This window comes from Lacinutrix cladophorae (genome assembly GCF_053604645.1).
On sequence record NZ_JBSHNR010000121.1, the window covers coordinates 230,686 to 692,058 of the forward strand.

General features: G+C 31.8%; 400 protein-coding genes and 3 tRNA genes (2 of these 403 cut by a window edge). 213 read left to right on the top strand and 190 right to left on the bottom strand.

Annotated features, from left to right (window positions below; genetic code table 11):
* Nucleotides 1–522 carry the 5' portion of a M23 family metallopeptidase gene (locus ACVC3Y_RS14065; protein ID WP_452227227.1) on the bottom strand. Its footprint begins 348 nt before the window's first position, so only the first 522 of its 870 coding nucleotides appear in the window; the start codon lies at nucleotides 520–522; its stop codon lies beyond the left edge, outside the window.
* A 127-nt stretch (nucleotides 523–649) separates the two neighbouring features.
* On the opposite strand from ACVC3Y_RS14065, the gene ACVC3Y_RS14070 reads away from it, so the two are divergent.
* Entirely contained in the window at nucleotides 650–820 is a 171-nt protein-coding gene (locus ACVC3Y_RS14070; RefSeq protein ID WP_452227228.1) for a Sec-independent protein translocase subunit TatA/TatB, read from the top strand.
* 67 nt (nucleotides 821–887) lie between these two features.
* On the opposite strand, the gene ACVC3Y_RS14075 is transcribed toward ACVC3Y_RS14070, so the two are convergent.
* The 4 genes from ACVC3Y_RS14075 to ACVC3Y_RS14090 all read right to left on the bottom strand — a co-directional run bounded on the left by ACVC3Y_RS14075 (nucleotide 888) and on the right by ACVC3Y_RS14090 (nucleotide 6,069).
* Nucleotides 888–1,868 carry a DUF4837 family protein gene (locus ACVC3Y_RS14075; RefSeq protein WP_303421441.1) on the bottom strand — a complete coding sequence of 327 codons (981 nt, stop codon included), beginning with the start codon at nucleotides 1,866–1,868 and terminating at the stop codon, nucleotides 888–890.
* 23 nt (nucleotides 1,869–1,891) lie between these two features.
* Nucleotides 1,892–3,481, bottom strand: coding sequence for a LysM peptidoglycan-binding domain-containing protein (locus ACVC3Y_RS14080; RefSeq protein WP_452227229.1), 1,590 nt, complete (start codon nucleotides 3,479–3,481; stop codon nucleotides 1,892–1,894).
* 80 nt (nucleotides 3,482–3,561) lie between these two features.
* A complete protein-coding gene (locus ACVC3Y_RS14085) occupies nucleotides 3,562–4,749 on the bottom strand; it encodes a phosphoglycerate kinase (RefSeq protein ID WP_452227230.1) in 1,188 nt (395 codons plus the stop codon).
* Nucleotides 4,750–4,851: 102 nt separating this feature from the next.
* Nucleotides 4,852–6,069: a hypothetical protein gene (locus ACVC3Y_RS14090; protein ID WP_452227231.1), complete on the bottom strand. Its 1,218-nt coding sequence runs from the start codon at nucleotides 6,067–6,069 to the stop codon at nucleotides 4,852–4,854.
* 182 nt (nucleotides 6,070–6,251) lie between these two features.
* Here ACVC3Y_RS14090 and ACVC3Y_RS14095 point away from each other — a divergent pair, with 182 nt between their 5' ends.
* Complete coding sequence (locus tag ACVC3Y_RS14095) at nucleotides 6,252–7,409, top strand: DNA polymerase III subunit (RefSeq protein WP_303421433.1); 1,158 nt, start codon at nucleotides 6,252–6,254, stop codon at nucleotides 7,407–7,409.
* A gap of 32 nt (nucleotides 7,410–7,441) precedes the next feature.
* Here the strand turns inward: ACVC3Y_RS14095 and ACVC3Y_RS14100 are convergent, their stop codons facing one another.
* From ACVC3Y_RS14100 to ACVC3Y_RS14125, 6 genes are all read right to left on the bottom strand, one after another.
* A complete protein-coding gene (locus tag ACVC3Y_RS14100) occupies nucleotides 7,442–7,951 on the bottom strand; it encodes an OmpH family outer membrane protein (protein WP_452227232.1) in 510 nt (169 codons plus the stop codon).
* A gap of 210 nt (nucleotides 7,952–8,161) precedes the next feature.
* Nucleotides 8,162–9,013, bottom strand: coding sequence for a class I SAM-dependent methyltransferase (locus ACVC3Y_RS14105; RefSeq protein ID WP_303421429.1), 852 nt, complete (start codon nucleotides 9,011–9,013; stop codon nucleotides 8,162–8,164).
* 77 nt (nucleotides 9,014–9,090) lie between these two features.
* A complete protein-coding gene (locus tag ACVC3Y_RS14110; RefSeq protein WP_303421428.1) occupies nucleotides 9,091–9,579 on the bottom strand; it encodes a hypothetical protein in 489 nt (162 codons plus the stop codon).
* Between the two features lie 73 nt (nucleotides 9,580–9,652).
* The gene (mnmG, locus tag ACVC3Y_RS14115) at nucleotides 9,653–11,524 is read right to left on the bottom strand and encodes a tRNA uridine-5-carboxymethylaminomethyl(34) synthesis enzyme MnmG (RefSeq protein WP_303421426.1); all 1,872 of its coding nucleotides are present in this window, start codon (nucleotides 11,522–11,524) and stop codon (nucleotides 9,653–9,655) included.
* A 104-nt stretch (nucleotides 11,525–11,628) separates the two neighbouring features.
* Nucleotides 11,629–12,045, bottom strand: a complete 417-nt coding sequence (gene ybeY / locus ACVC3Y_RS14120; RefSeq protein WP_303421424.1) for an rRNA maturation RNase YbeY — start codon at nucleotides 12,043–12,045, stop codon at nucleotides 11,629–11,631.
* Complete coding sequence (locus tag ACVC3Y_RS14125; RefSeq protein ID WP_452227233.1) at nucleotides 12,038–15,451, bottom strand: hypothetical protein; 3,414 nt, start codon at nucleotides 15,449–15,451, stop codon at nucleotides 12,038–12,040. Before ACVC3Y_RS14125 ends, ybeY begins: the two co-directional genes overlap by 8 nt.
* 133 nt (nucleotides 15,452–15,584) lie before the next feature.
* Between ACVC3Y_RS14125 and ACVC3Y_RS14130 the strand changes: the two genes are divergently transcribed.
* Nucleotides 15,585–16,628 carry an alkane 1-monooxygenase gene (locus tag ACVC3Y_RS14130; protein ID WP_452227234.1) on the top strand — a complete coding sequence of 348 codons (1,044 nt, stop codon included), beginning with the start codon at nucleotides 15,585–15,587 and terminating at the stop codon, nucleotides 16,626–16,628.
* Nucleotides 16,629–16,711: 83 nt separating this feature from the next.
* A complete protein-coding gene (gene gltX, locus ACVC3Y_RS14135) occupies nucleotides 16,712–18,220 on the top strand; it encodes a glutamate--tRNA ligase (protein ID WP_452227235.1) in 1,509 nt (502 codons plus the stop codon).
* A 58-nt stretch (nucleotides 18,221–18,278) separates the two neighbouring features.
* Here the strand turns inward: gltX and ACVC3Y_RS14140 are convergent, their stop codons facing one another.
* Complete coding sequence (locus tag ACVC3Y_RS14140) at nucleotides 18,279–18,965, bottom strand: hypothetical protein (protein WP_303421416.1); 687 nt, start codon at nucleotides 18,963–18,965, stop codon at nucleotides 18,279–18,281.
* 73 nt (nucleotides 18,966–19,038) lie between these two features.
* Between ACVC3Y_RS14140 and ACVC3Y_RS14145 the strand changes: the two genes are divergently transcribed.
* Nucleotides 19,039–19,980, top strand: coding sequence for an SPFH domain-containing protein (locus tag ACVC3Y_RS14145; protein ID WP_452227236.1), 942 nt, complete (start codon nucleotides 19,039–19,041; stop codon nucleotides 19,978–19,980).
* Nucleotides 19,970–20,500, top strand: coding sequence for a hypothetical protein (locus ACVC3Y_RS14150; protein WP_452227237.1), 531 nt, complete (start codon nucleotides 19,970–19,972; stop codon nucleotides 20,498–20,500). Before ACVC3Y_RS14145 ends, ACVC3Y_RS14150 begins: the two co-directional genes overlap by 11 nt.
* Nucleotides 20,501–20,550: 50 nt before the next feature.
* On the opposite strand, the gene ACVC3Y_RS14155 is transcribed toward ACVC3Y_RS14150, so the two are convergent.
* From ACVC3Y_RS14155 to ACVC3Y_RS14170, 4 genes are all read right to left on the bottom strand, one after another.
* On the bottom strand, nucleotides 20,551–21,708 hold the full coding sequence (locus ACVC3Y_RS14155; protein ID WP_452227238.1) for a GNAT family N-acetyltransferase: 1,158 nt from the start codon (nucleotides 21,706–21,708) through the stop codon (nucleotides 20,551–20,553).
* 71 nt (nucleotides 21,709–21,779) lie between these two features.
* Nucleotides 21,780–22,265, bottom strand: a complete 486-nt coding sequence (locus tag ACVC3Y_RS14160) for a DUF1761 domain-containing protein (protein WP_303421408.1) — start codon at nucleotides 22,263–22,265, stop codon at nucleotides 21,780–21,782.
* A 29-nt stretch (nucleotides 22,266–22,294) separates the two neighbouring features.
* Nucleotides 22,295–25,921 carry a S8 family serine peptidase gene (locus ACVC3Y_RS14165; protein WP_452227239.1) on the bottom strand — a complete coding sequence of 1,209 codons (3,627 nt, stop codon included), beginning with the start codon at nucleotides 25,919–25,921 and terminating at the stop codon, nucleotides 22,295–22,297.
* Between the two features lie 167 nt (nucleotides 25,922–26,088).
* Nucleotides 26,089–28,089: a glutamine--tRNA ligase/YqeY domain fusion protein gene (locus tag ACVC3Y_RS14170; RefSeq protein ID WP_452227240.1), complete on the bottom strand. Its 2,001-nt coding sequence runs from the start codon at nucleotides 28,087–28,089 to the stop codon at nucleotides 26,089–26,091.
* A 127-nt stretch (nucleotides 28,090–28,216) separates the two neighbouring features.
* Between ACVC3Y_RS14170 and ACVC3Y_RS14175 the strand changes: the two genes are divergently transcribed.
* The 3 genes from ACVC3Y_RS14175 to ACVC3Y_RS14185 all read left to right on the top strand — a co-directional run bounded on the left by ACVC3Y_RS14175 (nucleotide 28,217) and on the right by ACVC3Y_RS14185 (nucleotide 29,031).
* On the top strand, nucleotides 28,217–28,426 hold the full coding sequence (locus ACVC3Y_RS14175) for a zinc ribbon domain-containing protein (protein ID WP_303421403.1): 210 nt from the start codon (nucleotides 28,217–28,219) through the stop codon (nucleotides 28,424–28,426).
* A gap of 66 nt (nucleotides 28,427–28,492) precedes the next feature.
* On the top strand, nucleotides 28,493–28,864 hold the full coding sequence (folB, locus tag ACVC3Y_RS14180; protein ID WP_303421401.1) for a dihydroneopterin aldolase: 372 nt from the start codon (nucleotides 28,493–28,495) through the stop codon (nucleotides 28,862–28,864).
* Nucleotides 28,865–28,960: 96 nt separating this feature from the next.
* A tRNA-Cys gene (locus tag ACVC3Y_RS14185) sits at nucleotides 28,961–29,031 on the top strand.
* 806 nt (nucleotides 29,032–29,837) lie between these two features.
* Here the strand turns inward: ACVC3Y_RS14185 and ACVC3Y_RS14190 are convergent.
* From ACVC3Y_RS14190 to ACVC3Y_RS14210, 5 genes are all read right to left on the bottom strand, one after another.
* On the bottom strand, nucleotides 29,838–30,515 hold the full coding sequence (locus ACVC3Y_RS14190; protein ID WP_303421399.1) for a LysE family translocator: 678 nt from the start codon (nucleotides 30,513–30,515) through the stop codon (nucleotides 29,838–29,840).
* A 39-nt stretch (nucleotides 30,516–30,554) separates the two neighbouring features.
* A complete protein-coding gene (locus ACVC3Y_RS14195) occupies nucleotides 30,555–31,232 on the bottom strand; it encodes a head GIN domain-containing protein (protein WP_303421397.1) in 678 nt (225 codons plus the stop codon).
* A gap of 62 nt (nucleotides 31,233–31,294) precedes the next feature.
* Entirely contained in the window at nucleotides 31,295–31,594 is a 300-nt protein-coding gene (locus ACVC3Y_RS14200) for a heavy metal-binding domain-containing protein (protein WP_452227241.1), read from the bottom strand.
* Between the two features lie 212 nt (nucleotides 31,595–31,806).
* Complete coding sequence (rnr, locus tag ACVC3Y_RS14205; RefSeq protein WP_452227242.1) at nucleotides 31,807–34,002, bottom strand: ribonuclease R; 2,196 nt, start codon at nucleotides 34,000–34,002, stop codon at nucleotides 31,807–31,809.
* A gap of 198 nt (nucleotides 34,003–34,200) precedes the next feature.
* On the bottom strand, nucleotides 34,201–35,652 hold the full coding sequence (locus ACVC3Y_RS14210) for a T9SS type A sorting domain-containing protein (RefSeq protein ID WP_452227243.1): 1,452 nt from the start codon (nucleotides 35,650–35,652) through the stop codon (nucleotides 34,201–34,203).
* 631 nt (nucleotides 35,653–36,283) lie between these two features.
* On the opposite strand from ACVC3Y_RS14210, the gene rpiB reads away from it, so the two are divergent.
* The 3 genes from rpiB to ACVC3Y_RS14225 are packed head-to-tail and all read left to right on the top strand — an operon-like array spanning nucleotide 36,284 to nucleotide 38,080.
* A complete protein-coding gene (gene rpiB, locus ACVC3Y_RS14215) occupies nucleotides 36,284–36,718 on the top strand; it encodes a ribose 5-phosphate isomerase B (RefSeq protein ID WP_452227244.1) in 435 nt (144 codons plus the stop codon).
* Between the two features lies 1 nt (nucleotide 36,719).
* Nucleotides 36,720–37,637, top strand: coding sequence for a cation diffusion facilitator family transporter (locus ACVC3Y_RS14220; RefSeq protein WP_452227245.1), 918 nt, complete (start codon nucleotides 36,720–36,722; stop codon nucleotides 37,635–37,637).
* Nucleotides 37,637–38,080 (top strand): GNAT family N-acetyltransferase, encoded by a 444-nt coding sequence (locus ACVC3Y_RS14225; protein ID WP_303421387.1) that lies wholly within the window; start codon nucleotides 37,637–37,639, stop codon nucleotides 38,078–38,080. Before ACVC3Y_RS14220 ends, ACVC3Y_RS14225 begins: the two co-directional genes overlap by 1 nt.
* On the opposite strand, the gene ACVC3Y_RS14230 is transcribed toward ACVC3Y_RS14225, so the two are convergent.
* The 9 genes from ACVC3Y_RS14230 to ACVC3Y_RS14270 form a co-directional block, all read right to left on the bottom strand.
* Complete coding sequence (locus ACVC3Y_RS14230) at nucleotides 38,077–38,952, bottom strand: OmpA family protein (RefSeq protein WP_303421386.1); 876 nt, start codon at nucleotides 38,950–38,952, stop codon at nucleotides 38,077–38,079. The two genes, ACVC3Y_RS14225 and ACVC3Y_RS14230, sit on opposite strands and share 4 nt — an antisense overlap.
* A 49-nt stretch (nucleotides 38,953–39,001) precedes the next feature.
* On the bottom strand, nucleotides 39,002–40,636 hold the full coding sequence (locus tag ACVC3Y_RS14235; protein WP_452227246.1) for a S41 family peptidase: 1,635 nt from the start codon (nucleotides 40,634–40,636) through the stop codon (nucleotides 39,002–39,004).
* Between the two features lie 5 nt (nucleotides 40,637–40,641).
* Nucleotides 40,642–41,454, bottom strand: a complete 813-nt coding sequence (locus ACVC3Y_RS14240) for a DUF4349 domain-containing protein (RefSeq protein WP_452227247.1) — start codon at nucleotides 41,452–41,454, stop codon at nucleotides 40,642–40,644.
* A gap of 5 nt (nucleotides 41,455–41,459) precedes the next feature.
* Complete coding sequence (locus ACVC3Y_RS14245; protein ID WP_452227248.1) at nucleotides 41,460–41,843, bottom strand: ribonuclease P protein component; 384 nt, start codon at nucleotides 41,841–41,843, stop codon at nucleotides 41,460–41,462.
* A gap of 90 nt (nucleotides 41,844–41,933) precedes the next feature.
* Nucleotides 41,934–43,742 (bottom strand): M1 family metallopeptidase, encoded by a 1,809-nt coding sequence (locus tag ACVC3Y_RS14250; RefSeq protein WP_452227249.1) that lies wholly within the window; start codon nucleotides 43,740–43,742, stop codon nucleotides 41,934–41,936.
* Between the two features lie 64 nt (nucleotides 43,743–43,806).
* On the bottom strand, nucleotides 43,807–45,417 hold the full coding sequence (locus tag ACVC3Y_RS14255; RefSeq protein ID WP_303421375.1) for a S8 family peptidase: 1,611 nt from the start codon (nucleotides 45,415–45,417) through the stop codon (nucleotides 43,807–43,809).
* Between the two features lie 17 nt (nucleotides 45,418–45,434).
* On the bottom strand, nucleotides 45,435–46,292 hold the full coding sequence (locus ACVC3Y_RS14260) for an MBL fold metallo-hydrolase (protein WP_303421373.1): 858 nt from the start codon (nucleotides 46,290–46,292) through the stop codon (nucleotides 45,435–45,437).
* Between the two features lie 53 nt (nucleotides 46,293–46,345).
* Entirely contained in the window at nucleotides 46,346–48,541 is a 2,196-nt protein-coding gene (locus tag ACVC3Y_RS14265; RefSeq protein ID WP_303421371.1) for a SulP family inorganic anion transporter, read from the bottom strand.
* Entirely contained in the window at nucleotides 48,538–49,386 is an 849-nt protein-coding gene (locus ACVC3Y_RS14270; protein ID WP_303421369.1) for a universal stress protein, read from the bottom strand. Before ACVC3Y_RS14270 ends, ACVC3Y_RS14265 begins: the two co-directional genes overlap by 4 nt.
* A 120-nt stretch (nucleotides 49,387–49,506) precedes the next feature.
* Between ACVC3Y_RS14270 and ACVC3Y_RS14275 the strand changes: the two genes are divergently transcribed.
* The gene (locus ACVC3Y_RS14275) at nucleotides 49,507–51,348 is read left to right on the top strand and encodes a cation:proton antiporter (RefSeq protein ID WP_303421367.1); all 1,842 of its coding nucleotides are present in this window, start codon (nucleotides 49,507–49,509) and stop codon (nucleotides 51,346–51,348) included.
* A 49-nt stretch (nucleotides 51,349–51,397) separates the two neighbouring features.
* Here ACVC3Y_RS14275 and lepA read toward each other — a convergent pair whose 3' ends face one another.
* Entirely contained in the window at nucleotides 51,398–53,194 is a 1,797-nt protein-coding gene (lepA, locus tag ACVC3Y_RS14280) for a translation elongation factor 4 (protein ID WP_303421366.1), read from the bottom strand.
* A gap of 159 nt (nucleotides 53,195–53,353) precedes the next feature.
* On the opposite strand from lepA, the gene ACVC3Y_RS14285 reads away from it, so the two are divergent.
* Nucleotides 53,354–55,759, top strand: a complete 2,406-nt coding sequence (locus ACVC3Y_RS14285; RefSeq protein ID WP_452227250.1) for a TonB-dependent receptor domain-containing protein — start codon at nucleotides 53,354–53,356, stop codon at nucleotides 55,757–55,759.
* 12 nt (nucleotides 55,760–55,771) lie between these two features.
* Here ACVC3Y_RS14285 and ACVC3Y_RS14290 read toward each other — a convergent pair whose 3' ends face one another.
* Complete coding sequence (locus ACVC3Y_RS14290; RefSeq protein ID WP_303421362.1) at nucleotides 55,772–56,875, bottom strand: TolB family protein; 1,104 nt, start codon at nucleotides 56,873–56,875, stop codon at nucleotides 55,772–55,774.
* 59 nt (nucleotides 56,876–56,934) lie between these two features.
* Here ACVC3Y_RS14290 and ACVC3Y_RS14295 point away from each other — a divergent pair, with 59 nt between their 5' ends.
* Entirely contained in the window at nucleotides 56,935–58,161 is a 1,227-nt protein-coding gene (locus ACVC3Y_RS14295) for a M28 family peptidase (protein WP_303421360.1), read from the top strand.
* Here the strand turns inward: ACVC3Y_RS14295 and ACVC3Y_RS14300 are convergent.
* From ACVC3Y_RS14300 to ACVC3Y_RS14320, 5 genes are all read right to left on the bottom strand, one after another.
* Nucleotides 58,158–58,370 carry a hypothetical protein gene (locus ACVC3Y_RS14300; RefSeq protein WP_303421358.1) on the bottom strand — a complete coding sequence of 71 codons (213 nt, stop codon included), beginning with the start codon at nucleotides 58,368–58,370 and terminating at the stop codon, nucleotides 58,158–58,160. The two genes, ACVC3Y_RS14295 and ACVC3Y_RS14300, sit on opposite strands and share 4 nt — an antisense overlap.
* Nucleotides 58,371–58,375: 5 nt before the next feature.
* Complete coding sequence (locus ACVC3Y_RS14305) at nucleotides 58,376–58,540, bottom strand: hypothetical protein (protein WP_452227251.1); 165 nt, start codon at nucleotides 58,538–58,540, stop codon at nucleotides 58,376–58,378.
* 8 nt (nucleotides 58,541–58,548) lie between these two features.
* Nucleotides 58,549–59,940: a radical SAM protein gene (locus ACVC3Y_RS14310; RefSeq protein WP_303421354.1), complete on the bottom strand. Its 1,392-nt coding sequence runs from the start codon at nucleotides 59,938–59,940 to the stop codon at nucleotides 58,549–58,551.
* Between the two features lie 183 nt (nucleotides 59,941–60,123).
* Nucleotides 60,124–60,873: a prolipoprotein diacylglyceryl transferase gene (locus ACVC3Y_RS14315; protein ID WP_452227252.1), complete on the bottom strand. Its 750-nt coding sequence runs from the start codon at nucleotides 60,871–60,873 to the stop codon at nucleotides 60,124–60,126.
* A gap of 19 nt (nucleotides 60,874–60,892) precedes the next feature.
* Complete coding sequence (locus ACVC3Y_RS14320; protein ID WP_452227253.1) at nucleotides 60,893–61,426, bottom strand: hypothetical protein; 534 nt, start codon at nucleotides 61,424–61,426, stop codon at nucleotides 60,893–60,895.
* Nucleotides 61,427–61,586: 160 nt separating this feature from the next.
* Between ACVC3Y_RS14320 and dusB the strand changes: the two genes are divergently transcribed.
* The gene (dusB, locus tag ACVC3Y_RS14325) at nucleotides 61,587–62,582 is read left to right on the top strand and encodes a tRNA dihydrouridine synthase DusB (protein WP_452227553.1); all 996 of its coding nucleotides are present in this window, start codon (nucleotides 61,587–61,589) and stop codon (nucleotides 62,580–62,582) included.
* Between the two features lie 132 nt (nucleotides 62,583–62,714).
* Here dusB and ACVC3Y_RS14330 read toward each other — a convergent pair whose 3' ends face one another.
* On the bottom strand, nucleotides 62,715–63,920 hold the full coding sequence (locus ACVC3Y_RS14330) for an ABC transporter permease (RefSeq protein WP_452227254.1): 1,206 nt from the start codon (nucleotides 63,918–63,920) through the stop codon (nucleotides 62,715–62,717).
* The gene (gene rbfA / locus ACVC3Y_RS14335; RefSeq protein WP_303421347.1) at nucleotides 63,921–64,316 is read right to left on the bottom strand and encodes a 30S ribosome-binding factor RbfA; all 396 of its coding nucleotides are present in this window, start codon (nucleotides 64,314–64,316) and stop codon (nucleotides 63,921–63,923) included. It lies immediately after the preceding gene.
* A gap of 229 nt (nucleotides 64,317–64,545) precedes the next feature.
* Between rbfA and mce the strand changes: the two genes are divergently transcribed.
* The 3 genes from mce (at nucleotide 64,546) to ACVC3Y_RS14350 (ending at nucleotide 65,411) form a co-directional block, all read left to right on the top strand.
* Nucleotides 64,546–64,947 carry a methylmalonyl-CoA epimerase gene (gene mce / locus ACVC3Y_RS14340; RefSeq protein ID WP_303421345.1) on the top strand — a complete coding sequence of 134 codons (402 nt, stop codon included), beginning with the start codon at nucleotides 64,546–64,548 and terminating at the stop codon, nucleotides 64,945–64,947.
* Between the two features lie 55 nt (nucleotides 64,948–65,002).
* Nucleotides 65,003–65,076, top strand: a tRNA-Ile gene (locus tag ACVC3Y_RS14345).
* A gap of 137 nt (nucleotides 65,077–65,213) precedes the next feature.
* A complete protein-coding gene (locus ACVC3Y_RS14350) occupies nucleotides 65,214–65,411 on the top strand; it encodes a hypothetical protein (RefSeq protein ID WP_303421343.1) in 198 nt (65 codons plus the stop codon).
* On the opposite strand, the gene ACVC3Y_RS14355 is transcribed toward ACVC3Y_RS14350, so the two are convergent.
* Nucleotides 65,408–66,001, bottom strand: coding sequence for a riboflavin synthase (locus ACVC3Y_RS14355; protein ID WP_452227255.1), 594 nt, complete (start codon nucleotides 65,999–66,001; stop codon nucleotides 65,408–65,410). The genes ACVC3Y_RS14350 and ACVC3Y_RS14355 overlap by 4 nt on opposite strands.
* Nucleotides 66,002–66,063: 62 nt before the next feature.
* Between ACVC3Y_RS14355 and pdxA the strand changes: the two genes are divergently transcribed.
* The 9 genes from pdxA (at nucleotide 66,064) to ACVC3Y_RS14400 (ending at nucleotide 73,534) form a co-directional block, all read left to right on the top strand.
* Nucleotides 66,064–67,110: a 4-hydroxythreonine-4-phosphate dehydrogenase PdxA gene (gene pdxA, locus ACVC3Y_RS14360; RefSeq protein ID WP_452227256.1), complete on the top strand. Its 1,047-nt coding sequence runs from the start codon at nucleotides 66,064–66,066 to the stop codon at nucleotides 67,108–67,110.
* Between the two features lie 72 nt (nucleotides 67,111–67,182).
* Nucleotides 67,183–67,722: a YceD family protein gene (locus tag ACVC3Y_RS14365; RefSeq protein WP_452227257.1), complete on the top strand. Its 540-nt coding sequence runs from the start codon at nucleotides 67,183–67,185 to the stop codon at nucleotides 67,720–67,722.
* Between the two features lie 8 nt (nucleotides 67,723–67,730).
* Nucleotides 67,731–67,934, top strand: a complete 204-nt coding sequence (gene rpmF / locus ACVC3Y_RS14370; RefSeq protein ID WP_055444173.1) for a 50S ribosomal protein L32 — start codon at nucleotides 67,731–67,733, stop codon at nucleotides 67,932–67,934.
* A 178-nt stretch (nucleotides 67,935–68,112) separates the two neighbouring features.
* Complete coding sequence (locus ACVC3Y_RS14375) at nucleotides 68,113–69,108, top strand: beta-ketoacyl-ACP synthase III (protein ID WP_452227258.1); 996 nt, start codon at nucleotides 68,113–68,115, stop codon at nucleotides 69,106–69,108.
* A gap of 38 nt (nucleotides 69,109–69,146) precedes the next feature.
* The gene (gene accB / locus ACVC3Y_RS14380; protein WP_303421332.1) at nucleotides 69,147–69,635 is read left to right on the top strand and encodes an acetyl-CoA carboxylase biotin carboxyl carrier protein; all 489 of its coding nucleotides are present in this window, start codon (nucleotides 69,147–69,149) and stop codon (nucleotides 69,633–69,635) included.
* Between the two features lie 86 nt (nucleotides 69,636–69,721).
* Entirely contained in the window at nucleotides 69,722–71,077 is a 1,356-nt protein-coding gene (accC, locus tag ACVC3Y_RS14385) for an acetyl-CoA carboxylase biotin carboxylase subunit (protein ID WP_452227259.1), read from the top strand.
* 164 nt (nucleotides 71,078–71,241) lie between these two features.
* Nucleotides 71,242–72,354 (top strand): NAD(P)/FAD-dependent oxidoreductase, encoded by a 1,113-nt coding sequence (locus tag ACVC3Y_RS14390; RefSeq protein WP_452227260.1) that lies wholly within the window; start codon nucleotides 71,242–71,244, stop codon nucleotides 72,352–72,354.
* A gap of 32 nt (nucleotides 72,355–72,386) precedes the next feature.
* Nucleotides 72,387–73,079, top strand: a complete 693-nt coding sequence (gene mtgA, locus ACVC3Y_RS14395) for a monofunctional biosynthetic peptidoglycan transglycosylase (RefSeq protein WP_452227554.1) — start codon at nucleotides 72,387–72,389, stop codon at nucleotides 73,077–73,079.
* A 5-nt stretch (nucleotides 73,080–73,084) separates the two neighbouring features.
* Nucleotides 73,085–73,534 (top strand): 3-oxoacyl-ACP synthase, encoded by a 450-nt coding sequence (locus tag ACVC3Y_RS14400; protein WP_452227261.1) that lies wholly within the window; start codon nucleotides 73,085–73,087, stop codon nucleotides 73,532–73,534.
* 7 nt (nucleotides 73,535–73,541) lie between these two features.
* Here the strand turns inward: ACVC3Y_RS14400 and ACVC3Y_RS14405 are convergent, their stop codons facing one another.
* The 9 genes from ACVC3Y_RS14405 to ACVC3Y_RS14445 form a co-directional block, all read right to left on the bottom strand.
* A complete protein-coding gene (locus tag ACVC3Y_RS14405; RefSeq protein ID WP_452227262.1) occupies nucleotides 73,542–74,903 on the bottom strand; it encodes a hypothetical protein in 1,362 nt (453 codons plus the stop codon).
* Nucleotides 74,904–74,928: 25 nt separating this feature from the next.
* Nucleotides 74,929–75,840, bottom strand: coding sequence for an ABC transporter ATP-binding protein (locus tag ACVC3Y_RS14410; RefSeq protein ID WP_452227263.1), 912 nt, complete (start codon nucleotides 75,838–75,840; stop codon nucleotides 74,929–74,931).
* A gap of 71 nt (nucleotides 75,841–75,911) precedes the next feature.
* A complete protein-coding gene (locus tag ACVC3Y_RS14415) occupies nucleotides 75,912–78,077 on the bottom strand; it encodes a prolyl oligopeptidase family serine peptidase (protein WP_452227264.1) in 2,166 nt (721 codons plus the stop codon).
* Nucleotides 78,078–78,161: 84 nt separating this feature from the next.
* Nucleotides 78,162–80,684 carry an FG-GAP-like repeat-containing protein gene (locus ACVC3Y_RS14420; RefSeq protein WP_303421321.1) on the bottom strand — a complete coding sequence of 841 codons (2,523 nt, stop codon included), beginning with the start codon at nucleotides 80,682–80,684 and terminating at the stop codon, nucleotides 78,162–78,164.
* 11 nt (nucleotides 80,685–80,695) lie between these two features.
* Entirely contained in the window at nucleotides 80,696–81,787 is a 1,092-nt protein-coding gene (locus ACVC3Y_RS14425; RefSeq protein ID WP_303421320.1) for a hypothetical protein, read from the bottom strand.
* 98 nt (nucleotides 81,788–81,885) lie between these two features.
* The gene (locus ACVC3Y_RS14430; protein ID WP_303421318.1) at nucleotides 81,886–82,875 is read right to left on the bottom strand and encodes an aspartate-semialdehyde dehydrogenase; all 990 of its coding nucleotides are present in this window, start codon (nucleotides 82,873–82,875) and stop codon (nucleotides 81,886–81,888) included.
* Between the two features lie 171 nt (nucleotides 82,876–83,046).
* Nucleotides 83,047–83,448 carry a large conductance mechanosensitive channel protein MscL gene (gene mscL, locus ACVC3Y_RS14435; RefSeq protein ID WP_303421317.1) on the bottom strand — a complete coding sequence of 134 codons (402 nt, stop codon included), beginning with the start codon at nucleotides 83,446–83,448 and terminating at the stop codon, nucleotides 83,047–83,049.
* A gap of 88 nt (nucleotides 83,449–83,536) precedes the next feature.
* Nucleotides 83,537–84,643: an alanine racemase gene (gene alr, locus ACVC3Y_RS14440; protein WP_452227265.1), complete on the bottom strand. Its 1,107-nt coding sequence runs from the start codon at nucleotides 84,641–84,643 to the stop codon at nucleotides 83,537–83,539.
* Nucleotides 84,636–85,283 carry a thymidine kinase gene (locus tag ACVC3Y_RS14445; RefSeq protein WP_303421314.1) on the bottom strand — a complete coding sequence of 216 codons (648 nt, stop codon included), beginning with the start codon at nucleotides 85,281–85,283 and terminating at the stop codon, nucleotides 84,636–84,638. The genes alr and ACVC3Y_RS14445 overlap by 8 nt, the downstream gene beginning before the upstream one ends.
* 118 nt (nucleotides 85,284–85,401) lie before the next feature.
* Here ACVC3Y_RS14445 and ACVC3Y_RS14450 point away from each other — a divergent pair, with 118 nt between their 5' ends.
* From ACVC3Y_RS14450 to ACVC3Y_RS14465, 4 genes are read left to right on the top strand one after another with little or no spacing between them, the layout of a single operon-like run.
* The gene (locus ACVC3Y_RS14450) at nucleotides 85,402–86,130 is read left to right on the top strand and encodes a hypothetical protein (RefSeq protein ID WP_303421312.1); all 729 of its coding nucleotides are present in this window, start codon (nucleotides 85,402–85,404) and stop codon (nucleotides 86,128–86,130) included.
* Nucleotides 86,130–86,807: a 16S rRNA (cytidine(1402)-2'-O)-methyltransferase gene (gene rsmI / locus ACVC3Y_RS14455; RefSeq protein ID WP_452227266.1), complete on the top strand. Its 678-nt coding sequence runs from the start codon at nucleotides 86,130–86,132 to the stop codon at nucleotides 86,805–86,807. Before ACVC3Y_RS14450 ends, rsmI begins: the two co-directional genes overlap by 1 nt.
* 42 nt (nucleotides 86,808–86,849) lie before the next feature.
* On the top strand, nucleotides 86,850–87,194 hold the full coding sequence (locus tag ACVC3Y_RS14460) for a HopJ type III effector protein (protein ID WP_303421822.1): 345 nt from the start codon (nucleotides 86,850–86,852) through the stop codon (nucleotides 87,192–87,194).
* Between the two features lie 19 nt (nucleotides 87,195–87,213).
* A complete protein-coding gene (locus ACVC3Y_RS14465; protein ID WP_452227267.1) occupies nucleotides 87,214–87,786 on the top strand; it encodes a uracil-DNA glycosylase family protein in 573 nt (190 codons plus the stop codon).
* A gap of 77 nt (nucleotides 87,787–87,863) precedes the next feature.
* Here ACVC3Y_RS14465 and ACVC3Y_RS14470 read toward each other — a convergent pair whose 3' ends face one another.
* On the bottom strand, nucleotides 87,864–88,454 hold the full coding sequence (locus tag ACVC3Y_RS14470) for a carboxymuconolactone decarboxylase family protein (protein ID WP_452227268.1): 591 nt from the start codon (nucleotides 88,452–88,454) through the stop codon (nucleotides 87,864–87,866).
* 54 nt (nucleotides 88,455–88,508) lie between these two features.
* On the opposite strand from ACVC3Y_RS14470, the gene ACVC3Y_RS14475 reads away from it, so the two are divergent.
* The 3 genes from ACVC3Y_RS14475 to ACVC3Y_RS14485 are packed head-to-tail and all read left to right on the top strand — an operon-like array spanning nucleotide 88,509 to nucleotide 91,918.
* Nucleotides 88,509–88,931, top strand: coding sequence for an OsmC family protein (locus ACVC3Y_RS14475; protein WP_303421306.1), 423 nt, complete (start codon nucleotides 88,509–88,511; stop codon nucleotides 88,929–88,931).
* Nucleotides 88,932–88,953: 22 nt separating this feature from the next.
* Nucleotides 88,954–90,645: a single-stranded-DNA-specific exonuclease RecJ gene (gene recJ / locus ACVC3Y_RS14480; RefSeq protein WP_452227269.1), complete on the top strand. Its 1,692-nt coding sequence runs from the start codon at nucleotides 88,954–88,956 to the stop codon at nucleotides 90,643–90,645.
* Between the two features lie 4 nt (nucleotides 90,646–90,649).
* Entirely contained in the window at nucleotides 90,650–91,918 is a 1,269-nt protein-coding gene (locus ACVC3Y_RS14485; RefSeq protein ID WP_303421303.1) for an MFS transporter, read from the top strand.
* A 4-nt stretch (nucleotides 91,919–91,922) separates the two neighbouring features.
* Here ACVC3Y_RS14485 and ACVC3Y_RS14490 read toward each other — a convergent pair whose 3' ends face one another.
* From ACVC3Y_RS14490 to ACVC3Y_RS14510, 5 genes are all read right to left on the bottom strand, one after another.
* Nucleotides 91,923–92,225 (bottom strand): DUF3784 domain-containing protein, encoded by a 303-nt coding sequence (locus ACVC3Y_RS14490; RefSeq protein WP_452227270.1) that lies wholly within the window; start codon nucleotides 92,223–92,225, stop codon nucleotides 91,923–91,925.
* A 3-nt stretch (nucleotides 92,226–92,228) separates the two neighbouring features.
* Complete coding sequence (locus ACVC3Y_RS14495) at nucleotides 92,229–92,990, bottom strand: UDP-2,3-diacylglucosamine diphosphatase (RefSeq protein ID WP_303421301.1); 762 nt, start codon at nucleotides 92,988–92,990, stop codon at nucleotides 92,229–92,231.
* Between the two features lie 122 nt (nucleotides 92,991–93,112).
* Nucleotides 93,113–93,565 carry a 6-pyruvoyl trahydropterin synthase family protein gene (locus ACVC3Y_RS14500; protein WP_303421299.1) on the bottom strand — a complete coding sequence of 151 codons (453 nt, stop codon included), beginning with the start codon at nucleotides 93,563–93,565 and terminating at the stop codon, nucleotides 93,113–93,115.
* Nucleotides 93,566–93,664: 99 nt separating this feature from the next.
* Nucleotides 93,665–93,829 carry a hypothetical protein gene (locus ACVC3Y_RS14505; RefSeq protein WP_303421298.1) on the bottom strand — a complete coding sequence of 55 codons (165 nt, stop codon included), beginning with the start codon at nucleotides 93,827–93,829 and terminating at the stop codon, nucleotides 93,665–93,667.
* Nucleotides 93,830–93,861: 32 nt separating this feature from the next.
* Nucleotides 93,862–95,196: an MATE family efflux transporter gene (locus ACVC3Y_RS14510; protein WP_452227271.1), complete on the bottom strand. Its 1,335-nt coding sequence runs from the start codon at nucleotides 95,194–95,196 to the stop codon at nucleotides 93,862–93,864.
* Nucleotides 95,197–95,278: 82 nt separating this feature from the next.
* Here ACVC3Y_RS14510 and ACVC3Y_RS14515 point away from each other — a divergent pair, with 82 nt between their 5' ends.
* Both ACVC3Y_RS14515 and ACVC3Y_RS14520 read left to right on the top strand, forming a co-directional pair.
* Nucleotides 95,279–96,073: a universal stress protein gene (locus ACVC3Y_RS14515; RefSeq protein ID WP_303421296.1), complete on the top strand. Its 795-nt coding sequence runs from the start codon at nucleotides 95,279–95,281 to the stop codon at nucleotides 96,071–96,073.
* Between the two features lie 141 nt (nucleotides 96,074–96,214).
* Complete coding sequence (locus tag ACVC3Y_RS14520; RefSeq protein ID WP_452227272.1) at nucleotides 96,215–98,575, top strand: 7TM diverse intracellular signaling domain-containing protein; 2,361 nt, start codon at nucleotides 96,215–96,217, stop codon at nucleotides 98,573–98,575.
* On the opposite strand, the gene ACVC3Y_RS14525 is transcribed toward ACVC3Y_RS14520, so the two are convergent.
* The 5 genes from ACVC3Y_RS14525 to ACVC3Y_RS14545 all read right to left on the bottom strand — a co-directional run bounded on the left by ACVC3Y_RS14525 (nucleotide 98,572) and on the right by ACVC3Y_RS14545 (nucleotide 108,297).
* Nucleotides 98,572–99,417 carry an alpha/beta hydrolase family protein gene (locus ACVC3Y_RS14525; protein ID WP_303421292.1) on the bottom strand — a complete coding sequence of 282 codons (846 nt, stop codon included), beginning with the start codon at nucleotides 99,415–99,417 and terminating at the stop codon, nucleotides 98,572–98,574. The two genes, ACVC3Y_RS14520 and ACVC3Y_RS14525, sit on opposite strands and share 4 nt — an antisense overlap.
* A 5-nt stretch (nucleotides 99,418–99,422) precedes the next feature.
* Nucleotides 99,423–102,170, bottom strand: coding sequence for a PD-(D/E)XK nuclease family protein (locus tag ACVC3Y_RS14530; protein ID WP_452227273.1), 2,748 nt, complete (start codon nucleotides 102,168–102,170; stop codon nucleotides 99,423–99,425).
* Nucleotides 102,171–102,240: 70 nt separating this feature from the next.
* Nucleotides 102,241–103,629, bottom strand: coding sequence for an OmpA family protein (locus ACVC3Y_RS14535; RefSeq protein WP_303421289.1), 1,389 nt, complete (start codon nucleotides 103,627–103,629; stop codon nucleotides 102,241–102,243).
* Nucleotides 103,630–103,752: 123 nt separating this feature from the next.
* A complete protein-coding gene (kbl, locus tag ACVC3Y_RS14540) occupies nucleotides 103,753–104,946 on the bottom strand; it encodes a glycine C-acetyltransferase (RefSeq protein ID WP_452227274.1) in 1,194 nt (397 codons plus the stop codon).
* A gap of 201 nt (nucleotides 104,947–105,147) precedes the next feature.
* Nucleotides 105,148–108,297, bottom strand: a complete 3,150-nt coding sequence (locus tag ACVC3Y_RS14545) for a UvrD-helicase domain-containing protein (protein WP_303421286.1) — start codon at nucleotides 108,295–108,297, stop codon at nucleotides 105,148–105,150.
* A 122-nt stretch (nucleotides 108,298–108,419) separates the two neighbouring features.
* Here ACVC3Y_RS14545 and ACVC3Y_RS14550 point away from each other — a divergent pair, with 122 nt between their 5' ends.
* Nucleotides 108,420–109,028, top strand: coding sequence for a superoxide dismutase (locus tag ACVC3Y_RS14550; RefSeq protein WP_303421285.1), 609 nt, complete (start codon nucleotides 108,420–108,422; stop codon nucleotides 109,026–109,028).
* 568 nt (nucleotides 109,029–109,596) lie between these two features.
* Here ACVC3Y_RS14550 and ACVC3Y_RS14555 read toward each other — a convergent pair.
* The 4 genes from ACVC3Y_RS14555 to purN all read right to left on the bottom strand — a co-directional run bounded on the left by ACVC3Y_RS14555 (nucleotide 109,597) and on the right by purN (nucleotide 113,853).
* Entirely contained in the window at nucleotides 109,597–111,495 is a 1,899-nt protein-coding gene (locus ACVC3Y_RS14555; RefSeq protein WP_452227275.1) for an amidophosphoribosyltransferase, read from the bottom strand.
* Nucleotides 111,496–111,623: 128 nt separating this feature from the next.
* Complete coding sequence (locus tag ACVC3Y_RS14560) at nucleotides 111,624–112,553, bottom strand: PfkB family carbohydrate kinase (protein ID WP_452227276.1); 930 nt, start codon at nucleotides 112,551–112,553, stop codon at nucleotides 111,624–111,626.
* A 56-nt stretch (nucleotides 112,554–112,609) separates the two neighbouring features.
* Nucleotides 112,610–113,251: a ribonuclease H family protein gene (locus ACVC3Y_RS14565; RefSeq protein WP_303421279.1), complete on the bottom strand. Its 642-nt coding sequence runs from the start codon at nucleotides 113,249–113,251 to the stop codon at nucleotides 112,610–112,612.
* A 29-nt stretch (nucleotides 113,252–113,280) separates the two neighbouring features.
* Nucleotides 113,281–113,853, bottom strand: a complete 573-nt coding sequence (gene purN / locus ACVC3Y_RS14570; RefSeq protein ID WP_303421277.1) for a phosphoribosylglycinamide formyltransferase — start codon at nucleotides 113,851–113,853, stop codon at nucleotides 113,281–113,283.
* Between the two features lie 183 nt (nucleotides 113,854–114,036).
* On the opposite strand from purN, the gene ACVC3Y_RS14575 reads away from it, so the two are divergent.
* The 7 genes from ACVC3Y_RS14575 to ACVC3Y_RS14605 all read left to right on the top strand — a co-directional run bounded on the left by ACVC3Y_RS14575 (nucleotide 114,037) and on the right by ACVC3Y_RS14605 (nucleotide 120,267).
* Nucleotides 114,037–114,270 (top strand): acyl carrier protein, encoded by a 234-nt coding sequence (locus ACVC3Y_RS14575; RefSeq protein WP_013869581.1) that lies wholly within the window; start codon nucleotides 114,037–114,039, stop codon nucleotides 114,268–114,270.
* Between the two features lie 11 nt (nucleotides 114,271–114,281).
* Entirely contained in the window at nucleotides 114,282–115,532 is a 1,251-nt protein-coding gene (gene fabF / locus ACVC3Y_RS14580; protein ID WP_303421249.1) for a beta-ketoacyl-ACP synthase II, read from the top strand.
* A 7-nt stretch (nucleotides 115,533–115,539) separates the two neighbouring features.
* Nucleotides 115,540–116,286, top strand: coding sequence for a ribonuclease III (gene rnc, locus ACVC3Y_RS14585; RefSeq protein ID WP_452227277.1), 747 nt, complete (start codon nucleotides 115,540–115,542; stop codon nucleotides 116,284–116,286).
* 117 nt (nucleotides 116,287–116,403) lie between these two features.
* Nucleotides 116,404–116,880 (top strand): IPExxxVDY family protein, encoded by a 477-nt coding sequence (locus ACVC3Y_RS14590; RefSeq protein ID WP_303421245.1) that lies wholly within the window; start codon nucleotides 116,404–116,406, stop codon nucleotides 116,878–116,880.
* Nucleotides 116,880–118,322 carry a pyruvate kinase gene (gene pyk / locus ACVC3Y_RS14595; protein ID WP_303421243.1) on the top strand — a complete coding sequence of 481 codons (1,443 nt, stop codon included), beginning with the start codon at nucleotides 116,880–116,882 and terminating at the stop codon, nucleotides 118,320–118,322. Before ACVC3Y_RS14590 ends, pyk begins: the two co-directional genes overlap by 1 nt.
* A gap of 224 nt (nucleotides 118,323–118,546) precedes the next feature.
* The gene (locus tag ACVC3Y_RS14600; RefSeq protein ID WP_303421241.1) at nucleotides 118,547–118,936 is read left to right on the top strand and encodes a hypothetical protein; all 390 of its coding nucleotides are present in this window, start codon (nucleotides 118,547–118,549) and stop codon (nucleotides 118,934–118,936) included.
* A 323-nt stretch (nucleotides 118,937–119,259) separates the two neighbouring features.
* Nucleotides 119,260–120,267, top strand: a complete 1,008-nt coding sequence (locus ACVC3Y_RS14605) for a lipase family protein (RefSeq protein ID WP_452227278.1) — start codon at nucleotides 119,260–119,262, stop codon at nucleotides 120,265–120,267.
* A gap of 35 nt (nucleotides 120,268–120,302) precedes the next feature.
* Here ACVC3Y_RS14605 and ACVC3Y_RS14610 read toward each other — a convergent pair whose 3' ends face one another.
* From ACVC3Y_RS14610 to dinB, 7 genes are all read right to left on the bottom strand, one after another.
* The gene (locus tag ACVC3Y_RS14610; RefSeq protein ID WP_452227279.1) at nucleotides 120,303–121,013 is read right to left on the bottom strand and encodes an aromatic aminobenezylarsenical efflux permease ArsG family transporter; all 711 of its coding nucleotides are present in this window, start codon (nucleotides 121,011–121,013) and stop codon (nucleotides 120,303–120,305) included.
* On the bottom strand, nucleotides 121,014–121,454 hold the full coding sequence (locus ACVC3Y_RS14615; protein ID WP_452227280.1) for a nitrophenyl compound nitroreductase subunit ArsF family protein: 441 nt from the start codon (nucleotides 121,452–121,454) through the stop codon (nucleotides 121,014–121,016).
* Nucleotides 121,455–121,472: 18 nt separating this feature from the next.
* Nucleotides 121,473–122,450 carry a permease gene (locus tag ACVC3Y_RS14620; protein ID WP_452227281.1) on the bottom strand — a complete coding sequence of 326 codons (978 nt, stop codon included), beginning with the start codon at nucleotides 122,448–122,450 and terminating at the stop codon, nucleotides 121,473–121,475.
* Nucleotides 122,443–122,850 carry an OsmC family protein gene (locus ACVC3Y_RS14625; RefSeq protein ID WP_452227282.1) on the bottom strand — a complete coding sequence of 136 codons (408 nt, stop codon included), beginning with the start codon at nucleotides 122,848–122,850 and terminating at the stop codon, nucleotides 122,443–122,445. Before ACVC3Y_RS14625 ends, ACVC3Y_RS14620 begins: the two co-directional genes overlap by 8 nt.
* A 14-nt stretch (nucleotides 122,851–122,864) precedes the next feature.
* Nucleotides 122,865–123,101, bottom strand: coding sequence for a thioredoxin family protein (locus ACVC3Y_RS14630; protein WP_452227283.1), 237 nt, complete (start codon nucleotides 123,099–123,101; stop codon nucleotides 122,865–122,867).
* Nucleotides 123,102–123,151: 50 nt separating this feature from the next.
* A complete protein-coding gene (locus tag ACVC3Y_RS14635; RefSeq protein WP_452227284.1) occupies nucleotides 123,152–123,457 on the bottom strand; it encodes an ArsR/SmtB family transcription factor in 306 nt (101 codons plus the stop codon).
* 87 nt (nucleotides 123,458–123,544) lie between these two features.
* Nucleotides 123,545–124,642, bottom strand: coding sequence for a DNA polymerase IV (gene dinB, locus ACVC3Y_RS14640; protein ID WP_452227285.1), 1,098 nt, complete (start codon nucleotides 124,640–124,642; stop codon nucleotides 123,545–123,547).
* A 36-nt stretch (nucleotides 124,643–124,678) separates the two neighbouring features.
* Here dinB and ACVC3Y_RS14645 point away from each other — a divergent pair, with 36 nt between their 5' ends.
* From ACVC3Y_RS14645 to ACVC3Y_RS14655, 3 genes are read left to right on the top strand one after another with little or no spacing between them, the layout of a single operon-like run.
* On the top strand, nucleotides 124,679–125,341 hold the full coding sequence (locus tag ACVC3Y_RS14645) for a lysoplasmalogenase (protein WP_452227286.1): 663 nt from the start codon (nucleotides 124,679–124,681) through the stop codon (nucleotides 125,339–125,341).
* Nucleotides 125,334–125,822: a CYTH domain-containing protein gene (locus tag ACVC3Y_RS14650; protein ID WP_452227287.1), complete on the top strand. Its 489-nt coding sequence runs from the start codon at nucleotides 125,334–125,336 to the stop codon at nucleotides 125,820–125,822. Before ACVC3Y_RS14645 ends, ACVC3Y_RS14650 begins: the two co-directional genes overlap by 8 nt.
* A 2-nt stretch (nucleotides 125,823–125,824) precedes the next feature.
* Nucleotides 125,825–126,358: a YciI family protein gene (locus ACVC3Y_RS14655; RefSeq protein WP_452227288.1), complete on the top strand. Its 534-nt coding sequence runs from the start codon at nucleotides 125,825–125,827 to the stop codon at nucleotides 126,356–126,358.
* Here the strand turns inward: ACVC3Y_RS14655 and pbpC are convergent, their stop codons facing one another.
* Nucleotides 126,359–128,710 (bottom strand): penicillin-binding protein 1C, encoded by a 2,352-nt coding sequence (gene pbpC / locus ACVC3Y_RS14660; protein WP_452227289.1) that lies wholly within the window; start codon nucleotides 128,708–128,710, stop codon nucleotides 126,359–126,361.
* Between the two features lie 89 nt (nucleotides 128,711–128,799).
* On the opposite strand from pbpC, the gene ACVC3Y_RS14665 reads away from it, so the two are divergent.
* A complete protein-coding gene (locus tag ACVC3Y_RS14665; RefSeq protein WP_452227290.1) occupies nucleotides 128,800–131,121 on the top strand; it encodes a T9SS type B sorting domain-containing protein in 2,322 nt (773 codons plus the stop codon).
* Nucleotides 131,122–131,180: 59 nt separating this feature from the next.
* On the opposite strand, the gene ACVC3Y_RS14670 is transcribed toward ACVC3Y_RS14665, so the two are convergent.
* From ACVC3Y_RS14670 to ACVC3Y_RS14680, 3 genes are all read right to left on the bottom strand, one after another.
* The gene (locus tag ACVC3Y_RS14670) at nucleotides 131,181–131,495 is read right to left on the bottom strand and encodes an antibiotic biosynthesis monooxygenase family protein (protein ID WP_452227291.1); all 315 of its coding nucleotides are present in this window, start codon (nucleotides 131,493–131,495) and stop codon (nucleotides 131,181–131,183) included.
* A complete protein-coding gene (locus ACVC3Y_RS14675) occupies nucleotides 131,492–132,214 on the bottom strand; it encodes a YqjF family protein (RefSeq protein WP_452227292.1) in 723 nt (240 codons plus the stop codon). Before ACVC3Y_RS14675 ends, ACVC3Y_RS14670 begins: the two co-directional genes overlap by 4 nt.
* Before the next feature lie 185 nt (nucleotides 132,215–132,399).
* The gene (locus tag ACVC3Y_RS14680) at nucleotides 132,400–137,970 is read right to left on the bottom strand and encodes an alpha-2-macroglobulin family protein (RefSeq protein ID WP_452227293.1); all 5,571 of its coding nucleotides are present in this window, start codon (nucleotides 137,968–137,970) and stop codon (nucleotides 132,400–132,402) included.
* Nucleotides 137,971–138,214: 244 nt separating this feature from the next.
* Between ACVC3Y_RS14680 and amaB the strand changes: the two genes are divergently transcribed.
* The 5 genes from amaB (at nucleotide 138,215) to ACVC3Y_RS14705 (ending at nucleotide 144,188) form a co-directional block, all read left to right on the top strand.
* Entirely contained in the window at nucleotides 138,215–139,768 is a 1,554-nt protein-coding gene (gene amaB / locus ACVC3Y_RS14685) for an L-piperidine-6-carboxylate dehydrogenase (protein ID WP_303421224.1), read from the top strand.
* Between the two features lie 173 nt (nucleotides 139,769–139,941).
* A complete protein-coding gene (locus ACVC3Y_RS14690; protein ID WP_452227294.1) occupies nucleotides 139,942–140,871 on the top strand; it encodes an OmpA family protein in 930 nt (309 codons plus the stop codon).
* A 24-nt stretch (nucleotides 140,872–140,895) separates the two neighbouring features.
* Complete coding sequence (locus ACVC3Y_RS14695; protein ID WP_452227295.1) at nucleotides 140,896–141,432, top strand: hypothetical protein; 537 nt, start codon at nucleotides 140,896–140,898, stop codon at nucleotides 141,430–141,432.
* Nucleotides 141,433–141,578: 146 nt separating this feature from the next.
* The gene (locus ACVC3Y_RS14700; RefSeq protein ID WP_452227296.1) at nucleotides 141,579–142,955 is read left to right on the top strand and encodes a DUF1800 domain-containing protein; all 1,377 of its coding nucleotides are present in this window, start codon (nucleotides 141,579–141,581) and stop codon (nucleotides 142,953–142,955) included.
* A 42-nt stretch (nucleotides 142,956–142,997) separates the two neighbouring features.
* Complete coding sequence (locus tag ACVC3Y_RS14705; RefSeq protein WP_452227297.1) at nucleotides 142,998–144,188, top strand: DUF1501 domain-containing protein; 1,191 nt, start codon at nucleotides 142,998–143,000, stop codon at nucleotides 144,186–144,188.
* Between the two features lie 53 nt (nucleotides 144,189–144,241).
* On the opposite strand, the gene ACVC3Y_RS14710 is transcribed toward ACVC3Y_RS14705, so the two are convergent.
* From ACVC3Y_RS14710 to ACVC3Y_RS14730, 5 genes are all read right to left on the bottom strand, one after another.
* Nucleotides 144,242–144,643 (bottom strand): lipocalin-like domain-containing protein, encoded by a 402-nt coding sequence (locus ACVC3Y_RS14710; RefSeq protein ID WP_303421215.1) that lies wholly within the window; start codon nucleotides 144,641–144,643, stop codon nucleotides 144,242–144,244.
* A gap of 289 nt (nucleotides 144,644–144,932) precedes the next feature.
* Nucleotides 144,933–146,066 carry a DUF5929 domain-containing protein gene (locus ACVC3Y_RS14715; RefSeq protein WP_452227298.1) on the bottom strand — a complete coding sequence of 378 codons (1,134 nt, stop codon included), beginning with the start codon at nucleotides 146,064–146,066 and terminating at the stop codon, nucleotides 144,933–144,935.
* 35 nt (nucleotides 146,067–146,101) lie between these two features.
* Nucleotides 146,102–146,728 (bottom strand): HD domain-containing protein, encoded by a 627-nt coding sequence (locus ACVC3Y_RS14720; RefSeq protein WP_452227299.1) that lies wholly within the window; start codon nucleotides 146,726–146,728, stop codon nucleotides 146,102–146,104.
* Nucleotides 146,725–147,483 carry an SDR family NAD(P)-dependent oxidoreductase gene (locus tag ACVC3Y_RS14725; RefSeq protein ID WP_452227300.1) on the bottom strand — a complete coding sequence of 253 codons (759 nt, stop codon included), beginning with the start codon at nucleotides 147,481–147,483 and terminating at the stop codon, nucleotides 146,725–146,727. The genes ACVC3Y_RS14720 and ACVC3Y_RS14725 overlap by 4 nt, the downstream gene beginning before the upstream one ends.
* A 31-nt stretch (nucleotides 147,484–147,514) precedes the next feature.
* Entirely contained in the window at nucleotides 147,515–148,387 is an 873-nt protein-coding gene (locus ACVC3Y_RS14730; RefSeq protein WP_452227301.1) for an aldo/keto reductase, read from the bottom strand.
* Between the two features lie 160 nt (nucleotides 148,388–148,547).
* Here ACVC3Y_RS14730 and ACVC3Y_RS14735 point away from each other — a divergent pair, with 160 nt between their 5' ends.
* From ACVC3Y_RS14735 to ACVC3Y_RS14805, 15 genes are all read left to right on the top strand, one after another.
* A complete protein-coding gene (locus ACVC3Y_RS14735) occupies nucleotides 148,548–149,549 on the top strand; it encodes an AAA family ATPase (RefSeq protein ID WP_452227555.1) in 1,002 nt (333 codons plus the stop codon).
* 93 nt (nucleotides 149,550–149,642) lie between these two features.
* Nucleotides 149,643–150,509: a DUF58 domain-containing protein gene (locus ACVC3Y_RS14740; protein WP_303421206.1), complete on the top strand. Its 867-nt coding sequence runs from the start codon at nucleotides 149,643–149,645 to the stop codon at nucleotides 150,507–150,509.
* Between the two features lie 15 nt (nucleotides 150,510–150,524).
* Nucleotides 150,525–152,204, top strand: a complete 1,680-nt coding sequence (locus tag ACVC3Y_RS14745) for a BatD family protein (protein WP_452227302.1) — start codon at nucleotides 150,525–150,527, stop codon at nucleotides 152,202–152,204.
* 3 nt (nucleotides 152,205–152,207) lie between these two features.
* Nucleotides 152,208–153,212 (top strand): vWA domain-containing protein, encoded by a 1,005-nt coding sequence (locus ACVC3Y_RS14750; protein WP_303421201.1) that lies wholly within the window; start codon nucleotides 152,208–152,210, stop codon nucleotides 153,210–153,212.
* Between the two features lie 94 nt (nucleotides 153,213–153,306).
* A complete protein-coding gene (locus ACVC3Y_RS14755; protein ID WP_303421198.1) occupies nucleotides 153,307–154,347 on the top strand; it encodes a VWA domain-containing protein in 1,041 nt (346 codons plus the stop codon).
* Nucleotides 154,348–154,410: 63 nt separating this feature from the next.
* Entirely contained in the window at nucleotides 154,411–155,277 is an 867-nt protein-coding gene (locus ACVC3Y_RS14760; protein ID WP_452227303.1) for a tetratricopeptide repeat protein, read from the top strand.
* A 127-nt stretch (nucleotides 155,278–155,404) separates the two neighbouring features.
* A complete protein-coding gene (locus ACVC3Y_RS14765; RefSeq protein ID WP_303421194.1) occupies nucleotides 155,405–157,174 on the top strand; it encodes a BatD family protein in 1,770 nt (589 codons plus the stop codon).
* A 1-nt stretch (nucleotide 157,175) separates the two neighbouring features.
* Nucleotides 157,176–157,934 (top strand): tetratricopeptide repeat protein, encoded by a 759-nt coding sequence (locus ACVC3Y_RS14770; RefSeq protein ID WP_303421192.1) that lies wholly within the window; start codon nucleotides 157,176–157,178, stop codon nucleotides 157,932–157,934.
* Between the two features lie 62 nt (nucleotides 157,935–157,996).
* Nucleotides 157,997–158,278, top strand: coding sequence for a hypothetical protein (locus ACVC3Y_RS14775; protein WP_452227304.1), 282 nt, complete (start codon nucleotides 157,997–157,999; stop codon nucleotides 158,276–158,278).
* Between the two features lie 91 nt (nucleotides 158,279–158,369).
* Nucleotides 158,370–159,962, top strand: a complete 1,593-nt coding sequence (locus ACVC3Y_RS14780; RefSeq protein ID WP_452227305.1) for a SulP family inorganic anion transporter — start codon at nucleotides 158,370–158,372, stop codon at nucleotides 159,960–159,962.
* A gap of 6 nt (nucleotides 159,963–159,968) precedes the next feature.
* Nucleotides 159,969–160,757: a universal stress protein gene (locus ACVC3Y_RS14785; protein ID WP_452227306.1), complete on the top strand. Its 789-nt coding sequence runs from the start codon at nucleotides 159,969–159,971 to the stop codon at nucleotides 160,755–160,757.
* A gap of 36 nt (nucleotides 160,758–160,793) precedes the next feature.
* On the top strand, nucleotides 160,794–161,420 hold the full coding sequence (locus tag ACVC3Y_RS14790; RefSeq protein ID WP_303421185.1) for a carbonic anhydrase family protein: 627 nt from the start codon (nucleotides 160,794–160,796) through the stop codon (nucleotides 161,418–161,420).
* Between the two features lie 20 nt (nucleotides 161,421–161,440).
* Nucleotides 161,441–162,109, top strand: a complete 669-nt coding sequence (locus ACVC3Y_RS14795; protein ID WP_452227307.1) for a DUF2490 domain-containing protein — start codon at nucleotides 161,441–161,443, stop codon at nucleotides 162,107–162,109.
* Nucleotides 162,110–162,177: 68 nt separating this feature from the next.
* Nucleotides 162,178–164,040, top strand: coding sequence for a SulP family inorganic anion transporter (locus ACVC3Y_RS14800; RefSeq protein WP_303421181.1), 1,863 nt, complete (start codon nucleotides 162,178–162,180; stop codon nucleotides 164,038–164,040).
* 20 nt (nucleotides 164,041–164,060) lie between these two features.
* Nucleotides 164,061–164,687, top strand: a complete 627-nt coding sequence (locus ACVC3Y_RS14805; protein ID WP_303421179.1) for a carbonic anhydrase — start codon at nucleotides 164,061–164,063, stop codon at nucleotides 164,685–164,687.
* A gap of 91 nt (nucleotides 164,688–164,778) precedes the next feature.
* Here the strand turns inward: ACVC3Y_RS14805 and ACVC3Y_RS14810 are convergent, their stop codons facing one another.
* The gene (locus ACVC3Y_RS14810) at nucleotides 164,779–165,963 is read right to left on the bottom strand and encodes an HmuY family protein (RefSeq protein WP_452227308.1); all 1,185 of its coding nucleotides are present in this window, start codon (nucleotides 165,961–165,963) and stop codon (nucleotides 164,779–164,781) included.
* Nucleotides 165,964–165,974: 11 nt separating this feature from the next.
* On the bottom strand, nucleotides 165,975–168,119 hold the full coding sequence (locus ACVC3Y_RS14815) for a TonB-dependent receptor plug domain-containing protein (RefSeq protein WP_452227309.1): 2,145 nt from the start codon (nucleotides 168,117–168,119) through the stop codon (nucleotides 165,975–165,977).
* A 104-nt stretch (nucleotides 168,120–168,223) separates the two neighbouring features.
* Here ACVC3Y_RS14815 and ACVC3Y_RS14820 point away from each other — a divergent pair, with 104 nt between their 5' ends.
* The 4 genes from ACVC3Y_RS14820 to ACVC3Y_RS14835 are packed head-to-tail and all read left to right on the top strand — an operon-like array spanning nucleotide 168,224 to nucleotide 173,306.
* On the top strand, nucleotides 168,224–169,129 hold the full coding sequence (locus ACVC3Y_RS14820; RefSeq protein ID WP_452227310.1) for a DUF6607 family protein: 906 nt from the start codon (nucleotides 168,224–168,226) through the stop codon (nucleotides 169,127–169,129).
* Between the two features lies 1 nt (nucleotide 169,130).
* Nucleotides 169,131–170,609 (top strand): ankyrin repeat domain-containing protein, encoded by a 1,479-nt coding sequence (locus ACVC3Y_RS14825; protein WP_452227311.1) that lies wholly within the window; start codon nucleotides 169,131–169,133, stop codon nucleotides 170,607–170,609.
* A gap of 8 nt (nucleotides 170,610–170,617) precedes the next feature.
* Nucleotides 170,618–171,100 (top strand): DUF2271 domain-containing protein, encoded by a 483-nt coding sequence (locus ACVC3Y_RS14830; RefSeq protein WP_452227312.1) that lies wholly within the window; start codon nucleotides 170,618–170,620, stop codon nucleotides 171,098–171,100.
* 22 nt (nucleotides 171,101–171,122) lie between these two features.
* Nucleotides 171,123–173,306, top strand: coding sequence for a PepSY domain-containing protein (locus ACVC3Y_RS14835; protein WP_452227313.1), 2,184 nt, complete (start codon nucleotides 171,123–171,125; stop codon nucleotides 173,304–173,306).
* Here the strand turns inward: ACVC3Y_RS14835 and ACVC3Y_RS14840 are convergent.
* Entirely contained in the window at nucleotides 173,303–173,821 is a 519-nt protein-coding gene (locus tag ACVC3Y_RS14840; protein ID WP_452227314.1) for a CvpA family protein, read from the bottom strand. The genes ACVC3Y_RS14835 and ACVC3Y_RS14840 overlap by 4 nt on opposite strands.
* Before the next feature lie 85 nt (nucleotides 173,822–173,906).
* Here ACVC3Y_RS14840 and ACVC3Y_RS14845 point away from each other — a divergent pair, with 85 nt between their 5' ends.
* The 9 genes from ACVC3Y_RS14845 (at nucleotide 173,907) to ACVC3Y_RS14885 (ending at nucleotide 183,158) form a co-directional block, all read left to right on the top strand.
* Complete coding sequence (locus tag ACVC3Y_RS14845; protein ID WP_303421163.1) at nucleotides 173,907–174,263, top strand: hypothetical protein; 357 nt, start codon at nucleotides 173,907–173,909, stop codon at nucleotides 174,261–174,263.
* A 5-nt stretch (nucleotides 174,264–174,268) separates the two neighbouring features.
* Nucleotides 174,269–174,688, top strand: coding sequence for a lipocalin family protein (locus ACVC3Y_RS14850; RefSeq protein WP_452227315.1), 420 nt, complete (start codon nucleotides 174,269–174,271; stop codon nucleotides 174,686–174,688).
* 32 nt (nucleotides 174,689–174,720) lie between these two features.
* Nucleotides 174,721–175,740 carry a phenylalanine--tRNA ligase subunit alpha gene (gene pheS, locus ACVC3Y_RS14855; protein WP_303421158.1) on the top strand — a complete coding sequence of 340 codons (1,020 nt, stop codon included), beginning with the start codon at nucleotides 174,721–174,723 and terminating at the stop codon, nucleotides 175,738–175,740.
* A 169-nt stretch (nucleotides 175,741–175,909) separates the two neighbouring features.
* Complete coding sequence (locus ACVC3Y_RS14860; protein ID WP_303421156.1) at nucleotides 175,910–176,413, top strand: GbsR/MarR family transcriptional regulator; 504 nt, start codon at nucleotides 175,910–175,912, stop codon at nucleotides 176,411–176,413.
* Between the two features lie 13 nt (nucleotides 176,414–176,426).
* Nucleotides 176,427–177,557, top strand: coding sequence for an efflux RND transporter periplasmic adaptor subunit (locus ACVC3Y_RS14865; RefSeq protein WP_452227316.1), 1,131 nt, complete (start codon nucleotides 176,427–176,429; stop codon nucleotides 177,555–177,557).
* 22 nt (nucleotides 177,558–177,579) lie between these two features.
* Nucleotides 177,580–180,717: an efflux RND transporter permease subunit gene (locus ACVC3Y_RS14870; RefSeq protein ID WP_303421152.1), complete on the top strand. Its 3,138-nt coding sequence runs from the start codon at nucleotides 177,580–177,582 to the stop codon at nucleotides 180,715–180,717.
* Between the two features lie 4 nt (nucleotides 180,718–180,721).
* The gene (locus ACVC3Y_RS14875) at nucleotides 180,722–182,140 is read left to right on the top strand and encodes an efflux transporter outer membrane subunit (RefSeq protein WP_303421151.1); all 1,419 of its coding nucleotides are present in this window, start codon (nucleotides 180,722–180,724) and stop codon (nucleotides 182,138–182,140) included.
* An 11-nt stretch (nucleotides 182,141–182,151) separates the two neighbouring features.
* The gene (locus tag ACVC3Y_RS14880; RefSeq protein WP_452227317.1) at nucleotides 182,152–182,745 is read left to right on the top strand and encodes a TetR/AcrR family transcriptional regulator; all 594 of its coding nucleotides are present in this window, start codon (nucleotides 182,152–182,154) and stop codon (nucleotides 182,743–182,745) included.
* Between the two features lie 17 nt (nucleotides 182,746–182,762).
* Nucleotides 182,763–183,158: a hypothetical protein gene (locus tag ACVC3Y_RS14885; RefSeq protein ID WP_452227318.1), complete on the top strand. Its 396-nt coding sequence runs from the start codon at nucleotides 182,763–182,765 to the stop codon at nucleotides 183,156–183,158.
* Between the two features lie 135 nt (nucleotides 183,159–183,293).
* Here the strand turns inward: ACVC3Y_RS14885 and ACVC3Y_RS14890 are convergent, their stop codons facing one another.
* Nucleotides 183,294–184,295, bottom strand: coding sequence for an NAD(P)H-dependent glycerol-3-phosphate dehydrogenase (locus ACVC3Y_RS14890; RefSeq protein ID WP_303421145.1), 1,002 nt, complete (start codon nucleotides 184,293–184,295; stop codon nucleotides 183,294–183,296).
* A 163-nt stretch (nucleotides 184,296–184,458) separates the two neighbouring features.
* Here ACVC3Y_RS14890 and ACVC3Y_RS14895 point away from each other — a divergent pair, with 163 nt between their 5' ends.
* Together ACVC3Y_RS14895 and lysM are read left to right on the top strand one after the other, a co-directional pair.
* Nucleotides 184,459–185,412 (top strand): nicotinic acid mononucleotide adenyltransferase, encoded by a 954-nt coding sequence (locus ACVC3Y_RS14895; RefSeq protein ID WP_452227319.1) that lies wholly within the window; start codon nucleotides 184,459–184,461, stop codon nucleotides 185,410–185,412.
* Nucleotides 185,413–185,576: 164 nt separating this feature from the next.
* A complete protein-coding gene (gene lysM / locus ACVC3Y_RS14900) occupies nucleotides 185,577–186,074 on the top strand; it encodes a peptidoglycan-binding protein LysM (RefSeq protein WP_303421140.1) in 498 nt (165 codons plus the stop codon).
* Between the two features lie 49 nt (nucleotides 186,075–186,123).
* On the opposite strand, the gene ACVC3Y_RS14905 is transcribed toward lysM, so the two are convergent.
* The 4 genes from ACVC3Y_RS14905 to ACVC3Y_RS14920 all read right to left on the bottom strand — a co-directional run bounded on the left by ACVC3Y_RS14905 (nucleotide 186,124) and on the right by ACVC3Y_RS14920 (nucleotide 190,167).
* Nucleotides 186,124–188,001, bottom strand: coding sequence for a tetratricopeptide repeat protein (locus tag ACVC3Y_RS14905; protein ID WP_303421138.1), 1,878 nt, complete (start codon nucleotides 187,999–188,001; stop codon nucleotides 186,124–186,126).
* Between the two features lie 66 nt (nucleotides 188,002–188,067).
* On the bottom strand, nucleotides 188,068–188,646 hold the full coding sequence (gene nadD / locus ACVC3Y_RS14910; protein WP_303421135.1) for a nicotinate (nicotinamide) nucleotide adenylyltransferase: 579 nt from the start codon (nucleotides 188,644–188,646) through the stop codon (nucleotides 188,068–188,070).
* Between the two features lies 1 nt (nucleotide 188,647).
* The gene (gene gmk / locus ACVC3Y_RS14915; RefSeq protein WP_303421133.1) at nucleotides 188,648–189,250 is read right to left on the bottom strand and encodes a guanylate kinase; all 603 of its coding nucleotides are present in this window, start codon (nucleotides 189,248–189,250) and stop codon (nucleotides 188,648–188,650) included.
* A gap of 59 nt (nucleotides 189,251–189,309) precedes the next feature.
* A complete protein-coding gene (locus tag ACVC3Y_RS14920) occupies nucleotides 189,310–190,167 on the bottom strand; it encodes a YicC/YloC family endoribonuclease (RefSeq protein ID WP_303421131.1) in 858 nt (285 codons plus the stop codon).
* Between the two features lie 240 nt (nucleotides 190,168–190,407).
* Between ACVC3Y_RS14920 and ACVC3Y_RS14925 the strand changes: the two genes are divergently transcribed.
* Nucleotides 190,408–190,887, top strand: a complete 480-nt coding sequence (locus ACVC3Y_RS14925) for an acyl-CoA thioesterase (RefSeq protein WP_452227320.1) — start codon at nucleotides 190,408–190,410, stop codon at nucleotides 190,885–190,887.
* A 3-nt stretch (nucleotides 190,888–190,890) separates the two neighbouring features.
* Here the strand turns inward: ACVC3Y_RS14925 and ACVC3Y_RS14930 are convergent, their stop codons facing one another.
* Together ACVC3Y_RS14930 and ACVC3Y_RS14935 are read right to left on the bottom strand one after the other, a co-directional pair.
* Nucleotides 190,891–191,784: a DMT family transporter gene (locus ACVC3Y_RS14930; RefSeq protein ID WP_303421128.1), complete on the bottom strand. Its 894-nt coding sequence runs from the start codon at nucleotides 191,782–191,784 to the stop codon at nucleotides 190,891–190,893.
* Nucleotides 191,777–192,130, bottom strand: coding sequence for an arsenate reductase family protein (locus tag ACVC3Y_RS14935; protein ID WP_452227321.1), 354 nt, complete (start codon nucleotides 192,128–192,130; stop codon nucleotides 191,777–191,779). Before ACVC3Y_RS14935 ends, ACVC3Y_RS14930 begins: the two co-directional genes overlap by 8 nt.
* 113 nt (nucleotides 192,131–192,243) lie before the next feature.
* Between ACVC3Y_RS14935 and ACVC3Y_RS14940 the strand changes: the two genes are divergently transcribed.
* Nucleotides 192,244–192,699 carry a DinB family protein gene (locus ACVC3Y_RS14940; RefSeq protein ID WP_452227322.1) on the top strand — a complete coding sequence of 152 codons (456 nt, stop codon included), beginning with the start codon at nucleotides 192,244–192,246 and terminating at the stop codon, nucleotides 192,697–192,699.
* Here the strand turns inward: ACVC3Y_RS14940 and ACVC3Y_RS14945 are convergent, their stop codons facing one another.
* Nucleotides 192,700–193,425, bottom strand: coding sequence for a DUF3298 and DUF4163 domain-containing protein (locus ACVC3Y_RS14945; RefSeq protein ID WP_303421124.1), 726 nt, complete (start codon nucleotides 193,423–193,425; stop codon nucleotides 192,700–192,702).
* A 97-nt stretch (nucleotides 193,426–193,522) separates the two neighbouring features.
* On the opposite strand from ACVC3Y_RS14945, the gene ACVC3Y_RS14950 reads away from it, so the two are divergent.
* Nucleotides 193,523–194,662, top strand: a complete 1,140-nt coding sequence (locus tag ACVC3Y_RS14950) for a cystathionine gamma-synthase (protein ID WP_452227323.1) — start codon at nucleotides 193,523–193,525, stop codon at nucleotides 194,660–194,662.
* Between the two features lie 71 nt (nucleotides 194,663–194,733).
* On the opposite strand, the gene ACVC3Y_RS14955 is transcribed toward ACVC3Y_RS14950, so the two are convergent.
* Nucleotides 194,734–195,531: a THC0290_0291 family protein gene (locus ACVC3Y_RS14955; RefSeq protein WP_303421120.1), complete on the bottom strand. Its 798-nt coding sequence runs from the start codon at nucleotides 195,529–195,531 to the stop codon at nucleotides 194,734–194,736.
* 240 nt (nucleotides 195,532–195,771) lie between these two features.
* On the opposite strand from ACVC3Y_RS14955, the gene gdhA reads away from it, so the two are divergent.
* The 4 genes from gdhA to ACVC3Y_RS14975 all read left to right on the top strand — a co-directional run bounded on the left by gdhA (nucleotide 195,772) and on the right by ACVC3Y_RS14975 (nucleotide 202,707).
* Complete coding sequence (gene gdhA, locus ACVC3Y_RS14960) at nucleotides 195,772–197,115, top strand: NADP-specific glutamate dehydrogenase (protein WP_303421117.1); 1,344 nt, start codon at nucleotides 195,772–195,774, stop codon at nucleotides 197,113–197,115.
* 117 nt (nucleotides 197,116–197,232) lie between these two features.
* On the top strand, nucleotides 197,233–199,581 hold the full coding sequence (gene porZ, locus ACVC3Y_RS14965) for a type IX secretion system anionic LPS delivery protein PorZ (protein ID WP_452227324.1): 2,349 nt from the start codon (nucleotides 197,233–197,235) through the stop codon (nucleotides 199,579–199,581).
* The gene (gene recO / locus ACVC3Y_RS14970) at nucleotides 199,581–200,303 is read left to right on the top strand and encodes a DNA repair protein RecO (RefSeq protein ID WP_303421113.1); all 723 of its coding nucleotides are present in this window, start codon (nucleotides 199,581–199,583) and stop codon (nucleotides 200,301–200,303) included. The genes porZ and recO overlap by 1 nt, the downstream gene beginning before the upstream one ends.
* 1 nt (nucleotide 200,304) lies before the next feature.
* Nucleotides 200,305–202,707, top strand: coding sequence for a TonB-dependent receptor (locus ACVC3Y_RS14975; RefSeq protein ID WP_452227325.1), 2,403 nt, complete (start codon nucleotides 200,305–200,307; stop codon nucleotides 202,705–202,707).
* A 246-nt stretch (nucleotides 202,708–202,953) separates the two neighbouring features.
* Here the strand turns inward: ACVC3Y_RS14975 and ACVC3Y_RS14980 are convergent, their stop codons facing one another.
* Nucleotides 202,954–209,046 (bottom strand): T9SS type A sorting domain-containing protein, encoded by a 6,093-nt coding sequence (locus ACVC3Y_RS14980; protein ID WP_452227326.1) that lies wholly within the window; start codon nucleotides 209,044–209,046, stop codon nucleotides 202,954–202,956.
* 133 nt (nucleotides 209,047–209,179) lie between these two features.
* Between ACVC3Y_RS14980 and ACVC3Y_RS14985 the strand changes: the two genes are divergently transcribed.
* Nucleotides 209,180–209,653: a regulatory protein RecX gene (locus ACVC3Y_RS14985; protein ID WP_452227327.1), complete on the top strand. Its 474-nt coding sequence runs from the start codon at nucleotides 209,180–209,182 to the stop codon at nucleotides 209,651–209,653.
* A 50-nt stretch (nucleotides 209,654–209,703) separates the two neighbouring features.
* On the opposite strand, the gene ACVC3Y_RS14990 is transcribed toward ACVC3Y_RS14985, so the two are convergent.
* The 4 genes from ACVC3Y_RS14990 to ACVC3Y_RS15005 all read right to left on the bottom strand — a co-directional run bounded on the left by ACVC3Y_RS14990 (nucleotide 209,704) and on the right by ACVC3Y_RS15005 (nucleotide 215,435).
* The gene (locus tag ACVC3Y_RS14990) at nucleotides 209,704–211,887 is read right to left on the bottom strand and encodes a T9SS type A sorting domain-containing protein (protein WP_452227328.1); all 2,184 of its coding nucleotides are present in this window, start codon (nucleotides 211,885–211,887) and stop codon (nucleotides 209,704–209,706) included.
* Between the two features lie 198 nt (nucleotides 211,888–212,085).
* The gene (locus ACVC3Y_RS14995; protein ID WP_452227329.1) at nucleotides 212,086–212,580 is read right to left on the bottom strand and encodes a DUF6646 family protein; all 495 of its coding nucleotides are present in this window, start codon (nucleotides 212,578–212,580) and stop codon (nucleotides 212,086–212,088) included.
* A gap of 33 nt (nucleotides 212,581–212,613) precedes the next feature.
* Nucleotides 212,614–213,477, bottom strand: coding sequence for a cupin-like domain-containing protein (locus ACVC3Y_RS15000; RefSeq protein WP_452227330.1), 864 nt, complete (start codon nucleotides 213,475–213,477; stop codon nucleotides 212,614–212,616).
* 137 nt (nucleotides 213,478–213,614) lie between these two features.
* Nucleotides 213,615–215,435 carry a TonB-dependent receptor gene (locus ACVC3Y_RS15005; RefSeq protein WP_452227331.1) on the bottom strand — a complete coding sequence of 607 codons (1,821 nt, stop codon included), beginning with the start codon at nucleotides 215,433–215,435 and terminating at the stop codon, nucleotides 213,615–213,617.
* Between the two features lie 78 nt (nucleotides 215,436–215,513).
* Between ACVC3Y_RS15005 and ACVC3Y_RS15010 the strand changes: the two genes are divergently transcribed.
* Nucleotides 215,514–217,007, top strand: a complete 1,494-nt coding sequence (locus ACVC3Y_RS15010; protein ID WP_452227332.1) for an aminotransferase-like domain-containing protein — start codon at nucleotides 215,514–215,516, stop codon at nucleotides 217,005–217,007.
* A 6-nt stretch (nucleotides 217,008–217,013) separates the two neighbouring features.
* On the opposite strand, the gene ACVC3Y_RS15015 is transcribed toward ACVC3Y_RS15010, so the two are convergent.
* The 3 genes from ACVC3Y_RS15015 to ACVC3Y_RS15025 form a co-directional block, all read right to left on the bottom strand.
* Nucleotides 217,014–217,979: an alpha/beta fold hydrolase gene (locus ACVC3Y_RS15015; RefSeq protein WP_452227333.1), complete on the bottom strand. Its 966-nt coding sequence runs from the start codon at nucleotides 217,977–217,979 to the stop codon at nucleotides 217,014–217,016.
* Between the two features lie 20 nt (nucleotides 217,980–217,999).
* A complete protein-coding gene (locus ACVC3Y_RS15020; RefSeq protein ID WP_452227334.1) occupies nucleotides 218,000–218,413 on the bottom strand; it encodes a DUF2007 domain-containing protein in 414 nt (137 codons plus the stop codon).
* A gap of 65 nt (nucleotides 218,414–218,478) precedes the next feature.
* Nucleotides 218,479–219,015 (bottom strand): hypothetical protein, encoded by a 537-nt coding sequence (locus ACVC3Y_RS15025; RefSeq protein WP_452227335.1) that lies wholly within the window; start codon nucleotides 219,013–219,015, stop codon nucleotides 218,479–218,481.
* A gap of 103 nt (nucleotides 219,016–219,118) precedes the next feature.
* Here ACVC3Y_RS15025 and ACVC3Y_RS15030 point away from each other — a divergent pair, with 103 nt between their 5' ends.
* The 6 genes from ACVC3Y_RS15030 to ACVC3Y_RS15055 all read left to right on the top strand — a co-directional run bounded on the left by ACVC3Y_RS15030 (nucleotide 219,119) and on the right by ACVC3Y_RS15055 (nucleotide 225,187).
* Complete coding sequence (locus tag ACVC3Y_RS15030) at nucleotides 219,119–220,378, top strand: Y-family DNA polymerase (RefSeq protein WP_303421090.1); 1,260 nt, start codon at nucleotides 219,119–219,121, stop codon at nucleotides 220,376–220,378.
* A 64-nt stretch (nucleotides 220,379–220,442) separates the two neighbouring features.
* Entirely contained in the window at nucleotides 220,443–220,883 is a 441-nt protein-coding gene (locus ACVC3Y_RS15035; protein ID WP_303421088.1) for a LexA family protein, read from the top strand.
* A gap of 139 nt (nucleotides 220,884–221,022) precedes the next feature.
* Nucleotides 221,023–221,937 carry a helix-turn-helix domain-containing protein gene (locus tag ACVC3Y_RS15040; RefSeq protein ID WP_452227336.1) on the top strand — a complete coding sequence of 305 codons (915 nt, stop codon included), beginning with the start codon at nucleotides 221,023–221,025 and terminating at the stop codon, nucleotides 221,935–221,937.
* A 109-nt stretch (nucleotides 221,938–222,046) separates the two neighbouring features.
* Complete coding sequence (locus ACVC3Y_RS15045) at nucleotides 222,047–222,472, top strand: nuclear transport factor 2 family protein (protein ID WP_303421084.1); 426 nt, start codon at nucleotides 222,047–222,049, stop codon at nucleotides 222,470–222,472.
* A gap of 11 nt (nucleotides 222,473–222,483) precedes the next feature.
* Entirely contained in the window at nucleotides 222,484–223,026 is a 543-nt protein-coding gene (locus tag ACVC3Y_RS15050; RefSeq protein ID WP_452227337.1) for a hypothetical protein, read from the top strand.
* A gap of 1 nt (nucleotide 223,027) precedes the next feature.
* Complete coding sequence (locus ACVC3Y_RS15055; protein ID WP_452227338.1) at nucleotides 223,028–225,187, top strand: DUF5916 domain-containing protein; 2,160 nt, start codon at nucleotides 223,028–223,030, stop codon at nucleotides 225,185–225,187.
* Between the two features lie 55 nt (nucleotides 225,188–225,242).
* Here the strand turns inward: ACVC3Y_RS15055 and ACVC3Y_RS15060 are convergent, their stop codons facing one another.
* The 7 genes from ACVC3Y_RS15060 to ACVC3Y_RS15090 all read right to left on the bottom strand — a co-directional run bounded on the left by ACVC3Y_RS15060 (nucleotide 225,243) and on the right by ACVC3Y_RS15090 (nucleotide 236,037).
* A complete protein-coding gene (locus ACVC3Y_RS15060; protein WP_303421078.1) occupies nucleotides 225,243–225,521 on the bottom strand; it encodes a F0F1 ATP synthase subunit epsilon in 279 nt (92 codons plus the stop codon).
* A gap of 89 nt (nucleotides 225,522–225,610) precedes the next feature.
* Nucleotides 225,611–227,119, bottom strand: a complete 1,509-nt coding sequence (gene atpD / locus ACVC3Y_RS15065) for a F0F1 ATP synthase subunit beta (protein ID WP_303421076.1) — start codon at nucleotides 227,117–227,119, stop codon at nucleotides 225,611–225,613.
* A 190-nt stretch (nucleotides 227,120–227,309) separates the two neighbouring features.
* Nucleotides 227,310–228,815: a G-D-S-L family lipolytic protein gene (locus ACVC3Y_RS15070; protein ID WP_452227339.1), complete on the bottom strand. Its 1,506-nt coding sequence runs from the start codon at nucleotides 228,813–228,815 to the stop codon at nucleotides 227,310–227,312.
* Nucleotides 228,816–228,826: 11 nt separating this feature from the next.
* Entirely contained in the window at nucleotides 228,827–231,559 is a 2,733-nt protein-coding gene (locus tag ACVC3Y_RS15075; RefSeq protein ID WP_303421072.1) for a TonB-dependent receptor, read from the bottom strand.
* A gap of 174 nt (nucleotides 231,560–231,733) precedes the next feature.
* On the bottom strand, nucleotides 231,734–233,581 hold the full coding sequence (glmS, locus tag ACVC3Y_RS15080) for a glutamine--fructose-6-phosphate transaminase (isomerizing) (protein ID WP_303421070.1): 1,848 nt from the start codon (nucleotides 233,579–233,581) through the stop codon (nucleotides 231,734–231,736).
* Nucleotides 233,582–233,587: 6 nt separating this feature from the next.
* Nucleotides 233,588–235,213 carry a DUF4270 domain-containing protein gene (locus ACVC3Y_RS15085; protein WP_452227340.1) on the bottom strand — a complete coding sequence of 542 codons (1,626 nt, stop codon included), beginning with the start codon at nucleotides 235,211–235,213 and terminating at the stop codon, nucleotides 233,588–233,590.
* Between the two features lie 14 nt (nucleotides 235,214–235,227).
* On the bottom strand, nucleotides 235,228–236,037 hold the full coding sequence (locus tag ACVC3Y_RS15090) for a glycogen/starch synthase (protein WP_303421066.1): 810 nt from the start codon (nucleotides 236,035–236,037) through the stop codon (nucleotides 235,228–235,230).
* 194 nt (nucleotides 236,038–236,231) lie between these two features.
* Between ACVC3Y_RS15090 and panC the strand changes: the two genes are divergently transcribed.
* The 12 genes from panC to ACVC3Y_RS15150 all read left to right on the top strand — a co-directional run bounded on the left by panC (nucleotide 236,232) and on the right by ACVC3Y_RS15150 (nucleotide 255,865).
* Nucleotides 236,232–237,080, top strand: a complete 849-nt coding sequence (panC, locus tag ACVC3Y_RS15095) for a pantoate--beta-alanine ligase (protein WP_452227341.1) — start codon at nucleotides 236,232–236,234, stop codon at nucleotides 237,078–237,080.
* Between the two features lie 13 nt (nucleotides 237,081–237,093).
* Nucleotides 237,094–237,444 carry an aspartate 1-decarboxylase gene (gene panD / locus ACVC3Y_RS15100; protein ID WP_303421062.1) on the top strand — a complete coding sequence of 117 codons (351 nt, stop codon included), beginning with the start codon at nucleotides 237,094–237,096 and terminating at the stop codon, nucleotides 237,442–237,444.
* A gap of 126 nt (nucleotides 237,445–237,570) precedes the next feature.
* Nucleotides 237,571–238,719 (top strand): alpha/beta hydrolase, encoded by a 1,149-nt coding sequence (locus tag ACVC3Y_RS15105; protein WP_452227342.1) that lies wholly within the window; start codon nucleotides 237,571–237,573, stop codon nucleotides 238,717–238,719.
* Between the two features lie 72 nt (nucleotides 238,720–238,791).
* Entirely contained in the window at nucleotides 238,792–240,150 is a 1,359-nt protein-coding gene (radA, locus tag ACVC3Y_RS15110; RefSeq protein ID WP_303421058.1) for a DNA repair protein RadA, read from the top strand.
* 178 nt (nucleotides 240,151–240,328) lie between these two features.
* The gene (locus ACVC3Y_RS15115) at nucleotides 240,329–244,669 is read left to right on the top strand and encodes a LamG-like jellyroll fold domain-containing protein (protein WP_452227343.1); all 4,341 of its coding nucleotides are present in this window, start codon (nucleotides 240,329–240,331) and stop codon (nucleotides 244,667–244,669) included.
* Nucleotides 244,670–245,047: 378 nt separating this feature from the next.
* Complete coding sequence (locus ACVC3Y_RS15120; protein ID WP_452227344.1) at nucleotides 245,048–249,052, top strand: LamG-like jellyroll fold domain-containing protein; 4,005 nt, start codon at nucleotides 245,048–245,050, stop codon at nucleotides 249,050–249,052.
* Between the two features lie 161 nt (nucleotides 249,053–249,213).
* Nucleotides 249,214–249,609 (top strand): T9SS type A sorting domain-containing protein, encoded by a 396-nt coding sequence (locus ACVC3Y_RS15125; RefSeq protein ID WP_452227345.1) that lies wholly within the window; start codon nucleotides 249,214–249,216, stop codon nucleotides 249,607–249,609.
* A 117-nt stretch (nucleotides 249,610–249,726) separates the two neighbouring features.
* Nucleotides 249,727–253,131 (top strand): isoleucine--tRNA ligase, encoded by a 3,405-nt coding sequence (ileS, locus tag ACVC3Y_RS15130; protein WP_452227346.1) that lies wholly within the window; start codon nucleotides 249,727–249,729, stop codon nucleotides 253,129–253,131.
* A gap of 4 nt (nucleotides 253,132–253,135) precedes the next feature.
* Complete coding sequence (locus ACVC3Y_RS15135) at nucleotides 253,136–253,516, top strand: TraR/DksA family transcriptional regulator (RefSeq protein WP_303421047.1); 381 nt, start codon at nucleotides 253,136–253,138, stop codon at nucleotides 253,514–253,516.
* A gap of 127 nt (nucleotides 253,517–253,643) precedes the next feature.
* On the top strand, nucleotides 253,644–254,264 hold the full coding sequence (locus tag ACVC3Y_RS15140; RefSeq protein ID WP_452227347.1) for a hypothetical protein: 621 nt from the start codon (nucleotides 253,644–253,646) through the stop codon (nucleotides 254,262–254,264).
* Nucleotides 254,265–254,354: 90 nt separating this feature from the next.
* Nucleotides 254,355–254,975 (top strand): lipoprotein signal peptidase, encoded by a 621-nt coding sequence (locus tag ACVC3Y_RS15145; RefSeq protein WP_452227348.1) that lies wholly within the window; start codon nucleotides 254,355–254,357, stop codon nucleotides 254,973–254,975.
* A 68-nt stretch (nucleotides 254,976–255,043) separates the two neighbouring features.
* Nucleotides 255,044–255,865: a M23 family metallopeptidase gene (locus ACVC3Y_RS15150; RefSeq protein ID WP_452227349.1), complete on the top strand. Its 822-nt coding sequence runs from the start codon at nucleotides 255,044–255,046 to the stop codon at nucleotides 255,863–255,865.
* Here ACVC3Y_RS15150 and ACVC3Y_RS15155 read toward each other — a convergent pair.
* The 4 genes from ACVC3Y_RS15155 to ACVC3Y_RS15170 are packed head-to-tail and all read right to left on the bottom strand — an operon-like array spanning nucleotide 255,862 to nucleotide 258,692.
* Nucleotides 255,862–256,425: a 5-formyltetrahydrofolate cyclo-ligase gene (locus ACVC3Y_RS15155; protein WP_452227350.1), complete on the bottom strand. Its 564-nt coding sequence runs from the start codon at nucleotides 256,423–256,425 to the stop codon at nucleotides 255,862–255,864. The two genes, ACVC3Y_RS15150 and ACVC3Y_RS15155, sit on opposite strands and share 4 nt — an antisense overlap.
* Nucleotides 256,422–257,390 (bottom strand): succinylglutamate desuccinylase/aspartoacylase family protein, encoded by a 969-nt coding sequence (locus tag ACVC3Y_RS15160; RefSeq protein ID WP_303421033.1) that lies wholly within the window; start codon nucleotides 257,388–257,390, stop codon nucleotides 256,422–256,424. Before ACVC3Y_RS15160 ends, ACVC3Y_RS15155 begins: the two co-directional genes overlap by 4 nt.
* A 7-nt stretch (nucleotides 257,391–257,397) precedes the next feature.
* Nucleotides 257,398–258,270 (bottom strand): 30S ribosomal protein S6--L-glutamate ligase, encoded by an 873-nt coding sequence (gene rimK, locus ACVC3Y_RS15165; RefSeq protein ID WP_303421031.1) that lies wholly within the window; start codon nucleotides 258,268–258,270, stop codon nucleotides 257,398–257,400.
* Nucleotides 258,267–258,692 (bottom strand): ATP-dependent zinc protease family protein, encoded by a 426-nt coding sequence (locus tag ACVC3Y_RS15170; protein WP_303421028.1) that lies wholly within the window; start codon nucleotides 258,690–258,692, stop codon nucleotides 258,267–258,269. Before ACVC3Y_RS15170 ends, rimK begins: the two co-directional genes overlap by 4 nt.
* Before the next feature lie 132 nt (nucleotides 258,693–258,824).
* On the opposite strand from ACVC3Y_RS15170, the gene uvrC reads away from it, so the two are divergent.
* The 10 genes from uvrC to ACVC3Y_RS15220 all read left to right on the top strand — a co-directional run bounded on the left by uvrC (nucleotide 258,825) and on the right by ACVC3Y_RS15220 (nucleotide 273,594).
* The gene (gene uvrC / locus ACVC3Y_RS15175; protein WP_452227351.1) at nucleotides 258,825–260,618 is read left to right on the top strand and encodes an excinuclease ABC subunit UvrC; all 1,794 of its coding nucleotides are present in this window, start codon (nucleotides 258,825–258,827) and stop codon (nucleotides 260,616–260,618) included.
* Entirely contained in the window at nucleotides 260,615–262,846 is a 2,232-nt protein-coding gene (locus ACVC3Y_RS15180; protein ID WP_452227352.1) for a patatin-like phospholipase family protein, read from the top strand. Before uvrC ends, ACVC3Y_RS15180 begins: the two co-directional genes overlap by 4 nt.
* A gap of 241 nt (nucleotides 262,847–263,087) precedes the next feature.
* Entirely contained in the window at nucleotides 263,088–264,248 is a 1,161-nt protein-coding gene (locus ACVC3Y_RS15185; protein ID WP_303421021.1) for a homogentisate 1,2-dioxygenase, read from the top strand.
* Between the two features lie 130 nt (nucleotides 264,249–264,378).
* The gene (gene hppD / locus ACVC3Y_RS15190) at nucleotides 264,379–265,539 is read left to right on the top strand and encodes a 4-hydroxyphenylpyruvate dioxygenase (protein WP_452227353.1); all 1,161 of its coding nucleotides are present in this window, start codon (nucleotides 264,379–264,381) and stop codon (nucleotides 265,537–265,539) included.
* A gap of 147 nt (nucleotides 265,540–265,686) precedes the next feature.
* Complete coding sequence (locus tag ACVC3Y_RS15195) at nucleotides 265,687–266,469, top strand: DUF3108 domain-containing protein (RefSeq protein ID WP_303421017.1); 783 nt, start codon at nucleotides 265,687–265,689, stop codon at nucleotides 266,467–266,469.
* A complete protein-coding gene (locus ACVC3Y_RS15200; RefSeq protein WP_452227354.1) occupies nucleotides 266,469–267,386 on the top strand; it encodes a tryptophan 2,3-dioxygenase family protein in 918 nt (305 codons plus the stop codon). Before ACVC3Y_RS15195 ends, ACVC3Y_RS15200 begins: the two co-directional genes overlap by 1 nt.
* Nucleotides 267,344–268,675 (top strand): peptidoglycan DD-metalloendopeptidase family protein, encoded by a 1,332-nt coding sequence (locus tag ACVC3Y_RS15205; RefSeq protein WP_303421013.1) that lies wholly within the window; start codon nucleotides 267,344–267,346, stop codon nucleotides 268,673–268,675. Before ACVC3Y_RS15200 ends, ACVC3Y_RS15205 begins: the two co-directional genes overlap by 43 nt.
* 3 nt (nucleotides 268,676–268,678) lie before the next feature.
* Entirely contained in the window at nucleotides 268,679–270,301 is a 1,623-nt protein-coding gene (gene pgi, locus ACVC3Y_RS15210; RefSeq protein WP_452227355.1) for a glucose-6-phosphate isomerase, read from the top strand.
* A 156-nt stretch (nucleotides 270,302–270,457) separates the two neighbouring features.
* Nucleotides 270,458–273,049, top strand: a complete 2,592-nt coding sequence (locus ACVC3Y_RS15215; RefSeq protein ID WP_452227356.1) for a TonB-dependent receptor domain-containing protein — start codon at nucleotides 270,458–270,460, stop codon at nucleotides 273,047–273,049.
* Nucleotides 273,050–273,156: 107 nt separating this feature from the next.
* Entirely contained in the window at nucleotides 273,157–273,594 is a 438-nt protein-coding gene (locus ACVC3Y_RS15220) for a hypothetical protein (protein ID WP_303421007.1), read from the top strand.
* Nucleotides 273,595–273,753: 159 nt separating this feature from the next.
* Here ACVC3Y_RS15220 and ACVC3Y_RS15225 read toward each other — a convergent pair whose 3' ends face one another.
* Entirely contained in the window at nucleotides 273,754–274,812 is a 1,059-nt protein-coding gene (locus ACVC3Y_RS15225; protein ID WP_303421005.1) for an endonuclease/exonuclease/phosphatase family protein, read from the bottom strand.
* Nucleotides 274,813–274,951: 139 nt separating this feature from the next.
* Here ACVC3Y_RS15225 and ACVC3Y_RS15230 point away from each other — a divergent pair, with 139 nt between their 5' ends.
* The 3 genes from ACVC3Y_RS15230 to ACVC3Y_RS15240 all read left to right on the top strand — a co-directional run bounded on the left by ACVC3Y_RS15230 (nucleotide 274,952) and on the right by ACVC3Y_RS15240 (nucleotide 279,664).
* Nucleotides 274,952–277,726, top strand: a complete 2,775-nt coding sequence (locus ACVC3Y_RS15230; RefSeq protein ID WP_303421004.1) for a TonB-dependent receptor — start codon at nucleotides 274,952–274,954, stop codon at nucleotides 277,724–277,726.
* Between the two features lie 34 nt (nucleotides 277,727–277,760).
* Complete coding sequence (locus ACVC3Y_RS15235; RefSeq protein WP_303421002.1) at nucleotides 277,761–279,209, top strand: DUF5689 domain-containing protein; 1,449 nt, start codon at nucleotides 277,761–277,763, stop codon at nucleotides 279,207–279,209.
* A gap of 77 nt (nucleotides 279,210–279,286) precedes the next feature.
* The gene (locus ACVC3Y_RS15240; protein WP_452227357.1) at nucleotides 279,287–279,664 is read left to right on the top strand and encodes a hypothetical protein; all 378 of its coding nucleotides are present in this window, start codon (nucleotides 279,287–279,289) and stop codon (nucleotides 279,662–279,664) included.
* Between the two features lie 77 nt (nucleotides 279,665–279,741).
* On the opposite strand, the gene ACVC3Y_RS15245 is transcribed toward ACVC3Y_RS15240, so the two are convergent.
* Entirely contained in the window at nucleotides 279,742–280,713 is a 972-nt protein-coding gene (locus ACVC3Y_RS15245) for an endonuclease/exonuclease/phosphatase family protein (protein ID WP_303420995.1), read from the bottom strand.
* A 134-nt stretch (nucleotides 280,714–280,847) separates the two neighbouring features.
* Between ACVC3Y_RS15245 and hflX the strand changes: the two genes are divergently transcribed.
* On the top strand, nucleotides 280,848–282,062 hold the full coding sequence (hflX, locus tag ACVC3Y_RS15250) for a GTPase HflX (RefSeq protein WP_303420993.1): 1,215 nt from the start codon (nucleotides 280,848–280,850) through the stop codon (nucleotides 282,060–282,062).
* A gap of 392 nt (nucleotides 282,063–282,454) precedes the next feature.
* On the opposite strand, the gene ACVC3Y_RS15255 is transcribed toward hflX, so the two are convergent.
* From ACVC3Y_RS15255 to ACVC3Y_RS15285, 7 genes are all read right to left on the bottom strand, one after another.
* Entirely contained in the window at nucleotides 282,455–283,408 is a 954-nt protein-coding gene (locus ACVC3Y_RS15255) for a DUF3078 domain-containing protein (RefSeq protein WP_303420991.1), read from the bottom strand.
* A gap of 93 nt (nucleotides 283,409–283,501) precedes the next feature.
* Nucleotides 283,502–284,020 (bottom strand): DUF2480 family protein, encoded by a 519-nt coding sequence (locus tag ACVC3Y_RS15260; protein ID WP_303420989.1) that lies wholly within the window; start codon nucleotides 284,018–284,020, stop codon nucleotides 283,502–283,504.
* 77 nt (nucleotides 284,021–284,097) lie between these two features.
* Nucleotides 284,098–285,933, bottom strand: a complete 1,836-nt coding sequence (locus tag ACVC3Y_RS15265; RefSeq protein ID WP_452227358.1) for an ABC transporter ATP-binding protein — start codon at nucleotides 285,931–285,933, stop codon at nucleotides 284,098–284,100.
* Nucleotides 285,934–285,946: 13 nt separating this feature from the next.
* A complete protein-coding gene (locus ACVC3Y_RS15270) occupies nucleotides 285,947–286,270 on the bottom strand; it encodes a DUF59 domain-containing protein (protein ID WP_303420985.1) in 324 nt (107 codons plus the stop codon).
* 73 nt (nucleotides 286,271–286,343) lie between these two features.
* The gene (locus ACVC3Y_RS15275) at nucleotides 286,344–286,766 is read right to left on the bottom strand and encodes a SufE family protein (protein WP_303420983.1); all 423 of its coding nucleotides are present in this window, start codon (nucleotides 286,764–286,766) and stop codon (nucleotides 286,344–286,346) included.
* A 52-nt stretch (nucleotides 286,767–286,818) separates the two neighbouring features.
* The gene (locus ACVC3Y_RS15280) at nucleotides 286,819–287,619 is read right to left on the bottom strand and encodes an META domain-containing protein (protein WP_452227359.1); all 801 of its coding nucleotides are present in this window, start codon (nucleotides 287,617–287,619) and stop codon (nucleotides 286,819–286,821) included.
* A gap of 51 nt (nucleotides 287,620–287,670) precedes the next feature.
* The gene (locus tag ACVC3Y_RS15285; RefSeq protein ID WP_303420979.1) at nucleotides 287,671–288,885 is read right to left on the bottom strand and encodes an aminotransferase class V-fold PLP-dependent enzyme; all 1,215 of its coding nucleotides are present in this window, start codon (nucleotides 288,883–288,885) and stop codon (nucleotides 287,671–287,673) included.
* A gap of 108 nt (nucleotides 288,886–288,993) precedes the next feature.
* Between ACVC3Y_RS15285 and ACVC3Y_RS15290 the strand changes: the two genes are divergently transcribed.
* Together ACVC3Y_RS15290 and ACVC3Y_RS15295 are read left to right on the top strand one after the other, a co-directional pair.
* On the top strand, nucleotides 288,994–289,329 hold the full coding sequence (locus ACVC3Y_RS15290; protein WP_452227360.1) for a PadR family transcriptional regulator: 336 nt from the start codon (nucleotides 288,994–288,996) through the stop codon (nucleotides 289,327–289,329).
* Nucleotides 289,329–289,757: a hypothetical protein gene (locus ACVC3Y_RS15295; RefSeq protein ID WP_303420977.1), complete on the top strand. Its 429-nt coding sequence runs from the start codon at nucleotides 289,329–289,331 to the stop codon at nucleotides 289,755–289,757. The genes ACVC3Y_RS15290 and ACVC3Y_RS15295 overlap by 1 nt, the downstream gene beginning before the upstream one ends.
* A gap of 328 nt (nucleotides 289,758–290,085) precedes the next feature.
* On the opposite strand, the gene sufD is transcribed toward ACVC3Y_RS15295, so the two are convergent.
* From sufD to ACVC3Y_RS15340, 9 genes are all read right to left on the bottom strand, one after another.
* Nucleotides 290,086–291,399, bottom strand: a complete 1,314-nt coding sequence (gene sufD, locus ACVC3Y_RS15300; protein WP_452227361.1) for a Fe-S cluster assembly protein SufD — start codon at nucleotides 291,397–291,399, stop codon at nucleotides 290,086–290,088.
* Nucleotides 291,400–291,523: 124 nt separating this feature from the next.
* The gene (sufC, locus tag ACVC3Y_RS15305; RefSeq protein WP_452227362.1) at nucleotides 291,524–292,276 is read right to left on the bottom strand and encodes a Fe-S cluster assembly ATPase SufC; all 753 of its coding nucleotides are present in this window, start codon (nucleotides 292,274–292,276) and stop codon (nucleotides 291,524–291,526) included.
* Nucleotides 292,277–292,278: 2 nt separating this feature from the next.
* Entirely contained in the window at nucleotides 292,279–292,698 is a 420-nt protein-coding gene (locus tag ACVC3Y_RS15310; RefSeq protein ID WP_303420971.1) for a hypothetical protein, read from the bottom strand.
* 70 nt (nucleotides 292,699–292,768) lie between these two features.
* Nucleotides 292,769–294,217 (bottom strand): Fe-S cluster assembly protein SufB, encoded by a 1,449-nt coding sequence (gene sufB, locus ACVC3Y_RS15315; RefSeq protein ID WP_303420969.1) that lies wholly within the window; start codon nucleotides 294,215–294,217, stop codon nucleotides 292,769–292,771.
* A gap of 53 nt (nucleotides 294,218–294,270) precedes the next feature.
* Nucleotides 294,271–294,600, bottom strand: coding sequence for a HesB/IscA family protein (locus tag ACVC3Y_RS15320; protein ID WP_303420967.1), 330 nt, complete (start codon nucleotides 294,598–294,600; stop codon nucleotides 294,271–294,273).
* Between the two features lie 102 nt (nucleotides 294,601–294,702).
* Nucleotides 294,703–295,770 carry a cytochrome-c peroxidase gene (locus tag ACVC3Y_RS15325; RefSeq protein WP_452227363.1) on the bottom strand — a complete coding sequence of 356 codons (1,068 nt, stop codon included), beginning with the start codon at nucleotides 295,768–295,770 and terminating at the stop codon, nucleotides 294,703–294,705.
* Between the two features lie 2 nt (nucleotides 295,771–295,772).
* Nucleotides 295,773–296,546 (bottom strand): MbnP family protein, encoded by a 774-nt coding sequence (locus tag ACVC3Y_RS15330; RefSeq protein WP_303420963.1) that lies wholly within the window; start codon nucleotides 296,544–296,546, stop codon nucleotides 295,773–295,775.
* A 3-nt stretch (nucleotides 296,547–296,549) separates the two neighbouring features.
* Complete coding sequence (locus ACVC3Y_RS15335) at nucleotides 296,550–297,896, bottom strand: hypothetical protein (protein ID WP_452227364.1); 1,347 nt, start codon at nucleotides 297,894–297,896, stop codon at nucleotides 296,550–296,552.
* Nucleotides 297,889–299,376, bottom strand: a complete 1,488-nt coding sequence (locus ACVC3Y_RS15340; protein ID WP_452227365.1) for a choice-of-anchor B family protein — start codon at nucleotides 299,374–299,376, stop codon at nucleotides 297,889–297,891. Before ACVC3Y_RS15340 ends, ACVC3Y_RS15335 begins: the two co-directional genes overlap by 8 nt.
* Nucleotides 299,377–299,568: 192 nt before the next feature.
* Here ACVC3Y_RS15340 and thiL point away from each other — a divergent pair, with 192 nt between their 5' ends.
* Nucleotides 299,569–300,621 carry a thiamine-phosphate kinase gene (gene thiL, locus ACVC3Y_RS15345; protein WP_303420957.1) on the top strand — a complete coding sequence of 351 codons (1,053 nt, stop codon included), beginning with the start codon at nucleotides 299,569–299,571 and terminating at the stop codon, nucleotides 300,619–300,621.
* Here the strand turns inward: thiL and ACVC3Y_RS15350 are convergent.
* From ACVC3Y_RS15350 to ACVC3Y_RS15360, 3 genes are all read right to left on the bottom strand, one after another.
* A complete protein-coding gene (locus ACVC3Y_RS15350) occupies nucleotides 300,605–300,829 on the bottom strand; it encodes a hypothetical protein (RefSeq protein ID WP_303420955.1) in 225 nt (74 codons plus the stop codon). The two genes, thiL and ACVC3Y_RS15350, sit on opposite strands and share 17 nt — an antisense overlap.
* A 67-nt stretch (nucleotides 300,830–300,896) precedes the next feature.
* The gene (locus ACVC3Y_RS15355; protein WP_303420953.1) at nucleotides 300,897–301,163 is read right to left on the bottom strand and encodes a hypothetical protein; all 267 of its coding nucleotides are present in this window, start codon (nucleotides 301,161–301,163) and stop codon (nucleotides 300,897–300,899) included.
* Nucleotides 301,164–301,228: 65 nt separating this feature from the next.
* Nucleotides 301,229–302,002: an alpha/beta fold hydrolase gene (locus ACVC3Y_RS15360; protein ID WP_452227366.1), complete on the bottom strand. Its 774-nt coding sequence runs from the start codon at nucleotides 302,000–302,002 to the stop codon at nucleotides 301,229–301,231.
* Between the two features lie 95 nt (nucleotides 302,003–302,097).
* On the opposite strand from ACVC3Y_RS15360, the gene brnQ reads away from it, so the two are divergent.
* The 5 genes from brnQ (at nucleotide 302,098) to ACVC3Y_RS15385 (ending at nucleotide 306,089) form a co-directional block, all read left to right on the top strand.
* Complete coding sequence (gene brnQ / locus ACVC3Y_RS15365) at nucleotides 302,098–303,399, top strand: branched-chain amino acid transport system II carrier protein (protein WP_452227367.1); 1,302 nt, start codon at nucleotides 302,098–302,100, stop codon at nucleotides 303,397–303,399.
* A 10-nt stretch (nucleotides 303,400–303,409) separates the two neighbouring features.
* On the top strand, nucleotides 303,410–304,249 hold the full coding sequence (locus ACVC3Y_RS15370; protein WP_452227368.1) for a helix-turn-helix domain-containing protein: 840 nt from the start codon (nucleotides 303,410–303,412) through the stop codon (nucleotides 304,247–304,249).
* Nucleotides 304,250–304,649: 400 nt separating this feature from the next.
* On the top strand, nucleotides 304,650–305,210 hold the full coding sequence (locus tag ACVC3Y_RS15375; RefSeq protein WP_303420945.1) for a carboxymuconolactone decarboxylase family protein: 561 nt from the start codon (nucleotides 304,650–304,652) through the stop codon (nucleotides 305,208–305,210).
* 37 nt (nucleotides 305,211–305,247) lie between these two features.
* Nucleotides 305,248–305,634, top strand: a complete 387-nt coding sequence (locus ACVC3Y_RS15380; protein ID WP_303420943.1) for a cupredoxin domain-containing protein — start codon at nucleotides 305,248–305,250, stop codon at nucleotides 305,632–305,634.
* Between the two features lie 101 nt (nucleotides 305,635–305,735).
* Nucleotides 305,736–306,089, top strand: a complete 354-nt coding sequence (locus ACVC3Y_RS15385) for a hypothetical protein (RefSeq protein WP_303420941.1) — start codon at nucleotides 305,736–305,738, stop codon at nucleotides 306,087–306,089.
* Here the strand turns inward: ACVC3Y_RS15385 and ACVC3Y_RS15390 are convergent.
* Entirely contained in the window at nucleotides 306,086–306,742 is a 657-nt protein-coding gene (locus ACVC3Y_RS15390) for a hypothetical protein (protein WP_303420939.1), read from the bottom strand. The two genes, ACVC3Y_RS15385 and ACVC3Y_RS15390, sit on opposite strands and share 4 nt — an antisense overlap.
* A 210-nt stretch (nucleotides 306,743–306,952) precedes the next feature.
* Between ACVC3Y_RS15390 and ACVC3Y_RS15395 the strand changes: the two genes are divergently transcribed.
* The gene (locus tag ACVC3Y_RS15395; RefSeq protein ID WP_452227369.1) at nucleotides 306,953–308,281 is read left to right on the top strand and encodes an aspartate kinase; all 1,329 of its coding nucleotides are present in this window, start codon (nucleotides 306,953–306,955) and stop codon (nucleotides 308,279–308,281) included.
* 1 nt (nucleotide 308,282) lies between these two features.
* On the opposite strand, the gene ACVC3Y_RS15400 is transcribed toward ACVC3Y_RS15395, so the two are convergent.
* From ACVC3Y_RS15400 to ACVC3Y_RS15430, 7 genes are all read right to left on the bottom strand, one after another.
* The gene (locus ACVC3Y_RS15400; protein ID WP_452227370.1) at nucleotides 308,283–308,798 is read right to left on the bottom strand and encodes a DUF4231 domain-containing protein; all 516 of its coding nucleotides are present in this window, start codon (nucleotides 308,796–308,798) and stop codon (nucleotides 308,283–308,285) included.
* A gap of 167 nt (nucleotides 308,799–308,965) precedes the next feature.
* The gene (locus ACVC3Y_RS15405) at nucleotides 308,966–310,729 is read right to left on the bottom strand and encodes a hypothetical protein (RefSeq protein ID WP_452227371.1); all 1,764 of its coding nucleotides are present in this window, start codon (nucleotides 310,727–310,729) and stop codon (nucleotides 308,966–308,968) included.
* 402 nt (nucleotides 310,730–311,131) lie between these two features.
* Nucleotides 311,132–311,722, bottom strand: a complete 591-nt coding sequence (locus tag ACVC3Y_RS15410; protein WP_452227372.1) for a 7-cyano-7-deazaguanine synthase — start codon at nucleotides 311,720–311,722, stop codon at nucleotides 311,132–311,134.
* Complete coding sequence (locus ACVC3Y_RS15415) at nucleotides 311,719–312,909, bottom strand: PfkB family carbohydrate kinase (RefSeq protein WP_452227373.1); 1,191 nt, start codon at nucleotides 312,907–312,909, stop codon at nucleotides 311,719–311,721. The genes ACVC3Y_RS15410 and ACVC3Y_RS15415 overlap by 4 nt, the downstream gene beginning before the upstream one ends.
* A 2-nt stretch (nucleotides 312,910–312,911) precedes the next feature.
* Nucleotides 312,912–313,229, bottom strand: a complete 318-nt coding sequence (locus ACVC3Y_RS15420; protein WP_452227374.1) for a hypothetical protein — start codon at nucleotides 313,227–313,229, stop codon at nucleotides 312,912–312,914.
* Between the two features lie 254 nt (nucleotides 313,230–313,483).
* Nucleotides 313,484–315,328, bottom strand: coding sequence for a PLP-dependent transferase (locus tag ACVC3Y_RS15425; protein ID WP_452227375.1), 1,845 nt, complete (start codon nucleotides 315,326–315,328; stop codon nucleotides 313,484–313,486).
* 158 nt (nucleotides 315,329–315,486) lie between these two features.
* Nucleotides 315,487–316,779, bottom strand: coding sequence for an aminopeptidase P family protein (locus ACVC3Y_RS15430; protein ID WP_303420927.1), 1,293 nt, complete (start codon nucleotides 316,777–316,779; stop codon nucleotides 315,487–315,489).
* Between the two features lie 462 nt (nucleotides 316,780–317,241).
* Here ACVC3Y_RS15430 and ACVC3Y_RS15435 point away from each other — a divergent pair, with 462 nt between their 5' ends.
* From ACVC3Y_RS15435 to ACVC3Y_RS15465, 7 genes are all read left to right on the top strand, one after another.
* A complete protein-coding gene (locus ACVC3Y_RS15435) occupies nucleotides 317,242–320,082 on the top strand; it encodes a WD40/YVTN/BNR-like repeat-containing protein (protein WP_452227376.1) in 2,841 nt (946 codons plus the stop codon).
* Between the two features lie 225 nt (nucleotides 320,083–320,307).
* Nucleotides 320,308–321,183 carry a hypothetical protein gene (locus ACVC3Y_RS15440; protein WP_452227377.1) on the top strand — a complete coding sequence of 292 codons (876 nt, stop codon included), beginning with the start codon at nucleotides 320,308–320,310 and terminating at the stop codon, nucleotides 321,181–321,183.
* 99 nt (nucleotides 321,184–321,282) lie between these two features.
* Complete coding sequence (locus ACVC3Y_RS15445; RefSeq protein WP_303420921.1) at nucleotides 321,283–321,957, top strand: succinate dehydrogenase cytochrome b subunit; 675 nt, start codon at nucleotides 321,283–321,285, stop codon at nucleotides 321,955–321,957.
* A gap of 15 nt (nucleotides 321,958–321,972) precedes the next feature.
* Complete coding sequence (locus ACVC3Y_RS15450; protein WP_303420919.1) at nucleotides 321,973–323,985, top strand: fumarate reductase/succinate dehydrogenase flavoprotein subunit; 2,013 nt, start codon at nucleotides 321,973–321,975, stop codon at nucleotides 323,983–323,985.
* Between the two features lie 14 nt (nucleotides 323,986–323,999).
* A complete protein-coding gene (locus ACVC3Y_RS15455; RefSeq protein ID WP_303420917.1) occupies nucleotides 324,000–324,746 on the top strand; it encodes a succinate dehydrogenase/fumarate reductase iron-sulfur subunit in 747 nt (248 codons plus the stop codon).
* A gap of 122 nt (nucleotides 324,747–324,868) precedes the next feature.
* Nucleotides 324,869–325,807 (top strand): M28 family peptidase, encoded by a 939-nt coding sequence (locus tag ACVC3Y_RS15460; protein ID WP_452227378.1) that lies wholly within the window; start codon nucleotides 324,869–324,871, stop codon nucleotides 325,805–325,807.
* Between the two features lie 5 nt (nucleotides 325,808–325,812).
* Nucleotides 325,813–327,582: a MutS-related protein gene (locus ACVC3Y_RS15465; RefSeq protein WP_452227379.1), complete on the top strand. Its 1,770-nt coding sequence runs from the start codon at nucleotides 325,813–325,815 to the stop codon at nucleotides 327,580–327,582.
* Between the two features lie 65 nt (nucleotides 327,583–327,647).
* On the opposite strand, the gene ACVC3Y_RS15470 is transcribed toward ACVC3Y_RS15465, so the two are convergent.
* From ACVC3Y_RS15470 to ACVC3Y_RS15480, 3 genes are all read right to left on the bottom strand, one after another.
* On the bottom strand, nucleotides 327,648–328,439 hold the full coding sequence (locus ACVC3Y_RS15470; protein ID WP_303420911.1) for a thioredoxin family protein: 792 nt from the start codon (nucleotides 328,437–328,439) through the stop codon (nucleotides 327,648–327,650).
* Nucleotides 328,440–328,463: 24 nt separating this feature from the next.
* A complete protein-coding gene (locus ACVC3Y_RS15475; RefSeq protein ID WP_452227380.1) occupies nucleotides 328,464–329,003 on the bottom strand; it encodes a TlpA family protein disulfide reductase in 540 nt (179 codons plus the stop codon).
* 93 nt (nucleotides 329,004–329,096) lie between these two features.
* Nucleotides 329,097–329,993, bottom strand: coding sequence for a thioredoxin family protein (locus ACVC3Y_RS15480; RefSeq protein WP_452227381.1), 897 nt, complete (start codon nucleotides 329,991–329,993; stop codon nucleotides 329,097–329,099).
* Nucleotides 329,994–330,179: 186 nt separating this feature from the next.
* Between ACVC3Y_RS15480 and ACVC3Y_RS15485 the strand changes: the two genes are divergently transcribed.
* On the top strand, nucleotides 330,180–331,151 hold the full coding sequence (locus ACVC3Y_RS15485) for a sensor histidine kinase (protein WP_303420905.1): 972 nt from the start codon (nucleotides 330,180–330,182) through the stop codon (nucleotides 331,149–331,151).
* Nucleotides 331,152–331,269: 118 nt separating this feature from the next.
* Nucleotides 331,270–331,965: a LytR/AlgR family response regulator transcription factor gene (locus ACVC3Y_RS15490; RefSeq protein ID WP_452227382.1), complete on the top strand. Its 696-nt coding sequence runs from the start codon at nucleotides 331,270–331,272 to the stop codon at nucleotides 331,963–331,965.
* Between the two features lie 76 nt (nucleotides 331,966–332,041).
* On the opposite strand, the gene ACVC3Y_RS15495 is transcribed toward ACVC3Y_RS15490, so the two are convergent.
* Complete coding sequence (locus ACVC3Y_RS15495; protein ID WP_452227383.1) at nucleotides 332,042–334,138, bottom strand: S46 family peptidase; 2,097 nt, start codon at nucleotides 334,136–334,138, stop codon at nucleotides 332,042–332,044.
* A gap of 100 nt (nucleotides 334,139–334,238) precedes the next feature.
* On the opposite strand from ACVC3Y_RS15495, the gene ACVC3Y_RS15500 reads away from it, so the two are divergent.
* From ACVC3Y_RS15500 to ACVC3Y_RS15510, 3 genes are all read left to right on the top strand, one after another.
* Nucleotides 334,239–335,381, top strand: a complete 1,143-nt coding sequence (locus ACVC3Y_RS15500) for a methionine aminotransferase (protein ID WP_452227384.1) — start codon at nucleotides 334,239–334,241, stop codon at nucleotides 335,379–335,381.
* A 59-nt stretch (nucleotides 335,382–335,440) separates the two neighbouring features.
* On the top strand, nucleotides 335,441–335,995 hold the full coding sequence (locus tag ACVC3Y_RS15505; protein WP_303420897.1) for a hypothetical protein: 555 nt from the start codon (nucleotides 335,441–335,443) through the stop codon (nucleotides 335,993–335,995).
* 262 nt (nucleotides 335,996–336,257) lie between these two features.
* A complete protein-coding gene (locus tag ACVC3Y_RS15510) occupies nucleotides 336,258–337,040 on the top strand; it encodes an amidohydrolase (RefSeq protein WP_303420895.1) in 783 nt (260 codons plus the stop codon).
* Here ACVC3Y_RS15510 and ACVC3Y_RS15515 read toward each other — a convergent pair.
* Complete coding sequence (locus ACVC3Y_RS15515; RefSeq protein ID WP_452227385.1) at nucleotides 337,024–338,634, bottom strand: Ig-like domain-containing protein; 1,611 nt, start codon at nucleotides 338,632–338,634, stop codon at nucleotides 337,024–337,026. The two genes, ACVC3Y_RS15510 and ACVC3Y_RS15515, sit on opposite strands and share 17 nt — an antisense overlap.
* Nucleotides 338,635–338,692: 58 nt before the next feature.
* Nucleotides 338,693–339,316, bottom strand: coding sequence for a ComF family protein (locus tag ACVC3Y_RS15520; RefSeq protein ID WP_452227386.1), 624 nt, complete (start codon nucleotides 339,314–339,316; stop codon nucleotides 338,693–338,695).
* A gap of 185 nt (nucleotides 339,317–339,501) precedes the next feature.
* Between ACVC3Y_RS15520 and ACVC3Y_RS15525 the strand changes: the two genes are divergently transcribed.
* Together ACVC3Y_RS15525 and ACVC3Y_RS15530 are read left to right on the top strand one after the other, a co-directional pair.
* On the top strand, nucleotides 339,502–340,383 hold the full coding sequence (locus tag ACVC3Y_RS15525; protein WP_303420885.1) for a hypothetical protein: 882 nt from the start codon (nucleotides 339,502–339,504) through the stop codon (nucleotides 340,381–340,383).
* Between the two features lie 66 nt (nucleotides 340,384–340,449).
* Nucleotides 340,450–341,991, top strand: coding sequence for a glycine--tRNA ligase (locus ACVC3Y_RS15530; RefSeq protein ID WP_303420883.1), 1,542 nt, complete (start codon nucleotides 340,450–340,452; stop codon nucleotides 341,989–341,991).
* An 87-nt stretch (nucleotides 341,992–342,078) separates the two neighbouring features.
* Here the strand turns inward: ACVC3Y_RS15530 and ACVC3Y_RS15535 are convergent, their stop codons facing one another.
* From ACVC3Y_RS15535 to ACVC3Y_RS15560, 6 genes are all read right to left on the bottom strand, one after another.
* On the bottom strand, nucleotides 342,079–342,660 hold the full coding sequence (locus tag ACVC3Y_RS15535) for a DUF3575 domain-containing protein (protein ID WP_452227387.1): 582 nt from the start codon (nucleotides 342,658–342,660) through the stop codon (nucleotides 342,079–342,081).
* A gap of 95 nt (nucleotides 342,661–342,755) precedes the next feature.
* On the bottom strand, nucleotides 342,756–344,729 hold the full coding sequence (locus tag ACVC3Y_RS15540) for a heavy metal translocating P-type ATPase (RefSeq protein ID WP_452227388.1): 1,974 nt from the start codon (nucleotides 344,727–344,729) through the stop codon (nucleotides 342,756–342,758).
* A 31-nt stretch (nucleotides 344,730–344,760) separates the two neighbouring features.
* A complete protein-coding gene (locus ACVC3Y_RS15545; RefSeq protein WP_452227389.1) occupies nucleotides 344,761–345,897 on the bottom strand; it encodes an efflux RND transporter periplasmic adaptor subunit in 1,137 nt (378 codons plus the stop codon).
* 3 nt (nucleotides 345,898–345,900) lie between these two features.
* Nucleotides 345,901–350,214, bottom strand: coding sequence for a CusA/CzcA family heavy metal efflux RND transporter (locus ACVC3Y_RS15550; protein WP_452227390.1), 4,314 nt, complete (start codon nucleotides 350,212–350,214; stop codon nucleotides 345,901–345,903).
* A gap of 66 nt (nucleotides 350,215–350,280) precedes the next feature.
* Complete coding sequence (locus tag ACVC3Y_RS15555) at nucleotides 350,281–350,670, bottom strand: hypothetical protein (RefSeq protein ID WP_303420856.1); 390 nt, start codon at nucleotides 350,668–350,670, stop codon at nucleotides 350,281–350,283.
* A 59-nt stretch (nucleotides 350,671–350,729) separates the two neighbouring features.
* On the bottom strand, nucleotides 350,730–354,152 hold the full coding sequence (locus tag ACVC3Y_RS15560; protein ID WP_452227391.1) for a hypothetical protein: 3,423 nt from the start codon (nucleotides 354,150–354,152) through the stop codon (nucleotides 350,730–350,732).
* Between the two features lie 133 nt (nucleotides 354,153–354,285).
* Between ACVC3Y_RS15560 and ACVC3Y_RS15565 the strand changes: the two genes are divergently transcribed.
* The 6 genes from ACVC3Y_RS15565 (at nucleotide 354,286) to ACVC3Y_RS15590 (ending at nucleotide 366,941) form a co-directional block, all read left to right on the top strand.
* The gene (locus tag ACVC3Y_RS15565; RefSeq protein ID WP_452227392.1) at nucleotides 354,286–355,047 is read left to right on the top strand and encodes an exodeoxyribonuclease III; all 762 of its coding nucleotides are present in this window, start codon (nucleotides 354,286–354,288) and stop codon (nucleotides 355,045–355,047) included.
* Nucleotides 355,048–355,109: 62 nt separating this feature from the next.
* Nucleotides 355,110–356,069: an OmpA family protein gene (locus ACVC3Y_RS15570; RefSeq protein WP_452227393.1), complete on the top strand. Its 960-nt coding sequence runs from the start codon at nucleotides 355,110–355,112 to the stop codon at nucleotides 356,067–356,069.
* A 36-nt stretch (nucleotides 356,070–356,105) separates the two neighbouring features.
* Complete coding sequence (locus tag ACVC3Y_RS15575) at nucleotides 356,106–357,143, top strand: aldo/keto reductase (protein ID WP_303420852.1); 1,038 nt, start codon at nucleotides 356,106–356,108, stop codon at nucleotides 357,141–357,143.
* 238 nt (nucleotides 357,144–357,381) lie between these two features.
* Entirely contained in the window at nucleotides 357,382–364,080 is a 6,699-nt protein-coding gene (locus tag ACVC3Y_RS15580) for a T9SS type B sorting domain-containing protein (RefSeq protein ID WP_452227394.1), read from the top strand.
* Between the two features lie 21 nt (nucleotides 364,081–364,101).
* A complete protein-coding gene (locus ACVC3Y_RS15585; protein ID WP_303420848.1) occupies nucleotides 364,102–365,007 on the top strand; it encodes a PorP/SprF family type IX secretion system membrane protein in 906 nt (301 codons plus the stop codon).
* Nucleotides 365,008–365,027: 20 nt separating this feature from the next.
* Complete coding sequence (locus ACVC3Y_RS15590) at nucleotides 365,028–366,941, top strand: OmpA family protein (protein ID WP_452227395.1); 1,914 nt, start codon at nucleotides 365,028–365,030, stop codon at nucleotides 366,939–366,941.
* A 120-nt stretch (nucleotides 366,942–367,061) separates the two neighbouring features.
* On the opposite strand, the gene ACVC3Y_RS15595 is transcribed toward ACVC3Y_RS15590, so the two are convergent.
* Together ACVC3Y_RS15595 and ACVC3Y_RS15600 are read right to left on the bottom strand one after the other, a co-directional pair.
* Nucleotides 367,062–368,606 carry a ribonuclease E/G gene (locus ACVC3Y_RS15595; protein ID WP_303420845.1) on the bottom strand — a complete coding sequence of 515 codons (1,545 nt, stop codon included), beginning with the start codon at nucleotides 368,604–368,606 and terminating at the stop codon, nucleotides 367,062–367,064.
* Between the two features lie 430 nt (nucleotides 368,607–369,036).
* The gene (locus ACVC3Y_RS15600; RefSeq protein WP_303420844.1) at nucleotides 369,037–369,327 is read right to left on the bottom strand and encodes an HU family DNA-binding protein; all 291 of its coding nucleotides are present in this window, start codon (nucleotides 369,325–369,327) and stop codon (nucleotides 369,037–369,039) included.
* 135 nt (nucleotides 369,328–369,462) lie between these two features.
* Here ACVC3Y_RS15600 and mutY point away from each other — a divergent pair, with 135 nt between their 5' ends.
* The 4 genes from mutY (at nucleotide 369,463) to gldD (ending at nucleotide 373,140) form a co-directional block, all read left to right on the top strand.
* The gene (gene mutY / locus ACVC3Y_RS15605) at nucleotides 369,463–370,503 is read left to right on the top strand and encodes an A/G-specific adenine glycosylase (RefSeq protein ID WP_303420843.1); all 1,041 of its coding nucleotides are present in this window, start codon (nucleotides 369,463–369,465) and stop codon (nucleotides 370,501–370,503) included.
* Nucleotides 370,504–370,712: 209 nt separating this feature from the next.
* Nucleotides 370,713–371,165 (top strand): single-stranded DNA-binding protein, encoded by a 453-nt coding sequence (locus tag ACVC3Y_RS15610; RefSeq protein WP_303420842.1) that lies wholly within the window; start codon nucleotides 370,713–370,715, stop codon nucleotides 371,163–371,165.
* A gap of 22 nt (nucleotides 371,166–371,187) precedes the next feature.
* Entirely contained in the window at nucleotides 371,188–372,492 is a 1,305-nt protein-coding gene (locus ACVC3Y_RS15615) for a gliding motility-associated protein GldE (protein WP_303420840.1), read from the top strand.
* Between the two features lie 45 nt (nucleotides 372,493–372,537).
* Nucleotides 372,538–373,140 carry a gliding motility lipoprotein GldD gene (gene gldD / locus ACVC3Y_RS15620; protein ID WP_303420838.1) on the top strand — a complete coding sequence of 201 codons (603 nt, stop codon included), beginning with the start codon at nucleotides 372,538–372,540 and terminating at the stop codon, nucleotides 373,138–373,140.
* Nucleotides 373,141–373,193: 53 nt separating this feature from the next.
* Here the strand turns inward: gldD and ACVC3Y_RS15625 are convergent, their stop codons facing one another.
* Nucleotides 373,194–373,709: a cation transporter gene (locus tag ACVC3Y_RS15625; protein ID WP_303420835.1), complete on the bottom strand. Its 516-nt coding sequence runs from the start codon at nucleotides 373,707–373,709 to the stop codon at nucleotides 373,194–373,196.
* A gap of 98 nt (nucleotides 373,710–373,807) precedes the next feature.
* On the opposite strand from ACVC3Y_RS15625, the gene ACVC3Y_RS15630 reads away from it, so the two are divergent.
* The gene (locus tag ACVC3Y_RS15630) at nucleotides 373,808–374,683 is read left to right on the top strand and encodes a DMT family transporter (protein ID WP_452227396.1); all 876 of its coding nucleotides are present in this window, start codon (nucleotides 373,808–373,810) and stop codon (nucleotides 374,681–374,683) included.
* Nucleotides 374,684–374,730: 47 nt separating this feature from the next.
* Here the strand turns inward: ACVC3Y_RS15630 and ACVC3Y_RS15635 are convergent, their stop codons facing one another.
* Both ACVC3Y_RS15635 and ACVC3Y_RS15640 read right to left on the bottom strand, forming a co-directional pair.
* Nucleotides 374,731–376,794, bottom strand: a complete 2,064-nt coding sequence (locus ACVC3Y_RS15635; RefSeq protein ID WP_303420831.1) for a M16 family metallopeptidase — start codon at nucleotides 376,792–376,794, stop codon at nucleotides 374,731–374,733.
* Nucleotides 376,795–376,810: 16 nt separating this feature from the next.
* Nucleotides 376,811–378,130, bottom strand: coding sequence for a M16 family metallopeptidase (locus ACVC3Y_RS15640; protein WP_303420829.1), 1,320 nt, complete (start codon nucleotides 378,128–378,130; stop codon nucleotides 376,811–376,813).
* A 233-nt stretch (nucleotides 378,131–378,363) separates the two neighbouring features.
* On the opposite strand from ACVC3Y_RS15640, the gene rplU reads away from it, so the two are divergent.
* The 9 genes from rplU (at nucleotide 378,364) to ACVC3Y_RS15685 (ending at nucleotide 389,207) form a co-directional block, all read left to right on the top strand.
* Nucleotides 378,364–379,020, top strand: a complete 657-nt coding sequence (rplU, locus tag ACVC3Y_RS15645) for a 50S ribosomal protein L21 (RefSeq protein WP_452227397.1) — start codon at nucleotides 378,364–378,366, stop codon at nucleotides 379,018–379,020.
* A 41-nt stretch (nucleotides 379,021–379,061) separates the two neighbouring features.
* A complete protein-coding gene (gene rpmA / locus ACVC3Y_RS15650) occupies nucleotides 379,062–379,322 on the top strand; it encodes a 50S ribosomal protein L27 (protein ID WP_303420825.1) in 261 nt (86 codons plus the stop codon).
* A 275-nt stretch (nucleotides 379,323–379,597) separates the two neighbouring features.
* Nucleotides 379,598–381,094, top strand: a complete 1,497-nt coding sequence (locus ACVC3Y_RS15655; protein WP_303420823.1) for a sodium/pantothenate symporter — start codon at nucleotides 379,598–379,600, stop codon at nucleotides 381,092–381,094.
* Nucleotides 381,082–382,599: a class I adenylate-forming enzyme family protein gene (locus ACVC3Y_RS15660; RefSeq protein WP_303420821.1), complete on the top strand. Its 1,518-nt coding sequence runs from the start codon at nucleotides 381,082–381,084 to the stop codon at nucleotides 382,597–382,599. The genes ACVC3Y_RS15655 and ACVC3Y_RS15660 overlap by 13 nt, the downstream gene beginning before the upstream one ends.
* Before the next feature lie 71 nt (nucleotides 382,600–382,670).
* Entirely contained in the window at nucleotides 382,671–383,537 is an 867-nt protein-coding gene (locus tag ACVC3Y_RS15665; protein WP_452227398.1) for an alpha/beta fold hydrolase, read from the top strand.
* Nucleotides 383,538–383,576: 39 nt separating this feature from the next.
* On the top strand, nucleotides 383,577–384,995 hold the full coding sequence (locus tag ACVC3Y_RS15670) for a hypothetical protein (RefSeq protein ID WP_303420819.1): 1,419 nt from the start codon (nucleotides 383,577–383,579) through the stop codon (nucleotides 384,993–384,995).
* Between the two features lie 159 nt (nucleotides 384,996–385,154).
* On the top strand, nucleotides 385,155–387,650 hold the full coding sequence (locus tag ACVC3Y_RS15675; RefSeq protein ID WP_452227399.1) for a TonB-dependent receptor: 2,496 nt from the start codon (nucleotides 385,155–385,157) through the stop codon (nucleotides 387,648–387,650).
* 11 nt (nucleotides 387,651–387,661) lie between these two features.
* Complete coding sequence (locus ACVC3Y_RS15680; RefSeq protein ID WP_303420817.1) at nucleotides 387,662–388,444, top strand: alpha/beta fold hydrolase; 783 nt, start codon at nucleotides 387,662–387,664, stop codon at nucleotides 388,442–388,444.
* Entirely contained in the window at nucleotides 388,437–389,207 is a 771-nt protein-coding gene (locus tag ACVC3Y_RS15685) for a 3-hydroxybutyrate dehydrogenase (RefSeq protein ID WP_303420816.1), read from the top strand. Before ACVC3Y_RS15680 ends, ACVC3Y_RS15685 begins: the two co-directional genes overlap by 8 nt.
* A 144-nt stretch (nucleotides 389,208–389,351) precedes the next feature.
* On the opposite strand, the gene ACVC3Y_RS15690 is transcribed toward ACVC3Y_RS15685, so the two are convergent.
* Both ACVC3Y_RS15690 and ahcY read right to left on the bottom strand, forming a co-directional pair.
* Complete coding sequence (locus tag ACVC3Y_RS15690) at nucleotides 389,352–389,816, bottom strand: DUF1569 domain-containing protein (protein ID WP_452227400.1); 465 nt, start codon at nucleotides 389,814–389,816, stop codon at nucleotides 389,352–389,354.
* Between the two features lie 336 nt (nucleotides 389,817–390,152).
* On the bottom strand, nucleotides 390,153–391,469 hold the full coding sequence (ahcY, locus tag ACVC3Y_RS15695; RefSeq protein ID WP_303420813.1) for an adenosylhomocysteinase: 1,317 nt from the start codon (nucleotides 391,467–391,469) through the stop codon (nucleotides 390,153–390,155).
* Nucleotides 391,470–391,602: 133 nt separating this feature from the next.
* On the opposite strand from ahcY, the gene ACVC3Y_RS15700 reads away from it, so the two are divergent.
* The 8 genes from ACVC3Y_RS15700 to ACVC3Y_RS15735 all read left to right on the top strand — a co-directional run bounded on the left by ACVC3Y_RS15700 (nucleotide 391,603) and on the right by ACVC3Y_RS15735 (nucleotide 398,926).
* Nucleotides 391,603–392,232 carry a 4'-phosphopantetheinyl transferase family protein gene (locus ACVC3Y_RS15700; RefSeq protein ID WP_303420811.1) on the top strand — a complete coding sequence of 210 codons (630 nt, stop codon included), beginning with the start codon at nucleotides 391,603–391,605 and terminating at the stop codon, nucleotides 392,230–392,232.
* The gene (locus tag ACVC3Y_RS15705) at nucleotides 392,233–392,955 is read left to right on the top strand and encodes a geranylgeranylglyceryl/heptaprenylglyceryl phosphate synthase (RefSeq protein ID WP_452227401.1); all 723 of its coding nucleotides are present in this window, start codon (nucleotides 392,233–392,235) and stop codon (nucleotides 392,953–392,955) included.
* A gap of 7 nt (nucleotides 392,956–392,962) precedes the next feature.
* A complete protein-coding gene (locus tag ACVC3Y_RS15710; RefSeq protein WP_303420807.1) occupies nucleotides 392,963–393,223 on the top strand; it encodes a hypothetical protein in 261 nt (86 codons plus the stop codon).
* Nucleotides 393,207–393,839 (top strand): nicotinamide riboside transporter PnuC, encoded by a 633-nt coding sequence (pnuC, locus tag ACVC3Y_RS15715; protein WP_452227402.1) that lies wholly within the window; start codon nucleotides 393,207–393,209, stop codon nucleotides 393,837–393,839. The genes ACVC3Y_RS15710 and pnuC overlap by 17 nt, the downstream gene beginning before the upstream one ends.
* Complete coding sequence (locus ACVC3Y_RS15720; protein ID WP_452227403.1) at nucleotides 393,800–394,369, top strand: AAA family ATPase; 570 nt, start codon at nucleotides 393,800–393,802, stop codon at nucleotides 394,367–394,369. The genes pnuC and ACVC3Y_RS15720 overlap by 40 nt, the downstream gene beginning before the upstream one ends.
* Nucleotides 394,366–395,922, top strand: coding sequence for a DUF4301 family protein (locus ACVC3Y_RS15725; RefSeq protein WP_303420801.1), 1,557 nt, complete (start codon nucleotides 394,366–394,368; stop codon nucleotides 395,920–395,922). Before ACVC3Y_RS15720 ends, ACVC3Y_RS15725 begins: the two co-directional genes overlap by 4 nt.
* Entirely contained in the window at nucleotides 395,922–396,329 is a 408-nt protein-coding gene (arfB, locus tag ACVC3Y_RS15730; protein ID WP_303420799.1) for an alternative ribosome rescue aminoacyl-tRNA hydrolase ArfB, read from the top strand. The genes ACVC3Y_RS15725 and arfB overlap by 1 nt, the downstream gene beginning before the upstream one ends.
* A gap of 413 nt (nucleotides 396,330–396,742) precedes the next feature.
* Nucleotides 396,743–398,926, top strand: coding sequence for a TonB-dependent receptor (locus ACVC3Y_RS15735; protein WP_452227404.1), 2,184 nt, complete (start codon nucleotides 396,743–396,745; stop codon nucleotides 398,924–398,926).
* Between the two features lie 199 nt (nucleotides 398,927–399,125).
* Here the strand turns inward: ACVC3Y_RS15735 and ACVC3Y_RS15740 are convergent, their stop codons facing one another.
* A complete protein-coding gene (locus ACVC3Y_RS15740) occupies nucleotides 399,126–399,563 on the bottom strand; it encodes a hypothetical protein (protein ID WP_303420796.1) in 438 nt (145 codons plus the stop codon).
* Between the two features lie 250 nt (nucleotides 399,564–399,813).
* On the opposite strand from ACVC3Y_RS15740, the gene greA reads away from it, so the two are divergent.
* A complete protein-coding gene (greA, locus tag ACVC3Y_RS15745; protein ID WP_303420795.1) occupies nucleotides 399,814–400,287 on the top strand; it encodes a transcription elongation factor GreA in 474 nt (157 codons plus the stop codon).
* Nucleotides 400,288–400,407: 120 nt separating this feature from the next.
* Nucleotides 400,408–400,797, top strand: coding sequence for an HIT family protein (locus ACVC3Y_RS15750; protein WP_303420794.1), 390 nt, complete (start codon nucleotides 400,408–400,410; stop codon nucleotides 400,795–400,797).
* Here the strand turns inward: ACVC3Y_RS15750 and ACVC3Y_RS15755 are convergent.
* Nucleotides 400,788–401,135, bottom strand: a complete 348-nt coding sequence (locus ACVC3Y_RS15755; protein WP_303420793.1) for a hypothetical protein — start codon at nucleotides 401,133–401,135, stop codon at nucleotides 400,788–400,790. The two genes, ACVC3Y_RS15750 and ACVC3Y_RS15755, sit on opposite strands and share 10 nt — an antisense overlap.
* A 2-nt stretch (nucleotides 401,136–401,137) precedes the next feature.
* On the bottom strand, nucleotides 401,138–402,313 hold the full coding sequence (locus tag ACVC3Y_RS15760; protein ID WP_452227405.1) for a sensor histidine kinase: 1,176 nt from the start codon (nucleotides 402,311–402,313) through the stop codon (nucleotides 401,138–401,140).
* Nucleotides 402,314–402,591: 278 nt separating this feature from the next.
* Here ACVC3Y_RS15760 and ACVC3Y_RS15765 point away from each other — a divergent pair, with 278 nt between their 5' ends.
* The 3 genes from ACVC3Y_RS15765 (at nucleotide 402,592) to aat (ending at nucleotide 404,585) form a co-directional block, all read left to right on the top strand.
* Entirely contained in the window at nucleotides 402,592–403,446 is an 855-nt protein-coding gene (locus ACVC3Y_RS15765; RefSeq protein ID WP_452227406.1) for a flavin reductase family protein, read from the top strand.
* Nucleotides 403,447–403,491: 45 nt separating this feature from the next.
* Nucleotides 403,492–403,869, top strand: coding sequence for a DUF3127 domain-containing protein (locus ACVC3Y_RS15770; protein ID WP_303420790.1), 378 nt, complete (start codon nucleotides 403,492–403,494; stop codon nucleotides 403,867–403,869).
* Between the two features lie 89 nt (nucleotides 403,870–403,958).
* On the top strand, nucleotides 403,959–404,585 hold the full coding sequence (aat, locus tag ACVC3Y_RS15775) for a leucyl/phenylalanyl-tRNA--protein transferase (protein WP_452227407.1): 627 nt from the start codon (nucleotides 403,959–403,961) through the stop codon (nucleotides 404,583–404,585).
* Here the strand turns inward: aat and ACVC3Y_RS15780 are convergent.
* The 3 genes from ACVC3Y_RS15780 to ACVC3Y_RS15790 are packed head-to-tail and all read right to left on the bottom strand — an operon-like array spanning nucleotide 404,569 to nucleotide 406,405.
* Complete coding sequence (locus tag ACVC3Y_RS15780; RefSeq protein WP_452227408.1) at nucleotides 404,569–405,249, bottom strand: DUF2490 domain-containing protein; 681 nt, start codon at nucleotides 405,247–405,249, stop codon at nucleotides 404,569–404,571. The genes aat and ACVC3Y_RS15780 overlap by 17 nt on opposite strands.
* A complete protein-coding gene (locus tag ACVC3Y_RS15785; RefSeq protein ID WP_452227409.1) occupies nucleotides 405,236–405,826 on the bottom strand; it encodes a hypothetical protein in 591 nt (196 codons plus the stop codon). The genes ACVC3Y_RS15780 and ACVC3Y_RS15785 overlap by 14 nt, the downstream gene beginning before the upstream one ends.
* Before the next feature lie 15 nt (nucleotides 405,827–405,841).
* Nucleotides 405,842–406,405 (bottom strand): DNA-3-methyladenine glycosylase I, encoded by a 564-nt coding sequence (locus tag ACVC3Y_RS15790; RefSeq protein WP_303420782.1) that lies wholly within the window; start codon nucleotides 406,403–406,405, stop codon nucleotides 405,842–405,844.
* Between the two features lie 114 nt (nucleotides 406,406–406,519).
* Between ACVC3Y_RS15790 and ACVC3Y_RS15795 the strand changes: the two genes are divergently transcribed.
* The gene (locus tag ACVC3Y_RS15795; protein ID WP_452227410.1) at nucleotides 406,520–407,116 is read left to right on the top strand and encodes a thioredoxin family protein; all 597 of its coding nucleotides are present in this window, start codon (nucleotides 406,520–406,522) and stop codon (nucleotides 407,114–407,116) included.
* Nucleotides 407,117–407,170: 54 nt separating this feature from the next.
* Here the strand turns inward: ACVC3Y_RS15795 and ACVC3Y_RS15800 are convergent, their stop codons facing one another.
* The 6 genes from ACVC3Y_RS15800 to ACVC3Y_RS15825 form a co-directional block, all read right to left on the bottom strand.
* The gene (locus ACVC3Y_RS15800) at nucleotides 407,171–407,797 is read right to left on the bottom strand and encodes a TonB family protein (protein ID WP_452227411.1); all 627 of its coding nucleotides are present in this window, start codon (nucleotides 407,795–407,797) and stop codon (nucleotides 407,171–407,173) included.
* A 137-nt stretch (nucleotides 407,798–407,934) separates the two neighbouring features.
* Entirely contained in the window at nucleotides 407,935–408,627 is a 693-nt protein-coding gene (gene truB, locus ACVC3Y_RS15805) for a tRNA pseudouridine(55) synthase TruB (RefSeq protein ID WP_452227412.1), read from the bottom strand.
* A 1-nt stretch (nucleotide 408,628) separates the two neighbouring features.
* Nucleotides 408,629–409,423 carry an undecaprenyl-diphosphate phosphatase gene (locus ACVC3Y_RS15810; RefSeq protein WP_452227413.1) on the bottom strand — a complete coding sequence of 265 codons (795 nt, stop codon included), beginning with the start codon at nucleotides 409,421–409,423 and terminating at the stop codon, nucleotides 408,629–408,631.
* A 74-nt stretch (nucleotides 409,424–409,497) separates the two neighbouring features.
* A complete protein-coding gene (locus ACVC3Y_RS15815) occupies nucleotides 409,498–409,752 on the bottom strand; it encodes a DUF3098 domain-containing protein (RefSeq protein WP_303420769.1) in 255 nt (84 codons plus the stop codon).
* A 1-nt stretch (nucleotide 409,753) separates the two neighbouring features.
* Nucleotides 409,754–410,086, bottom strand: coding sequence for a hypothetical protein (locus ACVC3Y_RS15820; RefSeq protein ID WP_303420766.1), 333 nt, complete (start codon nucleotides 410,084–410,086; stop codon nucleotides 409,754–409,756).
* A 56-nt stretch (nucleotides 410,087–410,142) separates the two neighbouring features.
* Nucleotides 410,143–411,018: a cell division protein FtsX gene (locus tag ACVC3Y_RS15825; RefSeq protein ID WP_303420764.1), complete on the bottom strand. Its 876-nt coding sequence runs from the start codon at nucleotides 411,016–411,018 to the stop codon at nucleotides 410,143–410,145.
* A gap of 130 nt (nucleotides 411,019–411,148) precedes the next feature.
* On the opposite strand from ACVC3Y_RS15825, the gene ACVC3Y_RS15830 reads away from it, so the two are divergent.
* From ACVC3Y_RS15830 to ACVC3Y_RS15850, 5 genes are all read left to right on the top strand, one after another.
* The gene (locus tag ACVC3Y_RS15830) at nucleotides 411,149–412,009 is read left to right on the top strand and encodes a UbiA family prenyltransferase (RefSeq protein WP_452227414.1); all 861 of its coding nucleotides are present in this window, start codon (nucleotides 411,149–411,151) and stop codon (nucleotides 412,007–412,009) included.
* A gap of 117 nt (nucleotides 412,010–412,126) precedes the next feature.
* Nucleotides 412,127–414,955, top strand: a complete 2,829-nt coding sequence (gene leuS, locus ACVC3Y_RS15835) for a leucine--tRNA ligase (RefSeq protein WP_452227415.1) — start codon at nucleotides 412,127–412,129, stop codon at nucleotides 414,953–414,955.
* 24 nt (nucleotides 414,956–414,979) lie between these two features.
* Entirely contained in the window at nucleotides 414,980–415,330 is a 351-nt protein-coding gene (locus ACVC3Y_RS15840) for a hypothetical protein (protein ID WP_303420757.1), read from the top strand.
* A 103-nt stretch (nucleotides 415,331–415,433) separates the two neighbouring features.
* Nucleotides 415,434–415,964, top strand: coding sequence for a hypothetical protein (locus ACVC3Y_RS15845; RefSeq protein ID WP_303420754.1), 531 nt, complete (start codon nucleotides 415,434–415,436; stop codon nucleotides 415,962–415,964).
* Between the two features lie 76 nt (nucleotides 415,965–416,040).
* The gene (locus ACVC3Y_RS15850) at nucleotides 416,041–416,736 is read left to right on the top strand and encodes a zinc metallopeptidase (protein ID WP_303420752.1); all 696 of its coding nucleotides are present in this window, start codon (nucleotides 416,041–416,043) and stop codon (nucleotides 416,734–416,736) included.
* A gap of 48 nt (nucleotides 416,737–416,784) precedes the next feature.
* Here ACVC3Y_RS15850 and ACVC3Y_RS15855 read toward each other — a convergent pair whose 3' ends face one another.
* The 4 genes from ACVC3Y_RS15855 to ACVC3Y_RS15870 form a co-directional block, all read right to left on the bottom strand.
* Complete coding sequence (locus ACVC3Y_RS15855) at nucleotides 416,785–417,462, bottom strand: response regulator (protein ID WP_368389407.1); 678 nt, start codon at nucleotides 417,460–417,462, stop codon at nucleotides 416,785–416,787.
* Nucleotides 417,455–418,243, bottom strand: a complete 789-nt coding sequence (locus tag ACVC3Y_RS15860; RefSeq protein ID WP_452227416.1) for a sensor histidine kinase — start codon at nucleotides 418,241–418,243, stop codon at nucleotides 417,455–417,457. The genes ACVC3Y_RS15855 and ACVC3Y_RS15860 overlap by 8 nt, the downstream gene beginning before the upstream one ends.
* Nucleotides 418,225–418,587, bottom strand: coding sequence for a hypothetical protein (locus tag ACVC3Y_RS15865; protein ID WP_303420748.1), 363 nt, complete (start codon nucleotides 418,585–418,587; stop codon nucleotides 418,225–418,227). The genes ACVC3Y_RS15860 and ACVC3Y_RS15865 overlap by 19 nt, the downstream gene beginning before the upstream one ends.
* 306 nt (nucleotides 418,588–418,893) lie before the next feature.
* Complete coding sequence (locus tag ACVC3Y_RS15870; RefSeq protein ID WP_303420746.1) at nucleotides 418,894–419,343, bottom strand: hypothetical protein; 450 nt, start codon at nucleotides 419,341–419,343, stop codon at nucleotides 418,894–418,896.
* A gap of 177 nt (nucleotides 419,344–419,520) precedes the next feature.
* On the opposite strand from ACVC3Y_RS15870, the gene ACVC3Y_RS15875 reads away from it, so the two are divergent.
* Together ACVC3Y_RS15875 and ACVC3Y_RS15880 are read left to right on the top strand one after the other, a co-directional pair.
* Entirely contained in the window at nucleotides 419,521–420,045 is a 525-nt protein-coding gene (locus ACVC3Y_RS15875; protein ID WP_303420744.1) for a phage tail protein, read from the top strand.
* Nucleotides 420,046–420,117: 72 nt separating this feature from the next.
* Complete coding sequence (locus tag ACVC3Y_RS15880; RefSeq protein WP_452227417.1) at nucleotides 420,118–422,967, top strand: T9SS type A sorting domain-containing protein; 2,850 nt, start codon at nucleotides 420,118–420,120, stop codon at nucleotides 422,965–422,967.
* Nucleotides 422,968–423,017: 50 nt separating this feature from the next.
* Here the strand turns inward: ACVC3Y_RS15880 and ACVC3Y_RS15885 are convergent, their stop codons facing one another.
* Nucleotides 423,018–423,488, bottom strand: a complete 471-nt coding sequence (locus tag ACVC3Y_RS15885) for an Lrp/AsnC ligand binding domain-containing protein (RefSeq protein ID WP_303420740.1) — start codon at nucleotides 423,486–423,488, stop codon at nucleotides 423,018–423,020.
* A 169-nt stretch (nucleotides 423,489–423,657) separates the two neighbouring features.
* The gene (locus ACVC3Y_RS15890) at nucleotides 423,658–425,022 is read right to left on the bottom strand and encodes a saccharopine dehydrogenase family protein (protein WP_452227418.1); all 1,365 of its coding nucleotides are present in this window, start codon (nucleotides 425,020–425,022) and stop codon (nucleotides 423,658–423,660) included.
* 77 nt (nucleotides 425,023–425,099) lie between these two features.
* On the opposite strand from ACVC3Y_RS15890, the gene ACVC3Y_RS15895 reads away from it, so the two are divergent.
* The 3 genes from ACVC3Y_RS15895 to ACVC3Y_RS15905 all read left to right on the top strand — a co-directional run bounded on the left by ACVC3Y_RS15895 (nucleotide 425,100) and on the right by ACVC3Y_RS15905 (nucleotide 428,163).
* The gene (locus ACVC3Y_RS15895; protein WP_303420737.1) at nucleotides 425,100–425,483 is read left to right on the top strand and encodes a DUF423 domain-containing protein; all 384 of its coding nucleotides are present in this window, start codon (nucleotides 425,100–425,102) and stop codon (nucleotides 425,481–425,483) included.
* Nucleotides 425,484–425,555: 72 nt separating this feature from the next.
* Nucleotides 425,556–427,166 carry a phosphoenolpyruvate carboxykinase (ATP) gene (gene pckA, locus ACVC3Y_RS15900; protein WP_303420735.1) on the top strand — a complete coding sequence of 537 codons (1,611 nt, stop codon included), beginning with the start codon at nucleotides 425,556–425,558 and terminating at the stop codon, nucleotides 427,164–427,166.
* A 94-nt stretch (nucleotides 427,167–427,260) separates the two neighbouring features.
* Entirely contained in the window at nucleotides 427,261–428,163 is a 903-nt protein-coding gene (locus ACVC3Y_RS15905; protein ID WP_303420733.1) for a T9SS type A sorting domain-containing protein, read from the top strand.
* Between the two features lie 70 nt (nucleotides 428,164–428,233).
* On the opposite strand, the gene ACVC3Y_RS15910 is transcribed toward ACVC3Y_RS15905, so the two are convergent.
* Nucleotides 428,234–428,983, bottom strand: coding sequence for a uroporphyrinogen-III synthase (locus tag ACVC3Y_RS15910; RefSeq protein ID WP_303420730.1), 750 nt, complete (start codon nucleotides 428,981–428,983; stop codon nucleotides 428,234–428,236).
* A gap of 21 nt (nucleotides 428,984–429,004) precedes the next feature.
* Entirely contained in the window at nucleotides 429,005–429,655 is a 651-nt protein-coding gene (locus ACVC3Y_RS15915) for a DUF4271 domain-containing protein (RefSeq protein ID WP_368389406.1), read from the bottom strand.
* A gap of 107 nt (nucleotides 429,656–429,762) precedes the next feature.
* Here ACVC3Y_RS15915 and ACVC3Y_RS15920 point away from each other — a divergent pair, with 107 nt between their 5' ends.
* The 3 genes from ACVC3Y_RS15920 to ACVC3Y_RS15930 are packed head-to-tail and all read left to right on the top strand — an operon-like array spanning nucleotide 429,763 to nucleotide 432,315.
* Nucleotides 429,763–430,485: a polyprenol monophosphomannose synthase gene (locus ACVC3Y_RS15920; RefSeq protein ID WP_452227419.1), complete on the top strand. Its 723-nt coding sequence runs from the start codon at nucleotides 429,763–429,765 to the stop codon at nucleotides 430,483–430,485.
* Nucleotides 430,486–430,495: 10 nt separating this feature from the next.
* A complete protein-coding gene (locus ACVC3Y_RS15925; protein ID WP_452227420.1) occupies nucleotides 430,496–431,842 on the top strand; it encodes a dihydroorotase in 1,347 nt (448 codons plus the stop codon).
* Entirely contained in the window at nucleotides 431,842–432,315 is a 474-nt protein-coding gene (locus ACVC3Y_RS15930; protein WP_303420724.1) for a DUF4296 domain-containing protein, read from the top strand. The genes ACVC3Y_RS15925 and ACVC3Y_RS15930 overlap by 1 nt, the downstream gene beginning before the upstream one ends.
* Before the next feature lies 1 nt (nucleotide 432,316).
* Here ACVC3Y_RS15930 and ACVC3Y_RS15935 read toward each other — a convergent pair whose 3' ends face one another.
* Nucleotides 432,317–433,324: an NAD-dependent epimerase/dehydratase family protein gene (locus tag ACVC3Y_RS15935; protein WP_452227421.1), complete on the bottom strand. Its 1,008-nt coding sequence runs from the start codon at nucleotides 433,322–433,324 to the stop codon at nucleotides 432,317–432,319.
* Nucleotides 433,325–433,410: 86 nt separating this feature from the next.
* Between ACVC3Y_RS15935 and tyrS the strand changes: the two genes are divergently transcribed.
* A complete protein-coding gene (gene tyrS, locus ACVC3Y_RS15940) occupies nucleotides 433,411–434,718 on the top strand; it encodes a tyrosine--tRNA ligase (RefSeq protein ID WP_303420719.1) in 1,308 nt (435 codons plus the stop codon).
* Between the two features lie 122 nt (nucleotides 434,719–434,840).
* Here tyrS and ACVC3Y_RS15945 read toward each other — a convergent pair whose 3' ends face one another.
* From ACVC3Y_RS15945 to ACVC3Y_RS15960, 4 genes are all read right to left on the bottom strand, one after another.
* Nucleotides 434,841–435,278 carry a YHS domain-containing (seleno)protein gene (locus ACVC3Y_RS15945; protein WP_452227422.1) on the bottom strand — a complete coding sequence of 146 codons (438 nt, stop codon included), beginning with the start codon at nucleotides 435,276–435,278 and terminating at the stop codon, nucleotides 434,841–434,843.
* Nucleotides 435,279–435,328: 50 nt separating this feature from the next.
* Nucleotides 435,329–436,309 (bottom strand): LuxE/PaaK family acyltransferase, encoded by a 981-nt coding sequence (locus ACVC3Y_RS15950; RefSeq protein WP_452227423.1) that lies wholly within the window; start codon nucleotides 436,307–436,309, stop codon nucleotides 435,329–435,331.
* A gap of 79 nt (nucleotides 436,310–436,388) precedes the next feature.
* Entirely contained in the window at nucleotides 436,389–437,240 is an 852-nt protein-coding gene (locus ACVC3Y_RS15955; RefSeq protein WP_452227424.1) for a T9SS type A sorting domain-containing protein, read from the bottom strand.
* A 150-nt stretch (nucleotides 437,241–437,390) separates the two neighbouring features.
* Nucleotides 437,391–439,175, bottom strand: coding sequence for a T9SS type A sorting domain-containing protein (locus ACVC3Y_RS15960; protein ID WP_452227425.1), 1,785 nt, complete (start codon nucleotides 439,173–439,175; stop codon nucleotides 437,391–437,393).
* Nucleotides 439,176–439,429: 254 nt separating this feature from the next.
* Here ACVC3Y_RS15960 and ACVC3Y_RS15965 point away from each other — a divergent pair, with 254 nt between their 5' ends.
* Nucleotides 439,430–440,113: a response regulator transcription factor gene (locus ACVC3Y_RS15965; protein ID WP_303420708.1), complete on the top strand. Its 684-nt coding sequence runs from the start codon at nucleotides 439,430–439,432 to the stop codon at nucleotides 440,111–440,113.
* On the top strand, nucleotides 440,113–441,156 hold the full coding sequence (locus ACVC3Y_RS15970) for a sensor histidine kinase (protein WP_303420706.1): 1,044 nt from the start codon (nucleotides 440,113–440,115) through the stop codon (nucleotides 441,154–441,156). The genes ACVC3Y_RS15965 and ACVC3Y_RS15970 overlap by 1 nt, the downstream gene beginning before the upstream one ends.
* Here ACVC3Y_RS15970 and ACVC3Y_RS15975 read toward each other — a convergent pair.
* Complete coding sequence (locus ACVC3Y_RS15975) at nucleotides 441,139–442,191, bottom strand: glycosyltransferase (RefSeq protein WP_452227426.1); 1,053 nt, start codon at nucleotides 442,189–442,191, stop codon at nucleotides 441,139–441,141. The genes ACVC3Y_RS15970 and ACVC3Y_RS15975 overlap by 18 nt on opposite strands.
* A gap of 68 nt (nucleotides 442,192–442,259) precedes the next feature.
* Here ACVC3Y_RS15975 and trmB point away from each other — a divergent pair, with 68 nt between their 5' ends.
* From trmB to ACVC3Y_RS16010, 7 genes are all read left to right on the top strand, one after another.
* Nucleotides 442,260–442,934 (top strand): tRNA (guanosine(46)-N7)-methyltransferase TrmB, encoded by a 675-nt coding sequence (gene trmB, locus ACVC3Y_RS15980; protein ID WP_452227427.1) that lies wholly within the window; start codon nucleotides 442,260–442,262, stop codon nucleotides 442,932–442,934.
* A 2-nt stretch (nucleotides 442,935–442,936) separates the two neighbouring features.
* Complete coding sequence (locus ACVC3Y_RS15985; RefSeq protein WP_452227428.1) at nucleotides 442,937–443,566, top strand: LysE family transporter; 630 nt, start codon at nucleotides 442,937–442,939, stop codon at nucleotides 443,564–443,566.
* The gene (locus ACVC3Y_RS15990) at nucleotides 443,566–443,895 is read left to right on the top strand and encodes an MGMT family protein (protein ID WP_303420698.1); all 330 of its coding nucleotides are present in this window, start codon (nucleotides 443,566–443,568) and stop codon (nucleotides 443,893–443,895) included. The genes ACVC3Y_RS15985 and ACVC3Y_RS15990 overlap by 1 nt, the downstream gene beginning before the upstream one ends.
* Before the next feature lie 230 nt (nucleotides 443,896–444,125).
* The gene (locus ACVC3Y_RS15995; protein WP_452227429.1) at nucleotides 444,126–445,262 is read left to right on the top strand and encodes an Mrp/NBP35 family ATP-binding protein; all 1,137 of its coding nucleotides are present in this window, start codon (nucleotides 444,126–444,128) and stop codon (nucleotides 445,260–445,262) included.
* A gap of 3 nt (nucleotides 445,263–445,265) precedes the next feature.
* A complete protein-coding gene (locus tag ACVC3Y_RS16000; RefSeq protein WP_055442687.1) occupies nucleotides 445,266–445,508 on the top strand; it encodes a NifU family protein in 243 nt (80 codons plus the stop codon).
* Nucleotides 445,509–445,744: 236 nt separating this feature from the next.
* Nucleotides 445,745–446,806 (top strand): NAD(P)/FAD-dependent oxidoreductase, encoded by a 1,062-nt coding sequence (locus tag ACVC3Y_RS16005; RefSeq protein WP_303420691.1) that lies wholly within the window; start codon nucleotides 445,745–445,747, stop codon nucleotides 446,804–446,806.
* A gap of 86 nt (nucleotides 446,807–446,892) precedes the next feature.
* Nucleotides 446,893–447,225: a 2Fe-2S iron-sulfur cluster-binding family protein gene (locus ACVC3Y_RS16010; RefSeq protein WP_303420689.1), complete on the top strand. Its 333-nt coding sequence runs from the start codon at nucleotides 446,893–446,895 to the stop codon at nucleotides 447,223–447,225.
* A gap of 120 nt (nucleotides 447,226–447,345) precedes the next feature.
* On the opposite strand, the gene ACVC3Y_RS16015 is transcribed toward ACVC3Y_RS16010, so the two are convergent.
* From ACVC3Y_RS16015 to ACVC3Y_RS16035, 5 genes are all read right to left on the bottom strand, one after another.
* The gene (locus tag ACVC3Y_RS16015; RefSeq protein ID WP_303420687.1) at nucleotides 447,346–448,245 is read right to left on the bottom strand and encodes a metallophosphoesterase; all 900 of its coding nucleotides are present in this window, start codon (nucleotides 448,243–448,245) and stop codon (nucleotides 447,346–447,348) included.
* A gap of 114 nt (nucleotides 448,246–448,359) precedes the next feature.
* Nucleotides 448,360–449,538: an acyl-CoA dehydrogenase family protein gene (locus ACVC3Y_RS16020; protein ID WP_452227430.1), complete on the bottom strand. Its 1,179-nt coding sequence runs from the start codon at nucleotides 449,536–449,538 to the stop codon at nucleotides 448,360–448,362.
* A gap of 112 nt (nucleotides 449,539–449,650) precedes the next feature.
* Nucleotides 449,651–450,364 (bottom strand): tRNA1(Val) (adenine(37)-N6)-methyltransferase, encoded by a 714-nt coding sequence (locus ACVC3Y_RS16025; RefSeq protein WP_452227431.1) that lies wholly within the window; start codon nucleotides 450,362–450,364, stop codon nucleotides 449,651–449,653.
* Nucleotides 450,365–450,400: 36 nt separating this feature from the next.
* Entirely contained in the window at nucleotides 450,401–450,931 is a 531-nt protein-coding gene (gene rimM / locus ACVC3Y_RS16030; protein ID WP_303420681.1) for a ribosome maturation factor RimM, read from the bottom strand.
* A 145-nt stretch (nucleotides 450,932–451,076) separates the two neighbouring features.
* A complete protein-coding gene (locus ACVC3Y_RS16035) occupies nucleotides 451,077–451,583 on the bottom strand; it encodes a 30S ribosomal protein S16 (RefSeq protein ID WP_303420679.1) in 507 nt (168 codons plus the stop codon).
* Nucleotides 451,584–451,718: 135 nt separating this feature from the next.
* Here ACVC3Y_RS16035 and ACVC3Y_RS16040 point away from each other — a divergent pair, with 135 nt between their 5' ends.
* The 8 genes from ACVC3Y_RS16040 to ACVC3Y_RS16075 all read left to right on the top strand — a co-directional run.
* Nucleotides 451,719–452,588 carry a DUF6252 family protein gene (locus tag ACVC3Y_RS16040; protein WP_303420677.1) on the top strand — a complete coding sequence of 290 codons (870 nt, stop codon included), beginning with the start codon at nucleotides 451,719–451,721 and terminating at the stop codon, nucleotides 452,586–452,588.
* 539 nt (nucleotides 452,589–453,127) lie between these two features.
* Nucleotides 453,128–453,580, top strand: a complete 453-nt coding sequence (locus tag ACVC3Y_RS16045) for a ferritin-like domain-containing protein (protein WP_303420675.1) — start codon at nucleotides 453,128–453,130, stop codon at nucleotides 453,578–453,580.
* Nucleotides 453,581–453,719: 139 nt separating this feature from the next.
* On the top strand, nucleotides 453,720–458,105 hold the full coding sequence (gene dnaE / locus ACVC3Y_RS16050) for a DNA polymerase III subunit alpha (RefSeq protein WP_452227432.1): 4,386 nt from the start codon (nucleotides 453,720–453,722) through the stop codon (nucleotides 458,103–458,105).
* Nucleotides 458,106–458,343: 238 nt separating this feature from the next.
* On the top strand, nucleotides 458,344–458,661 hold the full coding sequence (trxA, locus tag ACVC3Y_RS16055; protein ID WP_303420664.1) for a thioredoxin: 318 nt from the start codon (nucleotides 458,344–458,346) through the stop codon (nucleotides 458,659–458,661).
* A 274-nt stretch (nucleotides 458,662–458,935) separates the two neighbouring features.
* Nucleotides 458,936–459,865, top strand: coding sequence for a DUF58 domain-containing protein (locus tag ACVC3Y_RS16060; RefSeq protein ID WP_303420662.1), 930 nt, complete (start codon nucleotides 458,936–458,938; stop codon nucleotides 459,863–459,865).
* An 81-nt stretch (nucleotides 459,866–459,946) separates the two neighbouring features.
* Nucleotides 459,947–460,020 (top strand) — tRNA-Asp (locus tag ACVC3Y_RS16065).
* 462 nt (nucleotides 460,021–460,482) lie between these two features.
* Complete coding sequence (locus ACVC3Y_RS16070; protein ID WP_303420660.1) at nucleotides 460,483–460,647, top strand: hypothetical protein; 165 nt, start codon at nucleotides 460,483–460,485, stop codon at nucleotides 460,645–460,647.
* Between the two features lie 160 nt (nucleotides 460,648–460,807).
* Nucleotides 460,808–461,373, top strand: partial view of an ATP-binding protein gene (locus ACVC3Y_RS16075; RefSeq protein ID WP_303420658.1) — the 5' portion only. The gene runs 1,429 nt beyond the window's last position; 566 of the gene's 1,995 nt are visible here — the first part of the coding sequence; it begins with the start codon at nucleotides 460,808–460,810; the stop codon falls past the right edge of the window.

Below are 461,373 nucleotides of genomic sequence, written 5' to 3' on the forward strand. Positions count from 1 at the left end.
TGCAGGTGGAAATAAGACAAAGCTTGCATTAGATGTTGCAGATTCAAAAAGGTTATACTTATCTTCTTTATCTACTTTCTCGCGTAGTAGGGAATCTTCTTTGATTGGAGCAAGGTCTATTTCGCTAACATCTAACTTTGCCGATTCTATAATCGAATCTCTATTAAAGTCGACACTACTTAACTCACCATGTAAAACTTTTTTTATGGAAGAAAAATAACGTTCGTTAACCGCTATAACTTTTTCTAAAGAATCTGTTTTATGATTTAAAATAGTGGCTTTCTTTTTTAAAGCTGTTGAAGAGTAACCTGGTATATATTCTTTTAAAGGTGTAAATGCTATAAATATGGTTGTTGCTGTAATTAATAATATAGAAGAGATAGCTAACAAAACAAAAACATTAAGCCTTGTTAGTTTAAAAGATAAGCGTTCTTCAAAAGTATCTTCGTTAAGTATTACTAGTCTATACTTGTGAAGTAGCTTTTTTGCTATTTTTTTTTCTTTTTTCTTTTTTCTTTTCATACTAAAAACAAAAGTATATAAATTTACAAAGTCTTAGTTTAATATTATACTAAAGTTAGGGTTAAAACGAAAATATTAAACTTTAATTATTAACTTTGCTTTAAATTTAAAGATTATGATTTTAAATATGACACCTCTTTTTATAGGTTGGCCACAAGTAGTATTAATTGCCGTTGTTATTTTACTTATTTTTGGTGGTAAAAAAATACCAGAACTTATGCGTGGTCTTGGTAGTGGAATTAAAGAATTTAAAGATGCTACAGGTAAAGAAGAGGAAGAAGAAAGCAAAAAAGAATAACAATTCTTTTAGATAAAAAAAACCAACGCGATGCGTTGGTTTTTTTGTTTTATAAAATAGTTGAAGCTTATTCTATTTTTATAGATTTAACAATAGCTTCAAGCTCAAATATATAATCTCTTTTAGAAACGGATGGTGCAAAAGCAAAGCCTTCTACAACTAAATAACGCTGATTTACTTTATCTTCTATCATATAGTTTACAAATGGTCCAGACATGAATGCGTTTTTCATATCCCAAATCCCTTTGGTTTCCAAAGTGGTTTTATTATCTATAATTGTTTCCGATAAATAAGGTGTATATGCGTTTTCAGTTATCATATACGCACCATCTGGTGAACCGTGAATGTGCTTTTCACCTATAGAGTCTCTAATTTTTATTATTTGATTAATTAAACTGTCATTCTTTTTAAGTGCTTTATATGGTAATTCATATAATACTAAATTAGTAGTTCCTGTAGTAATATCTTTACGAATCCAATAAAAATTATCTTCTTCTTTAGCAATTCTATATGCTGTTGGGAAATTTATTGTTATCCCTAATTTTTCTTTAATTGCGTTATCTTTATGAAGGGATAAGTTAATTCTTCTTTGTTTTTCTTTTAGCTCTTCGTTTTTAAATGCAGAAACAATTTTATCTGCATTATCTTTAATTTGTTTAACAATTTCAGCATTTGTTTTTCCGGTTATTAAAACCACTTTTTGAGGCTTTGCATATACGTCGCTTGCTATTTTTACAGAAGCTTCTTCAGATCCTTTTTCTATTTTTAAAACGGTTCTGTTCCTGGTTACAAAATCGGAAAATACTTGTGGTGGTATTTGTGCCATTGTAAAAATAGGCTCGTCTTGTGGTAAACCATAAATTGGTGCAGCAAGCACATCTCTAATAGCTTCTCCAACACTACCATCCCAAAGATCATTATTAACAACAACAGAAATGTTATTAAGTGTTCCAGAAGATGCTGAAACGATTCTTTTATTTGATTTTTTCGAATCATTACAAGAAGTAAAGAATAGTATTAGTACTGCAATACAAAGAAAATTACGCATAATTGTTAGTTTTTATAGAAGTTTTAGCCTTTCGATACTACAAGCCTCATTCCTGGTTTTAAATTGTTACCACTAATATCGTTCCAATCTCTAATATTTTGAATAGAAATACCTGGGAATTTTTGAGAAATACTCCAAAGGGAATCTCCGCTTTTTACCATGTAGGTTGTTGCATTGGGAGGAACTGTCTTTTTATTCTGCTTATTAGGAGTGCTTTTTGTGGTTGCAGCTGTGTTTCTTGGATAAATAGTTAAGCGTTGTCCTATTTTAAGATTATTGCTTCGTAAGCCATTCCATTGTTTTAATTGACTAACGCGAACACCAAATTTTCTTGCAATTTTCCCGAGGTAATCCCCACTTTGTACTTTGTACCTTGTTTTACTTTCTGCATTAAAAAATTGTGGTAATTGTTTTTCTCGTTTATCAAATTCAGCTTTAGTCATTGCATAAAAAGCTTCTTCATTATTTACAAACTTTCCAATAACATCTCTTGGTAAACGTAAGGTATAGTTTTCACCTTTTACAACTGGAATAATATCTAGTTTGTATGAAGGGTTTAAAAACTGTAATTTTTCTATTTGTACACCAGTTGCTTCACCAACTTGATCTAAGGTAATCATATGTTTTACACGCACTGTATCTGTTTCTATGTACTGAAACTCTGGTTTTACAGGTTTAAATCCGTGTTCTTCAGCAAACTCAAAGATATACATAGTTGCTAAAAATGCAGGAACATAACCTGCTGTTTCCCTTGGAAGATTATGGCGAATATTCCAATAGTTTTCATAACCACCAGAACGTCTTATTGCTTTACTTACATTTCCTGGGCCAGAATTGTATGCTGCTAAAGCAAGATCCCAATCGCCAAAAATTTCATACAGTTTAGATAAATATTTAGATGCGGCTTCTGTTGATTTAATAGGATCGCTACGTTCGTCTACATAAGAGCTTACATCTAATCCATATTGTTTTCCCGTTGCAAACATAAATTGCCATAAACCGGTTGCTCCAACTCTAGATCTTGCTCTTGGTTTAAGTGCAGATTCTACGATAGCGAGATATTTCATCTCTAACGGGATGTTATAATTATCTAATTCGCGTTCGAACATTGGAAAATAATAATGTCCTAATCCCATTAATTTTTCAAAAGATTTTCTTCTGTTTTTTAAAAAGGACTTGATAACACTTTCTAAAGATGGGTTATATTCTACATTAAAAGGGGTTCTAGCATTAAGTTCTGCTAGTCTTGATTTTAGTAACTCTGTAGATAATTCAGGATAATAAACATCTTTATAATCTAGTTCACTAACCGTTCTATAAATAGTATCAAACAAAGAGGTGCTATATAATTCTTGTAGCCATTTATCATCAATTTCAGCTGCATGATCATTATCTAAAAGTGTTGTATTAAGATCTAATTGTTCTACAACTTTTATTTCTTTTTTATAGTAAGCTTGACCATCAATTATAGTGTCTATTATATAATTTTTTCCTGCTTCTAATTGTTGTTCTGTAAGCCTTGGATTTTCTATAGCAACTTGTAAAGTGTCTTGTGCTTGTAGCATGGTAAGACCTAAAAAATATACAAAGAAAAAGAGTTTTTGTAACTGCATAGTTATGTGTTTAGCGTCTTATTTAAACGTATAAGATACTAAATTCGTGTTTTATAATTAAAAATGTTTTCTGCTTTATACTATTCTAAAATAGCAGCAATTCCTGGAAGCGTTTTCCCTTCAAGACTTTCTAGCATTGCTCCTCCTCCTGTACTTACATAGCTTACTTTATTTTCGAATCCGAATTGCTTTACAGCAGCAACAGAATCTCCTCCTCCAACTAGTGAAAATGCTCCGTTTTTTGTGGCTTTTGCAATAGAATCTCCTAAAGCAATGGTTCCTGTAGCAAAGTTTTCCATTTCAAAAACTCCTAAAGGACCATTCCAAAGTATGGTTTTACATTGTAATACGACATCGTTAAATATTTGTTTCGATTTTGGTCCACAATCTAAACCTTGCCAGCCTTCTGGAATATCTGTAATATCACAAACTTGAGTATCTGCATCGTTGCTAAAAGCATTTGCTGCTAACACATCTACTGGAATATGTACCTGCACTCCTTTTTCTTTTGCTTGCTTTAATATTTCTAAAGCTAATGGCATTTTGTCGTCTTCGCAAATGGAATCTCCTACTTTTCCTCCTTGTGCTTTAATAAAAGTAAAGCTCATTCCTCCACCAACAATTAGATGGTCTACTTTATCTAAGATGTTTTCAATGATTGTAATTTTTGAAGATACTTTTGCTCCACCTAAAATAGCTAAAACTGGTTTTTCTCCAGATTCCATTACTTTATTTATGCTTTCTATCTCTTGAGCTAATAAATAGCCGAAACATTTATTTTTAGGGAAAAATTGAGCAACAACAGTTGTAGAAGCATGTGCACGATGCGCAGTACCAAAAGCGTCATTTACATAAATATCTCCTAGTTTTGAAAGTTTTTCGGCAAAGTCTTTATCTCCAGAAGTTTCTTCTGAATGAAAACGTAAATTTTCTAATAATAAGATTTCCCCTGGCTTTAAATTTTTAGCAGCTTCTTCTGCTTCTGCACCAACACAATTAGAAACAAATTTTGTTTCAACACCTATTATTTCTTCTATTTTATTTGCAATATGACTTAAAGAAAACTCGTCTTGAGCTCCTTTTGGTCTTCCTAAATGCGACATTAAAATACAGCTTCCTCCGTCTTCTAAAACTTTAATAATAGTTGGTTTTGCAGAAAGTATTCTGGTAGCATCTGTAACTTGAAATTTTTCATTTAATGGTACATTAAAATCTACTCTAATTAATGCTTTTTGGTCTTTAAAGTTGAAGTCGTTTAGTGTTTTCATTTTCGTTATATATATAAATTGCGCATATTATTCTAAAGGCTAAAGGTCTTTAAAATAAATAATATGCGCAATTTTTTTATTCCTCTAATATTTTAGAGTAGTTTACTCTTCGTCTTCAACATTACCAACAACAGGTTTTGCTTCTTTTAAAACATCTCCAGAAACCAATATATTGATATTATCTAAGTTATTCTCTAGGTAACAGCTTTCACTAATATTTGTTTGAAATGCAGTAAAAAAAAGATAAAAACGATCTGCTTTAGTAGATACATTAAAATCTAATTCGGTTTGATTGTTATCTAAAAGTGTATTGTTTGTGTTTGGTATATTAAATGATACGAGATCAAATCCTAAAGTGTTTTCACTTTTAGGAAGTCTTTCGGTTACATGTTCCTCATTATTTGTTATGCTACTATTAAAAAAATTTGTTTCAGGTCGTAAACCTGTACTCATATTAACAAATTGCTTTTCTTTTTCACTAAAAATGGAACACTTATCTGTTTTTAATTTAGCATCTCCCTCAATTGCAGCCATAGTAATTGTAGCGTTAATTTCGCCAAATTCTGGAGTTTTAAAATTATTGAAATTAATATCTAAAGGCTTTTTATTTAAAAGCGACAATCCGTGAAAAGTTCTAATATATTTGGGCGTGTCGTCTTCTTTTTCATAAACTACATATAAAACCCAACCAGCTGAGCTACCACCTGTAATAACCCCTTCTGTAGCTCTCACATTAGCTACTGTATAATTTCCATTTATGGTATTATTTTGCAATAAAGAAGTTACATCTGCATAACAAACATAGGGTGAATTTGCGGCAAAAAACTTTTTTTCATGCCCGTCAAAAACAATTTCTCCTTTAATCTTTTTGTATCCTTGATTTGGGGTTTTAAATTTTATAGAATGAAAGGTCGTATCACGTTCTCCTTTTCCTTTCACCAACATTTTATTGTTTACTTTTTTATATTGTCCTTTTTTAAATCCATATGTAGCACTCCAATACAAGGCAGCATACTTAACTTTACTAATGTTTTTGGGTAATTGTAAATGTGCAGAACTAGAACTAAATGTAGAGAACTCGTTATCAATATCTACATATTTCATTTCTACTCTATCGTTAATTAAACCTATTTCATTATAATCTTGAGTAGCGTGTTCGCTTAAAATATTATTTCCTATAGCGATGGCACTCCCTTGAATATAAAACTCTTTTTGAGTGGTTAAAGCTTGTTCTTGAGCAGGTTTTATATCCTGACTTTTTTGTGCATTTATAGAAAACACAATAAGTACAGTAAAACTGAATTTAAGTAGGTTTTTCATTTTTGGGAAATGATTTGGGGCTCAAATATAATAATAATAAAACACTTTATCTGTGTTTTGTGTATTTAATCGTTGTTTTATTGGTTTTAGAGAAGGGATTATAGGGCAGAATTTTACTTATTTCTTTAAAATTGGACTTTGCTTTTAGTTTTCCTTTTAAGTATATAAACTATATTTGCTGTATGCTTTTTAGTGATATTTTAGGACAAGAACATATAAAAAACCATTTAACACAAAGTGTGGATAATGGTAGAATTGCACACGCACAATTATTTGTAGGCCCGGAAGGTTCTGGAACTTTACCAATGGCTATTGCTTATGCACAATACATTTTATGTGCGAATACAAATAAAGAAAACAACAACGGAAACGCAGCTTGTAATCTTAAGTTTAACAACCTTTCGCATCCAGATTTACATTTTGCTTTTCCTGTAACTACAAGTGATAAAGTAAAGAGTAAACCAGTTTCTAGTTTTTACTTAGAAGAATGGAGGCAATTGCTAAAAGAACAACCGTATGGTAATTTATTTGATTGGTACAAACTACTTGGCGTAGATAATAAGCAAGGACAGATTGGTGTTGAAGAAGCACTACAAGTTGTTAAATCACTTGCTTTAAAATCTTACGAAGGTGGTTATAAAGTGATGTTAATTTGGATGGCAGAAAAAATGAATACTGCTGCTGCAAACAAACTTCTTAAACTGATTGAAGAACCACCAAACAAAACGATTTTTATTCTTATTGCTGAAGACGAAGAACAAATAATTAATACTATTAGATCCCGTTGCCAAATTTTGCACTTCCCGCCTTTAGCCGAGATGGATGTAAAACAAGGCTTAATAAATCAATATAATTTACAAGATGCTGTAGCAACAAAAATTGCACATCAAGCGAATGGAAATTACAATAAAGCTTGCGATTTAGTATATCAAGATAGTGAAGACATACAATTTGAAACTTGGTTTATTTTCTGGATAAGAAGCGCATTTAAAGCCAAAGGAAATAAGGCTGCTATTCACGATTTAATTTCTTGGAGCGAAGAAATTGCAAAAACAGGAAGAGAAACACAAAAACAATTTTTAAACTTCTGTATCGATTTTTTTAGGCAAGCACTTTTGTTGAATTACAATGCAAAAGAACTAGTATATTTTGAACCTAAAACCGAAAAATTTAAACTAGAAAATTTTGCTCCTTTTATTCATGGAAATAATATTTTAGAAATTTCTAATGAACTTCAAGATGCTATTTATCATATAGAACGTAATGGAAATTCGAAAATAATCCTTACCGATTTATCTATAAAATTAACAAGGTTAATACATAAAAAAAGTCAAGCATAAGCTTGACTTTTTTTATAAATAAAATGTTTAAATTACTTTGTGTATGTAGCATTTAAAGCCTCAGTAACCTCTTTAGTAATATCATTAGTATCACTACCATACATTACACTTCCAGCTTCATTTTTCCCTAAAATGTAAGTGTAGTTATTTTTCTTACCATAATCGGTAACAAAATCTTTTACTTTAACAAGAGCAGAATCTATAGCTACTTGAAATTCTTGCTGCATTGCTTGTTGTTGCATTTGAATTTGCTGTTGTAACATTTGTTGTTTTTGTCCTAATTGTTGCTCTGTTTCTTGTCTTTTTTTAGTGGACATTTTTGCTCCATTCATTTGGTAGTTTTGAACTTCTTTTTGAAAAGCCATTCCAATACTATCTGTATCTTTTTTAAACAAACTATCTTTTACTTTAAATTTTGCTTCAATGTCTATTTTACCTTGATAGTCATTTATTAACTCTCCATTATCTATAAAAGCAATTTTTTGTTGCTCACAAGAAGTAAAAACGAAAACGGTTACAAGTGCTAAAATTATTTTTTTCATGTTATCTGATTTATTTTTTTAATCAGCGCAAATGTAAAAAAAGCAAAGGAATATTATTATATAAAAATTATTTATAAAAAATACGAAAACAATAGTTTACAACTATTAAAAACAGATTAAAATAAAGCGTTTTAAGCCTCTTTTATGAATTTTAAGCACAAAGAGTTGTTTGTGACTCTAAAAATGTAACAATTAAGGTTAAAAGAAGATTTAACCGTTTTTAATCACATAAATTAAGGAAGAATACTCTTTAGAACGTTTCGCTTTGCGATTGGAAAGAAAACCAATCCAAAAAGCTTTAATCGGATTCATAAAACCAGATTTGTATTTTTCGGAAAGTAAGCTCACATAATACGCATCAAATTGCATAGGAAGTATTTTTATCACTTTCATATTTTCTTTCGCAAAAAGAGAAACAATAGAATCTTGATTAAAGTGCCAAAGGTGTCTTGGTACATCTAAGGCTGCCCAAAAATTTTTATAATGTTTTGCATCATAACTTTTATAATTAGGTACAGCTACTATTAAAACTCCGTTTTTTTTAAGTAAGCTTTTAAAAATAGAAATCTGATTTTCTAAATTTGGTAAATGCTCTAGAACATGCCAAAGTGTAATTACATTAAAGCTATGCTTTTTAAATTTTTGTAATTGTTCTATTTCAAAAACATTATTTTCTGTTTTCTTATTTGCTATTTCTCTTGCTTGTTGGTTTGGTTCTATACCAGAAACTTGCCAATTATTTTGTTTGGAAACTTGTAAAAAATCTCCTGTACCACACCCAATGTCTAAAAGTTTTTTTTCTTCAAAGGAAAAAGAATTAATAAGTTTCAATTTTCGTTTTAAAGAAATACTTCTAACAAGATGATATACTTTTTCAAGTATATTTCTTTTCGCATCCGTGTGCGAAATATAATCTTCCGTTTTATAATATTCGGAAAGTTTTTCTGCTTTAGGTTGTGGACTCGTTTCTAAAAAACCAAATATTGGATTTTCTATTAATTCAAATGTTTCTCCAGAAACAGAATGATCTTTTACTTTTAAATGGATACGGTTTTCTTTCATTTAGAATAGACTCGAAAACAAATTCAGAAGAACAAATAAAAATGTTTTTTGTTAAATTATTTTAGTTTTCAAATATATTAATAAGCTTTAAAATCCATTCTAATTTCGTCTAAATATTTTGCTACAATATATCTATAAAAAGAATCTGTACTTAAAGCATCTTGATTATTTTCATCTTTTACAACCATATAAATGAATTGCTTTTTCTTTCCGTTTTTAACTAATTCGGGATCGTCATTTTTAAATATATAATCAGTAAAATCTAAATATGTACTTGTTTCTTCTTTGCTTAATATTCGAATTGTAAACGGTACATCTTCAATTTCTACATTAAATTCAGAGGAGGAAAAACCAGGAACATCATGAAAACGTTCGTACAAATACCTATCGAAAAAACGCCTGTCTTTATAAATTTGAAAACTAAAAACATTTTGACTTTTTAGGTCTTTGCCAACTTTTTTATTTCCCTCAATAATATGATATCCATTTATGTCTTGAACATTTTTCACAGGAATACATGAAACAAATAATGTTGTACACAAAACAAATAATACTCGTAATTTCATAATGCTTTTTAATATTTTTAGCTTCAATAAACAAGCCAAAAAACATCTATGTTCCACGTGGAACACTTTAAAACTATCTTCCCATATATACCAACAAAACGGAAATATCATTTGGTGAAACACCACTTATTCTAGATGCTTGGGCTATCGACGTTGGTTGTATGTTTTTAAGTTTTTCTCTAGCTTCTAAGCTCATAGATTTAATTTGAGAGTAATCAAAATTGTCAGGGATTTTTACATACTCTAACCTATTTAATTTATCTGCGTTTAGTTTTTCTTTGGCTATATATCCAGAATATTTGACTTGAATTTCGGTCTGCTCAATTATTTCATTATCTAAATTATTGTCTTGAATATAATTCTCAACTGCATCAAATTTCCTAACATCTTCTATAGTAATATTAGGTCTAGAAAAGAGCTTAAACATCTTATCTGATTGTTTCACAAGAGCAGAGTTTTTTGATTCTAAAACTGGATTAGCTTCTTTTGGTTGTACACTAGTGGTTCTAAAAAATTGAACAAACTTTTCAGCTTCTTCATGTTTTTCTTCCATACGCTTTAAACGTTTTTCACTAGCTAAACCCAGTTCAAATCCTTTAGGTGTTAATCTTAAATCTGCATTATCTTGACGTAATAAAGTTCTATATTCTGCTCGAGAAGTAAACATTCTATAAGGCTCTTCTGTTCCTTTTGTTATTAAATCATCTATCAAAACACCTATATATGCTTCATCTCTTTTTAAGGTAAAAGGATCTTTTTCACTAACTTTTAAACTAGCATTTATTCCAGCCATTAAACCTTGAGATGCGGCTTCTTCATAACCAGTTGTTCCATTAATTTGACCCGCAAAATATAGTCCTTCTACCAACTTTGTTTCTAAAGTATGCTTTAATTGTGTAGGTGGAAAATAATCGTATTCAATCGCATAACCGGGTCTGAAAAACTTAACATTTTCAAATCCGACAACTGAACGTAATGCCTTAAACTGAACATCTTCTGGCAATGAAGTAGAAAACCCATTAATATAATATTCAACAGTATTCCAACCTTCTGGTTCAACAAATAATTGATGTCTATCTTTATCTGCAAAGCGATTTATTTTGTCTTCGATGGACGGACAATATCTAGGCCCTAAACTTTTAATTCTTCCATTAAACATTGGTGAGCGATCGAAACCTTCACGAAGAAGATCATGTACTTTTTCACTTGTATAAGACATGTGACAAGAACGTTGATTAGTCAACGGCTTTGTAATATCTAAATAAGAGAATTTCTCAGGATTTAAATCTCCTGGTTGTTCTACCATTTTTGAAAAATCTAAAGATCGACCATCTACTCTTGGAGGTGTTCCTGTTTTCATTCTTCCAGATTCGAAACCTAATTCCACCAATTGCTCTGTAATACCAGTTGCTGCTTTTTCACCAGCTCTTCCACCTCCAAAATTCTTATCTCCTATATGAATTAATCCGTTTAAAAAAGTTCCATTGGTTAACACTACAGATTTACCTTTTACTTTTACTCCCAAAGAAGTTTGTACACCAACTACTTTATCATTTTCAACTAATAAACCAGAAACCATTTCTTGGTAAAAATCTAAGTTCTTCGTTTGTTCTAAAAGAAGTCTCCAATCTTCTGCAAAACGCATTCTGTCACTTTGTACTCTTGGACTCCACATTGCAGGTCCTTTAGATTTATTTAGCATTTTAAACTGAATAGCAGAAGTATCACTAACAATACCACTGTAACCACCAAGAGCATCAATTTCTCGTACAATTTGACCTTTTGCAATTCCTCCCATAGCAGGATTACAAGACATTTGTGCAATATTTTGTAGGTTCATGGTAATAAGCAAGGTTTTGCTTCCCATGTTTGCTGCTGCTGCTGCTGCTTCACTTCCTGCGTGACCAGCTCCAACAACTATAACATCATATAACTCGTTAAACATGTAATTATAAGTTTAAATATGTTCTTCGTTTGAAATAAAAATTGTTCCACGTGGAACACTTTTGTTTGTAAAATTAAAAAGCTTGCAAATATACAACGAAAGTTCTAAATACGTTCAAGTTGTTTTAAGTAGAAGTTTTCCTTGCTACGCATCTTTTTTGCTTCTTCTTCTGTTTTATCTTTATAACCACAGTAATGCAAAATACCATGAACAAGAACCCTTTGTAATTCTTCAGTAAAAGAAACCTTGAAATCGGATGCATTATCTATTACTCTTTCTGTTGAAATAAAAATATCACCCTGTAAGATTTTACCTACTGAATAATCAAAACTAATGATATCTGTTAAAGTATCATGATTTAAAAATTCAACATTTAATTTATGCAAGTAAGCATCATCACAAAAAATGTAATTTATTTCATCTTCTTTACAGTCTTCTGAAACTATTACGCTAGATATCCATGTAGCTAATTTTGTTTCATTTTCTAATATAAAATCGTTCTCGTAATTAAAACTAATCATTGTTTTTTTTAAAGTACTCTTGCACTTTCTTTTTATAAATTGGTTGCAAAGGTAAGCTTTGTCTATTTAATATTTCGGTAGTGTTAAAATATTGTTTTGCTGTAGGAATTTGATTGTTTGTTTTGTTATCAAATTGCTTTTGGTTGGTTTCCGATTCACGCTTTTCTTCTTGACCTTGTTGAAAAGTTGCTTGTTCTAATTTTAATAATTGATGTTTTAAATTTAACATTTTCTCCATCGTTTGATTCGTGAAACCTTTATTTAAAAGATCCATTTCAATCTGTTCCATTTGTTTCACTAGATTACTACCAACACCATTTTTTCCTTCTTTAGCTAATCTATCTTGCAATGCTTGACGTATTTGCTGTTGTTGTTGGTAAATTCTATATAGCTCTCCATTTAATTCTTCGCTATTACCTTCTCCTTCACCTTTCTTATCTCCACCTTCTTTACCCTTCCCTTCTTTGGCATCACCTTCTTTACCTGTTTTTCCTTCCTTTCCATTATCTCCTTCGCCGGCTTCTCCTTCTTTTCCTTCTTCCCCTTCTTTTCCTTTTTGCATCCCTTCTTGCATTTCTTTTGCAAGTTGTTCTTGGCTTTTTATTATGTCTGGAAGTCCGCCATCTCCTCCCTTACCTTCACCTGGTTTAGGATTTCCTTTACCCCCTTGCCCTTCACCATTCATTTGCATTTGCATATTATCTAATGCGTTACTTAGAAAATCTGCTAAATTATTTGCTGAAGTTATGGTATATTGTTGATTGGAAACCCCTTTATATATCTGATTTTCAGAAAACTGCACTAAAGATTTATCTATATTATAAAACACTTCTCCAATTTCTTTATTTACTTTCTCAGAAATTTTTGGTTGACGAAGCGATAGTGCAAATAAACTATCATCTATATGTGAGAAATGTTCTCTTAAATTATGTTGTTTACGCAAATAAGATGCGTATTTATTATGGTTTACCTCAATACTTTCAAACTGATTCATTAATCCTTCTTGGTTAAAAGAAAAAAGTACTAAGTTGTCTAGTATTTGGCGCAACATTTCGGCGTCCTCTGCCATTTGTTCTCCTCCAGAAGCCGCCATAGCAGCTTGCATTTGTTCGCTCATTTTTTTCATTTTCTGAGCTGCTTGCTTTTGTTTTTGCTTTGCTTGATTCTGGCTATTTTGTTTTTGTTGTTCTTCTTGACTTTGTTCTTTTTCTTCTAATTTATCGGAAGCTTCTTGTTGATCTTCTTTTACATTATCTTCCTCGTTTTTATTTCGATCTATTTTTTCCGGACGTTTTAATTCTTGGTTTTCTTTTTCAAGCGCATCCATTTCATTTTGAAATTTTTCAAACTCCTTATTTATTTCATCTTGTTTTTCTTTGGTATTATTTTCTGGAGTTTCCTCAGATAACTTTTCTTGCTTTTCTGCTAATTTTGCTAATTCTTGTTGTAACTTTTCTAATTTCTTTCCTATGTAATATTTTTTTGTAAGCTCTAGTAATTGTTCTAAACTTCTTTTCTGATTTTTATTTTGCTTCGCTAACTTTTCTAATTTCTCACTTAATTCTTCTTTGTCTAATTTTTCTCTCAATTTCTCAAGCTCCTCCAGCAGTTTCTCGTCTTTTTTAAGCTGTTCTTCATTTTCTTTTAAACGCTCTTTTAAATCGTCTTTAAATTGGTCATCTTTCTTTTCTTGCTGAAATTCTTCTAAATTATCCTTCAGTTTTTTATTAAAACTCTGCATCATCTCTTCTTGCTCTTTTTGGCGTTTCAAGAAATTATCCAGTTTACGTTTATCATTAAAATTAAGTTCTGTTTTTTCTTTTTGTGTTTTAGAAAGTTCTCGGAGTTCCTTTTCGCGTTCTTCGAACTTTTCTAAAGATTTATCTAAATCTTGAATGGTTTCGTTTTGTTCTTGTAATTGTTTTTGTTCTTCTTCCTCTTTGGTTAATTTTCTATAGGAAAAAACTTGGCTTTTTGTACGCTTATATTTTTGAATCGCATCGTTATCGAAAACCTCAAAATATATATCGTAACTAACACCTTCTGTAATTTCTAAATTATTTGGAAAGGCACTTATAAAATCCGACACGTTCGAATTAGAAATAGGAATTATTTCAAGCTTCTTATCCTTCTCTGTTTCCGAAGGATAATATACCAATTGCAATTTACTTAACCCATAATCATCACTAGCTTGACCATAAAAATATAGACTTTGCTGGTCTAAACTGTCTACACGCATTTCGATATTTAGTTCAGGGTATTCGTCTTTTATAACATCTATATTAAAAGCTAAGTTTTCGTAATCTTTTAGTTTAGAATTACTTGTGGTTAGATTGTATTTTAAAGTATTAAAAATACGTTTAGAAGCTTCGAAAACACCAGTCTTATTAGTGGTAAACACTAAAGTGTCTTTTGCATATAATTGTACTTGTTCTGTAGCATTGGTGTTTAATTTCCAAGTAATATTAGTTCCTTGAGGAACCACAGCATTTCCTGTACTCTTTAATGTTTCATCTCGCTTTTTAGTATGACTAGGATAGTCTAATATCATATCAAAACTAAGTAAGGTTGGCGCTTCAATTACTCGCAAAGTATAGGGTTTTGAAGTAACATTATTGGCAGAAAGCTGAAACGTAATATCCTTTTTTGGCTTTGGTAAATTATATTCAAAACTACCTATGGCTTTTTGCTGTAAAAAATAGGTTTCATTATTATATGTGATTTGTACATTTTCAGGTTGGATTGTACCTGCTGTTTTTACTAAGAGTTTAAAGTCTTTATTCTCTATTGCTTGCAAATTCTCATTCACAACAAAAAACTGAAAAGGAGCTGGTGGTTCGTATGCTGTTTTATAATTTACAACACGCTCATAACTATCACTAAACCAATCCAAACGTCCAGAAACAAAGGCTAAAAGAAGAATAAGCACTGGAATAGCTGCGTATTTTAAATACCTTGTATTCTTTTTAAAATTAACTGCTAACTTAAATGGAATAGGTTGTAATGTTTCCGATTTTTGTTCAATGCTTGCTAAAAGTAATTCCGATTGATTAGTTGTTTGATTTAATTGAAGTACATTGAGTAGTTTATCATTCACTTCAGGAAAATGTTGCCCTATTATTTTGGATGCATCTTCATAGTTTATTCCCTTTTGAAGCTTTAATAGCTTCGATAAAGGAATTGCAATAAATTTAGCAAACAACATCGCCTCAACAACTACAAATAACCAAAACAAGACGGTTCTTCCTGTAGAGCTTAACCATAAAAAATGCTCAATAAGTAAGGTTAATAAAAAATACAACAGACCAATACTAAAAAATAGAATGGTACCTTTAATGAGTTCATTAGTATAGTATTTTCTAATAAACGCTTCTAGTTTTGCTTGTATATTTTTAAAATTACTCAATGTATAGCCGTTTAACTTACTAAACTACAATAATAATTTAAACTATAAATGCCTAAATTTGGTAACATTCTGTTAATTCTAGTCTAGAATTAAAAGATTTCCACCTTCATGGAAACTAAAAACATAATTTTAAATGAAAGACCTTAAATATTTATTTGCATTTACGATTCCTTTAATGGCATTTATTGGCTTATATTTTAAAGGAATATATTCGTTTTTGGTTCCTGCTTATGCTTTTGTTTTATTGCCTATTTTTGAAATGATTTTTCCTGTAGATGAAAAAAATCTAGAAGATGAAGAAGTAGAAAACAAACTAAAAAATATTTTCTTCGACTGGTTGTTATATTTAAATATTCCTATTGTTTTTAGCTTACTTTTTTTAAGTTTAAAAACAATTACTTCACAAAATATTGAAACCTATGAATGGATTGGTTTAATGATTTCTTTAGGAATTGTTTTAGCAATTAACGGAATAAACGTAGCTCACGAACTTGGTCACAGACAAAGTACTAACGAACGTTTTCTTGGTAAAGCTTTACTGCTTCCTTCGTTATACATGCACTTTTATATAGAACATAATTTTGGACATCATTTACATGCAGCAACTCCAGAAGATCCAGCAACTGCAAGATATAACCAAAGTGTGTATTCTTTTTGGTTTACCTCAACTATTAGACAATATTTCAAGTCTTGGAAGATTCAAAAAACGCTTTTAAAAAATAAAAACCTTTCTTTTTTCTCTTTAAAAAACGACATGTTTTGGTACTCTATTATCCAGATAACGTATTTGGTTTTGGTGTATTTCTTTTTTTCTGCAACAGGATTACTTTTTGCTTTAGTATCTGGAATTGTTGGTTTTATTCTATTAGAAACAGTTAATTATATAGAGCATTATGGTTTGCTTCGTTTAAAAACAAAATCTGGTCGTTACGAACGTGTAAAACAAATTCACTCATGGAACTCCAACCACGTAATTGGCCGAATTGTACTATATGAACTCACTAGGCATAGCGACCATCATTATAAAACAAATAAAAAATATCAGATTTTAGATTGTCATGAAGAAAGTCCACAAATGCCATATGGATATCCAACTTCTATGCTTATTTCTTTGTTTCCTCCGCTTTGGTTTAAAATTATGAATAAACGGGTTCCACGTGAAATGATTTCATCTTAAAAAACTCTTTTGCTCTTTATTCTATTTTCTTTGTTCTTTATTCTTTGCTAGTCTATCTTTGCAATCATTCAAAATACAATAAAATGACCAAAAACGTTAGAGTGCGTTTTGCACCAAGTCCAACTGGACCTTTACATATTGGAGGAGTTCGTACTGCTTTATTTAACTATTTATTTGCAAAAAAACACAACGGAACTTTTGTGTTACGCATAGAAGATACAGACCAAAATCGTTATGTAGAAGGCGCAGAAAAATATATAGTAGATGCCTTAAATTGGTGTGCTATTCCTTTTGATGAAGGACCAGGTAAAAACGAAAAATTTGGACCATATAGACAAAGTGAACGTAAAGATTTATACAAACAATATGCGGAACAATTAATTGCGTCTGGAAATGCTTATTACGCTTTTGATACTGCAGATGCTTTAAATACACACAGAAAAGAACATGAAGCCAATAAAAAAACGTTTATCTATAATTGGCATAATCGTTTAAAATTAAGCAACTCTTTATCGCTTTCGGCAGAAGAAGTACAAACAAAATTGGATGCTGGCGAAGATTATGTAATTCGTTTCAAATCACCACAAGACGAAACATTGGCACTTACAGATATAATTAGAGGAAACATTAGTATTGATACTAATATTTTAGATGATAAAGTTCTGTTTAAAAGTGATGGTATGCCAACCTATCATTTAGCAAATATTGTAGATGATCATTTAATGGAAATTACACATGTAATTCGAGGAGAAGAATGGTTACCAAGTTTGGCTTTACATTATCAATTATATAAAGCATTTGGTTGGGAAGCTCCTGAATTTGCACATTTACCTCTTATTTTAAAACCTACAGGGAAAGGAAAACTAAGCAAACGTGATGGTGATAAATTAGGCTTTCCTGTGTTTCCATTAGAATGGAAATCACCAGAAGGAGAAATCTCTAGAGGTTATAAAGAAGATGGCTATTTTGCAGATGCAATGGTGAATTTTCTAGCGTTTTTAGGATGGAATCCAGGAACAGAACAAGAGATTTTTAACCTAGATGAATTGGTTGCTGCTTTCGATTTAGATCGCGTAAATAAATCTGGAGCACGTTTTGATCCAGACAAAATAAAATGGTTTAACCATCATTATATGCAAGAGCAAAGCAATGATGCTTTAGCGGTTATGTTTCAACAAAATCATGATGAATTAAAAGATATAGACGTAAATTATATTGCTATGGTTGTTGGCTTAATTAAAGAACGTGCAACTTTTGTAAGCGACTTTTGGGATTTAAGTGCTTTCTTTTTTACAAGTCCAAAAACTTACGACGAAAAAGCATATAAGAAAGCAATGAAAGAAGGTACTCGTGAATTAATGAGTGAGCTTTCATTATTAATAAATGCGATAGAAGAATTTAATGTAGAAAATCTAACCACTACTATTAAAACTTGGATTACCAATAAAGAAATTGGTTTTGGTAAAGTAATGATGCCATTGCGATTAGCACTAGTAGGTGCTTTACAAGGACCAGATGTTTTTGATATTATGTACATGATTGGTAAAAACCAATCTTTAGAACGAATAGAAAATCTAACAAAAACTATTTAATACAAAAGCGAGCTTAACAGCTCGCTTTTTACTTTTATAAATATAAAAATATATAGGTTTAAAATGTAATCATAAGGGTAAAAGCCAACATGGATTGGTTTCCTTTAAACTTACTACCGCCACTTCCGGAGGTATCAAGATTATTTTTATTAAGCTTACCAAACATGTTTGTAAATCCGTAAATATATTGTGCTTTAAGTCTAAAATGACTAACTCCAGCAGATAAACCAATAGCTCCATCTACATTAAATTTAGAAATATCACTTATGTCTTTCGCTAATAAATTATCGTAGTTATTAATAATAAAATTTTCCTGGTCGTCGTCTTTTAATTCAAGTTCACTATTGTATTGTAACATTGGTCCAACGTCTAGAGTTAAATAACTTTCTATAATTTTTATGTGTGCTTGTAAAGATATTTGCGCTGTAAATAATTTATAGTCTACATATTCATCCACCGTTGCTAATGCAAAAGGTCTAGAAGCTATTCCAATAGTGTTTTCAGACAATTGAATGCTATAACTCATGTTATAAAATTTGTGAGGTAAATCTACAGTAGCAGATCCTCCCCCTATCCATCCATTACCTGCTGTAGTTTCAAAATTATCTGTAATAATATCAAATTGCGTTAAACCCCCTTGAATTCCTAGGCCATTTTTAATAGGAACCGTTCTATGTTGCGCAAAATTAATTGTAACAAAACCTACAGAAAGTACTACTAATAAGATGTATTGTTTAAATTTCATAATTCTTTATGTGTTTGGACAAATATAGTTTAATTTTAAAGTCATATTATTTTAACCATTAAAAAAACAAGTTATGGGACAATTTCTTTTTATACCAATTATTTTTTTCGGAATAATCATCTTGATTTCTTCTATTTTTACCGTAAAACAACAAACAGCTGCTATAATAGAACGCTTTGGAAGGTTTCAAAGTATACGCCAGTCTGGATTACAGTTTAAAATTCCAATAATTGATAAAATTGCAGGTCGTTTAAGTTTAAAAATTCAGCAATTAGATGTAATTATTGAAACAAAAACAAAAGACGATGTATTTGTAAGACTAAAAGTTTCTGTACAATACAAGGTTATTAAATTAAAAGTAGAAGACGCTTTTTATAAATTAGATTATCCACATGATCAAATTACAAGTTATGTTTTTGATGTTGTTCGTGCAGAAGTACCAAAAATGATATTAGATGATGTCTTTTTAAAGAAAGATGATATTGCTATTGCAGTAAAATCGGAGCTTAACGAAGCAATGCTGGACTATGGTTACGATATTATTAAAACCTTAGTAACAGATATTGATCCAGATGCGCAAGTAAAAGAAGCAATGAATAGAATTAATGCTGCAGACAGAGAAAAAACTGCGGCACAATATGAAGGAGATGCACAACGTATTTTAATTGTAGAAAAAGCAAAAGCAGAAGCAGAAAGCAAACGATTACAAGGACAAGGTATTGCAGACCAACGTCGTGAAATTGCTCGAGGTTTAGAAGAATCTGTTGAAGTACTTAATAAAGTTGGTATTAACAGTCAAGAAGCATCTGCACTAATTGTAGTAACCCAACATTATGATACCTTACAAGCTATTGGTGGAGAAACGAATAGTAATCTAATTTTACTACCAAACTCTCCTCAAGCAGGAAGTAATATGTTAAACGACATGGTTGCTAGTTTTGCAGCAAGTAATGAAATTGGTGAAGCAATGAAACAAGCTAAATTAAATAAGAAAAATAAAAAAGATGAAGAATAAACTACAACTGCTATTTCTTCTTTTTTTTAGTTGCTCTTTAAGTTTTGCTCAAGATAAAACAGCTCTTAAAGAAGAAGCTTTAAGAGATGCAAAGATTACTAGTGAAGCAACTCTAAAAAAAGATTTTAAAACCGTTTTAAAACATACTCACCCTAGTGTTATTAAATTAATGGGAGGAGAAGAACAAGCTTTAAACCTTGTGGAGACTACTTTTGAATCTATAAATGCACAAGGCATTGTTTTTGAAAAAGCAGATGTAATTAGCGTTTCGGATGTGGTTTTTGAACAAGACGAATACAGATGTCTTGTAGAAGGATACAACCAAATGAAAATGCCTGGAATGCGAATTAAATCTAAAAGTCACTTATTAGGTTTTTATAATGCCCAAGAAAAATTTTGGTATTTTATTGAAGCCGAAAAAATGAATAACCAAACAGTTGCAGAAACTTTATTTCCTGGATTTGAAACAAATATGGAAATTCCTAATGATACGATGGAATCTGAAGAAATAGAAGACTAAATTTAAACACATAAAAACGAAAAACCTCAAAATGATACTTTGAGGTTTTTTTATTTAAATGGATGCCGTTCTTGCCACTCTCTTATTGGGTTCATGTATTTAACAATTAACTTTAAAACCGTATTAGCAATAAAATTATTCGTGTGTTTTAAATACAAAAACATCTTGTTTGGTTTTGCTCCTATAGAGCTTTTAATTTCCATTGCTGTTCTTGCAAAAACAATAGTCTCAAAATTATTTTCGATACCAAAACTAACCATATTATACAACATGTTTAAATACATTTGATGTGCATGTTGAAGGTCTGGATTATATCCTAAAAAATAAGTTTCTAAGTTGTTATTATTTAAGATTAAAGTATAAAAACCAACTAATTCTGTATTTAAAAAGAAACCGAATACCTTAAAATCTTCTTTTAAATGTTCTTTTAAGCTATAAAAATGATTTTTAGATAGTTTAAACGTGTTTATTCCTGCGTTGTCTGAAACACACTCGTATAATTCGAAAAGTGTATTAGCATGCTTCTTTATGTTTTCTAAATCAAGTTCTAAAAGCTGCAGTGAATTTCCTTTTTTTCTTGCTCTTTTAAAACGATCTCTATATTTTTTTTTGAATGCTGCGATATAATCTTCGTTGGTATTCCATTCGTCAAGAATAGGAAACAACATATTGGGTTGTACTTGTACTTTATATAGGTTTTCTTTATTAAAAAAAGCATGACTATTATGAATAAGATCGGTTTCAAAATAATCTTTAAAGGCAATGATTCTAATCTTTTTATTATACTCTTTTTTTATAATTTTTCTTAATTCTACTATAGCTTCACCTATTTGATTAAGAAATTCTTGTTGCGAAATTTCTTCGGTTAAAAAAAACAAACCATGTTGTCCTGTATGCATTACATTTCCAACAATTAAGGCGTTACCTTTTACAATTTGAGCTATCATTTTTTTTGCAAAAATTTTGAAGGTATTAGTAGATGTTTTTCTAAAAATATCATCTGCATACATTTCTAAACGTTGCAAAATGGCTATTCCAACTAATTTTTCGGCTTTATAAACGGTCAAATAATAAGATGTAATATTACTAGGTGAAGACTGTTCTAATGCTTGTAAAAAAGGAGTTTTTAAGAATATATCTTGTATTGGTAGTGCATCCCAGGATTCTGGAAGTGTATCAATAGTATTAAAAAGTTTAAAGTGTATCAAATAAAAGAGAAATAAAAAAGACTGAAATTAAATAATTTCAGTCTTTAAAGGTATAAAATCATTACAATATTTTACAAACCACAAAGTAAAGCTCCCATTACGCCAAGCGTAACAATCCAATACCCCGAATTAATAAAAATATATTTTGCGCTTTTACGCTCAAACAATGCTATTGTTCCTATAATTGGTAACGCACCAAAGATACCAAACATAGTACCATGCAATGCGCCATGTTTAAAAGTTCTAAAAGCATTGCCATAATCTGCCATAAAAGCTTCAAAAGATGGTAGTGCCACTTCTGGGTCTCCTCCTATCATTCCAACAGCTCCCCATTGGTGGTTGGTGAAATTCATTAATAATACGGCCAACATAGCTGCAAAAACTAAAGATAATCCAAAGATTTTTGCCATATTTCCACCCTTCATTTTCTCTTCCGTCATACCAGATTCGCGCATCCAAATACTTCCAAATACTTTTGGGTTATACCAAATTGCTCCTATTACTAAAGCTGCAACTGCTGCAACAGGAATTGCCCAAGGGTTAATAAATTGTTCCATTTTTTAAGTTTTTAGTTAGTTAAAAGACCTTAATTTATTATTAATTTCTTAATTATATCTTGATTATTAACTTTTATTTTTAAAAAATAAAGGCCTGCTGCGTATTTTGAAACATCCAAACGATGTTGTGCATTATTATTAAAAGGAGTTTTAGAAACAGTAGATATGCTTTGTCCAAGGTTATTAAATAATTCTAATTGATATGAATTACCTATTTGGGTATTAATACTAATAGTTACGATTTCTTTTGCTGGGTTTGGATACACATAAATTGCTTTCTCTAATGTGTTTTCTGTAATAGATAATGGATTTTCATCTTTAATTAAATTAATATTATCTAAAAAAGTATTGTTACTGTAATTATTTATATTTATAAATCGCAGTACTATTTGTTCGCCAATAAAAGGTGTTAAATCTATACTCTCTGTTCGCCAATTAGCTGCACTTGCAGGAGACCATCCAGAATTAGTATAAGGTACTGTTGCTAAATCCAAGCCATCTTTAAAATAAATTTGCGTAAAAGAATCTCCACAATCTATAGAAACTTCCACACGAAAAGCATCATTATAAGATGAAGACCATTGTGCTTTTGCTATATCGAATTTTAATTCAGCAGTACCATCAAAATCTAAATCATAAAAGGTCGTTGTCATAGTATCTTCTTGTCCTGTACCGGAATAATTAGCTCCATTTACGTAGGCAGTTTTTGTTAGGTTTCCATCGATACCAATAATATTACTTGCTTCCACCCAAGTTCTAGCGTTATCTGGGTTACTTATTGTCCAGCCGGTTGGAACGAAACCATTTACTTCAAAAGATTCTTCTATATCTAGTACTGTTCCGCTTACCTGCGCAAAATAATCTAAGGTTTTTTCATTATTATTAATAAACTCATCCCCAATAAGTGTCGTCCAAACTTTTAAAGTATCTTCCTCATTAGCTGTTAAATTTACAGGTGTTGTAAAAGTAAATGTCTCGGAAGCTCCGGATGCCAAAGTACCTGAATACATTTCATCAACCACCGGATTTGCTCCCATTTGGTAAGAAATCATAAAATTAGATTGTGGGTCTGTACCTTCATTGCTAATAGCTGCAGAAATAATAACTGGATCGGCATTACAGATGGTGATAAAATCAGCAGAAGTATTATGAATTGTTGTAACCGATAAATCTTTACTTAACGGGCAATTAAATAAACCACCACCTGCATAATTTACTGCATTGCTAATTAATCCTTCCCAGTTATTTCCTCCTTTAGGGCTAACAGCCACCCAAATTTGCGTAAAAGGGTCTGTAATAGGAATCGCTAAGGATGTTGCTGTTGTAGTTCCTGCTACTTCCATAAACTTTTCCCCTAAAAAATATACATCATACGATGTGGCATCTGTAACAGCATTCCAGGTCACTGTTACTTCTGTAGGACAAATTTGGGTAATATTAACACCTGATACTCTTTCTGCAATAGAAAAATTATCTATACTTTGATCGGATAAAGTGCCATTAGAAATTCTAACTAAACAAGTACCAGAAATAGTGGATGGTACAGTCCATGTATAATTTGTTGTTGTTGCAGCAACAGATGTAATTGCTGTCCAACTTGCCCCATTATCTATAGAGTATTCTAGGTCTGTAGATCCCGTTGTATTTACGGCATCCCAATGAATTACCTCTTGAGTTCCTGGCTCCAATTTTTCTCCTCCAATTGGATACGTAAGTGTTAACCCATTTGTAACAATTTCATAAACCACATAATATTTTTGAGGACCAATTGGAACATTAAATCCCGCTATGTTAATATTGTATGCTCCAGCAGTTGGATTATTAATTAAAACTTGTTCCATATTGTTCAAACGGTCTACTCCTGTTGTTGCAGGTGTGCTTAATGCTGCTGCATTTGGTGTTGTATCTAAAACCCATGGTAAATGAGTAGCACCTCCTGGAGCTGTTACTACTAAATCTAAGTCATTTACTAAAGCAGGAGAAGCTGCTGGAGCTGCTGCTTCATCACTCCAATACACCATAAAACGGATTTGTGCAGTATTTGCTGGTACATACATTAAATGGTTATTATTTACTCCTTGTGTCACTGTACTATTTATATAACGTCCTTGTTCTATTAATTTTACAGCTTGCAGTCCGTTTACCATACCCCAACCAAAACTAAAATCAGGTCCAATATTTCCATAATCATTTGCTGTATTTAATAAGGTTGCTTTAATTAAAGCAGATTCTGGTAATGCGCCACCATTTAAGTCTGCATACGCTTCATATAATTGAGCAGATACTCCAGCGATACCTGGTGCTGCTCCAGAAGTACCACCAAAAGTTTGATAGGTATTATTTTCTGCTGCAGATTCTTGATCTTGTCCATGCGCTGTAATATCTGGTTTAATACGACCGTCTGTTGCTGGTCCATGACTACTAGAAGTAGCTAACGTACCGTCAAAGTATGTGTTAGCTGTTGCTATAACATTTTTACCTTGTTTATGCCCTCCTGTAATATTTCCCCAACCAGATCCTGCACCATAACCACAGTTACTAGTTCCAGAATTACCTGTAGAAAATACATGCAATAAAGAAGGCGTGGTATTTATTTGTGCATCTACCGTATTTGAAATAGTAGTATATCCATCATTACATCCATCTCCATAAGAAGAGTTTGTTATTTGAACCGATCCATTATTAATTAAAGTTGTAGTTTCTGGGTCTAAAAAGGAAGCAACATAATTAGTTACATAGAGGTTAGCACCTGCTGCCATTCCTCTTTTTCGTGGGTCTAAATTCCCTGCTCCTGTTAGAATTCCAGCAACCCCATCTCCATGAGTATTTCCTGTTGTTGTTGTTGCTGAGTTATCTATTCTTCCTTGAAAATCAATATGTGGTCCTACAACACCATCATCTCTAACTAATACACCAATACCAGCTCCTGTATAATTTCTTCCGATTGATGTTTGCGAATCTAGATTAGATGCTCTATGTAAATTTCGCCCTCTATCATCTTCTTTAACTGCAGGTGCAGGAATAAGTTCTACCCATTTTACAAAAGATTTAGATACAACAGCATCTATTTCTGCATAAGGAACTGCTATTTGTAAAAAATGATGCCCTTTATAATTTTCTTGAATGGTTACTGCTCCTATTTTTGATAATTCTGTAATTACAAAATCCTTATTAATAAAATCATAATACTCTAACATAATAAGCACTTTATTTCCTTGCATAGCATAATCATCGATGGTATTCGATTTAATATTTAAGGATTTTTTAAAACTGTTTTTAATAGGAATAATAGAACGTACTCCAGACAGTTTTAAGTAATCTATATTGGTATACTTTGGGAAATAAAAAAGATACGTTTTATCGGGGTAATAAGCGATAAGTTTTAGTTTTCTAACTTTAAATTGATCTTGAATATTTTGAGAAGGTGTTTCATTAAATTGCAGCCATCCAAAATAACCATTTCTAAATTTTGCAGATTCTGGCATATCCACCCAATTAAAAGAATCTATATTATTTGGCATGTTTATTACCTCATCTTGGAAGTAAATAGAATTTGAATTTTGCGCTTGAATAATATTACAATTCAAGAAAATTATTGCAATAAAGACATAACAAAGCATGCCAAAAAGGCCTTTAGGTTGGTTTCGTTTTTTCATAATGTACTTAAGAGGTACTTAGAGTAAAACTCTTTTGTACCTCATTTAATGGTTGATTAATAGCGTTTAATAAATAAAATAATAGATTACTAAGGTAGTAATTTATTTCTCCTATTTATTAAAAAAAAAAATTAACTATATAATTACCATGACATTAGCAAAAAAAATTAAAGTTTAGAAGCTTCTGCAACTAACAACTCATTTTTGTCCTCTAGTGCTTTCGTTATAAAATCGTTTATAACATCATTTTTTTCTAAACCTTTTTCTAATAAAACACTTAAAGTTAACATGACTCCTATTCTAGTTCCAGCTTTTTTTACTGCTGTTGCAAAAAGAGGTTCTAATTCTTCATAAGAAACATCTTTGGCTAATTCTAGTATTTCTGCTCTTACTTTTAGTTGTTTTTCTTTAGGAAGATTGGTGTATTTCTTACCAAATTGTTGAATTACGCTAATTGCTTTTCTTTGGTTTTGTTGTTGTGGTTTTTGTTGGTTATTGTTTTCTTTAGGCTTTACTTTTGCCCAAGAATCTCTTAAACCTACAGTTTTATTAAATACTAGTTTATTTGAAGTAGTATCATTATCTACATTAAAATAACCCAAACGTTGAAATTGAAACTGCTCCCCAACTTTAGCTTCAGTTAAACTTGGTTCAACAAATGCGGTTGTGACTTTTAAAGAATTAGGGTTAATAAACTCCATAAAATCTTTACCTTCTTGGTTATCTGGAGCTTCATTAATAAACAATCGATCATATTCTCTAACTTCTGCTTGCACCGCATGTTTTACAGAAACCCAATGTAGTGTCCCTTTAACTTTTTTAGTAGTATCCTTAGAATAGGTACAATGTACTTCCGTGATGTTTCCATTAGCATCTTTAGCTACACTCTCAGCTTTAATGATATAGGCATTTTTAAGTCGTACCTCACCTCCCAGTTTTAATCTAAAAAACTTAGTACTAGCTTCTTCTTTAAAGTCATTTTTTTCAATATAAATTTCTTTTGAAAATGGCACTTTTCGGCTACCAGCTGTAGCATCTTCGGGGTTGTTTTCTGCTTCAAACCATTCTTCTTTATCTTCAGGATAATTAGTTATTACCACTTTTAATGGATCTAAAACAGCCATTACTCTGGGTGCTACTTTATTTAAATCTTCACGAATACAAAATTCTAAAAGCGAAACATCAATAACATTTTCACGTTTTGCTACTCCTACTTTTTCTATAAAATTTCTTATAGAATTTGGCGTATAACCTCTTCTTCGTAAACCAGAAATAGTTGGCATTCTAGGATCGTCCCAACCAGAAACAATTCCTTCTTCCACCAATTTAAGAAGCTTTCGCTTACTCATAATGGTATAACTTAAATTTAAACGCGCAAATTCTCTTTGTTTTGGTAACAATGGATATTTGCTAGCGCTTAATGGATATACTTGTTCTTTAAACCAATCGTATAATTTACGATGCGGTTTAAACTCTAATGAACATAGGGAATGTGAAATTTGCTCGATATAATCACTCTCACCATGCGTCCAATCGTACATTGGGTAAATACACCAATCGTTTCCTGTTCTATGGTGATGTGCATGCATAACGCGATACATGATAGGATCTCGCATAAGCATGTTTGGATCTTCCATGTCTATTTTTGCACGTAAAATATGCTCACCTGCTTTAAATTCTCCGTTTTTCATACGAAGAAATAAGTCTAAATTTTCATCTACACTTCTATCTCTAAACGGGCTATTTGTACCAACTTGTGTAGGTGTTCCTTTTTGTTCTGCCATGGCTTCGCTAGATTGCGAGTCTACATAAGCTTTACCTTCTTTTATTAGTTGTATAGCCCAATCATATAACTGTTTAAAATAATCTGATGAATATACTTCATTTGCCCATTGATACCCTAACCAAGCAATATCACGCTTAATAGCGTCTACATATTCTTGTTCTTCTTTTGCTGGATTGGTATCATCAAAACGAAGGTTTACAGGTGCATTGTATTTTTCACCTAAACCAAAACTAATACCAATTGCTTTGGTATGACCAATATGTAAATAGCCATTTGGTTCTGGTGGAAAACGAAAACGTAGATGCTCTTTTGGCATTCCGTTTTGTAAATCTTCTTCTACAATATGCTCAATAAAATGGAGCGCTTTAGCTTCTTCAGACATAATTATTTTGCTTTATAAACTGAAATACAAAACTAGTCAAATTTATAGTAACTATGTATTTACAAATAAGTATAAATTTTGTAACTTTTTTGAGGAATTTAGACTTATCAGTAAATCAACAAAAATTATGGAACACATTAACTATCATTGTCCAAAATGTAATAACAATTCTTATACTACTGGGCAAATGCGAGCAACAGGAGGAACTTGGTCAAAAATATTTGATGTACAATCGCAAAAATACACTTCGGTAACCTGTAATAACTGTACTTATACTGAGTTTTACAAAGCAAAAACAAGTGCTATAAGTAATATATTTGATTTATTTACAAACTAATAATTCTATTTTAAAATACATTACATATTTTATCTTTAGTGTAATGTATTATACTACTTTTGCGCTATGGGAATAATTAAAGTAGAAAATATTCGTGTTTTTGCACATCATGGTTGCTTAACCGAAGAGACAAAAATTGGTAGCGATTATCGTGTAGATATTAAGGTAAAAGCCGATTTACAAAAAAGTGCAAACACAGACGATTTAAAAGATACTGTGGATTATGTGTTTTTAAATAAAGTGATTCGTGAAGAAATGGCAAAACCTTCTCATTTATTAGAAACCGTTGCAAAACGTATTTTAACTCGTGTTTTTAATGAAGATAAATTAGTTACTATTGCTACAGTTGCAGTGAGTAAAATTAACCCTCCAATTGGTGGAGATGTAGAAATGGTAACGATTGAAATTACCGAAAAAAGAAAAAGTACATCTAAATAGCGTAAAAAGGGAATTATTTTTATATTTGCCTTCTCGTTATAAATAATGGGTTTTCTACTTTAAAAGTATAAAATCACCTTTTTTATGAGAACAAAAGGTGTCGTGGCCGAGTGGCTAGGCAGTGGTCTGCAACACCATCTACAGCGGTTCGAATCCGCTCGACACCTCAAGAAACCTTCAACAAAAGTTGAAGGTTTTTTTTATTTTAAATTTTAAGAAAATTTATAGTAAGATTAATACAGCGGTTCGAATCCGATAGACACCAAAGAAAATTTCAATATGAATGGAGTTTTTTAATTTAAGAAATTTAAAAAAAATAGAGTAAGGTTTGTACAGTAGTTCGAAAGAAAGAAACGACACCTCAAGAAACCTTCAACAAAAGTTGAGGGTTTTTTTTATTTTAAATTTTAAGAAAATTTATAGTAAGATTGATACAGCGGTTCGAATCCGATAGACACCAAAGAAAATTTCAACATGAATGGAGTTTTTGTATTTACAGCTAAACAAATATTAAAACTTAATGAAATTCTTATTTTCAATCTTGTTTTTTACACTTTATTATCGTGTGGCTGTAAGCATGAAGTAATAGAGTCTTCAAAAATTGTTAGACTAAATAATGAAGAAATTACAATATTGACTGAAACATTGTTTATTGTATAAAAGTCAAAGGTAGCTTTGACTTTTTATAAAAATTTTCGTTTAAATAAGAATGGGTTGATTTTATCCAATAGTGTAAAAATTGGAAAGTGGAAAAGAAACAGATGGATTTATCTGGATACTGTAGATTTAAGCTTTCTAATTAATTCTATTAGTAAATATAAAATGAAGGTTTATTCACAATATATGGATTCTAAAAAGGGGTATTAATAGAGGAAAAAATCTATTTAAAAGGAAATTTTATTGTGGATACTAAATTAGAAAAAGGACTAGATTTTTGATATTTATAAATAACAACTACTCATTAAGAGTACTATTAAATAGGGCTGATCTGCTCTAACTTATCTTTAATAAGTTCTTTTTCTTTAGGAAAAAAACCTTGTACTAAAAGTAAAATGCCAAAACCTAAAATTACAAGAGCTACTATTTTTTTTGTCTTAAAAATACGTCTTGGTGTTAATTTATTTTTAAGTGTTTTTGCAGCAACAATCTTTAATAAATCTACTAAAAAATAAACCAATAAAATAGTTCCTAAAAATATTTGCAGTTGTTTTGTATTTTCTGTTAAAGAGTTACCAATTACAATAAAACCAAGCCAACCAAGTAGCACACCAATGTTTATAAAGTTAAGTAAGAAACCTTTAATAAATAGTTTACCATAATCTTTTTTAAATTCTACTCTATGATATTCTCTAACAATTTCACGAAAAGATTTTGAGGTTTTAATAAATGAAATTAAACCATAAGCTGTTAATAAAACACCTCCAAAAATAAGAAAGCTAGGATCGTCTTTTACTTTCTCTAGAAGTTTATTGGTACTATAAAAAGCAACAATAATGAAGAAAATGTCTGCTAAAATTACTCCAGAATCAAATATTAAAGCACTTTTTATTCCTTTGGTAGCACTAGTTTCGAGTAGTACAAAAAAAACAGGTCCTATGGTAAAAGATAGGATGATTCCGAAAGGAATTGCTGTTAAAATTGCATCGAGCATAAGAGATTATTTCTTACAAATTTAAGAAAAAGGATAGGATTATTCTTTAATAATAATTTTTCCTCCTAAAATAGTATTTTCATCTACTATTTCTGGATTTCCATAAATATAAACACTTCCTCCTGCTCTAACTTTAGCTTCTACTTTTTTAGTAGTATGAATATGTGCAACTCCAGCAGCTTTAATAGTTACAGTAGCATTTTCTGAAATTAAATCTTTTGCTTTATAAGATCCTCCTGTGTTAATATCTATGTTCTGATTAGTAGTAGTACCAGAGATATTGATATTTGCTCCAGAAACCGATTTAATATCTAAGTAATTAAGATCTTTAACTTGTAAGGTAACGGTTCCTCCTTCTTGTGCTTTAACGTTTAAATCAAACTGTTCTATAACATCGTTAGAGCCTATAAAAGTACCTTCGTTCGCATCAATAACATCTAAAGAAGTATAATAGACCTGAACTGTTGTTTCGTCTCCATTAAATGCTTTTTGTAATGTCATTCTAATTTTAAGAATATCTTTTTTGTGAACAATTACAAGATCTTCGGTGTTTTTACCAGAAACAACAACTTTATTTTCGTCTGCTTTTATAAGTTCTACCTCTATACGATCGTAAACTTTAATTTCACTAAACTCTCCAATTGTTGTTTTTTGAGATTCTTGTGCAAAGGTTGTAATTGTGGTTATTAAAAAAAGAAAGTATAGAAGCTTTTTCATGATAAATAAATAATAAATTATTAAGTAAATTTAATAAAAATAAATATTTAGTTCCTTGACTTTTAGGCAACTTTAACAGCTGTTCCTGTAATAGATACCATTAGAATTCCGGAAGTTGCCATCGTTTCTAAATCTATAGTAATACCTACAACAGCATTAGCATTTAATGCGGTGGCATTTTTTTTAAGATCTTGAAAGGCTATTTCTTTTACAGATTCAATATTACTTTCTAAAGCATCAAAGTATTTTTTCATACTAAAAGACATTCCGGTTTGTTTTCTATTTACTGCTACACCAGTAATAATACCTAAATAGTCATGAATTTTATGTCCTTCGATTGTGTTTGTTGTGGTTAGAATCATTTTTTATGTTTTCTAATTAGTAGTATTGTTTCTCTATTTGTTACCATTTGCGTTAACGATTGAGGCTTTGTTGAAGCTCTTTTTTACAGCTTCTTAAAAAAGCTGTAAAAAAAGCGACTGCTGAAAGCGTGGTACTACGTAGTTTTTACGAAGTAGTAAACGCTATAAAAAATTTGAAAATTAATTACTTAAATATACTAATTATACTTGTGTTATTCTGGTTTTCCTATAAGTGTAAAATCTAAGTGTTTTTTAACTAAATCTGCATTTTTAACTTTTACAATTACCTCATCACCAAGTTGGTACATGGTTTTTGTATCGCGACCAATTAAGGCAAATTGTTCTTGGTCGAACTCATAATAATCGCCTTTAATATCTCGAGTTCTTACCATTCCTTCGCATTTATTAGAGATAATTTCTATATAAATTCCCCAATCTGTAGCACCTGAAATAACACCTAAAAACTCTTCGTCTTGATGGTCTTGCATAAAACGAATTTGCATGTATTTAATAGAATCTCTTTCGGCTTTTGTAGCTAGATATTCCATATCACTAGAATGTTTACAGCGTTCTTGATATACGTCTGCATTAGCAGATTTTTCACCATCTAAATAGCGTTGTAATAAGCGATGTGCCATGACATCTGGATAACGACGAATTGGTGAAGTAAAGTGACTATAATAATCGAAAGCTAGTCCGTAATGACCAATATTTTTGGTAGTATATTCTGCTTTAGACATGGTTCTTATAGCTAAAGTATCTACTAAATTTTGCTCTTTTTTACCTTGAACATCGTGTAATAATTTGTTTAACGAAGATGCTATTCCTTCTTTACTATTAAAGTTTAATTTATGTCCAAACTTAGCAACTACGCCTTGTAAAGCCATAAGTTTTTCTTCGTTTGGTTCGTCATGCACACGATAAACAAATGTTTTTTCTGGTTTTTGCTTACCTACAAATTCGGAAACCTTTCGGTTTGCTAATAACATAAATTCTTCAATTAGTTTATTAGCATCTTTACTAGTTTTAAAGAAAACGCCAACGGGATTAGCGGCTGCATCTAAATCGAATTTTACTTCTACTTTATCGAAAGAAATTGCTCCAGAACGCATGCGTTTTCCACGCATAATTTTTGCGAGTTCATCCATTTTTAAAACAGCATCTGCTATGGCTTGGTCTGTTTTATATGCTGTACCAGTAAGGGAAACTTCTTGTGGAATGGTATTGTTTTTATTTTCAATAATCGCTTGTGCTTCTTCATAAGCAAAACGAGCATCTGAGTAGGTTACTGTTCTACCAAACCATTCGTTTTTTATTTCTGCTTTAGCATTTAATTCAAATACAGCAGAGAAGGTATATTTTTCTTCATGAGGACGAAGCGAACAAGCGCCATTACTTAATATTTCTGGTAGCATTGGTACTACTCTATCTACTAAATATACAGAGGTTGCACGTTCGTAAGCCTCATCGTCTAAAACGGTTCCTTCTTTTAAATAATGTGAAACATCTGCTATATGAATTCCTATTTCATAATTACCATTTTCTAAAACGGTAAAAGAAAGTGCATCATCAAAATCTTTAGCATCTTTTGGATCTATAGTAAAGGTTAAATCTTTACGCATATCACGACGTTTTGCTATTTCATCTGGTTGGATGTTTAAATCTATGTTATTAGCATAGTCTTCCACTTCTTTTGGGAACTCATAAGGCAAGCCATAATCTGCTAAAATAGCGTGAATTTCGGTATTGTGTTCCCCAGCTTTTCCTAGAACTTTTAATACTTTTCCGTTTGGAGAATCTGCTTTTTCTGGCCAATCTTCCATAGAGACTAGTACTTTATCTCCATCTTCAGCTTTCATGGTTTTATTGATTGGCACAAAAATATCTGTTTTCATTTTGTTACCATCTACTACTACAAAGGCAAAATTCTTTTTAGCATGAATTTGAATAATACCAACGTATTCGGTTTTTGCACGTTTGATAATGTTGGTAATTTCTCCTTCTAATTTACCGCGTTTTCTACGTTTATACACATAAAGTTCTACTTCATCACCATTTAATGCTTTGTTTACATTATTAGAAGCTATGTATATATCGTCTTCAAAATCGTCACAAATTACGTATCCGTTACCACGTTGTGCAGCATCAAAAATTCCAGTATGATATTCGGTATTATTAATTATTTGAAACTTGCCACGATCTATTTCTTTAATTTCTTCTTTCGCTTTAAGTTGTTGTAATTTTTTAATGATTTGGTTTCTACTGCTAGCATCGTTAACACCAAGCTTAGCAGCTATTTGTTTATAATTGAATGTTTGGTTTCTGTCTTTTTTTAAAATACTAAGAATAGTATTTGTAAGGTTGGAAATCTTATTATGTGAAGGTTTCCTGTGTTTCTTTTTACTCATTTAATTTTTGTAATCTTTTGAATTTCTAAGTTATGTGAAATTCTGTTATTATATAGCGTTTTACGTGGAGAAATTTCGCTATTTGTTTTTACAAAGTTACGTTTTTAATATTAAATGGATATTTCTTTAATGTTATGGTTATAAAAAGACTTCATTTATTTGAAAGTCTTTTATAAATTTAATAGGTTTTTACTAAAACTATTCTATAATAAATTTCTTTATTATTTTTCCTTTTGCTGTATTAATATTAGCAAAATAAATTCCTTTAGAATATTTTGAAACATTTATTTTTAGTTGGTTTTCTTCAGAAATTAATTGACCTAAATTATTGTAAATAATTACTTTTTTAAATTCTGAATTATCTAATAATTCTATGTTTAAAAAAGTTGATGTTGGGTTTGGGTAGATTAAAATTTTACTTTCTAAAAATTCATTAATTGATAGTAATGTAGATAAATCATATACAGTTGTATAGTTATTATACCCAACACCTATAACTAAAGTAGAAGCATCAGATGATAAATTAATACTTTTAATACCTGCTTTTATTATATCCTGTCCTTGTTGTACCCAACTATTATTAATCCACTTAAATATTCTTACAAAACTTGGGTTGTTCAAGCTTCCATCTGAACTAACTGCTAAAATAGTACCATCTGAAGATAATTTAGCATTAGTACCAAATTCATCATTATAAACATCTCCATATAAACTTTGCCCTTTTTGAACCCAATTATTATTTATTTTTTCAAATATTCTAACACGACCAGAATGATTTGCATTAACTGAATTACCAATTGCACCAATTGCTATAAAATCTCCATTTGAAGATAAATTAACACTACTACCAGATTCGTCTCCATATGTATCTCCATCAATATCTTGACCTATTTGAGTCCATACATTATTTATATTTTGATAAACACGTGTATGACCAAACTTAGTAATACTTGTACCTTCCGCTCTATTATCAGGAGCACCAATAGCTATAATATTACCATTTAAAGATAAATTGATGCTATAACCTGAATGATCATTATCGCTTTCACCAAAAATATCTTGCCCTATTTGAGTCCAAGAGTTATTTTGTAATTGATAGATACGTACAAAACCAGAATTTGAACCATTTCCATCATAATAAGTACCACTTATAGCTATAATATTACCATCTGAAGAAACATCTACTGAATAACCAAATAAATCTCCTTCTGCTTCTCCATTAATTTTTTGACCTATCTGAGTCCAAACATTATTAATATTTTCGTAAACTACTATTTGTCCTGAATTATCTCCATTATAATCATTACTTATTGATCCTATAATAATTCTATTACCGTTAGAAGATAAACTAACACTATGACCTAGAGCATCTCCTTCAGATAGACCATCTATATCTTGTCCTACTTGAATCCAATGGTTACCAATATTTTCAAATACACGAACTTGACCAGAATTATAACCAAAACCATCTGTAAAACCATTTCCATCATTAGATCTTGCTCCAATAGCTATTATATTACCATTATATGAAGTGGATACACTCCATCCAGATTCATCTCCTTGTGCTTCTCCATCAATATCTTCTCCTATTTGAATTTGACTAAAACAAATAAATGGGAAAATTAATAGTATAAATAATATCCTCTTCATATCAATGATTTTAATTATTACTCTAAAGTAAATAAAAAATTAGTTATTCACATATATATATATAATCATCTTTTTCTTTTAAAAATTTAAAAAAATAATGTTGGTTATTATAGCTTGTTAATAACGGTATAACTTTATTAGTTTTTTGTTTGATGGTTTTAATAAAACACTCTATTAACAAGTTATTAGTTATTTAAAAGCTTTATTTTTAAAGGATTTAGTTTTACTATTAACAGTTGTTAATAAGTGTTATTGACATACAATTTTTAATAAGTATTTCTTTTTTTTGTGTTGGTATCTGTTCTTTTTAGTCTGAAAACTTATCCAAAAAAACATCCTAACTTTTTTGGTGGTTTATTTTAAGTTTTGGTTTGAAAAATTAACTGGATAATCCTAATTAAAGTTTTAAAAAACAATACGAAGATATTAACAAGTTATTCTAATTAACAAGTGCAGTTGTTAACAGGTAATTATTGACACTATTATTTATATATAATTTTTAAAACTAAAAAATATGAATAAGTAAAACTCTATATATGCTGTATACTTATTATCTATTATTAACTTTGAGGTTATAAACAGTAAATATTTATTTTCTTTAAAACGTAAATTATTTTAAAATTTAAAAAAAATGAAAATCTCAATAGGGAACGATCACGCAGGAACAGATTACAAATTTGCTATACTGAAGCATTTAGAAGCAAAAGGATATATTGTTAATAACTATGGAACAGATAATAATACAAGTGTAGATTATCCAGATTTTGTACATCCTGTTGCAGATGATGTAGCAAATGAAAAAGTAGATTTTGGTATCTTAATTTGTGGAAGCGCAAATGGTGTTGCTATGACTGCTAATAAACATCAAAAAGTTAGAGCTGGTATTTGTTGGACCAAAGAAATAACTCAACTTACTAGACAACATAATAATGCTAATATTATTTGTATACCTGCACGTTATACAGCCGTACAACAAGCTATTGCAATGGTAGATACTTTTTTAGAAACTAAATTTGAAGGTGGACGTCATCAAAATAGAGTAGATAAAATACCAATTAGTTGCTAAAATGAGTCATTCTCACGTACATAACCTCTCTCCTAATCAAAAAGATTTAAAAGGGCAGAAACTGTTAATTACTATATTTTTAAATATAATAATTACTGCAGCTCAGGTTATTGGAGGATTACTTTCGGGAAGTTTATCTTTATTAAGTGATGCATTACACAATTTTAGCGATGTTATTTCATTAATAGTAAGTTATATAGCTTCTAAATTATCGAAACAAAAAGCATCTATTAACAGAACTTTTGGCTATAAACGTGCTGAAATTCTTGCTGCTTTTATTAATGCATCTACATTAATTATAGTAGCTATTTTATTAATTATAGAAGCTGTTAAACGTTTTCAAAATCCACAAGAAGTAGCATCAGGATTAGTAATTTGGTTATCTGTTATTGCTATTATTGGTAATGGATTTAGTGTTTTATTACTTAAAAACGACTCTAAAAATAATATAAATATGCGCTCTGCTTATTTACATTTACTTACAGATATGTTGGCAAGCGTAGCAGTATTACTAGGAGGCTTGTTAATGAAATATTACCAATTGTTTTGGGTAGATAGTGTACTTACACTTTTAATTGCATTGTATTTAATTTGGGTTGGTTACGATCTATTAAAAACATCGACCAAAATGCTCATGCTTTTTACTCCAGAGAATATTAATATTAAAGAAGTAGTACGCGTTGTTAATAAACTACCAAAAGTAAAAAAATTGCACCATGTTCATATCTGGAATTTAAGTGACAATGAACTACATTTAGAAGCGCATTTAGATTTAAATGAAGATATTACAACAACAGCATTTAATACTTTACTTTTAGATATTGAAAATGTATTACATGAACAATTTAATATTAACCATGTAACCATTCAGCCAGAGTTTAATAAAAAAGATCCTAAAGAAGTAATAGTTCAAGACTAATGTTAGAAATTAAAACCAAAACCTTTCAAGAATTAACCACTCAAGAGTTGTATAATATCTTACAATTACGATCTGAAGTTTTTGTGGTAGAACAAGATTGTGTGTATCAAGACCTTGACGGAAAAGATGAAAAAGCGTTACATGTTATAGGTTTTAAAGCAGATAAAATAGTTGCATATACGCGCATTTTTAGACCAGGATTATATTTTGAAGCATCAAGTATTGGTAGAGTAGTAGTTGCACAAAATCAAAGAAAACATAAATATGGTTTTACTATTATGGAAGCTTCTATAGATGCTATAAAACAACATTATAACGAAACTATTATAAAAATTTCTGCACAATGTTATTTAAAGAAGTTTTACAATAGTTTAGGATTTAAAGAAATAGGAGCCGAATATTTAGAAGATGGTATACCACATATTGCTATGTTAAAAAACTAACGTTTTTCAGATACATGTGTAATTAAAATTTCTACACGTCTATCGAATTTAGGTTCTCCACCAAGCGGAAATTTTCTTCGCATACCAATATAACGCATACGTCTTTTACTTACACCTTTTTTAATTAAGTAATCGTAAATAAATTTCGCTCTAGCTAGTGATAAATTTCGCTGATTTGTTTTTCTATTCACAGCATCTCTAGAGTTTTGTGTACAACATACATGCCCTTCAATAGAAAAATAAATATTATCCTGTTCTATTAATATATTAGCAATATCTTCAAGAGTACCCTTAGAGTCTTTAGCAAGTGTAGCATACCCGGTTTTAAAATAAATATTTTCTAAACGTATTTTATCACCTTCCACCACATTACCGTTTGCAATATCTTGTGTTGTTTTTTGATTTTTTGGTTTCGGAACTGTGTCTTTAGGTTTCTCTACTATAACCTTTTCTTTAGGTTTCGGAGTTTCTTTAGTAACTATAATTTCGACTTTTCGGTTTAAACCTCTTATTTTATCAACTTGATCTTCTTTTATAATTTTTAATAAAACTTCTCCTTTTCCATCTACATTACTAATTAAAGATTCGTCTATTTCGTTATTAGAAAATACAGTTTTAATTGCATTTGCTCTGTTTTGTGATAAGGCTAAATTGTAATGCTCGCTTCCTCTGTCATCACAAAATCCATAGATAGAAATCTTTTCTATATCAATTCCGTCTAGGCCAGAAATAAATAATAATAATCTATTCTCTTCGGTAGATAAAACATGATAATCATCGGTTTCAAAATAGACTTCATGCGTTAATTTTTCTTGTGCTAAAACACAAAAAGTATTTATAAAAAAGAATAAATAAATAACTGTTTTTTTCATAATTTATTTCCCATAGAAATGGCATATATAAAATTCAATGTACCAGATTTTATTTTAAATAACTCTGGTATTTAGAAGGATTTGCTAAAATTTCGGTAGCTTTTTTAATTTCTAGATTATGAGTTTTATAATATTCATACAAACCTTCTCTATATGCATGGCGTTTTACAATTTCGTCTGTTAATAATCCAAGTATTTGCTCTTTGTTTTCATCTATAGCTTTACTTTTCGATGTATTTAAATTAGCTAATAATGTGTTGTAATCTTTTAAAATATCATCGTCTAATTCTTCTTTTTCTGCTTGAATTAAAACATTAGATAATGATTTTTCTGTTTTGGTTTCAAAGCTAAAATTATTAGAGCTTAAAAAGTTTTTAAAGTCTGAAAAATCGGCATTAGTTAATTTAAAAGTATTAATATCTAGTATATTATTTTTGTAATAATAATCAGTAGCAAAATCAAATATCAAGAAATCGTTATTAATAGCTTTAGTAATAGGAGAGTTTTTAGTAATGGCTAAATCTTCGTCTGGATATACACCTCCACCATCAAAAACATTTCTACCGTTTTTAGTTTTAAAGGCATTATAGTTTTCTTGTTTTACGCGTACTGCATTTCCATCGGTATCTCTATTCCAGTAATCTAACGCTTGTATGCAACGACCAGAAGGTGTATAATATCTAGAAATGGTAACCTTTAATTGTGTTCCATATGTTAAACTTTTAGGTCTCTGTACTAAACCCTTACCAAAACTTCTAGACCCAACAATTACAGCTCTATCTAAGTCTTGTAAAGAACCAGAAACAATTTCACTTGCAGATGCACTAGAACCGTTTATTAAAACCACTAACGGAATTTCGGTATCTAAAGGATCGTTTTTAGTATAATAGGTTTTATTGTATTTTTTCACTTTAGATTTTGTGGTAACCACTAATTGTCCTTTAGGCACAAAAAGATTTACAATACTAATAGCCTCGCGTAGTAATCCACCAGGATTATTTCTTAAATCTAAAATAATACGTTCGGCTCCTTGGGTTTTTAAATCTTTTAAAGCAAAAGCGGTTTGACTCGTAGTTTTTGTATTAAACTTACTTAGTACAATATAGCCTGTTTTAGCATCTATCATTGAAAAATGAGGTACTGCATTAATTTCTATTTCCGAACGCATTATAGACGCTGTATTCTCTTTTCCTTGACGCACATAAGTAACATCTACCGAAGAATTAGCAGCTCCCTTTAATAAGTTTCCTGCTTCTTCTTTATAATCTGCAATAGATACATTGTTTATTTTAATTATTTCGTCGCCAGCTTTTAATCCTGCTTTATCTGCAGGATAATCTTTATAAGGTTCAATAATAATTAACTTGTCTTTTAAGGTTCGTACGTTGGCACCAATTCCTGTATAATCTCCTGTACGTTTTATTCGTTCTGCTTCTACATCTTGTTCGTTATAAAAACGAGTATAAGGATCTAAATTTGTAAGCATATTTTTAATAGCAGAATCCATTAAATCTCCAGGATTTGTTTCATCTACATAATTCATATTGAGTTCTTTAAATAAGGTAGTAAAGATTTCAATTTGTTTAGCGATTTCAAAAAAATCATTTTTAAAAGCAGATCCTGTAAAAAGTATAGTTGCTGCAAATACGGGAATTAGTATTCTTTTAATAAGTCTAGTTTTCATCTGCATTATTTTTTGTTTTTCTTATTAAGCCATCTTCTAAAGAAAAATATAGCAATTCCTAAGATAAGGATAAAAGGCCAAATATGTAATACGCCTAGAAAAAATAAAGATATACCATTAAAACCAGATTTAATAGCATTACCCATTTTTGTTCCATAAGAAATGGTTACGCCACTCTCGGCAGTTTGTTTGTAAAACTCAATATTTAAAGTACTTAACGATACTTTACTTTGTAAGTATTTTAGTCGTCCTTGTTTGGCTTCTATTGCTTCTCTTATAGTGGAAAGTTCGCGTTCTATCTCTAAAATTTCTTTTACGTTTTTTGCTTTAGAAAGCAGTTCTAAGTATCTATTTTCTAGTGTTTTTTTAGCTTTTAAACGCGCTTCAATATCTATAAATTCTTCGGTTACATCTTTGGAAGAAATACGTTTCGAATCAAAAAAAGCAACATGATTACTTATAGAATCTATTGTTTTTTGAAAACCTTTAGAAGGCATTCTAATTACTAAATTTCTAGTTACTGTATTGTAGGATTTACTAGAATTATCGTCTTGTACAAAGCCATTATTTTGTTTAACGAAGCTAATAATTTTTTGATACGTTTTATCTAAATTTTGGGTTTGAAAGCGTAAATAAGATTCTTTAATTAATTTTTGTTCCATATTTTCTGGAACGGTTTTCAATATTTGTGTGGGAGCTTCCATGTCTTCTAATACAATTTCGGAAGTCTCGACATAATCATAATTAGATTCTTTACTACTAGAATTAGAGCAAGCTAATGGAAGAACAAGAAGTAGAAGCGCAGAAAAAATTTTCATGATTCTTATTTATTTGTTTCAATGTATTTGTTTAAAAATTTACTAAATATTTTTTTAGTAGCAGATTCCATTTCATGGTACGTAGGTTTTTCTTTACCAACATACAAAATCATAAACGCAAATGATGAATTTATGTTGTTATAAACCATGTGTTTATGGAGTCTGTATGTTTCACGCATCATGCGTTTTATACTAATTCTATCTACCGCTTTTTTAAAATTCCTTTTAGGAACTGAAACGCCAGTTTTTAGTTTTACTGCTTCAGTAAACGTACTTTCTAAATACACAAGACGCAAAGGGTATGCCGAAACAGACTTTCCTTCAGAAAAAAGTTTGGTGATAAGCTTTTCGCTTTTCAGTTTTTCGGATTTGTTATAGGTAAATTTCAAGTGGTTTATTTTAATGTTTCAAAGGTAATGAAATAAAAAAACCACTAGTTAACTTATCTAGTGGTTTTAAAAAAAGAATATACTTTATTTTTACTTCTTATTATTTTCTTTATTAATGTCAGCCATCATTTCTTTAGGATCTATTTGTACACTACGAATAGCTTTAGAGCCATCAAAAGTATAGGTTGGATATGCCCAAGCCCAATCTGCTTTAATGGTAGCAGTGGTTGGTTTCTCGCCACGCATCATTTGTAACGGAATATAAATATCTTCTGTTGTACCATCTACATATGTTAGTGTGACATCTAAAGGCATTGGCATAAGACCAATTCTTTCTAAGGTTACTTTGTTTCCTTCTATAGTATTTACCGCATAATCTATCGTATTTGTAGTTTGTGTAAAGTCTATTAAATACCAATCTAACTCTAAACCAGAAATTTTTTCGGCAGAACGAATAATATCTATTGGTCTTGGGTGTTTAAAAGCAAAATCAGTATAGTATTTTTTAATGGTTTTCTTCAAATTAGCTTCACCAATAATATATCCTAATTGTGCCATAAAAACCTCACCTTTGCTATAGGCAGAAGCACTATAAGCTCTATTGTAATTATAACGATCTGCATGTGTACTTAATGGTTGTTCTTTACCAGACATTGCTAAACCTAAATAACTTCTATAGGCTCCGGAAGCAGGGTTTTCTCTTTTACTATTCATTATAGAATTCATAGCGTGATCGCTAATATAGCTTGTAAAACCTTCATCCATCCACTCGTGTTTCGCTTCGTTTGTAGCTAGTAGAAACTGAAACCATGTATGTGCTAATTCATGTGCAGTTACACCAACAAGACTACCATAACTACGTTTTCCTGTAATAAGTGTAGACATTGCATATTCCATTCCACCATCTCCTCCTTGTATAACAGAATATTGCTCGTAAGGGTATTTTCCTATGTTTTCTGAAAAATACTGCATTAATTCTACTGTTTTTGGTTGAAAGTCTTTCCAAAACTGAAGGTTTTCAGCAGGTAAATCTTTTTTGTAGTAGAAGTTTAACATTGGTCCATTAGGTACTTGCATGGTATCGTGAATATAATCTGGATCTGCAGCCCAAGTAAAATCATGCACATTTGGTGCTTTAAAACGAAGTGTTTTTTTGTTTCCGTTTATTTCTGGGTTTCCTTGTAAATAACCAGTTCCACCAACTACGTAGTTTTTATCAATAGTTAAGTTTACATTAAAATCTCCCCAAACGCCATGAAACTCTCTTCCAATGTATGGATCTGCATGCCAACCTTCAAAATCATATTCTGCTAATTTAGGATACCATTGTGTCATAGAAAGTGCTACACCTTCTTTATTATTTCTACCAGAACGACGAATTTGTACAGGAACTTGTGCATTAAAAACCATATCGAAGGTCACTTTTTCTCCCGGTTGAATAGGTTTCGCTAAATTTACTTCTAAAACAGTACCAACCGTTTCGTAATTTAATGTGGTTCCGTTTTGTTTTAATGAAGACACTTTAATGTAACCAATTTCATCTGGAGCTAATTTACTAATTCTATCTCCTACGCGACTATCTGGATCTGGAATGGTACGAGAACGTACATCCATTTCACTTCCTGGTTGAAAAGCATTAAAGTATAAATGATAATATACTCTAGTTAATACATCTGGAGAGTTATTGGTATATACTAAGTTTTGTTTTCCTTGGTATTGATAGTTGTTAACATCCATATCAATATCCATTTTATAATTTACATGTTGTTGCCAATATGTAGATTTAGAAATCGAAGTATTTATTGGTGAGGTTGGTGTTTCTGGAGTGGAAGAAACAGAGTTCGTAGAACCACAAGAAACCAATGTGATACCTAAAGCAAAAAGAAAAAACTTTTTCATTTGTATATGTTATTGAATAAAAAAAGGCATCAATAATTTTGATGCCTTTTTTTGATTGTTATTATTATTTAGATAATTGCGATGCCATAATTAAAGCGTTATAAGCATTTACCATTTTTCCAGATTTTGATAATGTACTAAAGTCTCTTACATCTCCAGAATTACCACCAACAACAACTTTTTGATGAATTGGTAGTCCAGAATCCATAATGATTTGTTTTACTTGTGCAGCAGTTAATTTTGGGTATTGTGACCAAATTAAAGCAGCAACACCAGCAACAGCAGGAGCAGCCATAGAGGTTCCACTAATTGCTTTATATTCATTATTTGGGAATGTAGAATAAATTTGAGCTCCAGGAGCAAAAACATCTACGTTTTTAGTTCCGTAGTTAGAAAAACCAGCAACCATTGAAGAACCATATTTACTAGTTAATGCACCAACACGAATGTAAGTATCACTAATTTCAACATAATTTACGTTATCATCAGGAAAATTAGCTTCTGTATCTACATCTTTACTATCGTTACCAGCTGCATGTACAAAAACCACATTATTATCACTAGCATATTTTATAGCATCTCTAACCCAATCACTATGAGGAGAAAAGCTTTTACCAAAACTACCATTAATAACTTTTGCTCCATTATCTACAGCATAACGAATAGCTTTCGCTACATCTTTATCATACTCATCACCATTTGGTACTGCACGAATACTCATAATCTCAACATTATTAGTAACTCCATTTGCTCCTTTACCATTGTCACGAACAGCAGCAATAATACCTGTTACGTGAGTTCCATGAATTTCATCGTCTGCAATAGGTAATACATTTGCATTTCCATAACCAGGTTTGTCATTCCAATCATCTGGATTGTCACCTGTTGTTCTTCCTTTAAAATCTAAGTTATAGTTTGTGTTTAATCTTCCTGTTAAACCTTCTAAAGCACCTTTTAATTCTTTTTTTGCTACTTGAACGCTCGGTAAACCAAAACCGTTCATTTGTGTTGCAACTTGTTTGTGTTGTAGTAGTGTTTCGTCTGTAGTTTCTAATTTTAATACTTGCTCATTAGTATAGTCTGCTGTTTTAAAATGCGCAGTGAAGTCTTTGTCTGCTTCTACTAAGGATGCATAAATTTGCTCATAACGCGTTTTTGTTGGCCCCATTTGAGCGATATTTTCTTCTAAATCTGCTTTAGCTTCCGCAAAACGAGGAGCACTTGTATCGCCATTAGCAACAATTCTTGTCATTTCTAATTGCTCATCATAAGCATCTCCTAGAAAATTCCAGCCATGGATATCATCTATATAACCGTTTTTATCATCATCAATTCCGTTTCCAGCAATTTCTTTTTTATTGGTCCAGATTACACCGTTTAAATCTTCATGATTAATATCAATTCCAGAATCTATAACAGCAACTATAACTGTTTTTCCTTCTTTTCCTTTTATTATTTCAGCGTAAGCTTTATCTACACTCATACCAGGAATTGTATCTTTTACAAGATCTAAATGTCCCCAGGTGTGTTTTTCATTTTCGTTTAATTCTGCTTCTTTTAAAGCAACAGTATCAATGTTTTCGAGAGGTGTAGATAAAATTTCTGCTCCACCACCACAGCTAGTTAAAATAAGCGCTAAGCTTCCAACTAGCACAAAAGGTTTAATAATTTTCATAATTGAGTTTTAGTTTTTTAAAAAATATCATTACAAGTAAAAAGGTTGTCTAGTCGAACTCCTTTTTCTGTATGTTTTACTGTAATAATTTCGTTGTTTGCATCGTGTTCCAAAAATAAGTAATAATTATTATTTGCAGCTAGATTGAGGAAGTTTTCTTTTTCGTCTAGGGTTAACAAAGGTCTTGTGTCATAACCCATTACAAATGGAATTGGTAAATGACCAACCGTTGGAAGTAAATCTGCCATAAAACAAATGGTTTTTCCTTTATAGTTAATCATGGGAATCATTTGTTTTTCGGTATGTCCATTTGCGAAAAAAATGTCGAATCCTAAAGCAGAATTTTTTAAAATTGTTTTCTGTGGAAGTGAAGTGAATTTTAATTGACCACTTTCTTCCATAGGAAGAATATTTTCTTTTAAAAACGAAGCTTTTTCTCGTTTATTAGGCTGTGTTGCCCACTGCCAATGATTTTGATTACTCCAAAAATGAGCATTTTTAAATGCTGGCTCATAGCCTGTTTTGTCTTTGTTCCATTGTACGCTACCTCCACAATGATCAAAGTGTAAATGCGTCATAAAAACATCAGTAATATCATCGCGATGAAAACCATGTGATTTTAACGACTTGTCTATAGAGTCATTTCCCCAAAGGTGGTAGTAACCGTAAAATTTATCACTTTGTTTGTTTCCCATTCCTGTATCGATTAAAATTAGTCGATTACCGTCTTCAATTAATAAGCACCTTGCAGCGATATCAATCATGTTATTTGCATCTGCAGGATTGGTTCTGGTCCATAAAGATTTTGGTACTACGCCAAACATGGCGCCTCCATCTAACTTAAAATTCCCTGCGTTTATAGGATATAATTTCATAGATGTGCAAATTACTAAATAGGAAGCGTAATTTATTAAGTGTTAAGATTTTATTAAGAAATAACTTGTTTTAAACGTTTTCCAAAATCGAAAAGGGCTTTAATTTCTTTAATACTAGCATGTCTTTCTTTACTAAAAACTAAAAGGGCTTTACCATTAGACTCTACATGATAATATGGATTGCTTTCAAAAAAGTGTGTAATAGCATCATTAAAATACTGTTTTATTGCTTGCTCGTCTTCACCAAGTAAATAAAAACGTTTTGAAAAATCGTCGTGGTTTTGAATAGGAATATCTTTAAAACCAGCAAAAGCATATACTTTTTCTAGAAAACCCTCTCTATCTAAAGTGAATTCTGGAATTTTTGTATCTAATTGTATATGTAACATGGTAGATCTTACAACTTCTTTTGCAATGAATTCTCCTTCAGAAAATTCGATATCAAACATGGTTAACTTTTTGTTATCTGAGCAAAGCTGATTGTTTATGTGATTTATTTGTTTGGTTTTAAAAAATAAAAAACGATTTAAAAAAGAAACGTTTTTTTCTTTTTTAGAGACATAGTTTAAAGTATAATCTTTAGCCAATGTTTCAATATTGGTTTGTCTTTTTGTTAAGCTGTTTTTAATAACATTAGGTACAGGAAGTAAACGTCTTAAAGCGAAAGGATGTTTAGAATCTGTATCGTGAAGATCTAAACCAACCACTTCAAAATGACCACCCCTTTTAGTGAAAATTTCTTGATAGTTATTAAGGTTTTCCATAACAGTATGGTCTACAAAATCGCAAAGCGAAAAATCTACAATAACATCTTGATTTTCTGGGACAGCATTTAGTTTTTCTTTTAATCTGTAATAATTTAGGAAGCTACAAAAATGCTTCACACTTACATAGTAGTTGCCATTACCTTCTTCTTCTTTGTACATTAAAACATTTGGTTTTAATACATTTCTTGCAAATAAAGAGAAACTCTTATTTATAAAAATGTGTATTAAAAAAGTAACTACCACACCAGAGATAATACCTGTAATTAACCCAACTTTAAGCGTTAATATTAAGGTTACAAAAAAGATGATAAGCTGTTCTTTACCAATAGAAAATATTTTTTTAATATTTTCTGGAGAAGCTAATTTATATCCAGTAAAAACCAAAATTGCCATTAAAGCAGGAAGCGGTATTCTGGTTAATTGTGTGCTAAAAAGTAAGATAAAAACAACTAAAAAAGTAGCATGAAAAAAGTTAGAAGAACGGTTAGTTCCTCCATTATTAACGTTTACAGAACTTCTAGCTATAACCGTAACTACATTTAAACCTCCAAGAAAACCTGAACCAATAGTTGCTAAGCCTAATGCTTTTAAATCTTTATTTACATTAGATCGTCTTTTTTCAGGGTCTAGTTTATCTACCGCTTTAATACTTAAAAGCGATTCGATACTAGAAATAAGTGTTAATGCTAAAACACTAGACCAAAAAGGGAAGGTTCCAATTTTACTAAAATTAATAGTTGGTAACTGTGATATAATTTCTGGAAACGAAGGTATGCCTGAAATCATATATTCGGAAGCAATTGGGTTGTTTTCATGTGCAATCAATTCAAAATAATAACTAAATCCAATAGATAGAATAACAATCCACATTGGTGCAGGAATTAGCTGAAAATATTTATTTCTAATTTTACCATAAAAAGCCATAATTAAAAGACTAAGCACACCAGCCAAAGCAGCAAACACAAGACCAGATTTATCATAGTGAATGGCATCGTTTATAGTAACAGGTATTTCTATTAAATAATCTATCGTGTCTTCACGTTTAATTTTATGAGCCAACATGATGTGAAATTGCTTACCAAGAATAATTAGACCAATAGCAGCAAGCATTCCTTGAATTGCCGAAGAAGGGAAAAAATCTGCCAATTTACCTAAACGTAAGAAGCCTAAAACGAGTAAAAGTACTCCAGAGCAAATAATTGCAGCATAAGCGCTTTCTAAACCTAAAGTAGTAATAGCAACTAAAAGCACGCCAACTAAACCGTTTCCAGGGCCAGAAATGGTAACATTACTTCCCCCTAAAATAGAAACTAATAAACCACCAATAACAGCAGCAATTATTCCTGCAATTGGAGGCGCATCGCTAGCCATTGCTAACCCCAAACCTAATGGTAAAGCAATAAGACTTACCACAAAACCAGAAAAAATATTTTTAGGCAATGCTTTAAAAAAAGACACTATTTTTTTTTCTTTTTTTATCATTGAATAATAAGTACGTCGGTTGGTAATTCGGTTAATATATGTTCTATATCGTGTGGAAATAAACGATCCCAAAAAGTCATTTTACTGGGCGCATTCATAATTAATAAATCTGCTCTAGCTATTTGTGCGTAATGACCAATAGAATATCCTTTTGTACCAAAAATAGGTTGCGATTTTATAGCAATGTTTTGTGTATGTTCTTCAGGTATATTTTTAATAATATTATTTACTCTAGAAGTTTCTCGTAGTTTTAAACGTTCTTTTACAATAGTTGCTTTTCTTAAAGACTTATCATCATCTACCTTAACCGTTCTTTTGTCTTGTGTTATTTCTTCTACAATAGTAATTTTTTCAGAACCCAAACAATTTGCGACATAAAATGCAGAAGCAATCGTTTTTTCTGTTTTTGGGTCTTTTAATCCATTTACAACGACATGATTGCAAGGTATTCTTTCTACAGAAGGATTAATATGTAATAAAACAGAACATTTTGCTTTTCTTGTTATTTTTCTAGCAATAGAGCCTACATAATATTTAAGAAAATTTTCTTGTTTTAAAGCTCCTAAAATTAATAGGTCTACTTTTTTTTCTTCGGAAACAGATAAAATAACATTTACAGGATCTCCTGTTTTAAATACAATTTCATAATCTAAAGACTGTGTAACAAAGGGTTCTAAAAGATTTTTAAACTTTTTTGTTTTTTCAGAAGACTTCTCGCCAACATGAATAAGTATTAGTTTACTTTTAAACAGTATAGCTAAACGAGATGCTTCAAAAACATTTGCTTTTAAATTTGGAGAAAAGGTTACACCAATTCCTATAGTATGAAAAGGGTTTAATGACAAGGCTATTAAATCAATTAAGATTGAAAGATAGTATTTTTTTAAAAACTCAAGAGCCTTATTACATATAGATATCTTTAATAATTATAATTATTTAGTATTTTCACACACAAAAACAACTAGATGTTAGAATTAGCAGGAATTATTATTTTAGGAATATTAGCACAATGGGTTGCCTGGAAATTTAAAATTCCTGCAATTTTACCTTTAATTCTAATTGGTTTACTTGTTGGACCAATTGCTGCAGAGTTTTTATCTGAAGATGGTACAAAATGGATTGAACCCATTTGGAATGAAACCGAAGGCTTATTTCCTGGAGAAAGTTTATTTTACTTTGTTTCGTTAGCAATAAGTATTATTCTTTTTGAAGGTGGATTAACCCTTAAATTAAGCGAAATAAAAAATGTAGGACCAGTGATAACCAAACTTATCTCTTTAGGGTCTTTAGTTACTTTTTTTGGAGCAGGAGTAGCTGCTTATTATATTTTTGGACTAAGCTGGGAAATTTCTTTTCTGTTTTCAGGATTAATAATCGTTACTGGACCAACAGTTATTACACCAATTTTAAGAAATATTCCATTAAAGAAAGATGTCTCTGCGGTTTTAAAATGGGAAGGAATTCTAATTGATCCAATAGGCGCATTAGTTGCTGTATTGGTTTTTGAATTTATAAGTGTAGATGCAGGAGGAGAGTTTACAAAAACGGCATTAATAGAATTTGGAAAAATTGTGTTATTTGGAGCTACCTTCGGATTTACTTTTGCACATGCTTTAAACTTTATTATTAATAAAAAATGGGTACCACATTATTTACTAAATGTATTTGCATTAGCAGCTGTCTTAGGCGTTTTTGTTCTATCGGATGCATTTGCACATGAATCAGGTTTATTAGCAGTTGTAGTGATGGGAATGGTTTTAGGAAACTCAAATTCTCCTTATTTAAAAGATCTTCTTTATTTTAAAGAATCTTTAAGTGTGCTACTTATTTCTATTTTATTTATTCTACTTGCCGCAAACATTAATTATAGTGAGTTATTGTTAATTTTCAATTGGGAAACAGCTGCTTTATTTGCTGTAATTGTATTTATTGTTAGACCTATTGGTGTGTTTATTAGTACACATGGTTCTAAACTTAAATTAAACGAAAAATTATTTATTAGTTGGGTTGGTCCTCGCGGTATTGTAGCAGCAGGTATTGCTTCTTTATTCGGTTTAAAACTAGCAAGTAAAGGAATTACAGGTGCAGAATACATAACACCATTAGTTTTTGTAATCGTTTTAGGAACCGTTCTTTTAAACGCTACAACAGCAAGACTATTTGCAAAATTAGTAGGTGTGTTTTTAAAGAAATCTAATGGAATTTTAATTGTTGGTGCATCTAAAGTTTCTAGGTTAATTGGGCATTATTTAGAGACGCATGGCAGACATGTTGTTTTAATAGACAGCAATCAAAGTAATATAAATAAGGCTAAAGAATTAGGCCTAGAGGCTATTAATACCAATATATATTCTGAAAACTTAACCGATAATATTGAGCTTAATGATGTTGGTTATTTGATGGCCTTAACAGGAAACACAGAAATTAATAAGTATGCAATTAATAAGTTTACCAATCAGTTTGGGGAAAATGGTGCTTTTAGATTGGTTTCTACAGAAGAAATGCTAGATCAAAACAATAATCCGCATGAAGGATTATTTTCGCATACAGATGATTTTAGTACATTATCTGATGTTACTAGAAAGTTTCCGAGTATTCAAGAAATAGAAATAATAGATAAAGAACATTTACTAGACTTAATAAAAGCGACAAACCAAGACAAAGATATTATTCCTTTATTTATAAAAGATGATGAAGGAGAGCTTCATATTATATCTTCTTACAATACAGAAATTGAAGTAGGAGAAGGGTTTGCTTTAGTATACTTAGGAAAACCTTTAGATGTAGAAAAAATAGATACGGTTTAAAATAAATTAGAAATAAAAAAAGCGTTGTAAATCACAACGCTTTTTTTATTTAATCATTTAACTTTAAAACAGCCATAAATGCTTGTTGTGGTATTTCTACATTACCAACTTGACGCATACGTTTTTTACCTTTTTTCTGCTTTTCAAGTAGTTTACGTTTACGCGAAATATCTCCACCATAACATTTTGCAGTTACATCTTTACGTAAGGCCTTTACTGTTTCTCTAGCAATAATTTTTGCTCCAATAGCTGCTTGAATTGGAATATCAAATTGTTGTCTCGGAATAAGCTCTTTTAACTTTTCACACATTTTCTTACCAATGTTGTGTGCATTATCTGCATGAATTAAAGCAGATAGCGCATCCACAGGTTGCCCATTTAGTAATACATCTAAACGTACTAACTTAGAAACCTTCATTCCTATTGGATGATAATCGAAAGAAGCATATCCTTTAGAAACCGTTTTTAAACGATCATAAAAATCGAAAACAATTTCTGCTAAAGGCATTTCAAAAGTTAATTCTACACGAACAGGAGTTAAGTATGTTTGATTAATAATCATCCCACGCTTTTCAATACAAAGCGACATGACGTTACCAACAAAGTCCGATTTTGTAATTATAGTTGCTTTTATATATGGTTCTTCTACACGATTTACTGTGGAAGGATCTGGTAAATCGGAAGGGTTATTTACTATAAAAGGTGTTTCTGGGTTTTTGTTAGTATATGCGTTATAAGATACATTGGGAACTGTTGTAATAACAGTCATATCAAACTCACGTTCTAAACGTTCCTGAATAATTTCCATATGAAGCATTCCTAAGAAACCACAACGAAAACCAAAACCTAATGCTGCAGAACTTTCTGGTGCAAAAACTAAAGAAGCGTCATTTAATTGTAATTTTTCCATAGAGTTTCTAAGCTCTTCATAATCTTCGGTATCTACAGGATAAATACCAGCAAATACCATTGGTTTTACATCCTCAAAACCTGCAACAATATTAGTTGTAGGGTTTGCAAAATCTGTAATTGTATCTCCTACTTTTACTTCTTTTGCCGTTTTAATTCCAGTAATTAAATAACCAACATCCCCGGTTTTTACACTTTGTTTAGCAATCTGTGTTAGTTTTAATGTACCAACTTCGTCTGCATTATACTCTTTATCTGTAGCAACAAATTTTATTTTTTGTCCCTTTTTTATTTCTCCATTAAAAACTCGAAAATACGTTTCAATACCTCTAAAAGTATTATAAACCGAATCGAAAATTAATGCTTGTAAAGGAGCGTCAGGATCTCCTTGCGGAGCAGGAACACGTTCAATAATTGCTTTTAAAATATTTTCAACTCCAAAACCTGTTTTACCACTTGCATGAATAACTTCTTCTGGATCACAACCTAAAAGATCTACAATATCATCGGTTACTTCTTCTGGATTTGCACTTGGTAAATCTACTTTATTAAGTACCGGAATAATTTCTAAATCATTCTCTAGTGCTAAATATAAATTTGAAATGGTTTGCGCTTGTATACTTTGCGCTGCATCTACAATAAGTAAAGCGCCTTCGCAAGCAGCAATAGAACGAGAAACCTCATAAGAGAAATCAACGTGACCAGGTGTATCAATGAGGTTTAATATATAATCTTGCCCCTCGTAAGTATAATCCATTTGTATGGCATGCGATTTAATGGTAATACCACGTTCGCGTTCTAAATCCATACTATCTAAAAGTTGCGCTTGTTGTTCACGAGCAGTTACAGAACCAGTTACGTCTAGTAAACGATCTGCAAGTGTACTTTTTCCGTGATCTATATGTGCAATAATGCAAAAATTTCTAATGTGCTTCATAATCCTTTTCTCTTCTCTATAGAGATTTGGCAAATATAGTGCATTTATTACGCTTTTACACACTTTTATTTTGTAGGAAAAATAACCTGAAATTTATGGCTAAACCGTAAATGAAACTGTGAAAGTATTGGTATATTGCGTTTTAAATTCTAAAATATCTTGAATCTAAAAATAATCCACATATTATTATTTGTTTTAATTCCTTTAAGTCTATTTAGCCAAGACTTTTCTTTAAGTGGAAAAATTCAAGATGCTGAGAATATTCCTATTTCTTATGCAAATATTATAATTTTAAATAAACAAGATTCTACGATTGTATCTGGAACTAGTAGTAATGATTTAGGTGATTTTTTTTTAAATAATATCCAGGCAAACACCTACATTTTAAAAGTTTCTTTTGTTGGTTTTAATACCTATAGTAAAGAAATTCAAGTCGCTAAAAACAAGAACCTTTCTACAATTACTTTAACCGAATCTAATGAACATTTAGACGAAGTGGCTATTGTTGTAAAAAAACCAACAGTAAAAAAGGAAGTAGACCGTTTGATTTTTAATGTTGCAAATACAGCGTTAAGCGAAGGTAACATGATGGAAGTTTTACAAAGTACTCCTGGTGTTTTAGTAATAGATAATAATATTCAAATAAAAAGTACAACTCCAACAGTTTATATAAACGATAAAAAAGTACATCTTTCTGGAGAAGAGCTAGCACAATTATTAGAAGGCTCACCAGCAAATAGTATAAAATCTATTGAAGTTATTACAAATCCTCCAGCAAAATATGATGCATCTAGTGGTGCTGTTTTAAACATTGTTATGGATAAAAATTTAATAACGGGCTATAGAGGTTCTGTTTTTGCCAATTATACACAAGGTGTTTTTCCAAGAACAAATGTAGGAACCACAAACTTTTATAAAACCGAAAAAATTAATGTTTTTGCCAATTATAGTTACACACAGAATAAGTTAAATAGAGAGAGTAATGAAAAGATTAATTTTTTAGAAAATGATAATATTTCTGAAGAATGGAATACGAACATAGATCGAAATACATGGACTAAAACACATAATTTTAATTTTAATTTAGATTATTTCTTCGATAATGCTAATACTTTAAGTTTTTCTACAAATCTATTATTTCTACCTTATTATAAATATAAAATTCTAAGTAATACAGAGGTAAATGCTAATGGAGAAAACAATTCGTATCGTTTTGATTCTAATAATTTATCAAGAGATACAAAGCACAACTTAGGATTTGACCTAGATTATGTTCATCTATTTAAAAACGCTTCCAAACTATCCTTTAATACACACTACACCGTTTATAACTACAACAGAAAACAAGATGTTTTAAGCAGGTATTTTTTTCAAGAGAACCTGAATAATTTTACAAATGCTTTTAATACAAATGCAAACCAAGATACAGATATTTATACTTCGCAATTAGACTATTCTTCTACTATTAACGAATCTTCTTCCTTTTCTGTAGGAATTAAATCTTCTTTTATAAAAACAGAAAGTGATATAAAACAGTTTGATGTAGTAGGAGGTAATGAAACAGTTAATACAGACAATTCGGATGCTTTTAATTATAACGAAGCTATTTTAGCTGCATATTTTAGCTATGAGAAAAACTGGGAAAAATGGAGTTTATCTTCAGGTTTTAGAATAGAACAAACAAATATAGAAGGCCAATCTCCAATTACAAACGAAGAAAACAAACAAGATTATTTTAAGGGTTTTCCTACTTTAAATTTAGCATATCAAATAACAGAGAAAGTAAATACTTATGTTAATTATAAGCGAAGTGTTGAAAGACCAAACTATCAAGATTTAAACCCCTTTAAGTATTATTTAAATGATAATACTATCGTTACAGGTAATCCTAATTTACAACCTGCATTTGCAGACTTTATTACTCTAGGAACAACTCTAGATGATAAGTATATTTTTGAAGCCTATTACAAATATACCGATGCTAATTTTTTAGAATTACCAATTCAAAATAATGAAGAAAACATAATTGTTCACACACCAATTAATTTAAGTAATACTGTAGAATATGGTTTTGATTTTACTACCTTTTTTAATGTTAATAAGAACTGGTTTGTATATTTTGTAACGTCCTTTTATAATGTTGAAGAACAAGCGATATTTAATGAGGAGCTAATAAAAACAGATACTTGGTCTAACTACTCTGTATTAAGTAATGACTTTTCTTTTTTAAAAGACAAGAGTTTATCCGCTAATTTAACCTTTATTTACGTTGGTAAAAACCAACAAGGATTTCAAATAGTAGATGCTAGATTAGCAACAGATTTAGCAATTAAGAAAACCATTTTAAACAAAAAAGCAACTCTGTCGTTATCTGCTTCCGATTTGTTTAACACACAAGACTTTACAGTAACTTCTAAATATCAAAGTCAAAATAATTCTAGATTCTATAATCAAGATAATAGGTATATAAAACTTGGTTTTAGCTATAAGTTTGGCAATACTACTTTAGAAACCAATGCACGTACTAAATCTCGTAAAGAAAGAGATCGTTTAGAAAAGGAGTAACAAAGAATCTTATTAGTCCTGCCATTCTGCAATAAACAAGTTGGTATCATGTCCTCCACCATTATTTCTATTCGAAGAGAATATTAAATATTTACCATCATTAGAAAATACAGGAAATGCATCAAAAGTGGTGCTATGTGTAACGCGTTCTAAGTTTTTCCCGTCAATATCTATTAAATATAAATTAAAAGGGAAACCGCGTTCGGATTCAAAGTTTGAAGAGAATAAAATTTTCTTTCCACTAGGATGAAAAAACGGACTCCAATTAGCATTCCCTAGGTCGGTTAATTGCTTTAAATCGCTTCCATCAGCATTACATATATACAGCTCCATTTCTGTTGGTTGTACTAAACCTTCCGCTAACAAATCTTTGTATTCTTTAATTTCTTCTTCGGTTTTTGGTCTTGAAGAACGGAAGATAATTTTTGTGCCATCTGGAGAAAAGAAAGCACCACCATCATAACCCAATTCGAAAGTGATTTGCTTTACATCACTTCCGTCTAAATTCATAGTATACAAATCAATATCTCCGTTTCTGGTTGAGGTAAATACAATTTTATCTCCTTTAGGGGAAACCGTTGGTTCTGCATCATAACCTTTTTCATTGGTTAATTGCGATGTAATATTGCCTTCTAAATCTGCTACAAAAATATCGTAAGTATCATAAATTGGCCAGATGTATTTTCCGTTTTTACGTAATGGTGTCTCTGGACAGGCATCTGCTCCTAAATGTGTGGACGCATAAATAATATGTTTATTATCAGGTAAAAAATAAGCACAAGTAGTTCTTCCTTTTCCTGTGCTAATCATTGGTGGTATTTTATCTTTAAACGTTTCATCTACATCCATTAAAAACATTTGATCACAGTTTACATTCCAATCTTTGTTATTGGATTGAAACACTAATTGCTTGTCATCAAAACTCCAATACGCTTCCGCATTATCTCCACCAAAAGTAATTTGACGAATGTTTTTAAAATGCGTTTCTTCTGGATAAATTAAAGAATCTACCCATTTAGTTGCTCCAGTTCTAGCGTCTTCTGTTTTAGAAGCATTTTTTTTACAAGAAACAATCGATAAAAGTAGTACTATAAATAGCGTATAGTTTTTAGTCATGATTTTTTACTTAAATGGCATTTAATACCTAATTTTGTGTAAAATTAATATTTATCATTATGAAATATAGCATTCTTGTCATTTTTTTAATTCTATTAAGTTCTTGTAATAAGGATATTGCAAAACCAGAAGTATCTATTGAAGAAGACGTAACATTTTTAGCCGACGATGCTCTAGAGGGTAGACAAACAGGAACCGTTGGAGAGCAAAAAGCAGCAGCATATATTGCAAAACGTTTTCAAGATTTAGGTCTACATGCTAAAGGTACAGATGGTTACTTTCAAACGTTTTCTTTTAAACCAAAAACAGACCCACACCAGGAAGTAAACTATACTGTAAAAGATGGTGATAGCACCATTACAGGAACAAATGTAGTTGCTTATATAGATAATAAAGCAGAAAACACAGTGATTATTGGTGCGCATTATGATCACTTAGGATATGGCGCTGAAGGTTCTTTATATAGAGGAGAAAAAGCTATTCATAATGGAGCAGATGATAATGCAAGCGGCGTAGCTGTATTATTAAACTTAGCAAAACGATTAATGAAAGGAAACATTAATAATAATTACCTATTTATTACTTTTTCTGGAGAAGAAATGGGATTATTAGGTTCTAATTATTTTGTAAAAAACCCAACTATAGATACCAAAAAAGCAAACTATATGATTAATATGGATATGGTTGGTAGACTTAAAAAGGATAGCACATTAGCTGTTTATGGTGTTGGTACTTCACCAATATTTAAACAAACATTAAAAGCGAATAATAACAGATTTAAATTAGTACAAAAAGAATCTGGGGTTGGCCCAAGCGATCACACTAGTTTTTATAATGCAGATATTCCAGTATTACATTTTTTTACAGGGCAGCATGAAGATTACCACAAACCAAGCGACGATACAGAGCGTTTGCACTTTAATGGTATGCAAGTGATTTCAAACTATATTTATGAAATTGTTTCCGATTTAGATAATAACGGAAAACTTCCATTTAGAAAAACCAAAAACGAAAGCGAAGATGTGCCAAGATTTAAAGTAGGATTAGGAGTAATTCCTGATTATTTATACGACGGAAAAGGCATGCGAATTGATGGTATTAGCGAAGAAAAACCTGCACAAAAAGCAGGATTACAAAAGGGAGATGTGGTTATCAAACTTGGGGATATTGATGTTATAGATATGAAAACATATATGATGGGATTATCTAAGTTTGAAAAAGGAGATACTACTAAAGTGGTTGTGGAAAGAAATGGTAAAGAAGTAGAAGCTGAAATACAGTTTTAAAGCATCATACTTCCGCAAACACCTAAACTAATTATCAAATAAACAGCAGCTAAAATAAATAGTACTTTAGCTGCTGTTTTATTTTTTTTAAACACAAAAGCACCTATTATAGCAAGTAAAATAGCTGGACCAAACATAATCAAACCAATGATTATAAATAGACCATCTAAATTCATTCCTCCTGTTGCTTCCAATAATAAGGTACTCATATATTTTATAAATTAGTTAATACTACAACGCTATAAATAACAAAACTAGTAACCAAACACACTATTGCTAATTGATAGTATTGTTTTTGTTTAGCACTTCCTTTTTCTGCTTCTTTACCATAAATAGCGAATATTGCTGCAGGCAAAAACATCACAAGAATTAGAATCAACCACATCCTTATATTTCATTTCTAAGTGCTTCTAATCGTGCCTTTTTATCATCCCGATAAAACAAATTCATGGTTTCAAAAGGAATAATTTTATTGTCTTTATCTACAATATGTACACAAGATTTTTTAATGGCACGAACATCAAAATTATAGGCGTCAATAAACTGCATAATAATTACGCGAAATAAATTGTCGTAACCCAAATTTGGCGCATCAATATCTGGTAAACAACACATAATAGATTTTAAATTTTCTTCGGCAACTTCTACCGAATTACCTGTGCTAAAAAGTTCGATCATTTTATCTTGTAACTGTTCATCCTGCTCGTAAATAATAGTATTTTTACTATTATCTAATAAGTCATTCGGATTAATATAACGCGTTAACGGTAAAACTTCATCTCCTAATTTTAATGCATAGCCCATAACCAAAGCATCTGGATTACAAGGCACAGGAAGCAAATCGTCAGGATTAAAAACAGAAGTTTGTTCTAAGATTTTTCTTCGCACTTCTGTTAATGTCATTCTATCGGTTTCTGGATTAAAATGCTCTAATCTTCCTGCAATTTGTGTTGGTTGTAAAGTTACACCACGAACACATTTTTGCTTTAAAGCATAATCAATAATCTTCCCAATTTCGCTATCATTTAAACCTTTTTGAAGGGTAACTACTAAAGTGGTCGATAGGTTTAATTTATTCAAATTTTCAATTGCTTTTTTTCTAATGTCATTTAAATCTGCACCACGAAGTTCTTGTAAAACGCTATTCTCAAACGAATCGAATTGTAAATAAATTTCAAAATCTGGAGCATAAGTTTTTAGCCTTTCCGCGAAAGCGAAATCTTTAGCAATTTTAATTCCATTGGTATTTAGCATTAGATGGCGAATAGGCAACGATTTGGCATAATCCATAATTTCCCAAAACTGCGGATGAATTGTAGGTTCACCTCCCGAAATTTGAACCACATCAGGTTCTTTTTCATTCCTAACAATAGTATCTAACATGGCTTTAACTTCGTCTAAAGTACGATGTCTTCCATAGGTTGGCGAAGAGCCAGCGTAACAAGTAGGGCAGGTTAAATTACAACGATCTGTAACCTCTACAACGGTTAAACAAGAATGTTGTTCATGGTCTGGACACAAACCACAATCGTACGGACAACCATAATCGGTTTTTGTATTAAACGTATATGGTGTTTCGCTAGGTTTATTATAGTTTCGTATGTTTTTATAATATTCAATATCGTCTGCAATAAGCACCTTAGAATTACCATGTTCTTTGCAGCGTTTCAGCATATACACATTACCATCTTCAAACACAATTTTTGCATCTACACGCTTTAAACAGTCTGGACACAGACTTAAGGTAAAATCATAATAGGTATATTTTCTAACTGGCATTTTTTGTTTTTTAAATGTTTTTATAGCGTTACTTTTTTCAATCCTGTCAAGTTTTTAAGAACTTACAGGATCAAAAAAAGTCAGGCTTTACGTTGCAATCTTTTTGCTTGTGTTCTCGATACATTTTACTCATACTTCGTAAAACACTCGAACAGACAAGAAAAAGGATTTTCACTACAATCCTTAACGCGCTTTCCAACGTACTAATAGATTAGCAATAAACGTACTGTAATACAACCAACAAATTACACATAATAGTTGAATAGTACTAAAACCAAAAACATAAAACACATTTGGTTTTAAAAACTCGATACAAAATCGGAAACCAAAATAGCTTAGCATGAAGATTTTAAATAAATCACCATTTTTTAAAACCATCTTATTTTTCATCTGTTGTAAAAAAAGAAACAAGAAAATTAAAAAAAATAGTTCGTAAAGTGAAGTAGGATGTCGTAGCAAACCATCTCCTAAATCCATACCAAAAACAGAATAGGTTTCTTTACCATAGGTAAACTCATTTACACCAGATAAGAAACAACCAATTCTACCAATAAAGATCCCTAATAGTATAGGGAACACAAACAAGTCTCCAGAAGAATGTTTCTCTCCAATAATCTTTTTTGCTAATTCTACACCAATTAAACCACCAAATAAACCACCCATAATGGTTTTGGTGTTTAGTAATTGTATAAGGTTTTGTTGTGTATATTCTAATAGCGGGTTTTCTAAAAAACCTATCCACCTAGAACCAATTAAAGCACCTAAAGCAGCACCAAGAATAATAGATAATCTGTTATTAGAAGTAATACTATCTGTGCTTTTTCGTCTTAAAAAAAGATAATACCTAAAGGCAATAAAAAATGCTAAATACTCTAAAACAAGGTGAATATTTATAGTGTAACCAAATAGAATGGGTTCAAATGGTATATGCAAATTTTATGTTGTTAATAGATTACACGCCTAAAATTTTAGCATCAACTCTAAATTTTGTGTCAATGGTAATATCGTGTGTTTCATTAATAGTTTCGTCTGTAACTGTTTGTACACGTAAATTAAAACTGTCTTTTTTTATAAACTCTTTTAATTCTTCGTCTGTAACTTCTAATTCTAACGTAGTAGCACCTATATTTTCTAAATCAAAAGCATTGGCAATTTCTATTTCCTCAACATCTTCAGCATTAATATAAATGTGAATTTCTTTTAAAAAGTTAAAATTTCCATCTTCAGGAGTTTCAATAGTAAGTTTAATTGTTTTTAGTTTAATACTTTCAATTAAATCTTTACGTGTATCATTGTTTTCAAAAGTAGACTCCGATTCTGTTGTCATATCTGGAGTTTGAAAATCGAAAGGTGTATTTAATAATGTAGAAGATGGTACAGAATAACTTGTCTGATACTCTAAATCAAATTTGGTTAATTCATCTACAACACTACAATTTAAAAGTAGTGCAAAAGAGATGAAAAGTGTAAGTAGGCTCTTTTTCATTTTGTTTTTTTTGAAGCAAATATACATATTTACATATAACCGCTTTTTTACGTGTTTTAGTATAAATGCTAATAAATTATAGCCTAGCCTTGTTAGGTTTTTAAAACAGGAAAGGTCTATTGAATAAAAAGGTGTAATTTTGCCACAAAATAAAACAGAATTGGTTAAAATAGGCAACATAGAACTTCCAGATTTTCCTTTATTATTAGCTCCAATGGAAGATGTTAGTGATCCACCTTTTAGAGCATTATGTAAAGAACAAGGTGCAGATGTAGTGTACACAGAATTTATTTCGAGTGAAGGTTTAATTCGCGATGCAGCAAAAAGCGTCATGAAGTTAGATATCTACGAGAAGGAACGACCTGTTGGCATTCAAATATTTGGAGCCAATATGGAAAGCATGTTGCAAACCATTGATATTGTAGAAAAATCGAAACCAGATATTATAGATATTAATTTTGGTTGTCCTGTAAAAAAAGTAGTAAGTAAAGGAGCAGGAGCAGGAATTTTAAAAGATATCTGTTTAATGGAACAGCTTACTGCCGAAATGGTGAAACGTACCAATTTACCAGTTACTGTAAAAACCCGATTGGGTTGGGATCATGACTCTATTAAAATAGTGGAGGTTGCCGAAAGATTGCAAGATGTTGGTTGTGCTGCTATTTCTATTCATGGTCGTACTAGAGCACAAATGTATAAAGGGGAAGCCGATTGGAAACCAATTGCAGCTGTAAAGAATAATCCAAGAATGCATATTCCTGTCTTTGGAAATGGTGATGTAGACTCTCCTGAAAAAGCAATGCTTATGCGTGATGAGTATGGGTTAGATGGTGCAATGATTGGTCGTGCAACCATAGGGAATCCTTGGTTTTTTAAACAAGTAAAACACTTTTTTGAAACGGGAGAACATTATAGACCCATTACTATGCAAGAACGTGTTGAGGCAGCACGTAGACATTTACAAATGGCTATTGATTGGAAAGGAGAAATTTTAGGTGTTTTTGAAACGAGAAGACACTATACTAATTATTTTAAAGGCATTCCTCACTTTAAGGAATATAGAATGAAAATGGTAACTAGCGATGCATCTGCAGATGTTTTTGCTGCTTTTGATGAAGTATTAGAGAAGTTTGGCGATTTTCAGTTTATGGAATAGAATTCCCTTTTACATAAAACAAAACCTCTACAAGTACACGCAAGAAGGATTGAAACGACATCCTTTTTTTCTTTAAAAAAAGATATAGTGAAAAGCCTGTTTGCCTTTTTCAGGCAACTTGCCCAAATAATCTTAATTAGAAACTAGATTTTTAGTAATTCGTGTAGATGCTATTTTAGAGGCAATAACACCTAAAATAGTTATGGTTAAAAACACAATAAGGATGTTGATCGCTTTTAATGCAACAGGGTATGGTAGCGATGGTGTTATCATTACTAATGCGAATGTTTTTTGTAAAAAGATTAAAACTACACCAATTATTAAACCAATAATTCCGCCTAAAAGTGTCATTAAAACGCCTTGATAAAAAAATATTTTCTGGATGTCTTTTTGTGTTGCACCAAGATTGAATAAGGTATTTAGGTTTTTCTTTTTGTCTAAAATCATCATAATGATAGAGCCAATAACATTAAATAACGCAATAATTAGTACTAGCGTGAAGATGAGGTATACAGCTAGATATTCGGTATTTAGCATTTTATATAACGCATCGTTAAGCTGTGCTCTGTTTTTTATAACCACTTTATTTCCTAAAATATTTTGAATGTTGGTTTTTGCTTGGTCTTCTTTAATTCCTTCATTTAGTTTAAATTCAATAGCAGAAATTTGATTGTCTTGGTAGCCTAAAAGATCTTTTGCAAAATGAAAAGGCGCGTAAACGTACTTATCATTTAGTTCTTCGTTGATATCAAATATACCAACATTTATGGCTTGAAAAGTATTGTATATTTGGGTGGTAGCTGTTATTTGTCCTTTTCCTGGTTTAGGTACATATAGACTTACACGTTTCCCATAATCTAAAACGCCAAAAGATAGGTTACTAGAAATTCCCCAACCAACAACAATTTGGTTCGTGTTTTGAGAGAGCCAGCTTCCTAAAGGGATTACGGAGTCTATGGTGTTTACTTTTTCGTAATTTTCGTCTACTCCTTTTATATATGCGTTTGGGTAATTTTTATTATCGAAAGCAATAAAAACGCGATCTTCAATAATTTTTGAATAAGAAACAATGTCTTCTAGACGATCTAGTTTTTCTAATTCTTGATTTGTAATAAAAAAAGATTTGCCTTCTGCAGTTTCTGCTTTTAAATCTGGATCTATTATAGAAGTAAACTGAAGTGTAAAATCTTTTAAACCTGCAAAACCAGAAAGTACAATAAATAGCGAAGCAGCTCCAACAATTATTCCAACAGCTGCAATAATGGTAATAAAATTTATAGCATTGTTACTACTTTTAGAATGCAAATAACGTTTGGCTATGTAAAGCGCGAAGTTCACTTATTGTTTTTTACGTTTTCCTAAAAGTTCTGGATCGTTAATTGGGTCTTCTTTACCTTTTAAGGATTGTTCAATTTTGTCAATATACTCTAAAGAATCATCTATAAAAAACTCTAAATTTGGCATACGTCTTAATTGGTGTCTAGTACGTTGTGCTAATTCATGTCGTATTAAAGGAGTGTTCGATTTAATACCGTCTAATAATTCTTTCCCTTTAGCATTAGGAAAAATACTTAAATACACTTTAGCAACAGAAAGATCTACAGTTACTTTTACTTTACTAACAGATATAAGTATTCCTCGCATACCACCTTGTGATGCTGCTTTTTGTAATACATCTACGATGTCACGTTGTAATACAGAACCTATTTTTTTTTGTCTTTGTGTTTCTTCCACTTTAATTTTATTTTAGACCTATTTAATATTAGATCTTAATTTACATAAAAGATAAACTTTATCTTCTACACTGCAAAAATAGTTGATATTTAAAGATTATCTTACATTTATAGACAAAATTCGTGCCTTACAGAATTGCTTGGGCTTGATAACAGGATGATTATATATACTTAATGATATAGAAAGTAATTAGATTTCCGTTTTCACGGAAACATAAAACTAGTTTTTGATGAATAAAATAGAACATATAGGTATTGCTGTAAAAGACCTTAAAAAAGCAAATAAATTATACGCACAACTTTTTGGAGAACCTCATTATAAGGTAGAAGAGGTTGCAAGTGAAGGTGTAAATACGTCTTTTTTTAAAGTAGGTGAAAATAAAATAGAATTATTAGAAGCTACAAACAATAATAGCGCCATTGCGAAGTTTATAGAGAAGAAAGGAGAAGGAATTCATCACATTGCTTTTGATGTGGATGATATTGAAAAAGAAATTTTAAGATTAAAATCGGAAGGCTTTAAAATAATTAACGAAACACCTAAACAAGGAGCAGACAATAAGTTAGTTGCTTTTTTACATCCCAAAAGTACTAATGGAGTTTTAATAGAACTTTGTCAAGAAATTATTTAAAATAAATTGTTTGTAGAGTTTTAAAAATAATATTAAGTTTGCACTCTAAAATTTTGGTCCCATAGCTCAGTTGGTTAGAGCACCTGACTCATAATCAGGTGGTCCTTGGTTCGAGCCCAAGTGGGACCACTTTTTTTATTTAATTATAGAAAAAGTGTTAAATTTTAACAGTTTACCGATGTTTTTTGCAATTAAAAGAGATTTTTGCCTTAAAAAGAAATAGATTCTTTTTGTTAATTCGCTTTTTTTTATACATTTACAACTGAATGATACAAAACAAAAAAATAATTGCCTCAATCTTATTTTTATTAATAAGTTTTGTTAGTACAGCACAGACAATGAGTGGGCCACCACCTCCAGCTCCACCACCACCTCCAGGACTTCCTGTAGATGCTGGTATATATTTCCTACTAGCTATTGGATTAATTTATGGTGTTGTGAAAACGATTCGTGCTAAAGCTTAAAGTTTGTTTAAGTTTACTAGTCTAGCAACATATTTACCAATTACATCAAATTCTAAATTTACTAACGTGCCAATTTTAAAGTTTTTAAAATTTGTATGATCGAAAGTAAATGGTATTATTGCCACACTAAACGCATCTTTTTTAGAGTTTACAACCGTTAGACTTACACCGTTAATAGTAATAGATCCTTTTTCAATGGTAATATTATTTAATTCGCTATTGTACTTAAAAGTAAAAAGCCAACTTCCAGAAGTATTTTCAATATGAGTACAAATTGCAGTTTGGTCCACATGACCTTGTACAATATGACCATCTAGTCTTTCGCCAAGTTGCATCGCTCTTTCAAGATTTACTAAATCGCCAACCTTAATTGTGTTTAGGTTTGTTTTTTCTAATGTTTCTTTTATCGCTGTTACTTTATACTCCTCATTATTGATTGCAACAACAGTTAAACACACTCCATTATGCGCTACACTTTGATCTATTTTTAGTTCTTGAGTAAAATTACTTTTAACTGTAATGTGCAAATTATCAAGCTCTTGATTCAGCTGTTTTACTTCTCCTAATTCCTCAATGATTCCAGTAAACATTATTGTCGATTATTTAGTTAAATTTGTAGCAGTAAAATTACAAACAAAAGTTAGCATTATTAATGAAGAAAGAAGAAAATATAATAGTAGGTATATCTATTGGAGACTTAAATGGTATTGGAGCAGAAATAGTACTAAAAACTTTTGAAGATTCTAGAACCCTAGAGTTTTGTACTCCAGTGATTTTTGCATCCGTAAAAACAATGACTTTTTTAAAAAATCATTTTAAAATAGATGTGAATTTAAATGGAATAAATGACATAAAACAAAACCTTCCACAAAAAATAAATGTTTTAAACGTTTGGAATGAACATGTAAAAATAGATTTTGGTAAAGAAGATTTTAAAATAGGCGAATTTGCAATAAAATCTTTAGAGGCTGCAACAAAAGCTTTAAAAGAGGGAAGCATAGATGTATTAGTAACCGCACCAATTAACAAGCACAATATTCAATCAGATACTTTTAAATTTCCTGGGCACACTAATTATTTAGAACAAGAATTAGAAGGTAATAGCTTAATGTTAATGGTTGCTAACAAACTGCGTGTTGGTTTGTTAACAGATCATGTACCTGTAAAAGACATAGCTGCACAAATTACACCAGAACGAATTAAAGAAAAAATAGAAACCATTTATAACGCACTTCAAAAAGATTTTAAAATAAGAAAACCAAAAATAGCAGTCTTAGGTATTAATCCACATACAGGGGATAATGGTGTAATTGGTAAGGAAGACGATACCGTTTTAAGACCAACATTACATGAAATAAAAAAAACAGGCAAGTTAGTCTATGGTCCTTATGCAGCAGATAGCTTTTTTGGTTCTAACAACTACACAAATTTTGACGCTATAATAGCTTCGTATCATGATCAAGGTTTAATTCCATTTAAAACTCTTTCTTTTGGTCAAGGTGTAAATTATACAGCAGGACTAAATAAGATACGAACTTCTCCAGACCACGGAACCGCTTTTGAAATAGCAGGAAAAAATCTTGCAGACAATAGTTCTTTTAAAGAAGCAGTTTATAAAGCAATGGAGATATTTAAGAATAGATTAGAATTTGAAGAGATTAGTAAAAACCCTTTAAAATTCAATCAAAAAAAGATATAAACAAAAAAATGTTTATAACTGTGCTTGGTAAATAAAAATTTGTATATTTGCAGGCTCAAAATAGATGTGGAAATGAAGCTTTTGAAAGCATTTACAATACCTTTTGTAGGTTTAAAAGTAGGAGAACACCTTTTTGAGTATGATATTGAACAATCGTTCTTTGAACATTTTGAGTATGAAGATTTTAATAGTTCAAATATAAAAGTAAATCTTGTTTTAAATAAAAAAGCAACATTACTAGAATTGAATTTTAAAATTTATGGAACAATAAACGTAAATTGTGATCTTACCAATGAGCCATATAATCAAGAAATTGAAAACAATTTCGATTTGGTAGTTAATTTTGGTGAAGAGTATAATGACGAAAATATTGACATATTAATCATTCCACATGGTGAATATGAAATAAATATACAACAGTATATATATGAACTCATTGTTTTAGCAGTTCCAAATAAATTAATTCATCCAGGTGTAGTGGATGGAACATTAGATTCTGAAATACTTAAAAAACTAGAAGAGCTTAGCCCTAAATCGGCTGAAGATAAAGAAAACCAAGAGGAAATTGACCCTCGTTGGAATACATTAAAGAAACTATTAACGGATAAATAATATAAAAAATGGCACATCCTAAAAGAAAAATCTCAAAAACAAGAAGAGATAAAAGAAGAACACATTATAAAGCAGTTGCGCCACAAGTTGCTACATGTCCAACAACAGGTGAAGCTCACTTATACCACAGAGCACACTGGTTTGAAGGTAAATTATACCACAGAGGACAAGTTTTAATAGACAACTCGCAAGTAGAAGAAAATTTAGCATAGTTACTATGCGTGCATACAATAAAACGCTCCTTTGTGAGCGTTTTTTTTGTTATATATTTTTCTTTACGTTAAAAACAACTTAATTTGCATTAAATAAGCATAAACACTTCAAATTGATTAAATTTGGATTCGTTTTAGCCAATTTTGAACGATTTTAGGTCAAATTAACACCAAAATTATGAGTAAAATCTCAGCAGCAATAACAGCTGTAGGTAAATATGTTCCAGAATATATATTAACTAACCAAATATTGGAAACCTTAGTTGATACTAATGATGAATGGATAACTTCAAGAACAGGAATCAAGGAACGTAGAATATTAAAAGAAAAAGGCAAAGGCACCTCTTTTTTAGCATCAGAAGCAGCCAAAGATTTGATAAATAAATCAAATCTAGACCCTAAAGAAATAGAACTAGTAATAGTAGCTACAGCAACAAGAGATATGCAAGCATCTGCAACAGCAGTTTTTGTAGCCTCTCAAATTGGAGCCACAAATGCTTTTGCTTACGATTTAGATGCAGCATGCTCAAGCTTTTTATATGCAGCATCCACAGCCGCTAGTTTTATAGAATCAGGAAAATACACAAAAGTATTAGTTATAGGAGCAGATATGAACTCTTCTATGATAGATTATACAGATAGAACTACGTGTATTATTTTTGGCGATGGAGCAGGAGCAGTACTTTTTGAACCAAATACGGAAGGTTTAGGTATCTTAGACGAATATTTAAGAAGTGATGGAACTGGAAGAGAATTTCTTCAAGTACCAGCAGGAGGTTCTATAAACCCAGCAACAGAAGAAACAGTTAAAGCTAAAAAACATTTCGTTTTTCAAGACGGTAAAACCGTTTTTAAATGGGCGGTATCTAATATGGCAGATGCTTGTGTAAAGGTTCTAGAAAATAATAACCTTACAAATGACAATGTAGATTGGTTAGCAGCTCATCAAGCAAATAAAAGAATTATTGATGCTACTGCAAACCGAATGAATTTAGACTCTAGCAAAGTAATGATGAATATTGAAAAATATGGAAACACTACTTCTGCAACCATACCTTTACTATTAAACGATTATGAATCTAAACTAAAAAAAGGAGATACAGTAATACTTGCTGCTTTTGGAGGTGGATTTACTTGGGGCTCTATATATTTAAAATGGGCCTACAATTCTTAAACTAACTAACAAACAATCATAATTAAAATCTAAATATTATGGATTTAAAAGACATTCAAAACCTAATTAAATTTGTAGCTAAATCTGGCGCAAGTGAAGTAAAATTAGAAACCGATGATGTTAAAATCACTATAAAAACTGGTGGAGACGACAAAACGGAAACGCAAACATTTGTACAACAAATACCAATGGCAACGCAAATGGCACAAGCTCCAGTTGTTGCTGCACCACAACCAGTTTCAGATGCAGCTCCAGTACAAGCGGTTGCTGCCGATGAAAATTCAAAATACATCACTATCAAGTCTCCAATCATTGGAACTTTATATAGAAAACCATCTCCAGACAAACCTGTTTTTGTTGAGGTAGGACAAACCATTAAAGAAGGAGATGTTTTATGTATTATCGAAGCAATGAAACTTTTCAACGAAATCGAATCAGAAGTATCTGGTAAAATTGTAAAAGTTTTAGTCGATGATTCTTCTCCAGTAGAATTTGATCAACCATTATTTTTAGTAGATCCATCATAACCCTTTAAAAATTCCAATAAACAAATCTTAAAATCCAATATTTGGAATTTGGAGCTTGGAATTTGAAATTTTTAATACAAAAAGTTATGTTTAAAAAAATACTAATTGCCAATAGAGGGGAAATAGCACTACGTGTCATTAGAACCTGTAAAGAAATGGGCATTAAAACAGTTGCTGTATATTCTACAGCAGATGCAGATAGCCTACATGTTAAATTTGCCGACGAAGCAGTATGTATTGGTCCTGCAGCAAGTAGCGAATCGTACTTAAAAATGTCTAATGTTATTGCGGCTGCAGAAATTACCAATGCAGATGCAATACATCCTGGATATGGATTCTTATCTGAAAACGCTAAATTTTCTAAAATTTGCGAAGAACACAATATAAAATTTATTGGTGCATCTGAAGAGATGATAGACAGAATGGGAGACAAGGCCAATGCCAAAGCAACCATGATAGCCGCAGGAGTACCAGTAGTACCAGGAAGTGAAGGTGTTATTGAAGACTATGAAACTTGCGAAAAAACAGCCGAAGAAACCGGTTATCCAGTTATGCTTAAAGCATCTGCTGGTGGTGGTGGAAAAGGTATGCGTGCCGTTTGGAAAAAAGAAGACCTTAAAGACGCTTGGGATTCTGCAAGACAAGAATCTAAAGCTGCATTTGGTAACGATGATATGTATATGGAAAAGCTTATCGAAGAGCCTCGCCATATCGAAATTCAAATCGTTGGAGACTCTACAGGTCGTGCATGTCACCTATCCGAAAGAGATTGCTCTGTTCAACGTCGTCACCAAAAATTAACAGAAGAAGTTCCTTCTCCTTTTATGACTACAGCATTACGTAAAAAAATGGGTGAAGCAGCAGTTAAAGCAGCAGAATACATTAAATACGAAGGTGCAGGAACCGTAGAATTTCTAGTAGATAAACACCGAAATTTCTACTTCATGGAAATGAATACACGTATACAAGTTGAACACCCAATTACAGAACAAGTAATCGATTTCGATCTTATTCGTGAGCAAATCCTTGTAGCAGCAGGAGTGCCAATTTCTGGTAAAAACTATTTACCACAATTACACTCTATAGAATGCCGTATTAACGCAGAAGATCCATTTAACAACTTTAGACCTTCACCAGGAAAAATAACAACATTACACGCTCCAGGAGGACATGGAGTGCGTTTAGATACGCATGTGTACGCAGGGTATAGCATTCCTCCAAATTACGATTCTATGATTGCAAAGTTAATTACCACAGCGCAAACTAGAGAAGAAGCCATTAATAAAATGAAACGTGCTCTAGACGAGTTCGTTATTGAAGGAATAAAAACAACCATTCCTTTTCACAGACAATTAATGGATCATCCAGACTATTTAGCAGGAAATTATACTACTAAATTCATGGAAGATTTTGAAATGCAACCACCAACAGAAGAAGAATAAATACAAAGAACTCCGAAAGCAATTTCGGAGTTTTTTTTGGCGTTACTTTTGCCCCAAAAGCAAAAGTCAGGCTATTCGCTATATCTTTTTGTAAAAACAAAAAGGATGCCGCTACTATCCTTAACACAAAGCGTAACTTCAAATTAAAACCCTAACTTTACCTCATGAACTTAAGTTACTGGGAAATAAAAACATGGCTCACGAATATAGATTATACCATTGTTGGTAGTGGAATTGTTGGCTTAAATTGTGCATTGCAACTAAAAGAAAAATACCCAAAAGCAAATATTCTTATACTTGAAAAAGGAACCCTACCACAAGGAGCAAGCACCAAAAATGCTGGATTTGCATGTTTTGGCAGTCTAAGTGAAATTCTAGACGATTTAAACACACACTCCGAAGAAGAAGTGATACAGCTCATTAAAAAACGCGTTAATGGCCTAAAGTTATTAAGAAAAACGCTTGGAGATAAAACAATTAACTATAAACAATTTGGAGGTTACGAGCTGTTTACAAAAGAAGATTCTAAATTGTTTGAAGATTGTATTTCAAAAAAACAAACCATTAATACATTATTGAAACCCATATTTAAAAACGATGTTTTTAGTTTAAAAAATAATAGTTTCCATTTTAAAAATATACAAGAGACTTATATTTTTAACAAGTTTGAAGGACAAATAGATACCGGAAAAATGATGCATGCCTTACTTCAGAAAGTACTTTCAAAGGGCATTAAAATATGGAATAATATATCGGTTACTAATTTTTCAGAAGACATTAATTCGGTAAAACTAGAAACAGATCAATTCTCATTTATAACATCCAAACTATTAATAGCAACAAACGGTTTTGCTTCGCAATTAGGTATTCCTGAAGTAAAACCTGCAAGAGCACAAGTATTGATTACCAAACCAATAAAAAATCTTAATATAAAAGGAACTTTTCATTTAGATAAGGGCTATTATTATTTCAGAAATATTGAGGATCGTATTTTATTTGGAGGTGGAAGAAACCTAGATTTTAAAACCGAAGAAACTACAGTGTTAGAACAAACAGCTATAATTCAAAACCAACTTGAAACGCTTTTAAAAACTACTATTTTGCCAAATACAAGCTTTGAAATCGAGCATCGATGGAGTGGTATTATGGGAGTTGGAAGCCAGAAAAAAGCCATAGTAAAACAACTTAGCAATAATGTGTTTTGTGGTGTACGTTTAGGCGGAATGGGAGTTGCTATTGGTAGTTTAGTGGGTAAAGAATTAGCAGATTTAGTATAATGGCGTTGCGAAGAAAAAATAAGCAAGACAATCTGTTGCAAAGACTTTTTAGATTCATATTAAAATGTATTTTTTGGTTGTTCGTATTGTCTATTGTATTGGTTTTTGTGTATAAAAAAGCCCCTGTTCCTGCTACACCTTTAATGGTAATTAGAGGGTTTCAACAAAATCAAGAAGGTAAAGACATCGTTTGGAAACACGATTGGGTTTCTATAGATAAAATTTCAAAAAAAATACAACTTGCCGTAATCTGCAATGAAGATCAAAACTTTTTAAAACATAATGGTTTCGATTTTAAGGCTATTGAAAAAGCTTTTCAGTACAATAAAAAAGGCAAACACATAAAGGGAGGAAGTACGATAAGTCAGCAAACCGCAAAAAATGTTTTTCTTTGGCCAGAACGCAGTTTGTTGCGCAAAGGTTTAGAAACCTATTTCACATTTTTAATTGAGAAAATATGGTCTAAAGAACGCATTATGGAAGTCTATTTAAATAGTATTGAAATGGGAAATGGTATTTATGGTGTAGAAGCTGCTTCTCAATATTGGTTTAATAAATCGGCTTCTCAATTATCGCAACAAGAAGCGGCTGCTATTGCTGCTATTTTACCAAATCCAAGAAAATATAAAGCAAATCCAGCTTCAAGTTATATCGAATCACGAAAAAAATGGACTATAAATCAAATGCGTTATATTGGAGTTTTAGATTATAATAAAAGCAAGTAAACAGATTGAAAATAAAAGAACAATTATATAACCAATGCGCATTGTTTGTAGAAGAGAAACTACAAACAATAAAAAATAAAATCCAAGAAATCCAAGAATCTTTAACTAGTGAAACTAAAAGTAGTGCAGGCGATAAGCACGAAACAGGTCGTGCTATGTTACAATTAGAGCGCGAAAAAATTGGGCAACAACTTGCCGAAACTCAAAAGTTAAAAGAAGTCCTTTCTAAAGTAGATGCCTCAAAAACTTCAAAAACCATAAGTTTAGGATCTGTTATTTATACCACTCAAAACAATTATTTTGTTGCTATTAGTGCTGGGGAATTAAAAATAGATAATATTTCTTTTTATGCTATTTCTGCCAATACACCAATTGGTAAATTGTTATTAGGAAAAACGGTTGGGGATGTTTTTAGTTTTAGGGAGCAAGCGATTAAAATAAAAAAAGTATTTTAAAATAAAATCATTTTTGTATCCTAGGATCTCCAGTATTAATATTTAATTGTGCTTCTACAAGTCTTTTTTTAAGGATAGAATTAGAAGCTATTTTAAAAATGGAAACAATAAAAAGGGCTGCAATTATAGCACAAAAACAAAATAATAGGCAAGCATTTTTAATTTCTTTTCTTTTGTTTTCTTGTTCTTCAAAACTGATAATGGTATTCTTTTTTGGGTAGTAAAAACCACGAATAACATATGTTTTTTCTAAACTGCTTTTAATAGAATAGGTTTTTTTTTCAGAAGGATTAAAACAATTGTCATAAAGTTTAAGAAGACTTGTTTTTGGTTTTAACTCGTTAAAAACAGAATCCATCCTTTTTGCTCTAAATATACGTTTTTTATAGTCTGACATTTGACTTTTAAAAGCAATACTTATCGATTTTTCCCATAAGCTAGAGTCCATTTTTTGTTGAAAACCAAACTGTTCCATGTTTTCTTTTAACTGCTTTTTAAAGCTTTCTTTTTCTGGTTTTGTAAACGCTTTAGCTGGCAAGTAATATTGATAATTTGCATGCGAAGAAGGATTGTAATAAATACGGTCTCTTTCTGCTTTTGTGATGACATAGTTTTCCCCATATAAATCATAAGGACGCTTATATTGATAGACCCAAGCATTTTTTATTGTAATGTAATTAGGAGCTTGTATCTGGAGGATGTCTTCAGAAGCATTAAGCGTAAGGATGTCTTTTTCTGTTTTTGTTAATTGAAGAAAATTTTGAATAGTGTTTAAATCGCGATTCATGTATAAAATTACACTAATAGGAATAATTAACACGATACTTGCCATATTTATAAAAGAAATTGGCTTCGTTTTTTTAAGTCCGTTTTTCAATTCATAATCCAAGGATAATGTATCGTTTACTGAAATTAAATATAGTGAAGCGCCTTCATTAAAAGCAACAGCTCCATCCCTAACAATAAACTCGAAAGTAACTTTTTCTTTCTGAGCTTTAAGATAGCTTCTCCAATGCCAAGGGATTTTAATTTTTATACCATTTATAGTGTCGTAGTATCTTCCGTTTTTACCATGTTGTTCGTAGATGCGTTTGTAAAAGCCTTCTGATTTTTGCACCTTTCTGTCTATAACATGCTCTTTATAACCTTTGACAAACCAATTTAGAAAATAAAGAAGTAATATTAAAACACCAAATATTACATTAATTGCGTAGTTTGTTGCGTCTAGTTCGCTGTATACAAAAAAGGCAACAATAGTAATGATTATAAAAACTAAGATAAATAAACCTAAAAGCGCTTTTTTTGTTCTATTTATTCGGTTAGAAATAAAAGTAATTTCATTATCCTTTAAATATCTAAAATTAAACATCTTTCACTTACTTTTTTAAGAGCTGTTATTTTGATGTTTTCAGGTATACATTAGAATCTATAGGAAGTGGTTTTGGAGACTCGAATAAAACAGTTTTATCTTCTAAACCTGCCTCCACCAAATAATAATTTCCTTTAAAATAACTTTTAATAACAGTTGCTTTTAAATTAGATTTATCAACTACTTGTAATTGATGCGCATAAACTATTTCATTATTTATCACATTAAATTCACCAAAAAACGAAGCTGTTAAAGCGGTTTTTGGGTTTTTGTATAAATTTTCTGGAGTATCGTGAACGGCTATTTTGTGGTTATTTAAAACAATCATTTTATCGGCAAAACCCAAAACATCTTCTTTATCATGTGTAGCAACAATACAAGCAATGTTATTTTTTTTTAAATATTTAAAAACGCTTCTACGCAGGGATTGTTTTTTAAAATTATCGATATGACTAAAGGGTTCATCTAGTAAAATAATTTCAGGTTCTTTTGCTAAAGCTCTTGCAAGTGCCACGCGCTGTTTTTGTCCGCCACTAAGCAATTTTACTTTGGTTTTTGCAACGTTGGTAAGTTCTACTACCTTCATTAACTCTGCTACACGTTTTTGTTTTTCTTCTGGATAAAAACGAGATAAGAATTTCCCTATGTTTTCTTCTACAGAAATAAAAGGCATCAAGTCGAATTCTTGTGCTACGTATTTCATAAAATCATAACCAATAACGAGATTGTGTTCTGGGCCAAGAATTGCTTCATTTTTCCAGAAAACACTCCCTTTTAAGGTATCATATTCTCCATATAAAACTTTTAGTAAGGTGCTTTTTCCAGAACCACTTTCTCCAATAATAGAAAGGTGTTCTCCTGGTTTTACAGCAAAAGAAACATCTTTTAAGACTGGTGTTTTGTTATAGGAAAAGGTGAGATTTTTTACTTGAAGCATGTGTAAATTTAGAAAAGACCTGTCCGTTTTTTAAAACTAGACAGGTCTAAATAATGTATTAGATTTCTTAGTTAGTCTTTAAATTCTTTTATTTTACTTGGAAGCATATCATAGCCCATATTATATAATGTAAAACCAAAAATATCTGCATATTGTTCTATCGTTTTACTTACAGGAGTTCCAGCGCCATGTCCAGCATCTGTTTCAATACGTATAAGGGTTGGGTTATTTCCTGTTTGTTTGTCTTGTAATTCTGCAGCAAATTTAAAACTGTGTGCTGGTACAACGCGATCGTCATGATCTCCAGTGGTTACTAGTGTTGCTGGGTATTGCACGCCTTTTTTTACGTTGTGTACTGGTGAGTAATTTTTAAGGTATTGAAACATTTCTTTATTATCTTCAGCTGTACCATAATCGTAAGCCCAGCCAGCTCCTGCTGTAAATGTGTGGTAACGTAACATATCTAAAACACCAACTGCTGGTAGTGCTACCTTCATTAAATCTGGTCTTTGCGTCATGGTTGCACCAACTAATAACCCACCATTAGAACCACCTCTAATTGCTAAATAATCACTAGAAGTATAATGGTTTGCTATTAGGTATTCTGCTGCGGCAATAAAATCGTCGAATACATTTTGTTTTTTTAGTTGGGTTCCTGCTTTGTGCCATTCTTTTCCATACTCTCCACCACCACGAAGATTTGGAACTGCATAAATGCCGCCTTGTTCCATCCAAACTGCATTAGCAATACTAAAAGAAGGGTTAAGGCTTACATTGAAACCGCCATAACCATAAAGAATAGTTGGGTTTTTTCCGTTTAGTTCAACACCTTTTTTGTGTGTAATTATCATAGGTACTTTTGTACCATCTTTAGAGTTGTAAAATACTTGTTTGCTGGTATAATTTTCTGGGTTAAAATCTATGTTTGGTTTCCAGTATAATTCTGAAGTACCAGTTACCATATCGTATTTATAGATGCTTGATGGTGTATTATAATTTGTAAAGGAATAATAATCTATTTTCTCTTCTTTTTTACCACCAAATCCTCCTGCATTTCCTACTCCTGGAAGTTGTATATCTCTTACGAATTTTCCGTCATAATCGTATTGTTTTATTTTTGAAATAGCATCTACCATATATTCTGTAAAGAAATACCCGCCTCCTTTTGAAGGGCTTAAAACATATTCTGTTTCTGGAATAAAATCCACCCAGTTTTCTGGAGTTGGATTCGAGGCATCCACTGTTACTATTTTTTGGTTCGGAGCATTTAAATTTGTGACTAAATAAAGTTTGCTGCCAATGTTGTCTATAACGTAAGTGTCACTATCTGTGTGATCTAAAATAGTAACTAAAGGATTATTTGGATTAGATAGGTCTTTAATGTAAAGTTTGTTTCCAGAGGTAGATACTCTAGGTGAAATTAATAAATACCTATCGTCTTCTGTAACGCTTCCGTAGATATATCTGTGTTTTTGGGCTTTAGTGCCTCCAAAAATAAGGGCATCTTCTTTTTGAGGAGTTCCTATTTTATGATAATACACTTTGTGTTGATCTGTTTTTGCCGAAAGCTCGCTTCCTTTTGGTTTATCGTAGCTAGAATAATAAAAACCATCGTTTTTATACCAAGACATCCCACTAAATTTAATGTCTACCAAGGTATCTTCTATAATTTCTTTCGTTTCGGCATTCATTATTAATATTTTTCGCCAATCACTTCCACCTTCCGAAATAGAATAAGCTAATTTTTTTCCGTCTTTCGAAAAACTAGTTCCTCCTAGAGAAACGGTTCCATCTTTAGAAAAAGTATTTGGATTTAGAAATACTTCTGCGGTATCCGGGTTGCTTCCTTTTTTATATCTATAAATAACATATTGGTTTTGTAAGCCATCATTTTTATAAAAATAGGTGTAATCGCCTTCGTTAAATGGTGCGCCTATTTTTTCGTAATTCCAAAGTTTTTCAAGGCGATCTTTTAATTCTTTTCGGTAAGGTATATTGTCTAAATAACCAAATGTAGATTGGTTTTGATCTTTTACCCAAGTTTCGGTTTCTGTGCTTCTATCATCTTCCAACCATCTGTAAGGATCTTTAATAGCTGTGCCAAAGTAATTGGTAACGGTATCTACTTTTTTGGTTTCTGGATAGTTTACAGTTATCTTTCTTTCTACCTTTTTCTTTTCTTCTTTACAAGACATTATGGTTATTAGTGTAATTAAACAAAGTGTTATTTTTTTCATAATAATAAAGTTTGATGGTATAAAAATAACATAAAAAAAGCTCTAATAAATTAATATTAGAGCTTTTAAGATATTATTATATGTTTATTGTTTGATTAGCTTTTGTGTTTTTTGTTTTCCATCTACTGTAATCTGTAAAATGTATATTCCTGTATTTAATTTGGAAACATTAATCGCCTTATCTATTAAGTCTGCATTTAGGATTTGTTTTCCAGTAATATCATAGATAGTATAAGTAGCATTATTTAATTCTACCGAAGCATTAATATTAACGATATCTTTTGCTGGGTTTGGATAAATTACAAGGTCTCCTTCTAATGAATTATTATTTACACTAAGCGGATAATCTCCTTCAGCTACTGTTATGGTTTCATTAATAGCTGGGTTAAGAATTACATCGACAGTTCCTGACGGCCATTTAATGGTCAAGCTAGTAATTTCGGTATCTGTACCAATCCCAAAATGTGCAAATAATGTACTCATATATTCAAAACCTTCACCACTACGAATCTCCCTTATTTGAGTTCCTAAAGCTGTAACAATTTCTAGTCTTGCTCCAATACCATTAGAATTACTTAGTATTCCTTGTGGTCTAATTTTAATCCAATTGTTTCCGTTTCCACCATTGTTTAAATACATATTTTGTCTAAATACATCTAAGAAACCATCATCATTAACATCACCAATAGCACCACTAGGAGGCATATTTGCACTTACTAAAGTAAAAGTATTATCACCATCATTTAACAGAATGTTACCATTAGATAAAATATCGACATATCCATCATTATTAAAATCTGCTGGAGCATTTTCAATACCATAAGGTGCGCTATCAAATCCAGCTCCACTAGTTGCATTAGAAAATGTACCATCGCCATTGTTAAGCATGTATTTATGAGAACCATCTGAGCTAGAACTAGCACCAACATATACGTCTAAATCACCATCATTATCATAATCTGCCCAAGCAGAAGACCAAGTTTGCACAGGATCCCCAAGCCCAGAACTATTGTTATGTCCTTGTGTAGGGAATGTGGCAGCATAGTGACCTAAATCTGCTACATTAATAAAAGTTACATTACCATTTATATCTACTCCTTGGTTTTGCCATAATTCATTTATTTTGTGTGTAATATTTCCTCCTCTACACTTAGCAATAAACATGTCCATATCACCATCATTATCATAATCAATCCACACAGTACCATAATTTCCGCCATTAGCATGAGTTCCTAAACCATTTGGCAAAATAGATGAGGCCCCTTGATAATAAGTTATAGCTCCACTACCATCATTAATAAAATACACGTTTGGTTCTACATCATGACAAACAAATGCATCTAAATTTCCATCGTTATTAATATCAATAAAATTAGAACGTTGTGAAAACACATCTGCTGAAGCAACTGTATTAAAGGAATTTGTAAAACCTGTTCCGTCACCATTATTCGTAAGAAAAGAAACGCCATTTCCTGCGCCATATAATAAATCGTTATAACCGTCTTTGTTTAAATCTCCAGCAGCAATACTCCAACCAGGACCATATGTGGTAGAAGCAGTATAGATAGCCTCATCGAAACAACCATTTGTTGTTTGGTAAGCTATTCTTACATTAGAAGAGGTTGCAGCAACTAAATCATCAAGTCCATCATTATTCATATCTACAGCGGCATAACTTGTTCCAGACATAGAAATACTACTGTCTTGAGTGAAAATAAAAGCACCAGGGGTAGGTGAAGTTGCATTTGTTGTAAATGGCATGGAAATCCATGAACTAAATCCGCTACCGTCTAAACAATTCCCTCTAACATAAACCTCATATCCAGTACTAGCTGAAAGTCCAGTTACAGAATAAGAATCATTCGAACTAGTTGGAGTTCCAGAAGTTGGAGCACCAGAACCTTGTGGTGTTACAGCAATTTCCCATGCAATTTCATTAGAACCAGCTGACCAGCTAATATTAGCAGAAGAATCGGTTATTATACAAATACTTAAATCAGAAATATTTGGGCAATTTGGTGGTGCTACAGATGATATATTTGGAGAATCAAAACAAACTCCCCAACCATAAGCTCCATTGTCGTCATAATAAATACGATATCTAAAATTTTGAAGTTGATTATTTGAAAAGCCAGAAATGTCTAACTCGCCAGGATTAAATACTGCTCTTTCACCTGAACAAAAATCTACAGTTGGAACATCACCACTACTGTTATTAGTATAAATTGGTCCCCAATTTACCCAAGAAGTAGCATCTTGATCCCAATATTGTATATTTAAAGATTCATCCGTGTAAACATTTAAAACATAAGTTGAGGTAATAGTTAATGCCGTTTCTCCAGCATTAAATGCATTTACTAAATTAATTGTTGGTGATTGAACACCAATATTATTTATAGAAGATCCTCCTGCTTCATCTTCGTCATAAGAAAAACTAGAAGAACCACCTACTATTGTTGGGTTTCCTGTGAAAATATTTGAAGCATCGTCAAATGATCCGTCTAAATCCCAATTGGAATTTGGCCAATTAGCATCTTCATTTAATACTTGGCCAATAACAGAGGTACTGCTAATAAGAAAAGCGATAATTAGTGTAATTTTTTTCATGGTTTTGATAATTAGTTACAATTTATATTTAATGAATTAATCCATTCTTCAATTAATTCAATTCCTTCCTGATGCCTTAAGGTTCTCGCTAAAAGTGGCATTCTTACAGATTCTTCGGTTTCATTTAACCTATAAAATAGGACAGAATTTCTGGTGCTTCGTGGCTCTACAATATAAGTTAAACCTACACCTAGATCTGTGTCTGGAACTACGCAAACTCCCATGTTTAATGGATCTGAGGTAGCATTAAAATTAAATCGAACAGGTCTATAAGCACAATGGGATTCTTCCGAGTGGCAATGTGCACAATTAATTTCTAGGTAAGCTCGTGCTCTTAAATCTAGCGATAAAGTGGTATCATCCCATTTTGGTAGCGCCTCTACATTAGAAGGGTAATTAGTGTTAAGATAACCAAATTCCGCCCATTTTTGCAGTTGATTCATGGAGCCATCTTCATAGTTATAATTTAAGAATAAATTTCTAGGTTTAGGCCCAATAGGTATAGAAGTATCTCCAGTTTTATGACATGTGTGACAACGAGATTCGCTTGGTATTCTATACTCTACATGATTTGTTATAGAATTTTCATTCCAATCCATACTTACAACGCTTCCGCTTAAATCAAAAACCGCCTCAGTTTGCGAATCATTCCAAATGTAGTTTGCAAAGATCCAACTGTCGTCTTTTTTAATCATTAACCTAGTTTCTAGAATCTTCGATTTATTTTCAGGCAATACGTTGTTGTAATAAAAATTCTTTATTAGAACGGTTCCAATCGGAAAATCTAAAATATCACTATCGCTAATGTAATTTGCTTTCACATCATTAGGCATCCAGATAAATCGTTTTTTTTTAGCATAGTCTGAAAAAAGCGTGGAACGTAAATCGTAAGGCAATACACCATAAACGGGGTTTAAGTTTTGGATGTCGCCTTCAAAAAAGTTGTATTCTGAAAGGGTAGCGTAAGGCACTTGAGTAATATCAAAAACTACAGGTGAAATTTCTGGCACTTCGTTGGCCACGTAGTTGTCATCTGAGTCACAAGCATAAAATAGTATGCTAAGAAAAAAACAAGAGAGAATAGAAAGTACCTTTTTAGCCATAGATTTAAAAATGGCTATTAAGGTACGATTTTTTATGTAAACGATATGTTAAACAGGTTAAACTACAGTAATAATTATGTTAAAGTTGTTTTATATATTTAAACTAAATGATTTTCTACTAAATATTCTGCAATTTGAACAGCGTTTGTTGCTGCTCCTTTTCGTAAATTATCTGCAACAATCCACATATTTAATGTGTTTGGTTGTGTTTCATCTCTTCTAAGTCTTCCAACAAAAACTTCATCTTTACCATTAGCAAAAATTGGCATTGGATATTCGTTTGCTGCTGTATTGTCCTGAACGACAACTCCAGGAGTTTGACTTAATAATTGTCTTACTTCGTTTAAATCGAAATCATTTTCAAATTCAACATTTACTGCTTCCGAGTGACCTCCTGCTGTTGGTATTCGAACTGCTGTTGCGGTTACCGAAAAAGTTCTGTCGTTAAATATTTTTTGAGGTTCTCTAGCAAGTTTCATTTCCTCTTTTGTATAGCCGTTTTCTTCAAAAACATCACAATGCGGTAAAGCATTTCGTCCAATAGGATATGGGTAAGCCATTTCTCCTTCAATACCTTTTATTTCGTTTTCTAATTGCTGTACAGCTTTAACTCCTGTACCAGAAACAGATTGATATGTAGATATAACTACACGTTTCATTTTGTATTTTTCATGAAGTGAAGATAGCGCTAGTACTAATTGAATAGTAGAACAATTAGGATTGGCAATAATTTTATCTTCTTTAGTAAGTTCTTTTGCATTAATTTCTGGAACTACAAGTTTTTTTGTTGGATCCATTCTCCAGGCAGAAGAATTGTCTATTACAACAGTTCCTACTTCTGCAAATTTTGGAGCCCAATCTAGAGAGGTGCTTCCTCCTGCAGAAAATATTGCAATGTCTGGTTTCATTTCTACAGCTGTTTGTAGACCTACAATAGTGTATTTTTTCCCATTAAATTCAATTTCTTTACCAACAGATCTTTCTGATGCAACAGGAATAAATTCTGTTACAGGAAAATTACGTTCTACAAGCACTCGTCTCATAACTTCGCCAACCATTCCAGTGGCACCAACTACAGCTACTTTCATTTTATTAAAAATTTAGTTTACAAAATTATATCATTTATTAATGCAAACATTTAATATACTGTGTTTTTTTTGTTAAAAATGAAGTATAAAAAAAGCCTCATTTTAAATTAAATGAGGCTTTTTAAGTAATTATATGAATAATATATAATTATAGTGTTCTATTAAAGAAAATTACTTTTTTAATAAATCTCTAATTTCTGCAAGTAAATCTTCTTGAGATGGTCCTGCTGGTGCTGGAGCTTCTACAGGTTTTTTAGTTTTGTTGTATGCTTTTACAATTAAAAACATAACTAAACCAACTATTAATAAGTTAATAATTGTGTTTATCCAACTTCCCCACATAATTGCGTTTTCTGGAGTTGTTACTACTCCTGCTGCATCTACAATAGCTTCATCAAGAATGATTTTTTTGTCTGCAAAGTCGGTTCCTCCTGTAAAGTGACCAACAAACGGCATAACAATATTGTTTACAAACCCAGTTACAACCGCTCCAATTGCTCCTGCCATAATTACAGCAACAGCAAACTCAATTACGTTTCCACCTGTAATAAATTCTTTAAATTCTTTTAACATGATTTAGTGTTTTATAGTTAATTAATTAAGCAGCAATTTACTTAAAATTTTAACAAAATCTAAATGATAAATTTTATGAAAAGAGATTTTAACGACGAAATACTCGTTTTACCCGTTGAGATATAGCCGTAAGTAACTCATAAGAAATTGAGTTTGTTTCTTTTGCTAAAGTTTCGGCAGTTGTAATGCCGCCAAAAACGATAACTTCATCTCCTTCTTTACAATCGATGTTGGTTATATCTACCATAATCATATCCATACAAACATTACCAACAATAGGAGCCTTTTTATTGTTTATCGTTACAAAGCCAATTTTATTTCCATACTGTCTACCAATACCGTCTGCATGACCAATAGGTAGTGTTGCCGTTTTAGTGGTTTTGTTTGCGGTAAATGCTCTATTATAACCTAGCGATTCTCCCTTTTTTATAGTGTGAATTTGCGAAATAATAGTTTTAAGGGACGCAATAGGTAATAGATTTTTGTTCTCTTTTTCAGAATTTCCAAATCCATATAAACCAATACCACTTCTTACCATATTAAAATGTGCTTCGGGATAGTTTAGTATTCCAGATGTGTTGCAAATATGAAGGACTGGTTGATACGAAATCTGCTCGATAAATCTTTCTGCAATCGCTTTAAACTTATTCATTTGATTTAAAGTAAATTCCTTTTCGTTAAGGTCTTCACTTGCTGCTAAATGCGAAAAGATAGATGCTATTTTTATTGTTTCTGTCTTTTGAAGTATGGTAATTATTTCGTCTACTTTTTCGGCATTAAAGCCTAACCTATTTAATCCGGTATTAAATTTTATATGAATTGGATATTTCTGTTGTTTTTCTTTAGAAGCAACGTTTATAAATTCTTTTAAAATTTTTAGACTATATATGCTAGGTTCTAAACAGCGTTCAATAATGGTTTTAAAATGAATAGGTTGAGGATGTAATACTAGAATAGGTTTTGTTATTCCTGCATCACGTAGAGCAACACCTTCATTTACATATGCTACAGCAAATGAATCTACATCTAAATTTTGAAGGTGTTTTGCTACTTCTATTGCATCACTTCCATAAGCAAACGCTTTTACAACAGCTAAAAATTTTGTTTTTGGCTGTATTTTAGATTTAAGATGTTTGTAGTTGTGAGAAAGTGCTTTTAAATCTATTTCAAGTATTGTTTCTTGCACTTTAGACATTGGGTTTGTTTTCTTTGGAAGAAATTTCTTCAGCTCCTTGCACTTTCATACTCTTTATTTTTTCACGCATGGTAGCTTTGTAATATGCAGCGCGACTTAAAGGCTCATATTCTTCCGTTTCACCAAGTAATACCAATTTGTCGTTTTGCGATTTTCTAAAGCTATATTGTGCCAAATTACCGGTTCTAGTACAAACAGCATGCACTTTGGTAACGTATTCTGCAGTTGCCATAAGGTTTGGCATTGGTCCAAAGGGGTTTCCTTTAAAATCCATATCTAAACCAGCAACTATTACACGAATACCTTTGTTTGCTAAATCATTACACACGCGTACAATTTCATCGTCAAAAAATTGCGCTTCGTCAATACCAACCACATCACAACCGTCTGCTAAAATAGGAATATTAGCAGCAGCAGGAACTGGCGTCGAGCGAATTTCGTTAGCATCATGAGATACCACCATTTCTTCGTCGTAACGTACGTCTATAGCTGGTTTAAAGATTTCGACTCTTTGCTTTGCAAATTGCGCACGTTTAAGCCTACGTATTAACTCTTCGGTTTTGCCAGAGAACATAGATCCGCAGATTACTTCAATCCAACCAAATTGTTCTTTTTGATTTACTGTATTTTCAAGAAACATTTTGTAATTTTATCACTGCAACGAAACTAGTTTTTCGTTTGCATAAAGGTGGCGTAAATTTATTAAAAATCAAAAGCCTAAATTGCATTATATTGAAAAAATTAAAATTTATTAAATCATGAAGAAGAAGTTAGAATCTGAATTAATGAGTATTGCTCATAGAATTTTAAAGCTAAAAGGAAAAGAAGACGTTAATAAAATGCATGAAGAGGTTGCAGCACTTTATGAAAAACTTACGGTATTAAAATTTGCACAGGAAAATTTTGAGGAAAGCTTACCTACAATTGGTAATGATTCTTCTTTTTTTGGAATGCTAGATACTGCTTTTAATAATAAGGTTAGTGATAACATAGAGATTGAAGATAAAATCTATGTAAATATGGATGATAATGAGAATGAAGCCATCATGGAACCTGCTATCGAAAAAATAAAAGACATGGTAGCTCAAATGCCTAGTGAAACTCATCAGGTGGATGATTTTTTAGAAAAGGTAATACCAAAAACACAGTTTCATAAAAATGATTTAGATGAAATTACTGCCGATTTTACAGAAATGCCTGTTTTTGAAAAAGTAAATAAAACGAATGAAAAAAAGTCGTTAAATGAAAAACTTAAAACGGGAGCATTACATATTGGTTTAAATGATAAAATAGCTTTTATAAAACATCTTTTTGACAATAAAAATGAAGATTATGATCGTGTAATTTCGCAAATAAATACTTCCGAATCTTTTGAAGCTGCACAAAGTTTTATTCAAACAATGGTAAAACCAGATTATAATAACTGGATAGGAAAAGAGGAAGTAGAAGCACGCCTTTTAGAACTCATTGAAAGTAAGTTTGAGTAATGAGTAAACTATATATTGTTCCAACACCAATAGGAAACCTTAAAGACATAACCTTTAGAGCTATTGAGGTTTTAAAGGAAGCAGATCTTATTTTAGCCGAAGATACTAGAACTTCTGGTAAGCTTTTAAAGCATTTCGAGATTGGCACACCAATGCAAAGCCATCATATGCATAATGAGCATAAAACGGTGGAAGGTTTAATACAAAAACTAAAAGCAGGAACTACAATTGCATTAATAAGTGACGCTGGAACTCCAGCTATTTCAGACCCAGGTTTTTTACTAACCAGAGCTTGTGTAGAAAATGGTATAAAGGTAGACTGTTTGCCTGGAGCAACCGCTTTTGTACCAGCATTAGTTAATAGTGGTTTGCCAAATGATAAATTTGTTTTTGAAGGTTTTCTTCCTGTAAAAAAAGGAAGACAAACTAGATTATTACTTCTAGCTGAAGAAACCAGAACCATGATTTTTTACGAAAGTCCACATAAGCTTATAAAAACACTCACCCATTTTTCAGAATATTTTGGAGAAGAAAGACAGGTTTCTGTTTCTAGAGAATTAACAAAGCTATACGAAGAAACGGTTAGAGGAACAGCAAAAGAAGTTTTAGAATACTACACAAATAAACCGCCAAAAGGAGAAATTGTAGTTGTGGTTGGAGGAAATCCTAAAAAATAAGAAAGTTGTTTTCTTTTTTAGAATAACAATTTAAAGATGAAAATGGATATACAAACATTCAAAAATAAATTAAAAACAACTCCAAGGACTATTGTGTTTTCAGAAACTATGGATGTTATTGAAACGAATTATGAATTCACACCAAAAGCATTTAAAAATGGTCCTTTAGAAAATGCCGAAGGACAAAATTCTGGTTCCTGTAAATTGTTTGCTTTTGCAATAACAGAAGGATTATCTAAAGAAGAAACGCTAGCATGTTTTGGTGCTTTTTATTTTAAAGATGTTTTAAAAGACCCAAACGGAGAAGGGCATCAAAATATTAGAAATTTTATGAATACTAGTTTTGAAGGTTTGGTTTTTGAAAGCTTTCCTTTGGTGAAAAAGTGAAAAAATTATTTCTCATACAATGGAAGATTTACTGCACAAAATAAGACAATGTGCTATTTGTGAAGCACATTTACCACTTGGTCCACGACCAATAGTAACAGGAAATATAGAATCTAAAATTATTATTATAGGACAAGCACCAGGAACTAGTGTGCATAAAACTGGAATTGCCTGGAATGATCCTAGCGGAAGACAATTAAGAAAATGGTTAGGAGTAACCGATGAAGATTTTTATGATGAAAACAAATTTGCCATTATGCCAATGGGTTTTTGTTATCCAGGAAAAGGAAAAACAGGAGACTTACCACCAAGAAAAGAATGTGCACCAGAATGGCATGGAGCTTTATTAAAAAAAATGCCAAATGTAAAATTGATTCTTTTAATTGGAATGTATTCGCAAAAATATTATTTAAAAAAGGATGCTAAAAAAACACTAACCGAAACGGTTGCGAATTATAAAGAATACTTACCTAAGTATTTTCCTATTCCGCATCCTTCACCAACCAATAGATTTTGGAAAAGTAAAAACCCTTGGTTTGAAATCGATGTGGTTCCTGAGTTGCAGAGAATAACACAAAATATTTTATCCTAATAAACCTCACTATCTCTAGCAAGGTTTATATCTTATTTAGAAGAGTAAGCAAACTGAAAACAACAACTCCCTACTATCTACACATGTTTTCCAACTTCAAATCCGTGTTTTCCTAAAAATTGGTTTCCGCTTTCAATAGCATCTCCCTCAAGGGTTGTTCCCATACTATCATTCCACCTATTTAAATAACCAAAAAGAGAAATTACTCCTAGCATTTCTACAATTTCGCCTTCTGTCCAATGTGCATGTAATCGTTTTTGTATCTCGGCATCTACAGCATTTGGTACTTGACTAGCAGCAAGAGAAAAATCTAAAGCAGCACGTTCTGCTTCATTAAATGCAGGATGGGTTCTGTATTCCCAAATATTATCTAACTGTTCTTGTTCTGCGCCATAACGCTCTGCAGCACGAATAGCATGTGCTTGACAATACCTACAACCTGTAGCGTTACTAGAAACCCAAGCAATCATTCGTTTTAAAGCAGAGGTGACTTTACCTTCATTAGCCATAACGGCTTTATTTAAATTAATAAATGCTTTGCTAATAGCAGGACGACGTTGCATGGTAAGTACTGAATTTGGGCAAAAACCTAATGTTTCGTTAAAAAATTCTGCTAACGCTTTGGTTTCTAAGTCATGGTCGGCAGATAATGGTGTAACTAATGGCATAATCTTTTTTTTAGTGGTATTTTTGATGTAACAATAAACAAAAAAAATAATACAATGTCTGATAAAATTACAGCCAATTGGAAAGGAAATATGGTTTTTGAATCTGATAACCCAAGATGGGATTCTATAATGATGGATGCTTCTGAAGAATTTGGAGGAACCAATTCAGGAATGGCTCCAAAAGCTATGATGCTTTCTTCTTTAGCTGGTTGTTCTGGTTTAGATGTGGTTTCTGTTTTAGAAAAAATGAAAGCTTCTGTAGAAGGTTTTTATATGACTGTAGAAGGAGAGCTTACCGATGAACATCCAAAATACTACCATACAGTAACTGTTGAATATCATTTTACTGGAAAAGAGTTAAACGAATCTAAAATTAATAAGGCTGTTAATTTATCGGTTGAAAAATATTGCGGTGTTATGGAAATGTTTAGAAAGTTTGCTACCGTAAAAACTTCTGTCCATCTTCACAATAAATAGCGAAAATTTTCTATATTAGTATATGCGTTGGACAATCAAACCAAAACCGGAAACTAAAAAATTAGAAGCTTTACAAAAAGCGCTTCAGGTAGATGAAGTGGTTGCAACTCTACTTTTACAACGTGGTATAGATACTTATGAGGATGCAAAAACGTTTTTTAGACCTAGCTTAGCCGATTTGCATGATCCTTTTTTAATGCAAGATATGGACAAGGCTGTTGCTCGAATTGAACACGCATTTCTTCAAAAAGAAAATATATTGGTATTTGGCGATTATGATGTAGATGGTACGTCTTCTGTGGCATTAATGTCTTCGTATTTAAAAACTAGAGTAGACCGTATAGCAACCTATATACCTGATCGTTATGACGAAGGTTATGGCGTTTCTTATCAAGGAATTGACTTTGCAAAAGACAATGATTTTACATTAATTATTGCATTAGACTGTGGTGTAAAAGCGATTGATAAAGTAGCATATGCTAAAGAAAAAGGCATCGATTTTATTATTTGCGATCACCATAGACCTGGAGAAAATTTGCCAGATGCTGTTGCTGTTTTAGATCCTAAAAGAGGGGATTGTAATTATCCGTATAAAGAACTTTGTGGTTGTGGTGTAGGTTTTAAACTTATTCAAGCTTTAGCTAGCAAACAAAATAAAAAAGTAGAAGACTTAACCCAATATTTAGATTTGGTAGCTACTGCAATTGGAGCAGATATTGTTCCTATAACAGGTGAAAACAGAACTCTTGCCTATTTTGGTATGCAAGTAATAAATGCCAATCCGAGACCAGGAATTCAAGCCATTATTAATCAGGTTAAAAAAACAGAATTAACCATAACAGATGTTGTATTTACCGTTGCACCAAGAATTAATGCTGCCGGAAGAATGAAACACGGTAATTACGCGGTAACCTTATTAACCGAAATGGATTTTGCTTTGGCCGAAAAATATGCTACCGAGATTGAAATATTTAATACCGATAGACGAGATGCAGATAAACGCATAACGGAAGAAGCACTTCAACAAATTGAAGAACATAAAGAAGAGGAAGGTTTTACTACTGTTGTTTACCATGAAACTTGGCACAAAGGCGTTATTGGTATTGTGGCTTCTCGATTAATTGAAACCTATTACAGGCCCACTTTAGTGTTTACTAAAAGTGGTGATAAATTGGCTGCTTCGGCACGTTCGGTTTCTGGTTTTGATGTATACAATGCCTTGGAAGCTTGCGCAACACATATAGAACAATTTGGTGGACATAAATATGCTGCTGGTTTAACTTTAAAAGAAGAAAACTACGAAGCTTTTAAACAGGCTTTTGAAGCGGTAGTCTCTAAAACGATAGCCAAGTCTTTAATGACTCCAGAAATAAAAATAGATAGAAAGATAGATTTACGTCAAGTAGATGGAAAGTTATGGCGAATTATTAAACAATTTGCTCCTTTTGGTCCAGGAAATATGACACCCATTTTTGTAACCGAAGATTTACAAGATACAGGCTACGGAAAATGTGTTGGTGAAGACGATAAGCATTTAAGAATTACTGTAACACAACCGCAAGCAGATAAAATAGTTTGTATTGGTTTTGGTTTAGGAAACAAGCTAGATCTTATAACAAACAAAAAACGATTTAAAGCAGTGTATTCTGTGGATGAAAATCATTGGCAAGGCAATGTGTCTTTGCAATTAAAACTAAGAGATTTAAAAGCATAAGTTTATGGCAAGAAAAGATCCCTATGAAGCGCTAAGGTTTAAAGAATTTAATGTTTTTTTATTGGTGCGTTTTGCTTTAGTTTTTGGCTGGTCCATGCAATTTGTAGTAATTGAATGGCAGGTTTATGCTTTAACAAAAGACCCATTAGCGTTAGGTATTATTGGTCTTTGTGAATTTTTACCTGCATTCTTTTTAGCCCCATTTGCTGGGCATATTGTAGATAAAAAGGAAAAAAGAAACCTTTTCACGCTTTGTATTGCGTTATTTTCATTGATAAGTTTTGGTTTGTTTTGGCTAACGTCAGATACCATAGAATCTTCTTGGGAAACAAAAACCATTTTGTACGGAATTTATAGTTTGGTGTTTTTTGGTGGTGTATTGCGTGCTTTTTTTGGGCCAACAATCTTTTCCTTAATAGCACTTATCGTTCCTAAAAAAGCCTATCCAAATGCTGCAACATGGAGCAGTAGTACCTGGAAAGGAGCGAATGTATTTGGTGCTTTGTTTGGAGGTTTTTTTATAGCATGGATAGGAGTAAACTATACGCTCGGAATTATTTTTGTTTTGGTAATGATTGCTTTGTTACTGGTATTCCAAATTGATAAGAAACCAATTTTAAACCAAGGTGTTAATGAATCTGTGAAAGAAAGTTTGCGGGCAGGACTTAGCTTTGTTTTTACCGATAAAGTTATTTTAGGTGCATTAACCTTAGATATGATTGCTGTTTTATTTGGTGGAGCAGTCGCTCTTTTTGCAGTATTTGCAACAGATGTTTTAAATGCTGGACCCAAAGGTTTTGGTATATTAAATGCAGCACTATCTTCAGGAAGTATTTTGACTATGTTAGCAACAACGTATATTCCAATAACTAAAAATACAGGTAAAAAGTTGTTGGTTTCTATTTTTGGTTTCGGTGTTTTTATGATCCTATTTGGGGCTTCAAAATTATTTTGGCTAAGTATTGTAGCATTGTTTTTTTCTGGAGTTTTTGATGGTATTTCTATGGTGGTTCGTCAAACAATTCTCCAACTTAAAACCCCCGATAATATGCGTGGTCGCGTTGGTGCGGTTAATTCTATGTTTGTTGGTTCTTCTAATGAACTTGGAGCTTTAGAGAGTGGTATTGCAGCACGTATTTTTGGGGCACCTTTAGCGGTTGTTCTTGGTGGTACAGTTACTCTTATTATTGTTACGATAATTGGGGTTAAAAATAAGCCATTACGGGAATTGGATTTAACCAAGGATATTGAAGCACATGAAAATGAAGAATAACCTTCTATTTTTTATATTTTTTGGCATTGGATTGGAGAAGTAAATAAGGAATTCCAATGAGTAGAGAAATAAAGAAAAAGATGTTTTGCAGGTTGTTGTTTTCAAAATATTTGGAAGCCAAATACCCTATACCTATTACTAATGCCATACCAAACATAACATTTTTAAAAAGGGTTGCAATTCCTTCTATATGGTACTTTTCTTTTTCTTCATTAGTCATGGTGTTATAACCAGCAATTAAAAAATAGCATTTGCCATATTTTATTAATGCTCCCAGAAGGATAAATATACAAGCGGTTACTAGCAAGTGTTATGGTTTAAAGGTTTCTAAAGTCATGGTTTCTCCATCAAAAACACCATAGGTGTAATATTGAATCCAATCGCCAAGATTGATGTATTTTGCGTTGTTTTCTAAATCAATGTTTAACGGAAGGTGTCTATGTCCGAAAACAAAAAAGTCTCTATGTTTGTCTTCTAACTTACGTTTGCAATATTGTACTAGCCATTCGTTATCATTGCCCAAAAATTTTGCGTCGTCATCTCCAGAAATCAGTTTGTTTTTTACAGACATGTATTGCCCGATTCGCATGGCAAAATCTGGATGTAAAATGCGTTTAAATAACCATTGACACAAAGAGTTGGTAAACACTTTTTTCATGCGTTTGTAGCCTTTGTCATGTGGACCTAAGCCGTCGCCATGACCTATAAAAAAACTTTTGTTATTAAAGGTAAATTCTTTGGGTTTGTGATAAACAGGGATGTTTAGTTCTTCTTCAAAATAGCCATTCATCCATAAATCATGATTACCAACAAAGTAGTAGATTGGTATGCCAGAATCTGCTATTTCGGCTAGTTTACCAAGTGTTCTTGTAAAGCCTTTAGGAACTACATTTTTATATTCTACCCAAAAATCAAATAAATCTCCTAAAAGAAAAATAGCGGCAGCATCTTGTTTTACATGATCTAACCAGGCTACAAACTTTTTTTCGCGAGGTAGTGAAGCTTCTTTTGTAGGAGCCCCTAAATGGTTATCGCTTGCGAAGTATATTTTTTTTCCTTTTGGAATTTGCATACTGTAAATATAGAAAATGTTTGTTAGTTAACTAGATGCAGCGTTAAGGATTAAGCAATTGTTGGAGCTCCTTGTAAAGAGCGACTTGCGAAAGCCTGACCTTTAGGTAACGCCAAAATTATTTAGGCATTATCACTTGCATACCATTCTGCATAAGAAGTTGCTGTTTCTTGCAGTTTTAGCGAGTGTAATTGTATGTTTTCTGGTAGGCGTTTTTTTATTTTCGAGGCAAAATCGATAACCATCATTTCACTAGTTGGTTGGTAGTCTACCAAAAGTACGTTGTGCCCTCTGTCTGATAATTCTTTGGCAAGCTCGCGATGTGGTGTGTTTTTATTAAAAACGGTTGCGTGATCAAAAACTTCAACAATGTCTTCTTTGACTATTTTTTTTAGATCGCCAAAATCGATAACCATTCCAAATTTCACATTGTTTGCGTCTTTGATTGGCTTACCAATAACGGTTACAAATAACCTGTAGCTGTGCCCATGTACGTTTTTACATTTGCCATCATAGCCATAAAGCGCGTGACCAGTTTCGAATGAAAATTGTTTTGTAATGCGTATGTTACTCATTATCTGCGTTTGTTTCTGTTATAAAAATAGATGATAACTAGTGCTATTCCTAGCACTAAAAACAATCCGTTTCCGCTTAAAAAATTTAAAATATCCATGTTATTCTTTTTTGTTTTTATTATATCTAAATATTAAATAAGCAAGAGCCACTAAAATGATAAAAGGCAACATAGAACCAATAAATACACCGATGCTATAATTAGCATCTGGCGCGTGTTGTATTTTTTCTTCTATATCTATGTCTTGAATAAGGGAAAGCAGCATATTTTATATTTAAGATAAAAGTTTAGTCAAAGTTACGCCTTTTGTGAAAGTGGTAAAAATTCTTTTCTAAAATTTATGATTAATGGGAATCCTCTGGCGATAATCCATAGTGTAAAAGCTATAAAAATGCCATATAATTTATAGTTTAAAGCATCTAGCCAAAATAGAATAGGTACAAATACGAAACCTGTAGAAAGGAGTAGTACGTTTCTAAGGGTTTTCATTTTACCTAAACCTTTAAAAATACCGTCGAAAATAAAAGCTAAAGCACAAAGTGGCTGCATGATTAGTACCAACCAGAATATGTTATAGAATTCTTTTAGTACTTCTGGGTCCTTTGTAAAAAGGGTTCCTAAAGAATAGTAAAAAAGAGCACCAAAGCATGCAATGATAAGTCCTATTATAATTCCGTATTTTATTAATTTATTACTTAGTTTTAAGAGGTTTTTATATTCTTTTCCTCCTAATAATTTTCCGGATAAAATATTTCCTGCACTAGCATAACCATCAATAATAAAAGCACCAAGAAACCATAAGTTAATAGCAATTGTATATGCTGCTATATATTGTTTACCATAGCTTGTAGAAAAAGCACTTGCAAAATACAAGGTTACATTTAGAGCCAGAGTACGCAGAAAAAGATTAAGTATCATACCTATAAAACGTTTTATTTCTGGATTAAACGGAAAGCTAAAACGTAATGGAATATTAGTTTTGGTTAAAAGGTAATATGCAGAAAAAATTGCCATTAAAAACTGTGCAAATACACTTGCATATGCAGCACCTTTAATATGCATGGCAGGAATATAGTGTTCAATACCATACACTAAAATAAAGTCTAAAATAATATTTGCTGAAGCACCAATAACAGCAATAAGCATTGGGTAATAAGTGTTTTGTAAGCCTCTAAAAGTTCCAAAAACAGCAATAGTAAAAAGAGTAAAAGGAAAACCGAAAACGCGAATTTTATAATAATCTACACTATAATCTAATATTAAGCCAGAGGCATTATAGAGTTTAAAAATATGTTGAGCAAAAGGATAGGTACTTATAATAATAAGAATGCTTAAAGAAGTAATAATAAATATAGCTTGTGCAGGAAGGTTTTTAACGGCATCGACATTATCTGCTCCTACATATTGCGAAACGATAGAGGAAATAGCACTTCTTGTTTGCCCTAAAACCCAAATAAGCATAGAAATAAAAGCACCAACAATACCAACAGCGGCTAAAGATTCTGTAGCATTTACACTTATGTTTCCTACAATTGCAGTATCTGTTAGAGACAAAATAGGCTCAGACACTCCAGAAATCAATGCAGGAATTGCCAATTTATTTATGTTTTTCAAGCTAATATTGGTGTGCAATTGTTTAATTATTTAATTAGAAAAACTAAAGGTCGTAACAATTATTATAAAATCTGTATTTTTGCAATCTAAATAATACGTAATGAAAAATATTTTAGTTCCTATAGGATCATCAAGTAATGCAAAAAACACCTTACAATATGCTATAGATTTTGCAAAAGATATGAATGCAAATGTTTTTGTTTTTAGAGCTTTTAGTGTAACAGCAAAAGCAGGAGCAATGATAAATATAGATAGTATTATTGCGAGAGAACAGGTTGCAAGTGTAAAAGCAGTTGTAGATCAAGTAGACACTAAAGGTATTGATGTAAAGATAATATCTGCTAAAGGTGGAGTTATTGATAGTTTAGATGTTTTAAATAAAGAGATAGGAATAGATTTAGTTATTGTAGGGCAAAGGCCAAATGATTTACAAGAATCCTTTTTTTTAGGAAGAACCTCAGGAAGTCTAGTTAAACAAACAAACATTCCAGTTTTAATAATTCCGGAAGGATATATTTTTCAACCAATTAAAAAGGTTTTAACAGCAATTAAATCGGGTATTATTACTAAGAAAAATGCAGTATTACCTTTAGAAAAAATAGTTACTACTTTTGAAGCTAACATGCATTTATTACAAGTGAAAACTAAAAAATTCACACCAAAAGATTTAGAGATTTCTAGGGAATTAGAATCTTTAAAGACTGGTTATAGCACTTCAGAAAACGCTACTTTATTTCAAGGTGTTTTAGAACATTTAAACACACATAATCCAGATGTTATTTGTGTTTTTAGACGCAAAAGAGGTTTCTTTAAAAAGCTTTGGGAACAAAACACGATTAAAAAAGCAGATTTTGAAAGTCGTGTACCATTATTGGTTTTAAAAGGAGCAGAGTAAAATTTTTTAATGCTTATTATTTAATTAGAGAATTGTCTTTTTGAGTCAATTCATAGATTTTTTTGGTATCTTATCGAAAATCAAGGGTTTAGTAAAACCCTTTTTTAATACACTCGTATATATTCCCATAACCCCAAAACTATGAGATACCTACTTTTTTTTGCTGTTTTTGTGTGCCATTTAATGCATGCTCAAGAGTCTTTTAATCCTAAAAAAGGAGAAAATGAATTATATAAATCTGCTTCTTTTACTACTGTAGAAAATCAAGATTTAGATATTAATTCTATTATTAAAAATGATAGTTTAAAATACCAATCACTATCTTCTGATAACCATAGTGTAGGTTTTACATCTAGTGATTACTGGGTGAAATTTAAACTTGAAAACACTACTAAAAACGAAAAGACTTATTATCTAGAAACGGCAAGACCAATAACAGATGTTGCTACATTATATCAAATAAATAAAGCAGGAGATATTAGTGCTTTTAAAAGTGGTGATCAAATTTCTTTTAATGAACGACAAGTACAACATCGTTCCACCTTTTTTAAGCTAACCCTTCCTAGTAGATCAACACAACAGTTTTATATTCACCTAAAAAGTGACGGGGAAACTATTAATATTCCATTGAACCTATATAGTGAGTCTACTTTTTGGATGGTAAATTATAAGCAACAATTGTTTTTAGGTATTTTTTATGGTTTACTATTTTTAGCAGGAACAATCTATTTATTCTTTTACACAGGAATAAAAGAAAAAACTTTTTTGTATTATGGTTTTTATGTTTTTTCAATAGGATTAATGCAAGCTGCTCTAGATGGTTTTATACATCAATATATCCTTCCAGAAGGAGGTTTCTTTAATAGTAGAGCTGTTTTAATTACAGCACTATTATCAAACTTTTTTCTTTTAAAATATTGTGAGCATTTTTTAAAAGTAAGAGAAGTATTTAATAAAACACACAAAGTATTTAATACCATTTACATTGTGTTAGGTATTTTGTTTTTAATGCTTTTTATAAACCCTAAAACATTAGAGTTAGCATATCCTCTTAGTAATTTAAATGGACTATTTAGTTTAGTTTTAATTGTTGGTACTCTTTTTAGAATGCGATATAAGCGCATTAAAATTGACACCTATTTTACTTTCGGTATTTTCTTTTTAGTAATTGGCTTGTTAGGTTTTGTAATGAATAATTTAAGTCTACTTCCTAATAATTTTTACACATTAAACAGTGCTAAGTTTGGTTCTGGATTTGAAGTGATTTTTCTATCTATTTCCATGACTACATTAATACGAAATTTGCGGGTAGAAAAAGAAATATCGCAAAGAGAAGCACTACAAAAAGCAGAAGAAGTTAGTTTACTAAAAACATATTTCATGTCTAATATGAGCCATGAATTAAGAACTCCAATTAATGCTATTATGGGAATAGCAGAAACAGAGCTTAAAGAATTAAAGGGTGAAGATAGAAAGCCTTTTGAAATTATTAAAAATGCTTCCTTTAGCTTATTAAGTAATATAAATGACATATTAGATTTTGAAAATATAGAAAAAAATAAGCTAAAGCTAGATGAATCTATATTCAATCCAACAGAAGCGATTCAACAAATTGTAGATAATTGGAAAATAAAAGCAGAAGAAAAAGGTATTGCATATCAATTTAAAATTGATAATAATTTACCAGAAAGTATTAAAGGAGATTCGAAACGCTTCATTCAAATAATTAATAATGTTTTAGGTAATGCTGTAAAATTTACCAATAAGGGAAGTGTTCGTTTTAAGCTTAGTTGTATCGCGCAACCCAATAACATACATCGCTTTTCTATTCATATTTCAGATACAGGAGTAGGAATGGATGCTAAAATGAAATCTAGTGTTTACGATAGTTTTAATCAAATGCGATTAAACCATAAAAGAGAGTTTGGTGGTGTTGGTTTAGGGTTAACCATTGTTAGACATTTAGTAGCTCTTTTTAAAGGAAGTATTAAAATTGAAAGTGAAAAAGGGGTTGGTACAGAAGTTTTTATTGATTTAGAATTAGAAAGTGCACCAAAAGCATTAAAAAAGGAAATTTTAAAACAAAAAGTAAAACAGTTGCATACGCCAATGCATATATTGGTTGTTGAAGATAACAAGTTAAACCAAATGGTTATGGGAAAACTTTTAAAAAGTTTTTCGGATGTTACTTATACTATGGTAAATAATGGTCAAGAGGCTTTAGATGCTTTAAAAACAGAGACCTTTAATGTCGTTTTAATGGATTTACAAATGCCGGTAATGGATGGTTATGAAGCAACAGAAATTATTAGAAGTGGCATCTTTAATGAAGCGATTACAAAAATACCAATAATAGCAGTTACTGCAGATGCAATGCAAGAAACCAAGCAAAGAGTTCTGGATTTGGGGATGAATGATTATTTAACCAAACCAGTTAATAAAGACGTTTTATTAGCAAAAATCGCTTCTAGTTGTCATACTGCTGTTTTAAAAATCGCTTAATTTTTTTTAATAAAAGAAATACTCTTATCGACTATTTTTTTTAACGAAATTGGCATTTTGCTTTCTGTCCATGGATGGGAACTATTAAAAACATGATTGCTATTTTCTATTTTAAAAAGTTCACTTTCTGAGTTCCAAAGATTTAGATTTTTTGCTTCGTTAAATGGTACCGAAGGGTCTTCAACGGCATGAATAATTAAAAATGGAATCTTGATTCTTTTGGCAGCTAATTCAATATTAAGCCTTGTTTCATTTGCTTTATAATCTAAGTAAAACTGATAATTATGTGGCATTTGTTGTTTAGTTCTACCGTTTAAAACATATTTAACACCATCTTTTTTCCATTGCCCTAGATCGCCAATGGTAGCAGTTCTTTTTGCAAAACCACTAACACTTGCCCAAGTAATTAGTTTTTTTATTCTAATATCCTCAGAAGTTTTTAGTATTGAAATTCCACCTCCTCTTGAATGTCCAATTAGTGTAATGTTATTTGTATCTATTTGATTTAAAAACGCATTATTTTTAGATAGAATATGTTGTAATACACTTTCAACATCCTCTAGTTCTTTGGTGTAGTTGTTTTCTGCAAAAGCCTCCAGATCTGGAAAGTCTATTGGGTTATCTATTGTTCCTCCATTATGCGAGAAATTAAATTTTATAAAAAATAATTCTGCAGCACTAAAAGCTTGCGCAACTAAATCCCAGCTTCCCCAATCTTTAAATCCTTTATAACCATGGCAGAAAATAACTAAAGGTTTTTTGTTGGCATTGTCTTTATAAAAAGCATCCCAAAGTATTGGTTTTTTTTGCTCTCTTTGTATTACTAGGTTTTTGTGAATCATTAGCATTAGACTTCTTTTTCAATAAAATTAATTTTAGGATTACAGATTTCTATAATGATTTTTTTGAGTTCTATTTCGAAATTAGCTAGGGTTTCTTCAGTAATAAGTTGGTCGCTATTTCGTCCCTCTTTCACACCAAATTTTATAAAACCAGCGCTTAGGTTTTTAAAAGAGATAATACCTGCTTCTAAAGGAAATGCTACTTTGTTTTCTTGCTTCATCATATACGCATATAAAAGTACCTGGAAACTTTTACTATATTTTTTGTAATCTGTTGTTATGTCTTCCCAATTAGAAATCTCTACTTGATTGGAAGCAACTTTCCCAGTTTTATAATCAATAATCCTGGTAATACCATTGTAGGAATCTACGCGATCTACTTTACCGGTTAGGTGTATTGTATAATCTAATTCTGAAATAGAAATGGCTGTTCTGTTGTTAGCCTCTAAAGCAATTATTTTAATTTGGTTTCCTTGTTTTACTTCTTCTATTTCTAAATTAATAAAATTAAAAACATAGCGTTTTGCAATTTCAAAAATGATAAGGTTTTTTCCAGTATTAATATCTCCTTCTTTATATTCCTTTTCAAAATGATAGGTAACTTTTTGGGCGATTTTCTGTTTTTGTTTTTCTAAATTCTCAGCCGTTAAAAAAACACCAATAAACTCTTTATATAAATCCTCTAGTGTATTATGCACAACCGTCCCAAGTGTATTAAAGGCAACACTTTCTTCTACGTCCTCTTGTTGCGTTATCCCTAATATTTTTTGATAATAAAAGTCTATCGGGTTTCTAATATAGTTGGTTAATGAAGAAGGTGAAAACCCTTTTTTCGCAACAGCTATTAACTCGTTTTGTATTGCTTCCGTTTTTTCAATTTCTAATAGTTTAGTAAAACACGCTTCTACCTTTGGAGTTACTATTTGATGCTTAATAGAATGATCTCCTTCTAATTCTAACTGCGTAATAAACCTGCTTTTTTCTCCTCCAGTTAAAACATCTGCTTCTGTATTGTATAAAATGTAAATATTTTTAGCGCGTTGTAATAACCTGTAAAAGTGATAAGTATAAACAGCATCTTTTTCTTTATATGTTGGTAGTTTGTTTTCTATTTTAACATCAAAAGGTATAAATGAATTATTAGTTTTTCCTGACGGAAGTACACCTTCATTTACCGAAGCTATGATTACGGTTTCAAAATCTAGTACACGAGACTCCAGCATTCCCATAACTTGTAAGCCTTGTAAAGGTTCTCCTTGAAAATCTAAAGTAGCTGCGCTTAATAATTCTTTATAAATACCATGAAGCGTATTTAAATCTTTAATATAGCTGTAGCTTTTATTTAGGTTAGAAAGTTCATTAAATAGCTCATTAAAGCGAAATAAGTATTCTAAAGAGAGTTTGTTTAAAGATTTATTTAAGTCCAAATCTTCTTTAATGCATAAAATTAGTGTATTACAGTTTTTAAGAATGTTTTCTACATTGTTGTCTTTTACCACAAATAATAAGTCTAGCACTTTTGAAGAATTTACGGCTAACTCTTTTAAGCGATCTATAGTGATGTAAACTAAGTTATTGTTAAGTATCGTTTTTGTTATTTTTGATGCTATATCTACATTATTAGTATTAAGTAAAGGCCTAATGTACTGGTGAGAAAGAATAGCTATTACATCTTTGTAATAAAATGTATCGCCTCCTTTTTTGTGTATTTGAAAAATTTGTTCAAACAAGGATGCTAAGGGAATGGATTGTAAGGGAAACCCCATTGTAATATTTAATGCATCTATTGATGATGGAAGAGCATTTAATGTTGGTGTGAGTAGGTTTTCGTCTGCTAGAACAACTGCTGTTTGTTGTAAGCTTGCATTATTTTTTTTTATTTTTTTTAAAAGTGTACCAATATATTTTGCTTGTCCAATGTTTTTAGGGACTCCAAAAACCTCTATTTTTTTTTCTTTTTTATAATTATTCGTTTTCCAATTAAACGGGTTTGTAGAAAAGTATTTCCAGTTTTTGTGATGTTGTCTTGTAAATAAGCCAGCATCATGATATTTATTATCAAAAAACTTTTGATCAATATCCCAAAAAATTTCTCCCATTTCATTTTCAAGTAATTCTTGAATAATATTTTCTTCGGCTTTATTTAATGCATTAAACCCTAAAAAAACATGTTGGTTTTTAGAATTACTTTGTATGTATGTTTCTAAATTCTCAACGGCTTCTCTGTAGATTAAACCTTGATAACCTGTTTTGTTTTGTAAAAGCGTTTCTGAAAATTTTGTGTAGTATTGATTTAATTTACTCCAAAAGGATAAATATTTTTTTATAAAATCAGATTTAGGCTCTTCTAAAGACCAATGTTTTAAATCTTGTATAGCGCTTAAATAATTAAATATTTTGTCTTGAGAAATAAGGTATCTATCTATTTCATTAAAATCTTGAAGTAGTATTTGAGCCCATTTTGAAAAGGAATCAAAACCTTCTTGATCTTCTTTTTTAGTTAATTCTAAATAGACTTTATAGAAAACAAATAGAAGTTCAGTGTTTGAAGTTTTTTTTAATTGCGATAAGTCTTCTACAAATTCTTCTATACTAATAATTTTAGGAGATAGAATAGTATGATTAACTATTTGAGCAATTTGATGTTTTAAAAAAATACCAGCCCGTTTACTGGGTAATATAAAGATTAGTGTAGATAAATCTTTATTTCTTTTTTGTAAATCTTTTAATACATCTAGAATGAATGTTGTCATTCTATAAAAATAAAAAACGCTTCGATATATCGAAGCGTTTTTATTAAATATTTAGATTGTTTGGTAATACTTATTTTCTAAGTTTTACTTCAACACGTCTGTTATTTTTCTTACCAGCTCTTGTAGAGTTACTATCGATTGGGTAATCTTCACCAAATCCAGCAGCAACTAATCTTTGAGCGCTTACTCCATTAGAAATTAAATAATCTCTTACAGCGTTAGCTCTTCTTTCCGATAATAATTGGTTAGAAGATTTAGAACCATCACTATCCGTATGTCCTTCTAATGTAAAGTTAGATTCTGGATATTCTTTTAAGATAGCAGTAATTGCTTGTAATACTGGGAATGTTTCTTGTTTGAAAGAAGACTTAGCACTATCAAATAAGATTGTTCTAGCATAGTTGTTTAATGTAGCCATTACTTCTGCAGTAGGAGCAGCAACAACTTCTGGACAACCATTGTTTGCAGCAACACCAACTTCGTTAGGACATTTATCATCTTTGTCTAAGATACCGTCACCATCAGTGTCTGCCCATGGGCATCCATTGTTAGCAGCAGGACCAACTTCGTTAGGACATTTATCATCTCCATCAGCAACACCATCAGCATCAGCATCTGGACAACCAGCTAAAGCTTTTAATCCAGGAACTGTAGGACATTTATCGTCTTTATCTGCTACACCGTCACCATCGCTATCAGGACATCCATTAAATTCAGCTAAACCAGCTTCATTAGGACAAGAATCTTTAGAATCTTCGATTCCATCACCATCAGCATCTGGACAACCGTTGAATGCTTCTAAACCAGGTACTTCTGGACAAGCATCATCTTTATCATATACACCGTCACCATCTGTATCTTTTCCACCAAACTTAACAGTTAAACCTGCTGAATGTTGGAAATGTTTAGATAAGTAATCTTCGAAAGAATGTTTATACGTAGATTGTAAGTTGAAACCAATGTTTTCTGTAATCCAGAAGTTTAATCCTAAAGAACCATTTAAAGTTCCAGCTCCGATTTCATCAATCCAAGTGTAACCACCACCAACACCTAAATAAGGCTCAATAGTTGTACAGTTTAATAAGTCTGCAAAGCTATATCTAACAGCTGCATCAAGACCATAATAAGACATTTCACTAACAGTTACGCTAGGTACTCCAACTGTTTCACCAATTTTTTCGATTTTGTTGATCGATCCTGTTACTCCAAGTGAAAACCCATTGTTAAGGTATTTAGAAACTGAAATGGTAGATAATGAAGGAAGGATGTTCCAGTGATCATCTACATTAAAGTATTCATCGAAGTAGTCACCTTGAGGAGAATCTTCTCCTACTGGATAAAGATCAACTGCGTTTACCCCGAAACTAATTGCCCAAGGATTGTTTTCATCTTGTGCATACGTGTTGCTAAAACCTAATACAAGCAACATAGCGAACAATAATCTGCTAAGATTTTTCATATTCAAAAATTTAATTTTTAAGTGTTAATTGATAAGCAAAAGTAAGTTGTTAAATATTATTAACAAAGACAAATATAAAAAAATATTAAAAAAAACGTTTAAAAATATCTGTTTGTAATCAATTTAAATAATTTCTAATGTTTTCCCAACATTAATGAAGCTAGTTATAGCCTTATCTAAATGCGCTTTTTCATGTGCTGCAGAAAGTTGTACTCTTATTCTTGCTTTTTCTTTTGGAACGACTGGAAAAAAGAAACCAATAACATAAATACCTTCTTTTAATAACATATTTGCCATTGTTTGAGCAAGTTTTGCATCGTATAACATTACTGGAACAATAGCAGAATCTCCTTCAACAATGTCAAAACCTGCTTCTTTCATCCCTTTTTTGAAGTAATTGGTATTCCATTCTAATTTGTCTCTAAGTGTGGTGTCATTTTTTAGCATATCAAAAACTTTAATAGATGCACCAACAATTGCTGGGGCTAAAGAATTTGAAAATAAATATGGTCTAGAGCGTTGACGTAAGATTTCAATAATTTCTTTTTTTGCTGTAGTATATCCTCCCATAGCTCCTCCTAAAGCTTTTCCTAAGGTACCTGTTATAATGTCTATTTTACCTAAAACACCTTTTTCTTCTAATGTACCAATTCCCTTTGGCCCAATAAATCCTGTTGCATGACATTCGTCAATCATTACCATTGCATCATATTTATCTGCTAAGTCACAAATTTCATCTAATGGAGCTACTAAGCCATCCATAGAGAAAACACCATCTGTTACAATGATTTTATTTCTTGCTCCATTTGTATTCGCTTCTATTAATTGTTTTTCTAAATCTGCCATGTCATTATTTGCATAACGATATCTAGCAGCTTTACATAAACGTACTCCATCTATTATCGATGCGTGATTTAAAGCGTCTGAAATAATAGCGTCCTCTTTACCTAATAAAGGTTCAAAAACACCACCATTTGCATCAAATGCTGCAGCGTATAAAATGGTGTCTTCTGTGCCATAAAAATCTGCAATTTTTTGTTCTAACTCCTTGTGTATATCTTGTGTGCCGCAAATAAAGCGTACCGAAGACATACCAAAACCATGGGTATCCATAACGTCTTTTGCAGCTTGAATTACTTCTGGATGTGAAGAAAGCCCTAAGTAGTTGTTTGCACAAAAGTTTAAAACGGTTTCTCCTGTGTTTAATGTTATTTCTGCTCCTTGAGGAGAGGTGATAATGCGTTCTTCTTTATAAAGACCATTATCTTTTATGTCTTGAATTTCTTGTTGTAGTTGTTGTTGAATATTTCCGTACATGATTTTTGTTTTTTACAAATTTAGGATGTTTTTTGCGTTAGTGGTAGAAACGGCATCCTTTTTTATATTGGTTTTAAGATTAGAGTTTATATTTAGATGAAAGGCTTCTTTTAGTATAATATTTTATAGGAAATTATAAAAAAGATATAGTGGATGACACGACGGTTTTGAAGTCTTTAACGAAAAAGCGTAACGCCATTATTAAAAAGTAACTACATGAATGTCATCGTTAATGTATATTAAAATTTTATTTATCACTTTGTAAGACATTTGCTCAATAATACTTTGGTAATTTTCTAATTGTAATTGGTGCTTTTTGTCTATTGCTCCTGTTTTGTAATCTATAATAGTTGCTTGATTATTCTGGTTTATAACCAATCTGTCTGGTCTTATAATTTCATGTTTAGATATAATGTCTCTTTCATTAAATATCGTGTAACCATCTGTGAAATAGTTTTTTAAATCTTTGTGGTTAACTATTTGTAATATGGTTTTTTGTAATTCTTTTGCTTGCTCTTGGTTAATAATAGCTTTGTCTAGAAAATGCGAGATCGCAAATGTAATATCCTCTTTTGTTTTAATATGCGCCATAATGTTATGAATAAGGTTTCCTTTTTCAATGGCTTTTTCTTGATTGGTATTCCATAAATAACCAGAGTTTGTTACAATTTTTATATTATGACTTTCTTTGGTTGTAGTTATAAATTCTTTTTGTTCTATAATTTCTTTAGGGGAAGTTTCCCGTTTTGAAACTTTTTTAGCAGTACCAAAAGTGTACATGCTTTCATTGTCGTTATATTTTTGTGCTTGTTTTAGATATTCTAAAAACAAGGCAGAAAAGGTTCTTGGTTTTGCTTCTTTTTTAGGAGTTGTCTCTTTTTTTGTAATAATATAAAGTTGTTCTTTTGGTCTGGTTAGTGCTACGTATAACAGGTTTATATTATCTAACTCCAATTCGGATTGGTGTTTGTTATGAATTTCTAGGCCAACTTCACCATAGTTTTCAAATTCTTTATTGTAATTTAATAAGGTGTTGGAAAAGCCATTAAAATTTTCTGCTTGTAATGGGAACCATTCTTTTGGTTCTATTTCTTTATAAATATTTACATCTGCATATGGAAAAATAACTACAGGAAATTCTAGACCTTTAGATTTATGAATGGTCATTATTTGCACTGCATTTTGTCCTTGAGGAGAAACAATACTTAATTTTTCTTTTTTGTTGGCTACATGCTCTAAAAAACCAGAAAGACTAGACCCTTGTTTTTGCGCATACTCTAGTATAAAGTCTAAATAATATTGAACATATGCGTTAGATGTTTCTACAAGGTTAAAATTTCTAACAATGGTTTCTGCTAATTCATATAATGGTAATTGTAATAATTGCTTAGGAGTTAGGTAGATGTTGTAATCTTCAAAACTGGTAAAGGTTTGAAAAAGAGACTGTTTTGTATGTTTGCTAAAAAAAGCATGCTTGTCTTTAATATTAAATTTTTCAGTAAGATAATTTAACATGTTAATCTTGATCTCTTCGTTTTCAGATTGTACCAAGAGGGTTAACATATTATCTATAAATTGTACTTCTGGACTATTAAAAATTAGCATTGTTTCCGAGGACATAATAGGAATATCTGCTTGATTTAAATATTCTGCAATAGCAACACCTTCCTTTTTCTTACGTACTAAAATGCAAATATCTTGATAGGTAAACCCATTTGTTAAACAAGTTTTAATAATCTCTAATACTTTTTGCGGATAGATTTCGTCTCTAGCTTCATCTTTTAGGTCTAAAAAATCTAATTGAATATAACCTTCTTTTTCATTAAAGGTCTTTTGCTTAGAACCATCTATATATAGCTTACTGTAATCTTGGTTACTAAAAACAGTTGAAGCTACATATTGAAAAAAATGATTGTTAAAATGAATAATTTCTTGATAGCTTCTATAGTTTGTTGGTAAATTATCTACATGTTGTTCTACTTGAAAAGGATAAACGTTTTTAGAGTATAAGTCTATAAATTGATCTGCTTCTCCACCTCGCCATCTATAAATTGCTTGTTTGGCATCGCCAACCAACATAGCGGTTCCGTTTTCTTGTTTTAGGTTTTCGCCGGCAAGTGAGTTATCTATTAGCGGAATTAAATTTTGCCATTGTAATTTAGAAGTGTCTTGAAACTCATCTATAAAATAGTGTCTAAATTTTTCGCCTAAACGTTCATAAATAAAGGGAGTGGGTTGGTCTTTAATTTCTTTTTGAATTAAGGTATTAAACTCGGAAATCAATAATTTGTTTTGGTCTATTTTTATGTTTGTAAGCTCTTTGTTTATGGCAGTTAAAACCGATAAAGGTGTTATGTTTCTGTAAAAGGCTTTTAAGAATCTATATTGAAAAACTAATTTTTTGGTATCTAGAAACGCCTTAATTAATTGCGGTTGCAAACCATCTATAACAGCACCAAGATCTGGAGTGAGTCTTTTAGGGTATAGTGTTTCGTTGTTAATTAAGGTAATTTGCCATTTAGGATCAAATTTTACAGTAAAGTTTTTATTTGCTAGTTTCTCAAAATGTTTTGGTAAATAACTACTTGAAAAATCATTAAACTGTAAACCAGCTTCACTAATAAGTTGTAATAGATTTTTTGAAATTTCTACAATTTGATCTTCAAGATTTTTAAGGTCTTTTTTTATTTGTATTTTAAGTGTTTTAAAATCCTCAAGCGATTTGTCTTTTAGTTTTTCAATATGTGGAACATCACTTTCTTTAACTAGCAGTTTAGCAATCTTATTTAAATCGAAAGTAATGTCCCAACTTTTATCTTCATCTGCTTTTTCAATAGCAAAATCCACTAAAACTTTAGTAAGTTCTCTATTGGTTCCTGCTTTTGCAATCAAACTATCTACAGCTTCTTGTAAAAGCGAATCTTGATCTAGTTCGACTTCAAAATTTAAAGGTAGTTTTAAATCGTGTGCAAAAGTTCTTATGATTTTATGTGTAAAGCCATCAATGGTAGAAACATCAAAAGCTGCATAATTATAGATAATACTGTTTAATATTTTTTTAGATTTTTTTTGAAGTTTCTCAGGCTTCATTTCAAGTTCTTCACTAAGTACAGTAAACATGCTATTTGGGTTTTCTATACTTTCTTCTAAAGAAAACGCAGTAAGCATTTCTATAATACGTTCTTTCATTTCACCAACTGCTTTATTGGTAAATGTAATCGCTAAAATGTGCTTGTATTGTTGGGTATTACTAGATTGCAATAAAATCTTTAAATACTCTTTTACTAGCGTGAATGTTTTGCCACTTCCTGCAGATGCATTATAAATAGTAAAAGGATGTTGGTTTGTCATGCGTTAAATTTTAGACAAGATAAAAACTATCAATGATTTCATAACGATTTATTATTTTTAATTGAAAGCATTTATGCGTAAATTTGAAAGAAATTAAATATTAACTTAAAAAAAGAAATATTATGGCTTTCGAATTACCGAAATTAAAATATGCTTATGATGCTTTAGAACCAAACATTGATGCACGCACAATGGAGATTCACCACACAAAACATCATAACGGTTATACAACAAAATTAAATGCTGCTATTGAAGGGACCGATTTAGAAGGAAAATCTATTGAAGATATTCTTGGTAATCTAGATATGAATAATGGTGCAGTTAGAAATAATGGAGGTGGTTTTTATAACCATTCTTTATTTTGGGAAGTAATGAATCCAGAAGGAAAAGGGCGTTTGTCTGGAGATTTAAAAGATGCTATTGAAGCAGCTTATGGATCTGTTGATGCTTTTAAAGATGCTTTTAGTAAAGCTGCAGCTACACAGTTTGGTTCTGGTTGGGCTTGGTTATGTGTGCATAAAGGAGGGAAAGTAGAGGTTTGTTCTACACCAAATCAAGATAATCCATTGATGCCAGGAGTTACTTGTGAAGGAACACCAATTTTAGGATTAGATGTTTGGGAACATGCTTACTATTTAAATTACCAAAACAGAAGACCAGATTATATTGAAGCTTTCTTTAATGTAATTAACTGGAACGAAGTAGAAAGACGTTATGCCGAAGCTAAATAAGCTTTAATACAAAAACAAAACCTATTATTATTTTATTAGGTGTAAATAAAAAAAGGTGAACTTGCGTTCACCTTTTTTCGTCCCAAATCTACCATAAACTTAACCTACTTATGTTATGGAGATATACAAATAACGTAAAAGTATTTTGAATATTTTATATAACTTTATTTTTTTTGAGGTTATAAAATGAAAAAAGGTGAACGAGAGTTCACCTTTTTTGCCCCAAATCTACCATAAACTTAACCTACTTATGTTATGGTCTAGCAAATATAAGTGTGCTTGGATGTAAATGCGAAAATTATTAGACAAACGACTAATATATTAGTCTAAAGGGGTAAAGTGTCTGTTTTAGAGAGAAATATGAAAGAAATGTTATTAAATAAAAAAAAGGTGAACGAGAGTTCACCTTTTTTGCCCCAAATCTACCATGAACTTAACCTACTTATGTTATGGTATAACTAATGTACTTTTATTTATTGGAATTTATAAAATCTTTTAGATGAAAAGCTTTTTTTTTGGATTAAGTGTTTCAAAACAAGGCAGATACGGATAAACCGTAAAAAACAAATTAATAAGCACGTTCTTTGTTTCCTTCATAAAAATTAATAAAAGCTCTATTTACTACCCTATTTCCTCCAACTGTTGGATAGTTTCCTGTAAAATACCAATCTCCTAAATTTTTAGGACAGGCTTTATGTAAATTTGCAACAGGTTGAAATAATATTTTCACCTCAGCATTTACTGTTTCATCGCTTAAGAGTTCCGAAATTTTATTTGAAATTTCATCGTCTGTAAAAGGGTCGTATAATTCTTTAACAAAGTTTTTCACATCAGAATCATGTAAGTCTACTTGTTTTTTACATTTCTTATATACTTCCTCAATTAAATGATATTTGTTGTTTTCTTTTAACAAAGCTAACATTGCTCTAAAAGCAATTAGTCCTTCTAGATTAGCCATGTCAATACCGTAGCAATCTGGAAAACGTATTTGAGGAGCAGAAGAGACAACAACTATTTTTTTAGGATGTAGTCTATCCATCATTTTAATGATACTCTTTTTTAAGGTGGTACCTCTTACAATACTATCATCTATGATCACTAAATTATCTGTTGGTTTTATTACCCCATAAGTGACGTCGTATACATGAGCAACTAAATCATCTCTACTACTATCTTCTGTAATAAAAGTTCTTAGCTTCACATCTTTAATAGCTATTTTTTCAATTCTGGTTCTTTCCGATAAAATTTCAATAACACGTTCTTTGGAGAGTTTACCATCGCCATCTAAAATAGCTTGTGTTTTCTTTTTATTAAGATGTTCTTCAACAGCTTCAATCATTCCAAAGAAGGAAGTTTCTGCGGTATTGGGGATATAGGAAAACACAGAGTTTTCAGTATCGTTATTAATTGCTTCTAAAACTTTAGGCATTAATAATTTGCCTAGCTCTTTGCGTTCTTGATAAATTTCAGCGTCACTTCCTCTAGAAAAATAAATACGTTCAAAAGAACAGGCTTTTCTTTCTAAAGGTTCTAATATTTTTTGAATAGAAACTTCTCCAGATTTTTTTGTAATAATTGCATGTCCTGGTTCTAGTTCTTTAACGTCGTCAAAATCTACATTAAAAACAGTTTGTATTACAGGTCTTTCTGAAGCTACAACTACCACTTCATCATCTTGATAATAATACGTTGGTCTTATTCCAGCAGGATCTCGAAGTACAAAAGAATCTCCATGACCTAAAAGCCCAGCCATGGCATAACCACCATCCCAGTTTTTAGCTGCTCTTTTTAATATTTTAGCCACGTTTAATCTTTCGGCAATTAACGGAGAGCATTCGTTTTTGTTGTAACCTTCTTTTTTGAGTTTCTTGTAAATTTTTGCAACAGCATCATCTAAAAAGTGTCCAATTTTTTCCATTATAGTAATGGTATCTGTATACTCTTTTGGGTGTTGCCCAAGGTCCAGCAGGTTTTTAAATAACTCTTTAACATTAGTCATGTTAAAGTTACCCGCAAGAATTAGGTTTCTATGCATCCAGTTATTTTGTCTTAAGAAAGGGTGTACACTTTCTACACTGTTTTTTCCAAAGGTGCCATAACGAACATGACCCAATAAAACTTCTCCTATATAAGGAATGTTTCTTTTTTGTAAAGCAACATTGTTTTGGTATTCTGGATGCTCTGTTAGTTCTTTGTTAATGCGCTCATTAATTTGCGCAAAAATATCTTGAATTGGTTGTTGTGCAATAGAGCGAACTCTACTAATATAACGTTCTCCTGGTTTGGTGTCTAGTTTAATACTTGCAAAACCAGCTCCATCTTGTCCACGATTGTGCTGCTTTTCCATTAAAAGGTACATTTTATTCACGCCGTAAAATGCGGTACCATACTTTTTCTTGTAATATTCTAATGGTTTTAAAAGTCTAATGTGTGCAATTCCACATTCATGTTTTAAAGCATCGCTCATTTTGTTGTATTGTGTTTGTTGTTTTTTATTTTGTTTTTCGCTTTACCAGTTAATTTACAATATTTTAATTGTGCTTCTTTTGTTTAGCGGAAATAAAAAACGCGCTCTATTTTAGAGCGCGTTTGTGTTTATTTTAATTCGATATCAAATTGGGTCAAATCCTTGAACTGTTGCAAGCGTTCGAAGATTTCTTTATCTGTTAGTGTTAGCATGCGTTCAGTTCCAAATTTTTCAACACAAAAGGACGCTAATGCAGAGCCGTAAATGACTGCCTTCTTCATATTATCAAAAGAGATGTTGCCTGTTTTAGCAATATAACCTGCAAAACCACCGGCAAAAGTATCTCCTGCTCCTGTTGGATCAAATACTTCGGCTAAAGGTAAAGCTGGTGCATAAAACATATTCCCTTCACTAAAAAGTAAAGCGCCATGTTCTCCTTTTTTAATAACTACATATTTAGGACCCATTTCATGAATCTTTTTTGCAGCATTTACCAATGAGTACTCTCCAGATAATTGGCGAGCTTCTTCATCATTAATAGTAATAACATCTACATTTTTTAATACTGCTTTTAAATCATCCATAGCAATATCCATCCAGAAATTCATAGTGTCTAAAATAGCCAATTTTGGTTTTTTAGACATTTGATTTAAAACACTTTGTTGGGTTAAAGGATGTAAGTTGCCAAGCATAACAATATCTGCGTCTTTATAGCTTTCAGGAACAACAGGTGTAAAATCTTCAAGTACATTAAGCTCTGTTACTAAAGTGTCACGAGAGTTCATATCGTTATGATATTTACCACTCCAGAAGAACGTTTTGCCTTCTTTTACTATTTCTATTCCTTCTATACTTACTTTTCTTTCGGTTAAAAGGTCTAAGTATTCTTGAGGGAAATCTCCACCAACAACAGAAACAGCTACTGCATCTACATTGTCAAAATTGGCTGCAGAAAAACCTATATATGTTGCTGCGCCTCCAAGAATTTTATCGGTTTTACCAAAAGGGGTTTCAATAGCATCAAAGGCTACAGTTCCAACTATTACTAATTTGCTCATAAAGCGATGTTAATTTTTTTTGCAAATATACGTTATTTTAAAACGAGTTTAATAAATTATTTCCTACCAAAATCTGCAGGTATTTCTCCCCAAGCTTTTGTTTCCCATTTTACAATGGTTGTGGTGTACGTGTTTTTATTAAGCCATGTAATTGCACGATCTACTAAATCGAAAACAGGTTTGTTTTTATCGTTTCGTTCTAGCTTAGAGTTGCATTGCTTTTTGCGAACCCAGCTCATGGCTGTTCTAGAGTCTGTATATATAATAAGGTTGCTATTGTGTTTTTTTAAAAAGCTTAATCCGTGAACCAAAGCTAAAAACTCTCCTATGTTATTTGTGCCTTCGGCAAAAGGGCCTTGGATGAAAAGTTGTTTTTTAGATTTTGTTTCTACACCACGATATTCCATAATACCAGGGTTCCCAGAGGAAGCAGCATCTACAGCAATAGAGTTATAATTAGGTTGACCTATTTTTTTTAATTGTTCTGGTGTGAGTTCGCTTTTAAATTTTTTGTTGGAACCTATATAATCTTTATAATTCCCATTTAATGCCTTTTTTGCAGCATCAAAAGTGGCAAAAGATTTGTATTGTGCACCTTGATAATCTTTAATTTGCGCTTTACAATCATTCCATGTTTCAAAAACACCAACATGATGCCCTTTCCAAACCGTGTAATATTTTTTTTTCTTTTTAGCCATCTTTAGTTTCCGTGAAAACAGAAATCTTATTATTTAGTATCTAGCAACAATTTTTCTACCACTTCTGGAAAATGTTTCATTTCTAATAAATGAATTTTTTTTGCAATATCTTCAGCAGAATCTGTCGTTTTTACTTCACATTTTGCCTGAAAAAGGATTGCTCCTTCATCATAATGTTCATTTACGTAATGAATCGTGATACCAGTTTCTTTTTCTTTACTATTAACAACCGCTTCGTGAACATGCATACCGTACATGCCTTTTCCTCCAAATTTTGGTAACAGAGCAGGGTGTATATTTATCACTTTATTAGGGAAATGTGCGAGTATTTTTTCTGGGAATTTCCATAAAAAACCAGCAAGTACAATTAAGTCCGGTTGCGTGTTTTTAAGTATGTTTAGAACATCATTGGTTTTAGTGAAAGCTATTTTGTTAAATGATAAAGCGCTTGTATTCAGTTTTTTGCAACGCTCCAGTACTTTGGCATGAGGATTGTTAGTTAGAACCTGAATAACAGAAGCATTTTCTCTGTTGTGAAAAAACTTAATTAAATTTTCAGCATTAGTTCCACTTCCGGAAGCAAAAATTACAATACGTTTCATTTACAGATAATAATGTTAAAATTGTTCGAACAAAAAAAAGAATAATTATTAACAATTAGTAGCAAAAAAGAAAATATTCAGCTTTATTTATTAAATTACAAGCACATTTTTAAACTAAAGGTGTGTTTTAAAATAAAGTTTTTTATTTTTGCCATCTAATTAAAACTTAAAATTAAAAAGATTATGTCAGACATTGCATCAAGAGTAAAAGCGATTATCGTAGACAAACTGGGAGTTGATGAAAACGAAGTTGTAACAGAAGCTAGCTTCACAAACGACTTAGGAGCAGATTCATTAGATACTGTTGAATTAATAATGGAGTTCGAAAAAGAATTCGATATCCAAATACCAGACGATCAAGCTGAAAATATTGCAACAGTTGGTCAAGCGGTTTCTTATATTGAAGCAGCTAAATAAGAACAAACTTTATGGAACTAAAGCGAGTTGTAGTTACAGGTCTAGGCGCATTAACACCTATTGGTAATACCAAAGATGAATATTGGGAAGCCTTATTAAGTGGTAAAAGTGGTGCTGCACCTATAACATATTTTGATACCGAAAAGTTCAAAACCAAGTTCGCTTGTGAAATAAAAAACTTTAACGCTACCGATTTTTTTGATAGAAAAGAGGCGCGTAAAATGGACAAGTTTGCTCAGTATGCTATGATAGCTTCCGATGAAGCTATCATAGATGCTAAGCTGAATTTGGACAGCATCAACAAACTACGTGTTGGTGTTATTTGGGGCGCTGGAATTGGAGGTCTAGAAACATTTCAAAACGAAGTTTTAAACTTTGCTCAAGGAGATGGAACACCTAGATTTAATCCGTTCTTTATCCCAAAAATGATTGCAGATATAGCACCTGGTAACATATCTATTAAACATGGATTTATGGGACCTAATTATACAACAGTTTCTGCTTGTGCCTCTTCTGCTAACGCTATGATTGATGCTTTAAATTATATTCGTTTAGGACATTGTGATGTTATAGTAACCGGAGGAAGTGAAGCTGCAGTAACTATTGCAGGAATGGGAGGCTTTAATGCTATGCATGCATTATCTACTAGAAATGAAAGTCCAGAAACAGCATCTAGACCTTTTGATGCAACCAGAGATGGTTTTGTATTGGGAGAAGGAGCAGGAGCTATTATTTTAGAAGAGTATGAGCACGCAAAAGCAAGAGGAGCAAAAATATATGCAGAAGTATTAGGAGGCGGAATGTCTTCTGATGCACATCACATGACAGCACCACATCCTGATGGAATTGGAGTTATTGCTGTGATGAAAAATTGTTTAGAAAACGCAGGAGTTAAACCAGAAGAAGTAGACCATATTAATACACATGGTACCTCAACACCTTTAGGAGATGTTGCAGAGCTTAAAGCTATTTCGGAAGTATTTGGCGCGCATGCAAAAAATATAAACATAAACTCTACAAAATCTATGACTGGTCATTTATTAGGAGCAGCAGGAGCTATTGAGTCTATTGCATCTATACTTGCAATGGAACATGGTATTGTTCCTCCAACAATAAACCATACTACAGTAGATGAAAATATAGATCCAGAATTAAACTTAACGCTTAATAAACCACAAAAAAGAGAGGTTAAAGTTGCTATGAGTAATACCTTTGGCTTTGGTGGTCATAATGCTTGTGTTTTATTTAAGAAGTTAGATTAATTTTTGAATGAGCTACATAAGTAACATATTTAATTCTCGTGCTAAAGGCAACGAGAATTTTTTTATGGCAATTACTAAAATTTTAAGCTTTAAACCTAAGCAAATAAAAGTTTACCAAACGGCTTTTACACACCGTTCTATGAACATAAAAAATAGCAAAGGTCATGCTATTAATTATGAACGACTAGAATTTCTAGGAGACGCGATGCTAAGTGCTGTAATTGCACATCATTTATATATAGAGGTACCAAGTGGAGACGAAGGTTATCTTACTAAAATGCGTTCTAAAATTGTAAGTAGAGAGCACCTAAATGAACTTGGTAGAGAGCTGGAGCTTATTAAACTTGTAGAAAGCAAAATACCAAAAGGCCAATTTGGCGATAATATTCATGGTAATTTATTTGAAGCTTTAGTAGGAGCAATATTTTTAGATAAAGGCTATAAATACTGTGAGAAATTCATTTACAAACGCGTAATCACACCACATGTTGACATCGAAACATTAGAAGGTAAAGTAATTAGTTATAAAAGTTTACTTATTGAATGGTGTCAAAAAGAAAAGAAAAACTTTAATTACGACGTTTATGAAGATACAGGAAACGATAATATTAGACATTTTTCTGTAAAACTATCCATAGAGAAAAAAGTCATTTCTAAAGCACGAGCAACTTCTAAAAAGAAAGCTGAAGAAAAAGCTTCTAAACGAGCATTTTTTGCTTTACAAAAACAAATTCCTAGAGGAACTTCCGTTTAAAAAATAATATACAAACTATAACGTTTTCGTTAAAAACTACTGCTAATATTACCTTTTGCTTAACATAATTATTCGTTTTAAATACTATATTTACAATAATTAAAAGGAATTAACATTTTGCGAAAACTAATTCTTGAAGACTTTATAGAAGATATAGACTATGCTCTAATAGGCATACATTGCTCTATTGAAGATTACAGATTGGCCTATTTACTTAATAAACATTTAGGGTTAAATCTTACAAGAAAAACCGTTGATATAGAATATAAAGACACTTCTAGTTATTCTATTTTTGAATGGGAAGATGAAAAACAATTAACCATTTGGAATTTAGTTTCTAACATTAGCAAAATAGAAGTTAGCGACACAGTAGATGTTACTTCATTATTTATAAACGAAGAGAAATTTACTAAAACAAAACATTTAATTCCAGAATATAAAAAAGTAAACTTTATACTAAAGATAAGTGAAGACCCTAATCAACACTTAGAAAAACAAGCTTTGAATAAAATTTTAGAAATACCTCAAGTAGTAACTGCTTTTGGTATAGATGCAAACAAATTAAAAACTACAGACCAATTAATATTTAACTAATGTTAAAAAGAAAAAAAACAAAAATAGTAGCAACTCTAGGACCAGCAACAAGCACCAAAATAGTTTTAAAAGCAATGCTTGAAGAAGGAGTAGATGTGTTTAGAATTAACTTTTCGCATGCCGATTACGAAGATGTAAAAGAGCGCATCCAAATGATACGTGAACTAAACGAAGAATTTGGATATAATGCTGCAATTTTAGGAGATTTACAAGGGCCTAAACTACGCGTAGGTGTAATGAAAGGAGATGTTATTGTAAATGAAGGAGATGAAATCATTTTTGCAACGGGCGAACGTTTTGAAGGAACAAAGGAACGTGTTTATATGACCTACGATCGTTTTCCACAAGATGCAAAACCTGGAGAGCGTATTCTTTTAGACGATGGTAAACTTATTTTTGAAGTAGTCTCAACAGATAAAAAAACCGAAGTAAAAGCAAAAGTTATACAAGGAGGACCTCTTAAATCTAAAAAAGGAGTTAATCTGCCAAACACTAATATTTCGCAACCTGCTTTAACCGAAAAAGATATTGAAGATGCAATCTTCGCTATTTCTCAAAAAGTAGATTGGATGGCTTTATCCTTTGTTCGTCATGCAGAAGATTTAATGCAGTTAGAAGAGCTAATTAAAAAACATAGCGATCATAAAATTCCAATTATTGCAAAAATTGAAAAACCAGAAGCTGTAGAAAACATCGATAAAATTGTTGCCTATTGCGATGGTTTAATGGTAGCTCGTGGTGATTTAGGTGTTGAGGTTCCTGCAGAGCAAGTTCCTTTAATTCAAAAACAATTAGTCTTACGTGCTAAAAAAGCTAGAATCCCAGTGATTATTGCAACGCAAATGATGGAAACCATGATTTCTAGCCTTACACCAACAAGAGCAGAAGTTAATGACGTTGCCAACTCTGTAATGGATGGCGCAGATGCAGTAATGCTTTCTGGTGAAACTTCCGTTGGGCAATATCCAGTACAAGTAATAAGACAAATGTCTAACATTATTAAAAGTGTAGAAGACTCACCACTTATTCAAGTACCACAATTGCCACCACATATTCGTACCAAAAGATACATCACTAAATCTATATGTTATCACGCAGCAAATATGGCAAACGAAATTAATGCAAAAGGTATTTCAACACTTACCAATAGTGGATATACCGCATTTCAAATTTCTGCATGGAGACCAAGCTCACACATCCTAGTATTTACATCCAACAAACGCATATTAACCCAACTCAACTTACTTTGGGGAGTAAAGGCATTCTATTATGATAAGTTTGTAAGCACAGACGAAACCATAGAAGATGTAAATGCAATAGCTTGTAAAAAAGGATATTTAGAAGTTGGCGACATGCTAATCAGCCTTGCCGCAATGCCAATACAAGAAAAAGGAATGGTAAATACTTTACGTGTAACCGAAATTACTAGCTGTAGTTTCTAAAACACTTGGGCGTTACCACAAGGGTCGCGCTTTCACTACTCGCTCTCTGCGAGGAGCTCAAACAAACCGTTCTATCGCTAACGCGAAATCGAGAATAGAAGAATAATGAAAACCAGTTACAGTAATGTAGCTGGTTTTTTAATACTTCATTTTCAAGCCTAACAATAATATACGAATTGAATTATTAATGTTACTTTTGACAATCATAACATTTAACTTTATTTATGCCATACCAAGATGTATTTCTTCTTTTCTGGGAACAAGTAAAAGATAGTATTCAAGAAGACCGATTTGCCAAATTAACTATGGCAAAAACTATTGGTAAATTAGAATTAAAAAACATATTTGTAAGACCTCTTGATTCTGAAAATAATTCTATGGTTTTAGTAAAACTGCATTATAGACCAAGAGAAATAGAAGATGAGGTACACGAATTTTCTTTAGAAGAGGCTTTTGCATTTTTAAAGCCCTATTTATTAAACCCATTTTTATCCGTTATTTTATTTACAACAACTAAAGATGTTACTTTTAAAGTAAATAAAAAAGGAGTAGGAAGTATCTCAGAGAATGTACCAACATTTCGAGATGTTATAAAAGCTAAAAGTGATATTTAAAACATCGAGTAATATCTTGCTTTTTTTAATCTAAAAGCTAGAATAGCAAATACAAGAGTATAAAATATATCTAATAGAACAAGTTACGTCCTTGTCGCTGGTTTTTTTATTCTAAATGGTTTTAATATTCCACTTTGTAGCTACTTAAATGATAGTCATCCCTAAAATTAAAAGCTTTAAATTTAATTTAACTATTTGATTATCAAATATTTAATATTTTCATTTTTTTTGATTAATCATAATAGTCTAGGGATTGTATTTTTATCAAGAGCTACTTTTTTCTTTGTTTTGGGTTACATTACGTACAACAAACAATTAAAATCATGAAAAAATTCACTTATATTATTCCTTTGGTATTTATAGTTATTTCCTTTTTTGGATGCGAAACAGAAGAAGAGGATTTTATCTATTTAAACCCATCCACTACTTCGCAATCTAAAATTGGTGTTGTAATTCAAGATGCTATTACAAACGATTTTCAATCTTGGCTACAATCTAATGGTTATGGGAATTATGACTTCCTAAGAAACGATTTAATAGGTGGTAGTTTTGGAGGTAAAATAAACTCTACAGACCAAGTCGTAAATCAACCAGTCATATTTATTCATGGTAATTCAGATAAAGCGTTAGGAGATGTGTTTGGACAATCTGGTTGGACAGATTCTAGAGATTATTTTGTATCTCAAGGATATACTAATGCAGAGTTATATGGTTTTACTTGGGGGCCGGCAGATGCCTATCAATCAGGATCCCAATACCATTCTTATGCATATCTAACTCAAATAAGAGCATTTATTCAAGCAGTAAAAACATATACTGGTGCTTCAAAAGTGGATGTTATTTCGCATTCTATGGGAGTTACTTTAGGTAGAAAAGCCATAAAAGGCGGAAGCGGTTATGATGCAGCAGTAGGTAATTATAATTTAGGAAGCTCTTTAACGTCTTCAGTAGACGCATTTGTTGGTATTGCAGGAGCTAATCAAGGTTTGGTTTCTTGTTATCAAGTAAATGGTGCAACTGCAACTTGTGATAATGATAACGGTTTATATCCTGGTTATTTATGGTGGGGTTATGGACCTTATGGTGTTTCCGATTATTTAGTAGATATAAATAGTACTACAAATTATGAAGGAGCGTACACCTATTCAATTTGGTCTACAGCAGATCAGATTATTGGTTATGGCAATCTTGTTTATGGACAATATACTTCTAGAATTCCTGGACAAAATGGAGAAAAAACATACAGCTCCTCACCGTATGGACATTTTAATTTAAAAGATATGACGGAAGCGGTTCAATATCAAATGGTTAAAAATCATAACATTCCTTAAATTCTATATTCTAAAAGGAGTTACCATTCGATTATTTAAGTTAAAACACCAATAAATATGGAGACATAGTACAAACCGGTTAGAATAAAAACAATTCCAGCAATGCTACGCATACCTTTTTCAATTTTTGTAATTCTATTGTAAAAGATACCTATTTTACCTGCAGTAAAGGCTAACAAATAAGTGAAAAGAACTACTGGTAACCCAGTTCCGAAAGCAAATATTATAGGTAAATATAAACCGTCTGCAGAAACAATAGTCATTGGAATTAATATACCAAAAAATAAAGCGCCACTGTATGGGCAAAATGCTAAAGCAAATACAACTCCAATTAAAAAAGAACCTAACAATCCCTTGTCTTTAAATGTATCGGATAGTTTTTCTTGAAAATTAGATTTTCCTAAAAAAGGAAGCTTTATAATATTTAACATAATTAAACCTAGAAGTATTAATAAAGGCCCTAAATATTTTTCGCCATTTTGATTAAAAAAGCGTGCAATATGAAATTTACTAGCTCCAAAATATAAGACTAAACCAATTACAGTATAACTAAATCCTCTTCCTAAAGAATATAATAAGCCACTTAAAAACACTTTTCGTTTACTGGCAATATTTTTAGAAATAAAAGCAGTTGCTGTTATATTGGTTGCCAAAGGGCAAGGACTAATAGCTGTCATTAGCCCTAATAAAAAAGCGGATAGAATTGGAATGTTATAATTTTCTAACAAAGACTGTAAAAAATCCATTTAAAGCATTTTTAATTCTTTGTCTATTTTGTTTTTAAGTTGTTTAGAAAAGGAGTCTTTATTGTTACCTTCCATAAAAGCAAATTCGGTTAAATCTATTTTGTTTTCCTTTCCTTTTTTAATTACGTTTAAAATTAAAGCCGTTCCAGATGCTTCAAATTTTTCTGCTATTTTTTCATTTTCTTTTTTATCTACATTAATTACTTGAAAGGTGATTTTGTTTGTTTTTAATCCTTCAGAAAAAAAGGTGTTTAACGTGTATTTTGTATTTGCTTCAATGGCATTACATGTCATGCATCTATGTGTAGAATGAAAATCGAAAACCTCAATTCTTGAAATGTTTTTATCTCTATTTTGGACTTCAGATTTTGTTTCATTTTTGCAAGAAATTATAACTAATACAATTGTAAATATGACTACTGATTTTAATATTTTATTCATTTTTTATGATTTTAGTTTTTATAATAATAGATTGAATAGATACCCGGAAATAATGATGCATAGTGTAACAACACTAAAAAAGATTGCGATGAGTTTTACGGTCATTACTTTTTTTAATAACATAGCCTCTGGTAAAGAAAGTCCTATAACACCCATCATAAAAGCAATTGCTGTTCCTAAAGGAATTCCTTTGGCAACCAATACTTGAACAACGGGAAGAATTCCGGAAGCATTAGAGTACATTGGCACTGCTAAAACGGTAGCTATTGGTACCGCAAAAAGATTGTCTTTGTCCATATATTTTTCAAAAAAACCTTCTGGAATATAACCATGCATTAATCCACCAATAGCTATTCCTACAATAACATAAGGGATTATACCTTTTAGTATTTTTAGTACTTCTTTCCATATAATTGGTAATCGTTGTACTAAAGATTGTTTCTCTGCAATAAAAGCATCTTGATCTTTTTGAGCATTTTCTAGAATCTGTTTTACCCAAGGTGTTAAATAGCGTTCTAATTGTAATTTTTGAAGTATTGCTCCAGAAATAGTGCCTAATAATACGCCACTAATCACATAAATAATGGTGGTTTTTAAACCAAATAATCCTATAAATAAACCAATAGCAACTTCATTTACTAAAGGAGAAGTGATTAGGAATGCAAAAGTAACACCTAGAGGGATTCCGCCTCTAACAAACCCAATAAATAATGGTACAGAAGAGCAAGAACAAAAAGGGGTTACTACTCCAAATAGACTAGCCATTAGGTACTCTAAACCATATAATTTATTTCTAGAAAGGTAATTTTTAACTTTATCTATGGGAAAATAGCTATTAACAATTCCCATAAAAAAGATAACTATAAAAAGGAGTATTAAAATTTTTGTAGTATCATAAATAAAGAAATTTAATGCTTCAGCTAGATGAGCACCTTTGCTTAAATTTAAAATATCATAAACGAACCAATCTGCAATATTTTGAATCCAATCAAACATGCTTTTTCGTGATTATTGTTCCTGTAATGGTACAAGCTAATTGTACGGTATTGTATATAGTACCAAATTTTTCAATATTTTTTTTTAATAATGAAGTATTGATGTTATTGTCTTTACTATAAATGGTTAATTGGTATTCGATATTATCCATCCTAGGTGGTTTTTCTAGTCGAGTAGCATGAACTTCTACCATTGCTTTTGTGTAATTAAATTTCATCATTTTAGAAAAACGTTCTACATTTTTAAGCATACAAGCAGAAAACGAGCCCAAAAATAATTCTGCTGGATTTGGTAATGTTTCTGCAGTTTTTGAAGTTGTACCAAAATCTATACTTGAATCTTTAATATGAATTACAGCATCCTCATTAGCAATTGATGCTGCTTTAATATGGTAATACATAATTTAAAGTTTAATTAATTTAAAAGAGTTAAAATCTCTTCTTTTGAAGGGATTCTTCCCTTAATAGTAATCTGATTATCAATTACCAAAGCGGGAGTAGACATAACATTAAACTTCATGATTTCCATAATATCTTCTACTTTTTCAATAGTTGCATCAATATTGTTTTCAGTAACAACTTCATGAACTAAAGTGGTTAATGTTTTACATTTTGGACAACCAGTTCCTAGAATTTTAATAATTTTTTGCATCTTATTTGGTTTTGTTTATCGTAAATAAACGATATGATTATTAAATAATATCAATCAAAAAATTGCTGAAATAATCCTTTAGCAATCTTCCAGTTCTCTGTATTAATACAGTATTTTATTTTTGGTGGTTTTAATTCTCCTTGAATTAAACCAACATTTTTTAACTCTTTAAGGTGTTGCGAAATTGTAGATTGTGCTAAAGGAAATACATCTACCAAATCTCCAGTAAAACAGCAAGATTGTTTTTCTAGATGTTTTAAAATAGCAATACGAGTTGGGTGTGCTAATGCTTTTGCAAATTTAGCTAAAGCTTCAGTGTTTTCTTTATATTCAATATGTTCTAAATTTCTCCTCATATTCTTTATCGCAAATGTACGATGGGTTTTTGGTTAGAAATGTGACTTTTGTCACCTTTTCGTAATTTTTATATTTTATGGCTTTTTTTAAAAATCAAATTGCAACTGTACACTGACTTCTTTTTCAACTTTTTTCACCTTTTTTTCTGTGTTGAGATTCGATATGGAAATACCAAGTAACCGTACCGAATTATTCAATTTTTCTTGATACAATAAATCTTTTGCGGTTTCTAAAATAATACTAGAATCACTAATAAAATAAGGTAATGTTTTACTTCTAGTTTGTAAGGTGAAATCACTATATTTAATTTTTAACGTTACTGTTTTTCCTGAAACCTTACTTTTGTTTAGTCGTCTAGAAACTTCGGCAGCAATATGTTCTAGTTTTTCTAGCATGAATATTTCAGAAGAAAGATTTTCATGAAAAGTACGTTCTGCTGCAAGGGATTTTCTAATTCTGTTTGGTTTTACTTCACTGTTATGTATTCCTCTAACAATATAATAGTAGTATCGTCCTGATTTTCCAAAGTTTTCATCTAGATATTCTAGCGTTTTAGACTTTAAGTCTTTTCCTGTAAAGATACCTTTTTGATACATTTTTTCGGCGGTTACTTTACCAACTCCGTAAAACTTTCGAATATCTAAATCTTCTAAAAAAGGCAAAACATCTTCTGGGTTTACTGTTTTTTGCCCGTTAGGTTTGTTGTAATCACTTGCAACCTTTGCTATAAACTTATTGATACTAATTCCTGCAGAAGCTGTTAAACCAACCTCATTAAAAATACGATCTCTAATTTCTTTTGCAAGTAAAGATGCACTAGGGTTTCCTTTTTTGTTTTCGGTTACATCTAAATAGGCTTCGTCTAAAGAAAGTGGCTCTACCAAATCTGTATAATCGAAAAAAATCTTTTTCACCTTTTTAGAAATTTCTGTATATCTATCATATCTAGGTTTTACAAAAATAAGTTCTGGGCAATTTCGTCTTGCTTGTGCGCCGCTTATAGCACTTCGTACTCCAAATTTTCTAGCTTCATAACTTGCAGCACTTACCACTCCTCGAGTACCTCCACCACCAACAGCTATAGGTTTGCCTCGTAATTCGGGATTATCCATTTGCTCTACAGATGCATAAAAAGCATCCATATCTACATGAATAATTTTTCGTATTGGTAAATCGTTAGACATGATGTAAATTTAGACAATAATAGAATGAAACAATTCATGAAAAAAAGTATTCTTCTCATTTTAATAATAATTTCTGTACTCTGTACCATCATTTCGTCTTACATAGAGAATACTATAATGCATTATATTTTTAAGCCATTATCTACCATACTAGTAATACTATTACCTTTTTTATATGCTAAAAATGGACTAAAACCATACAAGAATATTATATTAATTGGTTTGGTGTTTTGTCTTTTTGGAGATGTTTTTTTAATGTTAGATACCTATTTTGTTTTTGGTTTAGCTTCCTTTTTAATTGGTCACTTATTTTTTGTGTATGGATTTACAACCATTAATGGTTTTTTGTGGAACATTAAAACACTAATTCCGTTATTAATAATAGCTAGTCTTATCTTTTTTAATTTAAAAGACCATTTAGGTAATTTAATGATTCCAGTAATTCTATATGTAACTTGTATTGTACTTATGGCTTGGCAAGCAATAAACTTATATGTTTGGAAAAAGGAATATGGTTTTTTACTAATTGCAATAGGGGCTTCTTTGTTTTTAGTTTCCGATTCTGTACTATCGTATAGAATGTTTATTGCAGATTTTACTATCGCACAATTTTTAGTTTCTAGTACTTATTGGTCTGCAGTTACATTAATTTCACTTTCTACTATTCATATTCACAATAAAACAAAAACAAATGCATAACTTAGAAATAGAACGTAAATTTTTAGTAAAATCTACACTGTTTAAAGACCAAGCTTTTAAGCATACAAAGATTGTTCAAGGGTTTTTAAGTACTAATAAAAAAAGAACCGTTCGTGTAAGGTTAAAAGGAGAACAAGGTTTTTTAACCATAAAGGGAGCATCTTCAAAAAGCGGATTATCTCGTTTTGAGTGGGAAAAAGAAATTTCTAAAAGCGAAGCAGAAGATCTTTTGAAACTTTGTAAAAAAGGAGTTATTGATAAGATTAGGTATGAAGTTAAAGTAAATAATCATATTTTTGAAGTAGATGAATTTTTTGGTAAAAATCAAGGATTAATTGTAGCCGAAGTAGAATTACAAACCGAAGCTGAATTATTCACAAAACCAAATTGGCTTGGTAAAGAAGTTACAGGTAAAATAAAATATTACAACTCGCAATTAAGTAACAACCCATATACTACTTGGACAAACAAAGAACATTAACTATGAAACAAATTATAATTTTAATTCTTGTATGTACAACGGTTCTTGCATGCAAAAAAGAGAGTAAAACGATAACCAACGAAATTTCAAGCGTTCCAGAAGAAGAAGTTATTGAAGAAGTAGTTCCTGATATACAGGAAGTAAAAAAATCTGTCGCTAATGTATTAGCAGAACTTAAAGCCAAAGGTTTTGAAACGTTTAATTATGTAGATGAAAAAACCAAAGATACCGTAATCATGCAAAAATATTTTATGGCTTTCTTAAAAACGGGACCAATTAGAAACCAGAATGAAGAAGAAGCAAAAGCATTACAAGAGGATCATTTAGAACATTTAAGCAGAATGTATGCCGAGGGTTATGCAGATTTATCGGGACCTTTTGGTGACGATGGAGATATTCGTGGTATTACTGTGTATAATGTGCCAACTAAAAAAATAGCAGATAGCTTGGCGAATCTAGATCCTATGGTACAAGCTGGAAGATTAAAAATAGAAATGCACCCTTGGTGGTGCGCGAAAGGGATTTCTTTACGATAGCTATTTGGAAACCGTAATAAAACGCTTTACTTCATTGCCAAAAGCATCTACAACAGTAATTTTATGTTTTCCTACTTTTGGTAGTATTGCCAAATCATGAATGTCTTTTGTAGTACCAACAAAAACAGTATCTACATACCAAAATAAAGTAGTTTCTGGTTTAGAATGTGCAATTTTTAAAACCAGTTCATTCGTGTTTCCATCAAAATCTTTTGGCAAGAAAACAGTTGTATTCTCTTTTGGATAAATAAATTGCATAGAAACAGGGTTTTCGCCTAAACAATCGCTTCTAAATTTTGGTAGCCGTTTGTAAAAAGGATTTTTAGTTTTGTAATAGAATTCCATTAAAGGTGGAAGTACAAACCAAGATTTGTTTTCCATGTTACTAATATCTTCACACGAGGAATTTACTTGATACTTTTCGTTTTTATCTAAATGCACAAGCATATGGTACGGACAGGGTTTCGTTTTTAATCCGCTAACCTGTATGAATTTATTTTCGATTTCCTCACAGTTTTCTGTCGCTCTATAACCACTTTTTGTACAGATGCGAACTTTTTGCATTTCATCAAAAGGTTTTACAAACCAATCGCTATTTGGTAAAACATCAAAAATATCAAATAAAACTGGAGCAGCTGTTTGCACACCTACTAAACCTGGTCTTCCTTCGCCATCTGCATTACCAACCCAAATACCAACTACATAATCTTTAGTAGTACCAATTGCCCAAGCATCACGAAAACCAAAGCTGGTTCCTGTCTTCCAGGCGATTTGTTTAGAACCATCAAAAAATTCCCAACTCTCATCACTTTCTGGTCTGTTTACTTCTTTTAAACTTTCGTATGTTAAGTAAATGGAAGCTGCATCCAATAAGGTTTTTTCTGAAGTTTTCTTTCCAAAATCTATTTTTTCAGAAGCTAAAAAAGTAGGTTCGCAAAATTCATTGGTATAATATTGACTAGAGTTTTCGGAGTAATGATTTATGGTTGAAGATAACGAAGCATAGCTTTTACATAAATCCCAGAGATTACTTTCTGCACCCCCCAAAACTAATGTTAAGCCATAATGATTTGCGTTGTATTTTAAATCTTTTAGGTTTAATTTTTTTAAATAATGATGAAACCTGTCTAAACCAAACTCCTGAAGCATGCGTACAGCAGGTACGTTTAAAGAACGAGATAAAGCACGACTTGCAGGAACGGCACCATCGTATTCTTTATTAAAATTTACAGGAGAATAGTTGCCATATTGTGTTGGCACATCTGCAATTAAAGTATTAGGTAACAAATCTCCAGAATCTAACATAGCAGCGTACAAGAATGGTTTTAAAACGCTTCCTGTACTTCTTGGCTTGTCTATAATATCTACATCCTTTTGGTGTGTTTTGTCTGTAGGTGTATTACCTACATAGGCTAACACTTGTCGCGTTTTTACATCTAAAACTAAGGCAGATATATTGTAAATTTCATTTTGTTTCAATAAATTATAGTGATTTTTTACAATAGCATTGACTTGATTTTGCAGTCCAGATTTAATGGTGGTTTGTACGCGTTTCCCATAATTTTTTTTAGCTATTTTTTGTAATAGATGAGGTGCTGTTTGTGGTAAAGGATATGGTTTTTGTGGTAAACCTTCAGCTATCGATAAAGTATAGGTGAGTGAATCTATAATCTGTTTTTCTAGTAGTTTTTTTAATAAACGATTTCGCTTTGCTCGTAATCGTTCTTGGTTTTTCCCTGGATAAATTAAACTTGGTGCATTAGGTAAAACAGCAAGTGTCGCGCTTTCTGCCCATGATAATTGGTTTGCATTTCTATTAAAATAGCGCCAAGATGCAGCATCAATACCAACTACATTTCCGCCAAAAGGAGCATGACTGCTATAAAACGATAATATTTGTTCTTTGCTTTCGCGAAATTCTAATCGTGTAGCAAGAATGATTTCTTTAATTTTTTCGAAATAAGTTCTAGACTGTCCTTTTCTTGAAAGACGAATTACTTGTTGTGTAATGGTACTTCCACCTCGTTTTACTTCCCCAGATTGTATGTTTTGTTTTAGTGCTTTAAATATAGAAATAGGATTAAAACCTGGATGTTTGTAAAAATATTCGTCTTCAAATTGAATAATACAAGTTTTAAATTTTTTTGGTATAGTATCGTTTTCTGGAAATCGCCATTGTCCATCTTTTGCAATTTGTGCACCAAGAAGTTCATTATTAGAACTTGTTATCACTGTTGCTGTTGGGTCTTTAAAAAGTTGCTTCGGTAAACAGAAATAATAAGAAAGTAATAGCACTACTAATACTGTAGATTTTACTTTATTCTTATATATATAACTTTTTAACCTATACATGAACTGCACATCTTTAGTTTTAGTTCTTTTATCTTATTTGTAATTCAATAAATATAGTTATTTTAGAAATCTTACAATAATAGATTTAGATGAAAAAAAGCCTTGTATATCATAATGTTTTCCTAATTTTTCTTGTGTTTTTTTCTACCGGAAATATACTTGCGCAATTAGGTTTTTGTCAAGGAAATTCTGGCGATTCCATTTTTACAGAAACCTTTGGTACTGGAACAACAAACACGACTTTACCAGCTGGTACTACAACGTATTCTTATTTTAATGGAATTCCGAATGACGGATTTTATTCGGTTATGAATACCACTTCTGGAAACACTTTTGGTTGGCATGCAATTCAAGACCATACTGCTGGCGATATTAATGGAAAAATGCTTGTTGTAAATGCGAGTTTTTCTGCTGGTGAGTTTTATAGAACTATTGTTTCTGGTTTATGTGAAAATACTACTTATGAGTTTTCTGCATGGATGATGAATCTAGTGATTGCTGGTGGGTTTTGTTCTACACTTTCTTCAGGAACCATTCCAATTAATGTTGGATTTGAAATATGGGATAATACCGACACTAATAGATTAGCTAGTGGTAATACAGGAGATATTTTTGAAACTAATTCTCCTAATTGGGAACAATACGCATTAGTATTTCAAACATTACCTGCTCAAACTTCTGTGATTTTAAAAATGATTAATAATGGAATTGGTGGTTGTGGAAACGATTTAGCGATTGATGATATTGTTTTTAAAAGTTGTGGTGACTTTATAGGGATTACAGATTCTTCAGGCGATAATGCTGCTGCTTTATGTAGTGTAGATATACCTTATAATACCATTTTTACTGCAACACCAGATAATACGGTTTTTAGTAGTCATTTTTATCAGTGGCAAGAAAGTGTAGATGGAATTACTTGGGGAGATATTATAGGAGAAACAAATGCTACCTTAACGGTTTCTGGAGTTACTTCTACTATATATTACAGAGCAAAAGTTGCTGAATATGCAACAAACTTAAATAATGCAGATTGTATAACTTTTTCAGATGTTTTTTCTGTGATCATTACACAAGCAGGACCACAACCACCAAATATAACTTGTTGGGATGATTACCAATTAGATACAGCTTCTTGCACATGGCAAAATAATGGTTCGCAAGATACGCAACCACCAATTGTAAATTGTTGGGACGATTATCAGTTTGACACAACAACTTGTACATGGCAAAATATTGGAGTGCAAGATGCACAACTACCAAATATAACCTGTTGGGATAATTACCAATTTGATACAGCATCTTGTACATGGCAAAATAATGGTTCGCAAGATATACAGCCACCAATTGTAAATTGTTGGGATGATTTTCAGTTCGACACAACAACTTGTACATGGCAAAATATAGGAACACAAGATATACAACCATCAAATGTGAACTGTTGGGATGCTTTTCAATTCGACACAACTTCTTGTACATGGCAAAATATTGGAGTGCAAGATGCACAACCACCAAATGTAAATTGTTGGGATGATTACCAATTTGATACAGCATCTTGTGCATGGCAAAATAATGGTATGCAAGATGTACAGCCACCAATTATAAACTGTTGGGACGATTATCAGTTTGATACAACAACTTGTACATGGCAAAATATTGGATTTCAAGATGTACAGCCTCCAAATGTAACTTGCTGGGATGATTTTCAGTTTAATCCTATAACATGTGAATGGGAAAATAGGGGAATAGAACCTATGACAGAGAGTAATGAGTCCTACAGCTTTTGCGAAGGAGAAGACATCACTTTATTTGCTAATACCACTTTAATAAACCCAGATTTCGATTGGGATTCGGGAGAAATCTCACAAAGTATAACAATTAGTAATCCAGGTAATTATTCTGTAGAAATATCCGATAGTTGTACTACCGAAATTATTAATTTTCAAGTTACTCAAATAGATAAACCAATTATCGAAAGTGTTATATCTGTTGGAAATGATATTGTTGTCGAAACTACAAATATGGGCGATTTTTTATACGCTCTAGATGGAGTTCAATACCAGTCTAGTAATACGTTTTATAATGTAGAAAATGGTTTAAATACTGTGTATGTGAAAGATGTAAGAGGTTGTAATCCAGTGATAATTACACATTTTCATTTTGCAATTCCTACTTTTTTCACACCAAATAATGATGGATATAATGATACTTTTAACTTAAATGGAATGGAGAATTATAATACTTCCGAAGTGTATGTTTTTGATCGTTTTGGAAAGCTTATAAAAAGCGCTAAAAACAGTCCTTTTGTTTGGGACGGCACATTTAACAATCAAGAACTTCCAAATGCAGATTATTGGTATATTGTCATTTTAGACAATCAAGAAATGAAAGGGCATTTTACTTTAAAGCGATAATTTTTTTATTGCAGTAAAACGAAACAAGCTCTAATTGCTTCTGTTGTAACTTTTTTGTATTAAAACGAACTATTAAACGCATATTCACGTTCTACTTTACAAATTCTAACATGATACCAATTGTACCAGTCTTGTCTTCCTTTTAATTGTGCTGTTAAATGATCTGCTTGCTGTTTCCAGTTTTTAATAGCTTCTATAGTTTCCCAATAACTTACAGTAATTCCAACATTGTCTCTAGCAGAATCTATTCCTAAAAAGCCTTCTTGTTGTTTTGCTAGAATTTCCATTTTTTCAGCCATTTCTACATAACCTTCTATATTTTCATTTTGAGTTGAAGTAAAAATAACTGCGTAATAAGGTTTAAGGTTTTTCATAAAGCTAATTTCTTTTTATCCCAAGTTAAAACCTGTACACCTTTAGAATAATGTATTTTACTTGGATAATTATTAAGAATATGATTTAATTTAGGGTAATGTATTTCTAGTTTTTTAATCTCAATAGCTTGCATTGGCCAAGCAACATGATGTACGTCGTATTCTAAAAATTGACCTTTATAATCTTGAAAAGTAGCATAACGTTCCGTCAACCAATTATCTGTTTCGTCTTTAATTACGGGATTATTTTCTAATCGATATTCTGTAAAAAACCAATTGTTTTCTTTCTTGTTTGAAGATGCAAAACTGTAAGAGGTACGTTTCATTTTAGAAGGATAATACGGAAATTTAGAAATGGACTTTAAAACTTTGCACGAGGAACGTTTACTACCTTCCATGCTTAAAAAATAGACACTAGGTTTATTATTACATATAACATAAACACGAATATTTATTTCCTGAAAATCGGAAATATGTGGTAGTTTAGGGAGGCTTCTAATTCCAATATTATTCATGTTAAATGCCACTAAACTCACCCAGGTTTTTCCGTTTAAAACATCTAATTCTAAACCATTTGGAAGTAAAGGTCTTATCAAATTACAATCTATTTCCCAATGTAAAAAAATAGCATCATTCCATTCTTGGTAAAATTTCCAAGCGCGTGAAGGGTAATCAAAAGGCCTGTGTTTACAATGATTAAGTATTTCTTTTGCTTTCATCTTTAGTTCCCACGAAAGTGGGATTTAATTTAATTTGGCGTTACCTAAAGGTCAGGCTTTCACTACTCACTCTTTTTAAGGAGCTCAAACAAACCGTTCAATCCTTAACGCACTAACCTGTTATGTTTTTTTTCAAAATTAAAACGACTTCTTTTTTGCGATGTTGCAGCCTGTGCAAGAGTTTGTTACTTTACAACGGCAATCCAACGACCTTTATTTCTAACTAAAAACTCATTATCATACATTGCTTCAGCTTGCACTCCAGGTAAATAATAAGTTCCTAAATAAGCAGCATTTAGCATGACGTTAAAGGTCTTAGTGTCATGTTTTCCTTTTTTATTTAAATCGAAATAAAAATTTACACGATCATCACGAATATCTGTAAAACGCGCTTGACTTGTTGTACTGCTTCCAAAGTCTGTAAAACGTGTATTTACAATTTCCCAACCTGATGGAAAAATTTGTGTTAACGCAACATCATTCACCTTTTCATTTTTAAGATTACTCACCTTAACTGTTGCTACAAAATCCTGACCTTGTTGCAATTTCGAAATGTCTATTGTATTTCCTTGTAAATCTTTATACACAACAGAAACACTTAAACCACGTTGCTCAGTGATTTCGTTACCTAAAGGCAGTTTACCAGAATTTAATACACGAACATAAACAATATTGCTTTGCTTGTTTGTAAAGGAAAATGTATTGCTTCCTTCTTTAACTATTAAATCTCGTTGTGCAATAGCACTTTTGGTGTCTATTTCTTCTGTTTTTCCGTTTAACGTATATTGTAGCTTCATTGCTTTTCCGCCATTTGCCTCTACCATTTTTGCCATTGCTAACAAGCTGTATGCAGAGGTTTGTGTACTCATCCAGCGACTACTAGATAAATCTTTAGCAATAGTTTTAGCCAATTCTCTAACTCTTGGGTCTTTAGTAATTACCATGGTTTCTAAAGCCATTGCACGATTTCTATCTACAGATCCATAGGTGTAATAATTATATTTAGGTGGTAAAAACTCAATATTTGCAGTTTTAGAAATCTGTGTGCTAGCTTCCTGTTGTCCTGCTAAAGCATAAGCCGAAGCCAAACGCCATTTTGCTTCGTTAGAAATTTCGGTAAATTCTCTAAGCCTATTCATTGCTGCTAAATCTGGACTTCCTGCTAATGCTAAAGTGTATAATCTATATGCTTGCGCTAAATCACTATTGTAGGTTTTATAGCTTGGTCTCCAATCTCGAGCCGCTTGCTTTTGGTATGCAATCCAGTTACTTTTAAAAGTAAGAGGAAGCACAAATCCTTTCTTCTCGGCTTCCATCATAAAATGTCCAGCGTAACTAGTTCCCCAATCATTGGCAGTGTTTTCTCCCATCCAATAACTCATTCCTCCATTTGGTCTTTGAAAATGACCTAAGCGTTTGATGCCATTTTCTATATTCGATTGTATTTCTTGCTTTTTCTTAAAAGTTAAATCGAAAATATCTTGCAAGTATAATTGCGGAAAAACGCCAGAAGTAGTTTGTTCTACACAACCATGAGGATATTGCACAAGGTATTGTAATCTTTTAGAAAAGTCCATTGGTGGCATGGTAGAAAATTCAACCGTTGCACTATTAGTTCCTGAAACACCAAAGGTTTTAAAATCTAGATTTTCGGAAGTATTTGCTTCTAAAGTTTTATCTAAAGCGACAGATGTAATTGGATTGGTGTTTACCACATCTAACTCTACTTTATATGTAGATTTTTCACCATTTCCAGTCGCAACAACTTCCACAGTATGGATACCTTTTGCTTTACTAACATCCAATTCAAAATAAACCATTTTTTCGTCTGGTTTAGCAAAAGAGACTGTTTGTGTTTTGCTACCAACTACTTCTATACCATTGCTTAGTTTTAAGTTTATATTTACGTTTTTAATATTTGGTTCCATAGCAAAAACAGTAACTGGAAGGGTCACTTTTTCGCCAGGGCTTAGTTTCCGCGGAAGCGTTGCTAACACCATTAAAGGTTTTTTTACTTGAACCGTTTTATCTGTACTTCCATATGCTTCGTTATTAATATCTCCTGCCACAACCATGGTTCTTACCGAACCAATATAGTTTGGCATTTTAATTTTATGTACTTTGTTATCCCCTGCGTTTAATTGAAAAGGGCCTAAAAAGGTTACAACAGGTTTAAAACGATTGGCTTTTTTGTTTTTACCACCTGCAGCACTTGCATCTCCACCAATGGCGAATATTTGATCTACGCTTCCAGAGTATGCACCAATCACATCATCAAAAATATCCCAAGTTTTTACGCCTAAAGCTTCACGTTTGTAAAATTCACCCCAAGCATTTGGAGTTTTAAAACGTGTTAAGTCCAGCAAGCCTTCTTCTACCATAGCAATCGTATAGGTCATTGCTTTGTTGTTTTTTTCAGACACAAAAACCTCAAATTCTTGTTCAGGACGTAAAACGCTTGCCATTTTAATTTCTGGTTCTAGCTTGGTGTTTGGGTCTTCTACCATTATAGGAATTACACCATATAAACGAATAGGTAAATCGTTAGCAGTAATTGCATGTGGTTGTAACAGCGAAATATTTACAAAAACATTTGGAGCCATTTTTGCTGTAATAGGAATGCTTACCTTTGTTTCGCCTTTGGTAGTTTTTACCCATTTGTGTTCTAATACTTCTGTGCCATTTTCAATACTCACCAAAGCACGACCTTCGCTACCAGAAGGAAAAGTAATTGTAGCAGTTTCTCCAACATTATAATTTTCTTTGTCTGATGCAAATGCTAACATTTTTGCAGCTTCTTTATCACCAGAAGGTGTGTACCAGTTTTTATAAAAGTAAGCAGTTCGTCCTGTTGCATGCCCGCTTTTAGGATCGAATACTCGAATAAGGAAACGACCTTTGTCGCTTTCTGGAATATTTAAAGTGAAACTAGTTTTGCCATTGGTATCTGTATCTAGTTTCAGGTTTTTATATGCTTGATGAAAGGTGCTTGAGGTGTACGAAGATAGGTTGTCATAAGAGGAATTCCACCACCAGCGCCAATTTATTTTATAGACTTTTACTTCTAAACCTTTACGTTTTATAGGTTTTCCTTGTGCATCTACAACGACAATATTAAAGGTTTGGTTTTCGTTGGTAACAAAAGAGCCATAACCTTTTCCTTTGGGTGATTTTAAACCTACAAAAGATTTGTAAGGGGCATATTGTTTGGTAAAAGCATCCATAGAAAAGTCGCCCCCATTCTCGAAAGCACGAACTAAAAATTGTGCATTTAACATTCCTGGAGCATTGCTACCAACGTTTAGTTTGTTGGTAATGTTTGCTATACCTTCTTCGTTTACTTTACCATCAAAAATGACGATTTCTTCACTTGAAAAAGTTCGCGAAGGATCACGAAAAACGTAATCTTTATAGTTTTTAAAACTGGAATACGAGTTGCTAAATTTCGCTTTAATTTCGGTTCTAACACTTTTTGCAGGAGCTCCATGTAACCATTTTACATCTAATTTTCCGTTTAACGGATTTGCACCAGAAAGTACTTCGTCTTCAAAATCGACTTTAATTTTTAAACGATTAGGTTTCACTGTTTCCACTTTTAAGCCTTTATAAAAAGTGGCTCCACCAACCGAAACTTTTGCATTCCAGTTTCCTGTTTTGTCTTCGGTTGAAGTAGGAACAGTAAAGGTATACAGATTGTTGAGGTTGTTTGTTGTAATGTTTCTAAAAGCAAGTTTTCCATTGGCATCTGTGATTTCCATTTTTACAGGATGCTTTTTTGGTAGTTTGTTTCCAGCATCATTTAACATAAAAGATAAATGTAAAGTGTCCCCTGGTCTCCAAACACCACGTTCGCCATAAATATAGCCTTTTAGTCCACGTTGCAAATGGTTTCCAGAAATATCAAACTTGCTTAAGGATAAAGAATTACCATCGTTTAATTTTAGGTAACTCGTATTGTTTCCTTTAGAAATGATTGCGAAAGCAGCATGGTTTTCTGCATCTATAGTAGCTAAACCTTCGCTATCTGTTTTCGTACTAGCAATTTCTTGTTGTTGAAAGTTATAAATACGAACTGTTGCTCCTGCTTCAGGATTGGTATCTAAAATATTAGTTACAGCAAAATAATAATTATTGTTTGCACCTTTTTTTGCAATTACTCCAAGATTAGAGGCTAATACGTTTTGAGCAACTGTTTTGTTGTTGTAAAAAGCTTCTTTACATGGGTTTTTTCTATCGCTCCAGTTGTAGTAATTGTTTCTGTAACTGTAGGTTAAATTGTCCCAATATTCTTCCTCTCTAAGGTTTTCATCTTCTGTTGTAGTTTCTCTATAGTCATCATAATAATAGTCCTCTTCGTAGTATTCTTCTTCATAATAATCGTCGTTGTCTTCAGAATTTGTAATGTTTTGATTGCCTTCGCAGTTGTACAAAGAGTATTCTTTTTTCATTTCTAACTCTACTCTGTAAATTGCTCCAGGATCTGCTTTCATATATTTGGATAAATCAACACTGTATGTTTTCCATTTCCCTGTATTATCTGCTTCATTTTGAAGTGTAATGGTTTGTTTTGCAATACGTCTACCAACACGACGTACATCATTTCTATTTGTGTTGTTGAGGTTGTTGTCTTGTAAAAACTGAAGCACGTTATCTTCAAATATTTTAATTATTCTAACATCGACAGCTTTTAAATTAACCGCTTCAAAATTGAATTTTAGTTCTTGTGAGTTTGGTAAAATAACACCATTACTTATTAGTCTAACTTGAGGTTTTTCATCTTCAAAAGCTATCATCTCCGAAAATGGTTTCTTTAGTTTATACCCTTCTGTATTAGCTATTCCTTGAAAAACATCTACCTGTATATTGCCAACAATTTTAGCATTAGGGTATGCTTTTAATACATTGCCATCTACAATATATTTAGGGTTTTTTACATTTTGAATGGATACTAATCCGTCAAAATTTTGTTGCTTTTTTAAAGGATCCGAAAAATTGATAGATAAAAATTGTTCTGGTGTTTGTACCACATCTACTTTGGTAATTATAAAGTTGTTTTTACCAGGGATATTCACAATGTTTTCGCCAGAATTATCTGCTTTAATGCTTTTTCCATTCCATGTAACAAGTATTTTATCATCTTCAATTAATCGATGGATACTATCTATTTTAAATTCGAAAACTTTGGAATTTTTATAAGATTCATTCCAAACAATTTTTAATTTTTTTCCATTTTGTGATGCTTCAACAAGTTGTTTTGCATCCTCTAAATAAATCATATCTGCACTGCGAACAACACCCTCTAAATATTGCCATTCTTTATTATACGATTGTAAGTTATTGGTAACAATATTGAAGTTTGGTGTAATGGTTTTAAACTGAAACGTGTAGGTTTTAAAGTCTGCTGGAATATCACTATAGATCTTATCTAGTTTAATATTTACAGTATATTCTGTGTCTGGATCTAAGGTTTCATCAGGAACAAAACGAAGCGAATGCTTATTGTTTACTAATAGTTTCCCATTAACATGTGGTTTTATGGTAACCATATTATCTGTTATTTCTTGATTTATTTCCCAACCTTCTACATCATTTGCTAAATTAATTTCAATAGCATTTGCTATAGAAACATGTCCAGAAGTAGTGTAGCTTATGTAGTCTTTAAATTGGAAGATATTATCCGTTTCTTCCACCTTTTTTTTACAGGAAAAGATTAAAGAGAAAAGGAATACTAAAGCAAGAAGTTTCTTGATGTGCATAGGAGAAGATTTTTAAAGTGAATACATGTAAAAGAGCTGTAATATAATTCGTGTTAATATAAATACTCTTGCAGTAAACGTTTTAGATTTTTAATAGCTGTTAAATTGTTCTTAAAGTTAAAAAAAGAAGCCTGTATTTACGCTTTTTTAAATGAATATTTTTAAGAAATAAAACGATGGTTGAACAGGTAAATAATTAGTATCTTTGAAATAAATTTAAATAATTCGTAAAAAACAAACATATATGGAAGCTATTTCTACAGATTTCGGAATGGATAACGCATTAAAAGCATTAGGTGTTGCCGCAATTAATGAGGGAACCTCTACAGGTTCTAATAATTTTTCAAATGGAGAAATTATTGCGTCTTATTCTCCGGTTGATGGAAAATTAATTGGAAAAGTAAAAACAACGACAAGAGCAGATTACGACAAAGTAATGGAAACTGCTACCAAGGCATTTTTATCTTTTAGAGATATGCCAGCTCCACAACGTGGAGAAATCGTACGTCAGTTTGGAAATAAATTAAGAGAATTGAAAGAGCCTTTAGGAAAACTTGTTTCCTACGAAATGGGAAAATCTTTGCAAGAAGGTTATGGTGAGGTGCAAGAAATGATTGATATCTGCGATTTTGCAGTTGGTTTATCTAGACAATTAAACGGACAAACCATTCCATCAGAAAGGCCAGGACACGTTATGCGTGAGCAATGGCATCCTATTGGTGTTGTAGGTATAATCTCTGCATTTAACTTTCCAGTTGCTGTTTGGGCATGGAATACCGCTTTAGCTTGGATTTGTGGAGATGTTTGTGTTTGGAAAGGTTCAGAAAAAGCACCTTTATGCACCATTGCTTGTCAGAATATTATAGCTGGAGTATTAAAAGATAACAATTTACCAGAAGGGATTTCTTGTATTATAAATGGAGATTATAAAGTAGGTGAAATGATGACAACAGATTCAAGAATTCCACTTGTGTCTGCTACAGGATCTACTAGAATGGGAAGAATAGTTGGAGCAACAGTTGCAGAACGTTTTGGGAAATCTTTATTAGAATTAGGAGGCAATAATGCAATTATTATTACACCAACAGCCGATTTAAAAGTAGTGGTTCCTGGAGCTGTATTTGGAGCTGTTGGAACTTGTGGTCAACGTTGTACTTCTACAAGAAGATTAATTATACATGAATCGGTTTATGATAAAGTACGTGACGCCATTGTTGGTGCGTATGGGCAATTAATTATTGGAAACCCTTTAGATGAAAAAAATCATATTGGACCATTAATTGATAAAGATGCAGTAAATACTTATTTGGAAGCTATAGCAAAAGCAAAAGCAGAAGGCGGAAATGTGTTAGTTGAAGGTGGTGTTTTAACTGGTGAAGGTTACGAATCTGGTTGTTACGTAAAACCAGCAATTATTGAAGCAGAAAATCATTTTGAAATTGTACAACATGAAACTTTTGCTCCAATTTTATATTTAATGAAATATACTGGTGAAGTAGAAAATGCTATTGCAAAACAAAACGGAGTTGCACAAGGCTTATCTTCTGCAATCATGACAAACGAAATGAAAGAGGCAGAAAAATTCTTGTCCTATGCAGGATCTGATTGCGGAATTGCAAATGTGAATATAGGAACTTCAGGAGCAGAAATTGGTGGTGCTTTTGGTGGAGAAAAAGAAACTGGAGGTGGAAGAGAATCTGGTTCTGATGCATGGAAAGTATATATGAGAAGACAAACGAATACTATAAATTATTCTGATGAGTTGCCTTTAGCTCAAGGAATTAAATTTGATTTGTAAGACCAAATAAATTCTAATTAAAAAAAGCCACATCATTTGATGTGGCTTTTTTTGTTTCATAACGTATAAATTAAGTAGTTAATCGATAATTAAAAGAAACTTAAACTTTAAAAATGAAAATTACATCTAAAATTTAATATCTTGATAATCATTAACTTATAAAAACTAACTAAATGAGTAAAAAAACATCTTACCTTCTAGGTATTTTGCTTACCATTATTATTGGAACTTTATTGTATTGGTGGCTTTGTTGTGGTTGTTGTAATAAAGAAAGTTGCAAGAACAAAAAAGTTACAGAAAGTACAATAGTAGCAAAGCCTAATGTAAGTAAAACAACCCTAAATTCTTTTTCTATAAAGGATGGAAATTATGCTATTAATAGCAATGACAATTTTAATTTTAAAGATTCTAATTTTAAAATTTTAGAACCAGTTTCAGAAGATTTGAAGAATTCTGTTGTACAACTAAAAACGTATTTTAACGAAAACCCTTCAAAAAGAGTATCTATTACGGGATACTATACTAATGGCGAAACTAACAATTCTGCATATCCCAATTTAGGTTTGGCTAGAGCAAATGCAGTTAAAAACTATTTTGTTTCACAAGGAATATCTTCAAAAATAATAGATACTCAGGGCGAATTAAAAGACAGTATGGTTGCAGACGAAAACAAAGTCTTTTTTGGGCCTGTGGATTATAAAATATCTGCAAAAGAAGAAGGGGATACTTCAGCTGAAGACGCGTTAAAAGCAGATTGTGCTTCTTTAAAAGCAAATCCGTTAGTATTATATTTTAATACCGGAGAAGCTCAAATAAACTTAACATTAGAGCAACGTAAAAAAATTGCAGCTATTTCTAGATGTGTTGATAAACTAGGAGTCAAAGTACAAGTTGTTGGGCATACAGATAATACTGGTGTTGCCGCAAAGAATATAACTCTTGGTCAAAATAGAGCTAATTTTGCGAAAGATTATTTAATACAAAATGGTATTTTAAGCACTAACATTGAAGCTTTATCTCAAGGCCCTAATGAGCCAATTGCAGATAATGCGACAGAAGAAGGTAGAGCTAAAAATAGAAGAACAGTAGTAACAATTAATTAAATTAAAATTTAAAAAATATAAAATATGTGGTGTATATTAATTCCATTATTAGTTGGTGCAATTTGTGCCTTATTAGGATATTTACTAGGAAAATTATTTGGAGGAAGTAGTGAAGATAATTCTACGGATCTAAATGTTTACAAAAGTAGAATAGCAAAACTAGAAGCAGATTTAGAAGCTTGTAAAGCAAGTAAGTCTTCAGGATTAGGTTCTGCGGTATCTTCTTTTGCGGCAGGAGCAGGAGTCGGTTCTGTTGCTAAAATCGCTTTTGATGCTGACGCAGCTAAAGCTGTATTTGGTAAAAAAATTAAAGAAGATGATTTAACAGTAGTAGAAGGTATTGGTCCAAAAATTAAAGAACTTTTTCATAATCATGATGTGAAAACATGGCAAGCATTATCAGATTGTAGTGTAGAAAAATGCCAAGAAGTTTTAAACTCTGGAGGAGAAAGGTATAAAATACATAAACCAGGAACTTGGCCAAAACAAGCATTATTAGCTTATCAAGGAAAATGGAAAGAACTGTTTGATTGGCAAGATGAATTAGATGGAGGTAAGTAATTTTTTCCTTTTACAAAACAAATTAAAAACCGTTTTAGTAAACTAAAACGGTTTTTTTTATAATAAAATTAAGATGTTTATTAAAAATTTGGTTAGATTTTTGATAACTTTAATGGGTAACAGTAGCTTTTATTTATCTTAAAAATATGAACAAAAAACACATATTACATTTGTATTGGAGGGCAGGCTTTGGGGTATTGCCTAAAGAATCTATGGAATTAGAAAAACAGTCGAAACAATTTATAGTTAACGACTTGTTTAAAAAATCATTAAATGCAAAGCCTTTATCTGTCGATACATCAAAATTAGACACTTATACTATTGAAAGTTTTAAAGAAGATAAAATGGCAAGACAAGCTTTTTTAAATCTTAATGGTGAAAAATTTAATGAGTATAATTATGCTTGGATCGATAGGTTAAATTATTCTAATCAAATTTTAAGAGAAAGAATGACCTTGTTTTGGGCAAATCATTTTGTTTGTAGAGACAGAAACATATATCACCTCACACTATATAATAACGCGCTTCGTGAAAATGCTTTGGGTAATTTTAGAGATTTCGTTAAGGTTATTTCAAAAGAAGCCTCAATGATTAAATATCTAGATACTAGAAAGAATAGTAAAAGAAGTCCTAATGAAAATTTTTCAAGAGAATTATTAGAGCTTTTTACTCTTGGAGTAGGAAACTATAGTGAACAAGATATTAAAGAAGGCGCAAGAGCCTTTACAGGTTATAAATATGATGAAAAGGATGGGGCTTTTATTTTTAATGAAAAAGCCCATGATGGTAAAAATAAAACTTTTCTAAATAAGCAAGGGGCATTTTATGGTGATGATATAATTGATATTATTTTAGAGCAGGAACAATGTGCCAAATTTATTTGCGAAAAAATATACAAATATTTTGTGAATGATAAATTAGTAGACTCTCATGTTTCTGAGATGGTTGCTGTTTTTTACCCCGATTATAATATAGAAACATTAATGCGATATGTTTTTACTTCCAATTGGTTCTATAATGATGAAAATATTGGAACAAAAATAAAATCTCCTATCGAACTTTTAGTTGGTATGAATAAGGTAGTGCCTATGGAGTTTAAAGAGAAAAAAGACTATTTAAAAATTCAAAAACTGTTAGGTCAATTTTTGCTTGACCCTCCAAATGTTGCAGGCTGGAAAGGTGGAAAAGGTTGGATAGATACCAATTCCTTAATGTTTAGATTGAAGCTTCCTCAATTGTTACTAGCAAATACAGTGTTAGACATAAAAGAAAAAGGAGAGTTTACAGAGTCTTATAAAACACTTTATAAAAAAACAAAGACAAAGTCAACAATAGATGTTACTCCAGATTGGAATTATTTCAAAGAAAATTTTGAAACGATATCATTTAACCAAATGAAAGAAAATTTAATTCAATGCGCACTAAATGATGGAACCGAAATTTTTTTAGAAAGCATAAATAAATATAATAAGAAAGATATTGTAATTCAAATGATGTCTTTACCAGAATACCAATTATGCTAGAGATTATTAATAACAGGAAGACCTAAAAGTAAAAGAAGAATTATGAAAAGAAGACAATTTATAAAAAACTCATCTTTAGCTAGTACATTGTTTTTTGTTCCTAGCTTTGTGAAGGCTTTCGAGAAAATAGCCATTGAAGGTTTAGGCTATAAAAAACTAGTGATAATTCAGCTATCTGGTGGTAACGATGGTTTAAATACGGTAATTCCTTACAAGAATGATTTGTATTATAAACTGAGGCCCACGATTTCTATAAAAGAAAATAAAGTGATTAAACTAAATGATACTATTGGTTTGCATCCTAGTTTAACACCGTTAAAAAAATTATATGACCAAGGATTGCTTGCTATTGTTAATAATGTGGGCTATCCAAACCCAAATCGTTCTCATTTTAGATCTACAGATATATGGCAAACTGCAAGTGATTCTAGTGAATATATACAAAGTGGCTGGGTAGGAAGGTATTTAGATGCATTTGGCAAAAATTATTATAATGCTATCGAGATAGATGATAGTTTATCTTTAATGATGAAGGGTGAAAATATAAGCGGTATTGCTACTAAAAGTGCTTCAAGATTATATTCTGCATCTCAAGATCCTTTTTTTAAAAAAATACTGAGTTATCAAAATGATGAACATTTAAGTGAACATAATTTAGGCTACTTATATAAAACAATGATTGCTGCCGAATCTTCTGCAAAACACATTTTTTTTAATGCTAAAAAAGTAGTTAAATCTAATGATTATCCAAATAATGGTTTTGCAAATCAGTTAAAAACAATGGCGCAGTTTATTAATTCTGGAATGGATACTAAGGTTTTTTACTCCTCATTGGGAGGCTTTGATACGCATTCGAATCAAAATAATAAACAGAAGGTGCTTTTAGAGATGTATGCTGAAAGTATGGAAGCTTTTGTAAGAGATTTAAAACAGCAAAACACCTTTAAAGATACATTGATTTTAACCTTTACTGAATTTGGTAGAAGAGTCCAACAAAACTCTTCTAATGGTACAGATCATGGTGCTGCAAACAATGTATTTATAATTGGCGATAATTTAAAAAAACAAGGACTGTATAATGACTTAGCTAGTTTGAGTGATTTAGATGCTAATGGAGATATAAAATATGAAATTGATTTTAGAACTATTTACGCAACCATATTAAAAAAATGGTTACAAGTAGACGATAAGACAATTTTGAATAAATCTTTTGAGCAGCTGGATTTTATTTAAAAAAAAGCTTCCTTAGTTGCTTTACTAAGGAAGCTATAAGTTAAACATATTCTCTATCTAGTAAATACTAGTTCGCCATCTTCATCAGGTGGTGATATTACTAAGTCTGTAGTAGAAATTAGTTCTATGATAAATGTTTCTGAAGTACTTAGATTAATAATAAGGGTTACATTATCATCTAACAGGCTATATGTTCCTTCTAAATAACCTCCTGAAGTACAATCCCCAGAAACACTATGTTCATAAAAGGTATCTGTTGCAAATGTTCCATCAGTATTGAAATCAAAATAAGAAGTTGCTGTACAAGGAGTAGCTCCTTCTATTACTATAAACCATTTGTGTGCTAATAGTTCTTGAGTAGTAGGTTCCAGATTACTACTATCGTCATCATTATCACAACTAAAAAAGGTTAAAGAAAATAAAATGCTTAAAGCAATAAGTTTTAGAGTTTTCATAATATTGGGTTTTATTGTCTAACTTTTAATGCTGAAATAATTTAAAGGTTAACATTATTCGTTAACTTTTTAATACATTATTTTAAAAACCAATAAATTTAAATAAGACTTTAATGAATAAAAAAAAACTTGCTTCATCTTTAAACAAATAAAGAAAGAAGCAAGATTTAAATTACTCTGTTGATTAATAGCAGTGTAAATATATGATAATCAAAGCATAAAAGCATTAAAAATTTATCGTTAGTTGTAAAGAATATATAATTGGTACTGTTTTTTGTATAGTTGGTAGCTAACTATATTTTACTTTTCGTAAAATACGTAGTGATTCTTTATAAAATAGATACGCATCTTCACTGTGCGATTTTAAAAAAGGTTTTGCTTCGGTAAGTTTACTTAAAGCTTCTTGAAAATTATTTAGATAACAAATTAAGTATGTTTCAGGAAGACTCATTAAATCTGCTTCTTCATTTTTATTTAGTGATTGTCCTTTTTTTAATTTTTCTAATAAGGCATTGTTAGCATTGTAAATATGATGTAAAACTTTTTTGTCAAATTGAGGAGCTTCAAACACTAATTTAGTTTCAATAGTATAGTTCGCGTTATTTTGAAACTGAATAACGGTTTCTTCTAAGGTATAATATTTAGATGTGTTTTGTAACCCAAGATTAACATATTCAATAATTTTAAAGCTGTCTTCATTGTAGCTAATTGCAACTTCATCTAAGGTGGAAAAAAACAGGCGTACTTGCTCGTTTACCATTTCTATATCCACTCTAGAATAAAAAATTTCTTTACCAACTATTTTTTTTTGTCCAGACCAACAAAGCACAAAATACTCTTTAAATACTTTGTATTTTGGGTTGTAATCTTTTCGCTTATTTAAAAAAGTAAAAACGCTATCCAGCGTATGTTGTATGTTGTTTTGTGAGTGGTTTTCAATAGCTTCAACAATTTTTGAATTAACATCTGTAATTTCACTTTTAAAAACCTTAGGCATACTCATACTTCCATCTCTAAAAAAGACAGCACCACCATAATATTTCCAAATATTTTTACGAAGGGATGTTAAGCTATTTATAGCTCGTATAGTAACTAAACCAACAACTTTATCGTCTGGTAAATGTGGAAATGGAATATTCTCATATTGTACTATTGGTGGATTAGTAAGATAGGCATTTATTAAATTTTGAATTTTAGAATCGTCAAAAAAGTCGACACCAATAATCTTATTGTCTTCATCTTCTACACCAATAACGATATACGAATTGTTCTTAGGGTTGCTATTAGAAAGAGCACAAACGTGTTTTAAAAACTTGGCTTTTCCTTCTTTTTGACTAATATTAATTTTTCGCTTTTTATCATAAAAACTGTTCTCATCATTATGAGCTAGTAGGTTTTTAATAAGTAAGCGTTTATTAATCATGTTTACTTTCCGTAAAAGCGGAAACCTTTTTTAGTTTATAGAAGATTGATTTCTTTTTCTATATTTAATCGTGCTTGTTCTTCATGCTTGTTTTTAAAAGTATCTGTAAAGTATAACGTTTCTCTTTCTAAAAAATGATGTAAAACTTTTTTACGACCAGGTTTATACATAAAGCCTGGGTAGATTTTATATTCCTTTCTAATGTTTTGAATATATATTTGATACGTTTTCCAATCGGTACCTAGAATGGATAAATCTAAATCTAAAAGGTATGCATTGTCTTTATTGTTAGTTAAAATAAGCTCATGTTTTTTTGTTGAAATAATTAATTTTTGAACGATTTCTAGTCTTTTGTCTTCAAAATTTATGTTTTTTAAACGTTTTTGAGCAAAAATCGCACTTTTTTCTTCATTGTCATTTTTGGAAGATTTATAAATAATGTCATGATACCAAATAGCGAATTTTAGATTATCTAAATCATGTATTTCTTTTTTTATTTCTTCCAATTGAAGAAACATATTATAAAGGTGATTTAAGTCGTGATAATGTCTGCTTTTGGCACTGTAATTTATCACTATTTCTTTCCAATAGCTATTCATCGTTAAAACATCCATGTAATTGGAAGCTAAATTCTGCCAATACTTTTCTAACCAAAGTGTCATATTTCCTTTTTCACAATGGTGCTACTAGCTTGCGCTGTACAAAACACTAATAAATCTGCAATATTTACATGTGGTGGACGCGAAATAGCAAAGTAAATAATGTCTGCAATATCTTCTGGTTGTAATGCTTTGTAGCCCTTATAAACAGTGTCTGCTTTGGGATCTCCTTTAAAACGTACTTGCGAGAATTCGGTTTCTACCAATCCAGGATTAATTGCACCAACTTTTATTCCGTATTGGTTGAGGTCTATACGCATACCTTCTGTAATTGCTAAAACGGCATGTTTACTGCCACAATATACATTTCCTTTTGGGTACACTTCTTTTCCTGCCGAGGAACCAATATTAATAATATGCCCAGAATTTCTTTTAGTCATCATTGGTATAATCGCTTTACTTACATAAAGTAATCCTTTTACGTTAATATCTAACATGGCATCCCAATCGTCAAGATTTCCTGTTTCAATTGGGTCTAAACCATGTGCGTTTCCAGCGTTATTAATTAAAATGTCAATGTTTTTAAATGCCTCTGGTAGTAAATTTATAGCGTTAAAAGTTGCTTCTTTATCACGAACATCAAAACTTAAAGTATGTACATTGGTTTGTTTGCTTAATGCTTTTTGTATGGTGTCTAGTCGTTCTTTTCTTCTTCCGCAAAGTATAAGGTTGATACTGTGTTTTGCTAATTCATGCGCTGTTGCTTTACCAATTCCGCTTGTAGCTCCAGTTATTAAGGCTGTTTTGTTGTTATTCATAGTTTAATTTTTCACTATTCACTATTCACTATTAAGGTACTTTATGACCTTGACAAGCTACTAGAATTTTAAACCAATCTTCTAATTGTAAATCTATATCAATTGCTTTTACAGCGTTTTCAATTCGTTTTTCGTTTGTGGTTCCTATAACAGGGTGGATTTTTGCAGGATGTTTTAAAACCCAAGCAAGTAACAATTGGTCTTCGGTAGCATCATATTTTTCTAATAACAACCCAAGTTGTTTGTGTATTCGACTAGTTTGTTCCGTATCTTCTCTAAAAACAGCACCTAAAGGTGACCATGACATTGGTATAATTCTTTCTAATAGCATTTGGTCTAAAGTCCCATTATGCATTGCTTGGTGTTGTGTTAATGAAAATTCAATTTGATTTACTGAAACTTCGGTATATTTAGAAATTAAGTCCACTTGAGAAGGTGTAAAGTTGGAAACACCAAATGCTTTTACTTTTCCCTGTGCTTTTAATATGGTAATTGCTTCAGTAATTTCGTCAGGATGCATTAAAGGGCTTGGCCTGTGAAGTAATAAAAGGTCTAAATAATTTGTTTTTAAGTTTTTTAAGGATTCTTCCGCAGACCAAATGATGTAATCTTTACTATAATTGTAGTGTTTTACTTCATTATTTCTATTTTCACTTTGATATTGAATACCACATTTAGTGATTAATTGTATTTTTTCACGGTTAATGCTGCTTTCCGCGAAAGCGTTACCAAAAGCAGTTTCGGTAGTATAGCCTCCATAAATATCTGCATGGTCAAAACTGGTTACACCTTGCGATAGACAATGATTTAATAATGTAATCATCTCTTTTTTAGATAGTTGCTTACCCCATGTACCCCAGGTCATGGTTCCTGCAATAATTTTTGAAAATGGTTTTTGTATCATTTTTTTATTTTGAACATTAAAAATAGAAAAGAAAAACTCTTAAACATATATTAAACACTACATTTTTTAACCAATTATTAACAGCAACACATTAAAAATTTTAACAATTTGCACTTCCAAATTAGGAATGTTAAATTCGAGCGTTTAAAAATTAAAAATGATGGAAGACACAAGTACAGTTGATATTAAGTCAATTAATGAGAAAATTGAAAAAGAGAGTGCTTTTGTAGATTTGCTAACTTTAGAAATGAATAAAGTAATTGTTGGTCAAAAAGAAATGGTCGAGCGATTACTCATAGGGTTATTAGGGCAAGGACATATTTTATTAGAGGGAGTTCCAGGTCTAGCTAAAACATTAGCAATAAATACCCTTTCTCAAGCTGTAGACGGAAGCTTTAGTAGAATACAGTTTACTCCAGATTTATTACCTGCAGATGTTACAGGAACCTTAATTTATAACATGAAGGAAAATGACTTCAAAATTAAAAAGGGACCAATATTTGCAAATTTTGTACTAGCAGATGAGATTAACAGAGCTCCAGCAAAAGTACAATCTGCTTTATTAGAAGCAATGCAAGAAAAACAAGTAACTATTGGTGATGAAACTTTTAAGTTAGACAAACCTTTTTTGGTAATGGCTACTATGAATCCCGTGGAACAAGAAGGAACCTATCCTTTACCTGAAGCACAAGTGGATCGTTTTATGCTAAAAACTGTAATAGATTACCCTAAGCAAGCCGAAGAGCAGCTAATTATGCGTGCTAATTTAAAAGGATCTTGGGACAAAGTAAAGCCTGTTGTTTCAATAGCACAGATTTTGAAAGCGCAAGAAGCGGTTCGTGAGGTGTATATGGATGAAAAAATCGAGAAATACATTCTAGATATCATCTTTGCGACGCGTTACCCTGAAAAATATAAATTAGAAGATTTAAAACCATTAATCTCTTTTGGTGCTTCGCCTCGTGGTAGTATAAACCTTGCAACAGCTGCAAAATGTTATGCATTTATTAAACGAAGAGGGTATGTAATACCAGAAGATGTTCGTGCTGTAGTGTATGATGTATTACGTCATAGAATTGGAATTACGTACGAAGCAGAAGCAGAAAATATAACTTCAGAAGATATTATTAGCAAAATTGTAAACGAAATTGAAGTGCCATAGAATAGTTATTAGTAAATCAGTATTCAGTTACTTACTCGAATTCTGAATTTTAATTACTACTAACTGAAGATTGCTCACGGCATACTTATAAAGATGGATACTAAAGAATTACTAAAAAAAGTTCGTAAAATTGAGATTAAGACACGTCGTTTGTCTGATCATATTTTTGGAGGAGAATACCATTCTACCTTTAAAGGTCGTGGTATGACTTTTTCTGAAGTGAGACAGTATCAATATGGAGACGATGTTCGTAATATAGATTGGAATGTTACTGCAAGAACTATTGTGCCACATGTAAAAGTTTTTGAAGAAGAGCGTGAACTAATTATGATGCTTATGGTAGATATTTCAGGATCTGAATTGTTTGGTACAGAAGAACAATTTAAAAATGAAGTAGTAACCGAAATAGCAGCAACATTAGCATTTTCAGCAACACAGAATAATGATAAAATAGGATTAATTTTATTCTCGGATGAGGTAGAACTTTATGTGCCTCCAAAAAAAGGAAGATCGCATGTTTTGCGAATTATTCGTGAGTTAATAGAGTTTAAACCAAAAAGCAAAGGAACAAATATTGCAGAAGCTTTAAAGTTTATGCGAAACGTAATGAAAAAGAAAGCGATTGTTTTTGTGCTTTCTGATTTTATTGCAGACGATTATAAACATACTTTAAAGATAGCAGCAGGAAAACACGATGTCACAGGAATTAGAGTGTTTGATAAACGCGAAGAAGAAATGCCTAATATTGGCATGGTGCAAATGCAGGATGAAGAAACAGGAGAATTACTTTTAGTGAATACACAATCTAAATCTGTACGAAAAAATTACGCTAAATTCTACCAAGAAAAAGTAGCATATTATACAGATAGTTTTGCGAAATCTGGAGCAGGTGCCATAGATTGTAGAGTAGATGAAAGTTATGTGAAAAAGCTTTTAGGTTATTTTAAAAGAAGAGGGTAAAAAGACTAACGATTTATGAATTACGATTTTAGATTTTTGAATGATAAAATAAAGCATACTAGAGTATTAGCTATGTCTTTATTGTTTGTTCTATTCTCTTTCCTTTCTCATGCGCAAGTAACCTCTTCTATAGACTCTACTTCCATAAAAATAGGAGAACAAATTACTTATAAAGTACAAGTAGAAACAGATACAACCAATGTTGTGGTTTTTCCTGAAGGACAATCATTTCTTCCTCTAGAAGTAATAGAGTCCTACGCAATAGACACCACAAAAGAAGACGCAAAATATAAACTAATTAAAAAATATGGATTAACGCAATTTGACTCTGGAGCATTTACAATTCCAAGACAAAAAATTGTAATTGGTACTAAGGTATTTCATACCGATTCTTTACAAGTGGAAGTGAAAAATATTGTGGTAGATACTACACAACAAGGCTTGTATGATATTAAACCAATAATTGAAGTAGATAAAACACCAAGTAAATGGTTTCAATATGTTCTTTTAACTTTATTGGTTTTATCTTTAATAGGTTTCTTATTATACTGGTTTATTTGGCGCAAAAAACCGCTTACCAAAGAAGAGAAAATAGCATTACTTCCACCTTATGATAGAGCAAAACTAGCACTAAAAACCTTAGATGAAAGTAGCTATTTAGAAAATGCCGAATTAAAAGATTACTATTCCGAATTAACTTTTATTATTAGAAAATATCTAGACGAAAAAGTATACGACCGTGCTTTAGAAAGTACCACAGATGAGTTAATAGATCGATTAAACATATTAAAAGATGCAAATCAAATAGATATTAGTAAAGACGATATTAAAAATATTGAAACGATTTTAAAGCGTGCCGATTTAGTAAAATTCGCAAAGTCTGCTCCAGATATTGAGCTTGCAAAACTAGATAGAAATACGATTGATGTAGAAATAGATCAGGTAAAAGAAGCTTTACCAGAACCAACAGAAGAAGAGAAAGCGCTAGATCAAAAATATCAAGAAGAAAAAGAGAGAAAACAAAAACGTAAAAAAACGATAATAACAATATTTGTAGTTGTTGGGTTATGTATAGCAACGTTTATTGGTTTTGGTTTAAAATACGGATTCGGTTATGTAAAAGACACTATTATTGGTCATGAAAGTAAAGAGTTGCTGGAAGGAAATTGGGTAACTAGTGATTATGGTTTTCCTCCTATTACAATCTCTACACCAAAAGTTTTAAAAAGAGCAAACCCACCAATTCCTGAAGAAATAAAAGCCAAACTACAAATGACGGTTTTTAGTTTTGGTAACGTTTCTGAGCCTCTAAGTGTAATCCTTTCTACTTTAAAGCTTAACCAACAAGAAAGTCAGGAAAAAATAGATTTAAATCAGACGTCCGAACAAGCTATTAAGCAACTAGAAAAACAAGGAGTTACTAATATGTTAGTAACTAAAGAAAAGTTTGTTACTCCTAATAATGCAGAAGGATTAAAAACACAAGGAACTGCTAGTCTTCCAGTTGCTAATACAGATAATTTTTATGACGGCGAATATATCTTACTTCATTTTACCGCAGAAAATGTAATACAAGAAATTGCAATTACTTATAGAAAAGGTGATGTGTATGCTAAAGAAATAGCCGATAGAATAATTAATTCTGTAGAACTAGTAAAAGAAGAAAAAGCTAAAAAAGAACAAGAAGAAAAGTAAACCATGTTTGAAGGAATAGAATTTTTAAATAAAGAATTTTTCTGGTTGTTTTTATTACTTCCATTGGCTGTGCTATGGTATATTTTTAAACACAAAAAGCAAACAGCAGAATTAAAAATATCAAGTTTAAAAGGTTTTAAAATAACCAATTCTTGGTTGCCAAAATTTAGACACTTGCTTTTTGTTTTACGTTTAGCAGCACTAGCAGCATTAATAACAGCGTTAGCAAGACCAAGAACAGTAGATGTTTCCACAAAAACAAAAACAACTCGAGGAATAGATATTGTTATGGCAATAGATGTTTCGGCAAGTATGTTAGCAAAAGATTTAAGACCAAACCGTTTAGAAGCCTTAAAAGATGTTGCATCCGAGTTTATTGCAGGACGACCAAATGACAGAATTGGTCTAGTAGAATACGCAGGAGAAAGCTATACAAAAACACCAATTACAAGCGATAAAGCCATTGTGTTACGTTCTTTAAACGAAATAAAATACAATACTATTATTGAAGGAGGAACTGCAATTGGAATGGGATTAGCAACATCTGTAAACCGTTTAAAAGACAGCAAGGCTAAAAGTAAAGTAATAATTTTACTTACAGATGGTGTAAATAACTCAGGTTTTATAGATCCAAAAATTGCTAGCGAATTAGCAGTAGAATATGGTATTAAAGTGTACACCATAGGTTTAGGTACCAACGGTATGGCATTATCTCCTTATGCTGTAAATCCTAATGGTACTTTTCAATACGCAAGAGTGCAAGTAGAAATTGATGAAACGTTACTTAAAGAAATCGCAGATGCTACAGGAGGAAAATACTTTAGAGCAACTAATAATAAGAAGCTTGCCGAAATTTATGACGAAATAAACAAACTAGAAAAAACAGAAATAGAAGAATTTAAGTTTTATAATTACGAAGAAAAATATCGCCCGTTAGTATTATTGGCAGGACTTTTATTAGCAATAGAATTGTTATTGCGTTTCACCATTTTTAGAAGTTTTGTATAGGTTTATAGAATCTTCTGCAAGATTTTAAAAACCTTGTAGATTTTTAAAAATATTAATAATAATTAAAAGATTTCCGCTTTTGCGGAAAGTTAACATGTATCAACTAGAAGAAAAAATATGGTTTTGGGTTTTAGTGATTATTCCAGTAATAATCCTACTCTTTTTATTGCTTCAATTTTGGAAACATAAAGCGCAAAAAAACTTTGCCAATAAAGCAATATTAAAAAAATTAAGCCCAAACCAATCCGTATTTAAAAGTATATTAAAAGTCATTGTATTATGCTTGTCATTTGCATGTTTAGCAATCGCTTTGGTAAATCCAAAAGTTGGAACAAAACTTGAAACGGTAAAACGACAAGGAGTAGATATTGTATTTGCGGTAGATGTTTCTAAAAGTATGTTGGCTGAAGATATTGCGCCAAACAGGTTAGACAAATCGAAACAATTAGTTACCCAAATTATAAATAATCTAGCAAGCGATCGTGTTGGTATAATTGCATACGCAGCAAAAGCATTTCCACAATTACCAATCACCACAGATTATGCAGCAGCCAAAATGTTTTTGCAAAACATGAACACCGATATGCTGTCTTCACAAGGAACAGCTATAAATGGAGCAATACAATTAGCCGAAACCTATTTTGATAACGAAGAGCAAACCAATAGAGTATTAATAATCATTTCAGATGGTGAAGATCATTTTGGTGAATCTGCAATTCGAGCAGCCGAAGAAGCGAAAGAACATGGAATTAGAATTTTCACTATTGGAGTTGGAGATATAAAAGGAGGACCAATACCTATTAAAAGAAATGGTGTTGTTTTAAATTATAAAAAAGACAGACAAGGAGAAACTGTAATAACACGTTTAAACGATGAAAATTTAAAAAGCATTGCAGCTGAGGCAAACGGTGTTTATATTAATGGTAGAAACACCAATGAAGTTGTAGATACCATTAGAGACATTTTAAATAAAATGGATAAAACAGAATTTGAAGCCAAAGAATTTGCCGATTTTAAAGATCAATTCCAATGGTTTTTAGCATTAGCAATATTTTTGTTGTTAGTCGATATCTTTTTATTAGAACGAAAAACAGCATGGTTAAAAAAACTAAACCTATTTAACGAAAACCTTTAAATAATTTTATAAAATCTTTAACTATAAGCAAACCAGTAGTTTTATAATTTAGTAAAAATTAAAATGAAACACTTAGTAATAATCATATTCGCAATTTTTAGCATTTCTTCTTTTGCACAAGACAATGAAAAAGAAGCACAACAATTACTTGCGCAAAATAAAGCAAATGATTTCGTTTATGATGCTAACATATTAGCAGATAATGAAGACTATGTATCTGCGGAAATGGAATATAGAAAAGCGATATCAGAACAACCAAACTATGCTGTGGGTGCCTATAATCTAGGCAACTCATATTACAAAAAAGGAATTTTTGATGAAGCTTTATACAGGTTAAAACAAACTGCTAAATACGCAACAACAAAAGACGAAAAATACAGGGCATTCCATAATATTGGTAATGTTTTAATGGAAGATAAACAATGCAAAGAAGCGGCAGAAGCCTTTAAAAATGCATTGCGAAATAACCCTACAGATAACGAAACCCGATATAATTATGCTTTAGCAAAAGAATGTGCAGAGCAACAACAAGACCAACAAGACCAAGAAGACAAACAAGACGAAAATAAAGAAGATCAAAAAGACCAAGAGCAGGATAAAGAAGATCAAGATAAAGAGCAAGACAAGGAAGATCAAAAAGATCAAGACGACGAAAACAAAGAAAACCCAGAAGACGAAGGAGATCAAGATAAAAAAGAAGGCGAAGATAAGAAAGACGAAGAAGGCGATCCTAAAGATGAAAATGAAGATCAAGGGAAAGAAGGTGAAGATCAGAAAAAAGAACAACCAAAACCACAACCAGGACAATTATCGCCTCAACAAGTTAAAAACTTATTAGAAGCAATGAATGATCAAGAACAAAAAGTACAAGATAAAATGAATGCTCAAAAGGCAAAAGGAGAGCGTGTACAAACCGAAAAAGATTGGTAAAATGTTTGCAACCCAAGCACCTTTTGGTTGCCTTACAGGGTTTTAAAGCCTTGTATTTATAAACAAAAAAATAAAACAAAATCTTTACTTTCCATTAGGGAAAGATGTCCAAAGGACAAAAGAGCTTATGAAAACAATTAAACACATAACCATATTATTCATCGTACTTGTAACAAGTATTGCTTCAGCACAAGTGAAATTTGAAGCAAAAGTTAGTAAGAAGAAACTAGGTGTTAATGAACGTTTGCGTATTGATTTTGAAATGAATGAAGATGGCGATAATTTTAATCCACCAAGCTTTCAAAATTTTAATGTAGTTGCAGGACCAAACCAATCGGTTAGCCATTCATGGGTGAATGGAAAAAAGTCTTTTAATAAAACGTATAGTTACTTTTTAGCACCAAAAAAGCAAGGTAAATTTACAATTAATCAGGCAACAATAGAAATTAAAGGAGAAATCTATAAAACAACACCAATAACTGTGGTTGTTTCTAAAGCAGTAGATAAACCAAACGATCCTAATAATCCTGCAATAGACATAGACGACAATATTCACTTAGTTGCTGAGGTATCTAAAACTAGCCCTTATTTAAACGAAGGTATAACGGTTGTTTATAAATTATACGTTTCACCAAATACAGGAGTAAGTAATTGGAGAGAAACATCAAGCCCCAGATACAACGATTTTTGGTCTCAAAATATAGATATTAAAGGCTTAAAAATATTAAAAGGAACCTATAAAGGAGAAGATTATAGATATGTAGTTTTACGTAAAACAGTACTATATCCACAAAAAACTGGGAAATTAGAAATTGAACCTTTAAGTTTAGACATTACAGTAGATGTACCAACAAATAGACGTAATATTTTTGGTGAGCGTTTAATGACTCAAGCACATAAATCTATTTCTGCAGGAAGTAGAAATATTAACGTAAAACCGTTACCTGAAAATAATAAACCAGCAAACTTTACTGGTGCGGTTGGAGATTTTAATTTTAAAGTCGCAACATCTAAAACCGAATTAAACGCTTCAGAATCCCTACAAGCAACTGTTTCCGTTTCTGGTAATGGTAATTTGAAATTATTCGAATTACCTAAACTAAGCCTTCCAAGTTCCTTAGAGGTTTATGAGCCAGAAAACAAAGACAAAGTAAGAACAAACATTAATGGTATGCAAGGAACTCGTAGTGAGAGCTATACTGTTGTTCCGCAATTTAAAGGAAAATACCCTTTGCCAAGTATTTCCTTTTCTTATTTCGATTTACAAACAGAAAGTTATAAAACACTATCCTCAAGCGAATTGGTTATCGATGTGTTAGAAGGGCCTACAAACAACGAGTCTGCTAATAATGCTATAGCAAATGGTAGCAACAAACAGCCCGTTTTAAGTAACGATCAATTTGCATTCATTAAAACCAACGCTAATTTTGTTTCTATAAAAAAGAAAAATTTCTTTAAAACTACAGGTTTTTGGACAGCTTTATTAGGACCTCTTTTAGCAATACCATTAGCTATTGTATTTAGAAACAAACGCGATGAACGCCTTGCAGATGTAACTGGTAATAAAATTAGAAAAGCAGATAGATTAGCAAAAAGGTATTTAAGCGAAGCAAAACGAGCACTTGGGCAAAAAGAAGCTTTTTATGTGGCTCTAGAAAAAGCATTACATAATTACTTAAAAGCCAAGTTACAAATAGAAACAAGTGATTTTAGTAAAGACAAGATTACAGAAACATTAAATGAAAGAGAAGTAGAAAACACAACGGTTTCCGAATTTGTAAGTATTCTTCAAAACTGTGAGCTAGCACGTTATACGCCAATTACGCAAGTGGAAATGGAACAAGATTATGAAAAAGCATCTCGAACAATTTCTGAAATAGATAAACAAATTCGTTAATATGAAAAAGATAATTTACATACTAACCTGTATACTATCTACAATATCAGTAGCACAAAACAATACGCTTTTTGAAGAAGGAAATGCATTGTATAACGAAGGGAAATTTACGGAAGCAATCACTAAGTACGAATCCATTTTAGACACCAAAAAACATGCTGCGTCCTTATATTTTAATCTTGGTAATGCACATTATAAATTAAATAATATAGCACCAAGTATTTACTATTTTGAAAAAGCATTGCAGCTTTCGCCAAACGATAAAGAAATACAAAACAATATCGCTTTTGCAAGAAATATGACGGTAGATGCAATAGATGTGGTTCCAGAGGTTGGTTTTTCTAAACTTTTTAAAAATCTAACCAATGCGTTTAGTTTTGACGCTTGGGCTTACCTTTCTGTTGCTGCAATGGTATTATTTGTGCTTATGTCTTTATGGTATTATTTTAGTTATTCTACAGGAAGAAAAAGACTGGCTTTTATTGGTAGTTCCAGTTTTTTGTTTTTAAGTTTTATTATGCTGTTTTTTGCATTTCATAAATTCGATATAGACAAAAATAACAATCCAGCAATTGTGTTTTCGCAAGAAGCATTAGTAAAAAGCGAACCAAATTTAAGAAGCGAAGAATCTTTTAGATTACACGAAGGAACTAAAGTTTTAATTCTAGATACTGTAAATAATTGGAAAAAAATTAAACTTACCGATGGTAAAATAGGTTGGATTTCTAATGAAGATATTAAAGCTTTAAGCGAAATTTAAATTTTCCTTAACATTAAAACAATTCTATAGTTATATATTTGCAGCTTCATTTCATTTAAAGGATGCTAAAAAGAAACATTTCTATATTTTTTACTGTATTATTTATGGCAATAATTACTACGCCATCTATAATTATAGCAATGGATAGTTCTATAGATGTGTCTGTTTTTTATAGTCTTTCTGAAGAGGAAGAAAACAATAATTTCCAATTAGTTTTTTCTGAAATTGATAATGAATTCCACCCATTTTGCGATTTATTTAAAAGTAATGATTTAGATTATTTCTTTAAAAACTACGTAAATCCACATAGAAATATTATTTCTCCACCCCCCGATTTTATTTAATATTTTATTCGTTAGACATTTATTGTCCCCAAGAAAATATTAAAAATAACTATTGATAAAATAAAGAATCAATAGTAAAAAATCAGTTTATATGTTTAAAACATTAAAAAACGACTTGCCTGCAAGTGTCGTTGTATTTTTTGTTGCTTTACCTTTATGTTTAGGTATTGCATTAGCAAGTGGAGCACCACTTTTTTCAGGAGTTATAGCAGGAATTATAGGAGGAATTGTAGTAGGAGCTTTAAGTGGTTCTAAAATTGGAGTAAGTGGTCCTGCTGCAGGACTTGCAGCAATTGTATTAACTGCAATAGGTACTTTAGGAGGTTATGAAAACTTTTTAGTAGCTGTTGTTTTAGGAGGTGTTATTCAATTGATTTTTGGCTTTTTAAAAGCCGGAATTATTGGTTATTATTTTCCTTCATCTGTAATTAAAGGAATGCTTACAGGAATTGGTATTATAATTATTTTAAAACAAATACCTCACTTTTTTGGTTATGATGCAGAACCTGAAGGAGCTGATAGTTTTTTAGAAACATCAGGAGAAAACACTTTTTCAGCAATCTGGAATATTTTTGATAACTTGATACTAGGCTCAATGGTAGCTGGATTTATAGCATTAGGTATTCTTTTATTATGGAGTAACGTTTTAGCTAAAAAAGGAAAGTTTTTTCAAATTATTCAAGGACCATTAGTAGCAGTTGTAGTAGGAATTATTTTTTACATATTAACACAATCTAATGAGACATTAGCTATTTCAAAATCACACTTAGTAAGTGTACCTGTTCCAGACGATTTTGATTCTTTTATTGGTCAATTTAGTTTTCCTAACTTTTCTGCAATAACAAACCCAGAAGTCTGGGTTATAGCTTTCACAATTGCTTTAGTGGCAAGTTTAGAAACATTATTATGTGTAGAGGCGTCAGATAAATTAGATCCAAACAAAAACGTAACACCTACAAACAGAGAATTATTAGCGCAAGGTGCAGGAAATATATTATCTGGATTAGTTGGAGGTCTTCCAGTAACTCAAGTAATTGTTAGAAGTTCTGCTAATATTCAATCTGGTGGAAAAAGTAAATTATCGACCATTATTCACGGTTTTTTATTATTAATTTCTGTAGTATTAATACCTACATTACTTAATAAAATTCCTTTATCTGTTTTAGCAGCAATCTTATTAATAGTAGGTTATAAACTAGCAAAACCGTCTTTATTTATGAAGATGTACAAACTAGGTTGGAAACAATCTGTTCCATTTTTTGTAACGGTTATAGGAATTGTATTTACAGACTTATTAGTAGGTATTGGTTTAGGTTTAGCTGTTGGTATTGTTGTTATACTATTAAAAAGTTACCAAAACTCTCACTTTCTTCATATTGAAGATAATAGTAATGGGAAACATAAAATTAAAATGGAGCTTGCTGAAGAAGTAACCTTCTTTAATAAAGGAGCTATTTTAAAAGAACTAGACAGTTTGCCAAGAGATACTTATTTAGAGTTTGATGTTAGAAAAACAAGATATCTAGATTATGATATTATTGAGATTCTTGAAGATTTTGCTTTTAAAGCAAAGGAAAGAAACATCGATATTAAATTAATTTCAAAACGTGGCGTTGTTGAAAATCCACCTAGTTTTATTGAGTTTTTTCAATTAAGACCTAAATCAAATTTAAGTTTAAGTTAGTATACTATGAAAAATAATAAATATAAAATATTAGTACTTTCAGACTTAAAGAAATCGGTTAGTACAACCTTAAAAAGTAGTGTGAGTTTAGCAAAAATGATAGATGCCGAAATAGCATTATTTCATGTTAAAAAACACATTGACATTGTAGATAGAGATAACCAATTTACTGCAATGAGAACTTTAAATGAAGAGCATAATAATACCAAAAAGAATATGGATGCTTTAGTTAATCGTTTTTCTAAAGAGTATAATGTAAACATTAAAAGCAATTATGCCTTCGGAAAAATAAAAGAAGAAATCCAAAAGCAAATAAAATCGTATAATCCAGATATTATAGTTTTAGGGCAACGAGATACAACCCCTTTTAAACTTATTGGAGATAGTATTACGCGATTTATATTAAAAAAATTTAAAGGCATTATTATGATTGCTTCTAACGAAAACGCGTTAGAGCCAAACGAAAAAATGACATTAGGAGTTTTAAACACTTCTAATAAAGTTTTTGAAACAGAGTTTACTAAAGATTTAATTACACATACCAAAACACCGGTAAAATCTTTTAGAATCCTTAATAGTCAAAAAGAACAATCAGATGTTTTAAGTTTAAACGAAGAAAAAATGGTAGAATATGTCTTTGACAAAAATGCCAATTCCATGACTACACTATCTTCCTACCTACTTAAAAACAACATTAATTTATTATGTGTAGATAGAGCTGAAAACGAAACGAAAACACCATTAAAAGAAGTGGTGAATAAGTTAAATGTTTCATTATTAGTTTCCGAAGCATAAATAAATATTATTTTAATAAATAAAAACAAAACACACATGAAAGCACATACAAAAGAAACACAGTCTACAATGACTCCAGATAAGTCATTACAATATTTAAAAGAAGGAAATCAAAGATTTCAAGATAATTTAAAAGCCAATCGTAATCTTTTAGAACAAGTTAACGACACTAGTGAAGGGCAATTTCCATTTGCAACCATTTTAAGCTGTATAGATTCAAGAGTTTCTGCAGAACTTGTTTTCGACCAAGGATTAGGAGATGTTTTTAGTGTACGTATTGCAGGTAACTTTGTAAACGAAGATATTCTAGGAAGCATGGAATTTGCATGTAAACTAGCAGGAACTAAATTAATTGTAGTTTTAGGTCATACGAGTTGTGGTGCAGTAAAAGGAGCATGCGACCATGCAAAAATGGGGAACCTTACGAAACTAATTGAAAAAATTGATCCAGCAGTTAAAGCGGTTACAGAACCTAAAGATGAAAGCTTAAGAAATTCTAAAAATTTAGCATTTGTAGATGAAGTATCTAAGAAAAATGTAGAATTAACTATCGATAGAATACACGCCGAAAGTCCAATACTTACAGAAATGGAAAAAAACGGTGAAATTAAAATCGTTGGAGCAATGTATGATATTAATACTGGTGCAGTAAACTTTTATTAATAAAACCAGTAAAGGCTTTTATGAAAAAGAAAACTTTTATGGCAACACTAATATTTGTATTGGTGTTGCCTTTTGTTGCTTCAAGTCAAGAGAGTAATTTAGGGAATTGGTTAATTTATATTGGAAACAAAAAATTAAACAATACATGGAATATTCATCACGAAGTGCAATATAGAAATTATGATGCTATAGGTGATTTAGAACAACTATTACTAAGAACTGGTTTAGGATATACTTTTAACGAAAGTAAGAATAACATCCTTTTAGGATATGGTTATATTTTATCTGAAAACTATATTGGAGAAACCGACGAAAAAGTCACTGTGAATGAACATCGAATTTTTCAACAGTTTACATCTAAACAAAATATAGGAAAGCTAAAATTAAACCATCGTTATCGTTTCGAACAACGTTTTGTTGAAGACGATTTTAAAATGAGAGTCCGATACTTTTTAGGATTTAATTATCCGCTTCAAAATAAAGAAGAAGGTAAAAATCCTTTATACCTCTCCGCTTATAATGAAGTCTTTCTTAATACAGAATCAGATGTTTTCGATAGAAATCGAGTATATGGTGGTTTAGGATATAAGTTTTCTGAAAACTTAAAATTAGAATTAGGTTATATGAATCAGTTTTTTGAAAACTCAGGACGTGACCAAATAAATTTAATAGCATTTGTTAACTTCTAATATAAATTCCTTTTAAAGTCAGTAGAAAAAAGGTATTTTGTAGAACAAACAAACTAAAACTATTAAATATGAAAAATTTATTTTCAAACATTAAAGGCGATGCTTTTGGTGGTATTACTGCAGGTATTGTAGCTTTACCTTTAGCACTAGCTTTTGGTGTTTCTTCAGGATTAGGGCCAGAAGCTGGTCTATATGGAGCAATTTTTATTAGTTTTTTTGCTGCACTTTTTGGTGGTACATCTACACAAATCTCTGGACCTACAGCACCTATGACAGCCGTTAGTATGGTTATTATTGCTGGAATTGTAGCCGCAAATGATGGTAGTGTAGAAAAAGCACTACCTGCAATTTTAACCGTATTCTTATTAGCAGGAGTCATGCAAATAGGTCTTGGTTTTTTAGGTTTAGGTAAGTACATAAGATATATACCATATCCAGTTGTTTCTGGATTTATGACAGCTATTGGAGTTATTATTTTGCTAACGCAAATTTTACCATCCATTGGTTACTACCCAAAAGAAGACACAGCATTTGTAGAACAATTTAAACCGCAAGCAGAAGAAGTTATTCTAGAAAACATTTTAAAAGATGAAGCTGGAGAAGGTATTTTAGTTCTGGAAGATTTTAAAGAAACAATAGATCGTGCACACCAAATTACTCCAGAACAGATTTTAAACGAATCGCAAACACTAGCAGCTAAAGAAGCTTCTGGAACTGTTGGAGCAATTAAAGTTTTACCAAGAGCTTTAAAAAACATTAATTGGTTAGAACTTATTTTGGCTTTAGGAACCATACTTATTATTTATGGTTTTAAACGAATAACAACGGCAATACCTAGTACATTGGTAGCCTTAATTGTAATGTCTGGAATCGCTTACGGCTTTAATTTAGGCTACAGACCTATTTCAGAAATACCAGGAGGTATTCCAATTCCAAGACTAGAAATGTTTACTAGTTTTAATTTAGGTAGTATTACACCTTATATTTTTACAGCGCTTACTTTATCTCTTTTAGGCGCAATTGATTCTTTGTTAACAAGTGTCGTTGCAGATAATATGACAAAAACCAAACACAAACCTAATAAAGAACTAATAGGTCAAGGTATTGGTAATAGTATTGCTGCTTTATTTGGAGGTATACCTGGAGCAGGTGCTACTATTAGAACTGTTGTAAATATTAATGCTGGTGGTAAAACAAAATTATCTGGTATGATTGCTGGTATTATGTTATTACTCATTATGTTAGTTTTAGCTCCAGTAGCATCTAAAATCCCTGCAGCAGTATTAGCTGGTATTTTAATAACAGTTGGTATTGGTGTTATGGATTATAAAGGACTTAAAGCAATACCAAGCTTACCAAGAGATATTAAGTTTGGTCCAATAAAATTAAGTTCAGAAGTTTTAATTATGCTTATTGTATTATTACTTTCTACTTTTTGGGATTTAATTTATGCTGTTGGAATAGGACTTGTAATCGCATCTTTAATGTTTATGAAAAAAATTGGAGATTTAACTGCAGAACGTTCGGATGTAAAATCTTTAAAAGAAGAATCATGGGCAGATGAAAGTGGTTTTCCTGAAAACCTAAAAGAAGAAGTGTTTATTAAACACATTAAAGGCCCTTTGTTTTTTGGTTCTACTAGCGATTTTCAAGCATTAACAGAGCAAATTCCTGAAACAGCAAAAACTGTTATTCTACGTTTAGGCCGTATGCAATATATGGATCAATCTGGTTTATATGCTATGGAAGATATGCTTCTAGATCTAAAAAAGAAAGATGTTGAAGTACTCTTTGTTGGACTTTTAAAACAACCAAGATATATGATGGAACGTATTGATATCATCCCAGATTTTATTCCCAATGAACATATTTTTAATAATTTTAAGTCTTGTACCAAATGGATTAAAGAAAATATAAAAGATGAATATTAATATATTCTAAAAAATATGTTATGAACTTAAAAAAAGTATTTGAAAATAATAAGGATTGGATTAAATACAAGCTTCAAGAAGATAGCAAATACTTTGATAAGTTAGGCGAAGGGCAAAACCCAGAATTGTTATTTATTGGTTGTAGTGACAGTAGAGTTACCGCCGAAGAATTAATGGGATTAGGCCCTGGAGATGTTTTTGTACACCGTAACATTGCTAATATGGTAATTGGTACCGATTTAAACGCGATGTCTGTAGTAGAATATGCCGTAGCACATTTAAAAGTAAATCATGTTGTTGTTTGTGGACATTACGGTTGTGGAGGAGTAAAAGCTGCTATGCAATCTGAAGATTTAGGTTTGTTAAATCCTTGGTTGCGAAATATTCGTGACGTATATCGTATTCATAACGAAGAATTAAATGTTATTGAAAATGAAGAGAAAAAGTATGAACGTTTAGTAGAATTAAATGTACAAGAGCAATGTGTAAATCTTATTAAAACTGCAGCTGTTCAAAAAGCAGCTCGCGGAAGAGGTTTAGTGGTACATGGTTGGGTATTTGATATTCACACAGGAAAACTGATCGATTTAAAAATAGATTTTGAAAGTATCTTAAATGATATTAGAGAAATCTATCATTTAGATTAATTATAAGCATAACTATAAATAAAAGCCACTCTTTTAAGAGTGGCTTTTTAGTTATTATAATAGACTAATATTATAAAATATTAATGATTTTTTACTGCAATAATTCATATTGAAATTGCGGATAACCTCTTTCTCCATTTTCGCTTTCTACAGCTGTAAATCTTAATTTGTAGTAATTATTGTCAGTATCTTTTACAATGTAGTATCTGCCTTCTGTTACAGAGGTTTCTCCTGTCATAAAGTCAACACTTCTCCAGCTACTTCCTACTAAAGCACGATCATTATAAACAAAACTTGCTTCGGTAATATCTGCATAGCTAAAGTTAGTGTAACTTGGAGTGGTATCATCTTCAACAGTGATTTGATATAAACCAACACCACCAAGAGTATTGTGTAACGTGTAATCCGAATACGTCAAACCTGCTGCTAAAGTACCTTGTAGACCGTAATAAGAAAACACACCACCAAAGTCAATATCCCAATTCGAAGAAGTTGGCTCTAAAGTAGCAACTTGTTCATCTGTTAAGCTTATATAAGTTAGATTATAGTTGCTATCTTTAGTTACAGTAAGTTCAGAATAATCTGTTGTATTACTTAATGCAGCATACTGAATGGTGTATGTATTACCATTTGTTAATACTCTAACTTTTAGATATCCTCTAGCGTCTCCAGTAGTATTTATGGTACCACTATTTGTTGTTGGTATTTCGTTTCCTAAGTTTACAATATATACATTGTTCTCACTATCTGTTGTTGATATTTCATCAAATGCAGTACCAGATAATTCCCCTTCTTTACTATCTGTAAAAGCAATACCTGCATCTAAATCGCCATATTGGTAGTAATTTACTGGTAAACCTTCTATTAATTCAGCAACAGTATTTACAGTTACTGTTGTTGGCGTAAAAGTTTGGTCTAATGCGTTTAAAGTTAGTGGAGAGGTTAACACTGTTGTTTCTGTAACCGCTGTTATATCCGTAATACCATCTAGTTCTGCAGCAGATACTAATAAGGTATTGTTAAGAAATACTCTGTTATCCGAACCGTTATAAACAGCTATTTCCCATGCATCACGAGTTACAGCTACTTGGTTACCTGTACTTAAGTCTACAAAAACACGGTTTGGTTGATTAAATCCACCTACATCAGGATCTATAATTCCTCCAGTAGAAGGTGGTGTAGTTACTTCTGTGTTTTCACCGTTGTCATCACTACTACAACTTGTAATAAGTACAGTGGCAGCCATTAATATCAGTGTTAAAAATTTGTTTGTCATAATTATTAGTTTTAAAAATTTAAATTATAGGATAGTTTTAAAAAATAAGATCGTCCATTACCAATTAGTCTTGAACTTGATGTTGCTGCAGTATGTGCTCCAGCTGAAGCATTTGTATTTATGTTTACAACATCTAATAGGTTTCTAGCTCCTAATGTTGCGTTTATTCTTGGTGTAATATCTGTTCTTATCGAGGCGTTTAACCAGGTAAATGCATCGGTTTCGCCAATAAATAATTCGCCATTTGTATCTGTAAATACGCCTTGTGTTTTACCTGTATGTTTTAATTGACTATTAAGGGTAGTATTCCATTTTTCTATGGAATACCCTAAAGATGCTTGAACATTTAAGCTCCATAAATAATCGGAATCATTTTCTATAGATTCATTAATTGTACTAGTTACTCCTAAATACGTAGCACCTAAACCAATATTCCAGTTGTTATAGATAAAATTGTTTTCTAAATTGAAACCTAATCGTTTGCTGTAATCTATATTTGCTTGCGTAAATAGAGTTCTACCATCCTCATCTTCTGTAGTTATACTAGCTATAGCATCTTTAAGATCTATATAAAAGAATGTGATTTTCTGGTTTAAAAATCCTTCTTTAGCAATTCTATAATTGTTTTTTAAGTTGGTGAAAACAGAAATACCATCTTCTGGTTGTAAATCTGGATTCCCTTGTATGTTGTGGTTTGTATCTACAAAAGAGTAAAAAAGTTCTTCGAAATTTGGTGCTCTATAGGCAGAACCAACCACTGATTTTAGTTTTAGCTTTTCTGTAAAGTCATAAGTTGAAGATAAGGACCAAATAAGGTGGTTGTTAAATTGCGAACTATGTGTAAAACGAATGCCAGGATGAATAGATACTTTTTTTAAAAGTTGAAACTCTGTAATGCCAAATAATTCGTAATTCGTAATTGTGTTTTCTACTACATCGCTAGAATAATTTCCTGTAGCAATAGCATCAAAACCTTTTTGATTGGTAAACTCGTAACCTAGTTGAAGGTCGAAAAAATCAGACTTTCGTATAATGTTATTTACAAACGCTTTAGAATACCAAACTTCACTAGATTGGCTTACCGTGTCTGTATTCAAAGACTGTGTTCGCTCTTCTAATATGTTATATACATATTCTTTATAGTTTCTTTTTTGATTTTGATAAGAAAACGAAAAATTATAGTTGGTAGCTCCATGTAATGGCCCAGAAACATTTACGTTATTTACCCATCTATCTGTTTGGTAATTTTGATCTACAGCAGTTGGGTTAAGCACACCGTTTTCATATCTACCATTAACAGCTCTATTGTATATATCTAAGTCTTCATTAAAATATTGAAGCTTGTAAAATATATTGTGTTTTCCAAGGTTTACATTCATGTTTCCAGATACAGTAATTTGTTCTTTAGGATTCCATTCGGTGCCTCGTAAACTATCGTTTACAACTACTCCATCTTCAATATTTACATAGTTTTCTCCTTGATAACCATTGTAAAAACCAGCAAAATCATTTCTTGAAGCTCCAATAGAATAGGATAGTTTTTCATTTACTTGGTTGGTAGCTCTAATGTTTTGAATATGTCTTCCTTTATCAAATAATTCAAACTCGTTTCCTACGGTTTCTTCTTGCAGTGATAATTGCAGTTGCCATCCGCTATCTTTTAAACCTCTTTTGGTAATTATATTAACAACTCCTGCAACAGCATTATCACCATATAATACGCCCATAGAACCTTCTACAACCTCTATACGTTCTACGTCATCTATATTTAGTTGTGTAATATCAATGTTGTTTCCTACACCATTATCACTAATAATTGGAATACCATCTACTAAAATTTTTACATACTGACCATCTAAACCAAATAAGCTTATGGTAGAACGCCCATCTGAGGCATCTGGGTTGATTGTTATGTTTAAATTGTTTTGTAAAACATCTGCTAAATTGTTTCCTGCAACATTTTCAATGTCTTTTCTTTTAATAGTTCCAACGGTAAATAATTTCTTACTTACAGACATGACATTGCTTTCTCCTAGGATAACTACTTCGTCTAATTTTTCAATACTAGTAGTGTCTCTTTCTTTCTCTTGAGCACTAATCGTGTAACTCAAAAAAAATAAAAAATAAATGCATATTTTATTTTTATTTAGACTCATTCTATTTTATATTTGCTGCAAATATAGAATCTTATTTTAATTCAATCTAAATAAGAATAGTGTTTTTTTAATTTTTTTTAATATCAAAATTTAACCTTTTTAAAATGAAACATTTACTAGTATTAGTAACCGTAATTTTTGCTTTTATAAACACAACAAAAGCACAAAACAAAAAAGAACAAGATCAAAAAGCCATTAAAGCTATGTGTGGTTGTTATGAGGTAAGCTTCAATTTTGCAGAAACATTTCAATATTCAGAAGATTCTACATACGTTGCTTCTAAAACAAAACACGATAAAGGATTAGAATGGGTGCAATTGGTAGAAGATACTAAAGATAAAATCTCCATGCAGCACTTGCTTATTGTTGGTTCTAAAGAAAAGCCATATATAATAAAACATTGGAGGCAAGATTGGGAATATGAAAACACCGATTTATATGCATATTTTAGAAATAACCAGTGGAAATACACAAAATTAGATAAAAAACAAGTTAAAGGACAATGGTCTCAAAAGGTATTTCAGGTAGATGATAGTCCGCGTTACGAAGGTTCTGCAACTTGGGTACATGTTGACGGAAAACACTATTGGGAAAACACAACTAATGCACCTTTACCAAGACGTGAATACACAAAGCGTAGTGATTATAATGTTACAGGTAGAACAAACAGACATGAAATTATAGCTACAGGATGGATTCATGATCAAGACAATGAAAAAATACTTAGTGAAGAAGGTGTTTATGAGCTGATTGCAGAAGAAAAAGGACATAATGTGTATAAGAGAGTGGAAGATAGCAAATGTAGTGCAGCACAAGAATATTGGAAAAAAAATGAAGCAAAATGGGCTTTAGTTAGAACAAAATGGGAGGAAGTTTTTGCTAGAAATAAAGATTTAGTTTTAGAAGAAAAAGTAGATAATAAGGTACTGTTTAAGTACTTATTTGATAAAGAAAAATACCAAACAGCTGAAGAAATTAACCCCTTAATTGAATCTTTTGTAAAAAAATAAAATGAAGTATTTAAATAAAATAATAATCGTAGTAACCATTTTCTGTTGCACATTTAGTTTTGCACAAGACAATGTATTTTTAAGTCGTGATTTTTGGAAAACGAATCCTAGTATCGAAAGTATAGATGCTAAAATTATTGAAGGAAATAATATAGCAGCAGCCAATAGTAATAATTTTGATGCTGTTGTATATGCTATTTTAGAAGAAGCTTCTTTAGAGTCTTTAAAATATATTCAATCTAAAAAAGGAAATGCCGTCAACAAGTTAACACATGATGGTAGAACCTATATCTTTTGGGCTGCATATAAAGGTAATGTAGCATTTATGGAATACCTGTTAAGCAAAGGAGCAAAAACAGATATCAAAGACGATAAAGGAAATACTATTTTAAATTTTGCAGCAGGAACAGGACAACAAAACACCAAAGTATATGACCTGTGTCTTGCTAATGGTGCCAACCTACAAACAGATATAACTCCAAAAGGCGCTAATGCATTGCTATTATCTGCACCTTACGATAATGATTTTACGCTTATAAATTACTTCACTTCCAAAGGATTAGATTTAAAAAGTGTAGATGCAGATGGTAATGGTGTGTTTAATTATGTTGCAAAAACAGGAAATGTAGCATTGTTAAATCAATTGTTAAAAAAAGGCGTTACAGGAAATGCTAATGCTTTTATTTTTGCAGCACAAGCAACTAGAGGAAAAACAAATACTGTCGATTTTTATACCTATTTAGAAAGTGTCGGTTTAAACCCCAAAAATGCTTCCATAAAAAAAGAAACACCTTTGCATATTGTAGCTGCAAAAAGTAAAGATGTAGCAGTTGTTCAATATTTTTTAGAAAGAGGATTAGATGTAAATGCAATGGATGCTAACAGAAACACTCCTTTTTTAAATGCAGCAAGTAGAAATAATATAGAAATAGTTACACTACTTTTTCAACAGGTAAAAGCTATAAACCAAGTAAACAAAAAAGGAGCATCTGCTTTAACATTAGCAGTTGCACATAATACACCAGAAGTGGTTCGTTTTTTAATTGAAAACAAAGCAGATGTTACTGTTTTAGATGCTAATAAAAACAATTTAATTCCTTATTTAATAGATTCTTATTCTACTAAAAAAGAAGACGTTTTTAAGCAAAAGTTAGATGTTTTAGCAGAAAATGGTTTAGATATTGCAAAAACACAGCAAAACGGAAACACTTTATACCATTTAGCTTTAACAAAAAACAATCTAGATTTATTAAAATTAATAAAGCAATTTGATGTAGATGTTAATGCTAAAAATAAAGAAGGAAACACGCCTTTACATGTAGCTGCTTTACAAGCCAAAAACACAGCGATTTTAGAATATTTAATTTCTATAGGAGCAAAAAAAGATGCTACTACAGATTTTGGCGAAACAGCTCATGATTTAGCAGTAGAAAACGAAATTTTAAAAGCAAAAAAAATACATTTAGATTTTTTAAAATAGTATAACATATGAAACTTAAATCCATAATAGCACTTTGTTTTTTAGCTATTGCAACGCTATCTTTTACAACAATAACAGAGTCTACCTCTTATAAATGTATGATTCAAATGATAAATTACTCTGGTGAGAATGCTTACGTTGTTATTTCACTAATCAATCCGGAAGGTGCATACGAAAAAACACTATATGTGCAAGGAGATGATGATGAGTGGTATCACGATATTTCAGAATGGTGGAAATTCTACGGAAAAAAACGATCTAATATTGATGCTATTACTGGAGCAACTATTGCAGGAGGAGCACGAAGTATTAATGTGATAGCTATTGAAGATGCTAAAATAGATGCTGGTTACAGTATTCGTTTTGAAACTGCTGTGGAAGACCAAGAATACTACAGCAAAGATGTAGAATTTGAACTTACTTCTGAAAATGTAAAAAGCAAAAAAGAAGGTACAGGATTTATACGTTATGTGCGTATGATGCCTAATTAAAAGCTTTAAAAAAGGAATAAACATGACTATTTCTATATGGAGATACAGCCACCTTACTTTAGCTGTATCTTCTTTTATTTTTATTTTACTAGCTTCTATTACAGGAATTATCTTAGCATTTCAACCTATATCAGAACAGGTGCAACCGTACAAAATTTCCGATTTTGAAAGCGTTACTGTTGCAGAAACCTTAGGGCTTTTAAAAGAAAAGTATCCCGAAGTATTAGATCTTCAAGTAGATGCTAATGCCTTTGTTTTAGCTTCTGTTATAACAAATGATGGAGAAAGTTTAAATGGATACATTAACCCAAAAACGGCTGCATTTCTAGGAGATAAAATAGAGGTTTCTCCCTTTTTTAAATGGGTAACTAATTTTCATAGATCGTTATTTTTAAAAAGTATTGGTCGCTTTTTTGTTGGTTTGTCTTCGTTTTTGCTCTTTCTAATTGCAGTTTCAGGAACGGTTTTAATTCTAAAAAGACAAGGTGGTTTACAAAAGATTTTTTCTGCAATTATTAATGAAAATTTTTATCAATATTGGCATGTCGTTTTAGGAAGACTGACTTTAATTCCTATCTTGATTATTACAATTACTGGAGTTTATTTATCTGCCGAAAAATTCAATGTACTTCCAAAACAACATCTAAATCATTCTGTAGATTTTGAAAATCTTTCGGAAGCACCTAAACAAAGTATTTCTAATTTCCCTGTTTTTAAAAACACAAAACTTCCCGAAGTTAAAACCATAGAGTTCCCTTTTTCTAAAGACGTAGAAGACTATTTTACCATTTCACTTAAAGACAAAGAAATGGTTGTAAACCAATTTACAGGAGAAGTTTTAAGTGAAATAGATTATCCTTTAGTGACTGTTTTTTCTAATCTAAGCATGTTTTTACATACCGGAAAAGGAAGTGTGCTTTGGTCTGTTATTTTAGCTATAGCAACCTTAAATATTTTGTTTTTTATCTATTCTGGTTTTGCAATGACGCTAAAACGAAGAAAAACAACACTGAAAAACAAGTATAAAAAAGACGATGCAAAGTATATTATTTTAGTTGGTTCAGAAAACGGAAACACCTTACCTTTCGCTAACCAATTGCAAGAGCAATTATTAAAAGCAGGGGAAACCGTTTACATAACAGAGCTTAATAAGTATACTGCTTTTAAAAAAGCAGCACATATTGTTGTAATGACTGCTACGTATGGTGAAGGTGAAGCACCAACTAACGCGAATAGATTTTTAGAACGTTTACAAACCATAAAGCAAGAACAAAAGATCACTTTTTCGGTGGTTGGTTTTGGCTCTTTAGCTTATCCTGATTTTTGCCAATTTGCTATAGATGTAGATGCAGCATTACTGCTTCAGATGCAACAAGAACTTCCAGTTTTTAGTATTCATGATAAATCGCTAACCGCTTTTGAAGAATGGGTAAATCTTTGGAATAGAAAACGAAAGCTTCCTATTAAAATTTTAAAAGAAAAATTAGCAATACAACCAAAACAAAATGTGAAGCTTAGCGTTTTAGAAAAAACGAATGTAGCAATACAGCCAGATCAGACTTTTTTAATTCGCCTGAAAGTAAATACCAAGAAATTTGCTTCTGGAGATTTACTAGCAATCTACCCAGAAAACAATTATAGAGAGCGTTTGTATTCTATTGGTAAAGTAAATAATGAGGTGCAATTAAGTGTGAAATTACATGAAAACGGATTAGGTTCTGGTTTTTTAAATAGCGTAAATACAAACAGTTCTTTTAAAGCTAGAATCATTAAAAATACAGGTTTTCATTTTCCTAAAAATGCATCTAAAGTACTTTTAATTGCTAATGGAACAGGAATAGCTCCTTTTCTAGGAATGCTAGACCAAAACAATAAGAAACTAGAAACACATTTGTATTATGGCGTAAGAAAAGAGACTTCGTTTTACTTGTATGAAAAAGCTATACAAGCGTATTTAAGTGAAAAAAAATTAAGCAAATTACATCTTGCATTTTCACAAGAAATACCTAAATATTATGTGCAAGATTTTCTAAAAAGAGATGCTTTGTTTGTTTCGCAGAGTTTAAAAAACAATGCCATTATTATGATCTGTGGTTCTTTAGCGATGCAAAAGGATGTTTTAGAGGTTTTAAATACAATAACTACAGAACAGCTAAATCTACCAATTACAGATTTTGTAAATCAAATAAAAACAGATTGTTACTAAACCTCAGCATCTGGAGTCTCGTTCTCTTTTTCTTCTGCTTTAATAATAGTAGGAAAAAGTAAAGGCGCAATAGATTTTACGGGTTCGTATAAAACAGATTCCTTTAAATCTTCTTCGCCAACAAAAGGGATCGTGTTATTCATTCTGCTAAAAACCACAAGTAGAATACTTAAAATTAATCCTATCTTAAGAGCGCCAAAAACACCACCTAAAAGCTTGTTTATAATACCTAAAGCAGCAAAATCTGCCAGTTTAGTTAATGCTTTTCCCGCAAGTGATATTACTAATATAATCACGAAAAATGTAATAGCAAAAGCAAGAATATTAACGTATTTCTCTTCCCATCCTACTCTACTTTCTAAAAACGTAGCAGCAAAACCACTAAAATGAATCGCTCCATAAACCCCAGCTATTAATGCAACAAGAGATGCGACTTCTACAAAAAGACCTTTCATAAAACCTCTAACTAATCCAAATAAAAGTAAAGCACCTAAAACAATATCAATTACTGCCATAATATTATAATTTTAACAAATATAAACTAACTTTACAACTTTCAAACTTTCAAACTTTCAAACTTTTAAACTTTATACCAAATAAATGTCAAGAGATCAAGAATTAAAAGAACGTTGGGATTTGGTAGTAGAAAAACTATCCAATCAATTTGCAGATGGAGACACCTTAGACTTAGACGCAATTATATATTTAATTGGCTTGCAGGAGCTTGGGCAATTAAACCGAACTTTTAAAAAAGACCAAAAACTAGACCTTATGCATATTGCTATATGTAGAGTTTTAACACCTTATGGTTATTACGAATTCGATTTTGTAGACGAAGAAGGCTGGCCTCATTATAAAACCATTGAAGAACTACCACATTTAAAGGCAGGAGAACAAAGTATTTTAATGAAAGAAGCCATTGTAAACTATTTTGTAGAAACCCAGTTTATTAAATAATTTGCATGAAAAATATAATACTCTTTTTTAGCTTTTGTTTTATATTAATATCATGTAGCAGTGACTCTTCAAATAATAATGAAAACACTATAGTAGGTAACTGGATTATACAACAAATAACCTATAATGGTTTACATGGAAATTGGGGAGAATGTGGTCATTTAGAAAATATTTCTTTTTATGAAGATAATACTTATGCTTGGGTCGCCTATGCTCTTGCAGATGAATTTATTAATTGTGTTCCTATTCCTCCAGCCGAAGGTACTTGGGAACAAATAGACTATAATACAGTTCAATTAACAGATGATGATATTGTATTTGATATGGATTATGATGATACCTACCTGTATCTTAACGCATTTATACCAGCATCTCAAAATGAACCAGAAGGTATTCACATTCAATTTGTGTTTATAAAATCTTAATTCACTAAATTTGCAATCATTTTAACGATATCATGATAGACAAGATAAAAGAACTTATAGCAGAAGCCGAAGCATTTAATGCACAAACCAAAGATGAGGTTGAAGCTTACAGAATAAAATACCTAGGATCTAAAGGGTTATTAAAACAGTATTTTGCAGAGTTTAAAAATGTAGCAAACGACCAAAAAAAAGAATTTGGTCAAACCATTAATAAATTAAAGCAAACTGCTGAAGACAAAGTAAACTCCTTAAGAGAAGAGTTAGAAAGTAAAGAAGAAGATAAAGGTGTTTATGACGATTTATCCCGTCCAGGTGAGCCAATAGAAATAGGGGCACGTCACCCAATATCTATTGTTAAAAATCAAATTATCGATATTTTTTCTCGAATTGGTTTTAATGTAAGTGAAGGTCCAGAAATTGAAGACGATTGGCACAACTTTACGGCATTAAATTTGCCAGAATATCACCCAGCTCGTGATATGCAAGATACGTTCTTCATTCAAACAGATCCAGATATTTTACTACGTACGCACACAAGTTCTGTACAAGTACGTTATATGGAAAACAATAAACCACCAATTCGAACCATATCTCCTGGAAGAGTATTTAGAAACGAAGCTATTTCTGCTCGTTCCCACTGTTTCTTCCATCAAGTAGAAGGTTTATATATAGATAAAGATGTAAGTTTTGCAGACTTAAAACAAACACTACAATATTTTACAACAGAAATGTTCGGTAAATCTAAGATCCGTTTACGCCCATCCTATTTTCCGTTTACAGAACCAAGTGCAGAAGTTGATGTATATTGGGGACTTGAGACAGAAACGGATTATAAAATTACCAAAGGTACAGGTTGGTTAGAAATTATGGGTTGTGGTATGGTAGACCCTAATGTTTTAGAAAACTGTGGTATAGATTCTAAAGAATATTCTGGTTTCGCTTTCGGAATGGGAATCGACAGAATAGCTATGCTACTTAATCAAATTAGTGATATTAGATTGCTTAGCGAAAACGATATACGCTTCCTAGAACAGTTTAAATCCGCATTGTAATTACAATACAATATATCTTTTAAGCCGACTGTTAACAGTCGGCTTTTTTATTTAACAATTATTTAACTTCGATTAGTTCGGTTTGTTCCGAACTAACAATGTATCTTTGCAGCGTATTTTACTGTAATGGGTTTTTTATCCCTAAAAGACAGTATCAAAATTTTTAAAAATGAAGAAAAATCTCTGTCAAGAAAAAATGAATCTAGTAGAAAAACTAGGAGTGCACTTGGAAGGAAGAGAACAGTTGGCTCCTGTTGCTTCACGCATTCTATCCTATATTATTCTAACTGGTAAAAGAGGTGCTACTTTTGAAGATATGGTAACTGCCCTTTGTGCTAGTAAAAGTACTATTTCAACACATCTAAATCATTTACAAGATTTAAATAAAATTGAATACTTCACCAAAACAGGTGATCGTAAAAAGTACTTTATAATCAATAAAAACACCATTATTCAACATGTTGATAGAATGATAAGTCATTGGGATGAAGAACGTGCTATCCATTTAGAAATTAAAGCTTATAAAGAAATACAAAACGAAATAAAAATTGACAATAACGATGAGAAGTTTGATTTAACTTTTCATAACGATTACGTCAAGTTTGTAGATGAAGCTACAGTTTCAGTTAAAGAATTGAGAGAAAAATTAATAAACAAGAAATTCCATATTTAAAGTCCTATCCAAAATGAAAAAAAATAATTTATATACCATACTAACACTAGGTTTATTCTTAGTTATTGTAAGCTGTGGAAATGCAGAACAAAAACCATCAGCAGCCGAGACTCCGCCTACACCTTTTCCAGTATCTCAATTAGAAGTGAAAACGGTTACAGGATTTACCGATTATCCAGCAACTATAGAGGGTATTGTAAACATTGATGTAAGAGCGAAAACATCTGGATATATCGAAAAAGTATATGTAGACGAGGGTCAAAAAGTACGCAAAGGACAAGTCTTATTTAAATTAGAAACACAATCTTTAAGTCAAGATGCTGGTGCAGCAAAAGCACAAGTTAATGTTGCACAAGTGGAGGTAGATAAATTGATTCCACTTGTCGAAAAAAATATAATTAGCCCTGTGCAATTAGAAACTGCTAAAGCAAATTTAGCACAAGCAAAGGCTGCTTTAAGTGGTGTTTCTGCAAATATTGGTTATGCCACTATTAAAAGTCCAATAGATGGTTATGTAGGGTCTATAAACTTTAGAGAAGGCGCTTTAATTAGCCCAAGCGATGCAACAGCTTTAACAACGGTTAGCGAAATAGATCAAGTATACGCCTTTTTTAGTTTTAATGAAGCACAATACATAGACCATTTACAAAGATCAGAAGGTCAAAATAAAGCAGAGCGTATTAAAAACTCGCCAGACCTAAGCCTGGTTTTAGCTAATGGTAAAATTTATTCTGAAAAAGGACGCATTCAAACCAGTACAGGACAAATAAATCAAAGTACAGGAACCATTCAAATTAGAGCTGCTTTTAATAATCCTAACGAAATTTTAACCAACGGAAACAGCGGAAAAATTAGACTTCCTATTGAGTATAAAGATGCTATTGTTGTACCACAATCTGCTACTTTTGAACAACAAGGAAATATTATGATTTTTAAACTAGTAGAAGATAATAAAATTGCCACTTCCATTATAAAAATAAAAGGAACAGTAGATAACCTATACGTTGTAGAATCTGGTTTAACAGCTAACGATAAAATTGTAATATCTGGTGTTGGTAAATTAAAAAACGGAATGGAAATTTCTCCTCAAGAAACCTCTTTTGATGAAGCTATTAAACCTATAGCCACTTTATTTAAAAACTAGTTAACCACAAACATATTTAATCATGTTAAAAACATTTATTGAAAGACCAGTGCTTTCAACAGTAATCTCTATTATAATAGTTATGCTAGGTGTTATCAGTATCACTAGTTTACCTATAGAGGAGTATCCAGATATTGCACCACCAACTATTAAGGTGACCGCAAATTATACAGGAGCAAACGCAGAAACCGTTTTAGAAAGTGTTATCATTCCTATCGAAGAGCAAATTAATGGTGTAGAAGGAATGACGTACATTACCTCTACTGCTTCTAATACAGGTACAGCAGAAATTACAGTTTATTTTGACCAAGAAATGGATGCAGATATTGCAGCTGTAAATGTACAAAACCGTGTAGCAAGAGCTGCGCCATTATTGCCAACAGAAGTAACGCAAACGGGAGTTGTAACACAAAAGCAAGAAACCAGTGCATTAATGTTTATTGCCATGTATTCGGAAAGCGATAATTACGACGCTACTTTTATTCAGAATTACTTAAATATTAACGTTATTCCTGCTATGCAGCGTATTAGTGGTGTTGGTGATGTTAGTTTATTCTCACAACAAGATTATGCCATGCGTATTTGGTTAAATCCAGAAAAATTAGCAGCATATAACTTAATTCCTTCCGATGTTTCGGCAGCTTTAGCAGAACAAAATTTAGAAGCTGCAGCGGGTTCTTTAGGGCAAAATAATGGAGAGTCTTTTTCATATACATTAACCTATAGCGGTCGTTTTAAAAATGAAAGTCAATATAGTGACATTGTTATTAAAGCTTTAGGGAACGGTGAGTTTTTACGCTTAAAGGATATCGCTACTATTGAGTTAGATGCACAGTCTTACGCATCTAATGCAATGAGTTTAGGTAATCCTGCAGTGTTTATGGGGATTTTTCAAACGAAAGGTTCAAATGCACAAGAGATTATTGAAAACATAAAGATAACTTTAGAGCAGGTAAAAGTAGATCTTCCAGAAGGTTTAGATATTTTTGTGCCATACGATACGAGTTTATTTTTAAATGCTTCTATTGAGAAAGTAATAAGCACGTTATTAGAAGCCTTCTTACTGGTGTTTTTAGTTGTATTTATCTTCTTGCAAGATTTCCGTTCGACCTTAATTCCGGCAATTGCAGTGCCTGTTTCTATTATTGGTACTTTCTTTTTCTTGAATGTTTTTGGATATTCTATTAATCTTTTAACACTATTTGCGTTAGTACTCGCTATTGGTATTGTGGTAGATGATGCTATTGTGGTTGTGGAAGCTGTGCATGCTAAAATGGACGAAGGGGAACACAATCCTAAAAAAGCAACACTAACAGCCATGAATGAGATTTCTGGAGCCATCATCTCGATTACTTTAGTTATGGCGGCCGTATTTATTCCGGTGACTTTTGTAACTGGTCCAACGGGAGTTTTTTATGAACAGTTTGGCGTTACTTTAATTATTGCAATTCTAATTTCGGCAGTAAATGCTTTAACATTAAGTCCAGCATTATGTGCTCTATTATTAAAAGAACATAAAGAAGATGAAGAACTAAAAGGTAAGAGCCCGTTAAAACGCTTTTATACGTTATTCAATCGTGGATTTAATGCTACAGTCGAGCGTTACGGTAAATCACTTCAGTTTTTATACAAAAGAAAATTTGTTTCGGTATTATTATTAATTATTGCCGGAGTTGGAATTTACTGGGCGTCTACAACAACACCAACAGGTTTTGTACCTAATGAAGATAGAGGAATTATTTTTGCAAATATTGAATTACCACCAGGAGCTTCATTAGATAGAACCAATGCGGTATCTAAAGATTTATATAATAAAATTGAAGGACTAGAAGGTATTGTAGGTGTTAATTTTATTAAAGGTAGAAGTTTAATTTCTGGAGCTGGTAGTAATTATGGTTTTGGTATTATTAAATTGGAAGATTGGAGCGAACGTGAAGACCCCTCACTTTCTGTACAAGCTTTAACGGGTAAGTTATTTGGTATTGCAGCTACTATTCCAGAAGCCAAAATTATATTTTTTTCACCACCAAGTATACGTGGTTTTGGAAATGCTTCAGGTTTCGAAATTAATCTATTAGATAAATTTGGTGGCGAGTTTGCCGATTTAGACAAAGCGAATAAAGAATTCTCTATGGCTTTAATGAGTCATCCAGAAATTAAATACGCAACCTCTTCTTTTAGTACAAATTATCCACAATACGAAATGGAAGTTAATGTACCATTAGCAAAAGAAAAAGGAGTTTCGGTAACTAGTATTTTTTCAACTTTACAAGGATATATTGGAGGGATTTATGCTTCGGATTTTTCAAGATTTGGAAAACAATTTAGAGTATATATTCAAGCATTACCAGAAGATAGAGCAGATAAAAGTGCGTTAAACAGCATGTATGTAAGAACCGATAGTGGCGAAATGACACCGATTACACAGTTTGTAACTTTAAAACGTGTGTATGGTCCGCAATCGGTAACGCGTTTCAACTTATTTAATTCAACAAGCATAACAGGAGCAACAAATGATGGTTACAGTACAGGGGATGCGATTCGAGTTATTGAAGAAGAAGTAGCAAAACTACCAAGTAATTATACCGTTGCTTATTCTGGTTTAACACGTGAAGAGGTAAATGCAGGAAGCCAAACGACCTTTATCTTTATTTTAAGTATTCTATTTGTGTATTTCTTATTAAGTGCACAATACGAAAGTTACTTACTCCCATTTGCAGTGGTTTTATCCTTGCCATTTGGTGTATTTGGAGCCTATATAAGTACAAAGTTTTTCGGGTTAGAAAACAACATTTATTTCCAAATTGCTTTAATCATGCTTATTGGTCTGTTAGCTAAAAATGCCATACTTATTGTTGAGTTTGCTTTGCAGCGAAGAAAAAATGGGGAGAGCATTGTAGATGCTGCAATCCATGGAGCAAAATCCCGTTTACGTCCAATTTTAATGACATCGTTTGCCTTTATTCTAGGTTTAATGCCATTAGTATTAGCAAAAGGTGTTGGTTCTGAAGGAAACAACTCCATTGGTACAGGAGCAGCAGGAGGCATGTTAATTGGAACACTTTTAGGAGTTTTTGTAATTCCTATTTTATTTATACTATTTCAGTGGTTACAAGAAAAAATTTCTAGTAAACCAGCAGTACAAACTATTGAAGAATAAAACGATGAAAACCATTATAAACCATAAAAATTTTAGTACAGGTGCTTTATTATTAGTTGTTGTGTTAACACTTCAAAGCTGTTTTGTAGCTCAAGATTACGTGAGACCAGAATTGAATACCGAAACGGAAGCGCTTTATAGAACCGATAATTTACCAACAGACAGTATTTCTATTGCAGATGTGTCCTGGAGAAACTTGTTTACAGACCAATACCTTCAACAGTATATTGAAGAAGGTTTACAGAATAATATGGATGTTCGAATTGCACTTCAGCAAATAATAGCTGCTGAAGCATATGCAAAACAAGGGAAAGCAGGTTATTTACCAACTTTAAGTGCTGGGCCAAACTATACACGTCAAGAGTTTTCAGAAAATAGTCAATTTGGATCTTTATTTAGTGGAGGAACAGATACCTACGATATTACAGCAAACCTATCTTGGGAAGCAGATCTTTGGGGGAAAGTACGTAGTAATAAAAGAGCAACACAAGCGGCTTACTTACAAAGTGTAGCAGGACATCAATTAGTAAAAACACAATTAATTTCAAGTATTGCTAATACCTATTATAGTTTATTAGCATTAGATGCACAGTTAGAAATAACAAAGCAAACCATTGCAACAAGAGAAAGCGGTGTAGCCACTATTAAAGCATTAAAAGAAGCAGGTCAAGTAACGCAAGTTGCTGTAGATCAAAACATAGCGCAATATAATAGTGCTAGAGCATTACAAGTGGATATTGAAACTGCTATTTTTACAACAGAAAACACTTTAAGTATTCTACTAGGTAAAGGGCCACAAAATTATGAAAGAAGCCGTTTAGATATTCAAAAAATAGATCAAGATATTACACTTGGTTTGCCAGCAGTATTACTTAGTAATAGACCAGATGTAATGGCTGCCGAATATGGTTTAATACAATCTTTTGAGTTAACTAATGTAGCAAATAGTAACTTATATCCTTCGTTAACATTAACAGCTTCTGGTGGATTACAAAGTCTAGAGTTGGATAAGTTACTTAATGTTAACTCTTTATTTGCAACGGTTGTAGGAGGATTAACACAACCCATTCTAAATCAAAGAGCACTTAAAACACAAAAAGAAGTTGCAATTGCACAACAGGAACAAGCTTTGCTTCAGTTTAAAAAGACATTATTAGTTGCAGGAAACGAAGTGTCTAATGCATTATTTTCTTATGAAGCCGAAACTAAAAAGTTTGTATTTCGAAAAAATGAAGTGGAAGCTTTGCGTACTGCCGAAGCAAACTCGGAAGAACTACTTAAAAATGGATATGCTAACTATTTAGATTTATTAACAGCAAGACAAAGCGCTTTAAGTGCAGAACTTAATATTATAGATAGTCAATTACAGCAATTAGTGTCTATTGTAGATTTGTATGAAGCACTTGGTGGTGGATGGAGATAAAATAAATTAAAATGATTACTAAAGCACAATTGTTAGAATGCTCGATTGCAAAGTTTACACAACTAGGTAGCAAGCATGTAACTTTAGACGAAATAGCAAATGCGCTTGGTATATCTAAAAAAACAATTTATACGTTTTTTGAGACTAAAGAAGCGCTAGTAACTTCTAGTTTAGAGCGTTTATTAAATACGTATAAAGAAGATATAAATAGGATTATTAGTAGCAATACCAACGATCCTATTTTGTGTGTAGTGTTAATTTATAAAAGAGGGTTTACGTATTTAAAATACTTTACACCCTCTTTTCTTTTTGATTTACAAAAATATTATCCGAAAGCAGGTAAGGTTTTTGATGATTTTACAGAAGAAGTATCTACTATCCTCGTATTTAATCTACTCCAGAAAGCACAAAGAGCTGGAGCTATAAAACAGGAGGTAAATCTAGAATTAATGATAAAGGCTTACTTTTTTAGATTGGATACACTTCTTTTTAAAAACAATAATTTATTTGAATTATACACTAAGGAAGCCCTTTTTAAGCATTTAGTAATTTATAATTTAAAAGGAATAATTACGAGTACTTATTCTAATTCTTATTTGGTATAGTTTCCTATTTTTGTACTATGAAAAAAGATATTGATATTCCAAAAGTAGAAGGTGTTTACCTTGCCGTTGTAAATGAATACAATGATGTATATAAAACCCAAGATTGGAACGCATACATTATTAATGATAAAGATGTCGATCTAGAAATGATACTTATTGTTACTAGTGGGTATTCGGAAGATAAAATGACCTCCATTTTTAGAAAAAAACTAGACAAGCTCCCTCGAAAAAGTTATGCAAAAATAGAGTTAATGCAAGAAGAATTATTTGCTATAAATAACCAGTTTAAAGTATCTTTTTTTGAAGGTAATACCATGTTTGATAAAATCTACACGTTTAGAAAAAACACCATTAACTTAAAGGCTTTACAAGCGATACCATTAATGCAGGTAAAAGGGGTTTTAGTAAAATAAAGGTGCTACGTTAAGTGCGTTAGCGATTGTAGTGGCATCCTTTTGCTTTTGGCAAAAGATATAACGAAAAGCGCGACCTTTAGGTAACGCCCAAATAGTAATAAATTTTAAAAAGTAAACGTTTTTTATTAAGACTTAGTTTAACTTATCTGTTAGTTTTTTAAACACTTTTTTAGCGTCTTTACCTTCATATAAAATTTCATAAACTGCATTTATTATTGGTAGTTGCGTTTTCTTTTTATTTTTTTGATTTAGTAAATGAGCAGATTTCGTAGCATAATAACCTTCGGCAATCATATTCATTTCCATTTGTGCAGATTTTACAGTGTACCCTTTACCTATCATATTTCCAAACATGCGATTTCTTGAAAAAACAGAGTAGCCAGTTACTAATAAATCGCCTAAATATGCAGAGTTGTTAATGTTACGTTTCATTTTGTGCATTTTTTTCATAAAACGTTTCATTTCACGAATAGCATTACTCATAAGTACACTCTGAAAATTATCACCATAACCTAATCCATGAGCAATTCCAGCTGCAATAGCGTAAATATTTTTAAGCATTACAGCATACTCTATACCAATTACATCATCGCTAATTTTGGTTTTAATATAATCGCTAGACAGCGCATTTGCTATGTTTTGTGCTTTTTCTTGGTCTGCACAAGAAATGGTTAAGTAAGACAAACGCTCTAGCGCAACCTCTTCGGCATGACACGGTCCTGCAATAACCCCTATGTTTTCAAAAGGTACTTTATATACGTCATGAAAATGCTCGCCAACTAGTTTTCCGGTTTCTGGTATAATACCTTTAACAGCAGATACTATTATTTTATCTTTAATAGTATGGGTTAGTTTTTCTAATTCCGAATGCATAAAAGCAGAAGGAATTACAAAAATAAGAACATCTGCATAAGCAGCCATTTCATTTATATCATTACTAAGTTTTAACTGCTCTAAATGAAACTCCACAGAGCTTAAATAGCTTGGGTTATGTTTTTCTTTTAATAGGTGTTCTTTTATATAAACGCTTCGCATGTACCAGCCAACTTCTTGTTGGTTTTCACATAGCATTTTTACAATTGCAGTTGCCCAACTTCCGCTACCAAAAACAGCATATTTTAAAGGTGTACTCATTAAAAATATTTCTTTTTAATTTCCGTGACTACGGAAAACGTAATTATTAGAATTTCAAAAATAAGCAAAATATTACTCATTGTAACACATTGTTAATTAGGTGTTTGTGTTTTTTGGCATACGTTTTGAATACCTAAAAGTATTAACTTTAAAACGCTAGATTATGAAGACGACAAAATTACTTTCAGTATTTGCTATAATAGCATTAGTATTCACCTCATGTTATCATGAAGATGTTTATGTAGACGATTACAATAATACCCCAACTCCAACAGTTTCATTAAACCAATTATTAGGTTCTTATGAGTTGTGGTACGTAGATATTAATCAAACTTTAGGATATGGCGAAACACGTTTTTTACAAACTGCATTTACAGTATCTTTTAGAAATGGATTGATGTACGCGAACAATAACCTAGTAGGAATTGGAAGTCAAGGTAACGGGTTTGGTATTACTGTAGGTTATTATGATGCTTATGATATGATTTTAGATGTAGATCATGATGTAGATGGTTATGAAACTTTTGATGTTTTTCAAATAGATTATAACACTATAGAATTATATAACCCTTATAAAGATACGTCGTATTTTTTACATGGTTACCAACGATCTAATTTTGATTATGACTTTGTTTTTTACGATAACATACATTATTTCATGCAAGAATATGAAGCTTGGGAAAAAACGTATACAAGTAATTATGGAGCTTTAAATGAGTTTGATAATGAAAACTTTATGCAGTTTTTAGCAGGAGGAAATGGTGCAACTTTTAGAAGCTCACAAGATGCTACAGGCACCAACCCAAACAATTTATATTGGGATTATTCTGGAATTTATGGAATTGGAGGTGTTAGCGGAAACATATACCAAAAAACATTAACATTAGATTATGATTATTTTGACAATGAATTTTTTGAATTAAGCGTTATTAATGATCGTACTATAGAACTGTTTCATAATGCATCTGGTACTTTGTATGAGTTTAAAGGTAGCGGTTATATACAGTATTTAAAAACTGGAACAACAACAGATAAAACAAAATCTAGTACAGAAAAGAAACGTGTACAACGTGCTGATAAAAAAGAAAATATACGTGTAAATACACGAACGAAATAAAAATTTTGGTTGGTTAGTTAATTAAGAAACCGTTTAAAGAGAAATCTTTAAGCGGTTTCACTTTTTATAAGAATTTGGCACATTAGTTGTAAACATTAATAGTAGTTAGGAACTATTTTTTTAACTTTACAATTATTAACAAAAAATTAAACACAAAACACATTATGGGATTATTTTCATTTATTAAAAATGCAGGAGCAAAAGTTTTCGGAATTGGAAAAACTACGGAAGAAGAGGCTGCTGAAAAATTAGCAGCAGCAAATGCCGAAGAATTAAAAGAAGAAGCATTAGTAGCTAGAAGATTAGAAGGAACAGTTAGAGATTTAGATCTTCAAGTAGAAGATTTATCGGTATTTATCGACGACGATGCAGCGACTATTTCTGGTATGGCTTACGATCAAGCAACTAGAGAAAAAGTAATATTAGTAGTTGGTAACAGCGCTGGTATTGCAACAGTAGATGATCAAATGACTGTAGAGAATGTAGAACCAGAAGCGCAATTTCACGCAGTTGTAAGTGGAGATACTTTAGGTAAAATTGCTAAAACTTATTATGGTAATGCAATGAAATACCCTGTAATTTTTGAAGCTAACAAACCAATGTTAGAGCACCCTGATAAAATTTATGTAGGTCAAGTTTTACGTATTCCTGCTTTAGATTAAGTTTTAAATACTATTATATTAAAAAGCCAACGCACTGCGTTGGCTTTTTTTATTTTGTACTAATTCTAGTTGCAAACTCTTTTAGTTTTTCTGTGTTTGGATGGTTTTCTTTTTCTGCAATTTTTATGTTTTCGCTAAGGTCCCAACCTAGACTTCTTATTCCTTTAGCAAGTAAATCTTCGATTTTCTTTTCTGCTTCATCATAATATTTTGGGAAGTGTGCAAAGCGATAAAACCATAATTCAATTGTAGCATCATATACTTTTCCATTAGCTAATTTAAATGCTTTGTCTATAAAAATTTCAGCTTCCTTTTTTCTATTGGTTAACAATAATAATTGTGCATAGTTGGCACTTATAGCATCGTCTTTAGAATTGAGGCTTATTGCTTTTAAATAATGCTTTTCAGCTTTTTCATATTCTTTGGTTATATTTTTTAAATAATTTGCATAGTTCGCATTGTTAACGCTATTGTCTTCTTCAATTTTTAATGCTTCTATATAATATTCTTCTGCTTTTTCATATTCTTTTTTATGATATAAATACTGAGCATATCCTCCTAAAGCTAATGCGTTTTCGGGATCAATGGCTAATGCTTTTAAGTAAAATACTTTTGCTCTTTCTAAATCGTTCATTATAAACTTAACGAAGTCTGCATATTCCACATTAATAGCTGCATTTTCTGGTTCTAAAGCAAGGGATTTTAAAAAATATGCATCAGCTTTAGGGTAATCATTTTTTATTCGATCTAAGTAGATGGCATAGTTTCCAATTAAACCGGCTTCATTTTCATTGTATTTTAATGCTTCTATATAATTGCTTTCTAAGTTTTCAAAGTCCTTTTTTATAAAGTGTAAAAAGTAGGTGTAGTGCCACCATAGCCAACCGGTAGTTGGGTACTTTTTAATAGCTTCTTCATATATTTTTTTACGTTTTTCAAGATTAGATTCTTTGTCTGCAAGGTTAGAATATTCCAGAGCTGATAATTCTATGTTAACAGTTTTAGCGTTAGATTTATCAATAATTTCTTCTTGTTGTTTGGTTGCCGTTTTTGTTCGATTTTCGGTAATATCTTTTAATACTTCTTTTATGGGTTTTATCTCATCAAAGACCCAAAGAAGTTCGTGCATTAGTTCGTCGAAACCATCAATTTGCACAAAATTCCCTTCGTGTTTTTTTATTAATTTTTTTACTCTCTCAGAACGATTATCTGGATTTGTAGTACACCAAAAAAAGTTACTTGGGCGATTCATGGTTTCAAAATAAGTCATTAAGCTTCCATCATTTCCGCCATAACCAATAATTATTGGTATATGAGAACTAAAGATGTTATCTAATGGTTCTTTCCATTTTGGATCTAGACAATCTATTTCGTTTGGATCACTTTTTGGATCTAATAATAAATCTCTATGGATTTTAATTATTAGTGGATGTATCTGTGAAGGTCTTGCATAACCACTTAAAGATTCATGTCCGCAAACTAAAGGGGTTTTATTCGTAAATTGATATACTGAAGATTCAATCAAACTATCAAAATTTGTTGTAAGTACACAATGTCCTTTTGTTCTGCTTAATATTTGACTTAATACAATGTGTCCAAAACTAGGTTTAGCCATTTTCATCGCTTGTACTAAAAATTCGTATCCCGAAGTTTTATCTGCGTGAAACCGTTTTCTGTATATAATACCATAAGAGGAACTAAGCTCCTCTTCATTTATTTTATTTTCAGAAACCCATGCTTTTAGCTCTTCTTCCCCAATTCTTTCTTTAATTTCATGAAACCATTTTTTTGCTAGTTCTGATCCAGTGGGAATGCCACTTTTGCTACTTGCTCCAGCACCTATAATAAAACAGAATTTTCGGGATTCTGTATTTTTATGAATATCTTTAAGTGTATGTTTAAAATTGTGTGTGGATATTTTATTCATTCTGTAATAAACTTAAAATCAGGTATTTAAATTTACTAAGAATTTTTCGGAAATAAAATGAATTCCTTATTTATAAAAATTCATTTCATCCAAATACTCCCAAACATGTTGCGGTAGCATTGGTTTAATGTTTTTTCCTGCTTGAATAGATTTGCGTATAAAAGTTGAAGAAAGCTGTATTATTGGTGCATCTACAGTATGAATGCGTTTGTGATTATCAAATTGTGTTTCTACTTTTCCTTCAGAAATTCTTGGATATACATAGATGTCATGATTTTCTAAAATAATTTCGTAGTTTTTCCACTTATGAAAGCTTTTCAAATTGTCTTCACCCATAATTAAACTAAAGTCGTAATCTGGATGTTTTTCTTGAAGATGTGTTAATGTGTTTATGGTGTAATTTGGTTGTGGTAGGCCAAACTCAATATCGCAAGGCTTTAGTTTTATGTAGTCTTTTGTTGCTTGATATACCATTTCTAAACGTTGGTGATTATCGAGCAAAGTACTTTTCTTTTTAAATGGATTGTGTGGTGTTACTACAAACCATATTTGGTCTAAATCACTATGTTCTGCAAGGTGATTTGCAATAATTAGATGACCAATATGAATAGGGTTAAAAGAACCAAAGTATAAGCCTACTTTCATTTTATGCCTTTTTTTTAGGGTTTAAAAAAGTAGCAACTAAGGTTTCTGCTTCTAGCAATGCTTTTTCTAGATTATCATTTTCAATAATAACATCAAATAAAGGTGCTGTCGCTAATTCTGCACTTGCTTTCGCTACGCGCATATTAATTTTATCGTCACTTTCGGTTTTGCGTTTTTTTAATCTAATTTTTAATTCGTCAATACTAGGTGGTTTTACAAAAATGGCTAGTGTTTCTTTGGGGAATTTTCGCTTAATCCGTAAACCTCCAGAAACATCAATATCAAAAATCACATTTTTGCCCAAGGCCCAAAGGCGTTCTACTTCGGTTTTTAAAGTGCCATAAAAATTATCTCTATATACTTCTTCCCACTCTAAAAAATCGTCGTTTTTTATATGTTGTTTAAATTGACTTGCAGATAAAAAATAGTAGTCTTCTGCATGTTTTTCTATTCCTCTTTTTTCTCGCGAAGTTGCCGAAATAGAAAATGCTAGATTAAGTTTTTCCTGTTTTAATAAGTGTCTAACAATGGTTGTTTTACCAGAACCAGAAGGAGCAGAAAATACAATTAATTTGCCTTGTTGTGTGTTGTTCTTTTTAGTCACAAAATATTTTTTAATATGTAGACACTTCGACTAGCTCAGTGACATTTAGTTTCTAATTTTTAAAGAACGTTTAATAGCTGTTCCTTTATTTTTTCTAGTTCGTCTTTCATCTGTACTACCAATTTTTGCATTGGTGCGTAATTACTTTTAGAACCAATTGTGTTTATTTCTCTTCCAATTTCTTGACCAATAAATCCTAGTTTTTTACCGTTAGAGTCTTCAGAATTTAAAGCAGAAAGAAAATATTCTAAGTGGTTTTTTAAACGCACTTTTTCTTCGGTAATATCAAATTTTTCAATGTAATAAACAAGTTCTTGTTCAAAGCGGTTTTCATCTACTTTTTCTTTTAATTCATCTACACCTTTACGTAAGCGTTCTCGAACTCCTTCTATACGATCTGGATCCATTTTTATTACCTGTTCTAATAGATCTGAAATAGTTGTTATTCTATTGTTAAAATCAGCCTCCAGTACTTTTCCTTCATCTAATCGATACGTTTCAATTCTGCTTAAAGCTACTTTTATTTCGGCTAAAATAGTATTCCATTCGTTTTCATCTATTTCGGCTTTTTCGGTATTAAGAGCGTCTGGAAAACGAACAGCCATTTTTAATAATTCGGTTTCATCCCCATTCACCATTTCTCTTAGCTGATTTATATATTGTTTTACAACAGGCTTATTTAGTTGTGTAGTGGTTTCTTCACCTGTCATTTCAACATAAATAGAAAAGTCTATTTTACCGCGTTCTAGTTGCTTACCTATTAATTTTCTTAAGCTTAACTCTTTTTCTCTGTAAATAGAAGGCATTCTAGCATTTAAATCCAGGTTTTTACTATTAAGAGATTTAATTTCTAAAGTAATTTTTTTTGTTGGTAATTGTAAAACAGATTTACCGTAACCTGTCATGGAATGAATCATAAGATTTTATTTAAGTTTTACAAAGGTAACGAAAAGTATAGGTTTATACCATTTACCATTTGAAATTACTGTAATACAGCTCCTTTATTTTTTTTCCTCTTCATAAAAAAAGAACCCTAACTAATTACTATCCTTTATTTTTTAGGATTCATTTTAAATAATAAATGTTATGAGAAAACACCATTTAAACTATGCACGCATACTATATTTGTGTAGATTTGTTTATTCAAAATTTAAACGATGTACACAAAACAATTTGAAATACGTTGGAGTGATGTAGATGCCAATAGGCATTTAGCAAATTCTGCATATACTAATTTTATGAGTCATACAAGAATGGCTTTTTTGATGGAGCATGGCTTTACTATGAAGGAGCTAGCAATACACAATATTGGTCCAGTGGTTTTTTATGAACACATGCATTATTTTAAAGAAGCATTTATGGGGCAACCTATTACTGTTAGCTTAGAAGTTTCTGGATTAAGTGAAGATGGTAAGTTTTTTAAATTCGATCATAATTTTTATAACCATAAAGGTGAAAATATTGCGTTTTGCGAAATGATGGGAGCTTGGATTGATTTGAGAGCAAGAAAAATGACAGATTTACCTCAAGTATTATTAGATTTAGCTAATGCTTTCCCAAAATCGGAAGATTACAAAGTCCTTACAAAAGAAGATACTAGAGCAAATGGAAGAGCTCCAAAAAACATCGTACTGTGATTTTTAGCCTTTTAATTTAGGTGTTTTACTTACAAGATATACGCCAGAAAAAATTAGAAGCATAGCTACTACTTTTACTATGTTTATTGTGTCTACTCCCATTGCTATCGCAAAGGTTCCTGCTATTACAGGTTGTAAATAAATAAAAGTACCAACAGTAGATGCTTTTAAGTTTCTTAAAGCCAAAGGATTTAGTGTGTATGTAAAAAAGGTTGCGCCAATAATGACAAAACCTATGGAGAAATAAACGTAAGGAGTAAAAGTTTCTAGTTTAATTTCTAATACATCCTGATATCCAAAAGGAAGCACCATAAAAATACCGAATAAAAACAACCATTTAATAAAAGTAAAAGGATGGTATTTTTGAGTTAATTTTTTTATTATTATTATATATATACTATAAGAAATAGCGTTTGCAAAAACCATCAAGTTTCCTAAAAGAATATGGTCTCCAGTACGTGTAGATTTCCCGTATACCGAAAGTACTATTGCTCCAGCAAAACCTAATAATATCCCTATTATTTTTAAGCCTGTAATTCGTTCTTTTAAAAACAAGGCAGAAAACACGAGTATTATTATTGGTGTAGTAATCATTATTACAGAAGCATGAATTGGAGTAGTAAGTTCTAGACCTCCTAAAAAAAGCAACATGTTTGTAGCAACACCAAAAACAGCAGCTAAAAAAAAGGTTTTAAAATCTTTTCTATCAATCTTTTCTTTTGGCATAAAACAATCTAAAATCCAGAATAAGATTGCAGCTCCAATTACTCGCAACAATACAAAACCAAAAGGCTTTATGTACCCTTCATTCATTACAAGTTTTGCAAAAGTAAAGTTTAAACCATAAAGTAGTTGTACTAAAAAAACAGCAATCAATGCAAAGGTTCTTTTATTCATTTATAACTTGTTTTACAGCTGCAACATTTGTTTTAGAGTTTCCTATAAAAATGGCATCTTCAATAATAAAAACTGGACGACTTAAAAAAGTGTAATGATCTAAAATATAGTGTTTGTAATCTTTTTCGGTTAAGTTCTGGTTTTTTAAATCCATTTCTTTGTAAAGCTTAGATCGCTTACTAAAAAGCGCTTCATAACTACCAGCTAAATCTTTCATCTGTTCTAATTGCTTAGTAGTGATTTCTTCTTTTTTAATGTCTTGTAGTGTGAATTCTGAAGAAAGATTTAATTCTTTTAAAATTCTAACACAAGTACTACAGGTTTTTAGATAGTATACTTTTTTCATATTTATTTTCCGTGAAAACGGAAATATTTTTGTTTAAAAAATTAAATTTTATTACTACAAAGAACGTTCATTTTAACTAAAAAAATAATTACTTTTAAACAAAAATTTGAAACATGAATTGGGCTTTTGAGATTACTTTAAAAAACAGAAAATTATTAGAATCTTTTATAGAGAGTTATAGCCTTGAAGCGCTTAATAAAGTTCCGGAAGGTTTTAATAACAACATGATATGGAATATTGCGCATACTATTGTAACCCAACAGCTATTAGTCTATAAATTATCTGGTTTGCCTTCTGTTTTATCGGATGAAATGATAGAAACATATAGAAAAGGTACAAAAACAGAGCGCGATGTAACGCAAGCTGAAGTAGATGAAATTAAGGGATTGTTGTTTTCTACTATTGAAAAAACAAAAGAAGATTATAACAATAAACTATTTAAAAATTATAATGCATATACGGTTTCTACCAAAAGCACATTAACCAATGTAGAAGAAGCTATTGTTTTTAATAATTTTCATGAAGGTATTCATCTAGGTTATATACTAGCTCTTAAAAAATCTATATAGTTATATTTTTAAATACGTATTTGCTACTTGGTAAGGAATTGTAAATTCTACAATCTCTTTTTCAAAAGCGCCAACACTAAAATTGTCGTATAAAATAATTACACCTTCATCACTAAATCCTAAGGTTTCTGGTAATTTAAATTGGTTATTGTTTAATAGGTTATCTGCATCTGTAAAGGTAGAATTTACTTCTTTGTTGTAATATTTTTCGATTAATGTGGTAAACTCTTCTACATTATTGATTAAATCATTTGTGGTTAAAAGGTCTCCTGTACTCGTATCAAAATTAAAAAAGCGTAATACTAAATTACTGTTTGCCGCTCCAGTATTTATACTAGAATTCATTACTATACAAGCAAAATTGGTTTTTTTAAAAATAACTTCACCATCAATTAAAGCTTCCCATTTGGGTAGTTCTTCTTTTAATTCTGAAGAAATTAAAGTATTAAAATTAGCATATGCATTATTGAAATCTTGCATGCTTTCTTCAAGATTTTCTTTTTTTTCTGCTGCAGCATCTATATGTAAAGCTTGACATGTAAATTGGTTGAGAGTTGTATTTATTTTTTCTGCAGCCAGACTTTCCCCTACTGCTTTAGGCATGTTAATTTCAATAGTAGTTGTGGTTTCTTTTAAAATATTGATTTCAGCAAAAGGAAGTGTTGCGCTCTCTTTTTTACATGAAGAAAAAAGAAGGATAAAAAAAAATAAAGGAACAAATTTCAATGTATATGTGTATTAAAAGTTAAAGATAGATTAAAGATATAGTATAGATTTGAATAGAACGAGTTAAAAAGTATTTTTGTTATAAATACATATACAAATGAAGTTTAATACGAAGACTATTCATGGGGGACAAAAACCAGATCCTGCTTATGGAGCTGTAATGCCACCAATATACCAAACAACAACCTATGCGCAAAGCACTCCTGGAGGACATAAAGGTTATGCGTATTCCAGGTCACATAACCCAACAAGAAATGCTTTAGAAAATGCTTTGGCGAGTATAGAAAACGGGGATTTTGGTTTCGCTTTTGGTTCTGGTCTTGCAGCAATAGATGCTATTCTAAAACTTTTAAAACCTGGTGATGAGGTGATTTCTACTAACGATTTGTATGGTGGTACTTATAGATTGTTTACCAAGATTTTTGAAGATTTTGGTATTACCTTTCATTTTGTTGGTATGAAAAACGCTAGCAATATTGAAAATTATGTAAATGCAAATACAAAACTTATTTGGGTGGAAACACCAACAAACCCTATGTTAAATATTATAGATATTAAAGCTGCTGCCAATATCGCAAAAAAGCATGGTGTTTTATTAGCTGTAGATAACACATTTGCAACCCCTTACCTGCAACAGCCATTAGATTTAGGAGCGGATATAATTATGCACTCAGCAACAAAATACCTTGGTGGACATAGTGATGTGGTTATGGGAGCCTTAGTAGTAAAAGATAAAGATTTAGCAAATAAATTATATTTTATACAAAATGCTAGTGGGGCAATCTGTGGTCCTCAAGACAGCTTTTTAGTTTTAAGAGGAATAAAAACCTTACATGTAAGAATGCAACGTCATTGCGAAAATGGCAAAGCTATAGCAACATATTTAGCTACGCACCCAAAAGTGGAAAACGTGTATTGGCCAGGATTTAAGGAGCATCCAAATCATGCAATAGCAAAAGCACAAATGCGTGATTTTGGAGGTATGGTTTCCTTTACTACAAAAGGGAATAATTATGCGGAAGCGATTCAATTAGTAGAAAAATTAAAGGTATTTACTTTAGCAGAATCCCTTGGTGGCGTTGAATCTCTTGCTGGTCATCCTGCAAGTATGACACACGCAAGTATTCCAAAAGAGGACCGAGAGAAAACAGGCGTTGTCGATTCGCTTATTCGTTTAAGTGTTGGTATTGAGGATGAAACTGATTTAATTGCCGATTTACAACAGGCTTTAGGATAGATATAAGGTTATAATATTGTAAACAAAAAACGCAAGCCTAAGCTTGCGTTTTTTGTTTTATGTTTTTAATTTTAGTCTAAATAGTAAATGTAACCAAAGTTTAGCCATAATAACCAATCATTCGCTTTATTAGACTCTAATGTATGATTTAAACCATCTACCCAATTACTATAAAAATATTGCGATCTCAAATCCAGCATTAAATCGGAAACCACATTAAGTTTGTATCGTACACCAACACTAGCTACTGTAGACCAGGTGCTTCCAGAAGCATCACTAATGACATTTGAAACCGAAGATTGACCATTTACCCATGGACCAAAAAAGTTGTTTGGATCCAGAATATTTCCACCAGGTTCATCGGTATATACTTTTGGGTTATAAGATGTATAATGTACACCAAAACTAATAAAAGGTGCAAATCTATAAGCAAATCCTTGAAAAGATCGAATACTTAAAGGAAAGTATTCTAATTGCATACCAATATCAAAATTATTGGCTTCTCCATGGTGTGTTCTAAGTTGATCATAGCTAGAACTAGGGTTATCTACCCATTCTCCAAAATGATCTAATCTAGTTTTATTCCAGGAAAGCTCACTTCTTAATTTAAAATGATCATTAAAGTAGGTGTCTGTAGAATAACAATTACAATCTGCTCTATAAGAAAAGTTTATATAGTGTACAATTCCAATTCCAATTCCAGTATTTCCTGCGTCCGTTTCAAAGTTATTTCTAACGCCAAAATCCGACTGAAAAGCTACAGGGCCAGCAATAACACCTATTTCATGTGAAAATCCTAGTTGAGAAACTGCAGCGTGTGTTCCTATAATAAAGAACAAAATGAAGGTTAATTGTTTCAAATTAAACATGGTATGATTTCAAGATTAGAGCAAAATACATATAACAAATATATAAATTCCCAACAAACCTGCAAATATAACAGATAAAAGGATGGTTTATTGTAAGTGTAAAAGAGATAGCAATCAAATCTAATAAATTATTATATAACCGGTATTGCTAAAAAGAAAAAAAAAGCATGTAATTTTTAAAGATAATGTATATTTGCATACGTAAAATTAGATATATACTATTTCTCAAAATTTCATAAAATGGAAAATAAAATTGAAGCTTTTTTAAATACAGTGAAAGAAAAGAATAGTCATGAGCCTGAGTTCATGCAAGCTGTTCATGAGGTTGCGGAAACCGTGATTCCGTTTATAGAGGAAAATCCTCAGTATCAAAATAAAATGTTATTAGAGCGTATGGTAGAACCAGAACGTACGATAATATTTAGAGTACCATGGATTGACGATAAAGGTAATACACAAGTAAATAGAGCTTTTAGAGTCGAATTTAACTCTGCAATTGGACCATATAAAGGAGGGCTGCGTTTTCACCCATCTGTAAACTTAAGTATTTTAAAATTTTTAGGTTTTGAACAAGTGTTTAAAAACTCATTAACCACCTTGCCAATGGGAGGAGGAAAAGGAGGGAGTGATTTTAACCCAAAAGGTAAAAGTGATAACGAAGTAATGCGTTTTTGCCAATCTTTTATGAGTGAATTGTTTAGACATATAGGAGCAAATACAGATGTACCAGCAGGAGATATTGGTGTTGGTGGTCGTGAAATTGGTTACATGTTTGGTCAATACAAAAGATTGCGAAACGAATTTACTGGTGTGCTAACTGGAAAAGGAATTTCTTATGGAGGTTCTTTAATTCGTCCAGAAGCTACTGGTTATGGTTGCGTTTATTTTGCAAAAAATATGTTAGCTACCAAAGGAGATTCTATAGATGGTAAAACAATAGTAATTTCAGGTTCTGGTAATGTTGCTCAATATGCTTGCGAAAAAGCAACAGAATTTGGAGGTAAAGTGGTTACTATGTCAGATTCTTCAGGTTATATTCATGATGCAGATGGTATTAATGCTGAAAAATTAGCATATATCATGGAAATTAAAAATGTAAAACGAGGAAGAATAAACGAATACACAGAAAAATATACTTCTGCAACTTTTCATAAAGGAGAAAGACCTTGGGGTGTAAACTGTGATATTGCATTACCATGTGCAACACAAAATGAATTAAATCTTGAGGAAGCAAAAGCATTAATTAATAACAATGTAATCGCTGTTGCTGAAGGAGCAAACATGCCAACAACACCAGAAGCTATTGAAGCTTTACAAAAAGCGAAAGTATTATTCTCTCCTGGAAAAGCGTCGAATGCTGGAGGTGTTGCAACTTCTGGTTTAGAAATGAGCCAAAACTCTTTACGTTTTAACTGGACAAGAGAAGAAGTAGATGCAAAATTAAAGCAAATTATGAACGATATTCACGAGTCTTGTGTTACGTATGGTACACAAAAAGATGGGTATGTCGATTATGTAAAAGGAGCAAACATTGCGGGATTTGTAAAAGTTGCAGATGCTATGTTAGCACAAGGAGTTGTCTAACATTTTATGCATAGCGAAAAAAAGCTTCCTCTTTAGGAAGCTTTTTTCGTTTTTAATATATTATTTTAACATAAAACTCGTTAGTTATAAATATATTTGAAGTTGAAGATTTTAGCTATGATTAAAAAAATTGCACTATTTCTAATTTTTGTAATACCAATAGTTTCATTTGCACAAGACTATTCTGCACAATGGCAAGGGCATTTTTCTTTTTATAATATTAAAGATGTATCGCAAGGAAATAATAAAATATACGCTGCAGCCGAAAATGCGATATTTAGTTATGACATTGAAACCAAAGAAATACAAACGATTACAACTATAAATGGTCTTTCTGGCGAAACAATTACAGCTATTCATTATAGTGAAGCTTACGAATTGTTAGTTATTGGTTACGATAATGGGTTAATGGATATCGCTTTCGATGATCCCGAAGAAAATGTTTTAACCATTATAGATATTGTTGACAAACCAACGATACCACCTACAGATAAAGGTATAAACCATTTTAATGAACACGAAGGCTTAGTGTATATTTCTACAGATTATGGAATTTCTGTATACGATTTAAGTCGTTTAGAGTTTGGTGATACTTATTATATTGGAGATTTAGGAGGTCAAGTTATTGTAGAACAAACAGTAGTTTTCCAAGACTTCATCTATGCAGCATGTAAAAATGGAAGAGGAATAAGAAAAGCCCCTTTAAGTAGTACTAGTTTAATAGATTATGAAGAATGGCAAAGTGTCGTTTCTGGAGATTTTGTAGTGATTGAAGCAAATAGCGATAATCTATATGTTTGTAGAACTTGGAGAGCTTTTTATGATTTAGATGGTAGTACATTAACACAATTAATTAGATATGATGATCTACCCTTAGATGTTAGAAGCATTAACGATTACTTAATTGTAACGACAATAAATGATGTTTTTATTTACGACGGAGATTTTACATTAGTAACACAGGTGTCTGTAAGCGAAGAATTAGATACTCAATTTTCATCAGCAACCATAGATGGCGAATACATTTATATAGGAACCGCAAATGGTCTAATAAAAACCCCACTTTTAAACCCTGTAGAATTTGAACCAATTGTACCAAATGGGCCACTTTTTAATGATGCATTCTCTATAAAAGCCTCTGCTAACAACCTTTGGGTAACCTTTGGGGATTACACCATATATTATGTTCCTACACCATTTAGAGAAAGCGGAATAAGCCACCTTAAAGGTGAGGAATGGAAAAATATCCCATTCGATAGTGTATTAACCGCTAGAAATTTGAATACCATTTCTATAAACCCATTTGTAGAAAATAATGTGTTTATTAGTTCTTTTCAAGATGGAGTACTAGAAGTCGAAAATGATGTTCCAACTACCCTGTATGACCAAACTAATAGTGGTTTAGAGTCCTTAATCGTTCCTGGAGCACCAAGTGTAATTGGTATAAGGCAGGGAGCTTCCGATTTTGATAGTAACGGTATTTTATGGACCATGACGGCAAGAACCGAAAGACCTTTAAAATCCTATGACCCATCTACCGACCAATGGCAAAGTTATGATTTCTCAGCATTAATTCAAGATGGATTAAACGACGAATGGGGGTATGGAGATTTAGTGATAGATAGTAATGGCAACAAATGGTTTGGTGGTTATATTTTCGGACTTATGGGGTATAATGAAAATAACAGTGGTGTTAAATTAAATGCTATTTTTTCTGAAGAACAAAATATGCCTTCTACAATAGTTACTGCTCTTGCAGCAGATGATAGAAATCAAATTTGGGTTGGTACAGACAAAGGATTAAGAGTCTTATATAATTCCTCATCCTTTTTTACTGAGGAAAATCCTGATATTGATGAGGTTATTATTTTAGAGGATGGTATTCCACAAGAACTCTTATTTCAGCAATTTATAACCGATATTGAAGTAGATGGATCTAATAACAAATGGATAGCAACCCTGTCTTCAGGAGTGTTTTATTTCTCTTCAGATGGTCAAGAAACCATTTACCATTTTACAAAAGACAATTCACCTTTACCAACAAATAATATTGTAGATTTATCTATAGATTCTTCTAATGGAACCGTTTATATAGCTACCGAAAATGGATTGGTATCTTTTAAAGCAGGTGGTTCTTCTGTATCTCAAAACTTAGAAGACGCTTATGTCTATCCGAACCCAGTTAGACCAACATTTAATATCACTCAAGACAAAGTGAAAATTAAAGAAATTCCAGATAATGTAAACATTAAAATTACAGATATTGAAGGGAATCTTGTGGCTGAAGCAGAATCTGGTACAAATGCAAGATATCAAGGCTATAATTTAGAAATTGATGGAGGAACAGCTTTTTGGAACGGTAAAAACCTTGCTAATAATACCGTAGCATCTGGTGTTTATTTAATTATGCTTTCAGACTTAGATACTTTTGATACTAAAGTACTAAAAATAATGGTTGTGAGATAATGATCACTAAAACCAATGCTATTGTTTTATCAAAAATAAAGTATGGGGAACATGACTTAATTATTAAATGCTATACCAAACAATTTGGTGTTGTAACTTTTTTACAAAAAGGCATCTTAAAATCTAAAAAAGGAAAAGTAAAAAAGGCATATTTCCAATTGTTATCACAATTACAATTAGAAATTAATTTTCAAGATAATCGGTCTATTCAATATATAAAAGAAGTCAAACCAAATTACATATATACTACATTACATAACGATATTTTAAAAAGTACTATTGTTATGTTTCTATCCGAAGTATTATCGACTTCCCTTCAAGAAGAAGAAAAAAATGAATCTCTTTACCAGTATTTGGAGGCAACTTTGCAATGGCTAGATATGCAAGATCGCTGTTCCAACTTTCATTTGTTATTCTTGTTGAAACTCACGAAACATCTTGGTTTTTATCCCGAAAAAAACCTTAAAAACACAAGCTTTTTTAATTTAAAAGATGGAAAATTTGAAGAAAAACCAACCGATTTTTATAGCGTTTCAGGAGAAAATTTAACACTATTAAAAACACTACTAGGCACAATTTTTGATGACTTATCTCAAATCAAAATTAATGCAATTCAAAGGCAGTCTTTTTTAACTATGTTATTGCTGTATTTTGATTTACATTTGGGAAGTTTTAAAAAACCCAATTCGCTAGAAATATTTAATCAAGTTTTTAATACCTAACATGAAGTATATTAGTATCCTTTTTCTTTTTATAAGCATTTTTACACAAGCACAACAAATTACAGTATTAAATAAAGTTACAGGAGAAACCATACCAAGTGTTGCTATATATAATCATAGCAAGACGAAAAGTACCACCACAAATTTTGATGGTCAAGCTAATTTAAGCACTTTTAATAACACAGAACGTTTATATTTTCAGCATCTATCTTTCCAAGAATTTTCTATCCTAAAATCTAAAATTCAAGACGCAACAATTTCATTAGAAGCAAATGCACAAGGTTTAGATGAGGTGGTCATTTCTGCTTCAAAATTTAAACAAAGTAAAAGAGATATTCCGCAAAAAATAACCAATATAAGTGCTAAAGATATTCAGTTTTCAAATCCTCAAACAAGTGCCGATTTACTAGAGCAATCCGGACAAGTATATATTCAAAAAAGCCAATTAGGTGGAGGTAGCCCAATGATTAGAGGTTTCTCGACTAACAGATTACTGCTAACCGTAGATGGTGTGCGAATGAATAATGCCATTTTTAGAGGAGGAAACCTTCAAAATGTAATCTCGGTGGATCCTTTTAGTATTCAAAACACCGAAGTAACTCTTGGTGCTGGTTCTATTATTTATGGTAGTGATGCCATTGGTGGTGTGATGAGTTTTTATACTAAAACCCCAAAACTATCGTACAGAGATTCTCTTAAATTTAATGCTAATGCTGCAGTTCGATACGCAACTGCAACAAATGAAAAGACTGGACATTTAGATTTTAATATCGGACTTAAAAAATGGGCTTTTCTTACCAATGCTAGTTATACCTATTTCGACGATTTAAGAATGGGATCCCACGGCCCAGACGATTACCTAAGGCCAGAATACATAGAAACTATAGATGGCGAAGATATAATTGTACAAAACAGCAATCCGAAAATCCAAAAATTTACAGGCTACGATCAAATAAACCTAATGCAAAAAGTACGGTTCGAACCACAAGATAATTTAAGTTTCGATCTAGGTTTATACTATTCTGCAACTTCCGATTATCCAAGATACGATCGTTTAATTCGCTATAGAGACGGCGATTTACGTTCTGCACAATGGGATTATGGACCTCAAAAATGGTTTATGTCAAACTTTGGGTTAACAAAGCTAAGTAGTGGTTCTAACCTTTACGATAAAATTAAATTTATAACCGCTTACCAAAACTTTCAAGAAAGTAGAATCGATAGAGATTATCAATCTACAAACCAGGATAATACCGAAGAAAGTGTAGACGCATATTCTGCAAACCTAGATTTCGAGAAATTAATTAGTCCAAAAACCGAACTGTTTTATGGTCTAGAATATGTGTATAATAAAGTGCATTCTAAAGCATTTGCTAGAGATATAACTACTAACGAAACAGCAGCTATTGTAACTCGATATCCAGATAATTCTAGTTGGCAATCTGCAGCAGCATATGCCAGTTTAAAATACAAACCAAACACTAGGTTTGTATTACAGTCTGGTATACGCTACAACCATGTTGCATACCAAGCAGATTTTACCGAAAACAACGTGTTTTTAGATCTCCCATTTAATACCACAAAAAGTGATGCTGGAGCATTAACAGGAACCGCTGGAATAAGCTGGATACCAAATAAAACAATACAATGGAAATTAAATGCATCTACCGCTTTTAGAGCACCAAATATTGACGATGTAGGTAAAGTGTTCGATAGTGAGCCAGGATCGGTGGTAGTACCCAACGAAAATTTAAAACCAGAATATGCTTATAGCGGAGAATTAGGCCTAAAATTAGACTTCGATAACGTGTTTATTTTAGATTTAGCAACCTACTACACGTATTTAGATAATGCATTAGTACGACGCGATTACACTTTAAATGGCGAAAGCGAAATTCTATATAATGGCGAGTTAAGCCAAGTACAAGCCATGCAAAACGCATCGAAAGCTTGGATCTATGGTTTCGAGGTTGGTATGAAAATTAATCTATCTAAAAAACTACAATGCACCTCCCAATACAATGTAATTGGTGGTACAGAAGAAGACGACGATATCGAAGTTCCAGTAAGACACATTGCACCAAACTTTGGTAATACACACCTTACTTGGCAATCTGAAAAATTAAAATTCGATGCTTTTGCCGAATATAATAACGAGCTTTCTTTTCTAGATATAGCACCTTCCGAAATCGAGAAAGATTATATCTACGCCTTAGATAGCGACGGAAATCCGTATGCTCCATCTTGGTATACGCTAAACTTTAGTGCGCAAATGGAAGTGTATAAAAATACAACAGTAACAGCAAGTTTAGAAAACATAACAGACCAACGTTACAAAACCTATTCTTCGGGTATTGCAGCGCCTGGAAGAAATCTAATTATCGCATTAAGTTATAGTTTATAGTTTTTTAGTAAATGTTTTAATTTGGGCGTTTACTACTTCGCAAAAAAAAGCTACGTAGTACCAGGCTATCCATTATATCTTTTTATGTAGGTTACTTTTAATGGTGTATAATGAGCAATCTAATTTTTAAGCTAGCTATAACAAAGGTCTTATGCCACATAAAAAGGATGCCATTTCTATCCTTAACGCAAACAAAAAGCCTGCTCTTTTGGAGCAGGCTTTTTGTTTTATACTAAAAACAATCTATTAGTTTCTCTTCACAGCCTTTTTTGTAATAACCACATCGTTAGACAACGTCACTTTAGCAACATAAGTCGCTTGACTTAAATTATCTAAGTGGTATATTTCGGTACTACTGTTTCCATTTAAGTTGTAAAGCAATCTTCCTAAAACATCGTAAATCTTAACGTTTTTAATTTCTAAGGCATTCGATGTATTAAATTGTACACTACCATCTGCTTGTTCTATTATGGTAAGCGCATTGGTATATTCATTTTCGTTAACAGATAAAGAAGTCGTGTTAAATACAATATCAAATCTATTCGTAAATGAACCAGAATCCGAAGTAAAGTTATAATCACTAGCTTTTAAATCGTGATAAACTTGCATTAATTTATCATGTACATAAATGCTATTGTTTGTTAAAAATTCACCTTCCAACTTCGGAATAGAAAAAGTAAAAATAGTTGCTTCTTCTATGCTTGTGTTAAATCCAATAGGAATTACTTCCTCTGTATGTAAACTTTCCGGAGATTTTCCTTGAATTGCTAGTTTGTCTTTACCATTTACCTCTTCAATTATAGAATATAAGGAAGCGTATGCGTCTGTTGCTAAGTTTTTAGGAGCATCATAATACATACCATCATAATCATTTGTTGCACCTGGTACATAACCTATTAATATTTGGTTAAATACACCACTATCTGTAGTTAAATTCAACCATAACTTATTTGCTTGATCGCTACTAGAACTTCTAAAAAACTGACTGTTATTTCCGGTTACACGCATCGTATTGTTAAAAAGAACATCGGCAGTTTCTATATCTGCAGAAACTGTTGTTGTACTAACAGCATCAGACATAGATATAAAAAATCCTTGTCCAGATGGAATAAATCGATCTGGTTCAATACCATCACCACCAGCAGTTTGTCCAGTTCCATTAATAACGGCATAATCACTTTGTGCAAAGTTTAAAACTTGATTTCCATTATTGGTATCCGAATACGGCGAATCTTGAGACCATAAAAAGATAGCACCATCTGTAACACCAGTTGTCGTTTCCGATACATTAGTGTCTATTGCTGTATTTGCAGTAAGAAAAATATCGGCATCGATAGCAGAGGCATACGGATTACCAATAAAGTTCCAGTTATTATCATTCGTTTCCGAATCATTTCTATAAAGCGGTACCGTATAATCCCCAGTATTTAGTGCGCCTTCAAACGTGTATTCGTAGTTTGCTCCTGGTATACCAAATCCTATTTGATTGTGCATTGCTGCATAACCAACTCCTGGTTGCATGATATCGCTATTCGAAGTGAACTGCCAGTCGTCTCCGTTATCATCTATATCATCTTGGCCATTTACAGTTCCGTTATTATTATTCGTTTCTGCGGTTGCATCCAAATAATTAGTAGCATCATACCAAAAACGTCTAGAATTATGTGCTTCTTGTAATCCGTTTCCAATAGTTTCACCTACAACAGGAGAACTCCAATAGGTGTATTCATAGTAATTATTTAATGGCGCAGTGCGTTTATTTACTTGCGTTACTGCATCTGGATGTAAAGTGTAAGTTCCTGCATTTATACCATCACCATGTTGTACAAAACTTCCTTTGTCTTCTATAAGAACACCGTCTAAACCAAGACCGTTACCATATATATCTACATTTGTAATAACTTCTACATAATGGCCGCTGGTAATTATTAATTTGTTTCCTGCATTTACCACTAATTGACAAGCACTAAAGCTACCATTAGTTGTTGTATTATAATCTCCATCAATTATAATTAGTTTATCACTATCTGGAGTATTATTTGGAGGCAAAATACCTGTCCAGCTGGTACCATCCCAGGTTAAAGTATTTAATTCTGGTTTTATTGCTTCGCTAGTAGTGTAACAGCCAGCACCTTCAGATACTTCGCAATAGAATTGATAATCTGTTTTAGAAATGATATTATCTACAATTAGGGTGCTTTGAGTAGCAGTGTTTGTTATCGTATAGTCTCCTCCTGTACTTATAGGATTCCATAGGTCGTTTACACCATCGTAATAATACCATTGAAAAGTTAAATCATAAGAATCTGCAGCATAAATACCAGTATATCCTTCTGTCGCATTTGCTGTAATTTCAAAAGTAGTACATGAAGTAATTGGAGTGTCTAAAGATATTGTTGGAGTACCTCCTTCAAAATCTGGAGCTTGTCCTGCGCCAACACAATAAGGAGAGGAAGGGTAAACATCTGTAAAAGCCCAATCGGCAGCATTATAAGTTGCTACAGGTTTTGCAACAGTTAAGTCTCTTAGGTAACGATACCCTAAAAGGTTTCCAGTATGTAATTGGTCAATAGTAGTATAACTACCTGAGCCGTTATTTTTTCTTAGTTCTACACCATCATTTGCATTAAAACCAATAAAAGCGGTTTCATAAGGAGTTGGATAATCTGTACAATTACTTCCATCTATCCTAATACGGTATATTTCTCCAGGTGCTAATGTTCCTGTAAGAGAATGCCATACAGCATACGGGCTTCCAACAGTGTCTGTGTGATCTGTTGTTCTATACAGTCTGTATTCGCTTAAGTCTTTCGTTTCTAAAGTAGCGTTATAAACAGTAATCATACCACCATTACCCCAAGCACCACCAGAGCCATCTATATCTTGATCTTCATCAAACAATTCATAAATAAATAAATCGGTAGCAGCAGGTACTATATTAGTCTCACAATTAAACTCTTCATTTATTACATTAAAAGGGAAAGCAGAATCACAAATAATAGAATTCGTTTCAATAATAATACTACCGTCTACAGCATTCGCTGGAATTTGTATCACGACTTCATTACTGTCTTGAGAAACTGGAGTAAGTGTTGTTCCATTAAAACTTATGGTAGCCGAACCTAATTGACTACCAGAAATAGTTACATAAGCACCAATAGGCCCAGAAGATAAATTGATGGTTGTTGTTGTAGTTGGCGGTGTACAAGGAGTACAATATACCTTTACATCATCCAGATACCAAGTGTTAAAAGTGGAGTTAAATCTAAAACTTACATCCGCATTAGAAGCTAAGTTTATTCCCGAAACATCGGTTAAGTCTACTAATTCCGTTTTACCATCTTCTGTAACACTAAACGTATGCAAAATAGTCCAAGCTCCAGCACCAATACGATAATCTACTGTAGCAATACTTCCGTGTGCAGTAACAGAGGAATCTTGATAAAACTCTAATATGGTAGGGTAATCAGTAGCTTCGGTAATAATAGCATCGTTTGTACCAAATACTCTACAAGGTTGTGCAACCCCAGCATGTGCACCAGAAGTTTCGTTTATTGTTCCACTATTGGTCCATCCTGTATTTGGAAAACCAACAAAGTCTTCATCAATACAAGGCGAACCACTATGTACAAATAAAACAGCCTCGTCGGATAAGGAATCTCCACAAGAATTTGTTGCAGTTATTCTATAAATATATCCATGCATACTAATACTAGCGCTTAATACAGTAAGTGTATTCGCGTTTGTACCTGTATTTGTCCAGCTAGTACCTCCATCGGTACTTACTTCCCATTGGTAGCTAGTAGCTCCTGTAGCAGTTGCTGTAAAAGTAGCATTGCTGCCATTAGTTACATTAATATTATCTGGTTGGTCTGTAATTACAGGAAGGTTACTTATGGTAACTGTATATGGACCAACGACTCCAGAGGACCAACATGAAGTAGTTGTATTAAATGCTCTTACATAATAATCACCATCTGTTGTAACGTTTAAAGCGCTAGTGGTATTATTTGTGGTATCTACACCAGCGGCATCCGTTTGCCAGTAGTAAATAATATCTGTAGGCGCAGTACCTGAAAAATCCAATTCTGCAGTTTCACAAAAATCTGGAGCATCTATACTAGAAATTACTCCTGTTGGATCGGATGGTGGTGTACAAGGTGCTCCACAAAAAACTTGAATGTTATTAATAAATTGGACACGATAATCATCCGAACGATATAATCTCAATCTAACATTGGTTCCATTAGTTACAGCAAATGGTAAATTAACAGTAACTGTAACAGAAGATGTAGATGTAAAATAATCTTGTTGAATATCTATCCAATTGGTGCCATCAAAATATTGAAGAATCAAACCATCTGAAGTTCCGGTAGAATTAGAACTTACTGAAGTTTGATATTCAAAAATTTGCGCATTGCTCATTGGAGGCAGTTCTAGCCAATCTCCAACATCATTTAACTGTACTCTGTTACTTCCAGCATATGCACTATTGGCAGTCCAAGTACCATCACTAGTAGTTTCTGTCCAGTTAGAGTAACCATGGCCCCAGCCGCTAAAGTCTTCTTCTAAACAAGGTCCAGTTATAGTAGTTGCATCATTGGTTAATGGTGCTGTTGTATTGTAGATTGGTCCACCAGCACAACTCGAATCGTTTAATGCAAAAACAAAAAAGTAATATTGGGTTGTTTGCGATAAACCAGTTGCTGTAAATGTCGTTGCGTTACTGCTTTGTACTACAGTACCACTACCAATAGTATCTCCAGTGGTATAGCTTGTGTTATCTACAGGGTTTGCACCTAATGTAGCAGAAGAACTTACAACTACAAGATAATCGTCTGCAGTGGTTGCTGTAAAAGAACCGTCGATAGAAGATCCTGTAATGTTACTTAAAGTTAATGCTGTAGGTTGTGTTGTTGGTGCAACACAGGGTGTTGGTGTGGTAACACATATTCCAAAGGTGTCAAAAACATTATTGCCATACTCCCAAACACGAATATATACGGTAGAACCAACGGTTAAACCAGTTGCTGTTGCTAAAGACATATAGCCTGCTCCTCCATCATCATTACAAACTTCTTCTACTAAAGCGCCACAAGTACCTGAGTATATTGAAATACCAGTATCATCAATTGCACCATCTTCAGAAGTTTCTACAGTAATTTCTCCAGAAGCAGGAACTACCACAGAAAACCAAACATCTCCTCCAGCATAACTAGAGCAGGAAGGATCTGCTACACCACTATCTGTAGCATCTATATTCGAGTATGAAGTAAAACTACAAGATGCAGTTGGTGTTAAACTAATTGCACCACTACAATCATCATTACTAATTGGCGGTGAAGTAACCTCACCACTTACATTAATGGTTGGTGTAGTGCCTAGGCCAGATGTGGCATTCGCAATGGTAATCGTATTGCTATAGGTGTTAACCGCTAAACCAGCTACTAAACGCGTGTATATAGGTATTGTACTATTGGCATCAATTAAAGGTATATTCACAGAAGCACCATAACCGCCAACAGCTGTTAAAGAAACTTCAAAATCTGTTGAAGTTGATGTAATTGTTGTTCCAGAAGGATCTGTTAATAAAGTTCCAGTAACATCAAAGCTTTGTGGAGCAGATGGTCCTGTACCAAAAACGTAATCTAAATCTGGAATTGTAGTTGGTGTTGCGGTGATGTTTGGTGTTGGGGTAGAATTGGTACCAATTATTTCGGCGTCATCTACAATCCAATATTCATTACTACTATTGTTGTCCATTACTAGCCTTACTTTTAGATTATTTACACTTGGTAAACCATCAACAATAATTGTACTATAACCATCAGTAGTTCTATTACCTCCAGCAGTAGGAGCAAAAATAGTAGGGGTATTATTATTGTCGTAAGTTGTAGATGCTGTTCCTGTTCCACTGTCAAACGACCATCTAGCATTACTATAACCTCGAACTTGTAATTGGCGTAGCCAAGTGGTTCCTCCATCGTTACTAATATCCACGAAAACGTCATCGGCACCATCAGCACCATTACCCGAACTTCCAGAAAAAGAAGCTAATCTACATGTGAAATAAATATTTGTATAGGCCGAAGCATCTACATTTGCAAAAATAACGGTCGAAGTACCATTACTTTCTTCAATTGCGCGTGTACCACTTACAAAATTATTATCTCCAGCAGGGAAAGGGCCAGTTCCTGTAGCAATTGAACCCCCAGTATATGTCATTGTTGGTGTTGCAGGAGAAGTTTCAAAATCTTGTATTCCAATAGTTACCTGCGCAAAACCAGACACAAAAGCGCATAAACATGCAATTAATATTAGGGCGTAATTCTTTTTCATAGGGATAATATTTTATTTTTGTTTTTCTGCTAAAAAAACAAGCACGTAAATATACGTTAAAGAACTTAAATTTCAAGTACTTAAAGTTATGTGTGTGTTAATAATATGCCAGATGAAATGTTAAAAAAAAACCATGAATCCACAAAAGACATATTCTCTCGACGAAGCGCAAAAAAAGTTAGAGTTTTACTGTGCATACCAAGAAAGGTGTCATAAAGAAGTTGTTAATAAATTAACAACGATGCGCATGATTCCCGATGCAATAGATGTAATTGTGGTGCATTTAATTCAAAATAACTTTTTAAACGAGGAACGTTTTGCAAAAGCTTTTGTTCTTGGTAAGTTTAGAATTAAAAAATGGGGAAAAAATAGACTGCAATTAGAGCTAAAAAGAAAAGATATTAGCAAAACTATTATAAGTATTGCGCTTCAAGAAATTGAAGAAGCCGATTATTTAGAAACTTTTCATGCTTTAGCCGAAAAAAAATTAGAAACTATTAGAGAAAGCAATAGTTATAAGAAAAAAAAGAAGCTGGCAGATTACCTGCTGTATCGCGGTTGGGAAAGTGCGTTAGTGTACGATAAAGTAAATGCTTTAATACAATAAAAATAAGCCTTAAAACAATAGGGTTTTAAGGCTTATTTAAAAAAAATCTACTAAAGTTGTTTTACTAGTTTTTTGGTAAGTAAAATATCGTTTTCTAAATACACTTTTGCTATGTAAGTTCCTGTAGCAATGGTGCTACTATTTATTTTTAAAACACTTGCTTTGTTGGCCTTTACTTGTTGTACTAATTGTCCTGCAGTATTGTAAAGATGTATTGATTCTATTGGGTTTTCAAGGTTTGTTTTAAACTGTATTTCGCTAGGATTTAGCTCGATAATAGAAAGTTGATTTGCTAAATCGTTTGTGTTTATAGCAAGTGTTTCGTCGGTAAAAACAACTTCAAAACGATCGCTAAATTCACCCGTAGATGCAGTAAAGTTGTAACTAGAAATACGCAAGTCGTGAAGCATGTTTAGGTGGTTATCTTTTAAGTATATTGGATTGTTTTCTAAAAAGTCTCCTTCTTCTTTATCTAATGCAATGGTGAATTGCGAGGTTAAAGCATCACTATTGTAAAACTCTAAAGGAATTATTTCGTTACTGTTTAGTGCTGTTGCATTTTTTGCTTGAATGGCATATTTTTTATTAGGAACACCAGCAATGGTAGTGTATAGCATAGAGGCGCATTCTCCAGACATGTTTCTTAGTGCGTCGTAATAACTTCCGTCGTCTCCATTAGTAGCACCATCCATATATGCAATTAAAGCTTGATTAAATACGCCATTGTTAGAGCTCAAGTTTAACCAAATTTTATTAGCATCTGTAGTTGTTTCATTTTTGAAAAATTGTGCATTTGCATCGTTTTCTGCTACTCGCATTGCATTTGTAAAAGTAGCATTACCATTGGTTAAACCTTGAATAAAGAACCCTTGTCCTGAAGGTATATTTCTACCAGGAATTATCCCAGAACCACCAGCAACTTCTCCGGCACCATTTATAATAGCATAGTCGTTGGTATTAAAATTATAGACTTGATTTCCGCTACTTCCAGAACTAGGAGGTGTAGCATGCGACCATAAATAAATCGCGCTAGCAATAACGCCTGTGTTTGCAGCAAAAAAACTGTCTACATTGATAGCAGAAGGATATGGATTTCCAATAAAATTCCAATCTAAATCACCATTATCGCCATTATAAAAAATAGGAGTAGTGATGGTTCCAGTGTTAAAAGTTCCTGTAAAAATATACGGATATTTGTTTCCTACGGTAAATCCAGATCCCGAATGTGTTGCAGCATAGCCAACACCTGGTTGTAGTATGGTGTTTCCATTTAATAGTGCCCAGTCGTTTCCGTTGTCGTCAATATCATCATGTCCAGCGATATAGGTTCCAGTGTTTCCAACTTCGGCAAGTACATCTAGAAAGTTTGCAGCATTAAACCAAAAGCGCATATTTGTGTTCGACGAAGCAAAGGCGCTATTCACAGTGGTGTTGCTTACTGGTGAGCTCCAATAGGTGTAGTCGTACCAATGGTTTAAATTGGTGGTAAGTTTATTTACTTTAGATATTCCTCCTGGATTTACTGTAAACGTTCCAAGGTTGTTAACTTGTACAAAAGATCCAGTAGATTCTACGATTAGTGTTCCATCAATAGTTGCATCATTTTTTACTTGAATATAACTGTTGTTGGATACGATAACCGTTTTTCCGGATGCAATTTCTATGTTATATGAAATAAGATTTCCGTTGGTTTCTGTGGTGTAATCATCATTAATTATTGCTATGGTTTCCGTTTCTGGTAGGCCATTACTCCAAGAGCCACTATTCCAAATGGTTTCTTTTCGGGTTACAGCTCCTGTAACCGATAGGGTGTAGCTTATGGCGGGATGTGTAACGCTTAATATGGTTTTAGCAGGAGCGGTAATACTTACGTTTCCATTATAAGTACCAGTGTCAAGTCCTGCTTTTAAGCGAACGTAAACAGGAACAGGGCCTAAAGATATAAAGGCTCCAGAAATTACAATTTGATCTGCAAATCCAGGAGATCCTGTTACATAAACTTCATATCCAGCAGGAGCAGTAACTGTGTAGGGTCTTGTTAGAAAGAGACCATCATTAATCGTGAAACTTTCATTGTCTGATGGACCGTTGTTTAATTCATAAGAAAAGTTTGGTAGGTCTGCATAGAGCAGTGCGTTTTTTTTAGTTAAATTGTTACTCGATTTATTGTGCTTTGCATAGGATGACAAAGAAAATAAAGTAGCAACAAAAAAACAAAGTAGGTTTGTTTTCATGTAATAGCGTTTTGGGATTAAATATTACGCTAATTTCTAAAAAATTTTCAAATAATCTATAAAGTGCTCGATTTTTTTGTTTAAATGCATTCGTTTTTTTGGTATTCTTTAAAATGGACACTTTTTTTATCCCTTTTTTTAAAATAAGACAAAAAAAAGAGCATATACATATATGCTCTTTTTTTCTAAAAATGTTTTTTACATATTAAAAACTACTCCGGCATTTACTGTAAATTGATTGTGTAGTTTTTCGGAAGGAGTTAAGCCTCCTGTGTCGTATTTTGCTAGTGGCACATTAAGTTCCGCAAAAACCCCTAAACCATCGGTAAAGAAATAACGCGCTCCTAAATGTGTACCAAAGTTTTTTAACCCAAGGTGTAAACCAGGATATAGGTCGAAGGCATCGTCTATGTTAATAACGTTTCCAATATTAGCGTTCACTCTTGCTTTAATATCAAATCTTTTTGCAAATGCTTTACCTACATTATCTGTATTAATTCCTAGTGCGTAGCTAGAAGATATTCCTACCGAAATATTTTCACCTAAACCATAATCGAAACTAGCAAAAATACCAGTAGCATTGTCTTGAAAATTAGCACCAACTTGTATTTTTTTATCTCCACTTCCCGAAAAGGATTGTGCTTGTAAAAAGCTAACACTTAGTAGTGTTATAAATAATATTATATTTTTCATTTGTAAAAATTTAAATTAAAAAAGAATGCAAAATTAGCTATTTTTTTGATTAGTTCTAAGTATTGCTTGTTTGTTTTTGTAATCTATCCAGTTTTGCCCTTTTATTTTTCGCATCATATTATCAAAATGACGCATAATTATAATGTTATATATTGCTTTTGCTACGTTTTTAGGGTTTTTAGAAATAGATCGTAAACTCATGGAAAAACCTGGTGTTTTATATTTCATGTAATGCCAATAGCCTTCTGGCATATATAAAACTTCACCATGTTTTAAATTGGTACTATGGCCTTTGGCATGTTGTAAAGCGGGCCATTTTTTAAAGTCTGGATTAGAAAAATCGATATCTTCTCTTACGATTAAAGAATGCGGAATTTTATATAAATATTTACTCTGTTTTTGGTCAAACAAAATAATTTGTTTTGTCCCTTCAAAATGAAAGTGAAAAATATTAGCCAAATCGATATCGTAATGCATAAATGTATGCGAATCTTTTCCGCCAAAAAAAAGCATTGGTAATCCTTTCATGAATTTTAAACCTAGATCGGGAAAGCGAAAATCTTTTTGAAGCTGTGGTACTTCTTTTAAAATATTCCAAAGAAAAATCCTGTATTTTGTTGGTTCGCTTTTTAGTAAATCGACATAATCCTGCATTTTCATAGTGGCATGTGCTTGATTAAAACCGTCTTTATAATGCACAGGTCTGTCATCGTAAAGCGGTACTGTTTTGTCGCCAGCAACCTGTTTCATGTAGTCTAAATTCCATTTGTTAAATGCAGGCCAATCTTCTATACAACGCTCTATTACCACAGGTTTTTGTGGTTTGTAGTAGTTGGTTAAAAATTCCTTTTTCGTAATGTTTTTTACTCTAGGAATATCTTGAAGATGGAGTTTCAATACAAAAGATTTAAAAGCCCAAAGTTACTAAAACCTAAGCAAACAAAAGCGTTAAACCAATATTGGTTGTGCTAATAAAAAAACGGCATCTAGAATCCTCTTATTCTAGATGCCGTTTTTAGTATTTCGTGAGATTTTTATTTAAAATGATACTTTATACCAAATAGTACATTTCCTTTTGGCATTGGTACTAAGTTCGTTTCCGTGTATTCGGTATTGAAAATATTATTTGCTAGTATAGAAATTTCAAAAGCATTTTTTATTGTGTATTGTACACTTGCATCGATAACCGCATAACTTGCACCAGAAGTTCTTTCGGCGTATTTATAAATAATGCTTTGCGATAGATTTTTTATAAATTGTGTTTGTAAACTTGCAGTTGCATGATGTTTTAACGAGTTAATGGAGTATCTAGAAAAATTACTGGACACAGCTTTTAAATCGTCTTCTAAAAAGGTATACCCTGTTGTGATTGCTTGTTTAAAATCTCCAAGCTTGAAACCATAGGAAGCGTTAAGCTCTATACCTTGAGTGTTTAAATCTCTAATATTTGTTGCTTGCCATAAATCGCTCTCATTTTCTTTTACAAAGTCTATTAGTTTTTTAGAATCTCTATTAAAGGCAGCAAAAGAAATATTAAAGTTTCCGTTGCGGTATTTTATTCCTATTTCTTCTGCTATTGCTTCTTCAGGATCTAAATCTTCGTTTCCTAAAGTGGTAGGATCGCTATAAAATAAATCGGTATATGTTGGTATTCTGTAAGTGTAACCAATGTTTCCATAGATTTTTAAATCATTATTAATCTTGTATCCAATATCTAAACCAGGAAAGGCGTGGAATTTAAAATCGGAAAAATAATTTACAGCAACTCCAGGCGTAATATCTAATTTATTATTAGCTAATAAAAAACGATGTTCTAAAAACATAGTAGTCATAAAACGATTTCTAGCGCCTAAATTATTACTAGATAAATACACTTTTGCTACATCTACCCCAAAACCAGTGACTCCAATTTTAGATGTATACGAAGCATCTATTGCAGCTCCAATTTTATTGGTTTGGTGTAAATTTCTGTAAATGGAAGGGTCTTGTCTTACAAAAACATACATATCTTGGTTTCGTTTCCAGTATAATTTTGGTTTAAGTGTTAGTTTTTCTTTTTTGATTTTGGAAGAAATACCAATTAAACTTGCCTGAGTTTCTTCGTATTGATTAATGGCTGATGGGCTAGCATAAAAACCATTTGCACCAAATTTTCTTTCTTGAAAAGAAGCTATCAAGTCTATTGGTGTTTTGCTGGTGTTGAAGCTACTTTTAATGAAATAATTCTGATTATCATAATCGGTATTATATCTATAACCATCGGAAGTAATTCGGGAAACCTGAATAATATGGGAGGAATTTTTAAGGGTACTTCCAACCATCACCGAACCATTAAGTTGCCCAAAAGAACCTGCTTGTGCATTTAAAGAAACGCTATTTTCGGTATTTTTTTTAGTTACTATATTTATAGCTCCTGTAAATGCATTTTGCCCAAAAATTCTGGCGGCAGGACCTTTAATAATTTCGATACGCTCTATAACTTCCATAGGTAAAGCCATGTTCATGTTGTGATGTCCCGTTTGTGCATCGTCCATTTTTATGCCATCAATAAGTAATAAAGTTTGATCGAAACCACCACCACGAATATATAAATCGGCTTGCATACCAGCTGTTCCACGACGTCTAATATCTACTCCAGCGATTTGTTGTAATAAATCGGCAACATTAGTAGTTGCACTTTTTTTAATGTCTTCTTGGGAGATTACGGTTATGGTTCTAGAATTTTCTTTAAAAGGTAAATCAATTCGTGTAGAAGTAATAATTACAGAATCTAATTGCTGTTCCTTTTCTAAATTTTGTGCTTGAGATGTTGTAGAAAAAAGAACAAGTAAAACCAGTATATGGTATAATTTCATAATAAAAAATATTCGTGATTTTTAACGCTGCAAAATTAGTAACTTTCCGGATCATTAAACTAGTCCAGTTTTAAAAATATGAGTAGTCCGGTTCATACCATGTTAAAATCGTTAATATCTATAGATAAGTCGCTAAGTACTTCTATATATATTCAAATTGCACAACAAATGATTAATGCGATACAACGTGGCTATTTGCCAGAAGGCACTGTATTACCAGGAACTAGGAAGTTTAGTGCATTATTTTCTATAAACAGAAATACAGCTGTTGCAGTATATGAAGAGTTAGCATCGCAAGGTTGGGTTGCAATTCTAGCAAATAAAGGAACGTTTGTGTTAATGCCAGAAAAGAAAACAGTAGCAATTAAAGGCACATTACAAAGTTTAGAAAATTTAAATGCATACCCCAAAACTGCAGGGTTTCCGTTTCAATCCTCTTTTCATTTAGCATCTACTGAAGAATTTTCTATACAGAAGTATGTGATAAATGATGGGAAACCCGATTTAAGATTACATCCTATACATCAATTTTCACGATGGTATAGTGCCTCGATGAAACGAGCTTCTCTAATTTCAAAATGGAATCAAACTCAAAACCAATCGGATACTACTTTTAGTAAACAATTATGTAATTATTTAAATGCCACACGTGGGTTTCATATAAAACCAAATAATATTGTAAGCACACGAAGTACCGAAATGAGTTTATATATTGTATCGCAGCTTTTAATTCAAAAAAATGATGTGGTTCTAGTTGGCGAATTAAGCCATTATAAATCGAATATGATTTTTCAGCAAGCAGGAGCAAATTTGAAAACCATTCCTGTAGATGCTTATGGTATAGATGTCGATTTTATTGAAAAGAATTTTACCAAAAAGAGTATTCGTTGCGTGTATGTTTGTGCACATAGACAATATCCAACTGCAGTAACCCTTACTGCCGAAAGGCGATTGCAATTATTACAATTAGCAAAAGCATATCAATTTGCGATAATAGAAGACGATTTTGATTACGATTTTCAATTGGATGGTTCTGCAATGGTGCCTATGGCAAGTGCAGATGGTCAAGGTGTTGTTATTTACTTAGGTAGGTTAGGGCAGTCTTTTTTTCCTAGTTTTCAAATAGGATTTGTAGTTGCTCCAGAAAATATTATTAACGAAGCCAAAAACTATTTGCAAATATTAGATAAGCAAGGAGATTTAATTCAGAAACAAATACTCACTGAGCTTATTGAGGAAGGTGAAATACATCGACTAATAAAAAAGAATATTACCGTATATAAGCAAAGACGGGATTATTTATGCGCTTGTTTACACAAGCACTTTAAAGCATATGCAACTTGGCAAGTTCCTGCAGGTGGATTAGCGGTTTGGTTGTGTTTTGTGCCTAGTATATCTCTTATACAACTTGCCGAAAAAGCAAAAAATAACAATCTATTTTTACCAAAAACTATATTGTTTCAAGATAAAAACACTTGTGCAATTCGTTTTGGTTTTGGGCATTTAAACGAAACAGAAATAGAAGATGTTGTTACTTTATTAAAACAATCTTTTGAAGAAGTATTACAGTAAATAACTTTATTCTTTTAAAAAGGTATCTAATATAGAATAGAATTTTTCAGGTTCTTCTAAATACGGATTATGACCACTTTGTTCAAACATTTCAAATTGTGCTTGTGGCATAAAAGTTTTGTATTGTACAGCAAATTCTGGAGTAGAAACTCCATCATAACGTCCAGCAACAATTAGCGTTTTTGCTTTTACATCTTTTAATTGTTGTCTGTAATCTTGATTAATCATGCTACCCGAAACATCAAAATCGCCATCTCTACCAATAATTGTGGTATACACGGCATTTGCCCAGCCTCTATACTTTTCTTTTGGTGCATTTTGTTTCAAGCTAGTATTGTGATAATAAATGTATTTGGTAGGAAAGTTGCCATACACCGTTTTTAAAGGTTCTTGACTAGAGATATATCCTAAAGCACGAAGGGAGTCTACTTGTTTCCATTTTTCAGGAAAATGTGTTTTTGCATAATGGTTGTAGCTATCACAATTTGCTTGCCACATGGCGCCAGAATGAAAACCGTTTATCAATACCATTTTGTCTACATGGTCTTTGTATTTTATAGCGTATGCTTGCGCAGGAACGGTTCCATAAGAATGTCCAACAAGGGAGATTTTATCGAAATTTAATAGTTTACGAAGCTTTTCTATTAGTGCTACATCTGCTTCTACCGAATATTCGGAAGTATTTTTTGCATCATCACTTTTACCACGACCTAGCCAGTCGAAAAACACCACTGTATTGGTTTTGTAATAGTGCCCAAAATTACCTTGCATATAATCATGAGAATTCCCAGGACCACCTGGAAGAAAGAAAATAGGATCTCCAGAACCTAAAACTTCCACATTAATTTTATACCCATCAATGGTGTAGAATTTAGATGTAAATTTTTCGAAAATCTCAGGGTCTTGTTGTGCGGTAGCAGAAAAACCACTCCATAATATCAATAAGGTAAAGACTTTAATAATGTAATGCATAATAAGGTATGTTTCGTTTATTATTTAATATCAAATTCTGTATGGCAGGTTTCGCATCGGTATTTTTCTTTTGCGTAAAACGGAAGTGTACCAGAAATAAAACCTACTACAAATGAAAAAAAAGATTTAAAATCGGTAATAGTAGAAAACATAGCTACATGTTTGCTATTACAGTTTGCGCATGTAATGGCATTGCCTTCATCGTCTACCGAATATTTTCCTATAGTGTCTAGAATATGTTGTGCTTTAAGCGCATCTTCGACATATACTTTTAATTTTACTCCTCCAATTGCGTTGCTAACCAAAGGATCTGTGTCTATGGTAAAATTATCACTTAAAAACACAGGAATACCTTCCGACTCTAAACGCCCTTTTATTATTTGCGCTTCGGTAGAATATTGAAACTTTGCTATGGTTTTAAAGGTGTCGCTCATAATTTTCCCACTAAATTGGGAATTTTTTAGTTAGTAAATGTGTTATTAAAGTTACGTTTTTCTATTTATACAGCCTTTTGTTTTAAAGCTTCTTTATCAATCCATTTATAATCGTTTGCAATAGTAGCGTCTAGTAAATCGATGTTTAATTCTTCCGATAAATCATAAGCAACTGCAAGTGCATCTTCGAAGTTGTTTTTTTCGTAGAGTTTAAAATGTTTGTTTTTATTATACCATAAATTTACTTCAAAAATATAGCTTCCATCTGCTAATAATTGCAGGAAAATGGAAACGTATTCGTAATTTTTAATGGTTACCCATTTGCCAATTTTAATGGGGCCAACTTCTGTAGTTGCTCTAAACTTAGAGTTTTTTAAATCTACATATATTTTTTTGTATCTGCTAAATCCTACGCCAATTCCTACTAAATAAATAACACCTTCTGTCATGGCGCCAACCGCTTTAAAATTGCTTAAGTTGAAAAACTTATATAATAAAGAGGCTACAATAATACCAAAAGCAGCTGTAAAAGCGAATGCAGCAATAATGGTTTCCCATAAAGGTTTAGGAGATTCTGAGACGCAAAGAATATTTTCTTTCATTGTTTCAAATATAATTATTTAAAGAGTGGTTTTTTTAATTTTAGTTAATAAGATTTTTTTCTTCAGATAAAAGAAAAGCCCTTTTCCTCTATCTTTGTAAACTATGTTTGCACTAGTAGATTGTAATAATTTCTATGCTTCTTGCGAACGTGTTTTTAACCCTAATTTACAAGGAAAACCAGTCGCTATTCTAAGTAATAACGATGGTTGTGTTATCTCACGAAGTGACGAAGCTAAAGCGTTGGACTTACCAATGGGAGCGCCTATTTTTAAATGGGAAGCTTTCTGTAAGGCCAACCATATTCACGTGCTTTCTTCTAACTATTCTTTGTATGGCGATATGAGTTCGCGCGTTATGGAAATACTAAAACAGTTTACTCCAGATGTTGAGGTGTATAGTATTGACGAATCCTTTTTAGAATTTAAAGGTTTTGAAAATTATGATTTTCATAGTTATGGATTACAAATACGAAAACGCATTTTAAAATGGACAGGTATACCAACTTCAGTTGGTATTGCACCAACCAAAGCTTTAAGTAAGGTTGCGAATAAGATTGCTAGAAAATATCCAAAAGAAACCAAAGGTACTTATGTTATAGATACCGAAGAAAAACGAATAAAAGCATTAAAATGGACTAAAATAAAGGATGTTTGGGGCATTGGCAGAAAATTAAGCAAACGTTTAAAAGACAAAGGATGTAATACCGCTTACGATTTTACACAACTACCAGATGCTTGGGTGAAACGTAATTTTTCTGTAATTGAGTCTCGTTTAAAACGCGATTTAGAAGGAATGCCAACACTGCAATTAGAAGAAAATAGTACCACTAAGAAAATGATAGCTACTACACGTAGTTTTGAATATACATATTCGGATTTAGATAATATTAAAGAACGCATTTCTACTTTTGCAACCAGTTGTGCCGAAAAACTACGAAAACAAGGTTCTAGCTGTCATGTTATTATTGTACAATTAAGTAGTGATAGACATAAAAAAGATGCAGAACAACATCGAGTAAGTCGTATGGTAAGTCTTCCTTACCCAACAAATTCCTCTTTAATTATTAGTACCCAAGCGGTAATTGCGGTAACCTCTATTTTTAAAAAAGGCATTAAATACAAAAGGGCAGGCGTTATTGTTTCAGGGTTAGTACCAATAGATAATTACCAATTACATTTATTTGAACACGAAAATCCAAAGCATAAATATTTAATGCGAGCTATAGATGGTGTCAATAGTAAATATGGTAGTTATAAGATAAAATTGGGCAATCAAGATTTAAAACGTACTTGGAAAATGCGCCAAGAACGATTAACCCCAAAATATACTACGAACATTAATGATATTATAAAAGTGAAATAATGTATTCTTGTAAAGACAAAAAATCTTTTTAATGTGTATATTTAAGAAATAAAATAAAAATCCAATGCTACTACATAAATCGGAAGCCCTCACGTTTTTTACACCAGAACTTTTAGAAAATTCTGGCGCTAGATTTTTTGATACAGGAATATCTGCAGGATTTCCTTCTCCAGCCGAAGATTTTAAAGAACAAAGAATAAGTCTAGATCGTGAGCTTATAAAAAACAAAGAAGCTACTTTTTTTGCAAAAGTAAGTGGGCAATCTATGATTGGAGCAGGATTAGACGATAAAGATTTATTAGTAATAGATAGAAGTATAGAACCTGCACACAATAAAATTGCAGTATGTTTTTTAGATGGTGAGTTTACCGTAAAACGCTTAAAAGTAGATACAGAAGGGCTTTGGTTGCAACCAGAAAACCCCAATTACCCTATGATTAGAATTACAGATGAAAACGATTTTGTTATTTGGGGAATCGTTACCAATGTGATTAAAAAGGTGTAGAATTATGTCTTTTGATAATCCTTTACTGTTTTTTATATGCTCTATAGGTGTTTTCAATGGTTTTATTGCCAGCTCTTATTTTCTTTTTTTTAGTAAACAAAAACGTGTTCAAAATCGATTCTTTGGACTATTACTTTTGATGCTTAGTCTTAGAATTGGTAAGTCTGTATATATATTATTTACAGCAAGAGAACATCGTGATTTGTTACTCTCTCAAATTGGTTTATCGGCTTGTTTTTTAATAGGAATTTCTTTGTTTTATTATTTAAAATCTTCAGTCGATAATAGAAAAACAATTCCGAAGTCCTGGAAAATACACTATAGTATTCTCGTTTTCATTGTTTTGTTAGTAGGAATTATAAAGCCATATAAACTTTATGTAGATTTTTGGAATCATTATTTTATTCATTTTATTTATGCAGTTTGGGGAATATACTTGTTGCTTTCAGCATTCCTTTTAAAAGTTATTTTTAAGAAAATTATTAGTAAAAACACAAAATGCACCACATCCGAAATCTGGTTAGTTGCTGTTTTTATAGGAAACATATTAATTTATGCTGCATATATAATTGGTTATTTCTATCTCTATTTAATAGGAACCATTACTTTTTCGGTAGTGTTTTATGTATTGTTAATTTTATTATTATTCAAAAAGAATAGAGAAAGTGTGTTTCAAGATATTCCGGAAAAGTATGCTGCAAAAAAGATAGATAAAACGGAAGCAGAAAAATTAACTCAGCAATTAACTTCATTAATGCAAAGGAAAGAATTGTTTAAAAATCCAGATGTAAAACTGAAGGATTTAGCCGACGAATTAAACATTTCTAAGCACTATTTATCTCAATTATTAAATGATAACCTTGGTAAATCCTTCGCACAATATATTAATACGTTTAGAACAGAAGAAGCAAAACGTTTATTATTAGAAAATAACCAATTCACTTTAGAGGCTATTGGCTTTGAAGCTGGATTCTCTTCGAAATCTACATTTTACGCTACTTTCAAGAAAATTATTGGGCAAACTCCAGCCGAATTTAAAAAACAATTTTCGTAGTATTTTATCCAAATTTATAATTCTGGACAATTCCATTATAACCTAACACGACATTTTTGAATCGTTTTCTGATGTTTGTATTTCAATCAAACACATAAAAAAATTCATCATGAAAAATTACATTTTATTATTTACTGCAGTATTCACATTTCAATATGCTATAGCACAATCGGCATGTGCTAATGTAGAAAAAACACTTCAAAACTATATGGAAGGCAGTTCGTATAACAAGCCAGAACTATTAGAAGATGCGTTTACAGAAAATGCTACTTTGTATTTAACTGGAAAAGATGGTTTTAAGTTGTATACACCTAAAGAATATGCCGCTTTTTTTAAGGATGCTGAAAATGGCACTTTTAATGGACGCGATGCAAAAGTTTTGGCAATAGAAGTAGTAAAAGATATAGCAACCGCTAAGGTTGAAATTGCAGGCCCAGAAAGAAAATGGGTTTATATCGATTTATTCTTGCTTAAGAAATTTGATGAGGAATGGAAGATTATAAGTAAAACTGCAACTAGAGTAGATAGCAATTAAAAATCAGGATAATGAAAAAAGCACTATTAGTCTTATCCCTTGCCTTTATATGTATAACTGTAAAGGCGCAAGAAAGTAAAGTAACCACTTTTCATAGAATGCTTATTCTTAATAAAGAGAATAAGTTGTTGGTTGTAAAAATTAAAAACAAAGATATTTGGGTAACACCAGGGCTCTATCAAAATAGTAAACAAACGATAAATCAAGGCATAGATAGTATTGCATCTACTTATGGTATTAAAGTGTTTGATATTAAGTTACGAGGAATGTATGGACTTAAAACACGATCTAAAAACCATTATTCCACAAGAAATATTTTTGTAATGAAAACAGATGCTATAGATGTATTATTACCAGAAATTATAGAAGAAGTTTTATGGTTAGATATTAATGAAGCTGTTAAACGAATTAGCTTTTCTCATATATCTGATTTTATAAATGATGTTTTTATGTTTCCTAATGCAATACGATATGGAACAATGGAAAGAGGGGATAATCATGGGAATTATGAATCAAAAATTTCAGAACGATTTTATAGTTCAAAGAAGGATTAATATGAAACATATTTTCATTTTACTATTCCTAACCGTTGGGTTTCGTGTTTCTGCTCAAGAATTTACGATACAATACAAAGACGCTAAAATAGATATAGATGGTACATTTTATGAATCTGTTTGGCAAGAATTACCAGAACATACCGGTTTTTATAACTATTTACCTACCGATATTGGTTTAGCAGAAAACCAAACCTCTGTAAAACTATTTCATAATGGAGAGCATTTATTTGTGCGTGCTATTTACAAGGATAGTACTTCTAGAAGTCAAGTAAGCACTTTAAAGCGGGACGTGTCTATAGCTTATAGTGATGCTTTTGTTATGGTTTTAGATACACAAAACCAAGAGCAAAACGGTTACTTTTTTGCAGTGAATGCTTTAGGCAACCAAACAGATGGTTTAGTTGGTAGAAGTAATAGCGGTTATAATTTAAGTTTTAGCTGGAATACAGTTTGGCAAGCAAAAGTAAAATTAGTAGGCAATAACAAGCAGTATGAAATTGCTATTCCGTTAAAATCCTTAAATTTTAATAAAGACAATGCAACTTTTGGTATTCAGTTTTATGTAAGAGATATAAAAAATAATTCTTGGACTATTTTTAAGAATGTGAAACGCAACTTCGCGAATTTAGATTTACGATTCACCGAAAAATTTATGGTTGAAAACCTTCCAAATAAGGCCGCATCTCGTTTTACAGTTACACCATCTATCACTGCAAATTATCAAAATGATGTGATTGCAAAAGAAGATGAAACAACCTTTAAGCCAAGTGTAGATGTGCAATATAATCTTACATCTTCTTTAAAACTAGATGCTACAATACATCCAGATTTTTCACAGATTGATGTAGATCAACAAGTAACCAACATAACCCGATTTGCAGTAAATTTCCCGGAACAAAGAAATTTCTTTTTAGAAAATTCTGATTTGTTTTCTAATCTAGGAGTAGAGAGTGTAAATCCATTTTATTCTAGAAAAATAGGTGCCAATAGTGATATACAATTTGGACTGAAACTATCTGGTAACATAGCTCCTAAAATAAGGCTAGGTGTTTTAAATGTGCAAACAGATAAGGAAAATGATATTGCTTCTCAAAACTTTGGAGTATTGGTTGTCCAGCAACAATTAACCAATAACTTTACCACTACAGGATATATAGTAAATAGACAAGAAACGGATGGTTTTATGTTAGTAAACGATTATAATCGTGTTACAGGGTTAAACCTTAATTATAAATCGAATAACAATAAATGGATAGGTTTAGCCAATTTTGGAAAGAGTTTTAATGATGAGGTTTCCAAAAATAATAGTTTTTACCATGCTGGAATTTGGTATAATAAAAGAGGGTTAGCCTGGAATGCAGCAATAAAAAATATTGGCAAAAATTATATCACAGATGTTGGTTTTACACCAAGGCTATCTAATTATGATGCTATTAATGATGTTGTTGTAAGAGAAGGGTATACGCAAAGTACAGTAGGAGTAGAGTATGAGAAATTTTATGAAAATTCTAAAAACCTGAATTCGTATAGAATTCTAAATTATAGTAACAATAGTTATTTTAATGAAAAAGGAAATCTGTCACAATCTTCACATTACTTTAATACAGCATTGTTTTTTAAAGATCTGTCTGCTATTTATGCAAATGTTTATTATGATTTTATAGATCTTGCTTATGGGTTTGATCCTTTAAATAACGGAAACGCGCTTCAACCAGACACCTATAATTTTGGATTAGTAAAAGTAGGTTATAACTCAGCAAATAATCAAAAACTTAGATATAGTGTACATGTTCAAAAAGGTAATTACTATAGTGGTAAGAGAACTTCGGGAGGTGTATTTTTAAATTATCAGATGCTTCCTTTTGCAAATTTTGAATTGTCTTATGATGTGAATACAATTGATTTAAACCAATTAGGCAAAGAAACTTTTCATCTAACCCGTTTTACAGGAGAAGTTTTCTTTAACAATAGATTAAATTGGACTACCTATGTGCAGCATAATACGCAAAGGGATAACTTTAATATTAATAGTAGGTTACAATGGGAGTACAAACCGTTATCGTATGTGTATTTAGTAGTTTCTGATAATTATAATGAAGAAATATCGCGACAAAATTGGGGAGTTGCCTTTAAGATGAATTATAGATTTGAGTTTTAAACAAAAAAACGCTTCAGATTATCTGAAGCGTTTTTTATATACATTGTTTGTGATATTAGTCTGCTAACACAATCACTTTATTGTTATTGATTTCTAAAGTACCAGAGTTAATCGCTAACCAAGTTCCTTTATCACTACCTTTAGTAAATTTATCTTGAACTTCCTCTTCTAAAGAAATATCGCCATAAATCTTAACATTTCCTTCTTTTAAAAGAGAAACGATAGGTGCGTGATCTTTTAGTAGTTCAAACTCTCCATTTAATCCAGGAACAGTAATACTAGTTACATCTCCTTTAAATAACGTTGCTTCTGGTGATACAATTTCTAAATACATCTTTTAAATTTTATTTAAAAGCTTCCGTAAAAACGGAAGTCTAATTTATATTAAATAGATGCTGAAATAAATTCAGCACTTGCTTCGGCTTATGCCTCTGCAAGCATTTTTTCTCCAGATTCGATAGCTTCTTCAATAGTACCTTTAAGGTTAAAAGCAGCTTCTGGTAAGTGATCTAACTCCCCATCCATAATCATGTTGAATCCTTTAATAGTTTCTTTAATATCTACTAAAACACCTTTAAGACCTGTAAATTGCTCCGCTACGTGGAAAGGTTGCGATAAGAAACGTTGTACACGTCTAGCTCTACCTACAGCCATTTTATCTTCTTCCGATAATTCTTCCATACCAAGAATAGCAATAATATCTTGTAATTCTTTATAACGTTGTAATAACTCTTTTACACGTTGTGCACAGTTATAGTGTTCGTCTCCTAAAATATCAGCAGTAAGAATTCTTGAAGTAGAATCTAAAGGATCTACAGCAGGATAAATACCTAACTCAGCAATTTTACGAGATAATACGGTTGTTGCATCTAAGTGCGCAAAAGTTGTTGCTGGTGCTGGATCTGTTAAATCATCTGCAGGTACATAAACCGCTTGTACCGATGTAATAGATCCTCTTTTTGTTGAAGTAATACGTTCTTGCATTGCTCCCATTTCTGTTGCTAATGTTGGTTGGTAACCTACCGCAGAAGGCATACGACCTAATAATGCAGATACCTCTGAACCAGCTTGTGTAAAACGGAAGATGTTATCTACGAAGAAAAGTACATCTTTCCCTTGTCCTTCACCTGCTCCATCACGGAAATATTCAGCAATTGTTAAACCAGATAATGCAACACGTGCACGTGCTCCAGGTGGTTCGTTCATTTGTCCGAATACGAAAGTAGCCTTAGACTCTTTCATTATATTTTTGTCCACTTTTTGAAGATCCCAACCACCTTCTTCCATAGAATGCATAAAGTCGTCACCATACTTGATAATTCCAGACTCTAACATTTCACGAAGTAAATCGTTTCCTTCACGTGTTCTTTCACCTACTCCTGCGAATACAGAAAGTCCACCGTGTCCTTTTGCAATATTGTTAATCAACTCTTGAATTAATACTGTTTTACCTACTCCAGCACCACCAAATAAACCAATTTTACCACCTTTTGCATAAGGCTCAATTAAATCGATTACTTTAATACCTGTAAATAAAACTTCAGTAGAAGTTGATAAATCTTCAAATTTAGGTGCTTGTCTGTGTATTGGTAACCCAGCTTCACCAGCTTTAGGTAAATCTCCAAGACCGTCAATAGCATCTCCAATTACATTAAATAAACGACCATAAACGTCATCTCCAACAGGCATTTGTATAGGAGCTCCAGTAGCGTTAACTTCTGTTCCTCTACTTAAACCATCGGATGAGTCCATTGCAATAGTACGTACCGTATCTTCACCAATGTGAGATTGTACTTCTAATACTAAAAGCGAACCATCTGCTTTTTTGATTTCTAATGAATCATAAATCTTTGGAAGTTCGGCACCAGCAGCGAATTCTACATCGATAACTGGACCTACTATTTGTGCAACTTTACCTGTAACTTTTGACATTACTTTTATATTTAATGTTTTGGTATATTATTAATACGAAAAACGGTTTACGCAATTTTAATACGTATAAGGTTTTTCGCGCTGCAAATATAGTGGTTTTAATTTAAAAAATATATCAAAATTTGTAGATTTTTAAGCATAAAAAAACACCTTCAATTTGAAGGTGTTTTTTATATAAATTTAAGATAAATTATTGAAGTGTAGTAGGATAGTTTGTTGGGTACTCTCCTATATCTAATAAATTACCTGAAGCTTCAAAGTTAGAACCATAAGTTGTATCTATTGCTTTCATGAATTGATTAGCTAATAAAGCATAACCTCTTGCAGTTGGGTGTACACCATCTAAAGAGAAAGCACCACCTGTAACTAGGCTTGAAGTTAAATTAAAACCGCCTTCAGGATAACCACCATTATCTAATTGTTGCATTAAAGCATTTGCATCAACAAAAGCAAATCCTGCTGAAGATGCAGCAGATTGTAAAGTTGCATTAAATGCATCTGTAGCAATTTTAATTTCATCTTGTTCTTCAGGTGTTAAAACCCATTTGTCTGCTAAAGGAACTGCAACACCATTTACTGTAAGTGGGTTACCTGGTACTGCTTCAGTTCCAATAAAATTAGAACTCGGTAATACTAATAAATCATCAGCAGTAGCCTGACGCATGTTTACTAATGCAGCACTATATATAGTCATGTCAGACAAGCTTTCATCCATAATTACTACAGCGTTTTGTCCTGCAACAAAATTAATCATTCTCCTATCTGCTTCTTCTTGAGTTAACATTACAGGAGGAATACCTACTAAACCTTGTAATCCTGCATTATACGCAGCATAAGCATTATTTACAGCTCCAGCTGTAGCAGCATCTAGAGGAACTGGATTATGAGGCACCGTTGTAAAATGTGGTATTGTTGTTACATATGGAATGTTAGCCATTACACCTTGTGCACCAGAAGTTTGTAAAGCACCAACTATAGCGCCAATAGAAGCATCAAAAGTTGCTTGTGGTGTAATAGCTCCTAAAGTAGTATCGCCACCAGAAGTAGCATATCCTAATACATCGTTATTACCAATCCATAAGGAAACAAATGTTGGTTGTTGTGCTAAAGCATCTCCTAGTACTGTTGCATTTGGAGCAGATGCTATTCTTACATAGTAAGGGTTTGCTGTTGCTGGAGTAGTTAAAAGGTTTCCAGGGTTTCCATAACCATCATATAATAAATGAAAACTTGCAGCGCCAGGAACTCCCATATTATTATGGCTTCCTAATGTAGGTGCAAATGCTTCGGTAGTTGAAGTTGCTGGTAAAACAGCAGGTCCTGCACCATTAAAATATAATCTAGGCCCAAAGCTTCCGTCTACATTTTGCATTCCTCCAAATAATAAACCACCAATATTATCCTCCATTAATGGTTGTGTAAAAGCACCACCACCAACTAACGCAAATTTTTGCGATAACATATTAGGCATAGAGTTTTGTTGTCCTGCTATAAATAAAGCGTTGTCTGTATAACCAGCAGTTAATGAATTACCTATAGACACATAATTAGAAAAGTTTGCAGATCCAGCGGTTAAGGTTGGAAGTACTACTTCTTCTGTAGGATTGTCTAAGAATTCTTCGAAATCTTCTTCATCATTACATGCTGTGAATCCAATAAGGGCAGCAGATAGTAGTATATATTTTATATTTTTCATTTTGCTAATTTTTATAAGTTATTAATAGTCCATGAAACATAGTACATAGAACCAATAAATCCAGATCCAAAGGCTGTAAAGTATTCGTTACCACCAATGTTTGTTCCTCCAAGTTTAATTAAAGATTTTAAGTAAGGAATTTTATAGTTTATTTGCGCATCGACAGTATGAAATTCAGGTACTACACCATCTCCAAAAGTTGCTTCCCAAAAATAATCATCACTAAATCTATATGCTATATTGAATCCAAAGTTTTTAAATAACTCGGTGTTTCCAAAAGCGGCTTTGAATTTATGTTCTGGCGTATTGAAATTTGTTTCGAAATCTGGGTTTGCATCTCTATCAAAGTCTTGTTTTGTAAAGGTATAACTTCCGCTTAAATCATAATTTCCAAATACTTTAGTTGAAAGTCCAATAGATGCACCATAAGAGTTTACATCTACATCCGAGTTTGTATATGCGCTATAGGCTTGAAAATCACTATTAGCAATTGCAGCAGCTGCAGAACCATCAGCAACAGAGCCATAATATGGAGCGATAACAACTTCTTGAGAAATAAAATCTTTGTATCTGTTATAATACGTACTAAAATCTACAATAAGTTTATTGAATTTACCTCTATATCCTATTTCAGCAGAAGTTACTTTTTCTGGTTTTACAAGGTTAGGGTTAGCAGTTCTTAAAGCTGTAGGATCTCCAGTTGCAGCAAATGCAGTAACAGAAGAAGAAGAGTAAGAATTGTTATAAGCAGCAGCTCCGGTTTGTGTATATACTGTTCCGTCACTTGCTGTAAAATCTCTTGAGTATCTTTCTAAATTGTCTGGAGCAGAACCAACTAAAATAGCACGACCTGCATCTAAACCAATAAATAAATCTTGTGTTGTAGGGTTTCTAAAACCAGTTTGAATAGAACCTCTAATATTATGATTTTGGTTTAAGGTTAAACCTAAAGATAATCTAGGAGAAATAAACCCGTCAAAAAATTCAGATTTATCATAACGAGCAGATGCAGTTATTTTCAATTCCATATCCTCATTTAATTCTACATCTTTTTGAATTTGTGTATAAACACCAAATTCGCTGTAATCTATTTGTCCATCATAATCGGTATAGATAGAGCCAAAAGAGTTTAAGGCATATTGTCTAAAAGAACCACCAACTTGTATATCTGCGAAATCTATTAAGTGGCTAAAGTTATAGTTACCATCTGCATGATAATATTTAGATGCATCTTGAAATTTAGATCCAGAAGCTAAATCAGGATCATTTATAACTCTATTAAAAGCATTTTTAAATTCTGTAGAACCTGGTTCGTATCTACCGTTTTCAGCAGCAGCTCTTGCGGCAGCATGCGCAGTTTCGTCATCAGCACCAGAACCTAGTGTTGCAGCTACATAGGTGTTGATGTAGTCACCAAACCACTCAGCATCACTTTTCCAAGCTCTGTTAATGTTAATTCCTGTAAACACCATATCATAAGAATCACCAGCTTTATCAGCAACGACATAACCTCTTACAAAGTAATTATCGTTTTTTAATTCTAATTTATGTTGTTGTTGGAAAAAGTTATCGATGTTGTATCTGTTTGTACCTTGATAGATTGTAGTTCCAGTACCAACTTTACCTACATAAGATACTTCGAAATTACTATCTGTAATAGGTCTATAATATAAACCCCAATCTGCTTTAATACTTTCTGCTTTATGTTCTGTTAAATCACGCTCATTATATCCAGTTCTACTTACAAATACATCTGGCACCAGACCTGTACCTCCTGATAAGTCATTAATGTTTGCAGATACTTCATCTCCATAAACATTAATACCATTATAGTTTTTGTTGGTTGTTCTAGTCCCACCAAATACATCACTATCTACTTCACTAGTAGCAGCCCAGTCTGTACCATGTAGGTAACCAAAGTTTACTTTTGCAGCAAATTTATCACTGAATTTATAAGCCATTCTAACACCTAAATCTGTGTAAGGGTTGTCTCCTGAAGCTTCTTGAGAAGTGATACCTTGTTTAACAAAAGCACTAATACCTTGGTGGTCAAAAGGGCTTTTACTACGCATAAAAAGAATACCATTAAATGCATTTGCACCATATAAAGCAGAAGAAGCTCCTGGTAGCAATTCTACACTTTGAACATCTGTTTCAATCATACCTACAAGGTTACCAATAGGGAAGTTTAACGCAGGAGTAGAATTATCCATTCCATCTACCAATTGCATAAATCTTGTGTTAGCAAATGTGGCAAACCCTCTTGTGTTTACTGATTTAAATGTTAAACTGTTAGTATTCACATCGACACCTTTTAAGTTTTCTAGACCACCATAAAAATCTGCCGAAGCTGTATTTTTAATTTCTTTTAAACCGAAACGTTCTACTGTTACAGGAGACTCGAAAATACGTTCTGGAGTTCTAGAAGCTGAGATTACTACTTCGTCTAAGGAAGTACCTTCAGCTAAAATAAAATTAAGTGTTTGGTTGTTTGCAGTTACTTCTTGCGATTGAGGCTCAAAACCAATACTACTAGCTTGTAGTGTAAAAGGAGGGTTTTGATTTACTGTTAATGTGAAATTACCATCAAAATCGGTAACAGTACCAACAGAGGCACCTACAACAATAATGTTTGCACTTGGGACAGGTAGGTTATTGTCATCAACTACTGTACCTGTTATTGTTGTTTGTGCAAATGTTGATGCACAAAAAAACAACAATAAAGTTGAAAGAATTGTTCTCATTTTTTAGTTTTAGTTAAATTATTTGAGCCAATATAATTAAATATTATGAAAACTTTAAGAAGTTTTTTGAAAATTATGCGCGCATAATATTATTTTCTCAATTCTTGTGACTAAATTTTAATAAATTCACAAAAATAAGGGGTCAAAATATGGTATGTGTAAAATGTGGGTTGGTTATTCTACAGTAACAGATTTGGCTAAATTTCTTGGTTGATCTACGTTTTTATCTAACATTACAGCAATATGATAAGAAAGTAATTGAAGTGGAATAGTTGTAAGCAAAGGAGTTAATGACTCTAAAGTTTCAGGTACTTCAATAATATGATCTGCTATGTTTTTTACATTGGTATCTCCTTCAGTTACTATACCTATTATTTTTCCTGCTCTAGATTTAATTTCTTCAATGTTACTTACCACTTTTTCATAATGTCCTTTTTTTGTTGCTATAACAAAAACAGGCATTTGTTCATCAATTAGTGCAATTGGGCCATGTTTCATTTCTGCTGCAGGATATCCTTCGGCATGTATGTAAGAAATTTCTTTTAATTTTAAGGCGCCTTCAAGTGCTACTGGAAAGTTATATCCTCTTCCTAAATATAAACAGTTTTTTGCGTCTTTATATGTGTTTGCTACTGTTTGAATATGTAAGTCTGATTCTAAGGCTTTAGCAACTTTTTCTGGAATAAGCTCTAATTCTTGTAAATGATAATGGTAATTCGAATTAGATATTTTTCCTTTCGCTTTAGCTAATTTTAAAGCGATTAAAGTTAATACTGTAATTTGAGTAGTAAAAGCTTTTGTAGATGCTACACCTATTTCTGGTCCTGCGTGTGTGTAAGCTCCTGCATGTGTTTCTCTAGCTATAGAAGATCCAACAACATTACAAACACCAAAAACAAAAGCCCCGTTTTGTTTTGCAAGTTTAATTGCAGCTAAAGTATCTGCTGTTTCTCCAGATTGAGAAATAGCAATCACTATATCTTTGTCTGTAATTACAGGATTTCTATATCTAAATTCGGAAGCATATTCTACTTCTACTGGAATTCTAGCTAGGTCTTCAAAAATGTATTCTGCTACTAATCCTGCATGCCAAGAGGTACCACAAGCTACAATAGTTATTTTATCGGCATTAATAAATTTTTCAATATTGTCATCAATACCAGCCATTTTGATTATGCCTTCATTAGCTAGAAGACGACCTCTGTATGTATCTCTTATCGCATCTGGTTGTTCATGAATTTCTTTAAGCATAAAGTGTTCATAGCCTCCTTTTTCAATTTGTTCTAAATTCATTTGAAGCTCTTGAACGTAAGGTGCTACTATAGAATCGTCTTTAATTTTTCTAATTTTAACATCTTTTTTTATTCTAATAATAGCCATTTCTTCATCTTCTAAATAAATGGCATTTTTAGTGTATTCTAAAAAAGGAGATGCATCACTAGCTATAAAAAATTCACCTTCACCAACTCCAATAGCTAAGGGGCTTCCTAAACGAGCTATAACTATTTCATCGGGTTTATTTCTATCAAAAACAGCAATTGCATAAGCTCCTACTACTTGGTTTAATGCTATTTGTACTGCTTTACCTAGTTTTACTTTTTGTTTTAGTTTTACGTCTTCTATTAGATTTATTAAAACTTCTGTATCTGTATCTGATTTGAAGGTATAGCCTCTTTTAGTAAGTTCTGTTTTAAGGGCAGCATAGTTTTCAATAATACCATTATGTATAATTACTAAGTCTCCAGAGTTGGAGTAGTGCGGGTGAGAGTTAACATCGTTTGGCACTCCATGAGTAGCCCAACGAGTGTGGCCAATACCTACTTTACCATTAGTAGAAATTTCTTTTTCTAACCTTTTTTGTAAATCGGCTACTTTGCCTTTCGTTTTAGATGATTTAAGATTTTCGCCATCAAAAAGTGCTATTCCAGCACTATCATATCCTCTATACTCTAGACGCTTAAGCCCTTCTAATATGATTGGATATGCTTCTCTATGACCTATGTAACCTACGATACCACACATAAATATTTAGTTTTTTGGTTCTGTATAAAATATTTCTAATTGTACTCTTTTTTCTAATGGTACATTTTCATTACCACCATGTAAAACTGTTCCTTTTGGAGACATTACTGTTCCAGATGTTATAATGTCTTCACTATCGGAAGTAGTGAATTGAAAAACCTCATTTATATTTGTAGTTACCATTAATCCTAATTGTAGATTCGTGGAGTCTCTTAAAAGGATATTATTTAAGTGTTCTGTTAAACGGATCTTATATTTTCCATTATCTTCACTTTCTTTATCTAAAGGAGTAGAATGGAATGTTTTAGATTCTTCAGGGGTAGTTGTATTTGTAATGTCTAAAAAATAATCCACAATAGGAACATTATTTTTTAAGTCGTATATAATAACTCTACTAGGTTTTTGCATTTCACTTAGGCTAGCTGTAGCAGTTTCGTCTACGTAAAATACTAAATTAGCTTCATTAATAAGTCTTTGGTCTTTATAGGTATCTATAAAATCATCATATGCATCTGAAAAACCATCATTGTCAGAGTCTGGTCCGCCAAACAAGTCGATAACAGCCATTGCTCCTTCTCCTCCTTTTAGATATAAACTCTCGTCACCATCTACTAGATTTGCTCCTTCGGCAGCTGTAGTAATTGTATTATCTGGATCATCACTTTCTAAAATATTCAAGATATTTCCTGATAAGTTTATTTGAAGTGTTTCCTCTTCTTTAACAATGTTACCATCATCGTCTGTAACAACGACACTATTTACTACTTGGTGTTTTGTATAATTAAGTTCTATCATCGCGTTACTAAAATCAAGTAATAGTAAGCTACCTTTATCATTAACAGCTTCTGCTTTAATGTATAGTCCTCTAAAATAGTTTTGGAAGTTGTTTTCATTACTTAACTCAGCCATGTCTTGTTTTTCGAAAAACAAGTTTTCCCAATAACCTTCTGGCATGTCTAGCTCTTGTCTAAATCTAGGAGTTAATGTTTCTTCATCATCTGTGTCTTCATTTATTATTATTTCTTCGATACTTGGATAGAAGTGAGGTTTTTCTAACGACCCGTCTGTTTCATACAAAGTTTCTACAATATAATTGTCAAAGTTTATAGTACTATTCGCATTAGAATAATATTTTTGAAACTCCTCTATATTATCTGGGTCAAAATCCCTTAAAAAATATCCGTTTCTATTAATTGTAAGTTTTATTGGAGCATCTTCACTGCCGTATAAAGAATCTTTTTCAGTCATAGAATACGTAGAAACACCATCAACGGTTTCTTCTAGGGTAGAAAAATAAGGTATGGATAAAATAACAGAAACAAGTTCTGGTGAGGTTCCAAAATCTGGGTCATACGAATTTAATGTAACTTGAGAGACCACACTTGCTGTTGTTTTACCATATATGTCATCTTTATAAACACCTAGTAAATTAGCGGATAAACCGTTAGTTTGTACAGGGTTTATCTTTTTATTATAGGTTAGAACAAATTGATAAGCGGAGTCCGTATTAAAGTTTTGGGATCCTTCAATATCACTTTCTAAGGATGTAAAATCTTTATCACAAGCTACAAAAGCCAATGCGATTAGTGCGAATAGACCTATTAATTTAAGGGCTTTAATTTTATTTTTCATAGTAATGGATGCTGTTAGCTTAAAACTTCTGTGTTGTAAAAATTGGTGTAAGCTTCGCTAAACTCATCTTTGTTTTTATATGCTAATACTGGTTTTTTAGATGCTTCTAAATGGGTTTCAATATCTTTAGGTAGTTCTTCAGATCCAACGATTAATGCATCCGAATAATCAATAGCTACTTTCATTAAGTTTACAAAACTTGGTTTTTTAAGTGTTTCAATTGCATTACCTTCTACGTTATCAAATTTCACTTTGTTAGACATGTCTTTGTTTAACGTTCCTTCAAAGCTTTGATTGTATATCGATGTAACTATTTTACTTTCGTTAAATAAAGGTTCGTCTTTATAGTATTCTTTAAGATACAAAGGCAGTAAAGAGGCTAGCCAACCATGTACATGAATAATGTCTGGCGACCAGTTTAATTTTTTTACTGTTTCTATTACCCCTTTTGCAAAGAAAATTGCTCGTTCATCATTGTCTGGAAACAATTTTCCATCTTCGTCTGTTAATGTCGCTTTACGTTTAAAATATTCGTCATTATCTATAAAGTAAACCTGAATACGCTCTTTAGGTATAGAGGCAACTTTAATAATTAGTGGCATATCTAAATCATTAATAACTAAGTTGATTCCCGAAAGTCTAATTACTTCGTGTAACTGATGTCTTCTTTCATTAATGTTTCCATATCTGGGCATGAATATTCTAATCTGACCACCTTGTTGGTTTACCATTCGAGGTGTTTCAAACGACATTGAAGAAATTTCGGTTTCTGGTAAATAAGGTACTACCTCAGATGATACATACAATATCCTCTTATCTTTCATATAGCTATTTTTAATGTTTTTTGTATAATATGTGATTAGTAACAGACTTTTTATAGTTATATAAATAGTCTTATGCTGTAATATATACTTGTTTTTTTGAAAAATTTCAAAATAAAAAACACGCAAAAGTACAAAATTTTATGCACTTTGCCAGTAAAAATATTAAGTTTGCACACGTTAATTTTTTATTAAAAGTGAAGATTTTTTCAGAAATAAAACAAATTCAAAATTTTATTACCCAAATAAAGCTTAAAAATCAAACTATTGGTTTTGTGCCAACTATGGGAGCATTACACCAAGGACATTTATCTTTAGTGGCTCAAGCATTAAGTGAAAATGATGTAGCGGTAGTTAGTATTTTTGTTAATCCTACGCAGTTTGATAATGCAGAAGATTTAAAAAAATACCCAAGAACTTTAGAGGCAGATGCAGAATTATTACAAACCTTGTCTAAAGATATTATCGTTTATGCACCTTCTGTAGATGCTATTTATCAAAATAAAGTGGTAGCACAACATTTTAGTTTTGATGGTTTAGAGCACGAAATGGAAGGTAAGTTTAGAGATGGGCATTTCGATGGTGTTGGTACCATTGTAAAGCGATTGTTTGAAATAGTAACTCCAAATAATGCTTATTTTGGTGAAAAAGATTTTCAGCAACTAGCAATTATAAAAAAGCTTGTAGAAAAGTATTCTATTCCTGTTAAAATTACGGGATGTAAGATACATCGAGAAGCAAGTGGTTTGGCCATGAGTTCTAGAAACACAAGACTAAAGCCAGAATATAAAAAAGTGGCACCTTTTATTTATAAAACATTACAATCTGCCAAAATAAAGTTTGGCACAAAAAGTGCTAATAAAGTTACAGAATGGGTTTCTAAAGAGTTTGCTAAACAGCAGTTATTAGAGTTAGAGTATTTTATAATAGCAGATGTGAAAACCCTGAAAACAGTAAAAAGAAAATCAAACAAAAAAAACTATAGAGCGTTTATTGCAGTCTATGCAGACGATATAAGATTAATAGACAATATCGCACTAAATTAATTATCTTTGCCACATGCAAATACAAGTAGTAAAATCTAAAATTCACAGAGTAAAAGTTACAGGAGCAGACCTAAATTATATTGGTAGTATTACTATTGATGAAGATTTAATGGATGCAGCAAACATTGTTCAAGGCGAAAAAGTTCAAATTGTAAATAATAATAATGGAGCTCGTTTAGAAACTTATGCTATTCCTGGACCAAGAAATTCTGGCGAAATCACATTAAATGGTGCTGCCGCTAGATTAGTGTCTCCTGGAGATGTACTCATACTAATTACTTATGCTTTTATGAAGTTAAAAAAAGCAAAAACATTTAAACCGTCCTTAGTATTTCCAGATGAAGCAACGAACCTTTTAAAATAAAGGAAACTAACAATAATATTAAAGTAAGCTCTCTATATATAGGGGGCTTTTTTATTGTTTTTCGATCTATTAAACTGAAGAAAATAATTTGTAACTTGCATTTTCAATTCTCAAACACATAAAAAAATGAAGGTATTAACCTACGTCATAGTTTTCTTTTTTACATTTCAATTTGCTAGCGCTCAAGTGCAATATGAAACTTTCGATTCGCAAAAATTGAACGATACTCGCGAAATAAAAATTCAACTACCAAGAGGTTATGATGATAATACAAGCAAAAATTATCCATTAATTGTTGTTTTTGATGGCGATTATATGTTTGAAATAGTTGCAGGAAACGTTGATTATTATTCCTATTGGGAAGATATGCCAGAAGCAATAGTAGTTGGTGTTAATCAAATAGATACCCGTAGAGACGACTCCAATTATTCGGAGCAAAGTTCATTACCATTAGATTCTGGTGCAGATTTTTTTGAATTTGTAGGTATGGAACTTGTTCCTCATATAGAAAAAAACTATAGAACAGAAAACTTTAAAGTAGCAATAGGTCATGGAGAAACAGCTAACTTTATTAATTATTTTATGCTAAAGCCACTGCCGTTATTTCAAGCTTATATTAGTATAAGTCCAGATTTAGCACCAGACATGTCTACCTACATCCCAGAAAGATTAAAAAGTTTTGAAACTAAATTATTTTACTATTTAGCGACATCTACCAATGATGTCAAATCTATTAAAGCCAAAACCGAAACATTAAATACAAGCATAGCAGCAGTAGATAATAAAAATGTGCTTTACAATTTTAATACTTTTGAAGGACCTTCTCATTACGCATTACCAGCGCATGCAATACCAAAAGCATTAGAAAGTATTTTCTTAGTGTTTCAGCCAATAAGTAAAAAAGAATATAAAGAAACCATACTGAAGTTAGAGAGCTCACCAGTAGCATATTTGTTAGATAAATATCAAACTATTGAAGATTTATTCGGAATAAAAAAACAAATATTAGTGAATGACTTTAAAGCAATATCTGCTGCAATTAATAAAAACGAAAAGTATGAATACTACGAAGAATTAGGAAAAATTGCACGTAAGCAGTACCCTGAAACTATGCTAGGGAATTATTATTTAGCACGTTTTTACGAAGAAACAAATGAGCCTAAAAAAGCTATGAAAACGTATCAGTCTGCATTTATGTTAGAAGAAATAGCGGGTCTTACAAAAGATTTTATGCTTGAGAAATCCGACGAGATAAAAGCAGATTTTGGGTATTAAAAATAGGGAGCGTTTTTAGTAATAATAATTTATAAGTAATTAATAAAGTTTCCGTTTTCTAGGAAAGTAAACATGGCTAAAGTAAAAACAACTTTTTTTTGTCAAAATTGCGGATCACAATACGCTAAATGGCAAGGACAATGTACTTCTTGTAAAGAATGGAATACTATTGTAGAAGAAGTAATTCAAAAACCAGAAAAAAACGATTGGAAAACACCTACATCTACTAAAAATCGTATTTCAAAACCTTTAACCATCAATGCAATTGATGCCTCCGAAGATGCACGATTAAATACTTTTGATAATGAGTTTAATCGCGTGCTTGGTGGTGGTATTGTTCCAGGTTCATTAATTTTATTAGGAGGAGAACCAGGAATTGGTAAGAGTACGTTATTACTTCAAATAGCATTAAAACTACCATTTAAAACTTTGTATGTTTCTGGTGAAGAAAGTCAGAAACAAATAAAAATGCGAGCAGAACGTATTCATGCAAACAACGATACTTGTTTTATTCTTACCGAAACAAAAACGCAAAACATCTTTAAGCAAATAGAAGCACTAGAGCCCGATATTGTGGTTGTAGACTCTATTCAAACACTGCATAGTGATTATATAGAATCTTCCTCTGGTAGTATTTCACAAATTAAAGAGTGTACTACAGAGCTTATTAAATTTGCTAAAGAAACAGCAACACCAGTTATCTTAATTGGTCATATTACAAAAGATGGAAATATAGCAGGGCCAAAAATTTTAGAACACATGGTAGATACTGTTTTGCAATTTGAAGGTGACAGAAATCATATCTTTAGAATTTTACGAGCTAATAAAAATCGTTTTGGATCTACCAATGAGATAGGTATTTATGAAATGCAAGGTTCTGGCTTAAAAGAAGTGTCTAACCCAAGTGCTATTTTAATCTCTAAAAAAGACGAAGAATTATCGGGTAATGCGGTAGCTTCTACTATTGAAGGTTTAAGACCGCTAATGATTGAAGTTCAAGCATTAGTAAGTACAGCTGTTTACGGTACGCCACAACGAAGCGCTACAGGGTTTAATGCAAAAAGATTAAATATGCTTTTGGCAGTTTTAGAAAAAAGAGCAGGTTTTCGTCTTGGCGCAAAAGATGTATTCTTAAACATAACAGGAGGTATATCTGTAGATGATCCAGCAATAGATTTAGCTGTTGTTGCTGCAATTTTATCTTCAAATGAAGACGAAGCACTACCAAAAGATTATTGCTTTGCCGCAGAAGTTGGTTTGTCTGGCGAAATTAGGCCTGTGCAACGGGTAGAACAGCGAATTTTAGAAGCAGAAAAATTAGGGTTTTCTACAATATTTGTTTCTAAGTATAACACTATAACACTTAAAAATACATCTATAAAAATTCAATGTATCTCTAAAATTGAAGATTTGGTAGACTTTATTTTATAAAAAAAACATTTTGGTATTGTGTTGATTAATAGCTCTTTGTATTTCATCTGTTTTTTTTGAAAAAAAAAACAGATGACCGATAAAGTAGGGTTTTTCAACGAATATTTGATTGAAAAATGAAGCTTTTACTTCGTGTCTATTTATTTTTGGACTGTTAGATCCCAAATCTATAGACATCATGAAAATAATCACCTACTTAAAGGCACACTTGTGCACTTTAAACAGTTTATCTAAAGTTTATTCTAAAGGCTTATTCTTTTGCGTATTATTTTTTACGCATATATATGTGTTCTCTCAAACGAATGCAACAAGCATAACATCTGGAGTAACTTTTCAATGGAATGATTCTCAAACGACAAAAACAGATCCTGCTACAATTCAGGCAATTGCCGTAAATGGTAATGTGTATTTTCAATTTGGAGTTCCTAATGCTTATGAGTTAACACAAGTTGGACCAAATGGTCATGCTAGTAATGGGATTCGATTAAATGGACCAAAAATAGAAAACACAAGTGCTAGTGCTACTTGGAATTCTTCCGCTTTAGCTGCGTATCAATCTTTAAACTTGAACCATTATTTTGAAAATAATGGTAATGGACAAAATATTTGTGATGATTATACTGCAGAACAAACAACTGTTGCACAAAGACAAACTTTATCTTACGGATCTGGTATAGCAGCAAGTTCAAGTGGTGTAATTGCAATTACAGAACGTAACGCAAATAATTGCTATCATATTGAGTTTTTTGGAATTCCAGTTAATGGCGGGACAGAACAAAGCCTAGGGGAAACATTTGTTAATACAGATGGCGTGACAAGTTACGGGCATGGTGGAACAGGAGGTGTTAATAACTTTGGTACTGTAGGTACTATAAATGCGCCTAGTGCATCTTCAGATTATTGGTTAAGTGATCGTGTTGTTGAAACTGGCGGTACAATTGGTATTGCTTTGTTTTATCTTAATGATATTGCTCCAACAGGTTCTACAATTACTAAAGCTGTTTTAACAGCAGCATCTTCAGATCATGGAGATGGAAAGTTGTTTATTTTAACGCTTCCAGATCACGATAAAGATGGACTTAGTGATGTTGATGATTTGGACGATGAAAACGATGGGATTTTAGATTCTACAGAATCTAACGGTATTGACCCTTCAGCAGATCATGATACCGACGGAATTCCAAATTATCAAGATGCAGATTTTTGTACTTTAAATAGCTTTGGTATTTGTGAAAATCTAGATTTTGATACTGATGGTGTTCCTAATCATTTTGATGCGGATAGTGATAATGATGGGATTTTTGATGTTGTTGAGTCTGAAGGTCTAGATACTAATTATGATGGGAAAGCAGATGGATCTGTTGGATTAGCGCCAAATACTATAGGTGTTCCTAGTTCTGCTGGTTCAGGGAATACACCAATAAACACAGAGTATTCTAATGGTTTTGATTTTTTAGATATTGATGCAGATAATGATGGTATTCCAGATAATATAGAAGCGCAACCTACTGTAGGTTATGTTAGTCCTAGTGGTACTATAGATTCTTTTAATGGAGTCAACTCGGCTTATCCAAATGGTATCATACCAGAAGATACAGATCTAGATGGTGTTCCAGATTATATAGATACCGATTCAGATAATGATGAAATACCGGATGTTGAAGAAAATGGTATGGCTGATGTTGTTCTTAATATGGATGCAGATAATGATGGTTTAGATAATGCTTTTGAAACAACAACAATACTTGATTTAATTTGGGATGTAAATGAAGCAATTGAAGATCCAACAGATTTATCTGTTTTGCCAGATACCGATGGAGATTTAAGTGATGGTGGTGATTTAGATTATAGAGACTTAATAGATGTTCGTATCCCTAAAGCGACATTAGATTTTGATGGTGTAGATGATTATTTAGATACCAATCCATACATTACAAATTGGACCAGTGGTACTATTATGAGTTGGGTAAAAATTGAACATACATCCGATGGAAACCTTCCAAACTTATACAGTATTGCTGGTCAAGAGAACATGAGGTTATATATTACTAATGGTAGAACACCTTCATTTTATGTAATCACTCAAAATCAAGTAACGGCATCTAGTAATTATCCTTCTAACAACATTCAAGTACAACCAGATCCATTACTAAATATTAAATTAGAAAATCACTTATGGTATCATTTAGCAGGTGTTTTTAACTCAGCAGATCAAACGGTAAAATTATACTTAAACGGAAAATTAGTTGGAGAAACCTCTGACCCAAATTTAAATTCTGAATTATTAACCCAAAACTATAACGGCACACCTCATATTTACTCCCAAAGAGAATTTACTATTGGAAGATATCCAACAAACACAAGTACAGCTGGTTTTGGTCACTTTCATGGAGATATTGATGAAGTAAGAGTTTTTGATGCCGCTTTAACGGATGAACAAATTCAACAAATGGTTTATCAAGAAATTGAAAATAACGGAGGTGTTTTAAGAGGTACTATTATTCCTAAAGACATTGAAGATTTAAATACGTCTCAAAAAGTTTCTTGGAGTAATTTAAAAGGGTACTACCCAATGACAAATATTGTAAATAGTACTACTTCAGATTTTTCTTCAAATTCTAATGATTTAAAACTTCATAATATTAATACTATTCAAGAGCAAACAGCACCAATGCCTTATGTTTCTTCAAGCAATGGTGCATGGGGAGATGAAAACACTTGGTTGCATGGTGACGTTTGGGATATTACAGACACAGACAAGAATAAAGATTGGAGTGTTGTTGAAGTAAAACACAACATTACCGCAGCACATGAAGCAAAAAGTTTAGGTTTATTTATTGATGCAAATAAAACGTTAACAATGAATGGTGACAACCTAGTTTCTAATAGTTGGTATTTAGAATTAAATGGTACACTAGATTTACAAGCCGATTCACAATTAGTTCAAGGGATGTATAGCGATTTGGTAACCTCAGCAAATGGAAAAATATTAAGACGTCAAGAAGGAGCATCTAGTTTTTATTGGTATAATTACTGGAGTTCTCCAGTAGGAAGTACTAATTCCACAGTATTTACAAATAACAATACAACATCAAACAACACCAATAATACATCGTTTCAATTAAACATGCTAAAAGAAGGAAACGGAGATTTAGTAAGGTTTACTAGTGCTAACCATCAAATGAATAGGTTGAGTACTCGGTGGATGTACACTTATGAGAATGGCGTAACCTATTATGATTGGGGTACAGTAACGCCAAGCACAGAAATAAATCCAGGAATTGGTTATATTCATAAAGGAACAGGAGCAGCGCAACAATATATTTTTGAAGGGAAGCCAAATAATGGAACCATAACGCATAGTGTTTCCGACGCAGGAGGATCTGGGTCTGTACCAGGGGTTTCAAAAACAGAATACCTATTAGGAAATCCATATGCATCCGCATTAGATATTCATAAATTCTTAGACGATAATGCATCCGTATTAGGAGGAAGTATTCAACTGTGGCAACAATGGTCAGGTACCTCACATACCACAACCGAGTATGAAGGTGGTTATGCACAAGTAAACAAAACAGGAAGTGTACGCGCTTACCAGTTTGTGGGAGGCTTAGGCGCAAATAATGGTTCACAAGATGGAACAAAAATGCCAACACAATACCTACCAGTAGGACAAAGTTTTATAGCAGAAATAAAAAACACAGGTTCTGTAGTATTTAAAAATAGCCAACGTGTTTTTGTAAAAGAAGCAGATGCAGATGGATCAGAAACTAATGGTTCTGTATTTTTTAGAACATCAGCTTCCAATAACGAGAGAGAAGAACATGTGCTTCAAAAATTACGATTAGAATTTCAAGCATTAGATGGACAAGCAACAAGAAGAGAATTGTTATTAGGATTTAGTACATTCACAACAGATGGCTATGATTATGGATACGAAGCCATCAATACAGATGATAATCATGATGATTTAAACCTAATGTTAGATGGAGAGTATATGACGATTCAATCTTATGCAGCAATTACCAATGAAAAAGTAGTGCCACTAGCATTAAAAACTACAGGGAATAATAGTTATACCATACAATTAACACAAATAGAAAACCTAGACGAAGATCAAGAGGTGTACTTAAAAGATAATCTTACAGGAACCTATTTTGATTTACGTCAAGAATTAGCATATACATTTACATCAGAAGCAGGTGTGTTTAATGAAAGATTTGAGATTGTATTTCAACAAGAAGAAAGATTAAGTATAGAAGAAGTAACAGCACTAAATAATACAGTGATCTATTATAACAATACAACCGGATTATTATATGCAAAAGGATTACAAAATACAGCAAGCAATGTTAGTTTAACAAATATGTTAGGACAAAACGTTTATAGAAAAACAAACGTATCTAACCAAAGCTTAGAAAACGGAATGTCAATAAACAAATTAGCAACCGGAATATATATAGTAAGTATTAAAACAAAAGAAAATAAAGCTATTGATAAAAAGATAGTTATTGAGTAATACGAATTTAATTTTCAAATTAAAAGCTTCATTATCAATAAAATGAAGCTTTTTTTGTTCTATTAAAAATATTCATTTTCTGTTTTTAAGTGGTTTAATTGTAATGATTTAATTGTAAATCAACCGTTTGTAGGTTATTTCTACAGATCAACGATTAAATTTATTTAGTAGAAACTAAAAGATCAAATTTGACTCCTGTTACAATAATTTTGCTACTAGTTTAAAACTATTTAGCATGTGTTGATTAGCAATCTTCCCTCAAGATTTTAATATTTAAAATTAAATAGTCCCAAACTATTACAAACTATAAACCCAAATTAAATACTTGGCATATAAATTGATTTTATGCTGTTGTATTTAAAATGAAACCTACAAGTTATGATTAAACAATTACAATTCTGCGTGCTTTTTTTAAGCCTTTTTGCGTTTAGTTTCCTTTCATATTCTCAAAACATAAAAGATATCGATAATGATGGTGTCTTAAACAGTATCGATGTTGATGATGATAATGATGGTATTCTAGATATCATTGAGTGTCCTGCAGTTTCTGGAGCAGCTTCGCCAAAATCAGACGCAATAACCTGGTCTAAAAACGAATATGATATGTTCGTTATAGGGAATAATACGAATGGTTTAGGTTACCAAGAATCTGGTTTTCAACAAGAGGTTTATGATAAAGGACAAGCGTTAACGGTGTTAAACGGTTTAAATGAATATTCTTTTCCTTTAACTTCTTCTACACCTGGTTCTGGGGGAACTAGTGTTGGTACTTTTGCTAACGGTGTATTGTCTTTTGAAGATAATTACGCACACAGATCTTGGGATATTGATCAATTTAGAACAACTACATCGGGAGGTTTTGTTTCTGGTAATGTAGGAACAGGAGTTTATATTTATCCTGAAGTTGGAAATCAAACAGGAGATTATTATACCGTAAACATAAATTTCTCAGAACCCGTAGCTTCTTTTAGTTTTGATATGGTAGATATTTATGACACGAATTCCGATTCTGCTACAGTTAATTATGAAGTATATGCCGACGATGAGTTAGTTGCTTATTTTAGTGATACTTATTTTGGAAATGATGCAACTGGAAATATAGATATTTTTGATGCAGATGGTGTTTTAAAAGGATCTTTAAGAGCAGGGCAGAATATTGAGAATACAATAGGATTTGTAACAGAAAACTTAGTAAGTAAAGTTTCGGTAAGACATATTGTTATTGCAGGTGGTTTAGCAACGTCTACTCATGATCCTCATGGATTTGACACCTTTGCTTATAGTTTTTTATGTGGTAGTCAAATAGATTTAGACGATGATAATGATGGTATTCCAGATAATATTGAAGCGCAAACAACTATTGGTTATATCGCACCAAGCGGGACAGTAAATACTACTGGGGCATATCCTGGTTTATGGAATAATTACGGGACAGGTATAATTCCAGTTAATACAGATGGTACAGATTTACCTGATTATTTAGATTTAGATTCAGACAATGATGGTATTCCAGATATTCAAGAAAATGGTATGGCAAATACTATATCAAACAATGATACAGATACTGATGGTTTAGATAATACATTTGAAGGTAGTAATACAAATGACTACTATGATGTTAACGATGAAATAAATGAACCTACAGACTTATCTGTTTTACCGGATACCGATGGCGATTTATTTAATGGTGGTGATTTAGATTATAGAGATAATGTAGATGTTTATTTAGAAAATGCTACTTTAGATTTTGATGGAGTAGATGATTATTTAGATACAAACCCTTTTATTACTAATTGGACAAATGGTACAATAATGAGCTGGGTTAAAATCGAATACAATTCAGAGGGTAGTCTTCCAAATCTATATAGTATTGCTGGACAAGAAAACATGAGATTGTACATAACTAGAGGTAGAACACCATCCTTTTATGTTTTAACTCAAGACCAAATTACAGCTTCTAGTAATTATCCTTCAAATAATATTCAAGTACAACCAGATCCATTATTAGATGTTAAACTAGAAAATCATTTATGGTACCATATAGCTGGTGTGTTTAATTCTGAAGATAAAACAGTTAAATTATATTTAAATGGAGAATTAGTAGGTACAACAACAGATACAAAATTAGACTCCGAATTATTAACAGAAAATTATAATGGTACTCCACATATTTATTCTCAAAGAGAATTTACTATTGGAAGATATCCTACAAACACAAGTGTCGCTGGTTTTGGGCATTTTAATGGAGATATTGATGAAGTAAGAATTTTTGATGCTGCATTATCAGACGAGCAAATCCAACAAATGGTATATCAGGAAATTAAAAATAACTCAGGAGTTTTAAGAGGTACTATCATACCAAAAGATATCGAAGATTTAAATACCTCATCAAAAGTATCTTGGAATAATTTAAAAGGATATTACCCAATGTCTAATATTAATAATAGCGCAACTTCAGATTATTCATCAAATGAAAATAATCTGAAGCTTCATAATATAACTTCTCTTCAGGAGCAAACAGCACCTATGCCTTATGTTTCTAATGCTAATGGAGCTTGGACAGAAGAAAGTACATGGTTACATGGAGATGTTTGGGATATAGAAGATGTTGCAAGTAATAAAGATTGGAGTATTGTTCATGTTAAAAATAATGTAAACGCAACGCATGAATTAAAGAATATTGGATTGTTTGTAGATGCCAATAAAACTTTAGAAATAAAAAATAATAACCAAGTAGCGAATAGTTGGTATTTAGAGCTAGACGGAATTATTGATTTACAAAATGATTCGCAATTAATACAAACAGAAAATAGTGATTTAGTAACTTCTTCCGAAGGAAAAATATTAAGACGACAAGAAGGTGCATCAAGCTATTACTGGTATAACTATTGGAGTTCTCCAGTAGGTGTAACGGGTGTTTCGGCCTTTATAGATAATAATTCTGAACATAATGGTAATAATACAGCCTTTAGTCTTAGTATGTTAAAAGATAGTGATGGGGATAATATGACTTTTACAAGTGCAAACCATCAAATAAACAAATTAAGTACTAGATGGATGTATACTTACGAAAATGGTGTGACTTATTATGATTGGGGAACCGTAACACCAAGTACAAATATTAACCCGGGTGTTGGTTATATTCATAAAGGAACAGGTGTAGAGCAACAATATATTTTTGAAGGTAAACCAAACAATGGAACTATAAAAATAAGCGTAGCTGATGCTGGAGGATCTGGGTCTGTACCTGCAGTATCTAAAACGGAATATCTTCTAGGTAACCCTTATGCATCAGCAATAGATATACATAAGTTTTTAGATGATAATGAAGCTGTTTTAGATGGTAGTATTCAACTATGGCAACAGTGGTCAGGAATTTCACATGTTACAACAGAATACGAAGGTGGTTATGCACAAGTAAATAAAACGGGAGCAGTAAGAGCATATCAATTTGTTGGTGCAGAAGGCTTAAATAATGGATCACAAGATGGTACTAAAACGCCAACAAAATATGTACCAGTAGGACAGAGTTTTATGGCAGAAATAAAAAACACAGGATCCGTAGAGTTTAATAATGGACAGCGTGTTTTTATTAAAGAAGCAGATGCAGATGGATCTTTAAATAACGGTTCTGTGTTTTTTAGAGAAACCAATGAAACGAATAGTGCAGATGTAATTTCTTATGGGCCAACCATGCGAAAACTAAGATTAGAATTTAAAGCATTAGACGGTCAGGCTACAAGAAGAGAATTGTTATTAGGATTTAGTAATATCACTACAGATGCTTACGATTATGGATACGAAGCAAGAAATACAGATAGTAATCATGACGATTTAAATCTGTTATTAGATGGTGAATATATGACTATACAATCTTATGCTGAAATAACAGCGGATAAAGTAGTGCCATTAGCATTAAAAACATCTGGAAATAATAGTTATAGTATTAAGTTAACTGCATTAGATAATATAGAAGAAAGTCAAGAAATTTACTTAAAAGATAATCTTACAGATATATATTTTAATTTACGCCAAGATGTTGCATATACTTTCACATCAGAAGCTGGACAATTCAATGAAAGATTCGAAATAGTTTTTGAAGAAAATCAAAGATTAAGTACAGAAGAAGTGATAGCAAATAACAATACCGTAATTTATTATAATAACAACAGTGACTTATTATATGTAAAAGGATTAAATGCAGAAGTAAGCAACCTAAGTTTAATGAATATGTTAGGTCAAACAGTTTATAAAAAAACAAACCTATCTAACAATGTGCTAGAAAATGGAATGCCAATTAGTCAATTAGCAACTGGAATTTATGTTGTAAGTATTAAAACGAAGGATAATCAAATCTTAGATAAAAAGATAATTATCGAATAATTAGCTATTAGTTTTTAGTTGAAAAAGCCTAAACGTAAGTTTTGGCTTTTTTTATGCCTATAAATCAGGTAGTGATTTTAGAAGTTACATGGGATTAAAGAAAAAATCCTATTTTATTTAGTAAATTCATTTTTACATTTTAACGAATTTTTTGCGTTTAATTGACAAATTATTTTTTTATATTAATTTATTGTAATGGTCATGAATCTTGTGGAAATAGGATTAATAACGCTTCCGATGGTGAAGTAGAAGATTATACCGTAAATATTATCAATAATACATTATCTACTTCAGATATTACTTTATCTGCTGTTTCTGTTTATCCAAATCCAATGAAAGAGAATGTAGTAGTTAAATTGCCTTCTCCATTTAATTATCAAGAATTAAACATCACGTTACTTGATTTACAAGGTAGAATTATTCGTAACAAATCGGTTACTAATTCCCAAAGTGAAATACATTTTAATGGATTAGAAAAGCTAAGTAATGGTGTTTATTTTATGCGAATTACAGAAGGAAATAAGACTTTAATTTCAAAAAAACTTATCAAAATATAAGTCGTTTTATATAATAAAAAGAAAAGCCTCTGAAATTTCAGAGGCTTTTCTTTTTTATAAACTTAACAAATTCATACAAATTCATTAATTTCGCAACTCTTAAAAGAAAATGATAAAATGAGCACGACTTTTCCTGAATATAAAGGACTTAACTTACCAAATGTTGCAGACGAAATCTTAAACTATTGGGAAGAGAATAACATCTTCGAAAAAAGTGTAACCACTAGAGAAGGTGCAAAACCGTATGTGTTTTTCGAAGGACCTCCTTCAGCAAACGGATTACCTGGTGTACACCACGTATTAGCTCGTGCTATTAAAGATATTTTTCCGCGATATAAAACCATGAAAGGCTACCAAGTAAAGCGTAAAGCTGGTTGGGATACACATGGTTTACCTATAGAACTTGGTGTAGAAAAAGAACTAGGTATTACGAAAGAAGATATTGGTAAAACTATTTCTGTCGAAGATTACAACGCTGCTTGCCGTAAAGCAGTAATGCGTTATACCGATATCTGGCATGATCTTACCAATAAAATGGGATACTGGGTAAATATGGACGATCCCTATATTACCTACGAACCTAAATACATGGAAACGGTTTGGTGGTTACTAAAAGAGATTTATTCTAAAAATTTAATGTATAAAGGCTATACCATTCAGCCATATTCACCTAAAGCAGGAACAGGTTTAAGCTCGCATGAGGTAAACCAACCGGGAGCATATCAAGATGTTACAGATACCACTATTGTTGCGCAATTTAAAGCCATAGAAAATACCTTGCCCGACTTTTTACAAAACGAAGGAGATATTCATTTTATAGCTTGGACTACCACACCTTGGACACTTCCAAGTAATACCGCATTAACGGTTGGACCAAAAATAGATTATGTTTTAGTGGAAACCTATAACCAATACACATTTCAACCTATGAATGTGATTTTGGCAAAAGCTCTAGTAAACAAACAGTTTGATGGTAAGTTTAAAAGAGTTGAAGAAAAAGTAGCGCTTTTAGAATATAAAAATGGGGATAAAAAAATACCTTATTACGTAGTAAAAGATTTTAAAGGAAAGGATCTTGTTGGTATTAAATACGAACAACTTCTACCGTACGCTTTGCCAAATGATAATCCTCAAGATGCTTTTCGTGTAATCTCTGGAGATTTTGTAACTACAGAAGATGGTACAGGTATCGTACATACAGCACCAACCTTTGGAGCAGATGATGCATTAGTTGCTAAGCAAGCCACACCAGAAATACCACCATTATTGGTAAAAGACGATAATGATAACTTAGTGCCTCTTGTAGATTTACAAGGTCGTTTTAGACCAGAAATGAAAGAGTTTGGAGGTAAGTACGTTAAAAACGAGTACTATAAAGATGGTGAAGCTCCAGAGCGTTCTATAGATGTAGAAATTGCTATTAAGTTAAAAGAAGAAAATAAAGCCTTTAAGGTTGAGAAATACAAACACAGTTATCCACATTGCTGGCGTACAGATAAGCCGATATTATACTATCCATTAGACTCTTGGTTTATAAAAATTACAGATGTTAAAGGTCGTATGCATGAGCTTAATACAAGTATTAACTGGAAACCAAAATCGACAGGAGAAGGTCGTTTTGGTAATTGGATAGCGAATGCAAACGATTGGAATTTATCCCGTTCTCGTTATTGGGGAATTCCACTACCAATCTGGAGAACAGAAGATGGTAAAGAGGAAATTTGTATTGGTTCTGTAGAAGAACTAAAAGCTGAAATGGCAAAAGCAGTTTCCGCAGGAGTTTTAGCAAAAGATATCTATGCAGATTTTGAAGTAGGAAACAATTCCGAAGAAAACTATGCGAAAATAGATTTACATAAAAATATAGTAGATGAAATTGTATTAGTTTCTGAAAGCGGACAACCTATGAAACGCGAAAGCGATCTAATAGATGTTTGGTTCGATTCTGGTTCTATGCCTTATGCACAATGGCATTATCCTTTTGAAAATAAAGAATTAATTGACGAAAATAAATCCTTTCCAGCAGATTTTATAGCAGAAGGAGTAGACCAAACACGTGGATGGTTTTATACTTTACATGCTATTGGAACAATGGTTTTCGATTCGGTAGCGTATAAAAATGTAGTTTCCAACGGATTGGTTTTAGATAAAAACGGACAAAAAATGTCGAAGCGTCTAGGTAACGCTACAGATCCTTTTGAAACCTTATCGACCTATGGAGCAGATGCAACGCGTTGGTACATGATTGCTAATGCAAACCCTTGGGATAATCTAAAATTTGATGTCGATGGTATTGAAGAAGTGAAGCGTAAATTCTTCGGAACACTATATAACACCTATTCATTCTTCACATTATATACCAATATTGATAAGTTTAGTTATGCAGAAGCAGATATTCCTTTAGAAGAAAGACCAGAGATTGATCGTTGGATTCTTTCCGAATTGCATACATTAATTCAAAAAGTAGACGATTACTATGCAGCATATGAACCAACAAAGGCAGCAAGAGCAATTTCAGAATTTACACAAGAGTATTTAAGTAATTGGTATGTGCGTTTAAGTAGAAGACGTTTCTGGAAAGGAGATTACCAAACCGATAAAATTTCGGCATATCAAACCTTATATACTTGTATGTTAACCATAGCGAAACTTGGAGCGCCAATTGCACCATTTTTTATGGATAGACTTTACTTAGACTTAACAAAAACTACACGCACAGAGAGTTTTGAAAGTGTACATTTGGCGGAGTTTCCAAAAAGTGATACTGCTTATATCGATAAATCTTTAGAGCGTAAAATGGAAGCAGCACAAACAATCTCTTCTTTAGTCTTATCGTTACGTGCTAAAGAAAAAATTAAAGTGCGTCAGCCATTGCAAAAAATTATGATTCCTGTAGATTCAACCCAACAAAAGGAAGAGATTTTAGCAGTTGCTAATTTAATAAAACACGAAGTAAATATTAAAGAGGTAGAGCTTTTAGATGATGCTTCCGATATATTAGTGAAACAAATAAAACCTAATTTTAAAGCTTTAGGACCTCGTTTTGGAAAGGATATGAAAGCGATTGCTGGAGAAATTCAGAAATTTACCGCTGAAGACATAAAAAAAATCGAGCAAAATGGTGTTTTAGATGTGGAAGTTAACGGAAAAAGTATTACTTTGGAACTCAGTGATGTAGAAATTACATCACAAGACATTGAAGGTTGGTTGGTAGCAAATGAAGGTAATTTAACCGTTGCTCTAGATGTTACTATAACCGAAGAATTACGTAAAGAAGGGATTGCTCGTGAGCTCGTAAACCGTATTCAAAATTTACGTAAAGATTCTGGATTTGAAGTTACAGATAGAATAGATGTGAAGCTTCAAAAAGAAGACCAAATTGTAAAGGCAGTAGAGACTAATATAGAGTATATTAAAACCGAAACCTTAACCGAAACGTTAGAAATTGTAGAACAAATAGATAATGGTATAGAAATTGCTTTTGATGCTATAAATACCAAATTATTTATTACAAAACATTAAAACTATGGCAACAGATATAAACGTAAGATATGCAGATAAAGATTTAGCTGAATTTAAAGAGTTAATACAAGAAAAAATTCAAAAAGCACAACACGATTTAGAGCTTATTAAAAGTGCGTATATGAATGACCATAATAATGGTACAGATGATACATCACCAACGTTTAAAGCTTTTGAAGAAGGTAGTGAAACCATGAGTAAGGAAGCGAATTCGCAATTAGCAATTAGACAAGAAAAGTTTATTCGTGATTTAAAAAATGCACTTATTCGTATCGAAAATAAAACCTATGGTATTTGTCGTGTTACTAAAAAGCTTATCGCTAAAGAGCGTTTAAAATTAGTGCCACATGCTACTTTAAGTATTGAAGCTAAAAACTTGCAATAAAATTTAAAAATAGAATCTCCTTAGAATTAAGAGACTTTATAACTACAACACAAACGCTTCAATTTTATTGAGGCGTTTGCTTTTTAACCTTTTGTCATTCCCAGAATAGTAGCGCAATTTGAATAAAATGAAAACCATTATTTACATACTATTTTTTTGTTTTACAGGCTTGGTAGAAGCGCAAAATATCACAGAAAAAACTTTTCCTGCAACTACAGTTACAAGTATAAATATTAATGGTGAAAATATATTTCAAATTACTGTAGAAACCAAACCAGTAGATGCTATTACAATTTATTCAAGAGTAGAAGGCGAAAATAACCAAGACTTTATTTTGGTTACAGAAACTAAAAACAATAATCTACATGTTTCTGTAAAACAACAGCCTTTATTTAAAGATGCTAACGATAAATTAAGTGCACACAAAGTGATTTCTGTTGCCATTCGTTTAGTGATTCCAGAAAACTTAAAAATATTGGCAAATATTTATAATAGTGATTTTATCGTGAAAGGACGATATAGAAATGTTGTAGTGAATTCTAATTATGGGAATTGCTTTTTAAATACTTTTCTCGGTAATGCAAAAATTTATACTAGAAACGGAAATATTGCATTGCAAACAAAGGATGCAAATATTGTTGCAACTTCTAAAAATGGTTTAATTAAAACCGAGGAAATAAATACTGGTTTCCACCAAATAGAAATTAAAACCATAAACGGAAACGTAAGTATAACTAAAAGTCAATAATATTCCTATTTTTGCTAAAAATCGCCTGTTAAGATTTTGTCACATTCCGTTTGTCGAAGTGTGTTTATTTAGAAACTAGAAGACAAATTTATGTCATTAAAAAAATCAATAGTACTCATCCTTATTATATTACTAATAGATCAGGTTAGTAAAATATACATAAAAACACATTTTTTACTTGGTGAAAGCGTAGAGGTTTTCGATTGGTTTAAAATTTATTTTATAGAAAATGATGGTATGGCTTGGGGAACTAAAATAAGCGATTTTGTTACTTTTATTAGTGATAGAACAGCTAAGATATCTTTAACGATTTTTAGAATTGTAGCTATAATAGGTATTGGGTATTGGTTAGTAACTGCAATTAAAAAACATAACCCAAAGGTACTTATTCTTGCCATTACTTTAATTTTTGCTGGCGCTTTAGGTAATATTATTGATTCCACATTTTATGGCATTTTGTTTAGTGATAGTTATCACCAAGTTGCTTCCTTTTTACCAGAAAGTGGTATTAATGGACATATTTTAGAAGGTAAAGTGGTAGATATGCTTTATTTTCCTTTGTGGAAAGGCTATTTACCAGAATGGTTACCGTTTTATGGTGGTAAATACTTTACTTTTTTCGAGCCCGTTTTTAATGTTGCAGATATGGCCATAAGTGCTGGTTTTATTATGCTAATTGTTTTTAATAAAAGAGCATTTCATAAAGAGTAAATTTTCTATATTTATCCTTATTTAATAGAATATTTTCTATATATTGTATTGTTTAAATACAGTGCTTTATGAAAATATATATTCTAAATTTTCTTTTATTTTTCAGCTTTATCCATTGTTTTTCACAATTACGTGTAAAAACATACTATGAAAATTCCAATGATGGAATAGTGTTTTTTGCAGATAATAATGAAGACTGTGTCGTTTCTATTAAAATAAAATTGGAATTAGATAACTTGTATTCTTCTTCAGGTAAGGAAACAATATCGGTACTTCCTGCTAGTACAAAACAAATAGAACTTACCACTTTGACTAGAATAGACAAAAAAAAGAAATATAAGGTAAGTGGTAGTACATGGTATAATTATGGCAATCATTTTCAGAAGGAATATGATACAGCATTTGCTTATAGTTTACCATTTCAAAAAGGAGAAAGATATCTTGTGAATCAAGGATATAATGGAAATTTTTCGCATCAAAACAAAAACCAATTAGATTTTGCGATGCCAATTGACACTCCAATAGTAGCAGCAAGAAAAGGTGTCGTAATTAAAGTTGTAGATACATTTAATACGCATTGTGAAGCTGAAGCATGTGAAAAATTCAATAATTTAATTTATATCTTTCATCAAGATGGTACCATTGCAGAATATGTACATATTAAAAGAAATGGCGCAAAAGTTGCCATTGGTGATACGGTTGCACAAGGGCAAATCATTGCAAAAAGTGGTAATGTTGGCTGGTCTACAGGGCCACATTTGCACTTTTCTGTTTTTTTACAACGACTTGGAGGGCAAAGAAAGCATGTGAAGACCAAGTTTAAATTATACAATGGTTTTAAAACAGGCTATTTATTGGAAAAAGAAAATTATATACGAAATTACAACTAAAATCGATACACCTCATTTGGCGTAACACAATAATCTAAAGTAATATCACTTTCAAAAACATCAGTAATTGTAGTTTCAGCATCAAAAAAAGAAAGCCCAATTTTTATAGTTTCAGGTTTGCAAGAAGCTAGAAATTTATCGTAAAAGCCTTTGCCATAACCAACTCTATTTCCAAGTTTATCAAAAGCTAAAAGAGGTACAAAAACAAGCTCTATATTTTCTGCAGGAATTGGTATTCCATCCACTGGTTCTGGAATATTATATTTGTTTTTTTTAATGGTGGTATTATCTGTAAGCAGAAAATTATTCAACAAACCGGTTTTAAAATCACTTTTAGAGAGCACAATGTTTTTATCTTTTCCAGATAGTATATTTAAAATATAGTCTGTATTTACTTCGTGTTGTTCGGTAATACTTAAAAAAATATGGTAAAAAGAAAAGTTCCAAATATCTAATTGCAAAAGTTGGTTGGCAATTTGTAAACTAAAATCGTCTAATTGCGTTTCGGTTAACTCTTTACGTTTTAATCGGTATGCAATTCGTAATTCGGCTTTTGTCATAATAATTCTTTAGAAATATGAAACAAAGCATCTCCTTGATATACAATTGGTAATTCGTTAATATTAATAAGGTATCCCGAGTTGTCTGCTTTTACAAAATGGTTAAACTTACCATAGGGATCTGTAATGTTTCCAATAACATCCCCCTTTTCAACAAAGCTACTTATTTCTATAGTGGCTTTAAACATGCCGGAGTATTTTGCTCTAATCCATTTGCTATCATTTATAAAAACACAATCTGTTTTAGGTGTAGAAACTTTAAATTTACTAGATAGCATACCCAAACTATGTAGTACACGTTTAATACCATTTACACCATGGTTAGTGACATTATTGTCTATGTGAAAAGATTTTCCACCTTCAAAAAGAAGCATTGGTTTTCCTAATTTATGACAAGTGTTTCTAAAGGATTTATTGAGGTTTTTGGAATAGAGTATAAAGGGAGCTCCAAATTCTTGAGCCAATTGATCTAAAGTTTTACTGCCTTTAATAATTCTAATTTGAGGTGCATTAAAACGTCCAGCGCCACCAGTATGGAAATCCATAATAAAATCTACTTCTGTTACAATTTCATGTATTAATTTATAGGCAACTCTACTTGCTAAAGAACCTTTTAAAGTTCCAGGAAAAACACGATTTAAATCTCTACCATCCGGAAAATCCCTAGATAGATTTATAAATCCAAATACGTTAATTACTGGAATACAAATAATGGTTCCTTTTTTAGGTTTGAAGATCCCTTTGGCTATTATTTGACGAATAATTTCAACACCATTTACTTCGTCACCATGAATTCCTGCGGTTAATAAAACCGTTGGCCCTGGTTTTTTAGCGCGCTCAATAAATACAGGGACTTCAACAGAGTTTGAGGTGTGTAGTTTTGCAACTTCAAAAGAGATTTCTTTGCTCTCTCCTAGTTTAATGGTTTCCCCAAGAATGGTAATTGCTTCTTTATGGTCTGTCATACATTAATTATCGATTTTTTTCAATATAAGTAATAATGCTTTTAGCTATATTTTTTCCAGTAGCATGTTCAATGCCTTCTAAACCAGGAGTAGAATTAACCTCTAAAATTAATGGTCCTCTGCTAGATTGCAACATATCTACACCACAAACAGGAAGTTTTAGTGCTTTTGCAGATTGAATGGCTAATTTTAACTCTGGTTCGCTTAGTTTTATAACATTTGCACTTCCTCCTCTGTGTAAATTAGAACGAAATTCACCCTCTTTACCTTGGCGTTTCATAGCGCCAACTACTTGTCCATTTACAATTAAAGCACGTAAATCGGCCCCTTTTGCTTCGCCAATAAATTCTTGTACAATTACTCTTGCTTCTAAACCATTAAAAGCCTCTAATACAGATTCTGCTGCATTTTTGGTTTCGGCTAAAACAACTCCTAAACCTTGGGTTCCTTCCAATAGTTTTATAATTACTGGAACTCCTCCAACGTGTTCTATAACCTCTTCAACATCTCTACTGTAATTAGTGAAAACGGTTTTTGGCATACCAATTCCTGCTTTACTTAAACGCTGTAAACTTCGAAGTTTGTCTCTAGATCTTTGAATGGCATCACTAGTAACAATAGTAAAAACACCCATTTCTTCAAATTGACGTACCACAGCACAACCGTAAAAAGTTATCGATGCACCAATACGAGGTATGATTGCATCTACATAATTTAGATATCTATCTTTATAATAAATAGTTGGTTTTTGTTGTTCAATAATAATATCACACTTTAAAGGGTCTATTACCTCTATTTGGTGACCACGCCTTTCGCCTTCTTTAACTAGTCTACTAGTGGAATATAAATTAGCGTTACGCGATAAAATAACTATGTTCATAATGTTTTGAAGTTGTGTGATATGTTTTCTTGGTCTACATCAACCAAGAATTTTCGTTTTAAAAATTGCCTGCCAATAAGTACAGGAAATTTCATGTCTTCTCTGGTGCTTAAAGTTAAGTTAATCTTATATGTTTTTCCAAAAATAATGACTTCAGATTTTACTTTAAACCTATTTTCTTTAAAACCATTGCTACTTTTAATATTTGTTTTAGTAAAGTTTTCAAAAATTACTTCTTTGCCACTAAAATTAGGGTGGCCCTTACTATAAAAAGTGCATATTAAATTTTCACCATCTACTTGTATCTGAGAACAGTGTATAGCAGAGGTATACGCACCTGTATCTATTTTAACATCTATGGTGTACAAATCTAGTTTCGGGAAGTCTATTTTATCTACTCTTCCTATTGTTTTTTTAGTCATTTACTATATTTCAAAAAGTGGCGCAATGTAATAATTAAGTATTTGTAAAAAGCTTCTTTTTTATTAAAAAATTAAACGTTAAAAGCAGTGTGTTTTTTCTTTAAAAAAAATTAAAATAAGTACATTTACAAGATGAGTGAACCTGCTTTAAAAATACAACTTAAAACCTTACCGAATGCTCCCGGAGTATACCAGTACTTTGACGAAGAAGGTACGCTTATTTATGTAGGTAAAGCTAAAAATATAAAAAAACGTGTGAGCTCTTATTTTACCAAAACACATGAAAATGGTAAAACAAGAGTATTAGTGAGAAAAATTGCTAGTGTAAAACATATTGTTGTAGAAACAGAAACAGATGCTTTATTACTAGAAAACAACCTGATTAAAAAAAACAAGCCAAGGTATAATGTGCTACTTAAAGACGATAAATCCTATCCTTGGATTTGTTTAAAAAAAGAACGTTTTCCTAGAGTGTTTTCTACCAGAAGAGTTTTTAAAGATGGAAGCGAATATTTTGGACCATACACAAGTATGAAAACGGTTTCTACGCTTTTAGATTTAATTAAAGGTTTATACCAATTACGCACATGTAATTACGATTTATCCCCAGAAAAAATTGCAGCAGGAAAATATAAAGTTTGTTTAGAATATCATTTAGGAAACTGTAAAGGAGCCTGCGAAGGGTTGCAAACAGCACAGGCTTACGAAGAAAATATAATTGCGATTAGAGAAATTTTAAAAGGAAACTTTAAAGATTCGTTATCGCAATTTAAACAACAAATGAAGCAATTTGCAGAAGAAATGCAATTTGAAGAAGCGCAAAAAATAAAAGAAAAAATCCAAGTGCTTGAAAATTACCAAGCAAAATCTACCATTATAAACCCTAAAATTAGTAATGTAGATGTGTTTAGCATTGTTAGCGATGAAAGTTTTGGTTATGTAAATTTCTTGCAAATTTCTTATGGTTCTATCATTCGTTCGCATACATTAGAGATTAAAAAAAAATTAGACGAAACCGACCAAGAACTTCTTGAGCTTGCTATTACAGAAATTAGACAGCGTTTCAATTCTAATTCTAAAGAAATTTATGTTCCTTTTAAGGTAAACGTTGGTGAAAATCTTAAAATAACAATACCACAGTTAGGTGATAAAAAACATATCTTAGACCTTTCTATTCGAAATGCAAAGTATTTTAGAATGGATCGCTTTAAGCAAATAAAAATTACAGATCCAGATAGGCATGTTAAACGAATCATGGCGCAAATGAAAGCCGATTTACGTTTAGGGGAAGCCCCAAGACATATTGAGTGTTTCGACAACTCTAACATTCAAGGTACACATCCTGTTGCTGCTTGTGTAGTTTTTAAAAATGGAAAACCTAGCAAAAAAGATTATAGGCATTTTAATATTAAAACAGTAGTTGGTCCAGACGATTTTGCTTCTATGGAAGAAGTTGTATATAGAAGATACAAGCGTTTGTTAGATGAAAAACAACCTTTACCACAATTAATTATCATTGATGGAGGGAAAGGACAGCTTTCTTCTGCTTTAAAAAGTTTAGATGCATTAGAATTAAGAGGGAAAATTGCGATTATCGGAATTGCGAAACGTTTGGAAGAATTATTTTATCCAAATGATCCAATTCCACTATATTTAGATAAAAAAAGCGAAACCCTTAAAATAATACAACAATTACGTAACGAGGCGCATCGTTTTGGTATCGAGCATCATAGAAATAAAAGAAGCAAAACAGCATTAAATACAGAACTGGAAAGTATTCCTGGAATTGGTGATAAAACCATTATAGAATTACTAAAAACTTTTAAATCTGTAAAACGAATTAGCAATGCAAAACTAGACGAACTGGAAGCTGTAGTTGGTGTATCTAGAGCAAATAAAATATATAATTACTATCACAATAAATGAATAAATTACTAACGTTAATATTGCTTCTTTTTAGTCTTTTAAGTTTCTCTCAAGAGCTAGAACAAGAGGACTTAAAAGTAGGTTTGGTCTTGAGCGGTGGTGGAGCAAAAGGGCTTGCGCATATTGGTACGCTTAAGGTTATTGATAGTTTGGGGATTCGCGTAGATTATATTGCTGGTACAAGTATGGGTGCTATTATAGGTTCTTTATATGCATCAGGTTATTCGGGTAAAGAAATAGATTCTATTTTTAAAGATGTAAATTTCGATGATATTATTAGTGACAACTTACCTCGAAAAGCAAAAACTTTTTATGAACGAGATAATTCTGAAAAATATGCAGTAACACTTCCGTTCAAAAAATTTAAAGTAAAACTACCACGAGCATTATCTAGAGGTCAAAACACATTAAGTTTACTAACTAAATTAACATTGCATGTAAGTGATATAGACGATTTTAGTAAACTCCCAATTCCGTTTTTTTGTGTGGCAACCAATATTGAAAATGGAGAGGCTGTGTATTTAGAGTCTGGAAGTTTGCCACAATCTATTTTGGCTAGTGGTGCTTTTCCTTCGTTGTTTCAGCCCGTTAGAATAAAGGATCAGGTTTTAATAGATGGAGGTGTTGTAAATAACTATCCAATAGATGAGCTTAGAGCAAAAGGTGTAGATATCATTATTGGTGTAGATGTACAGGACGATTTAGAAACGAGAGATCGACTACAATCAGCAACTAAAATTCTGCTACAAATAAATAATTATAGAACGATAAACGATATGAAAATCAAGTCTAAAAAGACCGATATTTATATTAAACCAGATATCACGAACTTTAATGTAGTGTCTTTTAGTGAAGGCCGAACTATAATAGATAATGGTGTATTAGAAACCAATAAGCACTTAAAAGAACTTAAAGACATTGTAGCTAATCAAATAAAAAAGAAACCTAAAATTACAAAAATAAAACCTATAGATAGTCTTACAATTAAAGGTATTAGTGTTAATGGATTAGATAAATATACCAGAGCTTATGTACTTGGTAAATTAAAATTTAAATCCGACGAAAAAATAAGTTATAATACTTTTCAAGATGGTGTAAACAATCTTACAGCAACAAATAACTTTGAAAATGTAAGTTATAAATTAACACCTTCTGTAGATGATATAACGTATGTAATGAATATTAACCTTAAAGAAAGTAGGCAAAATACTTTGCTTAAGTTAGGTATTCATTATGATGATTTGTATAAGAGTGGTGTTTTAGTAAATGTAACACAAAAAAAAATACTATTTAATAGTGATGTAGCTTCCTTAGATTTTATAGTAGGAGATAATATTAGGTATAATCTAGACTACTATATAGATAAAGGTTTTTATTGGAGTATTGGTGTGCATTCTAGATACAATCAATTTAAACAAAATGTAGAAGCACAAACGATTTTAACTCCAGATCAATTGCTAGCAGTAAATGTGAATAAATTAGATGTGAAACTTATAGACTTTACCAATCAATTTTACCTGCAATCCTTATTTCGAAAAGATTTTTCATTAACATTAGGAGCAGAACATAAACACTTAAAAATAAAAACCGAAACCATACTTACCAATGCAAATCAAGAGGAAACTACTTTCGATAATAGTAGTTATTTCAGTCTTTTCGGAAAATTAAAACTAGATACTTTCGATAATAAATATTTTCCAAATGAAGGTGTTTATTTTGATGGCGATTTTCATTTGTATCTCTATTCATCAGACTTTAATAAAGATTTTTCAGAATTTTCAATTGCTAAGGCAACCATCGGTTATACAAAGAGTTTTAATAAAAATATTACCGCAAACATTACCGCAGATGGAGGCTTTAAAATTGGCGAAAACTCTAATAGATCTTTAGATTTCGTAATAGGGGGTTATGGTAATAATTTTATAAATAATTATAAATCGTTTTATGGTTATGACTTTTTATCTTTAGTTGGAAATAGTTTTGTAAAAGGAACCATAAATTTTGACTACGAAATTTTTAAAAAGAATCATGTCAACTTCGCTGCAAACTATGCCAATATAGATGATAATATCTTCGATTCTGGCGACTGGTTTTCTGCTCCAGATTATTCTGGTTATGCAGTTGGTTACTCCCTAGACACCTTTTTTGGTCCAATAGAAGCAAAATACTCTTGGTCGCCAGAAACTAAAGAAGGAATGTGGTTTTTTAATGTAGGTTTTTGGTTTTAAAATAGTCTCAAAAATTTTCACGATATTTGTAAGACATCAAATAAGGTGTACGAATTAAGTTGTAGCTAATAACTTGTTTATTAACTATTAACATCGGATTAGTTTAATAATTTAAAGTATCCAGATGAAACCATTTTGGCAAGACATATTAATCTTTTTAAAGTTTCTTATTAAAAGAAACCCTGAATGATAATGCATTATACCATTTAAAAAAGTATCTATTAACTTTAAATTTAAAAGAATGCCATTTTATCATAAACTCGGGAAAATTCCACCCAAAAGACACACACAATTTAGAAAACCGGATGGTTCTCTGTATGCCGAACAATTATTTGGTACCATAGGCTTCGATGGAATGTCTACAAATTCTTATCACGAGCAAAGACCAACACAAGTAAAAGAAATAAAAAAACAATATAGTGTAGCACCAAAAATTGCTAAAGCAAACCATATACAATCGTATCGTTTTAGAGGTTTTCAAGTCAAACCAGAAAACGATTATTTAGAAAGCAGAAAAGCAGTACTTACTAATAGTGATTGTACTATAATTCTTGCAGCTCCAAAACAAGCAACACAAGATTATTTTTATAAAAATACAGATGCAGACGAATTAATTTTTATCCATAAAGGAACAGGAAAACTTCGTACACATCTTGGTAATCTAGACTTTAAATATGGTGACTATCTTTTAGTACCTAGAGGCGTTATTTACAAAATAGACTTCGATACCGAAGATAATAGACTCTTTATTGTAGAATCTAAAAGACCCATATATACGCCAAAAAGATACAGAAACTGGTTTGGGCAATTACTAGAACATTCCCCTTTTTGCGAACGCGATATTCGTCAGCCATATGAGTTAGAAACTAATAACGAAAAAGGCGACTTTACCATTAAAGTAAAAAAACAAGACGATATTTTCGAAATGGTCTACGCATCACACCCTTTCGATGTGGTAGGATACGATGGTTACAATTATCCTTATGCATTTTCTATTCACGATTTCGAACCAATAACAGGGCGCATTCATCAACCACCTCCAGTGCACCAAACTTTCGAAACCGATGCATTTGTAGTTTGTAGTTTTGTACCAAGATTATACGATTACCACCCAGACTCCATACCAGCACCTTACAACCATAGTAATATTGATAGTGATGAGGTGCTCTATTATGTAGATGGCGATTTTATGAGTAGAAACGACATAGCGGCAGGGCACATAAGTTTACACCCAGCAGGAATACCACATGGTCCACACCCAGGAGCTACAGAACGTAGTATTGGGCAAACCAAAACCGATGAGTTAGCTGTTATGGTAGATACCTTTAAACCATTAATGGTTACCGAGGAAGCAATGAAAATTGCAGACGAAGAGTACCTTAAATCTTGGTTAGAACATTAAATTATTAATTATTAGAAGCTATTTCCTGCTTTCGGCAGTCGCTCTTTTCAAGGAGCTCCAACAAAGCCTCAATCAGGGCTAGGTGTTTTTGCAAACAAATAGCTTTAACAAACATTAAAATCATCTAAAGATGGCAAAAGAAATTAAATCAGTAAACTACGGTTTAGAAAAAATATTCGAAGGAGCGCAAGACTTTCTTCCACTTTTAGGAACAGATTATGTAGAGTTTTATGTTGGTAACGCAAAACAAGCAGCCCACTTTTATAAAACAGCATTTGGGTTTCAATCACATGCATACAAGGGTTTAGAAACAGGATCTAGAGACTCTGTAAGTTATGTGTTAACACAAGACAAGATTAAGTTGATGCTAACCACGCCCTTAAATAGCAAATCACCAATAAACAACCATATTGTAAAACATGGAGATGGTGTAAAAGTAGTGGCGCTTTGGGTAGAAGATGCAAGACAGGCTTATAAAGAAACCACTGCAAGAGGCGCAAAATCATACATGGAGCCAACAGTAGAAACAGACGAACATGGAGAAGTGGTTCGAGCAGGAATCTATACCTACGGGGAAACGGTGCACATGTTTGTAGAACGTAAAAATTACAATGGCGCATTTTTACCAGGATTTCAGAAATGGGAATCCGATTATAACCCACCAACTGCAGGATTAAAATACATCGATCATATGGTTGGAAATGTAGGTTGGAACCAAATGGATGTTTGGGTGAAATGGTATGAAGATGTAATGGGATTCGAAAATTTCTTATCGTTTGATGATAAACAAATTCACACAGAGTATTCCGCACTAATGAGTAAAGTAATGTCTAATGGAAACGGAAGAATAAAATTCCCAATTAACGAACCAGCAGAAGGAAAGAAACGCTCACAAATTGAAGAATATTTAGATTTTTACGAAGGAGCTGGTGTCCAGCATATTGCTGTAGCAACAGATGATATTATTAAAACTGTTTCGCAATTAAGAGCCAATGGAGTAGAGTTTCTTTCTACACCTCCAGAAGAATATTATAGAGCTGTTCCTGGAAGATTAGAAGAGTTTAGCCATGAATTACGAGAAGATATTGAAAAATTAAAAGGCTTAGGTATCATGATTGATGCAGATGAAGAAGGGTATCTTCTGCAAATTTTTACCAAACCAGTAGAAGATAGGCCAACTTTGTTTTTTGAAATCATTCAAAGAATGGGAGCAAAAGGATTTGGAGCAGGTAATTTTAAAGCACTTTTTGAATCTATTGAAAGAGAACAAGCTAAAAGAGGAACCTTATAACAAATATTTAACACCTTACTACTTAAAAACTCTAACAATTATAAGGTTAGAGTTTTTTTGTTTTTTACTTTTGGAATAGTAATTGTAATTATTACATAATAACAATATAATGTAAGATAGTGAGTTACATTTACAACCTATAGCAATATGAGCAAATTATTAATATTATTACTAGCATTAGCTACGATGAGTTCTACACAAGCACAAGAGGCAGAAGCTTTTCAAGCTGGAGAATGGTTTCGTTTCGAAATGAGCTACAGTGGCTTCTTAAAAGCAGGAAATGCAACCTTAACTGTAAAAGATGATGAAATAGATGGAAAACCAGTATATCATGTTGTAGGTAAAGGCTGGACAACAGGTGCGATTAAGTGGTTCTTTAAAGTAAAAGATAGATACGAAAGCTATTTTGATAAAACTACGCTATTGCCATATAGATTCATTAGAAACATTGATGAAGGTGGTCATACCAAAGATATAGAAATAGACTTTGATCAAGAAAATAGAAAAGCACATATCAACAATAAAAAGAAAAAGAAAAAACTTGTTGTAGATACCAAACCAAATGTACAAGACATGGTTTCTATGTATTATTACTTAAGAAACAAAATAAATATTTCTACTCTTAAAATAGGTGATGAAATTAAAACAGACATGTTTTTTGATGAAGAAAATTATGGTTTTAAAATTAAGTACTTAGGTGAAGAAATTATAGAAACAGAATTTGGAGATGTAAGAACACTAAAATTTAGACCATATGTTTTAGCAGGACGCGTCTTTAAAGAAGAAGAAAGTTTGACGCTTTGGGTTTCAAAAGACAAAAATAAATTACCTTTACGTATAAAGGCAGATTTAGCTGTAGGTTCTCTTAGAGCAGATTTAGATGCTTTTAAAGGCTTAAAACACCCTTTTAAAATTATTGCAGATAATTAATGGATAAAGATATAACCAATCAACTCAAAGAAAAATTCGATAATATAGGCCAAGATTTAGATGTACATTTACAAGGCTTATTATATAGTAAACCAATAAATTATTGGGATTATATACAAACAGACGCATTGTTAGATCTTCAAACGCAACGCACTGTTTTACCAGACGAAATGGTCTTTATCATGTATCATCAAATTAACGAATTGTTGTTTAAAATGATACTTTGGGAAATCGATCAAGTAGCTAAAAAAGAAGAAATTGAAGCTCCTTTTTTTACTGAAAAAATAATGCGTATTAGTCGCTATTTCGATATGCTTACCTCTTCATTCACCATTATGAAAGATGGCATGGATGTAGAACAATACAACAAGTTTAGAAATACCTTAACGCCAGCGAGTGGTTTTCAAAGTGCACAATACAGAAAAATAGAGTTTGCTTCCACAGAACTCATCAATTTAATTGATAATAGATTTAGAGATACTATCGATAGAAACACACCTTATGAGCATGCTTTCGATCATTTATATTGGCAAGCTGCAGGAAAAGACTACAAAACAGGTGAGAAAAGCTATTTATTAACAGTTTTTGAGGATAGATATAAAGACGAATTTATTAGATTTACAAAATTTTATAACACGCATAATCTTTATACTAAATTTAAAGCATTACCACAAGGTGTTAGAGAAAATAAAGAATTAATAGATGCGATGCGTCATTATGACCATACTGTTAATATTAAATGGGTTATGGCTCATTATAATACAGCAAACCACTACTTAAATATTGGAGGTAAAACTGCTGAAGCTACAGGAGGAAGTGAATGGGTAAAATACATGCATCCTAAATATCAAAAAAGAATATTTTTTCCAGAACTATGGAGCGAGCAAGAATTAAAAGATTGGGGAACAGATGTGTAATTGCAATAGCAACTATATGTTTGTTTTATAGCTGTAAACAAGAACCAAAAGAAATTATTTCCGAAGAAATAGCAATTGTAGAACCAGAAGAGGTTTTAGAGTTTGGCTTTAACCTCAATGATTATATAGTAAAAAGAGATACTATTCAAAAAGGGGATAGCTTTGGCGAAATATTACAACGTAACAGTATCAGTTTTGCTAATATTTTTAAAATTGCCGAAAAATCAAAAGATACTTTCGATATCAGAAAACTACAAGTAGGTAAGCCATACACCCTGTTATGTACTAAAGGGGATTCACTAGAAAAACCAAATTGCTTCATATACCAACCAAATAAAGAAGAATATGTAGTAATTAATTTTCAAGATTCTATTCATGCATATACTAGTAGAAAACCTATAAAATATGTAGAAAAAGAAGTGGCAGGTATCATTACTTCTAATATTTCAGAAGCATTAGATAATCAAAATGTAAGTGTGCGTTTAGCGTATAAATTAGCAGACGAAATTTATCCTTGGACTATAGATTTTAGACGCTTGCAAAAAGGAGATCGTTTTAAAGTAATCTACACCGATAAATATATAGATGATAGTATTTATGCTGGAGTTGCAGATGTAAAAGCTGCTTTTTTTGAACATAATAACGAACCTTTTTATGCTTTCGAATTTGAAACAGATAGCATCAAAGGAATTTCCGATTATTTTAATGAAGAAGCCAAAAATCTTCGTCGGGCTTTCTTAAAAGCACCTGTTAAGTTTAGCCGAATTTCATCTCGCTATAATTTAAAAAGACGTATTGCTTATTATGGTAACAAAATACGTCCGCATAGAGGTACCGATTTTGCAGCGCCAAAAGGAACACCAATTCTTGCAACTGCTAACGGTACTGTAATAGAATCTACCAGAAGAGGTGGTAACGGTAAATTTGTTAAAATAAGACATAACGCAACTTACGAAACGCAATACCTTCATATGAAAGCGCAAAACGTTAAAAAAGGACAGTTTGTTAAACAAGGAGATGTTATTGGATGGATTGGTATGACTGGAAATACAGGAGGACCTCATGTATGCTATCGTTTTTGGAAAAATGGAAAAGAAGTAGATCCATTCAAACAAAAACTTCCAGAAGCAGAACCTATTTCAGATAGTTTAAAAATAAAATATTTAGACTTTATTAAACCACTAAAGCTTCAATTAGATAATATTCAATATCAAAGCCAAGAACTAGAAGAAGAGCTAATCGAAGAAGAGTTATTAGATGCGAACCTAATTACACATGTAAACCACTAAAAAATGGCAATACCAAAAATTAACCCAACTACAACAAAAGCTTGGAAAAACCTTGAAACACATTTCAACAAAATACAAGATGTTGAAATGAAAAAATTATTTGCTCAAGAAGAAAAAAGAGCAGAAAAATTCACCATTTCTTGGGAAGATTTTTACGTAGACTTTTCCAAAAATCGAATCACTGATGAAACTTTTTCACTGCTTTTACAATTAGCAGAAGAGGTGAAGTTAAAAGAGGCAATGCAAGCGTATTTTTCTGGTGAAGTAATTAATGAAACTGAAAAAAGAGAAGTATTACATACTGCTTTAAGAGCTTCTAAAGATGCCAATATAAAAGTGGAAGGTGTTAATGTAATGCCAGAAATATTTTCGGTAAAACAAAAAATAAAACAATTTTCTGAAGCTATAATCTCAGGAAATCAAAAAGGATATACAAACAAAGCTTTTACACATGTTGTAAATATTGGTATTGGTGGCTCAGATCTAGGACCAGCAATGGTTGTAGATTCTCTTCAATACTATAAAAATCATTTAACTACACAATTTGTAAGCAATGTAGATGGAGACCATGTAAATGAAGTGATAAAAAAGCTAGATCCAGAAACGACACTATTCGTTATTGTTTCTAAAACATTTACAACACAAGAAACCTTATCTAATGCAACAACATTAAAAAACTGGTTTTTAAAAAGTGCAAAACAAGAAGATATCGCAAAACATTTTGTAGCGGTTTCTACTAATATTGAAAAAGTTAAAGATTTTGGTGTAGATGAAAATAATATCTTCCCCATGTGGAATTGGGTTGGTGGCCGTTTTTCTCTTTGGAGCGCAGTGGGATTAACCATTAGCTTGGCAGTAGGAAATCAAAATTTTGAAAAGCTACTTTTAGGAGCAAATAAAATGGATAATCATTTTAAGACTCAAGATTTTAAAACCAATATTCCAGTTGTACTAGCTTTAATTAGCATTTGGTATAATAATTTTTTTAAAGCAGAAAGCGAAGCGATAATTCCATATTCACAATACCTAAATCAATTTGCTACTTATTTACAGCAAGGTATTATGGAAAGTAATGGTAAAAGTGTAGATAGAAATGGAGAATTGGTAAAGTACCAAACAGGAACAATCATTTGGGGAGAACCAGGAACGAATTCGCAACACGCCTTTTTTCAGCTAATACACCAAGGAACAAAACTTATACCAGCAGATTTTATTGGGTTTGCTAAATCTTTACATGGTAATAAAGACCATCAAGACAAATTAATGTCTAATTTTTTCGCACAAACGGAAGCGCTTTTAAACGGAAAAGATAAGGATGAAGTTATTGCGGAAGGAACAGAAGAAACATTAATACCTTTTAAAGTATTTCAAGGTAATAAACCAACCAATACTATTTTTATAGATAGCCTTACTCCAGAAAGCTTAGGAAAACTTATCGCTATGTACGAACATAAAATATTTGTTCAAGGAATAGTATGGAATATTTTTAGCTATGATCAATTTGGAGTAGAGCTTGGTAAACAATTGGCGGGAAAAATTTTAAAAGAATTTGAAAATAACACTTTTGCTAATCATGATGCATCTACCTTAAATTTATTGAAGCATTTTAAAAAATTAACAGATTAATTGTTGAAAAGTCTGTTTATAGTTTTTAAAACGGAGTAAAACATACTCCGTTAAATTTTATTAAATTCGAGACAGAATGAATTGTTAACGTTAAGTTAATGTTTAACCATTAATTAGATGTAATTTTGCAAAAAAATTTAAACCAATTTTAATAAAATGAAAAAAATTACAAGATTTTTATTTTTAGTAGTAGCACTTGTGTTTACTACAGGAACTATGGCACAAAGTACAGTTACAGGTACGATTATTGATGCCGAAATGAACGCGCCACTTCCGGCAGCGAACGTTATAGAAAAAGGTACAGCAAACGGTGTGTCTTCAGACTTTGATGGTAATTTCACAATTACAACACAAGCAAACTCAGGAGAAGTTGTTGTTTCTTATGTGGGTTATACTCCTATAACGCTATCCTTTAATGGTAACACAGACCTAGGAAACATTACTTTAGCTAGTGATAACTCTTTAGAAGAAGTAGTTATTATTGGATCTGGAGTTATTGATTTAGCAGAAGACAGAGCTACGCCAATTGCAGTATCTACGGTTAAAAAAGTAGAAATTCAACAACGTGCTATTGGTAACGTAGAGGTTTCAGAAATTATTAAAAACACACCTTCTGTTTATGTATCTGGTCAAACAGGTTTTGGTGATTCTCAAATGTTTTTGCGTGGATTTGACCAAACTAACATTGCAGTTTTATTAAACGGGCAACCTGTTAATGGAATGGAAGATGGTCGAGTTTATTGGTCTAACTGGGCTGGTATTGCAGACGTTGCAAATGGAGTGCAATTACAACGTGGTTTAGGTTCTTCTAAATTAGCTATCTCATCAGTTGGTGGTACTATGAACTTAGTAATGAAATCTACTGATAGAACAAAAGGAGGATTTGTTAGATTTTTAAGTGGTAACGATAGTTATATGAAAGCTACAGCATCTTATGATACTGGCTTAAACGAAAAAGGATGGTCTTTTTCAGTATTATTAGACCATTGGCAAGCACATAGAAAATGGGCAGAAGGTACTTTTGGTTCTGGTCAAACGTATTTTTTCTCTGCAGGATATAAGCCAAACGATAAGCATGCATTCAATTTATTGTTAACTGGAGCACCACAACAACATGGACAACGTTGGTCTCAAAGTAAAGAAACTCTTAGAGATGACCCGAAATTTAACCAACATTGGGGATATACTTCAGGTGGAGGAACTGGATATTATAATTCTGAAATAGAATCAGAAAGAACAAACTATTACCACAAGCCAGTATTTAACTTTAACTGGGATTGGAATATTTCAGAAAAAACAGATTTATCAACAGTAGCTTATGCATCATGGGGACGTGGTGGAGGAACTGGTGATAGAGGAAACGGAAGAATTAGAACTGATGACGGACAAATAGATTACTTTGCTATTGAAGCTCAAAACGAACTTATTGGTGTTGGAGGTGATTATGGAGCTCCTTTAGGAGCTGGGTACATAAGAAGATCTTCTGTAAATAACCACTCATGGTATGGTTTAGTATCTAACCTTGGATTTGATTTAAACGAAAACATAAACCTTAATGTTGGTGCAGATGTTCGTTTTTATAGAGGGGATCACTTTAGACAGGTATCCGATTTTTATGGTCTTACAGGTTGGGCTAATGACAGACCCGATGGTGAAGTAGTTACAGATAACTTTGCACCAAATCCTTGGGCTGCATTATTTAACTTTGCAGATGAAGGGCAACGTATTGATTATGATTATTCTGAAAATATTAATTATCAAGGTGTTTTTGGTCAAGCTGAATATGCTAAAGATGCTTTTTCAATCTTTTTTCAAGGAGCAATATCTAACCAATCTTACCAAAGAGAAGGTCGTTTTGAAAATGAAGGTTTAGGGAAATCAGATAAAATAAATAAAGTAGGTTATAACTTAAAAGGTGGTGTTGCTTATGCAATGGACGAAACGAGTAAAATATACTTCAATGCAGGTAAATATTCTAGACAGCCTTTCTTAGATAATATATTTAAAGATATTAGAAGTTCTAATGATATATTTGAAAATCCAGAAGTTGATAATGAAGATATTACAAGTTTTGAATTAGGATATAAATTTCAAGTTAATAAATTTAGAGCTAACTTTAACTTCTATCATACAGATTGGGATAATCGTGTGATTTTAGGAACGGATATTGATGAAAATGGAACTCCTAGTGATGACTCTGATGATATTGAATTAAATATTTTTGATAGAGGTGTTCGTCAAATTCATAAAGGTGTTGAGTTAGATATGCAATATAATGTAACTAATCGTGTAAGTTTAACTGGTTATATTTCTGGTGGTAGTTGGGAATATGAAGGTACATCAGATGTGTCTATTTACAATGATGAAACTGGAGCTTTAGTTTCAGAATCTGCAGGAACAGATAGAGATGGTGTTAAAATTACTAATGCTCCTCAATTTACAGCTGGTTTTGGTGCTAGAGCAAGTCTAATCGACGGATTAACTATTTATGGAAACATTAACTATTACGATAGATTATTTGAAAATGATGGTAATTCTGTTCAAACAGAAAATGTTGGTAGAATTAAGCCTTATTCATTAACAGATTTAGGGTTAAGTTATGACTTTAATATCGGTGATAATAAATTAACTTTTGTTGGAAACGTATTTAACGTGTTTGATGAAGTAAGAATTCAACAATCTGACAACTTTGGATATTACAACACAAATGGAATGACATTTAACGGTTCTCTTAAATATAATTTCTAATTATCTAAAAGTTTAAAATATAAAAAACCTCTTCATTTATTTGAAGAGGTTTTTTTATGCCTAATAATTACTACATTTGTTGTCATACTAATTCAAACTTAAATTTCATGTACAGTATAGTAAAAAACCTTCATTCCTATTGGGCTTATTTAGTTCTTATTATTTTAATATTAGCAGTAGTAAATAGCTTAATTAAAACTTTTGCTAGTAAAGAATATGAACCAAAAGATTTTAGAATTGCTTTGTTTACGCTTATTGTTTCTCATATTCAATTATTAATTGGCTTGGTGTTATACTTTACTTCTCCAAACGGATTAAGCAATATAACTACAAATGGAATGGGAGGCTTATCTCCTTTTGCTAGACTTTTAGCTGTAGAGCACCCTTTTGTTGGTATTCTTGCAGTCACTTTTATTACTATAGGGTATTCTAAACATAAAAAGAAGCTAACCTCTAAGCCAAAGCACAAAACGATTGCTATATTTTATACGATAGCTTTACTGTTAGTGTTATCTAGAATTCCGTGGAGTGTTTGGTTAGGCTAAAAAGAGTTTAACAAACGAAAACTACCTTAAAAACAAGATGGTTAATTAGGTTAAATTCGAGAAATTAACTAGTATTCTAATTGTATTCCTAGTGATATAACAATAAAAAAGGCTTCCTAAATTTAGGAAGCCTTTTTTATTGTTATAAGTAGTTCAGTTTTATTCTGTGACCTCTTTAATAAGATACGTGTAAACAGGAAAGTGATCACTAAAGCCATCTGTAAAACCACCATCAGCAAAACTACGTTTTGGATAGCCTTTATATCTTCCTTTTTTATTTACTAAGTAGTTTTTATTGAAAATCCCAGCTTTATATAATGAAAAAGTAGAATAATCTTTTTCAAGTAATGGTTTTGTTACCATAATTTGATCAAATAAACTCCAAGCATCTCTATAAGCAGTTGTACCTAAACCTTCTTTTTTAAACATGTTAGTGTATGGATTATAAAGTCCTTTAAAACCAACTTTGTCTTTATTGCTTTGCGCTTTTAATACATCTTTAACGCTTTCATTGGTTGGATCATCATTTAAATCTCCCATGATAAAAACTTTAGCATATGGATCTATAGATTGTAAAGAATCTAAAATTTTCTTAGATAGTTTGGCTGCAGCAACACGTTTCGGTCTACTACGAGCTTCTCCACCACTACGAGAAGGCCAGTGATTTACAATAAGATGAATCATTTCACCGTCTAATTTACCACTTACTAATAATTGATCTCTAGTGTGTTTACGCTCTTTGGTTTTGTCATCATAAATTTTTAAGGTATGACTACTGGTAGATAAAGGAGTAAAAAATTTCTTTTGGTATAAAAGAGCAACATCAATACTTCTTACATCTGGCGAATTATAATGTACAATTCCATAATCGTGTTCTATTAAAGCAGGATCATTTACTACGTCTTCTAGTACTTCTCTGTTTTCAACCTCACAAACACCTAAAAGTACTGGCGAATTATTGGTAACGTCTTTTCCTATTTCAGAAATAACACGAGCCATATTTTTAACTTTTTTCTGGTACACTTCAAACTGTTTGGTTTTCATTTCCATTATAGGACTTCTTTCATCGAACTTACTTGTGTCATTAATAGTGTCAAATAAATTTTCAAGATTGTAAAACCCAACAGTATGGACTTTGAATTTCTTTTTTTCTTGAGCTTCTACAGTGAAAACTACTGTTAAACACAGTGCTGCAAGCCAGAATTTTAAATTTTTCATGAATGTGAATGTTATGTTATAGTTATGTTAATACAAAACTCCTGCCAAATGTAAATATTTATTATAAAAAATGTAAATTTGCGTGCTTTAAATAATAATTATTTAATGTAAAAAGAGTTTACTAACTATAAATTTAAGTATGCAAAAAAGATTTCTAATTCTTTTCTTCGGAATTTTATCAGGCTTTACCACGCTTGCACAGCAAACCATGGTAACAGGAAGTGTGAAACAACCAATTTCTCTCGAGCCTATTTCAGATGTTACTGTTACTATTGAAGAAACAAACCAGTCTACACTCACCAATGAGTTAGGAGTGTTTACGTTTAGCAGTGATTTGCCTTTAGGCGAACAAGTTTTAAGATTAACTAAAGATGGTTTCGTAATACAACGTTACCCAATTGTAGTTAATGAAGGTGAAACATTAACCATAAATGATATGGTTATGGAAAAAGACTTATCAGGTAATGACTTATTTACCATTACACTTTCTGATGATGAGTTAAATGATGATACTACTGGAGCAGATAATATTTCTGGTTTATTATCTTCTTCACAAGACATATTTCAACGTACAGCTGCTTTCGAGTTTAGCTCTTCTTTCTTTAAAGTAAGAGGTTTAGATTCCGATAATGGTTCTGTTTTAATTAATGGAATTGAAATGAACAAGCTATATAATGGTAGACCACAATGGAACAATTGGGGTGGACTTAATGATGTTGTTCGTAACCAAGAACTTACTACAGGTTTAACACCTTCAGCGTACAATTTTGGTGGTATTTTAGGAACAACTAATATCAATACAAGAGCTTCTTCTTATAGAGAAGGAGGTCGTGTAACGTATTCGTCTTCTAATAGAAGTTATACAAACCGTTTAATGGCTAGTTATGCTTCTGGAGCTTTAAAAGGAGGTTGGGCTTATACAGTTATGGCAGGTAGACGTTGGGGAAATGAAGGATATCAAGATGCTTCATTATATGATTCTAATTCGTTTTTTGCATCTGTTGAAAAACAATTTGGAGATAAGCATAGCTTAAATTTCACATCTATATACGCACCAAATAGAAGAGGTAAATCTTCACCAAATACACAAGAAGTATACGATCTAAAAGGTATTCAGTATAACGAATATTGGGGTTGGTTAGATGGTGAAAAAAGAAATTCACGTATTAAAGAGGTAGAAGAACCAATTGTAATGTTAAATCATTATTGGGATATTTCACCTAAAACAACTTTAAATACTAATGTTGGTTACCAATTTGGTAAATTAGGAAACAGTCGTTTAGATTATTCTGGAGGTTCAAACCCAAGTCCAGCATACTACCAAGATTTACCTAGTTATTATACAGCAGATGATGATGGTCCTGATAATGCAGGAGCATATATAGCAGAACAAAACTTTTTAAATGGTGGCCAAATAGATTGGGAATACATTCTTACAGCAAACCAAAATAATAATATAGATACTAATGGTAGTGAGCCAGCAGCTTATGTGTTATACGAAGATCGTGCAGACGATAAGCAACTTACTCTAAACTCTATATTAAGTTCTGAAATTAATGAAAACATTTTAATTAATGCTTCTCTTAACTATAAGACATTAAAATCGGAAAACTTTGGAGAAGTTATTGATTTATTAGGTTCTACAGTAGGAGCTTTAAATGTAGATTCTTTTGATAATTTTCAATACGATGCCCAAAACCCGGATAGATTAGTTGGCGAAGGAGATAAGTTTAGATATAACTATAACTTATATGCAGATGTACTTTCAGGGTATGCGCAAGCACAATTTAAATATAATAAAATAGACTTTTTTGTTTCTGGAAGCTTATCAAACACTACATACCAAAGAGAAGGTTTATGGGAGCATAGTAAGTTTTCAGGAGATGATTCTTACGGAAAAGGAAAAGAACTTAGCTTTAATGGCCTTGGAGCTAAAGCTGGATTTACCTATAAAATAACGGGTAAACATTTATTCGATGCAAATGCTGGTTATATTGAAAGAGCTCCTTCTTTACGTAATACATTTTCTAACTCTAGAGAAAATCATAATATAGTAAGAGGTATTGAAGAAGAAAAAGTAACTTCTTTCGATGCTAGTTATATTTTTAGATCTCCTATCGTTAAAGCAAGATTAACAGGATTCTATTCTACTATTAAAGATGCTAACGAAGTTGGTTTTTACTACGCAGACGGATTAAGTGGTGATGCTATTGCAGAAAACGAAACTTCTGCATTTGTACAAGAAGTTTTAACAGGAATAGATAAAAGAAATATTGGTGTAGAATTTGGTATTGAAGCTCAAGTAACTCCTACGATTAAGTTAAAAGCGGCAGGTTCCTTTGGTGACTATGTTTATGATAACAACCCAGACTTATATCTAACTTCAGCAAGTTTCGAATCGGAAGATGGTTCTATATCTTACGGACAAGCAAATCTTAAAGATTATAAAGTAGCAGGAGGGCCACAACGTGCAGCTTCTATAGGTTTTGAATATAGAGATCCTAAATACTGGTGGTTTGGTGCAACAGCTAACTTTTTCTCTAACGCTTATGTAGATGTTAATGCATTAACTAGAACCGAAAACTTTTATTTAGATGCAGATGGTTTACCATTTAATGATTATGATGAAGAAATAGCTACAGAATTATTAAAACAAGAAGAATTTGACGATTATATGGTTGTAAATCTTGTTGGTGGTAAGTCTTGGAAAATAGATCAGTACTATATTGGCTTTTTTGCTAGTGTAGGTAATGTACTAGATAAAGAGTACAAAACTGGTGGTTTTGAACAAGGTAGAAATGCAAACTATAGAGAATTAAGAGACGATAATGCCAATCCATCTCGTGTATTTGGACCAAAATATTGGTACGGTCGTGGTGCTAATTACTTTGTAAATGTGTACTTTAGATTTTAAAAAAAAAGAAAAATTAATAAAAACATTACGAATTATGAAAACTAGTAAATTTTTAACCCTAATATTAGCTTTTGTTGCTTGTATAGCAATAACGTCTTGTGTACAAGATGACGATTACACAATCCCTAGTAGTTTAGGTGATGATGAAAATGAAGCTTTAACTGCCATGTTAGCATCTGCAACTGAAGTAGATCTTGCTTATGTAAAAGCATTATATATTGAAGATGGAGCAGAAACTGTGCCTTTTTATGTTGAAAACGATATTTATGTAAAAGGATATGTATCTTCAAGTGATAAAGATGGAAACTTCTTTAAAGAATTTTATCTTCAAGATGCACCTTCTAATCCAACAGGAGCTTTAAAAATTATTATAGACCAAGTAGATACATACAACCAATACAATAAAGGTCGTGAAGTATATATTAGCTTAAAAGGACTTCAAATTGGAGAAGAAAGAGTTGGAAATGGAATCGTTACTATTGGTGGAGGAACAGAATTCGACCAATACGGTGGTGTGGTTACTAGAGTAAACGAAAACCAAATTAGAGATAACATTTTACGTTCTGATGTAACTGAAGAAATTATTCCTTTAGCAGTAACTTTTTCTGAACTTACAGATGCTCATGTAGGAGTATTTGTTGAAATTGATGGCGTAGAGTTTGCTGATAATTTAGATGGTGAACGTTATTTTGATGCAGTTCAAGTTTACGATACACAAAGAACTTTACAAGCTTGTAGCGGATTCACTTATTCTAACATGTCTTTAGAAACAAGTTCTTTTGCTACTTTTAAAGAACATTTATTACCAACAGGAAATGGATCAATTAAAGCAATTGTTAATAAAACTTTTGATGGTAGTACACGTATTTTAGCTTTAAATACTGTAGAGGATGTAGCTTTAGATGGAGCTCGTTGTTCTACATTAGATGAAAGCGATTTTAGCGAAATCTTTTTTGAAGATTTTGAATCTATGAGTACTTTTTCAACGGTTTCTGGAAATGGATGGACAGCTTATGCAGAAGAAGGATCATACAACTGGAGAGCATTAACTACTACAGATAGTGGTAATCCTGGACCTGGAAATGTAATTGCTTCTATGGGAGCTTATAATTCTAATTCTCCTAGTAATATTGCTTGGTTAATTAGCCCATCTATAGATTTAGATGCACAAGAATACGAATTTGTTAACTTTCAATCTTCAAATAGTTTTTCGGATGCTAGTGAATTACAAGTACTAATTTCTACAGATTGGGATGGTACTGAAGCAAATATTACAACTGCAACTTGGACTACACTTTCGGATGCTACTGTAGTTGATGCTAGTGAGTATTACCAAGACTGGATAGATTCTGGTTTAGTAGATTTAAGTTCTTATTCTGGAACTGCTTATGTTGCTTTTAAATACATTGGAGGAGATGATGGTTCCGACAATATTGATGGTACTTTCGAAATTGATAACTATAAAGTATTAGCAGAAAACTAATCTTCATAATATAATATCTTTTAAAACCTGCTAATTCCCTTTAGCAGGTTTTATTTTTTAACTAGACTTCCTAATAAATGACACTTTTCGATACTTTATTCTTCAGCGTTTTTAAGCATTATAAAGATGCTAAAAGTAAAAAAGCAAACCAACTTGCTACAATCTACATTTCTGTATTACAATGTGCTTTATTATTGCTTTTTGGTGTGTTTTTTGCTGGATTTTTTAAACAGATGAATATGACAACCATGTCGCAAGATAAAGCCATAGTATTATTCATTCTAGCAGGTATATTTATATTTTTTAAAAACTGGATGCAATACGCAGGAAGAAAAAGAAAAGTACTAAATGCTAAAATGCTTAAAAAAAAATCGGTTGGCTATAGTATTTTTATGCTTTGGTTACTCCCAATTGCTTGTATTGGTTTAGCAGTCGTTATTTATCAAGCGGTTTAAAAGGTTTGTGTAATTAAACTAGAAAGATTTATCGACAAGCTCGAAATGACATGAGTTACAGTCATCCGCCATTTCCTCTAATCCCTATTTCTTAAAACCGCATATACAGGAAAATGATCACTATAACCACCTTGATATCTTTTACCAACATAGGTTCTAAAAGGAGAACCTTTATATTTTCCGTTAGCGACTTTTAAAAAATCGGCATCAAAAATATTGATTTTTTCAAGGTGTAATGATTTTTCGGAGGTTTCTAAAAAATTCTTAGTAACAAATATTTGATCAAATAAAAACCACTGTCTTTTATGTTTACTAGTTCCTCTAGTAAAAGAGCGTAAGTTTCCCATAGGGTTAAACAAATCAAAACCACTTACTAGACGCTTAATACTAGTACTAGAAGGATCATCATTAAAATCACCAATAATTAAAATTTTAGCATCAGGATCATTAAGTTTTAAGTTCGAAATTATTTCTCCAACTTTATTAGATCCAGCCATTCTTTTGTGTTCTGTTTCTCGTTCTCCTTCACGTCTTGAAGACCAATGATTAACAATAACATGTATTTTATTGCCAGCTAATTCACCAGAAACTAGTAAAATATCTCTAGTGTAATCTGGCAAGCCTGCATCGTTATAAAGCTCTAAAGCGAATTTTTCTGAAGTTTCTACAGTAAAAACAGTAGCATCATAAAGCAAAGCTACATCAATACCGCGTTCGTCTTTAGAATTGTAATGCACATAATTATAATTACAATTTTCTAAATGCTTAGATGTAATTAAATCTTGTAAAACCTTAGCGTTTTCCACTTCTGCTAAACCAATAATTGCTGGATGTTTTCCGTTTTCTTTTCTTCCTATATTAGAGATGGTATATCCTAACTTGCGTAACTTATTCTTGTAACGCTTTGCAGTCCAACGTTTATCTGCTCTTGGTAAAAAATCATTATCATGCTTTTTTTCATCATCAAAAATATCGAACAAGTTTTCGGTATTATAAAAAGCTATGGTATGTACATTTACATCTTCAGGAATGTCAGAATAATCAATCATTAATATCGTTTATTTATAATAAGTTCGCTAGTTTAGAATAAAGATTCTAACAACAAAAAAGCCTTTTGTTATTCTTCAAAAATATAAAAATTAAACTGCTAACAATTGATTAACTTTGTACTTTAATTGAATTTATGATAGAAAAGAAAGATATAGCCCTTGAAAGAGCAGTTTTAATAGGAGTAATTACTAAAAATCAAGACGAAGATAAATCTCAAGAGTATTTAGATGAGTTAGAATTTTTAACATTTACAGCTGGAGGAGAAGTATTAAAGCGATTTACCCAAAAACTAGATACACCAAACCCTAAAACATTTATTGGAACTGGGAAGATGGAAGATGTACGTAAGTTTATTGAAAAAAATAATATCGGTACAGCGATTTTTGACGACGAACTTTCTGCAGCTCAAGAACGTAACATAAGTAAAATTCTAGAATGTAAAGTACTAGATAGAACCAATCTTATTCTCGATATTTTTGCGCAAAGAGCACAAACCAGTTATGCAAGAACGCAAGTAGAATTGGCACAATGCGAATATTTACTACCAAGATTAAAAGGTATGTGGACGCATCTAGAACGACAAAAAGGTGGTATTGGAATGCGTGGACCTGGAGAAACAGAAATTGAAACAGATAGACGTATTGTAAGAGATAGAATTACACTACTAAAAAACAAAATAAAGACCATAGACAAACAAATGTCTGTACAACGAGGTAATCGAGGTAAAATGGTAAGAGTAGCGCTTGTAGGTTACACCAATGTTGGTAAATCTACCTTAATGAATGTAATTAGTAAAAGTAAAGTATTTGCCGAAAACAAACTCTTTGCAACTTTAGATACTACTGTTCGAAAAGTTGTTATTCAAAATTTGCCTTTTTTATTGAGCGATACAGTTGGTTTTATACGTAAGCTACCAACCCAATTAGTAGAGAGTTTTAAAAGTACCTTAGACGAGGTTCGAGAAGCAGATTTACTATTACATGTGGTAGATATTTCGCATCCTAATTTTGAAGAACATATAGAATCTGTAAACAAAATTTTAGGAGAAATAGACAGTTCCGACAAACCAATGATCATGGTTTTTAATAAAATTGATGCTTATGAAGCAGAACCTTACGATGAAACCGATTTAATAGCAGAACGTACCGAAGAGCACTATTCTTTAGAAGAATGGAAAAAAACTTGGATGCATAGGGTTGGTAAAAACAATGCCTTATTTATTTCTGCTTTAAACAAACAAAATTTGGTAGACTTTAAAAAACGTGTGTATGATGAAGTTCGTGAAATTCATGTAACCCGTTTTCCTTATAATCATTTTTTATATCCAGATTATACCGAAGAAGAGTAGAATTCTATTACAACGTCACTTCAAGTACTTTCGAAGTATAAGTATTTGTTTTAAAAAGTTTGGCAATTTGCTTTTGGTAGAAATAGCCAAAAGCAACCACGCTTTACACTATATCTTTTTGCAAAGTAGTATAGCATTTGTATCAAGTCCTTATTCATAGACAAAAAATATTTTAAAAAAACCATAGCATAATTATTCTTTGCATAAAGGATGCCGTTGCAATCGTTATTGCGGGCTGACTATTTATGGTTCTAGCAAAGAATAGCAGTAAGATAATCTGTGCTCTCTATTTTTAGATAAGGGAAGCAGCGCAAATGAACAACATATTTACAAACAAAAAACGCGCTTCATAGAAGCGCGTTTTTAAAAATATAATTTTTATTTTCTAATAATTAGAAACCATAGTTAAAACCTACACCAAAAGCTTCTCTAATTTGAAAACCATTTGGGTTTGCGTTGTCATCGTAAATCGCTTGAAATACTAAGTTCGCAGAAATGTATTTGTTTACAGCCATAGAAAGATTCATAGTGTAATCGATATCTACATTTTGAGGATCTTCTAAATAGTTAGTATATAAAGCTAAGATGTTTTCCATAGAAATGTTTTTACCTAAGTTTAATTTATAATACCCTCTTAATGCAGCGCCTAACTCAAAACGAGTAGTGTCACCAGGATCAGTACCAAAACTTCCAGCAAATTCATCATGCACTATAATTAATTTAGCAGCAGCAGGAGAAATCATAACATTTAAGTTATCCGATTTTTTCCATAACATTCCTGGTCCAGCTTGAAAATAAGCAGGTGAGAAGAAATGTGACGTAGTAGCAATAGTATTACCATTAGTGTCATATAAAAACCCTTTGTCCATTTGTGTTTTAAAGTTAAAATAAGCTGAGTAATACCAGTTACCACTTGCTTTTTTACCACCAATAGAGTTAAATTCAATTCTGTCATTAGACTTAGTGAAATCGTCAGCTCCTTTAGTTTTATTTACACCATAGTCAACAATAAGTTTATTGTCCCAAATGTAATCTCCTTTAATTAAGTTCGCATCGTAGTTAATTAATAGGTTAGCAGCTAAGTTACCTATTCCTCCACCAGTCCATTCATTGTTGAATGCAGATTGGTTAAAAGTTACTAAAACATTACCACCTTTTCTCCATCCTGGTAAAGCATCAATTTGAGCTTGTAGCGCATTTGCTTCTGCTTGAGCAGCATCAGCTATAGCTTGCTTTTCTGCTTTTTGAGCTGCTAATTCTTCTTTAGTTAAAGTGTTTTCATCTGTCTGTGCATTTACTGAAGCTACTCCAATAAATAATGCAACTAATAAAAATATTTTTTTCATTTGTTTTGTTTTTTGAACGCGCAAAAATAAGTATTAAGACTACAATACTTTATACTAATATTGGTTTATTCTTCTTAAAATAGATAAAGTGATCTATTTTGACGATAAAGTGTTTTTAAATAGTGGGACAGCAGAACACGCCTCGCCAAACATGATAGATTTAGCAATAGGTTTTAACTTGTTGGTAATCATTAGGTAAGCGCTCGAAGGTACTGGTTTTTTCGAGCAACCTTTAATGATAATTGGTTTGTCCTTATAACTAGTAATATCTAGATTTTGGATAATTTCTTGGTATAGTGAAGTTTCTAAAGTTTCTAAGTTCCCTAAAACGGTAGTATTTGTATAAGGTTCTAGGTGAATACTTAAAAGCATATATGCCCAATCTGGTACAATCGCATCTGTTGTACAAGTAAGTGCAACAAAAGTATCTTGATACTGTGACCAATCATGATCTTTTACTAAAGCTCTAAAGTCTTTTTCGCGTAAAACAAAGCCTTCATAAAGCCAGTCTTTAATGTCAAAAAGTATACGCTTGCCTTGTGGATAATAATCTTCAAGATCAAAGACTTCTAATTTGCTATTTGCAACGCGATTTATAATTTCTTCTGCCATAATACGAAGATAGGTGTTTTAAATTATTTGTTAAATGGGAATTCGAGTGAAATTCTTAACAGAATTTACAAGAGTAATTATTGGTAACCCTCAGCTTGTAGTGTAAATAAATCTGCATAAAGAGATTTGTTTTTCATGAGTTCTTCATGTGTGCCAATCTCTAAAACGCGTCCTTCTTCTAAAACTAAAATTCTATCTGCTTGCCGTACAGTGCTAAATCTATGTGAAATAATAACACTTGTTTTATCTTTTGTTAAGCCTATAAAACGATCGAAAACTTCGCTTTCAGCTTTAGCGTCTAATGCCGAAGTTGGTTCATCTAAAATCATTACTTTGGCGTCTTTCATATATGCTCTAGCTAATGCAACTTTTTGCCATTGTCCTCCAGAAAGTTCTTGCCCTTTCGAAAAACGTTTACCAAGCTGTTGGTCGTAACCAAATTTTAAATCTTGCACTACTTCATTAGCTAAACTAAGTGCTGCAGCATTTTCAATTTTTAATTGGTTATCTATTTCATCAATATCTCCAATAGCTATATTTTCTCTTACGGTAAATTCATATTTAAAAAAGTCTTGAAAAATAACACCAAAATACGCTTGGTATGCAGCTTTATTAAATTTGTTTATGTTAATTCCGTCTAATAATATTTCACCAGAAGTAGGTTCGTAAAAGCGCAATACCAATTTGGTTAATGTCGTTTTTCCTGCTCCATTTTGACCTACAAACGCTAATTTTTCACCCGCTTTCATAGTGAAACTAATTCCTTTTAGTATTTCGTTTTCAGATCCTGGATATGCAAAATGTACATTTTTGAATTCAAATCCTTCCTTAATAACTTCCGGAAGAGGCATGTCTTCTTTGTGCGATGGTGCAATAGAGATATCTAAAAAATCAAAGTAATCTTTTAAGTATAAAGCACTTTCTGTAATACGAGTAAATTTAGAAAAGAAGTCCTGTAAATTTTTGGTAAGTCTATTAAATGTTCCAGATAAAAAGGTTAATTCTCCTAGAGTAATCATTCCTGAAATTACTCTATAAATTATAAATACATAAGCGCCGTAATAACTTAATGTGCCTAAAACATTAAATACAAATCCTAAAGCAGAACGTTTTACTGCTAGTTTTTTATTTAAATCGTAATATTCTTGTGAGAGGTTTTTAAATCGATCAACAACAAAATCTGTTAATCCAAAGAGTTTTATTTCTTTTGCTGTTTTGTCATTTGCACCAATAAAACGCAAGTAGTCTAGTTCTCTGCGTTCTGCAGTCCAACCTCTAGCTAAAGAGTATTGTTGTTGGCTAAACCAAATTTCGTTTATAAACGAAGGAATAATACTTAATACTAAAAGGATGATTAAGTAAGGTTCAAAATAAATTAAACCAGCGATTAGTGTAAGTATAGATATTAAACTTTGTACTTCGCCTAATGCATTAGACATAAGACCTACACGGCTGGTTGTTTGGGTTCTTGCGCGTTCTAGTTTGTCATAAAACTCAGAATCTTCAAGAAGGCTGATATTTATTTGATTTGTTTTTTTTATGATTCTTACGGACGAATCGATAGAATAAGAATCACCAAGCAAACCGTCTGTTAAAGAAATGGCTCTACTCACTAAATCGGAAATAATAATAAGACCAAACTCTATGGCAACATAGGTCCAAAGTAACGATAAATCGGCAACCTCTGTTTTCGTTTGAAGAATAATTTCATCAATTATTATTTTGCCAATCCAAAGAATTACAACTGGTAAAACGGCTCCAATAAGCCTACAAAAAGCAGATAGTAAAAAGAGTTTTTTATTGGTTTTCCAGATTTCTTTAAAAAATCTAGGAATAAAAACTAGCGCACTAAAAGATTCTTTTAAGCTAGTTTTTTTGCCATCTTTAAGAGATTTAGGTGCTTGTCTTGGCATTAATGTTTTCTATTTAAAGCATGCCAAGTTCTAATTTCGCTTCTTCACTCATTAAATCTTGAGACCAAGGAGGATCGAATGTAATTTCTACTTCTGCATCTTTAACCTCGTTTAGAGATTTTACTTTTTCCTCTACTTCAAGTGGTAGCGTTTCTGCCACAGGACAGTTTGGTGTTGTTAGTGTCATTAAGATTTTTACATCATAATCTTCGTTTACAAAAACGTCGTAGATTAATCCTAATTCATATATATCTACAGGGATTTCTGGATCGAAAATAGTTTTTAAAACTTTTACAATCTTTTCTCCTAATACTGCAGTGTCTATTGTTTCGCTCATGAAAAATTTATTTTTAGTTTCCTTAAAAAAGGTAATCTATTGTTTTTAAGATTCCTGCCTACGCAGAAATGTGCTAATTAAGTTGCGTTTGGTATGCAATGGCATATAATTTTAATTGCTTAATCATGCTTACCAGGCCGTTTGCTCTTGTAGGAGACAAATGTTCTTTTAGTCCAATTTGATCAATAAAATCAGTATTTGCTTCTAAAATAGCTGCTGGATGTTGGTTAGAAAAAACACGAATTAAAATAGCAATAATTCCTTTTGTAATTATGGCATCGCTATCAGCAGTAAAAGCTATTTTGTCTTCTTTTAGTTCTGCATGCACCCAAACTTTACTTTGGCAACCTTTAATAATATTATCTTCAGTTTTGTATTGCGCTTCAATGAGTGGTAATGTTTTTCCTAGATCTATCATGTATTGATAGCGTTCTTCCCAATCTTCAAACATGGAAAACTCTTCTATTATTTCGTTTTGAATTTCTTGAATATTCACGGTTTTCTATTTTTTACAAAAATACAATTAAGTATTATGTTCATTATTATATTTATTGCTTTTCCTTAATATTTAAAATTGTATTTACTAAATCTGCAATTTTAGCATTAGGATTGCCATGATCAAAAGTTTTAGAACGATAAGTTTTTCCATTTTTAGTAATGGTAAATGTTGCTCCAGCAGCGCCATCATATTGATGTGCAGTAGATGGTGGTTCGAGATTTTCTAATTCTTCAAGGTTTAAAACCGCTACTTTTTTAAATATATCTGTCGTTTCTTTTTGACTAAACTTTCTTGCTTCTGGTTGTACACCTCTTTGGTTTTGAGAAATTATACTATCCTTTTTAATTTTTATGTTTAAGTAACTGCCTCTTGTAATAGCGCTGTATTCTATTGAGTAATTATCAATTTGCGCTATTTTAGATATATTGTTATTCGTTGCCGAAATTAAATTTTCTTTTTCGTTTTTTAATGTTAGTGTGTTGTTAGCTATGGAATAAGAAGTCGTTTTTTCTAATGCTTTTAATAGTTGGTTCTCTACATCCATAAAACGTTTACAATGCATTTTTGTAGAAACTAATGGGCCTATTTTTAAGGTATTATTGGTAATAGTATATTCACCAGAAAACCTATTGCAACCTGCAAATCCAGAAACTCTGTTTGTTGCTTCATCAAAATTTATATGCATATCTTTTGGGAGGTCTGTATTATCCATAAAGGAAGATATAAGGTATTTTCCAGATAGAATAATAGTTTGTTTAGCATCTGTATTGTCTTGCATATTTGTAGTTGCTTTAGCGTTTCCACAAGACTTAAGTGCAAAAACAGTTATAAGTATGGTAATAAATTTCATGATTTTCATTTGTTAAAATTTAAATATAATATACAAAAAAGACGCCAAACTTTAAGATAGCATCATTTTAGCTTTTTTTACACCAGAAACTAAAGCATCAATTTCTTCTTTGGTGTTATAGAAAGCAAAAGAAGCACGAACCGTACCTGGAATTTTAAAAAAGTCCATAATAGGTTGTGCGCAGTGATGACCTGTTCTAACAGCAATTCCTAATTTATCTAAAATAGTTCCAACATCGTATGGATGAATCCCTTCTAGGTTAAAAGATACTACCGAGGTTTTATTATTAGCGGTTCCGTAAATTTTTAAACCTTCAATTTCTATAAGTGCTTTGGTTGCATACTCTAAAAGTTCGTGTTCGTATTTTGCAATAGCATCAAAACCAATGGTGTTCATATAATCTATGGCTGCACCAAATGCAATGCCACCACAAATATTGGGTGTTCCTGCTTCGAATTTATGTGGTAATCCTGCATAGGTTGTTTTTGTAAAACTTACTTCGGCAATCATTTCTCCGCCACCTTGATAAGGAGGGAGTTTGTTTAACCATTCTTCTTTTCCGTACAACATACCTACTCCTGTTGGCCCACACATTTTATGTGCAGATGCTACATAAAAATCAACATCTAAATCTTGTACATCAGGTTTTACATGTGGACAAGCTTGTGCGCCATCAATTAATACTGCCGCGCCAACTTGATGTGCTTTATTAATGATTTCTTCAATAGGGTTAATGGTTCCTAGGGCATTTGAAATATGATTAGTAAATACTAATTTTGTGTTTTCATTTAGTAAATTGTCATATTCATGCATTACCAATTCCCCATCTTGGTTCATTGGTATGACTTTTAAAATTGCGCCTGTTTTTTCGCATAACATTTGCCAAGGCACAATATTACTATGGTGCTCTAAAGCCGAAACAATGATTTCATCCCCTTTTTTTAGTAAGGAAGCAAAACCATTTGCAATTAAATTTATACTATGTGTAGTACCAGAGGTATATATTATTTCGTGTGCGTGTTTGGCATTAAAATGTTTTTGAATGGTATGTCTTGCTGCTTCGTATTTATCTGTAGCCTCTTGACTTAGTGCATGTACACCACGATGAATATTTGCGTTGTAATTACTGTAATAATCTATTATAACATCGATTACTTGTTGTGGTGTTTGTGATGTTGCTGCATTATCAAAATACACCAAAGGTTTTCCGTTTACTTCTCTTTTAAGTATTGGGAAATCTGCTCTTATTTTCTTCAAATCTAACATGCTACAAATTTACGGTTTGTTACTAAAAGAAGTGTAAAGAAAAAGATAAATGATACATTTTATTTAAATTTTATACAAATGCATTTAAATAAAATGTATATTTGTACTATGTATAGCAAAGAATTAACAAAAGGAACGTTACAACCTATCATTTTAAAGCTTATTAGTCAAAGGGAAAAAATGTATGGTTATGAGATAACGCAAGAAGTAAAGAAACTTACGCTTGGTAAGATTGATATATCAGAAGGAGCTTTGTATCCTATACTTCATAAGTTGGAAGCTAAAGGTGTCTTAGAGACAGAGAAAGTATACATTGGTAAACGAGTAAGGAAATATTACAAAGTTACCAGTGAAGGAACAAAAGCAGTAGAAGAAGTGACGCAGGAAATAAATAATTTTATGGAAACGTTGCATTTAATTTTTAACCCAAAACCTATTATATAATGCGAATAGAAGAAAAACATATTGATTTTATAGAAAATAGTTTGAAGTTTTATGGAGTTAAAGAAGATCGCTTAAGGGAGGATTTAATAGACCATATTTGCACGTATATTGAAAGTAGAGACGGTGAAGATTTTGATGCTTTATATCAAGAAGCATTACAAAAATTTGGAGGCTATGCTAGTTTTCAAAATTTACAATTAGAAACTAATTTGCAGAAGTTTCATAAAGAGAGCGTGCTACTTAATAAACTAAAAATAGGTTTAGGTTTTACTATGCTAGCATTACTGGTGTTGGGAATGTTGTTTAAAATTATGCACTGGCCTTATGCAAGTTCTATGCTTTTAGGAGCAATTATTACTTTTATTCTAGGAGTACTTCCGGTGCTATTTTATGCTAGATATAAAAGATTAAACTATAAATTTTCTTAAAATAATAATTATGAAAAAATCATTTTACGTAGTGGGCTTCTTTACCTTTTTTGCGCTTGGAATTGGAGCGATGTTTGAATTTTTAACTTGGCCTTATCGAGGAATAGTTGTGTTTATAGGATTCTTACTTTTAAACTTTGGATTGATACCCATGTATTTTTATCAGAAGTATCAGCAGGTCAAAAGTTGAGTCTTATCTATGACTTGAAACAAAAAACGGCAAACATATGAATGTTTGCCGTTTTTTGTTTTTTAGCCCAGATTGCGGCATTGTTGGAGCTCCTCAAAGAGAGCGACTGCCAAAAGCTGGAAATAGCTTAAAAAAAAATTATAAATCGAAACCAATATTCACACCTAACTTGTTTGCTATAAGTCCGTTAATACGCTTTTTTAGTTCTGGAATTTTCACAGATTCTAGTACATTATTCGCAAAAGCATACATTAATAAAGCTTTTGCTTCTTTTTCTGGAATACCTCTAGAGCGTAAGTAAAACATGGCACTATCATCTAACTGACCAATCGTACAACCATGCGAACATTTTACATCGTCTGCAAAAATTTCTAGTTGCGGTTTCGAGTTTATGGTTGCTTTATCACTTAGTAAAATATTATTGTTAGATTGAAACGCATTGGTTTTTTGCGCTTCTTTATTTACAATTACTTTACCATTAAAAACCCCTGTAGCACTGTCGTTAAAGATACCTTTATAATCTTGGTGGCTTTCGCAATTAGGTTCTATATGGTGTACTAAAGTGTTGTGGTCTACATGTTGTTTGTCGCCAATAATGGTTACGCCATTTAATGTAGAGTCCATGTGCTCACCATTTTGGTAAAAGTTAAGGTTGTTACGTGTTAACTTTCCTCCAAAACTAAAGGTATGTACAGATACATGACTTTCGCGTTTTTGATTTACAAAGGTGTTATCAATTAACGATGCATTTACATTATCGTTTTGAATTTTATAGTAATCAATTATAGCACGTTTGTTTCCAAATATTTCTGTAACACTATTGGTTAAAACAGGGTTGTTAGATAAACTTTGGTGGCGTTCAATAATTTGAACATGCGAGTTTTCGTCTACAACAATTAAGTTCCGTGGTTGTTGCATTAATGCAATTTCGCTTCCTGTAGAAAAATGTAAAATTTGAATTGGTTTATTTACCAATTTGTTTTTTGGAATATGTATGTAAGCACCTTCTTGAGCAAACGCAGTATTTAATGAAGTTAAGCTGTCTTTTGTAGCTACTTTATTAAAATAGTTTTCAATAATTAAACGATATTTTGGTTTATTTAAAGCCGAAGACATTAAGCAAACATCGATACCATCATGCGTAGTTTGAGATAAATGCGAAGCAAATTTACCATCAATAAACACAATATTATAGGTGTCTATATCATGAATGAAATACTTTTTAACGTCGCTATATTCTATGGCGTTTTCTTGTTTAGGAAAAACACTATAGTCTTGTTTTAAAATACTATTTAATGATGTGTATTTCCAAGCTTCATCTTTTTTAGAAGGAAAACCTTCTGTTTCAAAAGTTTTTATCGCTTCTGTACGAATATCATGTATTTGACAGTCGATGTCTACATGATTTTCGAAAGCTAAAAATGAGGAAACTAATTTTTCTTTTAAATCCATTTTTGTTTCGTTGTTAGTTATTAGTTAATGATCGCTAGCTCTCACTATCGACATCAAGCTATAAACTAATTTAACTTAAGTAATTATTTAACTAGTTTTTATACAACTAGCAACTAATTACTATTTATGCGTTTACTTCTTCTTTAATCCAGTCGTATCCTTTTTCCTCTAACTCATGTGCTAGAGCAGCAGTTCCAGATTTTACAATTTTTCCATTGTATAAAACGTGAACAAAATCGGGTTTGATATAGTCTAGTAAACGTTGGTAGTGTGTAATTAAAATGACTGCATTGTCTTTGCTTTTTAATTTGTTAACACCATTTGCTACAATACGAAGAGCATCGATATCTAAACCAGAATCTGTTTCGTCAAGAATCGCTAATTTTGGTTCCAGCATTGCCATTTGAAAGATTTCATTACGTTTCTTTTCTCCACCAGAAAAACCTTGGTTTAAAGAACGAGATAAAAACTTTCTATCTATTTCTAACATTTCCGATTTAGAACGAATAAGCTTCAACATTTCGTTGGCAGGCATATCTTCTAATCCTTTTGCTTTACGGTTTGCGTTAATAGCAGTTTTTATAAAGTTAGTAACAGAAACTCCAGGAATTTCTACAGGATATTGAAACGATAAAAACACACCTTTGTGTGCGCGTTCTTCTGCAGCAAGTTCTTCGATATCTTCATTTTCTAATAAAATGTTTCCATCTGTAACTTCATATTCTTCTTTTCCTGCAATTACAGACGCTAAAGTACTTTTACCAGAACCATTAGGTCCCATGATTGCATGTACTTCGCCTGCTTTTACTTCTAGATTAATTCCTTTTAAAATAGACTTTTCTTCTACACTTGCGTGCAAGTTGTTTATTTTTAACATAATTATTTTGTGCCTAATTTTACAACATTTTCTGCTTCTGATTTAATAGCAGATATATTTAATATTTCTTTAATTTCAATTTGATTATCCCAGCCTTCTTCTCCTTCGGGTTTCTGTTGGATTTTTGCTCGTACTTCTACCATTACAAAATCGGTGTCTTCCTTTTTAAATGGTTTTGCCTGTTTGTTTAATTCGGTAACCTTATCGTCTAGGATCACGCCGTAAATTTGGTTGTGTGTTTGTAAAACCGCTGCGTCTGCATAATAAACGAACTCACCTTTTAGTAAGGTTAATCCATCACTTTGTTTTGCTGTTCTACCGTCTTTTGTTTCCGTAGTTTCTTCAGTGTTTTCCTTTTTTGATTCGTTTTTACAACTTGTAAAAGTTACCGCTAATACTAATAAGAATACTAATTTTTTCATTGGTACTTAAAAAATTAATTTAATTAAACTTTGATTATATTTCGTTGCAGACCTGTCTAGGTCTACTATATTATCCTACACTACCTTCTAACGAAATTTCTAGTAATTTTTGAGCTTCTACAGCAAATTCCATAGGTAGTTTATTTAATACGTCTTTACTAAAACCATTTACAATTAATGCAATAGCTTTTTCGGTATCTATACCACGTTGGTTACAGTAAAATATTTGGTCTTCCCCAATTTTACTCGTTGTTGCTTCGTGTTCTATTTGAGCTGTTTTGTTTTTTGCTTCTATGTATGGAAATGTGTGTGCTCCACATTCATTACCCATTAGTAAACTGTCGCATTGACTAAAATTACGAGCGTTTTCAGCACGAGAGCTTACTTGTACTAAACCTCTGTAGGAGTTTTGTGATTTTCCTGCCGAAATTCCTTTCGAAATAATAGTAGATTTTGTGTTTTTACCTAAATGAATCATTTTGGTTCCAGTATCTGCTTGCTGAAAATTGTTTGTTACTGCAATAGAATAAAATTCACCAACAGAATTATCTCCTTTTAGTACACAAGAAGGATATTTCCAGGTTACAGCAGAACCTGTTTCTACTTGCGTCCATGAAATTTTTGCATTCTTTTCACACAAACCACGTTTGGTTACAAAGTTGTAAACACCACCTTTTCCTTCTGCATTCCCTGGGTACCAGTTTTGTACTGTAGAGTATTTAATTTCTGCATCATCAAGTGCAATTAGCTCTACAACTGCAGCATGTAATTGGTTTTCGTCACGACTTGGTGCAGTACAACCTTCTAAGTACGATACATAACTACCTTCGTCTGCTATAACAAGTGTTCTTTCAAACTGTCCTGTTCCAGCTTGATTTATTCTAAAGTATGTAGATAATTCCATAGGGCATTTTACACCTTTTGGAATGTAGCAAAAAGAGCCATCACTAAAAACTGCAGAGTTTAAAGCTGCATAAAAGTTGTCTTTTGTAGGTACAATGGTCCCTAAGTATTTTTTCACTAATTCTGGATGCTCTTGAATGGCTTCCGAAATAGGCATGAATATAATTCCTTTTTCTGCTAGTGTTTTCTTGAAAGTTGTAGCAACAGAAACCGAATCTACCACGATATCCATGGCAATATTGTTCATTTTTTTCTGCTCATCTACAGAAATACCTAGCTTTTTGTACATTGCTAGTAAATCTGGATCTACATCATCTAATGTTTTATTTGGGTCTACAGAAGTTGGCGCAGAGTAATATGCAATTGCTTGAAAATCTGGTTTGGTATAATGTACATTAGCCCAATCTGGTTCTTTCATTTCTTTCCAAACCTTAAAAGCTTCTAGTCTCCATTGTGTCATCCATTCTGGCTCATCTTTCTTTTTAGAAATAGCACGTACAATGTCTTCATTTAATCCAATAGGAAAAGTGTCAGATTCAATATCTGTGTAAAAACCATATTCGTATTCTTTGGTTTTAAGTTCTTCTCTTAGATCGTCTTCTGTATATTTACTCATATCTCGATTTTAATTTTAAATTCTTTCTTATGAATAGAAAGATTTACATTGGTTTATAGTGAAAAAGATTCACCACAACCACAAGTTCTGTTAGCGTTTGGATTGTTAAAAACAAATCCGGTTCCGTTTAATCCTCCAGAATATTCTAGTGTTGTTCCTATTAGGTACAAAAAGCTTTTTTTGTCTACAATAATTTTTACATCGTTGTCTACAAACACTTTATCTTCTTCTTGCTTTTCTTTATCAAACTTTAAATCATAAGATAAACCGGAGCAACCTCCACTTTTTACACCAACACGAACATAGTCTGTTGCTGCATTATAGCCATCATCAGTCATAAGTTCTATAACTTTCCTTTTAGCTGTTTCTGAAACTTTTATCATATTATTAAATTGATTTATCTAAATAGAGTGCAAATATACAATATAAGTCATGGATTTCCATATAAGCTTACATTATATTAGTGATGTTTTAATAAGAAAAATCTATTGGTTGTTAAAAGCAGGATTGTTAATAAATGATGGGTCTGAAAGCGATAAGAGGAAAGCTTTTAGATCTGCTTTGTCTGAATCGGAAAGATGCACACCACCTTCATCCACTTTTTTCATTAATGGATCTATGGTTGGTGAGTCTTGCAAACCTTCGCTGTAATGATTTATTACTTCTTCTAGAGAGTTGAAACGACCATCATGCATATAAGGAGCAGTGAAAATAAGATTACGTAAAGAAGGAGATTTAAATTTACCATTATCTGCTGGATCTCCTGTAATTTCTCCTAAGCCAATATCTGTAAATACTGCATCTAAACCGTTGTTATGAAATAAGTTGTCTGTCCATAAAGGATTGTTTGGGTTCCCGTGACAGTGAAAACAATCTCCTTTGGTTTCGTCCATGAAAACGTTTAATCCGTTTTCTTCTTGAGGCGTTAGTGTTGCTTCTTCTAGTAAATATCTGTCGAATTTCGAGTTTGCTGAAATTAAGATTCGCTCAAATTGCGCAAGTGCTTTTGTGACTAGTTCTTTTGTTATAGGTGTAGTGCCAAATGCTTCTTCAAAAAGTTTCGGGTATTCTGAGTGATTTTGTAATCTGGTTATAACTGTTTCCCATGAGTTATTCATTTCTATTGGGTTTGTAACAGGTTCTAGTGCTTGATGTTCTAGACTAAATACACGACCATCCCAAAAGAATTTTTCATCATAGTTCCAAGCCATATTAAATAAAGGCATGGAGTTTCGCGTGCCAATGCTTCCGTCTATACCAACACTAAATCTGGCTGGATCTGTAAAGGCGTTTCCTGGATTATGACAAGAAGCACAAGCTTGCGTGTTATTTTCGGATAAAATAGTATCGAAAAAAAGTTTTTTTCCTAAAATTATTCCTTCTTCTGTTTGTATGTTATTTACTGGAATTATAGGAGCTAATATATTGTCTTCAAAAACTTGAGGTATTTGTAATGGGCTTGGAGTTGGTACATATGTATTTGAGCCTGAGGGTTCGTTAGAACAAGACAAGCAGATAATAAACAGAATACTATATACTAACCAATGCCTCATTTTTATTCTGTAATTTCATTTAAAGAAAATACATTTTGCCCGTTTTGAAACATCGTTATTTGTGCATTAAAATTTGGCATCATCATATTGTGTAATGTGTTTAAATCCCATAGGTTTGGGTTTTTAAACCATTCTGCAATATTCATATCTATATTAAAAGTTAGGTCTTTAGATATAGAGACTGGTCCTAATTCTACATCGATAAAAGTATCTTGAAATAATAGGCCGATAGGATCTGAGTTGTCCACTGCTCGAATTGCGTGATATGCATAACCTGTTTCGGTATCTGTATTATCTATAAACTTACCTTCTAATTGCATGTAGTGATAACCTCCACCAAGCATATCTGGAACATTCCACGAAGCTGCATTTAAATCGGTATAGGTTTGGCTATAATTATCTTCGGTGTTAAAACCAAAAGTAAAAATTACATTGGTATAATCCCCTTTTGGAATTGCTGTATATGGTTGAAATACTAAATTAACATCATTGGTTACATCTACTAGAAAATGCCCGCTTGTGTATAGCGTTTCTCCGTCTGCTTTTTCTAATCTAATGTTAGAGATTAAGTACCTTAATTTCTCGATACTCATTTGCTCTCCATTTGCATTAGTGAATTGAATGGTGTTGAACTCGGTATTATTCACTTCTGCTCCATCCCAATTATGCGAGAAACTAAAAGTAGCAGAAACATCTTCATTTGAATTATTACCATTGTCTTCTGAACAAGAAAAGCTTAAAAAAGTAAGTAAAGCTAAGGCTAAAATTTTTTTCATTTTTTATTTTATTTTTATTTTTAATAGGTCTGTAAAACCGTTGTTATTTGTTAAATCGAAATCGTTACTACTAGATTCTCCAACAGCAATTATATTTTTATTTGGTAATTCTATAGCGTCGTAAAGGTAATCAATAGTAGAGCCTCCAATTGTTTTTTGCCATTCTATGTTGGCATTGGCATCTATTTTTAATACCCATGCATCATTTTGTCCGTTGTTAGCACTTAAATCACCATCGATACTTCTGGTACTCCCAGAAATTATAAAGCCATTGTCTTGTGTATTAGATATAGATCTACCCGAATCGAAACTAGAGCCTCCAAAAGATTTTTCCCAAATTATAGCTCCGAGAGGGTTTATTTTAATAAGCCATAAATCGGAAGCTCCATACGGATTGCTAATATCTTGATCGTTACTTCTTGCGTCTCCAACTATAATATAATTTCCATCTTGTGTGTTTGTAATAGACCAAGCTTCATCAATTTCTGATCCGCCAAAAGATTTTTCCCAAACAATACTTCCTGTGGTATTTATTTTTACAACCCAAAAATCATAATCCCCTTTGTTATTGCTTATATCTACATCATCACTATCTGAAGAGCCAACAATAATATAGCCATCATTGGTTTCAATAACATCATTAGGGACTTCAGAATAAGATCCTCCATAATATTTACTCCATTCAATATCACCAGATGCGTTTGTTTTAATAGCCCAATAATCGCCACCTGCATGTCTTGCGTGTGATTGTTTCGTGTTACCTTCTCCACCAGAAGCTGTTACATCTAAAACTCCAGTGAGTAGGAATCCATTGTCTGTAGTTTGAATAACGGAAATCCCAATGTCTAAACCAGAATATCCAAAAGATTTCTCCCAAATTAGGTTGCCTGCATTGTCCAGTTTTGCCAGCCAAAAATCGTAATAGCCTGAGTTTTGAGTAACATCTTGATTCGCACTATTAGTTTGTCCTAATATAGCATATCCACCATCTAATGTTTGTACTATAGATTTCCCTCTATCATCTCCAGAACCACCAAAAGTTTTGTTCCATTGCAGTTGGTTATTTTCGTCAAATTTTAAAACCCAATAATCATAACTTTCATTTGTTTTATCTGTTATATCAAAATCCTTACTTTGTGTATGACCAAGAATTACATAACCACCATCTTGTGTGCTTACAATTGATTGTGCGCTTTCATTTTTTGTACCACCAAATGTAGAAATAGCTTCAATTTCACCTAAAAAAGCATTTCCGGAAGATGTTGCATTGTCATCTGACTTACAGCTATTTAAAAAAATAACGGTAAGGCTTACAATTAAGGTGGAAAGAATGTTTAATTTATTATTCACTTTTTCTTACTATTAAAAGACCTCTTTCTATATCACTAATAATAATGTTGCCACTTGCGAAATATGGATATACACTCCAAGCGCCATTAAAACTTGTATTATTATTTTCTGGATGTGTATCAAAAAAACCAGACTCTATCAATGTACCAGAAGCAATATTTGTAATATCAATCATTCTTAATCCAGCAGAATAACAAGCTTGAAAATAAGTATTTCCTTTTACATAACCATTATGATCTATGGCTGCAGTTGGGCCAAAATAATCTGCATGAAAAAGAGGATTGTCTAAATCATTGAAGTCAAATATAATGGTTCTAGTATTATTACCAAAGCCTAATTCATCTGTTTCGTCTCCAAGAATGAAATATTGTTTATCTTCTGTAAACCATCCTTGATGTGTATAACCAATATTATTGTATGCGATTGTTGAAATAGTAATAGGATTTGCTTTGTCTGATATGTCTGCAATTACAATTTCATTTTCATTACTTCCTATTAAAATTTCATGTCCAGTATAGTCCGAATCTGGACCATTATAAGTTACTACTTGTGCATCATGCGAATAACCATTAAAACCACCTTCTGCTATTGGGTTTGTTGGGTTTTGAATATTAATAAAATGCGCTCCACCACCAAATGTATTAGAGCCTACTGCGTATGCATATCCAGAATCTTCATTTATAACAATATTATGCGCTTTTCCAAACTCTGTATAATGTGCGTCTGATGTGAAGTTTGCTGGAGGATTTGTTACGTTTCTTAATTTTTTTAAATCAAATACTTGCATACCATGATTTAAGTTTTGGTTTCCATCTGCTACTATATAAGCGTGATTATTATACACTTTTACATCACGCCAAAAATTGGCGCCTTCGGCAGTATCTAATCTTCCTAAAAAAATAGGTTCAATTGGGTTTGTAATATCTACAAAAGCAGTACTATTGGTCATGGCTATTATAGCATATTCATTACCAGTTAAAGAGTCAGTCCATCCCCAAATATCACTTCCTTCAGGATTTCCCATTGTATTAGCTAAAACGGAAACAGGGACATGGGACATTAAATTATAGCCGTCACAAGGGTATGGTCCTGCCATTCCATCAATACATTCAAATAAAGGTATATCTAAAACAGGATCGCATACATCACCAATACCATCATTATCTGCATCTGTTTGCTCTGGATTAGCCATATCTACACAGTTATCTATATTATCAGGTATTCCATCTTCATCTGTATCTGCATCTGCTACAAGATCACATGCATCTCCAACACCATCATTATCTGTATCCGCTTGGTCTGGATTTGCTATTTCTACACAGTTATCTATATTGTCTGTAATTCCATCTCCATCAATATCAGAATCTTGAGTGATAATTATATTTACGGGCTCATTATCACAGGAATAAATTAATGGTACTAATAGAGTGATAAAAACCAATCTTTGTAATAAATATTTCTTTTTCAAGAATTTTGACATACTATTAAATTTAAAAAACTTCTTTATTTGCTAAAAAAAGCTCAATGTATTTAAGCAAAATTAGAAGAATTATCTAAAATATTCTTATCCACACTGTTAAAACTGCTTCTTTTTCATTTTGGTATAATCACTTCTTCTTTTTTATTTAATAATATGGCATATTTTTAATAATAAGCTTCTTATTTTTGCAACATGATAGAAGATAAAAACCAACAACGTACCTCATTAAGTGATTTAGGAGAATTTGGATTGATAGACCATTTAACTTCGCATTTTAAAGTGTCACAAAAATCTACCATTAAAAGTATTGGAGATGATGCAGCTGTTTTAGAATTTAAGAAAAAGCAAATTGTAGTTACTACAGACTTATTGGTCGAAGGTGTGCATTTCGATTTAAGTTATATGCCTTTAAAACACTTAGGGTATAAATCTGTTGTTGTTAACTTGTCGGATGTGTTTGCAATGAATGCGAACGCAACTCAAATTACCGTTTCTATTGCTGTTTCTAATCGTTTTCCTTTAGAAGCATTAGAAGAATTATACGCAGGAATTGAAACAGCTGCAGGAATTTATGGAGTAGATGTTGTTGGAGGAGATACGACTTCCTCTACTTCAGGATTACTAATCTCTGTAACAGCAATTGGAGAAGTTGAAAAAGAAAATGTGGTGTATAGAAGTGGTGCAAAACCTAATGATTTATTAGTAGTTACTGGTGATATTGGTGGAGCATATATGGGATTACAGGTTTTAGAACGCGAAAAACAAGTGTTTTTGGTAAACCCAAATAGTCAACCAGATATGGAGCCTTACGCGTATATTATAGAAAGACAATTAAAACCGGAAGCAAGAAGAGATGTTGTAAAGCTTTTTAAAGATTTAAAGGTTAAACCTTCTGCAATGATTGATGTTAGTGATGGGTTGTCTTCCGAGATTATGCATTTATGTAAGCACAGTAAGGTTGGTTGTGATCTATATGAAAATAAATTACCCTTAGATCCTCAAGTTATATCTACTTGTGAAGAGTTTAACTTAGATAGTACAACGGTAGCTTTAAGTGGAGGTGAAGATTATGAATTGCTTTTTACAATATCGCAAGAAGATTATCCTAAAATAAAAGCCAATCCTAATTTTACAGTAATTGGTTTTATGACAGAGCCAAATGTAGGAATGCATTTAGTTACTAGAGCAGAAACTAAAATACCTCTACAAGCACAAGGTTGGAATTCATTTAACGATCAAGAATAAGCGCTTTTCGTTTCTTTTTTTTGTAATGCATGCTTTTTAATACCAAATTGATTTCCTTAAATTTAGGAGTTAACGGAATTAAATTGCCATTACCACTAGTAGTCATTTGTTTTTTACAATGTTTACATTGATATTCCTTCACATGTGCTGTGATATCTTTTGTAACCTTAAAATCATGACCAAATACGCTACAGTGAATTGGATTCATATAGTTAATTAGTTCTTTTAGAGATAACTAAGCTAACTTTTTTTTGTGAATTCTTTAGAAGGCTTGTCTAACTAATCGATGAAGCGTAAGATTTTTCCTGTAAACGTGTTGCTTTGTTGTTGTAAATACGCTCTAAAACAGAATTTATTTGTTCAAATTTAGGAGTTAGTGGAATTAAATTACCATTACTATTCGTGGTCATTTGTTTATGGCAATTGCAGCATTTGTATTCCTTTACATGGTAAGTTACTTTTTTTGAAACTTCAAATTTGTGTCCAAAAACAGAACAAACTAAATTTGGAATAAAAGCAGGTTTGTTAGTAGGTTTTTTCATTTTATTAGCGTTTGGTTGTAGTAAACCTAATAAAAAAAAATCAAATAAACGATAAAAAGCATTATTTATTCGATGAAATGCATTATTGCATTCAAAAGTGAATTGTGATTTTCTATATGACTCATGTGGCCTTCACTAAAAATAGCCGTTTCAATGTTTGTGTTTTTTGTTTCTTCTACTAGTTTTTCACCATCTACTACAGGATCATTTTCTCCTATAATAATAAGCTTTTTGCAGTTTAGTGATTTAAAAATCTCTTGTCTATCTGGTCTTAAACGCATTCCTTCTTGACAAGCGATGTATCCTTGAACTGGTGTTTTTAAAGCTTCTTTTAAAGCTGTGTCAAATGCTGTTTTGTATACCGTTTTGCTTTTTTCGCTAAATAAATTAGCGAACGACATACGCACCATATTATTAAAATTAGTTTGTACCATCTTATTAGCTCTAGATCTTAGTTGTTTCATCTCGTTTCCATCAGCTTGATAAGTAGAGTTCATTAAACATAAACCTTTTAAAGTTTCTGGGCTCTTTTCGGCGAAAGCCAAAGCAACATAACCACCCATAGAATGACCAATCATATAATATCTTCTTAATCTTAAATGTTTTAAAACGGTTAGAACAGCTTCCGCCATTTCTTCCATAGTATGAACATAGCCTAGACATGGTGTTTTTCCATGTCCTAATAAATCGATACAAATAACACGGTGTTTTTTGGTTAGGCTTGGTAAAAGCGCATGCCACATTGTGTTGTTCTCAAGAAAGCCATGTAATAAAATTATTGCAGTACCTTCTCCTTGATCTGTATAAAAAAGATTAATGCCTTTGTGTTCTAAAATCATATTTAAACTATATTGTGCAAAGATAATTAAGGGTTTTAATAAAACACAACTCTGAAATTTAAATTAGAATTTTCCTTTTTTTTGAATCTATTAATATGAATAAAACTAAAGAATTATTAATAATAAGTTTTGCCTTATTCTCGTTGTTTTTTGGAGCAGGAAATTTATTGTTACCTCCTCTTTTAGGATATAATGCTGGTGAAAATTGGTTTTGGGTTATTTTAGGTTTTATAATAACTGCCGTTGTAATTCCTATTATAGGTATTTATGCACATGCTAAATTACAAGGTACTTTATACGATTTCGGTAAAAAAGTATCGCCTACTTTTAGTTTGGTATATTGTGTTCTAATTTATGGTATTGCTATTGCAATTCCGTCGCCGCGTACCGCAGCAGCTACTCATGAAATTGCCATTCACCCAAACTTTGGTAGCTCCCCATTATTAACTAGTAGTGTGTATTTTCTTTTCGTGTTATTATTTGCATTAAATCGTTCAAAAATATTAAATGTTATAGGTAAATATCTTACTCCTTTTATAGTAATAATGCTGCTTTTGGTAATTGGTATTGGTTTGTTTTCGACACAAATGATTACCAACCCATCACAATTTGAAACTCCTATTGTAAACGGAATTTTAGAAGGTTATCAAACTTTCGATGCAATTGGGGCTGTAGTTGTTGGAGCAGTAATTATTATATCTATAAATTTAAAAAATAAAGAGTCTTTTGATGCTAAAAAAGAGCTCATTAAAAAATCAGGAATCATCGCAGGATTTGGTTTGTTTATTATTTACGCAGGATTAATAGCTGTTGGTGCATTTTATGGGTCTGAGATAAGTATTAATAACGAATTAAGTAGCGATATGCAACGTGCAAATTTATTAACAGGAATCACGAAACAGGCATTAGGTACTTTTGGTAATACCGTTTTAAGTATATTAATTGCATTAGCTTGTTTTACTACAGCGGTTGGTATAGTAACAGGAACAGCAGATTATTTTAAAGGCATAATTAAAAAGTCGCAAACGGTATATGTAATTACTGCAATTATTGCTTGTGTGTTTGGTGTTGTAGTGGGGCAGTTAGATTTTAACTCCATTATTGTAATTGCATTACCGGTTTTATTATTTATTTATCCAATAACTATTGTACTCATTTTACTAAACGCAATTCCTAATAAATATGCAACAAAATTGGTGTTTCGCGTTGTTGTTTTACTAACCTTTGTCTTTAGTATTCCAGACGTGCTAGGCTTTTTAAGTCCGTCAGATGGATTACGTAAAGTCGTTAATCTTATTCCGCTTGCAAAACATAGTTTAGGTTGGGTTTTGCCAGCTTTTATTGGGTTTGTTTTGTTAAATTTTAAAACTTTTACGACTAAAGCTTTACCTAATTAATATTTACCCTATGGCAGAGCAGGACATTACAAAATATTCCTATAAAAATATATTTTCATTGCACGTTGTTCAATTTGAAAAAGCCTGTGTTTTTAATAAGCCAGAACAGGTAGATGCTTATAATATCTATTGGATTAAAAAAGGAAAAGGGATATATAATATTGATTTTGAAAGCTATGATTTTCAAGATAACGTACTCTTTTTTTTATCTCCAGGACAGGTTTTTTCTATAGATTCCGAACAAATCCAAGAAGCCTACAAAATTTCTTTTATTCGTGATTTCTACTGTATTCAAACGCACGATAAAGAAGTTGCTTGCAATGGTATTCTATTTAATAATGTGTACGAAACTCCTTTTGTGAAACCTTGCGAAAGGGATACCCAAAAACTACAGTTTATATTAGAAGGCTTAATCGAAGAGTTTAAAACCAACGAAGCAGCACAATACGATATGCTGCAAACCTATTTAAAACAATTTATTATTCATGCGGTTCGCGTACAAAAAGAACATCATACCATTAAGGAAGATGAAGAAACCAAACTCTTTAAAGACTTTAGCATACTAGTAGAGCAAAACTTTAAAACACTACATACGGTAACAGAATATGCAAATAGGTTAGGACTCTCCCCAAAATCTTTAACCAAACATTTTAATAAGATAGGAACACAAACACCTAGCGATTTTATTAAAAACAGAATTATCCTCGAAGCCAAGCGACAACTCATTTATTCCAACGATTCCGTGAAACAAATTGCCTACAGTTTAGGTTTTAATGACGCCGCCTATTTTACAAGATTCTTTAAAAAAGGAACCTTAAAATCACCTCTTCAGTTTAAAAAAGAACATTAATTTTTTGGGCGTGACCCTAAAGGTCAGGCTGTACATTGTATCTTTTTTTGCCATTTATGGCAGCAAAAAAAGGATGCCATTTCCATCCTTCACGCAATAATTACCGGTTCCACTCTCTATAAAATCTTAAAAAACATGGAAGTCCAAGCATAAGGAACTTTTGTCCATTTTTTCAAGTGTATTCTCGTTGCATCTTTGCATTGTAATTAACAACAAAACAAAAATTATGAAAAAAATACAAAGCACACAATGTCCAAATTGTTGGGGATTTCAAGAATACGACGAAGCACAACCAGATAACAAAATTTGCGATTGTAAAAGTCAAGAGTAAATAATACAATAAAATTTAAATAAATAATAATAAGATTTCTGCCTTCGCAGGAATACAAAAACAAATAGTATGAGCACAAGAATCGAAACATTAAACCCAGAAACTACCACAGGAAAATCTAAAGAATTATTCCATGCAGTACAAAGTAAATTAGGTTTTATACCCAACCTAATTAAAGTATTTGGTAACTCTCCAGCAACCTTACAAACCTATTTAAGTTTAGGCGAATTAACAGCTAGCGGAAACTTTAATAACAAATTTAGAGAGCAATTAGCATTAGCAATAGCCGAAGAAAACGCATGTAATTATTGTTTGTCTGCACATACGGCAATAGGTAAAATGAATGGTTTAACAGAGGAGCAAACAGAATTAAGCCGACAAGCAATTGCTGCAGATGCAAAAACACAAGCAGGTTTACAATTTGCACAAGCTGTAACAAAAAACAGAGGTCAAGTATCTACGCAAGCCATTCAAGAAGTAAAAGCTGCAGGATATAATGATGGTGATATTTTAGAAATCGTGTTAAATGTAGTTTCTAATACACTAACCAACTATGTAAATCATATTGCAGAAACAGAAGTAGATTTCCCAAGTGTAGAAGCTGGAAAGTTTACTGTAACCAACAATTAATTCATTAATAATTTACAAACATTTAAAATACAAAATCATGAAAAATTTATTTATCGCATTCTTTTTAGTAGCATTTTCAATTACCGCTACAGCACAAGACCAAATGACTAAAAACAAAGCTGTAACAACAGTAGCTTTAGAGCAAACATTAGGAGAATTTACACAAAAAGAATTAACGCTTAAAGAAGGAACATATGTGTTTCAAGTAACTAATAATAATGCAGCTCCAGAAGTTGGATTGGTATTAATTGAAGCTGGAAAAGATGCATCAGATCCTAAAAATCATATTGCAGATGCTTATGTTTCGCAAATGGTTAAACATGGTAAAACAGAATCTTCAAAAGAAGTTACCCTTGCTAAAGGAACGTACCAATATTTTTGCCCTTTTAACAAAACACCACAATATACGCTAACTGTAGAGTAGTGGTTTTATTAATAGTTTTTAGTGTAAAAGCGAGCTGTGAAAAGCTCGCTTTTTTTGTTTATTTTTTTAGATTTTCTTATATTAATTTAAAAATTTATACCATGAAAAAATTACTATGTACCATATCTTTTATTTGTGTTTTTTTTATCTCTTTTGCTAATAATCAGCCAAAAGTTGGCGATACATTAATTGTTAAAGCACCTTCAGGAAAATTTTATAATCATATTTCGTTTCCACAATTAAATATACTAGTAAAACGCGGTAAGCTGGCTAGTTATTCATCTGTAATACATAATAAGGTTTTAGTAGATGAGGTGATTACAAAAGATAATAATAAAACCTATGTAGTTTTAAAAAAGGAAAACGGAACGAAGTTTTTTGGTTTTTTAACAAGTGTTAAAGCGAGCTACGAAGCCGCAATAGCTTCCGGAGAATTAGTAAAAACCGAGTATTAATTCTTTAGATTTTTAATTACCGAAAACGCTTTGTCTACCACATGATCTTCAACCAAAACGGTAAATTCGTTGGTTGTAGAAACCACCTCGTAAATCGGAATGTTTTCCCAAGCCAATCGCTTAAAAATTTGATAGTATAAACCAGATATCTTCGAATTGTCTTTTGGTAAACGTACGCTAATTGCCGATAAACCTTCTTGAACACCTATTTGGTTTTCGGTAGCAAAGCATTTTATAATAGCTTTCTTTTCCGAACTCGAAATAATAATATTACTTTCATAAATACCTCTTGTAAAAGCGTAAAATATATCTTTATTATTTTCTACTTGCTCTAAAATCTTAGTATGACTTTGAATTAGGGTTTCCGAATTTTGAAACGTAAAATCACTCAAATTCGAGCGTACTGTAATGTCTCCTAATTTTTGTAAAGTGCTTTTTAGTTTTAACGAGTGTCGCAAAGTATTTGGTGTATTGTATCTGCGTAATGCCATCATAATCGCTCCAGATTTTACAGGCTTTCGTAACATGTCGCTAATTGGAACTTTCAATTCTTCGGCTAAAGCAGAATAATTAATAATACTTCTAGATAGTGCTTCTTCTAAAAAAGGTTGCGTTATTAATATGTCTTCTACACAAGAGGCTATGGTTTTCATATTTCTGTTTCTTTTCTTGGTCTCCTCGAACGCCGTCGAGAGCTTGTTTGTTCGCTTTGTTTATTGCTTCTGTCCTTCTACATTGGATGCATAATGAAAAACCTTATTTGTTAATTATTTAACAATCTGTGTAAAAATAGTATAATTTTTTCATTTTCATGGCTATTAGTAGCATACAAAGTAGTTTAGCATTATAAAATGTAAAGTAATATGTTAGTATTAAAGTTTGGAGGTACATCGGTTGGGTCTATTGAGAATATGATTCATGTAAAAAACATTATAAACGACGGACAAAAAAAAGTGGTGGTTTTGTCTGCCATGTCTGGAACTACAAATGCGCTTGTTAAAATTTCAGATTATATTAAAAACGGTAGCGTTGACGAAGCATTAATTGTTATTGACGCGCTTAAAAAGAACTATCAAAAAACCGTAAAAACCTTAATTACAAATACAGCATTACATGCAACGGTTTTAGACTATGTAAACCATGTGTTTGATACCTTAAATAGTTTGGTAAATACAAAGCACGATATATTATTGTATAACCAAATTGTTGCGCAAGGCGAATTGCTATCTACTTTTATTTTTAGTCATTATTTACAACAAGAAAATATAAATGTAGCCTTATTACCTGCTTTAGATTTTATGCGAATTGATAAAACCAACGAGCCAGATAATTATTATATTCAGCAGAATTTAAACCGAATTATTGCCGAAACTCCAGATGCAGATATTTACATTACGCAAGGTTTTATAAGCCGAGATGCCGAAGGTGAAATTAGTAATTTACAACGTGGTGGAAGCGATTATACAGCAACTATTATAGGATCTGTAGTGAAAGCGGAAGAAGTACAAATTTGGACAGATATTGACGGTTTTCATAATAACGATCCTCGTTTTGTAGAAAATACCAAAGCTATTTCTAATTTGTCTTTTGATGAATCTGCAGAGCTTGCCTATTTTGGAGCAAAAATTTTACATCCACAAACCGTGATGCCTGTTCGTGCATTAGATATTCCTGTGCGATTAAAAAATACCATGTCGCCAGCTTCTTATGGTACCTTAATTACCAATCAAGTGCATGGCGAAGGTATAAAAGCAATTGCTGCAAAAGATGGCATTACAGCAATAAAGATTAAATCGGCTAGAATGTTACTAGCTCATGGTTTTTTAAAGAAAGTTTTCGAAATTTTCGAGCGTTACGAAACGGCTATCGATATGATTACTACTTCCGAAATTGCAGTATCGTTAACTATAGATGATACTACACATTTACAATCGATAGTAGAAGAGTTGGAGCGTTTTGCTTTAGTAGAAGTAGACGATTTTATGAGTATTGTTTGTTTGGTAGGTAATGCCATTATTTACCATGCAGATACACCAAACTTATTCCAGGTTTTACAAGATGTAAATGTACGTATGATTTCGTATGGAGGAAGCAATAATAATATTTCATTGCTTATTAATACTAGCGATAAACTTGAAACCTTGAAAAAACTACAGCGTTATGTTTTTGAAAGCTCTGTTGTTGGGGTGTAGTTTATTCTTTTTTTCTAACTTTAATAATATAGGAATCCACTTCTTGTCTTTTAATAACCGTTATGTTTTCAATAAACTTTTTAAATGCGAGATGGATATTTTTAGAGCTTTCATAGTTTCCAGTTAGTGCTAAGAAGTCTTCCCCTTCATTTCTAATAATTTCTGCATTTTTTCTGTAATGTTTCCATCGTTCTTCAAATCTAAAATGTCGAATTAACGCTGTTGCTATAGCTATGGTAATCCCTAAAACACTAATTACTGTTATCGAAGAATTTCCAATTTTAGAATTTAGTTCGGTTTGTTCAATAATTGGTATTAAGATGCCAACCACAAGAATGAGTATTTGCAAAACATTAAAAAACAAGCTGTCTTTTATGGCAATCTTGTCAAGATATTTTAGATAATTGAGCCAACTAACTGTAAATAAGATTTTATCTGTTTCAGATAATGCACTCCTCTCAATCAATTCATTATATGATTTGAAATTTTCTTTAGAATTAAAATGCCACCTATTCATAATTTGAGTATTAATTATTAGTAACGGTTTTGTCTAAGAAAAGGGGCGTTTTTTTAATGAAGCATTCCCAATGGGAAATTCAGAAATTAAATAAAGCAATGCGCTTTTGTCTATACTAAAATAAGCATTTTTTTTATACGGTGTTGGATATAGTTGTTTTCTTAGTTTTAAATGACTAATTCAATTGGGTTTTCAACATTCATTAGTTCAGTCATTTTTATGTCTGTGTTTTCTAAACTAGATAAATGTAGTTCTTGAAGCATGAAATAATCATCGATATTAATTAAATCGTCAGAATTTACATCATGAGGATGATTACTTAAAAAGTCAATTAGACCATTTATAATAAAAGTTAGATAATATCTTAAATGAGAAGTTAATACAGCTATATCTTCTTTTATGGCTGCATTATGAACAATTTCATTTCTAATACGATAAATCCGATTTAAATTCCAGTCTAAATTATTTGAGTGATTTTGAATTGCTCCTTTTACTTTGTTGTCATTTTCTAATAATTTTTTATAGTATTCAGCTCTAAATTTCAATAATGGTGAACTCGAATGCTTAAGGATTTCATTATAACTGTCTACAGTTTTTAAATATTCAAGATTTGAATCGAAAGAAGTTATGTAACTACTTTCTTTTAGTCTAATTATATCTTTATGAAATTCTGTTAAATTTCTTTTTAAGTATATTATAGAATGACATCTTTTAAAAAAAGCCCTTAGTCTTCCTACGGTATGAGAATCAGCATCATATGTTGAGAATAAATACTCTAAGCCTATCCAGTAGTTTATATATTTATTTATTATTTCTCCTGATTCACCACCCATTCTTAGGTATCTAATTGCTGAATTTATTTTGTTTAAAGTTTCTTTATTTATTTTTGAATCATTTAGTTTCGATACTTTCTTTAGTAATAATTTATATAGTTTTTTATTACTGTTATAATGACCGTCAATATGATACATAGTAGGGAGTGAACTCGATTTCTCAGGCTGTTTTGAGCCTATAATGAAACACTCATCAATTAATGAAATGTTTTTATCGCTATAGCCTAAGTATAATAAATCGAGAACCTTTAAAAGTTTTGTTCTAGCTAAATTTAATGCTTGATAGTAATCTTTAGTTTTTACATTAATACTTATTAGTAAATGACTTTCGTTTTCTTCTATAAATTTCTTGGCTGAGTCTTTTGTGATTGATAAAATTCTTTTCTTTTCAGATTTATTAAATAATTTTAAATCTTTAGAGAAAATTTTAACTCTACTCACATCAAATTTAGTTGTATCAAAACCAAATATAACTTCAAACTGTTCATTCTGTCGGTCTTCCAAAGACTTAACAATTTCGAATCTTTCTTCAAACGTAAGATTCTCTAAACCACAAAATATTGCTGTAATAAATCTATTTAAATAAAATTTAGAAAAATTTTGATGGTTTAGTTCAACAAAGAGATATTCAATTAATCGACTAAACTCTCTCATTTCTTCAAAATCAAGATTAGTTTCTGTTCTTCTTGAATTTATAAGATCAAAAACATTATCAAAAAGGTTGGCTAAGTAATTTTTGTTATCTCGTATTAATAAATTTCCTGCTTTAATTATTAGGTCGAAATCTTTTTTCCCTATTGGTTTTTTACCAATTATTGATTCAAAATATTTTATACTTATAGTTTTACTATTTAAATAATGTTTGCTTTTAAGCATTTTCACTGTTTCTTCAGCTACGCTTTTTGCATAATCTACACTCTTTAATTTACCTTTATTTAAATCATTACATACATTAGTAAGTTCAATAATAGTTGTATAAGGATTATTAAGTTTTAGTCTATTTGTATCTAACGTTTTTTTGTTTAATAGTTCTAACGTTTTTTCTAAAAAAAACTTTTCTATAGGTTTTAACACTATTTTTGGTCTTACTTTAATCATAAGTTCTTATATTTGTACTACAATTAATAAAAAAACATTTAATAATACATAAAGGAACTTCACTAGATTTCCTCTTGCAATGAAAAAGATTTCATTGTTAAGTCCTCTACTGTGAGTTCCTAGGAAATAGAGCAGCTAATTTATTAGCTGCTTTTCTTTTAGGATATTGTTTAATATTTTTCGTCATTTCTGATAATTGCATACGGTTGTGTATAAGAATAGTAGAGCGGAAAATACGCTGTTACCATTCGGTTGAACAACAAGCCGAATTTTTAAATTTTTCATATTATTATTCTTGTCAATAAGCCAAATATAAAAATTTGGTGACTTCGTAATGTACCCAAACCATTCGGTTTAGCCACCAATAGCCCTATTGTTTTTATACGATGTTAGCAAATGTTTTTATTCGATGTTTAATTCGTATCTTACTTTTAATTGTTTTATACAACCAGAACATTTTCCACACGCTAAATTAGAAATATGACAAGAATGAGCCATTGTAATTAGCACTTTTGGAACATCATAGTGTTCTATTAACTCGTGACTGTAATATTCTAGAGTTGGACAAATTACCTGAATTTTTCCTTCTTGAAAAATTAATAAATTATTAATTAGTTCATAGAATTTTTTGGTGCCATCTTTGTGAAAATCATCTGATTTGACTGATGCTAAATAAATTTCTTTAACATCATCTTTTATTGATTGCATAGATGCGAGAGTTATCAAAAGTTGATTTCGAAATGGCCACCACTCTTTAGATGGAGAAATATTTTCACTTGTTGAATTTGCTAATGAACCAGAACCTAAATGTTTGCAGTCAACTTTTATCACTTTATGTTCAATATTCAATTTGCCACAAATATAATTTGATACATAAATTTCACGTTCAGCTACAGTTTGACCGTAATCAATTGTATAAGCTATTTCTGGTTTAATTCCATAAGTTAAACAAATGGAATCTATACCGCCAGAGAGTAAAACTGCTTTTTTCATAAACTCCAAATAGTTTTATATAAAGCTGTCGTTAAATTACTATTTGTTGTAAAATTACCAGGCTTCAACATTAATAGTTTGTTTTCATCACAAGTTCGATGATATCCTATTATAGTTTTACCATTGGCCAATGAAAATCCTGATTCTATTAGTGTACCAGAGTCTAAATTGTCAAGAACGACGAAGATTACGTCAGAATTTTTAATTCCTTCGATGTCTTTTTTTGCAATTGAAATTTCCTCACCTAAACCAATATCGTGAAATGGGGAAAAAACTCTTACTCCAAACGATATTAGTGCGTCGCGAATTTTATCAACTAACATTAGTTCAGACAATGCAAAAAATGGAGATGCCAAATAAACCTGTTTTTTAGTAAGGTTCTTTGCTTTATATTCTTCGTATGTAAATTCAAAATTGTTTGTACAATCGATATATGCTTTTTTATCGCAATATACAGCCGTAGATTTTGACGCCAATAATGCTGAATCTTCGACGGATAAATTTTTACTCATCCAATAATATCCAAAACTTGCAGTAAATATATCTCCAGAACCTATTTTATAAACGTTGTCAGTAATATAGCAAGGTATATGAAGTTCATCAGATTTGGTATATAGTGTTGCACCATATGGCCCATTCTTAATAATAAATGCTGTGACTTTTTCTTCTTTGAAAAAATATTTTCTTATATCATCTATGTTATCCTTTGATGATATAGAATAAGCCTCATTACGATTTATTATATATACTAATTCTTTAGTTTTACCTAACTCGCTAAATCTTTTCGGTTTTATTGATGTTTGAGGGTCATAAACTACCCTTTTACAGTCAATTTTGTAATCGGATTCTAACATTCCGAAAGCAATTAAATCATCGCCTACAAATTCCCAAGCTTTAGTTTTTTTTATATTGAGAAGGCTAGGAAAAATTGAAGGCTCATCTAATGCGAAATTATATTGAAAGGTTATTAATTCATCATAAGAATGGCATTCAAATTTTAACTTTGAATAAACCTTCTGATTTTCTTTGAGAAATTTGACTATTTCTGCATTACCGCTTGTTATAAAATTTACCGAACTTTTATTTTCAAGCAGGAATTTAGCAGCTCTAAATCCTGAACCAAAAATCTCCATTGAAATATCATCAAAATTAATTTCTCGATACGAACCACCAATAACATTTATCATAATTATATGCTTGTAATTTTAACCGTGCAAGTTGGTGTGTTTATTTTTTGAATCTCGGCTTGATAATCTGTGCCATTTTCAATACAATCATTTAAATCTGGAGTATTAGGGTGTAATACTGCTCCTAGTATTTCACCATTACCATCTTCCAAAAGGACTTCACCATTTGTACCTATAACTACTTTCAAAATATCTCCGACATTATGCTTCGCTAAGACAGTTAAATCTATTGATGAAACATTAGTTATTATAACACTTGTTTCACAATCAAATTCGTTTCGTTGTGGTGGTATATAACCACCTCCTCCAGATCCACTCATATTTTAGTTTTTTAGTTAAATGTTTGCCAACGTGTTACATCCCAACTTTTTAATTAATAATATCAAATAAAAAGCATCTCCTCAAATCTAAACTTTCTCACAATCAAATAAAATACGTAGTACTACGTATTTTTCTTCTATAAAGACAACCTAAAAAATTGTGTTCTTTATGTTTTTTGGGTGTCGCACTGCTAAAAAATAAGCATAAAAAAAACCTCTAATAAGAGGCTTTTAATTTTATGTAATTAGGGGTGTTAAATACTTGCAACAAATTCTAAAAACACTTTTTTATGTCTTTCTAAATCCATGTTAGGCGAAAGTGCCACACGTGCAATATAATCTTTATCTCCTTCTTTGGTAGTGCCTTGTGTAGAGGTTGCAGGAATGGTCCAGTAGCAACCTTTTAATTGTCCGTAACTTACACAGTACTTACTTTCGTTAGGTATTTTAGTAATCATTAGGTTAATTAACTTGTGGTTTAAAGCTCTTTTGTAGCTTTCTTTTTCTTGTGCAGTGTTTCCTTTGGTTGGTAAATCTAAAGAAAAAACAGAAGGTGTAAATCCTTGTGCTGCTAATTCCTCAGAAACAAAATTAATTTTCGCTGCTGGTAAGGTTTCTTCAATAAAGTTTACAAAAGCTCGTGTATTGGTGTACGCGTCTTTAATTCTAGTATTCATAGAAGGTAATTGCTTGGCTAATATAGCATACTGTTGTGCTGTTGCTTCGTTATCGCAAAGGTTGAGGTGCAATTCTATTTTTTCTAATAAAGCTTCGGTTTTTGTATTGCCAACACAATATCCTGCGGTACATTTTCCACCACTTGGGAATTTAGAACCACTAGCATACGAAATGGTTTTAACGCTTCCTAGTATTTTGTCTTCACCTAAAAATAGCACATTCGGACAAAAAGTTTGGTCTAATATAAAAACAGGAGCTATTGCAAGATTGCCAGTTGCTGTTTTTCGTTCTTGGCGCAAGACATTTTTTAATTGTATAAGGTCTGGAACTTCTACTCTTGGGTTTGTTGGTATTTCGGCAATAATATATGGAACCGCATCTTGGTTCGCAATGTTTGTTAAAACCGTATCGATACTTTTTACCATATCGTTATCGCCATCTACTGGTAAATCTACTACTGCTACATTGTCTATACATGCTGCAACACGTCGTGCTTGATCGTTGGTGCCTCCATAACAATTTGGAGGTACAATAAATTTAATCGCTTTTCCTTTGTGGTTTTCTTGTGCATCATGAATTAAACCCATCATAATAGCATATTGAATCGATAATCCGCTAGAGCCTACTAATGGTTTTGTTGTGGTTCCTGTAATAGAGGTTATCGATTTTAAGGTGCTGGTTTTGTTGGCTTGTATTTCGCTAGTATTTGTATTTAAAGCGGTTTTTTCCAGTAGTGCTTTTAAAACAATAAGGCAGTTACTAGGTGTCATGGCAATGGTTTCTCTTCGTCGTACGTGTTGTATTTCCGAAATGTAACTTTCATTTTCTTCACCATGTACTAATAAAATACTTCCAAGATTCGCGTAGCTATTTATATAAAAATCAATATTTGTGTTAAGCTTACTAGCGCTAATTTCATCTTGTTGTGCTATAAAAATAGTGCTTCCGTTAAAGTTTGAAACAGCTTCACTACTTTCAACTTTTTTTAAGTCGAATGCATAGCCATACACACTTTTTAGTATTTCGGAATCTAAAAACGCAGGTAATTCGCCGGTATAATTAATCTGGGTGTTTTTATTGTCTAATAGGTTTTTTCTAAGAATAGCTAAGACAGGAGTGGTTTTCGACGAAAAACTGATTGCGTTTTCTGGTTTTAGGTTTTGCAAGTTTGCAATCGTCCATTCTAATACACAAGATAATGGATGTCCTAAACGAATATAGTCGTAAGCAGTAGGTAAATTATTTAATGCCTCCGTTTTTGCGTTATGGTTATTAAATAAGATTTCAAACTGTTCTAAAAATTCACTTTTCGCTAATTTTTCGTTATAAATATCTAGCCTATGGGTTGTTAGTTGCAACCAATCTGTTGGCATATTTTTTAAGACTTCTGTAATATAATTTAGCATTGTATTCGCTTCCATAATTTTACCTTTAATAGGTTGGTAATTTACATTAATTCGCTTGTTTTTAAAAGTGTTCAGACGATTTGTTATCGACTTCCTAACGTTTAAAAAAAAGAATTTTTTTTCATAAAAAAAGCGAACCATATAGCTCGCTTTTTTTATTTAAAAAGAAAGGTTTATTTGTTCATTAAATCTTCAATTTCTTCTATTTCAATTGGTATGTTTCGCATTAAATTAAAAGGTTCTCCCGTTTTTTGAATCACTACATCATCTTCTAAACGAATTCCAAAACCTTCCTCTGGAATATAAATTCCAGGTTCTACGGTAAACACCATGTTTTCTTGCATTGGTTCGTGTAGTAAACCATAATCATGAGTGTCTAATCCCATATGATGTGAAGTTCCATGCATAAAGTATTTTTTGTATGCTGGCCAATCTGGGTTTTCGTTTTTAACATCTGCTTGGTCTATTAAACCTAAACCTAATAATTCGCTGGTCATTAATTTACCAACTTCTACATGGTATTCTGCCCAAAGTGTTCCAGGAACTAGCATTTTTGTAGCAGCGTTTTTTACTCTTAAAACCGCGTTGTATACTGCTTTTTGTCTGTCGTTATATTTTCCAGAAACAGGAATGGTTCGCGTCATGTCGCTCGCGTAATTTGCGTATTCTGCAGCAGCATCAATTAATATTAAATCACCAGCTTTACATTCTTGGTTGTTTTCGATATAATGTAACACATTTGCGTTGTTTCCAGAACCAATAATTGGTGTGTATGCAAAACCTTTAGAACGATTATTTAAAAATTCGTGCATAAATTCTGCTTCAATATTGTATTCCCAAACGCCTGGTTTTGTAAATGCTAAAACACGTCTAAAACCTTTGTTGGTAATATCGCAAGCGGTTTGCATTAAGTCTAATTCTATTTGGTCTTTTACAGAACGTAAACGTTGTAAAATAGGATTGCTTTTTGCAACAGTATGCGCAGGATATTTGTTTTTTAACCATTTGGTGAAACGGTCTTCTCTAGTTTCTGTTTCTACATTAGCTCTGTAATGTTCGTTGGTGTTTATATAAACTGTATCTGCTTGTGTCATGATTTCAAATAAGACTTTTTCTAAGTCTTGTAACCAATACACGGTTTTTATTCCACTAGTTTTTAAGGCAGCTTCTTTGGTGAGTTTTTCACCTTCCCAAACCGCAATATGATCGTTCGTTTCTTTTAAAAATAAAAGCTCTCTATGTTTTGGATTTGGGCAATCTGGAAAAAGTACCAGTATGCTTTCTTCTTGATCTACACCACTTAAATAAAAGATATCTCTGTGTTGCTGAAAAGGCATGGTGCTATCTGCACTTATTGGATAAATATCGTTTGAGTTAAATACAGCCAAACTATTTGGTTTCATTTGTGCTGCAAAGTTTTTTCTGTTTTTTATGAAAAGCGAATTGTCTATTTGGTGGTATTTCATCGAAAATATTTTTTCATTTCCACGAAAGTGAAAATTGGTTGTTTATTCTTTTGTAAAAATAACAATTTAAAAGTGTTGAAATGAAAAAGAACCCCAAAATTTAGGCTTCTTTTAAGAATCGTAGTAGGAATTTTATTGTTCTTTATTCATGGCTTTCTTTATAAGAGCAATAGCAACAATAACAATACCACGAGTAGCACCTTCAGCTACGTTTCCGTTAACAGCTTGAGGAGCAAGTGAAATAATGCATGGTAAATACTTTTCCGTTTTATTAGCTAGTTGGTGTGAAAATCACTAAGATTATTACGGTATTCGTAAAGTGGTTGTTGTACTAGTGGTGTTTTATCGGGTATTTTGTTAAATTTATTTGTAAATAATAATTCCTTGCAATTTTAAAAAACAACTGAAGTTTTGAGGCTATCCCTAGTTTGTTTATATTCAAGAATTAAATTTTAATTTTTTATGAAAACGATTTTCACATGTACTTTAGCGTTAGTGGCTTTTTTTAATATGCAAGCGCAACAACCAGCAACTTCTTCTAGTTTGGTTCAAGATGCGTTAAAAGAGAAACAATTACTTATGGAAAGCTCATTGGTAAAAAATGTATCTTTTAAAAATATAGGCCCAACCATTATGAGTGGTCGTGTCGTAGATCTTGCGGTGAATCCAAAAAATACGATTGAGTTTTATGTTGCTTACGCTTCTGGAGGATTATGGTATACCAAAAATAATGGGTCGACTTTTGTTCCTGTTTTAGATACATCGCAAACTCAAAATATTGGTGATATAGCAGTCGATTGGGAAAACAAAACACTTTGGGTTGGTACTGGTGAAAATAATTCTTCGCGTTCCTCGTATTCTGGAATAGGTATTTTAAAATCGAGTGACAATGGAAAAACATGGACGAATGTAGGGCTTCCCGATTCGCATCATATTGGTCGCATTTTAATAAATTCTAAAAACCCTCAAGAAGTAACGGTTGGTGTAATTGGTCATTTATATTCTCCTAATACAGAACGAGGAGTATATAAAACTACTGATGGTGGGGAAACATGGAAACAAACTCTTTTTGTAGATGCGTCAAGCGGAATAATAGACATACAACATGCGCCAAATAATTACAATATCATGTTTGCAGCTTCGTGGACTAGAGATAGAAAAGCTTGGCATTTTGAAGGCAGCGGAAGCAACTCTGCTATATATAAAAGTGTAGATGCTGGCGAAACTTGGAAAAAGATCTCTACAGAATCTAGTGGGTTTCCAACGGGGAATGGTGTGGGTAGAATTGGATTGTCAGTTTACGATGATAGTACTATTTATGCTTTGCATGATAATCAATTCCGAAGAGAAAATAAAGCTAAAAAAACAGGAAAACGTGGTTTAACAAAAGAAGATTTTAAAACCATGACTACCGAAAGTTTCTTAAAGTTAGCAGATAAAAAATTGAATACTTTTTTAAAAAGGAATGGATTTCAAGAAAAATATCGTGCCGAAAATGTAAAGCAAATGGTACGAAGTGGCAACGTAAAACCGATAGATGTAGCAGCATATTTAGAAGATGCTAATTCCATGCTTTTTGATACTCCTGTAATTGGAGCTGAAGTCTATAAAAGTATAGATGGCGGTGAAACTTGGAGTAAAACACACGAAGATTTTCTAGACGATTTGTATTATAGTTATGGGTATTATTTTGGTGAAATTCGTGTAGATCCTCAGGATGAAAATGGTATTTATGTAATGGGTGTTCCAATTTTAAAATCTAAAGATGGTGGTAAAACATTTACTTCTATTAGTAAAGAAAATGTACATGCAGACCATCAAGCGCTTTGGGTAAACCCTAATAGAGCAGGGCATTTAATAAATGGAAATGATGGCGGTTTAAATATGAGTTACGACGATGGAGAAAGCTGGGAAAAGCTAAATGTAAATGCGGTAGGCCAGTTTTATACTATTAATGTAGATAATGAGAAGCCATACAATGTATACGGTGGTTTGCAAGACAATGGTGTTTGGTTTGGTGCCAATAATGCATCACAAAATAAAGCTTGGCAACAAAGCGGACAGAACCCTTGGGAAAGTATTATGGGAGGGGATGGTATGCAAATTCAAATTGATAGTAGAGATGCAAATGTGGTGTACACAGGGTATCAGTTTGGGAATTATTATCGAATAAATCCCGAAACAAGAGAAAATAAATACATCCAGCCAAAGCATGAGTTGGGCGAAAGTCCGTATCGATTTAATTGGCAAACACCAATATTATTATCCTCTCATAATCAAGATATTCTGTATTTGGGAGGAAATAAATTGATGCGTTCTATGAATCAAGGTGACGATTGGAAAGCCATTAGTGAAGATTTAACCCAAGGAGGAAAAAAAGGAAATGTTGCATATGGAACCTTAACATCTATTAGTGAATCGCCTTTTGCGTTCGGAATTATTTACACAGGAAGCGACGACGGTGTTGTACATGTTACCAAAAATGCAGGAGGAAGCTGGCAAAACATTTCAACAAACTTACCAAAAGATCTTTGGGTTACTCGCGTTATCGCTTCGCAACATAAAAAAGAACGTGTGTATATTACTTTAAATGGGTATCGTTGGGACGATTTTAATACCTACGTATATGTTTCCGAAGACTACGGAAATACCTGGAAAAGCATAAAATCGAACCTTCCAATGTCTCCTGTAAATGTGATAAAAGAAGATCCTGAAAATGAGAATATTCTTTATCTAGGAACCGATAATGGTGCATATGTCACTTTTAATAAAGGGGAGAAATGGGAAGCATTTGTTAAAGATTTACCAGCAGTTGCTATTCATGATTTGGTGATTCAGCCAGAAGCAAAAGATTTGTTGTTAGGTACCCACGGAAGAAGTATTTACAAAACAAATATTGCGCCTTTGCAGAAAATGAATGCGAATTTATTAAGTAAAAAAACAACGCTTTTTCCTATAGAAGAGATTTCTTATTCCTCACGTTGGGGAAGTTCTTGGAGTAAATGGTTTGATGCTTTGGAACCACAAGAAACAATTTCGTTTTATGTGCGTATTTCTGGTAAAAAAGAAATTAAAATCCTTTCGGAAAGAGGAGCTGCTTTAAAAACCATTTCGGTAGAAGCCGATAAAGGGTTTAACTATGTAGATTATGATTTTTCTATACCAGAAAACGGAAGGAAAATATTACTAAAAGAAAATACAAGTATCGATATTAATGAAGCTAAAAACGGAAAGTATTATTTGCCAAGAGGAAAATATTTTGTTCAAATAGATTCCGAGAAAATGGCTTTCGAAATTAAATAATAGAATCTATAATTCGGTAATTCAAGTAAATTTTACGATTGAAAACGAGTAAGATTTGTGTCGAGAAATATGAACTTTATTGTAATAATAGTTCTCGATACCATTTGTTCATGCTTCGCAAAGCATTCGAAAAAACAGCTGCATTTAATTCCCCTAGCGAAAATCAAAGAAAGACCTAACATACTATTTTTCAACTTTTTCAGTTATTAATAAAAACTAATTAATATGAAAGCTGTATCCATTTTCTTTTTAAGTTGTTTCCTTATTTTGTCTTCTTCATGTACAGAAGATGCTAATAACGAACCTGAGAATACTTCCGAAGCAAACTTAATTATCCAATTAAAATTCAATCCAACACAAGAGCGATTAGGTAATACAGGACAACCGGTAGCTGTTGCTACAGGAAATGCAGCACAATCGCCAACTATTAGTAAAATGAGTGCGAATTATATTGAGTTTGCCCCAAATGGTTTAACAGCATTAGGAGCAGGAGAAATTATTTTTTCTGGTGATGAAACAACATCAGGAGGCGAAAAAGCGATAAATTTTCAAAATGCAGAATTTGCTGGAAATAATGAAACTTTTATAACCCTGCCGATAAGTGAAATAAATGCAGGAGATTATGAGTGGGTTCGTGTTTCGTTAGCTTATCAAGAAGGGAACATCGATTTTTTAGCCGAAAACGGAAATGAATATACAGGAACATTAGCCAGTTTTGTTGGTTATAATAATTACATCACATCTTTTAATTTAAATGGAAATGAAATAGCAGTAAATGAAAATAAACTACAAGGTTTTTGGGCTTTTGAAACTTTAGGTTTTACCACACAAGGTCAAGCGCCAGAAGGAGCAACAACAGTTCCAAATCCATTGTTTGATTCTTCACCAATTCCGCAAGGTTCTTGTGTGGTAACCGGAGAATTTGAAAATGGCTTCACTATTTCTGGAGACGAAACCGAGGATGTAATAGTTACTTTATCATTTTCGACTAATAATAGTTTCGAGTGGACAGAAGTGAATATAGATGGAAAATATGAGCCAAGTACAGGAGAACAAGTTGTAGATATGGGGCTTCGTGGCCTGATTCCTATGGTCGATTAATTAAATCCATTCTAAATAAATTTTAAAATCCATTTTAGCTTGTTTGCGTTCGTGTTGCTTATTATCTTTGTGTATATTATAATCTAACTACACAAAATAATGAGCGGAATTTTAAATTCTTCGATTGGAAGAAAGTTTGCCATGGCACTTTCGGCACTCTTCCTAATGGTTTTCTTATTACAACATTTTGCAATTAACCTATTGTCTGTATTTAGTGCAGATGCTTTTAATGATGTTTCTCATTTTATGGGGACCTTTTGGGTGATTCAATATGTGATGCAACCCGTATTAATTTTTGGTGTTATCTTCCATTTTGTAATGGGATTTGTACTAGAAATTAAAAACAAAAAAGCACGTACAATTAGCTATGCGAAAAACAATGGTGCTGCCAATTCTAGCTGGATGAGTCGTAATATGATTTACAGCGGACTAGCAATTTTAGCTTTTATCTGTTTACACTTTTATGATTTTTGGTTGCCAGAAATCAATACCAAGTATATTCAAGGGGATATGACTGGTTTGCTAGCTAATGGAGAGTATCGATACTTTGAAGAACTACAACATAAATTTGTAGATATTTGGAGAGTTGCATTATACTGTATTGCTTTTGTTTTCTTAGCACTACATTTATTACACGGTTTTAACTCCGCATTTCAATCTGCTGGAGCAAATAATAAATACACTAAAGGATTAAAAGGATTCGGAAAAGCATATGCAATCATCATTCCACTAGGATTCATTTTTATTGCATTGTTTCACCATTTTAATCACTAATAAAGAATAGTTACTATGAGTTTAGATTCAAAAGTACCTCAAGGTCCAATTAAAGATAAATGGACAGACTATAAAAATCATATCGACTTAGTGAATCCTGCTAACAAACGTAACATAGATGTTATTGTTGTTGGTACAGGTTTAGCTGGTGGATCTGCTGCTGCTACTTTAGCAGAGCTAGGATATAACGTTAAAGCATTTTGCTTTCAAGATTCTCCAAGACGTGCGCACTCTATTGCAGCACAAGGAGGAATAAACGCAGCAAAAAATTACCAAGGAGATGGGGATTCTACTTACAGATTGTTTTACGATACTGTAAAAGGTGGAGATTACCGTTCTCGTGAAGCAAACGTTTATCGTTTGGCTGAAGTTTCAGCAAATATCATTGACCAATGTGTGGCTCAAGGAGTTCCTTTTGCACGTGAATATGGTGGGTTATTAGATAACCGTTCCTTTGGTGGAGTTCTTGTTTCAAGAACATTTTATGCTGCAGGACAAACAGGACAACAATTATTATTAGGAGCATATTCTGCCATGAACCGTCAAATAGGTCGTGGTAAAATTAAAATGTACAACCGTCATGAAATGTTAGACGTTGTAAAGGTGGATGGAAAAGCTCGTGGAATTATAACACGTAACTTAATTACTGGAGAAATCGAAAGACACTCGGCACATGCTGTAGTTTTAGGAACTGGTGGCTATGGTAATGTGTTTTTCTTATCTACTAACGCGATGGGATCTAATGTAACAGCAGCTTGGAAAGCCCACAAACGAGGTGCTTACTTTGCAAACCCTTGTTACACGCAAATTCACCCAACTTGTATTCCTGTTTCTGGAGATCATCAGTCTAAACTAACGTTAATGTCGGAGTCTTTACGTAATGATGGGCGTATTTGGGTGCCAAAACACATGAAAGATGTAGAGGCTATTAAAGCTGGAACATTAAAACCTAAAGATTTAGCAGAAGAAGATAGAGATTACTACTTAGAGCGTCGTTATCCAGCATTCGGAAACTTAGTACCTCGTGATGTTGCCTCTCGTGCAGCAAAAGAGCGTTGTGATGCAGGTTTTGGTGTAAATGCAACTGGTGAAGCTGTGTTTTTAGATTTTGCTTCAGCAATTCAACGTTATGGAAAAGAAACTGCTCACGTTAAAGGATTAAACGAAAATGATGCTGCTCTTGTTAAAAAATTAGGACAAGAAGTAATTAAAAATAAATACGGAAACCTATTCCAAATGTATGAGAAGATTGTAGATCAAGATCCATACAACACACCAATGATGATTTATCCAGCAGTACACTATACCATGGGAGGTGTTTGGGTAGATTATAACTTAATGACAACCGTTCCTGGTTTATACTGTATTGGAGAAGCAAATTTCTCTGATCATGGTGCAAACAGACTTGGAGCTTCTGCATTAATGCAAGGTTTAGCAGATGGTTATTTTGTATTACCATATACTATTGGTGATTATTTATCGGATGATATTCGTACAGGACCAATTGCAACAGATACCAAAGAGTTTGAAGAAGCTGAAAAAGAAGTAAAAGAGAAATTAAATTTCTTTGTTACTAATGAAGGTAAACACTCTGTAGATTATTTCCATAAGAAATTAGGGAAAATCATGTGGAATAAAGTTGGAATGTCTAGAAATGTAAAAGGTTTAACCGAAGCAATTGCCGAAATAAAAGAACTTAGAGCACAATTTTGGAAAGAAGTAAAAGTGCCTGGAACTAACGAAGAATACAATGAAGAATTGGCAAAAGCTGGTCGTGTTGCAGATTTCTTAGAACTTGGAGAATTATTCGCTAAAGATGCTCTTAATAGAGAAGAATCTTGTGGAGGACACTTTAGAGAAGACTCTGTAGAGTTAGATGGTGAGCAAAAAGGAGAAGCATTACGTAACGATAAAGACTTCGCTTATGTTGCTGCATGGGAATACAAAGGAGAGCCAAGTGATGCAGTTCTTCATAAAGAACAATTAGAGTTTAAGGATATTGAATTAAAACAAAGATCTTATAAATAAGGAAAGCTATGAATATGAATTTAACACTTAAGATTTGGCGTCAAAAAAACGCAAGTGATAAAGGGAGTATGGTTGATTATAAAGTCAGCGATATTTCTCCAGATATGTCTTTCCTTGAAATGTTAGACGTTTTAAATGAACAATTAATTAATAATAATGAAGAGCCAGTAGCATTCGATCACGATTGTCGTGAAGGAATTTGCGGAATGTGTTCTTTGTATATTAATGGGGAAGCTCATGGTCCAGATCGTGGTGTCACTACTTGTCAGTTACACATGCGTATGTTTAAAGATGGAGATACAATTACTATTGAGCCTTTTAGAGCAACTGCATTTCCTGTAGTAAAAGATTTAATTGTAGATAGAAGTTCTTTCGATAGAATTCAGCACGCTGGAGGATTTATTTCTGTAAATACTTCAGGTAATACTATTGATGCAAATGCTATTCCTGTTAATAAACACGATGCAGATACCGCTTTTGAAGCTGCTACATGTATTGGTTGTGGTGCTTGTGTTGCTTCTTGTAAAAACTCATCTGCAATGTTATTTGTAGGAGCAAAAGTATCTCAATTTGCATTGTTGCCACAAGGTCAGGTAGAAGCTACAGATCGTGTTTTAAACATGGTGAAGCAAATGGACGAAGAAGGTTTTGGTAACTGTACCAATACTGGAGCTTGCGAGGTGGAATGTCCTAAAGGAATTTCATTAGAAAATATTGCACGTATGAATCGTGAGTATTTAGCAGCAAGTTTAAAAGGATAATATTTGTTCCCTAAACAGTCCACAACGCTTGTTGGAGTGTAGTTTTAGGGTCTCATTATAAATTAAAATCTCAAGAGCAATCTTGAGATTTTTTGTTTAGCTTTATCCTTTAATTTTTTAATATGAATTATAGAACATTTGCCAGCTTATTGTTATTGTTTATATCCTTTACCAATTGCAAGAGTCAAACCGAAACACCAAAAGTAGCAGTTGAAATAATAGCGCAAGATTGGTTTCATGCAGACTCCTTATTACATCACGTTCAAGTTTTATCTTCTGATGCTTTTCAAGGAAGACGAACAGGAACTGCTGGAGCAGAAAAAGCAAAAAACTATATCGTAAATAAATTTCAAAATTTACAAGTGCTCCCACTTACAGAAAATTTTGAACAGCATTTTAACTTTACACGAAGAAGTAAAGCGTATAAAGGGATTAATGTTCTCGGATTAATTAAAGGGACACAAAAACCAGAAGAGTTTATCGTGCTTTCTGCTCATTACGATCACGAAGGTATTCAAGGTGGTAAGATTTTTAATGGCGCCGATGATGATGCTTCGGGTATTTCGGCATTGTTCGCTTTCGCGGAATATTTCCAGAAAAATCCACCAAAGCATTCTGTTATTTTGGCTGCTGTAGATGCAGAAGAATTAGGTTTAATAGGTTCAAAATATTTTGTAGAAAATAGCGTCATTCCGCAAGAAAGTATAAAGCTAAATATCAATATGGATATGATTAGTAGAAGTATAAAAAACGAATTATTTGCCATAGGAACACGCTATTATAAACATTTAGAACCAGCAGTTAAAAATATAGCATCTTCAGAAAATTTAAAACTTCTTATTGGTCATGACGGTAGTGATTCTTTAGAGGACTGGACTAATGCTTCAGACCATGCATCGTTTCATAAATTCAAAATTCCATTTATTTATTTTGGTGTAGAAGATCATAAAGATTACCATAAACCAACAGACGATTACGAGAATATTCATCCAAATTTTTATCAAAATGCAGTAACCACAATTATTACTGTTTTTAAGACATTAGATAGCACAGAATTATAAACAAAATGCAAAACTCAACTACATTTTACCAACAAGAATTAGAACAATATCAAATAGAGGTTAAAAGCTTATATAAGAAACTAACTAGTTTAAGTTTTGCAAGGCTAATAGTGTTTTTAGCTACCGCTTTTGGTATTTATTTTACTTTTAACAATTACCCAGTAGCCATAGGGATTGCACTTGTTGGTATTGTTGCTTTTATCTATTTACTATCTAAATATACTGATTTAAAATACCAGCATAATTTAAAAAAAGCACTTGTTACTATTAATGAAGAAGAACTAAAAATTGCATCAGGAGATTTTAAAGATAGAGAAGAAGGGCTACAATACCAAAATCCAAATCATGCATTTAGTTTGGATGTAGATTTATTTGGAAAAGGATCTTTCTTTCAATTTATAAATAGAACAGCAACAGAAGAAGGAACAAATACTTTAGTAAACGCGCTTACTGCAAATAATATTGAAGGGATAAAATCGCGTCAAGAAGCGATTAAGGAATTAGCTAATAAACCAAAGTGGCGACAACATTTTTCGGCAGTAGCAAGCTTAATAGAAATAGAAACTCCAGCAATAAAAATTATTAATTGGCTAAAAGAACACCATGCATTTTTACCAAATGTCTTTCGTGTTTTACCTTTTGTTTTTACCATTGGATCTGTAGTTATTTTACTATTAGCAATCTTTAAAGTAATCTCCTTTTTATTTTTAGTTTTTTGGATGCTCTTGGGCTTAGGGGTATCTGGAGTCTATTTAAAAAAAATAAATGTACTTGCAGCAAATACAGATCAAGTTAAAGATACATTTAAACAATACGCTTCCTTATTAGAACAAATAGAAAGTGAGACGTTTTTAACCCCTTTATTAAAAGAAAAGCAAGAGCAAATAAAACAAGAAGAAAAAGAAGCTTCGTTAATTTTCTCTCAGTTTTCAAAGTATTTAGATGCTCTAGACAATAGACATAATCTTGTTTCAGCCATTTTTGGAAACGGTTTTTTATTAATCGATTTAAAAAATGCGTATCATATTGAACAATGGATTGCTCAATACAAAACTACAGTTGCACATTGGTTTGAAGTGGTTTCTTTTTTTGATGCTTACAATACTTTTGGAAATTACACATTTAACCATCCAGACTTTGTGTTTTCCGAAATTGTAGATAACGAAATTGTTATTCAAGCTAAAAATTTAGGACACCCTTTACTAGATGCTACCAAAAGAGTAAATAGTGATTTAACGATTAATGATCAACAATTCTTTATTGTTACAGGGGCAAATATGGCAGGAAAAAGTACTTTTTTACGTACCGTTTCTTTACATATTGTTATGGCAAATGTTGGTTTGCCAGTATGTGCAACAGCAAGTAAATACAATCCTATAAAACTAATTACAAGTATGCGAACTACAGATTCGCTTACAGATGATAGTTCTTATTTCTTTAGCGAATTAACACGCTTAAAGTTTATTGTAGACACGTTAGTAGCGGATAGATATTTTATCATTCTTGATGAGATTCTAAAAGGTACAAACTCTACAGATAAAGCCATTGGTTCTAGAAAATTTGTAGAAAAATTAGTATCTAATAATGCCATAGGAATTATTGCAACGCACGATTTAAGTTTATGCGAAATTGAAAAAGAGTTAGCCGAAGTTAAAAACTACTATTTTGATGCAGAGATTGTAAATGACGAATTGTATTTTGACTACAAACTAAAACAAGGTATTTGTCAAAATATGAATGCTAGTTTCTTGTTGAAGAAAATGGAGATAGTATAAACAAAAAAATGCAAGAACTAATAGTATTAGCTCTTGCATTTTATTTCATTCTAAAAAAATAGAAATTATTTTATTGGGCACCCAATAGCTTTTGTTGTGCTAGGATTTGGTTTTTCTCCTTTTTCTAAAGCAGCAATAGCATCTTCCACATATTTTGTTTTTACGTTTTCTGGGGATTTTGCATTATCATCAATAGTACCAATATATTGTACTGTTAAATCTTTATCTAATAAAAATATATGCGGTGTTCTTACTGCGCCATATTTTGGATATAATTTTTGTCCTTCATCTACTAAATAAGGAAATGTAAACCCTTTTTCTTTAGCACGCGTTTGCATAGCTTCGTACCCTTCTTTTTCATTACTAGGGTTATTACTATTAATAGCAACTACAGGATATCCTTTTGTTGCATAGGTGTTATTTAAAGCAATTAGTCGATCTTCATATAATTTAGAAAACGGGCATTCGTTACAAGTAAATGTTACTATGTATCCTTTTGCATTTTTAATACTTGCTAAAGAAACCATAGATCCATCCACGTTTTTAAGTAAAAAATCTTCTGCTGTATCCCCAATTAAGTAACCTCCAATTTCTTCTAAAGTCCTTGTCTCTTCTGGTAAACCTCCACGAGGTGGTCCTTTACGTTCTCCATGTTGTCCTTTTTCACCATGCGGTGGAGGTCCTTTTCTATCTCCATGTTCTGGGTGTTCTTTGTTTTCTCCATGTAAATGACGTCCTTTTTCATCCTTATGGTGTTCTGTGGTTTCTTCCTTTTTTTTGTTTTTATCGCTTTTACAAGACGTTAAAATACCTGCAGATAAGCAGATAATTGCAATTAGAATACTAATCTTTTTCATCGTTAAATTAAATTTGTTTTGGTGTTAAAAATGTTCTGTTATTTGTTGTTCAAGGTCCTTTAAGCTTTCAAAAGAACGCTCGTAAAACTTACGGGTTTTATTGTTGAAAATTATGGTAAATGGAATTGCTCCAGACCAATTGGGATCAATTTTGTCAATCCAAGTATTCGCATCTGGATCATCTAATAAAACCACTTTAGAAGTGATATTTCTTTCTTTTAGAAAAGGCTTGAGTTTGGTTTCTATATCTTTTATAAAGTCCATACTTACCAATAAAACTTCAATATCCGGATTTTTGTCCGCATATTCCTGAATATATGGTAGTTCTTTTACACAAGGAGCACACCACATAGCCCAAAAATTGACAATATAGGTTTTGTTCGAATCTGTGTATAATAAAGGTTCTAAAGCATTGAAATTATAGACCGGTATGTTGATGTTGTCTATATTAATCTCGTTTGTTTTTGAAGTTACTTTAGTAGTATTATTTTTTTCTTTGCAGCTAAAACTTAAGAGAAGAAATAAAACAATATATATTGAGTTTTTTGGGATTAATAAATTCATTTACTAATTAAAATTTCACTTTTTTAATTAGACTGCTGTTTTTAAAAATAGTTTAAATGCTGCATGGTGTTTTTTTACAAAAAAGGCACTTTGCTATTTTTTCATTTTGGGTTTAATTTTCTCAATCATTTCTGGAGCATTTTTATCCTCGGGATTCAGACTTAATACTTTGTAGTAGTTTTTTAAAGCTTCTGTGTAATTTTTTGTTTCAAAATACGCTTCCGCTAAGCTATCATAAACATTGTATTTATATGGGAAAATTTTCGTGTTTAAATCAAAAACATACATGGCCTTATCTATTTCTTTTGCTCTTAAATAAACATAGCCTAAAGTGTTTAATTCTCTACTTCCTTTTACGTATTCCGATAGCATTGAAACCAGATTAGATTCTTCTGTTTTTAAACTATCAATGGATTTAGATTCTAATAAGTTTTGCACATAGTTTGCGGCTATATAATTTGAAGAATAGCGATCTCCATTCACTATTTTAAGCATATCGCGTTCTAGTGTTTCTTTTGGATGTTCTACAATTCTATTTACTTCTTCTCCATTTTTATAAAAAATAAAAGTGGGCACACGATGAATATTCATGCCTTTCTCTTCACCATTTGGTCCTTGTTTATAAGCTTCATCACTTCTATCTAATGCAATAACTTCTAATTGGTTTTCTGAAAAATTTACTTTTTCTAAAATGCTGTAAAACCTAGGTACTTCTTTTTTGCTATCTCCACACCAAGTACCTAAAAAAACTTTAATGGTATAGTTCTTTAAAGAGTCTTTAAGTTTTTCTGTTATTTTTTCATTCACTTCATAAGTGTCCTGATTTTTTGTAAACCATTCATTATATGGTGCTTTTTCAAGCCCTTGTTTGTTGATAGGACCAAGGAGCATTTTTTTGTTTTCTCCATAATTGATTTCTTGATTTAGAGTTTGCGAAAATGCAATAGAAAAACTTAAAATTGCGATTAATAAAAAGACTGTTCGTTTCATTTTTTTTGATTTGATGTGTTAGGGAACCAAACATAATATGGTTTTTAAAAAACAACTAATTATTGTTACCAACTGCACACTTAAAACAACAAACAGCATTTATTTTGGTAGTTTGTAACTTTAAAACAGGTTTTTGTACATAATTTTTGAGGATGACATCATTTCTGATTACTTTCAGCAAAACTTATGATTACACTTAAAAAACATACCTCACAAATATTGGTACACATCTTATTTTGGATGCTTTTTGTATTTGTGTCGCTTTCTGTTTTTTCACGTTTTTATTGGCATGAAAATCCTTTTTTACAGTATTTATCTATACTAATAGTTATTGTATATGCTAACCATTTTGTATTGCTTCCGTTTTTTATAAAAAAACGATTGTACATTTTGTATGTTTTTGTTTTTGCAGGAATCTCCTTTTTTGCAACACAATTATATTGCAACGTGTTTGCGCAATGTGGTTGTTCTATAATGAAATGTTTAAGTGACTATTTATGGCAAACCTTGGTTCCATTAATATTTTTCTCTTTTATCTGGATGTTGTATCGTTTTTTAGACAAACAAGAGGAAGTAGAACAGGTGAAAAAAGAACATTTAGAAATGGAGTTAAAGTTTTTAAAATCGCAAATAAATCCGCATGTGTTATTCAATAATTTGAATACTATTTATTCCTATGCTTTAGAAAAACCAACCGAAACTCCAGAACTTATTTTAATGCTATCCGATAATTTGAAGCATGTATTATACGAAAGTAATTCGAAAACTATTTCTCTAGATAAAGAAATACAGTTTATAGATAACTATATGACTTTTCAAAGCATAAGAACAGAAGGTGTAAAGCAGGTAAATTACTATACATCTATAACATCTTCAAACAAACAAATTGCACCATTATTATTAATCTGTCTTATAGAAAATGCTTTTAAACATAGCACTTTGCATAGTGCTGTTTCTGTTTCTATTACTGAAGCAAATGGTATTCTAGAATGCGTATGTAGTAATAACTATGATATGGAAAAAGGAAGCACCGAAGATTTTAAAATTGGATTGCAAAACTTAGAAAAGCGCTTGAAACTTATTTATAAAGAAGATTATAAATTAGAAGTTTTTAAAGATGAAGTATATAAAGTGCATTTAAAATTGAATTTAAGTTAAAATTGTTCATTCGAGTGAAATTGCTTTTTTGCAATTCTGTATCGAGAATATTTGCATTAGCTTCTCGATATAATTAGAAAAAAACAATACCATTAGAAGGAAAGTAATCCCATAACATATGACTTGTATTATAATAGAAGACGAAATTCCTGCTCAAAAAATCTTGAAGAATTATTTGAGTAAACTTCCTAATATAGAATTACAAGGAACTTTTAATGCAGCAATAGAGGCGAATATGTTTTTAAATAAAACAGCAGTAGATGTTGTTTTTTTAGATATTAATTTACCAGATATTTCTGGAATTGATTTTATTAAAACGGTTAAAAACCCTCCAGCAATTATTATGACTACTGCATATCCAGATTATGCGGTTCGTAGTTTTGAATTAGATACTATTGTAGATTATTTAGTAAAACCATTTGGCTTTGATCGTTTTTTGAAAGCAATTAATAAAGCAAAAGAGAGAGTAGATAAGCCAATGTATCTTACTGAAGAAAATAAGCAAGAAGCCTTGTTTTTAAATGTAGATAAAACGCTTCATAAAATTGTAGTTCATAATATTTTGTATTTAGAATCCGATAGAAATTATGTTACCATTACTACTAAAAATAAGAAGTTGTCTTTTATAGATTCGCTTAAAAATTGGAACGAAAAACTTTCCGAAGAAACCTTTATACAAGTACATAAATCGTTTATTATAAATAGAAAGTATGTAGATAAAATTTCTGGTAATGAAATTTATGTGCAAGGAAGTAGAATTCCTATTGGAAGAACCTATAAGCAAGCATTGTTATCTAAATTAAATATTTCTTAAAACAAAAAAAAAGACCTGTCAGATTTTTTTAAAAACCGACAGGTCTGATATTTGTGACTGTAAACAGAATACTATTTTATTGCTTATCTGTTTTAGGATGCACTAATTGCATTTCGTCAATTAGGTGTGTAGCTCCTGCATATTTATCTACTATAAAAAGTACATAACGTAAATCTACCATAATGTTTCGGCAAATTTCTGGATCGTAATTCATGTCACTCATGGTACCTTCCCAAACACGATCAAAGTTTAAACCAACAAGATTTCCATGTGCATCAATAGCAGGGCTTCCAGAGTTTCCTCCAGTAGTGTGGTTGGTTCCTAAGAAGCAAACAGGTACTTTTCCGTTGCTATCTGCATATTGTCCGTAATCTTTGTTTTTATGTAATTCTAATAGTTTTTCTGGAACATCAAACTCATAATCTCCTGGAACATATTTTTCTACAACACCATCTAAATAGCTTACAGGGTTATAATAAACAGCATCTCTAGGCGAGTAACCTCGAACTTGTCCGTAAGTTACACGAAGCGTACTATTTGCGTCCGGAAAATAACGAGCTTCTGGTAATGCTTTCATTAAAGCAGTCATGTACTTCGTTTGTAAAGCTGTTATTGGTTGGTTTTTTTCTTCAAATTCTTTATTAATAGTATTGTAAAACTCTGCAATCATAGGCTTTGCATACTGGTATGCAGCATCTTTGTTTAGCTTTTTAAGTACATCTTTAGCGTCACCATCTAAAAGCTTTAAAGCATCTTCTAGATTAGTAAAAGCAGTTTTGTCATAAATAGAAGCATCTACATTTTTGTTGTAAAAAGGCATGACATTACTAAATACTCCTTTGTCTACATCTACATCATAATTTTTATGGATGCTTTTTAAAGTACCCGATAAACGCGCTTTCGCTTTATCGAAAATTTCTGGATTCGCAGTAATAGCTTCTTCCATTTGGTATGCTCTAAAGGTCATTTGCATTAACTCATTGGTTACTAAAAATACTTCAATAAAGTTTCTTCTTTTAATATTTATTGGTCCAAATTCACTATATAGTTTATCAAATTGAGGTAAAATATTTCCGTATTTGTCATTAAGATCTTTTTCGTTTAATGCTTTGGTAAAAGTAGCTTCAAAAGCTCGACGTTTTGCAACAGCATCACTTTTTTCAATACCTAAATTTTCACCTATCCATTTTTTCCAAGCATTTGCAATACGTGCCTGTTTAGATGCATATTTAATTCTAACGGCATCATTAGTTTTCATTTTAGCATCAATAACTTTTAGAGCGGCTTCGCGAATTGCAATATTAGTAGGGTTAAATTCTTCGGTAATATGCTCTATTGCTACAGCGGGTAAATATTCATTGGTTGTTCCAGGAAAACCAAATACCATGGTGAAATCTCCTTCGGCAACGCCATCTAAAGAAACTGGTAAAAAATGTTTTGGTTTGTAGGGTTTATTGTCTTTACTATATTTAGCAGGTCTATTATTTGCATCTGCATAAATACGAAACATAGAAAAATCTCCCGTATGTCTTGGGAAAACCCAATTGTCTGTATCGCTTCCAAATTTACCTATACTTGACGGAGGAGCACCAACCAAACGAATATCTTCAAAACGTTCGGTAACAAATAAAAAGTATTGGTTCCCATTGTAAAAAGATTTCACTTTTACATCTTGCCAAGCTTCTCTAGGCCAATTTTTCATTAAACCATTACTGTTTTTGTCGATAACCGATTGTTTTTCTTTTTCGGTTAAGTTCTCATTAACCACAGCAAGTACTTCTTCTGTAATGTCTGTAATGCTAACAATAAACTCGATGAATAAACCTTCGTTAGGTAATTCTTCTTCTAAAGACATAGCCCAAAAGCCATCTTTTAAATAGTCGTTTTCTAAAGAAGAATGCGATTGTATTTGACTAAAACCACAATGATGATTTGTTAAAATTAAACCTTTATCACTAATAACTTCGCTGGTACAACCACCATTAAAATGACCAATAGCATCTTTAAGACTAGAGTTGTTTACATCGTAAATATCTTGTGCTGTAAGCTTGCTACCAAGATTTGTCATTTCGGTTTCGTTCATGCCTTCTAATAACGAAGGAATCCACATACCACCTTGTTGTGCCGAAATATTCAGCGTAATAAAAAGTAATAAGAATTTAAAAAATTTCATATGTATAGTTTTTTGAATGCTTCCAAAGATAAAAAACCAAGGAGTAAAAAGTTGTTAAATCTTAAAAATAATATAGCTTAAACTAACTATCTTTATCCTTATGAAACATATATCTAAGCTCCCTAATGTTGGTACTACTATTTTTACGGTAATGAGTGCTTTAGCAAACCAACATGGCGCTATTAATTTATCGCAAGGATTTCCAAACTTTCATAGTGATCCACAATTAATGGATTTTGTTAATCAAGCGATGCGTTCTGGTTACAATCAATATGCACCAATGCCAGGAAATTTAGAGTTAACTAAAGCCATTGTAAATAAGTTTGCTTTGCTTTACAATTCAAGCTATCATCCAGAAACAGAAATAACGGTTACTGCTGGAGCAACACAGGCAATTTTTACCATAATTTCGGCTTTTATTAAGCCTGAAGACGAAGTTATTATTTTTAAACCAGCTTACGATTGTTATCAACCTGCAATCGAATTGCAAGGAGCAAAAACTATTTCAATACAATTAAATGCACCCAATTATAAAATAGATTGGAATACTGTAAAGGAGCAAATTACTAGTAAAACCAAAATGATTATTATTAATACACCACATAATCCTAGTGGAAGTGTTCTTGCTGAAGCCGATTTGTTACAACTTCAAGAATTAACTAAAGACACCAATATTATAGTATTGAGTGATGAAGTGTATGAACACATTATTTTTGATGAAGAAAAACACCAAAGTGTATGTTTATTTCCAGCTTTAAAAGCTAGAAGTTTTATAACTGCTTCCTTTGGGAAAACCTTTCATAATACGGGTTGGAAAATGGGATATTGTTGCGCACCTAAGGAACTTATGGCTGAGTTTAGAAAAGTGCATCAGTTTAATGTATTTTCGGTAAATCATCCGATGCAAAAAGGTTTGGCAGATTATTTAAAAGAACCAAATAATTATTTAGAGCTTTCTAGTTTTTTTCAAGAAAAGCGAGATTTGTTTTTAAGTTGTATAAAAGATTCTCGGTTTAAATATAAACCAGCGAAAGGAACCTATTTTCAGGTTTTAGATTTTTCTGAAATTACTAGTGAATATGATATCGATTTTGCGAAACGCTTAACGGTTGAAAATGGTCTAGCCTCAATTCCATTATCGGTTTTTAACGATAATAATAAAGATGATAAAGTTTTGCGTTTTTGTTTCGCAAAAACAAAGGATACTTTAAAGCAAGCTGCAGCAATTTTAAATAAAATTTAGAAATTCTGTTTAATTTGGCAATATCTTTGCAATCCTAAATTAAATAATAAAATAAAACCATGAAAAAAATATTAGCATTAGTATTCCTATTCAGTATAAGCATTTCTATTACTGCTCAAGAAGTAAAAATTAACGAACAAGCATATACCGTTAAAGGAGATGAAATTTATGCAGGAGGTAAAGATGTTACGAATACATTAAGTGAAGAAATTATTCAAGAAATTAATGCTGCTGCTGCTGGAATACGTGTCGAAGAAGCCGCTAAAAAAGCAATAGAAAAAGCAGATAAAGCTGAAAAAGAAGCAAAAGAAGAGAAAATCAAAAAAGCTCAAAAAGAAGAAGAAAAACGAGAAAAAGAGCTAAAAAAGAATGAAAAAGAATTAAAAAAGGCCGAAAAGAAACAAAAACAAGCAGAAAAGGCTTTAAAGAAAAAAGAAAAAGCTCAAAAATCTTTTGATAGTGCAAATAAGAAATTAGAAAGTGCTCAAAAAAAATACGACAAACTTAAATATAAAGGAAAACTTTCTCCTCAAGAGGAAACAAAATGGCTTAAAAAACTAGATGATCTTCATAAGGATATTGATAAAGCGGATAAAAAATTAAGAAAGATTTAATTTAAAATAGCGAACAAAATTCAAACCCAGATGTATAAGGTAAAAAGATATGTCTGGGTTTTTTTAATTCGAATCACATCCGTTTTTTACTAAAAGCTAAATCTAAATAGTTTTTAAAGTCTTCCGGATTGTTGTCTTTTTAAAAGCATCAATAAATGCCTTTCTTGATATTTGTGATATCAAACTCAAATGCTTTGTAGTACATCTTGTAAAAGTTACATTCATAATTTTAAAATTAGTAAAAATGAAGTACTTTTAAGGTATGCAAGAAAAACTAAAAATAGCACTAGTTCAGTCGGATTTAATTTGGGAAAACCCAAAAGAAAACAGATTGCATTTTACTAATAAAATAAAAGCTTTAGAAACGCAAGTTGATCTTATTATCCTTCCAGAAATGTTTACTACAGGCTTTACAATGCATGCATCTACTTATGCAGAAACAATGCAAGGAGAATCGGTAAGTTGGATGTTAGAAATGGCAAAAACAAATAATACTGCTATTGTTGGAAGTCTTATTATAGCAGAAGAGAATAAATACTATAATCGACTTTTATTTGTGCAGCCTGATGCTAAAGTAATAATATATGATAAACGACATACATTTACACTTGCTGGCGAAGATAAAGTATATCAAGCTGGAAATATAAAAGTAATAGTAGATTATAAAGGTTGGAAAATTTGTCCTTTAATTTGTTACGATTTGCGTTTCCCAGTTTGGGCTAGAAACACCGAAAATTATGATTTATTATTATATGTTGCGAATTGGCCAAAACCAAGAATTACAGCTTGGGATGCTTTACTAAAAGCTAGAGCAATTGAAAATATGACGTATTGTGTTGGTGTAAATAGAGTTGGTTTCGATATTAATAGGTATGAATACTCTGGTAGTTCAGCAGTGTATAATGTGCTAGGAGAAAAAGTCTCTAATATCGTTTTAGGAATGGAGCAGACTGAAGTTGTAACTCTAGATAAAAATCACATTAAAAAGCATAGAGATAAATTACAGTTTTTAGGAGATAAAGATCATTTTAATCTAAAAGTGTAAAATCTATTATTGGATCCCAATTAGCGCGAACTTCAATAACTTCGTTAAAATGACTAATACGTTCCGCTTGTTGCTTTTTTAGATAGTTACCAGAGTCGTATTTTTTATTTTTATTTGCGTCAAAAACTACTCGTAAATAATATTTAGCAGGATCTAAATATCTAAAATCTAAAGGTTCTGGTTTTGTGCTATATACTTCAAATTTCACTTCGCCTTTATCGTTTGTTAGTTGCGCTATTATTGGGTATTTCGCATTATATAAGGTTACTCTCACATTTCCATAATCTGCAAAGTTTTTTGTGTTTACCTTGTAGTTTAACGTATCATTTTTATTGTTGAAAAAATCGGTAAATGCTTCTGGTAGAATTTGTATACTATATTTGTTGTCTTCCGTTTTATCAAAAGCTAAAGCGTAGGTATTTGCGAGTGTATCTAATGTTGTTTTGTATGCTATTTTAATAGAGTCTTTATCTAAAATAGTAAGTTTTTTTTCATCAAATTCAATAAGTGGTGTGTTTGCAGTAATCTTAAAGTCATCCTCAAAATTTATGCTTCCTTTTGAAAGTGCCCCAATTATTAAAGTGTCTTTTGGTTGTTCGCTTATTTTTACTGTAAAATTTTCTGTGTATTTTTTGTTTTTCACTGTAAAAAGTAAAGAGTCTGTGTCCTTAAATCTAGGAGTGTACCAATAATTTAATGAATCTGTTTTAGGGTCTTTTGTAATGGTATATTTAAAATCTTCAGGTACAACAGAAGTAATGTTAATTTCTGTGTTTTTATAATCTCCTTGATAACCAAAAGCTATTTTTTCACCAGCCACTAATCGTGGTCTAATGACAGTAAAATCTGGTTCTTCTTTAAATAATTTTATAGTAAATGTAGTGTCTGTAGGTACTGTAATATAGTCTTTTACAAAGCCGATCTTATCTGTTAATTGTTGAAATTTATTGTCTTCATTAGTGTCTTTTAAAGCAACAAGCATATACTTTCCAGCTTTAATGTTGTCTATACTAAAAGTAGTAGTGCTATCTAAAGTGTTTGTTACGTATTTAGGTAGTTTATTATAAACTATAGAATCATTAAAAGTACTGTCTATTTCATATAAACGTACAGATACAAAATCTTCAGGTTTACGTAAAGCAGCATCTAAAATTTCACCTTTAACCGAAAGCGAATCAATATAACTTCCAGTAGATAATATATATTTATAATACGAATACGGGTTTTCTTCGTTGTTATCTGTTATGCTATTTCCAAAGTTAAAGGCATACGTTGTGTTTTCTAATAAAGTGTCATTAATTTTAATAGTAATGTATTTGCTTGCTGTACCAAGAGGAGTTACTTCTGGGGCAGGATCCATTGGTGGAGAAATAATAAGCTGTTTAGACAGGTTTTTAATTTTTACATACTCATCAAAATAAATTTTAATTTCTTTTCCATTAAAATTTGTAACATAATTTTCTGGAGTAGATTTAACTATTTTTGGAGGAGTAATATCTTTAGGCCCTCCAGAAGGGTTTCCTCTGTTAGCACAACTAATTATAATTAAACCTATTGTTATACTAAAAATTAAATTGGAAAGCTTTTTACGCATTATAAATTTCATGATTTTGTACAAAGTAACAACATATTTACCATTAACAAAATAGCTATTACACGATTGCTATACTTGCTATGCTTATTTTAACATTTTTAGCTCTATTTAACACTTGTATACAGGATTCTAAGGTTGCTCCCGTTGTAATAATATCATCTACAAGCAAAATATGTTTGTTTTCTATTAGTGCGATATTTTCTATAGCAAAGAGTTCATGATTTGTTTGCCAACGCGCAAATCGTTTTTTGGTTACTTGAGATTTAGTATTTGTTATTTTTATTAAAGAGGAGTCATTATATTCTATTTGTAAACCTTTAGCCATTTCTTGACCAAATTTTGCTACCTGATTATATCCTCTTTTTTTTAGTTTCTTTTTATGCAAAGGAACAGGAATAACGACATCTACATTCTTGTATGCAGGTATATCCTTTAATTCGTTACTAAGCCATTGGCCTAAAAATACACCTATTTCTTCATGACCTCTATATTTTAAATTGTGAATTAGCTGTTGTACAATACCTTTTTTTTCATAGCGAAGTAAAGCAGTTGCTTGTTCTACTTTTGCACGTCCATAAAATATTTTTTCAACAGTATTGTTTGCATTAAAATGATAATTAGTAATTGGTAAATTATGTCTACAGGAAGTGCAAACATACATTTCAGAATCTTGTAAATGCATATAACAAGCATAACATACTTTTGGAAAAAATAAATCAAGAACCGCTTTAAACATAATATTAAACTTACAAAAATTAATACTAAAAGACTAAAGAAATTGCTTCAACAATTATTTTAGATACTTTAACGATTAAAATAAAATATATTAAACTAAATATTTAGCTTAGTATTTGTAAAATAAATAATATGCTAGTTTTCCCTCAAACTTTTAACTACAGATTAATTATTGGTACATTGGTAATAGCAATTGCTATTTTAGGATCTTATAGTATTTCCAGTTTTAATTCATTTAAAAATCAAAAAGAATTTTTAGCACAAGAAACAAAACTTGTACAGCATGAATTAACGGAAATGATTTCACTTTATAATGATGTTTCTATTGAAAACGAATTTGTAAAAACAAAATTAGAAGTATCTAAATCTAAGGTGGAAACTATTTTAAGTGATATAGAAGAAAAGAAAACCAATTTATCATTAATATCTAAATACAGAAGTCAAATAAACACTCTTAAAAACGAGAGAGAAGTTATTTTTGACCAAATCGATTCCCTTGTTCGCGATAATAAAATATTAAATTTAAAGGTAGACTCTGTTTCAAAACAATTTGAAAATCAAAAACTAGAAATAGCTAGTTTATTCAAAAAAAATGAAAAGTTAAATACTATTATTAACAAAACAGGAAAGCTTAAAGCGAATAATATAAAAGTGAAGGCGTTAACAATTCGCTACTCTAAAGTTTACGAAACCCATAAATTAAGTGAAGTAGATCAATTTGAAGTATGTGTCGTACTCGATGGTAATACAGCAGCAGATAAAGGAAATAAAAATATTTATGTTCAGATTTTAGACGCTAAAGATCAAATTGTGTCCGAAAGAGGGATTTTAAACCATGAAGGATTAAAAATTAGATATAGCGGAAAAACAACTATAAAAAACATTTCGGAACAAATTACTGCTTGCCTAAAAATAAGTATTAAAAACAAAGAAAAACTAAACCCTGGGATTTATAATATAGATGTATTTCAAAATGCAACTTTAATAGGAAGTAGCTCCATTCAATTAATTTAAAAAATAACTCATAATTTTTTAAAAACCATTCCATTAATATGGAGTGGTTTTTTACTTTTGCAATCTATGGCAAATCAAGACGATCAATTTAAAAAAGTAATCTCTCACGCAAAAGAGTATGGTTACGTTTTCCAGAGTAGTGAAATTTACGATGGATTAAGTGCAGTATACGACTATGCTCAAAATGGAGCAGAGCTTAAAAAGAACATTCGAGACTATTGGTGGAAAGCCATGGTGCAAATGCATGATAATATAGTTGGTATAGATGCGGCAATTTTTATGCATCCAACAACATGGAAAGCTTCTGGTCACGTAGATGCTTTTAGCGATCCTTTAATAGATAACAAAGATTCTAAAAAAAGATATCGTGCAGATGTTTTAGTGGAAGATTATTGTGCAAAAATTGAAACAAAAATTGAAAAGGAAGTTAAAAAAGCTGAAAAACGTTTTGGAGAAGCTTTTAATAAAGAAGAATTTCTTGCAACTAACGGAAGAGTTTTAGGATATCAAGAAAAGATAGATACTATTTTAAAGCGCTTAGGAAAATCTTTAGAAGCAGAAGATTTAGCAGATGTAAAAGCTTTAATTGAAGAATTAGAGATAGCTTGTCCTTTAAGTGGTTCAAGAAATTGGACAGATGTGAAACAGTTTAACCTTATGTTTGGTACCAAACTTGGTGCTTCTGCAGAAACAGCAATGGATTTGTATTTACGACCAGAAACTGCACAAGGTATTTTTGTAAACTTCTTAAATGTACAAAAAACAGGGAGAATGAAAATTCCGTTTGGTATCGCACAAACAGGAAAAGCATTTAGAAATGAGATTGTTGCAAGGCAATTTATTTTTAGAATGCGTGAGTTTGAGCAAATGGAAATGCAATTCTTTATTAAACCAGGAACACAAAAGGAATGGTTTGATACCTGGAAAGATACTAGATTGAAATGGCATCTTTCTTTAGGGATGGGAGCAGATAACTATCGTTTTCATGATCATGAAAAATTAGCTCATTATGCAGATGCTGCTACAGATATTGAATTTAAATTCCCTTTCGGTTTTAAAGAGTTAGAAGGTATACATTCTCGTACCGATTTCGATTTAAAACAGCACGAAGAATTTTCAGGAAAAAAATTACAGTATTTCGATCATGAAGAAAATGCAAGTTATACACCTTACGTCTTAGAAACATCTATTGGTTTAGATAGAATGTTTTTAGCAGTATTTTCAAATTCTTTAATGGAAGAAGAATTAGAAAATAATACTACAAGAACCGTTTTAAAATTACCAGCAGTTTTAGCTCCTGTAAAAGCAGCCGTTTTTCCTTTAGTGAAAAAGGATGGTTTACCAGAAGTAGCAAAACAAATTGTAGAGGATTTAAAATGGGATTTTAATGTGTTTTATGACGAAAAAGATGCTGTAGGAAAACGTTACAGACGTCAAGATGCAAACGGAACACCATTTTGTATTACTGTAGATCATGATACTTTAAAGGATAACACAGTAACCATAAGACACAGAGATACTATGGAACAAAAACGTGTAAAGATTGAAGATTTAAAAGATTTAATTAAAGCTGAGGTAGATGTAAAACATTGGCTACAGAAGATGTAATAAATTCTTGTGAAAGCAATAATCTTATAAAACAAAAGCCCAAGTTTTAAAACTTGGGCTTTTTAAATTTTACAAGTATTTTTTATGTTAAAACCTCCAACCAAGTATTGTACCTAGTCTTGGTACAAATTCTGAACCAACATCGTTGTTAGAAGTAGATATGTTTCTACCAACACCACCAAATACTTCAAATAAGAAGCCTTTTTTGCTTACGAATTTTCCGCCAACTGCCATACCAAATGCTAGGTTGTTAGATGTTTCATCGGTGTAAATATATTCGTAGTCATCATTAAAGGAGTTGTAAATATAATCTTCATCCGTATCTTCTTGTATGCTATACATTCCAAAGGCTTCTAAGAAAAATCCCCATGCGTACTTGCTAGAAAAGTAACGTCTATAATATGGAGTAAATGCAAATTTTTCGTTGTAAATAGGTCCGTCTTCAAATTCTCTGTCTTCTCTATTTTGTAAATTAAAAAGAACAGAAGCTCCTACTGAAGATTCAGAATCAATTAAATATTCATAAGAAAAATCTACAGCTTTAAAGACTATAAGGTTAAATGCATTTACTTTAATTTCACTGTGTTTTACTTTTTCTTTTTGCATATCCTGTTGCGCAAAAGTGGCAAAGGAACAAAATAGTATTAATCCTAAAAGGGCATTTTTCATTTGTTTGTTTTTTAAAATTCTTTTTAATCTAATCAAAAGTCATACCATTAGTAGATGGTAAAAGTATGAAAAGGTTGCGTGAAATTCATTTATTTTTAATCCTCTCTATATGCTAATAATCTTAAAGCATTTAAAACAACAACAACAGTTGATCCTTCATGAAATAAAACGGCGACCCCAATATTAGTTAGTCCTAAAATGGTTACAGGAACAAGTATTGCAACGACACCTAAACTTATAAAAATGTTTTCTTTAATGATTTTTTTAGACGCTCTGCTTAAACCAATTACAAAGGGTAAGTTTTCGATTTTATCCGACATTAAGGCAACATCTGCAGTTTCTAAAGCGACATCACTTCCTGCAGCTCCCATTGCAATACTTACAGTGCTTAAAGCCATTGCAGGAGCATCATTTACACCATCTCCAACCATTGCTATTTTGCCATCTGTTGTCATTAAATTTTTAATAGCACTCACTTTATCTTCTGGCAATAGGTTTCCTTTTGCTTCTGTTAAACCTATTTGTTTTGCAATAGCATTTCCAACATTTTGATGGTCTCCAGTTAACATAATCATGCGTTTTATTCCAATGCTCTTTAACTTTTTAAGTGTGTTTGCTGCTGTTTCTCTTGGTGTATCCATAACGCTAATTATACCAATAACTTCCTTTTTAAAAGCGACAAGCATTACTGTGTTTCCATTTTCTAACAGCGTTTCCATTTTGGTTTTTATAGTATCCTTTACTTCAATTTCTTTGTCTTGTAGTAACTTTAAATTACCAATAAAAGCATTTGTGTTGTTATATAATGCAGAAATTCCTTTTCCTTGAATGGCTTCCATGTTTTTTGCAATACCTTTAAAACTTAAATTATGTAGTTTTTTAATGTCTTTAGCAATTGCTTTTGCTAATGGATGATTACTCAGACTCTCTACCTCTAAAACTATTTGTAAAAACTCTTTTTCTTCAAAATTGTTTAATGCAATTACATGGGTTAGTTTTGGTTTACCTTCGGTTAAAGTTCCTGTTTTATCAAATGCAATGGTACTAATACTTCCTAAGTCTTCTAAAGCTTTTCCACCTTTTATTAAAACGCCTTTTTGAGCAGCTCTAGCAATACCACTAAGTACAGCGCTTGGTGTAGAAATTGCCAAAGCACAAGGACTTGCTGCTACTAAAACAGTTATTGCTCTGTATAGACTTTGGTTAAAAGATTCGTCTATAATTAAATAAGCAAAACATAAAAGTGTGACTACAATTATCACTATTGGAACATACCATTTTTCAAACTTTTTGGTTAATCTTTGTGTTGGTGATTTTTGAGTTTCTACCTCACTCACCATTTTAATTAATCGCGCAACTGTAGAGTCTTGACTTAGTTTTAAAACCCGTACTTCAATATTATTATCGCCATTTATAGTGCCTGTAAATACAATGTGTTTTTTGTTAATATGTTTAAACTCGGGTAAGTTCTTTGTTGAAGCAATTGCAGTTTTATCAACAGGCATGCTCTCTCCTGTAATTGGAGCTTGATTAATGCTGCTGTTTCCGGAAAGAATAACACCATCTGCAGCAATTTTGGTGTTTGGTTTAACCACAATAATGTCACCAATTTTTAAGTCTTCAATTGGTATTTCAATAATTTGATTTCCTTTTTTTATAAGTGCTTTTTTGGGAGATAAATCGCTTAAAGCTTCGATAGACTTTTTAGCTTTATTCATAGCATAATGCTCTAAAGCATGACCTAAACTAAATAAAAATAATAATAAAGCGCCTTCAGTCCAACTACCAATGTATGCAGCTCCAATGGCTGCAGCTATCATTAAAAAATCAATATCAAAACCAGCTTTAATTATTTTTTTATAGGCTTCAATAGTAAGGAAATAACTTCCAAATAGATAAGCTATTAGATAGTTAATTAAAGAAATTGTGAAAGGTAAATCTGCTAACTTTTCAATACCAAACCCAATAACCAAAAAAGTACCACAAAGAATTGCAAAATAAAGTTCTGTTTTTTTACCAAAAATTAAATTTTGGCTGTGGTTGTGTGAGTCGATTTTAATGTTATTCATTTAATTATTATAGCTTTTTAGCTTTGAGACTTTATTCACTTTCGCTATTATTTAGTAGCATAGTTGTGCCTTTAATAACTATTTGTTTGTCTTTTAAAGCTTCGGTATTTAAAACCTCAATGTTTGTTTCTGTTTGTTTTCCTATGTTTAATTTTACTTTCTCTAAATGATATTCTTTGTCCTTTTTTTCTTCTAAAATTAAAACAAAAAAATCATTATCAACTTTCATTATTGCTTCTTTTGGTAAACCTTTTCCTTTATTAGTTTCCACAATAATTGCTGCATCTACAAACATACCAACAATAAAATTTTCTTTATCCTCATCTACATGTGCATGTACTTTTATTCGTCTAGTTTGCTCATCAATGGTAGTGCCAACTAAATGTACTTCTGCTTCATAAGTTTTATCTGATGCTTCAGGAATTTTAAACCATATTTTCTGGTCTTTTTTAACTTTCATTACGTCTTTTTCAAAGACAGATAATTCTAAATGTATATGATTTATATCCATAATTTCCATAATTACATCACTCGGTGAAATGTAAGTTCCGTTACTAACATTAACTTTTGTAACATTCCCAGCTATTGGTGCATATAAGTTTATAGTAGAAGATATTTGACCTTGTTCTACATGATCTGGATTGATGTTCATCATTTGTAATTTTTTACGCAAACCATTATAATGTGCAAGGTTACTTTTGTAATCACTTTCGGCTTTTAAATAGTTCTTTTCTGAAGTGATTTTTTCATTAAACAAGGTTTTTTGTCTATTGAATTCTGATTTTAAATAATTTAATCTTTCGACAACTTCTAAATAGTTTTGTTGAATTTCAACAAATTCTGTGTTTTTTAAGGTTACTAAAAGTTGTCCTTTTTTTACGCGATCTCCAATTAATAAAGGTGTTTTAGTAATAAAACCTCCTATTAAAGTAGTAATGCTTGACTTGTTGTTTGGTGGCACATCAATCATTCCGTTTACATTTACGGTTTCATTAAAATCGTATTCGGCTAATGTGCCAAATGCCATTTTTTCACCTTCAAATTGTGCTTTTGTAATGGTGATTTTATCAGATTGTACTTGATTACCTAAAACTAGCTTTTCTTTTTTTTCTGAATTTCCGCAGGCTACAAAAACCATGGAAAATAATAGGATGTATATGTTCTTCATTTTTTATAATGTTAAGTGGTTAATGGTGATTACAGTTTGGTTGTATTGGTTTAACTGCACTAAATAATCCAGTTGAATATCTTTTGCAGTTTCTAAACTTTGAATGTATTGAAAGAAGTCGATTTCCCCTTCTTTAAAAGTTCGAATTGCAGTTTTTATAATTTGTTCAGAAAGTATTTTTCCTTGTGTTTCATAATATTGAATAGCTTCTTCATACTGCTGAAGCTTTGCCAATAACGATTGATATTCTGCATTTAATTTGGTTTGATAATCTTGTTTTTGTTCAAAAATGACATCTTGTGCAATTTTTGAAGCTTTAATTTTGGAGCGTTGACCACCAAATAGAATTGGAATTTTAACTCCTAATTGATAGCCTTTAATGTTATCATTTAATTCGTTGTTAGTTCCTTGAAAATATGCCGCATTTAAATCAGGTAACAGGCTTTGCTTTTCTAATTTTACTTGTGCTTTCTGGTAATTTATAGAAGCATCAAAAACCGATAATCCAGCATCTTGATTTGTAATTAAACTTTCTACCTGTAGTTTTTTAAGTAATCCATCATCAATAGTAATAGAATCTACTTGTACTACTTTTTTAAGTTGTTCCTTATATAAACGAACCTCTAAAAGGGACTGTTTATAAAGTGTTTCTAGCTGTTTTTGTTTAGATTTAGCAGTAATCATTTCTAGATAATTGGTTTCGCCTAACTCAAAGCGACGCTCTGCTTTTCTTGCAAAATCGGTATACAAACTATCCAAATATTTATAATTTTCCGCTTTATTCTTAGCATAACTTAATTGATAATAATTAGTATAAACCTGTTTTTTAACTTGCAATAATTGCAAACTATAATTAGCTTCTTGCAGATCAACTTTAGACTGATTTCGTTTTTTTTCAGCAAAATAAACTGTTGGAAATTTAAAGTCTTGAGAAACACCAAAAATTTTTAAAGGCTTATTGTTTATAGCCAAATTACTTTCGTCGTAATTATAATACAGATCCGTTTTATCAAAAGTAAAGGCAGAACCAACGAGCGCATTTTCTTGTTCAATTTTTAATTTTTCTGCTTTTAAATTCGCATTATTTTCAATTGCTAATTCTAAAGTTTGCTGTATAGTTAGTGGTTTGTTTTGTGCTTGAGTACTAAAAGTTAATAACAAAATAACTACAGATGTAATTGTTTGTTTATTTATTTTGAGTTCCTTTTTTTCTTCAAACCAAGCATATAAAACTGGCAAAAAAATTAAGGTTAAAAAGGTTGCGGTAACTAAGCCACCAATAACTACAGTAGCTAAAGGCCGCTGTACTTCTGCTCCTGCATTTGTTGAAATTGCCATAGGTAAAAACCCTAAAGCTGCTGCTGCTGCTGTTAATAAAACAGGTCGTAAACGTTCTGATGTTCCTTTTTTAATTCGTTCTTCAATATTGTTAAAACCTTCCGCTTTTAGTTCTTTAAAATGTTCTATTAAAACAATTCCGTTAAGTACTGCAATACCAAATAATGCAATAAAACCAACTCCTGCAGAAATACTAAAAGGTAAATCTCTTAACCATAATAATAATACACCTCCAACTGCAGAAAGCGGAATTGCAGAATACACAATTAAGGCTTCTTTTATAGAGTTAAATGCAAAGTAAAGCATGATAAAAATAAGTATTAAAGCTACAGGAACTGCTACTAATAATCTGTCTTTTGCACTTTGTAGGTTTTCAAACTGTCCTCCATAGGTTATGCTATAACCAACAGGTAATTTTAACTTGCTTTCAATAATTTGTTGTACATCATTTACAACCGATTGTAAGTCTCTGTTTCTAACATTAATACCAACAACAATACGGCGTTTGGTGTCATCTCTAGAAATTTGCGCAGGACCAGAAGTATAACTAATTGCTGCTAATTCGCGAAGCGGAATTTTATTCCCATTAGGAGTGTCTACATATAAATTTTGAAGACTTCCCAGGTTTTTTCTGTTGTTTTCTTGCAAACGAAGCACTAAGTCAAAACGTTTTTCTCCTTCATAAACACTTCCAATAGATGTACCTGCAAAACCCATAGAAATAATTTTGTTTAAATCATGAATGTTTAATCCGTAACGTGCAATTTTACTTCGGTTGAATTGGATACTCATTTGAGGTAAACCCGCTACTTTTTCAACCGAAATATCTGCAGCTCCTTCTACATTTTCAATTAAAGATTTTATTTCATCTGCTTTGTTTGCTAAAACGCTTAAGTCTTCACCAAAAATTTTAATAGCAACATCTGCTCTAACACCAGTTACTAGCTCGTTAAATCGCATTTCAATGGGTTGTGTAAACTCGACTTCCATTCCTGGAATAACGGTTAATGCTTCTTTAAACTTATCTGCTAATTCGTCTTTACTTTTTGCAGAAGTCCATTCTTTTTTAGGTTTTAGTTTAATAATGACGTCACTTTCTTCCATAGACATTGGATCTGTTGGTACTTCAGCAGCTCCAATACGTGTGACTACTTGTTCTACTTCAGGAAAATTATCTAATAAAACTTGCTCAATTCTGGTGGTAATCTCTATGGTTTTGCTGAGTGATGTTCCTGTTTTTAAAACAGGTTGAATTACAAAATCACCTTCATCTAAAGTAGGTACAAATTCGCCTCCCATTTTACTAAAAATCCAAACACTTGAAGCTAATAAAACAGCTGATAATAACACTACTATTTTTTTGTTACTCAAAGCCCAATTTATAACTGGTTGGTATGCTTTATTTAGAAAATTCATTAGTCTAACCGAAATGTTTTTGCTAGATTGTTTACTAGGTTTTAAAAACAAAGAGGAAACCACAGGAACATAGGTTAAACATAAAATCATTGCTCCAATTAATGCAAAACTAAATGTCATTGCCATTGGCTTAAACATTTTGCCTTCAATACCGTTTAAAGAGAGAATTGGAATAAATACAATTAAGATAATTAATTGACCAAAAATGGCTGAATTCATCATTTTTGAGGCGCTTTTTAATGTTATTTGATCAATTTCAGATTGTTTTTCGTTTTTACTGATTTCGGAAAGATGCGCTGATTTAGACATGATTTGAAAAGCAATAAACTCTACAATAATAACTGCTCCATCAATGATAATCCCAAAATCGATTGCACCTAAACTCATTAAGTTAGCATCTACACCAAATTGACGCATTAATATAATAGCAAATAATAAACTTAACGGAATTACAGAAGCTACTACCAAACCAGACCGCCAATTACCAAGCAATAAAACCACAACAAAAACCACGATTAAAGAACCTAGTATTAAGTTTTCGGCAACTGTAAATGTGGTTTTACCAATGAGCTCGCTTCGTTCTAAAAAACCATTAATATACACGCCTTTAGGTAGCGTGCTTTGTATAGATGCTACGCGTTTTTTAACAGCATCAATCACTGCTTTAGAGTTACCATCTTTAAGCATCATGATTTGTCCTAGAACTTTTTCACCTTCACCATTTCCTGTAATAGCACCAAAACGAGTTGCACTACCAAAACCAACATTCGCAACATCTTTAATGTATATTGGAGTACCATCATTTTTAACAACAATATTTTCAATGTCTTGTAATGAACTAACTAAACCTTCTCCTCGAATAAAAAAGGCTTGACTATTTTTTTCAATATAACCACCGCCAGAAACGCTGTTGTTTTTCTCTAAAGCATTATAAATGTCAGCAATAGAAATTTGCATAGCAGCTAACTTGTTTGGATTTATAGATACTTCATATTGTTTTAAAAATCCTCCCCAAGTATTCACTTCAACTACACCAGGAATTCCAGAAAGTTGACGCTTTACAATCCAATCTTGAATAGTTCGCAAATCGGTTGTGGTATATTTGTCTTTAAATTCCGGTTTTACATCTAAAATATATTGGTAGATTTCACCCAAACCTGTTGTAATTGGTCCCATTTCTGGTGTGCCAAAGCCATCTGGAATTTGCTCTGAAGCAGATGTTATTTTTTCAGCAATTAGTTGTCTTGGTAAAAAAGTTCCTAAATCGTCATTAAATACAATGGTAACTACCGATAAACCAAATTTTGAAACTGAACGAATTTCTTCTACTCCAGGTAAATTTGCCATTTCAAGCTCTATAGGATATGTTATAAATTGCTCTACATCCTGCGTAGATAAGTTGCGAGATGTAGTAATAACTTGTACTTGGTTATTGGTAATATCTGGTACGGCTCCTATTGGTATTTGGGTTAAAGAAAAAATTCCGAAACCGATTATAAAAGCAGTAAAAAGGAAAGTAATCAGCTTGTTTTTTAAGCTGAATTTGATGATGTTTTCTAACATAATTCATATTAATTAAGAAATAATAAATACCTGTTTTTATTTACAGGAATAAAAATCTATAATGAATTATGCTATTTTGGGAGGCTGAAAAATAGAAGGTTTTTCAGAATCTGTTATGGTTTCGGTGTAATGGAAATTAAAAGGAATTTCAATAAACTCATGATAGTTTAAATCGAAAGTATTGTGAATATTTATAAAAGAAGTATTTATATGCGTGCACATGTGATGACTATCTTTAAAAGGCAAGTCTTTATGCTCTTTATGGTCATTTTTGTGGTCATCTTTAACTTCACCATAATGTTCTGTTAAAAACTCAAAAAAAGTGTCACCATATACTTCTTTGTGAAATTGAGCATGATCCAGCAACGCTTTAACCTTAGAAATATCTTCTAGATTAATATTGAAACTTTGTATAAGAATCAAAAATGAATATGTAATTGCTAATACTTTACTCATAACGATTGCTAAATTACAAAATTAGTAATCTTTATGAGGTAACAAAAGTTACAATTGTCTTAAAAATAAGCCTTTAATTGTATGTTTCCAGTATGAATAGTTTTGCTAGTTTCTGTATTTCTGCCAAAATAACTAAGGTTTAAATCTAAGTATTTTGTTAGTTTTTTTTGTGCTAAAAAGGTCCATGTAAAGTTTTTTCCTGGTTGTAAGCCTTCTAGCATTTGGTATGCAACTGGTGAATTTGCATTTCCTGTAAAGGCGTTAGAAAAATAATTAAATTCTCCAGAAATTGCCATTTGTTGTTTGCTGGAAAAAGCAAAGGAAGCGCCATATTTTTGTTGTTTTAATGCTTCTAAGTCATTTATGGTGTTCGCTTTGTTGCTGTATTGGTAAAATATATCAAAACGAGTATTGTCATTTAATAAGTAAGAGATTTTGGGGTTTAATTGCGTTTCTTCAATATTGTAATTCTTACTTATGTAATTTTCACTTTTGCTTTCATTGGTGTTAAAGCTAGTTAATAAATTTGCCAACCAACTGTTTGCAAATTTATGATTAAAAAGAATTTGGTGGCTTTTAGCGTTTGCTTCTAGCGAACCTATAGTTAAAAGATTTCTTGAACTGTTAGTTAAAAAAGTATACGATGTTGTGTAGTGCTGTTTGCCTCTGTTGAAAAAGAAAACATTTCTAAAGTTAGACTGTAAACCAAGTTGTTTTTCTTTGTCATCTTTAAATGGGTTGAGGTTAAAAGAAGTACCTTCTCTTTTTTGTTTTCTATCGATTAAATAGGAAGTCTGATTGTAAAATTTCGATACTATTTTTTTAAAACCATTTTCACTCGAAGACCATTGTTGTGGATTTAGTGTTAGTGTTTGGCTAAATCTATTTTGATGTGTTTTTACAAATACTTGATTTGGTAATAAAACCCTTATGTAAGTACCTTGGTCTGAGAATTGTGCAATTTCAAATTCTTCTAATTCTTGAATATTGTTATTGTTATAATCGATCCAAGTATAAGCACCTTGTCCTGCTTCAACTTCTACATAAGTGAATTCTTGTTGTGCTAGGGTTCCCGAATTGGTTTCGTAAACCGTGTTCCAATGAATTATGTTTTTAAATAATTTTTGACTGAACTGCATTCTAGAATTTAAAGACTCTTCATTATCTAGGTTTGCATCCACATTTTTTAAAGTTCTATAATTTACATAAAGCGATAAATTTGTATTGTTATTTTGAATAATTTTAGAATCTACATAGTAGGTGTTAGATGTGTTTACTTTTTGAAGGTTACCAGCCATTAAACTATCATTTACTCTGTGTTTGTAACCTATTTCGGCAAAAATTTTGGTACTATCTCCAATCCCTGTGAAAACTTCATACGATTTATAGCGCTGACTTAATGCTGTGAAACTATCTGTTTCTTTGTTTTTTTGCTCATTGTTTTCTAATGATAGCCTTGTGCCAACCCAAGCATTCTTTAGGCTGTAGGTAATCCTGTTATAGGTTCTTGTAAAAGTAGAATTGTTTAGGTTTGATTCTGCATTTAATAAGCTAGAATTGGAAAGTATTTGCCATTTTTTTAAATTTAAATCCCCTAAAAAAATGTGTCTGCTTCCGTTAAAATTTTCTGAATAATTTAGGTACTCAAATTGGTACTTAGCAAATCCTTTTTTATGATGAGAAGCTTCAACGCCAGAAGCAAAAAGGGTTTGGTTGCCATTATTAATCACGTTTTGATTGGTTGTAGATTGCTCAATGTTCCAATCGCGAATAAACTCAGCATTGTATAATCGTTCAATAGTTCTAAAATTTTCTTGAATGTAATTTGCATCGGCAAATGCATGGATATTCCATAAACTATCGTTTTTAGTAATAGCTTGTTCTAGTTCTATTTTTGCTGCAAAACCATCGTTGTTGTTATCGTCTATGTTAGAAAATAAGTTCAAATCGTTTTTACTACCAGCAACTTCAAAACCAATATTTGTTTTTTTGGTTGGTGCATAGTTTCCGTTTAAAACAGCAATCTGTAATTTATTTGGAGCAACGAGTTGTGTGATAGGTTGGTAGTTTCCTTGTCCTGCTCCATTATATTCGTAAATAGTACTGATTGCATTAATACTACTCACTATATAATCTCCTTGATTATCGCCAACCAATGAAAAATTTACACTAAATAATTCATCCTCTTCATTGTTAGAAAACACAAAAGCTTCTACTCCATTTATTATTTCCTTTTTATATAATATTCTATTTTCATTATAGGCTTCTGCTGTTGCTGAAGGTGTAGTCATTAGAGTTTCGTCATCTCCTGCATTTGCTAAAATTTCGACTTGCTCACTAGATAAGTTTTGTTGCAGCGGGTTATTTTTTGCATCATTTTCACTGTATACAGAAACCCCAAGCTTTAGTTTTTCGCTTTCGTAATTACTTCCGCCATAAACAACTAGTCTAGAATAGTTTCGTTCACTGTATTGGTAGTCTACAGTAATACGCATTTCGCTTGTAATCGGGAAGGTGGCGTTAAAAATTATTTCTCCTGCATTATAATTAATAATGTAGTCTTTGTTTTCTCCTCGTTCTAAAGCAATTCCGTTTACATAAACAATTTCGCTACCAGAAACTACAAGTACAAATAATTCGCCACTTGGTCCGCGGAGTTTGTAAGGGCCTTGATTTCCTTCTTGTGCTGTGAATTGACTAGAGGTAAATTGCCCTCTAACAATGGCTCCAGCTGCAAAAATATTGGTTTTAGAATTGGAGTGGTTTAAAGTTGCACCAAGCGAAAGCCCTTGTACGCGTTTAGAAAAATTAGCAAAAGCACTATTTGTATTTTGTAAGTCTACATCACCAGCTCTTATTTTCCAATGGTCACTAAACAGTTCTATGAATACTTGGTCGAATTCGTCTAAGCGTTGCGAGTAACCACTTTCTTGTAATGGAATGTTTGCATCTTGAATAGAGGCTCTTAGTGAAACTTTATCGTTAAGTTTTCCTGTAATTTGTAAATCTAATTCGCTATTTAAAACCGAGTTTTGATTGTTTCCAATAATAACACCTCGTGAAATGCTTCCTGAAGTAGTTAAACCATCAAAAGGCGTAAATGTATTCGATTCGCTAGGTTGCTTAATTTTGTATAAAATTTGCTGATTATCGGTGTTTTCTACAATAACTTTATCGTCTAACTGTTTATAGGTTTTGGTTAAAAACGCTGGATATTTTAAGTAATTTATTTGTATGGAATCTGTTTGTATAGGTTTTTTAAAGCGCAATATTGCTTTTTTAAAATCTACAGAGTAATAGGTAGAGTCAATTATCGAGTTGTCTTTTCTTTTAATTTGAAAGTAACTCGAATTAATACTAACGCTATCTATAGCAATACTATCTTGTACAAGAACTGTTTTCGTTTTGTAATTAGATTCTTGACTTTGGGCAACTGCCGCAAAACCAATGAAAAAGATAATAAGAAAGTATGTACACTTCATGCGTTACTAAAACTACAAAAAACCTAAAATATTTTGTTGATAGTTTTTTGTTAAAAGGGCTTTAAAATTTTAGTGTAAATGTAAAGCATTATTTATTTTAGCTAAAACATAACCATTTTAAAATAATATACCATTGAAAATTATATCTTATAACGTAAACGGAATTCGCGCAGCTCTTAAAAAAGATTTTATTAAATGGCTTGAAGCTGCAAATCCAGATGTGATTTGTTTACAAGAAATAAAAGCAATGGAAGAGCAATTAGATGTAGATCTTTTTATAGAAGCTGGTTACACATATAATTATTGGTTTTCTGCACAAAAGAAAGGATATAGTGGTGTTGCTATTTTAAGTAAAACCAAACCCAATCATGTAGAATTTGGTACAGGAATAGAATCTATGGATTTTGAAGGAAGAAATATTCGAGCAGATTTTGATGGTATTTCGGTAATGAGTTTATACTTGCCTTCAGGAACTAATGCGGCAAGATTAGATCATAAATTGGAGTACATGGATATGTTTCAAGAATATATTAATAACCTAAAAAAAGAGATTCCAAATCTAGTTATCTGCGGTGATTATAATATATGTCATGAAGAAATAGATATTCATAATCCAAAAATGAAAGGCGTTTCTGGTTTTCTTCCTATTGAAAGAGAATGGATTGGTAGTTTTATAGATAGTGGTTTTGTAGATGCTTTTCGCTTTATACATCCAGAAAAACAAGAGTATAGTTGGTGGAGCTATCGTGCAAACTCAAGAGCAAATAATAAAGGTTGGCGTTTAGATTATACCATGGTGTCTAATCCATTGAAAGAAAAAATAAAAAGAAGCGTTATACTTCAAGAAGCTGTGCATAGTGATCATTGTCCAGTTTTGGTAGAAATAGAAAATTAAAGGAAATAGTAGTTAGTAACTATTTTTCAACACTAAATACTAAAATAAAACCCCAATACAATATGAAAAATAAAATAGTAATTCTTGTAATAGCTACAATTTTAGTTTCCTCCTGCGTTTCTCCAAAAGTATATAAAGACTTAGAGAGTAAGTATGCGAGTCTTAAAAAGGAAAACAAAAAACTCTCAGAAGAAAATGAATCTCTTTTAGGGGCAAATAATAAAACAGAAAATGACTATGCTACCCTTAAAAAGGATTATGATACTGCTATTGCAAACCGCGATAAATTACAAGCAGATTATAATGCGTCTAAAACAAATCTAGAAAACTTAAAGGCTTCTTACGATGCTTTAGAAAAAAACAGTTCTGCTTCTTTGGCTGAAAACTCAAAGAAAAACAGAGAGCTTTTGGCGCAATTAGAGGCTAAAGAACAAGCTTTAGAAGCAGAAAATATTAGACTTGAAAATATTAAAAGCGAACTAGAACAACGTTCTAATAGAGTTACAGAACTAGAGAATATGATCGCATCTAAAGATGCAGCAATGACTCAATTAAAAAATGCCATTTCAAAAGCATTAACAGACTTTGAAGGAAAAGGATTAACAGTAGAACAAAGAGATGGTAAGGTTTATGTTTCTATGGAAAATAAATTGCTTTTCGAATCTGGTAGCTGGGCAGTTGGTGCACAAGGTAAGAAAGCAGTACAACAATTAGGAAATGTTTTAGGCGAAAACCCAGAAATTGCAGTTTTAATCGAAGGGCATACAGATGACGATCCTTATAAAGGTACAGGTCAGATTTCTGGTAATTGGGATTTGTCTACAAAAAGAGCAACAGCAATTGTGAATATTTTAAGAGAAAATAATGCAATAGTACCAGAAAACTTAACAGCTGCAGGAAGAGGAGAATTTGCTCCAATTGCGAGTAATGAAACCGCAGAAGGAAAAGCAAAAAACAGAAGGATTGAAGTTATTTTAACTCCTAAATTAGATGAGGTTACTAAGCTACTAAATGAAATCTAATAGCTTCTCAAGATTTTTTAAACTGAAACGAAAACCATGAAGTACACAACACTGCCAAATACAGATATTAAAGTAAGTAAAATTTGTTTAGGAACCATGACTTGGGGTAATCAAAATACCCAAGAAGAAGGATTTGAACAAATGGATTATGCATTAGATCAAGGTGTTAATTTTTTTGATACTGCAGAATTGTACCCTGTACCTGCAACGGCAGATACATATGCCGAAACGGAACGCATCATAGGAAACTGGTTTAAAAAGTCAGGAAATAGAGAAAAAGTGGTTTTGGCTTCCAAAATTGCAGGACCTGGAGATTATACAGCGCATATTAGAACCAACGGTTTTAAGCCAGAAGCACTAAATGATGCTGTTAATAAAAGTTTAGAACGACTGCAAACCGATTATATAGATTTATATCAATTGCATTGGCCAGAAAGGCAAACAAATACTTTCGATACTAGAGATTATAAACACAACTCTGAGGATAAGTGGCAAGATAATTTTAATGAGATTTTACATACCTTAGATAAAATTGTAAAGGAAGGAAAAATTCGTCAAGTAGGAATTTCTAACGAAAAAGCTTGGGGAACAATGCGCTATTTAGAAGAATCTAAAAAGTATGATTTGCCTAGAATGATAACGGTTCAAAATGCATATTCTTTGCTTAATCGAGTTTTTGAAGGAGACATGGCAGAAATCGCTATGCGAGAAAATATAGGTTTACTTGCATATTCGCCCATGGCTTTCGGTGTGCTTTCTGGTAAGTATATTAACGGAACAGCACCAGCAGATTCGCGATTAAAATTATTTCCAAGATTTAAAAGGTATAGTAGTGATTCTTGTTCGGAAGCAACCAAAAGATATTTACAAATTGCAGAAGCTAATAAGATGAGTTTGGCACAAATGTCTTTAGCATTTGTAACACAACAGCCTTTTGTTACAAGTAATATCATTGGAGCCAGCACAATGACGCAATTAGTAGAAAATATAAATAGTATAAATTTGGAGCTTACTAGTGAGATTTTGAGTCAAATAAAGAAGGTACACGAAGCAATACCTAATCCAAGTGCATAGTGGGTTTGCAAAAACCACTTACTTGTTAACATTTTTATCCTTTTATCGTAAATAAAGGTATTTAATCTATTAAAGTAAAGTTAATTTATTAGGGCTAATCTTTTTTTATACTTTAGGTATTTAATTGAAACATCAATTTTTATTAGATGTTTTGTTAAATAAATTTCAATTAAATATAACGGTTTGTTTAACAGCAAATTAGATGTTTAATATTTTAGTAACTAACCTTAACCATAAAATGAAAAAAATTACCCTCTCCCTATTATTTGGGTTTATGTCTTTAATAGGATTTTCCCAAGTAGGTTTAGTAGAAAATTTTGATTCCGGATTTACGTTACCAGCAGGTTGGACAAGTGATGCAGAAGATTATAGTGTAGCATTTGTTGAAAATTGTGATGGTAGATCTGTTAGAGCAAATTTAGATGATTCTAATTTAGAAGCACACCTTACTTCACCAAACATAGTTGGACAGTCAAATGGAACTGATTTAACAATTGCTTTTGACTATAAAATAGTAGATTGGGCTGGAGCTATTGAAGCAACCGCTCCTGGTTGGGGTGAAATCTTGGTTCAGTATTCTATTAATAATGGAGCTCTATGGACAACTATAGATACCATTAATGATATAAATCATACTACTGCAGCTACTTGTTTTAATTGGACGACATCTGTTCCATCTGCCGATGTACCTAATGGTTCCGATTTTAAATTACGTATAAATACCAACTGGGCAGCAGGAACATATTATGTTTATTTAGATAATATTTCTGTAAGTCAAGTAGTGCCAGATCCACCATCTTGTGTTAATTTAATTACACCAACAGATGGAAGTACTGGAGTTTCCGTGAATACAGATCTAGAATGGTCTTCGGCAACTGGAATACCTTCAGGGTATATTTTAACTGTTGGTACAACATCTGGAGGAGTGGATGTTGTAGATAATGAATTTACAGGTTTATCTACTACTTACGATCTACCTACTTTAGAATATTCAACTACATATTATGTAAGTGTTATTCCTTTCAACGCAAGTGGAAACGCAGTAGGATGTACTGAATACACATTTACGACAGGCGCAGATCCAAGTGCACCTGTAGATTGTGCAACAGGAACGCCTATTAATACAGTGTATTGCTATACTGATAATGATACTCAGACTTGGAATTTTGAAAGTTCCGATGGTGCTCCATTGAATGTGTTTTTTAACGCAGGTCAAATGGAAGCAAATAACTTTGATCAAGTAACTATATATGATGGTATAGATAATACAGGAACAGTATTGTATGACGATAGTAACGGTGGCGATATGGCAGGTGTTTCTGTAATCGCTGATTCAGGATTCGTGTTTATAGAGATAGATAGTGATGGCTCAGGTAGTTGTTCTGCTAATAATTATGTACCCTTAGATTTTGATGTTAGCTGTGTAGATACAGCTGCAGTTCCAAACTGTAATGCATCTTTAACAGCTCCAACAAATGGAGCAACAAATGTAGATGTAGCTACTGTGATTACATGGTCTCCAGCATCTGTAGTTGTTACAGGTTATGTAGTGTCTATTGGTACTACTCCAGGAGGAACAGATATACTTGATAATGAAGATCTTGGAAATGCTCTTTCTTACACGCCAGCAAACTTATTGCCATATGAAACTACAATTTATGTAACTATTACACCATATAATGATAATGGTTCTGCAGTGAATTGTAGTGAGAATAGTTTTATTACAGAATTAAATCCATACCAATGCGACGCAGTGGATCAATGTGTTTTTACTTTTACACTAGAAGATACTTTTGGAGACGGTTGGAATGGTAATACCATGACAGTTTCTCAAAATGGTTTAGAAATAGAGATTTTAGAATTGGCTACAGGCTCAGGGCCTTTAGAGGTTCAAATACCATTATGTGATGGAATTCCGTTCGAATTGTTTTGGAACACTGGTGGTGCTTTTGCTAACGAAGTCGTTATTTCCGTTTCAAATGCATTTGATGATGAAATTTTTGCCATGCCTAGTGGTAGTGGTGGAATACAAGGGACGCAAATTTTTTCAGATATTGTTAATTGTACGCCTCCTTCATGTCCACGACCAACAGATTTAGCTTTAGTAGAAGTTAACATGACTAATGTTGAATTTAGCTGGACAGAAACCGGAACAGCTACTTCATGGGAGGTTATAGTTCAACCTTTAGGTACTGGTTACCCAGCTGGTACAGAACCAGAAATTATTCAAACAACAGATAATCCTTATATTTATGAAAATTTAGACCCTGCAACACAATATGAAATATATGTGCGAGCAATCTGTGGTACAGATGACCTAAGTGATTGGGAAGGACCTCTTAATTTTGATACTACAATTTGTGACGCTATTGATCAATGTGTTTACACTTTTGTTCTAGAAGATACTTTTGGTGATGGATGGAATGGTAATACGATGACAGTATCTCAAAATAATATTGAATTAGAAATTTTAGAACTACCTACCGGAAGTGGACCACTTGAAATTCAAGTTCCACTTTGTGATGGTGTACCTTTTGAGTTGTTTTGGAATACAGGTGGTGCTTTTGCAAACGAAGTTACTATTTCAGTTCTTAACGCATTTGATGATGAGGTTTTCACCATGCCAAGTGGTAGTGGTGGAATACAAGGAACACAAATCTTTTCTGATATTGTTAATTGTACACCTCCAACTTGTCCTAGACCAGATGATTTAACTATTGTTACTTTAAATCCAGATTCTGTTGAAATAGGATGGACAGAAACAGGAGTAGCAACAACGTGGGAGGTTATAGTACAACCTCTAGGTACAGGTTATCCTGACGGTACAGAACCTGAAATTATTCAAACAACAGCTAATCCTTATTTATATGAAGGTTTAACATCTGGAGTAGATTATGAAATTTATGTAAGAGCTGTTTGTGGAACAGACGACTTAAGTGATTGGGAAGGACCGGTTGACTTTACCACACCAGCATCTGTAGATTGTGCAACTGGAGAGTTGTTAAATACAACGTATTGTTACACAGATAATGACACAACAGAATTTGTGTTTGCAAGTAGTGATGGTTCTCAATTAGTAGTATTCTTTAATGCAGGATATATGGAGAGTTGTTGTGATGAATTGATTGTAACAGATTCGGATGGAACAGAACTGTATAACGATAATAATGGAGGAGATTTATCTGGATTAATATTTGTTTCATCGGGTAATAGTATCACAATTGCAGTAAATTCTGATGGTTCTATTAATTGTGGTGGAAATGCAAATAATGCCCAATGGGATTTTGATGTAGCGTGTTTTGATGCAAATGCAGTCCCTAACTGTAATGCTGAAATGACAGCGCCAGTAAATGGAGACATTGATGTTGCTATTGATACGGATATCTCATGGACACCAGCTTCTATATTTGTTACAGGTTATACCATTTCTATGGGGACATCACCTGGAGCTACAGATATAGCAAATAATATAGATATTGGAGATGTTTTAACTTATGACCCTGGAGTATTAACTAATGCAACAGAATATTTTGTTACAATAGTACCATATAATGATAACGGACCTGCAGTAGGTTGTATAGAGCAAAGCTTTAAAACAATATGTATACCACATGAAGTTAGCTTTAATGCTGTTGGTGATTGTGATACAGATCCTAATAACCCGGATTTTGTATTAGAAGTTAATATTACAGATTTAAGTGGTTCTGCTTCTATCTTGATATCAGATGATCAAGGTAGTCCGGTACAAACTGCTACAGCAGTAGGTGTTATTACAATGGGTCCATACCCAGCTAATACGGTAGTAACAATAACTACTATTAAGTCTGATGATGATACCTGTGACGTTATTAGTAGTCCAATAACATTTATTTGTCCACCACCACCAAATCCGTGTTCTATAATATATGCTGGTGAAGACGCTACAGTGAATTGTGATGATACTTCAACAGATTTAGAAGCTAATTTTCATTTATTTGGTCAAGATACTAATACATATATAATTAACGGTTTAGATACTTGTCCATTACCTTCAACTGTTGGAGGTACACCAACTAGTCTTGATATTGATGATACTTGGTCTGATGTTTTAGATATTGGTTTTGAATTCTGTTTCTTCGGACAAGTTTACGATCAGATATTAGTAGGTTCTAATGGTGTTTTATCCTTTGAATTAGAAAACGCTAATACCGGAAATGGATGGGCAATGGGTGCAGGTGATACATTACCTAATAATACTAATGCAACACTAGCTGAAGCAAATATTTTTGGTGTAGGGCATGATATTGACCCTTCGGTAACTGGAGATATTAATTATCTAGTTATTGGTTCAGCACCATACAGACAGTTTGTTGTTAATTATACTGATGTAGCTCATTTTAGTGGTGCATGTAATAATTTATTGTCTAGTTCTCAAATAATACTTTATGAATCATCAAATAATATTGATGTTAATGTATTTGATAAGCCTTTATGTTCCACATGGAATAGTGGTCGTGCTGTAATTGGTGTACAAAATATACCAGGTACTGTAGCATTTACTCCTCCAGGAAGAAATACAGGAGCATGGACAGCTACAAACGAATCATGGAGATTTGCTCCTTCTGAAGGAGTACCAAACTATACTTTTGAATGGTTTGATGGAGCAACTTCTTTAGGAAATGTAGAGAATATTACTGTTTCGCCAACAGAAACGACTACGTATACAGCTACTGTAACTTATGAACTTTGTACAGGTGGTACATCCACTTTAACAGATGAAGTAACAATAGAAGTGGTTGAAGATAATGTTGATACTTCTTTTACAATGACAGAGACTTGTGATGGAGCTACAGCGACAATAGACGGAGATACTGGCGGAGTGTTTACTTTTAACCCAGAACCAACAGATGGTGCGGTTATAGACGCAACAACAGGTGAAGTAACAGCAGGAATTCCTGGAACAATGTATACTATAGAGTATTCTGTTACTAATATTTGTACTTCATCAAGTATGCAAACTATAACAATACCTACAGGAGATGCTTCGTTTACTATGACAGCAACCTGTGATGGAGGTACAGCTACAATAACTGGAGATACAGGAGGAACATTTACATTTAACCCTCTGCCTACAGATGGTGCAATAATAGATGCAACGACTGGTGAAGTAACAGGAGGAACTTCTGGTGCTGTATATACAATTGAATATACAACACCTGGAACTTGTGATACTGTTAGTACTCAAATACTAAATGTATTACCTGGTGGTAATTCCTCGTTTACGATGACTCCAACTTGTGATGGAGCAACGGCTAATGTAACTGGCGATTCTGGAGGAGTGTTTATATTTAATCCTTTACCAACAGATGGTGCAGTAATAGATGCAACAACTGGTGAAATAACTGGAGGAACCCCTAGTACTATGTATACTGTTGAATACTCAGTAACTGGTACATGTTCTTCTATGACCTCACAAACTGTAACGGTATCTCCTTTAGAGGATGCTTCTTTTACAATGATTGCAACATGTGATGGAGGTACAGCAACAATAGATGGAGATATAGGAGGAACATTTGCACTTAACCCTTTACCAACAGATGGCGCAGTAATAGATGCAACAACTGGTACGGTAACAGGAGGAACTCCTGAAGTAGCATATACGATAGAATATACTACTGCTGGACCTTGTTTTGAATCAAGCACTCAAATGGTAACAGTTTTAACAGCAGAAGATGCTACATTTACAATGACTGCTACCTGTGATGGTGGAATAGCAACAATAGATGGGGATACTGGAGGAACATTTGTTTTAAACCCAGTACCTACAGACGATGCAATAATTGATAGTGTTACAGGAGAAATTACTGGAGGAGATTATGAAACTACATATACAGTAGAATATACCACTTCAGGAGCTTGTCCAGAAACTAGTTCACAAATGGTTACAACGCTACCTGCAGATGATGCTGCTTTTACTTTAACTGCAACCTGTGATGGAGCAACAGCAATAATAGATGGAGATACAGGAGGAACATTTGCTTTTAACCCATTACCAACAGATAGTGCAATAATTGATAGTGCTACGGGAGAAATTACTGGAGGAGATAATGAAACTACATATACAGTAGAATATACCACTTCAGGTACTTGCCCAACAACAAGTTCTCAATCAGTAACTACATTAATGTTAGATGATGCGGCATTCACAATGACTGCAACATGTGATGGTGGTTATGTAGAAACAGTTCAAGTTACTGGAGGAACATTTGCTTTCAATCCTTTACCAATAGATGGTGCAATGATTGATTCTTTTACTGGTGAAGTAACAGGAGGCACTGTTGGAGAAACATATGCTATAGAGTATACAACTTCTGGTATTTGCCCGAATTCAAGTATACAAAATTTAACTTTATTGACGGATGTATTTGACTTTACAATAATTGGTGACTGTAATGGAGCTATTTATGAGCTAACCGTAGAACCTATAGGTAATAGCTTTAACCCTTCTACAGCAACTTTTGCATTGTACGACGATATGAATTCACTATTACAAACAAATGTAATAGGAGATAATGTATTTATAATTGATGGAAGTCTCTTTACTCCTCCTATGTCAGGTAGTTCATACAACTATGTTGTTGAGGTTACTTCTGATAGTGGTTGTGTAGAAAGTAATGAAGTTCTAGTAGAAAGTATTAATTGTATTATACCGCAAGGTATTTCTCCTAATAATGATGGTAAAAATGATAGTTTTGATTTAACAGGATATGACGTAAGTAGACTAGAAATTTTTAATAGACATGGTATAAAAGTATATTCAAAAAGAAGTTATACTAATGAATGGTATGGACAGTCGGACGCTGGAGATGAACTTCCTGTAGGAACCTATTTCTATAAAATGGAATACCAAGGGAATAAAACAAGAACATCTTGGATATATTTAAATAGAGAAAACTAATTAACTAACTAATTAATGAAAATGAAAAAATTATATATTATTCTCGCTTTCTTGTTTGCTGTTCAAATGCATGCACAACAAGATCCGCAGTACACACAGTATATGTATAACATGAATGTTGTTAATCCAGCATATGCAGGTTCTTATGAAGGAGTTGCTATTGGTATGCTTTATAGAAGCCAATGGGTTGGATTACAAGGCGCTCCAAAAACAGGAACATTTGCAATTCATTCTCCAGTAGGTAAAAAAGTTGGTTTAGGTCTTTCTTTTATAAGTGACGAAATTGGTCCAGTAAGAGAAACAAATGCTTACGCAGATTTTTCTTATACACTTCCTTTGGGAGCAGATAATAAACTAGCTTTTGGTTTAAAAGCAGGTGCTACATTTCATGATATTGGTTTAAGTGATTTAGAATTAACCGATGCCGATGACGATCTTTTTCAAGATATAAGTGAAGTGACACCTAATATTGGTGCAGGTGTGTATTTTTATAAACCGAATAAATATTATATTTCTGCTTCTATGCCAAATATCTTAAATGCTACGCACTTAGATGCAAATGGTTTAAATATAGGTTCAGAAACACAACACTTATTTGCAGCAGCTGGTTATGTATTTAGTTTATCAGAAAATTTTAAACTTAAACCACACGCTTTGTTTAAAACTGCATTTGATGCACCTTCAAGTTTTGATGTAAATGCCAATCTTTTTATGTATGATATTGTAGAGGTAGGAGTAGGGTATCGTTTAGAAGATTCTTTTAGTGGTATGGTAAACTTTATGGTAACGCCACGTTTAAGAATTGGCTATGCTTATGATGCTATTCAATCCGATTTAAATTATACTACAAGTTCATCACACGAGGTATTTATTAATTTTGATATTGCGTTTCCAAAACGTGTATCTCGTTCACCTCGTTACTTCTAATCCCTTAAGCTAAAGATATTATGAAAAACATAAAAATATTTATAACATTACTATTATTGAGTAGCTTAAGTTTAACTGCTCAAAACAAAAATACTAGTACTGCAGATAAGCACTTTTCAAGATTTGATTTTAATAAGGCTATAGAATCTTATGAGAAATTAGTTGAAAAGGGTAACGCAGATGAGTATGTGTACAAACGTTTAGCGGAAGCAAACTTCAATATTTTTAATACAGTAGATGCCGAAAAATGGTATGCTAAAGCATTAGAAACGTCTCAAGATCCAGAAACAATGATCAACTATGTACAGATGCTTAAAGCTAATGGAAAGTATGAAGAATCTAACGAGTGGATGACAAAATTTGCTAGTATGAGACCAGCAGATGTAAGAGCTATTGCTTTTAAAGAAAATCCAGATTATTTACCTAAAATTTTAGAAAAAGGAAAAAAGTTTAATGTTCAAAATTTAGAAATCAATTCTGAAGTTTCCGATTTTGGAGGTGCTCTTAAAAATGGAAAACTGTATATCACTTCAGCTAGAAATAAAGCAAGAAGAGAATATGGTTGGAACGAACAACCTTTCTTAGATCTTTATGAGTTTACAGTTGAAGAAGATGGTACTTACCAAAACGAAAGCTTATTAGGAAGTGATATCAATACAAAATATCATGAAGGAGTTGTAGCTTTTAGCCCAGATGGAAACACTATGTATTTTTCTAGAGAGAGTTTCTACGAAAAACAATACCAAAAAGATTCTTTATCAAATACTAAATTTAGTGTTTTAAATTTATTTAAAGCTACTAAGTCAGGAAGCGGTTGGTCTAACATAGAGCCATTACCATTTAATAGTAATAACTATAATACAGATCATCCTTCTGTAAGTGCAGATGGTAAAACACTTTACTTTACTTCCGATATGCCTGGAGGATTTGGTCAAGGAGATATTTATAAAACGACTATTAACAGCGATGGTACTTTTGGAGAAGCTAAAAATCTTGGACAAAAAATTAATACAGAAGGACGTGAAATGTTTCCTTTTATAAGCGATAACGGAACGTTGTACTTATCTTCAGATGGACATTTAGGTCTTGGAGGTCTAGATGTGTTTTACACTAAAGAAATAGATGGTAAAATGTCTAAAATACGTAATGTTGGTATTCCTGTGAATAGTAATGGAGACGATTTTGCATTTAGTATTGACGAAGAATCTGGAGAAGGTTTTATTTCTTCTAACAGAGAAGGAGGTAAAGGAAGCGATGATATTTATAGTATTAAAAAATTACAACCTTTATGTGATGTAGAAATTACTTCAACAGTAACAGATAAAGTAACTGGAGCACCTTTAGTTGGAGCTATGGCAACTTTATATGATGATAAAGGAAACAAATTAGCATCTAAACCTACAAGTGCAGAGGGTATTGCTGAATTTATTGTAGAATGTGATACAGACACTGATTTAGAAGTTACTATGGATGGTTACGAAAGCAATAAAATATCTATTGAAGGTACAGATGAAGAAGAAATAGCAGTAGCTATTGCTTTAGATCCAATAGAAGAGATAGTAAAAGCAGATCGTGTAGAATTAAATCCTATTTACTTTGAGTACGATAAATCTAACGTTACAGCAAAAGCTGCCTTCGAGTTAGACAAACTGGTACAAGTAATGAATAGGTATCCTAATATGGTTATTCATGCAAAATCACATACAGATAGTAGAGGTTCTAGTTCATACAACGAAAGATTATCCGATCGTAGAGCTAAAACTACTGTACAATATGTAATATCTAAAGGTATCGATGCTGCTAGAATATCTGGTATTGGTAAAGGAGAAAATGAGCCAGCTGTAAACTGTGCTTCTAACTGTACAGAAGAAGAACACCAACTTAATAGACGTAGTGAGTTTATTATTGTTAGCGGAGGTCCAAATAATCCTTAATAAAAAGGCCTCTTAAATAAGTTTAAAAATCACCTCTATTGAGGTGGTTTTTTATTGGAACAGTTCTAATTAGGTATAAAAACAAAAAAGCCTTACTTTTTTAAAGTAAGGCTTTTTAAGTTATTTAATTTGGTTATCATCTTTGTCGAAAAAATGATATTCTAAATACGTGTAAGCATCTCTTGGTAAAATTTTCACCCATTTCTTATGTTCAAAAAACCATTTTGAACGTATCGATGGAAAACCTTTAGTTAAAAAGGCTGCTATAAAAGGATGTGTGTTTAGGGTCACCTTTTTGTAGTCTTTTTTAAATATCTGTTCCATATCATGTTTAATCTTTGGAACAATATTTATTGGAGCTTCAACTTCAGAACCATTTAAACCATTAGGGTTTTCTTCTCTGGTTTTAATGTTCATTTCTGGTCTTACTCTTTGTCTAGTAATTTGTATCAATCCAAATTTACTTGGAGGTAGTATTTTATGTTTAGCTCTATCATCTTTCATTTCATCACGTAGATGATTAAAAAGCTTTTTTCTATGTTCAGCAGTATTTAAGTCAATAAAATCTACAACAATAATTCCACCCATATCACGTAAACGCAATTGTCTGGCCATTTCTGTTGCAGCAATTAAATTAACTTCAAGTGCTGTATCCTCTTGCGAGTTGGATTTGTTAGAACGGTTTCCGCTATTTACATCTACAACATGAAGCGCTTCGGTATGTTCTATTACCAAATATGCTCCTTTTGCCATGGAAACTGTTTTTCCAAAAGAGGTTTTAATTTGTCTTTCTATTCCAAATTTTTCAAATATTGGAACGTTAGACTGATACAATTTAACTATCGATTCTTTTTTAGGTGCAATTTGTTGCACATATTCTTTAATTTGAATGTAAAGCGCTTCATCATCGACATGAATTCCTGTAAAGGAATCATTAAAAATGTCTCGTAAAATAGAGGAAGCTTTATTCATCTCGCCTAATACTTTACTTGGATGGTGTGCTTTATGTAGCTTTTTACACATTGCGGTCCAACGACCTAACAAATTTTGTAAATCTTTATCTAGTTCAGCTACTTTTTTGCCTTCTGCTACTGTACGAATAATTACACCAAAACCTTTTGGAGTAATGCTTTTAACCAAACGTTTTAGTCTTTCTTTTTCTTCTTTGCTTTCTATTTTTTGAGAAATAGAAATTCGATCAGAAAATGGTACTAAAACAATATATCTACCAGCAATAGAAAGCTCAGAGCTTATTCTAGGGCCTTTTGTAGATATTGGTTCTTTTACTATTTGTACTAGTAACGATTGATTTGATTTTATAACGTTAGCAATGCTTCCGTTTTTATCAATATCTTTTTCAAATGGGAAATTCTTTAATGAAAAATCATTTAGTTTACCTGTGCTTACACTTTTTGTGAATTTTAAAAGGGAAGGTAGTTTTGGTCCTAAATCATGATAATGCAAAAATGCATCTTTTTCATAGCCTACATTAACAAATGCAGCATTTAGACCAGGAACAGCTTTTCGTATTTTGGCAATAAACACATCGCCAACAGAAAAGTTGTTACCATCTTCATCTTTTTGTAATTCAATAAGTTTTCCATCTTTTAATAAGGCAAAATCAACGTGGTTGGAACTAGATCTAATGATCAATTCTTTATCCATTTTGTTAATTTTTATCCATACTTTAAAGTTACTAGGTTGAAGAGTTAAAGCGTTAAGAAAGTAAAAAGCATTAAAGCTTTCAACTAATAACTTGTAACTATTGACCAGTAACTAAATTGTACAGATGGATTATACATTATTTATTCTAATCATAGTTAATAATAACTATGATTAGAAATCACAGGATTTTTTAAATCCGTGGAGTTCAAACTACGCAAGGTAATACGTGTTTTTGTAGAACTCATTTCAAAGAACGTTTGCTATAAACTAAAAAAGTAGCTATTAACTACTTTTTTAATCTATTTCTTCTTTTTGTGACGATTAGCGCGTCTTCTTTTTTTACGCTTATGCGTAGCAACCTTGTGTCTTTTGCGTTTTTTACCACTTGGCATAAGTTGATTGTTTTTTAAATTAATATTATTTTAGCGTCTTACTTAACGTCTACATTTGTTTTTACTCCTTCTACAAATACTTTAGCAGGTTTAAATGCTGGAATATTATGAGCAGGTATTTTTATTGTTGTATTCTTAGAAATGTTTCTACCAGTTTTTTCAGCTCTAGTTTTAATTATAAAGCTTCCAAAACCTCTTAAGTATACATTGTCTCCTCCTTCTAAAGATGTTTTTACTTCATCCATAAAGGTTTCAACAGTTGCTTGAACATCTCCTTTTTCAATTCCTAATTTCTCAGAAATTTTTGCTACTAAATCAGCCTTAGTCATTTTCTATTATTTTTAATTATTGTAATCAGTTATTAAGGGATGCAAATATAGGAATTTAAATTTCAATATTTCAAACCTAATTCACTAAAATTTAACCTAATAAACGTTTATTTTTGCAGTTACTATATATATTAAATGATAATAAATAAAACTTTAACACGCTGGTATTCAGTAAATAAGAGGGATTTGCCATGGCGAAGAACTACCAATCCTTACTTTATATGGCTGTCTGAAATTATTTTACAACAAACAAAAGTAGACCAAGGGTTACCATATTATGAAGCTTTTGTTACTAATTTTCCAACCATTTTTAGACTTGCAGAGGCAGAAGAGGAAGAGGTTTTAAAATTGTGGCAAGGTTTAGGCTACTACTCTAGAGCTAGAAATTTACATGCAACGGCTAAACATATAGTTAATGCGCTTAATGGTAAATTTCCAGATAATTATAAAGATTTAATAAAACTTAAAGGCGTTGGTGATTATACTGCTAGTGCCATTGCTTCTATTTGCTTTAATGAGGTTTGTGCTGTGGTAGATGGTAATGTATATAGAGCATTTTCTAGATATTTTGGTATTTCCACTCCTATAAATAGTACTCAGGGTCAAAAAGAATTTAAAATATTAGCACAAAAATTAATAAATAAGGAAGATCCTGCTACATTTAACCAAGCTATTATGGAATTTGGTGCTAGACAATGTAAACCCAAAAATCCAGATTGTACTATTTGTCCATTGCAAAACAGTTGTGTTGCTTTGCAGAAAAACCTAATTACAGCGTTACCGGTAAAAAAGAAAAGCCTAAAACCCAAAAAGAAACATTTTAATTTTTTAGTTTTTGTTTCTAGAGAAGGGGATACCATTTTAGAAAAAAGAGAAGGTAAAGGTATTTGGCAAAACCTCTTTCAGTTCCCTTTAATTGAAAGTGAACAAAGTATGACTTTTAATTCTATGACTGCACAATTAAAAAATCATGATTTAACAAGAGATACTATATTTAATTTGTCCTTATATAATGAAGAAGAAATTATTCATAAATTATCGCATCAACATTTATATACTAAATTCTGGATTATTGAGATAGACCGACTAGCTTTAAAGGGTATTTCGATAAATGAAATAAAAAAATATCCAGTTCCTATTTTAGTTTCTAATTTTATAGATGCTTTTAATTTTTAAAGCTTTAGAGTTTATGATTAGTCTTTTATAGTTAAATAAGGAGCTAGTATAATTTATAGTTTTTTAGGTATATTAAGCTTGGTATGGAAGTTTCATTTTTTTTTACTAATTTTAAGTTTATCAATTGCAAAAGCGTAATTTTGTCTATTCCTCTTTTTTCGTTTTTAAATTAAAAATTAAAGAAGAATTCATTGTAAAAAAAAGATATTATGTCAGGTACACTAAATAAGGTAATGCTAATTGGGCATTTAGGAGATGAAGTAAAAATGCATTATTTTGAAGGAGGTGGTTGTGTAGGTCGTTTTCCTATTGCAACGAATGAAACCTATACGAATAAACAAACTAACGAACGCGTTACAAATACCGAATGGCATAATATAGTTGTACGTAATAAAGGAGCAGAAATTTGCGAAAAATATTTAAGTAAAGGCGATAAAGTATATATAGAAGGAAGAATTAAAACCAGAAAATGGCAGGATGAAAGTGGAAATGATCGTTTCTCTACTGAAATTCAATGTAATGATTTTACCTTTTTAACAACTAAAAATGAAAGCGGAAATGCAAATAATACTGCACAACAACAACAACCTAAGCCGCAAGCTTCACAACCAAAAGCAAGCGCTCCAGTTATAGAAGATGATAATGATGACCTTCCTTTTTAAAGTTTAATTAAAATTATAATCCTTGGATCCCGAGCCCTCGAGTTTTTTATTAATAAGTTTAGCAATTGATTTTTCAATTGTAATTGGTTTTGTGCTCTTATTTGTACTATTGCTTTGTTCTGCACTAATTTCTGGTGCTGAAGTAGCCTTTTTTTCATTAACAGACGCTGATATCGAAGAAGGTTTAGAACAAAATACAAAACCTACGGAAATTATTTCCTATTTATTAGAAAGACCAAAAAAACTACTTGCAACCATACTAGTAGCAAACAATTTTATAAATATAGCAATTGTAATTCTGTTTGCATATTTAGGGAATTTTATGTTTGAAAGTATTAGCTCTTCTATTATAAAATTTATTTTAGAAGTTGTTTTAGTTACCTTTTTAATATTACTATTTGGTGAAATTTTACCCAAAGTATATGCAATTAGAAATAAATTGAAGTTTGCCACATTTATGGCTTATCCACTACGTTTTTTAGATGTAATTTTTTCTCCTATTAGTTTGCCAATGCGAAGCATAACCCTTGCTATAAATAATAAATTTGGTAAACAAAAATCGAACCTTAGTGTCGATCAGCTTTCACAAGCATTAGAACTTGCTAGTGATGAAGACACAACTAAAGAAGAGCAAAAAATACTGCAAGGTATTGTTTCTTTTGGGAATACTGATACCAAGCAAGTTATGCGACCGCGAATAGATATTTTTGCATTAAATGTTGAGCAAAAGTATGCAGAAATAATTCCAGAGATTATTAAAAATGGCTATTCTAGAATTCCAGTTTATAAAGATAATATAGATACTGTAATTGGTGTTTTATACGTTAAAGATTTGCTGCCTTATATCGATAGAAAGCAGATGGACTGGAAAAGCTTACTTCGGGAGCCGTTTTTTGTGCCAGAAAATAAAAAACTGGATGATTTAATGGCAGAGTTTCAAGAAAAGAAAGTGCATTTAGCAGTTGTTGTTGATGAATATGGAGGAACCTCTGGGCTGATTTCTTTAGAAGATATTATTGAAGAAATTGTAGGAGATATTAGTGATGAGTTTGATGACGAAGGATTAATCTATTCTAAACTGGATGATAAAAACTATGTTCTTGAAGGTAAAACAGCCTTAAAAGACTTTTATAAAATTATAAAACTAGAAGAACAAGATATATTTGAAAACAATAAAGGAGAGGCCGAAACTATTGCGGGTTTTATATTGGAAACCTCTAAAAGTTTCCCGAAAACGAATAGTAAAATAGTTTTTGAAGACTACGTTTTTACTATAGAAGCATTAGATAAAAAACGAATAATTCGTGTAAAAGTTACCCTACCTTAATATCTCGATTAAAATTGTAAACTGATATTGCAAACAGAATACTTTATGAAATATAACATAAAAAATTATAGCATATTAATACGTTTCTCTTTTATGCTATGTTTCTTAATAATTTCCTGCGGAAAAGAAACAACGCCTAAGCCAGCAGCAAAACTACGTTTGGAATATCCCGAGCCTAAGTATAAAGAAACAAGCTTTAATATGCCGTTTGCTTTTGAAAAAAACGAATTGGCAACAAAGGTTAAGACTAGGAAACTAAGTGGTGTTGATAGTTATGGTGTTAATTTAGAATATCCAGCTTTAAAAGGAACTATTTATTTAACATACAAAGCAATAAACAAAAGCGAAGAAAAATTAGTTTCTTATTTGCGAGACGCCCAAAATTTTACGCAAGAACACACGCAAAAGGCAGATGAAATTGCAGAAAGACCTTATGAAAATAAAGATCGTAAAGTTTACGGAATGTTTTATGAAGTAGGTGGTAATGCTGCATCGCAATCCCAATTTTATGTAACAGATAGTACAGATCATTTTTTAACAGGCTCCTTATATTTTTATACAAAACCAAATTTTGACTCTATACTTCCAGCTGCAAATTATCTACAAAAAGATATACAACGAATCATGGAAACTGTTACCTGGAAATAAAAAAAAGCTTCTCAATGAGAAGCTTTTTTTTTTAAAACAATTTATTTATTGTTTTAAGCTTTAGTCTTATCGGCACAACATGCTTCTTTGCAATCTGCAGCACAAGCCATTTTCTTATCTGAAGACACGCCTTCTTTAGCACAACATGCTTTTTTGCAATCTGCACTACATGCCTTTTTAGCAGTAAACGATTCTACAGTTTTCATTTCTTTAACAGTGTAAGTGTCACCAACTTTAGATACCGTTTCCTCTAGAGAAGTTGTAGTTACTTTAGCATTATCGTACTCCACCATTGCTAGTTTTTTGTCGTAATCTACTTTTGCAGATTTTACGCCTTCCATTTTAGCTAATTTCTTTTCAATAGTTCTTGCACAACCAATGGCACAAGTCATACCTTCAATGGTGAATTCAGCTTTTGCATATGTTGCATTTGGGTCTAAGGCTGCTTTTGTAGTTTTAACCGCAGTTTCTGTTTCAACCGTTACTACTTCTGCTTTAGTCTCTTTTTTACAGCTAAAAGTAATTATTGCAATTACGGCAATAACTAATATTTTTTTTATTTGTTTCATTGTATAAGTTTTTGTTATCCTAATGTTTACAAATCTAATAATTATTTGCTGTAAATTGTGTTAAAAAGTATCACTTTTGTGCTATTAAAAAGTAATGCATGTTTCAGAATAATAAAAAATGGGTTTATCTTATTGTTTTATCTCTAATTTGGGGAACTTCATTTATACTTATTAAAAAAGCGCTTATAGGTTTAAATCCATATCAATTAGGTGCTTTAAGAACAATAATAACTGGGTTGTTTTTGTTTATAGCAGGGTATAAAACAGTGAAAACTATAAAAAAGAAAGATTGGAAATGGATTGCTATTTCAGGTTTTTTTGGTTCTTTTATTCCTGCTTTTTTCTTTGCTATTGCCGAAACGGAAATCGATAGTGCTGTTGTTTCTGTTTTAAATTCACTAGTTCCTTTAAATACTATTTTATTTGGTTTTGCAGTGTTTAAAATAGCTTCTACAAGAAAACAAGTTTTAGGTGTTGTTATAGGTTTTATAGGTACTGCAATTTTAATTTTACAAGGAGCAGCATTGAATCCGCATCAAAACTATATGTATGCGGGATTTGTTATTGCTTCCACTTTAATGTATGCCGTAAATGTAAATGTTATTAAAAAGTATTTGCAAGAGGTTAAACCTTTAGCTATTGCAACAGGAAATTATGTAGTTATTTTTATTCCAGCAATATTGGTTTTGTTGTGTACCGGGTTTTTCACCAAAGAGACGTTTAGTAAGCCAGAACTTGGCATGTCTATATGGTATGTTTCTTTATTGTCTTTTTTTGGTACAGCTTTAGCTAAAGTACTTTTTAATAAATTAGTACAAATGTCTACTCCTGTCTTTGCTTCATCGGTAACGTATGTAATGCCAATTGTGGCATTAGGTTGGGGGATTTTAGACGGAGAAGGGTTTAGTTTGTTGCAAGCTTTTGCTTCTGGTGTTATATTAATTGGTGTTTATTTATCTCAAAAAAGAGCATAAAAAAACCGAAGCGTTACCTTCGGTTTTATTTTGTTTAAAGATTTTGACTAGTCAAAATCAGCATCAGTAACACCTTCGTTAACTTTAATTTCTTTTACAATAAAATCAAATTTACGAGGTCCCATAGTTTGATTCATTTTAAAAGGAAACTTTACTCCAGATACCTCTTGGTATTCTGTAAAAGTTATTGAAGAAGCTCCCATAGGAGTAGCTTTTTCTTCTTTTATTTTTAATCCAGTTTCTACGCTATAAAAGTTTGTTTGCTCTTCAGAGATTTTAATTCTGTATGCTTTTTCACCATCTACATCTTCTATTTTTTCTAAAGTAACGCCACCATTTAAATAGTTTACTTCAGGAAAAGGAGATCCTTCTACTTGAGTTTTTTTAACGTCATCAGCATTCATATCGGTACGTTGTCCTTGCATAATAGAGTATCCAGTTTCTCCATCAATAACGGTTTTCATCATAGATTGTCCCATTGCTATTACTTCTTGAGCAAATTGGTTTTTAGCCGTTTTTTTCAGCTCAAGGTTCATCATCATTCCTGGTTGTAATTCCGCTTCAGCAGTAATAAAAACAGAATTTACTTTATCTAGATTTGCTTTTCCTCCAATAGCATTAATATATTTGTTTAATACCGTATTTGCATCTATGTCACTAGGCATTTCTATGTTGTAGTTTGGTTTTTCTACAGGATTGGCGTAAGCATCATAATATTTAATTGGTACATTGTTTCCGTTAAAGGTGATTTTTTCTAAATTCTCTAATACTTCGCTACCTTTTCCAACCACAACAATTCTTGCGCTATCTGTACCAAAATATTTATTTGCGACTCTAGTTACGTCTTCAATAGTTACAGCTTTTATTTTTGATAAATACGTTGTGTAGAAGTCTTTAGGTAGGTCGTTTGTCTTAATGTTTAATGCATAGCGAGCAATGTTTTGAGGGTTTTCTAGGGCTAAAACGAAGTCTCCTAGATATTTTGCTTTTGCGTTTTCTAGTGCTTGTGCAGAAACAGGTTCTTCTTTAATTCTTTTTATTTCTTTTAAAGTTTCAACAACGGCACTATCTGTTACCGCATTTCTTACTGCTGCTCCAGCTTTAAAACGAGATGCGTATTTATCTGCTCCAATACTAGATCGAGCTCCATAAGTATAACCATGAGCCTCACGAAGATTCATGTTTAAGTAACTATTAAATCCACCACCTAAGATTTTGTTTGCAATTAAAAGTGCATGATAATCTGGGTCGTTCATTTTTAAATCTACATTGCTAGTTAAAGAAATGTTAGATTGAACGGCATTTGGCATATCTACAAAACTAATTTGTGTATACTTAACATTTGGCATTGCTTCTGGAACTGTCGAAACTACATTTAAATTGCTTTCCCAAGAAGAGAAGTAGTTTTTGATTTGCCTTTCTATGGTTGTGTAATCTACATCGCCAACAACAACTAAATATGCATTAGAAGGCGTGTAATATCTGTCATAAAAAGTTTTAACATCATTAAGTGTTGCTTTACTGATAGTTTCTTCGGTTACAAATTCTCCATAAGGATGATGTGTTCCATAAGCTAATGCGCTTCCTACTCTTGAAGCTACTGCATCTACACTTTTTTTATTAGACTTTAAACCTTCAATAGCTTTTTCTTTTTCCTTTTGAAACTCTTCTTCTGTTAGTAAAGGGTTTTTAACAGCATCTGCCATTAGTTTTAAAATTCTATCCGAATATTTAGATAGAGAACTAGCGTAACCTCCATTGTATCTAAAGCTCATTCTTGCACCTAAAAAGTCTATTTCTTCATTAAATGCATCTTTAGTGATTGTTGTAGTTCCATTTCCAAGCATGCTTCCTAGTAATCCAGAAACTCCTGCAATATCTCCTTCTTTTACGGGTTTGTTGTCTATGGTTAAACTGTAAGAAACACGAGGTAATTTATGGTTTTCTACTACTAAGACTTTTAATCCGTTTGGTAGCTCGAATTCTCCAGGAACTTCTAATGCAATTTTAGGAGCAGGACCTGCTTTTGGTTGTTTAGATCTGTCTACTTGTGCTTCTGCGCCAAGAGACATTAAAAACAATGTTAATATGGTAAGTATTTTAGTCTTCATTTTATATGTTTTTATTTTATTGATCTTTTTCTTTTGGTAAGTATTCCATTACTAATCGCTGATTTGCATTTAAGTATTTTTTAGCAACCGCTTGAATATCTTCTCTCGTAATAGATCTGTAGATGTCGATTTCTTTATTGATTAAAGAGGTGTCACCGTATAGCATGTAATATGTTGCTAAAGAACCTGCAATACCTTCTACGCTAGAATTAGAATTTACAAATTGATTCTCAAATTTGTTTTGAAGTTTTTGGTGATCTCTTTCTGAGATTAACTCATTTTGTACTTTTAAAATCTCTTCATCAATTTCTTTTAAAACGTCTTCAAGTTTTACATCACCTAAAGGTAATCCGTATAAAATATACGTACCATAATCTTCTTGACTACTATTAAATGCGCCAACTTGTAAAGCCATTTTCTTTTCGTCAACTAGTTTTTTGTAAAGTTTTGAAGATTTCCCGTCACTTAAATAGCTAGAAAGCATATCTAAAACATAGGCATCTCTTTCTTTCATAGAAGGAGTTCTGTAAGCAGCTACAATAGCAGGGATTTGAATATTGCTATCGTAAGCAGTAGCTGTAATTGGAGCTGTAATTGGGTCTTCTTTTGGAAAGTTTCTAATAATTTCTTCACCTCTAGGAATTGGTCCAAAATAGTCTTGGATCATTTTTTTTACCGAAGGAACGTCTATATCTCCTGCGACCACTAAAACAGCGTTATTTGGTACATAGAATTTTTTGTTAAATGCTTGAAATTCTTCTAAAGTTGCAGCGTCTAAATGAGCCATTTCTCCTATGGTTGTCCAACGATAAGGATGCTTTTTAAACATGTTTTTCTTAACGTTTTCAAAAAACTTACCATAAGGTGAATTGTCTACTCGTAAACGTTTTTCTTCTTTAACTACTTCGTTTTGTGTATCTACTCCAATTTGATTAATAATAGGGTGCATTAATCTTTCCGATTCCATCCATAAGCCAGTCTCTACACTGTTTGAAGGGAACACTTCGTAGTAGTATGTTCTGTCGTCAGTGGTGTTGGCATTGTTGCTTCCTCCGTTAGAGCTAACAATAGTAAACCATTCTCCACGTGCAATGTTTTCTGTTCCTTCAAATAAAAGGTGTTCGAAAAAGTGAGCAAAACCAGTTCTTTCAGGATTTTCGTCTTTTGCTCCAACATGATACATTACAGAAGTTGTTACTACAGGTGCAGAGTTGTCTTTGTGTAAGATAACATGCATGCCGTTATCTAAATCGTACTCTTCATACTTAACTTCTTGAGCAGTTGCTGTAAAACCAGCGATGCATAAAGAAGTTAAAGCCAAAATGCGTTTTTTCATTGTGTGTTTGTTTAAAGATTTAATAGTTTGTCTGTATCTTTAATTAAAAGTTACAGGTATTCAAAAGTAATCAATCACGAAATGGTATTTGTTAACAAATTCAGAAAATTAAAATTATATCATTCAAAACTAATAAAACGTTTGTGGTTTAATAAATTAGAAGTATATTTGCATCCGTTTTCTAAGGAAAATGAGATTATTTTATATAAATTAATTAATAAAAACGTTACGCTATGTACGCAATTGTAGAGATAGCAGGGCATCAATTTAAAGTTGAAAAAGACCAAAAAGTTTTTGTTAACCGTTTAGCAACAGAAGAAGGAAAGAGTATATCTTTCGACAATGTTCTTTTAATTGCAGATGGTAGCAATGTAACTGTAGGCGCCCCAGCTATAGGCGGAGCACAAGTAAGTGCAAAAGTCTTAAAGCACCTTCAAGGTGATAAAGTTATTGTTTTCAAAAAGAAAAGAAGAAAAGGTTACCGTGTTAAAAATGGACACAGACAAGCTTTATCTGAAATCGTAATTGAAAGCATTGTAGCTTCAGGAGCTAAACCAGCTAAGGCTGAAAAAGCTGCTCCAGCTAAAAAAGCTGCTCCAAAAACAGAAGTTAAAGCAAAACCAGCTGCTAAAAAAGCAACAGGTAAAGCTGATGATTTAAAGAAAGTTGAAGGTATTGGACCAAAAATTGCATCTACTTTAGTAGAAGCAGGAATTGCAACTTTTGCTGAATTAGCTAAAACGGATGCAGCAAAAATTTCTGAAATCATTGCAGGTGTTCGTGGTAACCACGTAACAGATACTTGGCCAGCGCAAGCTCAAATGGCTGCTGATGGTAAGTGGGATGAGTTAAAGAAATGGCAAGATGAATTAGATGGTGGTAAAGCTTAATCGCTAACTACTTTAAGTATAACAAATAAAACCTTAAGACAATGGCTCATAAAAAAGGAGTTGGTAGTTCGAAGAATGGTAGAGAATCAGAATCAAAACGCTTAGGTGTTAAGATATTTGGTGGACAAGCTGCTATTGCTGGAAATATCATATTAAGACAAAGAGGTAATACACACCACGTTGGTGAAAATGTATACCAAGGAAAAGATCATACTTTACATGCTAAAGTTGATGGTTTAGTAAAATTCACAAAGAAAAAAGATAACAGATCTTATGTTTCTATTGAGCCTTTTGAGGCTTAGGAATTTTATTTTATAAACACACTAAAACACCTTTACTTTTTAAGTAAAGGTGTTTTTTTATGCGCTATAATTAAAAAAGATAAAATGGATTACGAATAATATTCCTGTAATAATAGTTGTTGATGTAAAAGTCACATAATCTGTTTTTACTAATAAAACAATGTGTTTGATTGTTTTTGTGTTTTAATTTGTAAAAGTCATACCTTTATTAAGATAAATATTTAAAATCAAAATAATATAAAGTTTGTTATTTGTTTTTAAAGACAAAAATATAAATGATAGCATCAGATAAGTTAGTGACCTATATGTGGATTTTATTAGCAGTGTATGCTGCTGTAATATTGTTTTTCGTTGTACGAGGTGCAAGGAAAAATACAAGTATTAAAGATTATGCTGTAGGTAATATTGGCTTCCCTTCTTGGGTTGTTGGTCTATCTTTGGCAGCTTCAATGACAAGTGCTGCTACTTTTATTATTAATCCAGGATTTATAGCGCTCTATGGTCTTTCTGGTGTGATTTCTTTTGCAGTAGTACTACCAATTGCTGCTTTTGTTTCTCTAATTGTGTTTACAAAAGGATTTGTTAAACAAGGTAATGCAGTAAAAGCTACAACGATGGCACAATGGATTGGTAAACGTTATAAAAGTAAAAACTATGCATTTTTCTTTGGCATTATTGCGCTCTTACTTATTACTTTTATTGTTCTTATTAATGTTGGGCTTACTCAGGTTATTTCCAAATCATTAAATGCAGATCCTTTTTATGTTCTTTTAGGTATTACCGTGTTTGTTTTTGGGTATATGATGTATGGTGGAGCTAATTCTATGGTATACACCAATACCATACAGGCAATAATTATGTTTATAGTTGCGATTATTTTGATTAGTTCTGGTTCTGAATATTTCTCGGATGGTATTACTGGATTTTTTAACAAATTAGATACTATTGATCCAAATTTAACAAAACCAACAAACGCTTCCAGTTTTCTTTTTCGAGATTATTTTGAAATCATTGCAACGCAAATCGTTATAGGGGTTGCTGTTGTTTGTCAGCCACACATCATAACAAAATCTTTATTATTAAAAGACGCTAGTAAGATTAATAGCTATTTGTTTAGTGGTATTGCTTTTATGATTGTTTTCTTTTTAGTGGTTGTGGTAGGTTTGTATGCAAGAATTAGTTTTCCAGATTTTATGGTTAATGGAGAAAAACTTAGAATGGACGAAATTATACCAACCTATGTAGTTACCAAGTTTTCCATAGGTGTTGGGCTAGTTATTGTTGTAGGTTTAATTTCTGCAGGACTATCTACTTTAGAAAGTTTAATACAATCTTTATCTATAACAATTACTTCAGATATTATTAACCCTTTGTTTAAAAATAGGTTTACAGATAAAACAATTTCTATTAATAAAGTAGTTATTATTGTTCTTGGTGTTGTAAGCTTTTTGCTTAGTTGGCAACAAATTAAAAACCCAAATGTAAGTGTGGCAATTTTTGCTCAAAATGGTGTGTATGCATACTTTGCTGCTGCATTTGTTCCAGTTCTTTTTGGAACATTTTTAAATAACGTTTCTACTAGATCTGTTTTTATTGCTAGTATAACAGCAATTGTTGTTCATTTTGGTATTTACTACGGAAGAATTACTCCATACATGCAAGAGCCGGTAAATAACCCAGGTGTTTCTGCTGCAATTGGTATTGTAGTTTCTGTATTAGTAGGTTATATATTTTATAAATTAGATTTAAAAAATAAAAAGTGGACACATTAGATTGGACAGCCAAATGGGCCGATTATACCCCAGAAAAAATTGCTATAACATCCTACGATGCAAATAAAAGTTACTCGTATAAGGATTTGCATAGGTATGCCAATAGGTTAATTAATAAATTAATAGAATTAGATTTAGAAGAAGGAGATAGAATAGCTGTTTTAGCCGAGCACAGCCTAGAGTATATTGTGCTTTTTGTAGCTTGTCAACGTATGGGAGTTATACTAGTTCCTTTAAATTATCGCCAACCAATTAATCAAATAGCAAAGTTAATTGTAGACTGTACACCAAGTTTATTTATTTATAATGATAATCATCAAGATAAAGCAGCGCAATTACCAATTCAAAATATTAAAAATATACCTTTTAATAAATTAGAATCGTATTTTCAAGCTACAGTTAATACCTTAGATAATACCCAAGAAAAAACATATTCAATAAAAGAAGATAATCCTTTATTTATTTTTTATACTTCAGGAACTACTGGAGATCCAAAAGGTGTTATTTATACTAATAAAATGCTTTTCTGGAATAGCCTAAACACCTCTATGCAATTAGGTATAACGTTTAGAGATTCTACATTAAATACCTTGCCTCCATATCACACATCTGGTTGGAATGTTTTTATTACGCCTTTATTACACAAAGGTGCACATATTGGAATGCTTGAAAAGTTTGATGCCGAAAAAATACTGTGCCTTTTAGAGCTTAATAAAACCACTTTATTTATGGCCTTACCTACGATGTTATTAATGATGCAGAAAACATCCGTTTTTAAAGATGTCAATCTAAAGAAATTACGATATATTATTTCTGGTGGAGAGAAAGTGGCTTCAGAGCTAGTGCGTTTTTGGAAAACAAAAAAAAACATTCATATCAGACCTGGTTATGGTTTAACAGAAGCTGGGCCCAGTATAACATCTCTACATCATGAAATGGCAGAACTTAAGCCAAACTCGATTGGGAAGCCAAATTTTTATTTAGATTTAAAAATCGTAGATAAAAACGGGAACAAAGTCAAAGCAAATGAGGTAGGAGAACTTTGTATAAAAGGCAATATTGTAACTCCTGGCTATTGGAATAATTCGGTAAAAACAAATAGTAAAATTAAAAAAGGCTGGTTGTTTACAGGAGATTTTGCGTATAGTGATGCGGAGGGTTTTTTATATATGAAAGGACGTAAAAATGACATGTATATTTCTGGAGGTGAAAATATTTATCCACAAGAAATAGAGGTGCAATTAGAGCGTATAAAAGATATAAAAAAAGCCGTGGTCTTAAGTGTTAGAGATGCGAAGTGGGGAGAGTGTGGCATAGCGTTTGTAACTACAGCAAACAAACAGCTTTCTGTTATGGAGATTAGAGAAAGTTTAAAAGCAAACCTAGTGGCTTTTAAACATCCTAAGTACCTCTTTATTCTAGAAGAGATACCCTTAACAAGTATAGGGAAGGTGTCTAGAAAAAAATTATTTAAATATTTTAATACCGTTAAATCACAATCATGAAAAAATTGATGTTATTCTTTGTTTTTACTTTATTTATCACAACTATATTCTCGCAAAAATCAGACAAACTTATGAAAGAAATAATTTCTCAATATGATTTTAAATCGCATACAGTACTGATAGACAGTACCGAAATAAGCTATATTAAAGAAGGTAATGGAGAAAAAACAGTTTTGTTTGTGCATGGATTGAGTAGTAATTCGGACGCATGGTCTAAAAACATTGCTTCGCTAAAAGAAAAATACACATGTATTGCTTTAGATTTGCCGGGTTATGGTAAATCGGCAAAACCAGAAGCAACTTATACACCGAGTTATTTCGCTGAAATTTTACACCAATTTATTGATGAATTAGAATTAAAAAATGTAATTCTTATTGGGCATTCTATGGGAGGACAAGCAAGTGTTAAGTTAGCTACAACTTATAAAACAGATGTTCAAAAATTAATTCTTGTTGCTCCTGCTGGTTTAGAACAGTTTTCGGAAGCTGGAGCAAATATGCTAAAAAGCTTTTTTACAGTTGATATGGTAAAAAACACTACAGATGCACAAATTGAAAAAAACTATGCCTTAAACTTTTATGCGTTACCAGAAGATACTTCAAAGATGATTGAAGATCGAAAACGAATTAAATTGGCTTCCGATTTTAATGCACATTGTACTGCAATTGTTAATAGCATTTCAGGCATGCTTAATGATCCTGTTTTTAACGATTTAGAACATATAAAGCAAAAGACATTAGTTGTTTTTGGAAATAAAGATATGCTTATCCCTAATCGCTATTTAAATCCTACACTAACTATAGCGGATGTTGGTAAAATAGCTTCCGAAAAAATAGAAAACGTAAACGTGTCATTTGTTGAAGATGCTGGTCATTTTGTGCAATTTGAAAAAGCAGCCGAAGTTAATAAGCTTTTTGATCAATTTATTGCTAATTAAAAAGGAATCCGTATTTAATATATAAATTTCATTTGGTATATGATGAAAACAAAGCTTAAGAAGTTCACTGAATTTAGTAAAACCATTCTGCCAAATGAAGCGAAGTACCTTCAAAATAGGTATCAATTTACGGATCCTGAAAAACTTCAAATAATTCAGTTATTAATAACTAATGCGTTATCTCAAGAAGAGTTTATTGCGTTTGATACTTCTATTAATAAACGAAAATACTCCTACCTTAAAGATTGGGTTGAAAAAAAATTAGCAAGTATCGATGTCGATGCAACCATTGGGTGGCTAATGTCTCTTAAACAAAAAATACTAACGGATGCTATTGCATCTAGCGAAGAAAAAGAATTTCTTCATTACATTTCTTCTTATAAGAATATTGAATTTAATTTTCAAAATTTATACGATTTAGCCAAAGAATATAAATCATATTTATTGGTGCGAATGCGCTATAAAGACCATCAAATAATTGCAGATTTTATAGAGACATATAAAGTGAATTATATGGAAGTTAAAGAGATTAACGAAAAACTATATACTGCCACAACAGAAATTACCAATCAATATACGTTAAATAATAACGAGACCAAGCATTTAGAAACGTGGTTGCTGGATGTGTTTAATAATAAAAATATGGACGGTAAAAATAGGTACCAAGCCTTTGTTTTACTTGCTTTTATTTACACGAATTATAACGAAAATAATAAGTTAAAAAGTATTTTTGACCAGATTGATTATTATTTTAGTCAAGGTGAAATGTACTCTAGGCGCATACTTTCTAATTATTACGCGAGTCGCGTTTTGTTGCACTCTAAGCAAGATGAATTTAAGGAAGCCGAATTCTATGGTTATTTGTCTATTAGGCAAAATAACAATGATACGCTCATGTATTTAAATAATTTATCGGCTATACTATTGCGAAATAATAGTCCAAAAAAAGCATTTGCCTTATTAAAAACCTATCAAGAATTGTATAAAGAAACACATAATTATCATCAAAAGATAGGTTATTGTTCGTATCAAATTCGTGTTTTGTCGGAGCTTAAAAACAATAAACTTGCCGAAGCTACAGCTAAAACGTTTTTAATGAAATATAAAAAAGAGGTGATTAAACATCGTTGGCATCACTTCTTTACATCGTATATAAATGTTTTGGTAATACAAGAAAAGTATGAAGAAGTACTTAAGCTTTCTACTAAATTTAATCTTATAGAAAAAGAAAGCGAGCGACAAAAACAAAGTAATTATGTTCCTAATATTTCATGGAGTATATCGCTTTCTAGGTACATGGAAGGAAAAATAAATTCTTCTCGTTTGTTAGATGAAATTAAAGCACCACTTAAAGGAATTAAGCCAACAAAAAATCAAAAACAACTCATGATAAAGGTTATAGATACACTCTCAAACAATCTACCTGAGGCTTTTTTAAAACTAAAGTCACACATCTAGTTTTAAGCCGCAATAGTCCTTTTCTTTAAAAATTATATTGGATTTAATCGTATTTTTAATTTAAAAGTCACACTTGTCATTTGTGTTTTTGTAGTTTGTTTATTTTCTTTTTCACAATAGATTGCCATCATAATCTAACTTAAAACAATATTCTTAATTATGAAAAAACTACTTTTCTTACTAACCATAATTAGTTCTTTGGTTATTAATGCGCAAGATACTGGAAGCGTAGCAGGAACAATTACAGATGCTAGTGGTATGCCTTTAGCTGGAGCGGCTGTGTACATTCAAAGTATAGACAAGGGTGGTGTAACAGATTTTGATGGAAATTTTACCATTGAAAATGTAACCGAAGGTACTCATGATGTGTCTATCTCTTATATTGGTTTTCAAACGGCAACGCAAAGTGTTTCAGTTACGGCTAATAGCACAACAAAATTAAATGCGACATTAAACGAATCTAATAGCGTTTTAGATGAAGTTATTATAACTGCAGGTAAAAAACCACAAAAAATTACAGATGTACCAGCTACAGTAAATGTTATTACTGCAAAAGATATTGAAGAATTTCCTAGTTTTAATATTGGTGAATTGGCAGCAAGGCAAAAAGGGGTAGATTTTGTAAGAAGTGGTGTTTTAGGAACAGGAATTAATATTAGAGGTTTTAACTCTGCGTTTAACTCTAAAAATTTACAAGTAACAGACGATAGATTATCTACATTAATAGCAACAGGATTGCCAATGGGATCTTTTTCTACGGTAACCAAAGACGATATATCACGTGTTGAAATATTATTAGGACCTAACGGAACATTATATGGGCCAAATGCGCATAACGGATTAGTAAGTACGATTACTAAAAACCCAAGAGGTTCAGAAGGTACTACTTTTGCAGTAGGTGCTGGGAATCAAAATGTAGTTACTATGCGATTAAGACATGCACAGGTACTTAATGATAAATTTGCTTATAAATTCCACTTTGAAAGATCTCAAGGAAAAGAGTTTAACTATTCCGATAGCGTATATGTAGGAACAACTGCGTATAAAGAGTTGAATCTAGATCGTGATTTTGATAGTCAAAAATATGGAGCTTCATTATTTTATAAACCAACTAAAAGCTCGGAACTTTCAGGATATTATGGGCATAGTAATAGTAATAATTTAGGTATCACAAATGCAGGACGTAATCAAATTAAAGATTGGAGTATAGATGTTGCGCAGTTAAAATTCGTGTCCAAAAACTTTTTTGCTAATACCTACTATACGTGGAGTAAAACAGACGATACTTATGCAATAAACCAACGTACACAAAATTATGTTTCTTTTATTGAAAATGGTTTTACAGAAGCTGAGGCTCTAGATCGTTCGCTTACAGAACAATGGTTTCAAACGGGGCCTAATCAAGGAGATGGTTTAGCATTACAGCGTGGTGCCCTTTTTAAAGATGCGTCTAGACGTTTTAATGCAGAAGCGCAATACAATAATAATTGGAACAAATTTTATCTAACATTAGGAGCGCAATACCAATTAGATATGGCAGATTCTGATGGTACATACCTTTTAGATGAAGACGGGATAAATTTAGATCAAACAGGTATTTATACACAATTAGAGTATAAATTACCAGATTCTGGATGGGGCTTTTTGTTGGGAGGAAGAATAGATAATCATGAATTATATGGTTCTAATTTTATACCTAAAGCTGCAATTACTAAAAAAGTAAAAAGCGGAACTTTTAGAATTACCTACGGAAAAGGAATCGCTGTTCCATCTATTTTAAATCTTAAAGGAAACTTATTTGGAGGTTTAGTGTTAGGAAATGGAGAAGGATTTACACTTACAGATGGTACTAAAATAGAAAGGCTAGAAGTAGAAACAATTAATTCTTACGAAATAGGGTATAAAGGAAAATTATCAGATAAATTATTTATAGATACTAACGCTTATTATAACCAATCCGATAACTTTATTAGTCCATTGCGTAATATTGCAGATGCAGCAAATGGAAATAACGTAACACATATTGGAGACCAACCAATTGGAGATGTTGTTGAAGGTTCAGATGGTTCGTTCATTTTAACCTATTTAAACTTTGGTCATGTAGATACCTATGGATTAGATATAGGATTAAACTATTACTTTAATGATAACTTTAGAACTTCTTTAAACTATTCTTATTTTGATAGAAGCCTAGATAAAGATGATTTAGATAATGATGGAAATTTAGATGGTCAAGTATTAGAAAGTGAATTACCAATCAATACTCCTAATCATAAATTTAGTGTCGGTCTTCATTATGGCAAAGGTAAATTTTATGGAGCCCTTTTTGGAAGATTTGTTGAAAAATACGATTTCTTCTCTGGTATAAACGTAGCTGCAGAAACACAAGATCAAGATGGAGATGGTGTTAATGAAATAGTTGAGAATGCACAAGTAGGAAGAACATGGAACTATGGGCAATTAGGTGGTTTCTCTGTAGATGCAAATGCAGGTTATAACTTTAATGATAATCTATCTTTAGGTTTAAGTATAACAAACTTATTTAACGCTAAAAATAGAGAGTTTGTAGCTTCTCCTGTAATTGAAACACTTGTTTCTTTCGAATTAAAATACAAAATAAACTTCTTTAAAAAGAAACCTGAAACTATTAATTAAGCTTCCAAACCATGTCAAAAATACAAGTTAATGATATAGAACTTGACTATGAAGATACTGGAAAAGGAAACGTTATTCTATTTCTTCATGGTTTAGGATCCACAAAAAAAGATTGGGACGCCCAAGTCCCTTTCTTTTCTAAAACACATCGTGTTATTACTGTAGACTTAAGAGGTCATGGTGATTCTACAAAACCATTAGACGCTTATAGTGTAGCTTTAATGACAGAAGATGTAAAGCAGTTTTTAGATCGGCTACATATAAAAAAAGCAACTGTTGTTGGTTTTTCTATGGGTGGAGCTGTGGCTTTTGAAATGGCTTCCAAACTTCCAGAGTACATAGAAAATCTAGTAATCGTAAATAGTGGCCCAGATTTTAATGACATGGGTAAAATAGGAGAAGACCTTTTAAAAAATAGAACAGCATTTCTGGAGACAAAAGGAATAGCGCTATTAGCCAAAGAAATCTCGTTTAATATGTTTCCAGAAGCACATCAAATAGATATGCGAAACAAGTTTGAAGAACGATGCAAAAAAAATGATTACAATGCGTACTATAAAACTTTTGTAACCTTAATGGATTGGGGGTTAGGTGATAGAATAAAAAATATTACGATTAGAACGTTAGTCGTTGCTTCTGACATGGATTATACGCCAGTTTCTTTTAAAGAAAAGTATGTAAATAAATTACAAAATGCTTCTTTAGTTGTAATTAATAATTCTAGACATGGCGTTGTTATAGATCAGCCTGATATTTTTAACACAACACTTCAAAAATTTTTAAAAAATGAATAAAACCGTTCTCATTACTGGAAGTACTAGCGGAATTGGTTTAGGAATTGCGAAACAATTTGCTAAAGAAGGTTACCATATTATGTTTCATGGGTTAGAGCCTAATGGAGCTGAAATTGCTAATGAAGTAGGCGATAAGTATAAAGTGAAAGTAGCCTTTTCTAACGCTAATTTATTGCAATCGGAAGCTATTGAAGATTTAATAGCAGAAACCATAAAAACATTTGGAGAATTACATGTGCTGGTCAATAATGCAGGAATTCAATATGTGTCTCCCATTGAAGATTTTCCAAATAACAAATATGAAAATATTATAGCGATTAATATGAATGCTGTTTTTTATGCTTCTAAAGCGGTTTGGAAACAGATGAAAAAACAAAATTTTGGAAGAATTATTAATGTGTCTTCTGTGCACGGTATTCGTGCCTCCGAATTTAAATCGGCTTACGTAACCGCAAAACATGGTGTTATTGGTATGACCAAAGTATTGGCCTTAGAAGGTGCTCCATTTAATATAACCTGTAACGCTATTTGTCCTGGTTATGTAAAAACACCATTAGTGGTAGGGCAAATAAAAGATCAAGCGAAAGCGCATAACATGACCGAAGATGAGGTTGTAGAAAAAGTAATGCTTAAAAAACAAGCGGTAAAACAATTTGTTCCTCTAGAAGCTATTGCAGATATGGCAATACTTCTAGCAAAAGACAGCGCTACAACCATGACTGGTTCTTCCTTTGTATTAGATGGAGGTTGGAGTGCACAGTAATTTTTGTTTTAGTTTTTAAAAATGCTTTTCTGGAAACAGAAAGGCATTTTTTTGTTTATAATCGTTCCTTTTCCTTTTATATCGTAAAAGGAAGACGAGTTTTATTATAGTATTAAAATAAGCAAAGTGTATTTTGTAATATTACTATTTTGTCAATATATCCTCTATAATTTTTAAATGATGTGTGGTATGTAGCACTAAAAACTTAGTAACTCTTTTTTTATTAATATGTCCAAATAGTGGATGCTTGAAATAAGCATTCTCGTTTAAATTAGCTATTGTTTGTATATTCGTTTTGGCTTGTTGTACTTGAGTTAAAAGATCTTCTTTTAAGATGACTTCTGGTGGTTTTACATATTTTGGCGCTTTTGCTTTTCCTCTAGGAAAAAAACCAAGTGTAAAAAATATTTTCCCTAAAAAGCTAAAATTGTTTTTAAAGGTATTTGGATCTGATTTTTGTAGTGAAATAACAACGCTATTAATTACTTTAAGGCTGTGGTCTATATGCCAGGCAATATCGCTTTTAGATACTTTAGTGTTAGAAATATTATGGTTTTCTATATGCGATTCTAAGGTGTTAAGTACTAGTGTTGCCTTTTTTAAACTCATGTTTTTTATATTTAAAGTGTGAAGGTACTTATTTAAAAACGAAAAATGAAACCAACAGATTGTACTTTGTTACTTCTAGCAATGGCTGTGTAAGGGTAGTCCGCAATAAGGATTGCAACGGCATCCTTTTTTGAGGTACGAAAAAAAAGATATAGTGTAAAGCCTGGTTGTTTTTGGTTTTTTCTACCAAAAACAGATTGCCCAACTTCTCGATACATCCCAATAAAAATCGGGACACTCGAAGTGACAATAAAAAAATCCCAAACATGAATGCTTGGGATTTAAATATAATTTAGTTTCAATTAATGAGATTCCCACTTTCGCGGAAATAACAGATTAATATCTGTAATGTTCTGGTTTGTATGGGCCTTCAACCGTTACACCAATATATTCTGCTTGATAAGGTTTAAGTTCTGTAAGCTCTACACCAATTTTTGCTAGGTGTAATTTTGCTACTTTTTCATCTAAAGCTTTTGGTAGCATATATACATCGTTTCCGTAAGCTTCTTTGTTATTCCAAAGTTCAATTTGTGCTAACGTTTGGTTTGTAAACGAGTTAGACATTACAAAACTTGGATGTCCTGTTGCACAACCTAAGTTTACTAAACGACCTTCGGCAAGAATAATAATTTCTTTTCCGTTTACTGTATATTTATCTACTTGAGGCTTGATCGTGTCTTTTGTTGCTCCATGTGTTTCGTTTAACCAACCCATTTGGATTTCGTTATCAAAATGCCCAATGTTACAAACAATTGTTTTGTCTTTCATAGCTTCAAAGTGCTCTGAACGTACAATATCTTTATTTCCAGTTGTTGTAATCACGATGTCGCTATTTCCAACAACTGTTTCTAGTTTTTTTACTTCAAAACCATCCATTGCAGCTTGTAATGCGCAAATAGGATCGATTTCTGTTACGGTAACAATAGACCCAGCACCTTTAAATGAAGCAGCTGTACCTTTACCAACATCACCATAACCACAAACGGTTACACGTTTTCCAGCTAACATAATATCTGTTGCACGACGAATAGCGTCTACTGCAGATTCTTTACAACCATATTTGTTATCGAACTTCGATTTTGTAACCGAATCGTTAACATTAATTGCTGGCATAGGTAATGTTCCGTTCTTTACTCTTTCGTAAAGTCTGTGAACTCCTGTTGTTGTTTCTTCCGATAAACCGTTAATTCCAGCAGCTAATTCTGGGTATTTATCTAAAACCATATTGGTTAAATCACCACCATCATCTAAAATCATGTTTAATGGTTTCCTGTCTTCCCCAAAGAAAAGGGTTTGTTCGATACACCAATCAAACTCTTCTTCTGTCATGTCTTTCCATGCATACACAGCAGTTCCTGCATCTGCAATAGCAGCAGCAGCTTGATCTTGTGTAGAGAAAATGTTACAAGAACTCCAAGTAACTTCTGCTCCTAAAGCTTGTAAAGTTTCAATTAAAACAGCAGTTTGAATCGTCATGTGTAAACATCCTGCAATACGTGCACCTTTTAAAGGTTGCTCGTTTTTATATTCTTCACGTAAACTCATTAAGCCTGGCATCTCTGCTTCGGCTAAATTAATTTCTTTTCTTCCCCAAGCCGCAAGCGACATATCTTTTACCTTATTAGGTACGTAAGCAACAGTTTTTGTACTCATATTATTTTTTATCTTGTTTTAAAATTGTACTTGCCTTTGGGTTTATGGCTTAAATAACTAAATTCGCTATATCATTAAATGCCAAATTCGCCTAAGGCGATGCAAAGATAACTAATAACTTTTAGAATATTAAATGCCTATTTATAAAACTCTTACACCAAACTCACAAACTACTGTTAAAATCTGGAAGATTACAGAATCTTATACAGATTTGCTGGATCCTATTACTTTAAAACCAGAGAATATGAAACGCGTTTTGAGTATGAAAAGTGAACTGCATAGACGCGGTTTTCTAAGTGTTCGCCATTTACTTGCAGCTTTTGGTTATACCGATCAAGATTTAATGTATGACGAAAATGGTAAGCCGCATTTAAAAGATGGTAAGCATATTTCTATAACGCATTCTTTTACGTTTTCGGCAGTTGTAGTAAGTGATGCTGTTGTTGGTATTGATATTGAAAAACAACGCGAGAAAATTGGAGTTATCGCGCATAAGTTTTTAGATTATGAAAACATTTATTTAGATAAGAAGGCAGATAATTACATTAATAAACTAACTGTTATTTGGTGTATAAAAGAATCTTTATATAAATTGTTTGCTACTCCAGGTTTAAGTTTTTTGAAGCATACTCTAGTAATTCCATTTACTGTAGAAGAAGCTGCCACAATTGCTTGGATTGATTATGAAGAAACAAAACACAGATACCAAACTACTTTTTTTGAGTTTGAAGGTTTTACTTGTGCTTATGTATTGCCTGCCTAAATGAAGTTATACCCAAACATATTATCTGCTGTTGAGAAGCGTGAAAAACTGCTAGCTGTTTTAATGGATCCAGATAAAGCAAAACCAGAAAGCTTAGATGGTTTTATGCAAAAATTAAACAATTCGATTGCGACACATATTTTTGTTGGAGGTAGTACTGTGGAAGAATTTGCAACCGAAAACCTTGTTATAGCATTAAAAAAGCATAGCAATTTACCAATCGTTTTATTCCCTGGAGATATATCGCAAATTACCAATGAAGCTAATGCTATATTGTACTTGTCTTTGTTGTCTGGAAGAAATCCGGAATATTTAATAGGAAAACATATAGCCTCAGTTTCTAAATTAAGAAATACCAATTTAGAAGTAATACCAACAGGTTATTTGCTAATAGAAAACGGAAAAGAAACAGCTGTACAGCGAGTTACGCAAACAGCACCAATGCCAATTAATAATGAACAAGCTATTGTAGATACAGCAAAAGCAGGCGAGCTACTTGGTATGCGACTTATTTATTTGGAAGCAGGAAGTGGCGCTAAAAAAGCGATTCCTTCTTCTATTATTAGCGCAGTAAAAGAAGAATTGGGAATTCCAATAATTGTTGGAGGAGGAATACGTAGTAAAGAACAATTAGATGCAGCATACCAAGCAGGAGCCGATTTGGTAGTTATTGGTACAGCTTTTGAAGAAGATGAATCCTTCTTTAATCAATTAAAAAAATAAAAAACATATGGAAATATCTGTAGATCTTACTCTTTCTCCTTTACAGGATGATTATGAAAAACATGTAATTCAATTTATTAAAGCTTTACGAGATTCTGAATTTAAGGTTTTAGAAAATCCGTTAAGCACACAAATTTTTGGAGATTACGATACCTTGATGCCTTTCTTAACACAAGAGATAAAACGTTCTTTTCAAGAAGTAGATATTTCGGTACTAACCATGAAGGTAGTTAAAACCAATAGAAGTGATTATGAACCACATTTTTGATTTCCTTTTTGGGCAGTATGCCGATTACCAAACACTAGATATTGTATTAGAAATTGTTGCAGTTGTTTTTGGATTTCTATCGGTTTGGTTTTCTAGAAAAAACAATATTTTAGTATTTCCAACAGGAATGGTAAGCACCTGTATATTCGTGTATTTATTATTAAAATGGCAACTTTTAGGCGACATGATGATTAATGCATATTACTTTATTATGAGTGTATATGGTTGGTATATTTGGACGCGAAAAGTAGATGCTAGTCATGTTACTCCAATTTCTAGAACGACCAATAAAGAAAAAAAAATAAGTGTAGCTATCTTTTTCGCAACATTAGTTTTTGTATTTATTATTTATAAAACGTTTGATAAATGGAATGGTTGGGTAGCATACATAGATACCGTTACAACAGCTGTGTTTTTTGTAGGAATGTGGCTTATGGCAAAACGTAAAATAGAAAACTGGATCTACTGGATTATTGGCGATATTATTTCTATTCCTTTGTATTTTTATAAAGGATTTACCTTTACCAGTTTTCAGTATTTTGGATTTACAATTATAGCAATTTTAGGATATTTAGCATGGAAGAAAAGCTTATACAAGAAGCAAGTAACTGTATAAAAGTAGTTTTGTTTGGACCGGAATCGACTGGAAAAACAACACTTTCAAGACAATTAGCAAGATATTACAATTCGGTCTGGACACCCGAATATGCTAGAGAATACCTGCAAGATAAATGGAATAATGAACGTAAAACTTGCGAGCCTAAAGATTTGCTGCCAATTGCTATTGGGCAAATTAAATTAGAAAATGCTTTAGCTAAAAAAACAGATTCTGTATTAATTTGCGATACCGATTTACTGGAAACTAAAGTGTATTCAGAAACTTATTATTCAGGGATTTGTGATCCTATTCTTGAAAAATATGCACTAGAAAATAAATATGATTTATACTTTTTAACGTATATTGACACTCCTTGGGAAGCAGATGATTTAAGAGATAAACCAGAAGAACGTTTAAGTATGTTCAATGCATTTCAAGAAACATTAATAAAATATAATAGACCCTATGTTTTGCTAAAAGGAGATAAGAAAACTCGTTTAGATATGGCAGTAAAACATATTGATGAATTATTAAATAGAAAGAAGTGAAATTTACAGAAAAAGATAAACTACAAATAGCATCTAAAAACCTTACTTTAGAAAAAGTTAATGCTCAAATACAACTTTTTAAAAATGGAATTCCATTTGTAAATTTAAAAGATGCTGCAAATATTGGTAATGGTATTTTAAAATTATCGGAAACAGAAAAAAAGAAAGCAATTCAATTTTTCGAAGATAAACGAAACCAGAAATCTATTCTTAAATTTGTTCCTGCTTCTGGAGCTGCAACAAGAATGTTTAAATTCTTGTTTCAATTTATAAAAGAATATGATGTAAATAAAGAAAGTGTTAATTCATACATTAATAGAAATAAAGCTACAGAGTTATCTTTGTTTTTGGTAGGTGTAGAAAAGTTTCCTTTTTACGGACAAGTTCTTGACAAAGTTAAATCGCTTATCTCAAATTTTAACTCCCTTACGCAAGATGAAAAAAAGTTAGAATTTATTAAAACCATGTTAGAACCAGAAAAGCTTAATTATGGTTTTTATCCAAAAGGATTACTACCTTTTCATCAATATAAAGATCATGTATCTACAGCTTTTGAAGAACATTTATTTGAATCCGCACTTTATGCTTCTTCAAATAATGAAGCAGACTTACATTTTACCATTTCGGAAAAACATAAAAATATTTTTGATGCTGAGTTTAAACGAGTAGAAGAAATTGTAAAAGCAAAAACGAAGACTAAATTTAATATATCATTTTCATACCAATGCCAATCTACAGACACCGTTGCTGTAACACCAAAAAATGATGCTTTTAGAGAAGATAATGGCGATTTGCTGTTTAGACCTTCTGGTCATGGCGCACTTTTAAATAACTTAAATAAACTAGATGCCGATGTTATTTTTATTAAAAATATAGATAATATAGTAGTTTCTAAATATGAAAATGAAGTCGCAGAATATAAGAAAATGCTTGGTGGTTTATTAATAGAATTACAAGAACAAGCATTTGCTTATTTAGAAAAATTAGAATGCAATACCCTTTCGGAAAAAGAACTAATTAGTATAGCAGAATTTTTAAAGAATAAACTACATGTTGTAATTAATATAGAGTTTGAAAAATATTCTGAAACCTATCAAATTGAATATCTAAAGGAAAAATTAAATCGTCCAATTCGAATTTGTGGTATGGTGAAAAATGAAGGAGAACCAGGAGGAGGACCATTTTGGATCAAAGATGAAAGTGGCAATATCTCCCTTCAAATTGTAGAGTCTGCACAAATTGATAAAAAGAATAAAACACAAAAAAGAATATTAAAAAATGCAACCCATTTTAATCCTGTAGACCTTGTTTGTGGTATTAAAAACTATAAAGGCGAAAAATTTGATTTGAATAAATTTGTAGACCCCAAAACAGGTTTTATTACTATGAAAACCAAAACAGGAAAAGACTTAAAAGCTTTAGAGCTTCCTGGACTTTGGAATGGCGCTATGGCATATTGGAATACCATTTTTGTAGAAGTACCACTAATTACTTTTAATCCAGTAAAAACTGTAACAGACTTGTTAAAAGCGGCACATCAAATAAACGACTAATGTTTCATGAACAACAGTTAATACACGAATTAAGGTTTAAAGCAATACGGAGCTCTGGTGCTGGAGGACAACATGTAAATAAAGTCTCTTCAAAAATAGAACTTACATTTAATTTAGAGGATTCTCAGGTATTAAATGAAGACCAAAAGCAACGTTTAAAAATAAAACTACATGCTAGACTTACAAAAGAAAATGTACTTCTTTTTCAATGTGGAGAAAGTAGAAGTCAGCATAAAAACAAACAAATAGCCATAAAAAGATTCCTTCAAATAATTAAAGAAGGATTAGTGGTTCCTAAAAGAAGAAAACCAACTAAGATCCCTAAAGCAGTAAAAATAAAACGCTTAAAATCTAAACGCGTAAATTCTGAAAAGAAAGCAAACAGAAAAAAACCAAACCTAGATTAAATACTTTCTTTTTTTTATAAAATTGTAACAAGAAGTCTTTATTAATTCATAATTCGTCATTACATTTGCATCGTTCTCAAAAAAGGGGTGCTTAAAGGATTGGAGATTGTTGAATTCAAAAATTCAAAATTCAAAAATCTTTTTGGCTGAGATCATACCCATTGAACCTAGAACAGGTAATGCTGTTTAGGAATGCGAGCGTTAAGAAAATGTCTTAAAGATATTTTAGCGAGTATGATAAAGTTAACCATGTTAATTTTAATTCTAAATTTGACTATGTATACAATTATGCATGTAATGATTTAAAATAAAAGAAACATTTTAATATCGTATTCGTTTATACGCTCAAACAAAATCAATTAATAACAAAAGAATAATTACCTCTTTTTATTCGATTATAAAACATAATCGTAATGAAAAACCTATTTCTTTTTTTAACACTTTTAGTGTTAACAGTCCGTGCTAATGCACAAGAAAAAAAACAAGACTCTACTAAAACAGAGCAGCTAGATGAAGTTCTAGTAAAAGCCGTTCGTGTAAATGCTACTTCTCCAATTACACATACAAATGTTAGTAAAGAAGACCTTGCTAAGCGAAATTTAGGGCAAGATATTCCTGTGTTACTTAATTTTTTACCATCTGTAGTTACCACAACAGATGCTGGAGCAGGAGTTGGTTACACGTATATTCGTGTTCGTGGTATTAATGCACAATCTACTAATATTACACTTAATGGTATACCTTATAACGATGCAGAATCGTTAGGGACTTTTTGGGTAAATCTAGGAGATTTTGCTTCCTCGGTAGAAAGTTTGCAGCTACAACGTGGTGTTGGTACATCTACCAATGGCTCTGGTGCTTTTGGAGCAAGTATTAATGTGTTAACAGATGCTGTTTCCGAAGTTGCTAATGGCGAAATTTCTAATTCTTTTGGTAGTTACAATACCAGGAAACACAACGTGAAGTTTAGTACAGGGAAATTAAATAATCATTTTGAAATTGCAGGTCGCTTATCGCAAATAAAATCAGATGGTTATATAGATAGAGCTACTTCAGATCTTAAATCCTATTTCTTACAAGGTGCTTATGTTGACGATAATCGCTTAATTAAAGCAATTACATTTAGTGGTCACGAAGTAACGTATCAATCATGGTATGGTTTGGAAGATTTAGATGTTTTAAAAGACGACAGAACATTCAATGTTGCAGGAATATACACCGATGAAAATGGCAATACACGTTTTCACGAAAATGAAGAAGATAACTACAAGCAAGACCATTATCAGTTACATTACACAGAACGTATAAATAATTATTGGTCAACAAATTTAAGTTTAAATTATACGCATGGTAAAGGATACTTTGAGCAGTATAAAGAAGATGAAGATTTTGCCGATTATGATTTAGATGAAGTAACTCTAGGAGGCGAAACCATTAATACGACAGATTTAATACGAAGACGTTGGTTAGATAACGATTTTTATGTAGTAAATGCCAATGCAAATTTTAAGAAAAATAAGTTAGATATGCTTTTTGGCGGAAGTTATAGTGCTTATGATGGAGATCATTATGGCGAAATTATTTGGGCAAGAAATGCAAGCTCTAGTGAAATAAACGATACCTATTACGACGGAAATGGAAAGAAAAAAGATGCCAGTTTTTTTACTAAAGCAACCGTTAAATTAAATGAAAAAATTTCCCTTTTTGGAGATTTGCAATTGCGATTTGTAGATTATAAAACAACAGGTTTAACCTCCGATAGAGTTCCATTATTAATTGATGAAAATTATAGTTTTTTCAATCCTAAAGTAGGAATTACCTATGCATTAAATACTAACGATAACGTATACTTCTCTTATGCAAGAGCGAATAGAGAACCAAATAGAGATGATTTTGAAAACAATGAAACTGTTAACCCAGAACAATTAAATGATTTTGAATTAGGTTACAGACATCAATCAGAAATATTTAGTATTAATACCAATTTGTACTTCATGTTGTATAATGAACAATTAGTGCTTACCGGAGAAAGAGACAATGTAGGTAATCCAGTACGAACTAATAGTGGTGAAAGTTATCGATTAGGTTTAGAAGTAGAAGCAGCAGTAAAACCTTTAAAATGGTTAACCATACAACCTGCTATAACTGTTAGTTCTAACAAAAATAAAAGTACTGTTGTAAATAGAGATGGCGCTTTAACAGATTTAGGTAAAACAAATATTTCTTTTTCACCAGAGTTTGTGTTGTCTAATGCCTTAGTTTTTAATCCAGTTAAAGGCCTAGATTTAGCACTGCTAACTAAACATGTAGGAGAGCAATATATGGGAAACACAGATAGTGAAGCATCTAAATTAGATAGTTATTTTGTAAATGATTTTAATGTTTCTTATGAATTAGAAACCAATGCATTTGTAAAGTCTATTACATTTACTGCATTAGTGAATAACATTTTTAATGAAGAGTATATTTCAAACGGTTATTATTATACCTATGATGATACATGGTCTGTACCTGATGAAACTACAACTATTGAAGGCGCTGGGTATTTTCCCCAAGCAACTAGAAATTTCTTAGTAGGAGCTACATTAAAATTTTAATTTAACTCGTGTTATTTTAAAGTAGAGATTCACATAGTTTATACCTTAAAGTAAAAGCCATTCTAAAAAATAGAATGGCTTTTTTTTTAATCAATTAATACATTAAAAATTTATTCCCACTACTAAGATATGAAAAATATATAGAATATTTTCTATAAAACAAAATTATTTTAATTCTATAGTGTTGAATTTCTGCGCTTTAGTTGTTGTATACTCTGATGATGCTTCCGCTTACTTCCACAAAATAAGGTTTTAACCCATAGGGTCCTGTGGTAGTTCCATTAGGTTGCCCTGTTAATATATCATAAGAATTGTCATCATCACAACTACAGGTTGCTATAACACCATCTACAGTTAAAGCAGAGCAGTTTTGATAATAGTGATTAGGATCACTTAACTCAAAAGCGATATAGGAGCTTCCTGAGTAATACACTACAATACCACTTAAACCATAGGTATATAAAACCACATGGTTTCCAGGAAATAGTAAATCATTGTACTGCGGAAAACTTGTGTTTATAGTCGTTCCTGTGTCAAAATTTATATCGGTTAGAAATTCGTTGTCGTTACTATTATCATTTTTACTACAAGCTAGCATTATAAAGCTACTTATAGTTATTAGAAATAACTTTTTCATTCTTTTTTTTGTTTGGCAATGTACAAAAAATGTACTTTCAATGCTGTGTTTAATACTTTTACTAAAGGAACATTTGTTCATAAATAAAACCTTGAGATAAAGTACTTTTGTTTAGATTTTTTACTAAGTATATAAAAATTTTGTATTTTTGTTATACAATCTCGTGTATGCGAGATTTTTTTATGCTGAACTCTTACTCAGAGCATTTGTCTAAGGAGGTTTCAGCATCTTTTATATAAACGATAAAGTTATGAGTAAAGTATCTTATTATACAGCAGAAGGCTTAAAAAAATTAAGAGAAGAGCTTAAACAGCTTAAAGACATAGAACGCGTAAAAGCCTCTAAGGCAATTGCAGAAGCAAGAGATAAAGGAGATTTAAGTGAGAACGCCGAATACGATGCTGCTAAAGAAGCACAAGGAATGCTTGAAATGCGTATTTCTAAATTAGAAGATCAACTAGCAGGTGCTCGCGTTATCGACGAAAGTCAAATGGATAACTCTAAAATTTTAGTACTTTCTAAAGTGAAAATAAAAAACCAAACCAACGGCATGGAAATGTTATATACTTTGGTGGCGGATGGTGAAGCAGATTTGGCTACAGGTAAAATATCTGTTAATTCACCAATAGGTAAAGGTTTATTAGGTAAAAGTGTTGGTGATGTTGCCGAAATACAAGTGCCAAGTGGTATTATTAAGTTTGATATTGTAGAGATTTCTAGATAATTTATTCTTGCCATTACAGCAACCTTATTAAGGTACAATAATTTTCATTCCTATTTTTAACGTAAAACGATTCGGTTATAAATAGGAATTTTTATATTTACAAATAAACCTTTTTATCTTATGGCTTCTATATTCACGAAAATTGTTAAAGGCGAAATACCTTGTTATAAAGTTGCAGAAACCGATGCGTTTTTAGCATTTTTAGATGTAAATCCAAATGCTAAAGGACACACGCTTTGTATACCTAAAAAGGAAGTAGATAAAATCTTTGATCTAGACGAAGAAACCTATATTGGTTTGATGCAGTTTTCACGAAAAGTAGCTATTGCTATAGAAAAAGCAATTGTTTGTAATCGTGTTGGTGTTTCTGTTATAGGATTAGAGGTGCCGCATGTACATGTACATTTAATTCCGTTAAATACAATGAAAGATGCAAGTTTTATGCAGAAAACAAAATTAAATACTCAAGAGTTTCAAGAAATAGCAAAAGCTATTCAGTCTTATTTATAAAGAATTGCAAGTAAAATTCCACAAAGAATTAAAACGCTAAATAGCGTAATAAATAGCCAAGCTTTCTTTTTTAGTTTTATGGAAGCTTTTTTAGGTGTAAATGCTTTTTGTTGATAGGCAAATACACGCTCTATGTCTTCGGTCCACATTACAGGAAAAATAGCAGTATTACAAGTTTTACAATATATTGCTTGCGTAGTTTCGTTGGTTATCGATCTGTAAAGAGAGTTCTCTATAAATTTTTGTTTAAACGTTAATTGTAATCCATTTGTGTTATAGCATTCTGGACAATTATTATTTAAGGTCACTTCTTTTATTGTAATCCATTTTTTGTCCATAATTAAATGCTTTTTAATGCAATCTGCATGGTAGTGCCTTTATTAATTTCAGAATGTAATACTTTAATTTTTCCATCATGAAATTCTTCAATAATACGTTTTGCAAGCGATAGCCCTAAACCCCAACCTCTCTTTTTTGTAGTAAAACCAGGTTCGAAAATAGCTTTAAATTGTTTTTTTGATAAACCTTTTCCAGAATCTGAAATGTTAATACTTATGTTGTTTTCTAATTGTTTGATTTCAATTTTAAGAGTCCCTTTTCCTTTCATAGCATCAATACCATTTTTTACAAGGTTCTCGATAGTCCAACTATATAACTGTTTGTTTAAATTTACAAAAATTTTGTTTTCTGGCGCAATGATCTCAAAATCAATTAGTTTAGAGAGTCTGGTTTTAAGATAATCATAAGTAACTAAGGTTTCTTCGACGATATCTGTTTTTTCTAATTTTGGTAAAGAGCCTATCTTACTAAAACGTTCTGTAATGGTTTGTAATCTACTAATATCTTTTTCAATTTCTTTAATATAATCTGGGTTTACATTTTCTGTTTTTAATATCTCTGCCCAGCCAATTAAAGAAGACAAAGGTGTGCCAATTTGATGCGCAGTTTCTTTTGCCATACCAGACCATAATTTGTTTTCTATAGCAGTTTTATTACTTCTATAGAAAAAGTAAACTACAGCAGCAAATAAAATAATGATTAACAATAGTGCTAGCGGATAATATTTTAGTTTGTTTAATAGCGGCGAATTACCATAATAAAGAACTTGACCGTCGTAGTTTACGCTTACAGGTACGTTTTCACTACTAAATTGTTTAATTAATATCTTTGTATTTTTAACTGCAAAAAGAGAATCCTTTTTTGTTTCTTCACCAATATTATTAAAAGTAACCAGCGAAGAATCTTTATCTACAACAAGCATTGGTGTTGTATTATTACTACTAAGTATTTTTAAAGTTAAATCTAAATTTGAAGAAGCATTTTCGTCTGTAGAGAGTTCGCTTACTACCTTTAAGAACTCATTTTGCGCAAAAGACCAGTTTTCCATTTTAATGCGTTCTTCTGCTTTAAACTTTTGAAAGAAAACATAGGTATTCCATAAAATTAACGAAATAATAGCAAAAGAGGCTATTACTATAATCCATCGAATAAGATTTCTGTTTTTTGAAAAAACCATACATTATATTTAGAGCTTGTAATATACTTAAAGCTAGTAGTTTTTGGTAATTTAGGATTAGATATTTTTTATTTTATGCAGGCAACCATTTTTAGAATAGTAGTAACTATAGTTAAAATTTTTTACGAACAGAAAGTAAAAAAGAGCAAGTATAAAAACCAATAAACTATTTGTTTTAAGTATACAATGCAAATCTGTTAATAATATTGTGCTAGCTTTTTGGAAATCGTTTTTTGTTGCGCGTTAAAAGGTTTATTTTTGAATAAATTATTTTGTACATGCTATCATTTACACCACAAGAGCTTACAACACCAAAATTACATGGGTATTTATTAAGCGCAGTCGCACCAAGACCTATTGCTTTTGCTAGTACTATAGATGCAAATGGGAATCCTAATTTGTCGCCATTTAGTTTTTTTAATGTATTTAGTGCCAATCCGCCAATTTTAATATTTTCTCCAGCTCGTCGTGTACGAGATAACACTATAAAGCATACGCTTGAAAATGTGGAAGCTGTAAAAGAGGTAGTAATTAATGTGGTAAATTATAATTTAGTGCACCAAATGTCTTTAAGTAGTACAGAATATCCCGAAGGTGTAAACGAGTTTGAAAAAGCTGGTTTAACGATGTTATCATCCGATATTGTAAAACCTTTTCGAGTAGCAGAATCACCTATTCAATTAGAATGCAAGGTGAATCAAGTAGTAAAACTAGGAACAGAAGGAGGAGCGGGAAATTTAGTGGTTTGCGAAGTTGTAAAACTACATATTGAAGAAGGCGTTTTAAACCAAGACCAATCTATTAATCAAGAGTTACTAGATCTAGTAGCTAGGGCAGGAGGAAGTTATTATAGTCGTGCAAAAGAAGGTTTTTTCGAAATACCAAAGCCGCTTTCTACATTAGGAATCGGTGTAGATAGTTTGCCCGAAGAAATAAAAAATAGTGCTATCTTAACAGGAAACGATTTAGGTATGTTGGCTAATGTTGAAAACTTGCCAGAAGAAAAAAGCATTAAGGCTTTTAAAAACGAACATAATTTAAGTTCTTTATCCACCGAAATAAAACACAAAAAAGCAAAAGATTTTTTAAGTTTTAATGATTTAGAAAGTGCTTGGAAAATGTTATTATCGTAAATTTGCGATATCAAATCAGACGAATATTTAATAATTATATAGAAAATGGAAGTACAAGGAAAAGTAAAAATGATTGGAGAAACTCAAACTTTTGGAAGTAATGGGTTTAGAAAAAGAGAATTAGTAGTTACAACAGAAGAGCAATATCCGCAACATATACTAGTAGAGTTTGTGCAAGATAAAACAGACCTTTTAAATAACTATAAAGAAGGACAAGCTGTAAAAGTAAATATCAATTTAAGAGGAAGAGAATGGGTTAATCCACAAGGAGAAACTAAATATTTTAATTCGGTACAAGGATGGAGAATTGAAGCTTTACAAGCAGGAAGTGCATCTGGAGATATGCCACCAGTACCACCAGCAGAAGCTTTTGAGCCAGCAACAGATGTAAAAGAAGAAGATCATGACGATTTACCGTTCTAAATATCTTTTTTAATTTCCGCAAAAGCGAAAATTTCATAAAAAAAACCTCGATTACCATATTGGTATCGAGGTTTTTTTATTTTTACCAGATGTATCTATTAGATCAAAATATAATATTTCCAAATGTAGAAGATGCAGATAAAGATGGTTTGCTTGCTATTGGTGGCGATTTAAGTCCTGAAAGGCTCTTACTTGCTTATAAAAAGGGGGTTTTTCCTTGGTTTAATGAAAATGATCCAATTTTATGGTGGTCTCCTGATCCTAGATTTGTATTGTTTCCAGGAAAATTGAAGGTTTCAAAAAGTATGAAACAAGTACTTAGAAAAGCAGATTTTACGGTTACTATAAATCAAGATTTTTTAGGGGTTATTAAGGCATGTGCAATAGCAAAGCGAGAAGGACAATCTGGTACATGGATTACTGATACTATGGTGCAAGCATACTTGAAATTACATCAATTAGGTTATGCAAAATCTGTTGAGGTTTGGCAAAAGGATATACTTGTTGCTGGATTATATGGTTTAGACTTAAATAATGGTGTTTTTTGTGGAGAAAGTATGTTTACTAAAGTAAGTAATGCGAGTAAAGTTGCTTTTATAAGCTTTATACAAAATACCAATTACAAACTTATAGATTGCCAAGTATACACCAAACATCTTGAAAGCCTTGGTGCAGAAGAGATAACTAGAGATGCTTTTCTTAAATTTTTAAAATAGCAGATGTTAATATAAAAAGCTTTTGTTCTGTAATTATATTAAAGGCTTCAAATCTATATTCTAATCCTGCTTGTAAGTTTATTTTTTCACTAAGTAACCAGCCTATTTGTACTGTTGTTCTATGGTCTATTTCGGGTGCAGATAATGCATTCATGCTATTTAATAATTCCATAGAAGATATAAAATATGCTTCATTAATATCTAGTTGGTCTCCTTTTAACGGAAAGTCTAATGCAAAACGATAACGTATTCGATGTACAGTAATAGCTTCTAAAAACCGTTGTTCTACTCTAAATCGATGTCCAAAACGCTTGCTTAATCTTTTTTTAGTGAAATTGTATTGTTGTGTAAGTCTTAGTTCATTGCTTTTGTCTTCAAATAGATCTCTATTTCTATATTGAATACCTAAACTCAAACTATTATTGTGGTTTAAAGAATATGTAGAGAAGTGAACGATATCTACTTGTCTTTGTTTATATCTTAAGTTATCATTTTGATAAATATATGCCCTAGATTTTATTGCAAAATTTGCTTTGTAAACAGATGAAAATTTATGATTTACAGAAAATGCAGATTCACTTAAAGACTCAAAAGATTCTTGTGCAATACTTTTTGAAGCACAAAAAAACAAACCTATATATATTAGTTTTTTAATATAATACATGTTCGTAAGATTCTAAATTTACAGGTTGTGAAGTTGAAAATACACCATCTTTAGTAAAAGTGATTTCTAGGATTTCTCTTTTTCCTTCAATTGTGATTTCTGTAATTGTTTCATAAAAAATATTAGACACATCTGTATTCTTGATAGCCTCGTTTAAAACCGAAAATGTATTTGTATTAGTGGTGTTTCTGTATTGTTTCTGAATTTTAATAAAACGATATTTACTGTAGTTTTTAGTTAAATACGAATCGATTTTATGAAATGTTTGTTTATTAATATGGCGCTTTTTAATATAAATCTCAATGTCTTCTAGTATACCTTCTTTATTAAATTCAATACTATAGTGCTTTTTGCGAAGCTTAAATTTAGCTTCAAAACTACTTTTTTCATTATTTGTTTCTTTAAATAGTTTTATTGGTTTTGTGTTTTCAGGAAGGCCATTTAAATAGGTTAATGCAATATCCGGAAATTGGGCTGCAGTAACACGTATTTCTACTTCATTTTTAGCTTGTGAAAATAAACTACAGTGAAACAATATTGCTAGTATAAGTGTGTATGTAATGTTAATTTTTGTCAAGTGTCGTGCATTTAATTATACTTCTTCATATCTAAAACAACCAACTTCATGATCATTTACCATTCCTGTTGCTTGCATAAAGGCGTACATAACGGTGGAACCAACAAATTTAAAACCTCGTTTTTTTAAATCTTTACTCAAAGCATCGCTAATTGCTGTATTTGCAGGAGCATCTTTATAATTTTCGACTTTATTTTTTAATGGTTTTTCATCTACAAAAGCCCATATGTATTTGGAGAAACTCTCAAACTCTTCTTGAATTTCCATAAATGCTTGCGCATTGGTAATTGTCGCTTTTATCTTCAATCTATTTCTAATAATTCCTGCGTTTTCTAATAGGGAATCTATTTTGTCTTGTTTGTATTTTGCTATTTTTTTATAATCAAATTGATCAAAAGCATCAAAAAAGTTATTGCGTTTTCTTAAAATTGTAATCCAACTTAAACCAGCTTGAAAGGTTTCTAAAACTAAGAATTCAAAAAGAGTTTCATCATCAAAAACAGGAACTCCCCATTCTTGGTCATGATATGCTTCATATAATTCATCTCCAACACACCATCCACATTTATGCTTTTTCATAATTTCAATTTATTAGTACCTGTAAGTTTTTGTTATAAAGATAGACATAGATATGATAAAAGTCATAAATTAAAAATAGATATAAAATTATTTTTACTGTTAGAAATAAAGTATATGCAAAATATAATTAAAGAGAGTTTAGATAAAAGTATTACATATCCAGAATATGTAACTTTAGTAAAAGAATTAGCCGAAAATAAAGATACTACTGGAACAGATAAATCTGAAAACCTTGTAGAATACACAATGCTTAATGCAAGACGTATGAAACGTTGGGATAAAACCTTAAAAGTTAAGGAAGCTGTTAAAGAACAAATAGAAAAATTAGATAAAAAAGTGACTTGGTTAGTGCTTACCGAAAGTTGGTGTGGTGATGCTGCACATGTAATGCCAGCAATGCAAAAGGTTGCAGAGCTTAATGATAATATTAAGCTTCAAGTTGTATTACGTGATGAAAACGAAGCGCTAATGAATAATTTTTTAACCAATGGAGGAAAATCTATACCTAAACTAATTATGGTAGATGACGTTTCTGGAGAAGTAGTTAATACATTTGGGCCAAGACCTAGCGCTGCAACACAACTTGTAAATGATTATAAAGAAGAACATGGTAAGTTAACTCCAGAGTTTAAAGAAGATTTACAACGTTGGTACAATAAAGATAAAGGTCAAAATGCTGTAGATGATTTGTTAAAACTGTTACAAAACTAATAATAGCTTTCTTTAAATAAAGGAAGCTGTGTTTAAGGGAGTAATTTGTCTTTCTTATTTCCCTTCAAAATAAAAAGTAATAGTACCTATTTGGGATTCTTGGGTTGTAATACTATTAAATTTTGCTTTTTTAGCATATTCAATAGCGTGTTCTATTAAACAATTATTTGAAGAATTAGAAGCGTTATTATAAGATGCTTCAGTAACTTTTCCAGAAGTATTAACGGTAATATTTACTACTATTTTTCCACTTGCTTCACACAAATATATTGGTGTTGGTAAATATTTATGTTTTCTGTTTACTAAAGAATAACCAACCGAGCTTTTCGCATTATTACTTTCTTTTCGTTGTTTTTTTAAAACATCGTTTGCTTTGCTAAAGGAATTAAATTCTTCTTTTTCAATTCTTGATTCTTTTTTTAAATGCTTATTTTTATTAGAAAAACCATAATCCGAATTACTTAATTCTGGTCTTACATAATCTTTAGGTGGAGCAATTCTTTTTTGCGCATAAGCAAAATGTTTACTTTCTTGATTTTGATTATATGCTTTATTTGTTTCGGCTTTGGTAACTTTTTCTTGTGCAGTTCGTTGTTCTTTTATGATTTCATTTGCAGGTTCAATTTCGTAGAAAGTTTCGATAATTTCTTCTTGATCTTTTAAAATATGAAAGTTAAACATGCTCAAAACTATCGTTCCTGTAATTAGAAACGTAATGCAAATAGCTTTATGTTTATTGTTAAATAGCATGTAAGTTAATAACGTATTAAGATTGTGAGCAACACTTAAAGATACGTTAAAAAAGCCAAAAAAGATTTTTAAGCATCTAATGCTTCTATAAAAGCTTCAATGCTAGTCGCGTTATTTATATGATAATCGCCAATTTTTGTGCGTCTTAAAACCGAAAGGTGCCCTCCAGATTGTAATGCTTTTCCAAAGTCATGCGCTAAAGAACGAATATAAGTGCCTTTACTACAAACTACTCTAAAATCGACCTCGTTATTTTCAAAACGTACAATTTCAAAAGCTTCAATAGTAATTCTTCTAGATTTTATTTCTACTTCTTCACCTGCTCTTGCATATTCATATAAACGTTTTCCATCTTTTTTTAAAGCAGAAAAAATAGGAGGAAATTGATCTATCTCACCAATAAATTGTTTGGTCGTTTCTTCCACCAATTCATTTGTAATATGGTCTGTAGAAAAAGTTTTGTTTATTTCCGACTCTAAATCGTACGAAGGTGTTGTGCTACCTAATACAATAGTTCCAGTATATTCTTTAATTTGCCCTTGAAAGGTGTTTATTTGCTTGGTCATTTTACCAGTACAAATAATTAATAAGCCTGTAGCTAAAGGGTCTAAAGTTCCAGCATGGCCAACCTTTATTTTTTTTATATTAAACATTTGTCGAATTTCCCAACGTAGCTTATTTACCACCTGAAAAGAGGTCCAGTTTAATGGTTTGTCTATTAATAAAACCTGTCCTGTTTTGTAGTCTTCTTCGGTTAACATTTTAGCTTAAAGCGGAATAAATTATAGCTATTAAACCAACAATAGCACAATAGTAAGCAAAATAAGAAAGTTTGCTTTTCTTTACCAATGAAATCATACAAGTACAAGCAAAAAGTCCAGCTACAAAAGCAGCAACAAATCCTATAGAAAGGGAAGTGAAGTTTTGAGCGTCGTAAGTTAAATCGCCACTTAAAATATCTTTTGCAATCTTTCCGAAGATTAAAGGAATCACCATTAAAAACGAAAAACGTGCAGCCTTCGTTTTATCGTTTCCTAATAAAACCGAAGTAGAAATAGTAGCTCCCGAACGCGAAATTCCAGGAAGCATTGCAATGGCTTGCGAAACACCAATAATAAATGCGTTTTTAAAAGATACTTTTTTGTCTGTGTCTTTGGCTTTATCTGCTAAAAATAATAGAATAGCTGTAACTAGTAACATGCAACCAACTAATAGTATGTTGCCTCCAAATAAGGCTTCTAACTGTTCTTCAAAAAACAAACCAACTATCACTGCAGGAAGCATGGAAAGCGCAATTTTAGATACAAACTGTAAATCTTCGTTCCACTGAAATTTAAAGACTCCTTTAAGTAAGCTAAGGATGTCTTTTCTAAAAACAACAATGGTGCTTAAAGCGGTTGCAAAGTGTAAAACAACAGTAAAAAGTAAGCTTTCTTCTGGAACAGAGTTGTCGCCTAGAATAGCTTTACCAAGCTCTAAATGGCCACTTGAAGATACAGGGAGGAATTCTGTTAATCCTTGTATTATTCCTAAAATGATGGAGTCTATAACATTCATGTTGGCAAAAGTATTAAAATACTATTACCAAATGTTATTTTATGCTTGTAATTTAATGCGTTTTAGAGGAAATTTTATTTTTTATTCGGATTTAAAAGAATCGCGTAAATCTGAATTCCAAACCCAATAAGCACTAAAGTTGGTGCTAATCTAATTCTTCTCCAGCTAAATATTTCAGGATTAAAAACAGCAGGATCATCGCTTCCTCCTCCAGACATTAGTATAAAACCTAAAGCGATACAAGCTAAACCAATAAACATGAATTTATAGTTTTTCTTTCCAAAAATAAATTCGCTTTGTGTTTGTTCTTTTCGTTTTTGTTCTCCCATTTTATTTGAATTCTGTATAAATAATTTCGTCACCTAGTGCCAATTGCGATATATGCTCTGAAGTAACTCCTCCAATTAATTTTGCTAGATGCAAAGTAACGGTTTTATTTAAAACTTTAGCGTTAAGAGAATCTAAATTTAATCCGTTTTCTAAACCACGATTTATATAGTAGTAATCCGAACCACTATCGTGAAAGACAATATCTTTAACGCCTCCTTCTGTGATTTTGGTAACAGTAATATTAAGTTTCACAGTGTTTTCTGGTGTTGTATTTTGAACGACACAAGAAGTACATAGAAAAATGAAAAGTATAAAAGGAATTAATTTTCTCATGGTTTTTAGGTATTGGTTGTTTAAAACCAACGAAAAAAAAATCCGTTTATTGCTAATTAATATAGCTGGTCTGTTTTTAAGTTTAGGAAACGTTGCGTTGCAAAAAATGTTGAAATCCAAGTAATTATAATTCCTAAAAGGAAAATGCCAATAAATAAAACAGCTACTAAAACTGGGTTTCTCAATAAGTCCAGTTCTGGAAAAGTAAGGTTTAAATAATACAATACAACTGCCATTCCTAACATGGCTATAATGGCTCCAATAATCCCTAATTGTACACTTTTAAATACAAAAGGTTTACGGATAAATCGTTTTGTCGCACCAACCATTTGCATGGTTTTAATAGTAAATCGTTTGGCATAAACAGCCAAACGTATGGAGCTATTAATAAGTAATACCGCAATTAGAGTGAAAATTCCACTAAGAATTAAAACCCAAAAGCTAATTTTTTTTACGTTGTTATTCATTAATGTTACTAAGTCATTATCATAACGAACTTCGTCTACAAAATTTTTATTTAATGCTTCTTTTGCGATTTCTTCTAAATGTTCAGAGGTGACATAATCTGCTTTTAAGTGCACATCAATAGAATTTTGTAGCGGATTGTATCCTAAAAACTCCATAAAATCTTCTCCGTTTTCGGCCTTCATTGCTGCTGCAGCTTGTTCTTTGGTAACATAATTGGTAGATTTTACGTAATCTGCCAAAGCTAAACTCTTTTCTAATTGTTTTGTTTCAACGTCTTTTGCATTATCTTTTAAATAGATAGTTACCACTACTTGCTCTTTAAAGTGATCGGAAACTTTTTTTGCATTAAGTATCAGCATACCTAATAAGCCTAATAGAAACAAGACTAAAGCAATACTTAATACTACCGAAAAGTAAGAGGATATTAATTTACGTTTCTGGTATTTTTCAAAAGATGCGCTCATAAAAAGGGTTTGTTAATGTTGTAAAAATAATAAAGAAAATGTTTACTTAGTGTTTATAACGTTTAAACTTTTAATAGTGTTGCAATACCTTTAACTTTGAGGTACTAGTAATTTCATAATTTACACGTATTTGATTCACGATTTAAAAATTTCTCGTCCAGGTTTATGGTTTCCAACAATCTGGATTTATTTAGTTCCTTTTAGTTTGGAATCGGGTTTTTTGTACGATACTAATTTCTGGATTGGTTTACTATTCGTTACTTTTCCTTTAAATTATTTAGTTTATGGGTTGAATGATTATAACGATTATCTTTCAGATGAAATAAATGAAAGAAAAGGAAACTTTCTTTTTGGAGCACGATCCACAAAAATGCAGCTATCTACAATAGTTAAAAAGGTAGTGTTGATTGTTACTCCTTTTATTATTTATTTTACATTAGTTTCCGGATTTAAAATGTTACTATTATTACTGTTTATGATAGTAATAAACATCGTTTATAATTTTAAGCCTTTCCGAATTAAAGAACGTCCTCCTTTTGAAATTTGTATACAAATGGGTTATGTTTTTACGGCTTTTTTTAGTGTACAACTTAATGATTTACAAGATTTGCCTTGGCAAACTGTTCTATATTTAACCTTATTTGCCTTTCAAGCACATATTGCAGGAGAAATCATGGATATTGAGCCAGATTTGAAAGCTGGTAAAAAAACTACGGCCACAGTTATTGGTCGTAAAAGCACAAAACTAATCATGCTGTTTCTGTTATTTTTAGAAACTTTTATTCTTTCGTATTGGTTTCAAGATTATGTACTCGCTGGCTTTTTAGCGGTTTTTTCCTTATGGCTAATTTTAGATACGTTTCTTTTTTTTAAAGAAAAACCATATTCCCTCTCACAGATGAAATTATTCGGATTAGCTATGAATGTATTCGCAATTTTATCTATGATTTGGGTATTATACTCTGGAAAAATCATGCAACCAGTATTTTGATAGTTCTTCCTTTTACAATCTTATAATAAACCGTAAATTTGCGCCTTATTAAGTATATAATATACTGTGTTCGGTCGCAGTAATTAGTACTTAAATAGGTTAATAAAGAAATATAAAATGCAATACCATTTCAACACGATTGAAGCCAAATGGCAAAAATATTGGGCAGAAAACCAAACGTTTAAAGCCTCAAATACTAGTGATAAACCAAAATATTATGTTTTGGATATGTTTCCTTATCCATCTGGAGCGGGATTACATGTTGGTCATCCATTAGGTTATATAGCAAGTGATATTTATGCGCGTTATAAACGTCATAAAGGCTTTAATGTCTTACATCCACAAGGTTATGATAGTTTTGGTTTACCTGCAGAACAGTATGCTATTCAAACTGGTCAGCATCCTGCAGTTACTACAGAAACCAATATAAAAACCTATAGAAGACAATTAGATCAAATTGGTTTTTCATTCGATTGGTCTCGTGAAGTACGTACTTCTAGCCCTGAATATTACAAATGGACACAATGGATATTTATTCAGCTTTTTGAATCTTGGTACTGTAAACATGGGGATAAAGCTTTTCCTATAACCGAATTAGTAAAAGTTTTTCAAGCCGAAGGAAATGCTGCTGTAGATGCCGTTTGCGATGATAGTGTAGAAGAATTTACTGCCGCAGAATGGAATCTTTTTTCAGAAAAAGAAAAAGAAGAAATTTTACTAAAATACAGACTAACCTATTTAGCCGAAACAGAAGTAAACTGGTGTCCCGCTTTAGGAACAGTTTTAGCAAACGATGAAATTGTAAATGGCGTTTCCGAACGTGGTGGTCACCCTGTTGTGCGTAAAAAAATGACACAATGGTCCATGCGAATTTCTGCCTATGCAGAGCGTTTGTTACAAGGTTTAAATACTATAGATTGGACAGATTCTCTTAAAGAAAGTCAACGTAACTGGATTGGAAAATCGGTTGGTGCATCTGTTACTTTTAATGTAAAAGATCTAGAACAAGTTATTGATGTTTTTACAACAAGACCAGATACTATTTTTGGTGTTAGTTTTATGACTCTTGCACCAGAACACGATTTAGTACAAAAAATTACAACTCCAGAACAAAAAGCCGAAGTTGACGCTTATATTCTAGCAACAGCAAAACGTAGTGAACGCGATCGTATGGCAGATGTAAAAACCATTTCTGGTGCATTTACAGGGGCTTATGCTGAACACCCTTTTAGTAAAGAACCAATTCCTATCTGGATTGGAGATTACGTGTTGGCAGGTTACGGAACAGGAGCAGTTATGTCTGTACCATGTGGAGATCAAAGGGATTACGATTTTGCAAAACATTTTAATATTAGCATTCCAAATATTTTTGAAGGTGTTGATATTTCTGAAGAAGCATATGCATCTAAAGATAATGTGAAAATTGCGAACTCCAATTTTCTTAATGGTTTAAACTATAAGAAAGCTACCAAATTAGCAATTTACGAATTAGAGAAATTAGGTCAAGGTAAAGGGAAAACAAACTACAGGCTTCGCGATGCGGTTTTTAGCAGACAACGATATTGGGGAGAACCGTTTCCTGTGTATTATGTTAATGGAATGCCACAAATGATTGGCAAAGAACATTTACCAATTACATTACCAGATGTTGAAAAATATTTACCAACCGAAACAGGAGAGCCACCTTTAGGTCGTGCAAATGTTTGGGCTTGGGATACCAATACAAACACAGTTGTTAATAACGATAAGATTGACAATATAACGATACATCCTTTAGAACTAAATACCATGCCTGGTTGGGCAGGGAGCTCATGGTACTTTTTTAGTTACATGGAAGAAAAAGCCAAAAGAGGTGAAGACTTTGCAAGCAAAGATGCACTTAACTACTGGGAAAATGTAGACTTGTATATTGGAGGGAGCGAGCATGCAACAGGACATTTATTATACTCTAGATTTTGGGTGAAGTTTTTAAAAGATAGAGGGTTTGTAGGTGTAGAAGAACCGTTTAAAAAGTTAATTAACCAAGGGATGATTTTGGGGACAAGTGCGTTTGTATATCGTGAAGACGGAACAAATACATATTTTTCTAAAGGTTTAATTGAAGATAAAAAGGTGTTTCCTATTCATGTAAAGGTACAATACGTGAATGCTTCCGATGAGTTAGATATTGTAGGGTTAAAAAAGGATGGTGAATTTGGAGAAGATTTTAAAGATGCAGAATTCCTTTTAGAAGATGGCGTGTATAAAGTAGGACGCGAAGTAGAAAAGATGTCTAAATCCAAATATAATGTGGTAAACCCTGACGCAATTTGCGAGCAATATGGAGCCGATAGTCTTCGTTTATACGAAATGTTTCTTGGTCCTTTAGAGCAAGCAAAACCTTGGAATACTGCTGGTATTACAGGAGTGCATGGTTTTCTTAAAAAACTATGGAAATTGTATATTGGTGAAAAGGGTTTAAACGTTACTAATGTTGCACCAACAAAAGACAACCTTAAAACATTACATAAAACCATAAAGAAAGTAGAAGAGGATATCGAGAATTTTTCTTTTAATACTTCGGTTTCTACCTTTATGATTGCAGTTAATGAGTTTACTGCTCAAAAATGTACAAGTAAAGAAGTGCTAGAACCTTTATTGGTTTTAATTTCTCCTTATGCACCACATATTGCAGAAGAATTATATAGCCAATTAGGAAATGTAGGATCTATATCTACAGCAGATTTTCCTAAGTTTGAAGCAAGTCATTTGGTGGAAAGCTCTAAAAATTACCCTATTTCATTTAATGGTAAAATGCGTTTTACATTAGAGTTGCCAATGGATTTGAGTAAAGATGAAATTGAAAAAGCAGTTATGTCTCATGAAAAAACGATGGCACAATTAGATGGCCGAACTCCTAAAAAAGTAATTGTAGTTCCAGGTAAAATAGTCAACATAGTTGGCTAATTCCCAAGAAAGGGGAGTCTTAAGATGATAAAAAAAATCAAAATAATAGTTGGTGTTTTTGTTTTGGCAACTGTTATTAGCTATTTTGTAATTCAACTAAATGAGAAACAATTTGATGCTGTTTCATGGCATACAAATCCGCTTTCACGATATAAAATGTCTAAGGATATTAAAGAAAGCAATGTATTAATTGGAAAATCAAAAGATGCGGTTGTAGAACTATTAGGAAAGGGAGAGCCTTCAACACTAACCGGAAGAGATCACTTGGTGTATTCGTTAGGTAAACCACCAAGTTTTTTTGAGACAAAAAAAGAAACTTTAGTTGTTATTTTTGAGCATGATTACGTGATCCAAGTGCTACATTTGGAAGAGTAAATTGGTGTCTTTTTATTGTTCTTTAAAAGTAAAATAGACTTTGTTTAGGTGGGGAATCAAAAAGAAGAAGATTATATTTCTTATTTTTAATAAAAAATTAAACATGAAATATTTTTTCTGTATCCTTATCGCAGTACTTAACTTTTCCGTGAAAGCGCAAAACGACTCCTTACAATTTCCGCAAGATTTTTACGGCATTTATAAAGGCGACTTACAGATAAATAATGCGAATGGAAAACAGATTATTGGTATGGAGTTTCATTTAAATAAAACCGATTCTATTGGTAAGTATGAATATATGTTAGTCTATGTTTTTGATGGAAAACGTCAGGAACGCAAATATAATTTGATAGAAAAAAATTCTGCTAAAGGCGAGTATATTGTAGATGAAAATAATGGCATTCTATTAGATGCAAAGCTGTTAGATAACACCTTGTATTTTATGTTTGAAGTACAAAATAACATTATAACAACTACAGAGCGTTTTTATAAAGATAGTATGGATTTTGAAATTACATTTAGCAATACCAAACAAAAAACAAGCTCAGGTACCGAAGGCAAAGATGCTATACCTGTGATTTCATATCCTATTGGTGGTATTCAAAAAGCCCACTTAATAAAACAGGTATACTGACAAATTTTCTCACAAATAAATTGGCTTGCTTTTTGCTATACTTATAGTATATTTAAAAAAAATAAAAACAAAAAGAATGATTGGATATTATATATTAATAGGAGCAATATCGCTAGTAAGTTGGTTAGTAAGTAATCAATTAAAGAAAAAGTTTAAGAAATACTCGCAAGTTCATTTACGAAATGGAATGACAGGTAAAGAAATTGCCGAGAAAATGCTTGCAGATCATGGTATTACAGATGTTGAGGTTATTTCAACCGCAGGACAATTAACAGATCACTATAATCCAAAAAATAAAACAGTAAATCTAAGTGAAGTAGTTTATAATCACGCAAATGCTGCTGCTGCTGCTGTCTCTGCTCATGAGGTAGGTCATGCTGTACAACATGCACAAGCGTATAGTGCTTTAGGCATGCGTTCTGCTTTGGTACCAATAGTTAGTGTAACCTCTGGTATGTCGCAATGGCTAGTTATAGGAGGTTTAGTACTTGGTGCAGCAGCAGGTGTAGGAATGGGGTATTGGGTTGCTATTGCTGGTTTAGTATTTATGGGTTTTGCTACATTGTTTAGCTTTATTACTTTACCTGTAGAGTATGATGCGAGTAATAGAGCATTAGCTTGGCTAAAGAATAAAAATATGGTTACGCAAGAAGAGTATGCTGGTTCTGAGGATGCTTTAAAATGGGCTGCTAGAACCTATTTAGTCGCAGCTATTGGTGCATTAGCATCTTTGTTGTATTGGGCACTTCAAGTTTTTGGTGGTCGAGACTAATAACAGTAAACATAAATTAAAAGCTCCTTCTGTAGGAGCTTTTTTTATTTAAAAACTGTTGTTGTCTAAAGATACTAGTTTGTTTTTTAATGCATAAATAACCAATCCTGCTACATTTTTAGATTCGGTTTTTAGTAGTAAATTATTACGGTGCCCTTCTACTGTTCTTGGACTGATAAAAAGTTTTTCTCCAATATCATTTGTTGTAAATTGTTTACAGATTAGATCTAAAACTTCAATTTCACGTTTGGTGAAATAACTACTATCAAATGTGGATTTTGTGTTTTTATCCTTCGGGTTAGTAATACTATGATGAACAAATTTCATTACTTGCTCATCATAGTAAAAGCCTTTTTCGTAGACTTCTTGAATGGTTTTTATCATTAAAGCAGGAGTGCTGTTTTTTGCTAAATAAGCTACAGCTCCTATAGAAATCATGTTTAAAATAAAAGGTTTACTAAAGTAACTAGTAAGTGCAATTACTTTTATGTTTGGAAATTCTTTATGAATAATTTTGGTGACTTCAACACCATTTAAATTAGGCATTTTAAGATCGGTTATAACAATGTCTGGTAGGTTTTTTGTTTCACGTAATTGCTGTACTAGATCTTCACCATCTTCTGCATCAAAAAGAATATTAATATTTTCTTCGTTACCTAAAATAGCTTTTAACCCTTGTAGGAATAAAAGTTCATCATCAGCTAATGCGATCTTTATTTTACTCATGATATTTGCATTTTATAATAAAAAGGCTTCCATTATTTTTTGTGCTTTCCATTTTTAGAGTTCCATTTAAAATTTTAACACGACTATTTATATTTTGTAAACCGATTCCGTTTTTTTTAGAAACTTCTTTAACATTAAAACCAGTACCATTGTCTTGGTATCTTAATTTAAAACCTGTTAGATTTTCCTCCATATATATAGCTAATTCATTAGCTTTTCCATGCCTTATAGAATTATTCATTAATTCTTGAATAATTCTAAATACGTGTAATTGATTGGTTCTTGATAATTTACTTAAATTTTCAATATTATGCTCTATTTCTAAGCTTGTATTTACTGAAAAGTCATCAAATAATTCTTCTAAAGCAACTTTAAGTCCAAATTCATCTAAAATTGGAGGCATTAAGTCATGCGCAATTTTCCTAGAACTTTCTAGTGTTGTTGAAGTAATTTCAAGTATTTGATTTAACGAAGCTCTTTGTTTTTCATTAATAGATTTGTCGGTTAAAAGTACATTGGTAGATAAACTAACAATATTAAGCTTCGAGCTAATAGCATCATGTAAATCTTGCGCTATACGTTTACGTTCGGTTTCTTGAATAGCTATAGATGTTTGTAATATTTTTTGTTGATTCTCTAGTTTTAAAGCCGCTTTTTCAAGCTCTTTTTGTACTATTTTTTGTCTCGAGTAATGAAAAAACAAGATTAATCCTGTGGTTATTAAAACCAAGAATATAATTCCATACACTAAGGCTTGTATTATTAATTTTTCGTTCTCCATAAACTCTTTCTCCATTCAATTAATATTAGAGCCAAATAACCTCCATAAAACACTTTGTTTAGCAACCATACATCAGTAGATACCGATTTAGCAACTGCAGAAATTATTAGGTTTCCTAAAATAAAAATGAGCGTACTTACCGATAAATAAATTAATACAGCAGCATTTATATACATGTATTTCCCTTTTTTTCCTAAGGAATTATATAGGTGAATAATAGAATATACTACCAAAGGAAATGAGGTTATAAGAATTTCTAACAAGTTGAATTGATTAAATAATGATAGGTTATTAGAATATTGAATACCTAAAACTAAAGCAACTATTACGAAAATTAGATTCACCCATATTTTCTGTTTTCTTGAAAAATTTATTTTATAAAAAAGAGACAAAAAAACAAACTGAAAAATAAAATAAAAATGAGACAAAAAAAGATTGTCTTGTTTAATATTTAGCTCTCTATAAAATTCAACTATAATTATACTTAAAGTTAATACAATAAATGTAAGTGATAAATAAATAGCAAAATATTTAAGCGCTTTATTTTTTTTATCTTTTATTGCACTATACGTGTATAGTATTGCGTTAATAAAAAGTAATAATGTACTAAGGTTTTGAAAAACACTATCTATTAACTTCATTCATCTTTTTTACGGATTATATAAAGGGCTTTCTGTATCACAATTATTTGGACAAGGTTTTGTGAAATCAAAAGTTCCAGTGCCAACTAATTTATAAGGAGGTGGGTTTTTAAGGGTGTATCCTTCTATAATATCTCTATGAATTATTTTATTATTTTCTACTTCTTTTACTGTAGATACTAATACTAATCTTTCTGTATCTGCACTTGCTATAGTGCCATCAGGTCTGTCAATAGCCATATAAGCTCTTACACTAGCAGCACCTACAAGATTAGTGTTAATACAAGATGTGTCTACTAATACATTCATTTCTATTAAACAGGATATAAGATCCTCTGCAGATATTAAAAATGCTTTTGCGTGAATTAAATCACCATTTACATTTTTATCACTATTTTCTGATTGCCATTTAGCTACCCTATCAATAGCTGTTTGAACTGGTATTGAATTTGTACTCATAATTTAAGGTTTAATTGATTAATAGACTTTAAATCTACGAGTTATTTTTATTATAACATATAAAAATAAAAAAACAGGTGTTTTTACTCGGTTTTCATATCGAGTATATCTTCTTGACTGTAACCGATTGGTAGTCAGTATATTTGGTATCTATTAATCAATTAAATTTTTAAAATTATGGATCCATTTATTGCACAAATTATTATGTTTGGTGGAAATTTTGCACCAAGAGGATGGGCGTTATGTAACGGCCAACTATTAGATATTTCTCAAAACACAGCTTTGTTTTCTTTATTAGGAACAACTTATGGCGGTGATGGTAGAACGACTTTTGGATTGCCAGACCTAAGAGGTAGAGTGCCAGTTCACGCTGGTAATGGACCTGGCTTACCATCAGTAAGTTTAGGGCAAAAAGGAGGTTTAGCTTCTTATAAGTTAAATGCAAACCAATTGCCTTCACATACTCATGCTGCACACATACAGGCTGCTAATCCTATTACGCGTGGTGAAGGAACTGCTAGTCCTGATGGTGCGTATCCTGCAGAAGGTGGTGTATACTCTACAGGAAAAAATGTAGCAATGGCATCAGATTCTGTAGCTGTTGGGGCTACAGGAGGTGGCCAAGATGTTAGTAATATGCAGCCTTTTCAAAGTGTTAATTATATTATTGCTTTAGTTGGTACTTTTCCTTCTAGAAGTTAAACTTTCAATACAAAATCAAGGTGCTATTATTTTTAATAGTACCTTGTTATCTTAACTATAAAGCTATTAGTCATGACAAAAAATTACATTTTAAAAAAAAGAAGGTTGTTAAACATGCTGTTTGTATGTCTAGCAATCCTAATGAGTTATACCAGTATCGCTCAAAACTTAAACTTTACTATTGATACTGCAACAGATAATGGAGTAACTATTACAGAAACTATTGTAAACGGAGGGGATACGTATGTGTTAACTATTGCGCATTCCGGAAATGAGGAACTCGATGATTTAGGAGGAGGAGATCTTATCTTTTATCTCAGTGCAATAGATCCGCTTACGCCACATGTGTTATCTATAACCAGAAATGGTATTCCAACAAATTTCACGTTAAATGGATTAGACTATGACACATTTGAAGCAGGAACCATATCGGTAACCAATCAAGATAATGCAGAAATATCTAGTCCTACAAATTATCCATTTGGAGGAGGAGCCATAACTATTACAAACGCTTCCAATGCTGTAAATATCTCTAGTTTTAATATAATTCCTACAGATATCGATGATTTAAACGATTTTGGGTTTCATAATATTGATGTTACTATGACCACCCCTTGTGTATCACCAGCAGCTACAGCATCTTTTGTGAGTCAAGATTGTGGCGCAGGAACATTTATGGCGGAAGTAAATGTGACAGATTTAGGAGGAGGGACCCCATCCATTTTTGATGGTACAACAACAACGGCTGTTACAGCAACAGGAGTAATGAGTTTTGGGCCTTACCCAACGGGAACACCAATTAACTTCACCTTACAACATGGTAGTGATACAGGATGTGATGTAGATTTAGGATCTATTTCCGATACCTGTCCGCCACCTTGTATGGGGCCTGCTGCAGAAATTAGTTTATTAAGTCAGGATTGTACTTTAGAAGATTTTACGGTAAGTTTAGTTGTAACAGATTTAGGAAGTGGAGCCCCAATGCTTTTCGATGGAACAACCACCTATCCTATTACTGAAACTGGAGCATCTAGTTATGGACCCTATCCTGCAGGAACACCAGTTGCTTTTACCTTACAACATGGTTCTGATAGTAGTTGTGATTTAGATTTAGGAGAAATAGTAGATACCTGTGATGAAATTATTTTTACCATAGATGACGCAGTAGATAATGGAACGAGTATTACAGAAACAATAGTAAAAGATGGAGACACTTATGTGTTAACCGTTGCACATTCTGGAAATGAAGCATTGGATGATTTAGGAGGTGGAGATTTAGTGTTTTATCATAGTGCGACAAACCCTTTAGATCCTTATATTTTATCTATCACTAGAAATGGTTTTGATACCAATTTTACATTTAAAGGAATGGATTATGATACCTTTGAGGCAGGTACAATAGCGATTACAAATCAAGATGATGCGGAGATTTCTAGTCCAACATCTTATGCGTTAGGAACTGGAGCTATCGTTATTACCAATACGGTAAATGCAACAGATATTTCAAGTTTTAATATTCTACCTACGGATTCGGATGATTTAAATGACTTTGGGTTTCATAATATTAAAGTAGATATTATAGATACTTGTGCAGCTGGAGAAGCAACGGCTGTTTTTTTAAGTGAAGATTGTGTTACAAATGAGTTTTTTGTTGAAGTGAATGTTACCGCTTTAGGTAATGGAAGTACAGCAGTATTTGACGGAACGACTAGTACAGCAATTACAGCAACTGGCGCAATGAGTTTCGGGCCTTACCCTACAGGAATACCAGTAAGTTTTACGCTACAGCATGGTAGTGATGCTGCCTGCGATGTAGATTTGGGAACAATATCGGATACTTGTCCTTTATTGCCTAGTAATGATGAATGTACGGGAGCTATAGATGTAACATGTGGAGAAACGGTAACAGGTTCTACAAGTAATGCAACAGATACTGCAGGAAATGCAAGTACAGATGTGTGGTATGCTTTTACAGCTGGTATAGTAGATCAAGATGTAACCGTTAGTCTTTGTGGGTCGTTATATGATACCGCTTTAAGAGTGTATTCAGACTGCTCAGCGTCAACACAAGTAATGTTTGTAGACGATTTTTGTGGTGTACAATCTGAAGGAGTTTTTACAGCAACAGCTAATACAACATATTATATTTTAGTGGAAGGATATGCAACAAGTGATGGGACTTATACCGAAAATGGAGACTTTACGATGACGATAACTTGTATCGACAACACTATTTCTATACCTGCTAACGATGACTGCTCTAATCCAGAAACTTTAGTTATTAATGCGGCTGCAATAACAGGTACAACTGCAGGTGCATCAGACCAAACTACAGGAGAGGATGACGACACCGTTTGTAACAGTTATGAATTTCATGCAGATGTTTGGTATGCTTTTACTTTAGATGGTACATATAATGGTTTAACCGTTTTAACATCCGTTTTAGGTAATTCTACTGAAGCTAGTGTAGCGGTTTATCCTGCACCAATTTGCGACTTCTTAGATGTAAACAGTATTGCTTGTTCTTCAGGTAATGCATCGGGAGAATCTTTAGCATTAGGTACCCTAGCCGCAGGAACTTATTATGTTAGAGTGTGGAGTGATGGAGTAGCATCTGGAACATCTAGAAGAGTTGAAGGTGAATTTGAAATCTCTGTAAATGGAACTCTATCCATTTCAGATGTGGACACTAAAAATTTGTTTACGTATTATCCTAATCCAGTAACTAGTAGTTTAACTATTAAAGCGCAAAATAGCATTAACGGGTTGTCTGTTTATAACATGTTAGGTCAAGAAGTAATACTTGAAAAACCAAATACAATGAACAGTGTATTAGACATGTCTAGTTTACAATCTGGTGCTTATTTTGTAAAAGTAACTGTAGATAATGTAACCAAAACAATACGTATTATTAAGGAATAGTTAATTAATAATATCACTAAAAAGCTCCTAAAGTAATTTAGGAGCTTTTTTTATATTTTAATTTGTCGTTCTATTTGCTGGTCTAATGAAATAAAAGTTTCTGTTCTAGAAACTCCAGAAATAGATTGAATGTCTTTATTTAAAACCTGCATAAGATGTTCATTGTCTTTACAAAGTATTTTAATAAAGATACTCCAATTACCTGTAGTGTAATGGCATTCTAAAACTTCGGGAATACGTTTTAATTGTTTTACAGCTTCTGGATTACTCATGGCTTTATCTAGATAAATACCAATATAAGCCATCGTTGTATAGCCTAATACTTTAGGGTTTACAACAAATTTAGAACCTGCAATTAATCCAGATTTTTCCAGTTTTCGTAGTCTTTGGTGTATTGCTGCTCCAGAAATACCAACACCTCTAGCAATTTCAAGAATGGGTGTTCTTGCGTCCTCCATTAAAGCGCGTAGTATTTTTTTATCTATACCATCTATTAATATGTTATTGTTTATGGTTTTCATGTATTAAGGTTTCTATTTAAAACCTAAAAATAGTAAATTGATTTTAAATTGAAACTATATACTGCGTTAAGGATTGAACGGTTTGTTTGAGCTCCTCGCAGAGAGCGAGTAGTGAAAGCCTGACCTAACTTGGCCTTAAAAGGAGAAGTTAGGAAACGCTATAATACTTTTAAACGTGTAACGGGTTGTAGCCAAGATATGGCACTTCTTTTTCGTTAAAGTTAATTCCGTAGTCTTCTAACTCTTTTAAAATTGGCGTGTACACTTCTTTGTTTATTGGCATTTGTACACCAGGGGTTGTTATTTTTTCGTTTAAAATGGCTAGTGTTGCTATTGCAACCGGTAAACCTACTGTTTTTGCCATTGCAGTATAGGTTTGGTCTTCGCCAATGGTTACCATGGTTGCATCAATTTGATGTTTTTTTCCATCTAATTCGTAGCCAAATTTATGGTACATAACAATCATGTCTTTATCTTCTGGATCTAATGTCCAACTGTCCATTAAAATCTTTTGTAAAATTTGTGCTGGAGTTGCATTTTTTAATTCTACCATTTTTGTTTTACTAAAAATGTCTAGTTCTAAAAATTTATCCCAAACGATATCGTCTTGGTCTATTTTAAGAGCATGTCTAAACTTAAGTTCTACAGAATCTGTTGGGCTATATGGTAAAAATGCGTTTACAAAATCACGATAACTCATGTTTTCGCTATCGTCTATGCTGTAGCTATCGTCTGTCATACCGAGTTGCACAAAAACATTCCAAGCTCTAGAAAAACCTACGCGTCTAATGGTACCTCTGTATAGTGTTTTAATGGTATCTAGACCATAAACACTTTGGTATTTTAGGGAGTCTCTATTTGCATAACCTTCAAATCTCCCATAGCCATCTACTTCTAAAAATTCGGTACGTCTAAAAAGTCGATTGTAGGGGATGTATTTGTAGGTGTCTTCTTGTAAAAATTTTCCAGCGCCTCCTTGCCCTGCTAAAACTACATTTCTTGGGTTCCAAGTAAATTTATAGTTCCATAAGTTGTTGTCACTTTCTGGAGCAACAAGTCCTCCTGTAAAAGATTCGAATAAGATGATTTCTCCACCTTTTTCTCTAATCTTATCGATAACTTGCATTGCACTCATATGGTCTATTCCAGGGTCTACACCAATTTCATTCATAAAAACGAGTCCTTTGTCTTTTGCTGCCTTATCTAGCATTTGCATTTCTGGACTGATATAGGATGCGGTTACCATATTTTTATTAAAAGTAATACAGTCTTTTGCTACTTCTATATGATATCTAGCAGGAAGCATAGACACCACAATATCTGCATTTTGTATTGCTTCTTGACGGGAATGTTTATCAAAAACGTCTAATAGAATTGCTTGTGCATTTTCATGATTTCCAATTAGTTTTTTAGCATGAGTAAAATTGATGTCGCCGACTATAATTAGTAAATCTTCTGTTTTCGATTTGTCTAATAAGTATTTAATAAGGTATGATGAGGATTTTCCAGAACCTATGACTAAAATCTTTCGCATAATGAGAATTGTTGAGTAATTTTGTAATTACGAATGTAATAAATAGTAAGGGTAAAATATATGAAAAGCTTAAATATATGGATAAAAAATTATTAATAACCGGAGCAATTTTTGGTGTAATAGCAATAGTGCTTGGTGCTTTTGCTGCTCATGGATTAAAAACAATTATTTCTGAAAGCGCTTTACAATCTTTTGAAACTGGTGTGCGATACCAAATGTATCATGCATTTTTGCTTTTAATTTTGGGAAGTCAATCTGTAATTTCTGAGAAATCTAAAAAAACAATTTATGCTTTTATAGTAGTCGGTGTTTTGTTATTTTCTGGCTCTATTTATGGTTTATCAACAAATGCATTAACTAGTATAAATTTTAACAAGATAGCTATGTTTACTCCTTTAGGAGGTGTTTTATTAATTACCGCTTGGATAATCATGTTGATAAACTTTTTAAAATTAAAATAGGATATTTAAGGTTTTAGATGGCTACTTTAAAATAAAGTTTTAATTTTGCAGCTTAAACAACACAATTAAAATATGGTTAATCATACTCAATTAACGAAAACGATTTCGTTAGAACAATATGGAATCAAAAATGCAAAAATTAATTATCAACTTTCACCAGAAGAACTTCATGCAGTTACTGTAGATAAAAAACAAGGTGTTACTGCATCGTCTGGTGCATTAGCAGTTAATACTGGAGAGTTTACAGGTAGGTCGCCAAAGGACAGGTTTATTGTTAAAGATGATATAACTAAAGATAGAGTTTGGTGGGGAAATATTAATATCCCTTTTGATGGGGATAAGTTTGAGAAACTATACAATAAGGTTGTAAATTATTTATCTGAAAAAGAAGTTTTTGTAAGAGATAGTTATGCCTGTGCTGATACGGATTATAAATTAAATATTAGAGTAATTAATGAATGCCCTTGGAGTAATATGTTTGCTTATAACATGTTTTTACGTCCTACTGAAGAAGAATTAAAAGACTTCTCTCCAGAATGGACTATTGTAAATGCTCCAGGTTTTATGGCAGATCCAGAAGTTGATGGCACGCGCCAACATAATTTTGCAATACTAGATTTTACTAGAAAAATTGCATTAATTGGAGGAACTGGTTATACAGGAGAGATAAAAAAAGGGATTTTTTCTGCATTAAACTTTATACTTCCTGTGTTTAAAAACACTTTACCAATGCATTGTAGTGCAAATGTAGGTAAGAAAGGAGATACGGCGATTTTCTTTGGACTTTCTGGAACCGGAAAAACGACTTTGTCTACAGATCCAGATAGAAGTTTAATTGGGGATGACGAACATGGTTGGACTGCAGAAAACACGGTTTTTAATTTTGAAGGAGGATGTTATGCAAAAGTAATCAACTTATCTCAAGAACAAGAACCAGAAATTTACGCAGCAATTAAAAAAGGAGCCATTTTAGAAAATGTAAAAATGGATGCGCAAGGGGAAGTTGATTTTAAAGATACTTCTATTACTCAAAATACCCGAGTTAGCTATCCAATTTATCATATAGAAAACATACAAAGGCCTTCCATAGGAAAAAATCCAAAAAATATATTCTTTTTAACAGCAGATGCATTTGGCGTTTTACCTCCAATATCTAAATTAACACCAGGTCAAGCAGCATATCATTTTATTTCAGGATATACAGCTAAGGTGGCAGGTACAGAAGCAGGAATTACAGAGCCAGTACCTAGTTTTTCAGCTTGTTTTGGAGCGCCTTTTATGCCATTACATCCAACAAAATATGCTGAGATGTTGAGTGCGAAAATGAAAGAAACAGGAGTTAATGTTTGGTTGATAAATACAGGTTGGACAGGCGGTCCTTATGGAGTTGGTTCTAGAATGAAGTTGAAATATACTAGAGCAATGATAAGTGCAGCTATTAATAATGATTTAGGTGCAGAAAATCATGAAAATTTCCATACACATTCTGTATTTGGTTTGGCGCAACCAAGAGTTGTTCCAGGAGTGCCAACAGAAGTCTTAAACCCAAGAAAAACATGGAATAATGACGAAGGTTACTATGAAACTGCTTATAAACTTTCCGCGTCTTTTAGAGCTAATTTTAAACAGTTTGAAGCATATGCAAATCAAGAAATATTAGATGGTGCACCAAACATGAAGTAAATTTTTGATGAACTACATTTTTATTTGTTAAAAAGTCTTGTAGGTATTTATTTATAACTTAACTTTATGACTATAAATTATAAAGCTATTAATTATGAAAAAAACATTACTTTTTATGGCTCTTGCTATAGCCATGCAAATTAAAATTCTAGCACAATCGACAGCTGTTCCTAATGCAGATTTTGAACAATTTTTAATCACATTTACTTCTATTAATGGGCCATTAGATGGTTTTATTTTAGATAGTGAAGCAGCTGCGGTTACAGGAGTATTAAATTTAGGAAATAGTGCCCCTTATAATGCTATTGACGATTTTACTGGTATTGAAGCATTAACAAGTATTTCGGGTTTGGTTATTACATATAATGCAGCAGTAACTAGTTTAGATGTATCTGCTAATTCAAGTTTAGTTTCATTAAATACAGAAGCTTGTACTGCTTTAGGGACTTTAGTTACTGGTGCAAATGTAAGTTTAAGCGAATTGCTTATTCCTGGATCACCTGTTGGAACTTTAGATTTGTCTGGTAATACAGGGTTAACAGTATTAGATGCAAGACAAACTAGTTTAACTTCCTTAGATATGCGTAACGGAAATAATGCTAGCGTTACAGCTTTTGATTCGCGTTTTAATACAAGTCTTGTCAATATTTTTGTAGACGATTGTACTGCTAGTTATTTAACAACATTGCCTTGGCAAAAAGATGGGGCCAGTACATTTGTAAATGATGCCTCTGGTTGCCCTACTCTTTCTGTGGATACTGCAAAGGATTTAACTTTTGATATCTATCCTAATCCAGCTAAAAACACATTGTTTGTTGCATCTAATGTGCAAGAATCTTATATTCAAGTTTACGATATAACAGGAAAGTTAGTGTTAAATAAACAAATGCAGTTTGGAGAAAACACATTAAATATTAGTGCAATGGTTCCTGGTGTGTATTTAACAAGAATATTAGCGGAAGGGAAATCGGTAACTAAAAAATTAATAATTCAATAAAAGAATACAATTAACTAACCAAAAAAGGCGCAACATATGTTGCGCCTTTTTTGGTTAGTTTTTGAATAAACTACTTTCCTTTGTTTGTTTTCTTAATGTACTTTTCTAAAGCCATTGTCATAGAAGGTGTTTCTGGCGTTGGTGCAGCAATATCTACACGAAGTCCATGTGCTTCTACAGCTTTGATGGTAGTGTTGCCAAAAACGGCTATTCTAGTGTCGTTTTGTTTAAAGTCTGGGAAATTTTTAAATAAAGAATCTATTCCAGAAGGGCTAAAAAACACTAAGATGTCATAAAACACATCTTCTAAGTCTGATAAATCACTAATTACTGTTTTGTAAAAAACAGCCTGTTTCCAGTTTACAGCTAAATTATTTAATATGGTTGGTACTTCCGGTTTTAGTTTGTCTGTAGTTGGTAATAAGAACGTTTCGTCTTTATATTTTTTTATGGTAGGAGATAACTCAGAAAAAGTTCTCTTACCAACATAAATTTTACGTTTTCTATAAACAACATATTTTTGTAAGTAGTAAGCTACAGCTTCAGACTGGCAAAAATATTTCATGCTATCAGGCACTTTAAAGCGCATTTCTTCTGCAACTCTAAAAAAGTGATCTACTGCGTTTCTACTCGTTAAAATAATAGCAGTATAATGACTTAAATCTATTTTTTGTAGTCTTATTTCTTTTGCAGGAACCCCTTCAACGTGAATAAAAGGTCTAAAGTCTATCTTCACTTTTTGCTTTTCTTGCAAATCAAAATAAGGCGAATTTTCTATTTTAGGTTCTGGTTGAGATACTAAAATGGTTTTGACTTTCATATAATAGCTAACTTTAATGCCTTAACTGTAATCTTTAAATAACTTAAATAATACTAGATAAGGCGAAATTTCAAGTGCGCAAAGATACAAAATAAAATAAAACAAATTGGATTTTATTAAATTTTGATAGGTCTTATAGGTGGCAACGATGCTTATGCAATTAATTAAAACAAAAACAATTACGAGAATTTGAAGTATAATTGGAGAAGGAGAAGTGCTAAACAACAGAATAAAATTAACAGGTATTAGTACTAGACCAAAAAAAATTTTATAGCTCGTTTTTTGAAACACATAAAAATCTAAAGTATTACTTATGTCAAATAAGCTACCTAATAATCGCTCTAGAGATGTTTTTGCTAGTATAATTATTGCAATGACAATAAAAACTTTAATTAAAAAAGAGTAAATATCATGTATCTCTGCTACAAAATTTTCATACAAAAAAACACTAAAAATAGAAGTTGAAAGTAATAAGTTTATAAACAGTAATACATTAAAGCTATCTATGATTTTAGAATCTCTAGAATATATTTTTAAATATCTAAAATTACCTAATACATAAATAAAATCGTTAAAGCGTTTTGTAAATAGTACTTTTACCGTGGCAACTAAAACCAGACAAATAACTAGTAATACTGTAAAAATTTCATTAGATATTATTTCACGAAGCATCTGGTAAAATTATTATAAATAATTTTATTTGCCTTCCATTTTTTAAGGAAAATTTAAAAATAAATAACTTTTAAATAGCTTACATTTGCTAAAATTTAATGCTTTTTATGCAAGATACGATTGTCATAATACCAACATATAATGAAATAGAAAATATTGAGGCTATTATTAAGGCTGTATTTTCTTTGGAAAAAAACTTTGATGTTTTGGTAGTAGATGATAGTTCTCCAGACTTAACTGCACTTAAAGTTAAAGAATTACAAGAGCAATTTAAAGAGCGATTATTTCTTGAAGTACGGAAAGAAAAATCGGGATTAGGTACCGCCTACATACATGGTTTTAAATGGAGCTTAGCAAAGGACTATCGTTACATTTTTGAAATGGATGCAGATTTTTCGCATAACCCAAAAGATTTAATTCGTTTGTATAATACCTGTCATGTGGATGGAGCAGATGTAGCCATCGGTTCTCGTTATGTAAAAGGTGTAAATGTTGTAAATTGGCCAATGAGTAGAGTTTTATTATCTTACTTAGCTTCAAAATATGTGCGTTTTATTACAAGAATGAAAATTCATGATACAACAGCTGGGTTTATTTGTTACAAAAGAGAAGTATTAGAAAGCTTAGATTTAAATAAAATAAAATTTACAGGATATGCCTTTCAAATAGAAATGAAATTTAAAGCATATTGTAGAAAATTTAATATAATAGAAATTCCAGTTATTTTTACAGATAGAACAAAAGGGGAATCTAAATTAAGTTCAGGTATAATTTCTGAAGCTATTTTTGGTGTAATCTCTATGAAATTTAAAAGTCTTTTTGTAAAATAAAATAAAGCACATGCAACACAAACAAACACTTATTAAGAACGCAAAAATTGTAAATGAAGGAAGTATATTTCATGGAGATATTCTTATTGAAGGGGAGTATATTAAGGAAATTAGTGAATCTATAAGTGCCAAATCTGCCGATATCCATATTTTTGATGCAGAAGGGAATTACTTACTTCCAGGGGTTATAGATGATCAAGTACATTTTAGAGAACCTGGTCTAACACATAAAGCAAATATTGAAACAGAATCTAGAGCAGCGATAGCAGGTGGTATAACTTCTTTTATTGAAATGCCAAATACCAATCCGCAAACTACAACCATAGAAAAGCTTAATGAAAAATTTGAAATAGCATCAAAAACTTCGTCTGCTAATTATTCTTTTATGTTTGGTGGTACAAATGATAATCTAGATGAAATTTTAAAAGTAGACCCAAAAGAAGTGGCGGCTTTAAAACTCTTTTTAGGTTCTTCTACAGGAAATATGCTGGTAGATAACCCAGAAGTTTTAGAAAAAATATTTTCTAGTACAAAACTGCTTATCGCTGTGCATTGTGAAGACGAAGGAACTATAAAAAGTAATCTTGCAGCATATAAAGAACAGTTTGGTGAAGATATACCAATAAAGCATCATCCAGATATTAGAAGCGAAGATGCATGTTATATTTCTTCATCTAAAGCCATAGAGCTCGCAAAAAAAACAGGTGCTAGACTGCATGTTTTTCATCTTTCTACTGCAAAAGAAACAAATTTGTTTACCAATAAATTACCTTTAAAAGACAAGAAAATTACTGCAGAGGTTTGTGTGCATCATTTATGGTTTACTAACCAAGATTATGACACAAAAGGAACTTTTATAAAGTGGAATCCTGCAGTGAAAACACAAAAAGATAAAGATGGCTTATGGAAAGCTTTGTTAGACGATAGAATAGACGTTATAGCTACAGATCATGCACCACATACGTTAGAAGAAAAAAATAATGTATATACCAAAGCACCTTCTGGAGGACCTTTGGTACAGCATGCCCTTCCTGCAATGCTAGAAATGCATCATAAAGGTAAAATTACCTTAGAGAAACTTGTGGAAAAAATGTGCCATAATCCTGCTATATTATTTCAAGTAGAGAAAAGAGGCTATATAAAAGAAGGTTATTTTGCAGATTTAGTAATGGTAGATTTAAGTAGTCCTTGGACAGTTAAAAAAGATAATATTTTATACAAATGTGGTTGGTCTCCTTTTGAAGGTACAACTTTTAAATCTAGAATTACTCATACATTTGTTAATGGTATTTTGGCATATAAGAACTTTAAGTTTTATGATGTTAAAGCAGCTAAACAACTAACATTTAATAGATAATGAAAAATATTTTATTTACATGTCTTGTGTTATTATTGGTTTCATGTTACAACCAAAACAAACCGAATAAACCAGATAATCTTATTTCTAAAGATAAAATGGTTTCTGTTATTATAGACATGTCTATGTATAGCTCTGCTAAAGGAGTTAATAAAAAAATACTTGAAAATAATGGTGTTAAATTACAAGAGCTTATTTTTAAAAAACATAATATAGATAGTGCTCAGTTTGCTAATAGTAATTATTATTACACCTATCATACAGAAGATTACGAGGTTATATACAAGCAAGTTAGAGATAGTTTAACGAAGTTAAAAGCCGAGTACACTGCTCTAGATAAAATAGAAAGCGAACAAAAGAAAATAAACGATTCTATAAAACAATCTAAATTAAAAAATAATAATTTAATGGAGGCACCTTTAGAAACTGCATTAAATAAGAAAAACAGATTTACTCCTGTAAAGTCGAATTAAATTATTGTTCTTTTAAAAACTGTTCGGAAACCTTTTTTATACTTTTTTCTATTGGTATAAACGCATAATCTAATGCTTCAATAATTTTCTGGTTATTATAGTTTGCATGTGTTAAGGCAGTTGCAGCAGTCTGTTTTGTTAAACTTCTTGGCTTTCCAGTTAAAAAACTTTTTAACCAATCTGCTCGCCAACCAATTTGAAGTAGAAATGGAGTTACTTGTTTTTTAGGTGCTTTTACCTGTAAATATTTTGCAGCAATTTCAATGAAATCTTTGAAGCTTAAATTTTCAGAAACTACTATAAAACGTTGGTTGCGTATATCACTTTTCATTAGTTGTAACATACATTGTACAACATCTTTAACGTCTACATATCCAGAAGTTCCAGTAGCAGAATATGGTATTGTGTTTTGCACTTTTTTAAATAATAAACCACTACCAGAGTTCCAGAAACCAGCACCTAAAATAATTCCTGGATTTACAATTACAGCATCTAAACCTTCTTGCGTACCACGCCAAACTTCCATTTCTGCACCATATTTTGTTATACCGTAAACACTATTGTCTGTTTCTGGGTTCCAAAAAGTATCTTCATCAATTAAACTATTATCTTCCTTGTTTCCTAAAGTAGCAATAGAACTTATATAACATAACTTTTTAATGGTATTTGCTATAGATAAATTAACAATGTTAGCTGTGCCTTCTATGTTTGTTTTTCGTAAATCGTAATAATCCTTGAGATCAAAAGAAATAAGTGCAGCACAATGATATACATGAGTTATGCCTTTAAAAGCTTCCGTTAAAGCAGGAATATTTAAAATATCTGCCTCTATCCAGTCAATTTTATTAAAAGCAGAGGTAGAATCTTCGGTAAAATAAGAAAATACTTTTTTTACACTTTCTAACTTCTCTTCATTTCTATAAATAGCACGAACATTTTGGTTATTTTTAACCAATTCATATAGTAAATGCGAGCCAACTAAGCCTGTTCCTCCTGTAACTAAAATCATAAAGCTAAAATAGTAATTTTGTAATTAGCTTTTCTCTTTTAACGGATAAACATATCTTTGCTGGACTTTAGAATAATAAACAAGAAATGAACTATAATTTAGTAGAAGAATTAACGTGGAGAGGAATGGTACATGATATCATGCCTGGAACAGAAGAGCAATTAAATAAAGAGATGACAACGGCTTATGTTGGTTTTGATCCAACATCCGATTCTCTTCATATTGGTAGTTTGGTTCCTATTATTTTATTAATGCATTTAGAGAAAGCTGGACACAAACCAATTGCTTTGGTAGGTGGAGCAACAGGAATGATTGGGGATCCTTCTGGTAAAAGTGACGAACGTAATTTGCTAGATGAAGCTACTTTAAACCATAATGTTGCGGGAATTAAGCGTGTTTTATCTCGTTTTCTTAATTTTTCTTCAGAAGAAAAAAATGCTCCAATTTTAGTAAATAACTACGATTGGATGAAAACCTTTAGTTTTATAGATTTTGCTCGTGATGTTGGTAAACGAATTACAGTAAACTACATGATGGCAAAAGATTCGGTAAAAAAACGTTTGTCTGGTGACGAAGGAAACGTTGGTATGTCTTTTACAGAGTTTACTTACCAATTAATTCAAGGGTATGATTTTTACCATTTATACAAGCAATATAATTGCGTGCTGCAAATGGGAGGAAGTGATCAATGGGGGAACATTACTACTGGTACAGAATTAGTAAGACGTATGCATGTTGGTGAAGAAGCGAAAGCTTACGCCATGACTTGTCCTTTAATAACCAAAGCAGATGGTTCTAAATTTGGAAAAAGCGAAGGTGGAAATATTTGGTTAGATGCAGATAAAACTTCGGTATACAAATTTTACCAATTTTGGCTAAATACAAGTGATGAAGATGCCGAAAAGTATATTAAAATATTTACTTTTTTAGATAAAACTACTATGGATGCTTTAATTGTTGAACACAAAGAAATGCCTCATCTTCGTTTATTACAAAAGCGTTTAGCTGAAGAGGTGACCACTTTAGTACATTCTAAATCTGATTTTGAAAATGCTGAAAAAGCTTCTAATATTTTATTTAGTAAATCTTTTAAAGAAGATATAAATACATTGAACGAAAGTACGTTTTTAGATGTTTTTGAAGGAGTGCCACAAGCTGAGGTTTCAAAGCAAGAGATTGAATCAGGATTAGACATGATTGCAGCACTTGCTGCACAAACTAATTTTTTAGCATCTAATGGTGAAGCTAGAAGAGCTTTAAAAGAAAACTCCGTTTCTGTAAATAAAGAAAAAGTAAAAGAAGATTATAAAATAACAAGTCTAGATTTAATAAACGATACTTACGTAGTTATTAACAAGGGAAAACGTAATACGTATATTATTAAAGCGGTTTAAAATAAAAAAAGCCTGATTATGAAAATAATCAGGCTTTAAAACTAACCAATTAACTAAAAAATTAATTTTTCTTTTTCTAGCACTTTTTTAGTCGGAATTTTTTTTAAATACTTACAGCTATACTATTTTATTTTCTCCCAATTCTTATCTGCTTTCTGTTGGAGCTTAGTTGGTTCTTCTGCTAACCAAAGGTCTAGAGTGTTTGTTCCCCATGAATTATAAAAAAGATATAGCTTACCATCGCGTATTTCATACGTTTCAGGATCTATAGATACTTTTTTAGATTTCGCACCAATTGCATAAGCGCAATAACCTCCATATTGTGGAATGTATTTTTCTGGATTATCAATAAACATTTTCAAATGTAAGCTAGAAGCGAATAAATAAGTAACACCATCATATTGTGTAATGTATTTTTTGTTTCCTTCTATAGCGGTATTATTAAAATATGCAACGACATCATAACCTTTTACAGCAGTTCCGTTTTTCGTATTATAATCTATTTTTTGTGCTTGAATAGTTCCTAGTACTAGAAACAATAAAAAGGGTAGTGCTTTCATAAATTGTTTTTATATAAGTCGGTAAAAACAATCTATAATTACAGTAATAGTTATAAGACCATGAGGTTACAACCACGTATATCGCTATTATCGAATCTTCCTATAATTTCAAAAGAGCCATCCTTATTAACTTTTCCTAAATCTTGCGTTGCAATAAAAGCGCAGGAATTTACATTTGCCAAATCTATTATGTTTAACCCTCCAGTTTTTCCAGGATTTTGTATGGTTAAAGCATCTTCTGTGTCACGAGTTAAGACTTGCATCCAGTTTGGGCAATTAAAAACACCATTTCCTGTAGAATAGGCTTGGCTTAATAATTCGGTCATACCATACTCGCTATGTATGTTTTGTACGCCAAACCCTTGTTTTAAAATGTCGTGTAATTCTTCTCGAATTAGTTCTTTTCGCCTTCCCTTCATACCACCAGTTTCCATGATAATGGTGTTTTGTAATTGAAAAGAGTGGTTTTCTATCAAATCTAATAAAGCAAAAGAAACTCCAATAAGTAATACTTTTTCACCTTGTACATCTAAGGTTTGTAATTTGCTTTTTAATTCGGAAAGATTATCTAAATAAAACCCGCTTTGTGGTTTCTTAGATTTTTTAATCAAATCATTAACCATATATACTAATGAAGACCCTTCACGTTCTAAATAATTAGGTAATAAAGCTAAAATGGTATAGTCTTCTATATTGCCATAAAAGTGTTTAAAACCGCTTCTGAAGCTTTCTTCGTAAACAGAAACATTAGTTACTTGATGTTTACTGGTAATGCTTCCGGTGGTGCCACTACTGGAAAATGTTTGTTCAATTTCTTCCGAAGCACTTAAAATTTCATGACTTTTAAAAAACGAAATTGGCAAAAACGGAATATCTTCTATACGTTTTATATCACTTGGGTGGATGTATAATAAATCACAAAAAGAACGATATACCGCATTATTTTCAAACTGAAATTTAAAAACCTGTAATGCTACAGTGTCAAATTCTGTTTGGTTTTTAATACTAAATATGTCTTTAGTGTGTATCATAGCTTATGATGACAAAAGTAGGTAAAATAAAAAAGCGTTACTCTATAGAGTAACGCTTTTTATATGTTATAAAAGGGAATTAGTTAATTACTAATTTTTTAGTAGTACTATTTCCGTTTTGAACTAATTTTAAAATGTACATTCCAGCGTTTAAATTAGAAACGTCTAAAGTCTGGTTAGTAACATTTTGAGATAATACTTGTTTTCCTAAAACATCAAAAACAGAAACTTGTACGGCTTCGTTGTTACTTGTTTTAATGGTTACAATTCCATTTGCTACAGGATTTGGATAAATAGAAAACGCTGCAACTTCATTTTGGTCTACAGAAAGAGTTTCTCCATAAATATTAACATTATCTAATCTTAAATATTCTGTACCAGCATTATTCATTGCGGTTACTTTAATTGTTAAAGAGCTACCCGTTCCAATATTTTGGTTAATAGTTGTTGAAGTAAATTCTACTCCAGTACTTATTTCTCCTATGATTGTGTGTATAGGATCTCCTAAGTTATTCCAGTTTGGGATTCGTGTAAAGGCACCACCATCAATAGCATAATAAACATCCACATAATCTGCGGTTTCAAAGTTACCTTGTCCTAAAATATCAATAGTGAAGTATACATTAGCTAAGTTTGTAATATCAATAGTAGTGAAATTTAAAGCAACTTCCCCATCTACATCTCTAAATTCAAATTGGCCATTACTTACTTTTGCCCAATCTGTAGCTGCTGTAAATGCACCTTGAGAACCATCAATAGTCCAGTTGCTAACACCTGCAGGATAGTCCCCAACATTCATAATTGTTCCAGAAGCATCAATTCCTTGTATACCTGTTCCATCCGTATAAGTATCAAAAGTTTCAGAAAGAATTTGTGCAAAAGATACTGTGCTAATAATTGTAAATAAAAATAATAAGTAGATTTTTTTCATAATTTAATTTTTTTTTAGGGTTTATTTAATGCAAATATTATACCAATTAGTTTATTGGAAATACTGTTTTTTTTTATTCCGATAAATATATTACAAAAAAAAGACTGGTAAAAAATCACCAGCCTTTTTAACAATAACTTAATATTGGAGTTATTTTATAACTAATTTTTTTGTAGTCACATTTCCGTTTTGAGATAATTTTAAAATGTAAATACCACTTGTTAAAGTAGCAACGTTTAAAACGTTGTTGTTTACTGTTTGGTTGATTACTTGTTTTCCAAGAATATCAAAAACTGAAACAGAAATCACTTCGTTAGATGTGCTAGAAATATTTACGAACCCATTAGTAACAGGGTTAGGGTATACAGCAAAAGTATTGTTGTTATAATCTTTTGTAGATAAAGTAGTATCTGCAAAGTTTTGAGAAATCACTAAATTATCAACAAGAACAGTTTCATTTGTTGATGAATCCGATTGTCTAAGTTGAAAAGCTTCCATTACGCTTCCTGGGTCAGCATCATCTCCACCTACTATAGAAGTGTCTCCCATAGCTGTAGCATCTATCCATAATTGCGCTATATTAGCATCCTGATCATACATTACTATTGCACGATAAGTAGTTCCAAAAGAAAGATCTGCAGCCCAAGTAGCTTCCGCTGTGCTTGTTCCTGTAGAAATACCAACAGTGAAATCACCACCAGAAGCAGCTTCAACGATATCAAGACGAGCTTTAAAACCAAATCCAGAGTCTTTAAAATGAGCAAAGTATTCAAAATCAGAACCAGTAATTGGTGCGCCAGGGTCCTCTACAGTAAAATCTAAACCATAATAGATTTTTCCAGAAACTGGTGTAAAAGGTATAATTACATCTTCGCTAGGTGCTCCGTGTTCTACTACAGCTTGTCCAGAAGATACTAAGAAATCCCCTGCAGTACCTCCATTGTTTAACCAAAATCCGTTTGGAACAAGACTACCATCAACATAAGTGAAGTCATCAGAAATAGGTAATACATTAGAAGGTACACATGTTGCAGCAGTAATTGTACTCATTACATTACAAAGGCTTGTGTCGTTAGCAGTAATTGTAACGTCAACCCCTTCAGTAAGTCCTGTAATAGTAATTGTTCCAGTTTCGTCTATTGCAGGATCTCCTGCGCTTAAATCAATAGAACCAGCACTAGCAACTACTGTAAATGAAGAATTTCCACCACCAAAAAAATCAATAGTAGCAGTATATGTGTCAGCACCATTAGTAATAGCATCACAAATTGCAGAAGAGTTGGTGAAACTAAAACCACATGTAGGTGTACCCCATGCGCCTGGATCAAAATCACCAGGAGCTGTTCTTGGCGCATTTACATGCGATGTACAACCTGTTACATCAGAGTCAGCCCAAACATTCCATTCTGCTTCATTAAAAGTTGTTGATCCCATTGTTACTGTAGTAAGTCTTTCTGCTCTACCGTCTTCATACTCTGAACAAGTACCAGAGTTGTCTGTGTTTGTAGCTGTCATTGTATCATAAACTCCCCAGAAATCAACAATAGTATCTGTTCCATCAATTAAAACTAAATCGTCATCACCATTACTTCCAGCAACACCATTATTTACACTATCTAGTTGGTGAGCAGTCATTCCATAAACAGTGGCAAAAGTTCCAGCTGCATTGTCATATGCTATAATATAGAATCCGCCAGCAGGAATTGATCCTGTTAAGTCTAAAGAAACCGAAACAGCACCACTTGCATTTGTATATTTGTCAATTTGCCACCCGTTACCTTCTGTAAAGTCTACAGTCGAAGCACCTAAGTTGTGTAATTCAATATAACGTGCATCTGAATTGTTATTAGGATCAGCAATTTCTGTAATAATTACCTGTGCAAAAGAGGCAGAGGTCATTAATACTGTTAATAATAAAAAGTAAATTTTTTTCATAATTGTGTTTTTTTATAAATTGTAGAGTACAAATATAATTAGAAAAATGACTTTAACTATATGAAAAATCAATTATTCACACTAATATAACATTAGCTATGTGCTTAGGTACTAGATTTATAATATAAGATATCTATTTTAAAGAATTTAAACAAGTTAAGTAATGCCTTATGTTACTATATTGTTATTTGTCTATAAAAAGATGTGCATCTTTATGATTAATTTTATCTTTACATTAACTTTACTTTAAATAAATGAAGAAGAAAGACATTAAAATATTATTGGTTGATGATGAACCAGACATACTAGAAATAGTGCGCTATAACTTAACCTCTGAAGGGTATCAAGTTATAACAGCAGAGAACGGTTTACAAGCAGTTAAAAAGGCTAAGAAAGAAAAACCACAACTAATTATTTTAGATGTAATGATGCCAGAAATGGATGGTATTGAAGCATGTGAACAAATTAGAAAAATAGAAAGTTTAAATAATACCATTATAACTTTTTTAACTGCAAGAGGAGAAGATTATTCACAAGTTGCAGGGTTTGATGCTGGAGCCGATGATTATATAACAAAACCAATAAAGCCAAAAGTTCTGGTTAGCAAAGTTAAAGCATTATTAAGACGTTTTAAAGATGAAGATGCTAGTGAAAACATTGTTAAAATTGGAAATCTTGTTATTAATAGAGACGAATATAAAATTGAGCTTAAAGGAAAGGAAATCATTTTGCCAAGAAAAGAATTTGAATTATTATCTTTACTAGCATCTAAGCCTGGCAAAGTTTTTAAACGCGAAGATATTCTAGATAAAGTTTGGGGAAACGAAGTTGTTGTTGGAGGAAGAACCATAGATGTGCACATTAGAAAGCTTAGAGAGAAAATTGGCGATGATTATTTTAAAACCGTTAAAGGGGTAGGATATAAGTTTGTAGAATAATGCAAAGAAAATTAAAAAAAACATACAAGTTTGCTTTTAAAACAGCATTGTATATCACTTGTTTTTTAACGCTCTTAATGGGTGTTTTTTTATATAAATTTTATACTTTAGATTGGGTTCAAATTATATATATAGCATTAGCTTGTTATCTCTCTTCTTTTATAATTATTCAATATCGTGTAGAACAGTTTATATACAAACGTGTTAAAAAAGTATACGACGAGCTTACACTATTAGAATCTTCTACTTTAAAAAAAGAAAGAATTACTACAGACATGGCAACACTTACTAAGGAAATAGATAAGTATGCTAAAGATCGTAAGCTAGAAATAGAAATGCTTAAAGTACGTGAGGAATACAGAAAAGAATTTCTAGGAAATGTGTCGCACGAACTTAAAACCCCATTATTTACAGTACAAGGCTATATTCTTACTTTATTAGACGGCGCTGTAAAAGATAAAAATGTACGAGATAAATATTTAAGTAATGCAAATAAAGGTGTAGAAAGACTAATTTATATTGTGAGAGATTTAGATATGATTACCAAATTAGAAATAGGGGATTTAAGTTTAAATATAGAGGCTTTTGATATAGTTGAACTCGTGCAAAGTGTTTTTGAACTCTTTGAAATGAAAGCAACAAAAAAAAATATTACACTAACTTTCGATATCGATTACAAAGAACCCATAATGGTAAATGCTGATAAGGAACGTATACAGCAAGTACTAACGAATCTTGTTGTTAACTCTATTAAATACGGAAGACAGCAAGGAACAACGGAGGTTAGTATAGAAAACCTTATAAAAAATAAAGTTATTGTTCGAGTAACGGATAATGGAGAAGGCATTGAAAAAAAGCATATACCAAGATTATTTGAACGTTTTTATAGAGTAGATAAAAGTGGTTCCCGTAAAGAAGGAGGCTCTGGTTTAGGCTTGGCTATTGTTAAGCATATTATTGAAGCCCATGACGAGAAAATTTATATAGAAAGTGAATTTGAAGTTGGTAGCGAGTTTTCTTTTACCCTAGAAAAGTTCGAATAGTCGTTTGTAGTTTATTTCATAATCAAAATGCTTTAATCCAGAACTAGTATTTATATTTTCTAACTTTTTCAATGTAAATTTATCTTGTTTGCAACTTGGTACAATGCCTAAATCATCTAATCTTTTTGCTAAATATTCTTGTTCAAATTGTCCTGGTGTTGGTATAAAAAAAGCTTTCTTTTCTAACTTTGCTAAATCCATTATTGTGGTATACCCCGAACGCGATAACACCAATGCACTTTCATTTATAGTTTGTTCTAACAAATCACTTGTCATAAAATTATAAATAGTCATATGGTTTTTTTGTGTTTTTGATTGTACTTTTTCAATAACCCCTTTTACAAAAACAATAGTTCCTTTAAACCCATTTAACTCCTCCATAAGTTTTTCTTCTAATAAGGTTCGTTGTGGTTCTGGACCAGATAATAAGACTAATAAATCGATTGTAGTTTTTATTTCTTTTTTTTGAAATCGACTTAAAGGACCTATATACTTTGTTGGCAATTCAGGAATATAAACATGACTAAGTTTGCCACTTAAATTGGGGTCTCCTAAATTATCTGGAACCCAACAAATATCAAATTGCTTCATTATTTTTTGATGCATTTTAGTGCTCATCCACGTTGTGCTTCCACTTAAAACCTGTAATTGATGACTAATAAAAACACAAGGCACTTTTTTATTGTGTAAGCCAAGCCTGTTGTCACTAATAACGCCATTAATACGATATGTATCAATAATTGTTTTGATCGCTTTTTTTTCTGCTTTAATAGCTTTTAAAACTTTTGGGGAATCTTTTAATAGTTTCCACTTAAATAGTTTAGCATTTTTGGCATATTCAATATTGTAAGATGGTAATTCAAGACTTTCCAGATTTGGAAATTCTTTTTTTAGTAACTGCAAAGCGACACCATCGCTAGCTAGAATAACTTCAAAATTATTTTTCAATAGCGCACGAATAATTGGTATGCAGCGCGTTGCATGACCAAGTCCCCAATTTAAAGGTGCAACTAATATGCGTTTTTTATCTTTCATAAAAAACAAAGATAAGCATAATCATGACTCGTTATATTTCCTTAATTTTGCCAAAACATTAAATAATTGTGGGAAGTAAAAATAAATTAAAACGCTTTAAAGAAAACGAAACTTTTAAAAACGTTTTCGAACCAACTAGAGAAGCGTTAGTTGATGCAGAATATGAATTAAAAGGGAATTGGTGTTCTTCGTTTTTTAAAAATAACAATCCACTAGTTTTAGAACTAGGTTGTGGTAAAGGTGAGTATAGTGTTGCTCTAGCAAAAAAATATCCAAATAAGAATTTTATTGGTATTGATATAAAAGGAGCGCGTTTTTGGAGAGGAGCAAAAACTGCAATCGAAGAAAAGATACCAAACGTAGCTTTTATACGTACACAAATTGAATTGGTAGAACATGTTTTTGCAGAAAATGAAGTTGACGAAATCTGGATTACTTTTCCCGATCCGCAAATAAAATATAAACGTACCAAGCATCGAATGACGAATTCTACATTTTTGAAACGTTATAAAAACATTTTGAAAGCAGATGGAGTCATGAACCTCAAAACAGATAGTGAATTTATGCACGGGTATACTCTAGGGTTATTGCATGGTGAAGGTCATGAAGTGTTATATGCAAATCATAATGTCTATAAGCAAGAAGGAAGTCCTGAAGAAGTAACTAGTATTCAAACCTTTTATGAAAGTCAATATCTTAAAGAAGACAAAGCAATTACGTATATTCGCTTTAAAATAAAATAGTTTTGAATATAACCATTACCTTTATTTTAGGATTACTTGTGGCTTTGGTTGGTGTAATTCCACCAGGATTACTAAACATGACAGCTGCTAAAATTAGCCTAAAAGATGGGTATTCTAGAGGGATTACTTTTTCTATAGGTGCATGTGTAATTATTGTTTTTCAAACCTATATAGGGACTCTTTTTGCAAGATATTTAAGCAATCATCAAGATGTTGTAGATGTTTTACAACGTGTTGCTTTTGTTTTGTTTGTATTGATTACTATTTATTTTTTATTAGTAGCAAAAAAGGAAGCCAAGCCAAAAGCCGAATTAAAAGTGAAAAGTAAAAAAAGCAGGTTTTTTCAAGGAATACTACTATCTGCTTTAAACGTATTCCCTATTCCCTATTATGCCTATATGAGTATTACTTTAGCTTCTTTTGGGTGGATGGATTTTGAGAAAACCAGTATATTTTCTTATGTTGCTGGGGCTACATCTGGAAGTTTTGTAGCATTCTATTTTTATATTTTCTTTTTCGATAAAATAAAGAGTAAAACACTTACTTCGCAAAAAAGTATGAATTATCTTATTGGTACAGTAACAGGAATAATTTCTATTATTACGTTATTTCATATTCTTAAAGATATATAATGCAACAAAAAACGCTCAATTTTTTCGATAAGGTTTATGAAGTTGCTCGCTTAATACCATATGGTCGTGTTACAAGTTATGGAGCAATTGCCAAATATTTAGGCGCAGCAAAAAGCGCAAGAATGGTTGGTTATGCTATGAATGGATCTACCAGTAAAGACGTTCCAGCACATAGAGTTGTTAATCGAAAAGGATTGCTTACTGGTAAAATGCACTTTGATGGTACTAACCTCATGCAGCAGTTATTAGAAAACGAAGGTGTTGTAGTTGTTGAAAACCAAATTCAAAACTTTGAAACACTTTTTTGGGACCCTGTAAAGGAACTTTGATTTGTAAATTTTTAGTCCTAAAATACCTTGTTATTTCCTAATTGCAACAAAACGCACAAATAATCACCTCTTAGAAACTATAATTTTCATCAATAATACTATAAAAAACTTACAGCTTCAATCTTCTCACTTACAGCATTATTAATTATATTTGCTGTTTAGAATTAATCTTAATAGAATTTGAAAGTTTAGCCTGTGTTTTCAGACTATATTTTCAATAGATATAAAACATGAAACTCAACAAACAAGACATATTAAAAGCATTAGAAACCATTTCGGCTCCTGGGGAAGGACAAAATATGGTAGAAAGTGGTGCAGTAACTAACGTAATTACTTTTGGTGATGAGGTTGTTGTAGATATTACAATAACAAACCCAAGCTTACAAGCAAAAAAGAAGACAGAAGTTGAAATACTGCAAACCATTCATAAATTAGTGTATGAAAAAGCAAAAATAAAAGTAAATGTAAAAGTGGAAGCACCAACAAAATCTGCTCCTAATGTAATCAAAGGAAAATCCATTCCTGGTATTCAAAATATAGTTGCAGTAGCCTCAGGAAAAGGGGGAGTTGGTAAATCTACAGTTACAGCAAATTTAGCAGTAACCCTTGCTAAAATGGGCTTTAAAGTAGGAATATTAGACGCAGATATCTACGGTCCATCTATTCCAATTATGTTTGATGTAGTAAACGAAAAACCTCTAGCAGTTACTGTAGAAGGGAAATCTAAGATGAAACCTGTAGAAAATTACGGCGTAAAAGTTTTGTCTATTGGCTTTTTTACCAAACCAGACCAAGCAGTAGTTTGGCGTGGTCCAATGGCTGCAAAAGCATTAAATCAAATGATTTTTGATGCCGCTTGGGGAGAATTAGATTTTCTGCTTTTAGACTTACCTCCAGGAACAGGAGATATACATTTAAGCATTATGCAGTCGCTACCAATTACAGGAGCAGTTGTAGTTAGTACCCCACAAAATGTAGCTTTAGCAGATGCTAAAAAAGGAGTGGCAATGTTTCAACAAGAAAGCATTAATGTCCCTGTTTTAGGAATCATAGAAAATATGGCGTATTTTACACCAGCTGAATTACCAGAAAATAAATATTATATATTTGGTAAACAAGGAGCAAAAAATCTTGCCGAAGATTTACAAGTACCATTTTTAGGAGAATTACCTCTAGTGCAAAGTATTCGTGAAGCAGGAGATGTTGGTCGTCCAGCAGCATTACAAACTGCAACTAGTTTAGAGCAAGCATTCGAAAAAATAACACAAAATGTAGTGCAAGAAGTAGTGCGTAGAAATGACGATTTGCCTCCAACCGAAGCAGTTAAAATAACAACAATGGCTGGCTGTTCAGCAGTTAAAAAATAATAAATGACTACAGAAGAACTAAGATTAAATATAGAGAAAGCCTTAGATGAAATCCGTCCGTTTTTACAAAGTGATGGCGGCGACATTTCATTACTATCCATCGAAGATGACAAACTGGTAAAAGTACAATTACAAGGTGCTTGCGTAGGTTGTAGTGTCAATCAAATGACACTTAAGTCGGGTGTAGAAATGACTATAAAAAAGTATGCACCACAAATAGAGCAGGTTATTAATATCGAAGCTTAGTTGGGCGTGACCACAAGGGTCAGGCTTTCACTACTCGCTCTCTGCGAGGAGCTCAAACAAGCCGTTCCATCCTTCACGCAAACTGATAAAAGTCATAAAATTTTGTAATCCTATTGCATAATTTTGACAGATAAAATAGAGTGAAACTTAACCTACATCGTTTTTCTAATCTTGTAGGTTTTATACTAAAAAATGGAGGTAGTATTACTTAAAATTCTAGCCTTCGCAGGAATGAAATGATTAAAACAGATATACTAATAATAGGAGCAGGGCCAACAGGATTGTTTGCCGTTTTTGAAGCAGGATTATTAAAATTGAAATGCCATTTAATAGATGCATTACCACAACAAGGTGGACAGTGTTCGGAGTTATACCCTAAAAAACCTATTTACGATATTCCTGCATATCCAGAAATTCTTGCTGGAGATTTAACACATAAGTTAATGGAGCAATGCAAACAATTCGAACCAGGATTTACACTAGGCGAACGTGCAGAAACCATAGACAAACAAGAAGATGGCACCTTTATTGTAACTACCAATAAAGGTACAAAACACCAAGCCCCAGTAGTTGCAATTGCTGGTGGATTAGGAAGTTTTGAGCCTAGAAAACCTTTAATCCATAACATCGCAGACTTTGAAGATAAAGGTGTTGAGTATATGATAAAAGAACCAGAATTTTATCGCGATAAAAAAGTGGTTATTGCGGGTGGAGGAGATTCTGCCTTAGATTGGAGTATCTTTTTAAGTGATATTGCAAGTTCGGTAACTTTAATACATAGAAGAAATGAATTTCGAGGTCATTTAGATTCTGTAGAAAAAGTACAAGAACTTAAAACAGCAGGTAAAATAAACCTAATTACTCCTGCAGAAGTTGTTGGTATTTTAGGAGATAAAAAATTAAAAGGAATTGTTGTAAAACAAGCAGAACACATAGAAAAAGAGTTCGAGTTAGAATGTGATCATTTTATTCCGCTTTTCGGACTTTCACCAAAGTTAGGACCAATTGCAAATTGGGGATTAGAAATAGAAAAAAATGCCATTAAAGTAAATAACGCATTAGACTATCAAACTAATATACCTGGAATTTATGCTATTGGAGATGTAAATACCTATCCTGGGAAATTAAAATTAATTCTTTGCGGATTTCATGAAGCGACACTTATGTGCCAATCTGCCTACCAAATTATAAATCCTGGTAAACGATTTGTACTAAAATACACAACCGTTAGTGGAGTAAATGGATTTGATGGAACAAGAAAAGAAGCGCCAAAAGCAGTAGTAAAAAAAATAGAATAAGTATGTAGTCTCACTAAGCAGTTTTAATAAACTCAGAGAGTCTCGTCTAAAAATTAAAAAGATTCCCGCTTCCGCGGAAACTAAAGATGGAACAAGACATAAATATAAAAATAACAGATAGAGATGGTGTAACACATGCTATTGTAGCTCCAACAGATATGGCTATGAATCTAATGGAAGTAGTTCGTTCTTACGAACTTGCTCCAGAAGGAACCATTGGAATATGTGGAGGCATGGCAATGTGTGCTTCCTGTCAATGTTATGTGTTAAGCAATACAGAATTACCAGAAATGCAAGATGATGAAGAGGCCATGTTAAGTGAAGCATTCGATGTTAAAGAGAACTCTAGATTAGGTTGCCAGATTCAAATGACTCCAGCAATGGAAGGTCTTGAAGTAGAACTTGCTCCTGAAAGTTAAGGGTTGCGTTAAGGATTGAAATGGCATCCTTTTTTATCTAGTTGCACGCAGTGAAACGTATAAGGTAAAAAAGATATAATGAAAAGCCTGACCTTTTTTTAAAGGTAACGCCCAAATAATTCAATTCGTTTTATAGTCTATTAGCTTTTTTGGTCCTTCTAATAATACACGTACAATTTTTAGTGTACCATCTTCTGTTGTAGCAATTTGCCATTTTATTAATGCGATTTCGCCATTTTCAATTTCAATTCCTGTAATACTTCTTGGGTGTACACAGCTTCCATCATTAAAAAAGGCAATATCTCCAGGTTCTGGAAAACGAGGCCTGTGTGTATGTCCAACTATAGTAATTAAGTTGTTGTTATCGGTAATCCATTTTTTTGTTCTGCGTTCTACTTTAATAAGCTCTTTATAGTTTTTTGCAGGACTTGTAGGGTCTGCAATTCCCATGACATTTAAAGGTTTCCAAAGTGCTCTAACTAAAAAACGACTCCATTTCCAAAAGGTATAATTCCACCAATCTGCTTGATGTCCATGCGTTAAAAAAACTTCTTGTTGCGTTTTTGTATGTTTTAATATAATACCTTCATAGTATTTAATATCTTTAAAAAGCTCTACATCTTCACCAATTTTAGGGTCAAAATAAGTCGATAAATTTCTTTTTACATATTCCGGATCACGATACACCATATCATGATTTCCCCAAATCATATGTAATCTGTTTTGCTCATGAAATAGTTTCATGAGTAGATATACATTTTTATGAGCTTCTAAGATTGGTGTGAACGATAAGTTTTCCCATAGTTCATCTCCATCTCCAATTTCAGCATAGCTATATCCTTCTGCATAATAATGCTTCAATGCGTGAAAATAAATATTTCTATTGTTTGCAAAATCATCAGCAAAACTATTATCTCCACGATGGCAATCACTAAAAAGAATAAATTTTGAATCGTTATCAAAATCTAAAATTTTTGCTTCATTATACGCTTTATCTAATCGTTTTTTTGCTGAAAACATATAGTAAATGTAACTAAAAAATGTCATTCTGAGTGTAATGAAGAATCTGAAGAAGATTTTCAACTACGCTCAAAATGACATAATATTTAAGATTATAAAATATTGTTAAGTGGCTTATTTAAAAGCATTTAATCCTGTAATGTCTAGTCCTGTAATCAATAAGTGAATATCGTGAGTACCTTCATAAGTAATTACACTTTCTAGGTTCATAGAATGTCTCATTATAGAATATTCTCCAGAAATTCCCATTCCCCCAAGCATTTGCCTAGCTTCACGAGCAATATTAATTGCCATTTCTACATTGTTTCTTTTTGCCATCGAAATTTGCGCTGAGGTAGCTGTACCGTTTTCACGCATCACACCAAGTCGCCAAGCTAATAATTGTGCTTTGGTGATTTCTGTAATCATCTCAGCTAATTTCTTTTGTTGTAATTGAAATTGCCCTATAGGTTTTCCAAATTGCATACGTTCTTTACTGTAACGTAATGCCGTATCGTAGCAATCCATTGCAGCTCCAATTGCTCCCCAAGCAATACCAAAACGAGCAGAATCTAAACATCCTAAAGGAGCACCAAGACCTGATTTATTTGGTAATAAGTTTTCTTTTGGCACTTTCACATTATCAAAAATTAGCTCACCAGTAGCAGATGCTCTAAGGGACCATTTATTGTGTGTTTCTGGAGTAGTAAATCCTTTCATGCCACGTTCAACAACGAGACCATGAATTCTTCCTTCTTCATTTTTTGCCCAAACCACAGCGATATTGCAAAAAGGTGCATTAGAAATCCACATTTTTGCACCATTTAAAAGGTAATGGTCTCCCATATCTTTAAAATTGGTAACCATTCCTCCAGGGTTACTTCCATGATCTGGTTCTGTAAGCCCAAAAGAACCTATCCATTCGCCAGAGGCTAATTTAGGTAAGTATTTGTTGCGTTGTTCTTCGTTTCCGTATTTCCAAATTGGGTACATTACTAAAGACGATTGTACAGAGGCTGTACTTCGAACTCCAGAGTCTCCACGTTCAATTTCTTGCATGATTAAACCATAAGAAATTTGGTCTAATCCAGCTCCTCCATATTCTTCTGGAATGTATGGTCCAAAAGCGCCAATTTCAGCCAAACCCTTTACAATTTGTGTTGGGAATTCTGCTTTTTGTGCATAGTCTTCAATAATAGGAGAAACATCACGTTTCACCCATTCTCTTGCTGCATCACGAACCAATTTGTGTTCTTCGGTTAGTAATTCATCAAGGTTATAATAATCTGGTGCTTCGAATAAATCGGCTTTCATTCTAATTATGATATTTAATGCTTCTATTTTTTACGAATTCATTAAAATAGAAGGCGTTATTTTATACGTTTAACAAAAGTAACGAAATCGTTTTCATTGTCAAATTTAAATATCACATTTTAAGATAAAAATCTTTCGTTAAATTTATGTAGTCTTCTGTGTATTGGTGTCTTGCAGTTTCTATAATTAGTTCCTCTTTTTGTATTTCGCTTTCGCGGAAGGAAAATTCTAAAAGACTTCTTTTTATTTCTGAAGATGGACTTCCTTTAACATGCAAAATTCTATTAGGAAATAACTTTACTTTTGATGCTAAGTCTATGAGATTAGTTTCTTCTTTAAACGGAATAACTACTGAGAAAATGCCATCTTCTACTAGTAAAGATGCAACACTTTCTATTAAATGCGAAAAAGGCATCGCATCTTGAAACCTTGCTAAATCGCGTGATGTATTTGCCGTTTTAAAGTCTTCCGAATAAAAAGGAGGATTCGATATAATTAAATCGTATTTGTCTTCTATTTCTTCTTTGAACTCTTCTAAAGCTGCGTGATAGCAAAAAAGTCTGTCTGCCCAAGGCGCATTTTCAAAATTATCTACACATTGCTCATAAGCATTTTCATCAATTTCCATAGCATCTATCACTTCTGCTGAAGATCGTTGGGCTAACATAAGGGATAAAATACCAGTTCCTGCACCAATATCTAGCGTTGCAAAAGGGTTTTGTTTTACAGAAGTCCAAGCGCCAAGTATAACTGCATCTGTGCCAACTTTCATAGCACATTGGTCTTGACGTACCTGAAATTCTTTGAATTTAAATGGTTTGTTCATAAGAGTAAGAGTCTTTCCTATTTAATAAGGATTTACTTATTCCTCTAAATATAAGTCAATCAATCCTTCTGGAGTATCCACAAGAATAACTTTATTTTCTTTATCTACTTTTTTAATAAAGTGATCGTTCATTGGTATTAATATTTCAATACCGTCTCGGTCTATTTCAAAAAGAGCTTGTGCAGTTGTATCGTTAACTCCTGTGATAATTCCTACGTCTCCAAAGTTTACATCTTTTACGGTAAAGCCAGTGATTTCGTGAAAGTAAAATTTATCATCTTCCAGTTTTGGCAAAAATTCTAAAGGTAGATATAGCTCATTTTTTAAAATGGCATCCGCATCTTCATCTGTATCTACATCTTCAAACTTAATACGTAATAGTTCCGATTTGTGTAACTGAGCTTTTTCAATAAAAAAAGGAACAAGATTGCCTCTTAAATCTACAAAAACGGACTCTAAACCATCATATATTTCTGGTTCGTCTGTATCTAGTTTTACTAGAACCTCTCCTTTAAAACTGTATTTTTTAACAATCTTTCCTAAATAAAAACAATCTTCTTTTTTCATCGAAAAATCTATTTTTTGTGAGATAACAGGAATATCTCTATAGTTATACTAAGTTTCTGCTTTGCAACGGATTTTTATAATATTATTTCATAAAAAAACTCCAATACAAGTAGTATTGGAGTTTAAAAGTATAAAAAAATATTTTTTATTCTTCTTCGTTAGATGCTTCTTCTGCAGGAGCATCTTCTGTAGTTTCTTCTACAACTGGAGCTGCAGCTGCAATTCTAGCTTCGTTTGCTGCTTTTTCAGCTTCAAAAGCTTTTGCTTTTGCTTCTGCTTCCGCTTTAGCTAAACCATCTGTTTTGTTTCCAATTTTACTTGCTTTTTCTTCTAACCAAGCAGTAAATTTAGCTTCTGCTTGTTCTTCTGTTAAAGCACCTTTAGTTACTCCACCTTTTAAATGTTTTTTTAACAAAACACCTTTGTAAGATAAAATAGCTTTTGCTGTATCTGTTGGTTGTGCACCATTTTCTAACCATGTTACAGCTCCATCAACATTTAATTCAATGGTTGCTGGGTTAGTGTTTGGATTGTAAGCACCTAATTTTTCTAGGTATTTACCATCTCTTTTCGCGCGAGCATCTGCTGCTACGATCCAGTAATAAGGTTTTCCTTTTTTACCGTGTCTTTGTAATCTAATTTTTACAGGCATAATAATTAATTCATTGAGGTTCTCGACCTCTGGTTATTAATAAGTGTGCAAAGATACTATAAATTATTTATATTCAACTTTTATTATTAATCATTTTTTTATGCTATTTTTAGGCTCTCAAATTATATAAAAATTATGAAAAAGATATTTGTGTTTATTTTTTCAGCTTTCTTAGTATTAAGTTGTGGTGAAGATATACAGTTTAATACACCCGCTATTCAAGCAGAAAAGGATGGGAGTTCATGGCGAGCTGAAGCTTTTGAAGCTGATATTGATTTTGGTGCAATTGTAGTTCGTGGTCGAAGAGGCTCAGAATCCATATGGTTATTGCCAGATAATGATAATCGAGATACTTACGTGTTAGGAGAAAATAATATTAGTGAAGCAAGATATGTAAATGCTCAAGGTGTAGTTTTTTCAACAAAATATGCGCCAGACCCAAGTGTTCAAATTTACCCAGCCGATGGACAAATTGTTATAGAAAGTTTTGATACTGTAGATGGTAGTAATGCAGTAACTGGAACATTCTGGTTTAATGCTTTTACTGAAGATGGATTACAAAAGGTTAATTTTAGTCAAGGTGTTTTTTATAGGGTTGTTTTATCAGGAGGTCTTAATGCAGGTACTATAGTTTCTTGTGATGAAGCTGTTACTGCTACAACAGCTGCTTTAGCGGTTTACGAAGCTGTAGATAATATGAGTTCTAGTTTTCCGCCTGCTTGTAATGCATATAAGGCAGCATTAATGCAACAAATTACTAGTTGTGGTGATGATACAAATACATTACAAAATATTATTGATGGTCTAGATTGTGTTCTTCCTTGTGATGTTGCTACTGCTAATACGGATGCAGCTTTAGTTGTTTATGACAATACAGATGCATCAAGCACAGCGTATCCTGATGTATGTAATGAATATAAATTAACATTAGAGCAGCAGATTGAAAGTTGTGGAGATACTACTGGTGATTTACAAGTTTTAATTGATGGTTTAGATTGTAACTAAGAATAGTATTTCTATTCGTGGATAGGTTTAATGAAGTTCTTTAAAATGGATATTCTTACTATATAATTTGCTAAATACATTAGGACAACAAATAGAAAATTGTGGAGATGCTAGTAATGCACTACTAGATATTATTTATGGTTTGGACTGTCTAAAAGTAGTAATAGTTCCTGTAGAATGTTAAACTTGTTTCATTACTTCATTTTTAGATACCGAATGTTGAGATGATTGTTATGTAATAAACAATGAACGTCTCGATCACTTGAGCTTCGGTTACTAATTTAGATTTAACAGTAGTTTCTTTTGAAGAGTATATTCCAGGCCTGGAAGCAGCAGTGTATTCTAGTAATCAAAAGATCGAAAACAAAAAAAGAGTAGCCAATTGGTTGCTCTTTTTTTTGTTAAATACTCTTAAATTTCTCATAAACACTGTTAAACCACTTGACATAAGTGTTAGTTTGTGTTATGTTGTTATTGCAGATGTGAAACAATACGCATCTATAAATAAAGCTATTGGAATTTAAAATGTAAAAGATATAATGAAGTTCACAGAAAAAATTTCAAACCAATTAAATGAGTTATTAGTAAAAAATTATGATGCCGAAAAAGGGTATTTAAATGCTATTGATAATGTAGAGGACGCTAATTTAAAAATGTTCTTCAAGCGAAGAGCTTCCGAGCGAAGTGATTTTGCTAAAGAATTAAGAACCGAAATTCAGCTTTATGGAGAAGTTCCAGAAAACTCAGGTAGTTTTAAAGGAACGATGCATAGAAACTGGATGACTTTAAAGGCTACATTGACTTCAAACAATGAAGAAGCAATTTTAGAAGAAGCCTTACGTGGAGAAAAAGCAAGTTTAGATGAATATAATGAAATCATTAATTCAGATATGGTATTTCCACCATCTATTGATACTTTATTGAATAAGCAAAAAGATGCTATACAATCTGCAATAAATACAGTTAAAGTACAAGAGGAATTAGTGTCTTAAAAGTATAATACATATAAATGAAAAAGCACAACCAATAGGTTGTGCTTTTTTTGTTTAAAACTGTTTATAACTTTCCCATATATAAAGGCCATTTTTTCTTAATTTTATCGTTCTCTTTTATTCTTAAGAAAACACCTTTATGTACTTAATTTTTGATACAGAAACTACCGGTTTGCCAAAACGTTGGGATGCTCCAATTACCGATACCGATAATTGGCCTCGATGTATACAAATAGCATGGCAATTACACGATGCTATGGGGAACTGTATCGAAAGTCAAGATTATTTAGTGCAGCCAGAAGGGTTTAATATACCTTATGATGCAGAGAAAATTCATGGTATTTCAACAGAATTAGCCCAAGAACAAGGTGTGCCTTTAGCTGAGGTGCTAGAGAAATTTAATGAAGCTTTAGGTAAAACCAAGTTTGTAGTTGGACAGAATGTAAAGTTTGACCTGAATATTATGGGAGCCGAATTTGTTCGTGGAGACGTAGCAAATCCATTACAAGAACTTCCTGTTTTAGATACTTGTACCGAACATACTGCTAGTTTATGTCAGCTTCCTGGTGGTAGATATGGTAAATTTAAACTGCCAACCTTAACCGAGTTACATCAGTTTTTATTTGATGCTCCTTTTGGAGAAGCGCATAATGCAACTGCAGATGTTGAGGCAACTACGCGTTGTTTTTTCGAGTTAATTCGTAGAGAAGAATATACACATGAACAGTTAGATGTTCCGGAGGATTATTTTCAAAAATTTACACAAGAGAATCCACAAACCATTGCTTTAATTGGTTTAAAACATATTAATCTTAAAAGCGAAAGCGCTAAGATTAATGAACGATTACAAAAAGCACAAGCTAGTGATATTTCTTCGCAAGAAATAAAGGAAAATATTGAAAGTCTTGAGGCTGTAGATTTTGTGCATTTACATAATCATTCCCAATTTTCGGTATTACAATCTACAATTAGTGTCCCAAATTTAGTAGCATCTGCAGCAGAATACAATATGACTGCAGTGGCGCTTACAGATCATGCCAATATGATGGGAGCTTTTCATTTTGTAAAAGCAGTAAATAATCATAATAAAAGTGTAAAAGCTAAGAATGAAGAAGCTTTAGAGCGAGGCGACACAGCCTCATTAAACGAAATGAAACCAATTATTGGTTGCGAGTTTTTTGTGTGCGAAAACCATTTAGATAAAACAAGAAAAGATAATGGCTATCAAATTGTACTAATAGCGAAGAATAAAAACGGCTACCATAATTTGGCTAAATTATCTTCACATGCTTTTGTTAATGGCTTTTATTATTTGCCTAGAATCGATAAAAAACTAATTCAAGAATATAAAGAAGACCTAATTTGTTTAACAGGAAACCTTTATGGTGAAGTACCAAGTAAGGTTTTAAATGTAGGAGAAAACCAAGCAGAAGAATCGCTTTTATGGTGGAAAGAACAATTTGGTGATGACTTGTATGTGGAGCTTATGCGACATAATCAAGAAGATGAAAACCGTGTAAATCCTGTGTTAATAGAGTTGTCTAAAAGACACAATATTAAGTTGGTAGCGACGAATAATACTTATTACTGCAAGAAAAAAGATGCAAACGCGCACGATATTTTATTATGTGTAAAAGATGGAGAAAAACAAGCGACTCCAATAGGAAGAGGTAGGGGTTACCGATATGGTTTGCCAAATCAGGAGTACTATTTTAAGTCTCCAGACGAAATGAAAGCCTTGTTCAAAGATGTTCCTGAAGCTATTTCCAATATTCAAGAAGTTGTAGATAAAATAGAACCTTTTCAATTGGCTCGTGATGTATTGTTACCAGCATTTGATATACCAGAAGAATTTGTTTTCGAAGAAGACAAAAAAGATAATGGAAAACGTGGGGAAAATAAATTTCTTAGGCATTTAGTTTACGAAGGAGCCAAAGAACGTTATGGAGAAGAACTATCGGAAGAAGTAGTAGAGCGTTTAGATTTTGAGCTAAGCGTTATTGAAAAAACAGGATATCCTGGTTATTTCCTTATTGTAGAAGATTTCATTCGTGAAGCTCGAAATATGGATGTATCTGTTGGTCCTGGTCGAGGTTCGGCAGCAGGTTCTGTAGCAGCATATTGTTTAAAGATTACCAATATCGATCCTTTAAAATACAATCTGCTTTTTGAGCGTTTTTTAAATCCGGATCGTGTGAGTATGCCAGATATTGATATCGATTTTGATGATGAAGGCCGTGGTCGCGTCATGGAATATGTAATCGATAAATATGGAAGCAATCAAGTAGCACAAATTATCACCTATGGTACCATGGCTGCAAAGTCATCTATTCGTGATACTGCACGTGTTCTTGATTTACCGTTATTTGATGCAGATAGAATTGCTAAGCTAATTCCAAACATGTCGAAACTGAACAAGATTTTTGGTTTAGACGAAAAAGAATTAAGTAAAAAGTTTAGAGCAGAAGATTTAGAAAAAGTTAATGAACTTTTAAATATTTCAGATGGTGAAGATTTACCAGCAGAAACTGTAAATTTAGCAAGAACATTAGAAGGTTCTGTTCGTAATACAGGAATTCACGCCTGTGGTGTCATTATTACTCCAGATGATATTACCAAATTCGTTCCCGTTTCTGTAGCAAAAGATTCTGGTTTATATGTTACCCAATTTGATAACTCAGTTGTAGAAGATGCTGGATTATTAAAAATGGATTTCTTAGGATTAAAGACCTTAACGCTTATAAAAGATACTGTAAAAATTGTAAAGGCAAAGCATGATATTCTTTTAGATCCAGATAGTTTTCCGCTAGACGATGAAAAAACCTACGAGCTTTTCCAAAGAGGGGAAACTGTAGGAGTCTTTCAATATGAATCTCCAGGAATGCAAAAACACCTTAAAGATTTAAAACCTACCGTTTTTGAAGATTTAATTGCCATGAATGCACTCTATCGTCCAGGACCTATGGAGTATATTCCAAGTTTTGTTAGAAGAAAACATGGTGACGAAGAAATAGAATATGACCTTCCAGCAATGGAAGAATACCTAAAAGAAACCTACGGAATTACAGTATATCAAGAGCAAGTAATGTTGCTTTCGCAAAAGCTTGCAGATTTTACTAAGGGGGAAGCCGATGTACTGCGTAAGGCAATGGGTAAAAAGCAAATTGCGGTTCTAGATAAAATGAAACCGAAATTTATAGAACAAGCAAGTGCAAAAGGGCATGATGCTAAAGTTTTAGAAAAAGTATGGAAAGACTGGGAAGCCTTTGCGAGTTATGCTTTTAATAAATCACATTCTACATGCTATGCTTGGATTGCTTACCAAACCGCATATTTAAAAGCGCATTACCCTGCCGAATATATGGCAGCTGTTCTTTCTAATAACATGAACGATATAAAATCGGTTACCTTCTTTATGGATGAATGTAAGCGAATGAAACTAAAAGTTCTAGGCCCAGATGTAAATGAAAGTTATTACAAGTTTTCTGTTAATCAGGATTATGCAGTGCGTTTTGGTATGGGAGCTATTAAAGGAGTAGGACACGGAGCAGTAAAAACCATTATAGAACACAGAAAAGATGCACCTTATAAATCTATTTTCGATTTAGCAAAACGAATTGATTTGCGAGCAGCAAATAAAAGAGCCTTCGAAAATCTTGCACTTGCAGGTGGATTTGATGGCTTTGGTGATACTCACAGAGCACAATATTTTCATGATGAAGGCGACGGCGTAACCTTTTTAGAGAAAGCAGTAAAATATGGTGCAAAACACCAAGAAAATGAAAATTCTGCACAAGTAAGTTTGTTTGGTGCTGCTAGTGATGTGCAAATAGCAGAACCAGTTGTTCCTCCTTGTGAAGAATGGGGAACCATGGAAAAACTTGCACAAGAAAGAGAAGTGGTTGGTGTTTATATTTCTGGTCATCCTTTAGACGATTTTAAAACCGAAATGAAAACGTTTTGCAACGCCAATTTAGCTTTGTTTAATGATTTAAACACCTATGTAAATAGAGAGCTTACATTTGGAGGTGTAGTAACAGATGTGCAACATCGAGTAAGTAAACAAGGTAAAGGTTGGGCAATGTTTACTATGGAAGACTATACCGATAGTTTTGAATTTCGAATATTTGGCGAAGAATATTTAAAATTTAGACATTTTTTAATGAAAAACAATTTTGTGTACACCAAGATTTTTATTCGTGAAGGTTGGGTGAATAAAGATACCGGAAAAAAGAGTGATCCTAGAATGCAATTTAATAGTTTTCAATTGCTACATGATGTTATGGATACCTACGCTAAAAAATTATCTATACAGTTAAATATTAAAGAGATTGAAACAGAAAAAATTCAATTTTTGAAGCAATTATTTAATATGCATCCAGGAAATCAAGCTTTAAATTTTGTAGTTTATGATAATGCTGAACAAATAAAACTACCAATGATAAGTAGAAAACAAAAAATAAAAGTAAGCCAAGAATTATTGGGCGAATTAGACAATAATCAGGTTTTTTATAAGCTAAATTAGGGTTGTTAAGATGCTTATTATTGTTTGGTGCGCAAAGGATTGATACGGCATCCTTTTTTGCCAAGAAAAGCAAAAAAGATATAGAGGAAAGCCTGGTTTATGCGCCCAAATAAAAAGTAATATAGACTAAAACAATAGACTAATAAACAGAACAAATTGTTAGTTTGTAAGCTTTGGCAAAATTTTTGACTAATATTGCATATTAACAAGAAGTAAAATTCAATTAAAACATAAAATTATGGCATTAGAAATCACAGATGCAAACTTTGAAGAAACAGTATTAAAAAGTGACAAACCAGTAATGGTTGACTTTTGGGCAGCTTGGTGTGGACCATGTAGAATGGTTGGACCAATCATTGATGAAATTAGTACAGAATACGAAGGTAAAGCAGTAGTTGGTAAGGTAGATGTAGATGCAAACCAAGAATTTGCAGCAAAATATGGCGTACGTAACATACCAACAGTTTTAGTTTTTCAAAACGGTGAAGTTGTAGGTCGTCAAGTAGGAGTGTCTCCTAAAGCTGTGTATTCGGAAGCAATAGACAAGCTTTTATAAAATAAAACGTAAAAGAAAAGATAAAAGGTTTGCTGTAATGGCAAACCTTTTTTAGTTTAGAGCTGTTATAATTTGTGCGTTTTTTTGCTTTTCAAAAATAAAGCAAAACAAAACAAAACCAGACTAGGGTTTACCCTGAGCGGATTCGAATGGACTGATTTTTGCTTTTAAAGACAAGAAAAGATTTTTCTACCATCCATAACGCGCTTAAAAAAACATATTAATTAATATAATTTCCCCTTTTGGGAAGATGTAGCGAGCGACAGATAGACTTATGAATTTAAGAGACGAACTAAACAAAACGGGAGGTTTTAAAAACCTAGAATTACTTGCTAAGCAAGTAGTAGAAGGTTTTATTTCTGGGATGCATAAAAGTCCGTTTCATGGTTTTTCGGCAGAATTTGCAGAACATAAAATTTACAATCCAGGTGAAAGCACCAGGCATATAGATTGGAAATTATTTGCGAAAACAGACAAATTATACACCAAACGATACGATGACGAAACCAATTTACGCTGTCATATTATTGTAGATAATAGTAGCTCGATGCATTATCCAGAGATGCAAAATTTCTCAATAGATCATTTAAATAAAGTTGCTTTTTCTGCATTAGCCGCTGCGTCTTTAATGCACATGTTAAAAAAACAACGCGATGCCGTAGGGTTAAGCATCTATAGTGATGCTTACAATTTTTATGCACCAGAAAAAGGAAGCGAACGCCATCACCAAATGTTGCTCCATCAATTAAGTGACACAGTAGTTGCTAAAACGTTAAATAGAAAAACAGAAACCTATAATTATTTACACCTTATTGCTGAAAAAATTCATAGACGATCATTGATATTTCTGTTTACAGATATGTTTCAAACTAGCGAAGATGAAGTTAAACTATTTGAAGCACTACGACATTTAAAACATAATAAACATGAAGTAGTGCTATTTCATGTATTCGATAAAAGCAAAGAATTAACCTTCGATTTTGATAATAAACCAAAACGGTTTATAGATGTAGAAACTGGAGAGTATATTAATTTGTATTCTGAAACCGTAAAAGAGAATTATGAAAAAGCAGTTTCAACATATTTTGAAGAATTACGATTAAAATGTGGGCAATACAGAATAAAATACGTCGAGGCTGATATAAATAAAAATTTCGATAATATACTGACAACCTATATGGTAGAGCGCAGAAATTTTGTTTAAGTAATTTTTTTTAAAAAAAACTTAAAAAAACATTTGGGATATTAAATAAGCAATGTATATTTGCAATCGCAATTAAGCAACGGTTTGGTAGTTCAGTTGGTTAGAATACCTGCCTGTCACGCAGGGGGTCGCGGGTTCGAGTCCCGTCCAGACCGCAAAAATTGCTAAAGCTTCTCTTAGGAGAAGCTTTTTTTGGCAATAAAATTTAGTTGTGTTGTTTGATAGATGTTAAAGTCTATCAATGGTTTAAGTAGTTAAACCGATGGAAAGCTTTCCTTTTTTCTTTATAGAAAATTGTGAAGCTTTTTTGTTTTATAAGCTTTTTTTGTACAATTAAAATAAAAACGATACATTTGAACGATGAAATAAGCATTTAAACGTGTTTTTTGTTTTCTTAATTTTAGATTGCTATATATTAGCCGTTCTTAATTAAGTCCCAATAAATTATATTTCAGCTTATTAAGGTTTTTAATCCATTTTATTTATTCCCTCAATAAATACAAAATAGACCTGATGTCTACTTTGTGTTTTTTACAGAAATTTTAATTTCAATTATATAGAGGCATTTGCTTTATATACGTATATATAAAATATTATAAACCATAAAATCAAATAAAATGAAATCCCTAAAAATTACATTATTAGTAGCAGTAGTATGTGCAATCTTCGCATCTTTAACTCCACAAGACAAACCTTCTCAAGAAAAAGAGAAAAACAAAGAAACAATAGTAAAAGTTACTTTTAAAAAGGAAAAACTTAAAATAAAAGTTCCTAACGCATAAATTTATTTATTTTTTAACTATTATACCCTTTGTAAATACGCAAAGGGTATGCTAGTTTATAGTAACTATATGCTAAGAGTTTCATAAAAAGTTATACATTTGAAAGGCAGCCAAAAATTATGTAGACTTGAAAATACAGTATTATTTTTTTATAACATTTTTGATTTATAATGTCTGTCTTGCTCAAAATAAGGATGGATTAGAAAGTCAAATAAAAGAAATACAAAATTTAAAAGATTTATCTAACCAGCAAGAGTATTCTTTTGAGGATAAAATTAATTATGCAAAAGAGGCGGTAGCTTTATCTAAACTTACGAACCTAGATACAATTGTATTAAAAAGCAGCCGTAACTTATCGATGTTATATTTACAGTCTGGAGATTTTGACACTTATAAATCTATAAGTTTTAATAATTTAAAAGTATCAGAAAGAATAAAAGACACTACCTCAATTGCGCATTCGAATTATTATTTAGGTTTTTATTATCATCTTTTAGAGAAGCACGATAGCGCTTATTTCTATTATTATAAATCCTCCAAATTTTACCATTTTTTAAAAGATGCGCAACATGAAGGGGAGGTCTTATCTAATATGGCCGTTATTCAGGAAATAGAAAGAGATTATGTTGGCTGCGAAAATAATGCTATTAAATCTATTTCTTTACTAGAGCAGTTACCAGAAACTGATGGAAATCTAGAAACATTATGGAACGCAAATAGTCTAAT

Coding starts and splice junctions, on each gene's coding strand:
- ACVC3Y_RS14070 (WP_452227228.1), top strand. CDS start 650: ATGACACCTCTTTTTATAGGTTGGCCACAAGTAGTATTAATTGCCGTT.
- ACVC3Y_RS14075 (WP_303421441.1), bottom strand. CDS start 1,868: ATGCGTAATTTTCTTTGTATTGCAGTACTAATACTATTCTTTACTTCT.
- ACVC3Y_RS14080 (WP_452227229.1), bottom strand. CDS start 3,481: ATGCAGTTACAAAAACTCTTTTTCTTTGTATATTTTTTAGGTCTTACC.
- ACVC3Y_RS14085 (WP_452227230.1), bottom strand. CDS start 4,749: ATGAAAACACTAAACGACTTCAACTTTAAAGACCAAAAAGCATTAATT.
- ACVC3Y_RS14090 (WP_452227231.1), bottom strand. CDS start 6,069: ATGAAAAACCTACTTAAATTCAGTTTTACTGTACTTATTGTGTTTTCT.
- ACVC3Y_RS14095 (WP_303421433.1), top strand. CDS start 6,252: ATGCTTTTTAGTGATATTTTAGGACAAGAACATATAAAAAACCATTTA.
- ACVC3Y_RS14100 (WP_452227232.1), bottom strand. CDS start 7,951: ATGAAAAAAATAATTTTAGCACTTGTAACCGTTTTCGTTTTTACTTCT.
- ACVC3Y_RS14105 (WP_303421429.1), bottom strand. CDS start 9,013: ATGAAAGAAAACCGTATCCATTTAAAAGTAAAAGATCATTCTGTTTCT.
- ACVC3Y_RS14110 (WP_303421428.1), bottom strand. CDS start 9,579: ATGAAATTACGAGTATTATTTGTTTTGTGTACAACATTATTTGTTTCA.
- mnmG (WP_303421426.1), bottom strand. CDS start 11,524: ATGTTTAACGAGTTATATGATGTTATAGTTGTTGGAGCTGGTCACGCA.
- ybeY (WP_303421424.1), bottom strand. CDS start 12,045: ATGATTAGTTTTAATTACGAGAACGATTTTATATTAGAAAATGAAACA.
- ACVC3Y_RS14130 (WP_452227234.1), top strand. CDS start 15,585: ATGAAAGACCTTAAATATTTATTTGCATTTACGATTCCTTTAATGGCA.
- gltX (WP_452227235.1), top strand. CDS start 16,712: ATGACCAAAAACGTTAGAGTGCGTTTTGCACCAAGTCCAACTGGACCT.
- ACVC3Y_RS14140 (WP_303421416.1), bottom strand. CDS start 18,965: ATGAAATTTAAACAATACATCTTATTAGTAGTACTTTCTGTAGGTTTT.
- ACVC3Y_RS14145 (WP_452227236.1), top strand. CDS start 19,039: ATGGGACAATTTCTTTTTATACCAATTATTTTTTTCGGAATAATCATC.
- ACVC3Y_RS14150 (WP_452227237.1), top strand. CDS start 19,970: ATGAAGAATAAACTACAACTGCTATTTCTTCTTTTTTTTAGTTGCTCT.
- ACVC3Y_RS14160 (WP_303421408.1), bottom strand. CDS start 22,265: ATGGAACAATTTATTAACCCTTGGGCAATTCCTGTTGCAGCAGTTGCA.
- ACVC3Y_RS14165 (WP_452227239.1), bottom strand. CDS start 25,921: ATGAAAAAACGAAACCAACCTAAAGGCCTTTTTGGCATGCTTTGTTAT.
- ACVC3Y_RS14170 (WP_452227240.1), bottom strand. CDS start 28,089: ATGTCTGAAGAAGCTAAAGCGCTCCATTTTATTGAGCATATTGTAGAA.
- ACVC3Y_RS14175 (WP_303421403.1), top strand. CDS start 28,217: ATGGAACACATTAACTATCATTGTCCAAAATGTAATAACAATTCTTAT.
- folB (WP_303421401.1), top strand. CDS start 28,493: ATGGGAATAATTAAAGTAGAAAATATTCGTGTTTTTGCACATCATGGT.
- ACVC3Y_RS14190 (WP_303421399.1), bottom strand. CDS start 30,515: ATGCTCGATGCAATTTTAACAGCAATTCCTTTCGGAATCATCCTATCT.
- ACVC3Y_RS14195 (WP_303421397.1), bottom strand. CDS start 31,232: ATGAAAAAGCTTCTATACTTTCTTTTTTTAATAACCACAATTACAACC.
- ACVC3Y_RS14200 (WP_452227241.1), bottom strand. CDS start 31,594: ATGATTCTAACCACAACAAACACAATCGAAGGACATAAAATTCATGAC.
- rnr (WP_452227242.1), bottom strand. CDS start 34,002: ATGAGTAAAAAGAAACACAGGAAACCTTCACATAATAAGATTTCCAAC.
- ACVC3Y_RS14210 (WP_452227243.1), bottom strand. CDS start 35,652: ATGAAGAGGATATTATTTATACTATTAATTTTCCCATTTATTTGTTTT.
- rpiB (WP_452227244.1), top strand. CDS start 36,284: ATGAAAATCTCAATAGGGAACGATCACGCAGGAACAGATTACAAATTT.
- ACVC3Y_RS14220 (WP_452227245.1), top strand. CDS start 36,720: ATGAGTCATTCTCACGTACATAACCTCTCTCCTAATCAAAAAGATTTA.
- ACVC3Y_RS14225 (WP_303421387.1), top strand. CDS start 37,637: ATGTTAGAAATTAAAACCAAAACCTTTCAAGAATTAACCACTCAAGAG.
- ACVC3Y_RS14230 (WP_303421386.1), bottom strand. CDS start 38,952: ATGAAAAAAACAGTTATTTATTTATTCTTTTTTATAAATACTTTTTGT.
- ACVC3Y_RS14235 (WP_452227246.1), bottom strand. CDS start 40,636: ATGAAAACTAGACTTATTAAAAGAATACTAATTCCCGTATTTGCAGCA.
- ACVC3Y_RS14240 (WP_452227247.1), bottom strand. CDS start 41,454: ATGAAAATTTTTTCTGCGCTTCTACTTCTTGTTCTTCCATTAGCTTGC.
- ACVC3Y_RS14250 (WP_452227249.1), bottom strand. CDS start 43,742: ATGAAAAAGTTTTTTCTTTTTGCTTTAGGTATCACATTGGTTTCTTGT.
- ACVC3Y_RS14255 (WP_303421375.1), bottom strand. CDS start 45,417: ATGAAAATTATTAAACCTTTTGTGCTAGTTGGAAGCTTAGCGCTTATT.
- ACVC3Y_RS14260 (WP_303421373.1), bottom strand. CDS start 46,292: ATGAAATTATATCCTATAAACGCAGGGAATTTTAAGTTAGATGGAGGC.
- ACVC3Y_RS14265 (WP_303421371.1), bottom strand. CDS start 48,541: ATGATAAAAAAAGAAAAAAAAATAGTGTCTTTTTTTAAAGCATTGCCT.
- ACVC3Y_RS14275 (WP_303421367.1), top strand. CDS start 49,507: ATGTTAGAATTAGCAGGAATTATTATTTTAGGAATATTAGCACAATGG.
- lepA (WP_303421366.1), bottom strand. CDS start 53,194: ATGAAGCACATTAGAAATTTTTGCATTATTGCACATATAGATCACGGA.
- ACVC3Y_RS14290 (WP_303421362.1), bottom strand. CDS start 56,875: ATGACTAAAAACTATACGCTATTTATAGTACTACTTTTATCGATTGTT.
- ACVC3Y_RS14295 (WP_303421360.1), top strand. CDS start 56,935: ATGAAATATAGCATTCTTGTCATTTTTTTAATTCTATTAAGTTCTTGT.
- ACVC3Y_RS14300 (WP_303421358.1), bottom strand. CDS start 58,370: ATGAGTACCTTATTATTGGAAGCAACAGGAGGAATGAATTTAGATGGT.
- ACVC3Y_RS14310 (WP_303421354.1), bottom strand. CDS start 59,940: ATGCCAGTTAGAAAATATACCTATTATGATTTTACCTTAAGTCTGTGT.
- ACVC3Y_RS14320 (WP_452227253.1), bottom strand. CDS start 61,426: ATGAAAAAGAGCCTACTTACACTTTTCATCTCTTTTGCACTACTTTTA.
- mce (WP_303421345.1), top strand. CDS start 64,546: ATGAATAAAATAGAACATATAGGTATTGCTGTAAAAGACCTTAAAAAA.
- ACVC3Y_RS14350 (WP_303421343.1), top strand. CDS start 65,214: ATGATACAAAACAAAAAAATAATTGCCTCAATCTTATTTTTATTAATA.
- ACVC3Y_RS14355 (WP_452227255.1), bottom strand. CDS start 66,001: ATGTTTACTGGAATCATTGAGGAATTAGGAGAAGTAAAACAGCTGAAT.
- pdxA (WP_452227256.1), top strand. CDS start 66,064: ATGAAGAAAGAAGAAAATATAATAGTAGGTATATCTATTGGAGACTTA.
- ACVC3Y_RS14365 (WP_452227257.1), top strand. CDS start 67,183: ATGAAGCTTTTGAAAGCATTTACAATACCTTTTGTAGGTTTAAAAGTA.
- rpmF (WP_055444173.1), top strand. CDS start 67,731: ATGGCACATCCTAAAAGAAAAATCTCAAAAACAAGAAGAGATAAAAGA.
- ACVC3Y_RS14375 (WP_452227258.1), top strand. CDS start 68,113: ATGAGTAAAATCTCAGCAGCAATAACAGCTGTAGGTAAATATGTTCCA.
- accB (WP_303421332.1), top strand. CDS start 69,147: ATGGATTTAAAAGACATTCAAAACCTAATTAAATTTGTAGCTAAATCT.
- accC (WP_452227259.1), top strand. CDS start 69,722: ATGTTTAAAAAAATACTAATTGCCAATAGAGGGGAAATAGCACTACGT.
- ACVC3Y_RS14390 (WP_452227260.1), top strand. CDS start 71,242: ATGAACTTAAGTTACTGGGAAATAAAAACATGGCTCACGAATATAGAT.
- ACVC3Y_RS14405 (WP_452227262.1), bottom strand. CDS start 74,903: ATGTTTAATTTTAGATATTTAAAGGATAATGAAATTACTTTTATTTCT.
- ACVC3Y_RS14410 (WP_452227263.1), bottom strand. CDS start 75,840: ATGCTTCAAGTAAAAAATCTCACCTTTTCCTATAACAAAACACCAGTC.
- ACVC3Y_RS14415 (WP_452227264.1), bottom strand. CDS start 78,077: ATGAAAAAAATAACACTTTGTTTAATTACACTAATAACCATAATGTCT.
- ACVC3Y_RS14420 (WP_303421321.1), bottom strand. CDS start 80,684: ATGAAAAAAATTACACTAATTATCGCTTTTCTTATTAGCAGTACCTCT.
- ACVC3Y_RS14425 (WP_303421320.1), bottom strand. CDS start 81,787: ATGGCTAAAAAGGTACTTTCTATTCTCTCTTGTTTTTTTCTTAGCATA.
- ACVC3Y_RS14430 (WP_303421318.1), bottom strand. CDS start 82,875: ATGAAAGTAGCTGTAGTTGGTGCCACTGGAATGGTTGGCGAAGTTATG.
- mscL (WP_303421317.1), bottom strand. CDS start 83,448: ATGTTAAAAGAATTTAAAGAATTTATTACAGGTGGAAACGTAATTGAG.
- alr (WP_452227265.1), bottom strand. CDS start 84,643: ATGTCTAAAGTGCAAGAAACAATACTTGAAATAGATTTAAAAGCACTT.
- ACVC3Y_RS14445 (WP_303421314.1), bottom strand. CDS start 85,283: ATGTTTCTTGAAAATACAGTAAATCAAAAAGAACAATTTGGTTGGATT.
- ACVC3Y_RS14450 (WP_303421312.1), top strand. CDS start 85,402: ATGAAGAAGAAGTTAGAATCTGAATTAATGAGTATTGCTCATAGAATT.
- rsmI (WP_452227266.1), top strand. CDS start 86,130: ATGAGTAAACTATATATTGTTCCAACACCAATAGGAAACCTTAAAGAC.
- ACVC3Y_RS14460 (WP_303421822.1), top strand. CDS start 86,850: ATGGATATACAAACATTCAAAAATAAATTAAAAACAACTCCAAGGACT.
- ACVC3Y_RS14465 (WP_452227267.1), top strand. CDS start 87,214: ATGGAAGATTTACTGCACAAAATAAGACAATGTGCTATTTGTGAAGCA.
- ACVC3Y_RS14470 (WP_452227268.1), bottom strand. CDS start 88,454: ATGCCATTAGTTACACCATTATCTGCCGACCATGACTTAGAAACCAAA.
- ACVC3Y_RS14475 (WP_303421306.1), top strand. CDS start 88,509: ATGTCTGATAAAATTACAGCCAATTGGAAAGGAAATATGGTTTTTGAA.
- recJ (WP_452227269.1), top strand. CDS start 88,954: ATGCGTTGGACAATCAAACCAAAACCGGAAACTAAAAAATTAGAAGCT.
- ACVC3Y_RS14485 (WP_303421303.1), top strand. CDS start 90,650: ATGGCAAGAAAAGATCCCTATGAAGCGCTAAGGTTTAAAGAATTTAAT.
- ACVC3Y_RS14495 (WP_303421301.1), bottom strand. CDS start 92,990: ATGCAAATTCCAAAAGGAAAAAAAATATACTTCGCAAGCGATAACCAT.
- ACVC3Y_RS14500 (WP_303421299.1), bottom strand. CDS start 93,565: ATGAGTAACATACGCATTACAAAACAATTTTCATTCGAAACTGGTCAC.
- ACVC3Y_RS14505 (WP_303421298.1), bottom strand. CDS start 93,829: ATGCTGCTTTCCCTTATTCAAGACATAGATATAGAAGAAAAAATACAA.
- ACVC3Y_RS14515 (WP_303421296.1), top strand. CDS start 95,279: ATGAAAAATATTTTAGTTCCTATAGGATCATCAAGTAATGCAAAAAAC.
- ACVC3Y_RS14520 (WP_452227272.1), top strand. CDS start 96,215: ATGAGATACCTACTTTTTTTTGCTGTTTTTGTGTGCCATTTAATGCAT.
- ACVC3Y_RS14525 (WP_303421292.1), bottom strand. CDS start 99,417: ATGATTCACAAAAACCTAGTAATACAAAGAGAGCAAAAAAAACCAATA.
- ACVC3Y_RS14530 (WP_452227273.1), bottom strand. CDS start 102,170: ATGACAACATTCATTCTAGATGTATTAAAAGATTTACAAAAAAGAAAT.
- ACVC3Y_RS14535 (WP_303421289.1), bottom strand. CDS start 103,629: ATGAAAAATCTTAGCAGATTATTGTTCGCTATGTTGCTTGTATTAGGT.
- kbl (WP_452227274.1), bottom strand. CDS start 104,946: ATGTACGGAAATATTCAACAACAACTACAACAAGAAATTCAAGACATA.
- ACVC3Y_RS14545 (WP_303421286.1), bottom strand. CDS start 108,297: ATGACAAACCAACATCCTTTTACTATTTATAATGCATCTGCAGGAAGT.
- ACVC3Y_RS14550 (WP_303421285.1), top strand. CDS start 108,420: ATGGCTTTCGAATTACCGAAATTAAAATATGCTTATGATGCTTTAGAA.
- ACVC3Y_RS14555 (WP_452227275.1), bottom strand. CDS start 111,495: ATGAGCGATGCTTTAAAACATGAATGTGGAATTGCACACATTAGACTT.
- ACVC3Y_RS14560 (WP_452227276.1), bottom strand. CDS start 112,553: ATGAGCAAATTAGTAATAGTTGGAACTGTAGCCTTTGATGCTATTGAA.
- ACVC3Y_RS14565 (WP_303421279.1), bottom strand. CDS start 113,251: ATGGCTAAAAAGAAAAAAAAATATTACACGGTTTGGAAAGGGCATCAT.
- purN (WP_303421277.1), bottom strand. CDS start 113,853: ATGAAACGTATTGTAATTTTTGCTTCCGGAAGTGGAACTAATGCTGAA.
- ACVC3Y_RS14575 (WP_013869581.1), top strand. CDS start 114,037: ATGTCAGACATTGCATCAAGAGTAAAAGCGATTATCGTAGACAAACTG.
- fabF (WP_303421249.1), top strand. CDS start 114,282: ATGGAACTAAAGCGAGTTGTAGTTACAGGTCTAGGCGCATTAACACCT.
- rnc (WP_452227277.1), top strand. CDS start 115,540: ATGAGCTACATAAGTAACATATTTAATTCTCGTGCTAAAGGCAACGAG.
- pyk (WP_303421243.1), top strand. CDS start 116,880: ATGTTAAAAAGAAAAAAAACAAAAATAGTAGCAACTCTAGGACCAGCA.
- ACVC3Y_RS14600 (WP_303421241.1), top strand. CDS start 118,547: ATGCCATACCAAGATGTATTTCTTCTTTTCTGGGAACAAGTAAAAGAT.
- ACVC3Y_RS14605 (WP_452227278.1), top strand. CDS start 119,260: ATGAAAAAATTCACTTATATTATTCCTTTGGTATTTATAGTTATTTCC.
- ACVC3Y_RS14610 (WP_452227279.1), bottom strand. CDS start 121,013: ATGGATTTTTTACAGTCTTTGTTAGAAAATTATAACATTCCAATTCTA.
- ACVC3Y_RS14615 (WP_452227280.1), bottom strand. CDS start 121,454: ATGAATAAAATATTAAAATCAGTAGTCATATTTACAATTGTATTAGTT.
- ACVC3Y_RS14620 (WP_452227281.1), bottom strand. CDS start 122,450: ATGTTTGATTGGATTCAAAATATTGCAGATTGGTTCGTTTATGATATT.
- ACVC3Y_RS14625 (WP_452227282.1), bottom strand. CDS start 122,850: ATGTATTACCATATTAAAGCAGCATCAATTGCTAATGAGGATGCTGTA.
- ACVC3Y_RS14630 (WP_452227283.1), bottom strand. CDS start 123,101: ATGCAAAAAATTATTAAAATTCTAGGAACTGGTTGTCCAAAATGTAAA.
- ACVC3Y_RS14635 (WP_452227284.1), bottom strand. CDS start 123,457: ATGAGGAGAAATTTAGAACATATTGAATATAAAGAAAACACTGAAGCT.
- dinB (WP_452227285.1), bottom strand. CDS start 124,642: ATGTCTAACGATTTACCAATACGAAAAATTATTCATGTAGATATGGAT.
- ACVC3Y_RS14645 (WP_452227286.1), top strand. CDS start 124,679: ATGAAAAAAAGTATTCTTCTCATTTTAATAATAATTTCTGTACTCTGT.
- ACVC3Y_RS14650 (WP_452227287.1), top strand. CDS start 125,334: ATGCATAACTTAGAAATAGAACGTAAATTTTTAGTAAAATCTACACTG.
- ACVC3Y_RS14655 (WP_452227288.1), top strand. CDS start 125,825: ATGAAACAAATTATAATTTTAATTCTTGTATGTACAACGGTTCTTGCA.
- pbpC (WP_452227289.1), bottom strand. CDS start 128,710: ATGTATAGGTTAAAAAGTTATATATATAAGAATAAAGTAAAATCTACA.
- ACVC3Y_RS14665 (WP_452227290.1), top strand. CDS start 128,800: ATGAAAAAAAGCCTTGTATATCATAATGTTTTCCTAATTTTTCTTGTG.
- ACVC3Y_RS14670 (WP_452227291.1), bottom strand. CDS start 131,495: ATGAAAAACCTTAAACCTTATTACGCAGTTATTTTTACTTCAACTCAA.
- ACVC3Y_RS14675 (WP_452227292.1), bottom strand. CDS start 132,214: ATGAAAGCAAAAGAAATACTTAATCATTGTAAACACAGGCCTTTTGAT.
- ACVC3Y_RS14680 (WP_452227293.1), bottom strand. CDS start 137,970: ATGCACATCAAGAAACTTCTTGCTTTAGTATTCCTTTTCTCTTTAATC.
- amaB (WP_303421224.1), top strand. CDS start 138,215: ATGGAAGCTATTTCTACAGATTTCGGAATGGATAACGCATTAAAAGCA.
- ACVC3Y_RS14690 (WP_452227294.1), top strand. CDS start 139,942: ATGAGTAAAAAAACATCTTACCTTCTAGGTATTTTGCTTACCATTATT.
- ACVC3Y_RS14695 (WP_452227295.1), top strand. CDS start 140,896: ATGTGGTGTATATTAATTCCATTATTAGTTGGTGCAATTTGTGCCTTA.
- ACVC3Y_RS14700 (WP_452227296.1), top strand. CDS start 141,579: ATGAACAAAAAACACATATTACATTTGTATTGGAGGGCAGGCTTTGGG.
- ACVC3Y_RS14705 (WP_452227297.1), top strand. CDS start 142,998: ATGAAAAGAAGACAATTTATAAAAAACTCATCTTTAGCTAGTACATTG.
- ACVC3Y_RS14710 (WP_303421215.1), bottom strand. CDS start 144,643: ATGAAAACTCTAAAACTTATTGCTTTAAGCATTTTATTTTCTTTAACC.
- ACVC3Y_RS14715 (WP_452227298.1), bottom strand. CDS start 146,066: ATGATTAATAAACGCTTACTTATTAAAAACCTACTAGCTCATAATGAT.
- ACVC3Y_RS14720 (WP_452227299.1), bottom strand. CDS start 146,728: ATGACACTTTGGTTAGAAAAGTATTGGCAGAATTTAGCTTCCAATTAC.
- ACVC3Y_RS14725 (WP_452227300.1), bottom strand. CDS start 147,483: ATGAATAACAACAAAACAGCCTTAATAACTGGAGCTACAAGCGGAATT.
- ACVC3Y_RS14730 (WP_452227301.1), bottom strand. CDS start 148,387: ATGATACAAAAACCATTTTCAAAAATTATTGCAGGAACCATGACCTGG.
- ACVC3Y_RS14735 (WP_452227555.1), top strand. CDS start 148,548: ATGGAAGACACAAGTACAGTTGATATTAAGTCAATTAATGAGAAAATT.
- ACVC3Y_RS14740 (WP_303421206.1), top strand. CDS start 149,643: ATGGATACTAAAGAATTACTAAAAAAAGTTCGTAAAATTGAGATTAAG.
- ACVC3Y_RS14745 (WP_452227302.1), top strand. CDS start 150,525: ATGAATTACGATTTTAGATTTTTGAATGATAAAATAAAGCATACTAGA.
- ACVC3Y_RS14750 (WP_303421201.1), top strand. CDS start 152,208: ATGTTTGAAGGAATAGAATTTTTAAATAAAGAATTTTTCTGGTTGTTT.
- ACVC3Y_RS14755 (WP_303421198.1), top strand. CDS start 153,307: ATGTATCAACTAGAAGAAAAAATATGGTTTTGGGTTTTAGTGATTATT.
- ACVC3Y_RS14760 (WP_452227303.1), top strand. CDS start 154,411: ATGAAACACTTAGTAATAATCATATTCGCAATTTTTAGCATTTCTTCT.
- ACVC3Y_RS14765 (WP_303421194.1), top strand. CDS start 155,405: ATGAAAACAATTAAACACATAACCATATTATTCATCGTACTTGTAACA.
- ACVC3Y_RS14770 (WP_303421192.1), top strand. CDS start 157,176: ATGAAAAAGATAATTTACATACTAACCTGTATACTATCTACAATATCA.
- ACVC3Y_RS14775 (WP_452227304.1), top strand. CDS start 157,997: ATGCTAAAAAGAAACATTTCTATATTTTTTACTGTATTATTTATGGCA.
- ACVC3Y_RS14780 (WP_452227305.1), top strand. CDS start 158,370: ATGTTTAAAACATTAAAAAACGACTTGCCTGCAAGTGTCGTTGTATTT.
- ACVC3Y_RS14785 (WP_452227306.1), top strand. CDS start 159,969: ATGAAAAATAATAAATATAAAATATTAGTACTTTCAGACTTAAAGAAA.
- ACVC3Y_RS14790 (WP_303421185.1), top strand. CDS start 160,794: ATGAAAGCACATACAAAAGAAACACAGTCTACAATGACTCCAGATAAG.
- ACVC3Y_RS14795 (WP_452227307.1), top strand. CDS start 161,441: ATGAAAAAGAAAACTTTTATGGCAACACTAATATTTGTATTGGTGTTG.
- ACVC3Y_RS14800 (WP_303421181.1), top strand. CDS start 162,178: ATGAAAAATTTATTTTCAAACATTAAAGGCGATGCTTTTGGTGGTATT.
- ACVC3Y_RS14805 (WP_303421179.1), top strand. CDS start 164,061: ATGAACTTAAAAAAAGTATTTGAAAATAATAAGGATTGGATTAAATAC.
- ACVC3Y_RS14810 (WP_452227308.1), bottom strand. CDS start 165,963: ATGACAAACAAATTTTTAACACTGATATTAATGGCTGCCACTGTACTT.
- ACVC3Y_RS14815 (WP_452227309.1), bottom strand. CDS start 168,119: ATGAGTCTAAATAAAAATAAAATATGCATTTATTTTTTATTTTTTTTG.
- ACVC3Y_RS14820 (WP_452227310.1), top strand. CDS start 168,224: ATGAAACATTTACTAGTATTAGTAACCGTAATTTTTGCTTTTATAAAC.
- ACVC3Y_RS14825 (WP_452227311.1), top strand. CDS start 169,131: ATGAAGTATTTAAATAAAATAATAATCGTAGTAACCATTTTCTGTTGC.
- ACVC3Y_RS14830 (WP_452227312.1), top strand. CDS start 170,618: ATGAAACTTAAATCCATAATAGCACTTTGTTTTTTAGCTATTGCAACG.
- ACVC3Y_RS14835 (WP_452227313.1), top strand. CDS start 171,123: ATGACTATTTCTATATGGAGATACAGCCACCTTACTTTAGCTGTATCT.
- ACVC3Y_RS14840 (WP_452227314.1), bottom strand. CDS start 173,821: ATGGCAGTAATTGATATTGTTTTAGGTGCTTTACTTTTATTTGGATTA.
- ACVC3Y_RS14845 (WP_303421163.1), top strand. CDS start 173,907: ATGTCAAGAGATCAAGAATTAAAAGAACGTTGGGATTTGGTAGTAGAA.
- ACVC3Y_RS14850 (WP_452227315.1), top strand. CDS start 174,269: ATGAAAAATATAATACTCTTTTTTAGCTTTTGTTTTATATTAATATCA.
- pheS (WP_303421158.1), top strand. CDS start 174,721: ATGATAGACAAGATAAAAGAACTTATAGCAGAAGCCGAAGCATTTAAT.
- ACVC3Y_RS14860 (WP_303421156.1), top strand. CDS start 175,910: ATGAAGAAAAATCTCTGTCAAGAAAAAATGAATCTAGTAGAAAAACTA.
- ACVC3Y_RS14865 (WP_452227316.1), top strand. CDS start 176,427: ATGAAAAAAAATAATTTATATACCATACTAACACTAGGTTTATTCTTA.
- ACVC3Y_RS14870 (WP_303421152.1), top strand. CDS start 177,580: ATGTTAAAAACATTTATTGAAAGACCAGTGCTTTCAACAGTAATCTCT.
- ACVC3Y_RS14875 (WP_303421151.1), top strand. CDS start 180,722: ATGAAAACCATTATAAACCATAAAAATTTTAGTACAGGTGCTTTATTA.
- ACVC3Y_RS14880 (WP_452227317.1), top strand. CDS start 182,152: ATGATTACTAAAGCACAATTGTTAGAATGCTCGATTGCAAAGTTTACA.
- ACVC3Y_RS14885 (WP_452227318.1), top strand. CDS start 182,763: ATGAAAAAAGATATTGATATTCCAAAAGTAGAAGGTGTTTACCTTGCC.
- ACVC3Y_RS14890 (WP_303421145.1), bottom strand. CDS start 184,295: ATGAGTACACCTTTAAAATATGCTGTTTTTGGTAGCGGAAGTTGGGCA.
- ACVC3Y_RS14895 (WP_452227319.1), top strand. CDS start 184,459: ATGAAGACGACAAAATTACTTTCAGTATTTGCTATAATAGCATTAGTA.
- lysM (WP_303421140.1), top strand. CDS start 185,577: ATGGGATTATTTTCATTTATTAAAAATGCAGGAGCAAAAGTTTTCGGA.
- ACVC3Y_RS14905 (WP_303421138.1), bottom strand. CDS start 188,001: ATGAATAAAATATCCACACACAATTTTAAACATACACTTAAAGATATT.
- nadD (WP_303421135.1), bottom strand. CDS start 188,646: ATGAAAGTAGGCTTATACTTTGGTTCTTTTAACCCTATTCATATTGGT.
- ACVC3Y_RS14920 (WP_303421131.1), bottom strand. CDS start 190,167: ATGATTCATTCCATGACAGGTTACGGTAAATCTGTTTTACAATTACCA.
- ACVC3Y_RS14925 (WP_452227320.1), top strand. CDS start 190,408: ATGTACACAAAACAATTTGAAATACGTTGGAGTGATGTAGATGCCAAT.
- ACVC3Y_RS14930 (WP_303421128.1), bottom strand. CDS start 191,784: ATGAATAAAAGAACCTTTGCATTGATTGCTGTTTTTTTAGTACAACTA.
- ACVC3Y_RS14935 (WP_452227321.1), bottom strand. CDS start 192,130: ATGAAAAAAGTATACTATCTAAAAACCTGTAGTACTTGTGTTAGAATT.
- ACVC3Y_RS14940 (WP_452227322.1), top strand. CDS start 192,244: ATGAATTGGGCTTTTGAGATTACTTTAAAAAACAGAAAATTATTAGAA.
- ACVC3Y_RS14950 (WP_452227323.1), top strand. CDS start 193,523: ATGAAGTTTAATACGAAGACTATTCATGGGGGACAAAAACCAGATCCT.
- ACVC3Y_RS14955 (WP_303421120.1), bottom strand. CDS start 195,531: ATGTTTAATTTGAAACAATTAACCTTCATTTTGTTCTTTATTATAGGA.
- gdhA (WP_303421117.1), top strand. CDS start 195,772: ATGGAAAATAAAATTGAAGCTTTTTTAAATACAGTGAAAGAAAAGAAT.
- porZ (WP_452227324.1), top strand. CDS start 197,233: ATGATTAAAAAAATTGCACTATTTCTAATTTTTGTAATACCAATAGTT.
- recO (WP_303421113.1), top strand. CDS start 199,581: ATGATCACTAAAACCAATGCTATTGTTTTATCAAAAATAAAGTATGGG.
- ACVC3Y_RS14975 (WP_452227325.1), top strand. CDS start 200,305: ATGAAGTATATTAGTATCCTTTTTCTTTTTATAAGCATTTTTACACAA.
- ACVC3Y_RS14980 (WP_452227326.1), bottom strand. CDS start 209,046: ATGAAAAAGAATTACGCCCTAATATTAATTGCATGTTTATGCGCTTTT.
- ACVC3Y_RS14985 (WP_452227327.1), top strand. CDS start 209,180: ATGAATCCACAAAAGACATATTCTCTCGACGAAGCGCAAAAAAAGTTA.
- ACVC3Y_RS14990 (WP_452227328.1), bottom strand. CDS start 211,887: ATGAAAACAAACCTACTTTGTTTTTTTGTTGCTACTTTATTTTCTTTG.
- ACVC3Y_RS14995 (WP_452227329.1), bottom strand. CDS start 212,580: ATGAAAAATATAATATTATTTATAACACTACTAAGTGTTAGCTTTTTA.
- ACVC3Y_RS15005 (WP_452227331.1), bottom strand. CDS start 215,435: ATGAAATTATACCATATACTGGTTTTACTTGTTCTTTTTTCTACAACA.
- ACVC3Y_RS15010 (WP_452227332.1), top strand. CDS start 215,514: ATGAGTAGTCCGGTTCATACCATGTTAAAATCGTTAATATCTATAGAT.
- ACVC3Y_RS15015 (WP_452227333.1), bottom strand. CDS start 217,979: ATGCATTACATTATTAAAGTCTTTACCTTATTGATATTATGGAGTGGT.
- ACVC3Y_RS15020 (WP_452227334.1), bottom strand. CDS start 218,413: ATGAGCGACACCTTTAAAACCATAGCAAAGTTTCAATATTCTACCGAA.
- ACVC3Y_RS15025 (WP_452227335.1), bottom strand. CDS start 219,015: ATGAAAGAAAATATTCTTTGCGTCTCAGAATCTCCTAAACCTTTATGG.
- ACVC3Y_RS15030 (WP_303421090.1), top strand. CDS start 219,119: ATGTTTGCACTAGTAGATTGTAATAATTTCTATGCTTCTTGCGAACGT.
- ACVC3Y_RS15035 (WP_303421088.1), top strand. CDS start 220,443: ATGCTACTACATAAATCGGAAGCCCTCACGTTTTTTACACCAGAACTT.
- ACVC3Y_RS15040 (WP_452227336.1), top strand. CDS start 221,023: ATGCTTAGTCTTAGAATTGGTAAGTCTGTATATATATTATTTACAGCA.
- ACVC3Y_RS15045 (WP_303421084.1), top strand. CDS start 222,047: ATGAAAAATTACATTTTATTATTTACTGCAGTATTCACATTTCAATAT.
- ACVC3Y_RS15050 (WP_452227337.1), top strand. CDS start 222,484: ATGAAAAAAGCACTATTAGTCTTATCCCTTGCCTTTATATGTATAACT.
- ACVC3Y_RS15055 (WP_452227338.1), top strand. CDS start 223,028: ATGAAACATATTTTCATTTTACTATTCCTAACCGTTGGGTTTCGTGTT.
- ACVC3Y_RS15060 (WP_303421078.1), bottom strand. CDS start 225,521: ATGTATTTAGAAATTGTATCACCAGAAGCAACGTTATTTAAAGGAGAT.
- atpD (WP_303421076.1), bottom strand. CDS start 227,119: ATGTCAAAAGTTACAGGTAAAGTTGCACAAATAGTAGGTCCAGTTATC.
- ACVC3Y_RS15070 (WP_452227339.1), bottom strand. CDS start 228,815: ATGAAAAATATAAAATATATACTACTATCTGCTGCCCTTATTGGATTC.
- ACVC3Y_RS15075 (WP_303421072.1), bottom strand. CDS start 231,559: ATGAGAACAATTCTTTCAACTTTATTGTTGTTTTTTTGTGCATCAACA.
- glmS (WP_303421070.1), bottom strand. CDS start 233,581: ATGTGTGGTATCGTAGGTTACATAGGTCATAGAGAAGCATATCCAATC.
- ACVC3Y_RS15085 (WP_452227340.1), bottom strand. CDS start 235,213: ATGAAAAATAAAATTAAAGCCCTTAAATTAATAGGTCTATTCGCACTA.
- ACVC3Y_RS15090 (WP_303421066.1), bottom strand. CDS start 236,037: ATGAAAGATAAGAGGATATTGTATGTATCATCTGAGGTAGTACCTTAT.
- panD (WP_303421062.1), top strand. CDS start 237,094: ATGCAAATACAAGTAGTAAAATCTAAAATTCACAGAGTAAAAGTTACA.
- ACVC3Y_RS15105 (WP_452227342.1), top strand. CDS start 237,571: ATGAAGGTATTAACCTACGTCATAGTTTTCTTTTTTACATTTCAATTT.
- radA (WP_303421058.1), top strand. CDS start 238,792: ATGGCTAAAGTAAAAACAACTTTTTTTTGTCAAAATTGCGGATCACAA.
- ACVC3Y_RS15115 (WP_452227343.1), top strand. CDS start 240,329: ATGAAAATAATCACCTACTTAAAGGCACACTTGTGCACTTTAAACAGT.
- ACVC3Y_RS15120 (WP_452227344.1), top strand. CDS start 245,048: ATGATTAAACAATTACAATTCTGCGTGCTTTTTTTAAGCCTTTTTGCG.
- ileS (WP_452227346.1), top strand. CDS start 249,727: ATGAGCACGACTTTTCCTGAATATAAAGGACTTAACTTACCAAATGTT.
- ACVC3Y_RS15135 (WP_303421047.1), top strand. CDS start 253,136: ATGGCAACAGATATAAACGTAAGATATGCAGATAAAGATTTAGCTGAA.
- ACVC3Y_RS15140 (WP_452227347.1), top strand. CDS start 253,644: ATGAAAACCATTATTTACATACTATTTTTTTGTTTTACAGGCTTGGTA.
- ACVC3Y_RS15145 (WP_452227348.1), top strand. CDS start 254,355: ATGTCATTAAAAAAATCAATAGTACTCATCCTTATTATATTACTAATA.
- ACVC3Y_RS15150 (WP_452227349.1), top strand. CDS start 255,044: ATGAAAATATATATTCTAAATTTTCTTTTATTTTTCAGCTTTATCCAT.
- ACVC3Y_RS15155 (WP_452227350.1), bottom strand. CDS start 256,425: ATGACAAAAGCCGAATTACGAATTGCATACCGATTAAAACGTAAAGAG.
- ACVC3Y_RS15160 (WP_303421033.1), bottom strand. CDS start 257,390: ATGACAGACCATAAAGAAGCAATTACCATTCTTGGGGAAACCATTAAA.
- rimK (WP_303421031.1), bottom strand. CDS start 258,270: ATGAACATAGTTATTTTATCGCGTAACGCTAATTTATATTCCACTAGT.
- ACVC3Y_RS15170 (WP_303421028.1), bottom strand. CDS start 258,692: ATGACTAAAAAAACAATAGGAAGAGTAGATAAAATAGACTTCCCGAAA.
- uvrC (WP_452227351.1), top strand. CDS start 258,825: ATGAGTGAACCTGCTTTAAAAATACAACTTAAAACCTTACCGAATGCT.
- ACVC3Y_RS15180 (WP_452227352.1), top strand. CDS start 260,615: ATGAATAAATTACTAACGTTAATATTGCTTCTTTTTAGTCTTTTAAGT.
- ACVC3Y_RS15185 (WP_303421021.1), top strand. CDS start 263,088: ATGCCATTTTATCATAAACTCGGGAAAATTCCACCCAAAAGACACACA.
- hppD (WP_452227353.1), top strand. CDS start 264,379: ATGGCAAAAGAAATTAAATCAGTAAACTACGGTTTAGAAAAAATATTC.
- ACVC3Y_RS15195 (WP_303421017.1), top strand. CDS start 265,687: ATGAGCAAATTATTAATATTATTACTAGCATTAGCTACGATGAGTTCT.
- ACVC3Y_RS15200 (WP_452227354.1), top strand. CDS start 266,469: ATGGATAAAGATATAACCAATCAACTCAAAGAAAAATTCGATAATATA.
- ACVC3Y_RS15205 (WP_303421013.1), top strand. CDS start 267,344: ATGGAGCGAGCAAGAATTAAAAGATTGGGGAACAGATGTGTAATTGCA.
- pgi (WP_452227355.1), top strand. CDS start 268,679: ATGGCAATACCAAAAATTAACCCAACTACAACAAAAGCTTGGAAAAAC.
- ACVC3Y_RS15215 (WP_452227356.1), top strand. CDS start 270,458: ATGAAAAAAATTACAAGATTTTTATTTTTAGTAGTAGCACTTGTGTTT.
- ACVC3Y_RS15220 (WP_303421007.1), top strand. CDS start 273,157: ATGTACAGTATAGTAAAAAACCTTCATTCCTATTGGGCTTATTTAGTT.
- ACVC3Y_RS15225 (WP_303421005.1), bottom strand. CDS start 274,812: ATGAAAAATTTAAAATTCTGGCTTGCAGCACTGTGTTTAACAGTAGTT.
- ACVC3Y_RS15230 (WP_303421004.1), top strand. CDS start 274,952: ATGCAAAAAAGATTTCTAATTCTTTTCTTCGGAATTTTATCAGGCTTT.
- ACVC3Y_RS15235 (WP_303421002.1), top strand. CDS start 277,761: ATGAAAACTAGTAAATTTTTAACCCTAATATTAGCTTTTGTTGCTTGT.
- ACVC3Y_RS15240 (WP_452227357.1), top strand. CDS start 279,287: ATGACACTTTTCGATACTTTATTCTTCAGCGTTTTTAAGCATTATAAA.
- ACVC3Y_RS15245 (WP_303420995.1), bottom strand. CDS start 280,713: ATGATTGATTATTCTGACATTCCTGAAGATGTAAATGTACATACCATA.
- hflX (WP_303420993.1), top strand. CDS start 280,848: ATGATAGAAAAGAAAGATATAGCCCTTGAAAGAGCAGTTTTAATAGGA.
- ACVC3Y_RS15255 (WP_303420991.1), bottom strand. CDS start 283,408: ATGAAAAAAATATTTTTATTAGTTGCATTATTTATTGGAGTAGCTTCA.
- ACVC3Y_RS15260 (WP_303420989.1), bottom strand. CDS start 284,020: ATGGCAGAAGAAATTATAAATCGCGTTGCAAATAGCAAATTAGAAGTC.
- ACVC3Y_RS15265 (WP_452227358.1), bottom strand. CDS start 285,933: ATGCCAAGACAAGCACCTAAATCTCTTAAAGATGGCAAAAAAACTAGC.
- ACVC3Y_RS15270 (WP_303420985.1), bottom strand. CDS start 286,270: ATGAGCGAAACAATAGACACTGCAGTATTAGGAGAAAAGATTGTAAAA.
- ACVC3Y_RS15280 (WP_452227359.1), bottom strand. CDS start 287,619: ATGAAATTTATTACCATACTTATAACTGTTTTTGCACTTAAGTCTTGT.
- ACVC3Y_RS15285 (WP_303420979.1), bottom strand. CDS start 288,885: ATGTTAGATTTGAAGAAAATAAGAGCAGATTTCCCAATACTTAAAAGA.
- ACVC3Y_RS15290 (WP_452227360.1), top strand. CDS start 288,994: ATGTATAGCAAAGAATTAACAAAAGGAACGTTACAACCTATCATTTTA.
- ACVC3Y_RS15295 (WP_303420977.1), top strand. CDS start 289,329: ATGCGAATAGAAGAAAAACATATTGATTTTATAGAAAATAGTTTGAAG.
- sufD (WP_452227361.1), bottom strand. CDS start 291,399: ATGGATTTAAAAGAAAAATTAGTTTCCTCATTTTTAGCTTTCGAAAAT.
- sufC (WP_452227362.1), bottom strand. CDS start 292,276: ATGTTAAAAATAAACAACTTGCACGCAAGTGTAGAAGAAAAGTCTATT.
- ACVC3Y_RS15310 (WP_303420971.1), bottom strand. CDS start 292,698: ATGAAAAAATTAGTATTCTTATTAGTATTAGCGGTAACTTTTACAAGT.
- sufB (WP_303420969.1), bottom strand. CDS start 294,217: ATGAGTAAATATACAGAAGACGATCTAAGAGAAGAACTTAAAACCAAA.
- ACVC3Y_RS15320 (WP_303420967.1), bottom strand. CDS start 294,600: ATGATAAAAGTTTCAGAAACAGCTAAAAGGAAAGTTATAGAACTTATG.
- ACVC3Y_RS15325 (WP_452227363.1), bottom strand. CDS start 295,770: ATGAGGCATTGGTTAGTATATAGTATTCTGTTTATTATCTGCTTGTCT.
- ACVC3Y_RS15330 (WP_303420963.1), bottom strand. CDS start 296,546: ATGAAAAAAATTTTAGCCTTAGCTTTACTTACTTTTTTAAGCTTTTCT.
- ACVC3Y_RS15340 (WP_452227365.1), bottom strand. CDS start 299,376: ATGTCAAAATTCTTGAAAAAGAAATATTTATTACAAAGATTGGTTTTT.
- thiL (WP_303420957.1), top strand. CDS start 299,569: ATGATAGAAGATAAAAACCAACAACGTACCTCATTAAGTGATTTAGGA.
- ACVC3Y_RS15350 (WP_303420955.1), bottom strand. CDS start 300,829: ATGAATCCAATTCACTGTAGCGTATTTGGTCATGATTTTAAGGTTACA.
- ACVC3Y_RS15355 (WP_303420953.1), bottom strand. CDS start 301,163: ATGAAAAAACCTACTAACAAACCTGCTTTTATTCCAAATTTAGTTTGT.
- ACVC3Y_RS15360 (WP_452227366.1), bottom strand. CDS start 302,002: ATGATTTTAGAACACAAAGGCATTAATCTTTTTTATACAGATCAAGGA.
- brnQ (WP_452227367.1), top strand. CDS start 302,098: ATGAATAAAACTAAAGAATTATTAATAATAAGTTTTGCCTTATTCTCG.
- ACVC3Y_RS15370 (WP_452227368.1), top strand. CDS start 303,410: ATGGCAGAGCAGGACATTACAAAATATTCCTATAAAAATATATTTTCA.
- ACVC3Y_RS15375 (WP_303420945.1), top strand. CDS start 304,650: ATGAGCACAAGAATCGAAACATTAAACCCAGAAACTACCACAGGAAAA.
- ACVC3Y_RS15380 (WP_303420943.1), top strand. CDS start 305,248: ATGAAAAATTTATTTATCGCATTCTTTTTAGTAGCATTTTCAATTACC.
- ACVC3Y_RS15385 (WP_303420941.1), top strand. CDS start 305,736: ATGAAAAAATTACTATGTACCATATCTTTTATTTGTGTTTTTTTTATC.
- ACVC3Y_RS15390 (WP_303420939.1), bottom strand. CDS start 306,742: ATGAAAACCATAGCCTCTTGTGTAGAAGACATATTAATAACGCAACCT.
- ACVC3Y_RS15395 (WP_452227369.1), top strand. CDS start 306,953: ATGTTAGTATTAAAGTTTGGAGGTACATCGGTTGGGTCTATTGAGAAT.
- ACVC3Y_RS15400 (WP_452227370.1), bottom strand. CDS start 308,798: ATGAATAGGTGGCATTTTAATTCTAAAGAAAATTTCAAATCATATAAT.
- ACVC3Y_RS15405 (WP_452227371.1), bottom strand. CDS start 310,729: ATGATTAAAGTAAGACCAAAAATAGTGTTAAAACCTATAGAAAAGTTT.
- ACVC3Y_RS15410 (WP_452227372.1), bottom strand. CDS start 311,722: ATGAAAAAAGCAGTTTTACTCTCTGGCGGTATAGATTCCATTTGTTTA.
- ACVC3Y_RS15415 (WP_452227373.1), bottom strand. CDS start 312,909: ATGATAAATGTTATTGGTGGTTCGTATCGAGAAATTAATTTTGATGAT.
- ACVC3Y_RS15420 (WP_452227374.1), bottom strand. CDS start 313,229: ATGAGTGGATCTGGAGGAGGTGGTTATATACCACCACAACGAAACGAA.
- ACVC3Y_RS15425 (WP_452227375.1), bottom strand. CDS start 315,328: ATGGAAGCGAATACAATGCTAAATTATATTACAGAAGTCTTAAAAAAT.
- ACVC3Y_RS15430 (WP_303420927.1), bottom strand. CDS start 316,779: ATGAAATACCACCAAATAGACAATTCGCTTTTCATAAAAAACAGAAAA.
- ACVC3Y_RS15435 (WP_452227376.1), top strand. CDS start 317,242: ATGAAAACGATTTTCACATGTACTTTAGCGTTAGTGGCTTTTTTTAAT.
- ACVC3Y_RS15440 (WP_452227377.1), top strand. CDS start 320,308: ATGAAAGCTGTATCCATTTTCTTTTTAAGTTGTTTCCTTATTTTGTCT.
- ACVC3Y_RS15445 (WP_303420921.1), top strand. CDS start 321,283: ATGAGCGGAATTTTAAATTCTTCGATTGGAAGAAAGTTTGCCATGGCA.
- ACVC3Y_RS15450 (WP_303420919.1), top strand. CDS start 321,973: ATGAGTTTAGATTCAAAAGTACCTCAAGGTCCAATTAAAGATAAATGG.
- ACVC3Y_RS15455 (WP_303420917.1), top strand. CDS start 324,000: ATGAATTTAACACTTAAGATTTGGCGTCAAAAAAACGCAAGTGATAAA.
- ACVC3Y_RS15460 (WP_452227378.1), top strand. CDS start 324,869: ATGAATTATAGAACATTTGCCAGCTTATTGTTATTGTTTATATCCTTT.
- ACVC3Y_RS15465 (WP_452227379.1), top strand. CDS start 325,813: ATGCAAAACTCAACTACATTTTACCAACAAGAATTAGAACAATATCAA.
- ACVC3Y_RS15470 (WP_303420911.1), bottom strand. CDS start 328,439: ATGAAAAAGATTAGTATTCTAATTGCAATTATCTGCTTATCTGCAGGT.
- ACVC3Y_RS15475 (WP_452227380.1), bottom strand. CDS start 329,003: ATGAATTTATTAATCCCAAAAAACTCAATATATATTGTTTTATTTCTT.
- ACVC3Y_RS15480 (WP_452227381.1), bottom strand. CDS start 329,993: ATGAAACGAACAGTCTTTTTATTAATCGCAATTTTAAGTTTTTCTATT.
- ACVC3Y_RS15485 (WP_303420905.1), top strand. CDS start 330,180: ATGATTACACTTAAAAAACATACCTCACAAATATTGGTACACATCTTA.
- ACVC3Y_RS15490 (WP_452227382.1), top strand. CDS start 331,270: ATGACTTGTATTATAATAGAAGACGAAATTCCTGCTCAAAAAATCTTG.
- ACVC3Y_RS15495 (WP_452227383.1), bottom strand. CDS start 334,138: ATGAAATTTTTTAAATTCTTATTACTTTTTATTACGCTGAATATTTCG.
- ACVC3Y_RS15500 (WP_452227384.1), top strand. CDS start 334,239: ATGAAACATATATCTAAGCTCCCTAATGTTGGTACTACTATTTTTACG.
- ACVC3Y_RS15505 (WP_303420897.1), top strand. CDS start 335,441: ATGAAAAAAATATTAGCATTAGTATTCCTATTCAGTATAAGCATTTCT.
- ACVC3Y_RS15510 (WP_303420895.1), top strand. CDS start 336,258: ATGCAAGAAAAACTAAAAATAGCACTAGTTCAGTCGGATTTAATTTGG.
- ACVC3Y_RS15515 (WP_452227385.1), bottom strand. CDS start 338,634: ATGCGTAAAAAGCTTTCCAATTTAATTTTTAGTATAACAATAGGTTTA.
- ACVC3Y_RS15520 (WP_452227386.1), bottom strand. CDS start 339,316: ATGCATTTACAAGATTCTGAAATGTATGTTTGCACTTCCTGTAGACAT.
- ACVC3Y_RS15525 (WP_303420885.1), top strand. CDS start 339,502: ATGCTAGTTTTCCCTCAAACTTTTAACTACAGATTAATTATTGGTACA.
- ACVC3Y_RS15530 (WP_303420883.1), top strand. CDS start 340,450: ATGGCAAATCAAGACGATCAATTTAAAAAAGTAATCTCTCACGCAAAA.
- ACVC3Y_RS15535 (WP_452227387.1), bottom strand. CDS start 342,660: ATGAAAAATGCCCTTTTAGGATTAATACTATTTTGTTCCTTTGCCACT.
- ACVC3Y_RS15540 (WP_452227388.1), bottom strand. CDS start 344,729: ATGAATAACATTAAAATCGACTCACACAACCACAGCCAAAATTTAATT.
- ACVC3Y_RS15545 (WP_452227389.1), bottom strand. CDS start 345,897: ATGAAGAACATATACATCCTATTATTTTCCATGGTTTTTGTAGCCTGC.
- ACVC3Y_RS15550 (WP_452227390.1), bottom strand. CDS start 350,214: ATGTTAGAAAACATCATCAAATTCAGCTTAAAAAACAAGCTGATTACT.
- ACVC3Y_RS15555 (WP_303420856.1), bottom strand. CDS start 350,670: ATGAGTAAAGTATTAGCAATTACATATTCATTTTTGATTCTTATACAA.
- ACVC3Y_RS15560 (WP_452227391.1), bottom strand. CDS start 354,152: ATGAAGTGTACATACTTTCTTATTATCTTTTTCATTGGTTTTGCGGCA.
- ACVC3Y_RS15570 (WP_452227393.1), top strand. CDS start 355,110: ATGAAAAATAAAATAGTAATTCTTGTAATAGCTACAATTTTAGTTTCC.
- ACVC3Y_RS15575 (WP_303420852.1), top strand. CDS start 356,106: ATGAAGTACACAACACTGCCAAATACAGATATTAAAGTAAGTAAAATT.
- ACVC3Y_RS15580 (WP_452227394.1), top strand. CDS start 357,382: ATGAAAAAAATTACCCTCTCCCTATTATTTGGGTTTATGTCTTTAATA.
- ACVC3Y_RS15585 (WP_303420848.1), top strand. CDS start 364,102: ATGAAAAAATTATATATTATTCTCGCTTTCTTGTTTGCTGTTCAAATG.
- ACVC3Y_RS15590 (WP_452227395.1), top strand. CDS start 365,028: ATGAAAAACATAAAAATATTTATAACATTACTATTATTGAGTAGCTTA.
- ACVC3Y_RS15595 (WP_303420845.1), bottom strand. CDS start 368,606: ATGGATAAAGAATTGATCATTAGATCTAGTTCCAACCACGTTGATTTT.
- ACVC3Y_RS15600 (WP_303420844.1), bottom strand. CDS start 369,327: ATGACTAAGGCTGATTTAGTAGCAAAAATTTCTGAGAAATTAGGAATT.
- mutY (WP_303420843.1), top strand. CDS start 369,463: ATGATAATAAATAAAACTTTAACACGCTGGTATTCAGTAAATAAGAGG.
- ACVC3Y_RS15610 (WP_303420842.1), top strand. CDS start 370,713: ATGTCAGGTACACTAAATAAGGTAATGCTAATTGGGCATTTAGGAGAT.
- gldD (WP_303420838.1), top strand. CDS start 372,538: ATGAAATATAACATAAAAAATTATAGCATATTAATACGTTTCTCTTTT.
- ACVC3Y_RS15625 (WP_303420835.1), bottom strand. CDS start 373,709: ATGAAACAAATAAAAAAAATATTAGTTATTGCCGTAATTGCAATAATT.
- ACVC3Y_RS15630 (WP_452227396.1), top strand. CDS start 373,808: ATGTTTCAGAATAATAAAAAATGGGTTTATCTTATTGTTTTATCTCTA.
- ACVC3Y_RS15635 (WP_303420831.1), bottom strand. CDS start 376,794: ATGAAGACTAAAATACTTACCATATTAACATTGTTTTTAATGTCTCTT.
- ACVC3Y_RS15640 (WP_303420829.1), bottom strand. CDS start 378,130: ATGAAAAAACGCATTTTGGCTTTAACTTCTTTATGCATCGCTGGTTTT.
- rplU (WP_452227397.1), top strand. CDS start 378,364: ATGTACGCAATTGTAGAGATAGCAGGGCATCAATTTAAAGTTGAAAAA.
- rpmA (WP_303420825.1), top strand. CDS start 379,062: ATGGCTCATAAAAAAGGAGTTGGTAGTTCGAAGAATGGTAGAGAATCA.
- ACVC3Y_RS15655 (WP_303420823.1), top strand. CDS start 379,598: ATGATAGCATCAGATAAGTTAGTGACCTATATGTGGATTTTATTAGCA.
- ACVC3Y_RS15665 (WP_452227398.1), top strand. CDS start 382,671: ATGAAAGAAATAATTTCTCAATATGATTTTAAATCGCATACAGTACTG.
- ACVC3Y_RS15670 (WP_303420819.1), top strand. CDS start 383,577: ATGATGAAAACAAAGCTTAAGAAGTTCACTGAATTTAGTAAAACCATT.
- ACVC3Y_RS15675 (WP_452227399.1), top strand. CDS start 385,155: ATGAAAAAACTACTTTTCTTACTAACCATAATTAGTTCTTTGGTTATT.
- ACVC3Y_RS15680 (WP_303420817.1), top strand. CDS start 387,662: ATGTCAAAAATACAAGTTAATGATATAGAACTTGACTATGAAGATACT.
- ACVC3Y_RS15685 (WP_303420816.1), top strand. CDS start 388,437: ATGAATAAAACCGTTCTCATTACTGGAAGTACTAGCGGAATTGGTTTA.
- ACVC3Y_RS15690 (WP_452227400.1), bottom strand. CDS start 389,816: ATGAGTTTAAAAAAGGCAACACTAGTACTTAACACCTTAGAATCGCAT.
- ahcY (WP_303420813.1), bottom strand. CDS start 391,469: ATGAGTACAAAAACTGTTGCTTACGTACCTAATAAGGTAAAAGATATG.
- ACVC3Y_RS15700 (WP_303420811.1), top strand. CDS start 391,603: ATGCCTATTTATAAAACTCTTACACCAAACTCACAAACTACTGTTAAA.
- ACVC3Y_RS15705 (WP_452227401.1), top strand. CDS start 392,233: ATGAAGTTATACCCAAACATATTATCTGCTGTTGAGAAGCGTGAAAAA.
- ACVC3Y_RS15710 (WP_303420807.1), top strand. CDS start 392,963: ATGGAAATATCTGTAGATCTTACTCTTTCTCCTTTACAGGATGATTAT.
- pnuC (WP_452227402.1), top strand. CDS start 393,207: ATGAACCACATTTTTGATTTCCTTTTTGGGCAGTATGCCGATTACCAA.
- ACVC3Y_RS15720 (WP_452227403.1), top strand. CDS start 393,800: ATGGAAGAAAAGCTTATACAAGAAGCAAGTAACTGTATAAAAGTAGTT.
- arfB (WP_303420799.1), top strand. CDS start 395,922: ATGTTTCATGAACAACAGTTAATACACGAATTAAGGTTTAAAGCAATA.
- ACVC3Y_RS15735 (WP_452227404.1), top strand. CDS start 396,743: ATGAAAAACCTATTTCTTTTTTTAACACTTTTAGTGTTAACAGTCCGT.
- ACVC3Y_RS15740 (WP_303420796.1), bottom strand. CDS start 399,563: ATGAAAAAGTTATTTCTAATAACTATAAGTAGCTTTATAATGCTAGCT.
- greA (WP_303420795.1), top strand. CDS start 399,814: ATGAGTAAAGTATCTTATTATACAGCAGAAGGCTTAAAAAAATTAAGA.
- ACVC3Y_RS15750 (WP_303420794.1), top strand. CDS start 400,408: ATGGCTTCTATATTCACGAAAATTGTTAAAGGCGAAATACCTTGTTAT.
- ACVC3Y_RS15755 (WP_303420793.1), bottom strand. CDS start 401,135: ATGGACAAAAAATGGATTACAATAAAAGAAGTGACCTTAAATAATAAT.
- ACVC3Y_RS15760 (WP_452227405.1), bottom strand. CDS start 402,313: ATGGTTTTTTCAAAAAACAGAAATCTTATTCGATGGATTATAGTAATA.
- ACVC3Y_RS15765 (WP_452227406.1), top strand. CDS start 402,592: ATGCTATCATTTACACCACAAGAGCTTACAACACCAAAATTACATGGG.
- ACVC3Y_RS15770 (WP_303420790.1), top strand. CDS start 403,492: ATGGAAGTACAAGGAAAAGTAAAAATGATTGGAGAAACTCAAACTTTT.
- aat (WP_452227407.1), top strand. CDS start 403,959: ATGTATCTATTAGATCAAAATATAATATTTCCAAATGTAGAAGATGCA.
- ACVC3Y_RS15780 (WP_452227408.1), bottom strand. CDS start 405,249: ATGTATTATATTAAAAAACTAATATATATAGGTTTGTTTTTTTGTGCT.
- ACVC3Y_RS15790 (WP_303420782.1), bottom strand. CDS start 406,405: ATGAAAAAGCATAAATGTGGATGGTGTGTTGGAGATGAATTATATGAA.
- ACVC3Y_RS15795 (WP_452227410.1), top strand. CDS start 406,520: ATGCAAAATATAATTAAAGAGAGTTTAGATAAAAGTATTACATATCCA.
- ACVC3Y_RS15800 (WP_452227411.1), bottom strand. CDS start 407,797: ATGTTTAACTTTCATATTTTAAAAGATCAAGAAGAAATTATCGAAACT.
- truB (WP_452227412.1), bottom strand. CDS start 408,627: ATGTTAACCGAAGAAGACTACAAAACAGGACAGGTTTTATTAATAGAC.
- ACVC3Y_RS15810 (WP_452227413.1), bottom strand. CDS start 409,423: ATGAATGTTATAGACTCCATCATTTTAGGAATAATACAAGGATTAACA.
- ACVC3Y_RS15815 (WP_303420769.1), bottom strand. CDS start 409,752: ATGGGAGAACAAAAACGAAAAGAACAAACACAAAGCGAATTTATTTTT.
- ACVC3Y_RS15820 (WP_303420766.1), bottom strand. CDS start 410,086: ATGAGAAAATTAATTCCTTTTATACTTTTCATTTTTCTATGTACTTCT.
- ACVC3Y_RS15825 (WP_303420764.1), bottom strand. CDS start 411,018: ATGAGCGCATCTTTTGAAAAATACCAGAAACGTAAATTAATATCCTCT.
- leuS (WP_452227415.1), top strand. CDS start 412,127: ATGCAATACCATTTCAACACGATTGAAGCCAAATGGCAAAAATATTGG.
- ACVC3Y_RS15840 (WP_303420757.1), top strand. CDS start 414,980: ATGATAAAAAAAATCAAAATAATAGTTGGTGTTTTTGTTTTGGCAACT.
- ACVC3Y_RS15845 (WP_303420754.1), top strand. CDS start 415,434: ATGAAATATTTTTTCTGTATCCTTATCGCAGTACTTAACTTTTCCGTG.
- ACVC3Y_RS15850 (WP_303420752.1), top strand. CDS start 416,041: ATGATTGGATATTATATATTAATAGGAGCAATATCGCTAGTAAGTTGG.
- ACVC3Y_RS15855 (WP_368389407.1), bottom strand. CDS start 417,462: ATGAGTAAAATAAAGATCGCATTAGCTGATGATGAACTTTTATTCCTA.
- ACVC3Y_RS15860 (WP_452227416.1), bottom strand. CDS start 418,243: ATGGAGAACGAAAAATTAATAATACAAGCCTTAGTGTATGGAATTATA.
- ACVC3Y_RS15870 (WP_303420746.1), bottom strand. CDS start 419,343: ATGAGTACAAATTCAATACCAGTTCAAACAGCTATTGATAGGGTAGCT.
- ACVC3Y_RS15875 (WP_303420744.1), top strand. CDS start 419,521: ATGGATCCATTTATTGCACAAATTATTATGTTTGGTGGAAATTTTGCA.
- ACVC3Y_RS15880 (WP_452227417.1), top strand. CDS start 420,118: ATGACAAAAAATTACATTTTAAAAAAAAGAAGGTTGTTAAACATGCTG.
- ACVC3Y_RS15885 (WP_303420740.1), bottom strand. CDS start 423,488: ATGAAAACCATAAACAATAACATATTAATAGATGGTATAGATAAAAAA.
- ACVC3Y_RS15890 (WP_452227418.1), bottom strand. CDS start 425,022: ATGCGAAAGATTTTAGTCATAGGTTCTGGAAAATCCTCATCATACCTT.
- ACVC3Y_RS15895 (WP_303420737.1), top strand. CDS start 425,100: ATGGATAAAAAATTATTAATAACCGGAGCAATTTTTGGTGTAATAGCA.
- pckA (WP_303420735.1), top strand. CDS start 425,556: ATGGTTAATCATACTCAATTAACGAAAACGATTTCGTTAGAACAATAT.
- ACVC3Y_RS15905 (WP_303420733.1), top strand. CDS start 427,261: ATGAAAAAAACATTACTTTTTATGGCTCTTGCTATAGCCATGCAAATT.
- ACVC3Y_RS15910 (WP_303420730.1), bottom strand. CDS start 428,983: ATGAAAGTCAAAACCATTTTAGTATCTCAACCAGAACCTAAAATAGAA.
- ACVC3Y_RS15915 (WP_368389406.1), bottom strand. CDS start 429,655: ATGCTTCGTGAAATAATATCTAATGAAATTTTTACAGTATTACTAGTT.
- ACVC3Y_RS15920 (WP_452227419.1), top strand. CDS start 429,763: ATGCAAGATACGATTGTCATAATACCAACATATAATGAAATAGAAAAT.
- ACVC3Y_RS15925 (WP_452227420.1), top strand. CDS start 430,496: ATGCAACACAAACAAACACTTATTAAGAACGCAAAAATTGTAAATGAA.
- ACVC3Y_RS15930 (WP_303420724.1), top strand. CDS start 431,842: ATGAAAAATATTTTATTTACATGTCTTGTGTTATTATTGGTTTCATGT.
- ACVC3Y_RS15935 (WP_452227421.1), bottom strand. CDS start 433,324: ATGATTTTAGTTACAGGAGGAACAGGCTTAGTTGGCTCGCATTTACTA.
- tyrS (WP_303420719.1), top strand. CDS start 433,411: ATGAACTATAATTTAGTAGAAGAATTAACGTGGAGAGGAATGGTACAT.
- ACVC3Y_RS15945 (WP_452227422.1), bottom strand. CDS start 435,278: ATGAAAGCACTACCCTTTTTATTGTTTCTAGTACTAGGAACTATTCAA.
- ACVC3Y_RS15950 (WP_452227423.1), bottom strand. CDS start 436,309: ATGATACACACTAAAGACATATTTAGTATTAAAAACCAAACAGAATTT.
- ACVC3Y_RS15955 (WP_452227424.1), bottom strand. CDS start 437,240: ATGAAAAAAATCTACTTATTATTTTTATTTACAATTATTAGCACAGTA.
- ACVC3Y_RS15960 (WP_452227425.1), bottom strand. CDS start 439,175: ATGAAAAAAATTTACTTTTTATTATTAACAGTATTAATGACCTCTGCC.
- ACVC3Y_RS15965 (WP_303420708.1), top strand. CDS start 439,430: ATGAAGAAGAAAGACATTAAAATATTATTGGTTGATGATGAACCAGAC.
- ACVC3Y_RS15970 (WP_303420706.1), top strand. CDS start 440,113: ATGCAAAGAAAATTAAAAAAAACATACAAGTTTGCTTTTAAAACAGCA.
- ACVC3Y_RS15975 (WP_452227426.1), bottom strand. CDS start 442,191: ATGAAAGATAAAAAACGCATATTAGTTGCACCTTTAAATTGGGGACTT.
- ACVC3Y_RS15990 (WP_303420698.1), top strand. CDS start 443,566: ATGCAACAAAAAACGCTCAATTTTTTCGATAAGGTTTATGAAGTTGCT.
- ACVC3Y_RS15995 (WP_452227429.1), top strand. CDS start 444,126: ATGAAACTCAACAAACAAGACATATTAAAAGCATTAGAAACCATTTCG.
- ACVC3Y_RS16000 (WP_055442687.1), top strand. CDS start 445,266: ATGACTACAGAAGAACTAAGATTAAATATAGAGAAAGCCTTAGATGAA.
- ACVC3Y_RS16005 (WP_303420691.1), top strand. CDS start 445,745: ATGATTAAAACAGATATACTAATAATAGGAGCAGGGCCAACAGGATTG.
- ACVC3Y_RS16010 (WP_303420689.1), top strand. CDS start 446,893: ATGGAACAAGACATAAATATAAAAATAACAGATAGAGATGGTGTAACA.
- ACVC3Y_RS16015 (WP_303420687.1), bottom strand. CDS start 448,245: ATGTTTTCAGCAAAAAAACGATTAGATAAAGCGTATAATGAAGCAAAA.
- ACVC3Y_RS16020 (WP_452227430.1), bottom strand. CDS start 449,538: ATGAAAGCCGATTTATTCGAAGCACCAGATTATTATAACCTTGATGAA.
- ACVC3Y_RS16025 (WP_452227431.1), bottom strand. CDS start 450,364: ATGAACAAACCATTTAAATTCAAAGAATTTCAGGTACGTCAAGACCAA.
- rimM (WP_303420681.1), bottom strand. CDS start 450,931: ATGAAAAAAGAAGATTGTTTTTATTTAGGAAAGATTGTTAAAAAATAC.
- ACVC3Y_RS16035 (WP_303420679.1), bottom strand. CDS start 451,583: ATGCCTGTAAAAATTAGATTACAAAGACACGGTAAAAAAGGAAAACCT.
- ACVC3Y_RS16040 (WP_303420677.1), top strand. CDS start 451,719: ATGAAAAAGATATTTGTGTTTATTTTTTCAGCTTTCTTAGTATTAAGT.
- ACVC3Y_RS16045 (WP_303420675.1), top strand. CDS start 453,128: ATGAAGTTCACAGAAAAAATTTCAAACCAATTAAATGAGTTATTAGTA.
- dnaE (WP_452227432.1), top strand. CDS start 453,720: ATGTACTTAATTTTTGATACAGAAACTACCGGTTTGCCAAAACGTTGG.
- trxA (WP_303420664.1), top strand. CDS start 458,344: ATGGCATTAGAAATCACAGATGCAAACTTTGAAGAAACAGTATTAAAA.
- ACVC3Y_RS16060 (WP_303420662.1), top strand. CDS start 458,936: ATGAATTTAAGAGACGAACTAAACAAAACGGGAGGTTTTAAAAACCTA.
- ACVC3Y_RS16070 (WP_303420660.1), top strand. CDS start 460,483: ATGAAATCCCTAAAAATTACATTATTAGTAGCAGTAGTATGTGCAATC.